This is a genomic window from Oxalobacteraceae bacterium OTU3CAMAD1 (assembly GCA_024123915.1).
GTDB lineage: Bacteria > Pseudomonadota > Gammaproteobacteria > Burkholderiales > Burkholderiaceae_D > Rugamonas.
The window spans coordinates 3,168,132-3,623,341 of sequence record CP099650.1; the positions used below are offsets into that span (position 1 = coordinate 3,168,132).

Here is a 455,210-nt window from a genome sequence, read left to right on the forward strand (position 1 = left end):
CAGGTTTGAAAAGAAGCTTTCCGCCACGGCATTGTCCCAACAATTGCCTTTGCGACTCATGCTCGGCAGCGCCCCGTGTTTGGCTAGCAGGTTGCGGTAGTCGGCGCAGCCGTACACGGAGCCTTGGTCGCTGTGGAAGATGATCCCGGGCGCAGGTCGCCGGTGTTCCATCGCCATGGACAACGCCGCCATCGGTAACGTGGCCGCCTGCCTGGTGTCCGTCGACCAGCCCACCACCCGGCGTGCGAACAAGTCCAGTACCACGGCCAGATGCAAGAATCCCTCTTTAGTGCGCAGCACTGTCATATCGCCGACCCACACCTGGTTCGGAGCGCCGACCTGAAAGGCGCGCTTGACCAAGTCCGGCGCTGGTGGCAGCACCCGTTCTTTCGCCTTGCTGGCGCGAAAACGCTTGGCGCGGGTAGTTTGTATGCCCTCCAGCTTTCTCAGCCTGGCCACGCGGTGTTTTCCACAACAGATGCCTGCGCTATTGAGCAGGCGCCACGTTTTCAATATCCCGGGTGCCGAGCGGTGGCGCATATGGATCTTGACGATCTCTTGGCGCATGGCCAGATCTTCCCGGCTTCGCAGGCTCGGCGGTGCCGTCTTGAAGGCGTAGTAGCCGCTGCGGCCCACGTCGAGCGCCAGACACAGCGCTTTGACTGAAAACTCGCTTCGATGCTCGTCGATGACGGCGTACTTCACTTCTTGAGGCGAGTTAAGTACGCATCTAACTTTTTTAGGATGGCCAGCTCCTGTTCGGCCTTGGCCAGTTGGCGACGCAGTTGCTCGACCTCGCTCAATTCACTGACCGCAGGACGACCTGGCGAGCGCAATTGGCCGCCAGATGGCTGCTCTTCGAGCTGCTTGGCCCATTTGTAGAGCTGATTACGACGCAAACCAAGCTCCAACGCCAAGGCCGTCGCGCTCTGCTTGTCATCATGTAGCCGGGAGATCGCAGCGCGCTTGAATTCATCCGTAAACACGGCCCGCTGCTTCGGCACCGGCTCCGCCGATGTCGGAATGATCTCTCGTTTGGAAGGTGACTGTTTCTTTTCCATGAATATCCTCTCAGGACGTATTGTCCTCTATTTGGATGTCCATGAAACCCGGGCTATCTCAACCTGACCCCCGTCGGTTTTGGTGATCGATACTCTTTTTGGTATCGAAAACCCGAAAAAATTGATTGGTTTGTTTTTTGCTCAGCCCCTAAGATGAAATCCGAAAGTTGCACCCCAGCGTGGCAACTCTCCCATAAGACAGATAACAGACAAACACTGGAGACCTATGAACTACCCAGCATCCGGGACTTGCGAGTCCCAGGCGAAGCATCGCCTCGTCCTCAAATCCAGCGTTGCAGTACTGGCCGCGGCCGGCCTTCTGAGCGCCTTCCCTGTTTTGGCACAAGATACATCGGCCGCTCCAGCTGTCACCGCGCCCGCCGCCGCTGAAACCCCGGCTCCCGCAGCCGCCGACACCACGTCCGCCCCAGCAGCCGTCGTCACCGTGACCGGCGTGCGCCGCGCCGCGCAGACCGCGCAGAAGATCAAGCAGGATTCGGACAACGTCATCGATTCGATCGTCGCCGACGACATCGGCAAATTCCCCGACACGAACGTGGCGCAAACCCTGGCCCGCGTCAGCGGCATCCAGGTGCGCCGCAACGGCGGCGAGGCCGATACCGTGCTAATTCGCGGCTTGCCAGGCATCGCCACCTTGATTAACGGCCGTGAGATGTTCACCACCACCGGCCGCTTTATCAAGCTGGCCGACATCCCTTCGACCATGCTGCAGCGCGCCGACGTCTACAAGTCGCAGAGTGCCGACCAGGTGGAGGGTGGCATCGCCGGTATCATCGACGTGCGCACCAACCGTCCGTTCGACTTCAAGGAATTCACCGCCAGCGCGCAGGTCGGCGCCAAGAACAAGGACAAGGCCAAGGCCACCGATCCTGAATTGTCCGGCATGGTGTCGAACCGCTGGAAAACCGGCATCGGCGAAGTGGGTGCCTTGTTCGGCGTGTCGTCGATCAAGGACCGCTTCCAGGAGGAGCGCGCGTTCCAGACCTTCCCGATCGATAAAAGCTTTGCCGCGCCCAACCTGACCGGTCCCGATCTGGTCGGCCTGCAGGGCGTGCACGGCCAGCGCAAGCGCCAGGCCGCGAACTTCGCGCTGCAGTGGAAGCCGAGCGCCGATCTGGAAGTGTATGCCGAGGGCCTGCATTCGGTGTTGAAAAACACCGAGGAGACCGATTTCTTCGTCGGCCTGCCATGGGCCACGTCGCCGGATCAGATCAGTGTCACCAAGATCCCCGGCACCAACCAGACCGACACCATCACGTCGACCAACGCGTTCACCATCCTGTCGACGCAGGGCCGCGAGAATACCAGCACCGCGTCGCAGTACGCGGTTGGCGCCAACTGGCGCATTTCGCCGGGCCTGCGCGCGACCACCGAGCTGGCGACCACGCGCAGCAAATTCGACTGGGTCAATCCTATCCTGGATACCACTTTCAATGCCGACAACGTGTTCGTCAAGACCAACGTCAACGGCGGCGCGTTCGTGCAGTATCAGAGCCCGGCCCTGAACGATCCAAGCAAGATCTTCCTGTCGCAGTTCTTCGACCGCTATGGCAAGGATCGCGGCAAGTCGACCGACTGGCGCGGCGACGTGACCTACTCGCCAGAAGCCGACGGCTTCTTCAAGGAGTTCGGCGCCGGCCTGCGCCTGAACGAGCGCACCGCCAACTCGATCAAGTCGTTCGAGGGTAGCGTGCCGACTCCGGCCGGCATCGCCATGTCCAGCATTCCGGGCCTGTCGTGCAGCACCACGGAGTTTTCCGAGAATTACGGCACGCCGAAGTGGTCCACGCCTTGCGCCGGATATTTGATCGACAACGCCTCGGCGATTCGCGCCGCCGCCACCGGCAACGCCGCCGCCAGGGCGCTCGATCCCGCATCCTTCTTCTCCAACAAGGAGAAGAACTACGCCTTCTACGGCAAAGCGAAGGTCGGCTTTGACCTGGGCCAGTTCCCGGTCGATGGCGTGATCGGCGTGCGTGTGACCAAAACCGACTCGGATATCCAGGCCAACGACAGCGTCGACGGCGTCTTGGCGCCAACCACCAAGGACTCGTCCAATACCGAAGTGCTGCCAAGCGCGAATTTCAAGCTGGCGTTGCGCAAGGACTTGCTGGCGCGGTTCGCCTACGCGAAAACGATGACGCGTCCGGACTTCGGCCAACTCAATCCAGCCACCGCGTACATTAAACCGAACGGCACCACCAACGTGGCGACGGCGAGCGGCGGCAATTCGGACTTGAAGCCGTTCACCGCGCAGAACTTCGATACCTCGCTCGAGTGGTACTTCGCGCCGACCGGTTCCCTCAGCGGCACCGTGTTCCGTCATAACTTCGACGGCTACATCGTGAACCGTGTGGTATCGGAGACCTTCCAGGGCATTCCATACAATACCACCCGGCCGTTCAACACGGACAAGGGCCACCTGCAGGGCGTCGAGCTGGCGTACCAGCAGTTCTATGATGGCTTGCCCGGCTGGTTGAGCGGCTTCGGCTTGCAGGCCAACGTGACCTATAGTGAAGGCGGCGTGACCGCTTCGGACAACAAGGACATCGAAGGCAAGCCCTTTGCCGGCATGTCGCGCCTGTCGTACAACATCGTGGCGCTGTACGAGAAAGAGGGCTGGTCGGCGCGCCTGGCGTACAACTGGCGTTCGAAGTTCGTCGACACCTACGCGGAGACGCCGGACAGGAACAACAAGAAGCTGGCGCCTATGGATTTGATCGTCAAGCCGATGTCGTCGCTCGATGGTTCCCTGAGCTACAAGGTTAGCGATCATGTTACTGTCAACCTGACCGGCACCAATCTGCTGAATTTCAAGTTCCAGGACTACTGGTCGGATTCGAAGATCTTCCCACGCGACACGCGCCGCTATGACCGCACGGTCGGCCTGTCGATGAACCTGAAGTATTAATATTTCAACTATTGATGTCACCACGTCGTTAAAAACTATCCCGCTTCTGCGGGATAGCTGCATTTTTAAGAGGTCGTAAATGTCGAATCAAAAATTATCGCTGGTGGAAAAAGTGGGTTTTGGCGCCGGCGACATGGCGCTGAATGTGGTGATTTCGTCGATGATGTTGATCATCACGTTCTTCTACACCGATATCTACGGACTGAAAACCTCCGACCTGGCCTTGCTGTTCCTGGTCGTAAAATTCGTCGGCGCCATCGCCGACCTGGTCGTGGGCCAGCTCACCGACCGCTATGCCAGCGCGCGCATGGGCCGCTATCGCCCCTGGCTGCTGCTGCTCGCCGTCCCTTACGGCATCAGCGTGTTCTTCGTCTTCACCACGCCCGACTGGGGCTATGACGCGAAACTGATCTGGGCCTATTCGACCTACATCATCATGACCATCATGACGTCCGGCGTCGGCGTGGCCTACATCTCGCTGCCGAGCAGCCTGACCAACGATCCGCAGGAACGCCTGTCGGCCAACGGCTACCGCCTGTTCTTCGCCAAGATCGGCGCCTTCATGGTGACAGTAGTGGTGCCGGTGCTGTCCGAGCGCTGGGGCGGCGGCAACGCGGCCACCGGCTACCAGGCGGCGATGGCGGTGATGGCGGCGATGGGCGTGGCGCTGTTCCTGTTCTGCTTCTTCACCACCAAGGAGCGCGTCATCCACGTGGTGCAGCGCCAGTCGCTGTGGGCCCAACTCAAGGTGCTGCTGCAAAACGACCAGTGGCTGATCCTGTGCGGCGTCTGCGTGACCGGCACCATCGGCTACGTGCTGCGCGCCACGGCGGCGATCTACTATGTCAAATATTATCTGGGCGGCGACACCGCCACCGTGGCCACCTTCCTGTCGATCGGCGTGGTCGCCGCGATCCTGTCGATGGTCGCCTCGACCTGGATCACCAAGTTCTATTGCAAGGTCAAGCTGTTCCGCTGGAGCCAGATCGCCGTCGGCGTGATCAGCGCCGCGATCTACTTCTTCGTCAAGCCGGGCGACATCATGCTGGCGTTTGTGCTGTACTTCGTGCTGTCGTTCGTGGTGGACTTGCACGCGCCGGTGTTCTGGTCGGCCATCGCAGAGACCATCGACTACGGCCAGGTCAAGACCGGTAAGCGCGTCTCCGGCTTCGCCTTCGGCGGCATCTCGGTGTGCCAGAAGGCCGGCATGGGCGTGGCCGGCGCGCTGGCCGGCGGCCTGCTGACGTACTTCCAGTATCAGCCGAACCACGAGCAGACCGCTTTCGCGCTGCACGGCATCGTGTTGATGATGACCCTGATCCCCGGTTTCTTCCATACCTTGATGGGACTTTTGATGTTCAAATACCGGGTGACCGACGAGTATTACACGGAAGTGAAGAAGCAAATGGGAGCCGATTCTTATGTGGCAGTCTAATTTTTTGGAAAACGAAGCAATGGAAAGCAAAGACATACTGCAGCCGCTGATCGAACAGCGCGCCGATCCTTTTATCATCCGCCACAGCGACGGCTACTACTACTTCACCGCCTCTGTGCCGCAGTACGACCGCATTGAGCTGCGCCGGGCGAAAACCATCGCCGGCCTGGTCGACGCCGAGAAGGTCGATGTCTGGTTCAAGCCGGAGACCGGCATGTACAGCGAACTGGTTTGGGCGCCGGAGATCCATTTCAACCAGGGCGCCTGGTACGTCTACTTCGCCGCCGCGCCGAGCCGCGAGATCAAGCACAAGCTTTTCCAGCACCGCATGTACGCGATCCGCAACCAGAACGCCAATCCGCTGCAAGGCGAGTGGGAGTTCATGGGCCAGATCGACACCGGCATCGATACCTTCTGCCTGGACGCCACCACCTTCACCCACAACGGCCAGCTGTACTACCTGTGGGCGCAGAAGGACGTCGCCATCGAGGGCAACTCCAACCTGTACATCGCGCCGATGAAGACGCCGTGGCAGCTGGGCGGCCCGCCGGTCATGCTGAGCAAGCCGGAATTCGATTGGGAGATCCGTGGTTTCTGGGTCAACGAGGGTCCGTCGGTGCTGAAAAAGAACGGCAAGATCTTCATCAGCTATTCGGCCAGCGCCACCGACGAGAACTACGCCATGGGCCTGCTGTGGGCGGACGAAAACGCCGACCTGCTGGACCCGGCCTCGTGGACCAAACTGAAGGAACCGGTGCTGCAAACCTGCTTCGAGCACGGCGTCTATGGTCCTGGACATAACAGTTTCACCATTGGCGATGATGGCGAAACTGTCATGTTGGTTTATCATGCACGCACCTATACCGAGATTATCGGCGACCCGCTGTGGAATCCGGACCGTCACACCTATGTCAAGCCGCTCAAGTGGGACGGGCAGGGCATGCCGGTCTTCGGAAAGCCGTCGATCGCTTAACCCAGTTCGGCCGGTCGCTGCGCGACCGCCAAAGAATAATCGCGGCGGCCGGTGGGTTCATTCCCCCCGGCCGCCGCCCCATTTGAAAGCTGAAAGTCATATCATGCAAGCTTCGATCACTGAATCCCCGTTCGGCCAGATGGCCGACGGCCGCGACGTCACCCGCTATACGCTCACCAACGCCAACGGCATGATCGTCAAGATCATCAACCTGGGCGGCGCCATCACCGAAATCCGTGTGCCCGACCGCACTGGCACCCTGGCCGATGTCAATTGCGGCTACGACGACGTCGCCGCCTACATGGGCGAATCCCATTATTTCGGCGCGCTGATCGGCCGTTACGGCAACCGCATCGCCAACGCCCGCTTCACACTGGACGGCGAGACCTTTGCGCTGGACGTCAACAACGGGGCCAATCACCTGCACGGCGGGATCGACGGCTTCCACCGCCGCCTTTGGACCGGCGAAACCTTCACCACCCCGAATTCGGCAGGCCTGATACTGAGTTACGTCAGCGCGGACGGTGAGCAGGGCTATCCCGGTAATCTGGAAGTCACCGCCATCTATGAGCTGCGCAACGATAACGAATTGCGTATCGCTTTCCACGCCATCAGCGACAAGGCGACGCCGGTCAACCTGACCAACCACGCCTATTTCAACCTGGCCGGCAAGGGCGATATCCTGGGCCACGAGCTGACCATCGTGGCCGACGCCTATACGCCGATCGACGATGTGCAGATCCCGCTGGGCGATCTGCCGCCGGTCGAGGGCACGCCATTCGACTTCCGTACGCCCCATGCGATCGGCGAGCGTATCGACCAGGATGATGCGCAATTGCGCAACGGCTTTGGCTATGACCACAACTTCGTACTGAAAAAATCGAAGCCGGGCGCGCTGGAGATGGCGGCCCGTGTGCGCGATCCGGTCTCCGGCCGGGTGCTGGAGGTATGGAGCCAGGAGCCGGGCATCCAGTTCTACAGCGGAAATTTCATGAATGACAAGATGACCGGAAAAGGGCAGATCTACAGCTATCGCAGCGCCTTCTGCCTCGAACCGCAGCATTTCCCGGATTCCCCGAACCGGCCGGACTTCCCGTCGACGATCCTGCACCCAGGCCAGGAATACTCGACGGTGATGGCTTACCGCTTCAGTATCGACGCCTAAGTTTTCAATAAGCGGCCTTTCGCAGGGTGCCGATACCAGTTTTGATATCGAAGTTGATTAATAATTTATTGGAAAGATATCTCAGTCCATCTTAGTATGCTTTATCGATGCGGGGGCATGACATTCACGTCCCCGCACAGGAAAATACTGAGGAGAATTGCATGTCGGACAATGACAACAAGAAGGTAAAGCTGCGCTCCGCCGAATGGTTCGGCTCCCAAGACAAAAACGGTTTCATGTACCGCAGCTGGATGAAAAATCAGGGCATTCCTGATCACGAATTCCAGGGCAAACCGATCATCGGCATCTGCAACACGTGGTCTGAACTGACCCCTTGCAACGCCCACTTCCGCAAACTGGCGGAACACGTCAAACGTGGCATCCTCGAAGCCGGCGGCTTCCCGGTCGAATTCCCAGTCTTCTCCAACGGCGAATCGAATCTCCGTCCAACCGCCATGTTGACCCGTAACCTGGCCAGCATGGACGTTGAAGAATCCATCCGCGGCAATCCAATGGACGGCGTCGTACTGCTGGTCGGCTGCGACAAGACCACCCCTGCGCTGTTGATGGGCGCCGCCTCGGTCGACATCCCGACCATCGTCGTCACCGGCGGCCCTATGCTGAACGGTAAGCTGAACGGCAAGAACATCGGCTCGGGCACCGCCGTCTGGCAGTTGCACGAGCAGGTCAAGGCCGGCGAACTCAGTATGCACGACTTCCTCGCGGCCGAAGCTGGCCACTCCCGCTCCGCCGGCACCTGCAACACCATGGGCACCGCCTCGACGATGGCCTGCATGGCCGAATCGCTGGGTACCTCGCTGCCGCACAACGCCGCCATTCCGGCCGTCGACGCGCGCCGCTACGTGCTGGCCCACATGTCGGGCATGCGCATCGTCGACATGGTCAAGGAAGACTTGAAGCTGTCGAAGATCCTGACCAAGGAGAATTTCGAGAACGCGATCCGCGTCAACGCCGCCATCGGCGGTTCGACCAACGCCGTGATCCACCTGAAAGCTATCGCCGGCCGCATCGGCGTCGACCTGGAACTGGAAGACTGGACCCGTGTCGGTCGCGGCATGCCGACCATCGTCGATCTGCTGCCGTCGGGCCGCTTCCTGATGGAAGAGTTCTACTATGCGGGCGGCCTGCCGGCCGTGATCCGCCGCATGGGCGAGGGCAAGCTGCTGCCCAACCCGGACGCGCTGACCGTCAACGGCAAGACCATCTGGGAAAACTGCCAGGAAGCGCCGATCTACGACGACGAAGTGATTCGTCCGCTGGATAAGCCGCTGCTGAAGGATGGCGGCATCTGCATCCTGCGCGGCAACCTGGCGCCGCGCGGCGCCGTGCTGAAACCGTCGGCGGCGACGCCGGAACTGATGCAGCATCGCGGCCAGGCCGTGGTGTTCGAGGACTTTGAACACTACAAGAGCCGCATCATCGATCCGGATCTGGTGGTCGATGCGAACTCGGTGCTGGTGATGAAGAACTGCGGCCCGAAAGGTTATCCGGGCATGGCCGAAGTAGGGAATATGGGCCTGCCGCCTAAGCTGCTGGCGGCTGGCGTCAAGGACATGGTCCGCATCTCCGACGCCCGCATGAGCGGAACCGCCTACGGTACCGTCGTGCTGCACGTTGCGCCGGAAGCGATGGCCGGCGGCCCGCTGGGGATCGTCAAGGACGGCGACTGGATCACGCTGGATTGCGCAGGCGGTTTGCTGAACCTGGAAATCTCGGACGCCGAAATGGCCGAACGCCAGGCCGCCCGCGTGCCTGGCAGTGCGCCGGGTCCGAAGACCGGCTACCAGCAGCTCTACATCGAACACGTACTGCAAGCGGATGAAGGTTGCGACTTCGATTTCCTGGTCGGGAATCGTGGTTCGGCTGTTCCTCGCCACTCGCACTAATAAAATCCGGAGATACCATGCTACTCGTACAATTCAAGAACGAACAAGGCGCGCGCCAGATCGGCGTGCTGGAACAAGATACCATCCGCGTCATCGATGGCTACAGCACCACCTACGCGCTGGCCCAGGATGCGATTCGCAAGTCGACCGGACTGGCCGCATTGGTCGACAAGTCGGTCGGCAGCGCCACCGCCTCGTTTGAAGCCGTCGCCGCCGCCGGCCGCCTGCTGGCGCCACTGGATCACACCGACGACGCCCACACCTACGTCACCGGCACCGGCCTGACCCACCTGGGCAGCGCCGACACCCGCGACGCCATGCACAAGAAAATCGGCGGCGACGTCGAAAGCCTGAGCGACTCCATGAAGATGTTCCGCATGGGCGTCGAAGGCGGCAAGCCTGCCGCCGGCGAAGCCGGTGTGCAGCCGGAGTGGTTCTACAAGGGCGACGGCTCGATCGTCGCCGCCAGCGGCCAGGACCTGAGCATGCCCGACTTCGCGCTCGACGGCGGCGAAGAGCCGGAAGTGGCCGGCCTGTATGTGATCGGCGACGACGGCCAGCCTTACCGCGTCGGCTACGCCATCGGCAACGAGTTTTCCGACCACGTGACCGAGCGTCAAAACTACCTGTACCTGGCGCACTCCAAGCTGCGCGCCTGCGGCCTGGGCCCGGCGCTGCTGGTTGGCGAGGCGCCGGCCAACATCCAGGGCACGTCGCGCATCTACGATGTGGACGGCAAGGTGCGTTGGGAGAAGGCCTTCTTCAGCGGCGAGCAGAATATGTCGCACACCATCGGCAACCTGGAACACCACCACTTCAAGTACCCGCTGTTCAAACGCGCCGGCGATGTGCATATCCACTTCTTCGGCACCGCCACCCTGAGCGTGGCCGATAACATCGTCGTCAAGCCGGGCGAAACGTTCGAGATCGATTCGCCGCAGTTCGGTCCAGCCTTGCGCAACAAGCTGACCGTGTACAAAACCGAAGTAGCGAAAGTTAAGACCTTATGATCATTACCGGCGATTCGCTGATTGGCGGCCAGGCCGTCAAAGGCACCGGCGCCGCTTTCCGCGCCTACAATCCATCGCTGCAGCAGTCGATGGACCCGGAGTTCACGACAGCCGACGTCAATCAGATCGACCAGGCTTGCCGCCTGGCCGAAGCGGCGTTCGATACCTTCCGCTCGCTGAGCGACGAGAAGCGCGCCGTGTTCCTGGAAACCATCGGCGAACAAATCATGGCCCTGGGCGATGTGCTGGTGGAGCGCGTGATGGCCGAAAGCGGCCTGCCGCGCGCCCGCGTCGAGGGTGAGCGTGGCCGCACCGTCGGCCAGTTGAAATTGTTCGCCAACCTGCTGCGCGAAGGTTCGTGGAACGACGTCCGTATCGACAAGGCGCTGCCCGAGCGCGCGCCGCCGCGTCCCGATATCCGCATGCGCATGATCGGCCTCGGTCCGGTCGCTGTTTTCTCGGCAAGTAACTTCCCGCTGGCGTTCTCCGTCGCCGGTGGCGATACCGCGTCGGCCTTCGCCGCCGGCTGCCCGGTGGTGCTGAAGGCGCACTTCGCCCACCCTGGCACGTCGGAGCTGGTTGGCCGCGCGGTCGTCAAGGCGGTCGAGATCTGTGGCCTGCCTGCCGGCGTGTTCTCGCTGCTGAACGGTGTCGGCAACGACATTGGCCAGCAGGTGGTGCGTCATCCGGCCATCAAGGCGGTTGGCTTCACCGGCTCGCGTGGCGGTGGCGTCGCGCTGATGGCGGTGGCCGCAGCGCGTCCCGTACCGATTCCGGTGTATGCCGAAATGAGCTCGATCAATCCGGTGTTCCTGCTGCCGAAGGCTTTGGCCAGCCGCGCCGAGGAGTTGGCCGCCGGTTTCTCCGCCTCGCTGGTGCTGGGCGTGGGGCAAATGTGCACCAACCCGGGCCTGGTGATCGGTATCGCCGGCCCGGACCTGGACCGCTTCAAGGCCGCCGCATCCAAGGCGCTCGAAGGCGGCGCCGCTTGCGCCATGCTGTCGCCGGGTATCGCCGGCAGCTACAAGCGCGGCATCACGCAACTGGCGGACAACGCCGACGTCAACACGCTGGCGCTGGCGCCGCAGTCGGAAGGCAAGGCCGCTCCGGCGCTGTTCGACACGAGCAGCGCGGCATTCCTGGATCAGCATGTCCTGTCGGAGGAAGTTTTCGGCCCGGCCTCGCTGGTCGTGGCGTGCAAGGATATCGCCGAAATGCGGAAGATCGCCGAAGAGCTGGAAGGCCAGCTGACTGCCACGTTGCTGATGGACGAAGCGGACCTGGACGCCGCAGAGCAGCTGCTGCCGGTGCTGGAACGCAAAGTTGGCCGCATCCTGGCCAATGGCTATCCAACCGGCGTTGAAGTATGCAGCGCCATGGTGCACGGCGGCCCGTATCCATCGACGTCGGATGGCCGCAGCACTTCGGTCGGCACCGGCGCGATCACGCGCTTCCTGCGTCCCGTCTCGTACCAGAACCTGCCGCAGCCGCTGCTGCCGCAAGTCCTGCGCGACGAGGGTGGCGCGCCTTGGCGACGCCTTGAAGGTGAATTGAACCACAAGTGATTGTGGTGGCTGTACCGGCCCCGCCACGGCGGGGCTTTCGTCTATAAAAACAACGGAGACTGTATGACCCAATTGGCTAAATTCGCCAGCCTGCGCGGCAAGCGCGTGTTCATCACCGGCGGCGGCACCGGCATCGGCGAGGCGATGGTGATTTCCTTCGCCGAGCAGGGCGCCAAGGTCGCCTTCGTCGACATCGCCCGCGACGCCAGCCTGGAGCTGGTTCGCCGCGTCAAGGAAGCCGGCTACCCCGAGCCGGAGTTCCGCGTTTGCGATATCACCGACATTCCCGCCTTGCAGTCCACGATGGCGGAAATGGCCGGCATCATCGGCTCCTTCGACATCCTCGTCAACAACGCCGCCAACGACCAGCGCCACGCCACCCAGGAAGTCACCGTCGATTATTGGAACGAGCGTATCGCCATCAACCAGCGTCCGATGTTCTTCACCTGCCAGGCGGTCTTCGAGGGCATGAAGGAAAAGGGCGCGGGCTCGATCATCAACGTCGGTTCGATCTCGTGGCAGGTCAAAAACGCCGGCTATCCAGTGTACGCGACCTCCAAGGCGGCCACCCATGGCCTGACCCGTGGCCTGGCGCGCGAATTCGGCGCCCACGGCATCCGCGTCAACACCGTCACGCCGGGCTGGGTGATGACCCAGCGTCAGATCGACCTGTGGCTGGACGAAGCGGGCGAGCAGGATATCAAACGTAACCAGTGCATGCCTACGAAGCTGATGCCGCAGCATATCGCGTCGATGATTTTGTTCCTGGCCGCCGACGACGGCGCCATGTGCACCGCCCAGGAGTTCATCGTCGATGGAGGATGGGTATAAGAGTTGAAACACGTAGGGCGGATTAGCGCAGCGTAATCCGCCATACGCCGCCAATACAGCAACTAGCAAAGTAGCAGAAGCACAAACACAAGCAACACCGTTCGCCGCCCCGGAGACACCGCCCTTAGAGGCGGCGGGGCTAAATAACCCTAAAAAATTGGTGAGAACATGGTGAATAAATTTATCTCCGCAGTCGCGGTGGGCGCCACAGCCGCGTCGACCGCTTTCGCGGCTTCCCCCGGCGCGCTGACAAGTCCCGACCGTCATATCAGCGTCCAGCTGAACGAATCGCCCGGCAAACCCCTGACCTACACCGTCTCCCGCGACGGCAAGCCGGTGCTGCTGGCCTCCGAACTGGGGCTGCAACTGCAAGGCGCCGATCTGGCCGGCGCGCTGACGATCGCCGCGAGCTCCAAGGTCAGCACCGTCACCGACAAGTACCAGATGGCCACGGGTAAGAAGCGTGACATCATCTACAGCGCCAACGAACAAACCTTCTCCGTGCAGAACGCGCAGAAGCAGAAGATGGAAATCGTCTTCCGGGTGTCGAACGACGGCGTCGCGTTCCGCTACATCGTCGCCGAGCCGTCGCTGCCACGCAAAAAACTGATCCAGGAGCGCACCACGTTCGCGTTGCCGACGTCGGCCAAGGCCTGGTTGCAGCCGATCGCCGTCGCGCAGACCGGCTGGGGGCGGACCAATCCGTCCTACGAAGAACACTATCAGATGGACATCCCGGTCGGCACGGTTTCGCCGTCGCCGGCCGGCTGGGTATTTCCGGCGCTGTTCAAGGCCGGCGACAACTGGCTGGCCATCTCGGAAGCGGGCATGGACGGCAGCTTCCAGGGCTCGCGCCTGGCGCCGGATTCCAAGGGCGGAAAATACAGCATCGGCAATCCGATGAAGGAAGAGGTCTATCCCGATCGCGGCCTGATGGCCGATGTCGAAGGCACACTGACCTCGCCATGGCGCCTGATGGCGCTTGGCTCACTGTCGACGGTGGTTGGCTCGACGCTGGGCACCGACCTGGCCGCGCCGGCGATCGCCTTCGACAAGCAGCTGGTCAAGCCGGGCCACGCCTCCTGGAGCTGGGCGCTGCTGAAGGATGACGCCACCGTCTACGACGTGCAGAAGAAGTTCATCGACTACGCCGCCGACATGAAGTGGGACTACACCTTGGTGGACGCCGACTGGGACCGCAAGATCGGCTACGAGAAGATGAAGGAACTGGCCGACTACGCGGCGACCAAGAACGTCGGCGTGCTGGTTTGGTACAACTCGTCCGGCCCATGGAACTCGACCGAGTACTCGCCGAAGAGCAAGCTGCTGACGCACGAGCAGCGCGTGGCCGAGTTCAAGCGCCTGCGCCAGATGGGCATCAAGGGCGTGAAGATCGACTTCTTCAACGGCGACGCGCAATCGATGATGGCCTACTACGTCGATATGCTGAACGACGCGGCCGCCGCCGGCCTGCTGGTGAACTTCCACGGCTCGACCCTGCCGCGGGGCTGGACCCGCACCTGGCCCAACCTGATGACGATGGAGGCGGTGCGCGGCATGGAGTTCACCACCTTCGAACAGGCCGACGAGGACAAGATGCCGACCCACGCGGCGATGATGCCGTTCGCTCGCAACCTGTTCGACCCGATGGATTTCACGCCGATGGTGTTCGGCGACATACCCAAGATCAAGCGCACCAGCACCAACGGTTTTGAACTCGCCACGTCGGTGTTGTACGTCTCCGGCATCCAGCACTTCGCCGAGGTGCCGGAGGGGATGGCGACCGTGCCGGCCTACGTCAAGAGCTTCCTGCAGGAGCTGCCGCGCAGCTGGGACGACAGCCGCCTGGTCGACGGTTATCCCGGCAAATACGCGGTGGTCGCGCGCCGCGCAGGCGACACCTGGTATATCGCCGGTATCAACGCCACCGACTCCGATAAGGCGCTGACGCTGGACTTGTCCTTCGCCGGTGGCAAGCAGGGCACGATCATCGCCGACGGTGAAGGCGAACGGAGTTTTAGCCAGCGCAGCATCGCTGCAGGCAAAAAAGCAGCAGTAACCATCAAGCCGCATGGCGGCTTTGTGATAACAATAAAACAGTAAATGAGGAGATTGGCAAACATGAATCACATCAAACTTGGTGTCCTTACCCTGTGCATGATCGCTTCGGGTGCCGCCTTCGCGGCGCCGGTTGGCGTGACGATCGACACGACCAAGCCTGGTCCTGTCATCAACAAAAACATCTACGGCCAGTTCGCCGAGCACCTGGGTACCGGCATCTACGAAGGTATCTGGGTCGGTCCGAAGTCGAAGATCCCGAACGTCAATGGCTGGCGCAAGGACGTTGTCGGCGCCCTGAAGGCCATGCACGTGCCGCTGGTGCGTTGGCCGGGCGGCTGCTTCGCCGACGAATACCACTGGCGTGACGGTATCGGCGCGCGCGAGAAGCGTCCGGTCAAGGTCAACACCAACTGGGGCGGCGTGGAGGAAAACAACGCCGTCGGCACGCACGAATTCTTCGAACTGGCCGAGCAGCTGGGCGCCGAGACCTACGTCAACGGCAACCTGGGCACCGGCAGCGCGCAAGAGATGTCGGAATGGGTCGAGTACATGACCTCCGACAGCAAATCGACCCTGGCGGAACTGCGCCGCAAAAATGGCCGCGACAAGCCATTCAAGGTCGATTATTTCGCCATCGGTAACGAGGCCTGGGGCTGCGGCGGTAACATGTCGCCGCAACACTACGCGAACCTGTACAAGAACGTCGAGACCTTCCTGCGCGCGCCACCGCAGTATCGTCCGAAGATGATCGCCAGCGGCGGCAACGACCATGACCTGACCTGGACCGAAACCCTGAGCAAAGAGCTCAAGAAGCAAACCTACGGCATCAGCTTCCACTACTACACCATCCCGACCGGCCAGTGGGAAGTGAAGGGCATGGCGACCGGCTTCAAGGAAGACCAGTGGTTCTCGACCCTGTCCAACACGATCAAGATGGATGGCTTCATCAAGAACAATACGGCGGTGATGGACAAGTACGACCCTGAGAAGAAGTTGGGCTTCCTGGTCGACGAGTGGGGCACCTGGTACGACGTCGAGAAGGGCACCAACGCCGGCTTCCTGTTCCAGCAAAACACGCTGCGCGACGCGGTGGTGGCTGCGCTGAACTTCAACATCTTCCACGACCACGCCGACCGCGTGCGCATGACGAACATCGCGCAGATGGTCAACGTGCTGCAGGCGATGATCATCACCGACAAGGACAAGATGGTGCTGACGCCGACGTACCACGCGTTCCAGATGTATGTGCCGTTCCAGGACGCGACCTCGCTGCCGTTGAAGTTGACGAACAATCCGCAGTATTCGTACAACGGCAGCAGCATTCCGGAAATCAGCGCATCGGCGGCCCGCGCCAAGGACGGCAAGCTGTATCTGGCCCTGGTCAACACCAACCCGACCAAGGAAGCGGAAGTCGCCGTGGACGTGCCGGGTCAGGCCATCAAATCGGTCAACGGCCGTGTGCTGACGTCCGCCGCGATGGACACGCATAACACCTTCCAGTCGCCGGAAGCGATCAAACCGGCCCCGTTCAGCGCCACCGCCGGCGCCGACGGCAAGCTGACGGTCAAGATCCCGGCCAAGGCCGTTATCGTGGTCGCCGTGGAGTAAGCCAGTAGCCCCGCAAGGCCATGCCGCCGGCATGGCCTTGCACAGTGAATCCGAGGTTGTAAATGAAGTATATTTTTTCGACGATGGCTTTGGTGTTGGGCGTGGCCGGCCTGTCGGCCTGCACCGCCAAGGAAGTCAGCGTGCACGATCCTGTGATGGCCAAGGAAGGCGATACCTATTACGTCTTCAGTACGGGACCGGGGATCACTTTCTACAGTTCGACCAATATGAAGGACTGGAAGCCGGAAGGCCGCGTGTTCAAGGACCAGCCGTCATGGGCCAAACGCGCCGCGCCGACTTTCGACGGCCATATCTGGGCGCCGGATGTGCAGTTCCATAACGGTAAATATTATTTGTATTATTCCGTCTCCGGATTCGGTAAGAACACATCGGGAATAGGCGTCACGGTCAACAAGACGCTCAATCCCCGCTCGCCGGACTACCGGTGGGAAGACAAGGGCATGGTGTTGCAGTCGGTGCCGCTGCGCGACGACTGGAACGCCATCGATTCGAACATCATCGAAGATGAAAAGGGCGTGGCCTGGATGTCGTTCGGCTCCTTCTGGAGCGGACTGAAACTGGTCAAGCTGAACGACGCCTGGACCGGGTTGGCCGAGCCGCAGGAGTGGCACGCGATCGCCAGCCGGACCGCCAACGTCGATGCGCCGGCCGGCGCGGATGCCGGTCCGGGCGAGATCGAGGCGCCGTTCATCTTCAAGAAGAATGGCTACTACTATCTGTTCGCATCGTTCGGCCTGTGCTGCCGCAAGGGCGACAGCACCTACAACGTCGTCGTCGGCCGTTCGACATCGGTGACCGGGCCTTATGTGGACACAAAAGGCGTGGATATGATGAAGGGCGGCGGTTCGCTGCTGATTGCCGGCGACAAGGACTGGAAGGGCCTTGGCCACAACAGCGCTTATACGATGGACGGCAAGGACTACCTGGTGCTGCACGCCTACGAGACCGCCGACAACTACCTGCAAAAGCTGAAAATCATGGAAATGAAATGGGATGCGAATGGGTGGCCGACGGTTGACCAGGCCGACTTGAACAAGTACCGCAGCACGCAGCTGCCCCTCAAATAATGGCAGCGGCCACCCACAAGCCGGCACGCCGGCGCACCTTGCGCTACGCGGCCAGCGCGATGGCTGCGGCGGCGGTTCCGCCGATGGCCGGCGCCGCGACGCGTGCAGCCGCCACCGCACCGGTAGCCGACAAGGCTCCGCTGCGCCTGTTCCCACTGTCGGCGGTGCGCCTCACGGCAAGCCCCTTCCTGGAAGCCCAGCAAACGGACCTGCGCTACATCATGGCGCTGAACCCGGACCGCCTGCTCTCGCCGTTCCTGCGCGAAGCCGGCCTGACGCCGAAAGAGGCCACCTACGGCAACTGGGAATCGACAGGGCTGGATGGCCACATGGGCGGCCACTATCTGACCGCGCTGTCATTGATGTTCGCCGCCACCGGCGATGAGGAAGTTTTGAAGCGCCTGAATTACTGTGTGGCGGAACTCAAGCGCTGTCAGGCGAGCAACGGCGACGGCTACATCGGCGGCGTGCCGGGTGGCGAGGCCGCGTGGCGCGATATCGCGCAAGGCAAACTCCAGGCCGACGGTTTCTCCGTCAACGGCAAATGGGTCCCCTGGTACAACCTGCACAAGCTATACGCCGGCCTGCGCGACGCCTACGTCTACGCCGGCAATCAGGACGCGCGCGCGATGCTGATCGCGCTATGCGACTGGACGGTGGGACTGATCTCGCACCTGAGCGAAGAACAGATGCAAAACATGCTGCGCTGCGAACATGGCGGCATGAACGAAGTGCTGGCCGATGTCTCCGAGATGACCGGTCAGAAGAAATACATGGACCTGGCGATCCGCTTCTCGCACCAGGCCATCCTGCGCCCGCTGGAGGATGGCAAGGACCAGTTGACCGGCCTGCACGCCAACACCCAAATCCCGAAAGTGATTGGCTTCAAGCGCATCGGCGACATCACCGGCCGGCCCGACTGGCAAAAAGCCGCGCAGTTCTTCTGGCAAACCGTGCACGATCACCGCACCGTCGCCATCGGCGGCAATAGCGTCAAGGAGCACTTCCACGATCAGAATGACTTCTCGTCCATGATCGAGGAGGTCGAAGGCCCCGAGACCTGCAATACCTACAATATGCTCAAGCTCACCGGGTTGCTGTTCCTCGGCGACGCCAAGGGCAGCTACGCCGACTACTACGAGCGCGCGTTGTACAACCACATCCTGGGATCTCAGCGTCCGCACAGCGGCGGCTTTGTCTACTTCACGCCGATGCGGCCGAACCACTACCGCGTTTATTCGCAGCCGCAGCAGGGCATGTGGTGCTGCGTGGGCTCTGGCCTGGAGAGCCACGCCAAGTACGGCGAGTTCATTTACGCGCATCGGGGCGACAACCTGTATGTCAACCTGTTCATCCCTTCGACCTTGAACTGGCGCGAGCAGGGCGTATCCCTCCGCCAGTCCAACCGCTTCCCGGATGAAGGCAGCAGCACCATCACCGTCAAGGGCAACAAGACCTTCACCTTGAAGATCCGTTATCCGGAATGGGTGGCGCCGGGGGCGCTGCGCGTCTCCGTCAATGGCAAGCAGGTCGCGGCCAGCATCGGCGCCGACCGCTATGTCAGCGTCCGCCGCCAATGGCGCGACGGCGACAGGGTCGATATCGCCCTGCCGATGAAAACCCGGCTCGAACAGATGCCGGACAAGTCCAATTACTATGCCGTGCTGCACGGCCCCGTGGTGCTGGCGGCGAAGACCAATCCCTTCCCGGACGAGAAACTGGATTTCCTGGCCGACGACTCGCGTATGGGCCATATCGCCTCGGGGCCGGTCAGCCCGTTGCAGGCTTCCCCTGTGCTGGTCGACGACAGCCCGGCGTTCGAAGGCCGTTTCAAACCGGTGTCGGGCAGGCCGCTGACGTTTGTCGCCCCTGGACTGGTGGAGGGCAAGGATGGCAAGCAAGCCACCACCTTTGTGCCGTTCTTCCGGGTGCACGAATCGCGCTACATGGTTTATTGGCCGTATTCGACCGCGGCGGATCTGGCGGCCACGCGCGCCAAAGCCGCCGAGGACGAGAAGGCGCGGCTTGAATTGGACGCGCGCACCATCGACCAGGTGGCGCCGGGCGAACAGCAGCCGGAGTCGGACCACTTCTTCAAGGCCGAAGGCGGGGAATCCGGTCTGGCCAAGGGACGTCACTGGCGGCATGCGACCAACTGGTTCAGCTACGACCTGACCGACAAGAAGTCCGAAGCGCGCGCCTTGCGCCTGACATATTCGAAAGGGGATGCCGGCCGCAGGTTCGATATCCTGATCAACGGGCAGTTGCTGGCCGAGGTGAAGCTGGACGCCACGGCGCCGCAGGAGCTCTATGCCGTGGATTACCCGATTCCGCCGGCGCTGGTCGCGGCGGCGGGTGGAAAACTGGTGGTGAAATTTGTGGCCCGCAGCGGCTCCGTGGCCGGTGGGCTGTATGGCCTGCGCCTGCTGCGATGAGCAATTACCTGGCACTGCAAACCGATATCGAAACCGATATCGTACTTGACCAAAATATCATTGGATAGATATTTGTGTTTCTCATAGTATATGATCGATAAAACCATAAAAATCTAATCCGGAGACCTTGCTATGACATGCAATCGCAGAACCGTACTCAAAGCCGGCGTAGCTGCCGCTATCGTCGCCGCCTTCGGTAACGTCGGCCCGGCCTTCGCCGCCAAACCGCTGGTCATCGGCTTCTCGCAAGTCGGCGCCGAAAGCGAATGGCGCACCGCCAATACCGTCTCGATCAAGGACGCGGCCAAGAAGGAGGGCATCACCCTCAAATTCGCCGACGCCCAGCAGCGCCAGGAAAACCAGGTCAAGGCGATCCGCTCGTTCATCGCCCAGCGCGTCGATATCATCGCCTTCTCGCCGGTGGTGGAATCGGGTTGGGATACCGTTCTGCGCGAAGCGAAGGCAGCGAAAATTCCTGTCATCCTGACCGACCGCGCCGTCAATGTCACCGATCCGTCGTTGTATGTGACCTTCATCGGTTCCGATTTCGTCGAGGAAGGCCGCCTGGCCGCCCGCTGGCTGCTGGAACGCGCCAAGAAGACGCCAGACGCCACCTTCAACATCGTCGAACTGCAGGGCACCGTCGGCTCCGCGCCGGCGATTGATCGCCAGAAGGGCTTCGCCGAAGTCATCGCCGCCAATCCGAAGCTGAAGATCATCCGCTCGCAGACCGGCGACTTCACGCGCACCAAGGGCAAGGAAGTGATGGAAGCCTTCCTCAAGGCCGAGGGCAAGAAGATCAACGTGCTGTACGCGCACAACGACGACATGGCCATCGGCGCGATCCAGGCGATCGAGGAAGCCGGCATGAAGCCGGGCAAGGACATCCTTGTGATCTCGATCGACGGCGTGCGCGGCGCCTTCCAGGCGATGGTCGCCGGGAAGATGAACGTGACCGTCGAATGCAATCCGCTGTTCGGCCCACAGCTGATGCAGATCGCGCGCGACGTCGCCGCCAACAAGCCGGTACCCAAGCGCATTACGGTGCAAGAGGGCGTGTTCCCGGCCGAGGTGGCGGCCAAGGAATTCCCGAACCGCAAATACTGATAGCCTCCCGCGATGAGTACATTAGCGCAAGCCGCGTCTTCGACAGCGCCGGTGCTGGAGCTGCGCGGCATCAGCAAAGCCTTCCCCGGCGTCCAGGCCCTGAGCAACGTGGCGCTGAACCTGTATCCGGGCGAGGTTCACACGTTGATGGGGCAGAACGGCGCCGGAAAATCGACCCTGATCAAGGTGCTGACCGGCGTGTATGCGCCGGATCAGGGCGAGATCCTGCTCGATGGCCAGGCGATCTACCCGACGTCGACCCTCGATGCGCAGAACCTTGGCATCAGCACCGTCTACCAGGAAGTGAACCTGTGCCCGAACCTGTCGGTGGCCGAGAATATCTTCATCGGCCGCTATCCGCGCAAGTTCGGCGGCATCGACTGGCGCGGCATGCAGCAGCAGGCGGTCGAGCTGCTGGAGCGGATGCAGATCCGCATCGACGTGACCATGCCGTTGGCGCACTATCCGCTGGCGATCCAGCAGATGGTGGCGATTTCGCGCGCGTTGCTGGTGTCCGCCAAGGTGCTGATCCTCGACGAGCCGACGTCCAGTCTCGATGAGAAGGAAGTCGATCTGCTGTTCAGCGTTCTGCGCGGCCTGCGCGAGCAGGGCATGTCGATTTTGTTCGTCACCCACTTCCTCGACCAGACCTACGCCATCTCCGACCGCATCACCGTGATGCGCAACGGCGAGCGGGAAGGGGAGTACGCCTGCGCCGATCTGTCGCGGCTTGAATTGGTGAATAAAATGGTCGGCGCGCCGGCCGCCGCCGCGCCGGACGCCGCACCCGTGTCGCCGGCCGCAAACGATGACGCGGTCGCCGCCGCGCCATCGAAACTCAAGGCTTTCCTCAGCGCGCGTGGCCTCGGCCGCAAAGGCGCGCTGGCGCCGATGGATATCGAGATGCGCGAGGGCGAGCTGCTTGGCCTGGCCGGTTTGCTCGGCTCCGGCCGCACGGAGGCGGCGCGCCTGCTGTTCGGCGCCGACAAGGCCGACAGCGGCGCCATCACCATCGATGGCAAGGAGCATAGCTTCAATTCGCCGCGCGACGCCATCGCCGCCGGCATCGGTTTCTGTTCCGAGGACCGCAAGCACGAAGGCGCTATCCTCGACCTGTCCGTGCGCGAGAATGTCATTTTGGCTTTGCAAGCCCGCATGGGGTTGACCCGCGCGATCCCGCTCAAACGCCAGCAGCAACTGGCGGAAGAATATGTCAAGGCGCTCGGCATCAAGACCGCCAGCATCGAGACGCCTATCGGCACGCTCTCCGGCGGCAACCAGCAGAAGGTGTTGTTGGCGCGCTGGCTGGCGACGGAACCGAAAATGCTGATCCTGGACGAGCCTACGCGCGGCATCGACGTGCGCGCCAAGCAGGAGATCATGGATTACGTGGTCAAATTGTGCCGCAAGGGCATGTCGATCCTGTTCATCTCGTCCGAGCTGCCGGAGGTGCTGCGTTGCAGCGATCGTATCGTCGTCATGCGCGACCGTAAAGCCGGTGGCGAGTATCCGCGTGGAGCGCTTGATGAAACCTCGGTGCTGCACGTGATCGCGGCCGAAGGGGCGCACGCAAAATGAGCGAAATGAAAATGAGCATAGTGCGGCATCCACTTTTCCGGCCGCTGGCGGCGCTGGCGATCCTGCTGCTGATCGACCTGCTGCTGATCCCCGGCTTCTTCCACATCGAGATCAAGGACGGCCACCTTTACGGCAGCTTGATCGATATCGCCAACCGCGCGGCGCCGCTGGCACTCGCCGCCATCGGCATGACCCTGGTCATCGCCACGCGCGGCATCGACATCTCGGTCGGCGCGGTGGTCGCCATCAGCGGTACGGTCGCCTCGATGCTGATCGGCGGCACCATGGTGATGAACAACGGCGTGCCCGAATACGTCGCTAATACGCCGATGGTGTGGGCGCTGTGCGCCGCCATGGGCGCGGCGCTGCTGTGCGGCGCCTGGAACGGCGTATTGGTCGCGGGCCTCGGCCTGCAACCCATCGTCGCCACCTTGATCCTGATGGTGGCGGGGCGTGGCCTGGCGCAGTTGCTGACGGACGGCCAGATCGTCACCGTCTACTACGAGCCGTTCTTCTTCCTCGGCAGCGGCTATCTGTTTGGCCTGCCGTTCTCGCTGTACATCGTCGCCGCCGTCTTCGTCGTGACGTTCCTGTTGATGCGCAAGACGGCGCTCGGCCTGTTCATCCAGTCGGTCGGCATCAACCCGGTGGCCGCGCGCCTGGCCGGCTTGAAGACCGCCACCCTGATCTTCTTCGTCTACCTGTTCTGCAGCGCCTGCGCGGGCCTGTCCGGCCTGATGATCAGCGCGAACATCAAGAGCGCGGACGCCAACAACGCCGGCCTGCTGTTGGAACTGGACGCGATCCTGGCGGTGACCCTGGGCGGCACCTCGCTGGCGGGCGGTAAATTCAGCCTGGCCGGCAGCGTGATCGGCGCCTTGATCATTCAGACGCTGACCTACACCATCTACTCGCTCGGCCTGCCGCCGGAAGTGAACATGGTCGTCAAATCGGTGGTCGTGTTCCTGGTCTGTATTTCACAGTCGGCCGAGTTCAAAAACATGTGGCGCCGCGTCTTCCCGGCCCGCTCGAAAGGAATCGCAGCATGAGCGCAACCGTCATGAGCGGCGCCGTCGCCGGCGCCAAGCCTTCCCACCCGCGCGGCCTGACCTCTTCGCCGTATTTCACCTCGCTGGTGACGGTGATGCTGCTGGCGGTGCTGCTGGTGGCCGGCGGCGCCGCCTATCCGGGTTTCCTGTCGCTGCAGGTGATGTTCAACCTGTTGATCGACAACGCCTTCCTGCTGGTGATCGCCATCGGCATGAGCTTTGTGATCCTCTCGGGCGGCATCGACCTGTCGGTCGGCTCGGTGCTGGCGCTGACGACAATGGTGTCGGCCTGGCTGCTGCAAACATGGCACGTGCCGCCGCTGCTGGTGATCGCCATCTCACTAGTGATGGGCGCCGGCTTCGGCGCGGCCATGGGCGCCATCATCCATTATTTCAAGCTGCAACCGTTCATCGTCACCTTGGCCGGCATGTTCCTGGCGCGCGGGCTGTGCTACCTGATCAGCATTAACTCGATCACCATCGAGGACCCGTTCTTCGTCGCCATGTCGCAGACGCAGGTGCCGGTGCTGGGCGGTTTCCTGTCGCCGGGCGCGCTGATCGCGCTGGCGATGCTGGCCGTCGCCATCTATGTCGCTCACTGCACGCCGTTCGGCCGCGCCATCTACGCCGTCGGCGGCAACGAGCAGTCGGCGCTGATGATGGGACTGCGCGTGGCGCGCACCAAGGTCCTGATCTACGCGTTCAGCGGCTTTTGCGCGGCGCTGGCCGGCGTGCTGTTCTCGTTCTATATGCTGTCCGGTTACGGCCTGCATGCGCAGGGCACGGAGCTGGACGCCATCGCGGCGGTCGTCATCGGCGGCACCTTGCTGACCGGCGGCTACGGCTATGTCGCCGGCGCGCTGTCCGGCGTGCTGGTGCTCGGGACCATCCAAACGCTGATCGCCTTCGACGGCACCCTCAGCTCGTGGTGGACCAAGATCGTCATCGGCGGTCTGCTGTTTGTATTCTGCGTCGTGCAGCGCCTGATGGCGATTGGCGCGACCGCAAAAAAATAAGATCAACCTGGAGAGAGCTTTGAAAACGAAACTGATGAAATTTGCCGCTATCGCAGCGGCGGGGATGGCTTTTGCCGCGATAAACAGCGCAAACAGCGCGCAGGCGGCCAATCCGATGTTCCCGAAACTGTTCACGGCCGATCCGTCGGCGTACGTCGACGGTGGCACGGTCTACCTGTACGTGGGCATCGACAGCGCCTCGGTCAAGGACAAGGACTACGTGATGAAGGAATGGCGCGTCTACAGCAGCTGCGACATGAAGAACTGGAAGGATCTCGGCTCGCCGCTCAAACCGTCCGCCTTCAAATGGGCCATCGGCAAAGTGGACGCCTGGGCCGCCGACGTCACCAAGCGCAATGGTAAATACTACTTCTATTCGACGGTCGATCATGCGACCATCCCCGGCCGCGCCATCGGCGTGGCGGTGTCCGACAAGCCGGAAGGCCCGTTCGTCGACGCGCGCGGTTCGGCGCTGGTCACCAACAACATGACCCTCGAAGCGCCGATCGCATGGGACGACATCGATCCGGGCGTGTTCGTCGACGACGACGGCCAGGCGTATCTGTACTGGGGTAATACGGTGCTCAAATACGCCAAGCTCAAACCGAATATGACCGAATTCGATGGTCCGATCCACACGGTGGGCATGGACCGCTTCACCGAGGCGCCGTATATGCACAAGCACAAGGGCGTGTACTACCTGTCGTATTCGCGCGACTTCCCGGAGACCACTGCCTACATGATGTCGAACAGCCCGATCGGCCCGTGGAAGTTCGGCGGCGTGATCATGGAGAAGAACGCCAAGGTCAAGACCATTCACCAGGCGATCGTCGAATTCAACGGCAAGAACTACATCTTCTACCATAACGACAAGCTGCCGACCGGCGGCGAGTATCGTCGCTCGGTGGCGGTGGAGGAGTTCCAGTACAACGCCGACGGCACCATCCCGTTCATCAAGCAAACCAAGGAAGGGCCGGCGGCCAATCCTAGTTCGGCTTGCAAGTGATATTGAAACGATGGGTTTTGATGCAAATTCAATACCCATCGTGATATCATTTTCCTATGGATACTAATTCGAACTGGTTCCTGCGCGCGCGCCTCAAAACGCGCCAGCTGCTGCTGCTGATCGCGCTGGACGAACAACGCAACATCCACCGTGCCTCGGAGGATCTGCACATGACGCAGCCCGCCGCGTCCAAGCAGCTCAAGGACCTGGAGGAGATGCTCGGCGTGCAGCTGTTCGACCGTCTGCCGCGCGGCATGGAGCCGACCATCTACGGCGAGACGATGATACGCCACGCCCGCATGGCGCTGACCAGCCTCTCGCTGGCGCACGAGGACATCGTCGCCATCAAGGCCGGCCTGACCGGGCAGGTGGATATCGGCACCATCATGACGCCGGGGATCTCGCTGCTGCCGCAAGCGATAACGCGCACCAAGCAGGCGTCGCCGCGCCTGCGCATCGGCGTCGAGATGGAGCAGTCCAACATCCTGCTGGAGCAGTTGCAGCGCGGCCGGCTCGATTTCATGATCGGCCGCATTCCAGAGCGTCAAAGCGCGCAGGGGCTGGCCTACGAGGAGTTGGGCGACGAGCCGGCGTGCGCGGTGGTGCGTCCCGGGCATCCGCTGCTCAAGGCGCGCAACCTGCAGCTGCGCGACATCGCCGGGCAGCCGTGGATCCTGCCGCCGCAGGGCAGCATCCTGCGCGCGCGCTGCGAATTGATGTTCCGCCGCGCGGGCCTGGAAGTGCCGGGCAACGTGGTCGACACCACGGCGGTGCTGCTGATTAAGCCGCTGTTGCAGCAGACCGACGCGCTCAATGTGATGCCGATCGCGGTGGCCAAGTATTACGAGTCGCAGGGTGTGCTCAACATCCTGCCGATCGAGCTGCCGTGCCGCATGGACGCTTTCGGCATCATCACGGTGGACGGCCACCTGATGTCCCCGGGCGCGGCGCTGCTGCTGCGCTATGTGCGGGAAGTGGCGAAAGACATCTACCAGATAGCCTGACCCGCTAAGTTAAAGCGATTTTCGTAGGGCGGATTGGGCGCAACGCCGTAATCCGCCATGAGCCGCCGACGGAGCTTGGCGGATTACGCTGCGCTAATCCGCCCTACGTGATTTAGATGAGCGCTAAAGTTAGCGACATTACGTTCAGGCGGCCATTTTTGCCATCTCGCGGCACGAGTGCTCGCATACCTCGCAGGCGCGCAAGCATTCTTCCATCCCATCCAGGTCGCGGCAACTCAGGGCGCACGCGTGGCATACCTCGGCGCACAGGCCGCACAGGCGGTCGGCGAACGGCGAGCCGCTCAGCTGGAGGTTGGCCGACAGCTCGCACACTGCCGCGCAATCGAACATCAACCGCAGGTGGTCCGGCGCCACGTGGCGCCCGCCCATTTGCAGGCAGTGCGTCATCGCGGTCTGCAGGCAGGCCTGATGACAGTTGGTGCAGGCGTCGATACAGTCCTGCATGTTGGTCACGGTATCCATGGCGTTCCTTTCTTTTCCACGTTGACTAAAACTACATGGTAGGCCGGCGCGAGCGAGGCCTCTGTGCGCGGACTCTCTTTAAGAATTGTTGACTGAGTCAATCATATTGCGCATACTTAACCCATCTACATCGATGGGAAAGACCATGCACGACACACTTTTCGACGACCGGGTCGCCGACGTCCGGGCCTTCAACCGCTTCTTCACGCGCCAGATCGGCGTGCTCCGCGAAGGCCTGCTGCACAGCGAATACACGCTCACCGAAATGCGCGTGCTATACGAACTGGCCAACCAGGGCGACCAGCCGGCGTCCGCTCTGGGGCGCGACCTCGGACTGGATCGCGGGTATCTGAGCCGCATCCTGGCCAGGTTCGAAAGCCAGGGACTGGTGGCCAAGGTGCCGTCGCCCACCGACGGCCGCGCCAAGCTGCTGCATCTGACCGAACATGGCCGCGCCCTGTACGAACCGCTGGACCGCCGCTCGCGCGAGGAGGTCGGCGATCTGCTGTCGCGCCTTGAGGAGCCGGACCAGCTGCGCATGCTCGAGGCGATGCGCACCATCCGCCAACTGCTCGATACCGGCAGCGGCATGAAATACGCCCAGCCCTTCGTCCTGCGCCCGCACCGTCCCGGCGATATGGAGTGGATTACGCGGCGCCACGGCGCGCTGTACGCGGCCGCGCAAGGCTGGGACGCCAGCTTCGAGACCCTGGTCGGCGGGATCTGCGCCGATTTCGAACGGCATTTCGACCCGGCGCTGGAGCATTGCTGGATCGCCGAGATGGGCGGTGAGCGGGTCGGTTCGATCGCCGTGGCGCGCGGCGGCGAGGAGGGCGTCGCCAAGCTTCGCTTGCTGCTGGTCGAGGACAAGGCGCGCGGCGCCGGTCTCGGTTCGCGGCTGGTCGATGAATGCCATCGTTTCGCCAGGGCCGCCGGCTACCGGAAGATGCGTTTGTGGACCACCGACCAGCAAAAGGAGGCGCGCCAGATCTATGTCGCCAAAGGTTATGTGCTGGTCGCGCGCGAGCCGGTGCGCGCCTTCGGCCACGATATGGTCAACGAAACCTGGGAATTGACGCTGTAAGTTCGAGACCCCCGAATTGCCTGCCCGGTGAATTATCTGGCACTATTGCCGGATTGATCTGATTTCCGGGAATCGTATGCAAAAGAGCAGGTTGACGGTGTGGTCCAGGCGGATCTTGTTGGTGGCGGTGGCGTTGCTGGTCTTGGCGCTGTTGGGGGTATGGTTGTATTTGCGCGGAAGCCTGTCTCAACTGGATGGCACGCGGCAGGCGGCGGGGCTGGAAACCACGGCAAGCGTCGCGCGCGACGAGCGCGGCGTACCGGTAATCAGCGGCGGCAGCCGGCTCGATGTCGCCTACGCCACCGGTTTCGTGCATGCGCAGGAGCGCTACTTCCAGATGGATTTGCTGCGCCGGGCCGCGGCCGGCGAATTGTCCGAGCTGTTTGGCGCGCGCGCGCTGCCGATGGACAAAGCGCGCCGGTTCCACCGCTTCCGCGCCCGCGCCGATCTGGCGTTCAAGTCCCTGTCCGCGCAGGACCGCGCGCTGCTGGACCGCTACGCCGCCGGCGTTAACGCCGGCCTGGGCGCGTTGAGCACCAAACCATTCGAATACGCGCTGGTCGGCATGCCGCCGCGCGCCTGGTTGGCGACCGATTCGCTGCTGGTGATCTGGGCGATGTATTTCGATCTGCAAGGCAGCCTGCTACCGCGCGAACTCGCGCGCGGTTGGTTCGCCGAGCATGCGTCCGAGGAGCAGCGCGCCTTCCTGGCGCCGGAATCGACGCAGTGGGATGCGCCGCTCGACGCCGACAAGGTGCCGGGCGAACCGCCACCGATTCCGGCGGCGGCGCCGGCGTGGTGGGGCAAACCCGGAACCGCCGGCACGGCGCCGTTGTCGAAAATGGCGTTCGCGCCTTTGCCCGCCGAGATGCTCAACACCGTCGGCAGCAACAACTGGGCGGTGGCGGGCAGCCGCAGCGACAGCGGCGGCGCCATCGTCTCCGACGATATGCATCTGGGCATACAGCTGCCCACCATCTGGTACCGCGCCGCCTTGCAGTTCCCGGACGCGAAGGGCGGCCAGCGCCGCGTGGTCGGCGTCACCTTGCCCGGCACGCCGGTGGTGGTGGCAGGGAGTAATGGCCATGTCGCCTGGGGCTTCACCAACAGCTACGGCGATTATCTGGACCTGATCGCGCTCGAAGCCGATCCGGCCAAGCCCGGGCAAGTGCTCACGCAGAGCGGCTGGGAGACGCCGTCGGAGCACCAGGAGACCATATTGGTCAAGGGCGCGCCGGCCGAAACGCTGGTGGTGCGCGAAACCTCGCTCGGCCCGATCCGCGAAGCGATGGGCCGCAGCTACGCGGTGCATTGGACCGCGCACACGCTGGCGGCCGTCAACGTGAACGTCCAGAAGCTGGAGGGCGCCGATACGCTGGACCAGGCCTTGGCGATCGCGCCGACCCTTGGCATTCCGGCGCAGAACTTCGTCGGCGGCGACGACAAGGGCAACATCGGCTGGACCGTCGCCGGTCCGCTGCCGCGCCGCGCGCCGGCCGGCGTGGAGATCACCTATCCATTGAGCGCCGACGACAAGGCCGGCGTGTGGGATGGCTGGCTGACGCCGGCCGAATATCCGAAGGTGGTCAATCCCGCCAGCGGCCAGCTGGCCACCGCCAACAGCCGTCAGCTGGCCGGCGCCGGCGCGGCGTTCCTCGGCGACGGCGGCTTCGATCTGGGCGCCCGCACGCACCAGGTGCGCGAGGACCTGACGGCGCTGGGCGCGAAGACCGACGTCAAGAAGGTCTACGCCATCGCGCTGGACGACCGCGCGGTGTTCCTGACGCCGTGGCGCAAGCGCGCCATCGCGGCGCTCGACGGCAAGGCGGTCGCCGACCATCCGCGCCGCGCCGAAGCGCTGGAGCTGTTGAAAACCAGTTGGACCGGCAGGGCCAGCGTCGACTCGGTGGGCTACCGCATCACGCGTGCTTATATGTACGCGCTGTACGACATCCTGTTCGAGAACGCCGACCAGCAGATGGCCGCGATCGATCCGAAAGCGAGTATGGCGGCCATCAGCGCGCGCTGGCCGGTGGTGCTGGCGCGCCTGCTGGACGCGCAGCCGCCCGGATGGCTGCCGCCGCAGTTCGCCGACTGGCAGGTCTTGCAACTGACGGCGCTGGACCGCGTGATCGCCGATCTGACCAAGGACGGCGAGCCGTTTTCGGAGGCCACCTGGGGCAGGCGCAATACCGCCGCCAGCGCCCATCCGATGGCGTCGGCGCTGCCGGTGGTCGGCCGTTTCCTGAAGGTGGCGCCGGACATGTTGTCGGGCGACCAGCACATGCCGCGCGTGGCCGGACCGACGTTCGGACAGTCCGAACGCATGACGGTGACGCCGGGGCGCGAGCAGGAAGGCATATTTAATATGCCGGCGGGCCAGAGCGGCCATCCCTTGTCGCCGAATTTCCTCGGCGGACGCGAGGATTGGCTCGGCGCACGCGAGTCGCCGTTGCTGCCGGGGCCGGTGAAGCACACGCTGACGTTCGTGAAGTAAAGGCAGAACTAACCCGGCATCCCGACGCTCTAACCTGCAGGACGCAATGTGCGGTGCGTTGCGTCGCGGCACGGGGAGGCGGCGATGGATGACGGACCGGTGGTGTTGGGCATAAACCGAACGCAGGACGCCAGCGCTTGCCTGCTGCGCGGCTCGACCTTGCAGTGGGCGGTGCAGAAGGAGCGGCTGAGCCGTGTCAAGCATCACTGGGGCCGGCCGGGCGATCTGCAAGACTATTACGCGGCGCGCCTGCCGGGACTGGACGCGCCGGTCGACGTGCTGGTCGAATGTTATTCGTCCGACGCCGAGATCGACAATCTGGTCGCCTACGAGCGCGAGCTGGCCACGACCCTGAAGCTGGCGCCGCACGCGCGCCGCGCCCGCATCTCGCACCATGCGGCGCATTTATATAGCGCCTTCCATCCGTCGCCGTTCACGCGGGCCGCGGTCATGGTCATCGACGGCCAGGGCAGCGCGGTCGTCGATTTCACCGAGCATTGGGCCGACGCGGCCGCCGTGCCGGGCCACTGGCGCGAGGTGTCGTCGTTTTATATGGCCGCCCGCGACCATGTCGGGCGCATCGATTGCATCGGCAAGCAGCTGTGGGAGCGCGACGAGCAACAGCCCGCCGGCCTCGGCATGTTCTATTTCATGCTGACCCAGGCGATTTTTCCCGGCGAGGGCAACGAGGGCAAGGTGATGGGCCTGGCGCCGTTCGGCGACCCTTATGCGCTGGGCATGCCGCCGCTCGAAGTCGACGGCTGCCGGGTGTTCATGCCGGATCGCTGGCGCGCGCTGCTGGCCGAGCGCGAGCGCTTCCGCTACGCGCCGACGGGCGGCGGCGTCCTCCAGGACATCGCCAATCTGGCGGCGGCGGGCCAGTCCGCCTTCGAGGACGCGCTGTTGCAGGTGGCGCGCTGGCTGCACGCGCGCACCGGCGCCGACCAGTTGTGCTTTGCCGGCGGCACCGCGCTTAATTGTTCGGTCAACGAGCGGCTGCTGTGCGAAACGCCGTTTCGCTCGCTGTTCATCCCGCCGACGCCGGGCGACGGCGGCACCGCGCTCGGTTGCGCCGTCTACGGCCTGACCGAACTGGCCGAACGCCGCTGCGATTTCCGCTGGCGCGACGATTATCTGGGACCGCCGCCGGATGACGCCGATATCGAGGCGGCGCTGCGCGACGCCGACGACCTGCTGGTCGAGCGCCTGGATAGCCGGGAGGCCTTGTGCGCGCGCATGGTCGATCTGCTGGCCGACAACAAGGCGCTGGCGCTGTTCCAGGGGCGCAGCGAATTCGGCCCGCGCGCGCTGGGACACCGCAGCATACTGGCCGATCCGCGCGGCGAGCGGATGCGGGACTGGATCAACGCCCGCGTCAAGCAGCGCGAATGGTTTCGGCCGCTGGCGCCGGCGGTGCTGCTGGAGCGGGCCGGCGAATACTTCGACCTGATGCATCCGGCGCCGTTCATGCAATTCGCGGTGCCGGTCACCCCGTTCGGCGCCCAGCGGCTGGGCGCCACCACGCACATCGACCGCAGCGCCCGACTGCAAAGCGTGGGGCCGGATGACGACCCCTTGCTGCGCGCATTGCTGCTGGCGTTCGAGGCGCGCACCGGCGTGCCGGTGCTGCTCAACACATCGTTCAACCGCAAGGACGAACCGATCGTCGAGACACCATCGGAGGCGGTGGAGGCGTTCCGTGCCACGCCGCTGCATGCGCTGGCAATGCCACCCTACTTGGTGCGCAAAAGGGTGGAACCCGATGCACCGTTCTGAGGGCGCGCTATGATTCAGCTCTATCCCGCGCCCGCCAGCGTGCTGCCCGGACAGCGGCTGGTGCTGCACGTGTCGACCGACCGGCCGCGCTTTCGCGTGCATTTCTTCCGCTGGAGCGTGACCCTGCAGCCCGTGCTGCGCTCGGACTGGCTGCGCGGCGAACACGCGCCCCCGCGCGGACCGGACGAGGACTGGGACTGGCCCGCCTATGGTTTCGAGATCCCCGGAGACTGGAGCTCGGCCGTCTACATCGCCTGCTGCGAAGCGGACGGCGCGCCGCCGCCGGCGCCATGGATGCCGCAGGCGGCCGCGCTGTTCGTGGTGCGCGGCGCCGCGCGCGGAGGCCTGCTGGTCAAGCTGCCGTTGGCGACCTGGCACGCTTATAACCACAGCGGAGGTGGCTGCTTATACGACAATCCACCGCGCTCGACGCATCCTCCGGGCGCGCGACTGTCGCTGCGGCGTCCCGGCGGTGGCACGGGCGGCACGATCTTCGGCGCGCCGGATCATTACGACACCAGTTCGCCGCGCCAGAGCTTTGCGCACTGGGACGCGCGCTTCATCCGCTGGCTGCTGCGCAACGGATACGAGCCGGAGTTCTGCACCGACTTCGATGTCCACGCCGACCCCGGTCTGTGCGGACGCTACCGCTTGCTGCTGAGCGCCGGCCACGACGAATACTGGAGCGAGCCGGCGCGCGACCATGTGGAAGCGTTCATTGCCAACGGCGGCAACGCGGCCTTCTTCGCCGCCAATCTGTGCTGGTGGCGCATCCACTACGTCGACGAGGGCCGGGCCATGGTCTGCCACCAGGGCGGTCCGCACGGCGCGCTCGATCACTGGTGGCCGCGCGGCGGCGCCGGCCGGCCGGAGGACGCGCTGGGCGGCGCCAGTTACCGGCACGGCGGCGGATGGTGGGATGGGCCGCGCCGCAGCCGGGGCTATACGGTGCATGCCGCCGACCATTGGGCCTTCGCCGGTACCGGCCTGCGGCGCGGGGAGGTGTTCGGCGCGGATACGCGGCCACCGCTGGTCGGCTATGAGTGCGATGGTGTCCCGGTGGAGCGCGAAGCGGGAGCGGTAGCCGGGACGGGAGCGTGCGCCGGCGCTTCGGATGCCTTGCCGCGCCTGGCGCCCGGGGCGGCCGGTTACGGCACGCCGCAGACCTACGAACTGCTTGCCAGCAGCGTGCTGGATGAGGGCTGGCAGGAGTTGCCGGCCCGCGAGCGACACGAGGCGGGGCAGGGCATCCACGCCGCCTGCATGGGTATCTTCGTACGTGGCGGCACGGTGTTCAGTGCGGGCACGACCGATTGGGCGCAGGTGCTCGACAGTGGGCAGGACAGGCACGTGGAACGCATCACCGCCAACGTCATCGAGCGCCTGCTGGCGAACGGGGAGGCGCGATGAACCCGCCGCTGCTGCAGCGCATAGGCGAAGGTCCCGTGGCAGTATTCCGCGCGTTGTACCTGGGCGACATGCTGTGCGCGGTGCCGGCGTTGAAGGCGCTGCGTATGGCCTTGCCGCGCTCCCGCATAGTCCTTGTGGGCCTGCCGTGGGCCGAGCAGTTCTCCAGGCGCTACAGCGCCTATGTCGACGACTTCATCGCCTTTCCCGGCCATCCCGATCTGCCGGAACAGCCGGCGCTGCCGTACGCGCAGGAGGAATTCTATTCGCATATGCGCGGGCAGGAGTTCGCGCTGGCGTTGCAGATGCATGGCAGCGGCGAGGTCAGCAATGGAATCGTCGGTGCGTTCGGCGCCCGCGTGCAGGCCGGCTACGGCACCGTCGCCAGGTCGCCGTGCGGCACCAGGCATGCCTTGCCTTTTCCGGGACACGGGGCGGAGCCGTTGCGTTTGCTGCGGCTGGTGCGGTGGCTGGGCGCCGACGCCATTGGTTGCCGCATGGAGTTTCCGTTGATGCAGGAAGACTGGGACGAGTTGGCACAGACCGGCGCCGCGCGCGGTCTGCATGCCGGCAGTTACGTTTGCATTCATGCCGGGGCGCGCACGCGCGACAAATGCTGGCCGCCGGCGCGCTTCGCCGAAGTGGCGGACCGGTTGGCGTTCGAGCATGGGTTGAAGATCGTTCTTACCGGTTCCGCCAGCGAGGCCGATCTGGCCGATGCCGTGGCCGATCGCATGAGCACGCCCGCGATCAACGCCACGGTGCCGATGTCGGTGGGGGCGATGGCGGCGTTGATGAGCGGGGCGCGGTTGTTGATCAGCAATGACACCGGCGTGTCCCATATCGCCGCCGGCTTGGGGTTGAGGAGTGTGGTGATCTTCAGCAAAGCCGACATGGGGCGTTGGGCGCCGCTGAACCGGCGGCTGCATCGCTGCATCCGCGACCCGGAAGCGCGAAAGACGCAACTGGTGCTGGCGCAGGCGCGCTCGCTGCTGGTGGCGGCGCGGATGGCGGATGCGGCGCAGCGGCGTCATTGGGCGTGGGTGTATGCATAAGGCCTGATCGCAGAAAGTCCAACATAACACGTAGGGCGGATTAGGCGGAACGCCGTAATCGGCCATCTATGGGCCGTCGAGACGCATGCATGGCGGATTACGCTTCGCTAATCCGCCCTACGTGTCTCCGAGGTATATCTGGCTATCTGTCCGATCGTCATTTCGTGTCGCGGAAGAGCTCCAAAGCCAGCGCGATCACCTCATCGTGCCCGACATCGGCGACAAAACTGGCATCATGCGCGCAGCGCGTACGCAGATTCTCCTCGCCGCACACGGGACAGTGCACGCGCATGGATAAGGCCGGCCGCAGAAGATGCTGCGCCAGCGGACACGACTCGATCATATTCGTCAGCCAAAACACCCCAACCGCCGGCTTGCCCAGCGCTAGCGCCAGATGCAGCGGCCCGGTGTCGTTGGAGACGATCAGCTCCGCCCGGTCGAGCAAGCCGCACAGGCCCGCCAACGGCAGCCTGCCGGTCAGGTCGATCGGGCGGTGGCGCATATGCTGCACCAAGGCCCTGGCGGTGTCCGCCTCGGCCTCGGTGGCGCTGATCACGATCTGTGCGCCGGCATCCGCCAGCGCATCGGCCACGGCGGCAAACCCCGCCGGCGCCCAGCAGCGGCGCGGGTCGCTGGCGCCGGGATGCATGACCACCAGGCGCGCGCCCGCATGGTCGGGGAGTATCCGGTCGGCCATGGCGCGGTCGGCAGCGGTGACCTCCAGCTCCGGTGAAACCAGACTCGGGCGCGCGCCGGCCAGCGCAGCGATCTGCAACAACTCGATGCGGCGGTTCGCCAGGCGGCTGTAGGCGATGGTGCGGTCGAGCGGGGGAGCACCCGGCGTGGCGGCGCCGATGCTGACCGTGGCGCCGAGCGAGGCGACGAAGGCGTTCGAGTAAGTGCCGCCGCCGTACATTTGCAGCGCCAGGTCGATGCGCATGTTGCGGAGCGCCGCCACCAACTGGCGCGCGGAATCGGGAGTCGACCCGTCGGGCGGCGCGCCGATGCCCGGCAGCGCCGGCATGACGATGACGTCGCTCACGGGCCCGGGCCGCCCGTGCAGGAAACTGGCATGCCAGGGTTTGCCCAGCAGCGTGATGCGGGCAGCCGGATAGCTCGCACGCAGTCCGTGCAATGCCGGCAGGGCGAAGACGTAGTCTCCTATCGCGTTCGGACGCAATGCGACGATGTGCCGGACATCCGGCAGCGGCGAGCCCGGCGCCATCAGTTGGGCTTGCGGCGGGGCTGGCGTTCGCGCTGAAGGCGCCGGTGTCGACATGCCGGTCTCAGCCTCGTCGCGGCCGGGGCGCATCTCACTGCGGCGGCGCCGGTTGCCGTAGCACATGCGGCGCGTTGCATGCACGCTGCGTGATGGTGGTCGGCAGTTCCATGTGGTAGGCGCCCGACGGGATCATCCCGCAGCCGCCGAAGCGGGCCATGACCTGTAGCTGCGCTTGCGCGTCCTCGCCGCAATGTTCGACTGGCAGCTCCGGCCAGAAGTCGAAACCGCCGGCCGCGCGCAGTTTTTCCGTGTCGTACAGCACGCAGCCGCCTATCCACGCCACCCGGTAACATCGGCTGTTGGCGCGTGTAAGGCCGAGCCGTGATTGCACATGGAACAAGTTGGCGGCGCTGTGCAAGCGATGCCGCCGCCATGCCGGTCCGTCCGGGGCGATCGTTTCCGGCGCCACCGACGACTGCCAGAATTCGATGGCTTCCTCATCAGGACGCACGTCGCCGACGTGGCTCAGGCCGTGCAACGCGCTGCCGACGAAGCCGCATTGCTGCTCGGCGATGGTTTTCAGCAGCCGCTCGATCAGGTTGCTGTCGAGCAGCACGTCGTCATCGAGAAACAGGCAGTAGGGCGCGCGCGCCCGGGACAGCAGAAAGGCGCGCTGTTCCGCCATGCCGCGCCGTGGCAGATGGCGCGACGTGCTGACCTCGTGCCCCTGGGCAAGCAGAAAGCGCAGCGCGGCCAGTACCAAGGGTTGTTCCAGCGAACCGTCTCCGTCCGACTGGTCGGAGACGACCACCCGCAGATGCGGCGTCGTCTGTGCCGCCAGCGATATCAGCGTGGCCGTCAGCGCATGCGGACGGTTGAACGTGGGCACCAGGACATCGACCCGCCCGCTCACGGTCCGCCTCCCTGTTCGGCGGCGCGGGTTGCCGGCCTGCCGTACAGCCACGGGTTGAGCGCCGGGTCGTTGTACATCTTGAACTGGCGGTAGACCTTGAAGCGGGCGGCGCCCGAGGCCGTCTCGGCCAGCAGCCGGTCGAGGCAACCGGCCAGGTCAGCGCGTTGCGCGACAAGCCGCTCGAGCCGGGCGGCACATTCGGCCATGTGCGCCGTCCCCGCTTCGGCACGGTGCGCCTGTACGCGCATGTGGAATATTTTCAGCGCGAGTATGGACAGCCTGTCGATCATGGCGCCAGCCGTTTCACTACTCAGCCGCGCGTCGGCGTGGCCGCCGCCGGGCGGCGGGCGCGTCGACAGGGCCGACAGCCGCGCCAGCAGCGCCTCGTCGATGGCCTCGACGGCATCGTTGCGCGACTGGTTGTGGCGGTCGATCGCGCGTTTGCTCGCCGCGATGACTTCGGCGCCGACATCGGTGCGCCGCGCGCGATCTTCCTCGGCCCACAGCCGGCGGTTGTGATGATGGTTTGCGCGGATGGCGCGCCAGACGATATCCGCCTCGTCGTGGCGGTCATCAGCGCAAGCTTGCGGGCGCAGCAGCGCCTCGTCGTGGAAGCGGACGATGACGCCGACCTCCGGCAGTGAGAACAAGCGGCCTTGCATGGGACGCCGCTCAGTGGTCGCGACGACGGCCGCCACTGCCGCCGCCGTCGCTATCGTCGCGCTGCTGGTCGCCACGTTCCGCATGGTCTTGCGACGGCCCTTTGAATGCCGCGCTGACATCGGCCGGTGTCTGGAACTCCTCGTCCGGGAGCTGGTCGAGCGAAGCGCAGACGCTCTCATCTGCTCCTTGCTGCCTGGCGGTCTCGATCAGCGTCTGTTTGTCCGTGGGATAGTCGACGCCTTTTAAATACTTCTGAATCTGGATTGGATTTGCGTGTGCCATATGAATCTCCTGCATCCTCCGTGGACGCTGACGTGTATTCGACGCTGCCATTTCCACCGCGTCTGTACGTATGACCGTCGGTTGGCCGTCCCGGTTCCAGATACGCGCGCCGAACTTCGCCGGATCGAGAAAATAACCTTGATCGGCGGCAGGCACTTCTGACGTCATTGCCGGTCTAACCGAGGCGCGTGCGCACCGTGCGTGCCGGATTTGAGCCAAGGGAGCGGCAACGATGAACGAAGGCAAGGAGGGCGCACGGGACGGCGCGCGGCGAGCGGCAGAAGACCTGGGGGTGGGTAACGCCGGCCTGCGGTGGAGCGCGTGGTGGCGTCCGCTGCCGGGCGAGGCCGCGTATGACATGTGGTGCCTGCTGCTCGGCTACCGCTGGCGCATCGTCGCGGCGCTGCTGGTGCTGGTGCTTGCCAAGGCCGCGACCGTCGCCGTGCCGTTGCTGCTCAAACGCATCATCGAGGCGCTGTCCGCTCCGGTGCAACTGGCCGCGCTGCCGCTGGCCCTGCTGGCAGGCTATGCGCTGCTGCGCTTCGCCGCCACCTTGCTCAACGAGCTACGCGACCTGCTGTTTTCGCGTGTGGCGCAAAGCACGGTGGCTTTGTACGCGCAGAAGACCTTCGTTCACCTGCATGCGCTGGGGGCGCGCTTCCATACGCGGCGCCAGATCGGCGGCTTGCTGCCGGACATAGACCGCGGCACCAGCGCCATCGCTTTCCTGCTGGGCGTCGGACTGTTCACCCTGGTGCCGACCTTGATCGAGATCGCCATGGTGCTGGCGGTCATGCTGGCGCGCTATAGCGGTTGGTTCGCCGCCACCATCGCGCTGACCTTTGTGGCCTACGGCGGCTACACGCTGTTGTTTACGGCGCGCCGCAGCACCCACCAGCGCCGCGTCAACAAGCTGGACTCGCACGCCAAGAGCCGCCTGGCCGACAGCCTGATCAACTATGAAACCATCAAGTATTTCTGCAACGAGGCGCTGGAGGCGCGCCAGTTCGCGGCCATCATGCAGCACTGGCGCGAGGCGGTCGGCCACAACCAGCGCGCGCTGTTCATCCTGCATGTCGGGCAGAGCGCCATCATCGCCGCCGGTGTCGCCGCCGTCATGCTGCTGGCCGGCGACGCCGTCTGGCGCGGCCGCATGACGGTGGGCGACCTGGTGCTGGTCAATGCCTACGTGTTGCAGGTTTGCCTGCCGCTGAACGCGCTCGGCTTCATCTACCGCGAGACGCGCGACGCCAGGGTCAACGTCGAGCGCCTGTTCGCGCTGCTGGGCGAGCGGCCCGAAGTGGACGAATCGGCGCCGCTGCCCGCGCTGCGGACGGCCGGCGGCGAGCTGGTGTTCGAGGGCGTCGGGTTTCACTACGAGGCCGAGCGGCCGCTGCTGAGCGATATCAGCCTGCGCATCGCGCCGGGCCGCACGCTGGCCGTGGTCGGCAGCAGCGGTTCCGGCAAGTCGACCCTGGCGCGCTTGCTGCTGCGTTTTTACGATCCCACGGCCGGCCGCATCCTGGTCGACGGCCAGGATATCCGCGCCGTCAGTCCGACCAGCCTGCGCCAGGCGATCGGCGTGGTGCCGCAGGAGACCGTGCTGTTCAACGACACCATCGCCTACAACATCGGCTACGGCCGCGTCGGCGCCGGCCCGGCGGAAGTGGAGCAGGCCGCCCGCGCCGCCCATCTGCACGATTTCATCGCCGCGCTGCCGCAGGGGTACGACACGCTGGTGGGCGAGCGCGGCGTCATGCTGTCGGGCGGCGAGCGCCAGCGCCTGGCCATCGCCCGCATCGTGCTGAAGAATCCGCCGATGCTGATTTTCGACGAAGCCACGTCCGCGCTTGATCCAGCTTCAGAACACGCGATTCAGCTGGAACTTAACCGCCTGTCAAAAAATCGAAGCATTATGATCATCGCGCACCGGCTCTCGACGGTCGTCGGCGCCGACGAAATCATCGTGCTGGAACACGGTCGCATCGAGGAGCGCGGCACCCATGCCGAGCTGCTCAGGCAGCAGGGCTTTTATGCGCGGCTGTGGCAGCTCCAGCAACGGGTGGAACAGGAAACGGCGCAACGTCACGTGGTGTTTTGAACCGGAGGTGGAATGAAACAACTGGCAATCTCGGGGGAGCGCCCATGCGTGCGCTAGACATCCTGACCTGGCATACGCACGGCAGCTATCTCTTCTATCTGAGCCAGGCGCCGCACCGCTTCCACGTGGTGTCGCGGCCCGGACGTCCGCCGGGGTATGGCGGACGTTGCGGTGATATGCCCTGGGCAGACAACGTCATCGACCTGCCGTCCGCGCAGGTGCGACGGCGCCATTTCGATTGCATCATCTACCAGGACGATCCGCAGTACTTCCGCGACCAGTACGAGCTGCTGACACCCGAACAACGCCATCTGCCGCGTATCTACATCGAACACGACACGCCCCGTCCCCACGCGACCGATACGGTGCACCCGGTCGACGACCCCGGCCTGCTGCTGGTGCATGTGACGCCCTACAACGCGCTGATGTGGGACAGCGGACGCACGCCATGCACGGTGATCGAGCACGGCGTGAGCGTGCCGTCCGGGATCGCCTATCGCGGCGGACGCGAGCGCGGGCTGGTGGTGGTCAATCATCTGGCCCGGCGCGGACGCCGGCTCGGCGCCGACCTGTTCGCGGCCGCGCGCGCCCAGGTGCCGCTGGACCTGGTCGGCATGGGTTCCGACGAGCTGGACGGCCTCGGCGAGATCGCGCATGGGCAACTGCCGGATTTCATGGCCGACTACCGCTGGTTCTTCCATCCGGCGCGCTACACCAGCCTCGGGCTGGCAGTGATCGAAGCCATGATGGTCGGCCTGCCGGTGGTCGGACTGGCCACGACGGAACTGCCGACCGTGATCGAGAACGGCCGCAGCGGCTTCATCGACACCCGGCCCGAGCGGCTGATCGACGCCATGCGCGCGCTGTTGTGCGAGCCGGGTCTGGCGCGCGAACTGGGCATGCGCGGCCGCGCCATTGCGCGGGAACGCTTTCATATCGACCGTTTTGTCGCCGACTGGAACCGCACGCTGACGCGCGTGACCGGACTTTAATCAGGAGCCTTTGCCATGCTGAAAATTGCCATCATCAGTGATCACGCCTCGCCGCTGGCCGCGCCGGGAAGCATCGACAGCGGCGGCCAGAATGTCTATGTCGCGCATCTGGCCTGCCAGTTGGCCCGGCTCGGCTGCGCGGTCGACATCTTCACGCGGCGCGACAGCCCGGGCCAGGCGCTGCTGACGCACTGGCAGCGCAATGTGCGCGTGATCCACGTGCCGGCCGGCCCCGCCGGCTTTGTCAGCAAGGAGGACATGCTGCCGCACATGGAGCAGTTCGCCCGCTTCGTGGTGGGTTTCGCGCGCGACCAGCGGCCCCGCTATGACATTGTGCACGCCAATTTCTTCATGTCCGGGCAGGTCGCGCGGGAGCTGCGGCGCGCGCTTGGCATCCCGTATGTGGTCACGTTCCACGCGCTCGGCATGGTCAGGCGCATGGCGCAGCGCGGCGCCGACGGTTTTCCCGACGAACGCGTGGCGCTCGAGCGCGCGCTGATGCGCGACGCCGACCGCGTCATCGCCGAGTGCCGGCAAGACCTGCAGGACATGGTGCGCCTGTACGGCGCCCGGCGCGCCAACATCGACATCGTGCCGTGCGGCTTCGATCCGCTGACCTTGTGGCCGGTGCGCGAGCGCGCCCGCGCCAGGCTGGGACTGGCGGAGGACGACTTCATCGTGCTGCAACTGGGCCGCATGGTGCCGCGCAAGGGCATCGACACGGTCATCGAAGGGGTCGCCGAGCTGGCCGCGCGCCACGGCGTGCGGGCGCGCCTGCTGGTGGTCGGCGGCGCGGCGCCACCCGGCGGCGGGCACGACACCGCCGAACTGCGCTCGCTGATGGCGCTCACCGATCGGCTCGGCCTGGGGCAGCAGGTCACCTTCACGGGGCCGAAGGCGCCGGCCGAATTGCGCTACTGGTACAGCGCGGCCGACGTGTTCGTCACGACGCCCTGGTACGAGCCCTTCGGCATCACGCCGGTGGAGGCGATGGCGTGCGCCACGCCGGTCATCGGCGCGGCGGTGGGCGGCATCAAAAGCACGGTGGTCGACGGCCGCACCGGCTATCTGATCGCGCCGCGCGACCCGGTGCAGCTGGCCGCGCGGCTGCACCGGCTGTATGCCGACCCGGACCACGCGCGCAAGCTCGGCCGCGCCGGTTGGCGGCGCGCGCATCGCTACTACACCTGGCGCGGCGTCGCCCAGCGCATCCTGTCGGTCTACGAGGGCGTGGTCGCGAGGAACGCGCGCCAGGCCGCCGGCGCCGGCAAGACCGAAAGGGCCGCGCAGCTTGGACCGGTTGAGCGGCTGGAGGAGACGGCCAGCGCGCCGACACAGGAGTTTACCTTGGGAGGAACCTCGTAATGCAAAGCGATCTCGATACTAGTCTGGAGGGCAGGGTGGTGCTGGTGACAGGCGGCGCCAGCGGCCTGGGCGAGGCACTGTGCCGGTTGCTGGCGGGCGCCGGCGCGTGCGTCACGGTGGCCGATCTCGACGGCGAGAAGGCCGGCGCGCTGGCGCAGGCGCTGCGCAAGAAGGGCTTGCGCGCCGACTCCGCCGGCCTGGACGTCGGCGACGCCGGCGCGGCCGCGCGTATCGTCGGCCAAACCGTCGGCCGCTGGGGCCGGTTCGATATCTTGATCAACAACGCCGGCACGGACCGGACCTTGCCGATGACGGAGCTGGCGCCGGCCGACTGGCTGCGTGTCATCGGGACCAACCTGAACGGGCCTTTCTTCCTGGCGCGCGGCGCCGCCCTGCACATGATGGAGGCCGGCGGCGGGCATATCGTCAATGTCGCCTCGACCGCCGCCAAACGCGCCTGGCCCAACGCGTCGGCCTATCACGCCAGCAAGTGGGGACTGCTCGGGCTGTCGCATGCGATGCACGCGGAATTGCGGCCGCATGGCATCAAGGTCACGGCCGTCGTCGCCGGCGGCATGCGTACGCCGTTTCTGCTGGACCGCTTTCCCGACCTCGATCCGGAAACACTGCAAGACCCGATGAACGTTGCGCGCGCCATCAAGGCCGTGCTGCTGCTGCCGGCCGAATCGGTGGTGGCCGAACTGACGGTGCTGCCGCTGCGGGAGACGTCATGGCCGTGAGCGCGGCCGGGGCGGCCATTTTTCTCGACAAGGACGGCACCTTGATCGACGACCTGCCTTACAACGTCGATCCGGCGCGGATGACCTTGGCGCCCGGCGCGGTCGCGGGGTTGCGAAGGTTGAGTTGCCTGGGTTACCGTTTGCTGGTGGTGAGCAACCAGCCGGGAGTGGCGCAAGGCCGCTTCGACGTTGGCGCGCTGGAGCCGGTGCGGCAACGGTTGGCGCAGTTGCTGAGCGAGCAGGGGGCGCATCTGGAAGGATTTTATTACTGTCCGCACGGCCCGGACGAGGGCTGTGCTTGCCGCAAGCCGCTGCCGGGCATGTTGCTGAAGGCCGCCGCCGAGCACCAGGTCGATCTGGCCGCCTCGTGGATGATTGGCGACATCCTCGACGATGTCGAGGCCGGAGGGCGCGCGGGTTGCCGCACCATCCTGATCGACAACGGCAACGAAACCTTGTGGCTGCGCTCGGCGTTGCGCACCCCCACGTGGATCGCATCCGATCTCGATGCGGCCGCGCAGCTGATACAGGCGACCCGGGGGATGCCGTGTCTGGCGTCGCTGTGAGCGGCGCGCTGTTTAACGCCAACAAGGCGCGCTCCAGCCACGCGAGCGCCTGGGACGGCGCCCATCGTATTCTATGCCTACGCCTCGACAATATGGGCGACGTGCTCATGTGCACTCCCGCCATGCGCGCGTTGGTGCAGGCGCATCCGGGACGCAGGCTGACGCTGCTAGCCTCGCCGGCCGCTGCCGCCGTCGCCCGCTTCATTCCCGAGTTGCATGACGTGCTGACGTTTTCCGCACCATGGGTCAAAGGTGGCACGCCGGCGGATGCCGATGAGACGCGTGAGTTTGTCGGTCGATTGCGCGCGTTGTCGTTTGACGGCGCTGTCATCTTCAGTTCGTTCAGTCAAAGCGCCTTACCGGCGGCGGCGCTGTGCTTTCAGGCGGGTATTCCGCTCAGATTGGCGCACTGCCGGGAGAATCCGTATCAACTGCTGACGGATTGGGTCGGCGATCCCGAGCCGGAGCAGGGCATCCGGCACGAGGTGCTGCGGCAGTTGTCGTTGGTCGCCAATATCGGGTGCCGCGCCGACAATGAGCGCCTGTCCTTCGCCGTGCCCGAGGGCGATCTGGATTGGGTTCGGCGGCGGTTGCGTCCGGTGCTGGCCGGTGGCGCGCGGCCATGGGTGCTGATCCATCCGTGCGCCAGCGCGCCGTCGCGCCGTTATCCGGGGTCGCACTGGGTCGGGGTGGTCCGCCAGCTGACCCGGGAGCAGGGGCTGCAGGTGGTGCTGAGCGGCGAGGCCGGCGATGCGGAATTGATCGCGGCAATTATTCGGGACTCCGGAGTGTCCGGGGCCTCGGCATGGATGGGCGCGTCGGCGTACTCGCTGGCCGGCGAGCTGGATTTGGGGAAGTTGGGTGCCGCCATTGCGCTCGCACCGGTGTTCGTCTCCAATAACACCGGCCCCGCGCACATCGCGGCGGCGCTTGGAACCCCGGTGGTTGATTTGTACGCGCTCACCAATCCGCAGCACACGCCATGGCAGGTGGACAGTAGGGTGTTGTTCCATGACGTGCCTTGCCGCTACTGTTACAAGAGCGTCTGTCCGCAGGGGCATCATCAATGTTTGGCGGGAGTCGAACCTGAGAGGGTAGTAGCTGCGGTCAACAGCCTGCTCAACGGCTGTGAATAATTCTGGAGTCACGTAGGGCGGATTAGGCGGAACGCCGTAATCCGCCATTTATGAGTCGTCGACGGAGCGCGCATTGGCGGATTACGCTTTGCTAATCCGCCCTACTTGGTTTAGTGGATTTTGTCACACCGTGGCCGCCTCAGCTGAATAGCCCTCGCCAACCTTGGGCGGCCGCCGACCCAACCCGAACAGCGGCCGCAACACCCCAACCCGCCGCACCACCTCGAACACCCCAAAGCTGATGCAAAACGTCAGCACAACCAATATCAAACCCTCGGTCGCCGGCGCCAGCTTGAGCGGCTTGAAGCTATGCGCCATGGTAACGATCAACGTCTGGTGCAGGATGTAGACCGGGAATACCGCCTCCGTCAGATACCGCCGTTTTGCGCTGTCGAACGCCAGATGCCGGTGACCAAAACCGCAAACGGCCATGATCGGCACCCACTGGCACAGGCTATACACCAGGCGCATCACCGGCTTCCACTGTGCAACCGCCGGCGACGCCGCCTGTGCCTCGGGAATCGAGTAGTAGCAAACGATCGCCGCCCAACTTGCCAGCCATAAACCCAGGCTGATCCAGCGGAGTTTCTCCACGTTCGCCCAAAAGCCGCTCTGCGTCGCCATCATCGCGCCCAGCAAGAACAGGTAGAAAGACTGCGCGTGGTTGTACCAGTCGTCGAACAGTCCATGCGTGGTGGGGAAGCTGTCGGCCAAGGCAAAGCGGGCGATCGCCAGCCCGATTACCGGCAAGACTATGATTTTCCATCCCGTCAACAGCCGGCCCAGCGCGTTGGACCAGGATTGCAGGCGCGGACCGGCCAGCCAGGCGATGCCGCAGATCAGCATCGTATAAACCCACAGGTAGGCGACAAACCACAGGTGGTTCCAGGTCGGCATGTCGAGGCAGTCGTCGCCCCGGCAAAACCCCTTGTAGCTGGTGATGTACAAATGCATGAATTCGCCGTAACCGCCCTTGTACGCCACTTTTTCGACGACTTCGAAGTAAGCCTGCGGCGGCACGATGACCAGCATGCCGAACACCAGCGGCACCAGCAGGCGCCAACTGCGTTGCTTGAGCAGCGCGCCGACGCGGATTTTTTTCAGCATGAAGGCGCTGGCGACGCCGGAAATCATGAACAGCAATCCCAGCCGCCAAGGCGAGGACAGGATCATCAGCGGCTCGATGGCGTGGCTGGCGTCTGGGCTTTTAACATGCCAGTCCCACGTCACGTAATACATGCCGGTGTGGTACAGGATCAGCAGAAAAAACGCGAAGATGCGTATCCAGTCGAGGAAGTACAGGCGGTTGTTGTCCGGGTTGTGCATGGTTGGCTCGTCGTAGGGTGCGATGGAGCCAGTTTAGGGAGTGCGCCCCGTGCGCGTCCAGCGCGATGGGGCGAAGCGGGATGCCGCCGGGGCGAGCCGGTCGGGACGCGGGTTATGGCCCAGCGTAGGCTTTCTTCAGCCCGGCGATATCGAGTCTTTTCATCTGCAGCAGAGCGGCCATGACGCGGTTGCATTTTTCCGGGGCGGGGTCGGTGATCATGGAGACGAGTATCGTCGGCACGACTTGCCATGACACGCCGAATTTGTCGGCCAGCCAGCCGCAGGCTTGGGCCTCCGGCGCGCCGCCTTCGGACAGGCGCTCCCAGAAGTAGTCGACTTCTTCCTGGCTTTCGCAATTGATCTGGAACGATACCGCAGGGGAAAATTGGAACTGCGGGCCGCCGTTCATCAGGGTAAAGCGTTGCCCGTCCAGTTCCACGGCGACGGTCATGACGGTGCCGGCTTCGCGGCCGTGGTGTTCCTTGCCGACTTCGGGGTAGCGCGAGATTTCGCAGAGTTTGGCGTTGCGGAAGATGCTGACGTAGTACTCGGCCGCTTCCTCTGCCCTGTCGTTGAACCAGAGACATGGGGTGATCTTTTGAAGACTGTGCATGACTGAGCTCCTGATCGTTGATGGTGGCCCTCAAAGGCTAGCAGGATGGGGGGCGTTTGGGCGCACGACAGGGTTCAGGCATGCGCCGCTTGCGGCTCGCAGATGGCGGATTACGCTGCGCTAATCCGCCCTACGTGTTTCCGCGCGATCCGCCGGCCCCGGGCCATTTGATATTAGTTGGCGCCCGCTTGCAGGCGCGCCATCAGGTCCGGACGGTATTGTCGCGAGCAGGGGACGCGGGCGTCGCCGCGCAGTATCAGTTCGCAGTCGCCTTTGTCCAGCGGTTGGACGCTGCGTATCCAATCCAGTTGCACCGCCGCGCGGCGGTGGCAGCGCATGAAGCGCGGGCCGAGTTTTTCGACCAGGCCGGCGAGCGTCTGCCGCATCAGCGAATCACCGTCGGCCGTGTGCAGGACGACGTAATTGTCGGCCGTCTCTATCCACTGTATCTGTTCCACCTTGACGATGCGCGTGCCGCCGCGTTCGGGCACCAGCAACTGGGTGATGGCCGGTAGCGGCGTCGGCGCGGCGGCCGGTGTCGCCACGGTCAACGCCGCTACCGGCGCTGTCGCGCCCAGCCGATCCCGCACCCGCCGCAACGCCCTTTGCAACCGCTGCTGGTCGTAGGGTTTGAGCAGATAGTCGATGGCGTTGGCGTCGAAAGCGCGGATCGCGTATTCGTCGTAGGCGGTGACGAAGACCACCAGCGGAGCCGGCGATGGCAGCGAGGCGGCAACTTCGAGTCCGCCGATCTCCGGCATTTGGATGTCGAGCAGCAGCACGTCCGGGGCGAAGCCGGGCAGCATCTCCAGCGCCTCGACGCCGTCGCGCGCCTCCTCGATGGCGCCGATGTCCGGTTCCAGTTCCAGCATGCGGCGCAGCTTGTCGCGCGCGGGGCGTTCGTCGTCGACGATCAGGATACGCATGGAAATCGGCGTGGCTATCGGCATGGCAATCGCATTTCCGCCCGCACGCCGGCCGGCGCGAGCTGTATCAGGTTGAACGATGCGCGCTCGCCGTACAAACCCGCCAGGCGCTCGCGCAGATTGCGTACGCCGATGCCGGACGCGCGTTCGGTCCTCACGTCGGCCCCGGGAAGCTCGCCGGCATCATCTTCCAGCCGCACCACCATGACATCCTGCTCGCGTCCGACCGAGATGGTGATCGCTGTGCCTTGGCGGCGCCGTTCGACGGTGTGCTTGAAGATGTTTTCCAACAGCGGCTGCATGCTCATGACCGGGACCGGGCAGGCAAGCAGCGAGTCGTCGACGTTCCAGGCGATGTGCACGCGGTCCGAAAAGCGTTCGGCCATCAGCGAGGCATAGCCGCGCAGCAGGCGCAGCTCCAGTTCCAGCGGCACCTGGTGCTGCTCGCCCACATCGAGCGTGGCGCGCAGCACGTCGGCCAGTTGGATCAGCATTGTGTCGGCCCGCGCGACGTCGCTGTGCATCAGCGACGAGATGGTGTTGAGGGCGTTGAACAGGAAGTGCGGCTGCAGCTGCTGCGTCAGGCGAAGCAGCTGCGCCTCCCGCAGCGAGGCGTTGACCCTTTCCACCCGCAGCTTTTCGTTAAGCATCGCGTGATACGACAGCACGCCGAAGGTGATGGTGGCGAAGATGAAGAAGAACACCGTCATCTTCACATCCTCGTACAGATACACCTGCGGCCATGCGTGGTGTGTGTACGTTTCGCCGGCCAGGCGGTAGACCATGTGCCGGATGCCGAAGGCGATCGGCACGAACGCCACCCAGTAAACCGGCAACCACACAACTTGGCGGGAGAACCAGCGCAGCGGCGATGAGATCAAGTGGTCGTGCCTGCGCGTAAAGTAACGCTGGAGGACGAGCAGCACCGTGCCGGTGAAGGCCGACGAGGTCTCCCACAGTATCGGCTTCCACACACCGTGATCGTTCTCGCGCAGGTATTCCTGCACGGCGGTGGTGGTCATCAAGAGCCAGAACAGGACCCAGGCAACCGCGATGATGGTTTGTGTGCGCGTGGGTCGCATGGCTGGTCCTAGCGGTAGCGCGTTTCCATCAAGTCGATCTCGCGTACCAGCTTGCGCGAGATCGCGTCGGAAATGCGGTCCGTGCGCGCCAGATCAAAGACGGTACGCCGCTCGGCCGCCAGCGCCGCCAGCCGCAGCTCGTTCTCGGCGTGGTCGGTCTTGCGCCACTCCGATTCGCCGTCGGGATCGACCTCCTTGAGCTTATGCTCGTAAAACGCGATGACCCGCGCCGCCGCCTGCGGATATACCTCGGGATCGACGCAGCTTTCCGACTCCATCAGCGACACCTGGGTTCTTTCGATGGCCATGATCGCCGCATTGGCGGCTTCGCGGCGCGCCAGGTCTTCCTCCTGCTGTTCCTCCGGCTCGGCCGGGAAGGTCATGCCGGCCAACAGGCGGGGCAGGGCGATGCTGGCGGTCAGCAGCGAAATCAGGATCACCGAGCAGGCCAGGAAAATGACCAGCGCGCGCGCCGGGAAGGGGGCGCCATTGGGCAGGGCCAGCGGCAAGGTCAGCACGCCGGCCAGGGTGATGGTGCCGCGCGCGCCGGCCAGGGTGGTCGCCAGCAGCAGGCGCGGATTGATCTTCTGGCGCTCCTCGTGGCGGATTTTCTGCTTGAAGATGGTCAGCCGCAGCGAGGCCCACACCCACGCCATGCGCAGCATCAGCAGGCCGGCGGTGATGGCGAAGGCGTACACCAGCAGCCACCACGGATTCAGGCGGCCGCTTTCCATGATCGACAGGCTGGCGCCACGGAAGATGTCCGGCAACTGCTCGCCGAGCAGCACGAACATCACGCCGTTGAGCGCGAACTGCACCGTGTCCCACACGGCCGAACGCTGAATGCGGGTGTTGGCCAGCGCGTGGCCGCTCAATTCCACGTAGCTCATCGTCACGCCGGCGGCGACGGCGGCCAGGATGCCCGAGCCGTGCAGGCGCTCGGCCACCAGATAGGCGCCGAACGGCAGCAGCAGGTTGACCAGGATCGGCGAGCCTACGGGTTCGCCGAAGCGGCGCGACAGCCAGCGCTGCGCCCACGTCACGGCCAGCGTCACGCCCACGCCGGCGCCGATGCCGGCCACCACCAGCCAGACAAAGGTGATGGCGGCGGTGCCGACCGAGAAGCTGCCGGTCATCGCGGCGGCGACGGCGAAGCGGAAGCACACCAGGCCACTGGCGTCATTCAGCAGCGATTCGCCCTCCAGGATGTGCATCAGGCGTTTGGGGATGGGCGTGTTGGAGGCGATCGAGCTGACGGCGATCGGATCGGTCGGCGAGATGATGGCCGCCAGCGCGAAGGCGACCGGCAGCGGCATCGCCGGAATCAGCCAGTGGATCAGGAAGCCGGCGCCGACGACGGTGAAGATGACCAAGCCGAGGGCCAGCTCCAGGATCGTGCCCTTGTCGCGCAGCAGGCCGCTCTTGGGAATGCGCCAGCCGTCGAGGAACAACAGCGGCGGCAGGAAAGCGAGGAAGAACAGCTCCGGTTCCAGATCCACGCCGTGCGACGATTTGGCGGCGATCAGCGCGCCCAGCGCGATTTGCACCAGCGGCAGCGGGATCGCCGGCGGCAGCAGCCGCTTGATATAGGCACTGGCCACCACCGCCAACAACATCGCCAACACGACTTCGATCGAATCCATTCCCATCCTTTTCCATTGCAAATCGCTATCAAGCTTACACTATTGCCCGTTCTGGAAAAAGTTGGCCGCGAGCACTGGTCAGGCGGCTATCTTTCTGTCATAATCTGGCCTCTCCACGCGGGAGTAGCTCAGTTGGTAGAGCGCAACCTTGCCAAGGTTGAGGTCGAGAGTTCGAGACTCTTCTCCCGCTCCAGAATTCTTCAAGCTGAAACACATGCCATGTTCGGCTACCAAAAAGAAACCCTCGAGGTTTCTTTTTTTTATGCCAATGTTTTACCATCCGGCGACCAACAACCGTTGTAAATCGTGCTTTAAATCAATATCTTGGGGCCCAAAATGTGACGCGGGCGTGTTGCTCCCGCTATACTTGGACAGCAATGGAAGCTAGGCCCACAGTGGGCCTTTTCCTATCAGCGGACCCCGTGGAGAAGAATCTATGAAATCAGTTCAGCAGGAAGTGGATGAGCGCAGTAATTTAACAAATTCCAACAAGTTCGAACTGCTGCTGTTCCGTTTGGGCGGCGACGCCAACGGCCAACACTCCGAGTTGTTTGGTATTAACGTCTTCAAAATCCGCGAGATCGTCGCGATGCCGGAAGTAACCGCAGTGGCCGGGTCCCCGCCACATATGCTGGGCGTCGTCAATCTGCGCGGTCAAATCATTACGGTGCTCGATTTGCCGGGCATCGTGGGTGTGACCCCAAAAACCGGTCTGAATATTATGTTGGTCACCGAATTCGCGCGCACCACGCAGGCGTTCGCGGTCGAATCGGTGGATGAAATCGTGCGTCTGGACTGGAGCCAGGTGCTGACCGCCGAAGGCACGGCCGGCGGCAAAGTCACCAGTATCGCGCGCGTCGACGGCGACGTGCAGAACACCCGCCTGGCGCAGGTGCTCGACGTCGAAACCATTTTGCGCGAGCTGGTGCCGCCCGAGGGCAAGGACATCGACCCGGAAACCATCGGCCCGAAAGTGCTGTTGAAACCGGGCGCCGTGATCCTGGCTGCCGACGACTCGGTGGTCGCGCGCAACCTGATCGAAAAAGGTCTCGATGCGATGGGCGTCCACTTCATCATGACCAAGTCGGGCAAGGAGGCGTGGGAGCGCCTGCAGCACATCGCCGACGGCGCCAAGGCCGAAGGCGTGGCCATCACCGACCGCGTGGCCATGGTGCTGACCGATCTGGAGATGCCGGAAATGGACGGCTTCACGCTCACGCGCCTGATCAAGCAGGACGCGCGCTTCTCCAAGATTCCGGTGGTGATCCACTCCTCGTTGTCGGGCAAGACCAACGAGGATCACGTCAAGGGCGTGGGCGCCGACGCGTATGTCGCCAAGTTCTCGGCCGAGGATCTGGCGGGCACCATCCGTACCGTGATCGCCAAAGCCACCGGCGCCGCTGCCGCGTAAGTGTCGGTGTAAGCGTCCGCGAACGAATCAGGGTAGTATCGAAGGGCCGTGACGGCGACGTCGCGGCCCTTTTTTTACGACCCTCTCTACAACCCGTTCTCGAAAGGACACACCGTGGCTGCTAAGAAAATTTTGTTTCTGACTGGCGATTTTGCGGAAGACTACGAGACCATGGTGCCGTTCCAGGCCCTGCAGATGGTGGGCCATGTGGTGGACGCGGTCTGCCCCGGCAAGAAGTCCGGCGACACCATCAAGACCGCGATTCACGATTTTGAAGGCGACCAGACCTACACCGAAAAGCCGGGCCACCTGTTCGCGCTCAACGCCAGTTTCGACGACGTCGACGTGGCCAAATACGACGCGCTGATGATCGCCGGCGGCCGCGCGCCCGAGTACCTGCGTCTCAATCCGCGCGTGATCGCCATCGTCCAGGAGTTCGCGGCCGCGTCCAAGCCGATAGCGGCGGTGTGCCACGGCGCGCAATTGCTGGCGGCGGCGGAGGTCATTCGCGGCAAGAAGATCTCGTGCTATCCGGCCTGCTCGCCGGAAGTCAAACTGGCAGGCGGCGAGTACGCCGACATCGCCGTCGACCAGGCGGTCACCGACGGTAACTTCGTCACCGCGCCGGCGTGGCCGGCACACCCGGCGTGGCTCGGCCAGTTCCTGCGCGTGCTCGGAACCGAAATCAAACTGTAGCGAGGTTGCGGGCGTGGAAGCGAATGTGGTCTTCCATGAACGTCGAGATGAAGTAGTAGCCATGGTCGTAGCGCGCGTGCCGCCGCAGTTCCAGCGGCTGCGCGGCGCTGCGGCAGGCTTCCTCGAACGTTTCCGGATACAGCTGCTCGGCCAGGAATTTATCGCCCAATCCCTGGTCGATCAGGATACCGGCGGGGAAGGGCGTTTTCAGATCGGCCATCAATAAGCTGGCGTCGTACTGCGCCCACGCGGACTTGTCGTCGCCGAGGTAGCCGCTGAATGCTTTGTGGCCCCACGGGCACTTCGACGGCGCGGCGATTGGCGCGAACGCCGACACCGAGCGGAATACGTCCGGCCGTCTCAACGCCATCGTCAGCGCGCCATGTCCGCCCATCGAATGGCCGAAGATACCGAGGCGCGCGCCGTCGACCGGCAGCTCTTGCACCACCAGTTCGCGCAGTTCGTGAATGTAGCTGTACATCCGGTAGTGCCGCGACCACGGCTCCCGTGTTGCGTCCAGATAAAAGCCGGCGCCGACGCCGAAATCCCAGCTGTCCGCTTCACCGGCGACACCGGCGCCGCGCGGGCTGGTGTCGGGAGCGATCAGGATCAGCCCCGCTTGCGCCGCAGCGCGCTGCGCGCCGGCCTTGATCATGAAGGTCTCTTCGTTGCACGTCAGTCCCGCGAGATAGAACAGCGCCGGCATGCGGCTATGATCGCCATCGGCACCATCGGCACCATCGGCACGCTCGGGAATGAAGACCGAAAAGCGCATCGGCAGGCCGATCTCGCGCGAGTCGTGGCGGTAGAAACGCTGGGTGCCGCCGAAGCAGGCGTGTTCACTGATTAGTTCAAGCATGTGTTTTTCCTATGTTCCCTAGCGAACAGTCGTGGTGCGGTTTATCGGCCATAATAATCGAAGTATGGTTTACAGAGGAGAAGTACATGCCGGATATTCAGGTCATCATGGCTGATTTGGGCTGGCCGCTCGCGATTGCGCTGGCTTGGCTGTCGGGAGAATTCCTGCATCGCTGGACGAAGCTTCCACGCATCAGCGTCTACGGCATCGTCGGATTTTTACTGGCGCAGGCTTTCCCCGCAGCGCTCAGCAGTGGCGCGTCGAGCACCGTCACCACTCTGGCCAATCTGGCTTTCGGACTGATACTGTTTGAATTCGGTTATCGCATCAATCTGCGCTGGCTGAGGATTAATCCGTGGATCGCGGTCAGCGGCCTGGCGGAATCGGCCGCCACTTTCGGCGTCGTCTATTTCATCGCATATCTCACCGGCATGCCGTCGCTGACGTCGCTGCTGCTCGCGTCGCTGGCCATGTCGACATCGCCGGCCGGCGTGCTGCGCGTGATCAATGAGCAGAACAGCTCCGGCCAGGTGACAGAGCGCGTGCTCCACCTGGTCGCGATCAATTGCGTGCTGGCGGTGTTCGTGTTCAAAGTGGTGGTGGGCTTCTGGGTGTTCCAGACCTCGGGCAGCCTGCCGCAGGCGATTTCGCACAGCCTGATCGAACTGGTGGTGTCGGCCGTCATGGGCGCCGTGATGGGCTTTATGGTGCCGGCCTTGCTGCGCCGCCTCGGCGCGCTGGCGCAGGACGGCACCGTCGCCTTCGCGCTTGGCGTGGTGCTGCTGGTCGCCGCCGCCGGCGCCTTCGATGTCTCGCCGGTGCTGGCCACGTTGACCTTCGGCCTGGCCGCGCGCCATAGCCGCGTCGCCTTCAGCCGCACCGAACGCAATTTCGGCGGCATCGGCGAATTGCTGACGGTGCTGCTGTTCGTGTTCGCCGTCTCCACCCTGGAGTGGGAGCGCGTGGTTGACGGCGCCGGTCTCGGCATCGTGCTGCTGCTGGCGCGCTTCCTGGTCAAGACGGCCAGCGTGGCGCTGTTCGCCAAGGTGGGCGGCATCTCGTGGCGCAAGGGCGTGCTGACCGGCGTCGCGCTGGCGCCGATGTCGGTGTTTGTCACGCTGCTGCTCGAACAAACTAAATACATGGGGATCGTGCTGGTCGACGAACTGGCGGCGCTGGCGGCGATGACGCTGCTGCTGGAAGTGGTCGGACCGATCGTCACGCAACGTGCGCTGATCTGGGCCAACGAAACCCAGGTCAGGGAGGAAAAGTAAATGCCATTAGAACCATTCAACACATCGCAACCGCTGACGATGGGCGTGGAGCTCGAGCTCCAGCTGATCAGCCTTTCGGATTACGACCTGACGGCGTCCAGCCCGGACCTGCTGCACCTGCTGGGACGCAAGCCGTTCCCCGGTAACGTGACGCCGGAAATCACCGAGAGCATGATCGAGATTAACAGCGACGTGCATACCAATCACACCGAACTGGTGGCGCAGTTGCAGCTGATCCGCGACACGCTGGTCACCGCCGGCGAGCAGCTGAACATCGGCATTTGCGGCGGCGGCACGCACCCGTTCCAGAAATGGTCGGACCGGAAGATCTTCTCCAAGCCGCGCTTCAAGGAAGTGTCGGAGTTGTACGGCTATCTGGCCAAGCAGTTCACGATTTTCGGCCAGCACGTGCACATCGGCTGCGCCAACGGCGACGACGCGCTGTTCCTGCTGCATTCGCTCAGCCGCTACGTGCCGCACTTTATCGCGCTGTCGTCATCGTCGCCGTATGTGCAGGGCAACGACACCTTGTTCAATTCCGCGCGTCTGAATTCGGTGTTCGCGTTTCCGATGAGTGGACGCGCGCCGTTCGTGCAGAACTGGGCCGCCTTCGAGAACGAGTACTTCGCCAAGATGGAACACACTGGCGTGATCAAGAGCATGAAGGACTTTTACTGGGATATCCGTCCCAAGCCGGAATTCGGCACCATCGAGCTGCGCGTGTGCGACACGCCGCTGACGGTGGAGCGGGCGGCGGCGCTAGCGGTGTATCTGCAATCGTTGTGCAGCTATCTGCTGGAGCGCCGGGAAGAGGCGCCGGCCGAGGATGACTATCTGGTGTATAACTACAACCGCTTCCAGGCTTGCCGTTTCGGGCTGGATGGCACCTTGGTGCATCCGAAGAGTTACGACAGCTTGTCGCTGCGCGAGGATATTTTGACCACGCTGCGCAAGATGGAGCCGTATGGCGCCAAGCTGGGCGCCACGGCGGGCTTGCAGCATCTGATGCAGGTCACGCACGAGGGCAGCGACGCGCATTATCTCCGGCAGCAGTTCGATCGCAGCGGTAGCGCCGAGGGCATGGTCGACGCGGCGATCCACCGGTTCCGTGGGCGATAGTTAGCGGTATTGGCGGACCATGGCGGATTACGGCGTGCCGCCTAATCCGCCCTACGTGTCTCCGTTGTTACGCGGCCGTCGATAAATTCTGAACCACGTAGGGCGGATTAGCGTAGCGTAATCCGCCACGATCCGCCAGCGGCCCACGCCCAAATCCACGACTAAAACCGCGTCTCCCGCGCAACGCGCAGGAAGTTATCCAGAATGCCCGTGCAATCGAGCAGCTCCACGCCGCCGGCGCTGTGGAACTCCGGGTGCCACTGCAAGCCCATCACAAACGGCGCCTTGCGATACCTGATCGCTTCCACCATATTGTCCGGCACCGACAGCGCCTCCACCACCATATCGCGGCCCAGGGTCTTGACGGCCTGATGGTGGATCGAATTGACCAACCCGGTCTGATGCCCCTTGAACAGCTTGCTCAACGACGACCCGGCCGGAAAACTGATCTCATGCCGGTTGCGGTCATACTCGTCATTCACGTGCGCCAGCGAATCGGGCACGTCCGACGCGATGTCCTGATACAAGGTGCCGCCGAAGGCCACATTGATCAGCTGGCATCCACGGCAAATCCCCAGCACCGGCTTGCCGGCCTCGACGAATTCGTGCAACAACTCCAGCTCGTACATGTCGCGCGCGCGGTCGCCGCCCCATTCGGGCCGGGTCGGCGTTTCCGAGTAACTCTGCGGCGAGACGTCGGCGCCGCCCTGCAGCACCAGGCCGTCGAGGTGGCGCGCATAGTCGCGCAGGCGGATGTTGGATGGGTGCAGCAGACCATCGGTATTGACGGTGGGGATCATAAACACCAGCACGTCGCGCGACATGACCCATTGCGCAATCGATTCCTCCAGGTATTGCAGGTTCTTGCTGCGCAGGCCGGTGGCGCCGGCTTCCGGGTGGAAAATCCGCGCCGACACGCCGATGTGCAGCGGCCGCTGAATGATGTGGCGCGTGATCGATGCGGCGACCCGGCGGTAGCGTGCCATGACGACCCGGCCCCACAGGCTGAAGACGTTGTCGCCCGGGTCGAGGTAGCGGGGCGTGCCCACCTCGGGGCGCGTCGAGCGGCGCTCGTGGTCGCTGGCGCGGCGGTGAGGCGTTTCCTGCACGTGCACGTCTTCTGGCGGTACGTCTATGATGTCCTTATCGTCCGGCCCGGTGCTCATGCTGTCCCTCATTTACTATTGACATGATGCCAGTGTGCCATACACCGGCGTCGACGGTCGCCCGGTTCACAAATCCTTACAACTGTCGGTTGTGACCAGGTCGAGCAGACCGTCGGCGAAGCCGGCCACCAGAGGATCGGCCTCGCGCAGGCAAACCAGACCGACGGCCGACAGTAGCTTGCCGTTTGCCAGTGGCACGAAACACACGCCGTCCGGCGCCATCAACCGCATGCATTCCGGCACGATGGCGATGCCCAGGCCGGCCGCGATCAGGCTCAGCTGCGACGATTTGCGCGACAGCGCCCGGGCCGGTGTCGGAAAGAAACCCTGTTCCAGGCACAGGTTGGCGACCAGGTAGCTCAGGCCGCCCCGGTCCTTGTGCGGTATCGAGATGAACTTTTCCTTGCTCAGGCTGGCCAGTTCGACGTTGTCGAGCGCGGCCAGCGGCGAGTGGTGCGACACGGCCACCATCAGCCGCTCGGTCGACACTTGCCGCACATGGATGTGCGGATATTTGCGCAAGGTGGGCAGGCGGATCAGGCCGATGTCGGCGCGGCCTTCCTCGATATCGAGGGTCTGGTTGTCCGACGGCGCCATCGATACTTCCAGGGTCACGCCGGGGGACAGTTCGAGCAGCCGGGCGATGGCGCCGGTCAGCGTTGGCGTCAGGATCACCGAGCTCGAATGCTGCAGCCGGATCACGCCGCGCGCGCCGAGGCCGACCTGGCGCGCCTGCACCACCGTGTCGTCGATATCGTCGAGGATGCGCTTGCCGCGTTCGAAGAACAGCTGGCCGGCCGGCGTCAGCTCGATGTGGCGCGAGTCGCGCGTCAGCAGTTGCGTTTGCAGCTCGTCTTCCAGTTCCTTGATCTGGCGGCTCAGCGCCGATTGGGCGATGTACAGCTTTTCGGCGGCGCGCGAATAACTTCCCGCCTCGACGATTTCAACGAAGTACTTGAACTGTTTAAGCGATATCACCGTGTATGCCGTTTCGAGATAGATGGCCGCCGTATTTGATATTGGCCCGAACGGAGCGTCGCCGTTAAAGTGAAGCGTCTCTTCTTCATTTACGGAACCGCCATGTTGGAGCTTATCGGAATAATCGGCGTGGTATTGAGTATTGCAGTAAAACTGATATGCGTCCAGATCGGTTGCGGCAGCGGCAAAGACGAACGCGAGGATTGAAGCGGCAGCCCATATAATTGGGCATGAATAAAAATAATCTGCTTGTCGGGGCGCGCGTGCTGGCGTCGGTCGTGCTGTCGATATTGTCCGTCTGGGGTGGCCTGGCGCTGTGGTTTCAGCTGCCGGCCCTGCGCTGGCCGGCGGTGGTGGTGTGGGGCGTTGGCGCCGTCGTCACGCTGGGGCTGTGGTGGCGCAAGCGCAATGCGCGCGTGGCGCTGCCATGGCTGGCCGCGATGATCGCGCTGATGGCCTGGTGGAGCACCTTGCAGCCGACGCACAACCGCGTATGGGCCGACGATGTGTCGCGCATGGTCACCGGCCAGGTCCAAGGAGGCGTCGTCACCCTGGACCAGGTGCGCAATTTCGACTGGCGTAGCGATACCGACTACACGCAGCGATGGGAAGCGCGCAGCTACGACCTGGATCAACTGCGTTCGGTCGATGTGGCGATGTCTTATTGGATGGGGCCCGCGATCGCACACACGCTGGTGTCGTTCGGCTTCGCCGATGGACGCTATCTGACGTTCTCCATCGAGATCCGCAAGCAGCGCGGCGAGAGCTTCGACGCGATCGCCGGGTTCTTCAAGGGTTTCGAGACGGTGCTGATCGCTGCGGACGAGCGTGACATCCTGCGCGTGCGCACCAACGTTCGCGACGAGGACATGTATTTGTACCGGTTGAAGATGCCGCCCGAGGCGATGCGCTCCTTGTTCCTGGCGTATCTCGACGAAGGCGCAAAGCTCAAGCGCGAGCCGCGTTTTTACAATACGCTGACGGCCAACTGCACCACGATCATATTCGAGATGGCGCGACGCATCGATCCGGGATTGCCGCTGGATTGGCGCTTGCTGGCATCGGGTTATCTGGACCGGTATTTGTTCGACATCGGCGCGTTGGCGGGCGGGCAGGATTTCGAGACGCTGCGCCGGAACGCACACATCACGCAACGCGCCCGCGCCGCCGACAAGGACGAGGATTTCTCGACCCGTATCCGAACCGTCGCCCGATGATCCCATTTAAACCCGAACCCCGTACGCTTTTGCCACGACGCTTGCGCCGTCGCTTAGGGGTCGTACCCCAAGGGGTACGACCCCGTCTGGCTGTGCGGGTTAAGCTGCCGCGAGCCGCTTCAGCGCGCGAAATACAGCGCGTTCACCCGATCCAGGCTAACCTCGGCCGCGCGCTGCGACAGCACGACTTTCCCGCTCTGCATCAGATAAACGTGATCGGCGATGCCAATCGCCCGTTCCGTGTTCTGCTCGACCAGAATAATGGAGCGTCCGCCAGCCTTGAGCCGCTCCAGCGTCTCGAACACCTCGTTGGCGATCACCGGCGCCAATCCCAGCGACGGCTCGTCGACAAGCAGCAAACGCGGCTCGGACATCAACGCCCGCGCCATCGCCAACATCTGCGCCTCGCCACCCGACAGAGACCCCGCCAACTGCGCGCGCCGTTCCCGCAGGCGGGGAAACATCAGGTACGACTTCTCCAGCCGCGCCTTGACATGCGCCCGATGCGACGGATGATAAGCCCCCATGATCAGGTTCTCCTCCACGCTCATGTCACGGAAGGTCAAACGGTCCTCGGTGATCAGCGCCACGCCATGGTTGGCCATATGCCAGGTCGGCGTGCCGTTCAAACGCCCGCCGTCGAGACGGATCTCGCCGCCGTTCACCGGCAGCAGTCCCATGATCGTGCGCAGCAGGGTGGTCTTGCCGGCGCCATTCGGACCGATGATGGCCGTCAGCTCGCCGGCCTGCGCCCGCATCGACACATCCCACAATACGTTGATGGCGCCATAACCGGCGCGCACCCGGTCCAGTTCAAGCATTGCCGGCTCCAACCGTGGCTCCCGTATAGCTGCGCATCACCTCGGGATCGCGGAAGACGGCATCCGGCGCGCCATCGGCGATCAACTGGCCGAAATTTAGCACCACCACCCGCGCGCACAGGGCGCTGATGGTCTCGATATCGTGCTCGATCATGACGATGCCGACGCCAAAACGCGTATGTATCTCCCTGAGCATCTCCATGAAGCGGCGCTTGCCGGTGGTCTCCAGTCCCGCCAGCACTTCGTCGAGCAGCAGCAGCTTGGGCGATGTCGCCAGCGCCTTGGCAACTTCCAGCGCTTTCAACTCGGTCAGCGACAATTCGGTGGAGGCGTCGCGGGCGGCCTTATCGGCCAGGCTGGTGAATTCCAGGATTTCGTCGATCTGCTTCGTGTCGATCTTGTCGGCGCCGAAGCGCTGGGCCACGATCAGGTTCTCGCGCACCGTGAGTTCATGCATCGGCTGCGGCACCTGGAAGGTGCGGCCGATGCCCAGCCGCGCGCGCCGGTACATGGGCGTGCGCAGCACGTCATGGCGATCGAAACGGATGCTGCCGCCGGTCGTGCGCACCAGTCCCGAGATGGCGTTGAAGAGCGTGGTCTTGCCGGCGCCGTTGGGGCCGACCAGTCCGACCACGTCGCCGGTGCCGACATTGAGCGTCACGTTGTTGACCGCCGTCAGGCCGCCGAAGCGCACCGAGAGGTTGTTCAGTTCAAGCATGGTCGTTCCTTCCTGGCTTGGAAGCGGGCTTTTGCAGCAGCGGCAGCAGGCCGGTGGGACTGAAGATGATCATCGCGACGAGCAGGCCGCCCAGCACCAGTTGATGCCCGGTGGGGATCAGCGCCTTGAATACCAGTTGATCGAGCAGATACACCACCAGCGCGCCGATCACCGGTCCGGCGATGGTGCGGTAGCCGCCGAAGATGGCGGCGACGATGGGCAGCGTCACCCAGACGCCGTTGAAGGCGTAATCCGGTTCGAGGAAATTCAGGTAGTGCGCGTTGAAAGCGCCCGCCACGCCGGCCATGAAGGCCGACACCATCAACATCAGCCCCTTGAGCAGCGTGCTGTTGACGCCAACCACGCGGGTGGCGTCCTCGCTGTCGTGCATCGCGCGCAGGGCCAGGCCGTAGTGGCTGGCGCGGATGGCGCGATAGGCCAGCGCGAACAGCAGTACGATGGTGAGGATGACCAGATAGGCGCCGGTCTTGCCACCCATGTCGACGCCGAACATGTTCGGTAGCGGCGTGGGTAGCACCGGGATATTGCCGATGCCGCCGGAGCCGCCGGTGACCGACGTCCATTCGGTGGCGACGATGCGGAAGATATGGGCGTACGCCAGGATCGCCAGGGCGAAGTAGGGGCCGCGCAGGCGCAATACCGGCAGCATCGCCAGCGAGGCGACCACCGCGCCGGCGCCGCCCAGCGCCATCCCGGCCGGCACCGGTAGTCCGGCCTTGAGCGTGACAATGGCCGAGACATACGCGCCGACGCCGAAGAAGGCGCTGTGGCCGAAGCTGACCATGCCCCCCAGATTGCCCAGCAAGGCCCACGACAGCGCCACGCAGCCGATCACCAGCGCCGCGACGACCATACTCATGATGTACTGGTTTGCGCCGAACAGCAGCGGTACGGCGCCGTAGCCGGCGGCCAGCAGCGCGACGAAGAGCGGCCAGCCGCGCGACGGCTCGAGGCGGCCGCTCATCCGCGCCTCCGGCTTGCGCCCATCAGGCCATTCGGCATCACGAACAGCACCAGCAGGAATAGCATCATGCCGGCCAGCTCCTGCAGGGCGGAACTGGCCAGGGTGACGGTCAGCGCCTCGGCCACGCCAAGCAGCACGGCGCCGAGCAGCACGCCGGGGATCGAACCGACCCCGGCCAGCACGGTGATGATGAACGCCTTGACGGTCAGCGCGCCGCCGTACGCCGGCTGGATCACGCCGTAGCTGTACAGCGCGACGCCGGCGAATCCGGCCAGCATGCCGGCGACGATGAAGGACACCAGTTCCGTGCGCGCCGGCGGAATACCCATCAACTTGGCCGCCTCGCGGTTGCTGGAGACGGCGCGCAGCGCGCGGCCATACCAGCTGCGCGACAGCCACCACCACAAGCCGGCCATCAGCAGCAGGCTGACGATGAAGAACACTGCCTCGCCGCGCATGCTGTACAGCGGCCCGACGACAAACGCCTCCTGCAGCCAGCTGGAACTGGTCGAGCGCACATCGGCCTTCCAGATCAGCAGGATCAGGTTCGTCATGATCACGCCGATGCCGAAGGTGAGTATCAGCGAGTTGATCTCGCGGTCCTTGCGGATGCGGCTGACGATGCCGTACACGCCGGCCGATGTCAGGCTGACGACGATCACGGCGATAGGAATCGCCCACGCGGGATTGAGCCCCAGCCCTGATTCCACCGTGTAGGCGATATAGGCCGCCAGCAGCACCAGCTCTCCGTGGGCGAGGTTAATCACCCGCATGGTGCCGAACACCAGCGCCAGTCCCAGCGCGATCAGCGCGTAGGAGCCGCCTTGGAGCAGGCCTGAATACAGCGCCTGCAGAATAAGGTCGGTCATGCGCCGATGCCCGCGCTTACCACGGTTTTCCCGGATAGACCATCTTGCCGGTGGCGTTGGACGCCGGCCAGACGATGACGATGTTCTTGCCCTGGTGCTGGGCCATGCGGTGGACGAAGTTCAGGTTGTCGCCGTTGGCTCCGAACTGCACGCGGCCGATCAGCGTTTCGCGGTCGGTCTTGCGCAGCTCCTCGGCGACGCCGCCTTTCTTGACCGTGCCCTTGTCGGCGGCGCGGGCGATGGCCTCGAACAGCAGCATCGATTGCACGTAGCCGAACTGGCCCAGGTAGTCCGGCTCTTTCTTGTACAGCGCCTTGTAGGCGGCGGCGAAAGCCTTGCCGTCGGCAGTGTCGAAGGTGGCGGGGAAGGGCAGCAGTGCGGTGCCGTACACGTTGGGCATCAGGTCGGGGAATTCGGCCGCCATCTTGGGCGTCGCCAGCGACCACACGCCGATCAGCGCCTTGACGGGCGGCTTGAGCACGCGCGCCGCGCGCAGGATGCCGACATAGTCGTTCTCGTAGCCGACCATCAAAATCACTTCGGACTTGTCCTGCAGCCGGATCTTGTTGACGATCGGCTTGAAGTCCGTGATGGCCGGGTCGAACGAATGCGCCGTCGCTTTTACACCCTTCGCCGCGAGCGCTTTTTGCACCGAGTTGGCCAGGTCGGAGGTCGCTTCCTTGGTGGAGAAGATGATGGACACGCTCTTCGCGCCCATGTCGGCCAGCGTGCCCAGGACGGCTTTTTCGTAGCCGGCGGTGTTATTGATGCGGAAGAAATTCTTGCGGCCGCTGTTGACGAGGTTATCGTCGACGCCACCGGAGGTGATATAGGGCAGCGCCAATTTATTGGCCGCGTCGGAGGCGGGGGAGATGTTGTTGGAGCCGTAGCCGCCGGTGATGGCGATCGCGCCCTCGCTGGCCAGCTTCTCGACCGCCGCCACCGCCTTGGCCGGCGCCGATTCGTCATCGATGGTAACGATCTTGATTTTGTGTTTGCCGTTGCCCTTGTTGAAGACATCGGCGGCGACCATCACGCCTTCCTGCATGCCCGCGCCCACCCGCGCCAGGGTCCCGGTCAGCGGCAGCTGCGCGCCCACGATGAATTCCTCCGCGTTAGCGCGGGCCGCCATCACTGTCATCATCACCGCGAGCGACGCGGCCATCGTTATTTTTCTCATGACTGTCTCCACCTTTCGGGTTATTTTTGTGCCAGTTGCCGCAGCCGTCCTTTCAGTATCTTGCCGGTCGTTGCAGCTGGCAGTGTTTGCATCGCGATGATCTCCGACGGGCATTTGTAAGGCGACAGCCGGCCCGCCAGGTACTGCTGTAATTCCATGGTCAACTCCGCAGTCGAACCGCTGTGGCGAGGATCGAGTTCGACGAAGGCGACCACCTCCTCGTTGCCGTCGCCGGTACCGGCGTCGCGGCCCACCACCGCCGATTGCGTCACCGCCGGATGGGCGTTGAGCACCGTTTCCACTTCCAGCGGATAGACGTTGAAGCCGGAGCGGATGATCAGCTCCTTGGTGCGGCCGACGATGAACAGCGCGCCGTCCGCCTCCCGGCGCGCCATGTCGCCGGTGTTGATCCAGCCGCCCGGCCGCATCGCCGCCGCCGTCATCTCCGGCTCGCGGTAGTAGCCCAGCATGACGTTCGGACCGCGTACCCATAGTTCGCCGTCCGCGCCCGCCGCCACATCGGCGCCCGCCTGGTCGACCACGCGCACCTCCACACCAGGAATCGCTGTGCCCACCGAGGCGTCGCCGCGCGGCGCGTCCAGGCGCGTTTGGCTCACCGTCGGCGAGGTTTCCGTCATGCCGTAGCCGTTGTGCAGCGCGACGCCAAGCAGATCCTCGACTTGCGTTTTCAGGCTGGGCGACAGCGGCGAGCCGCCGGCGTAGGCGAAGCGCAGCCGGTTTTCCAGCCGGCGCGGTTGGCCGTTGTCGCCGGTCCCCAGCTTTTCCAGCAGGCGCGCATACATCGCCGGCACGCCCTGCAGGATGGTCAGGCCGTCGTCGCGGATCGCCGCGATCAGCGCGTCGGGCGTGAAGCGCGGGCACAGATACAGGCAGGCGCCCGCGTACAGGGTGCCCAGCATGACCGAGGCCAGTCCATAGACGTGCGTGATCGGCAGCACCCCGTAGGCGCGGTCGTCCGGCGTCAGGCCGCGCAGCGTACTCGAAATGGCGGCGATGAACAAGAGGTTGCGGTGCGTAAGCATCACGCCCTTGGGATTGCCGGTGGTGCCGGTGGTGTAGATCAGCGCCGCTACCTGGCGGTCGGACGAGGCATGCGGCGCTTCCGGAACGCTGCCGGCGTTCGGCGCGCCGATCATCCACGAGACGTCGTCGAAAGGAGGCTGCGCCGGCTCGGCGCCATGGCGTTGGCCATGGGCCGCTGTTTCTGGGGAGGCGGCTATCGATGTGTAGATCACGCGCCGCGCGCCGCTGTGGTCGAGGATCTGGTCCACCTCGGGCGCGGAGAGGCGGCCGTTGACGTGGACGATCCAGGCGTCGATGTCGGCGGCCGCGAAGGTCAGCACCACTTGCGCGACGCAGTTCTCGCCGACCACCATCAGGCGGTCGCCGGCGCGCACATCGAGCCGGCGCAGCAGCGCGGAAGTTTGATCGACCGCCGCCGCCAGTTGTGCGTAGTTCCATTGCCGCTGGCCGTCGTGCAGCGCCGGCGCGTCCGGCGCGCGCGCGGACCAGCGGCGCGGAATGCCGCTGATGCGGTCCGGCAGCGATATCAGCACCTGCTCGACATCGATATCGGCGTTGGCGCCTATCCTGTTCATCCGGCCAGCGCCGGGGTTTTCTGGTCTCTTGTCATGGTCTCCCTCTCGGAAGTCCCCAATGTGCCGATTCGGCCAGACCCTGTCAAGCTTTGATGTCGATCAGCGTGCCGAGGTTTTCGTCGGCGGCCCGTATCACTTTGGCCGACAGGTCGAACTGCGCCTTGTAGACCAGCGAGTTGGTGGCCTCGGTGGCGAAGTCGGTGCCGCTGGCTTCCGACGACTGCATTTGCCGTCCCTGGACCGATAGCGTGACGCCGCCGCCGGCCGGGGAGGCCTCCTGAAACGTGGCGCGCGCGGGTTGGAAGCCAGCGGTGCTCATGTTGGCGACCGAGTGCGCGCTGTTGGCCAGGGCGCCGACGCTGGCCTGCAGGCCCGAGGCAGCGGTGTGGAGTGCGGATATCGACATGGTAGTTGGCGGTCCATTATTGCCTTGAGGAAATAGCTTCCAGTTTAGCTCATTTATTGCCGGGATGTACGTTAACTAGACCGTTAGACAATATATTGGTTTAAAAACCGCTGTATCTATGCTACTCTGCGCCCCTTAGTTGGTTTTAAGAAATAATCAGGGGAGTAGTAAACATGGCGTTTTTTGATTTTCTGGAGAAGGACCGCACCATAGCGGGTTCCGGCTTCAACCGCTGGCTGGTTCCGCCGGCGGCCTTGGCGATCCACCTTTGCATCGGTATGGCCTACGGTTTCTCGGTGTTCTGGCTGCCGCTGTCGCGCGCCGTCGGCGTCACCGAGCCGCTGGCCTGCGCGGCCGAGATGGATTTGATGGCCCGTATCCTGTCGTCGACCTGCGACTGGCAGATCTCGATGCTCGGCTGGATGTACACGATGTTCTTCGTCTTCCTCGGCCTGTCCGCATGGCTGTTCGGCGGCTGGCTGGAACACGCCGGTCCGCGCAAAGCGGGCGTCGTGTCGGCGCTGTGCTGGTGCGGTGGTTTGGTGATTTCGGCGCTGGGCGTCTATCACCACCAGATCTGGCTGATGTGGATCGGTTCCGGCGTGATCGGCGGTATCGGACTCGGTCTGGGCTACATCTCGCCGGTGTCGACCCTGATCAAATGGTTCCCGGACCGTCGCGGCATGGCGACCGGCATGGCCATCATGGGCTTTGGCGGCGGCGCGATGATCGGCGCACCGCTGGCCGACATGCTGATGAAGCACTTCGCCACCGCCGGCGGCGTCGGCGTCTGGCAAACCTTCTTGGCCATGGCGGCGATCTACTTCGTCTTCATGATGGCGGGCGCGCTGTCGTACCGCGTGCCGGCCACCGGCTGGAAACCGGCCGGCTGGACGCCGCCGGCGACCAACGCCAACGCCATGATCACCACCCGCCACGTCCACGCCAGCAAAGTGTGGGGCATCCCGCAATTCTGGCTGGTGTGGCTGGTCCTGTGTCTGAACGTGACGGCCGGTATCGGCATCCTGGGCATGGCTTCGCCGCTGCTGCAGGAGATCTTCGGCGGCCAGTTGCTGGGCGTGACCACCGCGTTCAACGAGTTGACCCTGGCGCAGAAAGGCCAGATCGCCGCCATCGCCGCCGGCTTCACCGGCCTGCTGTCGCTGTTTAATATCGGCGGCCGTTTCGTGTGGGCGTCGTGCTCCGACTTCCTGGGCCGTAAAGTCACCTACGGTATCTTCTTCGTGCTGGGCTTCACGCTGTACGCGTCGATTCCTTCGATGGCGCACGGCGGCCATCTGGCGCTGTTCGTCGGCTTCTTCTGCATCATCCTGTCGATGTACGGCGGCGGCTTCGCCACCGTGCCGGCCTACCTGGCCGACTTGTTCGGCACGCAGATGGTCGGCGCCATCCACGGCCGCCTGCTGACGGCGTGGGCTGCCGCCGGCGTGTTCGGCCCGATCCTGGTCAACTACGTGCGCGAGTACCAGATCGCCAACGGCGTGCCGAAGGCGCAGGCCTACGACTTCACGATGTATGTGCTGGCGGGCCTGCTGCTGGTCGGCCTGGTGTGCAACCTGCTGGTGCGTCCGATCGCCGACAAGCACTTCATGACCGACGCCGAACTGGCGGCCGAGAAGAAGCTGGCGCACGAGCGCGACGCGGCCGCATCGACCGGCGCGGCCGCTGCGGCGGGCGGCACCACCAGCCCGATCGCGGTCGCTTTCGGCTGGCTGGCGGTGGGCATCCCGATGGCCATCGGCATCTCGATCACGGTGCAGAAGGCTTCGGTCTTGTTCAAGTAAGGCCGTAGCCTCCTGGAGGGCGACGGGGCCGGTTCAGCTTGTGCTGGGCCGGCCCTTTTTTTATCGCCCGGATGTTGCGGCTTGTCATTGGCCGGCAGCATTTTTGCTGACGGAGAGCAAAACAGGCAGTCCGTTTGTCGAGAAGGCGGTTCGGTGCACCTTTGATCTAGATCATATAGCGCGTGTCGGGCTGACGTAGCCTTGGCATTCGCGCTGCAGACGCGTCGTCGAAGACCGGATCGACACCATCGCTAGATTTCAAGGCAACCTTTTACTTTCTTTTCGAGGCATACTTATGTATCCATTTTCCCAGTCAGTCACCCCAGCCGCCAGAACTCATCTGGAAGCGCAGTTGTCGTTCTTCAACGACATGTCGAAATCCTTGTTCCGTACCGTTCAGCAATACAGCGACCTCAATATCCAACTGGCGCAAACCATGCTGGAAGAAAGCACGATGAGCGGCCAGAAATTCATCACCGCGAATCGCCCGACCGAAGCGATGGCCGCAGCGGCGGCGCACGCCCAGCCGGCAGCGGAAAAGCTGCGCGCCTACCAGCAGCACCTGTCGCGTATTGCCGCCGACACCCAGGTTGACCTGTCCAAAGTAGCCGAAGAGCACGTACAGGAAACCAGCCGCACCGCCCGGGCCCTGGCCGACGAGGTGGCGCGCGTAACGTCGGAAGAAACGGAAAAGAACCTGCGCAGCCAGCAGGACGCGGTCAGCAAGTTCACCGATCCGTTCATGAACCAGTTTGACGGTTCGCGCCAGTCGCGCGGCACCGAAGTGCGCGGCAGCCAGTCGCTGCAGAGCGCCGGCCAGAACGGCGCCGAAGGCCAGGCAGGCAGCATGCAAGGCGGTCAGGCATCACAAGCACAAACGGCGGCGCAGGCGGCCGCCCAGGGCAGCAAGCAAGCCGGAGCCCGCAAGGAAACTTGATACCGGTTGCAGTAAAATAAGACGAGATTTGCCGTGTGCGGGATCGAGGATCGCCGCGCGCGGCATTTTTTTCGCTCATGCTTTATCATGGCCAGCTTATGCTGTCTGGAGATAGGGTATGACAACTTCCACCACCGCGCAGCCGGAATCGCTGCATATTGTTTGTCCACATTGCGACGCGGTCAACCGCGTGCCGGCCGCCCGGCTGTCGGCCGAGCCGGTGTGCGGCAAGTGCCAGCGCGCGCTGTTCACGGGCCAGCCGGTCGATCTGTCGAGCGCGCGCTTCGGCAAGCATATCGAACGCAGCGATATTCCGGTGCTGGTGGACTTCTGGGCGCCGTGGTGCGGCCCATGCCGCACGATGGCGCCGTTCTACGCACAGGCGACCCAGCGGCTGGAGCCGCAATTCCGTGTCGTCAAGGTGAATACCGAAGAGGCGCAGGATTTGTCGGCGCGCTACGCGATCCGCAGCATTCCGACGTTGGCGTTGTTCAGGGGCGGCCGGGAAATCGCGCGCCAGCCGGGCGCGATGGACGCATCCAACATCGTCGCGTGGGCGACGCAAAATAATCGGTGATGATTATTCCGCCGCGCGGTCCAGCCATTTTCGGATGCCGTCCAATGTGCGGAAATCGGCGATCGAACGGGTGTTGATGTGCGGGTGCCGCGCTTGCAGCATCTTCGTTAGCGCCGATCCCGGCCCCAATTCCAGCGCGTAGGTGATGCCGGCTTCGGCGCAGGCGTCCATGCAGGCGAGCCAGCGGATCTTTTCCGCCATCTGGCGTGACAGCAGCTCCACCGCTTGCTCTTTTCTATCGACAGCCGTCGCAGTGATCCCGGCCAACACCGGCGCGGCCATCGGGCCGAACGCTGTTTGCCGCAGCGCGTCGGCGAACGGCCGCACGGCGTCGCGCATGAATGGCGTGTGCGATGCGACTTCGACCGGCAGCCGCATGCATCGTCCTCCCGCAGCGACGACGGCCGACTCCAACGCCTGCGCTGTTTGAACCGAACCGCCGGCGATACAGGCGTCGTCGCCCGTTTCTATGCTGATGTGGAAGGCGTGCGCTGTCGCCAGTTCGTCGAGCCGTTTTGAGCTCAAACCAGATAATGCCAGCAATACCTGGCCCGGATGCATCGCCAGGCACGCGTCCATCAGTCGCGCGCGTTGAGCCGCCAGTTCGGTCGCCGTAGCGGCGGTGAATGCGCCGGCCACGCCATACGCCGACAATTCGCCGATGCTGTACCCGGCGACCAGCGCCGGTTGCTGCGTGAAGTCCCGGATCGCTTCCCACATGCCCAAGGTCGCGGCCACGATCAACGGCTGCGCGTTGCTGTTGACGTAAATGTCCTCGCCATCGAAAACCTGCGGCATGGCGGCGCACAGGCGGTCGAGCAGGGCGGCCGCGCTGGCGCTGGTGCGCGCCAGGTCGAACATCTCCGCGTGCTGCCCACCCTGGCCGGGGCAGAGCAGCAGCAGACGTGATTGGGCGCCATACGACATCGCTACCGCCTGTCCGCGTCCAGCGCGGCGATGGATTGCACAAGGCAGCTTGCCGCCAGCAGATCGGCGGCGCCACCCGGCGAAAGTCGCCGTTGTACGAATACCTGATGGCTGGCCAGCGCCTGTCCGAGCCAGTCGGCGTTCGCGGTGCCGCCGGCTTCAATAAAGCGCTGCGCGTGCTCCCTCACCGTTTGCGCGCCTTGCGGGCCGGCGCGGTGATAGACGTTGCTGTCGCTGATGTGTGCCATCAACGCGAACAGCGCGTCGATGCGGGCCATCGTCATCGTGGCGCCGCGTGCGCGCGAGGCCTGCAAGGCCGGCACGCCGATCTCGAATACCGACGGCAGGCCAAGCGCGCCTTCCTCCCGCGCGCCGCTCGCCGCGTACTGCGCCGCCACGCGCAGGCCGTTGCTGGTCGCGGCGGCCGGTGTGGGTGGTGCGCTGGCATGCATCGCCAGTTCCTCGCCCCAGCGTATCAGCATGGTGGCGCGCAGCGCGGCCGGCGTCATCGGCGTACCTTGGGCGCGCGCGCGCCCCGCCGCCGCGCACAGCAGCCCGAGGCTGAAGATGGCGCCGCGATGGGTGTTGATGCCTCGCGTCGCTTTCAGCATCGCCTTTTCCGCCGCGATGCCAAGTTGCTTCAATTGAGCGAAAGGCGCGTCGGCTAATCCCGCCAGGCAGATGTTCCTGAAATAGTGACGCAGCGAGAACAGGCTGCGCATGAAGGTGGCGGCGTTCATGTCGCTATGGCTGCCCGAATCGACCAGCGACACCAGCCCCGGTTTCGGATACAGGCATAGTTCTGTGTACAGGCTGGCGACGGCCAACCGAGCGATCTCGCAGGCGTGGCGTCGTCGCTCATTCGCGCTTAACTGTCTTGGCGCGGCGTGTGGAATGCGCGCGCGCGGACGGGTTGCAGGGAGGGTGGGGCGCATCACGACGGTTCCAGTAGCGACAGCAGCGACGCCGTATCCGCCAGGCGCACCGCGCGCAGCTCCTTGACTAGCACCTTGGCCGGATGCTCGATCGCCATTTGCCACTCCTTCCACGAAACGGCAGCGCCGCCGGGAAAAACGATTTCGCCGTCGAGCGGCAGCAGCGCGGCGTGGCGCGACAGCACCGCGATGCCGTCCTCCAATTGACGCCGGCTGGTCGGGTGGAACAGGATGTCGGCGTCCGATGTCGGCGATACGTAGGGCAGACCGGTGATGGCTTCCATCGCCAGCGAACCGTAGATGCGTAGATGCATATCGGCGGCATCGTGTTCCAACGCGGCGAGCGGCGCGCGCAGGGGCCCCGACATGATGCGTACGACGGACGCCAGCTCAATCGCGGGCGTCGCTTTTTTGATATGTGCCGCAAGCACGCGCAGCGAAATGCGCACCTTCTCGCCGCTGTCTTCGTCGGGAGGTAAAGGCAATCCGAGACAAATTTCATCCGACGCCGCGTTGGCGTCGGCACGCCGCGCGATGACCGGCCAGGACTGGCTTTGCCACAGCCTGAAGGCCATCTTCGGCTGCGGCTCCGTAATCGCCTGTGCGGCGTTCCAGCCAGCTTCGTCGAGCCAGACCAGCATGTGCCGCTCCAAGCCGGGAACGGCTGTCGTGGTCATGCCTGTTTTCTCAGGCGGCGTGTACATCGCTGTCCGTCATGACGGCTTCGATCACCGGCTGCGCCAGGCGTCGCCCGCCGCGTTCCAGCCCCAGCGCGCTGCGCCGGTCGCCGGTGGTCGGTTCCGCCAGCGCCGCTGTGAGTTGCGCCCCCAGATCACCCTCCCAGATCGCCTGCAGGCCACCCATGCGCAGGTAGTTCTCCGGTCCGGGCGCGAACACGGGATTACTTTGCGCCAGTTCCGTCAAGCGTTCCTCCGGCACTTTGGTGATCCGCGCCATCGCCGGCAAACCCATGACGCGGATGGTGGCGTCGGGCAGGGCGTAGCAGGCGTCGGCCATCAGGCCGCTGGTGATGAACCCACCCGACAAGGCCTGGTCGTACACCAGACCGACGATCTTGTGGCCTTTGCGCCGCGCCAGGTCGACGCACTTTCCAAGGTGCGCCATGTAGCTATTGATGCCCAACATTTCGTCGCGATGACGCAAACGCTGGCCTTGTGTATCGATCAGCATCAGTATCGGCCTGCCGGGCGCTTCGCGCACCGTTTGCAGTATCGCCTTGGCCTGCGCCAGCGCGATCTCCACGCCGATCGGTGTGTGGCCGGTGGTGCCGATCACCGCGACCGTTTGGCCGTCCACCTGTCCGCTACCGGAAAGGAAATCGTCCTTCTCCACGATCGTATGACCTTGCGGGAACAGGGAAGCCGCCAGTTTTTTCCAATCCATGTCAGGCTCCCATGCGGCGCGTTGCGGCTGCCGCGATAAAACTGTCCACTTCCAGCATCGGCACGTTGGCCGCGTCGGGTATCTGCATCGCGGTCCAGATGTCGACCGGATCGGGCAGGGCGCCGAAGCGCGTGATGCGCTCGTCGAGCATCCGCTGCTCGGTTTCCAGCGCCTCCAGCGACAGCTCGGCCGGCTGGCCAGCGTTGGTATACTGCGCCACCGCCTCTTGGGCGGCGGCGCGGAAGGCCGCGATATCGTCGGCGACGATGCGCTGGCAGTCGCCCATCAAATAGCGGTGCTTGCCGCCGGTGCTGCGCCAGACCAGCGCGCGGTCGCGCGAATCGAATTCCTCGACGCCGTTGGCAGTTTCGATCACTTCCGGACCGGACATCGCCAGCCGGCCTTCCTCCGACATCACCACCACATTGGCGCAGCGCGAGACGATGCCCATGCCGCCGAAGGCGCCGTTGGAACCACCCACCAGCACGATCACCGGCACGCCGGCGGCGCGCGCGTCGAGCAGGGCGCGCATCACTTCCGACACCGCGATCAGGCCGGCGTTGGCCTCGTGCAGGCGCACGCCGCCCGATTCCACCAGCAGCACCACGGCCGAGACCTTGTCGGCGACGGCGCGGCGCAGCAGGCCGACCAGTTTGGCGCCATGGACCTCGCCCACGGCGCCGCCCATGAAACCACCTTCCTGCGCGGCCGTGTAGACCGGCACGCCGCCCAGCAGGGCGCGGCCGACGGCAACGCCGTCGTCGAAGGCCACCGGCGCGTTGAGCTGACCCAGGTGCGGACTGATGACGCGTTTGGACGGCGGCAGGAATTCCTCGAAGCTGCCTGGATCGAACAACTGGTGGAGGCGCTCGCGCGCGGTCGCCTCCTGATAGCTGACGGCGCGGATTGGATTCACGTCGGGGTTCAAGGCAGTGGTCACGATGCGTCTCCCAGCATGGTTTGCACGGCCTGGTCGAGCCGCAGGCTGACGACGGCCGGCGTCGCGCCCATGTCGTTGATCGAGATGCGGGTGTCAGCCAGCAGCCAGCGCGCGTGGAAATCGTTCATCACGGCTTGCCAGATAGGGCCGAAGCCCACCGCCGCCGTGGTGATCTCGATGGTGCAGGCGCCATCGAGCGCCGCCGGCTCGATCAGCACTTCCAGATTACCGGAACCGACCACGCCGACCACTTGCGGATCGGTCCTGAGGCGGCGGGTTCCTTGCTCGAATCGGTAGTTCAGGGTTTCCATAGTTATTCCTTTACCAGTTGCGGAAACGCTTGGGCGGCTGATACAAACCGCCCGATGCGCGCACCAGGTCTTTCATATTGCGGGCGGCCAGCAGGTCGCGTGTGGCAAGGCGCTTGTCGACGCCGAGGTCCTCCGCACGCTGAATGATGCCACGATCGCGCAGATTTTCCACCATGCGCGCGTCGCGTCCCAGTCCGACCGGTGTGTAGCCGGCCACGCCGCGTATCGCCTGCTCGCGCTCCTCGTCGGTGCGGCACAGCAGCAGGTTGGCGATGCCTTCCTCGGTCAGGATGTGGGTGACGTCGTCGCCGTAGATCATCACGGGCGGAATCGCCATTTTGGCCTGTTCCATCAACTCCCAGGCGTCGAGTTTTTCGACAAAGGCCGGCTGCATATGTTCGCGGAAGGTCTCCACCATCTGCACCACCAGCTTCTGGCCGCGCGGGATCGTGTTGCGGCCTTCGCGCGCCTGCTGGCCCGCCTTCAGCCACGCCGGACTGGCGTGGCGCCGTCCGCGCGCGTCCGCGCCCATGTTGGAGGCGCCGCCGAAGCCGGAGATGCGGCCCGCCGTCGCCGTCGACGAATTGCCCTGCAAATCGATTTGCAGGGTCGAGCCGATGAACATGTCGCAGGCGTAGTGTCCGGCGGCCTGGCACATGGCGCGGTTGCTGCGCATCGTGCCGTCGGGGCCGATGGCGAAGACGTCGGGCCGCGCATGGATGTAGTCCTCCATGCCCAGCTCCGAGCCGAACGAATGGACCGATTGCACGAAGCCTGCTTCGATCGCCGGAATCAGCGCCGGGTGCGGGTTGAGCGCCCAATGCTTGCCGATCTTGCCGCGCAGGCCGAGCGACTCGGCGTAGGTCGGCAGCAGCAGTTCGATGGCGGCGGTGTCGAAGCCGATGCCGTGGTTCAGGCGCTGCACGCCGTATTCGGCGTAGATGCCTTTGATGGCCATCATCGCCATCAGCACCTGGATTTCCGAGATCTGCGCCGGATCGCGCGTGAACAGCGGTTCGATATAGTAGGGACGGGGCGACTGCACGACGAAATCGACCCAGTCGCCCGGCACGTCGACGCGCGGCACGCTGTCGACGATGCGGTTGACCTGGACGATGACGATGCCCTGCTTGAAGGCGGTCGCCTCGACGATGGCCGGCGTGTCCTCGGTGTTCGGGCCGGTGTACAGGTTGCCGTGGCGGTCGGCCGCCTCCGCCGCGATCAGACACACGCGCGGCGGCAGGTCGATGAAGTAGCGGCTGAACAGCTCCAGATAAGTGTGGATCGCGCCGATATTCAGTTTGCCGGCCGACGCCAGCCGCGCCACGCGCGCCGCCTGCGGGCCGGAGAACGAAAAGTCCAGCTTGGAGGCGACGCCGCGCTCGAACACATCCAGATGCTCCGGCAGCGCCAGCACCGACTGCAGCATGTGCAGGTCGTTGACCCTTTCCGGATTCAGATGCGCGAGCGCGTGGCCGAGGAAGTCGGCCTGTTTCTGGTTATTCCCTTCAAGGCAAACACGGTCGCCGCATTCGATCACCGCGTGCAGCAGATCGGCGATGCGCGCGGCCGGCAGGCTTTTGCCCGTCAGGTCGGTGCCCAGTGCCGTGCCGGCGCGCTTGAGTCGTGCGGCGCGGTTAAGCTGCAAGGTGTTCCATGCGGCGACTGTCATTTACTTTGCTCCCATAATCATGTCAGGCAGGCCTGTGGCGATGGACGGGAACAGGCATAACAAAATCACCGCCACGAACATCAGCACCAGGAAGGGGAACACGCCCCAGATCACATCCTTGAGCGGTATGTCTGGCGCGATGTTCTTGATAACGAATATATTGAGCCCCACCGGCGGATGGATCAAGCCCATTTCCATCACCACGGTCATCACCACGCCAAACCAGATCAGGTCGAAACCCGCGTCTTTCAATGGCGGCAGGATGATCGGCGCCGTCATCAGGATAATCGAAACCGGGGGCAGGAAGAAGCCGAAGACGACCACCATCAGCAAAATCACCGTCAACAGCAGCCATTTCGACAGGTGCAGGCTGACCACCCAGTTCGCGGCCGACTGGCTGATGTGCAGATAGCTCATCACGTAGGAGTACAGCAGCGACATCCCTATGATCAGCAATAGCATCGTCGATTCCTTGATCGATGAGCTGAGGATGGGGGACAGGTCCTTCGGCTTCCACACGCCGTAGATCACGGCCAGCAGCACCATCGCCAGCAGCGCGCCCAGGCCCGCCGTCTCGGACGGGGTGGCGAAACCGCCGTAGAGCGCGACCATCACGCCGATCAGCAGCACGATGAACGGCAGCACGCGCGGCAGCATTTCCACTTTTTGCTTCAAGGTGAAATGCTCGTCCTCCAGGTAGGGCGACTTTTCGCCGCCGTTCTGGTAGATGGCCAGCGCCATTTTGTATTCCTTCTGCGCGCGGTAGACGGCGTAGCCGGCGAACAGCGCGACCAGCAGGACGCCGGGACCGATACCGGCCAGGAAAAGGCGGCCCAGCGATTGCTCGGCGGCGACCGCGTACAGGATCATCGTGATCGACGGCGGCAGCAGGATGCCCAGCGTGCCGCCGGCGGCGATGATGCCGGCCGCGAAACCGGGCGAGTAGCCGCGTTTGCGCATTTCCGGTATCCCCGCCGAGCCGATGGCCGAGCAGGTGGCCGGCGACGAACCGGCCATGGCGGCGAACAGCGCGCAGGCGAACACGTTGGCGATACCCAGGCCGCCGGGAACCTTGTGCATCCACGTGTGGATGGCGGAGTACAGGTCCTTGCCGGCCGGTGATTTGCCGATGGCCGCGCCCTTCAGGATGAACAGTGGGATCGACAGCAGCGTGATCGACGCCATCTCCTCGTAGACGTTCTGCGTGATCGTGTCGAGCGAGGAGGAGGGCATGAAGAAGTACATGAAGCCCGTCGCCACCACCCCAAGGGCGAAGGCGATCGGCATCCCGGAGAACATCACCACCAGGGTGACGGCGCCATACAGCGCGCCCAGAGTCAGTTCGCTCATGCCGCACGCTCCACTGTTGGTTTATTGGTCATTCTTGCCAGTGTTTGCAGCACGATCTGGAGGGTCAGCAAGGTCATGCCGGCGGCCATCATCGAGTACGGTATCCACAGCGGCGGCGCGAAGGTCGACGACGTGGTCTGGCCATCGACCCAGGCTTCGTGGAACAGCGCCCACGATTTCCACGCGAAGAAGGCGCAGAACAGCGCCGAGACCAGGTCGACGAACAGCAGGCGCGCCGCGTTGACGCCGCGCGGCAGCAGCGAAGCCACCGCCTCGATGCCGATATGGCCGCGATGCGACTGCACGAAGGCCGTGCAGAAGAACGTCACGCCGACCAGCATGAACACCGACGCCTCGTCCTGCCAGTCGGTCGGCGCGTTGAAGAAGTAACGCGACACCACCGAATAGGTCAGCACGATGGCGGTGAGCACCAGCGCGATCATCGACAGCAGCAGCAACGCGCGGTTCAGGCGGTCGAGCAGCGCGGTCGCCGCCGCCACGATGGCGTTGTCGGGCGGCGCGGGGCCGCGGCCCGGCTCCAGCTCGAAGCCGTGGCTCATAGCGTTTGCTCCGCCAGCTTCAGCAGTTTGGCGCAGTTATCGTTCTTTTCGCCGTAATCCTTCCAGGCGGTGGTGCGGGCGATGGCCTGCCATTTTTTCACCACGGCCGGGTTCAGGTCGACCACCTTGGCGCCGACTTTCTGATAGACGGCGGCCACCTGGATGTCGTCGGCCTTGGCCGATTTCATGGCGAAGGCCTCAAGCTCGGCGCCGACGGTCAGGATCAGCTGCTGCTGGTCCTTCGGCAGCTTGTCGAAGATCGCGCGCGACATCATCAGCGGCTCGAACATGAACCAGTAGGCGCCGTTGCGGCCCGTGGTCAGCGCCTTCGATACTTCTTCGAGGCGGAACGAGATCAGCGAGGTGGAGGAGGTCAGCGCCGCTTCCATCGCGCCGGTCTGCATGGCGGCGTAGATTTCGTTCGACGGCAGCGACACCACGGCGGCGCCTGCGGCCTTGAGGATCAGGTCCATCTCGCGCGAGCCGCCGCGTATCTTCATGCCCTTGGCGTCATCCGGATCGACCACCGGCTTGGTGCGCGAGGCGACGCCGCCGGCCTGCCAGATCCAGCTCACCAGCACGATGCCTTTTTCGTACAGGATGCGACTGAGTTCCTTGCCCACTTCGGCGTTCTTCCAGCTGTACGCCTGTTCGTATGACGTCACCAGCCCCGGCATCAGGCCGATGTTCACCTCGGGGACTTCGCCGCCGGCATACGACAGCGGCACCAGCGACAGATCGAGCGCGCCTTTGCGCATGGCCGAGAACTGGGCGTTGGTCTTCATCAGCGAGGAACCCGGATAAATCTCGAATTTCATCGCGCCCTTGGAGCGTTTTTCCACTTCTGCCGCGAACATGCGGGTCATGCGGTCGCGGAAGTCGCCTTCGTTGATCGTCCCGCCCGGGAACTGATGGGAGATTTTGAGCGTCTTCGTCTGCGCCCATGCTGGTTGAAACAACAACGGGCTTGTGGCCAGTGCGGCGAGTACGGACCTGCGGGTAAAAGTGGTCATACATTCCTCCAAGAAATTGATGTCTAGAAATATTATCTTTATTGCATACGATATGCAATCTTCTTTTTTATGTATACAAGATCGTTCACCGTGGATACATTGTCAAGGTCAAATTCGCATTTATAATGAAGCCTGTATTACGGAGGCATCGCAAACCCATGACTAACCATTCCGCAAGCTTGCGCGAACAAATAGAAGAAATGATCGCGGTCGGCGTGTTCAAGCCCGGCCAGCATCTGGACGAGACCGAACTGGCGACGCGCTTCGGCGTCTCGCGCACGCCGATCCGCGAAACGCTGATACAGCTGGCGTCAATGGGGCTGGTGGTGATCCGGCCACGGCGCGGCGCCATCGTGGCCGAATTGGGGCCGCAGCAGCTGGTGGAGATGTTCGAGGTGATGTCGGAACTGGAGTCGACCTGCGGCCGGCTGGCGGCGCGGCGCATGACGCCGGAGGAGCAGAAGGCTTTGCTGGCGGCACACGAGGCCTGCCTGGCGGCGATGCAGGCGCACGAGCCGGATGACTATTACTACAAGAACGAAGTGTTCCACGAGGCGATCTACGCCGGCAGCCATAACCAGTTCTTGATCGAGCAGACGCGCAATCTGTACCGGCGCCTGCGGCCATATCGCCGCCTGCAGCTGCGCGTGCGCGACCGGCTGGCCAATTCCTATCGGGAGCATGAAGGGGTGGTGCAGGCCATCGTGTCCGGTGACGGCGACCTGGCGGCGCGGCTGCTGCGCGATCACGTGATGATACAGGGGCAGCGCTTTTCGGACCTGATGGCGTCCCTGCCGCAGTTGACGCAGGACGCGGCTTAATTTCGCCGCGCTGGATTACTCCTGGCTGGCTGCGCCGCGCATGATGCGCACCGGTTTGATGTTGGAGCTGGCCGGATCGGCAGGTAGCATGTCGGCCAGGGTCTGTTTGTCCAACACGTCCAGGAAGGCTTTGGTGGCGTCGTTGAGCGTATGTTTGAGGCGGCAGTCCGGCGTCAGCGGACAGGTATCGTTGGCGCGGTCGAAGCACTCGGCCATGAAAAAATCCGTCTCGGTTGCCCGCACCAGGGCGCCGATGTTGATGTCCTTCGGCTCCTTACCGAGGCGCAGGCCGCCGTTGCGGCCGCGTACCGTCTCCACCAGCCCGGACTGGCCCAGCTGATAGACCACTTTCATCAAATGGTTTTTCGAGATCACATGCAGGTCGGCGATATCCTGGATGGTCACCAGGCGATCCCGATTCGCGCTGAGGAAGAGCAGCGTTCGCAGCGAATAGTCGGTAAAAGAGGTCAGTCGCATTGATGGGTACTTAAGACAGTTTAAGGCGCTATTCTAACCGCGGATGTATATTCGTGCGTGGGCGTACGGACAATAGCTTCCAGGGAACGCAGACTTAGTCAACATCAAGGAGGAACCATGGTTAACGAAGATACGCGCCGCCAGTTCGTCAACGAGCTTTGGCAGCGTTTTGAGGAATTACAGCAGTGGGCGGAAGAGAATTGGCCGGACAAGGAAAATCCGCTGTCCAGCGCCGATTTTGTCGAGTCGCGCAAGGAGATACTGGGCTTGCGCAATCCGGCGCAGGCGCCGGGCGGGTTGCCGGCGGACCGCGAGCCGGAGCAGGGCGGCGCCCAGTATGTGAATGTGAATCCCGCCCCGTGGCCTTAAGGCAGGTCTAGAGACACGTAGGGCGGATTAGGCGGAACGCCGTAATCGGCCATCTATGAGCCGCCGACGGCGCATACATGGCGGATTACGCTTCGCTAATCCGCCCTACGTGTAACCTCGTAACTCAATGGGTTACGGGCTTGCCCGTTTGTGCCAGCAACCATGCAATCACGCTCAGCACCAGGCTCGCCAGCACGCCCCACGCCAACTTCAGCGCGCTGTCGAACAGCAGCGGCGCGACCAGCCCCGAAACCAGCGCAAACAACAGCATCTGAATAAACGACTGCATCGACGACGCCAGCCCGCTATTGTTCGGGAAGTAGTCCAGCGCGATCATCGACAGCGGCGTCATGGCCAGCGCCAGTCCGAACGAGTAGATAAACAGCGGCATCACCGCCCAGGGCACCGCCGCCACATAATAGTAGTTGTAGGCGACATTGATCACGCCCGCTGCGATCATGACGGCAAAGCCCATCCACGCCTGCGTCTTGCGCGCGAACGTATGCGCGAATTTTCCGGACAACGCCGACCCCACCACCATGCCGCCGATCAGCGGCACGAACATCCACGCGAACGCCGTCTCCGGCAGATGCAAAATGTTCATGACAAAGTAGGCGGCCGAGCCGATATACAGCGCCACGCCGGCAAAGCACATGCCCACCGCGATCGACAGCAGCAGGAAGTGGTGGTGACACAGCACCTTCCAGTAGTTTTTTGCGATTGGTGCAAGGTGGAACGGGTGGCGGTCCTTGACGGCCAGGCTTTCCGGCAGCGCGCGCTGCACGGCGACGAACATCAGGATGCCGAAGGCGGCCAGGAACCAGAACACCGAGCGCCAGCCGAAACCGACCTGCAGCCAGCCACCCAGCACCGGCGCGATAGCCGGGGCCAAACCGAACACCATCATGATATGTGCCAAGATCTTCTGCGCCTCGGCGCCGGAGAATCGATCCATGACGATAGCGCGGCCAACCACCGAGCCGGCGCCGGCGGCCAGTCCCTGCACCACGCGGCAGGCCAGCAGGACGCCGATCGATGGCGCCATCGCCGCGCCGATCGAGGCGGCAATATACAGCACCAGCGAAATCAGGATCACCGGACGACGGCCGAAGGAGTCCGACAGGGTGCCGTAGAACAGCATCATGAAGGCGAAGCAGAACAGGAACATGCTCAGGGTCTGCTGGATGACCAGCGGACTGGCGTCGAAGGTCTGGGCGATGGCCGGGAAGGACGGCAGGTAGGTGTCGATGGCCAGCGGTCCGACCATGGTCAGCCCGGCCAGCAGCAGTGTCAGCAAAATATTCATGAAAGGCGTATTGTTCGTCAGACCCGGTATTTTACGCGATATGCGATTACCGCATATTGAAGGGCAAAAAGCTTCGTTCTTATTTAAAGGCGCGGCGGCTAAGCTATAAAGTGGGTTACTACGCCCTCGTTTTGTATTCCTATATTTGAGACATCATGACCATCGATACTTTTGACGGAACCGGCGTGAAGCCGTCGCACTGGAATTTGGACAGCGTTGTAGAGCAACTGCGCGTCTCGCGCGAGGCGACGCATAATATCCGCCATCACGGCAAGGTCAGGGAGCTGCCGTCGCGGGAGGCGCTGACGATCATCGTCAACGGCCTGTCGGCGGTCTTGTTCCCCACCCACTACGGCCGGCCAAACCTGACCGACGAAAGCATCGACTACTTTGTCGGCGATACGCTCAACACCACTTTGAACCGCCTGACCGAGCAGGTTAGGCGCGGCTTGCAGTTTTCGTGCGAGGAGGCGATCGTTGACGAGGAAAAGCTGACGCGCTGCGCGCACGCCATCACGCGCGAGTTCGCGGCGGGGTTGCCCGCCATCCGCGCGCTGGTGGTTTCCGACGTGCAGGCGGCGTTTTCCGGCGACCCGGCGGCGACGTCGGTGGCGGAGATCATGCTGTGCTATCCCGGCACGATCGCGATCCTGTATTATCGTTTGGCGCATAGCCTGCATCGCCTCGGGTCGCCGTTCCTGGCGCGCCTGATCTCCGATATCGGCCATTCGCTGACCGGCATCGACATCCATCCGGGTGCGCAGATCGGCGGCAGCTTCTTCATCGACCACGGCACCGGCGTGGTGATCGGCGAGACGGCCATCATCGGCCAGCGCGTGCGCCTCTACCAGCATGTGACCCTGGGCGCCAAGCGCTTCCCGGCCGACGACAAGGGCATGCTGATCAAGGGCGTGCCGCGCCATCCGGTGGTGGAGGACGACGTGGTGATCTACGCCGGCGCGACGATCTTGGGCCGCATCACCATCGGCGCCGGTTCCACCATCGGCGGCAATGTGTGGCTCACGCAGAGCGTACCGGCGGGCAGCAATGTCTCGCAGGCTCAGATGCGCAACGACTAAACCCCGCCCCCTTTTAGCGATACGCCGGAGCTACCACTTAGGGGTCGTACCCGTCGGGTACGACCCCGCTTGGCATTGCGGGTTAAGCAGCTGATTTTAAGGGCGCCGCGTCAATTCGGACCTGCCGGCCCACGTGCGTCGGCGCCAGTCGCGGCCCCTGTCCGAACACCTGTTCGCGCAGGGTGCCTTGCGTGTATTCCTTGCGATAGCGTCCGCGCCGCTGCAATTCCGGCACGATCAGCTCCACCACGTCGCGCATGCTTTCGTGGGCGACCGCGAAGGCCAGATTGAAACCGTCGATTCCTGTCTCGTCCTGCCATGCTTCCAGTTGATCGGCCACCTGCGCCGGATCGCCGACCAGCACCGGCCCACGTCCGCCAAGGCCGATGAACTCCGCCGCCTCGCGCACCGTCCACTTGCGGTTCGGGTCCGCCTGGCTGAATGACGCCAGCGCCGAGCGTCCGGCGTCCGAGTCGATGTATTCGATGGTCGCGTCGAGCGGATAGCGGGCGAAGTCCACGCCGGTCCAGCCGGAGAGTAGCGCCAACGCCGCCTCGATATCGATATGCCCACGGTATTCTTCGTGCTTGGCCCGCGCAAGCGCTTCGGTTGGCGCGGTGACGATCAGCGCCTGCGCGTAAATTTTCAGCTCATCGCCGTCGCGTCCCGCCGCCCGCACGGCCGCCCGCAGATCGTCGGCATACTTTTTCACCACCTGCTTGCTGGGACCACTGACGAAGGTGCACTCCGCGTGCTTGGCCGCGAACGCCGTGCCGCGCGGCGAGGTGCCGGCCTGGTACAGCAGCGGCGTGCGCTGCGGCGATGGCTCGCACAGATGAAACCCCGGCACCTGGTAGTGCCGTCCCGCGTGGTTGATCGGGTGTACACGCGATGGCTCCGCGTACACGCCGCGCTGTTTGTCGTTGACGACCGCGTCGTCGTCCCAGCTCTTCTCCCACAACTTGTAGACGACATCCATATATTCGTCCGCCAGATCGTAACGCTCGTCATGGCCCAATTGCTGGTTCAGTCCCAGGTTGCGGGCCGCGCTATCCAGATAGCCGGTGACGATATTCCAGCCGATACGGCCGCGCGTCAGGTGGTCGAGCGTCGAAATGCGGCGCGCAAAGGTGTATGGATGCTCGTACGTCAGTGCGCACGTCACGCCGAAGCCCAGGTGTGTGGTGGCCTGCGCCATCAGCGGCACCAGCGCCAGTGGATCGTTCAGCGGCGCCTGCACGCCGTGGCGCAGGGCCGCGTCGGCGCTGCCCTGATACACATCGTAAGCGCCCAGCACATCGGCCAGGAAGACCGCATCGAAGCGGCCAGCCTCCAGCAACCGCGCCAGTTCGGTCCAGTGGTCTGGATCGGTGTAGCGGTGGCCGTTGTCGCGCGGATGCGTCCACAGCCCCGGCGACTGGTGGCTCACCGTGTGCATCTGGAAGGCGTTGAAGCGTATCGGCTTGCCCATTATTTTCCGGAGGCGGGCTTGCCGCCGGCTTCCAGCGCCAGTTGGTAGTCGGTCTTGGCGTAGTCGGCGAAGTGCTTCTTGGTCACCTCCAGGAACTCGCGCGAGCGGTAGGCGGCCGCGATGTCCTTGGCGAACTGCTTGTCCTTGTCGGCGGTGCGCACCGCCACCAGATTGGCGTAGTTGGGCGAGATTTTCTCGGTCGTCAGCGCGTCCTTCAGCTTCAGGCCGGACGCCAGCGCGTAGTTCCCGTTGACGAAGGAGTAGTCGGTGTCTTGCAGCGAGCGTGGCAACTGCGCCGCTTCCAGCGGTATCAGCTTGATTTTCTTGATGTTGGCGGCGATGTCCTTTTCCGATGCCCGCACCGGATCGTATTTGTCGCGCAGCTTGATCCAGCCCAGTTGATCCAGCAGCACCAGCGCGCGCGCCTGGTTGGTCGGGTCGTTCGGTAGCGCCACGGTGGTGCCTTCCTTCACATCGTTGAGCGTCTTGTGCTTTTTGCTGTAGATGGCGATGGGGGCGGTGGGCACCTTCACCAATTCGCTCAGTTGCAGCTTGTGCTCCGTCGAGAACTTGGTCAGATAGATAATGTGCTGGAAAATGTTGGCGTCCAGCGAACCCTCGGCGAGCGCGAAGTTGGGCTGGATGTAGTCGTTGAACTCCACCAGCTTGACCTTGTAGCCCTGTTTTTCCAGGATAGGCTTGATTCCCAGCTTGACCTGGTCGGCGTATGGACCCGCGCTGGTGCCGATGACCAGTTCCTTCGGATCCTTGGCGTTGGCGATGGTGTTGGCGCCGGCGGCGATGAGCAGGGCTGCCAGCAGCAGTTGACGGCGATTTGGGGTTTTCATATTGTTTTCCTCTAGCGTTTATCGATACGTTTGGCGATGCGGTTGCCGGTGAACTGGATCAGTTGCACCATGACGATCAGGATGGCGACAGTGGCGACCATGATGTCGGTCTCGAAGCGGTAATAGCCGTAGCGGATCGCCAGGTCGCCGATGCCGCCGCCGCCCACCACGCCGGCCACGGCGGAATAGGACAGGAAGCTGATCGACAGCACTGTCAGCGCCAGAACGAGCCCGGAGCGCGCTTCGACCAGCAGCACCCGCAGTACGATCTGCAGTTCGGATGCGCCCATCGCGTGCGCCGCTTCGACGACGCCACGCGGCACTTCGCGCAGGTTCTGCTCCACCATGCGCGCGAAGTAGGGGATGGCTGCGAACGACAGCGGCACGGCGGCCGCCAGCGGTCCGATCGAGGTGCCGGCGATGATGCGAGTGAACGGCACCAGCGCCACCAGCAGGATAATGAAGGGGAAGGAGCGCACCGTGTTGACGAACCATCCAAGCACCAGCGCGGCGGGACGGTTTTGCAGCGATTGGCCGTCGGCGACCAGGAACAGCAGGATGCCGAGCGGGCCGCCGATCAACACCGCCGCCGTCAGGCCGATGCCCAGCATAGTCAGGGTTTGGCCCAGGGCGGTCCACATTTCGGGCAGCATGGCGATGACGTTGACCGCCGAAACGCTGAGGGAGCTGATTGACTCAAACATGGGCGCTCTCCCGATTGGCCGCGGAGGTGCGCGAGGCGGCATCTGCGATGCCCAAGGTGGCCGCGCCATGCTGCGCCAGCTCGCGGCCCAGCGCCGTTTTGCGCGGAACCGTCAGGCTGGCCGCGTCGTCCAGCGCGAATTGTTCGGCGATGGCGCCGTCCTCGATGACGGCGACGCGGTTGCAGATTTCGCCGATCACTGAGAGCTCGTGACTGACGATCACGATGGTGACGCCGAGCCGGTGGTTGATGTCGCGAAGCGTGGCGAGCAGGGCGCGCGTGGTTTCGGCGTCCAGCGCGGAAGTCGGCTCGTCGCACAGTAATACGGCCGGTCCGCTGGCCAGCGCGCGCGCGATGGCGACGCGTTGTTTCTGGCCGCCGGAAAGCTGCGCCGGATAGCTGCCGGACTTACCGCCCAGTTCGACCAGCTCCAGGCATTGGTTGACGCGCGCGGTGATGCGATCGGCCGTCAGACCGCCGTGGATGCGCAAGGGGAAGGCGACGTTGTCGAACACGTTGGCGTTTTGCAGCAGATTAAACTGCTGGAAGATCATGCCGATGTTGCGGCGGGCGTCGCGCAGATCGCGTTTGTTCAAGGACGTCAGTTCGCGGCCATCGACTTCGATCAGGCCCTGGTCCGGGCGCTCGAGCAGGTTGATAAGACGCAGCAGCGTGGATTTACCGGCGCCGCTCTTGCCGATCAGGCCAAAGATGTCGCCCTGGTCGACCGCCAACGAAACGTCGCGCACGGCGTGGAACGCGCCGCCGCCGGGCAGCGGGAATGTTTTATCCGCATGGGTAATGTTAATCAATGGAGTCGTCATCGGAAGTTTGTATTGGTTTTGTGATGCCACGTAGGGCGGATTAGGCGGAACGCCGTAATCGGCCAATGCATGCGTCACCGGCGGCTCATGGATGGCCGATTACGCTGCGCTAATCCGCCCTACGTGTTTTAGATAGTCGGTTAATTTAGTGGCATCAGGAATAAGCGGTGGGTTCGGGCACGGTGCCATCGAGCGCGTAGCGTCCGAGATCGCGGATTTTGTAGTCGACCGGGTCGTGCAGCGTGTGTACGCGGACGTTGCGCCAGAATCTGTCGTAGCCATAGCGGGCGGAGGTCGAGCGCGCGCCGGTCAGTTCGAACATCTGGTTGCTGACGTCGATGCCAGCGGTGTGGGCCAGCACCTTGGCCTCGGCCACGGCGACGGCCAGTTCGCCGCGCTGGCGTGCGGTGACCGCGCTACCAAGCCTGAACAACCGGTCCAACTCCTGCGCCGCGTGGTCGGCCAGTACGGCGGCGGGGCGCAGCTTGAGCCACAATTGGCCGAAGCGGTGTTGTATCAGCGGATCGGCGGCGGCCGATGCCGCGCCGGAGGCGAACCATGGCCGCGCCTCGCTCAACGTGTAGGCGCGCGCCGCCTCGAAGGCGCCTTCGCCGATGCCGAGATAGAGATTGGCCATGATCAGCTGCGCGATCTGTGAGCGCAACGTCGCCCGCGCGGTCGGCGTATGTCCCGGCGCCTGCAGCACTTGCGTCGACGGCAGCGCGACCTGGTTGAAGTGGACATTGCCGCTGTCGGTCTGGCGCTGGCCGAAGGCATCCCAGTCGGCTTGCACGGACACGCCTTCCTGGCGCGTCGGCAGCACGCCGATCAAGGCGGTTTCGGTTTCCGCATGCCAGGCCGAGATGGTGAGCCAGTCGGAGCCCACGGAGCCGGACGAAAAACTCTTGACGCCATCGAGCACGAAGCCATAGTCGGCTTCCACCGCCGTGGTGCGGCGATCCAGCGGGTTAAGGGCGTTACCCCAGAACAGATTCTGTTCCACGGTCTGCGTGAGGAATCGGCGCTGCTGCTGCGGCGTGCCGTATAAATCGACGCCCGCCAATTGCAGATAGTGGAAGCCGAGGACGTGTGCCAGCGCGCTGTCGGCACGGGCCACGATGCGTATCACCTGGTAGACCGTCGGCCAATCCGCGCCCTGGCCGCCGAAGGCGGTGGGGATCGACAGCGTGAGCAGGCCCGATTCGCGTATCCATTCGCGCTCCTGCGCCGCATGGCCGCCCGCCTGGTCGCGGGCGTTGGCTGTTTCCGCAAGGCGTTTCGCCAGATCGGTGGCGACGTCCAGCGGATCCGTTGCCGCGTCCTGTGTTGGATGCGACGCCGTTTTGAGTAAAGCTTTAGACATGGTATGTCCGTTTAAGGGTATCGGTGCCGTCAGTATTGCACCCGCGCCCTTAAGCCGTACACGAAGAAATCCGGCTTTCCTTATGCGGAAAATTGTCGACGAGTTTCGTCAGGAGGTCAACTGCCCTGGGACATCCAGCACGCGCGGCAGATGGCCGGTGTACTCCAGGAACCGTTCCAAGGTTTCGTGTGTCATGGAAACCGTGGCCGTGTTCCGCAGCGGATGCGCCTGGACGGCGGCAGCGTCCCACACCGCCTGGTCGATCACCGCTTCCACCGCGCCTTCGCTGTCGTTGATCAGTGCGAGGATGCTGACCGACCCCGGCGCGATGCCCAAATGTTTCATTAGCCGCTCCGGCGAGGCCATGCCCAGTTTTGTCGATGGCAGCACGCGGGCCAACTCCGACAGGTCGATACGCTTATTGAATGGCACGATGATCAGGAAGTGCCTCTTTCCGCCGCCATCGCGCGCAAAGATATTCTTGGTCATCAGCCCGGGCATCGACGGCGCGGCGGCAAGCGCCTCCTCGATGGTATGTACCGCAGGGTGCTCGGCAAGATGGTAGGCGATGTCGGTTTGGTCCAGCCAGTGAAGAAGTGTTCTTTCCATTTCAGGTCCTGAAGCGATGTTTTAGATGGGGGTGGAAGAATTTCAATTTACCTTATTTGGAAAAATCATGGAACGTAATCCGAATATGAAAGCGTAAAACTATTCGTTTTGATTTCAAAGGTGCGGATTTATTCTGGTCGCCACAACATCAATGGGGACCAGAGCATGAGCATTCTTCTTCTAGGCGGCAGCCCTGCGGCGACATCGAGCACCGGCCGTTTGCTGGATCATGTCGGCGAAAAGCTGGCCTTACACGGCCATCGCTATACCAAACTGCAGGTGCGGGATTTGCCGCCGCAGGCGCTGCTGCACGCCGATACGTCGGACCTGGCGATCAAGCGCGCGCTGGCGGCGGTGGCCGCCGCCGACGCCGTGGTGATCGCCACCCCGGTCTATAAAGCTTCGTTCACCGGCATACTGAAGGCATTCCTCGATCTGCTGCCGCAGGACGGCCTGGCCGGAAAACTGGTGCTGCCGCTGGCGACCGGCGGCAGCCAGTCGCACATGCTGGCGCTGGATTACGCGCTGCGCCCCGTGCTGCACGCGCTCGATGCGCGCCACGTGCTGACCAGCGTCTACGCCACCTCGCAGCAGATGGTGTGGGTCGAAGGTTCCGGCCTGGCGCTGGATCAGGCGATTTCGTGGCGTGTGCAGGCCGGTGTCGAGGCATTGGCGGCCGGATTGAACGCCCTGAGTGGCCGCATCGGCGACAGCTATGTGGTACAGGCGGAACCTGTGCGCCTCGCGAGCTAAGTTAATTTTCAAGGAAGAATTCATGAGCATCGAACAAAAACGCGCCGCGCGTCGCTACACATTGGGTCTGTTGTTCGCCGCCGGCGTGCTGGCTGCTGGAGCACCGACCATCGCGGCCGCGCAGGCCAAGCCGGAGGCGCAGACTCTCCGCATCGGCTATCAGAAATACGGCACCCTGACCCTGCTGAAAGGGCGCGGCACCCTGGAGCAGCGCCTGGCGACCAAGAACATCACCGTCAAATGGACCGAATTTCCCGCCGGGCCGCAGCTGCTGGAAGGCCTGAATGTCGGCAGCGTCGATTTCGGCACCGTCGGCGAAGCGCCGCCGATCTTCGCGCAGGCGGCCGGCGCCAACCTGGTTTATGTCGGCAACGAGCCGCCGTCGCCGGCCAGCGAGGCGATCGTCGTGCCTAAGGATTCCAAGATCCGCAACCTGGCCGACCTGAAAGGCAAGAAGGTTGTACTGAACAAGGGCTCGAACGTACATTACCTGCTGGTCAAGGCGCTGGAGAAGGCGGGCATCGGCTACAAGGAGATCGATATCGTCTTCCTGCCGCCGGCCGACGCGCGCGCCGCCTTTGAGCGCGGCAGTGTCGATGCGTGGGCGATCTGGGACCCGTTCCTGGCCGCCGCCGAGAAGCAGCTGGGCGCGCGCGTTCTGGCCGATGGCAAAGGCCTGGTCGCCAACCACCAGTTCTATCTGGCCGCGCGTCCGTATGCGGAGAAGAACCAGGAAGTGGTCCGCATCGTACTCGAGGAAATCGCCAAGGTCGACGAGTGGGGTGCGAAGAATCCGAAGGAAGTCGCCACCATCCTGTCCGCGCAAACCGGGCTCGATACGGAAGTGGTGGCGCTGGCCGCGTCCCGCTACGCCTACGGCGTCAAGCCAATCACCGCTGACGTGCTGCAACAGCAGCAAAAGCTGGCCGACGCCTTCTCTAATCTCAAATTGATCCCGAAACCGATCGTGGTCAAGGACGCACAACTGCCGGCCAAACAGCTGGCGGCGCAATAAAGGAACATCATGTCACTGAATATCTTCTGGTTTATCCCGACCCATGGCGACAGCCGTTATCTTGGTACTTCGAAGGGCGCGCGTCCGGTCGATGCCGACTATCTGAAACAGTGCGCGGTCGCCGCCGACACGCTGGGTTACGACGGCGTGCTGCTGCCGACCGGCCGCTCCTGCGAGGACGCCTGGGTGGTCGCCTCTTCGCTGATCAGCGTCACGCAAAAGCTCAAGTTCCTGGTCGCCATCCGCCCCGGATTGACCACACCCGGTCTGGCGGTGCGCATGGCCGCCACCTTCGACCGTTTGTCCAACGGCCGGTTGTTGATCAACGTCGTCACCGGCGGCGACCAGGGCGAGTTGGAGGCGGACGGCCTTTACGCCGACCACGCCAAACGCTATGAGATCTCGGATGAATTCATCCGCGTCTGGCGCGCGTCGCTGGCGGGCGAGGGCGGCGACGCCGGCTACGATTTCGAGGGCAAGCATATCAAGGTCAAAGGCGCCAAGACGCTGTATCCGGCGGTGCAGATGCCGTATCCGCCGCTGTACTTCGGCGGCTCTTCGGAACCTGCGCACGAGCTGGCGGCCGAACAGATGGACGTCTACCTGACCTGGGGCGAGCCGCCGGCCGCCGTGGCCGAAAAGATCGCCGACATCCGTGCGCGCGCCGCCAAGCATGGCCGCACCGTGAAGTTCGGCATCCGCCTGCACGTGATCGTCCGCGAAACCAACGAGGCCGCGTGGCGCGCGGCCGACGAGTTGATCAGCCATCTGGACGACGACATCATCGCCAAGGCGCAGGCGGCGTTCGGCAAAATGGATTCGGTTGGGCAGCAGCGTATGGCCGCCCTGCACGGCGGCCGCCGCGACAAGCTGGAAGTCTCTCCCAACCTGTGGGCCGGCGTGGGCCTGGTGCGCGGCGGCGCCGGCACGGCGCTGGTCGGCGATCCCGAAACGGTGGTCGCGCGCATCCAGGAATACGCCGATCTGGGAATCGACACCTTCATCTTCTCCGGCTATCCGCACCTGGAGGAGTCCTACCGCTTCGCCGAATTGGTCTTCCCATTGCTGGGCAAAGGCAAGGCGGTGGGCGAGCAATCCCTGAGCGGTCCGTTCGGCGAAGTGATGGCCAGCGATATCGTGCCGAAGAAGGCGGCTTGAGATGGCGGCCGTCTTACCCCAACCTTTGGTCAGAAGTACCCGCAAGCCGGCCCGTAAAAGTGCGGGCGGACGGCCGCAGAGCAGCGCGTTCGCGCCATGGATACTGCCGGTGCTGCTGATCGCCGGCTGGCAGGCGGCCTCGCAACTGGGCTGGCTCTCGAGCCGCATCCTGCCGGAGCCGTGGGCCGTGGCCAAGGCCTTCTGGACGCTCGCGGTATCGGGCGAATTGTGGGTGCACCTTCGCACCAGCCTGTGGCGGGCCATCAGCGGCTTTGCCATCGGCGCCGGACTCGGTCTGGCGCTTGGCCTGCTGACGGGGAGCTTCCGCCGCGCTGAAACGCTGCTCGACACCACCTTGCAAATGGTGCGCAACATCCCGGCGCTGGCGTTGATACCGCTGGTGATCCTGTGGTTCGGCATCGACGAAACGGCCAAGTTGTTCCTGCTGGCGGTGGGCGTATTCTTCCCGGTGTATTTGAACACCTTCCACGGCATCCGTTCGGCCGACCAGGGCTTGATCGAGATGGCGCGCAGCTATGGCCTGTCCGGCTGGCCGCTGTACCGCGACGTGATCCTGCCGGCCGCGCTGCCGTCGATCCTTGTCGGTGTGCGGTTTTCGCTGGGTCTCGTATGGGTGCTGCTGATTGTGGCGGAGACGATTTCCGCGCAAGCAGGCATCGGCTACATGACGATGAACGCCCGCGAGTTCCTGCAAACGGATGTGGTGCTTGTCGGGATACTGTTATATGCGTTGTTGGGCAAGGCGGCCGACCTGCTGTCGCGCGGCCTGGAAAAGCGCTTCCTGCGCTGGAATCCCGCCTACCGCTGATTTGATGGAGTAAATGAGATGAACATTTCGACCGCATTATTCGACGTCCCGGGTCTGTCCAGGGCGAGCAAGCAAAGCACGCCGCCACCGGCGCCGGCCAAGCGCCAGGGCGTGTCGCTGGCGCTGGACGGTTTGAGCAAATCCTTCGGCGAGCGTGAAGTGTTGAAGGATGTTCGGCTGGAGCTGCATCCCGGCGAGTTTGTCGCCGTGGTGGGGCGCAGCGGCTGCGGTAAAAGCACCTTGCTGCGGGCGATCGCCGGGTTGGAGACGGCCGACGAGGGCAGTATCGCGATCGGCAAGGGAGCCATCGGGGCCAGCATCCGCATCATGTTCCAGGAGGCGCGTCTGCTGCCGTGGAAGACGGTGCTGGAGAATGTGGCGCTTGGGTTGCCGCGCTCTTTGAACGCGGCGGCGGCGACCTTGTCGACGGTGGGGCTGGCCGAACGCGCCGACGACTGGCCGGCGGAGCTGTCTGGCGGACAGCGGCAGCGCGTGGCGCTGGCGCGGGCGTTGCTGCATGAGCCGCAGTTGCTGCTGCTCGATGAGCCGCTCGGCGCGCTGGATGCGTTGACGCGCATCGAGATGCAGCAACTGATCGAGGCGTTGTGGTTGCAGCGCGGGTTCACGGCAGTACTGGTGACGCACGATGTGCAGGAGGCGCTGGCCCTGGCCGATCGCGTGGTGCTGATCGAGGATGGGCGCATCACGCTGGATTTGAAGGTGGATTTGCCGCGTCCACGGGCGAGGGGGAATGCGGCCTTCGCGGCGCTTGAGCAGCGGTTGTTGGGTAGTATCCTGCATCATCCTTCCGCGCAGGCGGCGGCATAACTCTGGAGACACGTAGGGCGGATTAGGCGGAACGCCGTAATCCGCCATTTACGAGCCGCCGACGGAACATGGCGGATTACGCTTCGCTAATCCGCCCTACGTATCCCCTCGAGGGAGCGCAAGACTCCACACGATTTCACGCCATTCCACGATACCCCGGAGACCAGTCTCCTACTCCGCCTTTTGGCCGATTCGCCTCCCTCCAAACTCCGCTATGATCGATTTTATCGATAGTAACGCGGTAAATTTTTCGTTTTACAACTTTAGATGTCGCGAGCATAATCGTTCGCACTCGAGAACATTAACGGGCTGACAAAACCGGCCCCGTCCTGCTCTCATCCGTATGTCAACATTCTGGAGTTCTACAATGAAAAAAATCTTTGCCCTGCTCGTCGCCGCTGGTATCTCGATGTCCGCCGTGGCCGCACCGGAGACGTTCTCGTCCGATGCCAACCACACCTTCTCGAGCTTCACGTATAGCCACTTCGGCTACTCGCTGCAGACGAGCCGCTTCAACAACACCAGCGCCAAGATCACGATCGACCGCGCCGCCAAGACCGGCTCGGTGGAAGCGACCATCGACACCAAATCGGTCGATACCGGCTCGAAACTGTTCGACCAGCACATCCAGGGCGAGGATTTCCTCGACACCGCCAAGTTCCCGACCATCACCTACAAGTCGACCAAGGTCAACTTCAAGGGCGACGCTCCGTCGACCATCGAAGGCAACCTGACCGTCAAGGGCGTCACCAAGCCGGTGACCCTGACCGTGACCGGCTTCAAGTGCATGGATCACCCGATGATGAAGAAGATGGCTTGCGGCGCCAACGCCACCGCCACCATCAAGCGTACCGAATTTAACGCAGGCAAATACGCACCGAACGTCGGCGACGACGTAACCCTGACCTTCGCGGTCGAAGCCATCAAGGACTAATCGAACCGGGCTCGCTCGATTCGTTGGCCTGTGATGTGGGCCGGCGCGGTATTCGTTCCGCGCCGGCCCATTATTTTTTAGGAGTAGTACGATGAAATTGAAGCAGCTCGCTTTTGCAGTCACCCTGATCCACGCCGCCGGCCTGTCCACCCTGGCGCAGGCGGCCACGGATCTGATCATCACCAATGGCAAGATCGCGACGATGACGAAAGAGGGCGCCTTCGCCCAGGCGCTGGCCATCAAGGACGGCAAGATCGAGGCCGTCGGCAGCAATGCCAGCATCCTCAAACTCAAATCGGCCAACACCCAGTTGATCGACGCCGGCGGCAAGACCGTCATTCCCGGCCTTAACGATTCCCACCTGCACATCATCCGTGAGGGCCTGAACTACAACGCCGAGCTGCGCTGGGACGGCGTGACATCGCTGAAGAAGGCGCTGCAAATGCTCAAGGAGCAGGCCGCGCGCACGCCGGACGGCGCCTGGGTCAAGGTCGTGGGCGGCTGGAACGAATTCCAGTTCGAGGAAAAGCGCCTGCCGACCCTGGCGGAAATCAACGAGGCGGTGCCGGACAAGCCGGTGTTCCTGCTGTACCTGTATGGCCTGGGCTTCCTCAACCAGAAGGGTATCACCACCCTCGGCTACAACGCCGACACCAAGTACAAGGACGGCGTGGTCGAACTGGGCGCGGACGGCAAGCCCACCGGCCTGCTGATCGCCAAGCCGAACGCAATGATCCTGTACACCACGCTGGCCAAGACCAACGTGCTGCCGCGCGAGCAACAGATCAATTCCACACAGCAGTACTACAACGAACTGAACCGCCTTGGCGTGACCAGCGCCATCGATGCCGGCGGCGGTGGGCAGGCGTATCCGGACGATTACGCGGTCAGCCTGGAGCTGGCCAAGAACGGCAAGTTGACGGTGCGCACATCCTATTACCTGTTCGCGCAAAAGCCGGGCAAGGAGCTGGAGGACTACCAGCGCTGGCTGACGCAGACCAAGCCGGACAAGAATGATCACCTGTTCTACGCCAATGGTTACAACACCGAGGGCGGTGGCGAGAACCTGGTGTGGAGCGCGGCCGACTTCGAGAACTTCCTGGAGCCGCGTCCGGAGATGCCGGCGCACATGGAGAGCGAACTGGAACCGGTGCTGCGCCTGCTGATCAAGAACCGCTGGCCGTTCCGCATCCATGCGACCTATGACGAGAGCATCGACCGCGATCTGGCCGTGATCGAAAAGGTCAACAAGGATACGCCGCTGAACGGTCTGCGCTGGTTCTTCGACCATGCCGAAACCATCAGCGACAAGCAATTGGCGCGCGTGAAGGCGCTGGGCGGCGGTATCGCCGTGCAGAACCGCATGTACTTCCAGGGCGAGCTGTACTGGAAGCAGTACGGCGCGCAAACCCGTCAGATGCCGCCGATCAAGAAGATGCTGGAGATGAAAATTCCGGTGGGGTTGGGCACGGACGGCACGCGCGTCAGCAGCTACGGGCCGTGGCCGTCGATCTACTGGGCGGTGACAGGCAAGACGGCGGGTGGTCTGAGTCTGTGGCAGCCGGGTGACGTGCTGAGCCGTTATCAGGCGCTCAAGCTGATGACGCAGGGCAGTGCGTGGATGAGTGGCGAAGAGAAACTCAAGGGCACGCTGGCCAAGGGCCAGTACGCCGATGTAGTGATCTTGCCGCAGGATTATTTCTCGATGGATGTCGAGAAGATCAAGAACCTGGAGAGCAGCCTGACCATCGTCAACGGCAAGGTGGTGTACGCCGCGCCGGAGTACAAGCAATTGGCGCCAGCCATGCCCGAGGTGCAGCCGGAGTGGAGCCCTGTCAAGTATTACGGCGGGTACCAGAACAAATAACCCGTTAGTCGAACTTGGAGCCACCGTAGAGATACATGGAGCGGATCAGCTGTACTGGTTCAGACTTGAGCTGGCACAGCTGCCCCACGACCGGCCGCTTCCGCCCCAAGCGGACGTTTTGAAGCAAACTCGTCATGTCCGATCGGCGCTTGCCGATCCCATCAGCAATTTCAGCGCGCCATACCCCAAACCCACAAAAATCGTCGTGAGCAGAGTCATACCCAGGCACTGAACGCCAAGCGACACCGGGTTGGATGACCACGATTGACAGCGGTACCGAGGTCTGCATATCTCGCCTTCGACAACAATCGCATACAGATCTTTTCCAACCCAAACCGCAAGCGCGATAGATGCCAATAACACAACAACCGACACTACCGCAGGCATGCCGGATGGGACTGGCTGATCCCCCGGCGTCGATCGCGACGGAGCGTTAGCGCTCGGATTGGCTGGCTTGGGCGTGGACAAGCGATTTCGGTGCTTCTTTCTGGACATAATCTAGATGGGAACTTGCTCATGCGAAAGGTTCGCGCTTTGTCACTGCGGGGCAAAAGTCGTCCCGAAGCAGCCGTTACTATAACGGTCAGGTGAGCGGAATAACAACAATAAGACCGGTCGCATCACCTATAAAAACAGGAACTGCTTCGGCCGGGCAGAGATGGGCGCGCGACAATTCCCCTCATATTCTCGCACGCCGCCTCAGCGGCCGGCAGTTTTCACCCGAATAATTGATGAAACGAGGGCGGCGTGGTACTTTATTGAAAGTCAGTATCCGGTCATATGTGGCAACTGCCAAGTTTTTCGGAGAGATCATGGCTATGACACCAGCTGCCCATCATCCAGTAGACCAGTCCTCGCTGCATGAACTGGTCAAGAACTTACGCTGTCGTGCCGAAAATCTGGAGTTGCTCGATAAGCTGGTGTCATCCCTCAAGCAGGAAGTCGAACAGCATCATCATCTAGCAGACTCTTTAAAGCATAGTTTGCAGTTGGTTCAGCAAGTAGTAGAAGAGCGCGAAGCTTTCTTCAATCTGTCGTTGGACATGCTGTGCATCGCCACGACCAGCGGACATTTTCATCGAGTCAATCAGGCATTCGAGCATACACTCGGGTATGCGCAAGGTGAATTGTTGTCCCGAAGTTTCTTTGACTTGGTGCATCCTGACGACGTTCAAAAGACCCAGCAAGAAGTGCAAAAGCTGCGGACGGGCATCGATACCATCAGCTTTGACAATCGCTATCGACACAAGAATGGCGAATATCGCTGGTTAAACTGGACCACACCGGCACCGGCCCCTGGATCTCAATTCCTCTACGCCGTGGCGCGGGATATCACTGTGCAGCGTCAACGCGATGAGCGTACGCTGTTTTTGGCATCGCATGATGACCTGACCGGCTTGGCCAATCGCTGGCGCTTTAACGAAGAACTGGAAGCGAGCTTCGCCAGGCTGAGGCGCGATGCGAGCAGAACGTTCGCGGTGCTGGTGCTGGATCTGGATAAGTTCAAGCCCATCAATGACACCAATGGTCACCAGGCTGGCGATCTCGTGTTGCGAACGGTCGGCGACCGTCTCAGCGCGATCAAAAGAGAAACGGATATTCTATGTCGCTTGGGCGGTGATGAATTTGCGTTGCTTTCGCCCGATGCCGACGTGGGCGAAGTTCATTTGATCGCCGAACGAATGCGCGCGGAAGTACTGCGCCCCATCAACATAGGCGACGTCGAGGTGGCCGTTGATGTCAGTATCGGTGTCGCCATGGCCACGCAACATTCCGGAGCGGCGAAGGATGTTCTCAAAATGGCCGATGACGCCATGTATGTGAACAAGCGCAGCAAGGCAGAAAGTGGCGTAGCGGCGAACGCTGGTACGAATGACAAACCCTGAGAATGTTAGGGTTGGCCAGCGCCCGCGCGTCGGCGATGAAGGCCTGCTAACTCACACCAGTCCATACCATCCGAGCGCTGCGCCCGCACCCAGCAGCCACAGCAAATGCAGCTTGGTGCGCCAGATGATGACACCAGCGACCACCGACAACAGCCACAACGGCCAGTCGGTGGTCCAGTCGCTGTTGGCGCTGCCCAAGATGATCCCCACGGACACCATCAATCCCACCACCACCGGCGTCATGCCTTGCTTGAACGCCCGCACACCCAGCAGCTCGCGATTGCGATGCCCCCAGCGCGCCGCCAGATAAGTCAAGGTGGTGCTCGGCAGCAGAACGCCGAACATCGTTACCGCCACCCCGGCAAACGCCGCCGTATAGCTGCCGGCGTTCAACCCCACGTTCCAGCCCATCAACGCGACGAATAGCACGTTCGGCCCCGGCGCGGCCTGGGCGATGGCGATCGAGTCGTTGAATTGCGATTGCGTCAGCCAATGGTGCTCCTCGACCAGAAACCGGTGCATCTCCGACGTGGTCGAAATCGCGCCGCCGATCGATAGCAGCGACAACAGCATGTAATGGCCGAACAGGTTCAGCCAGTCGCTGAAGCTTAAAACGATATGGATAGGCGCCGCGCTCATGGCAACTTTGCTTTCATGGTGCGGTAGGTCAAGGTGACGGCGATGCTGCCGAGGATCAGCAAGGTGTAGGCCAGCGGCAAGCGCATGACCACGACAAAGCCGACGCACAGCACGGCGATCAGTCCAGTGAGCCACATCGGCAGCGGATGCTTGCGCAGCGCCGAGGCCAGTTTCACGCCGGTTGCGGCGATCATGCCCGCCGACACCGCCGCCATGCCGCGCAGCGCGCCGGCCACGCCCGGATGGTTGGCGTATTGCGCATGCAGCAGCGCCAGGCACAGCACGACCATCAGTGGCACCGTCAGCATGCCCGCCAGCGCCGTCATGGCGCCGCGCAGGCCGTAGTAGCGGCTGCCGATCATCAGCGACAGGTTGACGACGTTAGGACCCGGCATGATTTGGGCGACCGCCCAGTCCTCGACAAACTCTTCCTGCGTCAGCCAGCGCTTGCGCTCGACCATCTCGCGCTGAACGACCGCGAGCACGCCGCCGAAGCCTTGCAAGGCCAAGACGGTGAACGATAGGAACAAATCAAACAGCGAAGTGGGGCGGGCGCGCGGCGTCTCTGGAGTCATCCGTTTATTATCGCCCCGGTTATTGCCTTGTGTCTATTGCGTTCAGTACGAGCAATATTTTAATTTCGGAATGATAGGAACCTGACATTGACTTCGGGTCGCCGTCGCTCATACTCTCGTTGCACGTCACTTTGATCGGGATCAAATATCCCTCAACCTCTTGCAAAGGATCATGATGAACGCACTCCTATCCCCCCGCCTGGAATCCGTTCCTAAAGCAGATTTCAACCAGCAGCGACACGACGAACGAAGCAGCGCCGTCGTCGAACGTGGCATTACCGTGCAAGCGAGTTTTAACACCATTTGCGCGATCGAATACATGAAGTCCCACAACGTCGCCCCGCAAGTGATCGAACGGGTGCTGCTGCATCCGGAGCAACGTCGCAAGGAGCATCATTGACTCAGGGATGAACCAAGTTTGTGTTTAGTTATGCACACATCATGTTGACAAGAATTTTTTTAAAAGAATTTCGTGTAACAATCGATGTAACCGTAAGTCGTTGATTTCCAAGGGCTTTAATTTTGCCTTTTGGATGGGCAGTTTGTAGAAAACCGCGTCGTTACAGGCTTCCCGCATTGTCAATGGGGTGTTGTCCACATAGATATCCACAGAGGCTGTGGATATCCAAAAAAGTGCTTAACAATCCGTAACTTAGAGCGACTTTTTGAGCGGTTGCAAAACGCTGGCCACCACGATGTATGGCGTGGCCGGCTCTTCGAGCGCGCTGACCGTCACGCGCAGGCGCACCTCCTGGCCGTCGCGGCGCCAGGCGGTGACAACGTCGGTCCAGCTTTCCCTCTCCTTGACCGCTTGCAAAGCATCGGCCAACTGATCCTGCGGGTAGGGCGGCGGATGCAGCAGACGCAAGTCGGCGCCGATCAGCTCGTCGCGCGTGAACTGGAACACGCTGCTGAACTTGTCGTTGACCGTGGCGATTTTGCCGCGCCGGTTCAGGGTCATGATGATGGCGTGCTGGTCCACGGCGGCCAGCAGCCGGTGCGCATGATCCAGCTCCGTCTGCAGCGCCACCGTCTGCCGGTGCGCTTCCTCCAAACCATTGTAGGCGCGCAGCGAAGAGATCACCGTTGTGAACAGTTTGCGCGTGGTCAGGTCGGTCTTGCACCAAAAATCGTTGATGTCGTAGTCGAGGATGATGCTGTGCTCAAGCGCCTGTCCCGGCTGACCGGTGCGCAGCACGATGCGCACCAGCTGGTTATGCAGCGCGTCGCGGATCTGGCGCGCGACGTTGAGGCCGGCGTCGCTGGTTTCCATGATGACGTCCAGCAGCACCAGCGCGATGTCGGGCGTGTTGCGCAGGGTATTCAGGGCTTCCTCGCCGCTGTAGGCATGCAGGAAACTGAGCCGCCGTCCCAGGAAACACACATTACTGAGCGAGAACTTGGTGACCACGTGGACATCGACGTCGTCGTCCACGATCAGTACCCGCCATGGCGGTGGCGCCGACGACGCTCCCGCCTGCGGCGCGCCGATGGGTGCAACCTCGTCTTCTATCATCCAATCAGTGTCGTCATCATTCTGGTTCATGCATCAATCCCGAGGCGAGTCTAAGAAGGCCATGCGTACCTCCAGAGCCACACTATTCCTCACACGTACTTTTGTCAAAGGATTCCCCTGTACGTCGTGACATAGTTGTCTCCGACCCTACTTATGCACAGAAAAATATTTTTCAAGCAGCCTCAAAAAGCCTGGCCGTCAAAAAATTTGATGTTGTAAGTGATTGATTTTATTGGCTAAAAAATCTGCCTTCGGATTGGGCATTTTATTAAAACCCCCGCCGTTAAAGGCGTTATCGGCTGTCAAGTGGGGGTTATTCACAACCTTATCCACAGTTGGTGTGGATATCTGCGAAATCCGCTTTAAATACGCTGGCTTACCGCTGTTTCTTGAGAAACAGCGTAGGCCGCCCCCATCAACACCGCCCAGACCAGAACGGCATGCAGCGCCAGGGCGCCGCCGACGACTACGTCGGCCTGCTCGGCGGCCAGCGTCATGTAGGCCAGCAGGGCTATCGCCGGTGGCGTGCTGTAGGCTATCAGGCGCTGAGTGTGGTGAGGCGTACGCCTGGTCAGCATCCGGACCACCGTTCGGCCATCCGCCATCATCCATGTCAGCGCGCCGACCGTGAACAAAGCCCATCCCAGCATTTCAAAGCCCAGCAGGCCGACGACGTAAGCGAGCACCAATAAAATGCCGCTGAGCGGAAGAGGGCGGACTGCGGTGGCTGGCGTGGACTTTTTCATGATCATACTCGTTTGGCGGGGCAGGAGTTGTCAGAATACCGGCTCATGGCCTATTGGTATATTTTATTATATCTATGATTTTGATAGCAATTGCCATCGAGGGTGCCATGTGGCTGCCGGGAAAATCGCCTATGATGGCGCGTTGTTAATTTTTCTCTCGCTGTATGACTTTTATGTTGCTGTCGCTACGTCGGCTAATGGTGTTGTTTGTGTTCGCGTCGGCAAATGCGATGGCGCTCGATGGCAAAGTTCCCCTGGACGAGCTGCATCACGACATTTGGACCGGCAAGGATGGCGCCCCGGCCCAGGTGTCGTCGATGGCGCAGTCCACCGACGGCTGGTTGTGGATCGGCAGCGTCGACGGCTTTTACCGTTTTGACGGCATGCGCTTCCGGCGCTTCGAGGCCTTGAACGGCGAGACCGCGCCCAAGCGTCCGGTGACCGCGCTGACGGCGTTGCGCGACGGCGATCTGCTGATCGGCTATCTGTTCGGCGGGCTCAGCCGCCTGCATCGCGGCCATATCACCCATTACCCTGGCATGGTGGGCAAGGCGCCGATAGGGCCCGTGACGAGCGCAACGACCGATGAGCGCGGCGAACTGTGGGTCGCCACCACCAGCGCGCTGCTGCAGCTGCGTGGCGGCGCCTGGCACAACGTCGGTCCCGAACTGGGTTTGCCAGCTGGCGAGGTGTCCAACGTGGTCGCCGACCAGTACGGACAAGTCTGGGTCGCCGTCGGCCATTCGCTGTATGTCAAGCCGGCCGGCGCCAGGAGCTTCGAGCACGTGCAGCGCCAGGACGTGCACACCGTCAACCTGATCGAATCGCCGGATGGACGGTTGTGGCAGGACATGCACGACCGGCTGATTCCGGTGCCGGCCCAGCACAGTGGCCCGCTGAAACCGCGTCCGGCCTGGCTGGCGCAATCGCAGGGCCAGGAAAACGGCCTGTTCGACCGCGACGGCAATTTTTGGTCGCTGGCCTGTCCGGTCGGCGTCTGCCGGACCGATGGCGTGGGCGCCATGCCCAGCCGCCTGATGACCCCCAACGCCCGGCCTGGCCACAGGCTGGACCAGCCCTGGCAGCTCAGCAGCCTGACCGGCAACATCCTGTTCGAGGACCGGGATGGCAGCATCTGGATCGGCACCCAGGCCGGCGTGGAGCGGTTCCGCCACAACCGCCTGGCGCCGGTCAAGCTGGCCGGCGGCGGGCGCGCGTTCAAACTGGCGCGGGATGACTCCGGCCATGTACTGGCGCTGAGTCTGCCATCGGGGCAAGTGTGGCGCCTGCGGGCCGACGGCGCGCAAGCCATCGATGAACGCTTCCCGCCTGGCGATGTCGGCGCCATCGGCAACGCCCGCGACGGCGCCTTGCTGCTGGCCCGCCCGGACGCGATCGAGCGGCGCTATCCGGATCGTTCCGAGCGCATCGCCTATCCGCCCGACCCGCTCGACACCGGCGACCCTGTGGGCGTGGGACGGGTGTTCGACGATGGCGTCGGCTTGTGGGTGTCGATCTCGCGGCGCGGTATGTTCAGGCTGGTGGACGGCAAATGGACCAGCCAGGCCGATCTGGGCTTGCCGCCGGGCCGCTTCGTGGCCGATGCGGGCGCCGGCAAGGGAACGCTTTGGCTTTGCTACGATGACGGGACTATCGTGTATTTCGATAATGGCCGCTTCACGCGCTATCGCATGTCGGCCGATAACGATATCGGCCCGTCCACCCATTTGCACGTCGCCGGCGACGAAGTCGTGGCCGGCGGCATCGGCGGCCTGGCGGTGTTGCGCGGCGGCGCGTTCCATCGGTTGGTCGCCGCCGATCCCGATGTGCTTGCGGGTGTGACGGGCACCGTGGTGGGCGCCAACGGCGACCGCTGGCTCAACGGCAGCAAGGGCGTGGTCCACGTCAAGGCGGCCGACTGGAAGGCCGCAACGGCCGCGCCCGCGGTGCCGCTGAAATACGTGCTGTATGGCGTGCTGGACGGCTATCCCGGTTTTGCCGATACCAGCACCCGCCGGTCCACGGCCCTGGGCGACGTCGACGGCCAGCTATGGTTTGTCGGCGCCACCGGGATGGTCCGGCTGGATACCACCAAATCCTATCCGCCGCAGCATGCGCCGGAGGTGGTGGTCGAGACGCTGGTGGCCAAGGACAAGCGTTACCTGGACTTTTCGAAGACCGTGCGACTGGACTCGGGCACGACCTCGTTCCGCATCGAGTTCACCGCCCTGAGCTACAGCATGCCGGAGATGGTGCGTTTCCGCTACCAGCTCGAGGGCGTCGACGCCGACTGGCAGGAATCCGGCAGCCGGCGCGCCGTGTCGTACACCAACGTGGGACCGGGCGACTACCGCTTCCGCGTCGCCGCTGTCAACGAGGTGGGACAGTGGAACGAGCGGGACACGTCGATCGCGCTGACCATTGTGCCGACGTTTAGACAAACGCCGCTGTTCTACGGCCTGTGCGCGCTGGCGGCAGCCGGCTTGCTGTATCTGTTGTATCGGCTGTGGCTGCGGCAAGCGACGTTGCGCATCGCCGAGCGCATGGCCGAACGCGAACGCATCGCCCGCACCTTGCACGACACCTTTCTGCAAAGCGTGCAGGGGCTGGTGCTGGGCTTCCAGAACGCGATGAGCGCACTGCCGGGCGACTCGTCCACCCGCGCCAGGCTGGAGCGCATGCTGCTGCTGGCCGACCGTGTGATCGAGGAAGGGCGCGACGAGGTGCAGGACCTGCGTTCGAGCGCGATGAGCGACGGCGATCCCGTTCGCGGGCTCACGATCGTCGGCGAGGTGCTGCAGGAGAGCCACCACAGCGTCTTCAGCCTGCGCCGGGAGGGCGAGCCGGTGGACTTGACGGAAGAGGTGAGCTGCGAGGTCTACAGCATCGGCCGGGAGGCGCTGATGAACGCATTCCGCCACGCCGGCGCGAAATCGATCCAGGCGACCTTGAGCTACGGCGCCGACCGGTTTGTCCTGCAAGTGGCCGATGATGGCAAGGGCATTCCCGCCGAGATTCTGGCCAGCGGCAAGCGCGCCGGCCATTGGGGTTTGCCGGGCATGGCGGAGCGTGCCGCGCGCATCGGCGCCACGCTGGCGATCGACAGCCCATTGATCGGCACGCGCGTGACGCTGACAATTCCCGCCGCGCTGGCCTATGTCGGCCAGTCGCGGTGGAAGCGGCTCGTGCGGCGGTTGACGCGGCGCGGTTAAGCAAGCGCCGCCGCGCGGTGACGCTGAACGCGGCTAAGCGGCCGGCGCCGTGCCGATTGCGGCCAGCAGCTTGCGCACGGCGCCGTGCGCCATCACCACTTCCGGCGCGTCGTGCAGCAAGGCGTTGTACTTGGCGCGGAAGGCCATGTCGCCTTCCTCGGACGGGCCGATCAGCGCCTCCACCGCGCGGCGGAACACCAGCGCGTCGGCGGCGGCGATGGATTCGGGTTCGTCGAGCCGCTCATCCATCTGCGCCATCAGGCCGGACAGTTTTTGCAGCCAGGCGAAATGCGGATGGTTGGTCACCAGCTGCAACAGCTCGAGCGGACTGCCGACGGCGCCGAAGTACTGGGTTTCAATGTGCAGCAATTGCTTGTGCAGGTCGCGCAATCCGCGCGCCAGCGCGGTCAGCTGCGCGCGTTGCGCGGCGTCGTCCGGTGTGGTCATGTCAGGTCCGATATGTTGATGTTCAGCGGCCAGCTTAGCAGACTTGCCCCGTCGCCGGAGCCTACATTTAGATAGTGGTGTTCGCCCCGTCCAGCGCCTAACATGACCGTTCTCCTTTACACACTATGGAAGCCATCATGATGAACCCGAAACTCGAAGTCCTGACCCCGACTAACTGCCAGCTGATCTTCATCGACCAGCAGCCGCAGATGGCTTTCGGTGTGCAGTCGATGGACCGCCAAGTACTGAAGAACAATACCGTCGCGCTGGCCAAAGCGGCCAAGATCTTCAACATTCCGACCATCCTCACCACCGTCGAAACCGAATCGTTCTCGGGTCATACCTATCCGGAACTGCTGGACGTGTTCCCGGGCAAGGATATCCTGGAACGCACGTCGATGAACTCGTGGGACGACCAGAAAGTGCGCGACGCGCTGGCCGCCAACGGCAAGAAGAAGGTGATCGTTTCGGGTTTGTGGACCGAGGTGTGCAACAACAGTTTCGCGCTGTGCGCGATGCTTGAAGGCGGCTACGAGATTTACATGGTGGCCGATGCGTCGGGCGGCACGACGAAGGACGCGCATGACTTTGCGATGCAGCGCATGATCCAGGCCGGCGTGGTGCCGGTGACCTGGCAACAAGTCATGCTGGAATGGCAGCGCGATTGGGCGCACCGCGAGACGTATGATGCGGTGATGGCCGTGGTGCGCGAGCACTCGGGCGCGTACGGCATGGGCGTCGATTACGCTTACACGATGGTGCACAAGGCGGCGCCACGCACCACCAGCGACCACAAGACGCTGGCGCCAATCGCGGCCAAATAAGAAGATTTACTGCAGAGGCACGTAGGGCGGATTAGGCTAAGCCGTAATCCGCCATGCACGCGCCGCCGATTGCTCATGCATGGCGGATTACGCTTCGCTAATCCGCCCTACGTGTCTCCGTTGGAATCTTTGATTTATAGGTCAGAAGACGCTCAGCAGGCCACGGCGTGCCGCCACTGTTGCCGCCTCGGTCCGGCTAGCAACATTCAGCTTGGCCAAAATATTATTGACGTGGAACTTCACCGTGCCCACCTCGATCGCCGCACTACGCGCGATCATCTTGTTGCTCTTGCCGCTAGCCAGATGCGCCAGTATCTCCAGCTCCCTGCGCGACAACCTGGTCGTCTCGGCACGCTCGGCCAGCTTGCCCGCCACCTCCGCCGGCAAGAACTTCTGTCCCGCAGCCACCGCCTTGATGCACGTGGCGAGCTGTTCCGAACCGCTATCCTTCAACAGGTAAGCCATCGCCCCTGCCCGCAAGCCGCGAAACACATCCTCATCCCCCTGATAAGTCGTCAGGATAATAATGCGCGCCTGCGCATCGAATTCGCGGATATGCCCGATGGCGTCGACGCCATGCATTTCCGGCATGCTCAAATCCATGATCACCACGTCCGGCCGGTGCTGCCGGTACAGCTCCACCGCCTGCAGGCCGTTGGCCGCCTGCGCCACCAGCCGGAACGCCGGCATCGAATTGATCAGGGCGCTAAGCCCGGCGAGAATGAGCGGATGATCGTCGGCGATCAGGATGGAGATGGTGTCCATGTCGGATTTCCCTTCAGGCTGATGTGAAAAGCGGTGCCGTGCGGCTGGCGCGAGGTGCTCCAGATGCGCCCGCCGTGCGCGTGGATGATCGTGCGGCAGATCGACAGGCCCAGACCGGTGCCGCCCGGCTTGGTGGAGAACAGCGGATCGAACAGCCGCTCGGCCAGCTTGGCGGAGACGCCGACGCCGTTGTCTTCCACGCTGATCCGCAAGGTGCCGGAGATGTCGGCCAGCGCCGAGCGCAGCTCCAGCTTGCGGGGGCGGTCGTGCACATCCTTCATCGCCTCGATGGCGTTGAGCACCAGATTCATCATCACTTGCTGAAGCTGCACGCGGTCCGCATACAGCTGATGTTCGCCCAGCGCGAGGCCGTCGCAGACTTCGATACTGTGCTTGTACAATTCCGCCCGCAACAGGCGCAGCACTTCGCGCAGCGCGTCGTCGACGGCGAACAAGGTTGGAACGGGACTGGTCTTGCTCGACATGCCGCGAATGCTGCGGATGACGTCGCCGGCGGTCGCGCCGATATGCATGATCAGTTTCAAGGCGTCGCGCGCCTGCTCGGGCTGCGGCGGCTCTTGCGTCAGGGCGTTGAGGCCGACTTCGGCGTGCAGCACCATCGCCGCCAGCGGCTGGTTGACCTCGTGCGCAATCGATGCGGCGAACTCGCCCATGGACGTGATGCGGGCCAGCCGTGCCAGTTCTTCCGTGGCATGCTGCAGCGCTTCCTCCGCTTGCAGCCGGCGCGCCTTCTCTTCCTGCAGGCGGCGGTACAGTTGCTCGTTATCGAGCGTCAATACCGCCGCGCTATCCATGGGCTTGGGCATCGTTACTTGGCGGACTGCGTTTGCGCCGCCAGGTGCTCGCCGATGAACCAGCTTTGCAGCTCGTTGCTGCGCACCACCTGGCTGACGATCAGGTCGTTGGTGCCGTCATCGCCGGCCTCGGCGGCCGCGCGCGCCAGCGGACGCGCTTCGACCAGGATGGTTTCGTGCGAGTCCAGCAGGCGGCTCAGTTGGGCCTGGGCCGATTCGCGGCCGCGCGGCGCGGTGCGCGAGATGGTCGACTCGTCGGCGATGTCCTGCGCCAGCGCGAAGGTCACGCCGCCCAGGGTCTGCACGCGCTCGGCGATGGCGTCCATGATCGCGACCTGTTCGGTGTAGTGCTTGTCGAACAGCAGGTGCAGCTGATGGAAGGTGGCGCCCGAGGTTTGCCAGTGTGCTTTCTTGTATGCATCACGCATGGCCATGGTGTGGGCCAGCAGGCGGTTCAGCGCGCGCACGCCTTGCGAGCGCACTTCCGCGCTCAGGCCGATGCGCACGTTGGCCAGCGCGCCGAAGTCTTGCAGGATGTCGGAGGATTTTTCGTTGCTCATGATGTGCTTTCAATAGTCTGAATTCTGGCGTCGTCTGAATCACGTAGGGCGGATTAGCGCAGCGTAATCGGCCATGCTTGCGCCGGCGGTGGCTCATCGATGGCCGATTACGGCGTTCCGCCTAATCCGCCCTACGTGTTTACGAGGTCTTTCAGCGGTTTCATTATCCGGCGCATGGCCGGATCGTCCCATATCCGAAAGGGTGACTCAGAACGTTCATTGGGGAGGGGGATGGATTACCCGATAGGGGTACTGGCGTGGCGCCGGCACCCTTATCGTCATGCACTACGCTCAGGACTTGAGGAAGTCCAGCAGGTCGGCGTTGAGCTTGTCCTTGTGGGTGGTCGGCAAGCCGTGCGGCGCGCCTTCGTAGATCTTCAGCGTACCGTTCTTGACCAGCTTGACAGCGGCCTTGGCGGCGGCGTCGATCGGCACGATCTGGTCGTCGCTGCCGTGCACGAACAAGGTTGGCACGTCGATCTTCTTCAGGTCCTCGGTGAAGTCGGTTTCCGAGAATTGCTTGATGCAGTCATAGGCGTTCTTGATGCCGCACTGCATGCCTTGTGCCCAGAAGGTATCGCGCACGCCCTGCGAAGGCTTGGCGCCGTCGCGGTTGTAGCCGTAGAAGGGCAGGGTCAGATCCTTGAAGAACTGCGAGCGGTCGGCCAGCACGGCGCTGCGGATGCCGTCGAACACCGACATCGGCAGGCCGTTCGGGTTGTTATCCGACTTGACCATCTGCGGCGGCACGGCGCCCACCAGCACCGCCTTGGCGACGCGTGCGGTGCCGTGGCGGCCGATGTAGCGCGCCACTTCGCCGCCACCGGTGGAGTGGCCCACCAGGGTCGCGTCCTTCAAGTCCAGCGCGTTGATCAGGGTGGCCAGGTCGTCGGCGTAGGTGTCCATGTCGTTGCCGTTCCATGGCTGGCTCGACAGGCCGTGGCCACGGCGGTCATGGGCGATGACGCGGTAGCCGTTGCTGGCCAGGAAGATCATCTGGTCTTCCCACGCGTCGCCTTGCAGCGGCCAGCCGTGGCTGAAAACCACGGCCGGGCCGGTGCCCCAGTCCTTGAAATGGATGCGGGTGCCGTCTTCGGTGATGACGCTGTCGACTGAGAGTTTGCTGTTGGACATTTGAAGCTCCTTGATGGGTTGGGGGATGCTGCCATAGCAGTGTAGTCAGCCCATCGAAGTAAAGCTCCTGCCAAAAGGCCAGTCCGGGACTCAGCGTTTGGGTGGGCGTTCCTGATTGTTGGCGGCCGGTGCGCCGTCGTAGTTCACGGGCAACCAGTCGTAGCCGCCGTCGCGTTGGCGGATGTGGCCCAGGCCGGGGAAGGCGATATGTGCCGCGCCGACGATCATGTGCTTGCTGGCGGCCATTTGCAGCAGGCGTACGCGTGTACTGTGCGCGTCGTCCTCGCTGCTGTCGTATTTGACGGTTGCTTCAGGATTGGGCAGCTGGATGGCGGAGACGTGGACGATGTCGCCCCAGATCAGCAGTTGCTGGTTTTTGTTCTGTACTAGATACATCGCGTGCCCGGGTGTATGGCCGGGCGCGGGCATGGCCTCGATGCCGGGTTCCAGTTGGCCGAACTTGCCGTAGGGCTGGTAGCGGCCGGCCGCTTGGTAGGGCGCGACGGCTTCCTTGGCGGCGTCGAAGAAGGTCGACAGGAATTCCGGCGCCTTAGCCTTGTTGGCCGGCGTGAGCCAATAGTCGGCCTCGGCCAGCGACAGCCGCAGCACGGCGTTGGGGAACGCCGTCGCGCCTTGCGCCATGATGCCGCCCGCGTGGTCCTTATGCAGGTGGGTGATCAGCAGTTCGTCGACCTGTTCCGGCCGGTAGCCGGCGGCGCGCAGGTTGGCCAGCAGCTTGCCGCAGCAGTCGCCGTACAGGGCGCCGGCGCCGGCATCGACCAGGATCAGCTTTTTGCCGGTGTTGATCAGGAAGGCGTTAATCGACCCCTGTACCGGCTGCGCCAGGTCGGCGTTGGCCAGATCCTGCTTGATCGCGGCCGGCGCGATGTTCGTCATCACGGTGTCGATGGGGAAGGCGTGGCTGCCGTCGGAGAGGGCGGTGATTTCGTAGTCGCCCAGCATCATGCGGAAGTAGCCGGGGGCCTGGGTGCCGACCAGCGGCGCGGCGGCTTGGCCGGATGGCGCCAGCAGGGCGCAGGCCACGGCCAGTGTCGCGGTCAGAAGTGCTTTGCGGTTCATGGGGAGTGCTCCTGTATCAACGATGGGTGCGTTGATGCTAGCGGAACACAAGCCGCGTGGCCCCTGTCTTAGGGCCGGGTGTGGTCCCGGTCTTTTCTCAGCCCGGCGCCGGGAGGTTACGGGACAATGCCCATCTCCGCAAATTCCGTATCGACATACGCTTTGGCGGCGCGTGCGGCGTTCAAGTCCGCGTCGCCAGCGGCGGTCTGCCCCGAGCGCCGCTTTGCGATGCCCCGTCCGAACAATGAGGATGGACCGTTAGGATCATGTTTTAGTGCCGCATCGTACTGCGCGACCGATTCCTTATAGCGTCCCAGCCTCAATAAGATGAAAGCCTTGCTATCGAGGATGGCATAGTTTTCGGACTCCTTGCCGATCGCCTCGTCGACGATCGCCATTGCAGTGGGCAGTGCCAAGTTCCGAGAAGCAAGTTCCCAAGCCACGTTGTTCAGTTGGCCCGGCGTTTTGGCGGCCGCACGCGCCCGGTCGAAATCCGCTTTGGCCAGCGCTTGGTTGCCCATCTTCATATGGGCGATACCCCGATGCACCAGGACCAACTCCAGCGACCCGTCTGCCTTGTCGTCGTTAAGCACTTTGGTCAGCGTATTGATAGCGTCGTTGTATTGGCCGCTATCGGACTCGAGTTCGGCGCGCGAAAGGTTTGCGTAAGTCGCGTGCGGCTCCAGCGCGAGGCCCGAGTCGATATCCTGTTTGCGCCCCTGCTTGTCGGAGCGCGGACGCAATTGGGCGCGGTAGAGGTAAATGGAGGCATCCGGGGCGGCCACCACGCCACGGTTAAGTATCGCCATTGCCTGCTGGCGCTGATTTAGTCGCATGTGCAGGTCTGCTGCCATGGTATAGACGACGGGGTTCTCCGGGTCCGCCGCCAGCATCGGTTCGATCTGCGCGATTGCCTTGGCATGCTCACTTTGCGTTCTATAAATTCTGATGCGTACCATGTAAGGGTACGAGCCGGATTTTTTGTTCGTGCTCAGCAGTTTATCGATGTCGGCAAGTGCTTTGTTTAGTTCGCCCTTTTTTTCGTATGCCTGTGCGCGGTGCATCAGCACGTAGTCGTTGTTGGCGGCAAGTTCAAGCGATTTTGTGAAGGCGGCGATAGCTTCATCGTAGTGTCCGGTACTCAGCGCCAGCATGCCGCGCCCGGCATATAGCGCCGGGCTTGACGCATCGAGCGCCGCCAGCTTGTCGAGGTCTTCTGACGCGCGCCGGTACTGATCGGTGTGGATGTACGCCGCCGCGCGATTGGCGCGGGCCGCCGCGTCGTTTGGCTTGAGCTCAAGCGCGCGGGTGAAGCTTTCGATCGCACTTTTGGCGTCACCGTGTTCAAGGTGTTCCATGCCGCGATTGTAGTAGCCGATCGCCGGGTCCGGCGTGGATGGCGGCTTATTGCCGCTGCCATCGTGCGCGAGGAAGCGGATCAACGCGACCAAGGCCAGCACGATTACCCAGCCCCAGTTGACGATGCCTTTCTTCTGGTGCTCGTACGCATGATCGGCCGGTTTCCGCAGGCCGGTGAAGGTTAGCTTGCGCCGCCACGCTGGCAGCTTGCCGTTTTGCTCGCGCCATCGCACGACATTGTCGACGTCGGTGACCAGTGCCAGCCAGTTCGGGAAGCGGGCGATCAGTGTTTCCAGCGTCGCGCTGTTGCGCACGATCTCGCGGGTACCGGGATGTTTCGGATCGCGCAAGCGCTCGATCAACTGGCGCTGGGCGTCCCTTTGCGCATCCGGTTGCAGGTCGAAGGTCGCGCGTTCGTCGATGGCCGCGTCCAGCATCGCACCCGAGCGGCCGAGGCTGAATACCCGACGCCGGTCGTCCGACCATCCGAACGTGTTGACCGCCGCCACCAGCAGCGACTCATGGCCGGGCCGCCAGCCGGAGACCAGCAAGTCGGCCACATGCCGCTCGAAGGTTTCGCGCGCGATGATGTTGATCAGCCGAGGGTCGTCCAGGCTGGCGCGCAGTTCGCGTCGCCATGGCACGTCCGGTGTGACAGGGCGCTCGTGCGGAATGGTCGCCGCGCGTTGCAGGAAATCGGCGAACACGGCCTCGGCCAGCGCTTCGTGGTCTGTGTCCAGCTGTTCCTGTTGAGGGAGGGTGGGCGCCGGATCGGCGGCCGGGTGTTCCGGTGGCCGGGGCGAGGGCACTGGCGGCGGCATTCGCGCCGGTTGCGCCAAGTCCTGTCCGACGGCGGCCCCCAGCTCCGGCTGCGCGAAATAGTCCTCAAGTTCCTCGTCCTCGAATTCCTCCTTGTGACGTACCCAGTACAAGGCTGTGTCGTAGGCTTCGCGCAGCGATTGAAAGCCGGCGGGATCGGCTTCCTGGTCGATCAGCTTGAGTTCTCGGGCATAGGCGCGGCGAATGGCGCGCTCGTCGGCGTCGCCGTCCAGGCTGAGCCGCTGGAGGAAAATGAGGTCAGTCGTCATTTTTTGTTATCTATGGAGATCGGCGGCGCGGGCATCGGTCCGCCGTTACTCGTCATTCGTTACTCGCGGGCGGCGCCGGGCGCATCAAGCATGCCCATCACCGCTTCGATAATCGCTGCCGGCTGAGCGTCTTTCGTCTCGGCCACTTTGATATCGCCGAAAGGCTTGCGGGCGGTCCGCAGTTGGTTGGCGCTGGTCTCCAGGCCGTCCCACTCGGAGGCGCGGGCGCGCCAGTAGACGGGCTTGGCCGCTTGCGCCGTTTGGGCGACAGCCAGCGCCGGGCCGATGTCTGCGTTGAAGCTGGTGACGGGATAGGTACAGGCGGCGTCGGCCTTGCCCTGTTCCGCAGCGGTCAAACAGGCCAGCGCGGTATCGAGCTGGGCTGCACGGTCCGCCGGCAGTGCATCTTCGTGCATGGGCTGCACCAGCACCAGGCCGGTGACGGCCGCGTTGCGCGAGCGCAGTGCGAAATGCTGCGCCACCATGGCGCCATAGCCGGCGCCCACGACGACGAAGGGCGCCTCCAGCCGCGCGTTCTTGATCAGAAAGTTCAAATCCTTGCTGGCGTTGGCGACCGTCGAGGCGCGGATGATCGGATCGCTCGAACCCAGCCCGGCGCGGTCGTAGACGCAGGCGCGGGTGCGCTTGGCGATCTCGGGCAGCACCGCCGACCAATCCCAACCGGCGCGACCGGCGTCGGCTTCGAACAGCACGGTCGGCGAGCCCTTGCCGACGCAATACATATTCAGTTTGCGTCCGCCGACATCGACCTTGATCTTCGGCCCGGCAAGGGCATCCTGGCCGGCGGGCGGCGCGGCATGGCTGCCGGCGCTGGCCAGCAGGAGGGCGGTGGCGACGAAGGCCGGAAGAGTGAATTTGGTCATAAGCTTCAATATGAATGTTAAAAAAACCGCCGGGGTCAGGTCCGACATTCGGACACGAGCTCAGCAGCCTTATGGTTTAGTTCGTGTCCGAATGTCGGACCTGAGGTGTTCCGGGTTTCGCGGACAGTTAATGAAGCACACGAAACTGCGCTTCAAAGGATGCAGGCGTTTGATAGCCCAAGGTCTGATGCAAGCGCATCCGATTGTAGTACACCTCGATGTAATCGCGAACCACGCCCAGGGCCTCGGCTCTCGTTGAAAAGAGTTGCCTATGCATGGTTTCGTTTTTCAGGTTTGAAAAGAAGCTTTCCGCCACGGCATTGTCCCAACAATTGCCTTTGCGACTCATGCTCGGCAGCGCCCCGTGTTTGGCTAGCAGGTTGCGGTAGTCGGCGCAGCCGTACACGGAGCCTTGGTCGCTGTGGAAGATGATCCCGGGCGCAGGTCGCCGGTGTTCCATCGCCATGGACAACGCCGCCATCGGTAACGTGGCCGCCTGCCTGGTGTCCGTCGACCAGCCCACCACCCGGCGTGCGAACAAGTCCAGTACCACGGCCAGATGCAAGAATCCCTCTTTAGTGCGCAGCACTGTCATATCGCCGACCCACACCTGGTTCGGAGCGCCGACCTGAAAGGCGCGCTTGACCAAGTCCGGCGCTGGTGGCAGCACCCGTTCTTTCGCCTTGCTGGCGCGAAAACGCTTGGCGCGGGTAGTTTGTATGCCCTCCAGCTTTCTCAGCCTGGCCACGCGGTGTTTTCCACAACAGATGCCTGCGCTATTGAGCAGGCGCCACGTTTTCAATATCCCGGGTGCCGAGCGGTGGCGCATATGGATCTTGACGATCTCTTGGCGCATGGCCAGATCTTCCCGGCTTCGCAGGCTCGGCGGTGCCGTCTTGAAGGCGTAGTAGCCGCTGCGGCCCACGTCGAGCGCCAGACACAGCGCTTTGACTGAAAACTCGCTTCGATGCTCGTCGATGACGGCGTACTTCACTTCTTGAGGCGAGTTAAGTACGCATCTAACTTTTTTAGGATGGCCAGCTCCTGTTCGGCCTTGGCCAGTTGGCGACGCAGTTGCTCGACCTCGCTCAATTCACTGACCGCAGGACGACCTGGCGAGCGCAATTGGCCGCCAGCTGGCTGCTCTTCGAGCTGCTTGGCCCATTTGTAGAGCTGATTACGACGCAAACCAAGCTCCAACGCCAAGGCCGTCGCGCTCTGCTTGTCATCATGTAGCCGGGAGATCGCAGCGCGCTTGAATTCATCCGTAAACACGGCCCGCTGCTTCGGCACCGGCTCCGCCGATGTCGGAATGATCTCTCGTTTGGAAGGTGACTGTTTCTTTTCCATGAATATCCTCTCAGGACGTATTGTCCTCTATTTGGATGTCCATGAAACCCGGGCTATCTCAACCTGACCCCCGCTATTGCGAATGTCGGACCTGACCCCCGCTATTGATGCTGGCGGAGAATTGTTTTAAGTGTGGCGAGCTTAGCGAGCACGTCCGTACATTTGGCTACAAAATCGGTGGTCTTCTGCGCGTGGGGGATGTGCGCGGGACCTATGTTGCGGTCGCGCTCATTTCTGAGCTCGTATATCTCGGCGGCGATACCCGAAAATTGCCGTTGGATTTCTGGTCCCCGATCGCTCAGCTCCGCAGTTATTCGTGGGATCAAGACGTCCAACTCGGCTTCCAGGGCTCCTTTCTGCGCCTTCGGGTTTATTGCCGTCAGCAGGCTGATGAGGTGCACCTTGACACGCTCGTACCGGTAGATGTGGAGGCCGATCATTTCGTATTTTTCAGCGGAGTCCATTTGCCGTCTTTAAGCTTTCGATTCGGTCGTTACGGTGAAAACCGGCCCGTGCCAGTGTTCGTCACTCATCGTCAATGCGTGCTCCTGGCCCGGCCAGTTGGCTTTGATGATTTTTTGCCAGAAGGTGAACGCCGCCGGATTCTCCTGTATCACCTTGATCTCCCAGCGGCCGGCATGAGCGTTCAGAATCGCTTGCGCCGCGTACCGGCCGACGCCATGGTGACGGTATTTTCGCAGCACAAAAAACTCGACGATGGTCGCCGAGTTTTCAGGATTTAAAACCTCGTCGTTTACCAGGACGAATCCGGCCCACTTGTCATCGACCTTGATGATGAACGGAGAGAAGTTGGGGTTGATCCAGAAGCAGTCGAGGTCGTAGTAGCCGTACTGGCCGTGCTCGTCCAGGTCGGATCCGTCGAATTCCGAGAAATCGTGTTGATACAGTTCCATCATGTGGCGGACCACAAGGCGCTCGCTGGCGTGCGCCAATCGTACTTCGATGTTCATGACATTTCGATCGGGTTAATTAAGGACGTCAGGACGTGATCAGCCCAGTGGCCGTTTATCTTGAGATATTTCTTCGCGAAACCCTCTCGTTCGAATCCCAACCGGCACAGTATTTTTTCGCTCCGATGGTTATTCGGCTGGTAGCTCGCCATGATACGGTTCAGCTTGTGGATTTCAAAAACATGCGATATGGCCGTCGTGAGCGCTTCGTGCATAAAGCCCATCCCTTGGTACTCGGCGCCCAGGGAGAAGCCCAGATGGCAGGCTTGAAAAGGCCCTCGAACAATGTTGGTGAAGCCACACGCACCCAGGCTCTCGTCACCATCCTTTGCATGTATCAGCCAGTGGATTGCCGATTCGTCCCCGATCTGCCTTTGCATGGCGCGCAGTTGCTCCTCGACCGCCTGATGGGTATAGAACCCATGCCCATGCTCCGGCTCCCATGGTTGAAGGTGCTGACGATTCAGTTGGCGGTAGGCCAGCATGCCCGCACTCATCTCCGCAGTGGGGCATCTGAGTATCAGACGTTCTGTTATCAATGGTTCGTTAAAGCGGATCATTGAACGGCAAGGTAAAACTATCGTGCTCGATATCGTTGAGCGTCGCCTCGAACCGCGCGCGCACCGGGTCGATCACGCGCTTGTCCTGCGTTTCCAACGCCTGTTCGAAGGCGACGATCTGGCCGCCGAACCATTCCCGGCCCTGTCCGCGCAGTTGCTGGTACAGGCGTTCCGCGCGGGCCAGCAAGGTGCGGTGTTCGATGCGGTCGCGCGGGTGGATTTTCAGTTCCGACAGCGAGATGAAACGCGCCGCGATCTCCGCCTCCGATAGCATGCCGGGATTGCCTTCGATCACGAGCGTGTGCGTCTCCTGCGTCCGAACGACGGTGGCCTCGACCTGCAACAAGCCGTTGACGTCGTAGGTGAAGCGGATATCGATACCGCTATCCTCGATCGCCAAGGCGGGCAGGGGGACCTTCAGGCTGCCGAGCCGGATGTTGTCGCGCGCCATGCGCGCTTCGCCCTGGTAGACATTCAGTTCCAGATATTTCTGATTGTCGCTGACCGGGTGGTAGCGCTTGACCCGGCTGACCGGCACCGGCGTGTTGCGCTCGACGACGGGGTCGAAGTGGCCCGATGAATAGCTGCGGTCGCCCAATTGCATCGACACCTCGATGCCGAGCGAGTAGGGCGAGACGTCGGTCATGACGACCTCGTCGAGCGCGGCGTCGCGCATCTTCAGGCCAGCCTGCACGGCCGCGCCCAGCGCCACGACCTCGTCCGGATTGATGTCGCAGGCGGGGAAGCGGCCGAACATGCGCGCGACCAGCCGCCGCACGACCGGCATGCGGGTGGCGCCGCCGGCCAGGATGACGTTGTCCAACTCGGTGATGCGAAGGTTGGCGTCGCGCAAGGCCCGCTCGACCGGGTCGCGCAGGCGCTGCAGCAGGCCGGCGCAGACGCGCTCGAGCGCCGCTTCGTCGAGCGTCATCGCGTACTCGGTGTCGTTGTGGACGATCTGGATCGTGGCCGACGGCGCGTCGCTGAGCGCGCGCTTGGCGCGCTCGGTGGCGGCGATGAGGCGCTGCATGAAATGGGCGTCGCTCTTGAGGCCGAGCGGGATCTTCTGCTGCTCGAAGAAATGGTTGATCAGGCACAGCACGAAATCCTCGCCGCCGAGCATGTTGTCTCCGGCGGAGGCGCGCACTTCCATCACGCCCTCGAACAGGTCGAGCACGGAGACGTCGAAGGTGCCGCCGCCCAGGTCGAACACCAGGAAGCGGGTTTCCGCGTCGCGCTGATTGATGCCGTAGGCCAGCGAGGCAGCCGTCGGTTCGTTCAACAGCCGGTCGACGCGCAGGCCCGCGAGCTGGCCGGCGGCGCGGGTGGCCTTGCGCTGGGCGTCGGAAAAATAGGCGGGGACGGTGACGATGGCCTCGGTGACCGGATGGCCGAGGGCGGCTTCGGCGTCTTCTTTGAGCGAGCGCAGGATCAGGGCGGACAGTTCCTCGGGACGGAACTCGCGGTTGCCGAGGCGGATCTGCTTGTCGCTGCCCATGTAGCGCTTGAACACCGAGGCGGTACGAGCGGGATGGGTCTGCAAGCGCTCGCGCGCGGCGCGGCCGACCAGGATGCTGCCGTCCTCGTCGATGCTGACACACGACGGCGTCAGCGTCTCGCCCAGGCTGTTTGGAATCAGGCGCGGCGCGCCGTTCTCCCACACCGCGATCAAACTGTTGGTCGTACCCAGGTCTATCCCGACAATCATTTTTTCTTCCCGGAAAAATTATTATTTTATCACGGGTGTCGGGGCATTTCCGCGCCGGCTTACAAGTCGGTTTCGGCCTCGGCGATGGTCTCGCGCACTTCGTCGGCGAAGCCGAACTGCACCTCGTGGCCGCCCGGGCCGTCCTCGTACATGAAGTGCACCGGGCCGTCCTCGTCGGCCACGATCCAGGCGTCAACCTCGGCGCGTTTGTGCGGATCGGCCAGGCTGGCGACATCGATTTTTTCCCGCATGCCAGGCCGCAATTCCTTGACGACGGCCTTGGTCCGTTCCGTGCTGACCGGGATGTAAGTTGCCGCGTGACGATCTATCATGGTGCCTCCTTGTTGTTGAATAGTCAGTCTACCCGATCACGCCAAATGCACGAGTCCGCGACGCGCGGCGACCATGGCGGCCTCGGTGCGGGTGCATACGTTGAGCTTGGACATGATGCTTTTGACGTGGAATTTGACGGTGCCGACACCGATGCCGGCGGCGCGCGCGATGACCTTGTTGCTCATGCCGGTGGCCAGGTGGCCGAGGATGTCGCGTTCGCGCGGCGTGAGCTGGTTGCCGTGGATGCGGCTGGCGAGCTTGAGCGCCAGTTCCGGCATCATGTATTTTTTGCCCGACAGCACGGTGTGGATGCAGGCCATCAGGTCGTCGAGCGGGGCGCTTTTGAGCATGTAGGCGCTGGCGCCGGCGCGCATGCCGCGGTCGGCATCCTCCTCGCGCTCGTGGCCGCTGAGGATGATGATCTTGGCGTCCGGGCGGCGCGCGCTGATGCGGCCGATGGCTTCGATGCCGTCGCAGTCCGGCATGTTCAGGTCGATCAGCAGCAGGTCGGGCTGCAAGCGTTCGCACATTTCAACGGCCTGGCTGCCGCTGCTGGCTTGGCCCAACAGTTTGAAGTTGTCCTCCGATTCGATCAGCGACGCCATGCCGGCGCGGATCAAAGGATGGACGTCGGCGATGACGATGGATGCGGAAGTGTTCATGTCGAGCTCCTCTGTGTTGTTGATGAGCTCATTTTGCGCAACATTGCGCGGCGCCGATAGTTATACCTTGGTATGGTGCCCGCCAAAAGACCAGGAGGCGTGCGCGGCGCGGCGCGGTAAGATGGACCCATCTTAAGGAGGAGCCACCATGGGCAACAGCTGTGCACACCTGACTTTGATCCACACACGCGGCGCCAACACGGCCGGCTGCGAGGAATGCCTGAAGCTCGGCGACAGCTGGGTACACCTGCGGGTGTGCATGATCTGCGGCAAGACCGGTTGCTGCGACGACTCGAAGAACAAGCACGCGAGCAAACACTTCGCAGAGACGGGCCACCCCATCATCCGGTCGAAGGAACCGGGCGAGACGTGGGGCTGGTGCTATGTCGACCGCAAGATGTTCGACCCGATCTGAATTGGGACGTCGCGCCGCTATTTGAGCTTGGGCACGTTGTCGCGCGACAGCATGGCGCCCTTGGGAACCTGGTCGGCCGAGAAGAACAGCCAGTCATGGTTACCCAGCGTGACGTTCACGCCGGGCACCTGGAAGTGGCCGCTCAAGGTCGCCGTGAAGAATATCTGCGGGCTGTCGTCGTAACGTGCGTCGAGCAGCACCACGAACAGCGACGAGCCGCCGGCGTCCAAGGTGAGGCCCGTGTCGCTCAGCGCGACGATGCGTCCGTGTCCCGTTTGCAGCAGGCCGCCCAGGGAGCGCGCATACACGAACGAGAGCAGGGTGCCTGCGCGCTGCCATTCGCTCAGCTTGGCCTGTGATTCCTCGGCGCGGCTGATGGCCGGAACGGCAGCTAAATTCAATGTCGCAACATTCGAGTTCATGGTGGGAAAATCCTTTCACGCGATGGCTCCATTTTGCGCCAAGGATAGCCGCACGGTCCACCAGAATCGGAATGACACGCGGCGCGATACCGAGTTGTCGTATTTCTGGCAAAGTAGAGGGTGGAGCGGGCGACCGCCGCACTTATTCACCACCTGATTGGAGATTATCAATGACCAACGCAAGCTATCCCGACGTCCGCCTTTTGATCGACAACGAATGGCGCGAAGCCTCCGGCGGCAAGACCATTCCGGTGCTGAATCCCGCCACGGGCCAGGCCATCGGCACCGTCGCCCACGCCAGCATCGCCGATCTCGACCACGCGCTGGCGGCCGCGCAGCGCGGCTTCGACGCCTGGCGTAAAATCTCGGCCTTCGAGCGCACCGCCACCCTGCGCCGCGCCGCCAGCCTGCTGCGCGAGCGCGCCGACGACATCGCCCGCCTGCTGACGCAGGAGCAGGGCAAGCCACTGGCGCAAGCGCGCGCCGAGGCGCTGGCCGGCGCTGACATCATCGACTGGTTCGCCGCCGAAGGCATGCGCGTGTACGGTCGCATCGTACCGTCGCGCAATCCGGCCGCGCAGCAGTTGGTGTTGAAGGAGCCGGTCGGTCCGGTCGCCGCATTCACGCCGTGGAACTTCCCGATCAACCAGATCGTGCGCAAACTGGCGGCCGCGCTCACCACCGGCTGCTCCTTCCTGTGCAAGGCGCCGGAGGAGACGCCAGCGTCGCCCGCCGCGCTGATGCAATGCTTCGTCGACGCCGGCGTGCCGCCGGGAACCGTCGGCCTGGTGTTCGGTGATCCGGCCGAAATTTCCGGCTACCTGATCCCGCATCCGGTCATCCGCAAAGTCACCTTCACCGGCTCGACGCCGGTCGGCAAGCAGCTGGCCGCGCTGGCCGGCGCGCACATGAAACGGGCGACGATGGAGCTGGGCGGCCACGCCCCGGTCATCGTGGCCGAGGATGCCGATGTCGCGTTGGCCGTCGCGGCCAGCGGCGGCGCCAAGTTCCGCAACGCCGGCCAGATCTGCATCGCGCCGACGCGTTTCCTGGTTCACAACAGCATCAAGGCCGAGTTCACCCGCGCCCTGGTCGCGCACGCCGAGAGCCTGAAGCTGGGCGACGGCATGGATGACGGCACCACGCTCGGCCCGCTGGCCAACGCGCGCCGCGTGGCCGCGATGAGCCAGGTGGTCGAGGACGCGCGCAGCAAGGGGGCCGAGGTGGCCACCGGCGGCCAGCGCGTGGGTACCTCCGGCAACTTCTTTGCGCCGACCATTTTGGCCGATGTGCCGCTCAACGCCATGGTGTTCAACGACGAACCGTTCGGTCCGATCGCGGCGGTGCGCGGCTTCGACACCTTGGAGGAGGCGATCGCCGAATCGAACCGTCTGCCGTTCGGGCTGGCCGGTTATGCTTTCACGCGCTCGATCAAGAACGCGCACCAGCTGATGAATAACGTCGAAGTCGGCATGCTGTGGATCAACCAGCCAGCCACGCCGAGCGCCGAGCTGCCGTTTGGCGGCGTCAAGGATTCGGGCTACGGTTCGGAAGGTGGCCCGGAGGCGCTGGAGTCGTATCTGAACACCAAGGCCGTGTCGATGGTGGGCGTGTAAGATACTGAGAGAAGAGATAGGGATCACATTGTGCGGAAAGCGCAGTGTGATCCGGCAAGCGCCGGCGACTGCCAACGGCTTTCGGGGCGCCGGTGATTTTTGCTGCGCCCCCAATAGGATTGACGATGATAGCTGAAGCAATCAAGAACGAGATTGTCGGGCTGGGCCGTAAGGCGCATGAACTGACCGAGGTGGCCTACCGGGAGCACGCTGCGCTGCGGGACGAACCGGGCTGGACGGAAAAGCAGAGGATACTGCTTGCCGACATGGCCCTGCATTTGTTGCAAACGGCGTTGACAGACGGTGGGCTTTCGCCGGATGAACTGAAGCGGAATCTCTACGCCATTTTGACCGTGTCCGATCAACTCCTCCCAGGTTACAGCTTAAAAGCAAGCGCAGATCAGTTGCTCATCAAGTGATCAGGGCCCGGTTTAATAACAGTCCATTGATGGGAGTGCCGTGTCCGATATCGATCAAAGCCGTGTGGTGAAGCTGATGCAGGAAGGCGAGTCGAAAGAGGCGCTGTCCGTGCTTGAACAATTGTTTAAAAATGCCGAGCTTGCCGTGGCGCCGACCCAGCCGGACATTTTCATGACGATGTTTCAATTGCAACTGCTGGCCGAACAGTACGAGCCGGCGCGGGTTTTTTTGCGAAACATACGTGAGACGCAAGCTGAACGTCTGCTGGCCGGCGACATCCACTTTGGTCTCGAAGGCGGCCCAGCCGTTGAAGAGTACCGCCGCATCCGACGCTTTTCGCTGATCGTCGAAATCAACCACATTTTGAAGGACCACGCGTCAACGTACGAAGTATTCTCGCAGCTCGATAGCGGTCATGCCGAGTTGGCGCGGCGATATGCCTGGGCAGCACTTCCAGCCTTGGTGGCGGAAGGACACTTCGAACTGGCCGATCGCTATCGCGGTGACCCGTTGAAGTTGCTTGACGTGGTGAACCACACAGCGCGCGCGCTCCCGTTGTATCCAGCGCCACGTCAAGCGCCCATGCTGGCCGCCGAGTTGAGCAATCTCGTTCGTGATGTGCGGATCGGCATGGCGGTTTTACGGGGCACGGGAGATAGCGGCAAGGCCGACGTGCTGCGCGAAGCGCTGATGACCGGGCTGGATTCGGATGAACTGAAGGTGCTGGCGCAGCGCGAGCTTGACGCGCCGGGAACGATCACGCGCGAGCTCGGCGATCGACAAGTGGCGCAGGAGTCGGCTAACGCCCAGCCACCAGGCTAAGCCGGCGGTGTCGGCTGTGGCCGTCCTCCGTTGCCGCCCGCGCGGGTTTGGGTGTTGGCATCCGCCCGCGCGCCATGTATGCTGCGCCATCCCGCAACGACAACCAACACGAAAGAACCACATGAACAAGCTGTTTTCCACCTGCGCCATCGGCCTGACGCTCACCCTGGCGCTGGCCGCCTGTGACAAGACCAAGCCGCCGCAGCCCGCCACCACCGAGGCCGTGCCTAACGCCGCCAACGTCGCGCCCGTGACCTTGCAAAAGATCGATACCGTGGCCGGCACCGGCAAGGACGCCGTGGCCGGCGCCACCGCCGTGGTCCACTACACCGGCTGGCTGTACGAGCCGAACTCGCCGCAACAGCACGGCGCCCAGTTCGACTCGTCGAGCGGCCGCTCGCCGTTCAGCTTCCAGCTCGGTGGCGGCCAAGTCATCAAAGGTTGGGACGAGGGCGTGCAGGGCATGAAGGTCGGCGGCAAGCGCACGCTGATCATTCCAGCGGCGATGGGTTACGGCGACAGCGGCGCGGGCCCGATTCCACCGAACGCCAACCTGATCTTCGACGTCGAGCTGCTCGACGTGCAATAAGCCGGCGCGCCTGGCGCGACCCGCCTCCTGAGCGTTCAGGCAGGCGCGGCGCCGCCGCCAGGCACGGCCGACAACGCTTGTTCGGCCACGGCTTCCAGCATCTGGCGGCTGAAGCCGGCTTTCGCCTGCACGGCCATGCCATGCATTACCGCCATCAGGAAGGCCGCCAGCGCCTCCGGATTGGCGCTTGGCGGCAGGTCGCCCTCGGCCTTCGCCCGTACAAAACGTTCCCTCAACTGTATTTCGCCAGCCGCGCGGAAGTCGATCAACGCCTGCCGCACGGGTTCCGAATCGTCCGATCCCGCCATCGACCCGTTAATGCCGAGACATCCCGCCTGCTCGGGAGAGCGCGTATTGAGCTCCACTGAACTGAACAGGATGTGCCTGGCCACCTCGCGCGCGGTCGGCATCGCCAGCGCTTCCGGGATGTGGTTCATGAACCGTTCCTGGTAGCGCTCCAGCACGCGGCGAAACAGCGCTTCCTTGTTGCCGAACGCCGAGTACAGGGCGGGGCGCTCCACGCCCGCAGCCTCGGTCAGGTCGGCATAAGACGTGCCCTCGTAGCCCTTGCGCCAGAACACGCATAGCGTCGCATCGAGCACCTTGTCCACATCGTATTCGCGATGGCGGCCCATCTGTTCACCTCAAATTTAAGATAACGACTGTTACGAAATGTCTTGACAGCCGGTTCCGAAATTATATACTAGCCGTTATCGTAACGGTCGTTACTGATAGTGTTCGACAACCAATAGGGATTTTTATGCTGAAAACATTGACGGGTAAAGTAGCTCTGGTAACAGGTGGCTCGCGCGGGCTGGGCGCCGCCACGGCGGAGGCGCTGGCGGATCAGGGCGCGGATGTCGCGATCAGCTATGTGTCCTCGGCCGGCAAGGCGGAAGCCGTGGTCGAGAAGCTGAAAGCCAAGGGCGTGCGCGCTATCGCCATCCAGAGTGACCAGGCCGACATGGCCGCCGCCAAGCCGCTGGTCGACAAGGTGTTGGCGCAGTTCGGCAAGCTCGACATCCTCGTCAACAACGCGGCGATCGCGTTCCAGGGCAAGACGGTCGACGATCCCGAGCTTGACACGGTCAAGCTCGATCGCCTATGGCAGGTCAACGTCATGGGCGCGGTGGCGACCACGCGCGCGGCGGCGCCGGTGCTGTCGAACGGCGGCCGGATCATCTTTATCGGCTCGCTGCTGGGCACCCGGGTGCCGTTCGCCGGCGTCGCCGACTACTCCGGCACCAAGGCGGCGATCGCCGGCTACGCCCGGGGCGTGGCGCGCGATCTGGGCAGCCGCGATATTACGGTCAACGTGGTCCAGCCGGGCGTGATGCCGACCGACATGTCGGCCGAGGCACTGGGTGACAGCGTGCCCGAGGAACTAATGAATCTGCACCCGATCCGCCGCATCGCCACCTTGGAGGAGGTCTCGGCGCTGGTCTGCTTCCTGGCCGGGCCGAACGGCGGCTATATGACGGGCGGCACGCACGACGTGGCCGGCGGCTTGGGCACCTGATCCCCGCGCGGCCCGCCATGCTGCGGCTCCCCCGGCGCGCACTTTGGGCGCCGGGGGACTCGACATTACGCCCGCACCTCTGCATAATGAGAATGTTTCCCATTCGCAAAGCATCAACAGATCAGCCGCCGCTACGTCTGCCCACCGCATGCTGACAGGGCCCGCAACCGACTTGATTGCTTCGCTTGAACCGTGCTTGAGCGCTATTACCGAGAACTGCTGAATTTCTGCGCGCGCGTGGTGCGGGACCGTGACGCGGCCGCCGACCTGGTGCAGGAGAGCTATGCGCGCGTGCTGGCGGTGCGCAATTCGGGCCAGGCGATGCCGGAGCCGCGCGCCTTGCTGTACCAGACCGCGCGGCGCCTGATCATCGACCGCCATCGTCGACTGGCGGTTCGCCTGCACGACGATATCGACGATTTGCCCGAGCCCATCCACCCGGCCGCGCCCGCGCATCTGGAGCCGGAGTCGGTCTACGCGCATGAGCAGACGGCGCGCGCCTTCGTGGCGGTGATCGAGGCGTTGCCGCCGCGCTGCCGCGAAGCGTTCGTGCTGAACCGCTTCGAGGGGTTGTCGCATCAGGAGGTGGCCGACCGCATGGGCATTTCAAAGAATATGGTGGCGCAGCACATCACGCGCGCCATGCTGGCGTGTAAGGCATGCGAGGATGCCATCCTATGACCCCATCCCATTCGACACCCGTTTCGCCCCTGTCCGATGACGCCCTGTACGCCGAGGCGGCGCAATGGCAGGTGCGGCGCCATGACGGCTTGACGGCCGAGGAAGAGGCGCAATTCCAGGCCTGGCTGGCGCTGGGCGCCGGGCGGCAGGCGGCGTACGCGCGCTTCGACAAGGTCTGGAATGGCCTGGGTGAATTGCCCTCGCAAGCGGTCGCCCGGCTGACGGCGTCGCTGCCGCCCGCGTCGATGCGGCAAACGCCGTCCGCGCGTGAACACAAGCCGCGCCGCTGGCTGACCGGCTGGGCCGGCGTGGCGCGGCCCATGGCGACGGCGGCGCTCGCCATCACCGTGGCGGGCGGCGGATGGCTGGGCTGGAACCATTGGCAGGCGCAGCCCGTATACACCGAAACCTTCGCCACCGTGCGCGGCCAGCAATTGAACGTCGAGCTGCCGGATGGCAGCATGCTCGGGCTCGATACCGGCACCCGCGCCCAGGTGACCTTGTACCGCGACCGGCGCGAGGTTCGCCTGCCGGAAGGCCAGGCCCTGTTCACGGTCAAGGCGGATGCCGCGCGGCCGTTCCACGTGTTCACGGACCGGATGCTGGTGACCGTGGTCGGCACCCGTTTCTCCGTACGCAATACGCGCACGGGGCTGGCGCAGAACGTCGGGGTGCAGGTGGAGGAGGGCCGCGTGCGCGTGAGCATGCTGGACCAGGGAAAACCCGCCGGCGCGCCGGTATTGCTGACGGCAGGGCAACAGGTCCAGTCCGACGCGGCCGGGCGGTTGGCGCCGATGGCGCCGGGGGGCGCCATGCCGTGGCGCGAGGGAAGGGTGAATTTCGACCGCACGCCGCTGGGCCAGGCTGTGGCCGAGTTCGAGCGCTACGGCGCCACCGGGCTGGTGATCAAGGACCCGGCCGTCGCCGCGCTGCGCGTGAACGGCAGCTTCGACCTGCGCCAGGCCGACGCCTTCAGTCAAACCCTGCCACTGGTATTGCCGGTGCAACTGCGGGCGCGCGGCGGCGAAACCGAAATAATTGCGAAAACTTCGAAATAGCACCTCAAGTAGCCTGAAGGTCATGCGTCTCCATTGGTAATAGTTCTTATTTACCATTTTGGAGATTCCCTGCATGCAGCATCCGCGTTTCTATCCGGCCCCTTTGGTCATCGCCCTCGCCACCGTGTTTGCTGGTGCCGATCTGTACGCCCAAACACCCGGGTCTGCATCCGCCAACGCACCGTTTTCCGTGGCGCTGCCAGCTCAGCCGCTGGGCCCGGCGCTGAATGAACTGGCGCGCCAGGGCCGCTTTCAGCTGATGGTGCATCCGGACCTGGTGTCCGGCAAGTCGGCGCCGGCCGTGTCCGGCATGTTGACGGCGCAGCAGGCGCTGGAGCGTTTGCTGGCCGGCTCGGGCCTGGTGCCGTCGCAGCAGGGCGGCGTGGTGATCATCAAGGCCGCGCCCAAGGACGACGTGAAGACGTTGGCGCCCGTGACGGTGACGGCCGGCGCCGAGCGGGAGACGCCGATCGGCCCGGTGTTCGGCTATGTCGCCAAGCGCAGCGCCGCCGGCAGCAAGACCGACAGCGCCATCATCGACACGCCGCAGTCGATTTCCGTCGTGACCAATGACGAGTTGCGCAACCGCCAGGCCGAAACCCTGTCCCAGGCGCTGAATTACACCCCCGGCTTCACTAGCCAGCCGACCAGCTTCAACCGCACGGCCGACCGCTTCCGCATCCGTGGCATGGACGTCGAGTCCGCCACTAGCGGCTCGATGCGCGATGGCCTTCGCCTGCAAAGCAATTCCTACGACGGCACCCAGGAGCCGTACGGCCTGGAGCGCGTGGAGGTGTTGCGCGGCGCCGCCTCGGTGCTGTACGGGCAGCTGTCGCCGGGCGGCGTGATCAACGCGGTCAGCAAGCGGCCGATCCACGACGGGCTGCACGAGATCGCCGTTCAAGTCGGCAACGACGACCGCAAGCAAGTGATGGCCGATCTGAGCGGGGCGGTGCCCGACTCGGAGACGCTGGACTACCGCCTCACCGTGCTGGACCGGAAAAGCGACACCGCGCAACGCTACATCAACGATGACAAGCTGTACATCGCGCCGTCGCTGACCTGGCGTCCGAACGCGGATACCTCGCTGACCTTGCTCTCGTTCTACCAGAAGACGCGCACCCGCTTTTCGGCGCCGCTGCCATACCAATTGGTCGAAGGCGTGGGTACCGGCCCGGTGCGCATCGGCCGCCAGGACTTCATCGGCGAGCCGGCCTACGACAAAATGAACGGCGACATGCATGCCTTCGGCTACGAGCTGGCGCACCGCTTCAGCGACAATGTCAAGCTGAGCCACAAACTGCGCTACTTCGAAGCGGACGTCACCTGGCGCTATCTGCAAGCCCAGACCACGGCGGCGGCACTGCTGGCCGCAGGCCAGCGCGGCGTGCTGGCGCGCCAGTACAGCGACCGCCGCGAGCGCGCGCGCGGCACCGTCAGCGACACCAGCGTGGAATCGAACTGGCAATGGCTGGGCATGCGCCACACGGTGCTGACCGGTGTGGACGCCTACAAGACCACCTATGACTCGACCAATTTCCGTGGCAACGCGCCGTCGCTGAATTTGTTGACCTATAACTATGGCCAGCCGGTGGTGGTCAATCGCGCCACCAGCGTCGATCGCGGCTCGCGCATCGAGACGCTGCAAAAGGGTATCTATGTGCAGGACCAGATCGACATCGGCGAGCGCTGGACCGCGCTGCTGGGCGCCCGCCACGACTGGGCCGGCCAGGACCAGACCATGCACCGCAACCTGGCCACACTCGACAAGGACGACGAGGCCACTACCTGGCGCGCCGGCGTGGTCTATAAAACGGAGGCGGGACTGGCGCCGTACGCCAGCTACAGCGAATCGTTCTTCCCGGTGGCGGCGGCGGACGCGGCGGGCCAGTCCTTCAAGCCGACCCGTGGCAGGCAATACGAGGCCGGCGTGCGCTACCAGCCGGCCGGCGGCAACATGCTGCTCAGCGCCGCCGTCTACGACCTGAAGCAGACGGATGTGCTGAAGTATGACGCCGCCGAGGATAGCTATCGGCAGGCGGGGGAGGTCCATTCGAAGGGCTTCGAGCTGGAAGCCAAGGCCGAGCTGAGCCGCGCGCTGAGCCTGATCGCTTCCTACGCCTACACCGATGCCCGCACCACGCGCAGCACCATCGCCAGCGAAGTGGGGCAGCGCAGCGAGGACACGCCGTTTCACCAGGCGGCATTGTGGGCCGACTACAGCTTCGCCGCGCTCGGCGTGCCGCAGTTGAAGACTGGCGCCGGCGCGCGCTACAAGGGATCGACGCAGCCGTCCGGCATGCCCGTGGCGATGCCGGGCTATACACTGTTCGACGCCATGCTGAGCTATCGCTTCAACCGCCACTGGGAGCTGTCGGCCAATCTCAGCAATTTGAGCAACAAGAAATTCATCTACTGCGAATTTGCGATCTGCCGCTATGGCGATGAGCGCCGCGCCACCGCCACCTTGACTTACCAATGGTGATAAGGAAAGGCTTGTCGGTGCGCGCCGTGCTGCTGCCGGTGCACCGCTATGTCGGGCTGGTGCTGGCCTTGTTCCTGGCGATCGCGGGTGTGACCGGCAGCCTGCTGGCCTGGAACGAGGAGCTCGAGGCGGCGCTGAATCCGCGATTGTTCCGGGTCCAGCCGCCGTCGCCCGGGGCGGAGCGGCTCGATCCGGTGCTGTTGCACGAGCGGGTGAGGCTGCGCTATCCCGACGCGTTCGTCGCGCGCATGCCGCTTGAGCAACTGGAGGGGCGTTCGCAGCTGTTCGCGCTGCGGTCTTTAAAAGGCGGCAAGGCCAAGGCGCTGCCCAACGACCAGGTCTTTGTCGACCCATACACCGGCGCGATATTGGGCGAACGCAAGTGGGGCGACATCAGCCAGGGACGCAAGAACCTGATGCCGTTTATTTACCGCCTTCACTACTCGCTGGCGCTGGATGGCGTCGGGACGCTGGTGTTCGGCATTGTCGCCTTGTTGTGGAGTATCGATTGCTTCGTCGGCGCCTGGCTCACCATGCCCAGGCGCCGGGGCGATGGCGCCACGCCCGCATCGTGGCCGGCGCGCTGGTGGTCGGCCTGGAAGCTGCGCACCGGCAGCGCTTACAAGTTCAGCTTCAACCTGCACCGGGCCGGCGGCTTGTGGACGTGGGCGATGCTGTTTGTGCTGGCCTGGAGCAGCGTCGCCTTCAATCTGCCGCAAGTGTACCAACCGGCGATGAAATCCCTGTTCGCGCACCAGCGCGGGCTGGAGAGCATTCCGAAGTTGCCGGAGCCAAGGCTGGCGCCGGCCATCCCGTGGGGGCCGGCCTTGACCGCCGTGCGGGCGCACATGGTGGGGCAGGCGCGGGCGCAGGGTTTCGTGGTCGAGGCGGAAAAGTCCCTGCTGTACGATCCTACGCGCGGCGTGTATCGCTATGACGTGCGCACCAGCCATGACATACGGCATCGTGGCGGCCACACGCGCCTGGTGATGGATGCGGAGACCGGCGGGCTCATAGGCCTGTGGCTCCCCACCGGCGCGGCCAGCGGCGACACCATCTCGACCTGGCTGGAAACCCTGCACATGGCGGCGCTTGGCGGTTGGCCGGTGCAATTGCTGATTTGCCTGATGGGTTTGGTCGTGACGATGCTGAGCGTCACCGGCGTGCTGGTCTGGCTGAAGAAACGCGCAGCCGTCCCGGAGGGCGTTTGAGTCGGCGGGGCCGCCGCGCGCCCGAGGCGCGTCGGGCGTCGCGGCGGCCGGCCGTTAGCGTCAGATCGGCGAGGTTGGCAACACCGATTTGAGCGGCACGAAGGCGGCGCCGCAGTTCCTCGGCGTGCCGCTGCCCGAACCGTTGCCCGTGATCGTCACGCCGCTGGCGGAGGAGGCGACGATCGACGAGGCGAAGCTCACCGGGCCGGCGCCTAAGGTGAAGCGGGTGGCATACGGATTGAGCGACTGGCCGTTGTGGCCGGCGGTATAGGTCGGCTGGGTACCGTCGAACACCACGTTGTCCAGCGTGATCGTCAGCGGATTGTTTTGTCCGTTGAGCGCGTAGCCGGCGAAGGTCAGCGTGCCGCCCTTGTACTTGGTGCTGCCCAGGTGATGGAAGTCGCGCACCGTCACGCCGGTGAAGTTCGGGTACTTGGTGCCCTTGGAGCCGCTGTAGAACGAGTCGAAGGTCAGCGGATGGCTGATGTTGCGCGAGCAGACGCCGGTGTAGCTGACGTTGGACACACTGCCGCCGACCGAAGAATCCGACTTGATGCGCAGGCCGCCGCTGGTGCCGCTGTCGTAGCCATCGATCGACAGGTCGGTGACGGCGATGTCGCTCACGCCGGCGTTGGTTTCGCTGCCGATCGACAGCGCGTGGCCGTAGTAAAAGTGGTTGTGGGCGTAGGTGTGCTGGTGCGCGCCGGCGCCCGAGCTCGATTTGATGGCGACATGGTCGTCACCCACGCTGATGTAGGAATACGCCAGCAGCACCTTGCTGGAATAGCCGGTGTCGAAGCCGTCGGTGTTGAGCGCGGTGTCCGGCGTGAAGCAGGTGGCCGGCGTGACGACGTCGGGCGTGGTGCCGGCCGGACACTGGTAGCCGTCCCGGGTGTAGGCCAGGCTCGGCGTCAGCAGCTTGATGCCCCAGGCCGTCAGTCCGGTCACGCCGTAGCCCCAGACGTGGAAGTTGGGGGAGTTCTGCAAGGTGATGCCGTGCAGGGTGAAGTCGGTGCCGTTCTGGATTTGCAGGATGCGGAAGGTTTGCGGGGTCAGGTTTTGCGAGCGTTTTTGGTAGGCCACGTCCCACCAGCTGCGGGCGTTGGCGTTGGCGCCGCCGGTGAGCAGGCTGCCGCCACGGCCGTCGATGATGCCGCCGCCGACGACGCCGCTCTTGGCCGTCTTGTCGGCAACGATCAGCGGCTTGCACAGCTTGCCGCTGGCCGAACCGGCCGTGCCGCAGTTGCCGGTACCGGTGTCGTAATCCTTGGGATTGCGCGAGGCGAACAAGGTCACGCCGGTGTCGACCCACAAGGTCACGCCGGACTTGAGTTTCAGGGGGCCGCTGATGAATCCGCTCTCGCCGCCGGCGCCCTTGACCAGCTTGACGGCCTGGCCGGCGGGGCAGGCGTCGATGGCGGCCTGGATGCGCACCGCGTCCGGTTGCGAGCGGGACGGATCGCTGTCGAGCGAGTCGGCCGAGGCGTTCACCGGCTTCAAGGTCGCCGCCAGCGGCTGGCCGCAGACGGTGGCCGGGTAGGCCGGTTCGGCGACCGTGCCCCATTGCGTGGCGACGGCGGCGTCGGCCGCCCAGGCGTTGGTCGTTCCCGCGACCGCCAAGGCGATCAGAACTTTGCTGGATCTCATCAACTACACTCCCTGTATAGATGTTGCATAAAGTCGTACACATTGGCAACGTGTACGTATTTCCAATGTTACGATCAAGGAATTTACAGGGCGGGGAGATGGTTTGGCATCAGGAAATTCTGAAATGTCGGTAGGGATGAATTGTTCATTGCTGGTGGTTTGGTGAGAATCCGTGAATTTTGGCGCGGAGCATTGCGCTACACTGCCCGTTTTATCATTGATCGGATTGCTATGATTTACCCGCGTGCATCGGCTGTCGTGGCATGACATCCCTTTCCTCGCCGTACCCGATTGCCGACATCCTGTTTACGCTCTACCTGCTGGTGTACTCTCCGCTTAACAGTCTCTGGCGCAGCCGTCATCCGGCGTCGTCTAAGCCGTTCTTGCCCCCACTGTGGAGCTATTGGCGCCAGGGACGCTACGTTCTGGTGCTTCTCTGCGTGTTCTTGCCGGTCGCGTGGGTCGGCGGTTACAGCGCCGCCGAGCTGGGCCTGGGTCCCCCGTTGTCGCAAGGCGGGCTGTGGGGTCTGGCGGCGGTTGGCTGTCTGCTGCTGGTGGTGCATCTGTTAGGCAAGCGTCATGAACGCCAGATTACGCCGGAAGAGCGCGTCGAACTTGACGACAAACTGCGGGACTTGCCGTTTCCGGTACCGCGCACGCGAACCGAAACCCTGGCCTGTCTGGTCACGACGGTCGGCATGACGGCCGCCTGGGAGCTTCTTTACCGAGGATATCTGCTGCTGGTCCTGACGCCGGTCACGGGCCTGCCGCTGGCCATTGCGCTGGCGGCGGTGTCCTATGGCGCGGGACACGGCTATAAGAACCCCAAGCAATTTTTCGGCTCCATCGCGTCCGCCTTCGCCTTCACTATCGGCTATGCCGTTAGCGGCAATCTCTGGTGGTTGATCGTGCTGCATGCGGCGGTGCCGGTGGCGATGGTGCAGGCCGCCCGCAAGGTGGCGCCATCGCCATCGCCATCGACGGACGTTGTCAAGGTATGAGCCACGCCATCCGTTGCCACGACGCTTAGGCGCTCAGCGCCTTCAGCCGGTTCAGTTCCTGCAGAAAACGCTCGGCGGCCAGTTGCGGCGCCCACGGCTCCCACGCCGTGCCGCCGTAGACCGCGTACAGCGGGTCGTCGTTGAGTGGCGGCACGGTGATCTTCAAGGTGTGCAGCACTTCTTTCGCCGACCAGCCGACCACGTGCACCGCCTCGCTGGCGGCGGCGAGCCGGTCCGCCAGCTTGTGGGCGGCGTGCTCCTTGTCCGTCCAGTGCGGCAGGCCGTAGCGCAGGAAGACGGCGGCCTCCAGCCGCACCGTCAGCGCGCGGAAGCCCTCCCCGAGAAACGGTTTGAGCGGCGACACGCAGTCGAAGCCCAGCAGGCCTTCCTCGGCGTCGTGCAACAGCTCGCGCAGCGCGGCCAGCGGCGCCAGTTCCACGCCGACCGCCTTGCAGGCGGCCGCGCGCAAATGCATGACGGTGAGCGAGTGCTGCGCCACCGATAGCGGACGCGGCCATGCCGAATGACCGCCCCAGCGGTAAGTGCGTGCCAGCCCCAGCGCCAGGTCGGAGTCGTCCCAGTCGAACGGTGTGGGGTCGAGCAGATCCAGCCGCCGTTCGGACGGCATGCGCACCCAGGCGCGGTTCGGCTGATCCCGGTGGTCGTCGCGGCCCATCGATTTCCCTTTTTTGTGGCGTAGACGCCATCGTACACCCTGGAAGATGAATTATCTTTAGGCAACATGAACGGGTTTGTCATACACTAAAAAACTGTTCACCTTTTGACATTAATCAGGCTATGGCGACGCGTCCTTCGTATATTTATCAGGGTGGTTCGGTGATGATGCATTCACCGCTGCAATTGAAAAACGCCGAGATGTACGGCTACTTTGTGCGGGGCGATCTGGCCAAGCTGCAGGCCACGCTCGACGGCACGCTCAACCAGGTGGCCGGGCGGCGCATGCGCTTCAAGGCCATCTCGCCGTACGTGTTGCTGACGTTCACGCGCGTCAACCACGCCGATTCGGCGGTGGCAGTCGACCAGAACAAGGGCTGGATCACCGAGATCGACATCGTCACCTGGATTATGGTGGGGGCGATGGACGAGGAGGGTGAACTGGCCCACATCTATTACTATCCCGCGCATATCTTCGTCGACGACGCCATGGCGCTGATCAACGGCCGCGAGCTGTTCGGCTATCCAAAATACCTGTGCGAGTACGAGATTCCCGCCGCCGGCGCCGAGCCGCTGCGCTGCGCCGTCTCCGCGAAGGGCTTCCACCCGTTCTCGCCGGAGACCAAAATCGCCATGCACCCGCTGCTGGAGGTGAACGCGACCGAGAAGACCGGCATCGACACGCCGGTCCACAGCCTGTTCGATCTGATCGAGGAGGCCATCAAGCTGTTTTTGTCGATCCCCGATTTCTTTAACCTCGACGCCGCCGGCTGGGATGACATCATCTCGCTGCTGCGCAATCCGCGCATCGATCAGATCTTCCTCAAGCAGTTCCCGGACAGCGCGGGGTTGAAGGCGGTGTACCAGGCGATCCTCGCGGCGCCGGCCACCATCGAGAAGATCCACGGCGGCTCGCTGCTTGGCTATGAATACGAATGCGTGCTGCACGCCTTCGACAGCTTCCCGCTGCACGAGACGCTCGGCCTGCAACTGGGCCCGCAGCAGGCGATCCTGCCGTACAAGCTCAATTTCGATTTCACCGCGCAGCCGGGCGAGGAGTTGATCGACAATTCCAGCGTGGCGCAGAAGAAGATCGCGGTCCTTGGTGGCGGCGTCGGCTCGATGACGGCGGCCTACTATCTGAGCGACCAGCCGGGGTGGAAGAACAACTACGACATCACCGTCTATCAGCAGGGATGGCGGCTGGGCGGCAAGGGCGCGAGCGGCCGCAACGCCGACTACGGCCAGCGCATCGAGGAGCACGGCCTGCATATCTGGTTCGGCTTCTACACCAACGCCTTCAGGATGATCAAGGACGCCTACACCAGTCTCGATCGGCCGCCCGGCGCGCCGCTGGCGACGTGGCGCGACGCCTTCAAGCAGCACGATTACGTCGCCTTGTCGGAGCAGGTCGGCGACCGCTGGCACAACTGGTCGATCGTGTTCCCGTCGCTGCCCGGGGAGCCGGGCGAGGGCGATCAGGAAATCTCGATGTGGCAACTGGCCGTGGCGATGATGGGCTGGATCGAACAATGGATCAACTGCATCGACGAGCTGACCGCGACGCTGGAAGTGGACGAGCAGCCGCACCACGGCGGCATGCTGCCGGACTGGCTGCACCGCCTGGCCGAGGGTGTGGCCAACACCGTCAACGAACTGGCCGACGACCTGACGCTCGCCGCCAGCGCGCTGACCGGGATGGTGGCGAACATGTCGGCCGATACCGGCATGCATACGGAGGGCGAGCATCACGCGCTGGCGGGTGTGCTGGGCGGCGTGCGTGGCAGGCTGCGCACGCGCTATCGCGGCCTGGTCGACCGCGCCCACGCCGATGGCGACATCCTCGACGACATCCGCCGGCTGTTCATCTGCCTCGACCTGGGCATCACGGTGATGAAGGGCGTGTTCGACGACGGAGTGCTCAAACATGGTTTCGATGTCATCAACGATATCGATTTCCGCGACTGGCTGCGCAAGCATGGCGGCGACGAGGACCTGTGCGTGAATTCGGCGCCGGTGCGCGGCTTCTACGATCTGGTGTTCGCGTACGAGGGCGGCGATTTCACCAAGCCGAACGCCGAGGCGGGGACCTTGCTGCGCTCGATGGCGCGCATCGGCCTTTGCTACAAGGGCGGCATCATGTTCAAGATGCAGGCCGGGATGGGCGATACCGTCTTCACGCCGCTGTACGAAGCGCTGCTCAAGCGCGGCGTCAAGTTCAAGTTCTTCCACAAGGTCGAGGAGCTGGTGCCGGACGGGCGCGAGATCAGCGCCATCCGCATGACGCGCCAGGTCGACCTGGCGGGCGACGACTATCACCCGCTGGTCGACGTCAAGGACCTGGCGTGCTGGCCGAGCCAGCCGAACTACGATCAGATCGACCCCGAACAGGCGGCGCTGCTGCGGGAGAATGAAATCAATCTGGAGTCCTACTGGAGCGACTGGCCGCGCGTGTATCAGGAGCGCTTCGACAAGCCGCTGCCGGCGCTGACGCTCAAGCGCGGCGTCGATTTCGACCAGGTGGTGTTCGGCATTTCGGTCGGATCGCTGCCGGCCCTGTGTCCGCAATTGCTGGCGAAAAGCCCGGCGCTGCTGGCCACCTCCGAACATGTGAAGACGGTGGCGACGCAGGCCTACCAGGTCTGGCTGGACAAGGATTTGGCGCAGATAGGTTGGAGCATCCAGCCCGACGGCCAGCAACCGGTGCTGAGCGGCTTCACCGAGCCATACGATACGTGGGCGCCGATGGACCAGCTGCTGGTGCGCGAGGACTGGCCGGCGGGGCAGGAGCCGCGCAACACGTCCTACTTCTGCAGCGCGTTGACGGTGGACAGCTATCCTCCGGCCACCGATACGGACTTCCCCAAACGGATGGCGGAGCTGGCGAAGAAGGGCGCGGTGAATCAGCTCAGTCAGGAGATCGCCTCATTGTGGTCGGCGGCCGGGCCAGCGGGGGCGTTTCCGTGGCAGTGGCTGACCGATGCCAGCGAGGGCACCGGCGCGCAGCGCTTCAACGCGCAATATTGGCGGGCGAATGTCGATCCGTCCGAGCGCTACGTGATGTCGGTGGTGGGCAGCACCAAATACCGTTTGCAGACCGACCAATCGGGCTTCGACAACCTGTTCCTGACCGGCGACTGGATCAAGACAGGATTGAACGCCGGTTGCGTGGAGGCGGCGGTCATGGCCGGCATGCAGACCTCGCGCGCGATGAGCGGCCATCCCCGGATGATCGATGGCGAGACTGACTTCATTTAGTGGGAGACGGCGGTTTTTTGCGGCGCATAGATGGCGGATTACGCTTCGCTAATCCGCCCTACGTAAATCCGCGCGTAATTTCACGTCCCGATGCGTCGTGCCTGATGTCCGGCTAGCGGACGTTGACAGCAGATCCCACGTGGAGGCACGTAGGGCGGATTAGCGCAGCGTAATCCGCCATGCGCCGCCACTGCCCCATCGCCGATTAGGCCAGATGTTTATAAAAAAAGGTGGTGCCGCAGTAGGCGCCATCGGGCATCAATGCGTATTTCGGCACCGTGCCGGCGCTGTGCCAGCCGGCGCGCTGGTACAGCCGTTCGGCGTCGCCGCCGGTGACGGTATCGAGCACCAGCACGCTTTTGCCGACGTCGCGCGCGGCTGCGTCGACGGCCGCCATCAGTAAACCGGCCACGCCGCGCCGGCGCACGTCGCGGTGTACCAGCATCTTGGCGACGTCCGCCCGGTGCGGCTGGTTGTCCGGCTGCGCCGTGATCAACTGCACCGTGCCGACCACGCGCCCGGCATCGGTCTCCGCCACCAGCAGCACGCGCTCCGCGCGCGCGACCCCGGCCAGCACGCCGCGCCAGAATTCCAGCGCCTTTTCGCGCGGCAGCGGCAGCATGAAGCTGACCGAGGCGCCGCTTTCCACGCAATCGATCAGCACATCGGCCAGGGCCAGCGCCAGCGCCTCGCCGCGCTCCCGCGCTTCGCTGGCGTCTATGCGGCGCACGGTGATTGAATCGGACATCAGTTTCTCCTCGTCGCGGGTTGTGAGGTCAGCGCGACCAGATAGCGCGCGCGTTCATCGGTGGGGTTGAAGTAGACGATGTGGCGTTCGAGCCGCATGGCGAGCGTGTCGCCCGCCTGCAGCCGCCATTGCTGGTCGCCGACGCCGATGTCCATCGTGCCTTCGATGATCCAGATTTGCTGGTGGATGTCGGCGCCGTGCGGCGTGCTGTCGTAGGCGACGCGCTGCCCGGGCGGGAAGATCACGTCGACCAGTTGTATCGGGGAGGGGGCGGCGGGCGAGAGGCCGCGCCGGGTGTAACCGGAGGCGGGGTCGGTCCATACCGGCTGCTCGGCGACGCGCGCCACCGGCGACGGTTGCGCGATTGGCGCGGCCTTGTCCTCGAACAGGCTGGCCAGCGCCACACCCAGCGCGCTGGCAAGTTTATCCAGCACGGCGGCGGTGGGGCTGCTTTCGCCGCGTTCGATCAAGGAGATGGTCGAGCGGCTGACGTTGCTGCGTGCCGCCAGGGCATCCAGCGACAAGCTTTGCGCATCGCGCAATTCCCGCACGCGGCGGGCAATCAGTAAGTTGATATCCATGGATTTCCATTTTACAGGAAATCCATGTCCAGTAAACTGGAATTGATATCTTTTGCGGAAGGGTTGCGGTTACGTCTTAGCGGCCACGGTTGGTGTCGGTGCTGTTGTCGCCCCGGGCGCCGGCAGCGCGGTCGCGGTGCGTGGTTTCCGCCGAAGCGGCTGCGGCATCCTGTTTGCTGTCCTGGTAACTCCGGCTCAGGTTGCCCTGGCGCAGACTTTGCTCGGAACGGGCCGGCGCGCGGCCGTGTTGCTCGTTCACGTGCGGCGTGTCATTGCCGGGATGCCCGACGGCGTGGTTGCCGCTCTCCGACATGCCGTCCCGCTCGGGATCGTAGCCGTCGTGGGGCATGTTGGCGCCGGGTTTAAAACCTTTTTCGCTCGGTTTGTTAGGTTGGCTCATGATGCTTCTCCTTTGAAAGGGGAGGAACCATTGTCCTTCCCCGAGTTCACATCCTAAGCTGCCCCGACTGTTCAGTGCGTAGGCGCACACCCCGAGGCCATGTAGGAGTGCACGGAGGGAAACTTTCGACATGGCACGCACCCGAATGTTCGGTAGAGAACGTTCGTCCGCGCACGGACGAGTTGCCCGTTTGGTGACACGATGAAAGCTTGCCAGGAGACTTACATGCCCGAAAAAACACCAGAGGTTCGCACCGGCCAGGCGCCGCCGCCGCTCGGCCGCAACGAGTTCCGTCTGCGGTTCATGCGGTCCTTTTACGACCCCGCTTTCGGTCCGGTGGCGGACGCGCTGGCGCAGGTCGAGGAGGTCGCCTGGAGCAACTATCACGACGGGCGCAAGGCGCCGGTGACGCAAAAAGCCGGCGTCCAATTCGCCGATCCCGATTACGATCTGTCGGTCGAGTGGAAGGCCACCCGCGACCGCCTGCTGGCCGCCGAGCGGACGCAGAAAGATCCGCAAACCCGTTCGAGGGTGCTGCTCATCAATGGCTCGGCGCGCAACGACGGCACCTGTCCGGGCGAGATGTCCAAAACCCACCGCATGACGCAGTGGGCGCGCGAGACGCTGGCCGAATCCGGCATCGACAGCGATGTGCTGGACCTGAGCCTGCTTACGTCCAGCTACGATTTGCACATCCATCCGTGCAAGGGCTGCGCGTCGACGGCGATGCCCTTGTGTCATTGGCCCTGCAGCTGCTATCCGAACCACGGCGAGCGCCAGACCAGCGACTGGATGGCGGAGATCTACGAGAGCTGGGTGGCCGCGCACGGCGTGATCATCCTGACGCCGACCTATTGGTATCAGGCGCCGTCGGTGCTAAAGCTGATGATCGACCGGCTGGTCTGCGCCGACGGCGGCAATCCCGATCCGACCACCACGCACGGCAAGAAGGCGGCCGAAGCCAAGGCGCTCGAGCTGGCCGGCTGGGACTATCCCAAGCACCTGGCCGGCCGCGCCTACGGGCTGGTGGTGCATGGCGACGTGGCCGGCATCGAGGGACTGCGGCGCGGCCTGGCGGACTGGCTAGACTGGATGGGATTGATCGACGCCGGCAAGCAGGCGGCGCTGGACCGCTATGTCGGCTACTATGAGTCGTACGCCGAAAGTCATCAGGCGCTGGATCGCGACGAAATGTTCCAGCGGGAGGTGCGCAATGTGGCCGCCTCGGTGGCGGCGGCGGTGGGGCAGCTGCGCGCCGGCACGTTGACCAAGCCGGATGCCGGCGTGCGTCCGGCGCGGCCCAAGTAATACGGAAAAGTAGAACGAAAGTAGAACGAAAAAAGCAGGACGGAACGGATGGCCGCGAAGGCGGTCTATATTTGATTAACCTTGAAAGGATCCACCATGGGCATACTCAGCAACATCTTCCACAAGATTTTCCCCGGCTCGAAACCTGACACGGCGCAACCTGCCGCTGCGCCTGCTGCGGCACCCGCGGCCGCGCCAGCCGCCGCGCCAGCCGCTGCGGCGCCACAGCCGGCCGCCGCCACGCCGGTGACGCCGCTGGTCGATGTCGAAGCGATCCTGACGACGATGCAGCAGCAGAATTCGCAGCCACTGAACTGGCGCACCTCCATCGTCGACCTGCTCAAGTTGCTCAACCTGGACAGCAGCCTGGCCTCCCGCAAGGAACTGGCCGACGAGCTGCATTACACCGGCGACAAAAACGATTCGGCGTCGATGAATATCTGGCTGCACAAGCAGGTGATGATCAAGCTGTCGGAAAACGGGGGCAAGGTGCCTGCCGAGTTGAAGGACTAAACGCTGCAGGAATAAAGCCGTGCCTACGCGCTGCTGACGTCCGACACCCTGGCGTTGTCGACGGCAGTGCGCAGGTCGCTGCAAGCCTTGTGCAGCGCCGCCTCGACGTCCGGCAGCATGTCGGCCACCTCGACCAACTGGCCGGCGGTGGCCGCCGATTCCATTTCGCTGCACAGCGTGTGCAGGTGCGTCGAGCTGAGATAGCCGGCGCTGCCCTTGAGGGCGTGAATGGCGGCCGCCGCCGCGCCGGTATTGCCGGCGATGACGGCGGCGCGCGCCGTTTCCATGCGCCGTGGCGCCTCCTCCAGGAAGGCTTGCGTAATGCGCTGCATGTGCTTGTGCGACATGCCCGCCAACGGCATGATCTGCACCGCCGCCGGGTCCGGCGGCAAGCCGCCATCCGCGTCAGGGCCGACGCCGAACTGCTGGTCCAGCGCTTCGGTGCGCGCCGCCGTCAGCCGCGCCGCGTCGGTGGCCCGCAGCGGCCGTCCCCGGCTCAGGTGCAGGGCGATGATTTTTTCGATCTGATCGTACAGCAGGCGCTCGTCGACCGGCTTGCTGAGGAAGCCGTCCATGCCGACCGCCAGGTAGCGCGCCCGGTCGTGGTCGCTGGCGTTGGCCGTCAGCGCGATGATGGGGATGCCCGGATCGAGCACGCGGTAGTCCTCGCTGCCGCCGCTGCGGATCAGGCGCGCGGCCTGCTCGCCGTCCATCATCGGCATGCGCCCGTCCATCAGCACCAGGTCGTACGCGGCCGAGCTGAGCGCGTGCAGCGCCTGCAGGCCGTTTTCGACGATGCGGATGTCGTGGCCCATGTTTTCCAGCAGCGTGCTGACGATGATCTGGTTGGTGCGCACGTCCTCGGCGCACAGTACCCGCAGGCGGTAGGCGTGATGCTCCTTGCGCGGCAGACTGAAGGGATCGATAGCCGGTTCCGTGCCCAGCGCCAGCGGCAACGTCACGCTGAAGGTGGAGCCGGCGCCGACCTGGCTGACGGCGGTGATCGAGCCGCCCATCAGCTCGACCAGTTCCTTGCAGATGGCCAGGCCGAGGCCGGTGCCGCCGTAGCGGCGGGTGGTCGAGTGGTCGGCCTGTTCGAACTTCTGGAACAGGCGCGGCAAAGTGTCGGCGGGGATGCCGGGGCCGGTGTCGGTGACGTCGAAGCAGATGGTGGCGCGGCCGGCGGCGTTCAGCCTGGCGGAGACGTCGAGCCGCACTTCGCCCCGATCGGTGAACTTGATGGCGTTGCCCAGCAAATTGAGCAGGATCTGGCGCAGCCGGGTCGGATCGCCGCTGACGTAGCGCGGCAGGTCCAGCGCCAGGTCGCTGCGCAGCAGCAGGCTCTTGGCGTCGGCCTGGCCTTGCAGGATGCCGATGGCGTCGTCGATCAGCGCGATCAGGTCGAAATCGACCGTCTCGATCGACAGGCGGCCGGCGTCGATCTTGGAAAAGTCGAGGATGTCGTTGAGGATGGCCAGCAGCGATTCGCTGTTTTGCAGGCCGATGCGCAGGTATTCCTCGGTCCGCCCGCGCACCGACTGGTCGCGCATGGCGAACTTGATCATGCCGATCACGCCGGCCAGCGGGGTGCGAATGTCGTGGCTCATCGCCGACAGGAAGTCGATGCGGTGGCGGCTGACGACTTCCGCGTGTTCCTTGGCCTCGGTCAACTGTGCGGTGCGCTCCTGCACGCGCTGCTCCAGTGTGTTGCGCAGCAGCCGGATCTGGTCGGCCAGCGCGAAGGCCAGTAGCACGCCGTCGAGCGTGCCGCCCAGCAGTGTGAACAACTGGGCGTTGGTGACCATCGCCGGGATCAGGCCGACGTTGGCCGGCAGGATCAGCAGGCCGGGCACCATCAGCGCGACGAAGCCGAGCACGAAGAAGCGCGCCGGCTGGTAGCCGCGCCGCCACACCACGATGCCGCTGGTGAGGGCCATCGTCATCCAGATCGTGATGACGATGGTGGCGATGGTGTGGGCGTAGCTGAGGGCCAGGAAGCAGCTCGGCAAGGTCAGCAGCGGCAGCGCGATGTTGATGCGGCTCAGTTTATACAGGCGCGGCGCGTACTCCTTCAGGCGCAGGAACGTGGTGTAGAACAGCGTGCTGAGCACCGGCAGCAGGAAGAACGGCACGTAATGCCAGTGCAGGTTGTGCCAGTTGAACAGGTCGGCCGACAGGTGGAACGTCATGCCCCAGGCGATCGCGTAGCACAGCACGTATAGCGAGTAGTACAGCGAGGAGCGGTCGCGCGTGATCGAGTAGATGAAGAAGTTGAACACGGTGAGCGCGAGCAGTGCCCCGATGGAGCCGATGATCAGCACGTTTTCGCGCGCGACCAGCTGCTGGTAGGCAGTGCGCGGCATTACCGAGAACACCGGTGTGCGCGCATAGTATGGGCTGGAGAAGCGGATCAGCACGTGGTAGCGCTGTCCCGGCTGCAGGTCGATGTCCTTGCCGTAGTGCAGCAGATAGGAGTGCGGCTGGCGGTAGCCGGTCAGCATCTGGCGCACGCTGCCGTCCTTGCCGTAGATCTGGATGTCGACCACGTCGATCAGCGTGTCGTTGGGATCGATGACCCAGGCCGACTGGCGGGTGTCGTTGCGCAGCTCGGCCACCAGCCAATAGCCGCCGCCCAGCAGGTCGACTTCCTCGGCCGGTTTGAGGCTGGCGACCAGTGCCGGCAATCCTTCCGCCGTGGCCGGGTAAGGTTGGCCTTCGTCCACATAGAGTCTGCCGGCCTTGGCGAGGTCCACGCCGCTGCCCTCGGTGGCGGCGGTCAGTCCGATGGCGGCGGGCGCTTCGGCGGCCACGGCAACGGACTGCGCCAGCTGCCACAGGCAGAACACACTCAGCAGCAAGAGCAACGCGCAACGTCCGGCATGGCGGGCCGGTACGGTAAGCGCGTGGGGCATCTTGCTTGCTTTACTCATTAATGTTCCGAAGACCGCTGGAGGATAGTTTTTTGATCATTTTAAACGAGAACAAGTCTGCCTAAGACAAAATTTGACCGTGAATCCCAGCAACTTGTTGGCAATATTGCAGCTGAGATATGCGGCGGTTATCATGGCTGCTTTTGCATCGGGATAACACCAGTGTTAATTACTCCAGAACAATTCTTCGGCTTTCTCAGCGCCGCGCTGCTGATCACCATTTCGCCAGGGCCGGACAATTTGATGGTGCTCAGCGTCGGCATGTCGCGCGGGCGCCGGCAGGGTATGGTTTTCGGACTGGGGTGCGCGCTCGGCTGCCTGAGCCACACGGTATTGGCGGCGTTGGGCGTCAGCGCGCTGATCAAGGCGTCGCCGCTGGCCTTCGGCGCACTCAAGCTGGTGGGCGGCGCGTATCTGGTCTGGCTCGGCATCGGCGCCCTGCGCAGCCGTGGCGGCGCGCGCGTACAGGGAAATGGCTTGCCCGATGAAAGCCTGGGCAAGCTGTTTGCCAAGGGGTTGTTCGCCAACGCGATCAATCCGAAGGTGGTGCTGTTTTTCCTGTCGTTCCTGCCGCAGTTCGTGGTGGCAGAGCGCGGCGACGCCAGTTGGCAAACCGCGCAACTGGGCTTGCTGTTCACGGCGCAGGGCGTGCTGGTGTTTGGTTTGCTGGGATATTTTTCGGGCACGGTGGGCGCGTGGATCAACCGCCACCCCGGCGCCGGCATGTGGATGGACCGGGTGGCGGGAGCGATTTTTGTCGGTCTTGGACTGCGACTGATCATCGCCCGATAAAAAAAGTTTGTTCATGCGGGCGGTTGTCATCATGTCGTCATGCGGCGTTGACATACTGGCCTTGCTCTTTCAAGTCTCTCCCGATTTGAAAACCTTCGGCCCGCGCTCCATGCTGCGGGCCTTTTTTTATTTTGCAACCAGGGAGAAGCGCAGCTCCATTTTGTCCTGTACGGACATGGCGCCGCCCATCACCGAGAACGGTACGAGGCCGAAGTCCGTTTGGTTCAGATCGACCTTGCCGCTGACCGTCATCACGCCATTTTCCTCGCGCAGATCGACCGGGATGGCATAGTCGCGCGTGACGCCGTGCAGCGTGATCGCCACGCGCAGCGGTTCGCCGGCCGCGCCACGCTCGGCGCGCACCGAGACGATGGGGTAGCGCCCGGCGTCGAGCACCTTGGTCAGCATATTGGTTCGCGTGCCGTCGATGGCGTCGACGGACGGTTGCTTTTCCAGGCCGGCCACGCGGCGCAGATCCGGTTCGTCCACCGTGAGCTGGTCTAGGCGGAATTGGAAGTCGGCGCGGTTTTGCGCCGGCGCGACCGTGCCGGTGACCGTGCGGCTGGCCACCACGTGATCGTGCCCCAGCCGCGCCAGCACGCCGCCGCGCCGCACGGTGACGGCGATCAGCGATTTGGCACTATCGATGTGCAGGACGGTCGCCGCAGTCGGAGCGGAGGGCGCGGCCGGCGCCGGGGCGGCCGGTGCCGTCGTGGACGGAGCGGATGGTGCGCCGGTGGTGGCGCTCGGCGCTTGCGGCGGCGAGCACGCCGCCAGCGTAGAGAGGAAAGCAGCGGCGGCCAGGCCGCGCAGCGCGGTTTTCGATGGGGTCATCGGTGCGCTAGGCAAGTGCGTCATCTTCGAGTGCGTCATTTGGCCGTCATATTGTAAGATTATTATGCGTTCGCTGGTCCCAGCGTGCTCCAGTTGGTCGCCGTACCCAAGCAGGTGCGGGATTTCACAAAGCATGACTCAGCAGGCTCGCCGGTGGCCTGAAACACCGGCACCATCCTACCTAAGTTTCCCTCCCCGGTTCAAACTTAATGAAGTCCTAAGCCTGACTTTGCCGATAACTGGCAAAGTACTACCCATAGCGCGCGGTTAAGCCGAGCGCCCGGTTGCCGGACCCCTACAGCCCGGCACAAATTTTGTTCAGGCGGCACGATCGCCGCCGGACACCGTCCATCCCCACGCTCTCGAGCGTTTTACGACCAGTTTCATCTCACGATGACGCTGGTTTTTTTTTGCGCCGCCGTGGACTATGACGTTATCTATTTTTTATCATTGATAGCGGCGCCATTTTTCGAATCGGGCTATCATCTCTTTAGACAAACTACAAAGGCAGAGACAAATGATCGACCTTTACACCGCCGCCACGCCGAATGGCCACAAGATCTCCATTGCGCTCGAAGAGCTGGAACTGACCTACACGCTGCACGCGCTGGAGCTGTCGACCAATGAGCAGAAGCAGCCGTGGTTCCTGGCGATTAATCCGAACGGCCGCATCCCGGCCATCATCGACCGCTCGGAAGACAATTTCGCCGTGTTCGAATCGGGCGCCATCCTGATCTACCTGGCCGAGAAGACCGGCGAGTTGATGCCCACCGATTTCAAGGGCCGCTCCAAGGTGCTGCAATGGCTGATGTTCCAGATGGGCGGCGTCGGCCCGATGATGGGGCAGGCGAACGTCTTCTACCGCTACTTTCCGGAGAAGATCCAGCCGGCAATCGACCGCTACCAGGGCGAGAGCAAGCGCCTGTTCCGCGTGCTCGACGGCCATCTGGCCGACAACGAATACCTCGCCGGCGATTATTCGATCGCCGACATCGCCAATTTCGCGTGGGTGAATATTCACAACTGGACCGGCATTCCGGTCGACGACCTGCCGAATCTGCAGCGCTGGCTGGCGGCGATCCGCGAGCGGCCCGCCGTCAAGCGCGGGTTGATACTGCCGCCGCGCGTGGAGCGCAGCACGCCCGAGGAGCTGGAGCAAATGGCGGTCGAGGCGCGCAAGATGCTGGAGACGGGCCAGTCGCGCACCGGGGGCGTGTGAGATGAAGTTCTACACGTCGAGCCGGACGCCCAATCCACGCCGCGTCGCCATGTTTATGGCCGAGAAAGGCCTGGCGGATGTCGAGCAGGTGCAGATCGATCTGTCTACGGGCCAGAACCGGGGCGCCGAGTTCCTCGAGAAAAATCCGTTCGGCCGCGTGCCGGTGCTGGAACTGGACGACGGCCGCTTGCTGAGCGAGACGCGCGCCATTTGCAGCTGGCTGGAAGGCTACGCGCCGGAGCCGAACCTGATGGGGGAGGGCTACGACGAGCGGGCCTTTATCGAGATGACGGACCGCCGGGTGGAGCTGCATCTGTTCTTCGGCATCGCTAACTGCGTGCGGCATACGCACCCGGGACTGGCGGTGCTGGAGCAGCCGCAGTTCGCCGATTTCGGCGCGTCGCAGGGCGAGAAGATGCGCGAGACGGCGCGCTGGCTGGACCGCACGCTGGCCAGCCAGCCGTTCGTCGCCGGGCAGCGCTTCACCATCGCCGACATCACCGCGTTCTGCGCGCTGGAGTTCGCGCGCGGGTTGATGAAGTTCCGGCCGTCCGCCGAAGGGATGCCGCATTTGCAGGCGTGGCGCGACCGCATCGCGGAGCGCCCCAGCGCCGCGGTACGGTTTTAGTCCGCCTTACCAAGCACCTTACCAAGCACCTTACCAAGCACCTTACTAAACCACCCGCTTGTACCAGGGCTGGTGCGGGAAAACCTGTTTGTACTGGCGCGCCAGCGGTTCGTTGTCGTCGAACGGGCGGTCCAGCACCAGCATGCCCGATTGCGCCAGGCTGTCGTCGAACAGCCGCAGCACGCGCTCCCTGAGCGGCGGGCCGAAATCCGGCAACGCCCGATCGGCCACGATCATCTGGAACTCGTTGAACGAGGCGTCCGTCACCAGGTTGTATTGCGCCCACGTGATGCGGCTGCGCAGGTGCGGCAGTGGAACGGCGCGCGTGCCTTCCTCATTCACCTCGAAATAGTCGATCAGGCGGCCGACGCCGCCGCTCTTTATATAGTTACCTTGAAGTTCAGCCAGCCGCGCCATCGGCAGGCTGGCTTGCAGCGCCTCGTCCAGCAGCGCGTCGCTGGCGACGGTGGCATAAATCTCCGTTCGTGGACCCAGCTGCTCCTGCTCCAGCAGGATCGCCAGGGTCCATGCCTGCTGGGCGCCGGCGCAATCGGCCAGCCAGACGCGCGGCAACGCGGCGCCGTGCAGGCACACGCCCAGCGACATGCGCAGCAGCGCGGTTTCCGACGCGTTGTCGAACATCCGCGCCGGTTCGACATACATCGCCTTCAGGAAGGCGTCGCGGGCTGCCGGTTCGTGCAGCACCCTGGCCTGCAGCGCCGAGATACTGTCCGCAGACAGTTCGGCCATGAGGTGCCGCACCTTGCCGCGCACCAGATCCCGTCCGTAGCCACGGTAGTCGTAGCCATGGCATTGGAACAGCGCCTCCAATAACAGCTCCAGTTCCAGCTCCTCGACAGACGACGGGGAGTGGCGCCGCGCCGATGGCATCATGTCGCCCATCAGTGCAGCCACACCCGCATCAGCGACAGCAGTTGCGCCACGTCCACCGGCTTGGTGATGTAGTCGGACGCGCCGGCGGCGATACATTTATCCCGGTCGCCCTTCATCGCCTTGGCGGTCAACGTGATGATCGGCAGCGATTTGAACTTGGGGATGCGCCGGATCGCGCGCATGGTGTCGTAGCCGTCCATCTCCGGCATCATGATGTCCATCAGGACGATCTCGATGGTCGGATCTTTTTCCAGCACCTCGATGCCGTCGCGGCCATTTTCGGCGAACGACACCTGCATCTGCTGGCGCTCCAGCAGCGACGACAGCGCGAAGATGTTGCGCAGGTCATCATCGACGATCAATACCTTGCGCCCCGCCAGGCCGCCATCGGCCGCGTGGATTTCCTCGAGCATGCGGCGTTGCGCCTCCGGCAGGCTGGCCTGGGAGCGGTGCAGGAACAGCGCCGTCTCGTCGAGCAGGCGTTCCGGCGAACGCGCATCCTTGATGACGATGGTCTTGGCGTAGCGTTTGAGCTTGGCCACTTCCTTGCGGTTCAAGTCCTTGGCGGTGTTGATGACGATCGGCAGGTCGCGCAGCGATTCGTCCTTGCCGATGATGTCGAGCAGGTCGAAGCCGGAAATGTCCGGCAAGGTCAGGTCGAGCACCATGCAGTCGAAGCGCTGTTCGCGCAGCGCTTCCAGCGCGGCCTTGCCGGTGTCGACGGCGACGATGTGGAGGTCGGCGTCGCCGATCAGCGCGACGATGGAGTCGCGCTGCGCCGGCTCGTCGTCCACCACCAGCAGGCTGCGTTTTCCGCCCAACAGGAATTTCTGTATCCGCGCGAATTCCTCCTGCAGCGTGGCCTTGCTGACCGGCTTGTTCAGGTAGGAGATGGCGCCCAGGCGCAGCGCGCGCTCGCGTTCCCGCAGGCTGGACATCACATGCACGGGGATGTGGCGCGTGCTCGGGTCGCGTTTGAGGCGGTCGAGCACCGTGAAGCCGTCGATGTCCGGCAGGTCCAGGTCGAGCAGGATGGCCGACGGCAGGTAGTCGCGCGCCAGGCTCAGGGCGGAATCGCCCTGCATGGTGACGACGCCCTTGAAGTTCTTCTCGCGCGCGAAGCCCAGCACGATCTTGGCGAAGCGTTCGTCGTCCTCGATGATCAGCACCGACGGGTCGCCCGGCGCCACCAGGCCGCGATCGTCGCTGGTGCTGTATTCGCTGATGTCGGCATCGAGCTCGCTGGCTGCCGCGGCGGCGCTATCGTGCTCCGGCATCGACAACTCGCTGTAGTGCGGCGCGGAGTAGACGATGTTCGGCGCCGGCATGGCCGGCATCGGCAGGCGCACCTGCGGCTGGCGGCCCATGTCGTAGTTGATGAAGCCCGCGCGGTTGTAAGGCAGGAACAGCGTGAATGTGGAGCCGTTGCCGACCACCGATTCGACGCGGATTTCACCGCCCAGGAGCCGCGCCAGCTCGCGCGAGATCGACAGGCCCAGGCCCGTGCCGCCGTATTTGCGGGCGGTCGAACCGTCGGCCTGCTGGAATGCCTCGAAAATCAGCTGCAGCTTGTCGGCGGCGATGCCGACGCCGGTGTCGCTGACGGCGAAGGCCAGCACCGCGTCGGCGTGGATCAGGTTAGGGTGGTCGTTGGAGAAGCCGCTGTTGACAAGACTGATGACCAGCGAGACCTGGCCGTGCGTGGTGAACTTGAACGCGTTCGACAGCAGGTTTTTCAGCACCTGCTGCAAACGCGTGGTGTCGGTCATCATCGCGGTCGGCAGGTTTTCGCGCAGGTCGACCGAGAAGCCCAGATGCTTGGCTTCGGCCATGTGGCGGAAGGTGCGGTCGACGTAGTTGCGCAGATTCTGGAAGCGGTATTCGGAGACGTCCAGGGTCACCGTGCCCGATTCGATCTTCGACAGGTCCAGAATGTCGTTAATCAGGGTAAGCAGGTCGGAGCCGGAGCCGTGGATGGTCTTGGCGAATTCCACCTGCTTGCCCGACAGGTTGCCGTCCGGGTTGTCGCCCAGTTGCTGCGCCAGGATCAGCAGCGAATTCAATGGCGTGCGCAGCTCGTGCGACATATTGGCCAGGAACTCGGATTTGTACTTGGACGACAGCGCCAGCTGGGTCGCTTTTTCCTCCAGCGCCAGTTTGGCCTGTTCCACCTCGCGGTTCTTGCGTTCCACCTCGATGTTCTGCTCCGACAGCAGGCGGGCTTTTTCGGCCAGTTCCTGGTTGGTCTGTTGCAGTTCCTGCGCCAGCGACTGCGATTGCGTCAGCAGCGATTCGGTGCGGCTGTTCGCCTCGATGGTGTTGAGCACTACGCCGATCGATTCCATCAGCTGGTCGAGGAAGGACAGGTGGGTTTCGGTGAAGCGGTCCAGCGAGGCGATCTCGATGACGGCCTTGACCTGCTGCTCGAACAGGATAGGCAGCACGACGATGTTGGTCGGCGGCGCCGCGCCCAGGCCCGACGAGACGACGATGTAATCGCGCGGCACGTCGGTCAGCCAGATGCGCACCTTCTCCAGCGCGCACTGGCCCACCAGGCCTTCGCCGGGCAGGAAGGAAGTCGGCAGCTTGCGGCTGGAACGGTAGCCGTAGCTGGCGATCATGCGCAGGCGGGCGTCCGATTCCTGCGAGTCCATCATGTAGAACACGCCGTGGTGGGCCGACACCAGCGGCGCCAGCTCCGACAGAATCAGCTTGGTCACGGCCTGCAAGTCGCGCTGGCCCTGCAGCAGCCGGGTGAAGCGCGCCAGATTGGTCTTGAGCCAATCCTGCTGCGCGTTCTTTAGTGTCGTGTCCTTCAGGTTGCGGATCATCTCGTTGATGTTGTCCTTCAGGTAGGACACCTCGCCGCGCGCCTCCACCTGGATGGAGCGCGACAAGTCGCCGCGCGTTACCGCCGTCGCCACCTCGGCGATCGCGCGCACCTGGTTGGTCAGGTTCGCCGCCAGCTGGTTGACGTTCTCGGTCAAGTCCTTCCACGTGCCGGCGACGCCGGACACGTTGGCCTGGCCGCCCAGCTTACCCTCGGTGCCGACCTCTCGCGCCACCCGCGTCACTTCCGACGCGAACGACGACAGTTGGTCCACCATGACGTTGATGGTGTCTTTCAGCTCCAGGATCTCGCCCTTGACGTCCACCGTGATTTTCTTCGACAGGTCGCCGCGCGCCACGGCGGTGGTCACCGCAGCGATGTTACGCACCTGGCCCGTCAGGTTCGACGCCATGAAGTTGACGTTGTCGGTCAAGTCCTTCCAGGTGCCGCCGACGCCGGGCACGTAGGCCTGGCCGCCCAGCTTACCCTCGGTGCCGACCTCGCGCGCAACCCGCGTCACTTCGGACGCGAACGAGGACAGTTGGTCCACCATCACGTTGATGGTGTTTTTCAGTTCCAGGATCTCGCCCTTGACGTCCACCGTGATTTTTTTCGACAGGTCGCCGTTGGCCACGGCGGTGGTCACGTCGGCGATGTTACGCACCTGGCCCGTAAGGTTACCCGCCATCGAGTTCACGCCGTCGGTCAAGTCCTTCCACGTGCCGGCGACGCCGGGCACGTTGGCCTGTCCGCCCAGCTTACCCTCGGTGCCGACCTCGCGCGCCACCCGGGTCACCTCCGAGGCGAAGGAGTTCAATTGGTCGACCATCACGTTGATGGTGTTTTTCAGTTCCAGGATCTCGCCCTTGACGTCGACCGTGATTTTCTTCGACAAGTCGCCGTTGGCCACGGCGGTGGTCACGTCGGCGATGTTACGCACCTGGCCCGTCAAGTTACCCGCCATCGAGTTGACCGAGTCGGTCAAATCCTTCCAGGTGCCGGCCACGCCTTTTACCTGCGCCTGTCCGCCCAGCTTGCCCTCGGTGCCGACCTCCCGCGCCACCCGCGTGACCTCCGACGCGAACGAGGATAATTGGTCCACCATCACGTTGATGGTGTTTTTCAGTTCCAGGATCTCGCCCTTGACGTCCACCGTGATCTTCTTGGACAAGTCGCCGTTGGCCACCGCCGTCGTCACCGCCGCGATGTTACGCACCTGGCCAGTCAGGTTGGACGCCATGAAGTTGACGTTGTCGGTCAAGTCCTTCCAGGTGCCGCCGACGCCCGGCACGTAGGCCTGGCCGCCCAGCTTACCCTCGGTGCCGACCTCGCGCGCCACCCGCGTCACTTCCGACGCGAAGGAGCGCAGCTGGTCCACCATGACGTTGATGGTGTCCTTCAGTTGCAGAATCTCGCCGCGCACGTCAACCGTGATCTTCTTGGACAAGTCGCCGTTGGCCACGGCGGTGGTCACCTCGGCGATGTTACGCACCTGCGAGGTGAGGTTACCCGCCATCGAGTTGACCGAGTCCGTCAAGTCCTTCCAGGTGCCGGCAACGCCTTTGACCTGCGCCTGGCCGCCCAGTTTGCCCTCGGTGCCGACCTCGCGCGCCACGCGCGTGACCTCGGAGGAGAACGACGACAGCTGTTCCACCATCGTGTTGGCGGTGGTGGCCGCGCGCAGGTACTGCCCCTTGAGTGGATGGCCGTCGACCTCCAGCGCCATGGTCTGCGACAGGTCGCCCTTGGCGACGGCGCCGATGACGCGCGCCATTTCCGTGGTCGGGCGCACCAAGTCGTCGATCAGCGCATTGACGGCGCTGATGATGGTGGCCCAGCCGCCGGCCATGTTGGGCACCTGCGCGCGCTGCGTCAAACGGCCTTCGCGGCCGACCACGCGGCTCACGTCCGTGACGACGTGGACCATCTTTTCCTTGGTCTCGATGATTTCGTTCAGCGTATCCGCTATTTTGCCGGACATGCCGGTCCAGTCGGAGGGCATGCGGGCGGAGAAGTCACCTTTTTTCAGGGCCATCAGCGTCGCCAGCAGGATCTTCAGATCCAGCTGCTCGCCCAGGTCGGTCATGTCATTCATTGGCTTAATCCTCGTTGTTCAGGAGGGAGTGGGTGGTGGTTAAAGGGGTGGAAGCGGGGAAGGGCGCGCCCGGCGCGACGTGCCGCAGCACCTCGCCGGCCGGCTGCGGCGGCGCAAAGAGCTCGCCCTGGCAGTTATCGCAGCGCAGTTTGCGCAGTACGTCGAGTTGCTGGCGCTGGTCCACGCCCAGCGCCACGACGCGCATCGACAGCGCGCGCGCGAGGTGGATCACGGCGGCGACGATGTCGGTGCCACCCTGGTCGTTGCCGATGGCGTGGATGAACACCGGGTCTATCTTCAGCACGTCGAGCTGCCAGCGCTTGCAGGCGGCCAGCGACGAGCGCGCGCTGCCGAAATCGTCCAGCGCGCCGCGCACGCCGGCCGCCTGCAGCTGGGCCAGCACCTGTTCGAGCGGCCCGGCGGCTCCCTGCAGCAGCTTTTCATTGAGCTCGACGCCGATGCTGCCCGGCGCGAGGCCATGCATGCGCATCGCCGGCAGCAGCACCTGCAGCAGCTCTCCATGCAGCTGCGGCGTGGCCAGGTTGATCCAGATGCACAGCGGACCGGCCGTTTTGGCGTCGTCGCCCGTCACCGCCCGCTGCCACAGCGCCGACTGCGAGCAGGCTTGGGCGATGACCCAGACGTCGATCCGGTCCAGCAGCACGCGGTCCTGTACGTGCGGCAGAAACTGCGACGCATCGAGTACGCCGCGGTCGGGATGATGCCAGTACAGCCGCGCCTCGGCGGCAACGGTGCGGCCGCTGCGGATCTCGATTTGCGGCTGGTAGCGCAATTCCAGTTCACCTCCGCTCATCGCCTTGTGCAGCTCCACCGTCCATTGCGTGCGTTCGCGCTCGCGCACATTCAGGCCCTCGTGGAAGAACTGCACCGGCGCCGCCGGATTCTGCTTCGCGTGGTACATCGCGGTGTCGGCGTGCTTCATCAGCAGTTGTGCGTTGGCGCCGTCCTGCGGGTAGAGGGCGATGCCGATGCTGGCCGCCGTTTTCAGGCGGTGGCCGCCGATCTCGAACGGCAGGGCGCAGGCCATCTCGATCTTGCGCGCCACCCGGGCGGCGTTGGCCGAGGCGGCGCGCCCTTCGATCAGCACCACGAATTCGTCGCCGCCGAGCCGCGCGACGATGTCGGCCACGCGCACCGCCGCCGACAAGCGCGCCGACACCTGGCGCAGCAGCTCGTCGCCGGCTTCATGGCCGTAGTTGTCGTTGACCTGCTTGAATTTGTCGAGGTCCAGGAACAGCAGCGCGAAGCCGATGCCGTTGCGGTCCGAGACGGCGACGGCGTGCTCCAGGTGCTGGATCAGCGCGCGGCGGTTGACCAGATTGGTCAGCACGTCGCGCGTGGACAGGTCGTGCGCGCGCTGCTCGGCGACCTTGCGCTCCTTGATCTCCAGTTCCAGCTCGCCGTTGATGCGCTGCAGATCCTGCATGCGCTGCACGCGCAAATCCTGGTTGAGGCGCACCAGCTCCTCGGTCTTGCTTTGCAATTGCATGTTCTTCACCGCCATGTCGACGAACACCGCGACCTTGGCCTGCAGGATCTGCGGAATCACCGGCGTAAACAGGTAATCGGCGGCGCCGGCCTGGTAGGCCCGCAGCCGGTTCATTTCGTCGGCGTAGTGGGCGGTGATGAAGATGATCGGCACGCTGGCCGAGCGCGGATGCGAGTGGATCGCCTCGGCGGTTTCGAAACCGTCCATGCCCGGCATGCTGACGTCGAGCAAGATCACGGCGAACTCGTGCAGCAGCACATGGCGTAGCGCCTCCTTGCCCGACGCTGCGGTGATCAGCTCGTATATCTGCTGTTCGACCGCATTTGTGAGCAAGCTTTCCAGCGCGTACAAGCTTGCCGGATCGTCGTTGACGAGAAGAACTTTTGGGATCTGCACGGCGGGCGGTATGGTTGTCAGATTACGGTCCGTTGGATTCAGTCTGGAAGGTAAAAGATACTCCTGTGTGTCTGGGAGTCAAGCAATATTGTGCAATGCCGCAACATGGTAGTTTCGATTATTGTAGCTATCTGACAAGGTAGTTGGCAACGTTTTCACCCGGCTCGTAGAGTACAGGAAATAATTGTTTCCGCGCGCACGGTTTGCTGGCGTTTGTGCGCCGTAACAACGTGTGCGTCAGCGAGGACGTTGGGTGATCCAGACCGGCGCGCTCCACAGCATTTTTCCATCGTTCTGCGTCACCCTCGCATAGTAAAAATGTTCGCCGGCCCGTGGGGTGAACACCTTCCTGGCCTTGCGGCTGAGAACCGTGACGTCGCCGTTTCGTCCAGGCACGCCGGCAAACAGATTGATGGCGGCGGGCCGCTGGCCGCGCTTGCCGGTGTAGCGCACTTGCAAGGTCAGCCTACCCTTGTTGTCGAAGCGTTCGCCCATCATGCGGCCGTTCGCCGTCAAGATCAGCTCGGCGTTCTTGTCCATGGTGGCATACACGCGACGGGCCTTGAGCGCGGCCAGAAAGGTGTCGGCGGTCAACGGTTGGCCGCGCTTGATCAGTACGCCTGTGCGGTTGCCGGACGACGCGCCCCAGTTGGCGCAGTGGTTGTCCTGGTTGCTGCTGAAGGCGACGTGGTAGCCGGCCTCGAGCAGCTTGTTGCAGCCCGCTTCGTAATTGCTGTGCTGCGGCTCGGATTCGTCGGTGCGGGTCGAGAAGGCGTTGCTGTTCATGACCTCGCATAACACCATGGCGGCGTCGCCGTCCGGCGTCCAGGCCAGCGGCTTGCCGTCGATGGCGAACTGGTCGGCCCTGGGGTGGTTGAACTGGCCCAGCCAGCCACGCTGGCGCATCAGCGCGTACAGCGTGGCGTAATCATTCCTGGGCGTGGCGGTGTCGGCCAGCAGTTCGCCGGCGGCGTTGCGCTCCCATCCGAGCAGGTCGCCGCTGTTGAGGATGTTCAAGTGGCCGCCGTTGTTGATCACGCCCCATTCCTGTCCGTAAATGCCGAGAAAACCGGGATGCGCCAGATTCCAGGTGTCGGCCGCGTGGATGCCGCTCTGGTACAGCGCCTTGACGGCCGCCGGGTTGGCGCCGGCGTTGGTGCCGTCGGAACCGTCGAACATGTGGTTGTGTTCGGATGTCATCAGAAAATCGAGGCCGTGCCGTTGTGCGAAACCGTAGGCCTCAGTCGGACCGAGCGCCGCGCTTTGCGGCGCCTGCGAGCCGGTGCAGTGTTCCAGCGCGCCGCCGCCGTCGCTGTGGTTGGTCTGGCTGTGCAGATTGCCGAGGTAGACCGTGTATTGTGTCGCGCGTTGTGTCGCGCGCGGGCCGGTCGGCGCCGGCGCGGTGGAGAACGGGGGCGGACGGGCGACAGAGGGCGCGGGGCGGGGCAGGCCGATAGCAATGTCCCAGGTTTGTTCTACATCAATATTGTTGCCGATAGTGTTGCCGGCGCCGGCGTCGATACCAGCGCGCAGCCGCAGCCGGTAGACGCCGGCCGGCAGCTTGGCCGGGGTCCCGGCGCGCTGTGCTGTGCTCCAGCGAATCGCCACCTCGACTGGCGCGCCGGCGAGCGCCCGCCGTCCTTTCCAACGCTTGAGTACGCGTCCATCGCCGCGCAATAATTCCAGCCGCCAACGTACTTGTTGCGTTTGCTCACTATCCGGGTAATTGAAATGCAGTGTAATGGTCCGCATGCCTTTGTTGTCGGCATGAAAGGGCGTTTGCAGCACGGCCTCGAATTCGCGGTGGTCCGACTCCGAGGCTTGGCTTCCCAAGGACATGGCGACGCAAGCGCAGCAAAAAACCGTCAGAATAGTTCCAGATACAACAGATATGGCAGGCATGACGTGCTCCTTCGATGAGTATTCTTACAGACTCATCAATTAGAGGGCCCGTTATGGCATAAGGTTCCGTTAAATTCTCACCAAATCTAACAAATTCTTTCGCTGGTTACTCGTCGGCATTAATAGTATGCTGCTGTGATGCAAAAGTTTTTATGATTTGTTGTCTATCCCGAAAGAATAGAGTGATGGCGCATGCTTAAATCCGCTAACAGCAGAAAGACCGCCGTCAGGTCGCGCGCGCTCTTCTGGGCGGCGGGCTGGACCTTGGCGATGACGATGGGCGCGACCTTGTACGGGGTTGCCACGCGCATCGTCGAGGCCGATGCCGGCCAGCGTTTCGAGAACCTGGCCCGCAGCACGCAGTACGCGATCTCGGCGCGCATCAAGTCGTATTCCGACCTGACGCGCGGCCTGGTCGCGCTGTTCCAGACCAGCGACAACCTGAGCCGTCAGCAGTTCCACCAATATGTGTCGGGACTCGATTTGCCGCGCCAGTTTCCGGCCATCGCCATGCTGAGCTGGGCGCCGGTGGTCACCGACGCCGAGCGCGACGCCTTTGTCGCCGCCGTGCGCGCCGACCGCAGCCTGTCGCCGCAGGGCTATCCCGATTTCGACATCCGGCCGGCCGGGCGCCGGCCGGTCTACGCGCCGCTGACCTATGTCGAACCGAACAATTTGCTTGACGAAAAACTCGGCCTCGATTTGGCGACCAGTCCGGTGGTCGACAAATTGAACGCGGCCGCGCGTGACAGCGGCCAGGTCAGCGCCTCGGGCCAGCCCTTCATGATTGAGCAGCCGCAGCGGCAGGTCGCGCTCGGCATGCGCTTGCCGGTGTATCGGCGCAACATGCCGCTGGCCGATGTCACCGAGCGCCGCGCCGCCTATCTGGGGTCGGTGGGGCTGGGATTCAGCGTCGCCAAGCTGGTGCAGGGCGCGATCGACGAGATGACGGTGCGCCAGGTCCATCTGAATTTGTACGCGGACGGCAGCACCGATGTCGAACAGCGCCGCCTGGTCATCGAAAAGCAGGACCGACTGCTGTTCAATGACACCGGCGCGACGACGGTGACGCCGCTGTCGGCGGCGGAGCGCGACGACTATCTGGAGTCGGTGCTGCCGATCGATTTCAACGGCAGCCTGTGGAAGGCGCACTTCCAGGTGAGGAAATCGCAGCTGCTGACCGGCTTCGATAACTACTTCCCCTGGCTGGCGGGGTTGACCGGGTTCGCCGGCACCCTGCTGCTGTATAGCTATCTGGCGGTGCTGTATTCGTCGCGCCGGCGCGCCGTCAAGCACCGGGTGCTGCTCGACACCGTGCTCAATAATGTCGACGCCCACGTCTACATGAAGGACCAGAACCGCCGCTTCATCTATGTCAACGCCCGCATGGCGCACAGCCTGGGCATGCCGGTGCAGGACATCGTCGGCAAACTCGATAGCGAGTTGATGCCGGCGGCCGCCGCCGACGCCGCATGGGCGCTGGAGCAGCCCGTGTTCCAGGAAAACGTCAAGCGCTCCGGCGAGACCCAGTTCGTCGGCGCCGACGGCGAGGTGCAGTACCACTGGACCGTCAGGGCGCCGGTGGAGATCGGCCGCTCGGTGACGGCGGTGATCGGCATGTCGACCGACGTCACGGAACTGCACCAGCTCAAGGAAAAAGCCGACACCGCCAACCAGGCCAAGAGCGATTTTCTGTCCAATATGAGCCACGAGATCCGCACGCCGATGAACAGTATCATCGGCATGGCCCACCTGGCGCTGAAATCGGTCACGCATCCGAAACAGCGCGACTATCTGCTGAAGATCTATCACTCGGGCCAGCACCTGCTGGGCATCATCAACGACATCCTGGACTTCTCCAAGATCGAAGCGGGCAAGATGGATCTGGAGATGCTGGACTTCACGCTCGACGCGCTGCTGGCCAACATCACCAGCCAGCTTGGCGAGAGCGCCCGCGCCAAGGGGCTGGAGCTGGTGTACGAGGTCAGTCCGGGGCTGTCGCGCCAATTGCGTGGCGATCCGCTGCGGCTTGAGCAGGTGCTGCTCAACTTCACCAGCAACGCGATCAAATTCTCCGAGAACGGCAAGGTCTTCGTGCGCGCGCGCCAGCTGGAGGACAACGACTGCCATATCCTGGTGCGCTTCGAAGTCGCCGACCGCGGCATCGGCATGACGACCGATCAGATGTCGCAGCTTTTCCAGTCGTTCCACCAGGCCGACACGTCGACCACGCGGCGCTACGGCGGCACCGGCCTGGGACTGGTCATCAGCAAGCAGTTGGCGGAGCTGATGGGCGGCGGCGTCGGTGTCGACAGCCATCCGGGCGAGGGCAGCACTTTCTGGTTCACCGCGCGGCTGGCCAAGGGCACGCAACTGCTGCAGCCGAGCGTGGAGGCGGTGCAGCCCGAGGTGCTCGACAGCATACGCGGCGCGTCCATCCTGCTGGTCGAGGACAATATCTTCAGCCAGCAGGTCGGCCAGGAACTGCTGGAGGATGCCGGCGCCACCGTCTGCGTGGCCAACAACGGCAAGGAGGCGATCGACCTGCTGCTCAAGGAGCGCTTCGATTGCGTGCTGATGGACGTGCAGATGCCAGTAATGGACGGCTACGAGACCACGCGCCTGATCCGCGCGCATCCCAAGCTGTCGGCCACCCTGATCATCGCGATGACGGCCAACGCCGGGCGCGGCGACCAGGAACGCTGCCTGGAGGCGGGCATGGACGAATTCGTGACCAAGCCGATCGCCCCCAAGCTGCTGTTTAACATGCTGTCGAAGTGGATGAGCCAACGGGCCCGGAACGCGACCAGCGTGGCGCGGCCGGTGTCGCCGCCGCCGCCATCGTATTTCACGATGGCCGACGGCACGGCGTCGGCGGCGATGGCGGCGTCCAACGCTGTCGGCGCGCTGTCGCCTCCGCAGCCGCCGGTGCGGACGATGACGGAATCGGACCTGGAAATACGCGCCCAAGGCATCGTGCAAACAAATTTGCAAACGATGTCACCGGTCGTGGAGCCGGAACCGCAGCCGGAACCGCAGCCGATACCGGTCGAAGGCGAGTTGTTCGACCTGGCCGCGCTGGCGCAGACCTTCGGCGGCAAGCCTGACAAGATGCGCAAATATGCGCTGTTGTTTGTCGAATCGGCGCGCGATGGCATGCGGGAAGTGGACGCCGCGCTGGCGCAGAATGACTTGGTGGCGTTGTCGGAGCTGGGCCATCGCATCAAATCGTCGGCGCGCGCGGTGGGCGCGATGCAGTTCGGGAATCTGTGCCTGGCGCTGGAGCGGGTGCGCGCCGACCCCGATACGGCCAACGCGCGCCGGCTGGTGGCGCAAATGCATGCCATGCTGGTGGTGCTGGACCGGCACATCGCACAGGAGCTGATGGCCTACGCGCCGGGCTAGATGAGCGATAATAGGGTCTTTACTGCGGCGTGTTGATCGCGCTTCGTCCCCTATAAAGAGTCTTATGCAACCCAGCATCACCCCCGGCTTGTTGATTTTGCACGGCAATCAAATGGAGCAGCTGCGCGCGGCTGTGTTCCAATGGCTGCGCAATCACCCGCTCGGGGCGTTGGAATCGGATATCTTCCTGGTGCAGTCGAACGGCGTGGCCGAGTGGCTGAAGATCGCGCTGGCCGAGGAAATGGGCGTGTGCGCCGCCACCCGCGTGGCGCTGCCGGCCCGGTTTCTCTGGGAAACCTATCGCGGCATGCTGGGGCGCGACCGGGTGCCGGTCCGCTCCGCCTTCGACAAAGGCCCGCTGACCTGGCGCCTGATGCGCCTGCTGCCCACCTTGCTGGCCGATCCCGTTTTCACGCCATTGCGCCACTTCCTCGCCGACGGCGAGGCGGAGCGGCGCTTGCAGCTGGCCGAGCGGCTGGCCGACTTGTTCGACCAGTACCAGGTGTACCGCGCCGACTGGCTGGACGACTGGGCGCATGGCCGCGATCAATTGCGCAACGCGCGCAACGAAGCCGTGCCGCTGCCGGACGACCAGCGCTGGCAGGGCCAGTTGTGGCGCGCGGTGATCGCCGACGTCGATCCGGAGGAGCGGGACCTGGGCCGCGCGACGGTGCACACGGAATTCGTGCGCGCCAGCGCCGCCGGCGAAGCGCCGCTCGGGCGCCTGCCGCGCCGCATCGTCATTTTCGGCGTGTCGGCGCTGCCGTATCAAAGCCTGCAGGCGCTCGCCTCGCTGGCGCGTTACGCCCAAGTGGTGCTGGCCGTGCCCAATCCGTGCCAGTTCTATTGGGGCGACATCATCGAAGGGCGCGACCTGCTGCGCTCCGCGCACCGCCGCCAGCAACTGCGCAACGGCCAGGATCTGGGCCAGATCCCGCTCGAAGAGCTGCATGCTCACAGCCATCCGCTGTTGGCCAGCTGGGGGCGTCAGGGACGCGACTTTGTCCGCATGCTCGACGAGTTCGACGAAGCCTCGGCCAGCGCGGCGGCCATCGCCAGCGAAGCTGGAGATGACGACCACGTGGCGCCGCTGCGTATCGATTTGTTCAGCGAGGGCGAGGGCGGAACCCTGTTGTCGCAGGTGCAGGCCGCCGTGCGCGATCTGCTGCCGCTGTCCGAGCATCCGCATGTTCCGCCATCGGACGACGACCGCTCGATCGAATTCCACATCACCCACAGCGTGCAGCGAGAGGTGGAAGTGCTGCACGACCAGTTGCTGAAGATGTTCGCCGGCGCCGACGCCGCAGATGGCGCGCAGCCGTTGCGTCCGCGCGACGTGGTGGTGATGGTGCCGGACATCGATACCTTCTCGGCCGCGATCCATGCGGTCTTCGCGCAGCACCGCCGTAGCGACACGCGCTACATTCCGTTTGAAATCGGCGACGTCAACGACCGCAGCGTCAATCCGCTGCTGGTGGCGCTGGAGTGGCTGTTGCGATTGCCGCAGCAGCGCTGCCGTCAAAGCGAGATCCGCGACTTATTGGACGTACCGGCGCTGGCCTCGCGCTTCGGCCTTGGCGAGGAAGACCTGCCGACCCTGGGGTTGTGGATCGAAGGCGCCGGCGTGCGCTGGGGCCTGGACCAGGAGCACCGCAGCGGCCTTGGGCTCGGCCCGGCGGGCGAACAGAACGCCTGGATCTTCGGCGTGCGCCGCATGCTGCTCGGTTATGCCAGTGGCGGCGGGGGCGACGCCGGGGCCAGCTTCGCCGGCATCGAGCCGTTTTCGGAGGTCGGCGGTCTCGATGCCGCGCTGGCCGGCTCGCTGGCACAACTGGTCGAGGCGCTGCTGCATTGGCGCGCAGTGCTGGCGCAGGCGCGTTCGCCGGCCGACTGGGGCGTGCAGGCGCGCGCCTTGCTGGCGGCGTTCTTCAGCGCGGGCGAGGAGGGCGACCGCCTGACCCTGGCGCAGCTGGACGATGCCCTCAACAACTGGCTGGAAACCTGTGAAGGCGCGCAGTTCGACGAAGCGGTGCCGCTCGCGGTGCTGCGCGAGGCGTGGCTAGGCTTGATGGACGAGCCGACCCTGAACCACCAATTCGTCTCCGGCGGCGTGACCTTCTGCACCTTGATGCCGATGCGCGCCGTGCCGTTCCGCGTGGTGTGCCTGCTCGGCATGAACGATGGCGACTTCCCGCGCCGGGCGCCGAAGGCCGATTTCGATCTGCTGGCGCAGCCGGGCATGGCGCGTCCGGGCGACCGCTCGCGCCGCGACGACGACCGCTACCTGATGCTGGAGGCGCTGCTGGCCGCGCGCGACAAGCTGTATATCAGCTGGGTGGGACGCAATGTGCGCGACAACAGCGAGCAGCCGGCGTCGGTGCTGGTGTCGCAGCTGCGCGATTATCTGGCCAACGGTTGGCAACTGGATCTGCACGCGCGCACCACCGAGCACGCGTTGCAGCCGTTCAGCCGCCGTTATTTCGAGGCCGGCGGCCTGCTGACCTATGCGCGCGAATGGCGCGAGGCGCACAAGGCCGGGGAGGATGGCGATGAGGGGGCGGCGGCTGCGGCATCGTCCGAGCTGCCGCCGTTCGACATCGACGATAAATTCAGCCTCAAACTCATCAGCCTGAATAATTTCGTGCGTCAGCCGGTGCGCTTCTTCTTCCGCCAGCGACTTGGTGTCATGTTCGGCGAATCGGCGCTGGTGGGCGAGGACGAGGAACCGTTCTCGCTGAACGCGCTGGAACGCTACCTGCTCGAAGATACGATGCTCGATGACGGCGCCGACGCGGAGCAGATCGAGGAAGTCTACGACAAGCTGACCGAACGCGCGGAACGGCTGGCGCGCGAAGGTGTGCTGCCGATCGGGTTGATCGGGCAGCAGTATCAGCGCCAGCTGGTCGAGGCGCTGGTGCCGGTGCGCTGCGCCTGGCTCACCTTGCGCGAGCATTATCCGCAGCCCGCCGCCAAGGTGGCATTGAGCCTGGTGCTGGCCGGCGTGCGCGTTGACGATTGGATCGACCAATTGCGCAGCAACGGCATCGAGACGGTGTGGCTGACACAAATGTCCTCCAAGGTGACGGACAAGCAGGGCAAGCCGCGCGGCGACAAATTGATCGCGATGTGGTTGCGGCAGCTGGCCGCCGCCGCTGCCGGAATGCCGGTCACCGGCTACCTGGTGGCGCGCGACGCCATCGTGACAATGAAGCCGCTGCCGCGCGACGAGGCGCTGGAAGCGCTGCGCGAACTGGTATGCCTGTGGCGCGACGGCATGAACCGTCCTTTGCCCACCGCCTGCAAAACCGCGCTGGCGCTGGCGCAGGGCGGCGATCCGCGCGCGGTCTACGACGGCGGTTTCGAGATCTCCGGCGAGAACGAGGAGCTGTGCCTGGCCCGCCTGTGGCCCGACTTCGCCGCGCTCAGCGCGCAACCGGATTTCTTCGATGTCTCGGAGGCCTTATACGGGCCGCTGGCGAACTGGCTGGAACACCACATCACGATCGAGGCCATCGAGGCGGGGAGCCAGGCATGAACAACGTCGCCAACCAACTCGCTCCGCTGACCTTCCCGCTGCACGGTTCGCGCCTGATCGAGGCCAGCGCCGGCACCGGCAAGACCTGGACCATCGCCGCGCTGTATGTGCGGCTGGTGCTGGGCCATGGCGGCGAGAACGGTTACCGGCGGCCGCTGCTGCCGGCCGACATCCTGGTGATGACCTTTACCCGCGCCGCCACGCGCGAGTTGTCGAACCGGGTGCGCGAGCGGCTGGTGGAGGCGGCGGCCTACGTGCGCCGCTTCGAAGATATGGGTGATGATGACACGCGCGACGATTATCTGGACGCGATCCTGGAATCATACCCGAGCCACGCCGAGCGGCAGCAGGCCGCGCACCGGCTGATGCTGGCGGCGGAGACGATGGACGAAGCGGCCATTTTCACCATCGACGCCTGGTGCCAGCGCATGCTGCGCGAGCACGCCTTCGACAGCGGCAGCCTGTTCGACGAGGAATTGGTCAGCGACGAGCAGGCGCTGTTCGAGGATGCCGCCCACGACTACTGGCGGCAGCAGGTCTATCCGCTCAACGCCGTGTCGCTGGACGCGTTGTTGTCCTGCTGGAGCGACGTCGGCGTGATGAAAAAGTCTATCCGTGAGCTGGTCAAGCGCGCCGACATCATCGGCGACGTCGATGCGACGCAGTCGCTGGGGGCGCTGATCGGCGCCGTCCAGCGCGAGCAGCTGGCGCAATTGGCCGGGTTGAAGGCCGGCTGGAACGAGCGCGCCAACCGCATGGAACAGTGGATCGCCCAGCACCGCGAGATGTCGCCCAAGTGCTTCAACGGTAACAAGATGCGGCCCGATTCGCTGGTCGGCTGGTTCAACGGCCTGCGCGCGTGGGCGCTCGATCCCGGCGCGGTGCTGCCCGAGATTACCGACACGGCCTGGAAGCGGCTTACGCCGTGGGGCATTGAGGACGCCTTCTCCAAGGGCTTCAGTGCCGCCATCCCCGAAGACTTCGACGCCACCGAGGTGCTGAAGCAGGCGCTCGACGAGCTGGAACCGATGGCGCACGCGCTGTACCGCCACGCCGCCGCCTCGGTCGCCAACCGCATGGACGAACTGAAAAAACGCAACCGCCAGTTCGGTTTCGCCGACATGCTGGACCGCCTGAACGCCGCGCTCCAGGGCGAGAACGCGGACGCACTGCGCAAGCGCATCACCGAGCAGTATCCGGTGGCGATGGTCGACGAGTTCCAGGACACGGCGCCGAACCAGTACCAGATTTTCAACCTGCTGTACCGAGTGGCGGATAACGATACGGAGACGGGCCTGTTCCTGATCGGCGATCCGAAGCAGTCGATCTACGGTTTCCGTGGCGCCGACATCCACAGCTATCTGTCCGCCCGCAAGGCCACGACGGGGCGTCATTATCAGCTGGGCACCAACTACCGCTCAACCAAGCCGGTGGTCGAAGCGGTCAACCATCTGTTCATGATCGCCGAGGGCGAGGCGGCGCAGGGCGGTTTCGGACTTGGCGCGTTCCGCTTCCGCGATCCCGGCACGCGTGTCAATCCGCTGCCGTTCGAGGCGGTCGGCGCCAAGGGCCGCAAGGAGCGCATGGTCGACGCCGACGGCGACGTGCCGGCGCTGGTGGTGGCCTGCAGCGCCGCGCAGGACCTGAAAGCCGACAGCTACCGCGAGTTTTTCGCCCACCACTGCGCCGAGGACATCGTCGCGAAGCTCAACGACGAACGCGCCGGCTTCGACGGCCCGGAGGGATTCGAACGTCTGAAGCCGGCCGACATCGCGGTGCTGGTGCGCGACCGCAAGGAGGCGGCGGCGATACGCCGCGCGCTGCAGCGGCGCCAGATCGCCAGCGTCTATTTGTCGGACAAGGATTCGGTGACCGACAGCGAGGAGGCGGCCGACGTGCTGCGCTGGCTGTCGGCGGTCGCCAATCCGCTCGACGGCGCGTTGGCGCGTGCCGCCTACGCCACCCGCACGGCTGGACTGGAACTGGCGGAACTGGCCCTGATGACATCGGACGAACTGGCATGGGAGGAGCGCGTCGAGCAGTTGAAAGCGCTGCACATCATCTGGCAGCGTCAGGGCGTGCTGGCGATGCTGCGCCGTTTCATCCATGAGCTGCAATTGCCGGCCGCCTTGCTGCGGCAACCGGGCGGCGAGCGGCGCTTGACCAATCTGCTGCATTTGGCCGAGTTGCTGCAATCGGCCAGCCGCCAGCTCGATGGCGAGCAGGCGTTGATACGCTGGCTCGCCGAACAGATCGAAGGCGGCGAGGGCGCCGGCGACGAGCGCGTACTGCGTCTGGAAAGCGATGCCGAACTGGTGAAAGTCGTCACGGTCCATAAATCGAAGGGCTTGGAGTATCCGCTGGTGTATCTGCCGTTCGCCGTCACGGCGCGCAAGGTGGAGCGGCGCAACCGCAGCTTCTTCGAATTCAGCGACGACGACGGCGTGCGTAAGATCGACATGGCGCTGACCGAGACGGCAATGGAACTGGTCGAACGCGCGCGCCTGCAGGAGGATTTGCGCCTGTTGTACGTGGCGCTGACGCGCGCGCGCCACTTCCTCTGGCTGGGCGTAACGGCGCTGGCCAGCCGCAAGGCAGGCGACAACACCTTGCACGAATCGGCGCTCGGCTACCTGCTCACCGGCGGCGAGGCCCTGCCGTCCGATCTGGTGATGGAGCGTTGGGAGCACACTTGCAAAGGCTGCGCGGCGATCAGCATCGTCACCCTGGACATGACTCCGCAAGCGCCGACGCGCTTGAGCCGAATCGAACAGCGCCCGCCGTTGCTGGAGCCGTTGCATTACACCGGTCGTTTCGAGCGTGACTGGTCGGTCGGCAGTTTCAGCTCGCTGGCGCGGCGCACCGGGCCGACCGGCATGATCGGCTCCTCCGACAACTTGGGTGCGGCGCCCGTGCCGCGCGATGGATCGCAGGCCACCTTGCTGGAAGACGGCGATGTGCCTGGCATCGTGCTGCCGGTGCGGGTCGAGGACGCGCCGTGGCATCGCTTCCCGCGCGGTTCCGTGCCGGGTAACTTCCTGCACGAGCAGCTGGAGTGGATGGGCGAGGAGGGCTTCGCCATCGTCGAACAGGAGAACTTCGAGGCGCGCTTGACGCGCAGGGTGGAACGGGCTGGCTGGGGCAACCGCCTTGGCGACACCTTGGCCTGGCTGCGCGAGATCGCCACCACCGAACTGCCGTATGTGAACGCGCCGCTAAGCCGCATCGAAGCGCCGCTGCCGGAGATGGAGTTCTGGTTCCCGAGCGAGCGGCTCGATACCGGCGCGCTGGATCAATTGTGCGTCGCGCATTTGCTGGAGGGCGCGGCGCGGCCGTCGCTGCCGGAGCGCCAGCTGCACGGCATGCTGAAAGGCTTCGCCGACCTGGTGTTCGAGCACGAGGGCAAATTCTGGGTACTCGATTACAAGTCGAACGCGCTGGGCGCGGGTGACTCCGCCTATCACGAGCCGGCGCTGATCGCGGCGATCGCCGAGCATCGCTACGATATTCAGGGCGCTATATATATGTTGGCGCTGCACCGGCTGCTGCAAAGCCGCCTCGGCGGCCGCTACGATCCGGCCGAACATCTGGGCGGGGCGGTTTTCCTGTTCCTGCGGGGTATCGCCAACACGCAAACGCGGGGTTGCTACTGGATGGCGCCGGACCCGGCGTTATTGGACGGATTGGATCAATTGCTCGGCTATTCCGGTCCGGCACACGGCGAGGCACAGCATGAGTATTGAAACACGGCCGATATCCGAGGCTTCCGCGCCGCTGTTCGCACAGATCGACGCGCTGACCGAAAGCGGCCATCTGCGCCGGCTAAGCGGCGCTTTTGCGCGCTTCATCGCTTCCGTTGGCAGCAGTTCGCCGCCGTTGATGGTTGCTTGCGTGCTGTTGTCGGAACTGGAAGGGCGTGGGCACAGCTGTTTGATGCTGGATGAACTGTCGGCCGACCCCGCCGCCTTGCTGGGCTGGACGGGCGACGAGTGGCGCGAACTGCGCGACACGGTCGCCCCCTGGCCGAAAAACGCCGCCGCTTGGCGGGCTTTGCTGGCAGGTTGCGACCAGGTCTGGCCGGTTGGCGACCTCGATTTCCAGCAGCCGCTGGTGCTGGATGGCGAACGCCTGTATCTGCGACGCTATTGGCGTGACGAAACGCTGGTCGCCAAGGCGGTGCGCAGCCGCGCGCTCGGCGGCGTCATCGCCATCGACGCCGACAACGAAGTGGCCGGTGTGCGCCGTTGGCTCGACATCCTTTTCCCCCACGCGGCGCGCGGCGGCGGTGTCGATTGGCAAAAAGTCGCGTGCGCGGTGGCCATGCGTGGCAAGCTCGGCATCATCACGGGCGGCCCCGGCACGGGCAAGACGTATACCGTCGCCCGCTTATTGGCCTTGTTGTTCGCCACGAGCGGCGGCAGGCATTCGGATTTGCGCGTCGCCCTGGCGGCGCCGACCGGCAAGGCGGCGGCGCGCCTGAAGCAATCCATCGACGTCGCGCTTGCCGGCCTGGACCAGCGGGTGCGCGAGGTGATGCCGGAACGTGAACTGGGCGCAGCCCGAACTTTGCACAGTTTGCTGGGTGCGCGGCCCGATACGCGCGCGTTTCAGCATCACGCCGGCAACCAGCTCGATGTCGACGTGCTGATTGTTGATGAAGCGTCAATGATTCACCTGGAAATGATGTCGGCGCTGCTGGCCGCGCTACCTCCGAGCGCCACCTTGATCCTGCTGGGTGACAAGGATCAGCTCGCTTCCGTTGAGGCCGGCGCGGTGCTTGGCGACCTGTGCCACAACGCCGAAGCCGGTGCCTACGGCGCCGAAACGTTGACATACGTGCTAGAAAGCACAGGGCAGGAATTGCCGGCCAGCTTCGCCGGCAACGGCGGCCCGATCGCGCAGCAAACGGTAATGCTGCGTGAAAGCCGTCGTTTTGGCGGCCCGATCGGCGCGTTGGCGCTGGCTGTCAACGCCGGCGACGCGGCCGCTGCGGTCAATGTTTTGCGTGCAAGCGAAGAAGAAAAGGTCGCCTGGATCGATCCGGCGCAACCGGCGGACCTCTTACAACTGGCTTTGGCGGGCCGCCAGGGGGCCGCCGGGGGTTATCAGGATTACCTCAAAATGATCGCCGCGGGTGCACCAGAAGGCGAAGAGATCGTACGACTTGCTTGGGTGAAATCTGTGCTGGATAGCTTCGAAACCTTCCGGATTCTGTGCGCGGTGCGTGAAGGCGAGTGGGGTGTGACCGGCTTGAATGATGTCATCGAGAAAAGATTGCAATCGGCCGGATTACTGAAAAGAACCGGCGAATGGTACGTCGGGCGGCCGGTCATGGTCACACGCAACGACTACGGCACCGGCGTTTTCAACGGCGACATCGGCCTGACTTTGCCGGACCCGGCGCGTCCGGGAGCGCTGCGCGTATACTTTTCGGAAGGCGAAAATGTCCGCAGCGTGCTCGCCACGCGGCTGCGAAATGTGGAAACCGCGTTCGCCATGACGGTGCATAAATCACAAGGTTCCGAGTTCAAGCATACCGTGCTGGTGCTGCCGAAAGACAGCGGCGGCATGCTGGCCCGCGAGCTGATCTACACCGGCATCACCCGCGCTCGCGACTACTTTACGTTACTCACCCCCAACGGCCAAGTCCTGCTCGACGCCATCGCCCAGCGCACCCAACGCGCCAGCGGCCTGCGCAACCTCCTCGACAACTGAACGACCGAAACGAACAGGCCAAGGCTGTTCGACGTCCTAAATAAGCCAAAAATTAGCATGAAAACACCAAAATCCGGCATAAGAAGGGTGCGTAATAACGGAAACACGTAGGGCGGATTAGACGGACCGCCGTAATCCGCCAAGCTCCGCCAACACCTCCACCGCGCAGCGCCAATCCCGGAGACGAAAAAAAACCGGACCCAAGGTCCGGTTTTTAAAGTCAGAAAACAGCAAAAAATCACATCGCCCGACGATTCCGCTTGCTGGCCTTGATAACTTTCTTCTTGGTTTTTGCCGCAGCCTTCAATACTTTTGGTTTCTCAATCGGGCCCGAAATAAAGCGACGGATATTGAACGCATCCATCAACCGTGCCGAATTTGCTTTCGCATTCAACAACACCAAAGTGTTGTCCTTGCCACCAGATTTGAAGCGCATGATCAGGCAACGACCCGCCTCTTCGGTGTACCCGGTTTTCGACAAACCGACATCCCAACCCTTGGCGCCGACCAGGCGGTTAGTGTTGTGATACTCCACCTGGCGACCCTTAATCTTGATGATGTCCTTGGTGTCGGTAGTGATGCGGGCGATCTCCGGATAGGCCGAAGCGGCCTTTGCCATTTTGACCAGATCGGTCGCGGTCGAGCGGTTATGCGGCGACAAACCGGTCGGCTCCTCGATCACGGTCTGGGTCAAACCCAGCGCGCGAATCTTGGCGTTGACCGCCGCCTTGAACGCGGCAGGACCACCCGGATAGGTACGTGCCAGCGACGCGGCGGCGCGGTTGTCTGACGACATCAGCGCCAACTGCAACACATCGCCACGGGCGATTTCGGCGCCAACCGGAACGCGCGAAGTGCTGTGCTTCAACATATCCACGTCGGACTGGTCGATGCTGATAGGCTGCGTCATGTCCGGTTTGGAGTCGAGCACCACCATCGCGGTCATCAGCTTGGTCAGCGAGGCGATCGGGACTTGAACGTTGGAATTCTTTTCGAGCAGGACCTTGCCGGTAGCGTCTTCGACGACCAGCACGGACTGTGAGCCGAGCGGCACTGCGAGCGCTGCCGCAGTGAACGTACTCAGCAATACAGCGACAATTTTCTTGAGCATGTTAGGTATTCTTGGGAGTGAGGAGTGAAACGGGCGCCTGAAGAAGGCGCGACGCAAAACTAAGACTAGCTATGCGGCAATACGAAGGATAGACGATAACATTAAAGTGGTTTCTCGTCTATTGTATGTAACCTACGGATTCTATTATTTTGTATCAGCCAGAAATAAAGCCCCGAGGCGGGGGAGCGCTCGGGGCTTTATCGGTTTCAGGCTGCGGCGGCGGCCCGTGTTGCGGGGTGTCGCTGATGTTTGACGGCTCAGCTACTGATCTTGGCGATCGAGACCTCGGTGGATTTGACCAGGGCGATCACTTCGCTGCCCACTTTCAGGTCCAAATCGTGGATGGAACGCGATGTGATCACCGAGGTGACGATACCGTGCTGGGTTTCCACATCGACTTCCGAGACGACGGGCCCGAAGATGATTTCCTTGATCTTGCCGCGGAACTGGTTACGTACGTTAATTTCAGAAATGGCCATCGTGCATCCTTTGTCTGGTTAGTTACTACATGTCCAGATTACGGGCATTCACGGTCTTTGCAAACGAATCGATCCGTATAACCTTATTTGTTCTGGTAGATCTTGTCGAATTCGCCGCCGTCGTCAAAGTGCTTCTTCTGGGCCGCTTTCCAGCCGCCGAATACGTCATCGACCGTGAACATGTTGATTTGACGGAAGTTGGCGCTGTACTTTTTGAAGGCTTTTTCCGAACGCGGACGGAAGTAGTGCTTGGCGATGATGTCCTGTGCCGCCTCGGTGTAAAGGAAATTCAGGTAGCCGGTGGCCTGCTTGCGCAAGCCGCGACGATCGACCACCTTGTCGACCACAGCCACCGGCGATTCGGCCAGGATGGAGATCGACGGATAGACCACTTCGAAGTTGTCGCCGAACTCGGCGCGCACCATGTTCACTTCGTTTTCGAAGGTCACCAGCACGTCGCCGATGTCGCGCTGGGTAAAAGTGGTGGTGGCGCCGCGTCCGCCAGCGTCCAGCACCGGTACGTTCTTGAAGATTTTGGTGACGAGGTCGCGCGCTTGCGCCTCGGTACCGCCTTTTTTCACCACAGAGCCCCAGGCCGCCAGATAGGTGTAGCGGCCGTTGCCTGCGGTCTTCGGATTCGGGATGACAACCTTGACGCCCGGCTTGGCTAGGTCGGCCCAATCCTTGATCTGCTTCGGATTGCCCTTGCGGACGAGGTATACCATGGTCGAGTAGAACGGCGCGGCGTTGTTGGGGAACTTCTTGGCCCAGTCCTGCACCACCAAGCCGCGATCTGCCAGCATATCGATGTCATTGGCTTGGTTCATGCTCACAACGGCCGCTTCCATGCCGTCGGCGACCGAGCGGGCCTGCTTGGACGAGCCGCCGTGCGATTGGTTGACGTTGACGGTTTCCCCGGTGGTCTTCTTCCACTCGGCAACGAATACGGGGTTGATATCCTTGAACAATTCGCGCGCGACGTCGTACGAGGCGTTCAGCAGCACAGGTTCGGCGGCGCTCGCTTGAAGCGGCAGGCCCATGAAAAGCGCCGAGGCGGCCAGGAATGAGGTGACAACGAGACGGCGAGCAGGATTTTTGTTGGTCATAATAAGCTTTCGTAATAACAGACGCCCATGGTGTAAAATTTCGCCCGGAAAAGATACGAATTTTTCGTAATATGCTTAGACCGTATGGATCGCGCGAAGTTTTCGTTAAAAACCGTATAACGATTTTTGAAAACATTCGTGGGCAAAAGCAGGGCCAGCCACTAGGCTGTCATAGGGAAAACCGGCGCCGCGACACTGAATCCTGGTGCGTCCGCAACGGCTTTGGCAGCTTGGTGTATAGTCGAATCAGGCACTGAGAAGGCGTTAGAACGCTTCATTTTGCTATCGGGAATATTTGTGAGCGTACATGAGTCTTGAAATTCGGAGTCTTGAAGTTCGTATTGCTGTTTCGACAGATGCGGACGCGGCGTGCAACGTTTTGCGCCGTTCTATCACGGAGTGCTGTGAGCTCGACCATAAGAACGATCCAGCGATCCTGGATGCGTGGTTGGGCAACAAAACTTCGCAGATGGTGGCCAACTGGTTCAGTTCGCCCACCAATTTTTCGCTGGTCGCGGTCAGCGAAGGTGTCGTGATCGGCGTTGCTTTGCTGACCGGCGCCGGCAAGTTGGCGTTGTGCTATCTGTTGCCGGAGGCGCGCGGGCAGGGCGTCGGCAAGGCGCTGCTGGCGCGGGTCGAGGAACAGGCTTGCACTTGGGGTGTCAAAGCCTTGCAGTTGCATAGCACGGCTACCGGACAGGAGTTTTTCGCGCGGCGCGGGTATGTGGATGCGGGCAAGGTCCGCTCGCCGTATGGCGTGGAGACGATCTTCTTCTGGAAGCAGCTCGACGAGGCCGGCGCGCCGGATGCGGCCAAGCGCAAGCGGTTTTGTAATTGTAATTCGGCGTAGTCGCCCAGGCTTGCTTTGGTGGCGGCTCGTCGATGGCCGATTACGCCTTCGGCTAATCCGCCCTACGTGTCTCCAGATTATGCTACTGGCAGTAGGCCACGAAGGACGCCCATCCTTGGAGACACGTAGTCGATGGCGGATTACGCCTTCGGCTAATCCGCCCTACGTGTCTCCAGATTATGCTGCTGGCAGTAGGCCACGAAGGACGCCCATCCTTGGAGACACGTAGGGCGGATTAGCGAAGCGTAATCCGCCATGCCTGCGCCGCCGGCGGCTCCTCAGCAGCACACGGCCAGCTGCCATTCCTCGCGCCTCGCGGGCGTCGCTCCCACTTCCTCACCACCGACGAACAGTTTGAGCTCGCCCGGCGCCAGCCTGGTCCACGCTTCGTTCGACGTCAGCGGCTGCGTGGCGATGACGGCGATGCGGTCGTCCAGATGGTTATGCTTGCTGAAATCGATGCTGAGATCGCAATCGATCAGCTTCGCCACCGAAAACGGATACTCCCTCACCACGAAATGCAGGTCGGTGCTGCAATGGGCGAACAGCAGCTCGCCGTTCGACAAAACGAAGTTGAAGGTGCCGTAGTCGGCGATCTCCCCGGCCAGCGTTTCCAGTGTCCGGTACAGCAGGTGGCGCGGCGGCGCTTGCTCGAACCGCAGCGCCAGGCCCGACAGCAGGTGGCAGAAAGCCCGCTCGCTGTCGGTGTCGCCCCAGGGTGCGTACAGGCTGGGGTTTGGATTGAACAGCTTCAGATCGCCGTTATGGGCGAACGACCAGGTCTGGCCCCACAGTTCGCGCGTGAACGGATGGCTGTTTTCCAGCGAGATGCGGCCTTGCGTGGCCTTGCGGATATGCGCCACGACGTTTTTCGCCTTGATCGGGTTTTGCTTGAATTGCGCCGCCAACGGCGAGTCGATCGATGGCAGGAAGTCCGTGTAGAGGCGGCAGCCGGTGCTGGTGTGCAGCGCGATGCCCCAACCGTCCTTGTGCTCGCCCGTGCGGCCGCCCCGTTCGGCAAAGCCCGCGAACGAAAAGTCCACGGCGGCAGGCTTGCTGCTGTTCATAGCGAGTAGTTGGCACATGGGTCTGGGGGTGTGGTTGACGATGCCCCACAATAGCCGCGCCCCCGGGCGAGCGGAAGGAATGTTTTGGCATATCCATAGGCGAAAGCATTCGTTCTGCTTTTTCCCGCGCCCGCATACGCTGTCGACATTGCCTGTATCCGTCGAGGAACCCATGTCATTTCCCGTTCTGCAAAAATACCTGGCGCGTTTATCCGACGCGACCGGCGCCGCCACCAGCATCTGGCTCGATCACGAGGGCAAGGCGCAGGGACGGTTTTTCAATTGCACCATGAGCAGCGCCTTTCAGCCGGTCCGTCAGCTCGAGAACGGCGCCATCCACGCCTACGAGGGGCTGGCGCGCAGCGTGTCGGCGCAGGACATGGGATTGTCGCTGTGGAAGCTGCTCGACCACGCGGCCAGCGACGACGAGTCGATCGAGCTCGACCGTTTGTGCCGCATGCTGCATTCGATAAATTTCTTCCGCCAGGCCGACACGGCGCCCAACGCCGACGCCGATCTGTACCTGAACGTGCACGACCGCTTGCTCAGCGCCGTCAGCAGCAACCACGGCCACGCGTTCCGGCGCATCCTCGATGCGCTGGAGCTGCCGCTGTCGCGCATCGTGCTGCAACTGCCGGCGGCCACGCCGCAGCAGGGCTGGCTGTTGAACTACGTGTCGGACAACTACCGGCGCAACGGTTTCCGTTTCGCCGTCAATGTGGCCGGCGCCCAGGACGGGCTGCAGGTGCTGGACCGTCTGCGTCCCGACGTGTTCAAGCTCGACGCGCGCGAGCTGCACGACACCGAGAACCTGCTCACCTTGCTACGGCGCTCGGCCGAGGCCAATGTGTCGGTGCTGTTCAAACGCGTGGAAACGCCGCAGACGCTGACGGTGCTGCGACAGTTGGGCGACGCCGCCGGCGTGCCGCTGCTGGCGCAAGGCTATCTGCTCGATGAGCCGCGCGCGGCCTTGCTCCAACCGGAGCCGGTGGCCGCGGCCGCGTAACAGCGGCGCCGGCTTTCGATACGTTTATCCTGTGTCGTCTTGGGCCATGACTCATATTTAATACCGATGCCGCCCGGCCGCCGATAGCGAGTTTGCATTTGCGGTTTCCCGCATGGCTGCTTAAATATAGAGCTCGGACTATAAATAAAGGAGTCATCATGAAACGGATGAACGTGGTCAAGGTGGTGATTGGGGCGGCGGTATTGACGGTGGCGTCGTCGGTGCAGGCACAGCCGCAAATCGAGCCATCGCAGCCTGCACCGCAGTCGGTCCCGGTCCCATACAAGGCAACGCAAGCCGACGACCGGTTGCGCATCGAGCTGCCGGAGCGCTATCGCAAGATGTGGCCGCAGGACTACGACGACTACCGGGGCGGCTATGTGCTGTCCAACGGCCAGACCTTGTCGATCGCGCCCAGGGGGCTGCATATGTATGCCCGCATCGATAACGGCCAGTGGCACAAGCTCGTCGCGGCCGCGCCGAACGCCTTCGTGGCGCTGGACCGGCAGTTGAAGATGGAAATCAACCTGCTGGACGACGAAAAGGTCAGCGGCTGGGTGACCATGGTCGTGCCACAGCAGACCTTGGCGAATGGCGTGGTCTTGCCGGAAAGGGCGGTGCGGCTGGCGGTGCGCTAGCCCGTAGAGCTTACGCGGCGGTGCTGCCGTGTTTTTCATTTCCCCCTGCTTACGCTATAGTATCCCTATCGAGTTTTACGGAATAGCTATGGCATCGCGCAGAGAGTTTTTACAGCAGGGCTTGGGGTTGACGGCGGCAGGGGTTTTATCCGTACCGTTGATAGGGTGTGCATCGGACAGCGCCGCGCGCAAAGCCAGTACCAGCGCGGCCGCCAAGCCGCCTGCGGCGCGCGTGGCGGCCCCTGCCGTCATCACGCAGGCGCGGCCGGCGGCCAGCATGCCGTCGGCGTCGTCGCAGTCGGCGCCGTCCGGCCTGGGGTCGGGGTCGGGGGAGATCGAGCCGCCGCCCGACATCTTCGACGCCCAGTTGCTGGACATGGAATTCTGGCTCAAGCCGCGCACCATCGAGGTGTTCCGTCCCGCCAGCAACGAGCGCGCCAAGCTGCTGTACTGGCGCGACGGCGAGATCATCGAGTCCGCCTACCAGGACTTGTGCCACCTGCTGCGCGACGTCAACGGCAAGGAAACCGCCCGCATCGATCCCAAATTGTTCGAAACGCTATGGGGCACCCAGGCGTTCGTGCAGCGCTACGGCATCGACACGCCGCTGGAGATACTGTCGGGCTACCGCACGTCGGCCTCGAACAACAAGCTGCGCGAGGCCGGCGTGCCCGCCGCGCGCCAGTCGCTGCACATCGAAGGCCGTGCCGCCGACATCCGCATCGCCAACCTGAATGCCGAAGTGCTCGGCGGCCTCGTCAAGAGCTTCCGCCAGGGCGGCGTCGGCTTCTATTACCGCGCCGGTCCGCGCGGCGGCTGGATCCACGCCGATACCGGTCTCAAGCGCACCTGGAAGGGCTGACCCTGGCCGCCATCGGCGGCGTCTACTCGTAATCTATTCGTAGTAATAGGAGTGGTAGGCGGTGGGCTTCAGGTTGGCCTGCCGCTCGCGGTCGATCGCGCGCGGGTCGACCGGCCGCTCCCACCAGATACGCCAGCCGAGTTCCTGGTCGCGCTTGACTTCGGGATGCTCGTCCATGAACTGGTTGAGAAACTGGCCGAAGTCAGAGACATATTCCCTGCGGCGGGGGGCGAATAAAGATTTGAATTTCATCGTCTATTCCTCCTATCGAGTAAACTGGCGGCTTGGCCAGACTATGGGATGAGTATGCAAGATAAGAACGAGCCGCCGCGTTTCAAGCCGGTGCCGTGGCAGGGGCTGGAGAGCCCGGCCGATGTCGAACTGTGGATCGAGGAGCATAACCTCAGCCTGCAGCAACATATTGGCAAGAATGAAACCGGTTACGGCGTCTGCTTCACCTTGGCCGAGGGCGGCGAGATCTACATGCAGACCACGCAGGACGGCGCGCTGATATTGGATGTTACGCCGGAAGCGCAATGGGTGGCGCCACTGATCATGGCGGCGGCGCGCACCGACGAGGCGCCGCCGGGCTCGCTGTGGGTGCTGCCCGACGATAAGCTGGTACAGTTGATGATCGGGCTGAGCGGGCTGATCGCCACCTCGATGCTGGTCGTGGGCCATAACTTCGGCCTGCGCCGCCGTATGGGCGCCTGGTAGCGCCCGCCACTATGAGGAATTCCATGCAGACACAGTTCAGTTTTGTTTCCGCCATCAAACCCGCACGCCGTCCTGCGCTGCGGGTCCTGGCCGTGACCCTGTTGGCGGCGGCATGGCTGCCCGCGGCGGCGTCGGCGGCGGACTTGCTGGCCACCGTCAAGGCGCGCGGCACGCTGAAGGTGGCGCTGGAGGGCACGTATCCGCCGTTCAACTACAAGGACCAGAAGACGGGCCAGCTGGCCGGCTACGACGTCGATGTCGCGCGCCTGCTGGCGGCGAAGCTGGGCGTGAAGGTGGAGTTCGTCAGCAGCGAATGGGCCAGCATCCTGGCCGGGCTGTCGGCCAATAAGTACGACGTCATCATTTCGCAGGTCGGCATCAATCCCAAGCGCGAGCAGGCGTTCGATTTTTCCACTCCGTATATCTACTCGATGCCGCAGCTGATCGTGCGCAAGGACGAGAAGGCCGTCTACACGTCGCTGGCCGACCTGAAGGGCAAGAAACTGGGCGTGGGGCAGGGCAGCGTCTACGAGCAGCAAGCCAAGGCGGTGCCCGGCATCGATGTGCGCAGCTACGCGGCCGCGCCCGACACCATGTCGGACCTGGCCAGCGGCCGGCTCGACGCCGCGCTCAACGACAGCCTGATGTCGGCCTATCTGCTGAAAATCTCCAAGTTGCCGATCAAGGCCGGCGCCCGGGTCGGCGCGGTCGAGCGCATGGGGATTCCTTTCCACAAGGGTAATCCCGAATTCAAGGCCGCGCTCAACAAGGCGCTGGCCGACGTGGCCGCCGACGGCAGCCTGAAGGCGATTTCGATCAAATGGTTCGGCACTGACGTCAGCAAGGCGCCCTGAGCATGGATTGGCAGGGCGTGCTGGAGCTGCGGGCGCTGCTGACGGAGGCGGCGCCGGTCATGCTGCGCGGCGCCGGCTACACGGTGATCTTCGCGCTGGCCTCGATGCTGGGCGGGCTGCTGATCGGCTTTCCGGTGGCGGTGCTGCGCATCCTGCCGTACCGGCTGCTGCGCTGGCCGGCCACCGTGTATGTCAGCCTGTTCCGGGGCACGCCGCTGCTGGTGCAAATGTTCGTCATCTATTACGGCCTGCCCAGCGTCGGCATCGAGTTCACGCCGGTGACGGCCGGCATCCTGGCGCTGAGCCTGAACGCGGGCGCCTTCCTGTCCGAAAGCCTGCGCGGCGCCATCGGCGCGGTCAGCCAGGGGCAGTGGTCGGCCAGCTACAGCCTCGGGCTCGGTTACTGGAGCACCCTGCGCCACGTGGTGTTGCCGCAGGCGCTGAGGATCGCCGTGCCGGCGATGAGCAACACCCTGATCAGCCTGATCAAGGACACCTCGCTGGTGTCGGTCATCACCATGACCGAGCTGATGCTCTCTACCAAGGAGGTGATCGCCACGACGTTCCGGCCGTTGCCGCTGTACCTGGCCGCCGCGCTGATCTACTGGGCGCTCAGCCTGCTGTTTGAGGCGCTGCAACGACGCGCCGAACAACGTTTGAACCGTGCACATCGCTAACTCCCCGTGTTTTCTCGACATCGCCACGCGTAAATGCTAGTCTAGTTCCGTACTCCGGGGTCAGGTCCTCCATTGATGCACGAGCCCGTGTAGCAATGGAGGGCCTGACCCCGGAGTTGGGGTTACGCAAAGGGAGGGTATGGAGAAGCGAACGTCCAGTACCGAGGCGCCGGCGCGCAGGCAGCCGATTTCCGAGGAGCGTCTCGGCGGGCTGGCCGGGCTGGCTGTCGTCGCCGAGGCCGCCTCTCTGGCGCCCTACGAGGCGATGATGGCCACCATCGGCGAGTCCACCGTTCCCGCCGCCGACTTCGCCGAGACCGGCAAGGCCGTCGCCGAGACATCCTATTTCAACGATATCTATCTGCTGGCGCCGGTCGGCTATTTCGTGCTCGGCTTCGATACCGCCATCCTGCAGATGAACGTGGTCGGCGCCGATTTGCTCGGCTTGTCGCGAAGCAATCCCGAGCAGACCTCCTTCCGCCAGTTCGTCGCCCCGCGCTTTCACGAGGATTTCGACCGCTTCGTGCGGCACGCCCTCAACAGCGTGGAGCCCGAGCAGTGCGACCTGCAGATGGTGCGCGCGCGCAACCAGCAGGGCTTCCCGGTCACCTTGCGCGCCAGCGCCGACGCCAGCGGCCAGGCGCTGCGGGTGGTGGTCGAGCTGGCCGAGGGCAAGACCGCCGCGCTCGAACGCAGCGAGGAGCGCTTCCGCCGCATCGTCCATTGCGCCGAGGAGGGCATCTGGGAAATCGACGCCAGCGCCCGCACCAGTTTCGTCAACCCGAAGATGGCGCAAATGCTCGGCTATTCGATCGAGGAGATGCTCGACCAGCCGCTGGTGGCCTTCATGGACGACGAGGGCCGCGCCATCCTCGAGCGCAACATCGCGCGGCGCCAGCGCGGCGTGGCCGAGCGCCACGAGTTCAAGTTCCTGCGCAAGGACCGCGCCGAGCTGTGGGTGACCCTGGCGACCAACCCGATCTTCGACGGCGACGGCGGCTACCTGGGCGCGCTGGCGCTGGTGAGCGACATCACGGCCACCCGCGCCTCGACCGAACTGATCTGGCAGCAGGCCAACTTCGATAGCTTGACCGCCTTGCCCAACCGGCATATGTTCCAGGACCGGCTGGAGCAGGAGGTCAAGAAGGCGCGCCGCGAGGGCGTGTTGCTGGGGCTGCTGTTCATCGACCTCGACGGTTTCAAGCAGGTCAACGACACCCTGGGCCACGACCAGGGCGACGTGTTGCTGGTCGAGGCCGCGCGCCGCATCGGCGCCTGCGTGCGCACCTCCGACACGGTGGCGCGGCTGGGCGGCGACGAGTTCACCGTGATTCTCACCGGACTGGAGCAGATTAGCGCCATCGAGCGCATCACCCAGACCATCCTGGCGCGGCTGAACCGGCCCTTCACCCTGGGCGTGGCCCATCCGTCGGTGTCGGCCAGCATCGGCATCTCGGTGTTCCCGGCCGACGCCAACTCGCCCGAGGCCTTGCTGCGCAACGCCGACCAGGCGATGTACGCGGCCAAGCAGGGCGGGCGCAACCGCTATAGTTATTTCACGCCGGAACTGCAAAAGGCGGCGCAGGCGCGCCAGCAGGTCACCGTCGATTTGCGCTCGGCGCTGTCGGGCCAGCAGTTCGAGCTGCATTACCAGCCCATCGTTAACCTGCGCAGCGGCCAGATCGAGCGGGCCGAGGCGCTGCTGCGCTGGCGCCATCCGCAGCGCGGCCTGCTGGCGCCGGCCGAGTTCCTGCCGTTCGCCGAATCGGGCGGGCTGATGATGGAAATCGGCGACTGGGTGTTCCGCCAAGCAGCCAGGCAGGCGCGGCTATGGCAGGACGAGCTCGGCTCGGGCTTCCAGGTGGGCATCAACCAGTCGACGGCGCAGTTCCGCGGCGACACGGCGCTGTATGTGGGCTGGCTCAACTACGCGGCCGAGCTGGGCCTGTCGCCGCGCAGCCTGATCATCGAGATCACCGAGGGCGTGCTGCTCGACGGCGCCGCCCAGGTCGGCGACCGCCTGCGCGAGCTGCGCGAGATGGGCTTGCAGGTGGCGCTGGACAACTTCGGCACCGGTTACTCGTCGCTGGCCCATCTGAAGCATTTCGGTATCGACCTGCTCAAGCTCGACCACAGTTTCATCCAGCACCTGGCCAACGACAGCGGCGACCTGGCCATGTGCGAGGCGCTGATCCTGATGGCCCACAAACTGGGGCTGAGGGTGGTGGCGGAGGGCGTCGAGACGGTGGCGCAGAGCAATCTGCTGGAGCTGGCCGGCTGCGATTTCGCGCAGGGCTATGTTTATGCGCAGCCGATGCCGGCCGAGGCGTTCAGCACGCTGGCGCGGCAGGGACTGCCGAGGCTGAATTGATTTCGTAGGGCGGATTAGGCGGAACGCCGTAATCGGCCAAGCTCCGTCGGCGACTCATGCATGGCGGATTACGCTGCGCTAATCCGCCCTACGTGTTTTAGAGGGGATCTGGGGGCGCTGGACTAGCGCAGGCTCAGCAGCGAAACCACGCGTTCGCGGCTGATGCCCGCCAGCGCCGACGTGATCGACAGCAGCGACTGGTAGCCGGGCTGTTTGGCGGTCGTGACGAAATTCTGCGCGACCTGCTCCATGCCGTCGGTGGTGTCGGCCGGCACCGCGTTCTTGACCCGCGCGGCGGCCTGGTTGAGCGCCGTTTGCACCGAGGCGATCGAGCGTTCCACCTGCGACAGCGCCTGCAACACTTGCTGCAAGGTGGTGCGGATCGATTCGACGTCGGCCGTCTGCCAGTTGTCCGGATCGACCACCGGCGCCTGCGCCTCGGCCTTGACGCGGTTGAGCTGCCCGGTGGGGAAGCGCTGGCCGCCGCCCTGCACGGCGATGGTGTCGCGGAGATTGCCCCACTGCGATTCGGCGACGCTGAATTCCAGCTGGCCGTCCTCGCCCAGCGTGGTGCGCACGCCGCTTGGCGCCAGCGCGGTGTCGAAGCGCTGGGTGATCTGCTGGTCGGTCAGGCCAGGCTCAAGCACGACCGAACTGAGGTTTTGCCCGCCCAGCGAAATGGCCAGCACCTCGCGCCCGCCGGGACGCAGGTTGGTCAGGTTCATGCCGCGCACGTTGAAGCGCGTGTTGGTGGCCTGGTTGCTGAAATTGAGCTGGGAATCCAGGGTGCCGCCGGACGCCTGCGAGCGGTTGCGCCAGCTGTTGCTGAACTGGCGCACGCGCGCCTCCAGGGTGCCGTCGGCGCGCTGGCGGTTGGCCAGGCGGGCGCTCAGGTCGGCCTTCAGGTTGCGCAGCTGGGCCGCGCTCTGTTCGAGGAAGTCGAGGGCTTGCTGGGCGCCGGAAATGTCGCCCTGCAGCGGCTGGTCCATATGGGTCAGGCCGCGGCGCAACGGCGCCGCCGAGGTCGGCGTCGGGTTGACCGGGGTGGCCGTGGCCGCGTTCTCGCCATTCAGCCCGAGCGCGGTGCCGTCCACCGCGCTGGCATTGCCGGCGCCGCCGGGGACAATGACGGTGGGGGTGGGTTGGGGCGAGATTTGCATACGCTAGGGTAATAACGGTTACAGGACGTTGAACAACGACAGGTCGCTCACCTTGGCATAGGCTTTGTACGACGCTTCCAGCGACAAATTATACCCGGACAGCTCGGTGGCGGCCTCGGCGTAATCGAGTTGACCCAGATCCAGGATGGCGGCCTTGTTCGAGAGGCTGACGTTGGCGTGGTTGTCGTCGAGCGTCTTCATCACGTTCTGGGCGCCGCCCAGTTGGGCGATCTTGCCGGCAATCAGCTCAAGCGTGGCAGTGGCGCCGTCCATATTGTCCTTCAGCGTCGCTTGCAAGGTGGGGCTGCCGATGACGAGGGCGGGATCGGAGAGGGCGGCGATGGTGGCGTCTATCTTCGTCAGCAAGCTCTCCAGACCGCCGACGTCGACATTGACGGTCTGCGTGATGCCGTTGCCGATGACGGTTTTTTGCTGGTCCGCGTTGCCCATGTAGGTGTAGGTATCGGGCGGACCGGCGGTGACCTGGATGGGCTGGGTGCTGGTCAGCGTGCCCGAAAAGATGTAGCGGCCTTCCTGGTCCTTCTGGTTGGCGGTGTAGAGCAGGCTGTCGCGCAGCGCCGTCATGGTGCTGACCATCGACCGGAGGTCGGCCGGCGTGTTGCTGCCGTCGGCCGCCCACACCAGCTGGTCGCTGACCGACGTGATGTCGCGCGTCATGCTGCTCAGGTATTCTTCGTTGCTGGTCAGGCGGATCTTGGTGGCCGCGATGTTTTCGCGGTACTGGCCGACGATGGCTTCTTCGCGCGTCAGGCGCGAGATGCGCACCGCGCCGATCGGGTCGTCCGACGGCACCTGGATGCGGCTGCCCGATGCCAGTTGCTCGGTAAGCTTGGAGACCCAGCTTTGGTTTTCCTGCAGGCCACGGTTCATGGTGGCCTGGAATTGACTGGAGGCGATACGCATGACGTTCCCTTAATTAAACATTTGCAAGGTAGCGTCGAACAGGCTGTTCGCCACGGAAATAACCTTCATATTGGCCTGGTACATGTTCTGGTACTCGATCAGGTTGATCGCCTCCTCGTCGCGGTTGACCGCGCTGGTCGACTTCCAGTCGTCCTCGGACTGCTGGCGGATGGTGGTGGCGGTCTTGAGCAGCGACTGGTTCTGTTGGCTGTCGACGGCCAGCTTGCCCACCACCTGGGTGTCGGCGTCGTTGAGCAGCACGCTGCCCAGGCTGGTCAACACGATCGGCTGGCTTTTGATATCGATCAGTACCTGCAAATTGCCGCTGTTGCCGGGGGTGCCGTCGCTGGAGAAGGCCAGGTCGGCCGCCTTGAAGGCCGGATCGATGCCCAGCAGGCCGGTGGCGCTGGTCGGATTGAACACGAACAGGTCCGCGCCGTTCACGCCGGGCGCGGTAAAGCCGGCGTTGAGCTGGTCGTTGACCATGGTCGACATCTGCTCGGCGATCTCGGAGATCGACACTTGCAGCGGCTTGAGCGTGTTTTCCAGGAAATCGCCCAGGCCGCCCAGCTGGCCGCCGACCTTGGTCTCGTCGAGCTTGAACGTGGTCCCCGCGAACGCGAGGTTCAGGGTTTGCGTGCCGGCCACCGTGTCGAAGCTGAGCTTGGCCGCCATGTCGGTCACCACCAGCGGCTGGCCGGTTTTAAGCGAGACGCTGATGCTGCCGTCAGGATTGTTGAGCACTTCCACCGCCACCTGCGCCGAGACGGCGTCGATCAGCAGTTCGCGCTGGTCGATCAGGCCCGAGGTGCTGGTGCCGGCGGCGCCGACCTGGATGATTTGCTTGTTCAACGCGGCGATGCTGGCCAGCGATTCGTTGAGCGAAGGCAGCATGGTGGTGCGCTGCTGGTTGACCGACACCATCTGGGTCGCCGTCAAATTGTAAATACTGTTGATCTGCTGCGACATCGAGTCGGCCATTGTGATGACCTGCTGGCGCAGCGGGGTCGAGGTCGGATCGACGGCGGCGGCGTTGAGCGCCTTGAAAAAGTTGTCGACGCCGTAGCTGATGCTCGAGGTCTTGTCGGCCATCACCTTTTCCAGCTGCGTCAGGTAGGGCTGCACTTGCGAGCGTTGGCCCAGGTCGGAATTGGCGCGCCACATCTGCTGCGACTTGTAGGAATCGCTAAAGCGCAGCAACGCGCCGACCTGCACGCCGTTGCCGGGGCTGTTGAGACCCGGATCGGAGGCGATCGACTGCAACAGCACGCCCTGGCGGGTGTAGCCCTTGGTCTGGAGGTTGGCGACGTTCTGGCTGACGGTGTTGATGGCGGCTTGGGCGGCCAGGGCGCCGGACAGTGCGTTGTAAGAGATGCTCATGGTGCGGGTCTTTCCTGGTGAAGGCCGAAGGAGCGGTCGCTGGCAGCGCCAAAGCTGGCACGAGCGCTCCGTTATCAGTACAAGGCGACAGCTAAGCGGACAGGATTAAGCGATGCACGCATAAAATTTCCATCCGGGAAGTTTTTCCCGGCTCAGGCCGCTGGTGCGGCGCCTTCCAACGGAGGCGGGGAGGCCGTGGCGGCCGCCGTTTTCGGCGGCGCCGCCACTGGTGCCGCAGCCGGCAACAGCTGGCGCAGGATGACGTCGGCCACGCCGAAGGCGCGGCGGCCGGCCATCTGGTCGGCGACCAGGTTGTCGGCCATGTCCAGCATGTCCTGGTTGACCTTGTTTTTGAAGACGCTGTCCTCGGAGGACAGCTCGCGCGTGCCCGAGCGCATCTGGTGCAGCATGTGGCTGATAAAGAAACTTTCGAACTTGACGGCGGCCTCGGTCACCTTGGCGCGGTAGGCAGGGTCCACCGTGTCGCCCGGCTGGGCTGCCACCGGCGTCACGTGCACGTCGCTGAGCTTGTCGGCGACGCCAAGCCGCAGCTTGCTGGGATCGAAGGGGGCTTGGATGCTCATGGGAATTCCTGTTAGATGACGACCAGTTCGCCTTCGATGGCGCCGGCGTGGTCCAGCGCCTGCAGGATCGCCATGATGTCGTCGGGCGAGGCGCCCAGGCTGTTGATGACGTCGATGATGCCTTGCAGCTTGGCGCCGGCCGGCCAGTTGAACATCTGGCCCGAGCCCTGGTCCACGCTGACCTGCGATTGCGGCGTGGCCACGGTGTTGCCGGCGGCCAGGGCGTTCGGTTGGCTGACCTTGGTGCTCTCGGAAATCACCACCTTGAGCGAGCCATGGGTGACGGCGGCCGCGCGCACGCGCAGGCCCTCGGCGATGACCACGGTGCCGGTGCGCGAATTGAACACCACTTTCGGGGAATCGTCGCCAACGTCGATCGACAGCGCCTCGAGCTTGGCCATGAAGGCGATGCGCTGGGTCGGGTTGGCCGGGGCCACCACGTCGACGCTGGTGGCGTCGCTGGCGGTGGCGATGTCGCCGAAGCGCTTGTTGATCGAATCGACAATATTAATCGCGGTCTGGAAGTGCGGATGGCGCAGCGACAGGCGCACGCTCGGCTTGGTGGCGAAATCGCTGGCGATCTCGCGCTCGATGGCCGCGCCGCTGGGGATGCGGCCGGAGGTCGGGGTGTTGACGGTCACCGACGAGCCGCTCTTGCCCTGGGCGCTGAAGCCGCCGACGACCACGTTGCCCTGGGCCAGCGCATAGACTTCGTTGTCGGCCGCGCGCAGCGGGGTCAGCAGCAGGGCGCCGCCGCGCAGGCTCTTGGCGTCGCCCATCGAGGAGACCACCACGTCGATATTCTGGCCCTTGCGGTAGCCGGGCGGGAACACCGCCGACACCATCACGGTGGCGACGTTTTTCGACTTGGCGTCGGTGCCGTCGGGCACCTTGACGCCGAACTGCTTGAGCATGTTGATGACGGACTGGCTGGCGAACTTGACCTGGGTCGAGTCGCCGCTGCCGTTCAGGCCCACCACCAGGCCGTAGCCGACCAGCGGATTGTCACGCATGCCTTCGACGGCGACCAGGTTGCGCAGCACTTGCGCGGCTTGGGCCGGCAGCGTCGCGGTCAACGTCAGGCACAGCGCCAAAGGCAGGGCGAGAATGCGGTGCAGCTTGCGGAAGTTCATGATGTTCAATCCAAATAGTGTACTGGTGACAACTTAAAACGGCCACTGTTAAAACGGCATGTACGGACCGGTGAAGAAGCGCGACAGCCAGCCGGCCGATTGCGTATCGGCCAGGGTGCCCTGCGCCGAGTAGGCGATGCGGGCGTTGGCGATGCGCAGCGACGAGACCTGGTTGTTGGCGTCGATGTCGGCCGCGCGCAGGTAGCCGCGCAGGCGGACGAATTCCTCGCCCTGGTTCAGCGTCAGCGTTTTTTCGCCGGACACGCGCAGCAGCCCGTTCGGCAGCACTTCCTGCACGATCACGGTGATGGCGCCGGTCAAAGCGTTCTGTTGGGTGCTGGTGGCGTCGCCGGCGAAGTTGCTCGACGAACCCAGGCCGATGGAGGCCTTGGGGAACACCTTGCCCAGCAGGCTGGGCGCGTTGATGTTGTTGTCCGAATCCTTGGAATAGCTGGTGCCGGCGCGTTTGCTGGCCTGCGTGGTTTCCTGCAGGCTCACGGTGACGACGTCGCCGACGCGGAAGGCGCGGCTGTCGGAGGTCAGCGACAGGCCCAGGTCGGCGCTGTAGACGCCGCCCGAGCTGCCCTTCGGTCCCATCACGCGCGAGATCGTCGGCGCCTCGTCGGACGGGCCGGGGCGCACCGGCGGCGGTTGGATCGCGGCACACCCGGCCAGCAGCGAGGCCGCGACCACCAGTGCCAGGGTGTGCAATGCGGCTTTCATCAGCGTGCCGCCTGCGCCAGGTATTGCAGCATATTGTCGGCGGCCGACAGCACCTTGGTGTTCATCTCGTAGGTGCGCTGGGCGGCGATCATGTCGACCATTTCCTCGACCACTTGCACGTTCGAGCCTTCCAGCGTGCCTTGCTTGAGCTTGCCCCACTGGGCGGTGCCCGGCGCGCCTTCGGTCGGCGTGCCGCTAGAGGCGGTCTCGGCGAACAGGTTCTCGCCCAGCGCCATCAGGCCGGTCGGGTTGATGAAGCTGGTCAGGGTCAACTGGCCCAGCTGGCTCGGGGTGGCGGTGCCGGCGATCGTGGCCGAGACGGTGCCGTCCTCGCCGATGGTCAGCGCGGTGGCGTTGGGTGGCACGGTGATCTGTGGAATCAGCGGCAGGCCGTGGGCGTTGACCAGGATGCCGTTGGCGTCGACCTGCAACTGGCCGGCGCGGGTGTAGGCGGTCTCGCCGTTAGGCTGGCGCACGGCCATGAAACCGTTGCCCATGACGGCGACGTCGAGGTCGCGGCCGGTGGTTTGCAGGCTGCCGTTGGTGAACACTTTTTGCGTGCCGACCATGTGCACGCCGTTACCGAGCTGCACGCCCGACGGCGCCAGCGTGTTGTTGTCGGCCACTTGCGCGCCCGGCTGCTGTTCGATCGAGTAGAACAGATCCTCGAACACCACGCGGTCGCGCTTGAAGCCGACGGTGTTGGCGTTGGCGAGGTTGTTGGCGATCGCTTGCAGTTTCTGGTCTTGCGCTTGCACGCCGGTCTTGCTGATCCACATTGCTGGGTTCATGTATTGCTCCTGTTGGGTCTTTGGATCAGCTTAGCCGCTGATCAGGCGGTTACCGGTTTCGGCCATCGAATCGCTGGCCTTGAATAATTTCATCTGGATTTCGAACGTGCGGTTCAGGCTCATGGTGGCGACCATTTCCTCCACCGCCGAGACGTTGCTGCCCTCGAGGTGGCCGGCGCGGATCACGACGGTCGGATCGGTGGCCAGCGGCACGCCGTCGCGGGCGATCAGCAGGCCCGCTTCGTTCTTGGTCAGCTCGGACGCCTCGGCCTTGACCAGGCGCAGCTTGTCGACCGTTTGCATGGTCGTCGTGCCCGGGTTCTGGATCGAAATGGTGCCGTCGGCGCCGATGTCGATCTTGCTGTATTCGGGCAGGGTGATCGGACCGCCTTCGCCCAGCACCACGTTGCCGTTGATGCGCAAGGTGCCGTTCTCGTCGAGCGCCATGTTGCCGGCGCGGGTGTAGGCCTCGCCGGTCGGACCGTCGACGGCCAGGAAGCCGGCGCCGGAGACGGCCACGTCGAGCTCGCGGCCGGTGGCCTTGAGCGTGCCCTGTTTGGTCGACACCGAGTTCGCCTGCAACTGCGACATGTGGCGGTCGTCGTAGCCGTAGCCTTGCACGGTTTGCGCCGTCGCCAGCTCCATATTGGCGCGGAAGCCGCCCGTGTCGATGTTGGCCAGGTTGTTGGCCCGCACCTGTTGTCCGCGCAGGGCCCGTTCGGCCCCGCTTACCGCTGTATAAAGCAACGCGTCCATGGCTTAGTCGTTCCTTAGATCGCTTGCATCAGCGATTGCAGCATCGTGCTCTCGGTCTGGATGACCTTCGAGTTCGCCTGGTAGTTGCGCTGCGAAGTCATCAGGCCGACCAGTTCGGACGTGATGTCGACGTTGGACTGCTCCAGCGACGAGGTGTTGATGTTGCCGCCCATGCCCACGCCCGGGGCGTTGACCAATGGCGTGCCGGAGTTGATCGACTCGATCCAGCTGGTGCCGTCGATGGCTTGCAGCGAGCCTTCGTCCGGGAAGGTGGCGATCGCCAGGCGGCCGACGGCTTGCTTCTGGCCGTTGTTGTAACTGGCGATGACGGAACCGTCGGTGCCCAGCGCGATGCCGGTGAAGGTGCCGGCCGCGTAGCCGTCGGCGGCGTTGGCGGTGGTGGTCGCTTCGCCGGCGAAGCCGGTGGTGCCGGTGTAGTCGATGTCGACCGCGCTGAGCGTCGCGCCGTTGGAAACGGTGATCGGTGCCAGGTTCACTTGGAACTTGCCGGTGGCGGGAGCAGTCAGCTGTCCGGTGGTGGGGTTGAACGTCAGCTGGGTGGTCCCGGTGACGCCCTGAACCTCAGTCCCGTCGAGCACGAAGTGGACATTGACGGTGTTGGCGGCGCCTTGTGCGAAATACTGGGTCAAGGTGTGTTTGCCACCCAGGCTGTCGTACACGACCGAGGCCTTGGACATGTTGAAAGTCGCAGGGTCGGCCGGGGCGGCAGGAGTGACGCCGGGCGCAACCGGCCAAGCGCCGGTCGGCGTCGTCCAGTCGGCCGACATATTGCCGACGTAATCGACGTTCTTCGAGACCACGGCCGGGATCGAGCCGGTCGGGATCGGCACGTCGCCCAAGGCGCCCAAGGTCGTCGTGCCTTGTTTGATCGGATAGCCCTGCACCTTGCGGCCGGTGGCGTCGACCAGGAAACCGTCCTTGGAGGCGTCGAAGATGCCAACGCGGGTGTATTCGGTCTGGCCGGTGTTCTGGTCCTTCGTGACGAAGAAACCGCGGCCGTTGATCGAGGCGTCGAGCGCGCGGCCGGTGTTCAGCACGCCGCCCTGTTTGCCGATGCTCTGCGTGGTCGAACCGATCATGACGCCGGTCTGGACGTCGCCCGAGACCAGCGACGAGAAGTTGGCGCGCGACGACTTGTAGCCGTAGGTGCCGGCGTTGGCGATGTTCTGGCTGGTGCTGTTCAGCGATTCGTTGATGGCCTGGATGCCAGACAATGCGATATCGAAACTCATGATGGAGTCCTTCCTAAGTAAAGATTATTGAATGGCAGAGGCGGATTTGCCGTTGAAGGCGGTAATCGAGGTCGGCGCGATCTCGCCGATGTTGCTGACGTTGAGCACCACGCCGCCGTTGGCCGACAGGCGCACGCTGTTGAGGCGGCCCTGGACGTCGACCGGCGGGGCTTCCTTGGAACTGGTCTCGACCGACAGCTTGTAGGTGCCGGCGGGAATCTTCATGCCGGCCGTATCGATCGTGAACGGCACCGTGCCGGCCGCCTGCGTGCCCAGCTTGACCGTGTATTTCGTGCCGTCGTCGCCGGTCAGCACGACGCTGGTCGCGCTGCTGGAGGCGGCGAGGGTGGTCTGGCCGCTGATGGCCGTTTTGCCATCGATTTTGACGGTGCCGGATTCGGCCATGACGTCCGAGCCGACCTGGGCGCCCAGCGAGATCACTTGCATGCTTTGCAGTACGCTGGAGTTGGCGCTGGTGAGCTGCGACAGGTTCTGCAAGGCCTCGGTCTGCGACAGCTGCGTCAGCTGTTGCACGAACTGCGACGGATCGGTCGGCGACAGCGGGTCCTGGTTCTGGATCTGCGCCACCAGCAATTTGGTGAACATGTCCGACGAGGCGCTGGCGGCGTTGCCGGTGACGCTGGTGCCGCCGTTGCCGGCGCTGGCGCTGCTGTTGTTGAGTAGACTGACTGCCATGGCTTAACCTTCAGCGAGTTTGAGGAGGGATTGCTGCATGCCGCGGATACGGCCCAGGACTTCGACATTGGTTTCGAAGGCGCGCGAGGCCGACATCATGTCGGCCATCTCCGCCACTTCGTTGACGTTGGGGTAGAACACCATGCCTTCGGCGTTGGCCATCGGATGGCCCGGCTCGTAGACCTTGCGCAGCGGCTCGGCCGACTCGACCACGTCGAGCACCTGCACCTTGCCGCCGGCCTGCATGTCGCCGTCGAAGCTGTCGCTCATGACGGCCGAGAACACGGGCTTGCGGGCGCGGTAGGTGTCGGCCTCGTTGCCGTTGACCGAATCGGCGTTGGCCAGGTTGCTGGCGATGGTATTGAGGCGCACGCTCTGGGCCGACATGGCCGATCCTGCGATCTCGGAAATATTTTTAAAGGACATCGGTTACTCCGTGGTTGATGCGGGCGATGGTGCGGTCCACTGCGGCGGCCGGGATCATGGCGACGGCGTGCTCACTGGCCATTGATGGCCTTGGCGAGACCGCGCAGACGCATCGTCACGAACGTCAGGCTGGTCTGGAAATCGGAGGCGTTCTGCGAAAACGCGGCCTGCTCGACGCCGATCTCGACGGTGTTGCCGTCGCGGGTCGGGTGGAAGGGCACGCGGTACATCGAGGCGGCATCCTCGTCGCCGCCGATGTCGCCGGCCGCCTCGGCCTGGGTGTTGGCCAGGGTGGCGGCGAAATCCATGTCGCGCGCCTGAAAGCCCGGCGTGTTCTCGTTGGCCAGGTTGGTGGCCAGGATGCGGGTGCGTTCGGCGCGCAGCTGGAGCGCGTCAGCGTGGACCCCTGCCGCTTCTTTGAAGTTGATGCCCATAGTCTTCCCCTGTCCAAATTCAGGCTGCGTTGCTAAAAAACGGTGTTGCATGAGTGCAAAACGTTACCGTCAATGTAAAATGACGGCACAGCGGTTTAACTACCATCGCTCTCCGCATCATAGTAGAGGTATTGCCCATGTTCAACAAAAGGATTGTAACCGGTTTAGGTGGAATGTTGCTGCTTAGCACAACATTTTTTAACACTTTGGCCGCCGCTAGCCCCACAAACGCCGAACAGGTGCCGGTTTTGGTCGAGGCTGCGGCGCGTCAATATGTGTTGCGCTGGGCAGACAGTAGCGGTTTGATAGAGCCTAAATTCGAGTTGAATGTGTTGCGCGGCAGCCGTCCGCTGGCCGCCTGCGGTCAGGCCGTGACGGTCGAGGCGGTCGACACCCGCACGCCGGGCCGCATGAAGTTCGCGGCCTCGTGCACGGCCGGCGCGGGCGCGCCCGGCTGGCGCTACGAGTTCGTGGTGCGGGCGCAGGTGTCGGCGCGCATCGCCATCGCGGCCAATGACGTGCCGGCCGGAAAAGTCATCGCAGATGAAGACGTGTTGCTTGAACGCCATGATATCTCCAACATCGCCGATCCAGTCTCCGATCCGCAGGACGTGGTCGGCATGAGTGGCAAGCGGGCCTTGCGCAGTGGCGAGGTGCTGCGCATGGCGCTGCTGGCCTCGCCGACCCTGGTCAAGCGGGGGGAGGCGGTGCGCATCGTCGCTCGCAACGAGCAGGTGGAGGTGAGCATGGCCGGCGAGGCGCTCGACGCCGGCGCGCGCGGTTCGCTGGTGCGGGTGCGCAACGCCAGCGGCACCATTATCCGCGCGAAGGTGACCGGCGCCGGCACGGTGCAACCGGCCGACATGCCGGTGACGATCAAGCCCTAGGCGAGGTCCTGAACAGCTTGCTTACGCACGTTACAAAGGGTAACAGCTTCATTCCTGGGCGATTGTTAATCTAGTTCCATACTTTTAGCATGGAAGGATGTCAATCATGGGTGCGCCGACGAAAAACATGAGGACCGTGGTGGCCTCGACTCTGATACTGAGTCTGCTGGCTCTGGCAGGGTGTAACAAGCCTTCCGAACCTGTGCAGCCGAAGACGGCGGACGCGCCGCCCAGCGCCCAAGCCGCTCCCTACACGCCGCCGACGGCGGACCAACTGTCACAGATGGTCGCGCCGATCGCGCTGTTCCCGGACAAGCTGGTCGGCCAGGTGCTGGCCGGCGCCACCTACCCGGAGCAGATTTCGGCCGCCAACCAGTGGCTGGCGCAAAATCCGTCCTTGAAGGGCGACGCGCTGCAGAGCGCCGAAGCCGCCCAGCCATGGGACGTCAGCGTCAAAGCGCTGACCACCTTCCCAAGCGTGCTGAACCAGATGGCGGGCAACATCCAGTGGACCACGGCGCTGGGCGAGGCCTATGTGAACGACCCCAACGATGTGATGAACGCGATCCAGGCCATGCGCTTGCGCGCGCAGCAGGCCGGCAACCTGAAAAGCTCACCGCATCTGCGGGTATCGACCACCGTGCGCGCGGCGCCGCCGCCGAATTACATCGAGCAATCGCCTTCGGAACCGATGGTGTACTCGGGGCCGGCGGTGATACCTGCGCCGCCACAAACCATCGTCATCGAGCCAGCGGAACCCGACGTCGTGTATGTCCCGCGTTATGACCCCACGATCGTCTATGGCGCACCGGTGCCGGTCTACCGGACTTACCGAGAACCGGCCTATACGGGCGAAAACCTGGTCGCCACCGGCGTCATCTCCTTCGGCGTGGGCGTGCTGGTGGGCGCGGCCATCAGCCATCACCACGACTGGGGATGGAACGCGTGGGACGTCAACTGGGGCGCGCCGCGCCCCGGCTACGACGGCGGCTGGCACCGGCCAGCCGTGGTGTACAACAACTCGACCTATGTCTCGAAATCGGTCACGGTCGTCAACCATGTCAATAACGTCAATGTGGTGAACAACAACTACAGCAACTACGTTAACAATAACTACCGAACCAGCAATAACGTCGTCAATCACACCCAGAACTTCGCGATTCACAACGCTGCGCAGCCGCCTGCCGTGACTTCCAGCGCGGCCCGGTCCCAGCCGAATTTTGCACCGATGGGCGCGGCGCTGGCGGCCCATCCGGCACAGCGGCCGGTCGGGCCGATGACCGTGCCGCATTTCACCGCCCACGACGCGGTGCCGGGCGCGCGTCCGTCGTTCGCCCCGCCGGCGATGCACGCTGCGGTGGCGCCCCACGTGAACTCGTTCGCGCCACCGCCGCCGCCGCCGCACGTCGCACCGGTCGCGCCGGCCGCGCCGATGGCGCAGCACGAGCATGCCGAACCCGGGCGTGAAAGGGCGGTGCCGATGCAGGAACGCGGCGGCGCCGATGTGCACATGCCGCCCGCCCAACATGCCGACGCGGCCGTGCCGCCGGTCCGGCACGCCGAGGCGGCCATGCCGCCGGTCCAGCACGCCGAGGGCCCTACACGGCCCGCCCAGCGCGCTGAGGCCTTCATGCCGCACGGGACGATGGCTAACCACGACGTCAACGGTCTTGACCGGTCGCATGCCCATGCCGCGCGCCAGGATCTGCTCGCCATGCACAACGAACGTCCCCATGCGGCCCCGCCGGCGCCGGTCAAGCACGCGGCGGTCAAGCACGAGGAAACCAGCCACCACCACGACAAGCACGACGGGCAGGAACGTCACGGCTAGCGCGACCTGGAATGCGAAAAAGCCAACCCCGTGGGGTTGGCTTTTTGTTGTGCGGAGTGGCGACGCGGCTTAGGGCTTGGAATCGAGCGCCGCGCTGGCGCCGCGCTGGACCTGGGCCGCCAGCTTGCTCAGCTTGTCGGCATAGGCGGGGTCGGTGGCGTAGCCGCCGCGCGCCAGGCCGGTGGCGAAGGCGCGGGCGTCGTTGCCGGTGTTGAGCGCGGCCTGGTAGCGCGGATTGTTCGACAGCATATCGGCATAGTCGCGGAAGGCGCTGGCGGCATCCGGATAGCTGCGGAAGCGCTCGGTCTTCTTGACCATTGCGCCTTGTTCGTATTCGGTGGTGGTGGCTGCCGCCACCGCGCCTTGCCAGTTACCGCCGGCCTTGATGCCGAACAGGTTGTTGGTGTCGGCGCCGCCCTTGCGCAGCGGTTGCTGGCCCCAGCCCGATTCGAGCGCGGCGTGGGCCGCCACCACGTCCGGCGAGACGCCCAGCTTGTTGCCGGTCTCTTCGGCCCATGGCTTGATGGAGGCCAGGAATTGTTTTTGAAGGTCGCTGTCGATGCCGCCGCCGTTGGCGCCGGCGTTTGTTCCCTCGATAGCCCCGGTCGAGCGCTGCAACGCCATCGCCTGCAGGCTCATCGCCTGGGACGCGGACGGCGAGGGCGCCGCATCGCCGAAACCGCCGCCGCCGTGGCTGATGAAAGTGGCGACATCCTGCTGCACCTGGCGGAAGGTCGAGGCGAAGTTGCCCGACGACGAAGAGGACGCAAAAGCGCCAACAGCCGCGACGGGGCGGCTGGAGGTCATGTTCGATACGGTGGCGGCGGTCGGCGCCGTCGCGGGCATATTGTTAAGCTGGCGCATAAAGTTGGTCCTCGCCATGCAGCACGCGCTGCATGATGCTGTGCTGTTCTAACAGCAAGTCGCTATTGCGCTTGCTGAGACGCTTGCATTCAACCACCATGGTTTCCAGCGTCTTCCAGTCGGACTCTATTTTCTCCCGGGCAGCATTTTTCAGCAAGGCAAATGCCTGGGCCATGTTGGCAGTTGGACCAAGTAAACGTTGCGCGAGCGCAACGCGTTGCGCGCGGCGCGCCTGCAAGGTGTCGACCAGGGCCGAAATGGCCTCCGCCACCTGTCCCAATTGGGCGGCCTGGTGGCGCAGGGCGGCCTGGAATTGCTGCTCCAGCAAATCCTGCAACGCGGGGTAGGCCCGCAAATCGTCGGCGATGCCGGCCAGCAGCGCGCGCATGGCGTCCTGGCGCGTCATGGCGGCGATTTTACGCTCGCCATCGCCCGCCGCCGTGGTTACCACATTCGTCACTTCTCGCTCCCGTGGAAGCGCTGGATCAGGCCGGCGAGCTTGGCAGGATCGAACGGCAGTTCGCCCTTGGCCAGCGCGTCGCGCAGCATGTCGACCTTTTCCTGGTCGATTTCGGGCATGTCGCGCATCGCCTGCAGCGCCGGCTGCATGACGGCCGACTGCAACGGCGCGGCGGCGGGCGCCGGCGCTGCGGCCTCGCCGGCGTCGACCGGCGCGGCGTCGGCGACCCGTTGGACGGTCATGCCGTCCGGGGTGGAGGTTGTGATTCTCATACGTGTGCCTCTGCTTGGCTTGGTTTCCATACGATATCTTTAATGTTACCGCTTAATTGTTACCGGCGTTGTTACCGTTGCGGCGCGGATCGGGCTGCGCCGCTGGTTGGCGTGGTGCGGCTGCGCCGCCGCCCAGCGAGTTGCGCAATTTTTCCAGCAGGCTGCGGTCGGGCAGGGCGGTGTCGATGTCCTCGGTCAGCGGCATCGAGTTGTCCGGCATGCCGAACATGGCGGCGATGGTCTTGGCCTGCGCGGTCGTTAAAATCAGCAGTTCGATGCGGCGGTTCACGCCGGCGTCGGCGCGCTTGGTGTCGAGCGGCGCGCGGTCGGCCATGCCGACCACCTGCAGCACCGATTCCGGATTCATGGTGCCGGCCAGCAGCTGCGAGCGGGCCGACATGGCGCGGTTCGACGACAAGGTCCAGTTCGAGAAGGCGGCGTAGCTGGTGTCGGCGTATTGCAGCGAATCGGTGTGGCCGACGATCAGCATCTGGTTTTCCATCTTCTTGAACAGCGGCCCCATCTTGCGCAACAGCGCGCGGAACTTGTCGGTCGGCACGGCGCTGCCGCGCACGAACATGCCCTGGCGGTCGGTGTCGTGCAACATCACGCGCAGCCCGTAGGGCGTGATGATGGCCTCCAGATTGGACGTCAGGCCGAACTCGGCGCTCATCTTGGTCAGCGCCTTCGACAGCGCGGCCAGGTCGGCCGGCGATTCGTACTTGACCTTGGCCGGGGTGATGACCGGCTCCGGGTCCGGCTCGCCCTGGGCGTTTTTCTTCTCGCCGGGGTCGTCGCTGGTGCCGAAGTGCGGCATCGGATAGCGGTCGATCAGGCTGCCGCGCGGGCCGCCCACCTGCTGCGGCATGACGCCCTTGCCCTGGTCGGTTTTGGCGCCGTCGGCCTCGGTCAGGATTTGTTCGAGCGACTCGGTGTTGCGGGCGGCCATCAGCCACAGCACCAGGAACAGGCACATCAACGCCAGACAGAAGTCGGCGAACGCTACCTTCCAGGCGCCGCCGTGGTCGTCGTGTTTGTGCTTGCCGCCACCGCGCTTGACGATGGTCTGGTCATGCCCTTTGTCATGCGGCTTTAGCACCACGGCCTCCACGACGTGAGCTGTCATCGGCTGGTTCGCTGTCGCGGCCTTCCAGGTCGTTGATCCAGCGTTCGAGCTGGGCGAAGCTCGGCTTGATGTTGAGCGGCACCAGGCGGCGGCCCGAGTCGATCGCCAGCAGGGCCGGCTTGCCGGCCACGTGGGTCACCAGCACCACCTTGACGGTTTCCTTGTTGGACGCTTCCTGGTTGACCAGCTGTTTCATCATGTTGCACAGCGGGTCGATCAGGCCGTAGCACAGGAAAATACCGATGAAGGTACCGACCATCGCGGCGCCGACGTTCTCGGCGATCTCGCCCGAGGTGGCGCCCTGGCTGACGGTGCTCATGGTGATCACGATGCCCAGAACGGCCGCCAGAATGCCGAAGCCCGGCATTGCCTCGCCGATCTTGCCGAGCGACTTGGCTGGCTGCTCGAGTTCGGTGTGCAGCGCTTCCAGTTCCTGGTCCAGCACGCCCTCGAGTTCGTGGGCGTTGATCTTGCCCATGGCCATCAGGCGGAAGTTGTCGACGATGAAGGCCAGCAGTTTCGGTTCTTCCAGCACGCGCGGGTAGCGCTGGAACAGCGGGCTGTCCTTGGGCGCCTCGACGTGGGCGTCGAGCGCTTTCAGGCCGCCGGCGGCCAGTTGCAGCAGTTCGTACATCAGCAGCAGCAGCTGGCGCTGGAACTCCGAGTCGTACTTCTTGCGGATCAGGATCTTCTTGATCTGCGTGCCCAGTTCCTTGAGCACGTGGGTCGGATTGCCCAGCACCAGCGCGCCGAAGCCGGCGCCGCCGATGACGACCAGCTCGATCGGGTGCCAGATCTGGTGGAACGTTCCGCCCATCAGGGCAAAGCCGCCGAAGACGCTGCCTAAAACGATGAGGATGCCGACTATTTGCTGCATGATGATTCGCCTTTCCGCGTCATTGACTTGTTTCTTGCCGTCCGTCCTGAAATGTTCAGACTTGCAGTACGGCTTTCATTTTGCCCAGCGCCGCCTTGTTGAGTTGACAGACGCGGGCGTCGGTCAGGTCCAGCACGGCGGCGATTTCCTTGTAGCTGAGCTCAAATTCGTAATACATTTGCACCACCCGCTGCTCGCGCTCGTCGAGCCCGCGCAGCGCCTGCTCCAGGCTGCGGCGCACCATCAGCTGGTCCTCCGGGCTGGGCGCGCTCTCGTTGCTGACGCTGTCTTGCAGGATCTCGTCGAAACTGGCGATCAGCTCGGCGTTCTCGTCGAGCTGATAGGCCTGGTAGGCCTCGGCCGTCAGGCCCAGGCCGGTGGTGATCTCCTGCTCGCTGGGCTCGCGGCCGAGCTTGCGGGTCAATGCGCGCACGGCGTCGCGCAGCTTGTGGCTTTGCTGGCGCACCGCGCGCGGGCGCCAGTCCTGGCGTCGCAGTTCATCGAGGATGGCGCCGCGGATGCGCAGGCTGGCGTAGCTGCCGAACCCGCCGTCGGGCTCGCCGTAACGGCGCAGCGCCTCCAGCAGGCCCATCAGGCCGATCTGTTCCATGTCGTCGCGGTCGATGGCGCCGGCGACCTGCGAATTGAGCTGGCGCACGATGCGCTTGACCAGCGGCGCATAGGCGAGCAGATACTTTTGCTCGTCGGCCGCACTGTGCATGACCGGCGCCTTGCCGTCTTCACTGTAGCCTTCGGCATAAGTTTCCGCGTACTGCTCTGTGTAGGCCATGCCCGCTCCACTCGTGTTCATGCCCGGTCCGGCTTACTCGATGATGAGCTTGCCGATCATGACCTCGGAAAATGGTTTCTCCCGGCCTTCCTGCTCGTACGTGTCGTCGAACGCCTTGTTCAACTCGGCCGCGAACTGATCGATCGTCATCACCTGCGCGGTCGCCATCGGCAAATTCGACAGCGTGCGCACGGCAACGCTGCGCAGCATCGGCAAGTGCTCCTTGGCTTCCTTCTCCTGCTTGATGTTGGTGGTGATCACCAGGTCGGCCGACATGTAGTGGGCCGAGGTGTCGGTGGGCACCCGCTTGAGCATGATGATGACCTTGTCGACCGTCAGGTACTTCGGCGGCGTTTCATCCTTTTTCTCTTCCTTCTTGGCCTTCTTGGCCTTGGCTTCCTTGGCGTCCTTGCCGCCTTTGGCGTCGTGTTCCTCGGCCGCGGCCGCGTCGCCCTTGGACATGTACCACACCGCGCCGCCGGCGACGGCGGCGCCGACCACCGCCACCAGGGCGAACGCGACAATCATTTTCATGTTCTTCATCTACTGATTACTCCTGCTCGGACGTCATGGCAAAGAGGGAGGCGGCGCCGTCCTCGGACAGCGCGCGGCCCGGCGTGCGGGCATCGTCCTGGTCGCGTTGCTGGCCGTTGCGCCCGCCGCTGTCGGCCTGGGCCTGCGATTGCGCGCGGCTCGACGACACCGTCACGGCGACGTCGCTGAACTGGCGGGTCGACAAATCCTGGCGCACGCTGTCGCCGATGCTGTTGAGCTGGCGCAGCACTTCGCTGTTGTTGGCCGACAGGTTCACCTGCAGCGACCCGGCGCTGTGGCGGATCGAGATCTCGATGCTGCCCATATTGGGCGGTTCCAAGCGGATCACCGCGTGGTCGTTGTTGCGCTGGAGGTTGAGCTGCAGGCGGTCGCCCAGCGCCTGGCGCAGCGGCTGTTGCCACTGCTCCGGCGTACCGGCGAGCTTGACGGTGGCGCCCGGTGCGGCCGGCGCGGCGGGCGCGCCCGCCGTCAAACCGGCGCTGGCGCTGGTGGCGGCCGGCACGGCGGCGGTGGCGCGGCTCTCGTCCTTGGCCACGGTGGCGGTGGCTGGCGGCGCGGCGCCGGTGTTGGCGGGCTGGCCGGCGGCCGCTTCGGCGCCACGCGGCAGGGCGCGCGGCGCCGGGGCGGCGGCGTTGGCCATTTGCGGTAAGGCGGCGTCGGTCGCCGGCACGGGCACCGTGGCGTCGGCGGCGGGCGCGTCGGCCTTGGCTTGCTGGGCGACGGCGCCCTGGACGGCGGCGCCGGCCGGCGTGCTGACGACCTGGGCGGTGGCGGCCGTCGCGGCTTGCAATTGGGCGGCGGCGCGCGCGGCGGCGGCATCGGCGGCCGGCTGCGGCGCGACGACGTTGACGGCCACGCTGGCGGCGGCCAGGTTCAGGCGGGTGGCCGAGTTGCTCAGCGTCGAAACGGCGCTGACCGTCTCGCCACGGGCGTCGGCGGCCAGGGCCAAGGTGCCGCCGGGGGCGGCGCCGGCGTTGAGCATTGAGGTGATCATCGCCGGCAGGGCATCCGTGCCGGCGGCGGTGTTGGTGTCGCCGGCGGCGTCGGCGACCGGCGCGGCGGCGGCGTTGTCTTCCGTGCCGGCGGCGGGCAGGTCCACCGGTTGGAGCATGTGGGCGAACGGCGCCGCCACCGGCGTGTCGGCGCTAGCCTCGTCGACGTGTTCGGCGGCCGGGGCGGTCTTGCCGGACTGCGTGGCTTTGGCGGTTTGCGCGCCCGCGCCCGATTGGGCGCTTCTGGTCGGGGCCGGGCCGGCAGGCGATTTGGCCGGTGCGGCCTGGCTCGTGTGCGCGTTCGCGGCCGCCGCGTTGCGGTGGGCCGGCTGCCTGGCGGGGGCGGCGGTGTTGCCGGCGCGCTCCTGTTGGCCGCGATTGGCCGCGACCGGCGCGGTGAAATCGGCTTTGGCCGCTTGGGCGGCCTTGTCGGCGTGGTTGACGCGGTTCATTGTGATGCTCATGCTTGAATTCCGTTTTCTGCTTGTTCGCTGTCGAGGGAGTAGGCCAGCCACCCCTCCTTGTTTGCCTGCATTTCGTTCAGACGACGCCCCAGGTCTTCGGTGGCGAGGTCGCAACGGCGTACCGCTTCCTGATGCATTTGATGCAAGGCCGACAGGGCGGCCCGTTCGGCGCCGCTCCATTTTCCCTGGGCCGCCATTTGCGGCAAGGTCGCCGCCACCAGCGTGTCGATCGCCCCCAGCAATTTCCAATCCTCGGCGGCGATGGCGGCGTTCATCTTCTTCGCCATCTGCAGCAACGTCGCCTGCCTATCCATTTTTGGCCTGTACGCCCAGCCAGCCTTTTTTGATGGTCGTCAGCAAGGTGGTCACCTCGTCGATGATGGCCGGATCGAGGCTGACGCCGGCGGTGTAGAGGCGCCCGGCGCAGTAGTCGTACAGGCGGCCCAGGTTTTCCACCACTTCGCCGCCGTTGTCGAAGTCCAGCGAGCTCGACAGGCCGTTGATGATGTCGGTGCACTTGTTCAGGCTGACGGCCTTGAGCTCGTACCGCTTGCCGATGATGTGGCCGCGCGCGCGCGCCAGCTCCTCGAGCAGGCCGTCGGTCAGCACCAGCACCAGTTCGATCGGCGACGCCCGCGCCACCTGGGCGTCCAGGTTGGTGGAGTGGTAACTGCTATAAGCTTCGTGGTTCAACATGGGGTTCACCGTACTGGGAAGAACTCCGCGGCCCGATTGCCGCGGAGGGGGATAGTGTTAATTGTCGCTGTCCGAGGAGAACAGCGCCGTGAACAGGTTCGAGGTGCCGGTCATCTTCTGTTGCAATTGTTGCAGCGCGGTGAATTGCGTCAGATAGCGCTTGTAGGCGTTGTTGAACTGGTCCTCCACCGTCGCCAGGCGCTCGGTGATGTCGCGTTGCAGCTTGGTGGTCGATTCCTTGCGGCTGCCGAGCAAACCGTTGGCGGCGTTGGTCCAGCTGCCCACCAGCTTGTTCATCGTGCCCAGCACGCCGGTGCCCGCGCCGACCGCGCTGGCTTGCCCGAACAGCGCGTCGAGCGCGGCCGGATCGGTGGCGATGGTCTTGTCGAGGCGGCCGGTGTCGAGCGAGAGCGTGCCGTCGCGCTGCGCCGAGATGCCGAAGTTGATCAGCGAGCGGCCGCCGGTGACCGAGCGCAGCGAAGCGTTGAGGCGGTCGCGCAGCGAGCCCAGGCCGGCGTCGCCGTACAACGCGGCGTCGGCACTGGTCGAGGTCGTGTCGGTGTTCGATTTGGGCGTGTGGTCGCCGGCGGCGGTCAGCGTGTTGATCACGCCGAGCAGGGTGTTGTACGCGGTCACGAAGGTTTGGACGTTGGCGGCGGTGCCGCTCTTGTCGGCGGCCACGGTCAGGGTCACCGGCGCGGCGTTGGCGGCCTGCGCCTGGGTGACGGTGAAGCTGACGTCGTCGATGGCGGTGACGGTGTTGGAGGCTTGCTCGATCTTGGTGCCGTTTTGGCCGCCGATCCAGACGATGGCGTTGCTTGCCGCGCTGAGCACGGTCTTGGCCGACAGGTCGGCCTGCAGCGCCGGGTCGCCCAGGCCGGCGACGTCGATCGACGCCACGGCGTTGTCGGCGCCGGTCTTGGTCGACGTCAGCACCAGCTTGGACACGCCGTTGACCGTCATGGTCGAGGCGGTCACGCGCGAATTGTTGGTGGCGGCGACGTTGACGGCGGCGGCGATTTCCTTGGCCGTCAGCTTGCCGTCCAGGTCGCTGTCGGCGTTGGTCAGCGCGACCTGGAAGGTCGAGCCGTCGGCCAGCGCGATGTTGAGCGAGCCGGCGTTGGTGGCGACGCTGTCGGCGACGTTATAGGACACCTGGCCGGCCGTGGCCAGTTGTTCGACATAGAAGGAGTACGTGCCGGCCACCGCTTTCGACGTGGCGGTGGCGGTGGCGACCGCCGTGTTGCTCATCGTGGCCGAGTTGGCCGTCACCGTCTTCGAGCCGCTGGTCAGTCCCTGCAGCGCGCTCTGGAAGGCGCTCAACGCCGAGCCGAGCGTGGTCAATGCGCCCGCAGTCGCCTTGGCGCCGGCCGCCTGCGTGTCCAGCCGCAGCTTGGACGCCGCGACGTAGGTGTTGGCCAGATTGGTGGCGGTGGTGATCGGGTCGTAGGTGGGACTGCTGATGACTGCCATGATCTTGCTCCTGGAAAGGATAAATGAAGTGTACCTTGATACAAGGCGACCCTAATCGTTTCCGTATGAAAATATTTCTAACTTTTTTTTTGGTGTTGCAAATGTGTCGTGCCGGGGCGGGAATGTGTCCTAAAGCCCATCAATGACGCCGCGACAACTGATGTGACAAGGCGTTAAGATTACACGGGCGCTTTCTGTCCCCGCAGCCAGGCCTGGGTTGCCAGGTCGTCATGCTGCTTGCGTTCCTTGGCGTCCTTTTCCTTGAGCACCACCTTCTGCTGCGTGACCAGCACCTTGCCCAGCACCTCGCGCTTGGCCCAGGCGGCGTTGAGCGCCTTTTGCGACACCGCCATGTCGGCCTCGTGCATGTGCAGGTCGAGCCGGTGGCTGTCGGCCATCTGCATCACGGCCTGCTTGTAGTCGCCGCAGTTGCCGGCCAGGGCCGGGTGCAGGTTGCCGCTGGCGCCGCTGTTGGTGTACAGCCCGGTCAGGCGGTCCAGGTTTTTCTGGTAGCGGTCGCGCAAGTTTTGCTTTTCAGCCATCTCGGTCTGCAGGCGCTCGACCTCGGTGTTGCGCAGGGCGACCAGGGTGGTCAGGTTGCGGATATTCTGGTGGCTCATGTCATCAGCCTTTCAAGTTCATTTACGCACGGCGCGAACGGCGCTTCTTCCTTGGTGCCCTGGCACAGAAAATCTTCCACTTTCGGGTGCAGCATGACCGCCTTGTCGGTGATCGGATCGGCGCCGGGCACATAGGCGCCCAGCGGGATCAGGTCGCGCACGCGGTTGTGGCGCGCCATGCTCGACTTGAGCGCGCGCGCGGCCAGCATGTGTTCCTGCGTGATGACCTGGCTCATGCAGCGGCTGATGGAGGCGCCGATGTCGATCGCCGGATAGTGGCCGCGTTCGGCCAGCTCGCGGGTCAGCACGATGTGGCCGTCGAGCACGGCGCGGGCGGTGTCGACCACCGGGTCCTGCTGGTCGTCGCCCTCGGCCAGCACGGTGTAGATCGCGCTCATCGAGCCGGTCTGGTTTTCGCCGTTGCCGGCCGACTCGACCAGCTGCGGCAGCGCCGAGAACACCGACGGCGGATAGCCCTTGGTGGCCGGCGGCTCGCCCAGCGCCAGCGCCACTTCGCGCATTGCCATCGCGTAGCGGGTCAGCGAGTCGACCAGCAGCAGCACGTTCTTGCCCTGGTCGCGGTAGTGGGCGGCGATCGAATGGCACAGCTCGGTTGCCATGATGCGCATCAGCGGGCTTTCGTCGGCCGGGGCGATCACCAGCACCGCCTTGGCCAGGCCGTCCTTGCCCAGCGACATGTCGACAAATTCGCGCACCTCGCGCGAGCGCTCGCCGATCAGGCCCACCACCACCACGTCGGCCACGGTCTGGCGGGTCATCAGGCCCAGCAGCACGGACTTGCCGACGCCGGAACCGGCCATCAGGCCGACCCGCTGGCCCTTGCCCAGGGTCAGCATGGAATTGATGGCGCGCACGCCGACGTCGAGCGGTTCGGTGACCGGTTTTTTCTTCAATGGGTGCACGCGCGGCGGCTGCGGGTCGAGCGGAAAGTCGCCGCTGAGCTTGCCCAGGCCGTCGATCGGTTCGCCCAGGCCGTTGACCATGCGGCCGAGCCAGCTCGAGCCGATCTGCAGGCTGATTTTTTCAGGGGAGGGCAGCACGCGCGCGCCCGTGGTCAGGCCGACCGCTTTTTTGAACGGCATCAAAAAGGAAAGCTTGTCGCGGAAGCCAACGACTTGGGCGTCGAGCCACTCGCCGCCGACTGTCTCGATTTGGCAACGCTGGCCGGTGTGCAGCGGGCACCCGGCGGCCTCGAGCAGCAAACCGGACGCGCCGACCAGGCGGCCCGTCGGGGTCGCCATGGGCACGGAGCCCAGCTCGAGATTGCGTAACGCGTCAGCGATCACTCTTCGGTCTCCGTTTCGTCGCCGCCATCGGCCGCCTGCAATTGATTATCGACCTGTTCCATGACAGCGGCAAGACGTTGATGACATCCGGCATCGACTTCATTATCGCCAGCCTTGATGCGGCACTCGCCCACTTCCAGGCGGGCGTCGGGAATCAGGTTCCAGCGCTTGGAACGTTTCGGATCGAGCTCGGCTATGCGTTTCAATTCCTCGGGGTTGAGGAAGACGTCGATCTCTTCGCGCGTCGGTGGCATCGATGCCAACGTTTCCTCGACCAGGGCCATCAGCTGCACCGGCTGCAAGGCCAGCTCGGCGCGGATCACCTGGCGCGCCACCTTGGCCACCAGGTCGACCACTTCCTTGCGCTGGGCCGCGCGGTAGTCCGAGCGCAGCTTCTTCAGGCTCTTGAGCATGGCGTCGACCGGGCGCGCCATCTGGTCGTAGGCGACCAGCGTTTCGTGGCGGCCTTCCTCGCGGCCCTGTTCCTGGCCGGCGGTGCGGCCGGCCTCGAAGCCGTCCTCCTGGCCGCGCGCCAGGCCGATCTCGTAACCGTCGCGCTGGCCTTGTTCGAAGCCTTCGCTGACCGACGCCGCCCACTGGGCGCCGCCGTCGCCGCCCTGGCCGTGGCTTTGCGCCACGGCGCGCTGGTGCGCGAGGTTGGTGAACTGGGCCAGCGGCGGAAAGCGGTAGGCGCGGAATTGCTTCATTCGACCACCTGTTCTGCGAACAATTGGATCTCGATCTCGCCGCCGTCGGCCAGGGCCTTGACGGTGGCCATGATCTCCTGGCGGGTCTGCTCGATGCGCGACATCGGCATCGGGCCGGCGCGGCGCATCATGTCCTCGAAGGCCTGGGCCTGGCGTTTCGGCATCGTCTTGAGCACGGCGTCGCGGATCGACACTTCGGCGCCCTTGAGCGCGATCGCCCATTGCTCCAGCGGCACTTCCTCGATGATGCGGGTGATGGCCACCTCGGACTGGTTGCCGAGGATGAAGAAGTCGTACATCGACAGCTCGATCTGGGCCACCACTTCGGGATCATGGGCGCGCAGCAGCTCGACCATCTGGGCGCGGTTGCCCGGCAGGCGGTTGAGGATCTCGGCGGCCTGGCGGATGCCCTCGACGCTGGTGCTTTGCGAGTCGAACGAGCTCAGGCAGCGCACCACCAGTTCGTCGAGTTCCTGCAGCAGGTCGCGGTCGATCTCGTCGAGGCGCGCCAGGTTCAGCAGCACCAGGTCGCGGCCCTCCTGCGGCAGCGCGTCGATGATCTGGCCGGCCAGCGCCGGCGGCAGGAAGGCCAGGAACACCGACTGCATCTGCACGTGTTCGTTGGAGATGTACTCGGCCAGCCACTTCGGCGAGGCCCACTGCAGGCGCGCCATTTTCGGGCGCAGCTCGTCGCCGTAGATGTTGTTGAGGACGGTGTTGGCGAGGTCGCCGCCGAGCGCCAGGTCCAGCGAGCGCTTGAGGTAGCTGCGCGAGGCGCCGTGCACGCCGGACTGCTGGCGGTAGTCGTCGAAGAAGGTTTGCATCGCCGTCTTGACGGACTCGACCTTGATGCCGCTCATGCGCGACATCACCTGCGTCACCTCCAGCAATTCCTCGCGGCTCAGGCAGCGCAGCACGGCGGCGGCCGGCTCCTCGCCAATGCTCAGCAGGACGATCGCGGCCTGCTCGACCGGCGACAGCTTGGCGGCGTGGGCGTATTCGGAATCGTCCGGGTCCTGCGGTTTATTGAGTTCGGCCATTTTTCTGCATCCATTGTTTAACGACTTCGGCTACGCGTTCCGGTTCCTTGGCGGCCAGCACCTTGAGGTGGTCGACCATGACGTCGACCGCCGAGCCCGGTGGCGGCAGATCGTAGTTCTCCAGCAGCGGCACCACCGGCATGCCCGGCTGCGCCGAACCCGGCAGGGCGGGGGCGGCGCCCGGCGTGCCTGGCGCGGCGGCGCCCGCCAGCGCCGGCAGCACGCCGTCCTTGGCGTCCTTGGCTTCCTTGGCGGCGGCCACGGCAGCGGCCTCGGCGGCGCGGCGCTCGGCGGCCACGCGCTGCAATTCCTTCGGATCGGGCGTGAAGCGCACCGTCACCAGGCGCATCAGCGGACGCAGGATCAACAGGTAGCCCAGCAGCAGGCCGACGCCGTAGATCACGTAGGAGCTGATGTCGACGATGTTGTCGCGCTCTTCCCACCATGGCGTGACGGCCGCCTTCGGCGGGAAGTTCATGGCCGACACCACCAGCTGGTCGCCGCGTTCGGCGTCGATGCCCAGGCCGTTGCGCAGGATTTTGTCGATGTTGGCGATCTCGGCGGCGCTCCAGCCGGTCTTCGGCGTCGGCGCGGCGGCCTGCGCCAGCACCACGGCCACGCTGAGCTTTTGCAGGCGGCCACGGCTGCGTTTGGTCTGGGTGATGCTGCGGTCGTAGGCGTACTGGCGCGTGGTGGCGTTCTTGCGCGCCGTGCCGTCGCCCATGCCGGCCGGGTCGGTGGCCGGCTTGGCGGCGTCGGCCGGATTCGGGTTGGCCGGCGGCGGCCGGTTCGACAGGGTGCCCGGCACGCCCATGGCCATGCGGTTGCGGTCCTGCTCCTCGCGCATCGCTTCGCTGGTCACCTTCGGATCGGCGCCGAATTTCTCCACCGTTTCCTCGATCTTGTCGTTGTCGACGGCGGCCATCACGCTCAGGCGGAAGTTGTCGTCGCCGATGACCGGGCCCAGCAGATTCTTGACGTTGGCCTTGACCTCGTCCTGGATGCGCTTGCCGTTTTCGTTGCTGGCGCTGCCGGCGTCGAAGCCTTCGGTCAGGTCGATGTGCGACGACAGCAGGTTGCCGGTCTGGTCGACCAGGCTCACGCGCTGCGGGCTGAGGCTGGCCACGCTGCCGGCCACCATGTTGACAACGGCGGCGATCGCTTCGGGCTGCAGGGTGCGGCCCGGCTTGAGCGCGACCACCACCGAGGCCGACGACTTGTCGCCGTCGGACGATACGAACGAGGTCGACTTGGCGATCGACAGGTGCACGCGGGCGTGCGCGATGGCGTCCATGGTCATGATCGACTGCGCCAGTTCGCCTTCCAGGCCGCGGCGGAAGCGCACGTCCTGGACGAACTGCGACACGCCCAGCGGGTCGTTCTTGTCCATCAGTTCGAGGCCGGCGGGCAGCTGGGCGGTCACGCCCTTGGCCGCCAGCAGCATGCGCACCTTGCCCAGCATCGACGCCGGCACCAGCACCTGGCCGCTCTCCGGATGCAGGCGGTAGGGGATGTGGTCGGTGTCGAGCACGGTCATCATGTCGGACGCCGAGACTTTCTCGCGCGCGCCGAAGACCGGCTTGTAGCCGGACTGGTCGTTCCAAAGATACATCAGCACCAGCGCCGTCACGCCGATCGCCAGCAGCAGCAGCGGATACAGGTTCTTGAGCAGGTTCGGTGGCAGCGACATGGCGGCCGGGCTGGTGCGCCAGCGACCAAAGGCGGTCTTGATGGTGTTGATCACGTTGATTGCTTTCGCGTTGTGGGTGCGCGGTGGTGTGGCGACAGGTGGTGTTGGCTAATGCCGGGTTAACGGCGCTTACAGCGGCAACTTGATGAGCTCGTCGACGGCGCCCATCACCTTGTTGCGCACTTGCATCAGCATCGAGAACGACAGGCTCGCTTCCTGGCTGGCCAGCATGGCGCCGACCAGGTCGTCGCTCTTGCCGGAGTCGACATCGGCCATCTTCTGGCCGGCGGCGGTGTCGCCGTCGTTGACCTTGCCGATCGCGTCCTTCATCGACTGGGCGAACGAAAAGCCGGCGTTGGCGTCGGCCGCACCGAACTTGCCGGCCTGGCCGGCGAACTGGGCGGCCGGGGCGATGGCGCTGTTGCCCAGCGTTTGCGCGGCGTTGGTCAACGACGCCAGGTCGGCCTGAATCAGGCTGGAGAATCCGTTACTCATGCTTGTTACCTCCTGTTGCGTGCAACGTGTGCGGCTTGCATGCCGCGCCGGTCCCACGTGTCTACCATATCCAGATTGCCGGTATGCGGCAAGCCCGGCGTCCATTGCCGGGCTCTGCCGCGTTATCTCTATCTCATTCGTGCTACACATCCATCTTGCATGTCACACTCTTGTAAGAAAGAAAGTGATGGCGCTGTCGGACTAACCCTGGTGAATTGCTTGAAAGCAATTGTGTCGGGTGGTATTGTGCGGCGGGAAAATGTCACGTTTTGAGCGTACCCTGGTTAAATGTTTGCGCTGCCAATTCCGGATCTCTTTGGGAGTGTTTTCCTAGAGCAAATACCGTTATAAATCATTCACTAAGGGTCGTTTGTTAAGGTTTCTTGCCATGCGTCGTCCTCTCTATGAGGCTGCGTTTAGCTTACCGGCTGGCAATATTCTTGTAAAGGTTTATTTGCCCACCGTAAACATCCTGCGACAAAACTTGTCCCATAGCAATAATGTGAATTTTCCTGTAGACTCCGACTAGCGATCCGGGCCTACTTTGCCTTATGCTGTTGCACGGAGCCAAATTTTGCGCTGGAAGTAACCAGTTTTTAGCTGGATAGTGCGATGATGGAGCGTATGAAGAATTATCCGACCCGGCCCTAACACCCGACCTGGCCCTAACATGACAACCACAAAACAGACCGCGCATCATCAGGTTCTGGACCCTTGCTTGCTGGGGCGTCCCGTGCACCTGCTGCACATCTTCGCGGCCCAGTTGCGCGACGACCTGACGCAGGCCATGCGTTTGAACATGAACCGCCGCTACTGGGGCGCGTTCCGGGTCGAGGACGTGCAGTTCACCCGTTTCGACGGCGAACAGCGCGGCCGTTGGTTGAGTTTTGCGGCCCCGGCCGGCCACATCTCGTTCTCGCTCGAGCGCAAGGTGTTGCTCAGCGTACTCAACTTCCGCTACGGCAGCAGTGGCAAGTCAGACAATAGTGCCGCCCAGGTCGATGAAAACACGGTGCGCGTGACCGCCACCGAGGAGCGCCTCGCTGTGGTTTTGGGGCAACAGTTGGCCGGCACCCTTGCCGGCCGCATCGAGCTCAACCTGCCGGTGATCGACAAGGCGCCGTCCGTCGAAGGCGGCGACGATGGCGACGCGGAATTCAAGCCGGCGCCCGGCGCGCCGCCGCCCAAGGGCAACTGGACCATCACCGTCACCCTGGCCGACAACGCCAGCGGCGCCACCGGCCAGTTCTGGTTCGCGCTCGACAAGGCCCTGATGGCCAGCGTGCTGCGCGGCCTGTTGCGCGACCGCGACGGCGCCAAGAAACCCCAGACCCCCAGTCCGCTGGCGCAGCGCCTGCAGGTGGGCCTGACGGGCCGCCTGGCCAGCAAGGAAGTGATGCTGGGCACCCTCTACGATTTGCAGGTGGGCGATGTCATCCCCATCAGCCTGAGCAGAGCCGACGTCCTGCTCGAGGATTCCCGGCTGTTCACCGCGGCCGTGACCGAGCACAAGGGCAAACTCTGTCTAACCTCCTTTGAAGATGTCGAATAACATGATGAACATGAACGTAGCCAACCCCACCGACGCCTTGCTGGAAGACCTGTCCGAGGAAATGATCATCGACCAGGTCGGCACCGAGCTGGCCGACGTGCCGGCCGTCGCGCCGCGCCGCGATTTGCCGGCGATGATGCGCAAGATCCCGGTGACGTTGACCCTGGAGGTCGGCTCGGCGCGCATCTCGCTGCAGGAGTTGATGGCGATCGGCCCGGACAGCGTCGTCGAGCTCGACGTGCTGGCCGGCGAACCGCTGGTCATCAAGGTCAACGGCACCGCCATCGGCCGCGCCGAGGTGGTGGTGGCCGGTGAAAACTACGGCCTCAAAGTCATCGACCTGGACGGCCTCAATCTCGACATGATGACTCCATGACCTGGAGTGTGACGACGCGGTGGCGCCGGCCCGGCCTCGCCGCCGCCGCCGTGGTGGCGACCGGGCTGACCCTGGCCCTGGCGCCGGGCGCCGCCCAGGCGGTCGACCTGCTGGCCAACGTGGTGCCGGGAGCGCGCACCGAGTTGACGGTCAAGATGCAAATCCTGATCATCATGACGTTGCTGGGCTTGCTCCCAGTGATGGTCATGATGATGACCAGCTTTACCCGCTTCGTCATCGTCTTGTCGCTGCTGCGCCAGGCGCTGGGCCTGCAACAGGGCCTGCCCAACCGGGTGATCACCGGCGTCGCCCTGATCCTGACGCTGCTGGTGATGCGCCCGATCGGCGACCAGATCTGGACAGACGCCTTCGTGCCCTACGACCAGGACAAGATCAGCCTGGAGACGGCGCTGCAAATCGCCGAAAAACCCATTTCCCGCTTCATGCTGGCGCAAACGAGCAAGGCCGCGCTGCAGCAGATCGCCCACCTGGCCGGCGAGGGCAAGGTCGCCACGCCGGCAGAGCACGCGTTCACGGTCAAGCTGGCCGCGTTCGTGCTGTCGGAGTTGAAGACCGCGTTCCAGATCGGCTGCATGCTGTTCATCCCGTTTTTGGTGATCGACCTGGTGGTGTCGTCGGTGCTGATGGCGATGGGTATGATGATGCTGTCGCCGCTGGTCATCTCGCTGCCGTTCAAGCTGCTGCTGTTCGTGCTGGTCGACGGCTGGACCCTGACCGTCAACACGCTCGTCACCAGCGTGCAGGCGTATTAGATAGTGTATTGAGATAGGCAAACCATGCTGACTCCCGAAGTTGCCGTCGACCTGGTGGTCGAATCGCTGCATATCGTCATGCTGCTGGTGATCCTGCTGGTGGTGCCCGGCCTGATCATGGGCTTGCTGGTGGCGCTGGTGCAGGCGGCCACGCAAATCAACGAACAGACGCTCAGTTTCCTGCCCAGGTTGCTGGTCACCCTGCTGGCCATCATTTTGATGGGCCGCTGGATGGCCGGCTACCTGATGGACTTCTGCGTCTCCATTTTCACCCGCGCCGCCACCCTGGTCGGCTAGCGGCGTCCGCCCACCACCCGACATGGAACCGGTCCTGGCCCAGCTGCTGCCGATGCTCACCGCCATCTGGTGGCCGTTCTGCCGCATCCTGGCGATGTTCATCGGCGCCCCGGTGCTGGGCGAGGCCGTCACGCCGGTGACGGTGCGCATCCTGATCGCGCTGGTGCTGGCGGTGCTGATGCTGCCGGCCACAGGCGGCGTGGGCGGCTATAACATCGACCCGTTTTCGATGCACGGCGTGGTCGCCACCATCGAGCAGGCGCTGATCGGCTTCGTGCTGGGGCTGGCGTTCCACTTCGCCATGTCGGTCATCGGCGTGCTCGGCTTCATGGTGTCGTCGCAGATGGGCTTTTCGATGGCGGTGATGAACGACCCGATGAACGGCCAGTCGTCGGACGTGGTCTCGGCGCTGCTGTCGGTGCTGTCGATCATCGTGTTCTTCGCCATCGACGGCCACCTGGTGATCTCCAACATCATCGGCCAGAGTTTCCGCGCCTGGCCGCTGGGGCAGGGCTACACGCCGATGCTGCTCAACGCCGTGGCCTACAACGTCGCCTGGATCTTCTCGGCGGCGATGCTGCTGGCGATCCCCATCGTGTTTTCCACCCTGGTGGTGCAGCTCGGCTTCGGCTTCCTCAACCGCGTCGCGCCCAGCCTGAATTTGTTCGCGCTGGGCTTCTCGGTGATCACCATCTTCGGCTTGCTGATGCTGGCCGAGGTGGTGCGCTTCATTCCCGAGCACTACGTGCGCATGACCAACCAGGTGCTGGAGCTGATCCGCCAGCAGATGCAGGTGGCCGCCAATGGCTGACGACAGCACCGGCGATAAAACAGAAAAGGCTTCACAACAGAAGCTCAAGAAGTCGCGCGACGAAGGGCAGGTGGTCCGCTCGCGCGACCTGTCGACGGCCATCGGCATCCTCGTTAGCTTGAAACTCTTTGTCTACCTGCTGCCGAACTACATGGCCGACTTCAACGAGATTTTCCACCAGAGCTTCGCGCCGTTCGACAGCGTCGGCTCGATCGACAACGCCATGTCCACCGTGTTCGGCAGCGCCATGCTGCTGTTCATCAAGATGGTGCTGCCGCTGTTTGTGGTGCCGCTGTTCATCGTGCTGGGGGCGATGGTGCCGGGCGGCTGGGTGATGACCACGAAGCACTGGGCGCCCAAGTTGAGCCGCATGAGCCCGGCCGCCAACCTGGGCCGGCTGTTCGGCGCCAAGCACGCTTTCGAGCTGCTGGTGTCGATCGCCAAGGCCGGCGTGCTGATCTCCGTGCTCATCCACGTGGCGCGCTCGACGGTGAAGGATTACACGCAGCTGCAGCATATGCCGATGGGGCAGGCGATGATGAACGGCTCGAACCTGATGCTCGACGGCCTGATGGCGCTCATCGCCGTGTTCGTCATCTTTGCGCTGATCGACGTGCCGGCGCAGGCCTTCTTCTTCGCCAAGCAGCAGCGCATGAGCAAGCAGGACCAGAAGGAGGAGCACAAGTCGACCGAGGGCCGGCCAGAGGTGAAAGGGCGGATCCGCCAGCTGCAGCGCGCGCTGGCGCGCAACAGCGCCCGCAAGACCGTGCCCAGCGCCGACGTCGTCATCGTCAACCCGGAGCACTACGCGGTCGCGCTCAAATACGACCACGACCGCGCCGAGGCGCCGTACGTGGTGGCCAAGGGCGTCGACGAGATGGCGCTCTACATCCGCCAGATCGCCACCGAACACAAGATCGAAGTGATGGAGCTGGCGCCGCTGGCGCGCGCCATCTACAACACCAGCCAGGTCAACCAGCAGATCCCCGTGCAGCTGTACCAGGCGGTCTCGCAGGTGCTGAACTATGTGCTGCAATTGAAAGCATTCCGTACCGGGCGGCGCGCCGCGCAGCCGGCGTATCCAAGTGAAGTCGTCGTACCAACATCCATGAGCGAGGTTAAGCAGTCATGAATTTTTTCCAGCGGTTGATCGCCGAAGCGCGTCGCCACAAGTTCGCCACACCAATCTTCCTGTTGGTGATCCTGGCGATGATCATCCTGCCGTTGCCGCCGATACTGCTGGACGTGATGTTCACGTTCAACATCGTGCTGGCCCTGATCGTCATCATGGTGGCGGTCTCGGCCAAGCGGCCGCTGGACTTCTCGGTGTTCCCGACGGTGATCCTGGCCACCACCATGCTCAGGCTGACGTTGAACGTGGCCTCGACCCGGGTGGTGCTGCTGCACGGCCATGAAGGCACGGCCGCGGCCGGCGAGGTGATCGAAGCCTTTGGCGAGGTCGTCATCGGCGGCAACTACGTGGTCGGTATCGTGGTGTTCGTGATCCTGATGATCATCAACTTCATGGTGGTAACCAAGGGCGCCGAGCGCATCTCCGAGGTGTCCGCGCGCTTCACCTTGGACGCCTTGCCGGGCAAGCAGATGGCGATCGACGCCGACCTCAACGCCGGCCTGATCAACCAGGAGAAGGCCCAGGCGCGGCGCAAGGACGTCGCCGCCGAGGCCGACTTCTACGGCGCCATGGACGGCGCCTCCAAGTTCGTGCGCGGCGACGCCGTCGCCAGTATCCTGATTCTGATCATCAACATGGTCGGCGGCGTGGCGATCGGCTCGATCATGCAGGACATGTCGTTCGGCGACGCCTTCAAGCAATACGCGCTGCTGACCATCGGTGACGGCCTGGTGGCGCAGATCCCGGCGCTGCTGCTGTCGGCCGCCTCGGCCATCCTGGTGACGCGCATCTCCGACTCGGGCGACTTCGAGAAGCAGGTCGGCGACCAGGTGCTGACGTCGCCGCAGGTGATGTTCAGCGCCGCCGGCATGATGCTCATCCTGGCCGTGGTGCCGGGCATGCCGTGGCAGATGTTCACCCCGTTCGCGCTGGTGCTGGCCTATGTCGGCTGGAAGCTGGGGCAGGTGGTCAAGGCGCCGGACACCTCCGGCATCGATGCCATCGAGGCGGCGCTGCGCGACGACCGCGCGCCCGAGCTCGACTGGCACAGCCTGCCGGCGGTGCAGCAGTTGCAGGTCGCGCTGGGTTACAAGCTGGTCAGCCTGATCGACAAGACCCACGGCGAGCCGCTGACCAAGCGGGTGCGCGGCGTGCGCCAGAGCCTGTCCGAATCGATGGGCCTGCTGCTGCCGCCGATCGTCGTGCGCGACGACCTCGGCCTCAAGCCGTCGCAGTATTCGGTGATGCTCTCGGGCAGCGTGGTGGCCCAGGCCGAGGTGTTCGCCGACCGCCTGATGGCGATCCCGTCGCCGAATGTGTACGGCCAGATCGACGGCATCCCCGGCATCGAGCCGGCCTACGGCATGCCGGTGACGTGGATCGAAACGAGCGAGAAGGCCAACGCGCTGGGGCTGGGCTACCAGGTGGTGGAGGCGCCGAGCGCGATCGCCACCCACCTGTCCAAGCTGATCCGCGAATACCTGCCCGAGCTGTTCCGCCACGAGGACGTGCCGGCGCTGATGGACCGGTTAACGGCCCTGTCGCCCAAGCTGTCGGCCTCGCTGGACAAGGCGCTGACGCACACGCAGATGCTGCGCGTATTCCGCGTGCTGCTGGCCGAGAACGTGTCGCTGAAGGATATCGTGCCGATCGCCACCACGCTGGTCGACAGCTCGGAGACCACCAAGGACCCGATCCTGCTGGCGGCCGAGGTGCGCTGCGCGCTGCGGCGTCAGATCGTCACCGGCCTGTTCGGGCAAAAGACCGAGATGCTGGCGTTCAACCTCGGCGGCGACCTGGAGAACATGTTGCTGGGCTCGTTGAACCAGGCGCGCCAGAGCGGCAAGGTGGTGCTGGACAACTACCCGATCGACCCGCACCTGCTGGCGCAGCTGCAGATGAACATGCCGGTGGCGCGCGAGCAGATGAAGCAGCAGGCCACGCCGCCGCTGCTGCTGGTGCTGCCGCAGATCCGGCCGCTGCTGGCGCGCTACGCGCGCCTGTTCGCGCCGGGCCTGCACGTGCTGTCGTACAACGAGATCCCGGAGAACCGCGAAGTGAGCATCATCGGCACGGTCGGCTGACCCGGGGTCGTAGTCGGGATGGAGCGCATGACCACGGATCCACGTAGGGCGGATTAGGCGGAACGCCGTAATCGGCCATCGATGCGCCGCCGACGGAGCATGCATGGCCGATTACGCTGCGCTAATCCGCCCTACGTGTTTCCGTGGTGTTGCGGTGCCTATCCGGCATTCGCGATGACGTCATTTCGCGGCGATCACGTCACGTGGCGCTGCAGGCGCCCGCGCGGTAAAAATAGAAATTGCCCAGCGCGATAAATGGCGTCGCCGTCCCGACCTTGTAGGTCAGCTCGCGCCGCTGTTCGTTGTATGCGGCCAGCGCGCCGATCTTGCTGCGCAGCTGCACCTTGGCGATGTCGGACGGGAAGTCGGCGTTGCCGCCCAGGGTCACCGTCAGCATCCCGGTGGCCGCATCCTGCCGCCATTTGCCCGGCTGGTAGAACTGGAAACCGCCCTTGAACGCGAGCGAGCCGTCCGATTGCATCACCATGCAGATGGCCGGATACTCGGCCGCCGGGCTTTCCCAAACCTGCACCGGCGCCGGCGCCGGTGTTCGCAGGGCGCAGCCGCCAAGCGCGGCCAGCAGCAGCGCGGGATAAATGTATGCGGGGTAAATGTAAGCTCTCATAGTCCTCATTTGACGAAAAGCGTCCAGGCCAGGCCGGCCAGTCCGCAGGCTACCACGACCTGGATCACGCCGCGTTTGTAACGGAACAGCGCCACGCCGGCCGCTAGTCCGATCAGCGCGGACGGCCACTCGAAGCTGCCGTTCCAGCCGTTGGGCCACAAGGTGTGCCAGGCGAAGAACAGCGCCAGGTTGACGATGACGCCGACCACGGCGGCGGTGATGCCGGTCAGCGGCGCGGTGAATTTGAGGTTGCCGTGCGTCGATTCGATGAACGGCCCGCCCAGCAGGATGAACAGGAACGACGGCAGGAAGGTGAACCAGGTGACGACCGCCGCCGCCACCGCGCCCGACAGCAACAGCGCGTCGCCGCCGAAGATGGCCGTGTTCCAGCCGCCGGCGAAGCCCACATACGACACCACCATGATCAGCGGCCCCGGCGTGGTCTCGCCCAGCGCCAGGCCGTCGATCATCTGCGCGGCGCTGAGCCATTGGTAGTGCTCGACCGCGCCCTGGAACACATAGGGCAGCACCGCGTAGGCGCCGCCGAAGGTCAGCAGCGCGGCCTTGGTGAAGAACCAGGCCATGCGCGTGAGCACGGCGTCGGTGCCGAACAGGGCGATCAAGGCGCCCATGCCGCCCAGCCACAGGGCCAGGTGCGCCAGCAGCACGTTGCGGAAGCGCCGCCAGCTGAATTGCGCGTGGGCCGGCGTCGGCGTGTGGTCGTCGATCAGCGCCGGGCCGATGGTCGCCGCGGCCTTGCCGTGGCCGCCCGCGCTGTTGAAACGTTGCGGCGCATAGCGCCCGCCCAGGTAGCCGGCCAGGCCGGCCGCCAGCACGATCAGCGGGAACGGAATCTCCAGCAGGAAGATGGCCAGGAAGGCTGCCGTGGCGATGGCCCACAGCCAGCCGTTTTTCAGGGTGCGCGAGCCGACCCGCCAGGCGGCGTGCAACACCAGCGCGGTGACGGCCGGCTTGATGCCGTAGAACAGGCCGGACACGGCCGGCGTGTGACCATAGGCCATGTACATCCACGACAGGCCGATCAGGATGAACAGCGACGGCAGCACGAACAGCACGCCGGCGACGATGCCGCCCCGGGTGCGGTGCATCAGCCAGCCGATGTAGATCGCCAGTTGCTGCGCCTCGGGGCCGGGCAGCACCATGCAGTAATTGAGCGCGTGCAGGAAGCGTTGTTCGGAAATCCAGCGGCGCCGCTCGACCAGCTCCTGGTGCATGATGGCGATCTGGCCGGCCGGTCCGCCGAAGCTGATGAAGCCGAGCTTGAGCCAATACAGAAAAGCGGCGCCGAAGCTGACCGCTTCCGGCGCCGCCTGGGCGGGGTGGTGTTCGATATCTTTTGCGCTCATGCGCGCGAGTTTATCATGCCGCTATCATGCGGTTTCCGCAAAAACATCGTCCGGCGGCAGCGGCTGCGACAGCATGACCGCCATCTCGGCCATGGCTTTGAAGACGGCCGGCGTCAGCGCCGCCGTGTGGGCGCGGGTGGGGTAGGGGTGCTCGCTGCTGGTCGGCGGCAGTTCGCGCCGCAGGCGGCAGCGCAATATCGTCAGGCCGCAGCGGCCCACCATCGCCGCCAGATGCGGCAGGATTTCCCGCATGTGCTGCATGGCCGAGGTGTGCGCCGCGCCCACTTCCATGATGACGCCGTTGCCGGCCGCCGGTTCCATCTGGATGACGACCCGGCCCAGGCCGGGCAGCATCAGTTCGAGCCGCAGCGCCACGCGCGAGCGCTTGCGGCGCTGGCGCGCCGGTTCCTCGTCGTCGTTGACGACCACGCGCAGCACCAGCCGTTCGGCGCCCCAGGCGAACACGGCGAAGCGCCACGGTTCCATTTCCGTCACCAGCGGCAGGCCGGGACGGCCCTCGCGCAGCGCCGACGGCGTGTGGTCGGCCATGAACAGGCTCGACGGGACGTGCTGGCCGCTGGCCTGTTCCAGCCAAGCGGCGCGCTGCTCGCCGTAGGCGCGCACCATGGTTTGCCACGAGCCGGCCATCATGGCCGTGTCCGGCGGTTGCCAGACCAGCTGGCGCGACATGAAGACCTGGTTGGGCCGCATCGCCGACGGCTCGGCCATGTCGGCAAGATTGTTGAGCGCGGCGGCCAGGGCGTCGAGTCCGGACTGCGGCAGCGGTTGGGCGTCGGGGCCGTCGAACAGCGCGCCGACGCGGCCCGGGCCGGCGGGCGCCAGCGGCGTGACCGGGTACGGGGCGTTGCTGTCGCGCGCGTCGATCGGTCCGCGCACGGACGGGCCTGGCTGTCCGGCTTGCCGATCTGGGATGCTCAGGGGGCGCAAGGTGGCGCCGACGCGGTCTACGGCCATCAGGCTCGCTCTTTAATGTGGCTGATTCGATTCGGTGAAAAAAAAGCCAACCGAAAACTCCGGTTGGCTCCTTGTTTTCCCGTCCCGCGCGCGGAACGGAAAGGCTACGATTATTGCAGCAAGGACATAACCAGGGACGACGTGCTGTTCGACTGCTTCAGCATCGCGGTACCGGCTTGCAGCAGCATCTGGCTGGAAGTCATGTTCGACGATTCGGTCGCGAAGTCGGTGTCCATGATACGGCCAGTTGCCGCTTTCGTGTTGCTCGAAATGTTGGACAGGTTGTTGTAGATGTGATCCAGACGGTTCGAGGCAGCGCCCAGCGACGAACGGATGCCGCCGACCTGGTCGATTGCGGTGCTGATGGTGTCGATGGTGTTGTTGGCCGCGGTTTGACCGGCTGCATTGCTGGCCGAGGCGGTACCGTCGGTGCCGTCCGAGATTTCGGTGCCGACAGCGGCGCCGCCGGCGGCGTAGCGTGCGGAGACGGCGGTCAGGGCGGTGCCGGTCAGGGCGGTCATGGCGGTCGACAGGTCGATCGTCATTTGCTCGGACTTGGTGGCGCCGATCTGGAACGTCATCGACGCTGCAATGGTGCCGCCGTCCATCAGCTTGGCGCCGCCGAAGGTGCTGTTTTTCATTACGTTGTTCAATTCGCTACCCAGCGCGTCGAACTCCGACTGCAGTGCAGCCTGGTCTTTTGCGGTCGACGAGGCGTCGGCTGCCTGGGTGGCCAGGTCTTTCATGCGGATCAGCATGTTGGTGACTTCGTCAAACGCGCCTTCGGCCGTTTGCAGCATCGAGATCGAATTCTGGGTGTTGCGCATGGCCATGGCCATACCGCTCGATTGTGCTTTCAGGCGGGTTGCAATCTGCAGGCCGGCAGCATCGTCCATCGCCGAGTTGACACGGAAGCCGGTGCTCAGGCGGGTCTGCGAGGTCGACAGCGACGACTGGGTGCGCGAGATCGAGTTTTGTGCCGAAAGGGCGGAAGAGTTGGTGTGAAGGCTCAGCATGGAAATACTCCTGGTAGGTGGATTCAGTTCGGAGCGTCGGTATTTTGCGCTCTCCCAAGTACAAGACGACCGTACCGGGAAGGACATTAAATGCTTTGTGGAAATTTCTTAAAAAAAATATGTAACAGGAGCTTTGCCCGAGCGGAACCGCCGCGTTGGTGCTTCCTATCCGCTATTTTCCACCAGTCAATTATCTTCCGTTTCCTGCCAGCAGTCGCGCTAAATCGCACCCCGCATAAAAAAACAGCACGGTCCGAAGGCCGTGCTGCGTGGATATTGTTGCTTTTTTACATATTCGGATAGTTCGGCCCGCCGCCGCCCTCGGGCGTCACCCAGACAATGTTCTGGGTCGGGTCCTTGATATCGCAGGTTTTACAGTGGACACAGTTTTGCGCGTTGATCTGCAGGCGGTCGGCGCCGGCGTCGGTCTTGACGAACTCGTACACCCCGGCCGGACAGTAGCGCGCCTCCGGCCCGGCGTACTGGGCCAGGTTGACGTCGACCGGCACGCTCGCGTTCTTCAACGTCAGGTGGACCGGCTGGTCTTCGGCGTGGTTGGTGTTGGAGATGAATACCGACGACAGGCGGTCGAAGGTCAGCTTGCCGTCCGGCTTGGGATACACAATCGGCGAGAACTGCGAGGCCGGTTTCAGGCATTCGTGGTCGGCGTGGGTGTGGTGCAGGGTCCAGGGCGCCTTGCCGCGGAAGACGATCTGGTCGATGCCCGTCATCAGCGAGCCCAGCACCAGGCCCTTGTTGAGCCATGGCTTGACGTTGCGCGCCACGTGCAGCTCCTCGTGCAGCCACGATTGTTCGAACGCGGCCGGGAAGGCGGCCAGCTCGTCGTGCTGGCGGCCCGCGCCCAGCGCCTCGAACGCGGCCTCGGCGGCCAGCATGCCGGTCTTGATGGCCGCGTGGCTGCCTTTGATGCGGCTCATGTTCAGGAAGCCGGCGTCGCAGCCGATCAGCGCGCCGCCCGGGAACACCAGCTTCGGCAAGGATTGCAACCCCCCGGCGGTAATTGCGCGGGCGCCGTAGGAGATGCGCTTGGCGCCCTCGAAGAACGGCTTGATGGCCGGGTGGGTCTTGTAGCGCTGGAATTCCTCGTACGGCGACAAGTAGGGATTTTCATAATTGAGCCCGACCACATAGCCGACCACGACCTGATTGTTCTCCATGTGGTACAGGAAGGAGCCGCCGTAGGTCTTGTTGTCCAGCGGCCAGCCGGTGGTGTGGACCACCAGGCCGGGCTGGTGTTTGGCCGGATCGATTTCCCACAGTTCCTTGATGCCGATGCCGTACGATTGCGGGTCCTTGCCCTTGTTCAGGTCGTACTTGGCCATCAACTGCTTGCCCAGGTGGCCGCGCGAGCCTTCGGCGAACAAGGTGTATTTGCCGTGCAGCTCCATGCCCAGCTGGAAGTCCGAGCCGGCTTCGCCGTCGCGCTTGACGCCCATGTTGCCGGTGGCGACGCCCTTGACGGAACCGTCGTCGTTGTACAGGATCTCTGCGGCGGGGAAGCCGGGGAAGATCTCGACGCCCAGCGCCTCGGCCTGCTGGCCCAGCCAGCGCACCACGTTGCCCAGCGAGATGACGTAATTGCCATGGTTTTCAAAGCAGGCCGGCAGCGCGAAGCCCGGCGTCTTGAAGGACTTGGTTTCGGTCAGGAACAGCACGCGATCCTCGGTGACGGCGGTGTTGAGCGGCGCGCCTTTTTCCTTCCAGTCGGGGATCAGCTCGGTCAGCGCCTTCGGGTCCATGACGGCGCCCGACAGGATGTGGGCGCCCAGCTCGCCGCCTTTTTCCAGCACGACGACCGAGACTTCCTGGCCTTTGTCGGCCGCCAGCTGCTTGATGCGGATCGCCGCCGACAAACCGGCGGGGCCGCCGCCGACGATGACGACGTCGTACTCCATCGCGTCGCGCGGGCCGTACTGTTCTACGAGATTTTGAGGCTGTGTCATGGTCTTTTTATAGTGGTTATGATGTTTTTAATAGGGGACGGTTACGTGATGAAGAAAATTTTAGCACGAGTGTGCTTCTTTTTCCGTCCGAATGCAACTTTGGCGCCATTTTGAGGGACATTATTAGACACCGCAATCTAATACTGGCGATTTGTGTAATGATTACGTTTCGACAGCCGGGGCGTACACCTGGGGTTAGACCCGGCCATCACGAATTCGTCACCAATAAATCTAGGAGTAGCTCGTGGGCATAGAAGTCAACTTTGAGGGAAAAATCGCGCTGATCACCGGCGCCTCCAGCGGTCTGGGAGCCCGGTTCGCCAAAGTGCTGGCCCAGGCCGGCGCCCAGGTGGTGCTGGCCTCGCGCCGCACCGAGCGGCTCAAGGAGCTGCGCGCCGAGATCGAGGCCGACGGCGGCGCCGCGCACGTGGTCAGCCTGGACGTGACCGACTTCGCCAGCATCAAGTCGGCCATCGCCCATGCCGAGACCGAGGCCGGGCCGATCGACATCCTGGTCAACAACTCCGGCGTGTCGACCACGCAGCGGCTGGTCGATGTCACGCCCGAGGACTATGCCTTCGTGATGGACACCAACCTGCGCGGCGCGTTTTTTGTCGCGCAGCAGACCGCCAAGCGCATGATCGCGCGCGCCAAGGGCGACCCGAGCAAGAAGCACCGCATCATCAACATCGCCTCGGTGGCGGGCTTGCGCGTGCTGCCGCAGATCGGCGTCTATTGCATGAGCAAGGCCGGCGTGGTGCAGATGACCAAGGCGATGGCGGTGGAGTGGGGCAAGTACGGAATCAACACCAACGCCATTTGTCCCGGCTACATCTCGACCGAGATCAACGAGGATTATTTCGCCAGCGAGCAGGGGCAAAAGCTGATCAACATGCTGCCGCGCAAGCGTCCCGGCACGCCGGAGGATCTGGATGGTTTGCTGTTGCTGCTGGCGGGTGAGGATTCGAACTTCATCAACGGCGCGATCATCTCCGCCGACGATGGGATGACGGCTATGTAGTGAGCTGGATGCCCACCAGTTTATGCACCAACTCGGAGGAAGTGGAGGCCGAGAATTTACGCATCAGCTTGGCACGGTGCATTTCCACCGTGCGCGGGCTGAGGTCGATCTGGCGGGCGATGCTTTTGCTGGTCTTGCCCTCGACCAGCAGGGCGGCGATCTCCCGTTCGCGCGGGGTCAGCTCGGCGGTGACGGGACGCTTTTCGCTGACGTCCTCGAAGGTCCAGATGCCGGGGCCCAGCGGTTCCTGGGCCTTCATCGAATGGCCGGTGACGTGGCACCAGAACAGTTCGCCATTGGCGCGGCGCATGATGCGCTCGTCCGAGTAGCGGCCCTTGGCGTTCATGATCGGAATGATGCGGTCGCCGGTGCGCAGGAACTCGTCCATCGTCGGATACAGCGCCAGGAAGGACAAGCCTTCGAGCTGGACGCGCGTATAGCCAAACATCAACGCCAGCGCGTCGTTGCAGCGCTGGATGACGCGATTTTCCGAGATGCACATGCCAACCGGCGCGTGCAGGAAAATGGATTCGTAGTCGATGGCGGGAGCGGCGTTCATTATGAAAGTGGCAGGTAGTTCTACGGTATTGTGCTTTTAGAGAGCGTATTCTATGCTGAGACGCCGCATCAGTAGCGCAGTTAACAACGTTATCAACTGATTTAGCAACAAAGCACGAACAATCGACTTCGATACATAAGACCAGCACCACTTAAATACAAGAGTTAAGGGACAACATGAACAAAATCTATCCGGATGCCGCCGCAGCCTTGGCGGGCGTCGTTCAAAACGGTCAAACGATCGCCGTGGGCGGCTTCGGTTTGTGCGGCATACCCGAAGCGCTGATCGGCGCGTTGCGCGATTCCGGCGTGACCGGCTTGACCGCCATCTCCAACAACGCCGGCGTCGACGGCTTCGGCCTGGGCCAGCTGCTTGAAACGCGCCAGATCAAGAAGATGATCGCATCCTACGTCGGGGAAAACAAGGAGTTCGCGCGCCAGTACCTGGCCGGCGAGCTGGAACTGGAATTCACGCCGCAAGGCACCCTGGCCGAGAAGCTGCGCGCCGGCGGCGCCGGCATTCCCGCCTTCTTCACCAAGACCGGCGTCGGCACCATCGTCGCCGACGGCAAGGAAATCCGCGAATTCGACGGCGAACAATATGTGATGGAACGCAGCCTGGTGGCCGACGTGGCGCTGGTCAAGGCATGGAAGGCCGACAAGGCCGGCAACCTGGTGTTCCGCAAGACCGCCCGCAACTTCAACCCGAACGCGGCGATGGCCGGCAAGATCACCATCGTCGAAGTGGAGCACCTGGTCGAGATCGGCGAGATCGATCCGGACGCCGTGCACCTGCCGAGCATTTTCGTGCACCGCATCGTCGTCAACGCGACGCCGGAAAAACGCATCGAGCAGCGCACCGTGCGCGCCAACTAAGAACATCGGAGACAACTATCATGGCATGGACACGTGACGAAATGGCCGCGCGCGCGGCAAAGGAATTGCAGGACGGTTTTTACGTCAACCTGGGCATCGGTTTGCCGACCCTGGTGGCCAACTATGTGCCGCCCGGTATGGACGTGTATTTGCAGTCGGAAAACGGCCTGCTGGGCATCGGCCCGTTCCCGACCGAGGCTGAGATCGACGCCGACCTGATCAACGCCGGCAAGCAGACCGTGACGGCGCTGCCGGGCGCGGCCTACTTCAGCTCGGCCGATTCGTTCGGCATGATCCGGGGCGGCAAGATCAACCTGGCGATCCTGGGCGCGATGCAGGTGTCGGAGCATGGCGACCTGGCCAACTGGATGATTCCCGGCAAAATGGTCAAGGGCATGGGCGGCGCGATGGACCTTGTGGCGGGCGTCAAGCGGGTGGTGGTGCTGATGGAGCACGTCGCCACCGCCAAGGACGGCACGACGTCGCACAAGCTGCTGCCGAAATGCGACCTGCCGCTGACCGGCGTGGGCGTGGTCGACCTGATCGTCACCGATTTGGGCGTTATGGAAGTGACCGAGACCGGCCTGAAGGTGACCGAGTTGGCGCCGGGCGTGAGCAGGGAGCAGATCCAGGCCGCCACCGGCGTCGAACTGGACTTGTCGGCGCTTTAACAAGCGGAGTGGATCGGGGAGTCGTTTGAAAGACGCGAGACCTCAATCTGGGCATCTGTATCGAAAACGGCAAACGCTGCAGGGGTTTGCCGTTTTTTGTTTTGAGCCAGCTTTTATCGCTAAATCCTCGCCCTGAGTCGATCCAATCATTGCGTTACTTTCGATCTTCACTAAAATAAAACGAACATCCAGGGAGCGATCTCCATGAGCGACGGAGTCAGAAAGCCACGCAACACGCCGAGCATTGTGCCGGAGGTCTCCGGGCAGCAAAGCCGTCCTAGAGGCAAACCGAGCGAGGTGATGTTGACTGTCGAGGCTGCGGCCGAGCTGATGCGGTGCAGCCGTCCCTATGTCGTCATGCTGATCGACAACAAGAAGTTCGCGGGCGCTTCGGTAACTGAGGAAGGGCACCGACTAGTGCCTGAGTCCTCTGTGCGCACTTGGATCAAAGAGCGCGAAGCAGGGAGCCAAGAACCCGACTATCACGCGGTTGCCGAGGCGAACGGGATGTATGACATTCCGGAGGCTGCATTCATCCAAGCAAATAAACCTGGCCGTTCCTAAAAATGGCGGTCGGCCATCCACTGTCTCCTGGCGGTGCGACGCACGTGCTGCTCGACGCAAATGTCTTATTACCGCCGCGCCTTTCCGATATTTTGTTCGACTTGTGTCTGGAAGGCTTGTTCTGGGCGCGTTGGAGTGCCGAAATCGAAACCGAATTCTTGCGCAACTGGCCAAAAGTTGCTATCGGTGCGAGCGGCGCGAGGTCGGCCCAACAATTCGCCGCCGAGGCAGTCAAGGCCGGCAAGCGCTTGCAAAGTTACAAACGCGCCGTTCCGGGCCATGAAGTTATAGGTCACCAAGCGCAGCGGGTTCTTGCCAGGGTTCCCACTGCGGTGAATGTTGGAGACCGGCATGTTGCTGCGGCTGCATTGGTCTTGTTGGATTTAGCGCTACAAGACAATGCTAATGATAAGGTCATCATCGTCTCCAGCAATCTTAAAGATCTTGCAGTATCCGACATGAGACGGCTGGATATTCACGTCGTCGCACCAGGAAAATTTATCGACAGCCTCACGCGGGTTGCCAGCGCGCGCGTTGGTTCGGCTCTTGAGAGATGCGTCAACAGTTTGACTAATCCGCGTTACACCCGTGCCCGTCTGCTGCAGGCGCTACAAGTCCACGGGGCTCGAGCTACCGCGCGGCATTTCGCTACCGTTTGGGGTGGAAAGGTTTGAAGCAGATATTGGTGCTGCCCTGAACACCCTGGCCAAAGAAAAAAGCCCCGGGCATCGCTGCGCGGGGCTTTTTGCTAGCGGGGTGTCAGCTTAGTGCGCCGGCACGATGATCGCTGGTTTGACTTCGGTGTCCACGGCGACCACGGTCGAACCCGGGTTGTTCAGTTCCGCGTTCATCTTGTCGCGGTCCAGTTCCTTTTCCCAGGCCGAGACCACCACCGTCGCCACGCCGTTGCCGACGAAGTTGGTCAGCGCGCGGCATTCGCTCATGAAGCGGTCGATACCCAGGATCAGCGCCATGCCGGCCACAGGAATCGTCGGCACCACGGCCAGGGTCGCGGCCAGGGTGATGAAGCCGGCGCCGGTGATGCCGGAAGCGCCCTTGGAGGTCAGCATTGCCACGCCCAGGATGGTCAGCTCTTGCATCAGGGTCAGCTCGGTGTTGGTTGCCTGGGCAACGAACAGCGCGGCCATCGTCATGTAGATGTTAGTGCCGTCCAGGTTGAACGAGTAGCCAGTTGGAACAACCAGGCCGACCACCGGTTTGGCGCAGCCGAGGCGTTCCAGTTTGGTCATCAGCGAAGGCAGCGCGCTTTCCGAAGAACTGGTGCCCAGCACGATCAGTAGTTCTTCCTTGATGTACTTGATGAACTTGAAGATCGAGAAGCCGGTGTAGCGGGCGATCAGGCCCAGCACGACGAACACGAACAGGCCGCAGGTCAGGTAGAACGAACCCATCAGTTTTGCCAGCGGGATCAGCGAGGCCAGGCCGTATTTACCGATGGTGAAAGCCATCGCGCCGAACGCGCCGATCGGGGCGACCTTCATGATGATGTTGACGACGCCGAAGATGGCGTGCGACAGCTCGTCGATCAGCTTGGTGATCGGACGGCCGCGCTCACCCAGCAGCGACAGCGAGAAGCCGAACAGGATGGCGATCAGCAGCACTTGCAGGATGTCGCCCTTGGCGAACGCGTCCACGAACGTCTTCGGAATGATGTTCATCAGGAAGTCGGTCGTGGTCAGGCCTTCGGCGTGCGTGTATTGCGCGATCGACTTGGCGTCCAGGTGGGCCGGATCGGCGTTGAAGCCGGCGCCCGGTTTGAGCACGTTGGCTACGACCAGGCCGATGGCCAAGGCGAAGGTGGAGACCACTTCGAAGTAGATCAGGGCCTTGCCGCCGACGCGGCCGATTTTCTTGACGTCTTGCATGCCGGCGATGCCGGAGACCACCGTACAGAAGATCACCGGGGCGATGATCATCTTGATCAGCTTGATGAAGCCGTCGCCCAGGGGTTTCATGGCGACCGCATCGGCAGGCAGGAAGATGCCGAGCAGGATACCGCAGGCGATGGCGAACAACACCTGGATATATAGGATTTTATAGAAGGGCTTTTTCACGGGGTCTCCTCGCGTTCGTTTGAGGAGTTCATGATGTCCCAACTGGAGAGTTATCACTATTGTGGAAACCCGCAAATCACTGGCTGTGATAACTCTCCCATATGAGGGATAACACGTACCCGGAATTAATTTATTGCGCGACCCAGCCGCCGTCCATATTCCACGCCACGCCGCGTACCTGCTTGGCGGCGTCGCCGCACAGGAACACGGCCAGCGCGCCCAGTTCCTCCGGCGTAACGAATTCGCCGGACGGCTGCTTGTCGGCCAGCAGCGCCTTCTTCGCCTCGTCGTTGCTGATGCCGTCCTTGGCGGCGCGGGCGTCGACCTGCTTTTGCACCAGCGGCGTGAGCACGAAGCCGGGGCAGATGGCGTTGACGGTGACGCCGGTGCTGGCCGTCTCGAGCGCGCCGGCCTTGGTCAGGCCGATCAGGCCGTGCTTGGCCGCCACATAGGCCGACTTGCCGGCCGAGGCCACCAGGCCGTGGACCGAGGCCAGGTTGATGATGCGGCCCCAGTTGTTGGCGCGCATGCGCGGCAGCACCAGGCGCGACGTGTGGAACGCCGAGCTCAGGTTGATGGCGATGATGGCGTCCCACTTTTCGACCGGGAAATCCTCGACGTTGGCCACGTGCTGGATGCCGGCGTTATTTACCAGAACGTCGACGCCGCCGAACTTTTCGCCGGCGAAGGCGATCATGTTTTCGATCTCGGCCGGCTTGGACATGTCGGCGTTGTGATAGGCGACCTGGACGCCGAATTCCTTGGCCAAGTCCTGCTGCAATGTGTCGATCTCGGCGGCGTCGCCGAAACCGTTCAGCAGCACGTTGGCGCCCTCGGCCGCCAGGGTGCGCGCGATGCCCAATCCGATGCCGGATGTGGAGCCGGTGACCAATGCTGTTTTACCGCTCAAAGTCTTGTTTGTCATGGTGTCCTCTGCGGGGTTGGAGATAAAAGGCTGGCTGCGCTACACTTCGGTAGGATTTTAAGCGCAACGCCCGGTAAAATGGTATTTCAGAACATCATTACATAAAAACCATCAAGGAAGCCGCATGCTCGAAGCGAAAATAAAGTCTGTTCAGTGCCTGTCGTTGGCTGGCTTGCACCGGATGGCATATAAGGAATGGGGCGACGAGGCAAACCCTAACGTGCTGGTCTGCGTGCACGGCGTGACCCGCGTCTCCGACGATTTCGACAACATGGCGCGCGCGCTGGCGTCCGACTACCGCGTGATCTGCCCGGACGTTGTCGGCCGGGGCCGCTCCGATTGGCTCAGGAATCCGCAGCTGTACCGCATTCCCCAGTATGTCAGCGACATGGTGACGTTGCTGGCACGTGTGTTGGACCAGGGTCCGGAACAAAAGATCGATTGGTTCGGCACCTCGATGGGCGGCCTGATCGGCCTGGGCCTTGCCTCGCTGCCGGACAATCCGATCCGCAAGCTGGTGCTCAACGACATCGGCCCGGTGCTGGCGCCGGCCGCCTTGCAACGCATCGGCGACTACATCGGCCAGGACCTGCGTTTCGAGACGTTCGACGATGGCGCCAAGTTCGTCCGCGACGTCTCGGCGTCCTTTGGCCAGCACACCGAGCAGGAATGGCATAAACTGGCCACCGATGTCTTGCGTCAGGATAAGGACGGCAAGTGGGTGCGTCATTACGATATGGGCCTGTCCCTGCCGTTCCGTTCGGCCACACCAGAGTCGGCAGCCGCCGACGAGGCGATGCTGTGGGCCGCTTACGACGCCATCACTTGCCCGACCCTGCTGGTGCGCGGCGCCGACTCCGACCTGCTCACGCGCGAGACGGCGGCCATGATGGCGCAGCGCGGCCCGAAAGCGACCCTGGTGGAAATCCCCAACGTCGGCCACGCGCCGACCTTCACGCATGACGATCAGATTGCGATCGCCCGGAAATTCCTGCTCGGCTGACAACGCGGGCGAGTTTGGACTAGTCAACAGAATAAAGTTAAAGAAGAAAAAGTATGGAAATCAAACGACTGCACGTAGGCAAACGATTGTCCGAAGTGGCAATTCACAATGGCACCGTCTATCTGGCGGGCCAGATCGCCGAAGAAACCAGTCTCGATATCAAGGGTCAAACCCGTGAAGTGCTCGGTCACGTCGACCGCCTGCTGGCCGAATCGGGCAGCGACAAGACCTGCATCCTCAGCTGCCAGATCTATATCGCCGACATGGCCGATTTCGAGGGCATGAACGAAGAATACGACGCCTGGGTGCCAAGCGGCCACACGCCGCCGCGCGCCACGGTGGAAGCCAAGCTGGCCAATCCGGAAGTCCTGGTCGAGATCGTCATCGTCGCCGCGCAGCGTTAGGAACATCATGGTTTCAATCACCGCGCTTACCAGCGCCACGTCGGAACAACTGGTGCAGGGACTCACGCCCGACGACAGCGCGCGCATGTTGTCGGCGCTGGACTTCGCCAGCACCGCGTATGGCGACCTGGTCAGCACCAGCGGCCAGTCGGCGCTGGACTTCTCGATCGGCGTGGCCGGCACCTTGTCGTTCATGCGCACCGACGTCGAGACCCGCATCGCCGGCCTGATGTTCGAGCTGACCTTGCTCGACACCACACAGGCGGCGGTGATCGAACCGCGTTTCGGCCAGGAGGTCGGCGACCTGGTGGCCGGCGTTCGCCAACTGATACGCCTGCGTGAATTGACGCAGGCGCCGGGCGGCCACGGCGGCGTGGCGCCGGTGGCGGTGGGGCGCGGCCGCAATGCCGCGCAGATGGCGGTGGCGCAGGTCGAAACCTTGCGCAAGATGCTGCTGGCGATGGCCTCGGACATGCGCGTGGTGCTGGTGCGCCTCGCCTCGTGCGTGACGACCTTGCGCTACTTCGCCGACATCAAGCTGTTCAACGACATGACGTGCGCCTACGGCCGCGAAACCCTGGACCTGTACGCGCCGCTGGCCAACCGGCTGGGGATCTGGCAACTGAAATGGGAGCTGGAGGATTTGTCGTTCCGCTTCATCGAGCCGGAGGCGTACAAGCGCATCGCCAAGATGCTCGAAGAAAAGCGCATGATGCGCGAAGGCTTCGTCACCAACGCCATCGCGCGGCTGCAGTCGGAAATGGCGGCCGCCGGCATCCAGGCCGAGGTGTTCGGCCGTCCCAAGCACATCTACTCCATCTGGAGCAAGATGAAGGGCAAGGAGCTCGACTTCACCGACTTGTACGACGTGCGCGCCTTCCGCGTGATCGTCGCCGACGTCAAGACCTGCTACACGGTGCTGGGCGTGGTGCACAACATCTGGACGCCGATTCCCAAGGAATTCGACGATTATATTTCCCGTCCGAAACCGAACGGCTACCAGTCGCTGCACACGGTGGTCACGGCCGAGGACGGGCGCCCGCTGGAGGTGCAGATCCGCACGCAAGAGATGCACAGCTTCGCCGAGTACGGCGTGGCCGCGCACTGGCGCTACAAGGAGGAGGGCGGCTCCAACTTCGCCGGGCAAAAGTACGACGAGAAGATCGCCTGGCTGCGCCAGCTGCTGGCATGGAAGACCGACGTCGCCGACGCGGTCGTCGGCCAGGAGGAGCAGCAGCGCGAATGGGTGGAGAAGCTCAAGTCGGCCGCGCTGGACGACCGCATCTTCGTGCTCACGCCGCAGGCGCGGGTGCTGGAGTTGCCGGTCGGCGCCACGCCGGTCGACTTCGCCTATCACCTGCACAGCGACGTGGGCCACCGCTGCCGTGGCGCCCGCGTCGACGGCGTCATGGTGCCGCTGAATACGCCGCTCAAAAACGGCCAGACCTGCGAAATCATCACCGCCAAGGGCGCGCCCGGCACGGCCGGCCCGTCGCGCGACTGGCTCAGCGACGAATACACGGTCGCCACGCGCACGCGCTCGAAGATCCGCGCCTGGTTCCACGCCATCGACATGCAGGAAACCTTGTCGCACGGGCGCGCGATGGTGGAAAAATCGTTGCAGCGCGAAGGCAAGACGGCGGTCAACCTGGAAGCGCTGGCCAACAAGCTGGGCTTTGCCAAGGTCGACGATTTGTTCCTGTCGGTGGGCAAGGATGAATTCAGCCTGCGCCATGTCGAGCACGCGCTGCACGACACCGGCGAGCCGGTCGAGCCGGAGGACGCGGTCGTCCTGGGCAAGAGCAAGGCGTCGAGCGTGGACCAGGGCGCCAAGTCGGGCGTGTTGGTGGTCGGCACCGACGGCTTGATGACGCAGCTGGCCAAATGCTGCAAGCCGGCGCCGCCGGACGGCATCGTCGGCTTCGTCACGCGCGGCAAGGGTGTTTCGATCCACCGCGCCACGTGCAAGAACTTCGCCGAAATGCGCGCCAAGGCGCCGGAGCGGGTGATCGTCACGGAATGGGGGCGTGCCGTCTCGGACACGGTCTATCCGGTCGACATCTTCATCCTCGCGGGCGACCGCCAGGGCCTGCTGCGGGATATTTCGGAGATCTTCTCGCGTGAAAAGATCAATGTCGTCGGCGTCAACACACAAAGCGCCAAAGGCTACGCGCGCATGACCTTCACGGCCGAAATCGGCGCCACCGCGCAACTACAAAAAGCGCTCAACGCCATCGCCGAAGTCACCGGCGTGCAAGAAGCCCGCCGCGCCTAAAACCTCGGGGTCAAAAAACCTCGGGGTCAGTCTGACAATCGGACACGGACGCAGCCGTGCCAGCACATTACTGCTGGCTTCGTGTCCGAATGTCGGACCTGAGGTGTTCCGGGTTTCGCGGACAGTTAATGAAGCACACGAAACTGCGCTTCAAAGGATGCAGGCGTTTGATAGCCCAAGGTCTGATGCAAGCGCATCCGATTGTAGTACACCTCGATGTAATCGCGAACCACGCCCAGGGCCTCGGCTCTCGTTGAAAAGAGTTGCCTATGCATGGTTTCGTTTTTCAGGTTTGAAAAGAAGCTTTCCGCCACGGCATTGTCCCAACAATTGCCTTTGCGACTCATGCTCGGCAGCGCCCCGTGTTTGGCTAGCAGGTTGCGGTAGTCGGCGCAGCCGTACACGGAGCCTTGGTCGCTGTGGAAGATGATCCCGGGCGCAGGTCGCCGGTGTTCCATCGCCATGGACAACGCCGCCATCGGTAACGTGGCCGCCTGCCTGGTGTCCGTCGACCAGCCCACCACCCGGCGTGCGAACAAGTCCAGTACCACGGCCAGATGCAAGAATCCCTCTTTAGTGCGCAGCACTGTCATATCGCCGACCCACACCTGGTTCGGAGCGCCGACCTGAAAGGCGCGCTTGACCAAGTCCGGCGCTGGTGGCAGCACCCGTTCTTTCGCCTTGCTGGCGCGAAAACGCTTGGCGCGGGTAGTTTGTATGCCCTCCAGCTTTCTCAGCCTGGCCACGCGGTGTTTTCCACAACAGATGCCTGCGCTATTGAGCAGGCGCCACGTTTTCAATATCCCGGGTGCCGAGCGGTGGCGCATATGGATCTTGACGATCTCTTGGCGCATGGCCAGATCTTCCCGGCTTCGCAGGCTCGGCGGTGCCGTCTTGAAGGCGTAGTAGCCGCTGCGGCCCACGTCGAGCGCCAGACACAGCGCTTTGACTGAAAACTCGCTTCGATGCTCGTCGATGACGGCGTACTTCACTTCTTGAGGCGAGTTAAGTACGCATCTAACTTTTTTAGGATGGCCAGCTCCTGTTCGGCCTTGGCCAGTTGGCGACGCAGTTGCTCGACCTCGCTCAATTCACTGACCGCAGGACGACCTGGCGAGCGCAATTGGCCGCCAGCTGGCTGCTCTTCGAGCTGCTTGGCCCATTTGTAGAGCTGATTACGACGCAAACCAAGCTCCAACGCCAAGGCCGTCGCGCTCTGCTTGTCATCATGTAGCCGGGAGATCGCAGCGCGCTTGAATTCATCCGTAAACACGGCCCGCTGCTTCGGCACCGGCTCCGCCGATGTCGGAATGATCTCTCGTTTGGAAGGTGACTGTTTCTTTTCCATGAATATCCTCTCAGGACGTATTGTCCTCTATTTGGATGTCCATGAAACCCGGGCTATCTCAACCTGACCCCCGCATTCGGGTTATTTCTGGATGATCCTGGCCACGCGGGCGGCGATGGTTTCGGCCAGCAAATGGATGTGGTAGCCGTCGACAAAGCCATGGTGCGCCTGCACCGAGAAGGGCACCGTCATGTTGCCACTGTCGGCGTCGCCGAACTTGCCCCAAGCCAGCGAGGGGATGTCGTAGCCGCCGTGCCGGTAGATCGGGTGCTCGATCGACGTTAATTTGAACCACGGCATGCAGGTGATGTGGACGTTGTTCTTTTGCTCGCGCTCTGACTGTTCCTTGGCGGAGTTGATCATCTCGGTGCTGGCCTCGGCGACGGCCTTCGCTTCCAGGCTGCGGGCGACAAATTCCTTCAAATCCGTCGACATGGCGAAACACGCGAAGTTGAGATTCTTGTCCTTGTTGAGCACGGTGTACGACGCCCAGAACTCTTCAATCTTGATCACTTCGCCGTCGTTGATCCGGTACATGAAATTGTCGATCTCCTTGACCGAATTCAGTATGCAGTACAGGAAGAAGTGGAACGGCGGCAGCTTGTGCTCCTTGCAGTAGGGCCGGAAGTCGGGCAAGGGCATCTCGAAGCTGACGTTGACGAGCGGCTTTTCAAACGCGGCAAACAGGTTGTACCGATCGCGGCGCTTTTCAAAATTGTGCATGGTGTTCCAAGGCTGTTGTTAAAGGGATGCTTGCGGCGCGACTTCGGCCTGCAAGGTGATGTGGTCGATGCCGTGCTTGTCGAGCAGCATGGCCTTGATCGCGTGCAGGATGTCGGGCCAGCGCTCAAGGTCGACGATCTCGACGTGGCCGATCAGCGCCGGCTCGCCCGGCGACATGTCCCACACGTGCAGGTCGTGCACCGAGCAGACGCCGTCAATTTTTTCCAGGTCGGCGCCCACTTTAAGATAGTCGATCGGCTCGGGCACGCCGCCCATCAGGAAGTGGTAGGACTCGCGCAGCACGCCGACGGTCGATTTTAAAATCAGCAGGGCGACGAAGATCGATAGCAGCGGGTCGATCATCATCCAGCCGGTGTAATAGATGACGGCGCCGGCGACCAATGCGGCCACCGAGCCCAGCAAGTCGCCCATGACGTTGACCAGCGCGGCGCGCGTATTCATGTTGCTGTCGCCGCGTGACAACATATAGGCGAGCACGATGTTGATCACAAGGCCGATGGTGGCGACGATGAACACTGTCGCGCCGTGCACCTGCTCCGGATGCGAAAAGCGTTGCGCGGCTTCGAACACGATCCAGCCGACCAGCAACAAAAGCACCAGGCTGTTGACGAACGCGGCCAACGCCTCGGCGCGGCCGAAGCCAAATGAGTGGCGCGCCGACGGCGGCCGTTTGGCGATCAGCTGCGCCAGCAAGGCCAGGCCCAGCGCGGCGGCGTCCGTGACCATGTGGCCGGCGTCGGAAATCAGTGCCAGCGAGTTGGACATGAAGCCGGTGATCACCTCGACCACGGCGAAGCCCAGGGTCAACGCGAGCGACCACGCCAGCACCGATTGGCTGCGCTGCACGGTGAAGTGTGCGTGCTTGGCGTCGCCGTCACGGTGTTCGTGCAGGTGGGCGGAAGGCGAGGGTTGAGCCTGCGCGCTAGCGTTGATGCGGGTTTCAGCTTGCATGGGTTCTATCGGTGATGACAATAAACCACAGTTTAAAGGATGCCGCCCGGCGCGTCTTGCGCAGTCATAGTGCGTTTTGTAAATGTTTCCTATGAATACCCTTGTCTTTCTCCGAATCGCTCTCTATAATGCTGGTCTTCGGGCGGTTAGTTCAGCTGGTTAGAATACTTGGTCGACATCCAAGGGGTCGCAGATTCGAATTCTGCACCGCCCACCAGATTACGTAATACGGTAGTAAATGCGAGCAGTAAGGCGCAGTAAAAAGCGGTAAAATAGCAGCACAGTAGCAAAGTTAAGAAGTACCTCGGGCGGTTAGTTCAGCTGGTTAGAATACTTGGTCGACATCCAAGGGGTCGCAGATTCGAATTCTGCACCGCCCACCAGAACATATGTAAGAGCGAGAAAGGCAATCCGGTTATGACACCGCGAACTACTACCAAGCTTTGGGAGTGACGCTAGTCGATCGGGATTCTTTTGCTCAAAAAAAGAGAAAACGCGGCTAGCCCGCGTTTTTTTTCGTCCGCGTTTTTATTATCAAATTCCGCTGTAACTACACCGGCCTCGCGCCAACAGGAGATCACTATGCTTTCAGTCCGCCTTCCAGATGGTTCTGCCCGTGAATTCGACGGCCCAGTCACCGTGGCTCAAGTGGCGACCAGCATTGCCACCAGCCTGGGCAAGGCCGCGCTGGCCGGCAAGGTCGATGGCAAAGTGGTGGATACCTCTTTCCTGATCGAGAAAGATTCCGATCTGGCCATCATCACCGACAAAGACCCGGAAGGCCTCGACGTGATCCGTCACTCGACCGCCCACTTGCTGGCCTACGCCGTCAAGGAATTGTTCCCGGACGCGCAAGTGACCATCGGCCCGGTCATCGAAAACGGCTTCTATTACGACTTCTCGTACAAGCGTCCGTTCACGCCCGACGATCTGGTCGCGATCGAAAAGAAGATGACCGAGCTGGCCAAGAAGGACGAACCGGTCACCCGCAAGGTGCTGCCGCGTGACGATGCCGTGGCCTATTTCAAATCGATCGGCGAAGACTACAAAGCCGAGATCATCTCGTCGATTCCGGCCGACCAGGACGTGTCGCTGTACTCGGAAGGCAAGTTCACCGACTTGTGCCGTGGCCCGCACGTGCCGTCGACCGGCAAGCTGAAAGTGTTCAAGCTGATGAAGCTGGCCGGCGCCTACTGGCGCGGCGACAGCAAGAACGAAATGCTGCAGCGTGTCTACGGCACCGCCTGGACCAAGAAGGAAGACCAGGAGCAGTACCTGTTCCAGTTGGAAGAGGCGGAAAAGCGCGACCACAGGAAGCTGGGCAAGCAGCTCGACTTCTTCCACTTCCAGGACGAGGCGCCGGGCCTGGTGTTCTGGCATCCGAAGGGCTGGACCATCTGGCAACAGGTTGAGCAGTACATGCGCAACAAGTACCAGGTTAACGGCTACCAGGAAGTGAAGGCGCCGCAGATCCTGGACTCCAGCCTGTGGGGCAAGACCGGCCACTGGGACAACTATCGCGAAAACATGTTCGTGACGGAATCGGAAAACCGTTCCTACGCGCTCAAGCCGATGAACTGCCCGGGCCACGTGCAGATCTTCAACAGCAACATGCGCAGCTACCGCGACCTGCCGCTGCGCTACGGCGAATTTGGCCAATGCCACCGCAATGAGCCGTCCGGCGCGCTGCACGGCATCATGCGGGTGCGCGGCTTTACGCAGGATGACGGCCACATCTTCTGTACCGAAGAGCAGATCGAGCCGGAAGTGGTGTCGTTCCACACGCAGGCGATGGAAGTTTACAAAGACTTCGATTTCCACAACATCGACGTCAAGCTGGCGCTGCGTCCGGATAACCGCATCGGCACCGACGAAGTCTGGGACGAGGCCGAGGACGCGCTGCGTTCGGGCCTGCGCGCCTGCGGCGTGACCTGGACCGAGTTGCCGGGCGAGGGCGCGTTCTACGGTCCGAAGATCGAATACCACCTGAAGGATTCGCTGGGCCGCCCATGGCAGGTCGGCACGATGCAGGTCGATTTCTTCATGCCGGAGCGCCTGGGCGCGGAATATGTCGCCGCCGACAACACCCGCCAGGTGCCGGTCATGCTGCACCGTGCGATCGTCGGCTCGATGGAGCGTTTCATCGGCATCCTGATCGAGAACTACGCCGGCGCCTTGCCGACCTGGCTTGCTCCGGTGCAAGTTTCGGTGCTGAACATCTCCGACGCGCAGGCCGATTATGTGAACCAAGTCACGGAAAAGCTGCGCCGCAGCGGGTTCCGCGTGCAGAGCGATTTGCGCAACGAGAAAATAACCTATAAAATACGTGAACATTCCGTCCAAAAACTGCCTTACATCATTGTAATCGGCGATAAAGAGCGGGATGCCAACACCGTGGCCGTGCGGGCACGGGGCAATGTCGATCTGGGCGTCATGTCCGTCGATGCCCTGATCGAGCGACTCCAGCAAGACGTCGCCAATAAAGCCTGATCGCACTGGCCTTACCATTAGATTTTAAAAGGAATCACCATAGCTACTGACAAGTCGCATCGCATCAACGGCGAAATCACTGCCCCTGAAATGCGTTTAAGTGGGGTCGAGAACGAGCCGCTCGGTATCGTCACTTTGGCCGAAGCCTTCCGCCTGGCGGAAGAGGCCAATGTCGACCTGGTCGAGATCGCGCCAACGGCGGTACCGCCGGTTTGCCGTTTGATGGACTACGGCAAATTCAAGTATTCGGAGCAGAAGAAGGCTCACGAAGCTAAATTGAAACAGAAAATCATCGCCGTGAAGGAAGTCAAATTCCGTCCGGGTACCGATGACGGTGACTACAATATCAAGCTGCGTAACCTCATCAAGTTCCTTGATGAAGGCGACAAAACCAAGATCACGCTGCGTTTCCGCGGTCGTGAGATGGCGCACCAGGATATTGGCTTCCGCATGCTGGAACGTCTGAAAGCCGATCTGGAGCCGTACGGCCAGGTCGAGCAGTTCCCGAAAATGGAAGGCCGCCAGATGATCATGGTGCTGTCTCCTAAGAAGAAAAAGTAACACCCAGACCCGCACTGCGATCAGTCGCGGGGTCGTACCCTTTGGGGTACGACCCCTCCGGTCTGTGGGTTAAAAAGGGGCGCCGTCAAGGCGCCCTTTTTATTTGGTGCGCAATCGCCCCAGATGGTCTATAATTGCCGGCTGTTGTAAATGTAGTGGACTCGCATCTGCTGCAAAAACAAGTGAAAGCAGGCATCTAAGTGTGACGTCGTGTCACCACCTGCAATCCTGTTTGATATGGAGCTACCCTGAGGGTAGATTGCTATGCCAAAAATGAAAACCAAAAGCTCCGCGAAGAAACGTTTTCGCGTGCGTCCAGGTGGTACTGTTAAGAGTGGTCACGCGTTCAAACGCCACATTCTGACCAAGAAAACCACCAAGTCGAAGCGCCAATTGCGCGGTATCACGAATGTCGATGCGGCTGACGTGAAATCCGTCCTGCGCATGATGCCATCCGCTTAATCTCACACTCAATTTAAGGAGTTACTATGCCTAGAGTAAAACGTGGGGTTACAGCTCGTGCCCGTCATAAAAAAGTCTTAAACCTGGCCAAAGGTTACCGTGGTCGTCGCAGCAAGGTTTACCGTGTTGCCAAGCAAGCAGTTATGCGCGCTGGCCAATACGCCTACCGCGACCGTCGTAACAAGAAGCGCGTCTTCCGCCGCCTGTGGATCGCTCGTATCAACGCCGCTTCCCGTGAGCATGGCGTGACGTACAGCGTCTTCATGAACGGTCTGAAAAAAGCTTCGATCGAACTGGACCGTAAGGTTCTGGCCGATATGGCAGTGATGGACAAGCCGGCCTTCGCCGCGATTGTCAACGCTGTGAAAGCAAAAATCGCTGCGTAAGCATTGATTGTTGATCGCCTTGCCCTCGGGCAGGGTGGTGAGAACGGGGCAAAGGTCTAGACCTGTGCCCCGTTTTTGATTGAGGATAAGAAAAACGCATGGACTCCCTGGAACAACTCGTCGCCTCAGCAGTGCAGGATTTCACGGTCGCGCAAGATGACGCCGCCGCGCTGGAAAATGCCAAAGCCAAATATCTGGGCAAGACCGGCCAGATCACCGAATTGATGAAGGGTCTGGGCAAGCTCGACCCCGAGGCACGCAAGGCGCAGGGCGCCCTGATCAACGCGGCCAAGGGCCAGATCGAAGCGGCCTTGACGGCCCGGCGCGACGCGCTGGCCGACGCCCAGATGCAAACCCGTTTGAACGCCGAGGCCATCGATGTCTCGCTGCCTGGCCGCGGACGCGCCGGCGGCGGTTTGCATCCGGTCATGCGCACCTGGGAACGTGTGGAGGAAATCTTCCGCTCGATCGGTTTCGACGTGGCCGACGGCCCCGAGATCGAAAACGACTGGACCAACTTTACCGCCTTGAACAGCCCGGAGAACCATCCGGCCCGTTCGATGCAGGATACTTTCTACATCGAAGGCAACGACAGCGAAGGCAAGCCGCTGCTGCTGCGCACGCACACCAGCCCGATGCAGGTGCGTTACGCCCGCAGCCACACGCCGCCGATCAAGGTGATCGCGCCGGGCCGCACCTACCGCGTCGACAGCGACGCCACGCACTCGCCGATGTTCCACCAGGTCGAGGGCCTGTGGATCGCCGAGAACATCAGCTTCGCCGACCTCAAGGGCGTGTACCTGAACTTCGTCAAGGCCTTCTTCGAGACCGACGATTTGCAGGTACGCTTCCGTCCGTCGTATTTCCCGTTCACCGAACCGTCGGCCGAGATCGATATCGCCTTCGGCTCCGGACCGCTGAAGGGCCGCTGGCTGGAAATTTCCGGCTCGGGCCAGGTGCATCCGTCGGTGGTGCGCAACTTCGGCCTGGACCCGGAAAAGTACATCGGCTTCGCGTTCGGCTCCGGCCTCGAGCGCCTGACGATGCTGCGCTACGGCGTCAGCGACTTGCGCCTGTTCTACGAAGGCGACCTGCGCTTCCTGAAGCAGTTCAACTAAGAACAAACACGGGCGGTCGAGCGCGGCCATTGGCATGCGCTCCCGCTGGACACTCTTTGAAGGCTTGATTATGCAATTCTCCGAAAACTGGCTCCGTACCATGGTCGATCCGAAGATGACTTCGGACGAACTGGCCCATCTGCTGACGATGTCCGGCCTGGAAGTGGAAGAAGTCGAAGCGGTCGCGCCGCCGTTCTCCAATGTCGTCGTCGGACTGGTGCGCGACATGGCCAAGCATCCGAACGCGGACCGCCTCAACGTCTGTCAGGTCGATGTCGGCACCGGCACCTTGCTCAACATCGTCTGCGGCGCGCCGAACGTGCGCCCGGGCCTGAAGGTCGTGTGCGCCATGGCCGGCGCCGTGCTGCCGCCGGGCGCCGACGGCAAGCCGTTTGAAATCAAGGTTGGCCAGCTGCGCGGCGTCGAGTCGCAGGGCATGCTGTGCTCGGCCAAGGAACTGAAATTGTCGGAAGAGGGCAGCGGCCTGCTGGAACTGCCGGACGATGCGCCGGTCGGCAAGAACTTCCGCGACTACTACGCGCTGAACGACCTCAAGTTCACCATCAAGCTGACCCCGAACAAGGCGGACTGCCTGTCGGTGCTGGGCGTGGCGCGCGAAGTGTCGGCGCTGACGGGCGTCGCGCTGCACGCGCCGCAGTTCCGCAACGCCGCCGTCAACAGCGACGAAGTGCTGCCGGTGAAAATCTCGGCGCCGGACCTGTGCGGCCGTTTCTCCGGCCGCGTGATCCGCAACCTCAACGCCAAGGCCGCCACGCCGGACTGGATGAAGCAGCGCCTCGAGCGCAGCGGCCAGCGCTCGGTGTCGGCGCTGGTGGACATCTCCAACTACGTCATGCTGGAACTGGGCCGTCCGAGCCACGTGTTCGACCTGGCCAAGATCCACGGCGGCCTCGACGTCCGCTGGGGCAAGGCCGGCGAAACCCTGAAGCTGTTGAACGGTAACACCGTCAACATCGACGAATGGGTCGGCGTGATCGCCGACGACAAGGAAATCGAATCGCTGGCCGGCATCATGGGTGGCGACGCCACCGCCGTCTCGCTGGAGACCGAGTCGATCTACCTGGAAGCGGCGTTCTGGTGGCCGAACGCCATCCAGGGCCGCGCCCGCAAATACAACTTCTCGACCGACGCGGCGCACCGCTTCGAGCGCGGCGTCGACTACGCGACCACGGTCGAGCACATCGAGCGCATCACCTCGCTGCTGATCGAAATCTGCGGCACGGCGGCGACCAAGGTCGGTCCGGTCGACGACCAGATCGTCAACATCCCGCAACGCGAACCGGTGAAAATGCGTACCGCCCGCGCGCAAAAAGTCATCGGCGTGGCGCTGGACGACAAGGTCGTGGCCGATATCTTCACCCGCCTGGCGTTGCCGTTCACCTCGGAGGACGGAGTCTTCGCCGTGACCTCGCCAAGTTACCGCTTCGACATCGAAATCGAGGAAGATTTGATCGAGGAAGTCGCGCGCGTCTACGGCTTCGAGAACATCCCGACCGTGGCCCCGGTGGCCGCCAACACGATGATCATCGCGCCGGAAAACACCCGTTCGCTGTTCGCCGTGCGCCACCAGTTGGCCGACCTGGGCTTCCAGGAAGTGGTCAACATGAGCTTTGTGGAAGCGGCCTGGGAGCAGGACTTCGGCGGCAACACCAATCCGATCAAGCTGCAGAACCCGATCGCCAGCCAGATGAGCGTGATGCGCTCGACCCTGGTCGGCAGCCTGGTCGCCAACGTGCGCTACAACCTCAACCGCAAGACCAACCGCGTGCGGGTGTTCGAAGTCGGCGCCATCTACCAGCGCGACGACAGCGTGCCGGACGGTCCGCTGACGGTGGCCGGCTACAACCAGCCAAAGCGCGTCGCCGCGATCGCCTACGGCACCGTGGCGGACGAGCAATGGGGCCAGGATAGCCGCGCGGTCGACTTCTTCGACCTGAAGGCGGACCTCGAGCACCTGTTCGCGCCGCTGCAGCTGCGCTTCGTCAAGGCCGAACATCCGGCCTTGCACCCGGGCCGCTCGGCGCAGGTGCTGCTGGACGGAAAGGTGATCGGCTTCATCGGCGAGCTGCATCCGCGCTGGATGCAGAAGTACGAGCTGCCGCAGGCGCCGGTCGTGTTCGAGGTGGATGCAATTGCACTGCAGCAACGATCCGTGCCAGAATATGCCGAGATTTCCAAGTTCCCAGGCGCCACGCGCGATCTGGCCGTCGTCGTCAAGCAAGACGTGCCGGCGCAGGATTTGTTGGACGCGTTTAATGCTGCCGTGCAAGCAAGTCCACAAGGAAAGATCGTGCAAGCCATTGTTTTGTTTGATGAATATCGTGGAAAAGGTTTGGAGCAGGACGAGAAATCGCTTGCTTTCCGCTTTAGCTTGCAAGATACTCAAAACACGCTGCAGGACGATGTTGTCGAGGTCATCATGGCTGCGGCAGGCGATGCGGCCAAGCAAAAACACGGCGCCCGCTTGCGCACGTAATGTGCCGATAAGGCCATCGCCACGCGGTTCCGTTTTCTTTTTTTGATCATTCGGGAGTCCGGCAAAAGGCCGGACTCATTCGTTCTTTGATAAGGCAGGGCAGGAAAATTAATAACAACGACGTTGATTCCGCCGTACTCCAATCCGCATTGGCTGCCGATTTGCATCGCGCCATGCAGGTCGCCAAGGTACGCCAGGATGCGGAAAAAGATTTGCCCACGCTGACCAAGGCGGAGCTGGCCGAACTGCTGTTCGAACAGGTCGGTCTGAACAAGCGCGAGGCCAAGGACATGGTGGAGACCTTCTTCGACGAGATCCGCAACGCGCTCGAGCGTGGCGAAGCCGTCAAGCTGTCCGGGTTCGGCAACTTCCAGTTGCGCGACAAGCCGCAGCGTCCGGGGCGCAATCCCAAGACCGGCGAGGAAATCCCGATCACGGCGCGCCGCGTCGTGACCTTCCATGCGAGTCAAAAACTCAAGGGCATGGTCGAAGAGACCAATCCGATGGCGCGTGCCGCCTGAGTGGGAGTGAGTGATGAACGATCGTCTCGCCAAGTCCGAACTGGTCGTCCTGCCGCCGATACCGGCCAAGCGCTACTTCACCATCGGTGAGGTCAGCGAGCTGTGCGGCGTCAAGCCGCATGTGCTGCGTTACTGGGAGCAGGAATTCACCCAGCTCAAGCCCGTCAAACGGCGCGGCAACCGCCGCTATTACCAGCACCACGAAGTGCTGTTGATACGCCGCATCCGCGAGCTGTTGTACGAGCAAGGCTTCACCATCAGCGGGGCGCGCAATAAACTGGACAGCCGTGCTGTCGATGGCGCGGCGGCGGAGTATGATGGCGGTTTCGGCGAAGAGGCTAAAGCGGTTCCCGCTCCGTTGGACCGGGAACTGATACGCAGCGAACTGCTTTCCATCCTCAGTCTGCTCCAGCAAGACTAGCGCGCACACCACTGCGCGGAGCGTGGCAAGAAGCTAATTCCTGATATACTTTCAATATTATTCAATTATCAGCGACGCTGATATACACGGTGGCGTGAAGTCCGACGTGCCCGAGCGGGCGCGAGCCGGACAAGACGAGGGGAAACAATGATACGCGTTGCCATTTGTGACGACCATCAGATAGTAAGAGCAGGATTTAAACAGATTTTTTCGGCGTCGGACGATTTCGACGTGGTCGCGGAAGCCGGTACGGGGCGTGAAGCGCTCGATATTGCTCGCCGCGAGATTTGCGACGTGTTGCTGCTCGATATCGCCATGCCCGACCAGAGCGGCATCGATACCTTGCGCACGATACGCCAGGGGCAGCCCGATCTGCCGGTGCTGATTCTGTCCGGGTATCCGGCACAGCAGTACGCACTGAACTTGTTCAAAATGGGCGCCAACGGCTATTTGAACAAGGAATGCGAGGCCGACGAGCTGATCACCGCCGTGCGCACCGTGTATCAGGGCCGTCGCTATGTCAGCTCGACCGTCGGCGAATTGCTGGCGCAAAGCTTCGACCGCGACCCCAACACGGCGCTGCACACCGAGTTGTCCGACCGCGAGTTCCAGGTTTTCCTGCGGCTGGCGCGCGGCGCGACGGTGTCCGATATCGGCGTGGCGTTGTCATTAAGCATCAAAACCGTCAGCACCTACCGCACCCGCATCATGGAAAAGATGGGGATGCAGTCGAACAGCGATTTAACATATTACGCAATGAAAAATAACTTGCTGGACTGAAATCTTTCAAGCCGGTCTCGTCCTGAGACCACTTGCTTAATGGATACAGTTGCGCACTCTTGGGGTGCGCCGCTGCTGCATCTATTTCCCTAACGGACTATAATTAGCTAGCCTGGCGTGTTGCCGGTCGTTATAACCCGCGAAGGAAGTGGATGTATTTCACCGTCGAAACAGCGCCGCATCACCGCCTGCCGCTGTACAAGACCGTATTGTGCGTGACCTGCGCCCTGCTGCTGATCGTGAACGGCTTCAGCCTGTTTTACAATCTGCAGGCCCTGCGCGGCGCCCAAGTGCTGCTCGGACAGAGCGCGCGCGTCGCCGACCGCCTGCAATACCTCAACGTCCTGGTGCTCGACGCCGAAAGCAGCATGCGCGGCTATTTCCTGTCCGGCAGCGACGCGTATCTCGGGCCGACCCGCACCGCGCTGGTCGACAGCGAACACGAATTCAAGGAACTGCAAAAGCTGCTGGCCGATAATCCGACCCAGCTCAAGAATCTGACCCAGCTGCAAACCCTGGTGCGCCGCCGCCTGACCACCGTCAGCCAGGCGATCGACGTCTACCGTGAAGGCGGTCTCGAGGAGATCGTCAAGATCGCCAAACTGAGCGACGGGCGCGGCAGCATGGATGAGATCCGCCTGCAGGTCGTCATCATGGAGCAGGAGCAGAACGAGACCATGGCCACGCGTAGTGCCATGTTCTATCAGGAATATCAAAAGGCCGTGTTGCTCGGCATGAGCATCAACGCCGTCGCCATCGTGGTGCTGATCATGTTCTATCAACTGGTGCGGCGCAGCTTCGCCAACCGGGCCCAAGTCGAGCACGCGCTGCAGGCGGCCAACGAAACATTGGAAACGCAGGTCGAGCAGCGGACCGAGCAGCTATCCGTGCTGTCGCGCCACCTGATCAGTATCAGCGAGGAGGAAAAGGTCAGGCTCTCGCGCGAGTTGCACGACGAGATGGGGGCCTTCCTGACCTCGATCAGCATGGACATCGCCGCCGTCACCCAGCAGTTGCAAAAGAACCAGCCCGAGATGGCCGCCCAGCTCAAGCGCGCGCGCGGCACCCTGATGGAGGCGGTGGAGATGAAGCGCCGCATCGTCGAGAACCTGCGACCCAGCCTGCTGGACAATCTGGGCCTGTGCGCCGCCATCGAAAGTTATTGCGACGAGTTCAGCCGCATGGCGCAGGTGCGCTGCGATTGCGACGTCGCCGCCGATATCGAGGCGCTGGGCCGCGACTCCGGCGACCTGTCGATCGCCTTGTTCCGCATCGTGCAGGAATCGCTCACCAATATCCGCAAGTACGCCAAGGCCAGCCGCGTGACGGTGACCTTGAACCGCAATCAGGAAGTGCTGATGCTGCGCATTATCGACGACGGTATCGGCATCGACGCCAACAACATCGTCAAGCCGATGTCGCACGGCCTGCTGGGCATGCGCGAGCGCGCCTTGCTGCTGGGCGGGACGATGACGATACGGCGCGGACGCAATGATACGGGGACCTGCATCGAGGTGGCCATTCCGCTGCGTAAGAGCGATGGCGGGAAGGAAGCGGGAAGTCAGCCGGCCCAAGCGCCGGGACAAGAGCGCCGCATGCAGCCGAGGACGGTGGAGGCGATGATGGCGGCAACGGCGCCAACGCCGGCGCCTTTGCCGCCGCTGCCATCCGCCATCACGGACGTTCTTAACAGCGTGCTACATCAACCAGAAGACGATCATACTCAGTCTTCGCAACCTTATAGCACTCACCCGCATAATCCTCCAAGCCTGAGCGATCAAGCACGGTGATGTTGCCACGGCGGTAGGTGATCAAGCCTTCTTCCTGCAGCTTGCCGGCGGCGGCGGTGATGCTCTCGCGGCGCACGCCCAGCATGATCGAAATCATTTCCTGCGTTACTTTCAGTTCGTTCGATGGCGAGCGGTCCAGGCGGTCCAGCAGCCAGCGGCACAGCTTTTGTTCGATCGAGCTGTGGCGGCCGCCGACGGCGTTTTGCGCCATCTGCGCGAACAGCGCGGTGTTGTAGCGCATCAGCAGCGCGGGCAGGGCGCCGCCCTGGTTGAAGGCGTCGCGCAGGTGCTGGGCCTTCATGCGGTAGCCGTAACCGGCGGCCTGCACCACGGCGCTGCACATGGCGCGCTCGCCGTCGAACAGCGACACGCCAACCACGCCTTCATGGCCGACGACGGCGATCTCGGTGGTGGCGCCGTCTTCCATCACATACAGCAGCGACACGATGGCGGTGGTGGGGAAATGGACGTACTCCATCGCGCCGCCGAATTCAAACAGTTCTTTGCCAAAGGGCAGGGTGACAAGTTCCAGGTGTTCGAACAACGACTCGAGCACGTCACGCGGAAGCGCGGCCAGCAGTTCGTTTTGCTGGGTGCCGCTGTAGCTGACAACAGGCCGCGACGCAACCTTAAATTCTTTTGAATCGACCGCCATGGTGCTGGATACGGTGGATTTCTCGGTTGCGTTGACTTGGGTGTTGTTCATATTTTCCTCACTAATCTCTGGCTTTACAAATCACGTCGGTGCTTTATCTGACGTGGTGTTGCCACTTTAGGGGGAATGTTAGTTTGCGAACATAAGAGGAGTGGACGCACAAATGTAGGCTTGCAACATGGTTGGTTGTAGGTCTACTCCTACACAGTGACTATGTTTCTGTTAATCGCCGGTGCATAATGCACAAATCCCAGTCGAAGGGCGCACAACATGCATGTACTTGTAGTGGAAGACGACGCGGTACTCGCCGACGGCCTGAGCCGCGTGTTGGGCGGCCATGGTATGGTGGTCGAGGTGGTCGGCGACGGCTCCCAGGCCGACACGCTGTTGCAGCGCGCCGCCCAGGCCGAGGTTATCGTGCTCGACATCGGCCTGCCGGGCATTGACGGCTTCGAGGTGGTGCGCCGCCTGCGCGCGCGCGGCAGCCAGGTGCCGGTGCTGTTGCTGACGGCGCGCGACGCCATCGAGGACCGCGTGCGCGGACTGGAACTGGGCGCCGACGACTATCTGGTCAAACCCTTCGCCACCGCCGAGCTGGTCGCGCGGATCAAGGCCCTGGCGCGGCGCAATGCGCCCAAGCCGACGGTGCTGGCGCTGGGCGACCTGGCGCTGGACCTGTCGGCCAAGCGGGCGCGGGTGCGCGACAAAACCGTCGAGCTGTCGGTGCGGGAATGGGCGGTGCTCGAATACCTGCTGCAGCACGGCGCGCGGGTGGTGTCCAAGCAGCAGATCATCGAAGCCATCCTGCCGTGGGGCGACGACCTGACCCTGAACGCGGTCGAAGTGTACATCTCGCGGCTGCGGCTGAAGATCGCCGACGCCGGCGTTTCGATCCGCACCATCCGTGGTTTCGGCTACATGCTGGAGCTGGCGCCCGCGCGGGGTGCGGATGACTAGCATCCGGCTGCGCCTGCTCAAGACGCTGATCGTGCCCATCCTGCTGATCAACCTGGCGGGCGGGGCGTTGGCCTACATGCTGGCGTGGCTGCCCGCGCAAATCGCTTTCGACCAAAACGAGTCCGGGGCACAGGCACAGGTGCAAGCTCGGGACCAGGCCGGCGCTGGACAAGCGGCGCCAACCGGACAGATCGCACCCGGCCAGGCGTCGAACAAGCACGTGCAGATGCGCCAGGCGGTGGTGCGCGGGCTGGTGCTGCTGGAGGTCTTGATCGCGCTCGCCTGCATCGGCTTAATCTGGTTCTCGGTCAGCAACGGGCTGCGGCCGCTGAACCGACTGCGTGCCGGTCTCAACGCGCGCGACGGCGACGACCTTGCGCCGATCGCCGTCGCCGATGTCCCCTATGAACTGGAGCCTGTGGTGTCGGCCTTTAATGGCCTGCTGGACAAGGTGGGCGAGGGCGCCAGGGCGCGGCAGGACTTCCTGGCCAACGTCGCGCACCAGTTGCGCACGCCGCTGGCGGGGCTGAAGACGCAGCTCGAATGGCTGGGCGCGCGCCACGCCGAGCCGGACACGGCGCACTCGGTCAAGCTGATGCTGTCGGCCACCGAGCGCATGATCCGTCAAACCAACCAGCTGCTGTCGCTCGCGCGCGCCGAACCGAACCACTTTGAAAAGACGCGGCTGGAAGCGGTGGCGTTGAACGAGCTGGTCGAGGACGCGATTCAATCCTTCGTCGACCAGGCCACAAGCAAAGGGATCGACATCGGTTTCGATTTGCGGCCGGTGGAGATCAGCGGCGACCGTTTCCTGCTGCGCGACCTGATCGACAACCTGATCGACAACGCGATCCGCTACACGCCGGCGGGCGGCACGGTGACGGTGGCATGCCGGGCGGACGAGGGTGGCGGCGGTATGCTGACGGTCGAGGACAGCGGCCCCGGCATTCCGGCGGCCAAGCGCGAGCAAGTCTTCAGCCGCTACGTCCGGCTCGACGACAAGACCCACGGCAGCGGCCTGGGGCTGGCGATCGTGCGCGACATCGCCGTCGTCCACGGCGCCTCGCTGAGCATCGCCGACGCCGCCGGCGGCCAGGGCGCCCTGTTCACGGTCCGTTTCAACCTTTGGGCCACGTCCGCGTGAGTCACCTGGAGACACGTAGGGCGGATTAGCGCAGCGTAATCGGCCATGCATGAGCAGCCGGTGAAATATGCATGGCCGATTACGGCGTGCCGCCTAATCCGCCCTACGTGGATCGGAAGTTGCCGACGGCAGTGGTCCAACTGTTGTTTGTCAGGTGTTTGTCAGCATTTCCTCAGGGAAATGCAAGCTTGGGCGCGTAGACTGGTTCCAGCAGACAACATACCTGGAGCCGGCCATGAAGCAACGCATACAGAGGGGTTTCACGCTGATCGAGGTCATGGTGACCGTGGCCATCGTCGGCATCCTGCTGGCCGTGGCCGTTCCCGCCTACAGCGATTACGTGGTGCGCGGCCGCTTGAGCGAGGCGTTCACCGCGCTCGGCGGCGCCCAGCCGGCCGCCGAACAATATTGGTCGAACAACCGCACCTATGTCGGCTTCGGCGCCGCCAACACCTTCCCGGCCAATACGCCGTATTTCACCTACGCCCTCAGCGGCGAATCGGCGTCGACCTACACCCTGACCGCGACCGGCACCGGCAAGATGGCCGGCTTCGCCTATACCATCGACCAGAGCGGCACCCACGCGACCACCGCCAGTCCCGCCGGCTGGGGCGTCAACGCCGCCTGCTGGGTCGACCACAAGGGTGGCGCATGCACCAATTGACGCCACCGCTCCGGCACCGCCCGCACGATCGGCGTCGCCAAAGCGGCGTTACCTTGATCGAGCTGCTGGTGACGATCTCCATTTTCGGCATCATGCTGGCGGTCGGCATTCCCAACGCCAGCCGGTGGCTGCTGGCCAACCGCGCGCGCGGCGCCAGCGAGTTCTATGCCGACGGCTTCAGCCTGGCGCGCCGCCAGGCCGTGGCCCACAACGCCTTCAGCCGCATTTCGCTCACGCCCAACGTCAACACCGGCCAGATGGATTGGCAGGTGGACATCTGCTTTGTCGGCCAGGGCGCCGCGTGCACCGACGTCCAGGGCGACTGGTCGACCACCGACGCGCCCTCGGCCAGCGACCCGGAAGGCGCCGCCGGCTGGAAGTCGGTGTTCCGCGCCGCCGATGCGCTGCCGCCGGCCGAGGTCCTGCAGCCGACCACGCTGCCGGCCGGCGCCAGCCAGGTGTACTACACGCCGCTCGGCTGGGTCGACCCGCGGTTCGCAGGCCGTCTCACCAGCCTGCGCCTCGATCCGTCGGCGGCGTTCGCCGACGAGGTGCAGCCGGTGGCGCTGGTGGTGACCCTGGCCGGCATGGCGACCAAGTGCAATCCCGTCCTGCCGGACACCGACAACCGGAGCTGTCCGCCATGAAAACCGTCCCGCGCCGCCGCCAGGGCGGCATCGCACTGCTGGAGGCGATGCTGGCCATCGTGATCCTGGGCATCGGCCTGCTGGGCACGATAGGCTTGCAGGCGCGCGCCTATTCGGCGCTGTCGGACGCCGGCATGCGCGCCGAGGCCACCATGGCCGGCGAGAAGCTGCTGGGCGTGATGATGGCCGATACGGCCAACCTGGCCGACTACAACCTGGCCGAGAACGGCACTCCCGGCGCGGCCATCGCGCCGTGGGTGGCCGAGACGCGCGCCGCCATCCCCGGCGCGATCGTGTCCGTCAATGTGACCCGGCAGACGTTTCAAACCCAGGTCGATATCGCCATCCGTTGGCAGCGCAAGGCCAATACGGACCAAAACCGGCATTTGCTCACTTCCTACATCGCGAACTGACATGGACGCCCATCCTTCCCCGGTCCTGTTGGGCGCGCGCCGGCGCGGCGGCTTTTCGCTCGTCGAGCTGATGGTCAGCGTGGTGATCGGCCTGCTGGCGCTGGTGTTCGCCACGCGCCTGGTCATCAGCGGCGAACAAAACAAGGACGCCGCCGTCGGCGGTTCCGATTCCATGCAGAACGGCATGCTGGCGCTGTTTTCCCTCAGCGGCGACGCCGCCGACGCCGGCTGGGGCTTGAACGATACGATGCTGGCCGGCTGCGACACCGTGTTCTCGGACGCCAACGGCTACCAGCTGGCCACGGAGCCGCGCGGCGGCGCCAACGTCACGCCGCTGGCGCCGGTGGTGATCCAGTCCAACGGCGCCGGCAGCGACGTGGTGCAGTTCCATAGCGGCACCTCGCAAACCGGGGTCGGCTCGACCAGGCTGGTGACCAACTACGTGCCCGGCGAGAGCACCCTGACCGTCGACAGCCGCAACCCCTACGATTTCAATGTCGGCGACGTGCTGGTGGTGGCGCCGATGACACCGGGGGCGCGGCGCTGCACGCTGTTCCAGCTGTCCGGCTTCGGCATCGGCGTCAACGGCAACCAGTTACAGGTCGCCAGCGGCGCGGGTTTCCCGTTCAACCCGCAGGCCGGCCTGACCACGGCGTATCCGCTCAACGTGAGCTATGTCTACAACCTGGGCAGCGCGGCCCGCCTGCACTTCCATACCTGGTCGGTCAACAACGGCGTGCTGCTGCTGCGTTCCACCGACATGCCCGGCTCGGCGCAGCAGGGCGCCTCGGTGATCGACAACGTGGTGTCGCTCAAGGCGCAGTACGGCTTCGACAACCGCGCCGTGGCCGACTACGACCCCAACACGCCGGGCAACGGCGTGGCGGAGGTGTCGACCGCCAGCGGCATGCGCATCGGCGTGTGGAGCTCGACCATGATCGACGCCGACAACGACGGCGTGGTCGGCGGCGCCGGCGACTACCAGCGCATTGGCTCGGTGCGGCTGGCGGTGGTGGCGCGCGGCAAGAACGCCGAAAAGCCCGATGGCGCTGGCCAGTGCCGCGCCACCACCGTGCGGCCGACCGTGTTCGCCGGCAACGCGCCGGCCACGGTGGCCGCCGCGCCGGTGCAGGTGAACGTGGCGGTGGCCGGCGACACGGTCGATTGGAAGTGCTATCGCTACCGCGTGTTCGAGACCATCGTGCCGATCCGTAACGCCCAATGGAGGCCATGATGACGACGGCCCGCCCGCTTTCGACCACGCCCCGGCGCCCCCATGCGGCCGGCCCCGCCCGCCGCCGGCGCGAGCGCGGCATCGCCTTGCCGGTCATGCTGATCATGCTCACGGTGATGCTGGTCAGCAGCATCTACCTGCTCAAGTCCAGCACGTCGACGACGATGACCGCCGCCAACCTGGCCTACGATTCGGCGCTGAGCAAATCTGCCGACGCCGGGCTGCACGCCGGCTTCGCCTATTTGCGCTCGGTGGTGAACCGTTCCGATTTGCTGGTCGACCAGCCCGCCCAGGGCTATGTGGCCACCCTGACGCCGACCTGGACGGCGAGCACCGCCGCCTTCTGGCTGGGCGCGGTCACGATGCCGGTCAATCCGCTCACCGGCGACCGGGTCCAGTACGTGATCCATCGGATGTGCACCTTCCCGGGGGAGTACAACAGCGGCAACAACAACTGCCGGACGACGTCGGCGCGCTCCAATAGCCGGGCGCCGCGACCGTTCGGCACCTCGCTGGCGCTGGGCGGACCGAAATTCTCGCAGCAGCCGCAAATCCACTACGTGGTGACGGCGCGCATCAACGGCGCGCGCGGCGGCAACGTGGTAACGCAAGCGGTGGTCTTGAAGGGGCCCTGATCATGAACAAACACATCTTTCCGCCCGCCTTAGTCTTGTCCTTGGCATTGGCCCTGGCCATGGCCTTGGCGCCATCGTCGGCCGGCGCCGCCGCCACCCAGATCGCCCAAGTGCCGCTGCTCAACATCACCGGCACCGGCACCGTCAAGCCCAACTTGATGCTGCTGTTCGATAACTCCGGCTCGATGGAGCAGACCTACACGCCGGACTACGTCAACGACAGCCTGTGCCGCAGCGGCGCCTCGCTGCAGGCCGGCACCACCGTGTGCGCGGTCGGCCATCCGCCGTTCATGAGCCCGGACTTCAACAAGCAGTACTACAATCCGGCGATACGCTACCTGGTGCCGGTCAGGGCCGACGGCAGCTTCTACGCCGAGCAGAACCGCGCCACCACCAGCGGCTGGACCGTCGTCAGCGGCGACGGCTTCGCCGCCAGCAAGCGCGACTTGGCCGGCAACGCCGTCACCGCCGACATCAACCTGGTGACCGGCTTCCCGGACCTGCGCTGGTGTTCCGGCGGCACCTGCCGTGCCAACACGTCCAGCTACACCTATCCGGACGCCACCTTCCAGACCGCCAGCGCGGTCACCACCGGCCCGTATTACTACACCATCGGCGTCGGCCAGTTCTGCACCGACGAGACGATGAAGGTGTGCCAGTCGACGGCCGTGGGGGCGACCGCGCCGGCCGGCTATCCGGTGCCGGTCAAGGTGCGCTGGTGCAGCGACCGGCTGTTGACGCAATGCCAGGGCAAGCGGGTCGGCACCTTCATCTATCCCAGCTATTCGGCGCCGGCCGGCGCGGTGGCCGCCTACGGCACCATCGCCATCGGCGCCTCGGCCACGGCGACCTCGATGACCATCACCGCCGTCACCCTGACCGACGCCGGCGGCGTCCAGACCAACCTGACCAACGCCACCATCACCGCCGCCGCCGGCACCAACACGGCCACCAAGCAGCAGACGGTGGCCAGCGCGCTGGCGGCCAACATCATCGCCACCGCCAACCCCACGCAGAAGCAGATGTATGCCTGCGTGCGCACGCCCACCAGCCAGTCGAACGTGCCCGCCTGCAGCGTGTTCGGCATCACCCTGGCGGCCGACAACATCGTGGCCGTGGTGCCGGTGACCTGTTCCGCCACGCCGAAAACGGTGGCCGGCTGCGTCGTCGTCAGCGACGGCAGCCGCGCCGGCTGGGGCCTGTCCGTGACCGCGCCGCAGGTGGTGGTGAGCGCGCTGGTGCCGGCCAAGTCGGTGATCACCTTCAACAGCTCCGGCAATACCTCCAACAGCCAGGACGCCATCATCCGCAACCTGTCGCTGGGCGGGACGACCCTGATCGGCGGCAGCAGCGGCAGCAATCCAAGTTACTTCAACCTGGGCCGCAACCGCAGCGCCGCGTACGTGGCCAGCGCGCTGACCGGGCGCATCGGCGTGACCGGCACCATCCGCGCCTATTTGGGCGGCAGTACCTTGTGTCCCGGCGGCAACACCAACGTGTGCCTGCTGGACTACGGCGCGACGTCGAACGCCGCCGCGATCAGCAACTTCACGATGGACAACCAGGGCGGCGTGAGCTGGACGCGCGGCGCCACCGACGGCTACCAGGCAGCCGTCAACGACGGCATTCCCGTCTCGACCGCCGCCATCTCGGCCGGATCGAGCGCGCCCAATCCCTTCGTGCGCGTCAACATCGTCAGCGGCCAGACCTATCCGAAGGGCGTCGACCGCGTCGATTGCGCCGGCGCCACCAGCTGCACCTACGACGAGGAGATGACCAACTTCGCCAACTGGTATGTGTACTACAAGAGCCGCCTGCAAATGATGAAGACCTCGGTCGGGCTGGCCTTCGCGCCGATCACCGGCAACTACAAGGTCGGCTACGTCAGGTTGTCGAGCGCCGGCGCCGGGCAGGCGATCGACCAGAAGCCGGCCGACTTCACCGGCACCGCCCGCACCACGTGGTACAACAACCTGTACACCACGACCACCTCCGGCTCGACGCCGATCCGCACCGCGATGGACAACGTCGGGCGCATGTTCGGCAACCTGGCGCCCTACAACTACGGCGCGGGGCTGGAGGTGGTGCAGTATCCGTGCCAGCAAAACTTCCTGGTGCTGACCACCGACGGCTACTGGAACGGCAGCACCACCAACAACGTCGCCAACAACGACAACCTGGAGAACCCGGCGCGCTTCTGCACCCAGGCGCGCGGCTGCGTCGACGGCCGGGCCCAGGCGCAGCCGTCGATCGCCGACGTGGCGCTGCACTGGTACAACGGCGGCTCGAGCACCACCACCGTGTCGCTGCGCCCGGCGCTGGAGCCGGACATGACGCGTCCCGGCTCGGTGCCGGCGCGCAGCGGCGAGAACACGCACCTGCACATGAGCACCTACACTTTGGGCCTGGGCGTGGACGGCGTCATGACCTACGAGCGCAACTACGACACCGCGCCCAGGACCGGGGGCGACTTCTACAACCTGATCACCGGCGCCACCAGCGGCTGTCCGTGGAACAGCAACGGCGCCTACGTCTGGCCCGATCCTGCCACCGCCAGCACCGCCAGCACGGTGCAGGAGCGGGTCGACGACCTGTGGCACGCGGCCATCAACGGCCACGGCAAGTATTTCAGCGCACAGGAGCCCCGGGACGTGATCAGCGGCCTGAGCGAGGCGCTGTCGAACATGCAGGTGCGCACCGGCTCGGCCGCCGCCGCCGCCACCTCGACGCCCAACATCACCCGCACCGACAACGATATCTTCTCCGCCACCTTCACCACGGTGAAGTGGTACAGCGAGCTGTCCGACCAGAAAATCGACGTCACCAACGGCAGCGTCAGCCAGACGCCGAACTGGACCACCAGCGACACGCTGGGCAAGCGCGTGGCCGGCGCCACGGACACGCGCCGCATCTACATGATGAATCCGACCGGCGCGGCCGGCGGCGACCTGATCGATTTCCGCTTCTCCAATATGAGCGGCATCGCCGCCGGATGGTTCAGCAACAAATGCGCGGCGCTGTCGCAGTGCACCTTGCTGTCGGCGGCCGACAGGGCCATCGTTAACGACGGCGACAACCTGGTCAACTGGCTGCGCGGCCAGCAACAGCACGCCGACGACAACCTGTTCCGCGCCTACACGCTGACCACCCACACGCCGGCCGGCGCCACCGGGCCGATTCCGCTCGTGCTGGGCGACATCGCCTCGGCCAAGCCGGCCTTCGTGCGCGCGCCGCTGGGCGAGTACCCGGACGCCGACTACGACGCCTTCAAGGACAAGTACGGCAGTCCCGACAGCCTGTCGTACCGCGGCGGCACCGTCTACGCGGCGGCCAACGACGGCATGCTGCATGCGTTTAACGCCGCCACCGGCGAGGAGACATGGGCCTACGTGCCGCGCATCACGATGAAAAAGCTGCACCTGCAGGCCAGCACCACCTACGGCACCAACCACCAGTACACCACCGACGGCTCGCCCGAGGTGGCCGACGTCAAGGTGGACACGCCCGCCGGCAAGCAGTGGAAGACCATCCTGGTGGCCGGCCTGAATGGCGGCGGCAGGGGCTACTACGCGCTCGACATCACCGACACCGGCAGCGCGCCCAAGCAGTTGTGGGAGTTCTGCGCCGATCCGGCCGTGTGCGCGCTCAACGACCCCGATATGGGGCTGACCTTCGGCAACCCGCAGTTCGGCACCCTGGCCGACGGCCGGTGGGTGGTGTTCGTCACCTCCGGCTATAACAACATCACCGGCACCGACGGCGTCGGCGGCGGCGACGGCAAGGGTTACCTGTACATTCTGGACGCCTACACCGGCCAGCTGCTGAAAAAGGTCGGCACCAATTCCGGCGACGCCGCCACCCCGTCGGGGCTGGCCAAGATCACCGCCATTTCCGACGATCCGAGCTCCGACCCGCGCGCCACCTATATCTATGGCGGCGACAACCAGGGCCAGATGTGGCGCTTCGACCTGACGGCCGACAGCGGCGCGGTGTCGGTGATCAAGATGGGCGACGCCGGCGTCAACAAGCCGATCACCACCCGTCCCGACGTGACCATGTGCGGCGTGCCGGTGACCACCACCACCGGCGGCGTGACCTCCACCAGCGTGCAGGGCGTGCGGGTGGTGCTGTACGGCACCGGGCGCCTGCTCGACCTCCCGGACACCTCCAGCACCGCCATCCAGAGCCTGTACCTGCTCAAGGACAGCGGCGTGCCGATCAGCAACCTGCGCGGCTCGACGATGGTGCAGCAAACCCTCAGCCTGCTCGGATCGGGCAGCAACACCAACAGTTATGCGATCACCACCAATCCGGTCGATCTGTCGCAAAAGGACGGCTGGTTCTTCGACTGGTCGCTGGTGCCGGGCGAGCGCATGAACCTGGACCCGCAGATCGTCAGCGGCGTGGCCAACGTGGTGACCAACCTGCCGACGTCCTCGTCGTCGTGCTCGGTGGGCGGTTCGAGCAACCTCTATCAGGTCAACGTCTGCAACGGCCACGCAATCGGCACCCACCCGGCCGGCGTCACCTTGTCGAGCACGTCGGCGGCGGTCGGCTTCATCATCGTGCGCCTGCCGAGCGGCCAGCTGAAACTGATCAGCACCCTGGCCGACGGCCGCAAAGTCGTCAACGACGGCGTCGAGGACGCCGCCGCCGAGGCGCACCGGGTGGGCTGGCGCCGCGTCCGGGGCGAGTGATCGTCCGCCGAAGCGGGGCTGGGGGGCTTGACGGAGGCCCGCCGCCCCGTGAAACAATTCACACGGCAGAGCCAAGTGCCGGTAAAATCGAGGGTTTTGCAGAACCGCCTTAGATCGCGAACAAATGGTCAACGATATCGAAACCGCAATACCCGAAAATAACGACGACGCGGCCCCGGCGGCCAGCGCCAAAACGCCTGCGCTGATCGCGCGCGAAGTGCAGCGCCGCCGCACCTTCGGCATCATTTCCCACCCGGATGCGGGTAAAACCACGCTGACCGAAAAGCTGCTGCTGTTCTCGGGCGCGATCCAGATGGCCGGCACCGTCAAGGCCCGTAAATCGGGCCGCCACGCGACCTCGGACTGGATGGAGATCGAGAAGCAGCGCGGCATTTCGGTCGCCTCGTCGGTGATGCAGTTCGAATTCCGCGACCACGTGGTCAATCTGCTCGACACCCCTGGCCACCAGGACTTCTCGGAAGACACCTACCGCGTGCTGACGGCGGTCGACTCGGCGCTGATGGTGATCGACGCCGCCAAGGGCGTGGAGGCGCAGACCATCAAGCTGCTGGCCGTCTGCCGCATGCGCAACACGCCGATCGTCACCTTCATGAACAAGATGGACCGCGAGACGCGCGATCCGCTGGAACTGCTCGACGAGCTGGAATCGGTGTTGAAGATCCAGTGCGCGCCGGTGACCTGGCCTATCGGCATGGGCAAGAACTTCCGCGGCGTGTACCACCTGCTGAACGATGAGATCATGCTGTTCAAGGCCGGCGAGGAAAAGGCCGACGGCGCCTTCGAGATCATCAAGGGCATCGACAATCCACGCCTGCAGGAGATGTTCCCGCTGGAGATGGACCAGTTGCGCATGGAAGTGGAGCTGGTCAACGGCGCCTCGCATCCGTTCGACCTGGAGCAGTTCCTGTCGGGCGTGCAGACGCCGGTGTTCTTCGGCTCCGCGATCAACAACTTCGGCGTGCGCGAGATTCTGTCGGCGCTGGTCGACTGGGCCCCGGCGCCGCGCGAGCGCGACGCCACGGTGCGTTCGGTCGATCCGAAGGAGCAGCCGTTTACCGGTTTCGTCTTCAAGATCCAGGCCAATATGGACCCGGCGCACCGCGACCGCATCGCCTTCCTGCGCGTGTGCTCGGGACGTTTCGAGCGCGGCATGAAGGTCAAGCATTTACGCCTGGGGCGCGAGATCAAGGTCTCGTCGGTGGTGACGTTCATGGCGTCGTCGCGCGAGCAGGTGGAGGAGGCGTACGCCGGCGACATCATCGGCCTGCCGAACCACGGCAACATGCAGATCGGCGACTCGTTCTCCGAGGGCGAGTTGCTGACCTTCACGGGGATTCCGTACTTCGCGCCGGACTTCTTCCGTTCGGTGCGGATTCGCAATCCGCTCAAGATCAAGCAGCTGCACAAGGGTCTGCAGCAGCTGGGCGAGGAGGGCGCGGTGCAGGTCTTCAAGCCGGTGCAGGGCGGCGAGCTGGTACTGGGCGCGGTCGGCGTGCTGCAGTTCGAGGTGGTGGCGAGCCGGCTGTTGAACGAGTACGGCGTCGACGCCGTGTTCGAAGGCACCAGCATCAGCAGCGCGCGCTGGATTTCCAGCGACGACAAGAAGGCGCTGGCCGACTTCGAGAACGCGCTGGGCCACAACGTCGCCTACGACGCCGCCGGCAACATGGCATACCTGGCCACGTCCAACGTCAATTTGCGGTTGACCGAGGAGCGCTGGCCGAAGCTGAAGTTCCACGCCACGCGCGAGCACTCGGCCAAGCTGGTTTAACGCCGGCAGATCGCCCCACGGCACTGGCGCACCACGGAGACACGTAGGGCGGATTAGCGCAGCGTAATCGGCCATGTGTGCTCCGTTGGCGACTCATGCATGGCCGATTACGGCGTTCCGCCTAATCCGCCCTACGTGTATCCGAGGTCACGCTGTGGGCGCTGGCCGGCGGTTCAATGCGCCGCGAGGGCCCGCAATAGCGCGGGCACCTCGCCGCTGATCTCGCGCGCCAGATACCCCAGCGGCCCATGCCGCAGCGACAGCTGCTCGCCGGCCATCGCGTGCAAGGCCACGCCCCAAGCCGCCGCCTGCTCCAGCGCCGCGCCACGCGCCGCCAGCCCCGCGATCAAGCCGGCCAGCACATCGCCCGACCCCGAAATCGCCAGCCCGGTATTGCCGCCCTCATGGCGCCAGCGCTTGCCCGCAGGGTCGACGATCGTCGTCACCGCGCCTTTCAGCGCCACCACCGCGCGCCAATTGCCTGCCGCCGCCTGCGCCGCCACCTCGGGCGCCGCCGCGATATCCTCTTTACTCTCCCCCGTCAGCCCGGCCAGCTCGCCCGCGTGGGGCGTCAGCAGCACCGGGCTATCGAAGCGGAAGCCGTCGCGCACCAGGCACATGGCGCCGGCATCCAATATCAGCGGCGCGTGCGCGCAATGCGGCAGCAACGCCCGCACCAGCAGCGCGCTGGCCGCCTCGTCCTGCATGCCCGGACCGATCAATACGGCGCTGGCGCGCTCGCATGCCTTGAACAGACTCGCGCATCCATCGGCCACCAGGCCGCCATCCGGCGTCTCGCCCAAGCCGATCACACGCGCCTCCGGCAGCGCCACGCCGAGCTGCGGCGCCACGCTGGCCGCCGTGGCGATGGTCAGCTTGCCCGCGCCCGCCCGCAGCGCGGCGGTCGCCGCCAACAACAACGCCCCCGGCATCTCGCGCGAGCCGGCGACGATCAGCACATGGCCGCGCACCTCCTTGTCGGCGTCCGCGCCCGGCATGGGCAGCTTCCAGTCCCGCAACGAACCCGCCGTAATGGTAATCTCGATGCTCATGATTTGGGGGCGGCCGGCATGTCCGGCTGGTGGGTGACCGGCGTGCCGGTGTCTTCCAGCGGCGCGACGAAGTTGGCCTGCACCAGCGCCAGCTTGCCGTGCTTGCCGGCCTTGGGGTCGAAGCGGTATTCGGTGATGCCGCAATTGGGCACGTCGCCCATGCGGTCGATCGCCAGGATGCCTTCCTCGTCGAGCCGCTCGAGCAGGTAACGGAAGCAGTTGACGATCACCTGGTGCGCGACGATCAGCACCCGCTCGCCCCGGTATTCGCGGCTGATGGTGTCGAGCGTGCTGCGCAGGCGCAGGATGACGTCGCACCAGCTTTCGCCGCCGGGTGGACGGAAATAGAATTTTCCCACGTGCTGGCGCTGCTCGGCCAGGTCCGGGTATTTGTCGCGGATGCCCAGCGGCGTGAGGCGGTCGAGGATGCCGAACTCCTTTTCGCGCAGGCGCTCGTCGGCGACCACGGTGCTCAGGTTCTCGCGGCCCAACTGATCGAGCACTGCGCTGGCCGTGGCGCGCGCGCGGATGTATGGCGAGAACAGCACCACCGTCGGTTGGCCGTCCGGTCCGAGCGCGCGGAACCAGCCGCCCAGCGCCTGCGCCTGGCGTTCGCCCAACTGCGACAGCGGCACGTCGACGTCACGCTCGGCGATGTCGATCAAGAACTGCGACGCCGCTTCGGCGGCGTCGCGCGCGACGTTGCCGGCACTTTGGCCGTGGCGCACCAGCCAGATTTGGTCAGGCCATTTTTGTTCGCGCTCCATCACTTGCCTCCGTCGATATCGAGCTCGATCCACACCGGCGCGTGGTCGCTGGGTTTTTCGCGCCCGCGCACGTCGCGGTCGACGTCCGCCGCCTTCAGCGACGGCGCCAGGTCGGGGCTGAGCAGCAGGTGGTCGATGCGCAGCCCGGCATTGCGTCCGTAGGCGTTGCGGAAGTAGTCCCAGAACGTGTAGATCGTCTCGCCCGGATGCATGGTGCGCAGCGCGTCGGTCCAGCCCTGCGCCAGCAGCCGGTGGAAGGCTTCGCGGACCTCGGGCCGGAACAGCGCGTCGTCGCCCCAGCGCTCCGGCTTGTAGACATCGAGTTCGGTGGGCATGACGTTGAAGTCGCCCGCGATCACCGTCGGCGTGCCGCTGTCGAGCAGGCGCGCCGAGTGCGTGATCAGCCGCTCGAACCATTTGAGCTTGTAGTCGAATTTGGGCCCGGGCGCCGGATTGCCGTTAGGGAGATACAGCCCGGCGATCAGCACGCCGTTGACGACCGCTTCGATGTAGCGGCTTTGTTCGTCGTCCGGATCGCCCGGCAGGCCGCGCCCGACTTCGATCGGCGCCACGCCGCGCGCCAGGATGGCGACGCCGTTCCAGCTTTTCTGGCCGTGCCAGATGGCCTGGTAGCCGGCTTCGTTGATCGCCGCCTCGGGGAATTTTTCCTGCGGCGCTTTGAGCTCCTGCAGGCAGACGGCGTCCGGCTGCGTTTCGTGCAGCCATTGGAGCAGGGCGGGCAGGCGGCTGCCGATGCCGTTGACGTTGAAGGTGGCGATGCGCATGGATCTCCTTGTGTTTTGTTTGGCTACTCGTCGTGGAGGACGGTGATCTGGCCGTTCGCCTCCAGGAATATGCATTTCATTTTATCCTGCGAGCAGTTGGCCTCGCGCAGCGCCTGGTCGACGTCGCCCCTGGCCACGTGGTTGCGCCGCATGGCGTCCTCGAACACCTTGCCGTCACGCCCCAGCAGCACCGCTTCGCCGTCGATGATGGCGGCGATTTTCTCGCTGCGCGAGGTGGCAACCGCGATCACTACATTCAGCACGATCAAGGTCAGCGCCAGGATCAGGGCGCCGGGTACCGAGTCGTCGCCGCCGGACAGCGAGGACGATACCGCCTCGCTTAGCAGCATGACGACCAGCAGGTCGAACGGCGTGAACTGGCCCACCGTGCGCTTGCCGGAAAAACGCATCATGACCAGCAACGCGATATACACGATACTTGCGCGCAAGACGAATTCCCACCACGGCAATTCCATGTCGAACATGCTTTTCTCCCGTACGATTTTTCTTGCGATTTCATTGCATTATATGCAGCGCGCCACTGGCATGGCGCGCTGCTGCCGAGTCAAATCGCTGCGGCGGTGAACCAGCGCACATAGGGTGGGGCGACGAACCCATATGCTGTGAGCATGCCCGATTGGATCGATTTCTTGCAGTGGCCTGCGATGGCGGTGACGGTGCTCGCCGCGTGGCTGGTCGCGTCCACCCAACACACCCGACGCAAGGTAGGGTTCTGGTGTTTTCTCGCCAGCAATGTGCTGTGGGTGGTGTGGGGCTTGCATGACGAGGCCTACGCGTTGATCGCGCTTCAGCTGTGCCTGGTCGCCACGAATATTCGCGGCGCGTTCAAGAACGAAGACAAGCCGCCGGAAGAAAAATAAGCGCGATCACAAGCGACTGTGTGTATGCGGGCGCTACTTGGCGGCGGTCGCCAGCGGCTTGCCCTTGTCGACCACGAACACGCCCACCAGCTTGAGCGTGCCCGGGCCGGCGTTGACGGCGTCGTGGACGGTGCCGGCCGGGATGATGTACGACTCGCCGGCCTTGATGCGGCGCGGGTCTTCGCCGTCGACGATCAAATCCGCTTCGCCCTCCAGTACATAGCCGATTTCATCGCCCGGGTGCGAGTGGCGTCCGGCCGTCGCGCCCTTGTCCAGCTCCACGCGGGCGACGACGGCCTCGCGCCCCGGCACCGAGACCTCGCCTTTTTGAATCACCGTGCGGCGGATGGCCGACGATTGCGCCAGCGCGGTCGCCGTCACGGCGCTGGCGGCCAGCAGCAATATCGGCAGGACCAAGCGGATTTTCGGGTAGGGGCGGGGAAGCGGCTGCTGTCTCATGGCGTATCCTTTCTGTGATGGATTGGACCTCGGAGCGCGGGAGCGCCGTTCGATTCTACGCCTGTCCGCGACGTCCCAGCCAGTAAGCGTCGGCAACCGATCCGATCCAGCACAACAGGATCACCAGCGAGGCGGCGTTGGTGGCCGGATTGTCAACGCCGGAGGCGTGGATGCGCGCGATGATCTCGAACGGATCGATGGCCAGCTTGCCGCTGTTAATCTCGTCGACAAGTTTGTAGGCCAATTCGAGCGTGGTGCGCAGCAGGAAGCCGATCGCCAGCAGCGCCGGCACGATGAACAGGCAGCCGCGCAGCGGCCGTTTCAACACCAGATGGCCGAGGCCGGGAAAGATCAGCGCCGACACCAGGGCCGCCTTGGTAGTGGATTTCATCATGCGTGCTTGGTTCCGTTCCTTGTGGCTGTTGTTTATTGGTAGGGCTGGCGCCAAGTTGAGACAACGCAAGATTGCGTGGGGGTACGAGGCGTAGATTACAGCATGTTACCTGCGGGGGAAAATCATGCGCGCCATATTCGGAATCGTCACATTGCTAAGCTGTCTATCGGTCAACGTCGCTGCCAACGCCGAGCCCGGCGAGAAGGATGCCGTCGCACTGGCCGAGAAGGGCGCGCTGTTCATCAAAACCTACGGCAAAGCGGAGATGATCGCCCGCATCAACCGCAAGGACCCGCTGTTCAACCAGGGCGCGCTCTATCTGGCGATGCGCGACATGCGCGGCATCACCATCGCCCATCCCACCACGGCGTTGATCGGCAAGGATTTCCTCGACGTGCCGGACGCCGACGGCAAGGCCTTCCGCCACGAGATGGTGGCCGTGGCCAAAGGCAGCGGCAAAGGGTGGGTCGACTACAAATTCCGTAATCCCGCAACCGGCAAGGTCGCGCCCAAGAGCACCTACGTGCTGCGGGTGGACGACGTGGCGCTGGAAGCCGGCATCTACAAACACTGACCGGTCAATGTCATGCTCAGCAAACTTCGTATAGGTCCAAAACTGTTGTTGGCGCCCGGTGTGGTGCTGATCCTGCTGATTTGCCTGTCGGCCGGGGCCTACCTTGGCATGGTGCGGCAAAACGCCTCGCTTGAGAACATGGTGCAGCAGCGCGCGGTGCGCCTGAAGGCGACCGCCGACCTGGTGGCCGGCGCCAACCGCGCGCATACCGAAATCTACCAGCTGCTCACCTGGATCAACGCCAGCTTCGCGCCGCCGCGCATCGACGCGCTGGTGCGCGACATCCACACCCGCCACGCGGCGCTGGACCGCCAGTTCGCGCAGCTGGAAATGGTGACCCAATCGAGTCCCGCCGAGCGCCGCTTCGTGGTGCAATCGCAGGCCGCGCACGCGCAGTATGTGAAGGCCATCGCCGACGTGATCGAGCTGGGAATGGCCGATCATTCGATGGCCGCCAACGCCATGTTCAAGGCCGAGCGGGCGTTCGACGTGGTGTCGCAGCGGCTCGAGGAGCTGTCCAAGCTCGAACAGTCGCTCAGCGAACGCGCCTTCACGGAGGCGGAGGCGGAGTTCACCAGCGTGTCGGTCTGGATGCCGATCATGGTAGCGATATCAATTATCTTGTCGCTATTGGTCACGATGGCGGTGCGTAACGCGTTGCTGAGGGAGGTGCGCGAGATCGGCGCGGCGGCGATCGATCTGGCCGAGGGCAACCTGACGGTCAAGAACCGCGTCTACGGCAGGGACGAAATCTCCGAGACCTCGCGTGCGCTCGACACCAGCATCCGCAACCTGAACACCACGCTCAAGACGATCCTGGCGTCCGCCGAGTCGATGGACTCCGCCTCGCGCTCCGTGGTCCAAGGCAGCGTCGATCTGACCCAGCGCGCCGAAAGGCAGGCCAGCTCGCTGGGGGAGACCAGCGGCGCGATGCGTGAGCTCAGCTCCACGGTCGCGCAGACGGCGAACAACGCCCAACTGGCCAATCAACTGGTGCGCTGCGCCACCAACTTCGCGGTGCGCGGCGGCAGCGTGGTGCAGCGCCTGGTGGTGACGATGGCGTCGATACGCGGCAGCTCGCGCAAGGTGGTCGACATCGTCGGCGTCATCGACGGGCTGGCGTTCCAGACCAATCTGGTGGCGCTGAACGCGGCGGTGGAGGCGGCGCGGGCCGGCGCCCAGGGCGAAGCGTTCGCCCAGGTGGCCAGCGAGGTGCTGACCCTGGCGCAGCGCTCGGCGACGGCTGCGCACGAGATCAAGGCCTTGATCGCCGAGTCGGTGGCCGAGATCGAGGGCGGCGCGCGCTCGGTCGAGGAGGCCGGCGACAGCATGGCGGAAATCGTCGCCTCGGTGCAGCAGGTGGGCGACATCATCGGCCAGATCAGCGCGGCCAGCGCCGAACAGGCCGAGGGACTGCAGGGCGCGCACATGGCGATCCTGGAGATGGACCAGGTGACGCAGCAGAATCTGGCGCTGGTGCGCCAGGCCGCAGCGGCGTCCACCGGGTTGCAGCGGCAGGCGCTCAATCTGTCGGAGGCGGTGGCGATGTTCAAGCTGGAAGAAGGACAGGAGCCAAACGTCCCCCAGCAACCGGGCTCGCCGCGGGTAGTGCGCCTGCGGCTGGCATCGATTAGGACTTGAGCGCACTCGTAGGCTGTCGGCGGCTCGTGGCGGATTACGCGCTACGCGCTAATCCGCCCTACGTGTTTTATCGCTTCCCACGCGCTTTGGCCGATGATAAGTTCTGAAACACGTTGGGCGGATTAGCGAAGCGTAATCCGCCATGCAGGCGCCGCCGACGGCTCCTGGCCGATTACGCGCTACGCGCTAATCCGCCCTACAAGTTACTCGTAGTCGCTCATCGGCGCGCAGCCGCAGAACAGGTTACGGTCGCCGTAGACGTTGTCGGCGCGGCCAACCGGCGGCCAGTACTTCTGCTTGCGCAGCGACGGCACAGGGTAGGCCGCCACTTCGCGGCTGTACTTGTGCTCCCACTTGTCGGCGGTCAGCACCTCGGCGGTGTGCGGCGCGAACTTCAACGGATTATCCAGCTTGTCGAATTCGCCGCTTTCCACTTTGGCGATCTCGCCACGGATGGCGATCATGGCGTCGATGAAGCGGTCCATCTCGGCCTTCGATTCGCTCTCGGTCGGCTCGATCATCAAGGTGCCGGGCACCGGGAAGCTCATGGTCGGCGCGTGGAAGCCGAAGTCCATCAGGCGCTTGGCGACGTCCTCGTTGCTGATGCCGGTGGCGTCCTGCAGCTGGCGCAGGTCGATGATGCACTCGTGCGCCACCAGGCCGTCGTGGCCCGAGTACAGCACCGGGTAGTGCGGCGACAGGCGGCGCGCGATGTAGTTGGCGCTCAGGATCGCGGTTTCGGTCGCGGCGGTCAGGCCTTCGGCGCCCATCATCGCGATGTACATCCACGAAATCGGCAGGATGCTGGCCGAGCCGTATGGCGCGGCGCTGACCGCACCGATGCCGGCGTTGTCGCGGATATAGCCGTTCGAACGCTGGTTCGGCAGGAACTTGGCCAGGTGCGCGCCGACGCCGATCGGGCCGACGCCGGGACCGCCGCCGCCGTGCGGAATGCAGAAGGTCTTGTGCAGGTTCAGGTGCGAGACGTCGCCGCCGAAGGCGCCCGGCGCGGCCACGCCGACCAGCGCGTTCATGTTGGCGCCGTCGATGTAGACCTGGCCGCCGTGCGAGTGGATGATCTCGCACAGTTCCTGGATGCCTTCCTCGAACACGCCGTGGGTCGAAGGGTAGGTCACCATGACGGCGGCCAGGTTCTTCGAGTGCAGTTCGGCCTTGGCTTTCAAATCGGCCAGGTCGACGTTGCCGTTGGCGTCGCAGGCGGTGACCACCACCTGCATGCCGACCATGTTGGCCGATGCCGGGTTGGTGCCGTGCGCCGACGATGGAATCAGGCAGATGTTGCGATGGCCTTCGCCACGCGACTGGTGGTAGGCCTGGATCACCAGCAGACCGGCGTACTCGCCCTGCGAGCCGGCGTTCGGCTGCAGCGAGATGGCGGCGTAGCCGGTCACCGCGCACAGCATCTCTTCCAGTTGCGCGATCATTTCGCGGTAGCCGATGGTCTGGCTGTCCGGCGCGAACGGGTGGATATTGGAGAACTCGGGCCAGGTGACCGGGATCATCTCGCTGGTGGCGTTCAGCTTCATGGTGCACGAACCCAGCGGGATCATGGTGCGGTCCAGCGCCAGGTCCTTGTCCGCCAGGCTGCGCAGGTAGCGCAGCATCTCGGTTTCGGAGTGGTAGCGGTTGAAGACCGGGTGCGTCAGGTACTCGCTCGAACGCGCCAGCGATGCCGGGAACGATTCGGCGACCGCCGCTTCGACGGCGTCGAAGGCCGGGCCGTGGGCCGGGCCGCCTACCGGATGCGCGAACACGGTCCACAGCAGCGCGATGTCTTCGCGCGTGGTGGTCTCGTCGAGCGAGACGCCGACGTGCGAGGCGTCGATCACGCGCAGGTTGACGCCGTGCGAGTGGGCCGACGCGTGCAGCTGTTCGGCGTTGGCGACGGCGACGGTCAGCGTGTCGAAGAAGGTATCGTTGGTGACGGTGTAGCCGAGCGTCTTCAGGTTGGCCGCCAGCACGCCGGTGTAGCGGTGCACGCGCTGGGCGATCTGCAGCAAGCCTTTAGGACCGTGGTAGACGGCGTACATCGACGCCATCACCGCCAGCAGCACCTGCGCGGTGCAGATGTTGGAGGTGGCTTTTTCGCGGCGGATGTGCTGCTCGCGGGTTTGCAGCGCCAGGCGGTAGGCCTTGTTGCCTTGTGCGTCGATGGTGACGCCGACCAGGCGGCCGGACATGCTGCGTTTGAATTCGTCGCGGGTCGACAGGTAACCGGCGTGCGGGCCGCCGAAGCCCAGCGGTACGCCGAAGCGCTGGCTGTTGCCGACGACGACGTCCGCGCCCCATTCGCCCGGTGGCGTGAGCATGGTCAGTGCCAGCAGGTCGGCGGCGACGACAATCATTGCACCCTTGGCCTTGACCGCCTCGACGTCGGCCTTGTAGTCGCGCACCACGCCGTTGACGCCGGGGTACTGCAGCAGCACGCCGAAGGCTTCGCCGATGCCGGACAATTCAGCCGGGTGGAAGCTCTTGACTTCGATGCCCAACGGCTTGGCGCGGGTCTCGACCACTTCGCGCGTTTGCGGCAGCACGTCGTCGGCGACGTAGAACACGTTCGACTTGGACTTGCCCACGCGCTGGATCAACGTCATCGCTTCGGCGGCCGCGGTGCCTTCGTCGAGCATCGAGGCGTTGGCGATGCCCATGCCGGTCAGGTCGGTGACGGTTTGCTGGAAGTTCAGGATCGCTTCCAGGCGGCCTTGCGAGATCTCCGGCTGATACGGCGTGTACGCGGTGTACCAGGCCGGGTTTTCGAAGATGTTACGCAGCACCACGCCCGGGGTCAGCGTGTTGTAGTAGCCCTGGCCGATCATGGACTTCAGGACCTTGTTCTTGCCGGCGATTTTTTTCAGCTTGTTCAGCGCTTCCTGCTCCGGCATCGGCTGCGTGTACGCGCCCAGCGGCAGGGTGGCCTTGTTGCGGATGTTGGCAGGGACGATGGTGTCGATCAGGGCGGCGCGCGAGGCGTAGCCGAGGACCGCCAGCATGGCTTCCTGTTCTGCGGCGTCAGGGCCGATATGGCGTGCGATGAAAGCGTCGCGGGCTTCGAGTTGGGTCAGGCTGGAGCGGGTCATGATTTGTCAGGGCCAAATAAGAGGGTAACCCCAAGCCAAACCTGGGGTCGGACCCGGTGGGGTCCGACCCCGCCTGGCTCTGCGGGTTAAGGCAAAGGCCGGCGCAATGCCGGTCTTTAAAGAATTACGCTTCGGTGGTCTTGCCGTAGGCGGCTGCGTCCAGCAGGCCGTCGATGGCGCTGGCGTCGGCCGGCTTGATCTTGAACAGCCAGGCGGCGTAGGCGTCGGTGTTGATCGATTCCGGGGCGCTGGCCACGTCTTCGTTGACGGCGATGACTTCGCCCGACACCGGGGCGTAGATGTCGCTGGCCGCCTTGACCGATTCCACCACGGCGGCGTCGTCGCCGGCGGTGTAGCTCTTGCCGACCTTCGGCAGTTCGACGAAGACGATATCGCCCAGCGCATCCTGCGCGTACTCGGTGATGCCGACGGTGACGGTGCCGTCAGACTCAGCGCGTACCCATTCGTGGGATTCGGTGTACTTCAGGTCTGCAGGAATATTCATGTAAGGCTCCAGAGGGATAGGGGTCGAGGTACGAACTAAGGATACTAAATCATTTAAACAGCGAGGATTTTACCGTTGCGGACGAAAGGCAGCTTGACCACCGAGGCGGCCAGTTTCTTGTCGCGGATCTCGACGTGCACGGTGTCGCCGACGGCCACGCCGTTGGGCACGCGCGCCAGCGCGATGGCCTGCTGCATGGTCGGGCTGAAGGTGCCGCTGGTGATCTCGCCGGCGGCGTCGGTGCCGGCCACGATGACTTTCTGGTGGGCGCGCAGCACGCCGCCTTTTTCGCGCAGGATCAAGCCGACGAATTGCGCGTTCTGGCCCATCGCCTGCAAGGCAGCCTTGCCGATGAAATCGCGCTCGGACACCAGGTCGATGGTCCAGGCCAGGCCGGCGTCGAGCGGGTTGACGGTTTCGTCCATGTCCTGGCCGTACAGGTTCATGCCGGCTTCCAGGCGCAGCGTGTCGCGCGCGCCCAGGCCGGCCGGCTTGACGCCGGCGGCGGCCAGCGCATTCCACAGCTTCTCGGCCTGGTCGGCGGCGACGCCGATCTCGAAGCCGTCTTCGCCGGTGTAGCCGGTGCGGGCGATCATCGCCTCGCCGAAGGCGGCGCTGTGCGCGAAGGCGACGTTGAACGGTTTCATCTCGGCGGTGCCGGCCTTCGATTCTGGAATGACTTCCCACACCTTGGCGCGCGCGTTCGGGCCCTGCAGGGCGATCAGCGCCATGGCGTTGTCACCATCCCTGCGCTGGGTGATCGTCACGCCGCTGTTGGTGGCGGTGTTCTGCGCCTGCATCCACGCCACGTCTTTTTCGGCGGTGCCGGCGTTGACGACCAGGCGGAACCAGCTCTCGTCGATGAAGTAGACGATCAAGTCGTCGATAACGAAGCCTTGCGGGTTGAGCATGCACGAGTACAGCGCCTTGCCCGACACCTGCAGCTTGTCGACGTTGTTGGCCAGCAGGCCGCGCAGGAAGGCGCGCACGTTGGCGCCCTTGATGTCGACCACGCACATGTGGGCGACGTCGAACATGCCGACGTCGGTGCGCACGGCGTTGTGTTCTTCGATCTGCGAGCCGTAGTTGACGGGCATGTCCCAACCGCCGAAATCGACCATCTTGGCGCCGGCGGCGCGGTGTGCGTTATTGAGTGGGGTGGCTTTGAGCGTCATGATTCCTCGGTCCAAATCGAAAAGGGGTTAACAGAACATACAAGGAACGGCTAAAAAGCTGTTTCCGCAATGATCGCAGACCCCTCTGTCCTTGGTACCTGAGAGATTACGGGCGAATCGACCGGAGTCGAACTCGATTCCCGTGCGCCCCTTCGGTGGGCCGCCGGCGTGTGCCGCGACCGCTCTCCAGAGTTGGACCAGTTGGCATCCCACCGTGATAAAAAATCAAACGGCGGCCGCGTTGGTCCCTTGATCGGTCCTTTTGCCTGAGAGTTTTTGGGTAGTGCCCCTTCGGCGGCCGCGTTGGCCAATTGGCCCGCAACCCTCTCCCGATCAAGACTCGGGAATATATGTCAGAAGGGCCTGAATGTCAATCTTGCGGGCAAGGCGGGACGGGGCGAGGCGCGGGGGCGCGCACGAATGGAACACAATAAAAACCATATATAAACAACTATTTGCTAGAATAAATGACACTTATTCGAGAGCCCAGCCATGAGCCAAGATCCAAATTCCTACGAGGGCCACGCGTGGTTCACCCTGTCAGGCGACGTCAACAGTGACATGGTGCGCCGTGTCTTCGACGCCGTTGCCGATATGACGGAGGACCGCATCACCACCGCCCACATCCTGATCCAGTCCAACGGCGGCTATGTCAGCGACGGCATCTGCCTGTACAACTACCTGAGCAAGCTGCCGATCAAGATCGTCACCTACAACGCCGGCGCGGTGGCGTCGATCGCGGTGATCCTGTTCCTGTCGGGCGAGGAGCGTTATGCCAGCGACACAGCCCGCTTCATGGTGCACAAATCGCACGCCAGCGCGCCGCACGGCGCCCGGCCGGATGCGCTGCGCATCATCGTCGAAGGCTTGCAGGCCGACGACGCCCGCACCGAGCAGATCCTGCGCGAGCATGTGCAGCTGACCGAGGAGCACTGGCGGACGCATGCGTATTCCGACCTGCACCTGACGGCGGCCGAGGGCGTGGCGGTGGGGATGGTCAATGCGGTGAAGGACTTCGTGCCGCCGCGCGGACAGCGCGTGGCCAATATTTAGAAAATCAACCCCGCAGCGCTGATGCGAAAACGCTGGCTGCTGCGCTTAGGGGTCGTGCCCGTTGGGTACGACCCGCTTGGCGTTGCGGGGTAATACAGCGCCGCCAATCAGTTAGCGGTTTTTGTTGCCCGACTGCTTGTTGCCGTCATTTTTGTGGCTTTGCCGGCCGGCTTCCACATGTTGCTCATGGGTGCCGCCCTGGGTGCCGGAGCGCGAGCCGCTGGACGAACCTTTGTCGCCCGATTGCTTGCTGCTGCCTTGGTTGGAGCCTTGCTTGCTGCCGCCGCCTTTTTGATTCGAGTTCATTTTAATTCCTTTGCGAAAGTGAAAGAACGTACTCGCCAAAAGCGCGCCGTGCTTGTCGGAAACCGGTGGACACCGTGCGCGTTTCTGGTAGAGCAATGATGCGTTTTCGCTTAGGCACTTACTATCGGAGTGCGTCTTGGGGGACTGTAGGAACACGCCTCGCACTCGCCGTTAAAACTCTTCCCATTCGACTTCATTGCTGAGCTTGCCGGACGCTTTGCCCAGCCCGCTCGTGGCGCCGGCGCGGCCGGTCGGGCGTGCCTTGGCGGGCGCGTCGGCGTCCGCTTTAACGCCGGTGGCGGCGCCGGCGCTGGCGGTCGGGCGGCGTGGCACGCCCTTGCGTTTGTCCGGCGACGGCAATGCCGGCTTGAGCCGTTCGCGGCCGGCGCTGGCCGGCAGGGGCGGCGTGTCCTCGCGGTCCAGGATCTCCGCACTGCCGGCCATGCCGGCGGTACCGTGCGTTTTCAGTGCGTCGGCGGCACCGAACGACTGCTGCGTGTCGCGGTACGCGCCGTCGTTGACGGCAAAGGCGCCGATCGCCTCGTTGAGCTTGCCTGTTTCATCGCGCATCGACGACGCGGCCGCCGCCGCCTGTTCGACCAGCGCGGCGTTTTGCTGGGTCGCCTGATCCATCGCCGCGATCGCCTGATTGACCTGCTCCAGGCCGGCGGTCTGCTCGGCGCTGGCGTCGGCGATTTCTCCGATCAGTCCGGTTACCCGTTGCACGCTGCCCACCACCTCGTCCATTGTCAGGCGCGCCTGGTCGGCCAGCTGCGTGCCGCGCACGACCTTGTCGACCGAGTCGTCGATCAGGCTCTTGATCTCCTTGGCCGCCGCCGCGCTGCGCTGGGCCAGGTTGCGCACTTCCGAGGCGACCACGGCGAAGCCACGGCCTTGCTCGCCGGCACGCGCCGCCTCCACCGCCGCGTTCAGGGCCAGGATGTTGGTCTGGAACGCAATGCCGTCGATGACGCCGATGATCTCCGCGATCTTCTTCGAGCTGTCGTTGATCGACGCCATGGTGCCGACCACCTGCTCGACGTCGCTGCCGCCGCGCACCGCGACCGCCGACGCCGACACGGCCAGTTTGTTGGCCTGCACCGCGTGCTCGGCATTTTGTTTGACGGTGGCCGTCAGTTGCTCCATCGACGAGGCGGTTTCCTCCAGCGAGGCGGCCTGCTGCTCGGTGCGGGTCGACAGGTCCAGATTGCCTTCCGCGATCTCGGCCGATGCCTGGCCGATCGCCCGCGCGCCGCTTTGCACCTGGACGATCATCGTCATCAGGCTGTCGTTCATGTGCTGCATCGCTTGCAGCAGCTTGCCGGTTTCATTGTTCGAGCGCACCTCGATGCGTGTGCTCAGGTCGCCATCGGCGATACGCTGCGCCACCAGCATCACCTGCTGCAGCGGCGCCGAGATCGAACGCGCCAGCCACAGCGCCAGCAGCACGCCGAAGCCGATCGCGGCGCCGAGCATGGCCAACGTGGTGACGCGCGCGATCGTGTACACCTGGTCGGCGCCGCGCGCCGCCTGCTGGCTGCCCGACATATTGCTGGATAGTATTTTGTCGAGCTGACCGTTGACTGCATCGAGGGTCGGCTGCGAGGAACCTTTGAGGACGCCAACCGCCTCATCCTTCTTGCCTTCGTTGGCCAGCGCCATCATTTTGTCGTGTTCGGCGAGGTAGGCCCCGGCCATTCGTTGTAATTCGGTCGCCTCGGCCTTGGCGTTTGTATCGTTGACCGTCCTGCCGAGCCTGTCGGCATTGTCACGGAACGCGGATAGTGCGAGACTTAGTTTTTGCTCGGAACCGTCGATACTGGTCTTGTCGCTGATAACCACGTGCTCGAGTTTGCGTAATTCCTGCAGGTCGTTTTTCAGCGACAACGCGGCGATCGTCTGGGGCAGCCAGGTGCCCGACAACTGCGTCGATGCCTGATTGATGTCGCCCATGCGCGAGAGCGAACTCAGGCCCAGCAGCACGGTCAGGATCAGCACGGTGGCAAAGGCGACCAGCAATTTGCTGGAGGTGTCCAGGTTATGCAGGAATTTCATGGATATCCTTGGTGAGGGAAGCGGCGGCGGGGGCGGGAACGCGGGGCGGACCAGATAATGATGTTAAGCAAAGTCCAAGCTTGTTCATTGCGCCTCGTCAAAGCCCCTGTTGGAACGGGGAAAGTGGTACAAGTCCCGCAAACGGGCAAAAAAATCACGAATTCTTTCATTGTTGGTATTTCCATGTGGAAATAATGTGTAAGAATGGGGTCTACGGATCGCTCACCAGCAGGCCGACACGATGGCTAACATTTCAACCACTCCAATCACCAGCGTTGCGCCCAAAAAGACGGTCTCGCCGCGGCATGGCTTGCTGGAGGACTTGATCGGTATCGCCGTCAAGCATGCCGGCGACCAATATCTGGAGCTGGCCACCAAACTGGCCGGCGCGCTGATCGACGCCACCGACGGCGATACACGCGCCATCCAGCAACGGCTGCGTGCCGGCAATATGCTGCGCAACCGCCACTTCGCGTTCCTGCATCTGGCAACGGAGGCCGTGGAAAAAGCGCTGCGGCACGAGATCGCCGAGTTGGCGCCGGTCGTCAAAGGCAAGCGGGGCGGCGCCGACCAGCCGATGTCGCTGGTGCCGTTCGAGGAAATGGACACCAAGGTGGCGCTCGACGGCGTCAGCAAGCCGTTCGAATCGCTGCATTCGGATGCGTTGCAGACGCTGAATGTGCGGCTGGCGTTCCTGTTGGACCGCGATATCTTGCGGGTGAGCCAGAACCCGTTCCGCCCGGAGGTGTTCCTGGTGGCCTTGCAGCGGGCCTGGCTGGAATTCGATCCCGAACCCGAATCGGCGTCCTTGTTGCAACCGCTCATCAAACCAGGCATGTTCATCGAGCTGGGGCCGATGCTGGAGGCGCTGAACCTGGCGTTGCAAAGCAAGGGCGTGCTGCCGGGCTCGGTGGATGGCTACAAGGGGCGCAAGGCGGACGCGGCCAGGGCGGCGGCGGGCGAGCGCGCACGCGGCACCCAGGCGGCGCTGGCGCAGCAACTGCGGCAATTTTTCGCCTCCAGCGACGTCGCCGGATCGGCCGCCGGCCAGATCGTCGACAACATCGCCGGCGGCCTGCTGCACGGCGCCGGCGGTATTGATCTGAGCATTCCGGATTTGCCGATGTCGGCGCTGAATTCGGGCGCTGTCTGGGTGCCGAACGCGGCCGGGCAGGGCGTGCCGGCGCAGGCGATGGGCGGCGCGGCTGGCTCGGCTGGCGCGGCAGGCGTCGCAGGCGCGGGCTTTGCCGCCGCCGGCTTCGGCGCCACCACGGGTTCGGCGCAGGGCTTCGCCACCGGCGCCCCACCCGGCGGCGCATGGGTGCAGGGACCGGCGCAAGGTTTCCAATCGCGGGGCGTCAGCAACGAGCAGGCGCAGCGGCAGTCGCAGATCGGCGCCAAGCAACCCCTGTTCGCCTATCTGGCGCAGTTGCAGGCCACGGCTGCCGGCGCGGCCGGCAACGACGAGGTGGCCGGCGCATCCAAGGGCGAATCCGGGGGCGGGCCGGCGCCCGGCGGCGCGGCCGTCCCCGCCAACGTGTTCTACCTGCCCAACATCAAACAAAGCGTGCCGCAAGGCAGCCTGACGCGCGCCGACGAAAGCACCATCGATTTGCTGACGGCGATCTTCGACACCGTGTTTAGCGACCAGAACATCTCGCAGGAAATACGTGACCTGATCCGTTTCCTGCAAATTCCCGTGCTCAAGGCGGCGCTGGTCGACAAGAACTTCTTCTTCCAGGAGGAGCACCCGGCGCGCCGCATGATCGATTTGCTGTCGCGCATGGGCTGGGAGCAACGCAAGGGGCCGGAAGATCCGCTGTTCAAGGCGATGCGGCGCAGCGTCGACCGCGTCGGCCGCGACTACGACCAGGAGCTGTCGGTGTTCGCGCAGGCGGTCAACGACCTGGAAGCGTCGATCCAGGCCGAAGAGCGCGCCGCCGCGGCCACCATCGCCGAACCGATCGCCGCCGCGCTGAAGCAGGAAAAGATGGCGGAATCGGCCAAGCTGGCGAAAAACGCCGTGGCCTTGCGCATCGGCACCGGCGAGGTCATCGCGGTGGTGGAAGCCTTCCTCGAACAGCGCTGGGTCTCGGTGCTGACCGTGGCCTACAGCATCGAAGACGGCAAGCCGGGCGCCGTCAACAACGCCACCAGGGCCATGGACGAGCTGATCTGGAGCGTGCGCCCCAAGCTGAACGCCGACGACCGCAAGCTGTTGATTTCCAAATTGCCAGGCATGCTGGCGACCTTGAACAAGTGGCTCGACGTGATCAAGTGGCAGGACGCCGACCGCCTGCAATTCTTCGCCGAACTGGCCGAATGCCATGCCTCCATCGTGCGCGCGCCGCTGGACTTGTCGCCGGAGCGTCAGCTGGAAATATCGGTGCAGGTGGCGAAGCAGGCCGCCGAGCGGCGTCTGGAATTGCAGGCGAAAGCCGACGCGGCCGACAAGGCCGAGGCCGACGCGCGCGCCAGCCAGCCGGAGCTCGAAGCGGCCGAGGAGGAGGCCGCCATCGAGGTCGAGGGGCTAAGGCGCGGCATGTGGCTCGAGTTCGCGCAGCCGGACGGCGGCCGGCGCAAGGTCAAGCTGGCGTGGATCAGTCCGCTTCGCACCTTGTATATCTTCTCCACCGCCGCGCGGCAGGAGGCTTTTTCGGTGTCGGGCGAGCAGTTGGCGCGGCAATTCCGGGAAGACAGCGCGCGGGTGGTGCGCAACGACGGCGTGGTGGCCCTCGCGCTGTCCGAAGCGCTGGCGCGCGGCGCCGTCAACGACACGTCGGCCAGTCCGGCCCTGCCGGCGTCCGCCTTCGGCTGAGGCGCGTCCGGCCGCCTCCGATTACTTCACGGTCAGCAGCGCGCCGCCCATGCCGATGAACAAGGCGCCGGTGGTGCGCTTGGTAAAGCGCGAGCGGGCCGCGCTCTGGCGTACCCGGCGCTTCATCCACGACGCGCACACCACGTAGAAGAAGTGCGACAGCAGGCTGCAAGCGGTGAAGGTCGACGTCAGCAGCAGGAAGCGCATCGGGTCGATGTGGTCCGGCGGCATGAATTGCGGGAACACGGCGGTGAAGAACAGGATTGCCTTGGGGTTGCTGATCGCCACCAGCAGGCCGGAGCGGAACGTGCTCCAACGGCTGGCCTGCGCGGCCTGGACCGGCTGCGCGACGTCATCGGCCTGGGCCGGCGCCTTCGACGCCTGGCGCCAGGTTTTCACGCCGAGATAGATCAGATAGGCGGCGCCGGCCACCTTGACCGCGCCAAAGGCCAGCGCCGAGGTCTTGAGCACCAGGCCGAGGCCGGCGACGGCGGTGGTGGCAACGATAAACACACCCAGCGCATTGCCCAGGGAACTATACAATGCCCGCCGCGCGCCTTGCGTGGCGGCCGTCGAGATGGCCATCAGAACGCCCGGTCCAGGGCTGAAGGCCGCCGCCAGGGAAACGGAGAGGAACAGCAGCCAGGTCGAGAGTGTCATAAAACGTATCCGATCAAACAACAGTGAGTATGAGCAACAGTATGCCACGCGTCGCCCGAGGCTGCTGGCGGACCTCTTTTTTGGCGCCGGGCACGGTCCTTGCGAGCTTATCTTTTGCCTTAGTGAAGTTGGTGCGCGGCAATTGATGAGTCAAAAACGGCCGGGTGTGCTTTAATGATGGTGCAGTGCAAAAAAATTGAAAGGCGGTGATTGGATGATATGGTGGCATGCTTTAAGCGTAGCGGGTAGTTTGGCGGTAACGGGACCAATAGGCGTGGCGATCGGCGTTTGGCTGCTCGCGGGCAAGTCCTGGAGACTTTCATGGATGTGGGCGCTGTTGTTCGGCATCGGCATGAGCCTGGTCGTCGTGACCAAAATGGCGTTCGTGGGCTGGGGTATCGGCGTTGAGTCGGTCGAGTTCGCAGGCTTTAGCGGCCACGCGATGCGCGCCGCCGCCGTCTATCCGGTCGCCGCCTTCCTCGCTTTCCGCAGTTCCAGCAGCGGCATCAGGCACGCGGCTACCGCCGCCGGCGTCGTCTTCGCCATCCTGATCGCCATTTCGCGCGTGCCCGTGATGGCGCATTCGGTCTCCGAGTCGGTCACCGGCTGTATCCTGGGGCTGACGATCGCCGCCGCTTTCATCCGCTTCGCCAGCACCGAGCACCATTGGGCGCTCAGCCGCATGCTGGTCGTGCTGTGCTTGCCGATCCTGCTGATCGCGCCGCGCGTCGAACCGGTGCCGGCGGAGCAATGGATCACCCAGGCCGCGTTGTACCTCTCCGGCCGCGACCAGCCCTACACCCGCGCCATGTGGGCGGAGTCCAAGCATCGCGGGCACGAGTAAAGCTGTAACGCGGGCCCGGCTCCGGCCGGGGTTTTGACCGTGTTATAACCTTATTTAATGCGCTAAATGGTATTATTGTGATCTTTTACAGCCCATAGCCCAGATAATCACGTGCGTCTATCTTCCATTAAATTGTCGGGATTCAAGTCTTTCGTTGATCCCACCAATTTCCAGGTGCCGGGCCAGCTGGTTGGCGTGGTGGGACCGAATGGTTGCGGCAAGTCGAATATCATCGATGCCGTGCGCTGGGTGCTGGGAGAATCTAAGGCCTCGGAGCTGCGCGGCGAATCGATGCAGGACGTCATTTTTAACGGATCGACCCACCGCAAGCCGGCCGGGCGCGCTTCCGTCGAACTGGTCTTCGACAACAACGACGGCAAGGCCGCCGGCCAGTGGGGCCAGTACGCGGAGATCGCCGTCAAGCGCACCCTGACGCGCGACGGCACCTCGACCTATTACATCAATGGCCAGCCGGTGCGCCGGCGCGACATCCAGGACATCTTCCTCGGCACCGGCCTCGGTCCGCGCGCCTACGCCATCATCGGCCAGGGCATGATCAGCCGTATCATCGAATCGCGCCCCGAGGAATTGCGCGTGTTCCTCGAGGAGGCGGCCGGCGTCTCCAAGTACAAGGAACGCCGCCGGGAAACCGAAAACCGTCTGCACGACACCCGCGAAAACCTGCTGCGCGTCGACGACATCCTGCGCGAACTGAATTCGAACCTGGAAAAGCTGGAAGGCCAGGCCGCCGTCGCGACCAAGTTCCACCAGCTGCAGTCGGACCAGGAAGAGAAGCAAAAGCTGCTTTGGCTGCTGCGCAAGATCGAAGCGGAAAACGAGCAGAAAAAGTACTTCCGCGAGGTGGAGCTGGCGCAGAACGATCTGGAAGAGCAGACCGCGAAGCTGCGCAACGTCGAGGCGACCCTGGAGCACATGCGCCAGGCGCACTTCGCCGCCGGCGACCGTTTGCACACGGCGCAGGGCAGCCTGTATCAGACCAACGCCGAAATCGGCAGCCTGGAAGCGCAGATCAAGTTCGTCATCGAGTCGCGCGGCCGCCTGCAATCGCAGCTGGCGGCGCTGACCGCGCAGCGCGACCAGTGGCAGAACCAGGCCACCGAATACGGCGGCCAGATCGAGGAAGCCGAATTCACGCTCGAAGAGCTGTCGGCCAAGGTCGAACAATCGCAGATGATGGCCGAGCAAAAAGGCGAGTCGCTGCCGATGCTGGAACAGGCCTGGCGCGAGGCGCAGACCAAGAGCACCGAATCGCGCGCCCGCATCATGCAGGCGCAGCAGCAGCTGGAGCTGGAGTCGGCGCACCAGCGCAACGCCAATAACATCCTCAACGGCCTGGCCGTGCGGCGCGAGCGCCTGCAGCAGGAAAAAAGCGGCCTGAGTTTGCCGGACAGCGCGCACCTGACCAATATGCGCATGCAGCTGGAGGAGAAGCAGCAGGCGCTGGAAGAACAGAGCTTCCTGCTGGAAGAGGCGCTGGAGCAGCAGCCGCGCCTTGAAGAGGAACGCCAGGCAGCGCAGCAGCAGGTCAACAGCGAAACCGCCGCCAACGCGCAGCTGGAAGCGCGCCTGAACGCGCTGCGCCAGTTGCAGGAACGCGTGCAGACCCAGGGCAAGGTGACGCCGTGGCTGCAAAAGCACGAGCTCGATTCCCTGCCGCGCCTGTGGCAAAAACTGAATATCGAATCCGGTTGGGAGACCGCGCTGGAATCGGTGCTGCGCGAGCGCACCTCGGCGCTGCAAATGTCGAACATCGAATGGGCCAAGGCCTTCTTCGGCGACGCGCCGCCGGCCAAGCTTGCGCTGTTCGCGCCATCGACGGCGGTGCCGCCGGCGCCGGTGGAGGCGCCGGGCCTGAAGCCTTTCCTGAATCTGCTCAAGCTCAACGACCCGTCGCTGCGCGGTTTGCTGCAGGACTGGCTGCACAACGCCTACCACGCAGAGGACGCGGCCGAAGCCTTCGCCGAACGCGCCAAGCTGCCGGCCGGCGGCTACTTCGTCACGCGCCAGGGCCACGTCGTCACGCAGAACAGCGTGCGGTTCTACGCGGCCGACTCGGAGCAGGACGGCATGCTGGGACGGCAGCAGGAAATCGAGAACATCACCAAGCAATTGCGCGCGCAGCAGATGCTGGCCGACGAGGCGCGCGCCCGTTCGGTGCGCGCCGAGGCGGCCCTGTCCGAACACACGCGCCGCGTGACCGAGTACCGCGCCAAGCTGCAAAGCCTGCAGCAGTCGGTGCACACCTTGCAGCTCGACGTCGTCAAGTTGTCGGAGATCGAGGCGCGCTTCAACCAGCGCAGCAACCAGATCGAAACCGACCTGGCCGAAATCGCCGCGCAGGAAGAAGAGCAGACCCAGATCAAGATGGAGTCCGAGGAGAAGTTCGAGCAGCTCGATATGGAGCTCGGCAACCTGCAGGGCGACCACGAGGACGGCCAGACCGTCTTCCTGGAAAAGGAGCAGCGCCTGGCCGACGCCCGCGAAGCGCTGCGCGATCTGGAGCGCGCCGCGCAGGAGGCGCAGTTCGCCGAAAAATCCCAGCGCAGCAAGATCGAGGAATTGCGCCGCTCGATCGCCACCGCGACCGCGCAGGTGGCGCAGGTGACGCAAAGCCTGGAAGCGGGCCAGCACGAACTGGCGACGATGGAATCCGGCTCCGCCAACGACGGCCTGCAGGACCTGCTGGACCGCCGCACGGGCCAGGAGAAGGCGCTGTCCGACGCGCGCCATGAACTGGACCAGATCACGCAGCAACTGCGCCAGTTCGAGGAAGGGCGCATGTCGACCGAACGCGCGCTGCAACCGCAACGCGACAAGATCATGGAAATGCAGCTCAAGGAGCAGGCCGCGCGCCTGAACCAGGAGCAGTTCGCCGCGCAGCTGGCGGAGGTGCAGGCCGACGAGGCGGCGCTGGCCGAGAAGCTGCACCCGGATATGAAGGCGTCGTATCTGCAGGGCGAGGTCACGCGCCTGACCAACGCCATCTCGATGCTGGGCGCCGTCAATCTGGCGGCGCTGGACGAGCTGGCGACGGCGTCCGAGCGCAAGAACTTCCTCGATTCGCAGAACGCCGACTTGAACGAGGCGATCAACACGCTGGAAGACGCCATCGCGCGGATCGACAAGGAAACGCGCGATCTGCTGCAGGACACCTTCGACCGCGTCAACGGTCACTTCTCCGAGCTGTTCCCGATCTTGTTCGGCGGCGGCCAGGCCAAGTTGATCATGACCGGCGATGAAATCCTCGACTCCGGCGTGCAGGTCATGGCGCAGCCGCCTGGTAAAAAGAACGCCACCATCCACCTGCTGTCCGGCGGCGAAAAAGCGCTGACGGCGACGGCGCTGGTGTTCTCGATGTTCCGACTTAACCCGGCGCCGTTCTGCCTGCTCGACGAAGTCGACGCACCGCTGGACGACGCCAATACCGAACGATTCTGCCGGATGGTCAAACGGATGTCCGACCATACCCAATTCCTCTTCATCTCGCACAATAAGATTGCGATGGAGATGGCCAATCAACTAATCGGTGTGACGATGCAGGAGCAGGGCGTATCGCGCATCGTGGCGGTGGATATGCAATCCGCCGCCAATTTCGCTTCAGAGGCACAAGCAGCATGACAGACCTTCAAATGAGTTTGATCGGGATCGCCGGCGTATTCGTCGCCGGTGTATTCACCTACAACAAAATCCAGGAATACAAGGCCAAGAAGAGCGTCGAACGCGCCTTCGCGACCGATCACGACGATGTGCTGATGCGCACCGGCGAGACGCCTTCGCCGGCTGCGGCGCGTCCCGAGCCGCGTCTGGAACCGCGCGTCGACCCGGTCGGCGGCCCGCGCCAGGAACCGAGCTTCTCGCTCGACGGCGACACGCCGGTGCCGGGCGTTGCGGCGGGCTCCGAGGCGGCCGTCGCCGCTTCGCTGGGCGCCGTCGGCGGGGATTTCAGTACCGACCCGATCGATCCGTCCTCGTCGACGGAAGCCGCCGAGGCGGCGCTGATCGCGCGCGCCAACGCGGCATCGGCTGCCGCCGCCGAACAGGCCACGGCCCTGGTCGACCCGTTGATCGACTGCCTGCTGCCGCTGGCGCTGGAAGGCGCGGCGCGCGGCGACAAGCTGCTGCCGGTGCTGCAAACCCTGCGCATGGTCGGCAACAAGCCGGTGCACTACATCGGCCTGGCCGTCAGCGGCGACTGGGAACCCATCGTCCACGGCGGCGTATACACCAAGCTGCAGGGCGGCGTGCAACTGGCCAGCCGCAGCACCGCCTTGAACGAACTGGAATACTCGGAACTGGTCACGCGCCTGCGCGCCATGGCCGACGAAATCGGCGCCGAGCCGGAAATCCCGGACATGATCGAAGTGATGGCCGAGGCGCGCAATCTGCACCGCTTCGTCGCCGGCCACGACGCGCAACTGGGCGTCAACCTGCAATCGAACGGCGCGCCGTGGGCGATTTCGACCCTGATCGGCGCGCTGGAAAAGCAGGGCTTCGACGTGCGTCCGGACGGCCGCTTCGTCATGCCGGACGGCGACGGCGGCTTCCTGTTCTCGCTGTCGACCAACGTCACGTTGGCCGAGGAAACCACCTCGCGTCTGACCTTGCTGCTGGACGTGCCATGCGTGGCGCCGGCGCGCGACGGTTTCGGCGCCATGGTGGCCTGCGCCAAGTCGCTGGTGGGGCGTCTGGACGGCACCATCGTCGACGACTACAACCAGCCGCTGACGGATGCCGCGCTGGGCGAGATCGCCACGCAGGTACAGGACTTCTACACCGAGATGAACGAGGCCGATATCCCGGCCGGTTCCACCCGCGCACTGCGTTTGTTTAGCTGATTCTGGAAGTAGCAATGACTGAAGTGGATTACAAGGCGCGTATCGAATCGCTGAGCGCTGAGCTGAACCGGCACCTGCACGCCTATCATGTGGAGGACGCGCCCACCATCCCGGACGCGGAGTACGACAAGTTGTTCATGGAGCTGCAGGCGCTGGAGCTGGAGCATCCGGAGCTGGCGCTGGCTGACTCACCGACCAAGCGCGTGGGCGCGGCGCCGCTGCCGCAGTTCGACCAGGTCACCCATTCGGTGCCGATGCTGTCGCTGAATAACGGCTTCGCCGACGAGGATGTCGAAAACTTCGACCGTCGGGTGCGCGAAGGCCTGGATGCCGCCGGCGCCGTGGAATACGCGGCCGAAGTCAAATACGACGGCCTGGCCATCAACCTGCGCTACGAAAACGGCGTGCTGGTGCAAGCTGCCACACGCGGCGACGGCTACACCGGCGAGGACGTGACTGCCAATATCCGCACCATCCGCACCATTCCGTTGCGCCTCAAAACGTCCAATCCACCCGCCGTCCTCGATGTGCGCGGCGAGGTGCTGATGTTCAAAGCCGATTTCGACGCCATGAACGCGCGCCAGCGCGAAGCGGGGCAGAAGGAGTTCGTTAACCCGCGCAACGCGGCGGCGGGCAGTCTGCGCCAGCTCGATTCGCGCATCACCTCCGCGCGCAAACTCAGTTTCTTCTGCTACGGCATCGGCCTGTTGGAGGGCGCCGATATGCCGCCGTCGCATTCCGCCCTGCTGGACTGGTACCGCACGCTCGGCCTGCCCGTCGCCAAGGAAGGCAAAGTGGTGCGCGGCTACGAAGGCCTGATGGCGTACTACAAACAGATCGGCGAAGCCCGTCCGACTATGCCGTACGAAATCGACGGCGTGGTCTACAAAACCAACTTGGCGCAGGACCAGCGTACCCTGGGCTTCGTGTCGCGCGCGCCGCGTTTCGCCCTCGCGCACAAATTCCCCGCCGAGGAGGCGCTGACCACCGTGCAGGCGATCGAAGTGCAGGTCGGCCGCACCGGCGCCATCACGCCGGTGGCGCGGCTGGCGTCCGTGTTCGTCGGTGGCGTCAACGTCACCAACGCAACGCTGCATAACGAAGATGAAGTGCGCCGCAAGGACGTGCGCGTCGGCGACACGGTGATCGTGCGCCGCGCAGGCGACGTGATCCCGGAGGTGCTGGCCGTGGTGCTGGAGCGCCGTCCCACGCCGGAACCGGCGATGTACGAGCTGCCAAAAATCTGCCCGGTGTGCGGCTCGCATGTGGTGCGGGAAGAGGGCGAGGCGATCGCCCGCTGCTCCGGCGGTTTGTTCTGCTCCGCGCAGCGCAAGGAAGCGATCCGCCACTTCGCCGGCCGCAAGATGATGGACATCGAAGGCCTGGGTGACCGCTATATCGACAGCCTGGTCGAATGGGGCAAGGTGCAGCGCGTGGCCGACCTCTACTCGCTCAAGCTGGACGACCTGCTGGAGATGAAGCGCCTGGCCGACGAGCGCGATGGCACGACGCCGGATACTGTCGCCAAGGGTAAGATCGCCACCAAGTGGGCCGACAATCTGCTGGAGGCCATCGCCGCCAGCAAAAATCCGCCGCTGGAACGTTTGCTATTCGCGCTCGGCATCCGCCACGTCGGCGAATCGACCGCCAAGACCTTGGCTGAGTGGCTGGGGCGCTTCGACCTGATACGCCGCGTGCCGGCGGCGCTGCTGCGTGTGCTGCCCGATATCGGCGGCACGGTGGCGCTGTCGATCGCCGAATTTTTCGCCGAGCCGAAAAACCAGGAGGCCATCGACGCCTTGCTGGCCGCCGGCGTCACGCCGAAAGGCGAGCATCCGCCGAGCGCCAAGCTGCGCGAGAAGCTCGACACCGTCAAGCTGATGGCCGCGCTGGGGATCCCGAAACTGACCGAACCGCGCAGCAAGCAATTGGTCGACCAGGGTATGAACTTGAAGGCGATGTCCAACCTGCCGATCTTCACCGTGTTCGGCTTGCCGGCGGCCGTCGGCGAAGCGCTGACCGCGTGGATGGCCGAACCGGGCAACCGCGAACTGGTCGCGGCGTTGCACCAGCTGCGCGAGGACCTGCTGGCGCAACTGCCGGAGGAAGCCGCCGAAGGTCCGCTGACCGGGAAGACCTTCGTGCTGACCGGGACCTTGCCGAACCTGAGCCGCGACGAGGCGGCCGCGATGATCGAAGCGCAGGGCGGCAAGGTCTCCGGTTCGGTGTCGAAGAAGACGCACTATCTGGTGGCGGGCGCCGATGCCGGCAGCAAGCTGGCCAAGGCGCAGGAGCTGGAAGTGACGATCCTCGACGAGGCGGGCCTGCAGGAACTGCTGGCGAAATAACTGGAGAAGGTGGCGAGATGACCGTACGTGAAATCCTGAAGATGGGCGATCCGCGCCTGCTGCGCGTGGCCGAACCGGTGACCGAATTCGGCACGCCGGCAATGGACCAATTGATCGCCGACATGTTCGACACCATGCACGCGGCCAATGGCGCCGGGCTGGCGGCGCCGCAGATCGGCGTCAACCTGCAGTTGGTGATCTACGGCTTCAAGCAAAATCCGCGTTATCCGGACGCGCCGCAGGTGCCGGAAACGGTCTTGATCAATCCCGTCCTGACGCCGCTGTCGGACGAAAAGGAAGAGGGCTTCGAAGGCTGCCTCTCCGTACCCGGCCTGCGTGGCAGCGTGCCGCGTTGGACCAAGCTGCGCTACGAAGGCGTCGACCAGTTCAACCAGCCGATCTCGCGCGACGTGGACGGCTTCCATGCGCGCGTGGTCCAGCATGAAGTCGACCACCTGCTCGGCGTGCTGTACCCTATGCGCATCACCGATTTCTCCAAGTTCGGTTTCACCGAGGTGATGTTCCCCGACCTCGATCCCAACGACGACGATTGACCACACTCAAATAACAATAAACCATGCCCCAATTCTCGTTCCAACAAAAAGTATTCCTGGCCCTGCTGGGCCTGGTCACCATCGCCTTCGTGTGGATACTCGCGCCGTATGGCGGCGCCATTTTCTGGGGCGTGGTGCTGGCGATCCTGTTCGCGCCGATCTACCGCTGGTTGTTGCAGCGAACCAGGAACAAGGCCAACCTGGCCTCGCTATTGACCTTGCTATTGATCGTCGTGATCGTCATTTTGCCGCTAACCCTGGTGTCGATATCGATCGTCAACCAGGCCGCCTCGGTGGTCGAGCTGGTGCGCTCCGGCGACATCACGGTGGCCATGTACTTCAACAAGATCATGGCAGCGCTGCCGAACTGGCTGGTCTCGCTGCTCGACCGCTTCCATCTGACCAGCCTGACGTATTTGCAGGACAAGCTCTCGGAAGCGGCGTCGCAAGTGAGCCAGGAAGTGGCCAAGCGCGCCATCAACGCCGGGCTGTACACCTTCGACTTCCTGACCAGCCTGTGTATTTTGCTGTACCTGCTGTTCTTCCTGCTGCGCGACGGCGACAAGCTGTCCAAGCGCATCAAGGAAGCCGTGCCGCTGAGCTCCAAGTACAAGCAGCGCCTGTTCCTGAATTTCACCACCGTGATCCGCGCCACCGTCAAGGGCAACATCCTGGTCGCCATCGCACAAGGCGCGCTCGGCGGGCTGATTTTCTGGTTCCTGGACGTGCGGGCGCCGGTGCTGTGGGGCGTGCTGATGGCCTTCCTGTCGCTGCTGCCGGCCATCGGCGCGGCCATCGTCTGGGCGCCGGTCGCGATCTATTTCCTGGCGACGGGCGAGGTGTGGCAGGGGGCCACCCTGGCCGCGTTCGGCGTGTTCGTCATCGGCCTGGTCGACAACTTCCTGCGCCCTGTGCTGGTCGGCCAGGACACCAAGATGCCCGATTACGTGGTGCTGCTGTCGACGGTGGGCGGCATGGCCTTGTTCGGGCTGAACGGCTTCGTCATCGGCCCGGTGATTGCCGCGCTGTTCATCGCGGCCTGGGATTTGTTCGCCACCGCCACCGAGTTTCACACCGATTAACGTCAACCCCCGAGGGTCAGGTCCGACATTCGGACACGAACTGAACCTCAGGATTGCTGAGCTCCTGTCCGAATGCCAGACTTGACCCCGGGGTTTTTCCTTCCAGCGGCGCTACCGACTTTGCGGAGCGACAGGTTGGTCCTGCGCGCCATGGAGGACGCCGATGCCGGTGCGCTGCTCGGTCTGTACGGCGACCCGCTTGTCATGCGATATACGGATGAGCTACCCTTTGCTGATTTGGACACGGTCGCCCTCATGCTTGCAAGCGTTCGTCGTCTGCTTGCCAACGGGGAGTCGCTGGAGTGGGCGGTCGTCGCGCGCGAAGGCCAACTGATCGGAACTTGCGGCCTTCACAGCTTCGATCGGGCGCTCGGTACGGCGGAGGTAGGGTGCCTGCTGACGCCAACGCTCTGGGGGCGCGGCTATATGGCGGAAGCAATTGGCCTTCTGACCGTGTTCGCTAAAGACGTCTTGCGATTGCAACGTTTAACGGCGGATGTGGCGGAAGAGAACGACAGGGCACAGCGGCTCTTCAGGAAGCTCGGCTACACGCTCGGTCCCTGTGAAAACTTGTCCATCGATCTGGGTTAGCGGCCGTACGAAAGCCAGAATCGGCGCGGGGTATAGTCATTCCATGCCTTCTCCGAATAAATATCCCAGCACGCAGGACGGGCGCTACTTCATCGTCAACGGCCGGCTCTGGCGCATGAGCAATCCCAACCTCGACCCGGAGGAACGACAGCGGCTGGTCGACGTTCTGATGCAGGCGCGCAGGCAGGTGGGCGCGGCGAAGAAGTCCGGCGACGCGGAAGCGGAGCACCGCGCCCGCGCCGCCGTCGATGAGGCCAAGCGCGCCCTGGGTGAGCGCGGCCCCGTATGGTGGACCGACGGTGCGCCCGATTTCAACCGGCGAGCTGTCGCGAATACGCCTTACGCCGACAAGGAACTTCGCCGTCCTCCCGTCTGAGCACGCCAACCACGCCCGCGAGAACGGGGTCAGTCCTGCTCGGCTCCCAGCAGGTCGCGCGCGTTCAGCAGCGCGTAGATGATCTCGGGATGCTGGCCGAAGCAGCGGCGTATCGCGGCGGGAATGTTTTCGCGGGTGCGCCGGCACAGGCCGGGCTGATCCGCCAGTCTGATCTGCAAACCCATCACGGTGCGCACGCCGTTGGCACTGGGCGTGATCGTCAGGCGGATGCCTAGCAACTCCTGCATACGCTGCTCGATACGGCCCAGCGCCTCATAGCTGTCGATCGCCTCGATGCGCGCGATCAGCGCTTTTTCCTCTTCGCGCGTCAACCGCAGAACACGGATGTCGGTTTGGTCGTCGCGCTCCCACGCGTCCAGCAGTTCGCCATGCCGGCATTCGCAGGCGCCGGGCGGGCACTCTTTGCGGATGGGAAATGGCAGGGCAGGGGGCATGGGCGGGCTCGCGATAAAGGGACTTAGATTCTACTCCGAAGGCGGGTCCCACGCGAACATTGCGCCACCTGACCTGTGGCCGATATGCTAAGATTTTCCTCCCGCTAATAACCAATTCTTCTATGCGTTTGATATCTGCAGCATTGCTCGCATGTTCCCTGCCGTGCGCGGCCCACGCGGCCGATTGGCATCCGTTCCGCTGGTACATGGCAAGCATCGGCGGCGGTCCCGTCGAGCGGGCGGCGATGTTGCTGCCGGTGAAAGTCAACGGAATCGATTGCCAGGTGCAGCTCGATACGGGCGCCAGGGACGCGCTGATTTGGTCCCGGCAGGCGCCTCCCACCGAGCCTGCGCACATGGCGCCCCAGACGGCGCTGGTCGAACTCGCCGGCATCCGCAAGTCCGTACCCGCGCAGCCGGTCAATCTAACGCCGCTGACTGCCGAGATCTGCGCCGTAGGCCCCATCGCCACCGTTGGCAACGCCTTTTTCGAGCACGGCACGCTGACCCTCGATTTGGGCGGCGCGCGCTTCGCGTTCGATGCGGCGCCGAAGTTGGCCGGTGAGCCGGCCGCGCAAGCGATGCGCTACACACGTTGGGAGGAAGGCGGCGGCGCGCCGCTGGTGGAAGTGAAACGTCCCGGCGGCAAGACCGGCTACGCGATGCTGGACACCGGTTCGGCGCGCTTTGGCCTGGTGGCGATCAACGCGGATGCATGGGCCGACTTCTCCGGCGGCTTGCCGCTGGCCGACGGGCCGAAGGTCAAGACCATGTCCGTGCAGAGCTGGGGGCGCCAGCTCCCTTGTTACGAGACCCCGCTCGCCGGCGGATTCGACGCCGGCGGCGCGCAGGGTTTGCAGGCCACCGTCTCCTATTGCATGGAACAGGAGTTCCACTTTCCCGTCAAGGTGATCGGCGTGCTCGGTCTGCGCCCGTTCGGCGACAGTGTGATCGCGCTCGACTACCTGTCCGGCCGTTGGCGCCTGACTGCGGCGACGTCCAAACCGTCAAGCGGCCTGTAAGCGCTGCTGCAACAGCGCCAGCACGGCCGCTTCCTCCGGCCGCAGCTCGTGCAGGTCTTCCTTCAACTCCTCCTTGGCGCGCTGGCGCAGCGCCGTCAGCATGGTGCCGTCCAGGTAGGACTCGATCACCGCCGGATGCACATAACATTTGCGGCAAATGGTCGGCGTGTTGCCCAGTTTTTTGGCCACCGATTCGATCGCCTGCACGATGTTCTTCTTGGCCTGCGCCTCGGAGTCGTACTTTTCATATTCCAGCAGCGCGACCGCCGCCAGCACCGTGCCCGACCAGGTGCGGAAGTCCTTGGCGGTGTAGTCCTCGCCGGCGATCGATTGCAGATATTCGTTGACGTCCGCCGAGCCGACCGTGTGCGGGTTGCCGTCGTCGTCGATGTACTGGAACAGCTCCTGGCCCGGCAGGTCCAGCGTGCGGCGGATGGTGTTGGCCAGCCGCCGGTCCTGCACCTGGACGGTGTGGTTGACGCCGCTCTTGCCGCGGAAGCGGAACTCGACCTTGGTGCCGTCCAGCCGCACATGGCGGTCGCGCAGGGTGGTCAGCCCGAACGATTTGTTCTCGCGCGCGTATTCTTCGTTCCCGATGCGCATCATCGTCGCCTCGAGCAGGTAGACGATGGTGGCAAGCACCTTTTCGCGCGGCAGGCCGGGCAGCTTGAGCGCGGCGTCGACGGCCTTGCGGATGGCCGGCAGCGCCTTGCCGAACTTGAGCATGCGCTCGTACTTCGATTCGTCGCGCAGCGAACGCCAGCGTGGATGGTAGCGGTATTGTTTGCGGCCGCGCGCGTCGCGCCCCGTCGCCTGCAGGTGGCCCAGCGGCTGCTTGCAAATCCAGACGTCGGTCCAGGCGGGCGGTATCACCAGCGATTTGATGCGGGTGAGCGTGTCGGTGTCCTTGATCGTGTTGCCGTCGGCGTCGACGTAGTAGACGGTTTTGCCGCGCTTGCGCCGCGCGATGCCGGGCTGGTAGTCGTGCACGTAGCGCAGGCCGGCCGATTTGGCCGCCGCCAGGGCGTCGGCCGTGGCCGGTGTGGAGGCCGGGGTGACGGCCGCTGGGTGATCGCGCTTCATTGCTGTCCTCTTTTACGCAGGGTAGCAACGATCCTACCTTTTGAAACAGGGCAACGATGTGCGATAACGCACGCTTAATCCATGCGCTTGAGGCGCTGGCCGACGATGCTCCATTTGCATGGCGTGCCGTCGACGGTGCCGCACAAAACCCAGCCGGTGCCGATCTTTTCGACGCCGATTTCGCATTCAAGTTCCTTGGCCAGTTTCTCGGCCCAGCCGCGCGCCGCGCCCTGGCCTTTGAACAGTTCGTTGCCCTCGTAAATCACGGTGGCGTCGAATACGGGGGCGGCAAAGATGGTCATGATCGGAACTCTCTTAAAATCTGAAAGCGCCATTGTGCACCAATTCGCCATTCCTGCGATTTGCGTGCGCATGTCCCACCTTTACCACTACGTCATTCGACGTATTCCCCGAGTCACCATCGCTGGCTAAAGTTGCAACATTAGTTCAACAATAGTCCAACCAAGGGGAAACACGATGCGTCTGAAACGGGGAAGCCGGCAAGTGCTGCTGGCGGCGGCGGTGGCGGCGGTGGCGGCGGGTGCAGTCAAACCTGCCTGCGCCGGCGCGACGATCAACATGGGCGACGACAAGTCGGTCAGCGTCGGCTTCGGCCTGCGCGAGAGCTTCACCAGCGCGGAAGACGCGGCGCCCAACGGCACCGGGCGCTCGCAGGACTTCAACCTCGATAGCGGCCGCCTGTACTTCGGCGCCTCGCTAAACAAGAACATCAAGGGCATGTTCAACACCGAGTGGGACGGCGACAAGATCCGCGTGCTCGACGCCGCCGGCCAGTTCGCCATCTCCCCCGAATTCAATATCTGGGCCGGCCGCCTGCTGTCGCCGAGCGACCGCGCCAACATGGCCGGCCCTTACTACTCGATGGGCGGCGGCTACTGGGCCGGCGTGGCTTCGCGCTACGGCTACAACGGCGGCATCTTCCGCGGCCGCGACGACGGCGTCGTCGTCTGGGGCAATGTCGCCGACGGCAAGCTCGGTTACTCCTTCGGCGCCTTCGAAGGCCACACTTTCGGCATCGGTTCGCTGACGCAGTCGCAGGCCAAGGCGGCCGGCGTCAACGCCGACGATTCGCTGATGTACGCGGGCCGCCTGCAGTACGACTTCTGGGACGCGGAACCGGGCTACTACGGCACCGGCAACTTCCTCGGCAACGCCGACATCCTGTCGATCGGCGTGGCGGGGCGCTACCAGAAGGACGGCATCCTGACCGCCGTCAAAACCGGAAAATACAGCTCCTACAACGTCGACTTCCTGATGGAGAAGCGCATCAAGGGCTCCGGCGCGGTGGCGGTGGAAGCGGCCTACTACGACTACGACACCGACAACATCATCCTGGCGGAGCAGGGCAACGCCTACTCGGCGGGCGTGTCCTATATCTTCGACCAGAAGCTCGGCTGGGGCAAGGTCCAGCCGTTCGCGCGCTGGCAGAAATTCGCCGCCGACACCAACATCGACACCAAGCAAATCGACGCCGGCGTGAACTACATCATCGACGGCTACAACGCGCAAATCAGCGCCGTGTATTCGAAGACCAAGGTCACCAGCGTGGCCAGCCAGGACAAATTCTCGGTCACTTTGCAGCTGCAATACTAATCTCGCCACCCACGGAGTTATCACATGCAAAATCGTCGCAATTTCATCGGCACCATCAGCCGCATCGCCGCCGCCACGTCCCTGCTGGCCGCCGGTGTCAATGTCTATGCCGCCGACACCATCAAGGTCGGCATCCTGCACTCGCTGTCCGGCACCATGGCCATCTCGGAGACGTCGCTCAAGGACGTCGCCTTGATGACCATCGACGAGATCAACGCCAAGGGCGGCGTGATGGGCAAGAAGCTGGAGGCGGTGGTCGTCGATCCGGCCTCCAACTGGCCGCTGTTCGCCGAAAAGGCGCGTGGCCTGATCGCCCAGAACAAGGTGGCCGCCGTCTTCGGTTGCTGGACCTCGGTGTCGCGCAAGTCGGTGCTGCCGGTGTTCAAGGAACTGAATAGCCTGTTGTTCTACCCGGTGCAGTACGAGGGCGAGGAACTGGAAAAGAACGTGTTCTACACCGGCGCGGCGCCGAACCAGCAGGCGATTCCCGCCGTTGAATATTTGATGAGCAAGGACGGCGGCGGCGCCAAGCGCTTCGTGCTGCTGGGGACCGACTACGTCTATCCACGCACCACCAACAAGATCCTGCGCGCTTTCCTGAAGAGCAAAGGCGTGAAGGATAGCGATATCGACGAGGTGTACACCCCGTTCGGCCACTCCGACTACCAGACCATCGTCGCCAACATCAAGAAGTTCTCGGCGGGCGGCAAGACGGCCGTGATCTCGACCATCAACGGCGACTCCAACGTGCCGTTCTATAAAGAGCTGGGCAACGCCGGCCTGAAGGCGACCGATGTGCCGGTGGTGGCGTTCTCGGTGGGCGAGGAGGAACTGCGCGGCGTCGACACCAAGCCGCTGCTGGGCCACCTGGCGGCATGGAACTACTTCGAATCGGTGAAAAATCCGGTCAACACGGACTTCATCAAGAAGTGGAAGGCTTACGCCGTCGCCAAGAAGCTGCCGAACGCGAAAACGGTGGTGACCAACGATCCGATGGAAGCGACCTATGTCGGCATCCACATGTGGGCGCAGGCGGTGGAGAAGGCCAAGTCGACCGACACCGACAAAGTGATCGCGGCGATGGGCGGCCAGACCTTCAAGGCGCCGTCGGGCTTCACCTTGACGATGGACGCGACCAATCATCACCTGCACAAGCCGGTGTTCATCGGCGAGATCCGTGCCGACGGCCAGTTCAACGTCGTGTGGAAAACGCCTGGTCCGGTGCGCGCGCAGCCTTGGAGCCCGTACATTCAGGGTAACGAAGGCAAGCAAAAGCTGTAATCGGGAGCCGGCCGCCGTCCGGCGGCCGGCCGGCTTCATTTGAGGAAGACGCATCTTGAAAAAACTCCTGCTTATCGCCGCACTGCTGCTCACCGGGGCGGCACAGGCGGCCATCGACAGCGCCTTGCTGGCGCCATTGACGGGCGACGACGCCGACGCCCGCATCGTGGCGGTCGGCCGGATCGGCGCCCTGGCCAATGACGACGCCACCCGCCTGCTGATGGCGATGAAAAACGGCGACGCCTACGCGACACAAGAAGGCCAGGTCTTGATCGTCACCGACGACAAGGCCTACAACCCCGCCACCGGCGCCACCGGGCCGCTGCCCGAGGGGATCGATGGCCTGATGATCAACAACCGTCTGCGCGGCGCCATCGACGACGCGCTGTCGGCGCTCAAACTCCTGTCCGCCGACCGCGCCGAACGCCTGGCGGCCGTCACCGAGCTGCAAAAAAGCGTGACCCTGGCGCAGGCGCCGCTGATCGACAAGGCGCTCGCCAAGGAAACCGACGCCGAGATCCGCCCCTTGCTACAACTGGTCTCGGCGACCGCCAACCTGCAATCGCCGGACGCCGCCAAGCGCAAAGCGGCGGTGGAGGCGCTAGCCGACAGCAGCAACGCCAACCTGCGCCCGACCTTGCAAACCATGCTGACCAAGAATGCGGACGGCACGCCGGCCGAGCCGGATGAAGGCGTCCGCGTGGCCGCCGCGCGCACGTTGGCCGCCATCGACAGCCGCCTGGCGCGCACAGAATTTATCGGCAACGTCTTCTACGGCCTCTCGCTCGGCAGTGTGCTGTTGCTGACGGCTTTGGGCCTGGCCATCACCTTCGGCCTGATGGGCATCATCAATATGGCGCACGGCGAGCTGCTGATGATCGGCGCCTACACCACCTATCTGTGCCAGACGGCCTTCCGCCAGTACTTTCCCTCGGCGGTGGACGCCTATTTGATCGCCGCGTTGCCGGCCGCCTTCCTGGTGACGGCGGCGGTGGGCGTGGCGATGGAGCGCACGGTGATCCGCTGGCTCTATGGCCGTCCGCTGGAAACGCTGCTGGCCACCTGGGGCATCAGCCTGATTTTGATGCAGGGCGTGCGCAGCATCTTCGGCGCGCAAAACGTCGAAGTGGCCAATCCCTCGTGGATGTCGGGCGGCGTGACGGTGCTGGGCAACCTGGTGCTGGCCTACAACCGCATCGCCATCATCATCTTCGCCATGATCGTGGTGGCGGGCGTGTGGCTGATCCTGAACAAAACGCGACTGGGCCTGTTCGTCCGCGCGGTGATGCAGAACCGCCGCATGGCCGGCTGCGTCGGCGTCTCGACCGCCAAGATCGACATGATGACCTTCGGCCTGGGCTCCGGCATCGCCGGCCTGGGTGGCGTGGCGCTGTCGCAGCTCGGTAACGTGGGGCCGGACCTGGGCCAGGGCTACATCGTCGATTCGTTCATGGTGGTGGTGCTGGGCGGCGTCGGCCAGCTGGCCGGCACCATCATCGCCGCGATCGGCCTGGGTGAGGCCAACAAGTTCCTGGAGCCGGTGGCCGGCGCGGTGCTGGCCAAGATCGCCATCCTGATCTTCATCATCATCTTTATCCAGAAGCGGCCGCAGGGTCTGTTCGCCATGAAAGGCAGGAGTGCCGAATGATCCACAACTCTTTATTTTCGCGCAGGGCATGGAGCGTCATCGTCGCGACCTGCGTGGTGCTGGCGGCGCTGCCCTTGCTTAACCTGGTTTTCCCGGACGGCCACGCGCTGCACGTGCCAAGCTACATGGTCAGCCTGATCGGAAAGTTCATGTGCTACGCGCTGGCCGCGCTGGCGCTCGACATGGTGTGGGGTTACGCCGGCATCCTGTCGCTCGGCCACGGCGTGTTCTTCGCGCTGGGCGCCTATGCGCACGGCATGTACCTGATGCGCGCCATCGGCAGGGACGGCGTGTACCAGAGCGATCTGCCTGACTTCATGGTCTTCCTGGATTGGAAAACCTATCCGTGGTACTGGACCGCGACCGACAGCTTCTGGTACTGCCTGGCGCTGGTGGTGCTGGTGCCCGGCGTGCTGGCCTTCGTTTTCGGCTTCTTCGCCTTCCGCTCGCGCATCAAGGGCGTGTACTTCTCGATCATCACACAAGCGATGACGTACGCCTTCATGCTGCTGTTCTTCCGTAACGACACCGGCTTTGGCGGTAACAACGGCTTTACGGACTTCAAGCGCATTCTCGGGTATTCGATCAGCGCGCCGGGCACCAAGGCGACCTTGTACCTGGTGACCCTGGCGGCGCTGGCCGGCTCGCTGCTGCTGTGCCGCGCGATCGTGCAATCGAAGTTGGGAAGGGTGCTGCAGGCGGTGCGCGATTCGGAATCGCGGCTGATGTTCATCGGGTATAACCCGCTGTGGTTCAAGCTGTTCGTGTGGACGCTGTCGGCGGTGCTGTGCGGGATCGCCGGCGCCTTGTATGTGCCGCAGGTGGGCATCATCAATCCGTCCGAGATGTCGCCGGCGAATTCGATCGAGATGGTGATCTGGGCCGCCGTCGGCGGGCGGGGCACCTTGATCGGTCCTATCATCGGCGCGTTCTCGGTCAATGGATTGAAAAGCTGGTTCACCGGCGCCTTCCCGGACCTGTGGCTGTTCGCGCTGGGATTGATATTTATTTTAGTGACGCGCTATCTGCCGCAGGGCATCGCCGGTCTGGCGGCGCGTTGGGGTAACGGTTCGGGCAAGGCCAAAGAGGAGGCGGCATGAGCGGAAACGAGAGCTATGACCGCGTTGCAGGCCACGGACTGGATACGACGCACGGCGCGATCCTGTACCTGGAGGAGATCACGGTGTCGTTCGACGGCTTCCGGGCGCTCAATAAACTGAGCCTGGACATTTCGGTCGGCGAGCTGCGTTGCATCATCGGGCCCAATGGCGCCGGCAAGACGACGATGATGGACGTCATCACCGGCAAGACGCGGCCCACGTCCGGGACCGCCTGGTTCGGCCAGACGATGGATTTGAGCCGCATGACCGAGTACCAGATCGCCCACGCCGGCATCGGCCGCAAGTTCCAGCGCCCGACCATCTTCGAGCAGCACACGGTGTTCGAGAACCTGGAACTGGCGATGAAGACCGACAAGCGCGTGCGGCCCACGTTGTTCGCGCGGCTGAACTCCGAGCAGCGCGGCAAGATCGACGAGATCCTCAAGCTGATACGCCTGAACGGCAGCGAGGCGCGGCTTGCCGGCCTGCTGTCGCACGGCCAGAAGCAGTGGCTGGAGATCGGCATGCTGCTGATGCAGGAGCCGCAGCTGATTTTGCTCGACGAGCCGGTCGCCGGCATGTCCGACGCCGAGACGGCACGCACGGCCGAACTGCTGAATGAATTGCGCGGCAAGCACTCGATCATGGTGGTCGAGCATGACATGGCGTTCGTGACGGAGATCGCGCAGCAGGGCGTGGTGACGGTGCTGCACGAGGGCTCGGTGCTGGCGCAGGGGACCATGGCCCAGGTGCAGTCCGACGAGCGGGTGATCGAAGTCTATCTGGGACGCTAAGAATATGCTGCAAGTTGAAAAAATCAATCAGTACTACGGTTCTTCGCACACCTTGCGGGGCGTGTCGCTGGAGCTGGAGCGCGGCAAGTGCATGGCGCTGTTGGGCCGCAACGGCGTGGGCAAGACCACGCTGTTGAAGTGTTTGATGGGCGTGTTGCCGGTGTCGGCGGGCAGTGTGAAGCTGGAAGGGCGCGACATCACGCGCATGGCGCCGCACCAGCGGGCAAGGGCGGGCATCGCCTATGTGCCGCAGGGGCGGGAGATCTTTGCGCGCTTGACGGTGGAGGAGAATTTGCTGATGGGGCTTGCCACGCATAGCGGCAAGAAGGCCGGCATCATCAAGGGCGAGGTGTATGAGCTGTTTCCGGTTCTGAAGGACATGCTGCACCGGCGCGGCGGCGACTTGTCCGGCGGCCAGCAGCAGCAACTGGCGATCGCGCGGGCGTTGTTGGCGGAGCCGAAGTTGATCATCCTGGATGAACCGACAGAGGGTATCCAGCCGTCGATCATCAAGGACATCGGCAACGTTATCCGGTTGCTGCGCCAGCGCGGCGATATGGCGATTCTGCTGTGCGAGCAGTATTTCGATTTCGCGCACGAGCTGGCGGACCAGTTCATGGTGCTGTCGCGCGGCGAGGTGGTGGCATCGGGCGCGCAGGCGACGATGGGCGATCCGGACGTCAAACGTCATTTGGCGGTGTAGGAGGCGTTTTTTAGCAATTGCGACGGAGCTTGGCCGATTACGCTGCGCTAATCCGCCCTACGTGGAACACGTCAGATCTCAAGATTCCACGCAATCACGTAGGGCGGATTAGCCGGAACGGCGTAATCGGCCATGATCCGCCAACAGCGCTATTGCGACAATAAATACACCGCCATATCCCGCGCGTCCGATTCGGTGACGTCCATCGCAGGCATCGCCGTCTGCGGATTGATTTGCTGCGGATCGCGTATCCATCTCGCTAAGTTCGCGGCGCTGTTGGGCAGGTGGCCGGCGATGTATTTGCGCGCCGCGAGGTCCTTGAGCGGCGGACCGACGAAGGTATCCGGTCCCGTCACGCCGGGAATCACATGGCAGGCGTTGCACGCATACTGGCTGAGCGCGAGCCGTCCGCGCCCGGCGTCGGCGTGTGCGCGCTCCGGCCGTGGCGCGCGCGGCTGCGCGCCCGCCTGTTTGGTGACCGCCGCATAAGCCTGCGGCGACAGCTCCGGCACGGCGACCAGAAAACCCACCACCGCCCACAAATCCTCGTCGGCGAGATGGAATTCCCACGCCGGCATGCCACTCATCTTGATGCCGTGGCGGGTGATCCAATACAGTTCATTCGGACGCCAACGGCGCGAGGCGTCGGCCAGAGGTCCCGGCACCGGCTGCATGCTCTTGCCGATATCGTCCTGGGCGACACCCGGCGCGCCATGGCAGACCACACAATTATCCCGATATAGTCCGGCCCCGCGCAGCAAGGCCGGCGACGACGCCACGCCGCCTTCCGATACCGCCCGCGCCTTGGCTTGCGTCACAAACGCCGGGGTTTGAACGTCCCGCGCGTAGTGCCGCACCGATTCGCGCATGCCTTGTTCAAGCACCGTGTGCACCGGCTGGAGGTGCAGCTTGGTCGAGGAAATGTCGTAAAAGCCGCCGAAAAAGACCACCGCCCCGATGGCGGCGCCCAGCACCCCGAGCGTCGCCAACGTGGCGGCGACGGTGATCAAAACGAGTCGTCGGCGGTGCATCGTCATCGTTCGAGCCCTTCGCCGAACGGGGCGACAACGCCGCGCTGGCTGGTGTTCTGTTGAAAATAGCGAAATGATATGTTTCTTGTATTATAGCCATTCAACAGGCTTGAGCAGGTTCCAATCGTGCGCATCCTTTACTTCTCCCTACTGGCGTTGTTGGCCGCCTGCGATACCGGCGAGCAGGCGCGTTCACCGGTGCCAGGCGCCGACGTCGGGCGCGGCAAGCTGCTGCTGGCGCAGTACCAGTGCGGGTCGTGCCACCAGATTCCCGACGTGGCGGCGGCACGCGGCACGCTCGGCCCGGCGCTGGAAAGCTATGGCCGGCGCAGTTACATCGCCGGCCAGATTCCCAATCATCCCGATGCGCTGGCGCGCTGGATCGTCGATCCGGCGTCCCTGAAGCCCGGCACCGCGATGCCCGCCATGGGCGTGTCGGCCGCCGACGCCCGCGACATGGCGGCCTACCTGTACGCGCTGCCATGAGCGTATCCACGAGTCCAACCGAGTGGCTGCAATCGGCGCTGCACCCGGCCGGGCCGGATGCCGCCGTCATCGCGCAACTGACGTGGGTGCTGTTCATTGGCGGCACGCTGCTGTTCATCGGCGTGATGGTCCTGTGCGCGATGAGCCTTCGCGGCGGCCGTCCGGTGCGGCCGATGGTGTGGATCGTCGGCGGCGGGGTGCTGCTGCCACTGGTGCTGCTGTCGGCGTCACTGGTGTTCGGCACCTGGCGCAGCGCCCAGTTGAGCAAGCCGACGTCGCAGCACGCGATCAAGATTTCGGTGATCGCGCGCATGTGGTGGTGGGAGGTGCGCTATACCGATCCCGCAGGCGGCCGGGATATTGTGCTGGCCAACGAGATCCGCGTGCCGCTCGGCCAGCCCGTGTATCTGGGGTTGAGCAGCGCCGACGTGATCCACAGCTTCTGGGTGCCCGCGCTGGCGGGCAAGGTGGACATGGTGCCGGGCCGCGTGCACGGCATGACCTTGCAGGCGAATCGCGCCGGCGTGTACCGCGCGCAGTGCGCCGAATACTGCGGCGAGCAGCATGCCCGCATGGCCTTGCACGTCGTGGCGCAGTCGCCGGCCGAATTTTCCGCCTGGCTGGCGGCGCAGGCGCGGCCGGCGGGGATCATGGTACAAGGCGGCGAGGTCGAACGCGGGCGGCGCGCCTTTGCCGAACAGCGTTGCGCCTCCTGCCATACGATACGCACCGAAACAGGCACGGGCGCGACAGCGGACACCGGCGCCGTCTTGGGGCCCGACCTGACGCACGTTGGCAGCCGTCTGTATTTGGGCGCCGGCACCTTGCGCAACGGGCAGGGCGCGCTGGCCGCGTGGATCGCCGATCCGCACGTTGCCAAGCCGGGCGTGCGCATGCCCGCCAGCGCCGACATGGACGGCGCCACCCTGCGCGCGCTGGCCGCTTATCTGGAGCAGCTCAAATGACGGCGGTACGCGATCTCCCCAGCTCCCTGCCACGGCCGGCGGGAGAGCTCGAACAACTTGAACGGGTCTGGCGTACGCCGCGCGGACTGGCCTTCCTCACGTCTGTCAACAACACCAATATCGGGCTGCTGTATATCGGCACCGCGCTGCTGTTCTTCATCCTCGCCGGCATCCTGGGGCTGATGATCAGGGCGCAGCTGGCGGTTCCGGAGAGCGCCTTGCTCAGCGCCGGAACGTACAACCAGGTGTTCACCATGCACGGCACGGTGATGATGTTCCTGTTCGCGATTCCGGTGGTCGAGGCGATCGCCGTGTTCCTGTTGCCCGGCATGCTGGGCGCGCGCGACCTGCCGTTCCCGCGCCTGTCGGCCTACGCGTTCTGGGCCTACGCGGTGGGAGGCCTCGGATTTTTCATCAGCCTGTTCTGGGGGCTGGCGCCGGACGGCGGCTGGTTCATGTACCCGCCGTTGACGGGCAAGGAGTATTCGCCCGGCCTGAACGCCGATTTCTGGCTGCTGGGCATAGGCTTCATCGAGATCTCGGCGATCGCCGGCGCCATCGAGCTGATTGTCGGCATACTGTTTACGCGCGCGCCGGGCATGACCTTGGGCCGCATGCCTGTGTATGCGTGGGCCATGCTGGTGGTGGGCGTGATGATCGTGTTTGCGTTCCCGGCGGTCATCGCCGGCACCACCTTGCTGGAACTGGAGCGGGCCTACGACTGGCCGTTCTTCATTCCCGCGCGCGGCGGCGACCCGCTGCTGTGGCAGCACCTGTTCTGGTTCTTCGGCCACCCCGAGGTGTATATCATTTTCCTGCCGGCGGCCGGCATGGTCTCGACGATGATCCCGGCGCTGGCCGGCACGCCGCTGGTGGGGCACCGTTCGATCGTCGCGGCGCTGGTGGCGGTGGGCTTCTTCAGTTTCGCGCTGTGGGCGCACCATATGTTCACGGCCGGCCTGGGGCTGCTGGAAACGAGCCTGGTGTCGGCGGCCAGCATGGCGGTGGCGATACCGACCGGCGTGCAGGTGTTCGCGTGGATCGCCACGCTGTGGCGCGGCCAGGTGCGCATCAACGCGCCGACCCTGTTCCTGCTCGGCTTCATGTTCATCTTCGTGCTGGGCGGCCTGACCGGCGTGATGGTGGCGGTGCTGCCGTTCGACTGGCAGGTGCACGACACCTATTTCATCGTCGCCCACCTGCACTATGTGCTGATCGGCGGCCTGGTGTTCCCGATGTTCGCGGCGCTGTATTACTGGATGCCGCTGTTGAACGGCAACCGCATGTCGGAGCCCGTGGCGCGCTGGGTGTTCGGGCTGATGTTCGGCGGGATGAACCTGGCGTTCTTCCCGATGCATATCACCGGTTTGCTGGGCATGCCGCGCCGGGTGTACACCTACTCGCCGGAGATGGGATGGGACTTCTTGAACCTTTTATCCAGCATCGGCGCCTTTGCCCTGGCGCTGGGCGTGTTGGTGTTTATCGTCGACGCGGTGCGCACCTTGCGCCTGCCGGAACGCGAGCATGGCAATCCATGGAACGCGTCCACGCTCGAATGGCTGCCGGCCGACGATTACGCCACGCGCAGCATTCCGCAGGTGGAGTCGCGCGACCCGTTGTGGGATCGTCCGCAACTGGCGCGGGAAGTGGAAGAGGGCGCGCACTGGCTGCCAAATACCGCGACCGGGCGGCGCGAGTCCATCGTCACGAGTCCCGTAAGCGCGCGTCCGCTATATCTGCTGGTGCTCCCGGGTGATAGCTGGTGGCCGTTCGCCGCCGCCGTCGGCACGGCCGGCTTCTTCCTGCTGTTGACGATCAAAATGACCTTGGTCGCGTGGGTCTGCGGGATCGTCGCGGTGGCCTCGGTGCTGGCGTGGATGTGGCAATCCGACACGCCGCCGGCGCAGCGCACGGCCAAGGTGGCGGATAACGTCGCGCTGCCGGTCGGCGTCACCGGCACGGCCTCGCACTCGTGGTGGGGGACCGTCATCATGCTGGTGGTGGACGGCACCATCTTCGCCTCCTTCCTGTTCGCCCATATCCACATATCAATGCGGCTGGAAGTGTGTCCGCCGCCGGGCAGCCGGCTGCCCGAACCGTTTTGGCCGTTGCTGTCGTGCGGCCTGCTGTTGGCCGGGTCGCTGCTGATCGAATGGACCCGGCGCACCTGTGCGGTCGCGCCGGCGAAACCGGGCAAGGCGCCACGCCGGGGGCAGGGCTGGCAAAGGTTGGCGATCGCGCTGGCGTTGGCGTGCGTGCTGGGCTCCTTCGGACTCGATCTGCGCGGCCAGGCGCTGGCGGGACTCGATCCGACCGGCCACGCGTGGGGGGCGACCGTGGCGGCGATGCTCGCCTATCAGGGGCTGCACGCGGTGTTGCTGTTCATCCTGGCGTGCTATTTGTTGGCCCGCTCCTGGACCGGCAGGTTGGAGCCGGCCAGCCGCGCCACGCTGGATAACTGCGCGCTGGTGTGGCATTACGCCACACTGCAGGGATTCGTCATCGCGGCGGCGGTGCAATGGCTGCCAAAACTGATGGGATGATCATGCGCACCCAGGACCGGCTTTTGAGAAAAATGACGCTGGCGGTGGCCCCGCTGCTGATCTGGGCCGCGCACTTCTTCTTTTGCTATGCGTGGACGGCGGCGGCCTGCCAGCGGGGTGGCGATCCCGCCTTGGCGCTGGGAGTGGCGTCGGTGCTGGCGGTGGGCGCGGCGGCGATGCTGCTGGCGCGCGCGCTGCGGCGGGTATGCCGCGCGCCGCAGCCTGTGCGCCTGATCGACTGGGTCCACTTCGCGTCGGCGGCGCTGGCGCTGGCGGCCATCCTGTGGACTTGCGTGCCGATGCTGATGCTGGAGATGTGTACGGGGCCGTGACGGCGCCGGAAAAGCTTTGTGACAAAGCGCGTACCTTTTTTGTTAAATATTGTGCTACATTGCTTTGTTTTCTTTTCCGAGCGGTGCCCGCGCCGCGCCGACACATGCATGTAAAGCATTCGCTGTACGCGTTCCTGTTGTTGATGTTCGCGCTGTTCGCCTTGTACTTCTATTCCAGCTTTCCACGCCACGCGGGAGCGGCGGGGGCTTCGCATCGGTCAGACGCCTGGTTGGGCAATCCCCGCGCGATGCTCCACGCGCCATCGAGCGATCCGGCGCACACCGATCCTGCCGCGTCCGGACCGATCGTGCCGTTGGCGACCCAAATCGATCGTCTGATTTCCTCAGGTGTTCCGTCCGACGCGCTGCGCGCTTACTGGCTGGTGCAGGCCTGCGTCGACATCGCGGAAAAAGGCACGCTGCTGAAGGTGGACGCGCAAAGCGAGACGCATTTACGCGGCTTGACAGACGAGGAGTATCAGGCGCAGAGGGCACTTTGCGCCGGCATGACGGAACGTATCAAAATGTCGCGCCTTGACCATCTGGCGATGGCTGCCAGGGCTGGGGTGAGCGGGGCGGATGACGCGTTCCTGCGTGCCGGTCCTTTCGGCGATCGGGGCGCGTTGAAGACGCGGCCCGACGATCCGCTGGTCAAGGCATGGCTTGTCGAGGCCGAGCAGCTGCTAACGGCGCACGCGGAGGCGGGCGACATGTCGAGCATGCTGACCTTGATGCAGGAGTACAGCGGCCATGGGGAGACGCTGGACCCCGACCCGGCGCTGGCGCTGCGCTATACCTACGCGGTGAGCGAGATCTTCGATAGCATGTTGAGCCGGAGCGACTCGAAGTTCCCCAATCCCTACAAGGCGGAGGTGGACCGGGCGTTGAAGGGACCACTGTCGACGCAGCAGGTGACCACGGCGATCGCCGCCGGCAAGGACATGGCGGAAAAGGCGGCCGAGCTGCAGGCGAAGAATCGCGCCATCGCGGCTAGCCGATAGGAGCAGAGACCGGACGATGGGCAAGCCTACTTCTTACGATGTCGCCACGGAGTTGCTGGCGGACTGGCTTGCCGCGCGTTCGATCGCGCGCGGCCTGCCGCTGCCGGTACCCGATAGCGGTGGACTGCGCGTCGACACGGGATCGCCCAGTGAAGTCCGGCGCTATGTGTTCGCCGGGCCGGTGCCGGAAATACGCGAGCTGGCCAGGTCGATCACGCAACCGCGCATCTATATCAAAATGATCGGGCCAGCGGAACAACTACTGGAACTCGTGCCGCCCGCATGGCAATTGCAGCCCGGCGCCCACGTGATGATCCATGACGGCAGGCAGGATGCGCGGCCCGCCTTGCCGTTGGGGTATCGGCTGGAACTGGTCGCCGACGACTTCACCACCGTGGCCCGCATTTTCAGCGTCGACGACGACCTGGCCGCCAGCGGCTATGCGGCGGAATACAACGGGACATTCATCTTTGACCGAATCATCGTCGAGGAGGGGCATCAGCGACGAGGACTGGGCAAGGCGATGATGGCGGTGCTGGGGGCGGCGCAACGCTCGCGCGCCGCGCGGCGCGTTCTCGTGGCGACCGATGCAGGGCGCGCACTGTATTCAACGTTAGGCTGGACTGCCATTGCGCCATATTCCACCGTGGTGATTTAGTACGCCGCTTAAAGCGTTGCTTAAAAAAGAATTGACACAAATGCATTTAAATAGAATAGTCCGGAGTAGACTACCGATCCACTTCCCTGACGGAGGACTATTCACTGATGAAAAACCATTCCACCCTCTTGCGTTGCATGTGGGTCGTCCTTGCGCTCCTGGCATGTTCTATGAATGCGATTGCCCAGGATCTGCCCGGCAAGCGTGTCGCACTCCGGTCAGAAATTTTGAAGGAAGAAAGAATCATCCAGGTGCTGCTGCCGGAGGGTTACAAACCCGGGTCACAAGAAAAGTACGATGTGTTGTACCTTTTGGATGGCGATTCGAACCTGCAAACCATCGCCGCTATCCAGCAGTTCATCCAGAATCATAACGGCATGCCGCCCGTTATTATGGTGGCAGTGTTCAATACCGATCGCAATCGCGACCTCTCGCCCACCCACATGGCTGGCTTGGCTTCATCGGGCGGAGCGGATAAGTTCCTGGCATTTTTGAAAAAGGAACTTGTCCCCTACATTAACAAATCCTACCCCGTGAGCGGCAATGCCATCTTGTATGGTCATTCATTTGGTGGCTTGTTCGCGATGTATGCGCTGCTTGAGGAGCCACTGCTCTTTAAATATTACTTGGCAGTTGATCCGAGTTTTTTTTGGGACGGCAACTATCTGAACAAACTTGCGGTCGATAAGCTGAGCGCATCGTCGGGAAAATCACTTTTCATCGCCGGACGCGACGAAGGCGGCATCAAGCAGATGGGGATTTCATCCATGGACGCTGTCCTGAAAGAGAAGGCGCCCAAGGAGCTGAACTGGAAAATCGCATCCTATCCTGAAGAGGACCACGGATCGATACGACTGAAAAGTGTGTACGACGGGCTGAGGTTTTTCTACGATGGCTTCGGCAATCAAGGCGTTCAGTTTCATCCAATGAATGGCATCGTTCTGAAGGATAAGCCTTACAAAATCTATTATTTCGGGCCGCCGCAAGAGGTGCGTTATACCAGTGACGGCAGCGAACCTACCTCCGCAGCCCCCATCATGGGCGCTGAAGCCACTTTAACGAACGGCGCGAAATTTTCCGCCAAGTCCCTCGGCCGCAAGGACCGGTATAACAAGGCCACTGTTGGCGAGTTCAAACTGGGAACAACGCTCGCTGCAAGCGCCAAGCCGGCGAATGTGAAGCCGGGCGGCTACCGCTATTCCTATTACGAAGGGGAGTGGGACGAGCTGCCGGACTTCGGGAAGTTGAAACCCGTTCAGTCTGGTTTCGCAGACAAGGATTTCAGTGTGAATAAACTTCGACGGCAAACCAACTTTGCATGCCTGATTGAGGGTTATATCGAGATTCAGAGGGACGGCTACTACATCTTCGTGCTGGATTCGGATGATGGCTCGAAACTGTTTTTGGGAGACACGCAACTGATCGCCTATGATGGATTGCACGGTGATGGGAAGCCGAAAACCTATATGCTTCCATTGGAGAAGGGCTTTTATCCAATTCGGATGGAGTACTTCCAGAGAGGCGGCGGCGCCAATCTGAAGCTGGATTATGTGGTGCCTGGTGAGGAGCCACCGCGTCCGGTTCCTGTTCCGTTTGAGCTTCAATACGGAGTCATTGACAACTAGCTGGCACCCGTTGCGAGGGTTGACCAAACCCGCACTTCTGGACCAATTGCCGGGCGGCGGTTCGCACTGCGTTGCTCAAGACGTCCAATGCCGAAGACTGTACCTGCCATCGATGGAAGTACAGCTTGATGTCGAAGTGTGCGCCCGGATGTATTTCGACCAGCTCGCCGCTGGCGACAAAGTCTTTTGCCATATGCTCGGGAATCATTCCCCAACCAAGTCCCCGCCGTGCGATATGCAGGAAGGCGGGCGTTGACGGGACGAAGTGCGACGGTGGTTGCATGCGTCGCGCGGTGAGGGACTCGATGAAGTCCGCTTGCATTCCGTCCTTGGCGTTATAGACGAGAACCGGGGCTTTTGCCAACGTGTCCGCGTTGACGCCCGCCCCGAAATATTGATCCCAAAACGAGGGGGTGGACAAGGCGAGGTAGCGCATGCTGCCCAAGTACTCGACGGAGCATCCCTGCACCGCCATTGGTGAAGCGCTGACGGCCGCCATCACCTCGCCGTCACGCAGCAAATAGGCCGAGTGATTTTGATCCTCGACCCGCACATCGAGCACGATTCGCGCGTTGTTGCAGGTCTCTTCGAAGGCGTCGCGGAACCATCCATCCAGCGAGTCGGCGTTGACGGCGACGGGGACAGACACCGGCTTGCGGCCATCGCCATCATCCAGTCCCAGATTCTCAAACAGCTCCTGTTCGAGCAGCTCGACCTGGATGGCGTGGCGGAGCAGTTCCCGGCCAGCGGCGGTGGGCCGGCAGGGCGTATCCCTGACAACCAACACCTGCCCAAGGCTGTCCTCAAGTTGTTTGAGGCGCTGGCTGATCGCCGACGAGGTGACATACAGGCACTTTGCGGCCGACTCAAAACTGCCATTTCTCACAATGGCGGCGAAGGCCGCGAGCTGCGATGCATTGAGTGCGGTCATTAGAAAAACTTAATAATATGAAGAATAATTAGTTTGTCTTGTCGATGGCGCGATGTCAATCTGTGGTTTTAACTATTCAAGGAACGCGCAATGTCCATCGCACTGACTGTGTTTCAAGGCCGCGCCGGAGACCACAACGACCTCGCTATACCGGGCGCCAAGGCGATCGGCGATCAACTCGGCGTCATGCTTGGCCTGGCGCCGTTGACGATCGGCTCTCCTGAGACGGCGCTCAGCGTCGATTGGCGGATCGAGCTTGACCATGCGCTGCCGGCACTACGCCAGATTCAGCAGCGGTTCGAGCAGATATTCCTCGATGGCGACATGCCCTTGTCGGCCACTAGCCGCTGTGCCGTTTCCCTGGCAACCCTGCCGGTCGTGGCCAAATATCGTAAGGACGCATGCATCGTCTGGTTTGACGCCCATGCGGATCTGAATACGCCGGCTTCCACGAACAGCGGCTACTTGGGCGGATTGGCGTTGTCGGGGCCTGCCGGACTATGGGAATCGGGCTTGGGCGCGGGTCTGGCTCTCGACAACCTTGTCTTGGTTGGCCAGCGCGATCTCGATCCGTTTGAAATGCAGCTCATCGCGTCGGGGAAGGTCTGCCATGTCCCGCCCGGCCCCGGATTGGACCACCGGCTGCGCAAGGCCATAGCGGGTCGTCCAATATATGTGCATCTCGATTGCGACGTTCTCGAACCCGGTATCGTTCCGACGGATTATGTGCATGCGCATGGATTGACGCTGCAAGACCTGCGCGGCGCTTGCGAGGTGATCGCCGAAGGTGGGGTGGTGGGCCTTGAAATCGCGGAGTTTCAGAATTCCTGGGTGGCTGGCGGTCCTTCGGTGTCGCCGGTTCCTTTGATCCGGACATTGGAGCCGTTGATCGCCAAGTTGTCGATAGCCGCGAACGCCGCCTGAATCAGGATCGTTCGAGTTCCTCTTTGCGGCCGCCGGCGCGCAGTTTGCTCAGGGCGACGGCGGCCGCCGAGGTGCGCGTCTCGACGCCAAGCTTCACGAACACGTGCTCGAGGTGCTTGTTGATCGTGCGCGGACTGGTGCCGAGGATCTCGCCGATATCGCGGTTGGTCTTGCCCTTGATGAGCCAATTGAGCACCTCCGATTCGCGCTGCGTCAGTTTGAAGGCGGCCATCAGCTTTTCGATCTGCGCGACGTCGGATTCCTCGCGCAGCACGATCATCCATTGCTCGTCCTCGCTGAACTCGGCCGCCGAGAAGATCAACCTGCGCGCGCCGCGCGCCAAGGTCAGCGGCGGGTGCGACTGGCCTTGGCTGTGCGCCGCCTGCGTCGCCGCCAGCCAGGTGGGTAACTCGGCATCGACCAGGTAGCCCTGCATCAAGTTGCGCGCCAACGGCGTTTGCCAGACGATCTTGCCATCGCGCGGCGACATCGCGATGACCGCGTTGCCGAAGGCGTCCAGCGCGCTGCGGGCCTGGTCCATCAGGCGCGCCGTCTGCATGTGCGCGGCGATCCTGGCCAGCACCTCGCCGGTGCGCAGGGGCTTGGTGACGTAGTCGTTGCCGCCCGCCTCGAAGGCGGCCACCACGTGCTCGGCCTCCGTCAGGCCGGTCATGAACACCACCGGGATATGGCGCGTGGCCAGGTTGGCCTTGAGCCGGCGGCATGCTTCGAAGCCGTCCATGCCGGGCATGATGGCGTCGAGCAGGATGATGTCCGGCTGCGCCTCGGCGGCGCGCTGCAACGCCGCTTCGCCGTTGTTCGCCACCAGCACGGTGAAGCCCGATTCGTCGAGCGCGTCGTGCAGCACGGCGAGGTTTTCCGGCACGTCGTCGACCACCAGCACCAGGTTGCCGCGCGCGGGTTCAATGTTGAAGTTCATCGCTCTTATTCTTTCGGACAAAGTCAGCCATCGCATCCAGCTGGAAGCGTTTGGCAAAATCGCGCATGGCGTGGGTAAAACGGGAGTACCGCGCATCGAGCACGTCGATCTCGTCGAGTTTGGCCTGGATGCCGCGCACATAGCCGATGCGTATCAACTCCTCCAGCGCCGCCATCTGCGCGGCGGGCGGCAGCGCCATGGCGGCCGACGGCGCCGGCATTTCGCTGCTGATGCTTTCCGCGCGCGGCTGCGTGATCCATTCCAGCGCCAGACGGCGGCCGATCCAGTCCAGCAGCTCGCCGACGTTGACCGGTTTGATGATGAAGTCTTCCGCCTTGATGCCGGCGGCGTTCTCCATGCCCTTGTCGAAGGCGTTGGCCGAGACGATGGCGATCGGCACCGGCGACAACTGGCGGCGGCGCAGGATGTAGCTGGCCTCCCAGCCGTCCATGCCCGGCATGGCGAGGTCCATCAAAATCAGGTCCGGCCGGAACGAGGCGTGCAGGTCGAGGCATTCGAGGCCCGACGCGGCCTGCGCGATCTCGAACCCCAGCGGCGCCAGGATGTTGAGCAGCAGTTCGCGGTCGACCCGTTCGTTGTCGACGACCAGAATGCGCCGGCGCGGACCGCGATAGCCGGTGCGCTGTTGCGCCGGCGCCTCCAGTTCCCGCAGCGCGTTGCCGGTGACATGCACGCTGGGCAGGAACAGGCGGATGTGGAATAAGCTGCCCCGCAAAGGCGCGCTGCCGATCTTCATCTCGCCGCCCATCAGCTGCGTCAGCATTTTGCTGATCGGCAGACCGAGGCCGGTGCCGCTGGCGTTGGCGTGCGCGCTGGCGCTGCCGCGCGTGAACGGCTCGAAGATGTGGTCCAGTTCCTCCTTCAGGATGCCGGGGCCGGAATCCTCGATCTCGAACGAGGCGATCTCGCGCGCGTACTTCAGCCGCAGCACGACGCCGCCCTCGCTGGTGAATTTGACGGCGTTGCCGAGGATGTTGATGAGGATCTGGCCCAGGCGTTTGCGGTCGGCGCGCACGATGCGCGGCAGCGCGCCGGTCAACTCGTAGCGGAAGGTCAGGCCCTTGTTGGCCGCCTGCAGTTCGAACATGCGCACCAGCTGTCCGATGAAGTCGGGGAAGTTGATCTCCTTGGTGTCGAAGGTCAGCTTGCCGCCCTCGATGCGGGCGATATCGAGCGTGCCCTCGATCAGCGACAGCAGGTGCTCGCCGCTGCTGCGGATCACGCGGATGGCCTGCTGGCGGTGCTCGGGGATCGATGGATCGTTGTCGAGCAGCTGGGCATAGCCCAGTATCGAATTCAAGGGCGTCCGGATCTCGTGGCTGATGCCGGCGATGTAGCGGCTCTTGGCCTGGTTGGCCAGGTCGGCGGTCTTCTTGGCCTGCTGCAGCTGGGCGTCGGTCTGGCTGTGCAGTTCGATCTCGCGCGTCAGCAGGCCGGTTTGACGGTTCGATTCCTCCTGCGCCACGCGGCGGCTTTCGCTGGTGAGCACCAGCCACCAGGCGACGATGCCGCTGGTGATCAACAGCGCGGCGAAGATCTTGAAGAACACCAGCCGCAGTTGCGGCAGCAGCGCGGCGTCGCCGATCGGCAGCACCGATTGCTCGTGGTAGTAGATCAATCCGAGCAGGGCGACCAGGAACAGCACCGTGACGATCATCAGCAGCAGGTAGTGTCCCAGCCCGCTGCTCAAATAGCGCCACAGCGATTTGGGCAGCAGCGCCTGCATCGCCTGCTGCCACTGCGCCGACACCTTCGCGTGAGGCTTGCAGACGTCGTTGCAGCGCGCGTCCAGGCAGCAGCACAACGAACAGATCGAACCCTGGTAGGCCGGGCAGTGCGCCATGTCCTCGGCTTCGTACTCCTTTTCGCAGATCACGCAGGTCTTCTGCACCACGCCCGGCTGGCGGGCGATATAGTATTTGCCCTTGGTGGCGATGGCGATCAGCGGCGCCGCCACCAGCGCCGTGAGCAGCGCGATGAAGGCGGAGAAGGCCTGCGCCTGGTGGCCGAACACGCCCATGAAGGCGGCCACCGACAGCGCCGACGCCAGCACCATGGCGCCGACGCCGACCGGATTGATGTCGTACAGGTAGGCGCGGCGGAATTCGATGCCCTTGGGGCTCAGGCCGAGCGGCTTGTTGACCACCAGGTCGGCCACCACCGCCGTGATCCACGAGATGGCGATGCACGAGTACAGGCCGAGCACCTGGTCGAGCGCCTGGAACACGTCGAGCTCCATCAGCAGCACGGCGATCAGCGCGTTGAACACGGCCCACACCACGCGCCCCGGGTGGCTGTGCGTCAGGCGCGCGAAGAAGTTCGACCACGCCAGCGAGCCCGCGTAGGCGTTGGTCATGTTGATCTTGACCTGCGAGATCACCACCAGCAGCGCGGTGGCCAGCAGCGCCCAGCGCGGATCGGCGAACACCTGGCCGTAGCCGGCCAGGTACATATGCGTGGGGTTGACGGCCAGCTCCAGCGGGACCGCGCTGCTGATGGCCAGGAAGGCGAGCAGCGCGCCGCCCAGCATCTTGGCGATGCCCAGCAGGATCCAGCCCGGGCCCGCGATCAGCACGCCCAGGTGCCAGCGCACGCGGTTCTCGGCCGTCTTGGGCGGCATGAAGCGCAGGAAGTCGACCTGCTCGCCGATCTGCGTGATCAGCGCCACGCCGACGGCGGTGGCGGCGCCGAACATCAGCACATTGAACTGGCCGTTCTGGCCGGAGCGGCCGGCGTAGTCCATCAGTTGCGGCAGCAATTCCGGCTGCTTGTGCAGGATGGCGACGAAGGGCAGCGCCATCAGGATCAGCCACACCGGCTGGCTGATCATCTGGATGCGGCTGATCAAAGTCACGCCGTGCGTCACCAGCGGGATGACCGCCAGCGCGCTGACCATGTAGCCGAGATAGAGCGGCAGGCCGAAATACAGTTCCAGCGCGTAGGCCATGATGGCCGCCTCCAGCGCGAACAGGATGAAGGTGAACGAGGCGTAGACAAAGGAGGAGATGGTCGAGCCGATGTAGCCGAAGCCGGCGCCGCGCGTGAGCAGGTCCATGTCGACGCCGTAGGTGGCGGCGTAGTAGCTGATCGGCAGGCCGGTGAGGAAGATGATCAGGCCGACGGCCATGATGGCCCACAGCGCGTTGATGAAGCCGTAGTTGACGGTGATGGTGCCGCCGATGGCCTCGAGCACCAGGAAGGAGATGGCGCCGAAGGCCGTGTTGGAGACGCGGAACACCGACCATTTGCGGAACGAACGCGGCGTGTAGCGCAGCGCGTAATCCTCGATCGTCTCGTTGGCCACCCAGGTGTTGTAGTCGCGCCGGATCTTGACGATGCGCTGGGGCGGTTCGGTCTCTGCCGCGGTGGTGCTCATGTGCTCCCTGTCTGGCTTATCGTTATGTTCTCCAGACTTTCAAGCAAGAAATATGCCGATAAATAAACGTGAACGCGGGGTATGCAGGGACTTGGCGGGGAGGGTGGCGGGCGCGGTGCGCCATCGTGGTGCGACCGACGCCGGCCGCACCATTGTGGTGCTGGCGCTAGCGGTGGCGTCCGCTGTTGAGCTTGTCGAGCAGGCGGGTCAGCTCGTCCTGCATGGCCGGCGACAGATTGGTGAACTGGCACCCGATCTGCACCTGCTCGCCCAGCAGGAAGGAGCGGAAAGTGCGCGACAGGCGCACCTCGAGGTCGGCGATCATGACCGAATCGGGGCCGAGTTCGAGCCGCACGCGCTGCAGCTTGCGCCCCACGTGCAGGCCGACGCAGTCGCGCGGCGGCGCGCGCATGCCCACGCCGCCCGACGAGAAGTCGTACAGCTGCAATTCGTACGGCTTGCCGTTCAACACGAACGACGCCATGTAGTAGATGCCCAGCGGCGTCTCCAGCCGGGTCGAGGCGCGCCGGTTCAGCACCAGGCACTTGAGCGGGAAGCCCAGCGGGATCAGGGTCGGCACGCCGGGCTGGCAGGCCCAGTCCTCGGACGTCAGCTTGAACTGGATCTTCGCCGAACGCAGCCAGGCGACAAAGGTCGCCTCGCCGGGCGGCAGGAACTCGCCCTCGTTCAGTTCGAGCACGAAGTGGGGATTTTCGGGGTCCACCGAGCGGATGCGCGCCATCACCACGTTGGTGGTGCTGGCCGGGTAGATCGAGACCGGGTCGCCGTTGTCGGCGAGCAGGGTCAGCGAATCGCCGATGTCATGTTCATCGGTCATGTCATGCGGCTTCGAACCCGCCGGTATGGGCTCCACAGCGTCTTTTAGGCTGGGCGGGCCGCGGCGAATTTCGTTGGGTATGGGATCGTTCACGACGGCATATCTCTTTGATTATGACTTCAGCAATGCGAGGTCGGTTCGAACAGTTTACAAGTTATTCGTGCGCTTGGCTTGCTAAATAGCAATAACCAGCGAGAATATTTCGCGGAATGTGCGGTTTGATCCACGCGCGCGCCGGGGAGGGCGCCGCCGGCGCCCGGCCGCCGCTTAAAATTGCTCTTCGGGACGCAGGTAGCGCCACTGGCCGACCGGCAGGTCGCCCAGTTTGACCTTGCCGATGCGTACCCTTTTTAAACCGATCACTTTCAGGCCGACCATGTCGCACATGCGGCGGATCTGGCGTTTTTTGCCTTCGCGCAGGGTGAAGCTGAGCTGGTCGTCGTTTTGCCAGCGCACCTTGGCCGGCAGCAGCGGTTTGCCGTCCATCCACAGGCCGTGGTTGAGCTTTTTCAGGTCGCTGTCGGGCAGCTTGCCCGGCTTGGTGTACTCGACGCGCACCAAGTATTCCTTGTCGACGCTGGTGGTCTCGCCGATCAGGTGCTTGGCCACGCGGCCGTCCTGGGTCAGCACCAGCAGGCCGACCGAGTCGATGTCGAGGCGGCCGGCCGGCACCAGCGAGCGCAGCTGGGTGGGGTGGAACAGTTCCGGCGACGGATCGTCCGGCCAGCGGTTCTCCGGCTTGACCAGCACCACGGCCGGCTGGTAGCCGTCCTCGGCCTGGCCGCTGACGTAACCCATCGGCTTGTTGATCAGCACCGTCACGCGCTTCGATTGCTCGGCGGCGGCCTGGCGCTCGACGGTGACCTTCTGGCTCGGATAGACCTTGCTGCCCAGCTCGGAGACGACCTGGCCGTCCACCCGGACCCAGCCGCGCGCTATCCACTCGTCGGCTTCGCGGCGCGAGCACAGGCCCAGTTCGGACATGCGTTTGGACAGGCGTAATAATTCTTCTGACATGATGCTTTTCTATAGTTAAAGTTTAAACCTTGATCGCCTCGAGCAGGTCGGTTTCCAGCTGCAACTGGCTGCGCGCATTGCCCAGCGCAGCGCCGTCGATCAGGAACACGTCCTCGACCCGCTCGCCCAGGGTCATGACCTTGGCTGTATGCAGGTTGACGCGGTACTTGGCCAGCACGTTGGCGATCGAATACAGCAGGCCGGTGCGGTCGTTGGCGGCGATCGACAGCAGGTAGTACTGGCCGCGCTCGTCCGGGCGCAGGTCCACCGTCGGCTGCATCGGGAAGGTGCGCGACAGGCGCGACAACCGGCCCTTGCCGGGCGTTGTCAGCGGCTCCGGATGGGTCAGCACGCCGCACAGCTCGTGCTCGATCAGGTTGATGATGTCGCGGTAGCTCTTTGCGAAGTTCTGCTCGGTCACCAGGAAGGTGTCGAGCGCGTAGCCGTGCCGCGTGGTGTGGATCTTGGCGTCGAGGATGCTGAAGTTCTTGCGGTCGAAATAGCTGCAGATGCGCGCGAACAGGTCCGGCTGGTCGCGGATGTAGACGGCGATCTGCAAGCCTTCGCCGATCGGCGCCAGGCGGCACTTGACGATAGGCTTGTCGCTGGTGAAGCGGTCGTACAGCGCGCGCGTCTGCCAGGCGATGTCGGAGGCGTCGTGGCGCAGGAAGTAGGCGACGTCGAGCTGGCGCCAGAAGGCCTCGTGCGCGTCCGGCCCCAGGCCGTACAGCCGCAGCGTGGCCAGCGCCTCCTGCTGGCGGTTCTTCAGTTCGTGGTCGGCGCTGTGCGGCTCGCCGCCGAGCACGCGCAGGGTGATGCGGTACAGGTCCTCGAGCAGCTTGGCCTTCCAGGCGTTCCACACCTTGGGGCTGGTGCCGCGGATGTCGGCCACCGTCAGCAGGTACAGCGCCGTCAGGTGGCGCTCGTCGCCCACCGTCTTGGCGAAGGCGGCGATGACGTCGGGGTCCGACAGGTCCTGCTTTTGCGCCACCTGCGACATGGCCAGGTGCTGCTCGACCAGGAACACCACCAGCTCGGTGTCCTCGGCGCTCATGCCGTGCTCGACGCAGAACTGCTGGGCGTCGACCGTGCCCAGCTTGGAGTGGTCGCCGCCGCGTCCCTTGGCGATGTCGTGGAACAGCGCGCCCAGGTACAGCAGCCACGGTTGCGCGAAGTTGGCCATCAGCTGGCTGCAGAATGGGTACTCGTGCGCGTGCTCGGCCATCGTGAAGCGGCGCATGTTGCGCACCACCATCAGGATGTGCTGGTCGACCGTGTAGACATGGAACAGGTCGTGCTGCATCTGGCCGACGATCTTGCGGAAGTTCGGCAGGTAGCGGCCGAGGATCGACAGATCGTTCATGCGGCGTAGCGCGTGGATGATGCCCTGCGGCGCCTGCAAAATGCGCAGGAACAGCGCGCGGTTGGCCGGATCGGCGCGGAACTGGGTGTCGATCAGGAAGCGGTCGTGCCACAGCGCGCGCATGGTGCGCGAGGTCATGCCCTTGAGCGAAGGCCGCTCGGTCATGAGTACGAAAATTTCCAGGATGGCAGACGGGCGCTGGGCGAAGGTGTCGTCCTCGCGCATGTCGATCAGGCCGTTCAGATCGTTGAAGCGCTCGTTGATCGGCACGGCCAGCTCTTCCTGCGGGAACAGCCGTTCCTCGATATTCTGCAGCAGGATGGTGTTGAGCTGGGTGACGGTCTTGGCGGCCCAGTAGTAGCGCTGCATCAGGTATTCGCTGGCGCGGCGCATGCCGGGGCCGCTGCCGGTGGCCTGCAAGCCCAGCGACTCGGCAATGGCGGTCTGGATGTCGAACACCAGGCGGTCCTCGCGCCGGCCCGCGTGCAGGTGCAGGCGCACGCGGATGTCCTTGAAGGCGCGCTCCTTTTCCATCAGCTGCTTGGCCTCGGTCTGCGTGATCAGGCCGCTGGTGGCCAGGGTGCGCCAGGAGTTGGCCAGGCCGGCGGCCTTGACCAGCCACAGGATCACCTGCAGGTCGCGCAGGCCGCCCGGGCTTTCCTTGCAGTTCGGCTCCAGGCTGAAGGCGGTGTCTTCGTACTTGGCGTGGCGCTGGCGCATCTCCAGCAGCTTGGCGTGGTAGAAGGCGCGCGGATCCATCGCTTCGTCGTAGCGGCGCTGCAGCTGTTCGAACAATTGCTCGTCGCCGCAGATCACGCGCGCCTCGAGCAGGCTGGTTTGCACGGTGATGTCGGCGGCCGACTCGGTCAGGCATTCATCGACGGTGCGGATGCTGTGGCCGATCTCCAGGCCCAGGTCCCACAGCAGCTGCACCAGTTCTTCCAGCTTGGCGGTGGTGGGGGCGTCGGGCGCCTCCTCGAGCAGGATCAGCAGGTCGACGTCGGAATAGGGGAACAGCTCGCCACGGCCGTAGCCGCCGACGCCGATCAGTGCCGTGTTGGCCGGCAGGCGCGCCTCGTGCCAGGCCGTCGTCAAAACCGCGTCGACGCTCTGGCGCAGGCTGCGCAGCAGCTTTTCCGGCATGCCGTCGGCCTGGAAGCCGGCGATGACGATCTGGCGTTCGGCCTTGAGCTGGCGCTTGAGCTGCTCGCGCAGCTCGTTCTTCATGACGACCGCCGACATGGGCGCTTACGCCGCCACGGCCGGTGCGGCCGAGGCGTCGGCGTTGAGGATGAAGGCTGGCGGCGGCGGGCTGCCGGCCGACAGGGTCAGCACCTCGTAGCCGGTCTCGGTGACCAGGATGGTGTGTTCCCACTGCGCCGACAGGCTGCGGTCCTTGGTTTTGATGGTCCAGCCGTCGCCCATTTCGCGGATCTCTCGCTTGCCGGCGTTGATCATCGGCTCGATGGTGAAGATCATGCCCGGCTTGAGCTCGTCGAGCGTGCCCGGACGGCCGTAGTGCAATACCTGCGGCTCCTCGTGGAAGATCTTGCCGATGCCGTGGCCGCAGAACTCGCGCACCACGCTGTAGCCTGCTTTTTCGGCGTGCTGCTGGATGGCGTGGCCGATGTCGCCCAGGTGCGCGCCCGGCTTGACCTTGGCGATGCCCAACCACATGCATTCGTAGGTGATGTCGGACAGGCGCTTGGTCATGATCGACGGCTCGCCGATCAGGAACATGCGGCTGTTGTCGCCGTGATAACCATCCTTGATGACGGTGATGTCGAGGTTGACCGAGTCGCCGCTCTTGAGCAACTTGTCGCCCGGGATGCCGTGGCAGATGACGTCGTTGACCGAGGTGCAGATCGCCTTGGGGTAGGGCGTGTAGCCCGGCGGGCAGTAGTTCAGCGGCGCCGGGATGGTGCCTTGCACGTTGACCATGTATTCGTGGCAGAGGCGATCCAGTTCGCCGGTGGTCACGCCGGCCTTGACGAAGGGGGTGATGTAGTCCAGCACTTCGGAGCCCAGGCGGCCGGCCACGCGCATGCCGGCGATATCTTCGGCGGATTTGATGGAGATAGACATAGAGGATCGCAATCAGCAAGGTAAACGGTAAAAACGCAGGCGGCGAGCGGACTTTCGTCCGTCGCGGCGTGCAAATATGCTGAAATTATAAACGACGCCGGGGGCGTCGCGTGCGGCAACAACCGGTCTGTGGCGGAATCGGTCCCGGCGCTGTCCGGTCTCGCCTCAGGCGGCCTTGCCGGCGGCGGCCAGGGCGGCGGCCGCGCGGCGCTTGCGGCGCGCTGCGAAGCCCAGCAGGCCCAGCCCGCTCAACAGCATGGCGTAGGTCTCCGGCTCGGGCACCGGGGCGACCGGCGTCACGCCCGGCGGCGGGGGCGTGATCGGACGCACGCTGCCACCCGGGAAGATCGGCTGGTTGGTCGGAGTCGGGCGGCCGTCGAAGCCGCCCGGGCGCTCGACCGTGCGTTCCTCGATCGGCGCCAGCGCCAGCGGCGCCGGCAGGAAGCCAGCGGTGCGCAGGTTGGGCACGTCTTCGACGATAGGCGCGTCCAGCAGACCGAGGTCGCTGTCGCCGACATGCTCGTTCCAGTTCGGCGGCGTCGCGGCTGCCGGCGGCGGCAGCTGCGCCACGGCCGGGCGGGGGCGCACGATGCGGCTTACGTTGCCGCAGATTTTCGGTACCAGGATGCAATGTTGGTCGACGCAGTAGACGGCGCCCGGTTCATTTCGGCTGGCGGCCCACTTGCTGCGGGTGACGGTCTGGCAGACGGAGGCGGCGCCGAAGTGCATGTCGCGGATCTCGGCGTCGTAGACGTATTTGCCGGTGATGGCGTCGCGCGTGATGTTGACGGTCTCGTCCGGATTGCCGTAGGTGATGCGGTGCTTGAGCTTGACGCGTGTGCGTTCCGGGATGTCCGTGTAGCGGTCGATCGCCGCGTCGGTCTTGCCGGTATACGGGTTGGCGCCCGGCCGGTCCCAGGAGCAGCTGGGTTGCACGGTGGCCGCGGCCGCGAGGGTTATGGCAAAGAGGGTAGACATTAAGACAATCTCCGAAACGCAATATTGCAATTTTATCAGATATTACAAAAAAGCAAGTGTCTTATGGCTGCGGCACTAAACTTTTGCAAATGATATTACAAATTGCTTACGATTCCCATGATTGAGAACAATAAATTTCTGATTGTTACAATTTAACGTTTGGGTCGTTGTATTGCTGCCGACAATTGACATTGTTTGTCCAGGGCAAGGCCGGACGGGAGGCCGATTGCGTGATGGCGAGGTGGTCGCCCCGAGCAAAGATGCAAATATCGCTAGTAAACGCGCCGGGAAGCGGTTTACCCTATAAAACAACGATTTTCACCTACTTGCCAAAAGGAAAACAATGCAAATCACATCCGTCGCAGTGGTGGCCTTGCTTGCCAGTCATTTTATCGCCGCCGCCGCCGCCTCGGCCGGGCCGGTGGACCCGGTGGCGACTGAACTGTGGGCGCCCGAGCCGGCAAGGGTGGCGCCGGGCGAAGGTGCCAAGCCGCCCTCGGACGCCATCGTGCTGTTCGATGGCGCCAGCCTGGGAGAGTGGGTGTCCAGCGACGCCAGGGCTGGCGCGGCGCAATGGCCGGTGACCGGCGGGGTCTTGAAAGTGCGGAGCGGCTCAGGCCACATCCAGACGCGGCGCGACTTCCTCGACTACCAGCTGCACATCGAATGGCGCACTCCGGCCGATGTTGTCGGCGCCGGCCAGAGTCGCGGCAACAGCGGCGTGTTCCTGGCCGCCACCGGCCCGGCATTGCGCGGGTACGAGCTGCAGGTGCTCGACTGCGCCGCGAACAAGACCTATGTCAACGGGCAGGCCGCCAGCATCTATAAACAGTTTGCTCCGCTGGTGAATGCCTGCCGGCCGAACGGGGAATGGCAAAGCTACGACATCCTGTGGAGCGCGCCGCGCTTCCTTGCCGATGGCACGTTGCGGAGTCCGGCCCGCGTGACGGCATTCCATAACGGGGTACTGGTGCAATGGAACGCCGAGCTCAAAGGCGAAACGCTGTATGCGGGAACGCCCCGGTATTTCGCGCATGGGCGCTCGCCGATCATGCTGCAGGATCATGGAGATAAGGGGCCGGGTGTGGAGTTCAGAAATATATGGGTCAGGGAGGTCGATTGAACCGCCGGCGCCTCTCCACGGTTAACACTTCCGGCACGTTTCCTTGAAAAAGCTGCGCGTTGCAGGAATCAGTGCAATCTGCCTTATCCGTACGTACGCGCTTCCCTCTATCCTCCCCGGCGCAAGCGGCAGATCGCGGACGAACTGCTGAGTTCTGCAAATAATTTTGATGCGCAAAAAGAGGAAGAGACAAATGACACTACAAAAACGCGGTATGGGGGTTTTGCTGTGGGCGGCCTTGGCCGGATGCGGCGGGAGCAATGCAATGGCCAACGAGCCTGCGCCGCGGCCTGCCAGCGGGGCGTTCAATTGGACGTCGAGCCCGCCGCTGATCGCGCCCCAGCCGGATGCCAATCAGACGATTTATGGCGTGAAAGATCCGTCCATAGTCTATGCGAACGGCAAGTATCATGTATTTCTCACAACTGCCGGGTCCGCTGGTTGGGGTCTTGGCTACACCAGCTTCGACAAATGGGAGAACGCGCCGGCCGCGAAAATAGTTCCGCTGGATAAGTCCCCGATGGGACCGGGCTATCGCGCGGCGCCGCAGGTATTCTATTTCGCTCCACAGCAGACATGGTATATGGTTTACCAAGGTGGCGATCCGCTGTATTCAACCTCGAAGGATATCGGCGATCCGATGTCCTGGACTGCGCCCAAGCCGTTCTTCCCGGTCATTCCCGATATCATCAAGGAGCCGCAGGGTAACGGCTGGCTGGACTTCTGGGTCATCTGCGATGATAAGAAGTGCTATATGTTCGGTACCGACGATAATGGCCGCCTGCTTCGTTCCGAAACCGAATTGGCTCAGTTCCCTAACGGTTTTCGCAACACCGTCGCCGTCATGACGGAAAAAAGGGATGACGTATTCGAGGCGAGCAATACCTATAAGCTGGCCAACACGAATACCTACATTACGCTGGTGGAGGCGATTTCGCCGAAGGGGCGCTACTTCCGCATCTGGAAGAGCGATCGCCTCGACGGAAAATGGGAGCCTTTCTCTTCCGCGCCGATGAACGCGTTCGCGTCCGCCGACAACGTGGACAAGATCTGGTCGGAAGGCATTTCCCACGGTGAAATGGTACGCACCAATACCGATCAAACCATGACGATCGATCCATGCAAGCCGCTTGAATACCTGTTCCAGGGCAACGACCCCAAGGTGCGCGTCGACGACTACATCAAGCTTCCGTACCGCCTGGGCGTGATCACGGCCAAGGGCCCCAATCCGATCAGCGCACTCTGCCGATGACGGGCGGCGGCCGTCCGGGCTTGCCCAAATGGCCGCTTCCAGTGTAGAATCTCGGGTTGCTTGGATTTGACTTTCGGTTCAGGCAATAAAGTAGTTAATATTGTTTATTCATAAACGCGAATCCGATCGACAAGGGTGCCTATATGGTGACTGATCGGATTCCAGACCCAACCCTGGAGTTAAATATGTCCGTAACGATGCGCGAAATGCTGGAAGCCGGTGTCCACTTTGGTCACCAAACCCGTTTCTGGAACCCAAAGATGGCACCGTTCATCTTCGGTCACCGCAACAAGATCCATATCATCAACTTGGAAAAGACGATGGGTATGTATCAAGAAGCGATGAAACACGTGAAGCAGGTTGCTTCGAACCGCGGCACCATCCTGATGGTCGGCACCAAGCGTCAAGCCCGCGAAATCATCGCTGCTGAAGCGGCACGCGCAGGCGTTCCTTTCGTCGATCAGCGTTGGCTCGGCGGCATGCTGACCAACTTCAAAACCATCAAGACCTCGATCAAGCGCCTGAAGGACATGGAAGCCCAGATCGAAGACGGTTCGGTTGAGAAGCTGTCGAAAAAAGAAGCGCTGATGTTCCAACGCGAAATGATCAAGCTGCAAAAATCGATCGGCGGTATCAAGGACATGGGCGGCGTTCCTGACGCAATCTTCGTCGTTGACGTTGGCTACCATAAAGGCGCCATCACCGAAGCCGCTAAACTGGGCATCCCGGTCATCGGCGTGGTCGATACCAACCACTCGCCAGAAGGCGTTCAGTACGTTATTCCAGGCAACGACGACTCGTCGAAAGCCATCACGCTGTACGCCCGTGGCGTAGCAGACGCGATCCTGGAAGGCCGTGCAGCCGCCGGTAACGAGATCGTTGAAATGGTCAAAGCCGCAGCAGGCGACGAATTCGTCGAAGTGAACGAACAGGCTTAATTGTTCTGAACTAGCTGCAAGGAAAAAGGGGTGGCCAACAGCTCCCCCTTTTTTTTAACGTAAATGGGTAGAGCAGGGCTTACCGGCCGCTCCCCTTCCACCGAATACCGAATACAGGAGAAACACTATGGCAGCGATTACTGCAGCAATGGTAGGCGAACTGCGCGCCAAGACGGACGCGCCAATGATGGAATGCAAAAAAGCACTGACCGAAGCCGAAGGCGACATGGGCCGTGCTGAAGAGATCCTGCGCGTCAAGCTGGGCGGCAAGGCATCGAAAGCGTCGTCGCGCGTGACCGCCGAAGGCGTGGTCGCCACCTACATCGCCAACGGCGTGGGCGCGCTGATCGAAGTGAACTCGGAAACCGACTTCGTCGCCAAGAACGACGACTTCCTGAACCTGGCCAACACCGCCGCCAAGCTGGTCGCCGAAAACAACCCGGCCGACGTCGCCGCGCTGCTGGCCCTGCCAGCTGGCAACGGCCAGACCCTGGACGAGGTGCGTGCCGCCTTGATCGGTAAGATCGGCGAAAACATGTCGATCCGCCGCTTCCAGCGCTTCGAAACGACCGCCAAGCTGGCGTCGTACCTGCACGGCACCCGCATCGGTGTTGTGGTCGAGTTTGACGGCGCCGACGAACAAGTCGGTAAAGACGTCGCCATGCACATCGCCGCGATGAAGCCGGTGTCGCTGTCGGCCGACCAGGTTCCTGCCGAACTGATCGAAAAAGAGCGCTCGGTCGCCCAGTTGAAGGCCGATGAAGATGCAGCCACCGCCGCCGCCGCAGGCAAGCCAGCGCAGTCGCCGGAAATCGTCGCCAAGCGCCTGGAAGGCTCGGTCCAGAAGTATCTGAAGGAAGTGTCGCTGCTGAACCAGGCGTTCGTCAAGAACGACAAGCAGTCGATCGAACAGATGCTGAAGGAAAAAGCGACCACCGTGAAAGCATTCACGATGTACGTCGTCGGTGAGGGCATCGAGAAGAAGGTCGATGACTTCGCCGCAGAAGTGGCCGCTCAAATGGCCGCTTCCCAGGGTTAATAGTGAAAACGGGCCGCGAGGCCCGTTTTTTTAGCCCGGCAAGATAATCTTGTCTGTAACACCAGTTGTCCCCGGCGGCCATCGCGCCTATCTCAAGGTATGATAGGCGCCGGCAGCCTTCCCTGAATCAACCCCATACACACTTTAGGAGCCCCTTCTCATGTCCAAACCAGCCTACAAGCGCGTCCTCCTCAAACTGTCCGGCGAAGCCCTGATGGGCGATGATCCTTACGGCATCAACCGCGGCACGATCGAACGGATGGTCGCCGATGTGGCCGAGGTCGCGAAAATGGGCGTGGAACTGGCGATCGTCATTGGCGGCGGCAACATCTTCCGCGGCGTCGCCCCCGGCGCCCAAGGCATGGACCGCGCCACCGCCGACTACATGGGCATGCTCGCCACCGTCATGAACGCGCTGGCGCTGGCCGACGCGATGCGCCATGTCGGCATCACCGCGCGCGTGATGTCGGCCATCGGCATCGAGCAGGTGGTCGAGCCGTATGTGCGCCCGAAGGCGCTGCAGTACCTGGAAGAGGGCAAGGTCGTGGTGTTCGCGGCCGGCACCGGCAACCCGTTCTTCACCACCGACACGGCCGCCGCGCTGCGCGGTTCCGAGATCAGCGCCGAGATCGTGCTGAAGGCCACCAAGGTCGACGGCGTCTACACGGCCGATCCGAAGAAGGACCCGAACGCCACCCTGTACCACTCGATCACCTTCGACGAGGCGATCGCCAAGCACCTGCAAGTCATGGACGCGACCGCCTTCGCGCTGTGCCGCGACCAGAAATTGCCGATCAAGGTGTTCTCCATCACCAAGCCGGGCGCGCTCGCACGCGTCATCATGGGCGAGGATGAGGGTACACTGGTCCACGTGTAACGCCGTTAATACCATCATTATTTATATCCGATCACAGGAGAGCAGCAATGTCCGTAGCTGACGTTAAAAAGAATGCGCAAGAACGCATGACCAAATCGCTGGAAACCTTGCGCGCCGATCTGGCCAAGGTGCGCACCGGCCGCGCCCACACCGGCATCCTCGACCACGTGATGGTCGAGTACTACGGTTCGCCGACGGCCCTGACCCAGGTGGCCAACGTCACCCTGATGGATGCGCGCACCATCGGCGTGCAGCCGTTCGAGAAGAAAATGGCCTCGACCATCGAAAAAGCCATCCGCGACGCCGACCTGGGCCTGAACCCGTCGTCGCAGGGCGACATGATCCGCGTGCCGACCCCGCCGCTGACCGAGGAACGCCGCAAGGAAATGGTCAAGCTGGTCAAGAGCGAAGCCGAGGACGCCAAGATCGCGGTGCGCAACATCCGCCGCGACGGCAATGAAAGCCTGAAAAAGCTGGTCAAGGACAAGGCCATCTCCGAGGACGACGAGCGTCGCGCCTCCGACGACGTGCAAAAACTGACCGACAAGTTCATCGCCGACATCGACAAGATGGTTGTCGAAAAAGAAAAAGAAGTGCTGACGGTTTAACCCGGAAGACGCCGGCGGCCGCCTCCCCAGCCGGGTAGAGGGGTCGGACCCCGTACGGGGTCCGACCCCGCGCCGCTTTTGGGGCGTGGGTTATCATGGCGTCTTGTCTTTTTGCGTCACACCTGCAATACTTTATACTTTGGCACCAAAGTTTTCATGAAATATACGAGTTCGACTACTGAGGTTCCGGAAGCCCCGAATGTGCCGCGTCACGTGGCGATCATTATGGATGGCAATGGCCGCTGGGCGACCAAACGCTTTCTGCCGCGCGTGGCCGGCCACGTCAAAGGCGTGGAAGCGGTGCGCACCGTGGTCGAGGCGTGCGCCCGCCGCGGCGTCGAATACCTGACCCTGTTCGCCTTCAGCTCCGAAAACTGGCGCCGCCCGGAAGAGGAAGTATCGCTCTTGATGCGCCTGTTCGTCACGGCGCTCGACCGCGAGGTCTCCAAGCTGCACGCCAACAATATCCGCTTGAAAGTCGTCGGCGACCTGAGCCGCTTTGACGCCAAGTTGCAGGGCATGATCGCCAGCGCCGAGCGCAAGACCGCCAACAACACCCGCATGACCGTCACCGTCTGCGCCAACTACGGCGGGCGCTGGGACATCATGCAGGCCGTCGGCAAGATGGTGGCCGCCCACCCTGGTACCGGCAACTTCACCGAGGAGCAGTTGGCGCCGCACCTGGCGATGGCCTACGCGCCCGAGCCGGACCTGTTCATCCGCACCGGCGGCGAGCAGCGCATCTCCAACTTCCTGCTGTGGCAACTGGCCTACACCGAACTGTTCTTCACCGAGACGTACTGGCCCGATTTCACCATCGAGTGCCTCGACGAGGCGATCGCCTCCTACCAGCACCGCGAGCGCCGTTTCGGCCGCACCGGCGCGCAACTGGCGGAAAAGAAAAACTAATGCTGAAAACACGGATTATTACCGCGGTGCTCTTGCTGGCGGTGTTGCTGCCGGTCCTGTTCTTCAATTATTTCCCCGCGTTCGCCGTGGTCGTCACCTTGTTCGTCGGCGCAGCGATGTGGGAGGGCGCCCGCCTGTTCGGCCTGTCGCCGACCGCCGCCAAGGTCACCGGCGTGGTCAGCTGCGGCCTGTTCGTGCTGCTGATGTACAGCGCCAAGCCGGGCGCCGTCACCGCGCTGTACGGCGTGGCCGCGCTGCTGTGGCTGATCCGTTACGCGCCCACGCTGGGCCTGGGCCTGCCGCCGCTCAAGGGCGCGGCCAACTGGTCGATGGCGATCACGTTCAGCTTCGCCATCTTCGCCTGCTTCTTCGCCATCGTCGGCCTGTACCTGAAGTCGCCGTTGTACCTGCTGTCGGTGCTGGCCCTGGTCTGGATCGCCGACATCGGCGCCTATTTCTCCGGCAAAGCCTTCGGTAAGCGCAAGCTGGCGCCGACCATCTCCCCGGGTAAATCGTGGGAGGGCGCCATCGGCGGCGGCATCGCCGTGCTGGCGATCGCCTCGCTGACCATCCTGCTGGCGGGCTCGGCCCCATGGCTGCAGGACACCTTCGCCGTGCGCCTGCAGGCGCGCTTCGGCTGGGCCCTGACGCTGCTGGCGCTGCTGGTCATCGTCGCCGCCTCCGTCATCGGCGACCTGTTCGAATCCCAACTCAAGCGCCGCGCCGCCATCAAGGACAGCAGCAACCTGCTGCCGGGCCACGGAGGCGTGCTCGACCGTGTCGACGCGCTGATCCCCGTGCTGCCGCTGGCCGCGCTGCTGACCGCCTGGCTCTGAAAGACATTCCTATGCAACGCATCACCATCCTTGGCGCCACCGGTTCGATCGGCGTGTCCACGCTGGACGTGCTCGCCCGCCATCCGCAGCGCTATGCCGTCTACGCGCTGTCGGCGCACAGCCGCGTCGACGAACTGGCCGCCCAGTGCGTGCAATTCCGTCCGCTGCGCGCCGTGGTCGGCACGGCTGACGCCGCCGAGCGCCTGGGCGCGCTGCTGCGCGCGGCCGGCGTCACCACCGAAGTCGAGTACGGCGAGGCCGCCCTGTGCGCCATCGCCAGCGCGCCCGAGGTCGACAGCGTCATGGCCGCCATCGTCGGCGCCGCCGGCCTGGCGCCGACCCTGGCCGCCGCCCGCGCCGGCAAGAAGGTCCTGCTGGCCAACAAGGAAGCGCTGGTCATGTCCGGCCAGCTGTTCATCGACGCCGCCGCCGAAGCGGGCGCCGTGCTGCTGCCGATCGACAGCGAACACAACGCGATTTTCCAATGCCTGCCGGCGTCGTACGGCCGCCAGCCCGGCGCCAGCGGCGTCGCCAAGATCCTGCTGACCGCCTCCGGCGGCCCGTTCCTGACGCGCGCCGTCGAGACCTTGGAAGACGTCACGCCGGAACAGGCCTGCAAGCACCCGAACTGGTCGATGGGTCGCAAGATCTCGGTCGACTCGGCCACGATGATGAACAAGGGCCTGGAGGTAATCGAGGCGCACTGGCTGTTCGGCGCCCCGGCCGACCAGATCGATGTCGTCATCCACCCGCAATCGGTGATCCACTCGATGGTGTCCTACGTCGACGGCTCGGTGCTGGCGCAACTGGGCAACCCGGACATGCGCACGCCGATCGCCCACGCGCTGGCCTACCCGGAGCGCATCGATTCCGGCGTCGCCCAGCTCGACCTGACGCAGATCGCCACCTTGCAGTTCGAGCGTCCCGACTTCGCCCGCTTCCCGTGCCTGGCGCTTGCCTTCGACGCCCTGCGCGCCGGCGGCACGGCGCCGGCGCTGCTGAACGCCGCCAACGAGGTCGCGGTGCAAGCCTTCCTCGACCTGAAGATCGGCTTCCGCCAGATCGACCGCGTGATCGCCCACGTGATGGACGCGTTGCCGCACGGCGCCGCCGACAGCATCGAGGCCGTCATGGCGCAGGACGCGCTGGCGCGCGCCGCCGCTGAAACCCATATCGCCGGACTGGCAAAATGAACTTCCTGCAAACCGTCCTGGCGTTCGTCGTCTGCCTCGGCTCCCTGATCGTCTTCCACGAGCTGGGCCACTACCTGGTGGCGCGCTGGTGCGGCGTCAAGGTGCTGCGTTTCTCGGTCGGCATGGGCAAGGTCGTGTGGTCGCGCCGCTTCGGCCCCGACCAGACCGAGTGGGCCGTGTCGGCGCTGCCGCTGGGTGGCTACGTCAAGATGCTGGACGCCCGCGAGGGCGAGCTCAAGGACCTGCCGCCGGAAGACCTGAAGCGCGAGTTCACGCGCCAGAACGTGTGGAAGCGCATCGCCATCGTGGCCGCCGGCCCGCTGGCCAACTTCCTGATCGCGATCGTGCTGTTTGCCGGCCTGTATATGTATGGCGTCGAGGAGCCGGTCAGCAAGGTCAGCGTGCGCGCCAGCGACGTGGTCGCGCTGGCCACCGATTCGTCGGTCGCCGCCGAAAATCCCGACGCCGCCGCCGCCGCCGATGCTGGGCAGGGCAAACCTGCCGCCACCGCGTCCGCCACGCCCGCGTGGCGGGCCGGCCTGCGCAGCGGCGACCAGGTCACCGCCGTCAACGAGCAGCCGGTGGCCGTCTGGTCCGAGCTGCGCTGGAACCTGATGCAGGCTGCCATCGATAAAAAGGAAGCGCGCCTGACGGTCGAACGCCCGGGCGAAGGGCGCAGGCACTTCGTGCTGCCGGCCGACGTGCTCGCCGCGCTCGACCTCGACGGCGACGTGCTGGGCAAACTGGGCCTGGGCGTGGCGCGTCCGGCGCCGGTGGTGCAGCAGGTGCTGCCCGGCGGCCCGGCCGAGCGCGCCGGCCTGCGGGTCGATGATTTGCTGCTGTCGGTCGGCGGCACGCCGGTGGCCGACGGCATCGCCTTCATCGACATCATCCGCGCCTCGGCCGGCAAGACGGTCGACGTTGTGGTGCGGCGCGCCGGCCAGCCGGTCACCCTGGCCATGACGCCCCAGGCCGAGCAGGCAAAAAGCGGCAAAGGAACTGTAACAGTCGGTAAGATCAGCGCTTATGTCGCTTTGCTGCCGGATATGATCGTCGTGCCCTCGTCGCCGCTGGAGGCGGTGGGCAAGGCGATGACCCGCGTCTGGGACACTTGTACGATGACGCTGAAGATGATCGGCAAGATGATCGTCGGCGAGGTCTCGCTCAAGAACGTCACCGGCCCGATCACGATCGCCGACTACGCCGGCCAGACCGCGCGCATGGGCGTGGTCAGTTATTTAAGCTTTATCGCCTTCATCAGCATCAGTTTAGGGGTAATGAATTTGCTACCGATTCCGGTTCTAGATGGGGGGCATTTGCTGTATTATTCGCTGGAAGTTTTAACTGGGCGTCCTGTGCCGGAACGTTTTAATGAGATTGCACAGCGCGTTGGCATAGGTTTGCTGATGACGTTAATGCTGTTGGCGGTATTTAACGACGTCGCCCGGCTCTTATAAAGTAGTTCGTTGATTTAGCCATTGAATAACCCCAATGAAATTATATTCTGACCGTATTACTTCACCTTCTTTACGCCGCAGCCTGATCGGCGCCGCCGTCCTGGCGCTGTGCGCCGGCCGTGCCATGGCGATCGAACCGTTCGTCATCAAGGACATCCGCGTCGAAGGTATTCAGCGTACGGAGGCCGGCACCGTGTTCAGCTACCTGCCGGTGCGGGTGGGCGAGACCTTCAACGACGACAAGAGCGTCACCGCCATCAAGGCGCTGTACGCGACCGGTTTCTTCAAGGACGTCAAGCTCGAAGCCGACGGCCAGGTGCTGGTGGTGCTGGTCGAGGAACGTCCGGCCATCTCCAAGGTGGAGTTCACCGGCACCAAGGAATTCGAGAAGGACACGCTGGTCAAGGCGCTGAAGGACATCGGCGTCGGCGAAACCAAGATTTTCGACAAGGCGTCGGTCGACCGCGCCGAGCAGGAATTGAAGCGCCAATACCTGTCGCACGGCCTGTACGGCGTCAAGATCGTCACCACCGTCACGCCGATCGAGCGTAACCGCGTCAACATCACGTTCGCGGTCGACGAGGGCGACGTCGCCAAGATCAAGCAGATCAATATCGTCGGCAACAAGGTGTTCGACGACAAGGAACTGAAGCAGCAGCTGGCCCTCAACACCGGCGGCTGGTTCAGCTGGTACACCAAGGCCGACCAGTATTCCAAGACCAAGCTGACCGGCGACATCGAGGCGCTCAAGTCCTTCTATCTGGACCGCGGCTACATCGAGATGAACATCGATTCGACGCAGGTATCGATCACGCCGGACAAGAAGGACATCTACATCACGATCAACATCACCGAAGGCGAGAAGTACACCGTCTCCGGCATCAAGTTCGAGGGCGAGACCTTCGGCCGCGAAGAGGAACTGCGCTCGCTGGTCCTGCTGCGCAACGGCGAGACCTATTCGGGCGCGCGCCTGACCGCGACCAACAAGCTCATTTCCGACCGCCTCGGCACCTTCGGCTACGCCTTCGCCAACGTCAACGCCAATCCGGACATCAACCGCGACAAGCGCGAAGTGGCGTTCACCTTCTTCATCGATCCGGGCAAGCGCGCCTACGTGCGCCACATGAACATCGCCGGCAACACCACCTCGCGCGACGAGGTGATACGCCGCGAGTTCCGCCAGTTCGAGTCGTCCTGGTACGACGCCAACAAGATCAAGCTGTCGCGCGACCGCGTCGACCGCCTGGGCTACTTCAAGGACGTCACCGTCGACACGCCGGAGGCGCAGGGCACCTCCGACCAGGTCGACGTCAACCTGACCGTGGTCGAAAAGCCGACCGGTAACTTCCAGATCGGCGGCGCGTTCTCGCAGTCGGAGAAGTTCACCTTCCAGGCGGCGATCCAGCAGGCCAACTTCGCCGGCTCGGGCACCACCGTCGGCATGGAACTGAACACGTCCAAGTACAGCCGCACGATCTCGTTCTCGCAGACCGACCCGTATTACACCGACGACGGCGTTTCGCGCTCGTACGAGATCTATCTGCGCACGCAGAAACCGCCGGCGCTCAACACCGGTTACTACACCATCAAGCAGCAGGGTGGACGCGTGAGCTACGGCGTGCCGTTCTCCGAAGTCGACACCGTGTTCTTCGGCATCGGCCTGGAACGCTCGAACATCGAGACCGACCAGACCTCGCCGACCCGCTTCCAGCAGTACGTGCGCGACATCACCGGTATCCAGAGCGGCATCGGCAGCGCCAAGACCAACGCCGTGCCGCTGACGATGGCGTGGGCGCGCGACAGCCGCGATTCGGCGCTGACGCCGACCGTGGGCCGCTACCAGCGCGCCAACCTGGAACTGGACATCATCGGCCAGCAGAAGTACTACCGCGCGGTCTACGAGCAGCAGTGGTACAAACCGCTGTTCTCGAAGGTGACCCTGGCGCTCAAGGGCGAGATCGACTACGGACGCGGGCTGCGCGACAGCTCCTATCCGGTATTTAAAAACTTCTACGGCGGCGGTATCGGTTCGGTGCGCGGCTACCTGAGCTCCTCGCTGGGCGCGGTCGATCCGCGTTACGGCGACGCGCTGGGCGGCGCCTCGCGCCTGATCGGCAACGCCGAGCTGCAGATGCCGTTCCCCGGTTCCGGCCAGGATCGCAGCCTGCGCTGGTTCGCCTTCCTCGACGGCGGCCAGGTCTACCAGGAAGGCGAGAAGATGCGCCTGCAGCAGCTGCGCTATTCCTCCGGCCTGGGCATCAGCTGGATTTCGCCGGTCGGCCCGCTCAAGTTGAGTTATGCTAAGCCTTTGAACGCCAAGGAAGGCGACCGCCTGGAACGCTTCCAGTTCCAGATGGGTAGCGGCTTCTGATGCCGGCGGATGGCGATTTTAGAGCGTACCCTGCGTACCAATATTTACCTCGGAGAAACAAGTTGAAGACTGCATCCGCTAACCTGACCAAATATCTCGCCGTGCTTGCGCTGGGATGGAGTGCATTGGCGCCGGTGCAGGCCCAGACCTCGGCCTCGCGCATCGCCTGGCTCAGCCCCGAGCGCATCTACAACGAGTCCAAGCTGGCCAAGCTGGCCAGCGAAAAGCTGCAGGAAGAGTTCAAAAGCCGCGAAAAAGCCATGCAGGAGATGGCCGGGCGCCTGAAGACGGCGTCCGACAAGCTGGAGAAGGAAGCGCCGGCGCTGTCCGAGGCCGATCGCGTCAAGCGCCAGCGCGACGTGTTCGAACTCGATAAGGAATACCAGCGCCGCCAGCGCGAGTTCCGCGAGGATCTGAGCCAGCGCACCAACGAGGAGCGCCAGGCCATCTCGGACCGCGCCACCAAGATCATCCGCCAGATGGCCAATGTCGAAGGCTTCGACATCGTGCTGCAGGACGCGGTATGGGCGAGCCCGCGCATCGACATCACCGACAAGGTGCTGGCGGCGCTCGATAAAGACAAATAAATCACACAAGATTGGATATCCCGATGGGCACTCGACTGGGAGATTTGGTCGAACGCTTCGGCGGGCAGTTGATGGGTGACGCGAACCTGGAAGTGACCGGGATCGCGCCATTGACCGACGCCGGCGTTTCGCACATCAGCTTTCTGAGCAACAGCAAACTGCGCGCCCAGGCGTTGCAGACGGCGGCGGCGGCGTTGATCGTCTCGCCCGCCGATGACGAATTCATCGCCGCCGGCTACACCGGCGCGCGCATCGTCACCCCCAACCCGTACGTCTACTTCGCCAAGGCGGCGCAGTATTTCTACTCGCTGACGGCCATCGTGCCGCCGGCGGGCATCCATCCGACCGCCTTCATCGGCGAGGGCGCGCAGATCGCCGCCACGGCCCACATCGGACCGAAAGTGGTGGTGGAACCGGGCGCCGTCATCGGCGAGCACGCCGTCATCGACGCCGGCTGCTACATCGGGCGCGAGGCGGTGATCGGCGAGGGCACGCACTTCTTCGCCAACGTCACCTTCCACGCCTACTGCCAGATCGGCGCGCGCGGCATCATCCACTCGGGCGCCGTCATCGGCACCGACGGCTTCGGTTTCGCCAACGAGAAGGGCGTCTACATCAAGATCCCGCAGACCGGCCGCGTGATGATCGGCGACGACGTCGACATCGGCGCCAACACCACGGTCGACCGCGGCGCGCTGGCCGACACGGTGATCGAGGACGGCGTCAAGCTCGACAACCTGATCCAGATCGCCCACAACTGCCATATCGGCGCGCACACGGCGATGGCCGGCTGCGTCGGCATGGCCGGCAGCACCACCGTCGGCAAGTACTGCACCTTCGGCGGCGCCGCCATGATCAACGGCCATATCACCATCGCCGACCACGTGAATGTCGGTCCGTCGACGATGATCCCGCGCTCGCTGACGGAACCCGGCACCTATATCGGCTACTACCCGATGTCGCGCCCGGCCGAATGGGAAAAGTCGGCCGTCATCGTGCGCAACCTGTCCGCCATGCGCGACAAGGTGCGCGCGCTGGAAAAGACAATTAAAACACTGACGAATCAAGAAGAGAAATAATTATGACCACCACTCCGGAAACCACCGAATCGTCCTGCACCAAGAAGTGCCTGGATATTCACGCGATCAAACAGTACCTGCCGCACCGTTATCCGATGCTGCTGGTCGACCGCGTGCTGGATTGGGAGGCCAACAAGCGCATCACGGCGATCAAGAACGTCACCGTCAACGAGGAGTTCTTCAATGGCCACTTCCCGCACAAGCCGGTCATGCCGGGTGTGCTGATGATCGAGGCGATGGCGCAAACGGCGGCCATCCTGTCGTTCCTGTCGATCGGCGTCAAGCCGGACGAGAACTCGGTGGTTTACTTCGTCGGCATCGACAACGCGCGCTTCAAGCGTCCGGTCGAACCGGGCGACCAGCTGGTGATGAACGTCGAGATCCTGCGCCACGCGCGCGGCATCTGGAAGTACAAGGCCGTGGGCACGGTCGACGGCCAGCTGGCGCTCGAGGCGGAACTGATGTGCACCATCCGCAGCGCCGTCGACGCCAGCCAGCCGATGGGGAAGTAAGCATGTCGAAGATTCACGCCACCGCCATCGTCGATCCCAAAGCGGAACTCGACAGCAGCGTCGAGGTCGGACCGTATTCGGTCATCGGTCCGAACGTGCGCATCGGGTCCGGTACCGTGGTCGGACCGCACGTGGTCATCGAAGGCCACACCAGCATCGGCTGCGACAACAAGTTCTTCCAGTTCTCGTCGATCGGCGCCGCGCCGCAGGACAAGAAGTGGTCGGGCGAGCCGACCCGCCTGGAGATCGGCGACCGCAACACCATCCGCGAATTTTGCACCTTCAACACCGGCACGGTGCAGGACAAGGGCGTCACCACGCTCGGCCACGACAACTGGATCTCGGCCTACGTCCACCTGGCGCACGACTGCCAGGTCGGCAGCAACACGATTTTCTCGAACAACGCGCAGATCGCCGGCCACGTCGAAATCGGCGACTGGGTGATCATGAGCGGCTTCGCCAACGTCCACCAGTTCTGCAAGATCGGCGCCCACGCCTTCGTTGGCATGAGCACCTCGCTGACCCAGGACGTGCCGCCGTTCGTGCTGTTAAACGGTAATCCGGCGCAGGCGCACGGCGTCAATATCGAAGGTCTGAAGCGGCGCGGTTTCACGCGCGAGCAGATCAACGGCATCCGCACCGCCTACAAGCTGATTTACCGCTCCGGACTGACCCTGGAAGAAGCCAAGGCCGCGCTGCTGGCCGAGGAGCAGGCCACGCCTGCCGCCGCCGAGCAGATTCGTTCGATGCGCGAATTCCTCGGCACCGCCAGCCGTGGCATCGTCCGCTGATATCGCTGGTATGACAGCGCCGGAGCGATCGCCATTATCGCTGGCGGTCGTCGCCGGCGAGCCTTCGGGCGACGTGCTGGCCGCGCGCCTGTTATCGGGACTGCGTCCGCATCTGCCGGACGCGCGCTTCCACGGCATCGGCGGCGAGCATATGATCGCGCAGGGCTTCGAATCGCACTACCCGATGGACAAGCTGACGGTGCGCGGCCTGCTGGCCGTGATCCCGCGCTATCCCGAAATCAAACGCATCCAGAACGAATTGCGCGACCGCCTGCTGGCCGAGCGGCCGGCCGCCTTCATCGGCGCCGACTATCCGGGCTTTAACCTGGGCCTGGAGATGCAGCTCAAGGACGCGGGGATTCCGACCATCCACTACATCGGGCCGCAGATCTGGGCGTGGCGCGGTGGGCGCATCAAGAAAATCATCAAGGCGGTGTCGCACATGCTGGTGGTTTTCCCCTTCGAGGAGGAGATCTACCGCAAGGCCGGTGTGCCGGTCAGCTATGTCGGCCATCCGCTGGCTGAGCTGATACCGATGGCGCCGGACGAAGCGGCGGCGCGCCGCGTCCTGGGCCTGCCGGAGGACGCCAACGTGGTGACCATCATGCCAGGCAGCCGCATGTCCGAATTGAAGTACAACACGGCGGCCTTCATCGGCGCCGCCAAACTGCTCAAGGAGCGCGACCGCTCGCTGCGCTTCGTCGCGCCGATGGCGGGCGAGCGCCAGCGCCAGTACTTCCTCGAACTGGTGGCGCAGGCCGGCCTGCAGGACGTCGAAGTCCAGCTGCTCGACGGCCAGTCGCACACCGCCATCGCGGCGGCCGACGCCGTGCTGGTCGCGTCGGGAACGGCGTCGCTGGAGGTGGCGCTGTTCAAGAAGCCGATGGTCATCGCGTACAAGATGATGGCGGCCGAATACCAGATCCTGCGCCACTTCGGCTACCAGCCGTGGATCGGATTGCCGAACATCCTGGCGCGCGAATTCCTGGTGCCGGAAATGGTGCAGCACGAGGCCAGCCCGCAGGGACTGGCGGACGCCATGTGGAAGCAACTGAGCGACGTGCCGCATCGCCTCAAGCTGGTGCAGCGCTTCAGCGACATGCATCACAGCCTGCTGCGCAATAGCGCGGTGGAGAGCGCGGCGGCCGTGCTCAAGGTCATTTCAAGATAGAGAATCAACGTGAAAAATCAACATCCCGGTCTGTTCGACGACCTGCCCGATTCGTCCGACGAGATCATTTGCGGCGTCGATGAAGCCGGCCGTGGCCCGCTGGCCGGGCCGGTGTTCGCCGCCGCCGTCATCCTGGACGTGTCGCGGCCGATCGCCGGCCTGCGCGACTCGAAAAAGCTGACCGAAGCCAAACGCGATTTGCTCGCGCCTCTGATCAAGGCGCAGGCGCTGGCCTGGGCCATCGCCGAAGCGTCGGAAGAGGAAATCGACAAGCTCAATATCCTGCAGGCGTCGATGCTGGCGATGCGGCGCGCGGTGGAGGCGCTGAAGACGGTGCCGACCTTGGCCCTGATCGACGGCAACCGCTGCCCGGTCATGAAAATCCAGAGCATCGCCGTCATCGGCGGCGACGACAAGGTCGACGCCATTTCGGCGGCGTCGATCCTGGCCAAGACCGCCCGCGACGCCGCGCTGGTGGCGCTGCATGCGCAGTATCCGCATTACTGCTTCGACCAGCACAAGGGCTACGGCACGGCGCTGCATATGGAGCGCCTGCGCGAGCACGGCGCCTCGCCGGTGCACCGCCGCTCGTTCGCGCCGGTGCGCGAGGTGCTGGAGCTGCACGCGATGCGCAACGGCGTCTTCGTCGAGACCGTGAAAGTGACGCAAACGGTGCAAACCGCGTACACCATGGACTTGCTGCCCGCCGGAGGGTTCGCATGAAGACCATCACCTCGCGCGACAACGCGCAATACAAGGAACTGGTCAAGCTGGCCGGCAGTTCGCAGGCGCGCCGCAAGTCCGGCCGCACCTTGCTGGACGGCGTGCATCTGTGCCAGGCCTATTTGCAACTGCGCGGCCTGCCGGAGCAGTGCATCGTCAGCGAGACCGCGCTGCACAACCCCGAAGTGATGGATATCGTCGGCCAGCTGGAGGCGAAGCACGCGCACGTGCTGGCGCTGCCCGATGCGCTGTACAACGCCGTCAGCCAGGTCGAACACGGCGTCGGCGTGATGTTTTCGGTGCCGACGCCGGAGCGCGCTGTCACCGAGCCGCTGGCCGTGTCGGCGGTGCTGCTCGATAATGTGCAGGACCCCGGCAACGTCGGTTCCATCCTGCGCAGCGCGGCGGCGGCTGGCATCAAGCAAGTCTATTGCAGCGCCGGCACCGCGTTCTGCTGGTCGCCCAAAGTGTTGCGGGCGGCGATGGGCGCGCACTTCGTGCTCGATATTTTCGAGAATGTCGACCTGGCCGCGCTGGTGTCGTCGTCCAAGGTGACGTCGCTGGCCACCAGCGGCTACGCCACGCAGCGGCTGTACGACGTCGATCTGCGGCAGCCGGTCGCGTGGCTGTTCGGCCACGAAGGGCAGGGCGTGGCGGACGATCTGCTATCGATGGCGACCCACCAGGTGGTGATCCCGCATCTGGGGCAAGTGGAGTCGCTGAACGTCGCCGCATGCGCGGCAGTATGCTTTTTCGAACAAGTCAGGCAGAATCAACTGTAGAACGTTTGATCGGAGCCGTCATGGATATCGCGCAGTTGCACTCGCAGTTGCACTTTCTGGTAGCGGAAGGGGATCAGGTACAACGACACGCGCTGGCCGATATCCTGGTCCATCTGGGCGTGGGCCGGATCACGCAAGCGCCCGACGGCTACACCGCGCTGCGCCACTTCAGCGCCGGCATCACGCCGCCGGTGGACATCGCCATCCTCGACCTGGCCCTGCCAGGCATGGACGCATTGGAACTGATACGCCGGCTGGGTGAAGCGAAAAGCAGCGCTGGCATCATCATCGTCGGCGCCCAGACCAACGCGGTGCTGTTCTCGTGCGAGACGATGGCCGACGCCTACGGCGTCAACGTGCTGGGCGCGGTCGGCAAGCCGGTCATCGGCAGCCGCCTCGAAGCGCTGGTCGCCAATCATCTGCAGCGGCCGGAGCCCCATGCCGCCACCGGCAAGGTGCAGCCGATGTCGTTCGCCGAAGTGGGCGCCGGATTGCAGGCGCGCGAATTCGACCCCCACTTCCAGCCCAAGATAGAACTGGAGACGGGGCAAGTCAAGGGGCTGGAGATGTTCGCGCGCTGGCGCCATCCGCTGCATGGTCTATTGGGGCCGGCATCGTTCATGCCGGTGCTGGAGCAAAACCGCCGCATCGACTTCCTCGACTGGAGCATGATCGAAAAGTCGGTCGCCGCCTGCCGCACCCTGCACGACCAGGGCATCCCGATCTCGTTCTCGATCAACGTCGACCAAAGCACGTTGGCGCACCCGCAGTTCATGGAGCAGATCGCGGCCTGCCTGGCGCGGCACAGCATCCTGCCGGACTACATCACCTTCGAGATGACCGAATCGTCGGTGCTCACGACCGACCCGCATTTCCTCGAGCGGCTGCTGCGGCTGCGGATGAAGGGCTTCGGCCTCGCCATCGACGACTACGGCACGGGGCGCAGCAATTTGCAACTGCTGGCGCGCATACCATTTTCGGAATTGAAGATCGACCGCAGCTTCGTCGACGGCGCCTCCAAGAAGCAAGCCATCGGCACGGTGCTGCGCTCCTGCCTCGGCCTCGCGCGCAGCCTGGACCGCCGCTCGGTGGCGGTCGGCGTCGAAACCAAGCAGGACTGGGACTTCCTGCAAGGGTTGGGCTGCACCTACGCGCAGGGCTACTACATCGCCAAGCCGATGCCAGTGGAAGAATTCCCCGCCTGGCTCGCCGACTGGCAGCATTTCTTTTAAATAGCTAAGGCCACGTTGGCTCGCATACATCTAAAACACGTAGGGCGGATTAGCGTAGCGTAATCCGCCAAGCTCCGTCGGCGGCGCATGCATGGCGGATTACGCCTTCGGCTAATCCGCCCTACGTGTCTCCCGGGTATGCCCGCGTCCCCGCCTCCGGGTTTGCGCCTTATCAAACTCGGTTGGCCTTAACAAAGCAAACTCGACCTCAGCTTTCATTTTCTATGAGGTCAGACATGGCTAAACGTAAAAACAATGGCGGCGGGGTCGATGGCGCTGGCTCCGTTTTGAGCACCATCGCGGGGCCGTCCGAGCCGCCGTACCCGACCCGCCTCGGGTCGCCGAATCAGATCGCCGAACAGCTGCTGACGAAAGTCGTCACCGACCAGGCCCTGGCCGCCCAAATGCCGTTCAATCCGACCAAGCCGCTTGAGTATGGCGAGGCTGCCTACACGCCGCACGAGGGCGATACCGAGACGCCGGCCAGCAATTGGGCCACCGCCAGCACGAGCACCGAGAGCGTCGCTTCGCCCAAGGTCGGTGACGGACAGCCCGATATCGGCGAAAATTCCCTCGATGGTCCACTGGACCGCGTACGGGTCGACGATAGCGGCCGCGAGCTGACCACCAATCAGGCGGTGCCCGTCGCAGACAACCAGCATAGCCTCAAGATCGGCCTGCGTGGCCCGACCGCGATGGAGGATTTCATCCTGCGCGAGAAGATCACCCACTTCGATCATGAGCGCATTCCCGAGCGCGTGGTCCACGCACGCGGCTCGGCCGCACACGGCTACTTTGAAAGTTACAACGACCTTTGTGCCATCACGCGCGCCGCGCCGTTCAGCGCCGCCGGCAAACGCACGCCGGTGTTCGTGCGCTTCTCCACCGTGGCCGGCGAACGAGGGTCGGCCGATACCGTGCGCGATGTGCGCGGCTTCGCTACCAAGTTCTATACCGATGAAGGCAACTGGGATCTGGTGGCCAACAACATCCCCGTGTTCTTCATCCAGGATGCGATGAAGTTTCCCGATCTGGTCCACTCGGTCAAGCCGGAGCCGCACCACGCGATGCCGCAGGCCTCGAGCGCGCACGACACCTTCTGGGATTTCGCTTCGCTCAGTCCCGAGATTTTCCACATGCTGATGTGGCATACGTCCGACCGCGCCATCCCGCGCAGCTACCGCATGATGCAGGGCTTCGGCGTGCACACCTTCCGGCTGGTGAATGCGAAGGGCGAGTCGGTGTTCTGCAAATTCCATTGGACGCCCAAGGCCGGCACCCATTCGCTGGTGTGGGACGAGGCGGTCCGGCTGGCCGGCGCCGATCCTGATTACCACCGCCGCGACCTGTGGGAGGCGATCGACAGCGGCCAGTTCCCCGAGTGGGAGCTGGGCCTGCAGTTGTTCAGCGAGGAGCAGGCCGCCCAGTTCCCGTTCGATATCCTCGATCCGACCAAGATCGTACCCGAGGAGATGGTGCGCCTGCGCCCGGTGGGCAGGCTGGTACTGGACCGCAATCCGGATAACTTCTTCGCCGAGACCGAGCAGGTGGCGTTTTGCGCCGCGCATGTGGTGCCAGGCATCGACTTCACCGACGACCCCTTGCTGCAAGGACGGCTGCATTCGTATATCGACACGCAGATCTCGCGCTTGGGCGGCCCGAACTTCCACGAGATCCCCATCAACACCCCGCTGGCGCAGATTCATAACAACCAGCGCGAGGGTTTTCATCGGCAGTCGATCAATCGCGGCCGCGTCAACTACGAGCCGAATTCGCTGGCCGGCGGCTATCCGTTCCAGGCCGGCGCGGGCGGGTTTGTCAGCTTCCCGGAGCCGCTCCAGGCGACCAAGGTGCGCGGCAAGCCGGAGCTGTTCGCCGACCATTATTCGCAGGCGCGCCTGTTCTGGATCAGCCAGACGCCGATCGAGCAGGCGCACATCATCGGCGCCTTCCGTTTCGAATTGACGCGGGTGCAGACCCCGGCCGTGCGCCGGCGCGTGGTGGCGGGGCTGATCAATATCGACGAGCGGCTGGCGGCCATGGTGGCAGCGGGTTTAGGAATGGAGGTGCCGCCGCCGCTGCCGCCGGCGACGGATCGACCGATGTACCAGTATCCGCCGTCGTCGGCTTTATCGCTGTTCAGCCGCCCCGGGAATATCGGTGTGGCCACACGGCGGGTCGCGCTGCTGGTGGCGCCGGGCGTCGATGGGCGGCAGACGCGCAAGCTGTATGCGGCGCTGCTGGATGCCGGCGCAGTGCCCCGATTGGTCGGCCAGCGGGTGGGGAAGGTGGCCGCCGACGACGATGCGCCGATGGATATCGAGATCAGTTTCGAGGCCGGGCCGTCAGTGTTGTTCGATGGGGCGATCGTGCCTGATTGCGCGGATGGGGAGGGCAAGCTGAGTCGGGATGCGTTGGCGATCGAGTTCCTGAAGCTGCAGTATCGGCATAACAAGCCGCTGCTGGCGTTGGGCTCGGGCGCGGTGTTGCTGCGGGCGGCGGGGATTCCCTCCAAGCTGCCGAACGGCGAGCCCGATCCGGGCGTGATCGTGGCGCAGGAGGGGGAGGTGGGGCCGGCGTTGGCGCGCTTCGAGACGGCGTTGGCGCAGCATCGGATTTATGCAAGGGAGACCGACCCGCCTCGGGTTTGAGTTTTCCTTGTTTATTTTGCCGCGTTCAACATGCCGGTGTATGCGGGTTTAGGCTTTTGCTGGCGGTCGAACAGCAGCGGCGAGTCGTGACGTCCTTCATACTCGCCGTGATTGAGCCAGGTGTGGCTGTCGGAGATGCCCCACAGCGTGACCGCGCGCAGTTCGGGGTGGGCCAGGAAGACCTTCATCAGCGCCGCATAGCGCTCGCCCTGCAGCTGCAGCAGCTTCTCCTCGGTATCCGACAGCGACTTGGCCTGATAGCGATACAGGCTGATGTCGAGCTCCGTGACCTGGTTCTCCAGGCCCAGGCGCGCAAAGGTACTCAGCGATTCATCGATCGATTCCACCGATGGGCTAAACACCGAGACATGCATCTGGTGCCCGACCCCGTGCACCGGTACGCCGCGCGCGATCAAGCCCTTGACGATCCGCTCCAGGCACTGGCGCTTGGCCGGTTCCTCGGTCGAATAGTCGTTGATATACAGCCGCGCCTTGGGATCGGCGGCGTGGGCGTAGCGGAAGGCCTGCTCGATATACGCGTCGCCGGTCGCGGCGAACCATTTATCCTTGCGCAGGCAGTTGGGCTGCTTCTCGTCGATGACTTCATTGACCACGTCCCAGGCATACACCGCGCCTTTGTAGCGGCCGACGACCGTTTCGATATGCGACTTCAAACGCGCCAGCACCAGATCGCGCGACGCCGGTTTGCCATCCCTGTCGGTCCACATCCACTCCGGCGTACGCAGATGCCACAGCAAGGTGTGGCCGCGCATGGCCATGCCGCTTCCTTGCGCGTAGGCCACCAGCTTGTCGGCGGGCGCGAAATTGTACGCGCCTTCCTTGGGCTGGATATCGGTCGGCTTCATGACGTTTTCGGCGACGATGCTGTTGAAGTGCGCCGCCAGCAGCGGCGCTTCGGCCGACGTCAATTGCGACGGTTCGATCGCGGCGCCGATTTTTAACCGGCCCTCGTAGGCCTTCGCCAAAGAGGGCGTCTCCTGCGCCGCCCCGTTCAAAACAAAGGTACCCAACAGCATGGTCAACGCGGCGCGCCGGATCATGTCAGTACTCCCGACGGTTAGGTTTGATCTCTTGCAGGATCGTGGTCGAAATCTCCTCGATCGACTTGGTCGTCGACGACAGCCAGCGGATGCCTTCGCGCTTCATCATCATTTCCGCCTCGTTGACCTCATAGCGGCAGTTCTCGATGGACGCGTACTTGCTGCCGGCGCGGCGCTCGTTGCGGATCTCGGCCAGGCGCTCCGGCGTGATCGTCAGCCCGAAAATCTTCGGTTTGAAGTCGTACAGCGACGACGGCAGCTTGCCGCGCTCGAAATCGTCCGGAATCAGCGGATAGTTGGCAGCCTTGATCCCGTACTGCATCGCCAGATACAGGCTGGTTGGCGTTTTGCCGGAGCGCGAAACGCCGACCAGGATCACGTCGGCCGACGCCAGGTTCTTGTGCGACTGGCCGTCGTCGTGCGCCAGCGAGAAGTTGATCGCCTCGATGCGGTTTTTGTATTCTTCGCTGTCCACAATGTTGTGTGAGCGGCCAATGGTGTGTGTCGATTTGACATTCAATTCTTGTTCCAGCGGGGCAACAAAGGTCTGGAACAAGTCCATATACATGCCTTTGCAGGCCCGGATCACGTCCGACAATTGGGTCTGCACCAGGGTCGAAAAGATGATCGGACGTTGACCGTCGGTTGCAAAAGCTTCGTTGATCTTGCGCGCCGCGTCGTGCGCCTTGTCCAGGGTATCGATGAAAGGCAGGCGCACCTGGCGGAAGCGCAACTCGAACTGGGTCAGGACCGAGTGACCAAAAGTTTCAGCCGTGATGCCGGTGCCGTCCGAGACGAAGAACACGGTGCGGGCGGACGACGGCAGGGGAGGACGTTGTTCTTGTGTCATGTGATGTAAGCCTGTCAGGATTGTGAATCGTCAATTTGAGCCGCAGGCTGTAGAATGGACGCCATAGGTAAGATTGTGCTGCACGACGACCAGAATAACAAGAATGAAACAAGCTATCGCGTGTGCGCACCGCCGGAAGATTTCTATCATCAAAAGGTGTCAATATGTCTAACGCAGCATTGAAGGAGCAAAATAACGAAGCGGTTTACGTCGCATCGTTCGAAAATTTGCGCATGACGGATGTCGAATCCGTCGGCGGCAAAAACGCCTCGCTGGGCGAAATGATCAGCCAACTGGCGGAAGCCGGTGTGCGTGTTCCGGGCGGCTTCGCCACCACGGCGCAGGCATTCCGCGACTTCCTGTCGCACAGCGTCGACGGCGGCAAGCCGCTGGCCGAACGCATCGCCGACCGCCTCGCCGATTTGAACATCGACGACGTGCGCTCGCTGGCGCAAGCGGGCGCCGAGATCCGTCAATGGATCGTCGAAACCCCGTTCCAGCCACGCCTGCAGCAGGAAATCGAGACCTTCTACGACAAACTGGTGGCCGATTCGAGCACCGAGATGTCGTTCGCCGTGCGTTCGTCGGCCACCGCCGAGGATTTGCCGGACGCCTCGTTCGCCGGCCAGCAGGAGACCTTCCTCAACGTCGTCGGCATCGAAAACGTGCTGGACGCGATGAAGCACGTCTTCGCCTCGCTGTACAACGACCGCGCGATCTCGTACCGCGTCCACAAAGGCTTCACCCACGCCGAAGTCGCCCTGTCGGCCGGCGTGCAGCGCATGGTCCGTTCCGACCTGGGCGCGGCCGGCGTGATGTTCACCATCGACACCGAGTCGGGCTTCAAGGACGTGGTCTTCGTCACCTCCAGCTATGGCCTGGGCGAGACGGTGGTGCAGGGCGCCGTCAATCCGGACGAATTCTACGTCCACAAGCCGATGCTGGAAAAAGGCAAATCGCCCGTCATCCGCCGCAACATCGGCTCCAAGCTGCTGAAGATGGAGTTCACCAACGAAGCCAAGGCTGGCCGCTCGGTCAAGACCGTCGACGTTCCTGTCGAAATGCGCAACCGCTATTCGCTGAACGATACCGAAGTGGTGGAACTGGCCAAGTACGCCGTCATCATCGAAAACCACTACGGCCGTCCGATGGACATCGAGTGGGGCAAGGATGGCCGGGACGGCAAACTGTACATCCTGCAGGCGCGTCCTGAAACCGTCAAATCGCAGCAGAAGGCGACCGACGTGCAGCAGCGCTTCAAACTGAAATCGAGCGGCACGGTGCTGACCTCCGGCCGCGCGATCGGCCAGAAGATCGGCGCCGGTCCGGTGCGCGTCATCCACGACCCGGCCGACATGGAACGCGTACAGCCCGGCGACGTGCTGGTCGCCGACATGACCGATCCTAACTGGGAACCGGTCATGAAGCGCGCCTCGGCGATCGTCACCAACCGTGGCGGCCGTACCTGCCACGCGGCGATCATCGCCCGCGAACTGGGCGTGCCTGCGGTCGTCGGTTGCGGCGACGCCACCGAGATCCTGAAGGACGGTACCTTCGTCACCGTGTCCTGCGCCGAAGGCGACGAGGGCAAGATCTACGACGGCCTGCTGGAAACGGAAGTATCGGAAGTGGCGCGCGGCGAGTTGCCGAAACTGCCGACCAAGATCATGCTCAACGTCGGCAATCCGCAGCTGGCGTTCGACTTCCAGTCGGTGCCGAACGCCGGTGTCGGTTTGGCGCGTCTGGAATTCATCATCAACAACAACATCGGCGTTCACCCGAAAGCGATTCTGGAATACCCGAACATCGATGCGGACCTGAAAAAAGCGGTGGAGTCGGTCGCGCGCGGCCACGCCTCGCCGAAAGCCTTCTACGTCGACAAGCTGGCCGAGGGTATCGCCACCATCGCCGCCGCCTTCTGGCCAAAACCGGTGATCGTGCGCCTGTCCGACTTCAAGTCGAACGAGTACAAAAAACTGATCGGTGGTTCGCGCTACGAGCCGGACGAGGAAAACCCGATGCTGGGCTTCCGCGGCGCGGCGCGTTACCTGGCCGAGGACTTCGCAGGCGCGTTCGAAATGGAATGCCAGGCGATGAAGCGCGTGCGTAACGACATGGGCCTGACCAACGTCGAGATCATGGTGCCGTTCGTGCGTACCCTGGGCCAGGCCGAGAAGGTCGTCAACCTGCTGGCCAAAAACGGCCTGGTGCGCGGCGAAAACGAACTGCGCCTGATCATGATGTGCGAAGTGCCGTCGAACGCGATCCTTGCCGACCAGTTCCTGGAGCACTTCGACGGCTTCTCGATCGGTTCCAACGATTTGACCCAGCTGACCCTGGGCCTGGACCGCGACTCCGGCATGGCGCTGTTGGCCGCCGACTTCGACGAGCGCGATCCGGCCGTCAAGGCGCTGCTGTCGCTGGCGATCAAGGCTTGCCGCGCGCAGGGCAAGTACATCGGCATTTGCGGCCAGGGCCCTTCCGACCATCCGGACTTCGCGGTCTGGCTGATGGAGCAGGGCATCGAGTCGATGTCGCTCAATCCGGATTCGGTGATCGACACGTGGCAGAAGCTGGCCGCGCTGCAGAAGTAAGAATAAAGTTTGACGCAGGATAAAAATGGTATAGACTGGAGTTGTCGAATTTAGTTGCAAAAAACTCTATCAATACATTCTGTCCTGCTGCAAGAACCCTCGTGTCCCACTCCGGGAAGCGGGGGTTTTTGCATTTTTCAACCGTCGTAAGGGGAGGTCATCATGGCTGACTGGAGTTATTGGCTCGTCGCCGCCGGCGCGGCCGTCATCGTGGAGCTGTTCATCGGCACGTTCTATCTGCTGATGATCGCGATCGGCCCTGCCGCCGGCGCGCTGGCGGCGCTGCTGGGCTTTGGACTGGCGGCGCAAACGCTGGTGGCGGCGCTGGTGGGCGTGGGCGCCACCGTCGCGCTGCGCCGCAGCCGCTTCGGCAAAACCGGAAGCCAGGTGCAGGCCGAACGCGATCCCAACATCAATATGGACATCGGCCAGAAGGTCAATGTGCCGGCATGGCAGGATGGTGCGGCGCGCGTGATGTATCGCGGCGCGCTGTGGGATGTGGAGCTGGACCGCAGCGCGTCGCCCGGCGCCCCCGCGCCCGGCCAGTACACCATACGCGAAGTGCGCGGCAGCCGCCTGATCGTGGCCGGCTAAGATTAATTTACTGGAGAGTTTAGATGGATATCAGTTTTGGTAACGTAAGCCTGGTCCTGTTTGTCCTGGCGTTGGTGTTTGTGTTCAAGACCATCAACGTGGTGCCGCAGCAGCACGCCTGGGTGGTCGAGCGGCTTGGTAAATACCATGCGACCCTGGGGCCGGGCCTCAACATCGTGATCCCGTTCGTCGACCGCATCGCCTACAAGCACGTGCTCAAGGAGATTCCGCTGGACGTGCCGCCGCAGGTCTGTATCACCAAGGACAACACGCAGTTGCAGGTGGACGGCATCCTGTACTTCCAGATCACCGACGCCATGCGCGCCTCGTACGGTTCGTCGAACTACATCGCCGCCATCACGCAGCTGGCGCAGACCACCTTGCGCTCGGTGATCGGACGCATGGAGCTGGACAAGACCTTCGAGGAACGTGACCACATCAACACCACCGTGGTCAACGCCATCGACGAATCGGCCGCCAACTGGGGCGTGAAGGTGCTGCGCTACGAGATCAAGGACCTGACGCCGCCGAAGGAGATCCTGCACGCGATGCAGGCGCAGATCACCGCCGAGCGTGAAAAGCGCGCGTTGATCGCCGCCTCCGAAGGCCGCAAGCAGGAACAGATCAACATCGCCAACGGCGAACGCGAGGCGCAGATCGCCCGCTCGGAAGGCGACAAGCAGGCCGCCATCAACCGCGCCGAAGGCCAGGCCGCCGCCATTGTGGCGCTGGCGGAAGCCAACGCCTCGGCGCTGCGTCAGGTCGGCGCCGCGATCCGCGAGCCCGGTGGCGAGGACGCGGTCAACCTGAAGGTGGCGGAGCAGTACGTCGGCGCCTTCAGCCAGCTTGCCAAAACCAATAATTCGATTATCATTCCGGCCAACCTGGGTGAGATGAGCGGCTTGATCGCGACCGCGATGCAAGTGGTGAAGACGCAGAAGGACGCGTCGCTGATCAAACCCGCCAAAGCATAAGGAGCGGATGATGGGTACATGGGCGGTGGACGCTTTCGGCAACGACTACGCGCAGGATTGGGCGCAGGATTTGCAGGAGATTAGTAATCTGGACGCGGTCGAGGACACGCTGAACACGGCGCTCGATACCGGCGCCGGCGAGTTGGAGGCGCCGTTCGCGGCGGAGGCGCTGGTGGCCATCGAGGTCCTCGCGCGCCTTCAGGGCAAGGGCGGCGCGGCCAGCGAGGATAGCGCGGCGGTGGACGAGTGGGTCGAGGCGCGCAAGCCCAAAGCGCGCCGGCGCGCGGACCTGGAGGACAAGGCCTTGAAAGCCATCGCCCGCATCCTGTCCGACCAATCGGAGTTGCGCGAGCTGTGGGCCGAGAGCGAGCATTACGAGGAATGGCGCGCGTCGGTCGAAGCCCTGCGTGAACGCATCGTCGCCTGAAACGAAAAAAACGCCCTGAAGGGCGTTTTCTTTTTGATGGCGTGCCGCGGAGATTACTTGGCGGCCTTGCGGCGGCGCGCTGCCACGCCGATCAGACCCATGCCGGCCAGCAGCATCGCGTAGGTTTCCGGCTCTGGCACGGCGGTGGTCAACGAGACATTGTCCAGCGAGGTGCCCAGGCTGTCGCTGGTGCCGGTGGCGATGAACTTCAGTTTCATCGCCGAACCGTCGCCGATCAGCGAGTAGGTTTGGGTTTGCCAGCCGCCGTTGAGCGAGTTGTTGACGTGGCCGATCTGGTTGCCGCCCCAGTCCACCGACAGGCCTTGCGACGAGATGGCGACGCCTGGGCGGTCCTGGAACTGGAAGCTCAGCGTGTAGTGCTGGCCGAGCGTGGTCAGCACGGTCTGGGTCATGCTGCTGTTGCGCGTGGTGTCCAGTTCGACGAAGTTGACGCCATCGGCGGCCACGCCGTAGACGTTGTTGCGCAGTTCTATACCGCTCTGCCCGCCGGTCCAGCCGGTCAGGCTGGCGTAATTGGACCAGCTGCCTGCGGCCTGGTGGGTGGCTTCAAAGCTGCCGTTCACCAGCAGTTCCACGGGCGCGGCGAAGGCGCTGCCGGCGGATAGCATGGCGACGAGCGCGGCGGATTTGAACAGGTTCGTGATGGTCATTTTGGTATTTCTCCGTAAAATTTGTTTTTAGAAACTTATATTCCCCGTAAGACAATTGCATTGTAATCTAGTAATTTATTTTGTGCTAGTTTTTTCGGCAGCGCATGTCGCTGCGTCGGCACAGGACATGCGTCCGGCGGCCGGACGGCGGCGAGGAACAGCGCGCCCGGGGAAGGCGCGAGGGGAGGGTGCTACAGGGGCGTTGGGTGGGGTTTAGAACGCGTAGGTGAGCCCGAGGCTCCAGGATTTGGGCGGATGCACCGGATACCACGCATAGCGCCGGCCGTCGTCCTGCACATACTCGCGGGCGATCTGCACCGTCCAGTTACCGAAAGGGATGCCGACTCCCAGGCGCGCATCGATGCGCGAGGAGGTCGGAATGCCAGGCCAATAGCCGCCGCTGATGTTATGCAGCACGCCCGCATGGGCGATCAGGTTGAAGCGCGGATGCACTGGGTAGAAGGCGCTGACCTCCGCATACACCGTCTTCACCGGGAAGCCCAGGTACTTGGGCGAGTAATAGATCCGCGTGCTGCCACGCTCGAAGCTCAATCCGGCGTAGCACTCTGAAAAGTCGTTCTGATGCGCTTGCGTATAGGTGATGCGGCTGCAACCGGCCTCCCAGCTGCCGCCCGACTGCAAGCGCTGCGCGTAGCCGGCGTAACCTTGCAGCTTGTAGCCGTCCGCGTCGCCGATGGTCATGGCGCTGGCGAACCCGCCCAGATACCATCCGGCCACGCCGTCGATATTGATTGTGATCTGCGGTACGGCGTTGCCCTTGCCGGGGTTTTGTCCGCGATAACGGTACTCGGACTGCAGCGCCACGCTGCCGCTGATATCCATATCCAACTGCGCGCGCGCGGGCGGCGCCACCGCGCACAGGCAGGCGAGGCCGATAGCCAGGCCGCGCGATTTCACGGATTGGCGCCGCGCTGGCTCAATTTGGCGGGGCAGCCGCAGCTGCAATGGTCGATGAGATGGGAGATCGTGGCGCATGCGTCAATATTAACAGCGTTCAACACTTCCGGCGGTTGCAGCATGCGCCGCAACTGGGCGGGCGTGGCGCCGGGCTGCAATTCCCCCAGCAATGCCAGCATGCCGGACACGTGGGCTGCGGCGTACGAGCTGCCGCTGACGAAGGACCAGCGCGCGCCCGGCGCGGTGGTCGGGACGTCGTTGCCCGGCGCGAACAGCGGCCGCTCCAGGCCGGCCGCTGCCGCTGTCTTGACCATCATCGCGGCCGCGCTCACCGGCGCGAAATTGCCGGACACCTTGACGCTCGGCTGCGAGGCCACGGCCAGCACGCCGCGGTGGCTGGCGGGGAAGGTTGGCGCGCTTGCCTGCGCGTCGATCGCGCCGACTACGCCGATGCCGCGCTGCAGCGCCACGTCCAGTAAACGGTCCAAGAGCCTGTCGGGCGGACCGGACAGGCTCAGGTTGATGACTTTGGCGCCGTTGAGTATCGCGTAGTTGATCGCCTTGCTCAAGGTGAAGCTGTTACATCGGGTGCCCTGGTTGGGGAGTTGCCAGCAGGCCCGCAAGCCCATCAGCCTGGCCTTGGGCGCGACGCCGACGATGCCGCCGTGGCCGGTGCGCGCCGCGATGATGCCGGCGACGGCTGTGCCGTGGATCTCCGGCGGCGGCTCGCCGTTGTCGACGAAGTTTGCGTTGACCGCCAGTTGGCCCTGCAGATCGGGGTGGTTGCCGTCGATGCCGCTGTCGATCACCGCCACCCGCACTTCGCTGCCGGTGGTGTAGCGGTGCAGGTCGGCCACATGCCAGTAGCGGGCGGCCGGCTGCACCGGATACAGCGCGTCGGTGCCGGCCGCCGCGTTCGCGACGGGCGCAACCGGCGCAACCTGCGGCGCGGCGTTGCCTGCTGGCGTGACGCGTGGCGCCTGCCCGGCCATGCCTTCGAACCTGGCCACCGGCTGCGCCCATTCCACTTGCGGATCGCGCGACAGCTGTTCGATGATGCGGGCGGCGTCGGCGTTGTCCTTGTAGCGCATGACGTAGCAATCGATGCCGAGCAGCGACATGGCCCAGCCTTCGACCACAGTCATGTCGTGCTGCCGTGCCAACGCCTCGGCGCGGCGCCGGCGTCCGCCGCTGCCGCTGTCGTCCATATAGCGGCCGCCGTAGGTGGCGTCGGGCCGGTAGTGGGTGGCGGGCAGGCGCAGCATCACCAGCAGCTGGTTGGCGCCCGGGTCGTGGGCGCCGTCGTCGGCTGGCGGCAGTATGCGCTCGTCGCCCGCCGGGGGCGCGGCCCCGGCCACGGGAGCCGGCGACGTCGCCTGCGCGTCATGGGAACCCGCGAAAGCCGTGCCGGCCGATAGCGCAAACAAGGCGGCCAGCACGAGGGCTCGGGCGTTCAAGGCGTGCCGCCGTCGTCGAGCGCTTCGGCCAGCTTGACGGCCGGATCGGCGCGCAGCGCTTGCAGCGCGCGGTCGCGGTTTTCTTCGGGCACGCTGATCAGGTAGGCGTCGGTCACGGTGGGGCCGTCGACCACGCGCGCGCCTTGCGCTTGCAGGATGCGCCGCAGCTCACGCTCGGTGGTGGTGGGCTGGAACATCACCACCAGGTTACCGACGGGATTGGCGCCGACGTTGTTGCCCAACACGCGATAGGCGGCCGGTGGTTCGTCCGGACGCGCCAGCAGCGCCACCAGGCCGACGATCAGCACCCATTGCGCCGCCACCGCCCAGCGCAGCCAGGTCGGCTGGTTGGCCGCGCCCATGGCCCACCAGCGCCGTGGCACGACCTGGACGCCGGGCGCCGGCACATCGGCCAGCGGTTTGACATCGGCGGGAGTGGCGATGGTTGCCTTGCCGGCCGGCGCCGCGTTGGCGCGCACCGGGACATCGTCAATGTCGTCCACCGGACCGAGCGCGGGCAGTATGCGCGCCCAGGCCCGTTCCATGTCCACACCCGGCGGCAGGGCGGTGTCGGCGCTCCCTTGGTCCAGCATCTCGCGCTCCCATTGCAAATCCTGACGGCATTGCTCGCAGGTGTGCAGATGCACTTCCACGCGGTGCGCGTCGTCCGGTTCCAGTTGCGATGACGCGTACCACGGCAGCAGTTCCTGCACCGCCTGGTGCGCCGGGACGTCCAGTCTGAAGACTCGCCCGTTCATCGACCGTTCTCTCTCTCGTTCCACAACAAATCCTTCAATCTGTGCCGCGCGTGGAACATACGGGTTTTAACCGTGTTCACCGGGCAATCGACCACTTCAGCGATGTCGCTGTAGGCCATCTCGTGATAATAGGTTAGCACCATCACCGCGCGCTGTGCGGCGGGCAACTGATCCAACGCCTCGGCCACCGTGTTCTGCAATTGCAGCCGGGTGATCGTCTGCTCGGGCTGGTTGCCGCTTTCATCCTCGTACAACGACGCATCGGATTCCACCGGATCGTCGCTGCCACGCAAACCCTTGAGGGTCTTGCGGTAGGCGATGGCGAAAATCCACGTGGAAGGCTTGCAACTGCCGTCGAAGGTCTCGGCTTTTTGCCAGACCACCAACATGGTGTCATTGACAATTTCCTCGATCAACGTGGCATTGCGGGTCATCCGTCCGATAAAGCGCGACAGGCGCGAAAAATAGCTGCGGTACAACTGCTCGAAGGCGGCCCTGTCCCCGCCCGCTATCCTGCCTAGCAGGCACGCCTCGTTCGCATCCGGTAATGAGCCCGTCGACAGGCCCTGTGATTGACGCATCCGCCATCCTCCATTGTTTGCCGTAGATGCCGTTTCGTCGACAAATGGTTCTACTAAACAGTAAAAATATATACGCAACAAGCGTGCAACCGGCGGCAACTAGCGACGCCGGGTCAAAACCTGTCCATTCCGCATGCTACCACCCGGATTCGGCTACCATGGCATTCATGAACCTGAGCGCTCAAATCGATCACCTGCAAACATTTTTACACCAGCACCGGCGCGTGCTGGTCCTGACCGGGGCCGGCCTCAGCACCGATTCCGGCATCCCCGACTACCGCGACAAGGATGGCGTGCGGCGCGGCCGCACACCAATCCAGGGGCCGGATTTCCGCCGCGACGAGGGCGTGCGCCGCCGCTATTGGGCGCGCAGCATGGTCGGCTGGCCAACGTTGGCGCAGGCCGCGCCCAACGTCGGCCACCGCGCGCTGGCGGCGCTGGAGGAGGCCGGCCGCATCGACGGCCTGATCACGCAAAACGTCGACGGTCTGCACCAGCGCGCCGGCAGCCGCAAGCTGATCGAGCTGCACGGCAATATCCATGGCGTCGTCTGCCTCGATTGCCGCCGCATCAGCGAGCGCGCCGCGATCCAGACGGAGTTGCTGCAAGCGAATCCCGGTTTGTTCGCGGTCGACGCCGAGGTGCGTCCCGACGGCGACGCCGAGGTCGAGCTGGAGGCATTGCAGCACTTCCACGTGCCGGTATGCGGGCACTGCGGCGGCACCTTGCAGCCTGACGTGATCTTCTTCGGGGACAATATTCCGGCCCAGCGCACCGCCGACGCGCTGGCCATGATGGAGCACGCCGACGCCTTGCTGGTGGTCGGTTCGTCGTTGATGGTGTTTTCGGGCTACCGCTTCTGCAAGCTGGCGGCCGCCGCGGGCAAGCCCATCGCGGCGATCAACCTGGGCAAGACCCGCGCTGACGACCTGATCGGACTGAAGGTGGAGGCGGCGGCGGCCGAGGTGCTGCCGCGCCTGGTCTGAGCGGTGCCGGCTTAGTTCCGCTGCAACATCGAACGGACGATGGCTTCCTTGGCCAGCACATAGTCCTGGCCGGCCAGCACCAGGTTGGAGTTCGGCTGGATCACCTTGACGTTGATGAACACCATGTCGCTGGTTTCGGCGTAGGAGCCGACCACGATCGCCTGGGCGTTGTGGGCGGTGGCCACTTCGCCGATTTCGCGGGTGAGCATCAGCTCGCCCTGATTGCGCTTCAGGTAGACGTTGTTGCGCAACTTCATCTCGATCATGCGCATGCCGCCTTGGGCCAGGCGGGTCGACACCTGCTCCGACACCAGCCGGCCCAGGGTCGTGGTTTGCTCCAGCGCGTCGATGTTGACGATGGTGGCCATGATCAGGGGCTTGTCGGCGGTCAGCTTGCCGTTGAGCTGATTCATCAGCGAATCGGCGGCCTTGTAGTTGGCGTCGATGAACTGGTTGGATGAAATCGTCGAATAATTGCCTTCCTCCTTGGTGGCGGTGGAGGAACACGCCGCCAGCAGCAGCGGCAGCGCCAGCGCGGCGGCGCGGGCCAGGGATGTCATCAGCATTTACATGTCTCCGCGTACTTTGAAGGTACGGGTCAGTTTGGTGAGTTCGGCGTCCTGCTCGACGATGCCATACAGCTCGCGGTCGGAATCGGCCACGTAATAGGCCGACGTGGTGCGCGCCAGGTAGCGGTACTGGTCGGACACCGACAGGGTCACGATGATCTCGGTTTTCGGCGTCTCGCCCGGGGCGAACTGGGCGTTGGAGGTGTCGAACGGGTCCCAGCCGGTGCCGATGGCGCGCCAGCGGCCCAGCGGCGCTGGCTCCAGCTCGGCCATCGAGACGCCGCCGGGCAGCGCCGTGCGTTCGCCGATGGGGCGGTATTGCGGACGGTCGGCGGCGAAGGTGACGGCCTGGATGTCCAGATCGATCCTGAGCGACCCGGCCGGCGTGCGCGAGACGATAAAGCCATCGTTGACCAGCGAGGTGGTCAGCTGGGTCACCAGCGCACGCTGGAAGGCGTTCGACTCGGCCGGCTCGTTGATGAAGACCGGGCGGGGCGGGCTCTTCTTGAGCTCGGCCACCAGCCGTTTTTCGATGTTGTTGGACACGATGCCCCAATGGTAGGCGGCTTGCAGCTTGGCCTGCTTGGTGATGGGGAAGTTCGCGGCCAGCGGGGTGGGCGTGTAGCGCGCCGCACATCCTGACAGGACCAATCCGGCTGCCAGAGCCATTGCAGTTTTCAGCGCCATTGTTGCCTCATCGTCAAAAGTCTAACGTTATCCGGGGCCGCGAAGGGTGAGCGGCGGCCGCCGAATGTAAAATCATCCAGCGTCCAGTTTAGCATGGATGTTTCCGATTAGAAATTCTCAAGGCGATAAAAAACCCGGTTCGGGACCGGGTTGTGTACGGAGCGCGCAACAGTTTTGGCGGTTTTAGCGGCTGTGGGTCTTCATCGCGGCCGCGACTTCGCGTTTGCCGTCGCGATCCTTCTCGGTGGCGCGCTTGTCGTGCATTTTTTTACCCTTGGCCAGGCCGATTTCACATTTGACCCTGCCGCCCTTGTAATGCAGGTTGAGCGGCACCAGGGTGTAGCCGGAGCGCTCGACCTTGCTGATCAGCTTGTCCATCTCCTGGCGGTGCAGCAACAGCTTGCGGGTGCGCACCGCTTCCGGGCTGATGTGGGTCGACGCGGTGGGCAGGGCGCTGATGTGGGCGCCGAACAGGAACAGCTCGTCGCCACGGATGGTGACGTAGGCCTCCTTGATCTGCACGCGGGCGTCGCGGATCGCCTTCACTTCCCAGCCTTCGAGCACGATGCCCGCTTCGTAGCGGTCCTCGATGAAGTAGTCAAAAAAGGCTTTTTTGTTATCGGCTATGGTCATGGGGTTCGTAAATCAGCTGTAAACCCGTGCGGGTCGGTTAAACTACTGCTTCGCGTCAAAAAACGCGACTAATTCAACATCATAGCAAATGGTTAGCCAATGGCAGTAGTGCACAAATCAGTTTTCCTCGGTTACAGCGCCCAGCAGATGTTCGACCTGGTCGCCAACATCGATGACTATCCCAAATTTCTGCCGTGGTGCAGCGGCGTCGAGATCCGCGAGCGCCGCGACAACGTCGTGGTGGCCAGCATCGGCATCAACTACCATGGCGTCAAGCAAAGCTTCACGACCTCCAACGAGAACACGGCGCCGACCACGATCAAGATGAAGCTGGTCGACGGGCCTTTCAAGACCCTGGACGGCGTGTGGACGTTCAAGGCGCTGCGCGAGGACGCCTGTAAAATCGAGTTCGATATGCGCTATGAATTCTCCGGCACCTTGCTGGACAAGCTGGTCGGGCCGGTGTTCGGCATGATCGCCAACAGCATGGTCGATTCCTTCTGCAAACGGGCGGAAACCGTCTATGGCGGCTGAACTGATCAACGTGCAAGTGTGCTACGCCAGCGACGCGGTGCAATTTCTGCGCGCGTTGCGGGTGCCTGCGGGCACCACGCTTGAGCAGGCCATCGCCGCCAGCGGCATGCTGGCCGAAGTGCCCGGCATCGACCTCACTACGATGCAGGTCGGCATCTACGCCAAGAAGAAGCCGCTGGACACGGTGCTGCGCGACCACGACCGCGTCGAAATCTACCGTCCGCTGATCGCCGATCCCAAGAACGCGCGCCGCCGCCGCAAGGCCGCCGCCTGACAGCTGCCGGGGTCAAGCCTGTCATTCGAACACGGCCTGGTCAATTAGCCGTGACCCTCGATTAGCCGCTACAATCTTTCCGCGGACTGCACGCGTGTTCATCTATTAAGCATTGAAAAAGTGGATTGGAATGTGCCTTCCGCAGTAGTGTCGAACGAAAAGGGCTTGGTGCGTGTCGCGCTGTCGGCCGCCACAGGGAGCGCGGTAGCTTTAACGGTGCGCAGCGGATTGAAATGGTTATGGAACCTTATTGACTTCTAACCAATCTAACACAAGATACTTATCGCAGGAGGTCGCGATGGACGTACATGGACTAATCGAGGCTATCGAGGAAATGGGCCAGCACGTCCGTGGGGAGATCGAGCTAGAAACCGTCGAGTTCATTCCCGAACCGATCAACGTGGCTTGCCTGCGCGCCTCAATCGGCTTGTCGCAGTCCGACTTCGCCAGCCGTTTTGGCCTTAGCCTGCGCAACATTCGTCGGTGGGAATCGGGCGAGGCGCGCCCAAGCTTTTACGAAGAAACACTGCTGTGGCATATCGCGCAAGATCTCGATTACGTTGGACGGGAGTTCGCCGAGTACTGCCGCTTGCGATCACAAGGCTCGCGCGAAGCTCACAGCAATTAGGCGACCAGCCATTGTGCGCCGTAAGCAGCCGACGCTGCGTTCGGCGAACAGACGAGTGGTGACCCCGCAGCGCGTCCCGACTGGCATCAGCTACAATATTGGCTTACTGTAATTACTGCGGAGCCAAATTGATCGAAACGCACACCGCACCACAAGTCCTGCACCGGGCCGGCGTCGTGCTGCTGGTTGTCGGCGCGATCGATATCGCTTACATGATCTGGCGCCTGTCCACCGGCGCCAGCTATTCCTATAGCATGACCATTCCCGCCGTGATCGTCGGCGTGCTGCTGATGCGCGGCAGCCTCAAGGCCGCCTCCGCGTTGATCTGGATCGCCGCCATCCTGCTGCCGATGGCGCTGGCCAGCGGCGCCATGTCGCTGATGCAGCCGCTCGACCTGACCCTGACCGAACTGCGTCTGGCGCCGGCGGCCCACTTCGGCGCGGCGCTGCCGCTCTTGATCTTCTGCGGCCTGCTGTACTGGCTGTTGCAACAGCTGGGCCGCCAGCCCGTGCAATCGGCGATCCAAACCACCGGCCGCAAGAAGCCGGCCATCAACGTGGCGCTGACCATCGGCGTGGCGCTGTCGATGCTGGCGCTGACCGGCAAACAGCTTGGGCAAAACAGTGATTTAAAGAAGAAGGCGGAGCAGCTGGCGCAGGAAAAGCACGGCGCGCAGTTCCGTTATCACGCGTCCAGCATCACGCCGCGTGACGATATGGAAGGCACCTTCGTCGAGGCCAAGGTTCAGGCGTGGAATCAGAACAGCGTCGACACCGTCGACGTGTTCTGGAAAGAAAAATGAAACTGCGGCATCGCGTGAACCGCGATGCCGCGCGCGGGACGGCTTAGCGTCCGCTGATGTTGAGCGTACGCGCGTCCAGCTTCACCTTGACGGTGGCCGCCGGCTTGGCGCCCGCCGACTCGGCCAGGGTCACGATGTACTCGCCGCCGGCGATCTTCCAGGTCTTGCTGGCGCTGTCATACATGGCCAGCAGACGCGGATCGATCTTCACCTTGGCTTTGCCGCTGGCGCCGGCCTTCACCGCCACCTTGTCCCAGCCGCCGAGGCGCTTCGGCGCTTCCCAGCCGCCGGCCGCAGGCGACACATACACCTGTCCAACCGCCTTGCCATCGCGCTTGCCGGTGTTCTGCACGTTGAAGGTAACGTCGATGCCGGCGCCGTCGGACGACTTGTTCGCGCTCAGGTCCGCAAAGGCGAAGCTGGTGTACGACAGGCCGTAACCGAACGGGAACAGCGGCTTGTGGCCTTTCAGGTCGAACCACTTGTAGCCGACGGCCGCGCCTTCGATGTTGTAGTCGGTGGTGATCTTCTCGATGATGGCTTCATCCTTGGTCACCGCGTCGCCGTCCATCACGGGACGTGGCAATTGCGCCACCGACGCCGGGAAGGTGGCCGGCAGGCGGCCCGACGGATTGACTTCACCGGTCAGCACGCGGGCGATCGCCGCGCCGCCGCTGGTGCCCGGATACCAGGCTTCGATCACGGCGCCGACGTTGTTCAGCCATGGCATGACGACCGGACCGCCGGTTTGCAGCACGACGACGGTCTTGGCGTTGGCCTTGGCCACGGCGGAAATGAGCGCGTCCTGCTTGTTCGGCAGGTTCAGGTCCGGCGCGTCGATGGCTTCGGCCATCCACTGGTTGCCGAACACGATGGCGACATCGCTGGACGCGGCCAGCTTGGCGGCGGCGGCGGCGTCCTTGCCGTCGTTGTAGACGATCCTGGCGCCGGTGCGCGTGCTCAGTTCCTGCAGCGGCGACGAGCGGTGGTAGACCATCGGTCCCGGGAAGAAGGCCGGGCCTTCGTTGGCGACCGGCGACAGGCCGATCGGATAGACCTGGGCCGAGCCGCCGCCGGACAGCACGCCGACGTTGGCGTGGCCGCCGATGATGGCGATGGTGCGCACGTTGGCGCCCAGCGGCAGCAGGTCGTTGGTGTTCTTGAGCAGGACGATGGCTTCTTCGGCGTCCGACTGCGAGATCTTGCCGTTGGCGGCGAAGTCGATGCCCGCGTCGTCGGTGGTCGGGGTGACGACCGGATGCTCGATCAGGCCATTGGCGAACATGGCGCGGGTGATGCGCTTGACCATGTCGTCCAGGCGCGCCTGCGGAACGTGGCCGTTGACCACCGCCTCCTTCAGCGCCTCGTTGAAGTAGGCCGACTTGTCGAACGGGTGGCCGGACTGCTGATCCAGGCCGTGCATCGCGGCGGGAACGGTGGAGTGGGTCGCGCCCCAGTCGGACATGACGTAGCCCTTGAAGCCCCAATCCTGCTTCAGCACCTGGTTCAGCAGGTAGTCGCTCTCGCAGGCGTAGGAACCATTGACGCGGTTGTACGCGCACATCACGGAACCTGGATCGCCGCGTTCCATCGCGATCTGCAACGCCAGCAGATCCGACATGCGGCCGGCGGTGTCGTCGATCTTGACGTTGACGTTATTGCGGTTGGTTTCCTGGTCGTTGAAGGCGAAATGCTTCAAGGTCGAGACCATGTGGTTCGACTGGATGCCGCGAATCTGCTCGCCGACCATGACGCCGGCCAGCAGTGGATCTTCGCCGCCGTATTCGAAGTTACGGCCGTTGCGCGGCTCGCGCAGCAGGTTGACGCCGCCCGCCAGCATGATGTTGAAGCCCGTCTTGCGCGCTTCGCTGCCGATCATCGCGCCGCCGGCGAACGCCAGTTCCGGATTCCAGGTGGCCGTAGTGGCCAGGCCGGAGGGCAGGGAAGTGCGCTGGTAAGGCTTTTTCGATGCCGCCTGGGTGGCGACGCCGACGCCGGCGTCGGCCTGCCATTGCGGCGGCAGGCCCAGACGCTCGATGCCCGGGATGAAGCCGGCCGAATCCTTGCGGCCTTCCTTCGGCGCGATGTGTTTCTTGGACTCGAAATCGGTGGAGAAGTAGCCAAACACGGTCTGGATTTTTTCATCCAGCGTCATCGCCTTGACCAGCTGCTCGGCACGCGCGTCCGGCGTCAGCTTTTTATCGAGCCATGGGCGCTTGGCGTCGGCGGCATGGGCCGCTCCGCTTAACGTGGAAGACAGCATGAGGGGATAAACCAGTGCCAGTGACAGCCAGAGACGCTTCTTCATACGATTGCAATGTCCTTATATTTCGATTTATAGGTCGGCGCGCGGGATTAAAACCTCGAGCGCGTATACTCCACCCGCAACGATACCGGTCACGCGCGGTTCAGGCAATCGTTTTCCGTCCAGCGTGACCTGAATTTCGCTCACGTCGGCGCGGCGGATCGACACTTCGAAGGTAGCGTAGCGGAACTGGCGCGTGACCTTGATGCCGTCCCAGTGCTTGGGCAGCTGTGGATCGACCAGCAAACCGTCGCTATCGCCTTTCAAGCCGCACAGTCCCTCGATGAAGCAGCGGTAGGCCCACGACACGGTGCCCGTGTTGAACAACTGGCTGGAGCGGCCCGCCGTGCGCGGATACTGGTGATACGCGCCGCGATAGTAGTTGGGGATGAACACCGGCAGCTGGCCGCGCTGCAGGTAATCGGCCTCGCTCGGGCCGGGAATCATCTGGCGCAGCAGCTTGTAGGCGCGGTCGCCTTCGCCGACGGTGTACAGACTGTAGATGTAGAAGATCGACGCGTGGTTGTAGACCGCGCCGTTTTCCGCCGAACCGGGATGCTTTTGCGTCACGCGGCCGACGTCGTCGCGCATGGCGCTGTAGGGCGGCGCGAACATCGCCACGCCGTATGGCGTGTCCAGTTGCTCCGCGACCTGCGCCTTCATCGCCGCGCGCTTGCCGGCATCGGCCGCGCCGCCCAGTATCGCCCAGGCCTGCGGGTTCAGATAGATGCGGCCTTCCTTGTCCTTGCTGATGCCGAAGGTGACATTGTCGTCGGTGATGCCGCGCGCGTACCAGTCGCCGTCCCACAGGTGTTCGTTGGCCGCGCGGTTGACCGCCACGGCGCCGGCGCGGAAGTGCTTCGCGCTTTCGGCGAGCGAGGCGCTGGCGCCGCTTTTCTCGCAAATGTCGGCCCACAGGTTCAGCGCGTAGGCCGTGGCCACCGTCAGCCAGCCCGACACGCCGCGCCCCTTGTAGCCGACCATGTTCATCGGATCGCACCAGTCGCCCTGGGCGATGTAGCTCAAGCCACGCTTGTCGCGCGCCTGCAGCAGCCAGTCCATGGCGCTGCTCATGCGCTCGGAGACGGTGATGGCGACGCCGCTTTCGTGGCCGACCACGTCCTCGTTGAGGATATCGTAGTCGCCGGTTTCGTCGAGGTACACCTTCAGCGCCACCGGCAGCCACACGCAATGATCGGTGTGCGGCACCTGGTTGATGTATTTGAGCTCCGCGCCCTCGGCCAGCAAGATCCCGTCCGGCATCGCGCCGCTGGCCTCCTGCTGCGACAGCGCGTGCAGGAAGGCCGCGCGCATCACGCCGGGCTTGATGAAGCTCATGCCCATATTGTCCTGCAGGTAGTTGCGGGTCTGCGGATCGGTGCTGAGGCGATTGACGTCGCCGTGGTAGAACACCTGGCGCGGCAGCCAGTTGTTGACGAAGTTATCGAGCTCCTTGTCCGGCGTCTCGATGCGCAGGCATCCGCGTCCGCCGGCGATGTAGTCGGCGTAGTCCTTGCGGGCGGCGTCGAAGGCGGCTGCGCCCAGGTATTTCTCGCGCATGGCGACGATTTCCGCGTCGTCGAAGGCCGGGCCGAAGATGAAGCGGTAGTCTTGCGACTGGCCTTCCACCAGCGCCAGGCGGTATTGCACCACCGCGGCCGGCGTTTCATAGCGCGCGTCGCCGTTGGCCAGCAATTCGTCCTGGATCGCGCTCGGATAATGCAGGCCGCCTTCGCCCTCGAACGCCTGCTGCTGCACTTCCCACGCCACCGGCGCCTGCTCGCACAGGAAGTAGGTCTTGTCCTTGAAATCTTTCTGCTTGAAGTAGTCGGTGACCTTTTGATACGGCGTCACGCTGCTTGCCACCACGCCGCCCAGATCGGCGCGATATTCGCCCGACTGGTTCATCCACGACATGTAACCGATCGGGAAGTACGGGTAGACACTCAGCTTGCGCGCGCGGCCGGACAGATTGGTCACGCGCAGCGACCACAGTTCCACCACGTCGGTGGTTGGTATGCTCAATGTCAGTTCGATCCTGAGGCCCAGGTGCTCGATGGTCCATTCGATGTCGCTTTTGCCGACCGAGAAATTGAAGCTGTCGACCGGCGTGCGCACCGGCTCGTACGGCACTGAGAACAGCTCGCCCGTCTCCTCGTCCTTGATGTAGAAGAAGCGGCCCGGGTGATGGGCGTAGTAGTTCTGCTCCGGTTGCATGAAGGTCTTGGCCTCCAGGTTGGGCGCGTAGGCGTACTTGGCGGGCTCCGGCTGCATGTACTGGGCGACAGCGTAACCGCGGCAGGTCACCTGGATCATCATTTTCTGGTTCCACAGGAAGCCGGCGGCGCGCGGCATGGCCGTGGCGCTGGTCAGTTCGAAGCGGTCGCCATTGTGGGTTGGGCGTAGCATGAGACGGTCTCCGTATTAAAGCGTGCTGTATTTAGCGTGATGAATCAACGATGTAGTCAAGCGAGTTTGGCTTTGCGTTCTTTCAGCTCCGCCTGAATTTGAACCAGCTTGGTGTTGTCCAGGTTATAGAAGAACATGACCGCGACGGCCAGCGCCGCGAAGGCGGCAGGAATGAACGACATCAGCCAGACGATGCCGGCCTGCGAGCCGACCGACTGCGCCGCGTTGGCGACATAGCCGAGCTGCGTGAACAGCGAGCCGATGACCGCGACCGCGATCGCGGTGCCCAGCTTTTGCGAGAAGGTGGCGGCGGCGAACGTCATCGCGGTGGCGCGGCGGCCGGTGCGCCATTCGTTGTAGTCGGCGGTGTCGGCGTACATCGAGAAGGCCAGCGGCGACTTCGGTCCCAGGGCCAGGCCCATGCCGATCTGCAGCGCGAACATCAGCGTGACCTGGTCCTTGGGCACGAAGAAGAAGGCCGACGACAGCACGGCGGTAACGCTCATCAAAATCATCATCAGCTTCTTCTTGTCGACGAAGCGCGTGAGGAAGGGCGTGATCGAGGCGCCGATGGCGGCCGAGATCATATATGCCGGCACGAAGCCCTGCATCAGCTCCGGGCGTCCCACCACATACTTGAAGTAGTAAGCCGCGCTGGTGGTGCGCAGGGTGATCGTGATCATGATGATCAGCGCCAGGAAGAACAGCACCACCCACGGCCGGTTTTGCGACAGGTCGCGGATGTCCTGCGCGACGTTGGATTTTTGCGAGGGCGCCGGCGCGATGCGTTCGCGCGTGTTCAGGAAGGTCAGCACGAACAGGCCGGAGGCGAACACGCTCCACACCAGCATCGTCAACTGCCAACCCAGTTTGTCGTCGCCGGCGCCCAGCCACGACACCATCGCCGGCGTGGCGGCGGTGACCAGGGTGCCGCCGGCGAAGGCGAAGATGAAGCGCAGGCCGTTGACGGTGGAGCGTTCCTGCGGATCGGCCGACAGAACGCCGGACAGCGCGTTGTAGGGGATGTTGATGCAGGTATAGCAGACCATCATCAGCAGATAGGTACCGTAGGCCCAGATGATCTTGCCGTCTTCGCCCAGGTCCGGCGTGGTGTAGGTGAGGATGGCGGCGCAGGCCAGCGGCACCGGCACCCAGACCAGATACGGGCGGAACTTGCCGAAGCGGGTGGTGGTGCGGTCGGCGGCGGCGCCGATCATCGGGTCGGTGAAGGCGTTGATGATTTTGATCGTAAACATCATCGACGCCGCCGCCCCGGCCGAGATGCCGAAGACGTCGGTGTAGTAAATCAGCAGGAAGGTAGCGATATTGGTCCAATAAAAATTGAAGCCCATATCGGCGATGCCGTAGCTGATCTTTTCACGCCAGGTCAGTTGTTTGTTCACAGTCGCCTTGTTTTAACGGTCGATGACAGTCTGATGCCGTCGATTGTTGCACATGTAAAAACAGGCAGTGAAGCCGGAACTCCACTGCCCGAACAGGGCGGATCGCTGACGCCGTGCACAGGCGCGCATGCCTGCGCACGGGTCAGGGGGAGACGCCGCCCCGAGAGAGCGCGGTTTGCGGCCGTCAACCGGGGGCTGGCGGCGCGAATATGGGGGTAACCCTGGTAGCGGTAACTGTGGCGGATGTCATCGTGTCTCCTGCTTGTTGTTTTTTAAAATCTCCCGCACCAGCTCGGAAGGGTCCTTGCCGATGTCGAGCACGATGCCGGCTTCGTCGGCCTGCAGCGGTTCCAGCGACGCCAGCTGGCTGTCCAGCAGCGAGGTCGGCATGTAGTGGCCTGGGCGCGCCGCCATGCGCGCCGCGATCAGCTCGCGCGGACCGTCCAAATGGGCGAAGCGCAGTTGCGGATCGGCGCCGCGCAGCAAGTCGCGGTAGCGGCGCTTCAGGGCCGAGCACGACAGCACCAGGCCGGCGTTGCGGTCGCGCGCCACGGCGATCTCGGCATGCAGAGCCTTCAGCCAGTCGGCGCGGTCGCCGTCGGTCAGCGCCATCCCGGCCGACATCTTGGCGACGTTGGCATACGAGTGATAGGCGTCGCCTTCCAGGAAGGGCGCGCCCAGTGCGGTAGCCAGTTGCAGCCCGACCGAGCTTTTGCCGCAGCCGCTCACGCCCATGACGACCCAGCGGACCTGCGTTGTTTGATTACTCATATTTGGATAGGGATGTTAGCGCTAACAGATTGTTTGTAGTGTAAGCTTTTGCCGCGATTTGTAAACAAGAATCTATGGTGCGCCGCATCAAAGCGGCACGGCCGACGGGCTGCGCGGACTCAGGCGCTTTCCCTGGCCATCAGCGTGAAGCCCAGGTCGATCTGGCGCGTCGGCGGCACCTCGCCCTTGATCACCGCGCGCAGCAGGGTGGCCGCCTCGAAGCCGATGCGGTAGCGCGGCGTGCCGATGGTGGTCAGCGACGGATTCATCCATGCCGACGCCGGCAGGTCGTTGAAGCCGCAGATCGCCAGTTGGGTCGGCACCGAGATGCCGCGCCGCTGGCATTGATAGATGGCGCCGTGCGCCAAGTCGTCGTTGCAGCAGAAAATGGCGTCGCAGTCGGGCGCCTGGGCCAGCATGCGCCCCAGCAGCTCGGCTCCCAGCGCGATGGTCGACGGTTCCGCCACCATGACTTCCAGCCGGACGTCGGCCAGGCCGGCCTCGTTCATGGCCTGGCGGTAGCCCTCGGCGCGGCGCAGGGTCCGCTCGTCGAGCTGGGCGCCGATGAAGCCGATGCGCTTGTGGCCCTTGTCGAGCAGATAGCGCGTCATGGCCTGGCCCGCCTGGAATTGAGAAAAGCCCACCGTCAGCTGGGCCGGGTCGGTGGACATGTCCATCATCGACACCACCGGCACGCGCGAGTTGGTCAGGATCTGCTGCACTCGGTCGCTGTGCGACAGGCCCGACAACAGCATGCCGTCCGGATTCGACTGCAGGTAGGTGCCGATCAGCTTTTCCTCTTCCTGGTCCGAATAGCGGGTGTTGCCGATCAGGATTTGGTAGTCGTCGGCGTCGAGCGCGTCCTGGATGCCGGCCAGCACTTCCGTGAACACGGCGTTCGACAGCGACGGCACCAGCACCGCGATCACCTTCGATTGCGACGAGGCCAGCGCGCGGGCGGCGCGGTTGGGCACGTAGCCGAGCTCGATGACCGCTTTGTCGACCCGGTCGCGCAGCGCTTGCGACACCATGTCCGGCTGGGTGATGGCGCGCGACGCGGTCATGGTCGCCACGCCGGCGTGTTTCGCCACCATCGCCAGGGTGATGCGGCCGCTGGCGCGGCTCCTGCCCGCTTGTGATTTCGTCATCAGTAATACTTATAGTGGTATTGATAGCGATATCATACGGCAGCTTAGTACGAAAGGGAGAGGGGGAAAGTGCTTATTGGCAGCCAGCCAACACTTTTTGATTCTTTTTACCCATTTCGGCGCGTTCCTGGTCGCTCAGGACGGCGCGCTCGCCGTTTTTGTCGACGTTGACCATGCGCATACCCTGGTCCAGCGCCCGCTGGTTTTGCCGCGCGGCCTCGCAGTTGGCGGCGATGTCGGCTTTTTGCTGGGCATCTTCGACGGTTTTGCGTTCGGCCGTTGCGGCGTCCGTGCGGCGCTTGTTGAAGGCCTCGTCGCGTTCGGCCAGCGTGGGAAGGGGCTTGGCTCCGGCTTCGGCTGCCGGGACGGCGCTTGCCGGCGGCGCATCGGCTTCCGGCGGCGCGGCGTTGGGGTTGAACGGGACCTTGCCCGGCGCCTTCAAAATGCGCTTTTCGGGCACCGACGGCGGAGGCGGGCGGTCCGACAATTGCTTGATGCCCTTGTCATCGATCCAGATGTACTGTGCGAGTGCCGCGCGCGGCAGGCCCAGCGCAAGCAGCACCAGCAAGAGGGCGGAAGATTTGGCGAGCAGGAAATGCGCTCGGCGCGTACTGCGAAGGTGGTCCATGGTGCGCTCCGGTAACTATGGAGCTGATTTCGCCATGATTCGGCCCGGGTGTCAACCGATGTCGCGTGAAGCGCCGGGCGGCGTCAACAGGTGTCGACGCCGTCCGGCGTTTTAAGCCAGGCTTTAAGCCAGGCTTTAAGCCAGTCTACTGCTTATGCCGCCAGTGCCGCGTCGGCTGCCTTCTTGCGGCCTTTGAAGCGCGCGAAAACGCCGATAGCCGCCAAACCCGCACCCATCATGGCGAACGGCGGCAGCTCAGGCACGGGGCTCACGGCAGGCGCCGTGTCGAAGGACACCGTCAACGCGGTGATGCTCATCGAACCGTAGGCGGGATTTGGGTCCAGGCTGTAAAACATATAGGCGATGAGACGGTCATAGCTGCCGCTGGCCTCGCTCGCATTGGAGCTGAACGACAAAGTGCCGCTCGTCGGCGTGGAGGTGGGCGCGCTGCTGGCGCTACCTTGGGCGTTGCCGACCAGGTCGGCGGCAAACGGTCCGCAAGTGTCGCAGTACGGCGACAGCACATCGATGCTCGCGCGCGCGTACGCGTTGTAGTCGCCATCATACGGCCATGGACCGGGCGGCGTCTCCAACTGGTACTGCACTTCCATGGTGAAGCTCAGTTTGCCCGTAAGGACTTTGCCCTCGTGCGCGGTGACGTCGAACGCGTGTTTGAACGAGGTGTGGTTTGGAATGCCGTCTTCGACATACGGGCCGCTGGCAAAGGTGAACGTGTTGCCGCTGTTTGAAACAAGGTTGAAGCCGGAGAACCAGACGTCGACGTCGGCGCCCTGGGCGGTGTCGGCGAAGGCCGGCGCCGCGGTCGCGGCAATCAGCGCCGCTGCGGAAAACAACTTCATGATCGATTTTTTCATATACACCCCTTGTATGATTATATTATCCGCCCTTGATTAATATCAAATAACCAAGAGTCGGCGGCACTATACCTAGTTTGTCAAACGAGCAAACTATCAAAATGTAACATTGTTAAAATAATTATATGGGTGGCGAAGGGCGCCGGGAGAAGTTCCAGACAGAACGCCGCTTTCTCTGTATAATCTGCTTTTGCGCCTATAGGAATTGCTATGCGTCTTCTCCAAAAAGCACTCACGTTCGATGACGTGCTTCTCGTCCCAGCGTACTCGAATGTTTTGCCTGCCGATACGTCCCTCAAAACTCGTCTGACCCGCAATATCACGTTGAACATTCCGCTGCTGTCGGCGGCGATGGATACCGTGACCGAAGGCCGTCTGGCGATCGCCATGGCGCAAGAGGGTGGCATCGGCATCATCCACAAGAACCTCAAGCCGAAGGACCAGGCGCGCGAAGTGGCCAAGGTCAAGCGTTTCGAGGCCGGCGTGCTGCGCGATCCGATCACAATCCCGCCGACGATGAAAATCCGCGACGTCATCAAACTGACCGAGCAGTACGGCATCTCCGGCTTCCCGGTGGTCGAAGGCAAGGAAGTGGTCGGCATCATCACCAACCGCGACCTGCGTTTTGAACAGGAACTGGACGCCGAAGCGCGCGCCAAGATGACCCCGCGCGAAAAGCTGGTGTTCATCAAGGAAAGCGGCGACGGCGCCGACCGCGACGAAGCCAAGCGCCTGATGAACAAGCACCGCCTCGAGCGCGTGCTGGTCGTCAACGACGCCTTCGAACTGCGCGGCCTGATCACCGTCAAGGATATCCAGAAATCGACCGAGCACCCGCTGGCGTCGAAGGACTCGCAAGGCAAGCTGCTGGTCGGCGCCGCCGTCGGCGTGGGCGCCAAGGATGAGGAACGCATCGAGCTGCTGGTCGCCGCCGGTGTCGACGTGCTGGTGGTCGACACCGCCCACGGCCACTCGCAGGGCATCCTCGACCGCGTCAAATGGATCAAGACCAAGTTCCCGCACGTGGACGTCATCGGCGGCAACATCGCCACCGCCGCCGCCGCCAAGGCGCTGGTCGAATACGGCGCGGACGCGGTCAAGGTCGGCATCGGCCCGGGCTCGATCTGCACCACCCGTATCGTCGCCGGCGTCGGCGTGCCGCAGATCACCGCCATCTCGAACGTCGCCGAAGCGCTCGAAGGCACCGGCGTGCCATGTATCGCCGACGGCGGCATCCGCTTCTCGGGCGACATCTCCAAGGCGCTGGCCGCCGGCGCGTCGACCGTGATGATGGGTTCGATGTTCGCGGGCACCGAAGAGGCGCCGGGCGAAGTGATCCTGTACCAGGGCCGCTCGTACAAGTCGTATCGCGGCATGGGTTCGCTGGGCGCGATGTCGGACGGTTCTGCCGACCGCTACTTCCAGGACGCCACGATGAAGGCCGACAAGTTCGTGCCTGAAGGTATCGAAGGCCGCGTCGCCTACAAGGGCAGCGTGCTGGCGATCATCTTCCAGCTGGTCGGCGGCGTGCGTCAATCGATGGGTTATTGCGGCTGCGCCACCATCGACGAGCTGCGCAACAAAGCCGAGTTCGTCGAGATCACCTCGGCCGGCATGCGCGAATCGCATGTGCACGACGTGCAAATCACCAAGGAAGCGCCGAACTACCGTTCCGGCGACTAACCAGTCCTTGCAACGCCGGCTAGTAAGCCGGCGTTTTTCCATTCCAGACCTCTTCTGTAGATATCCATGCATTCTAAAATCCTCATTCTCGATTTCGGCTCCCAAGTCACCCAACTGATCGCCCGCCGCGTGCGCGACTCCGGCGTGTTCTCCGAGGTGTTCCCGTACGACGTCAGCGACGAGTTCGTGCGCAACTACGGCGCCGCCGGCGTGATCCTGTCGGGCAGCCACAACTCCACGCTGGACGGCGACTCGCCGCGCGCGCCGCAGGCCGTGTTCGAGCTGGGCGTGCCGGTGTTGGGTATCTGCTACGGCATGCAGACGATGGCCGCGCAGCTTGGCGGTAAAGTGGAAAACGGCCTGGTGCGCGAGTTCGGCTACGCCGAGGTGCGCGCGCGCAGCCACACCAAGCTGCTCGACGGCATCAACGACTTCGTCACCGACGAAGGCCACGGCATGCTGAAGGTGTGGATGAGCCACGGCGACAAGGTGCTGGAAATGCCGCCAGGCTTCGTCCTGATGGGCAACACGCCAAGCTGCCCGATCGCCGCCATGGCCAATGAAGAGAAGCATTTCTACGGCGTGCAATGGCATCCGGAAGTGACGCACACGTTGCAGGGCAAGGCCATGCTGGGCCGCTTCGTGCACGAGATCTGCGGCTGCAAATCTGACTGGAACATGCCGGACTACATCTCCGAAGCGGTCGAGAAGATCCGCGCGCAAGTGGGCACCGACGAGGTCATCCTCGGCCTGTCCGGCGGCGTCGATTCGTCCGTGGCCGCCGCGCTGATCCACCGCGCCATCGGCGACCAGCTGACCTGCGTGTTCGTCGACCACGGCCTGCTGCGCCTGGACGAGGGCAAGATGGTCATGGACATGTTCGCCAAGAACCTGGGCGTCAAGGTCATCCGCGTCGACGCAGAGGACCAGTTCATGGGTCACCTGGCCGGCGTCGCCGACCCGGAGCAAAAGCGCAAGATCATCGGCCGCGAATTCGTCGAAGTGTTCCAGGTCGAGTCAGGCAAGCTGGTCAACGCCAAATGGCTGGCGCAGGGCACCATCTACCCGGACGTGATCGAGTCGGCCGGCAAGGGCAAGAAGGGCCAGACCATCAAGAGCCACCACAACGTCGGCGGCCTGCCGGAGACGATGAAGCTCAAGCTGCTCGAACCGCTGCGCGAACTGTTCAAGGACGAGGTGCGCAAGCTGGGCGTCGCGCTGGGCCTGCCGCACGACATGGTTTATCGCCACCCGTTCCCGGGCCCTGGCCTGGGCGTGCGCATCCTGGGCGAAGTGAAGAAGGACTTCGCCGACCTGCTGCGTCGCGCCGACGCCATCTTCATCGAAGAGCTGCGCAACACGCCGTACGAGGCGGTGGTGGTGCCGGGCTTCGATCAGGACAGCGTGCCGGCGAACTGGTACGAAGCGACCAGCCAGGCGTTCGCGGTGTTCCTGCCGGTGAAGTCGGTGGGCGTGATGGGCGATGGTCGCACCTATGAATACGTCGTCGCGCTGCGTGCGGTGCAGACGCAGGACTTCATGACGGCGCATTGGGCGCACCTGCCGCACGCGCTGCTGGGCAAAGTGTCTAACCGCATCATCAATGAAGTGCGCGGGATTAACCGGGTGGTGTACGACATCTCGGGCAAGCCGCCGGCGACCATCGAGTGGGAATGATGTTTTGCTCGGCAGCCGGTGACGGCGCAGTGTAAGTGGATGAGACCAAGCCCCTGATTTTCAGGGGCTTTTTTTATTTTGGCTGGCAAGGTCTCTTGTCTTGGATACGCCGCGCTTGGGTGGGCAGGCGGCGCTCGGGGCGGATATGCTGGCGTTGATGGATGGCCGCATTCAAGAGGCGGTTCTCGGCGGCTACGATTGGGGTGGTAGAGCTGCCTGTATCGTCGCTGCGCTATGGCCCGACAGGGTAGTCGGCTTGGTCAGCGCCGCTATGGACGTGCCGCAGGAAGCGCCGATTATTTTCGCAGACGCGATTGGGGACTGCGCGAACCGAATTGAGCAGCGTTTCGGACGGATTTTTATTGCGGTCCTGGGGAATGGATCGAGTCGGCGTGCCGGTCAGTTGTAGGTCGCCGTGCATGCCTGGAGGGCAGCGTAGGCGGGAAGAGACCAGCCGGTGGCGTGGCCAGATCAGGTTGATGTCCCGGGCTTTTGGCAATTCGTCGTTTGGATAGCTCGCATCCGTGCGGCAAATCGGCGTTGACTTACAAATTTGGGTGAAATAGCATAATAAGAATTCGGATTCTGATTTAGGGGCGGCACGCCGAACGGCCGCCAAATCCGTGACCCGTAACCTTATGACTGGACACCCCATGCGCTTTTCCGTCTTCCTCAATGCCCGCACGATGAGCTCGGACGCCGACAAACAGTTGATCGTCGACCTGGAACAGCACGCGCTGCTGGCCGGCAAACTCGGCTTCGATGCCATTTTCATGCCGGACCACCATTTCAACGGCTACATGCCGGTGGCCAGCGATAGCTATATGTTCGCCTCGTACTTGGCGGCCAAGCTGCCCGACATGCACTTCGGCTTCTCGGTGACGTCGGTGCCGCTGCACCATCCGGTGCGCTTCGTCGAGCGGATCAACATCCTCGACCACCTCACCAAAGGCAAGCTGCTCGTCGGCATCGGCTCGGGCACCACGCCGGAGGAGATGATCGGCTTCGGCGTCAACTACAAGGACGCCGGCCGCATCGCCGAGGAAAACCTGGAGGCGGCCGAGGCGCTGTGGGCGAAGGGTATCGACGACGCGCCGGTGGAGCTGACGGGCTTCCACCAGGGCCGCGTGCTGCAGCGCATCGCCCCCACCTCGTACGGCCCCAATCACGCGCGCCTGATGCCGGTCGCCCTCAAGGAAAGCAGCGCCACGCGCGCTGCCGTCAACGGCTGGCCGGCGTTCATTCCCGCTTTTACGCCGCCCGTCATCGGCGGCATCGATCCGCTCAGCCACGTCACCAAGCACTTCGGCAACTACCACCGCCAGTTGCTTGCGGCGGGACACAGCGACGAGACGGTGTCCGACGCGCTGTCGTGGACCACGCACAGCTACCAGTGCGTGCACCTGGCGCCGACCGACGAGCAGGCCCGCCGCGAAGTGCTGGAAATCCTGACGGACTACCAGGAAGCGATCGAACGCGAAGCGGCCTTTAACGCCAAGGCGGAAACCACCGACGCCAACAAAAAGACCGACCGCACCGGCCACGCGCTGTCGGACGAATGGATGGCCACCTGGTGCCTGTACGGCAGCCCCGAGACCGTGATCGAAAAATTGCGTGCCTACCAAGAGATCGGCATCGGCAACATCCTGTGCGGCACCACCACCGGTCCGTTGACCGCGCGCCGCCTGGCCTATGCCAACCAGACCTTGGAACTGCTGGCCAAGCACGTCGTACCCGCATTCAAATAACAAGACGATGGCCGTCCGCATCAGGGCCGCCCACTGGAGGAGAGCAGCATGGATCAACAATTGAGCGTGGCCGACATGGCCATGCTGACCGCCGGCGCCACGATGTGGGCCACGGCGGCGGTGCCTGCGGCGGACATCCCGTCGCTGTCGATGGCCGACGGCCCGATGGGCGTGGCGGGCGCGCGTGTCGACGAGCGCGACGTCTCGCTGCTCACGCCCGCTCCGGTCGCGCTGGGCGCCAGCTGGGACCCGGCGCTGGCGAAAAAAGTCGGACGTCTTGTGGGCGGCGAGGCGATCCGCCGGGGTGTGGACCTGATGCTCGCGCCGAATCTGAACCTGGCGCGCAGTCCGCTGGCGGGGCGCGCCTTCGAATACTTTTCGGAAGACCCGCTGCTGTGCGGCCAGTTGGGGGCTGCCTGGATCGAGGGCTGCCAATCCACCGGCACCGGCGCCGTCGCCAAGCACCTGGTGTGCAACGACAGCGAAACCGCGCGCGACCAGATGAACGCCGTGGTCGACCCGCGCACCCTGCGCGAGGTGTACCTGCTGCCGTTCGAGCTGGCGGCGCAGGCCAAATGCGCCGGCATGCTCACCGCCTACAACAAAGTCAATGGCGCCTGGTGCGCCGAGGCGTCGCCCGTGATCGGCGCCATCGCCAAGGACGAATGGGGGTTTGCCGGCGTGTTCATGAGCGACTGGTTCGGCACCCATTCCACGGTCGGCTCGCTGCTCGGCGGACTCGATCTGGAAATGCCGGGGCCGGCGCGCTTTCTCGGCGCGCACAGCGCGAACGCGGTGGAGGAGGGCGCCGTGCCATCCGCCCGCCTGCGCGATGCCGCGGCCCGGGTGGCGGGCGCCGCGCGCCGCTTCGGCGGCGCCAAGGGCACGTCGATGACTGACGCGAAGGCGGCCGAACTGCTGGTGGAAGCCGCGGCCGCCGGCTTCACCCTGGTGCGCAACGAGGACGCGCTGCTGCCGCTCGATATCAAACGCCATCCTCGCATCGCCGTGATCGGCCCCAACGCCAGCGCGCCGTGCTTCCAGGGCGGCACCTTCGCCAAGATCGCCGTCAGGCCAGACGCAGTGCTGCCCATCGACGCGCTGCGCCTCCGCTTCGGCGACGCCATCGCCGGCTATGCGCCCGGTGTGGACCCGCAACCGAAGCTGCCGCGCATGGATGCGCGGCCGGCGCGCGACCTCGGTGACGGCTGCGCGCGCGGCATGACCATCGATTACTTCGACAATCCGGCCTGCGAGGGCGCGCCGCTGGCCAGCGAAACGCGCGACACCAACTCGCTCACCTGGTTCCACGGCGTGCACGAGGCGGGTGCCTTGCAGCGCGATGCCGCCACCCGCGCCAGCGGCGCCTACACCGCCGCCGAAGCGGGCGGCCATCTGTTCTACGTGGGGGGCACCGGCGCGCTGCGGCTTCTTGTCGATGGCCGCGAGGTATTCCGCCGCGACGAGCAACTGGCGCCCGGCGACGTGATGGGACGCCTGAAAAGCGGCGACGCCGACAGCGTGACCGTGCAGCTGGCGGCGGGCCAAACGGTGGCCGTGGTGGCGGAATTGCGTTACACGGCCGCGCGTTGCCAAGGCCTGTGGTATGGCGTGCGCGGGCCGGGCAGCGCCGAATCGATGATGGCGCAGGCGCTGGACCAGGCACGCCAGGCCGACGCGGTGATCCTGATAGTGGGCGAGACGTCCGACGCCAGCGTGGAAAGCAAGGACCGTCCCGACACCCACCTGCCGGCCGAGCAGATCGCGCTAATCGAACAGGTGTGCGCGGCCAATCCCAACACCGTCATCGTCACCAACGTGGGCCATGCGTTCGACACCCGCTGGGAGGGGCTGGCCAAAGCGGTTTTACACTGCTGGTATCCGGGCCAGGAATTCGGCGCGGCGCTGGCGCAGGTGCTGGCGGGCGAGCGCGAGCCGGGCGGCCGCCTTCCGGTCAGCATCGCCGCCGAAGACGGCGACTATCCGGCGCTGTCGCTGCAACCGGACGCCAACGGCGACCTGCATTACAGCGATGGTGTGCGGGTGGGTTATCGGGGACTGGCAGCGAAGGGCGTGGCGCCGCGCCAGGCTTTCGGCGCCGGTTTCGGCTATGCCAGCTTCGAGCTGCGCGCGCCCGGACTTGAAGCCGTCGGCGATGGCTGGGAGTTGACCGTCACCCTGCGCAACACCAGCGCGCGCGCCGGCGCCGAAGTGGTGCAGGTGTACCGCGACCAGCCGGAGCTGACGCTGGTCGGCTTTGCCAAGGCTCACCTGGACGCCGGCGAGGAGCGGCAAGTGCGTGTCGCCATCGCCGCGCGCCGCATGCAGCTGTGGGATGGCGGCTGGACCGACCTGGCGGGGCCGGTGCGGCTGCTGGTCGGGCGGTCGAGCACTGATTTACCTTACTCGCTGCCATTCGCGACAACCATCTAAACAATATAAAACGGAGACAGACATCATGAACCACTACACCAACAACGCCCGCGCCAACGGCCGCACTCCTTACATCGTCGGCATCGGCGGCACCACGCGTCCGGGATCGAGCACCGAGACCGCACTGCGCGTGGCGCTGCACCACGCGGCGGAACTGGGCGCGCGCACCGAATTGTTCGGCGGCGCCGCGCTGGCCGCGCTGCCCGGCTACTCGCCCGAGCAGAACGAACGCACCGACGGCCAGCGCGCGCTGGTGGAAGCGGTGCGCCGGGCCGATGCCATCATCTTCGCCTCGCCGGGCTACCACGGCGGCGTGTCGGGACTGGTGAAGAACGCCATCGATCTGCTGGAGGACCTGCGCGCCGACGAGCGTGTCTACCTCGACGGCATGCCGGTGGGTTGTATCGTGACCGCCGCCGGCTGGCAGGGCTGTAATACCACCCTCGGCGCGCTGCGTTCGATCGTGCACGCGCTGCGCGGCTGGCCCACGCCCGTGGGCGTCACGCTCAATACCGCCGGCGTGCGCCTGTTCGACGGCGAAGGCCGGTGCCTGGAGCCGCAGGTGACGGCCAGCCTGCGCCTGTTGGCGGAGCAGGTGGTGGGCGTGCGCAGCCCGGTCGCGGCGGCATAATAAAAATTAGAATTGCGATTCTAAATTTATGCTATCCTGATTTGCAAGTGACGCGCGCCCGGGCAGGGCGCGACCCAAAACGAGACTGAAAAGTCCAATCGTCGGAGACAAAAGTGCCCTACCAAAACGATGCCGGCCCCGGCCCGCGCGCTCTGCTTGCGCGTCCGCGACCTACCCTGATCCTCGCGGCCTTGCTGGCCGCCGGCGGCGCCGCCGCCGAAGACAATCCGATGATCGAAGTGATCGTCACGGCCCAGAAGACCGCGCAGCCGGCATCGAAAACGCCGCTGGCGCTGTCGGTGCTCGGTGGCGACGAGTTGCGCCAGGCCGGCGCCACCAACGCCGTGGCGCTGACCGAGCTGGCGCCGAATGTGCAGATCTCCACCGATTCCGGCAAATTGCAGGTCGCCATACGCGGCGTGGTCAGCCTGGACACCAGCGAGAAGGGCGATTCGTCCACCGCCTTCAATGTCGATGGCGCCTACATCGGCCGCAGCGAGGCGCAGCTGGGCAGCTTCCTCGACCTCGAGCGCGTCGAGGTGCTGCGCGGGCCGCAAGGCACGCTGTACGGGCGCAACGCCACCGCCGGCGCCATCAACCTGATCACCAACAAGCCGGGCGGCAAGCTCGAAGGCCGGATCGACACCGAGATCGGCGACTACGGCGCCCGCCGCGTCGAGGGCATGGTCAATCTGCCCGTCAACGCCATGCTGGCGCTGCGCGCGGCGGCCGTCACGGTGCGCCACGACAGCTACCTCGAACCCGGCCCGAACACGGTAGGCCTGACGGACAAGGATGACAGCGCCGCGCGGCTGCACGCATTGCTGACTTTTTCGCCGTCGACCACATGGTTGCTGACGGCCGAGCGCAGCAAGGCCGGCGGCAACGGCGCCAGCTCGGTGCCGCTGACGAACTTCTTCACCGGCGCAGCCGTCGCGGGCGGGAACAACCTGGCCAATCCCGTCTACGTCGATCGGGGCGCGACCGTGCAGCGCACTGCCGCCGCGAGGTATGCGGACGTGGGCAGCTACAAGGATGACGTGGCGACGTCGCTGCGCTCGGAACTGAAGACCGCGCTGGGGGAGTCCACGGAGTTGACCTGGCAGTTCGCGCGCCTGCATTTGACGCTGGATGAACTCAACAACGGCACCTATTTCGGTTTCCCGATGTATAACCCGATGTTCGGCGAGTCGACCCAGCGCACGCACGAGGTGCGGCTCAATTCGGCCGGCGCGCCGCGCCTGTCCTGGGTGGCGGGCCTGTACCACTACGACGAGGATATCTTCCGCTCCTCCACCTTCAACACGCAAACGCCCGGCCCGCTGATCGTGCTGCCATTCACGCCGACGGTCCATAGCCGCTCCAAGGCGGCGTTCGGGCAGATGACCTATCGCGTCGATCCGCGATTGCGCGTCACGCTCGGCGCGCGCACCACGCGCGATGAAAAATCGGGCCACGACCCGCTCAGCGGCAGTGCCACAGGCCCCGGGTATAGCGCCCAAGTGGAAAGCGCCAAGTCCAACTTCCGCGTTGCCGCCGATTACGACCTGCGGCCGGCGGTGATGGTGTACGCCAGCCTGTCGACCGGTTACAAGGCGGGTGGTTTCAACGACACCAGCGGCTCGGCCTACCTGCCCGAGAACATCACGTCGCTCGAAGCGGGCGTCAAGGGCCGCTTCCTGGCCAACCGCCTGCGCTTGGGCGCCGCCGCCTTCCGCTACGACTACAAGGACATGCAACTGACCTCCGTGGTGTGCACCGGCGCCACGGCAGCGACCTGCGGCGCGCTCACCACCAACGCGTCCAACGCCACGATCCAGGGTGTGGAAGTGGAGGGCACCTGGCAAGCGACGACCGACGACCGTATCAACTTCTCGCTGGCCACGGCCGACGGCAAGTTCAAGTCCTATATGCCGGACGGCGTGACCGATTGGTCCGGCCAGCAGATCGACCGCGCGCCGGCGTACAACGCCAGCCTCGGTTATGCGCACACCTTCATGTTCGACAGCGGCGCCAGCGTGGTGGCGAAAGTGGGCACGCGCCTGAACGGCGCCTACTTCCTCAGCGATTCGGCGTCCGCCGCGCGCTACCGCCAGCCGTCGTACCGCAAGAGCGATATCAGCGTCACCTACACGGCGGCAGCGCAGCGCTTCTACGTCCAGGCGTTTGCGCGCAACCTGGAAAACACCGTCACCATCGACAGCCTGGTGCCGGGCGGCTTCGGCATCGGCGCGCCGCGCACCATCGGCCTGCGCGCCGGCACCCAGTTCTAGCAGAAAGGCGAACCATGAACATCAGTAAAATTCAATTCGACCGCTCCCCGGCCCATCGCCACGGCGAACCGGCGCGCGGGGTGTCGCGGCGCGACGTGCTGGGCGCGCTGCTGGCGGCCACCACCCTGGCCGCCGTGTGGACGGCACCGGCGGCGGCGCAGGCCCTGAAGGCGGCCGGCGCGAGCTCCGAGGCGGTCGCCGCCCAGGCGCTGGACCCTGCCGAACTGGCCACGTTGACGGCGGCGGCCGAAGTCATCATCCCCGCCACCGACACGCCCGGCGCCGGCGAGGCCGGCGTGCCGCCGTTCGTCGCCACGCTGGTGGCCAGCTGGATGACGGTGGACGAAGCGGCGTTCTTCCGCAAGGGCCTGGCCGGCCTGGAGGCCGGCGCGCAGCAGAAACATGGCCGCGCCTTTGCCGCGTGCGACGCGCGGCAGGGGGCCGAACTGCTGCAGGCGCTGCGCGCGGCCAGCCCGTACGGCGGGCGCACGTTCTCGCTCACAGACCGCATCCTCGATCCGAAATCGCCGTTCTACCTGCGGCTGCGCGACCTGGTGGTGCTGGGCTACTTCACCTCCGAGGCGGGCAGCAACCGCGAACTGCGCTACATGCCGGTGCCCGGCAAGTTCGAATCGAATGTCGACATCAAGACCTGGCCGTACCAGGTCGTCATCTGAAATCCATGGGACCGAACATGAAACAGACCACGCAATTCGACGCCATCGTCATCGGCTCCGGCATCACCGGCGGCTGGGCGGCCAAGGAACTGACCGAAAAAGGCTTGAAGGTGCTGATCCTCGAACGCGGCAAGCCGCTCGAACATCAAACCGGCTACACGCACGAATTCACGCCGCCGTGGCAGGCGCCCAACCAGGGCTTGCCCGAGCGCGAGTTGTACGCGCGCGAGTATCCGGTGCAGAGCAAGATCGAGCGCGGAGCCTTCAGCTGGGCCAACCGGCAGTACTGGATCAACGACCGCCAAAACCCATACCAGGAAGCCAAACCGTTCCGCTGGCACCGCACCGACGTGCTGGGCGGGCGTTCGCTGACCTGGGGACGGCAATCGTATCGTTGGGGCGACGACGACTTCAAGGCCAACGCCCGCGACGGCCATGGCAACGATTGGCCGATCCGCTACGCCGACCTGGCGCCGTGGTACACGCACGTGGAAAAATTCATCGGCGTGAGCGGCCAGCCGGAGGGGCTGGAGAGCTTCCCGGACGGGCATTACCTGCCGCCGATGGAAATGACGGCGGTCGAGCGCGCGCTCAAGCAGCGCATCGAGGCGAAATGGCAGGACCGCCGCGTGACCATCGGCCGCGTGGCCAATCTGACGGTGCCGCACGAAGGGCGCGGTCCGTGCCAGAACCGGAATATCTGCAATCGCGGCTGCTCGTTTGGCGCGTATTTCAGCTCCCTCAGCTCGACCCTGCCGGCGGCGCAAAAGACGGGCCGGCTGACGATCCGCACCAACAGCGTGGTGGAGGCGATCGACGTCGACCCGCGCACCAAGCGGGCCACCGGCGTGCGCGTGATCGACGCGCAGAGCGGCGCGCGCACCACGTTCAAGGCCAAGGTGATTTTCCTTTGCGCGTCCACGTACGGCAGCGTGCAGGTACTGCTGCAGTCGCGCAGCGCCGCCCATCCGAACGGCATCGGCAACCACAGCGACGTGCTGGGTCGCTACCTGGTGGACCACCACGGCGTGGCGGCATTCGGCGAGATTCCAGGCTTCGAGGACCGCAACTACAAGGGTCGGCGCGCCACCGGCATCCTGATACCCCGTTTCCGCAACCTGGGCGGGCAGGACGCCGACGCCGACTTCACGCGCGGCTACGGCTTCCAGGGAGGCGCCATGCGCGACGACTGGACTAACACGGCCGCGCTCACCGACGATTTCGGCGCCGGCATGAAGCACAACATCGCCCGGCCAGGCAAGTGGGTGGCCTTCCTCGGCGCCTTCGGCGAGCAATTGCCGCAGGCGCACAACCGCGTCACGCTCGACGAGAACAACAAGGGCGGCTTCGGCCTGCCGCAGCTGCGCTTCGACGTGGCCTACGGCGAGAACGAAAAGCGCATGGCGCTCGACGCCGGCAAACAGGCCGAGGCCATGCTCAAGGCGGCCGGCGCGGCACGGGTGCAACTGGCGCCGGTGCGCACCTTGCCCGGCACGTCGATCCACGAGATGGGCGGCGCGCGCATGGGCCACGATCCGGCAAGCTCGGTGCTCAACGCCCGCAACCAGGTGCACGGCGTGCGCAACCTGTTCGTCACCGACGGCTCGGCCATGGCGTCGAGCGGCACCGTCAACCCGTCTCTGACGTACATGGCGCTGACGGTGCGGGCGGTGGACTTCGCGGTGGCCGAGCTCAAAGCGGGGCGGCTGTAACGGCGCCCTTTGGCTATAATCCACTCCATCTCTTAACGGAACACGACACCCATGCCGCCTATCAGTGCCCACGCCCGCGCGCCCAAACAGGGGCGCAGCCGACAGTCCTTCGAGCGCATCATCGAAGGCACCATCGACTTGCTGCGCGAGCGCGCCTACGACCAGATCACGCTGGCCGACATCTGCGAGCGCGCGGAGGTCTCGACCGGGTCGCTGTACGGGCGCGTGGCCGGCAAGGACGAGCTGCTGCGGGTGGTGCAGGTGCGCTTCCTCGAACGCCTGGCCGAGCAGTTCACCGGGGAGGCGGCGCGCATCGAGCGCGAGGCCAAGGGCCTGGCGCAAGTGGTGCCGGCGGTGGTGCGCAGCCTGGGCAACCTGCTGCGCGAAAACGCCAGCGTGCTGCGCTCGTTCATGCTGCGCGGTCCCTCCGACGCGGCGATCAACGCGGCGGGCAAGCAGTCGGCGGACGAGAACCACGCCAAATTCATCCGCCTGCTGCAGGCCTGCGGCAAGGAGATCCGCCACCCGCAGCCTGAGCGCGCCATCGATTCCGGCATGCTGCTCATTTACGCCACCCAGGCGCGTTTTCTGGGCCTCGACACCGCCGGCGGCAAGGGTGAGGACGAGGACTGGAACGACTTGCTCGATGACCTTGGCGACATGATGTTGGCCTTCCTGTTGTTTACGCCTCCCAAGCGCTGACCAGGCGTGGCGCGCGGTTCCGCCGCGCGCCAGGTTGCGCATCCAAGCCTAAATATAACCAACATTCTAATTCTGGAAAAGGAATCGTCATGACCGCACCCGCACCAAAACTGCGCTGGGCCTACATGGACCACTGGCGTATCGACACCCCGCAAGGGCAGCTATCGCAATACACGTCGGTCAAGCGCTTCGACGTCTTCCTCAAGCAGATCTCGGCGATCGGCTATGAGGCCATCGAAACCTTCGATTTTCATCTGGGGCCGCTGCGCGAGTTGTTCGGCTCCCTGGAAAACGCCCGCGCCTTCATGCAGGAGCGCGGCATCGACAAGGTCCTGAGTCTGTTCCACGCGGTGATGTACGACGAGCGCCAGAGCGCGCCCCACCTGCGCCACACGCACGACCATATCTTCAACTACGCCCAGCACATCATGCGCTCGAGCCAGGGCCTGGGCGTGGAGAACTTTATCGTCATGCCGGCGGGCCTGTACTACGACGTCGAGCCGGTCACCGATGACAAGATCAAGGCCTGCGCGGAGCTGTGGAGCCGGGTGGGCAAGATGACGCTGGAATATGGCGTCAAGACCTGCTGCCACCACGAGTTCTTCTGCGGCATCCGCAGCGCCGAGGAGCTACGCAAGTTTTATGAGTACAGCGACCCGCGCTACGTGTTCTTCTACTGCGACACCGCGCAACACGTCATCGCCGGCGTCGATCCGGTGGACCTGTACCTGAAACTGCAGGACCGCTGCGGCGGCTTCCACATGAAGGACACGCTCGACGTGGACTTGACCGGCGACTATCGCCGCAAGCCCGATGCCGAAGTGATGGCGCCGACCACCCCGCGCTGGTTCCACGAAATGGGCGTCGAGGGCGGCCTGGTGGACTTCCCGGCGCTGCTCAAGGCGATGAAGGAGTGCGGCTACGAGGGCTGGGTCGGCGTGGAGCACGACAAGGCCGACATCGGCGGCGGCAACTACCCCGAAAGCACGGCGCTGTCGGCGTGGTACATCCAGCACGTCCTGAAAAAAATCTACGCATAAGCGGGGGGAACAGCATGACACAACAGATCAAATGGGGCTACGCCGTCAACCAGTGGAAGGCCGGCTTCACCAGCTTCGCGCGGCTCGAGGAAATCGCGCGCGCGCTCAAGGTGACGGCCGCCTGCGGCTTTTCCGCCGTGGAGCTGTGCGCGGGAAGCGGCCGCTGGGATCCCATCGGGCGCCCCGAAAACATCGACATCAACTTCGGTTCGCCCGAACACTTCCGCCTCAAGCTGCGCGACTGGGGCATCACGCGCGTGGCCAGCACCTTCTTCGATCCGACCTTGATGAGCTTTGAGGAGCTGCACTTCGGCCTGTCCAGCACCCAGCCGGCGGAGCACGCGCGCATCGTCGCGCAGGCGAAAATCCACGCCACCATGCTGGCGCAACTGGGCGGCGAGTTCCTCGTGGTGCGCCCGTTCCCGTCGTTCTGGAAGGAGGGCGCGCTCAACGCCGAGCGCATGGCCGCCGCCGCCGATTGCTGGAACCAGGTGGGCGCCATGACGGCGGCGCTGGGCCTGAAAACCGTGCTGCACATCGACGCGCTGTCGGCGCTGCGCACGGCCGCTGAAATCGAACAGCTGCTGGCGCTGTGCGACAAGGACACCGTGGGCCTGGCTTTCGACACGGCCGAACTGACCATCGCCGGCCATGACGTGGTGGCGCTGTACCGGCGCTTCCACCAACGCGTGCTGCACTTCCACTTCAAAGACGCGCTGGCGACGGACACGCTGGGCGAATACCGGCTGCCCAACGCCGAGCGGGCGCTGATCGCGGCCGGCGGCGAGCGTGAAATCCCGCGCTGGTTCGGCGAGATGGGCACCGGGATGGTGGACTTCCCGGCGCTGCTGGCGGCCATGCGCGAACTCGGTTACGCGGGCTGGATCATCATCGAAAGCGACAAGGGACCGGAACCGATCGCCACCGGCATGATGCTCAACAGCTGGTACAAGCAGAACGTACTCGATCCCCTGGCGCGCTAGGCGCTGAAAGGACGCACCGTGAACCCACTCCACAGCGGGCAACCGCAGGCCGCCGCTTCCATCGGCGGCGCCCACGCTTCACAACCGTCCGGCCGCATGCAGGGTATCGCGCTGATGGCCGTCATGAGCATGCCCACCCTGGCGCTGGCGGCGCTGGTGCCCGGGTTGCCGCAGCTGTTCCGGCAGTTCTCGTCGGTGCCGCATTTCGAACTGCTGGTGCCGATGATAATCACGGTGCCGTCGCTGTGCGTGGCGCTGTTTTCGGGCTTCGCCGGCGCCATTGCCGACCGCTGGGGGCGGCGCAAGCTGCTGCTGGTGGCGCTGATGGCGTTCTCGCTGCTGGGACTCGCCCCCATGTTGTTCGACAATCTGTGGCTGATCGTCGCCAGCCGGGTGGTGGTGGGCCTGGCGGAAGCGGCCATCCTCACCGTGGGCAACGCGCTCATGGGCGATTACTTCGAAGGCGAACAGCGGCAGAAGTGGCTGGGCTACCAGAACATGTTCGCGCCGCTGATCGGCTCGGCCATCCTGCTGTCGGGCGGTTTTTTGGCGGGCATGCACTGGCGCTATCCGTTCCTGCTGTACCTGGCCGGCTTCGTGGTGTTCGCGCTGGCACTGGCGTTCTGCCGCGAGCCGCAACGCGCCACCAGCGCAACGCGGGCGGCTGGGGGCGTGGCGTCCACGCCGTTCCCGTGGCGGTCCACCGTGTTGGTGTGCGGCGTGACGGTGCTGTTTTCGCTGGTGTTTTTCGTGCAGGCGGTGCAGCACGGACGGATCTTCGGCGACATGGGTGTTGCCTCGCCTGAGCGTATCAGCGTGCTGGCCACCGTGGCCAGTCTCGGCACGGTGTTGGGTGGTTATCTGTTCAAGCGCATGACCGGGGTGTCGGTGCGCATGCTGCTGGCCACCTGCCTGGCGTTTTACGGCGTGAGCTACATCGGCGTGGCGCTGGCGCCCAACCTGGTTGTCGGCTTGCCGCTCGACGCGCTGGGCCAGGTCGGCGGCGGCTTGCTGCTGCCATCGCTGGTCACGTGGGCGCTGCTGCACTACGGCTTCGAACATCGCGGGCGTGGCATGGGCCTGTGGGGCGGCGCCTTTTTCCTCGGGCAGTTTCTCAGCCCGCCGCTGGTCTCGCTGATCGGCGTTTTCACCCCCAGCTTCCTGGCCAGCGTGGCCGTGATCGGCGCACTGTGCCTGATCGTCGCCGTGGCGCTGGCCATCACTCACAAAAGGAATCAATCATGAATTTTGCAGCTTGTATCGAATGGATGTTTGCGGAAGCCGGAGAAGATCTGCCGGCGCGTATCCACGCCGCCCATGCGGCAGGCGTCACCGGCGTCGAGTTCCACCTGTGGCGGGAGAAGCCGATCGAGGCCATCGCCCGCGCGGCCAGCGACACCGGCGTGAAAGTGCGCAGCTTCTGCGTGGAGCCGCGCCGCAGCCTGGCCGATCCGGCAGACCACGACCAGGTGTTGGCGGCTGTGGCCGACGCGATCCCCGTCGCACGGCGCCTGTCCGGCGCCGCCATGGTGCTGGCCTCTGGCTTCACCCGCGCCGACGTGCCGGAGCAGGAACAGTTTGACGCCGTGGTCGATGTGCTCAAGCGCGCCGCCGCCATGGCGCGCGAGGCGGGCACCGTCGTTTGGCTGGAGCCGGTGTACATGGTGATCAACGGCCAGCGCATGTTCGTCGACACGATCGGTCGCGGACTCGATATCGTCGCCGCCGTCGACAGCCCGGCGCTGCGCCTGCTGGCTGACGTGTTCCACTCCGCGCAAACGGGCGAGGACCTGGAACACGCCATAGGAGACCGCATGCGCTTCGTCGGCCATGTGCAGGTGGCGGACACCGACGGGCGCCACGAGCCGGGCACCGGCGGCATCGACTGGACCGGGGTGATGCGGGTGCTAAAGGAGAAGGACTACCAGGGCGAGATCGGTTTGGAATACTTCCCGACCGTGCCGGCCGACGAGTCGCTGGCGTTGACCAGACGCGCGCTGGGTTTCGAGTCATGACTTCCGGCGCGCCCGGTTCACCGACGCGGCGCCGTTTGCTCGCCGCCTTGGCGTCGATGGCGGCGCTGGCTGCGTCGCCGGTCGCCATTGGCAAGGGCCAAGCGCCGTTGGCGGCGGCCGGCGCTCTGCGCGGGCGGCTGCGGCAGGGTATCACGCCGCACCTGTTCTGTGCCACCATGGACGAGACCTGCCGCATGGCGGCCGCGCTGGGGATACGCGGGCTCGATTTCGCCAGCGACCCGGCTGATTGGCCGCTGATCCGGCAATACGGTTTGACGGTATCGCTGCTGCGTGTCGATTACGGCGGAGGTATCTCGCGTCCCGGCCGGGCGCCTGCCGGTCCGCCCGGCTGGAACGCCATCGGCACGCCCGATCGGGAAAGCCGTTTCGAAGCGGCGCTGCGCGACCGCATCGACGCGGCGGCCGACAACCAGATCCCCAGCATCATCGTCACCTGTGGTGAGCGGGGCGCGATAGGCTACGACGAGGGCAAGCGTAACGCCATCGCCTTCTTGCGCCGGGTGGCACCGCACGCCGAGGCGCGCAAGGTATTGCTGGTCATGGAGAACATCAACACCGGCCACACGGGCGGTCCGCCGGCGCCACCGGGCAGCATGTTCGATCATCTGCCGTGGGGGCTCGACGTCGCCACGCAAGTCGGCTCGCCCGCCGTCAAACTGCTGGTGGATCTGTACCACGCCCAGCTCATGGACGGTAATCTCACCAACTTCCTGCGCGATCATATGCCGCTGATCGGTCACTTCCACACCGGCGGCGTGCCGGGCCGGCACGAAATCGACGAGACGCAGGAACTGAACTACCGCCACCTGGCCACCACCATCGCCGACCTGGGATTCCAGGGCTTCGTCAGCCATGAATGGGCACCGTCGGCTGGCCGGGACAAGGTGGCGATGCTGCGCAAGTGCGTGGGCATCATCGACGTGTAGCGGCTCTTCGCTTTCGCTCGCAGACGCCGGTGCCGAATACCCACTCACCGGGACGGCATCGGCATCACCTTCGCCAATCGCAGCGTCCCGATGACGGCTACTGACAGCATCCCGAGGAACAACGGCAGCACCTGCAAATAGGCGCCGGCATAGCGCGGCGCGTCGGCCGTCTCCATCTGCACCCCGTGGAAGAACAGCAATCCTCCCAGCGCCACGCCAAAGGCGGCGGCGATCTGCTGCACGGCGGTGAACATGCCGGCGGCCACGCCGGCCTCGGACATCGGCACATCCTGCAGCGTGGTGTTCGACAGCTGCGGCCCGCATAATCCCATCCCCAGTCCCATGCCCAGCTGCGCCAGCGCGAGCGGCCAATGCAGCAGCACGCCGCCATGCACCGACCACGCGGCCAGGCACAGGCTGGCCGCGCTGACGCCGACACCGACCAGCATCACCCGCACGCCCATCAGGTGATGCAGGCGTGGTCCGATCAGGACGATGCCGCCCATGGCGCCGAGCGCAATCGGCGCGCACGCATACGCCATCTGCGAGGCGGACAGCCCGATCCCGGTTTGCAGCACGAACGTCATCACCAGCAGGTAACCGGGCAGCACCGGGTTGATGCACAGAGTGCACAACAACCCCAGGTTCACCTTGCGCAGCTTGAACAGGTCCAGCGGCACCAGCGCGTCGCCGCGCGCGGCCTGGCGCCAACGCAGATATTTGACGGTGCCCCAGGCCAGCGGCACGGCGGCCGCCAGCAGCACCATCAGGCCCACCGGCCAGCCGCGCGAAGGCCCTTCGATCAGCGGCGCCAATAGCGCGAACAAGACCGCAACCGTCAGCGCGGCCCCTGTCAGATCGACCGGCGCGGCGTTCACGCCGCGTCCCGCCGGCAGCAGCGCGATGCCGGCGGCGATGCTGAACAAGCCGATGGGCAGGTTGATCAGAAACGTCAGCCGCCAGCCCAGCCCGAACCAGTTGGCGTCGATCAGCAGACCGCCGACGATGGGACCCAGCGCCGCCGAAAAGCCGCCCAGGAAGCCGAAGATCGTGTACACCTTGTAGCGCTGCTCCGGCGGATACATCACCTGCACCAGCGCCATCACCTGCGGCACCATCAGCGCCGCGCTCACGCCTTGCGCCACACGCGCCAGCTGCAATGTGAGCGCGTCGGGCGCGAGGCCGCAGGCCATCGAAGTGATCGTAAACAGCGCGATCCCGATCAGGAACATGCGGCGGTAGCCGAAGCTGTCGCCGAGCCGTCCGCCGACGATCAGCAGCACCGCGAACGCGGTGGCGTAGCCGGCGATGATCCATTCAAGCGCGGCCTTGTCGGCGCCGAGCGTGGCGCCGATCGACGGGATGGCGACATTGACGATGGTCGTGTCGAGCAGGTCCATGACGAAGGCCAGCGCCACGGCGATCAAGGCCAGTGTGCGGCGGCGCGGCGAAAACGAGGCGGCGGCATGGAAAGCGCTGCCCTCCGAACCTTTTACGGCAGGATGCATAGGTGATTCCCGAATTGTGAGGATGGTTAGACGAGTGCGGCGGCGTTGATGATCTTGTCGCGGATCCAGCGGATGGCCGGATCGTTGGAGCGGTGCTTATGCCATTGCAGCATCTGCACCAGGCGCGGAATGCGCGGCGGCGGCTCCCACAGTTTGATGGGCAGGCGCTCCCGCGCGCTCTCGGCGATGCGGCGGTGCACGGTGGCGATCCTGTCGGTGCCGACCACCAGTGCGGGCAGGGCGCTCATGCTGGGAACGGTGACCTCCACCCGGCGCTTGACGTCGAAGCTTTCCATGAACCAGCCATCGAAGGTGGACAGCGGATTATTGTGGGTGTTGGTGAAGGTGGCGATCACGTGGCCGCAGGCCAGGTAGTCGTCGAAGGTGAGGCGCTCCTGCACGCGCGAGTTGCCCTCCCAGGTCACGCACAGGTAGTCTTCCTCGAACAGCGCGGCCGACGGGTGTTCCTTGGCCAGGTACTGCGACGGAATGACCAGGAAATCGGCCTCGCCCTGTTCCAGCACCTCGCCCGGCCGGTCGGACTGGTCGCGCAGGCGGATGCGTATGCCGGGCGCATCGCGGTACAACGATTCGAGCAGCGTCGGGATCAGCACAGCCGTGGTGTAGTCCGAGACCAGCAGGGTGAAGGTGCGGGTTTCGGTGGCGGGATCGAACAGCGGCTGGGCGGCGATGGTGGTGTCGATGCGCATGAGGATCTCGCGCACCGGCTCCACCAGTTCCTTGGCGCGCGGCGTGAGGATCAATTGGCGGCCGGACGGCACCAGCAGCTCGTCGTTGAAGTAGGCGCGCAGGCGCGCCAGCGCGCTGCTCGTCGCCGGCTGGCTGAGGAAGATCTTTTCCGCCGCGCGGCTGATATTACGTTCGGCCAGCAGCGCATTAAGCGCCACCAGCAGGTTCAGGTCGAGTTTATTGAAACGCATGGGGTCTCCGCGAGGTCAGGCCGAGGCGCGCACGATCAGCGCGTGCTGCAGGATCAGTGATTCGGCCGGGGCGCCGGCCAGGCGCTTGAGCAGCAGGTCGGCGGCCGCCGCGCCCAGCTCGCGCACCGGCTGGGCGATGGTGGTGAGCGCCGGCTCGAACACCTGCGCCACCGGGATGTCGTCGAATCCCATCACGGCCACGTCCTCCGGCACGCGACGGCCCACGCGGCGCAAGGCCTTGATGGCGCCGATGGCCAGGGTGTCGGACACCGCGAAGACGGCGCTGGGCGGCGATTCGAGCGCCAGCAGCGCGCCGGCCGCCTCCATGCCGTGCATATAGTCGGTGCCGCGCGCGACGCGCAGCAGTTGCGGCTCCACCGGCAGGTTGGCGCGGCGCAGCGCGTACTCGTAGCCGTCGTGGCGCTGGCGCGCCCAGTCGTAGTCGCCGCTGACGCTGAGCAGGGCGATGCGCTTGTGGCCGCGATTGATCAGGTACTGTACCGCGTCGATGGCGGCTTGCCGGTGGTCGATGCTTACGCTGGGCACCTCGTTGTCGCCCACGTGTTCGGAGCAGGCCACCCAAGGCAGGTCGGGGATTTCGCGCAGCAGCGGTTTGAGGTCGGCGTAGCGCGCCAGGCTGATCACGCCGTCGGCCAGCTTGTTATACAGCGAGTCAAGTTCGGCGCTGTGGCGCGACAGCGTTTGCGAGGCCTCGGCGATCACCAGTCCATAGCCGCGCTGGCGCGTGACCGATTCCACGCCCTTGACGATTTCAGCGAAGTAGGGATTGGCGAAATCCGGCACCAGCACCAGCAGCAGGCGGGTCTCGCCGCGCATCAGGCTGCGCGCCAGCGCGTTGGTGCGGTAGCCCAGCGCCTCGACTGCCGCCTCCACGCGCGCCCTGGTATCTGCGCTGACCGCCTTGGTGCCATTCAGGACGCGGGAGACGGTGGCGATCGACACCCCCGCCTGCGCGGCGACGGCCGAGATCGAGGCCAGCTTGGCGGGAGTGGCGGGCGGGACGGATTTGGATTTGGCTGACATCGGATGCAAGACTGGGAAAAGTTTTCCTAATATAGCGGAAAAAAACGTCCCGGTGCGCCGTTCGGGGTATTGAAGATATGGATAGGAGATATCCAAACAATGCGTGCTCGGCGCCTGTTTTTTGGTTGGGAAAGCGGCAGGCAAGCGTTATCATTTCCCCAGCTTTAAAAGCGACCATAAAAAAGGAGACAGGCAATGCGTAGCGAATTTTACACGGAAGGAGGCGCCGTCCAACCGGCGCGACGACAGGCGGACTGGCGCCAGGGCTGGATACTGGTGTTTTCCGGTTTCCTGCCGGTGATGGCGATCATCGCGCTGGCGCCGACCTTGCCCACGTTGCTGGCGCACTTCTCCGACGTGCCCAACGCCAGGCTGATGGTGCCCCTGCTGATCACCGCGCCGAGCGCCTGCATCGCGCTGTTCGCCCCCGGCGCCGGGGCCATCGCCGACCGCTTCGGACGCCGCCGGCTGCTGCTGTGCTCCATGGCGCTGTACGGCATCGGTGGCCTGATGCCCTTCGTGATCGATAATTTCTGGGCCGTGGTGGCCGGGCGCGTGGTCATCGGCATCGGCGAGGCCGGCGTGCTCACGGTGGTCAACACGCTGCTGGCGGACTATTACGAGGAAAAGGCGCGCCACCGCTGGCTGATGATACAGGGCGTGGTGGGCTCGATGCTCGGCACGGTCACCATCGCCTGTTCCGGCTTCCTCGCGGCGCAGGGCTGGCAATATCCGTTCCTGGTGTATGCCGTGGCGATTCCTATCTTCCTCGCCAGCCTGGCCTACCTGTTCGAGCCGGAGCCGCGCAAGAAACAGCTCACGCCGAGCGGCGCGGCCGTCGCCGCCACGCCTTTCCCCTACATGGTGGGCCTGCTGGTGTGCGGCGTGACGGTGGTGCTGTCGACGATCTACTACGTCCAGGTGATCAACTTCTCCCTGCTGCTCAAGGAGCTGGGCGTGGTCGACCCCAAGTCGATCGGCTTGAGCATGGCCATTCCCAGCATCGGCGTGCCGCTCGGCGCCGTGGTATTCAAGCTCACCACGCGTTTCGGCGCCGGGGCGCAGATTTTCCTGGTTTTCCTCTGCTATGCAATCGGCCTGGGCGGCATCGGCATGGCGCCCGACTACAAGGTGGCGCTGGCCTTCGCCTTCGTCCAGCAACTGGCCAACGGCATCATCGTTCCCGCGCTGATCGCCTGGGCGCAGGGCAAATTCTCTTTCGAGCACCGTGGCCGTGGCATGGGGTGGTGGGCCAGCTCGTTCTTCGTGGCGCAGTTTCTGTCGCCGGCCGTGGTCAACGCCATGCGCGGCTTGATCGGCAACCTCCAGGGCGCCTTCCTCGCGTTCGGCGTGATCGCCGCCATCTGCGCCCTGGTTGCGTGTGTGATCGCCCTGCGGCTCAGGGTACGCATTCCGCCAGCACAGAAGGCTGCGGTGTGACACCGACTTTTTCGACCTACATTCTTCGAGGTTTTTCATGACTACACAACACAACATCAAGCGCGGCGTCTCGCTGTATAGCTATCAGTACGAGACTTTCCTGCGCAAGATGACGCTCGACGACTGCATCGCCCACGCCGCCGGCCTGGGGGCGAAGGGCATCGAAGTGGTGAGCGAACAATCGTTCACCGGCTTCCCTAACGTGCCGCCGGAGCAGATCGCGGGATGGTTTGCTTCGCTGGAGCGCCACGGCGCCTACGCCCAGTGCCACGACATGTTCCTGGACGTGAAGCTGTACAAGGACCGCAAGCTTAATGTCGACGAAATGGTGGCCTCGCTCAAGCGCGACCTGCGCTTCGCGCACGCCATCGGCTGCAAAAACGTGCGCGTGATCGTCAACACGCCCCCCGAGGTGGTGGTGGCCTGCGTGCCGCTGGCCGAGGAACTGGACGTGCGCATGGGGATCGAGGTGCATTCGCCGTTCCACTTCGATCATCCATGGATCCTGCGCTACACCGAACTGACGCGCGCCACCGGCTCCAACCACGTCGGCTATGTGCCGGACATGGGCATGTATATCAAACACTACCCGCCGGTCTTCCGCGACCGCTTCCTGCGCCTGGGCGCCACGCCCAAGGTGGTCGATTTCATCCTCGAGGCGCACGCGGCGCGGGTCCTGCCCGACTATGTGCTGATGGACGTGCGCAAGCTGGGGGCCAATTCGGTCGACCTGCAAATGGCCGAGTCGCTGCGCCACAACATCTGGAGCAATCCGCGCCGCCTTTTGGAGTTCATGCCGTGGATCTTCAACATCCACGCCAAGTTCTACGAGATCGACGACAACGGCAAGGAGCCGTCGATCCCCTACGACGAGATCATAGCGGTGCTGATCGAGGGCGGCTACACCGGCCACCTGTCGAGCGAATACGAGGGCCAGCGCCATATCGAGGATGCCTTCGAGGTCGATGGCCGCGAACAAGTGCGCCGTCAGCAGGAAATGTTCAAGCGCCTGTTGGGCGAAGTTTAAGGAGACCGACCATGTACGATCAACACATCATCTATCCGGGCAGCGTGCGCAATACCGCCGAGGGCTGGCAATTGGGCGCGCGCCTGCCATACTATCGCGGCCAGATCCTGTCGGCGGTGGAGGATATCGCGCTCACCGTCGACGGCGTCAAGGTGCCGCGCGAGAACGTGCGCTTCACCGTGCGCGGCAAAACCCGCACGCTCGACGAACTGGAAACCACGTACGACGAGCGCTGGGAGTTCGGCGAGGTGGCCGAGGTGTCGGTGCTGCAGCCGGGCGGCCTGTCGGCCGGCGCGCACACGGTGACGGCGGCGGTGCAACTGCGCATCTCCTACCTGCCGTGGAGCCCCGTCACCAGCTGCACCATCGACGCCAGCATCGCGGCGTGAGGGACGGCATGACGACCACCATCAAGGGACCGGCGATTTTCCTTGCGCAGTTTGCCGGGCCGCAGGCGCCGTTCGACAGCTGGAACGGCATCACGCGCTGGGCCGGCGACCTAGGTTACCGCGGCGTACAGGTGCCCACCAACGACGCCCGCCTGTTCGACCTGGCGCTGGCGGCGCAAAGCAAGACGTATTGCGACGAGTTGGCGGGCGTGGCGCGCGCAAACGGCGTGGCCATCACGGAACTGAGCACCCACTTGCAGGGCCAGCTGGTGGCCGTGCATCCGGCCTACGACGAGGCGTTCGACGGTTTCGCGCCGGCGGCGCTGCGCCGTAATCCGTCCGCGCGCCAGCAGTGGGCGGTGCAGCAAATGATGCTGGCGGCGAAGGCCTCGGCCAACCTGGGTTTGACGGCCTCGATCAGCTTTTCCGGCGCGCTGGCCTGGCCGTTCGTCTATCCGTGGCCGCAACGTCCGGAGGGGCTGATTGAAGCCGCTTTCGACGAGCTGGCGCGGCGCTGGACACCGATCCTTGACGCTTATGGCGACGCCGGCGTCGATCTGGCGTTCGAGCTGCATCCGGGCGAAGACCTGTTCGACGGCGCTACCTTCGAGATGCTGCTCGAACGCGTGAACCACCATCCGCGCCTGGCGATCGCCTACGATCCGTCGCACTTCCTGTTGCAGCAGCTGGACTACCTGGGCTTCATCGACCGCTATCACGACCGCATCAAGGTCATGCACGTGAAGGACGCCGAGTTCAGGCCGGACGCGCGCCAGGGCGTCTACTCCGGCTACCAGCCGTGGGTCGACCGCGCCGGGCGTTTCCGCTCGCTGGGCGACGGCCAGGTGGACTTCAAGGCCATCTTCTCGAAATTCGCGCAGTATGGCTTCGAGGGCTGGGCGATGCTCGAATGGGAGTGCTGCCTCAAGCATCCGGAGCAGGGCGCGGCCGAAGGCGTCGGCTTCATCCGCGACCACATCATCCGCGTCACCGACAAGGCGTTCGACGACTTCGCCGGCGGCGCCACCGACGCGGGACGCAACCTGCGCATGCTGGGCATCGCCTGAGGAGCCATGATGGAACAAGCAGCGATTTTCCCCGGCCGTGTGCGGCTGGGCATGGTGGGCGGCGGCGAGGGCGCCTTCATCGGCGCTGTGCACCGCCACGCGGCGCGCTTCGACGACCGCTATGCGCTGGTGGCCGGCGCACTGTCTTCCAGCGTCGAGGCGGCGCGCCGTTCCGGCCTGGCGCTGGGACTGGACCCGGCGCGCACCTACGACAGCTACGAACAAATGGCGCGCATGGAAAGCGCGCGCCCGGACGGTATCGAGGCGGTCAGCATCGTCACCCCCAACCACATGCACGCGCCGGTGGCCAAGGTATTCCTGGAGGCCGGCATCCATGTCATCTGCGACAAGCCGGTGACCACCAACAGCGACGACGCACGCATGCTGGCCGCGCTGGCCGCCGAGCGCGGCCTGCTCTTCGCGGTCACCCATAACTACTCGGCGTATCCGCTGGTGCGCCACGCGCGCCAGATGGTGCGCGAAGGCGTGCTGGGAACCATCCGCGTGGTGCAGGTGGAGTACGCGCAGGACTGGCTGGCGGCGCCGCTGGAACAGACCGGCCAAAAACAGGCCGCCTGGCGCACCGATCCCGCCAGGGCCGGCGGCGGCGCCATCGGCGACATCGGCTCGCACGCCTGGCAACTGGCCGACACCATCGTCGGCGCGCCGGTCGAGGCGCTGGCGGCGCAATTGAGCTCCTTCGTGCCGGGGCGCGTCATCGACGACGACGTGCAGGTGCTGCTGCGCTACGCCGGCGGCGCGCGCGGCATGTTGTGGGCCAGCCAGGTGGCGCCGGGCCAGGCGAACCAATTGCGCATCCGTGTGTTCGGCAGCGCCGGCGGCATCGAATGGGCGCAGCAGCAGCCCAACGAATTGCGCTGGACGCCGCTGGGCGAACCGACGCGCATCGTCACGCGCGGCAGCGCCGCGATGAATTCGGCGGGCGCGCGCGTGAGCCGCATACCGGCCGGGCATCCGGAAGGATATATCGACGCCTTCGCCGCCCTCTATACCGAGATCGCCAGCCACCTGCTGGCGCGTCGCGACGGCGCCGACCCCGGCGCGGCGTACTTTCCAACCATCGACGATGGCCTGCGCGGGGTTCTTTTCATTGAAACCGTGCAAGCCTCCTCTCTCTGTGGTGGTGCGTGGACGCCCATGCTCTCCTAGGCGGCGTCCAGCCACGCGCACCATCTTCGCCCCGCCGGCCCCGCGCTTGCGGGGCTTTTTTTTTTTCGCGGCCGGCCGCGCCGTGCCTCGGTATCCGCCGCGTGAATGGATGCTATCCAAACTATCGGCTATGGGAAAAGGTGGGAAAGCGCATATCATTTTTTTGCCCTCACGACGAGCGCATAAAAAAACCAGAGCGGCATCCCCAGAAGTGCCGCGCAAACCCAGGAGACCTACATGCACAACCCCAAGCTGACATCGATCGCCAAGGCGCTGCTTGCCGCCGGCATCCTCACCACCGCCACCGGCGCCATCGCCGACGAGGCGCAACCGAAGCAGGACGGCATCGCTGAAGTGATCATCACCGCGCAAAAAATCGCCCAACCGGCCAGCAAGACGCCGCTGGCGCTGTCCGTGCTCTCGGGCGAGGACTTGAAGAACGCCGGCACGGTCGATCCGCGCGCATTGGCCGAGAGCCTGCCCGGCGTGGAAATCGCGCAGGAGAGCGGCATGCTGCAGGTGTCGATACGCGGCGTGACCAGCCTCGATATGACCGAGAAGGGCGACCCGTCGGCCGCCTTCCACGTCGACGGCGCCTACGTGCCGCGCTACGAGGCGCAGGCGGCAGCCTTCTTCGACCTCGATCGCATCGAAGTGCTGCGCGGCCCGCAGGGCACGCTGTACGGCCGCAACGCCACCGCCGGCGCGATCAACCTGATCACCAACAAGCCCACCCGCAAGCTCGAGGGCAAGGTCGGCATGGAGCTGGGCAACTACGGCACGCGACGCTACGACGCGGTGCTCAACGTTCCGCTGGGCGAGACCTGGGCCATGCGCGCGGCCCTCAACGGCAACAAGCACGACACCTACCTGCTGGCCGGCCCCAACACCATCCCGCTCAAGAGCCAGGACGACCGCTCCGCGCGCGTGCACCTGCTGGGAAAATTCACGCCCGACACCAGCCTGCTGCTGACGGCCGAACGCAACGAGATCGGCGGCGGCGCGGCCTCGCCGGTGCCGATCACGAACTTCTTCACCGGGAAGCTGATTGGCACCTTGCCGTTCTCGCCGCCGGACACCGGCAACCATATCCAGAATCCGGTGTACGTCGATCGCGGCACCGACGCGCAGCGCACCGCCGGCTGGCCGTTCAAGCAGGACGCCGGTTCGCACCGCGACAACCGCGCCGATTCGCTGCGCGGCGAATTCAAGACCAAACTGGGCGCCACCGAATTGACTTACCAGCTGGCGCAGATGAAACTCAAGCTCGACCAGCTGAACAACGGCATTTACTTCGGCTTCCCGTTCACCACCCTCAACGTCGGCGACAGCAAGGCCGTCTCGCACGAGCTGCGCCTGAACTCCACGGGCGAGGGCCCGCTGCGCTGGGTGGTGGGCGCCTACAAGTTCGACGAAGACATCTTCCGCCGTGCCGCCTACACCACCTACGTCACCGCGCCGTTCGGCAGCTTCAACATCGAGCTGCCGTTCCTGGCCTCGTTGAGCAATAAATCGAAGGCGGTCTTCGGCCAAGCCACTTACGCGCTGCGTCCCGACACCCGGCTGACGCTCGGCGTGCGCCACACCAAGGACCGCAAATCCGGCTACGATCCGCTCGGCGGCGAGGCCGCCGTGGCGCCGGCCACCACCAGCAGCAAGGCCTATGGCGAGGATGTCCGCTTCAGCAACACCAGCTTCAAGATGGGCGTCGATCACGACCTGCGCGCCAACCTGATGGTCTACGCGAACGTCTCCACCGGCTACAAGGCCGGCGGCTTCAACGCCGAAGCCGACACCGGCGTCTATCGTCCGGAGACGCTGCGCTCGTACGAAGCGGGCCTGAAGGGGCGCTTCTTCGAGAACCATCTGCAATTGTCGGCCAACGTGTTCCACTACAATTACAAGGACCAGCAGTTGACGGTGACCACCTGCCGCACCAACGATCCGTCGACCTGCCACTCGTTCACCACCAACGCCGCGAACTCCACCATCAACGGCGTGGAACTGGAAGGCAAGCTCAAAGTGGGCCAGGACGGCATGTTGCGCGCCAACTGGGCCGCCACCGATGCCAAGTACAAGCGCTACATCGTCTCGCCGACGATCGACTTCTCCGGCCAAAAACTCGACCGCGCGCCGACGTCGACCATCGGCCTCGGTTATACGCACAAGTTCGCGCTGGCGAACGGCGGCGAGATCGCGGCCACCGTCGGCACCCGCCATTCGACGGCGTACTACATCAGCGACCCGACCGAGAACATCCGCTACCGCCAGCCGAGCTATCACAAGTCCGATGCCTCGATCGGTTACGAGAGCCCCAACGGCGACTGGAACGTGCAGCTGTTCGTCAAGAACATCGAGAACGTCGTCAAGATCGAGAGCCGCGTGCCCGGCTCCTTCTTCATCAGCGACCCACGCACCTACGGCATCCGCGCGGCCTATAACTTCTAACGACCACCATGTTCAAATACTTCCCCAACAATTACGTCTGGAACCTGTCGGTCGACCTGGCCATCGAAATGGGCGCGCGCATCGGCGAAATCGAGGAGATGTGCGCGCCGCTGCACGAGGCGGCCCGCCAGCCCGACGCCGAGGGCACGCGCGCCTTCCGGGAGAGCTGGACGCGCATGGCCGACAAGCTATGCGCGCTGGCACGGGAGGATGGGGAGCGCGGCCGACTGATATCGGCCGGCGACAAGTACTCCCGCGCCGCCATCTACTACCTCACGGCCGAACGCCTGCAGGCGCACGGTTCGCCCGGCCGCGCGGCGCTTTACCAGTGCTTCCTCGAGGTGTTTGCCAAGGGTATCGCGCTGGCGGGCGAGAACTGCGAGCGTGTCGAGATTCCCTATGAGGGCGGGGTGCTGTCGGCGCTCTACGTGCGCGCCGAGGGCCTGAACGATGGCCTGAACAGTGCGGCGCCCTTGCTGGTGCAGGTCAATGGCCTGGACTCGACCAAGGAAATGAAGTACCGCGTCGGCCTGCCGCGCTGGCTGGCGCAGCGGGGCGTGTCGTCGCTGTTGGTCGACCAGCCGGGCACCGGCGAGGCGCTGCGCCTGCACGGCATGACCGCCGTCCATGACAGCGAACGCTGGGCGTCCAGGGTCGTGGACTGGCTCGAAACCCGGGCCGACGTCGACTCCGGGCGCATCGGCATGGAGGGCGTGTCCCTCGGCGGGTATTACTGCCCGCGCGCGGTCGCCTTCGAGCCGCGCTTCGCCTGCGGCGTGGTGTGGGGCGCCAACCACGACTGGCGCGCAGTGCAAAAGAAGCGCCTGGACAGGGAAGGCAGCTTTCCGGTGCCGCACTACTGGGAACACGTGCGCTGGGTGTGGGGCGCGAAGGACATGGACGATTTTATGCGTATCGCGGAAAACGTCCATCTGGACGGGGTGCTCGACCGCATCCGCGTGCCGTTCCTCGTTACCCACGGCGAGCAGGACTCGCAAATCCCGCTGGCCTGGGCCGAGCGCACCTATGAACAATTGGTCAACAGCCCCAATCGCCAGCTCAAGGTGTTCACTCCGCGGGAAGGCGGCGTGCAGCATTCGAGCTTTGACAATTCGGCCAACGCCGGCGCCTACATCGCGGACTGGGTGGCGGAAACGCTGCATGGCCGCACCGCACTTTAACCTGTAAGGAACCAACATGAACATTACCGGACTCGAAGGCCTGGTCTTCGGCGTCGACGACGTCGCCGCCTGCGCGCAATATCTGACCGACTACGGGCTGCGGCCCGCCGGTGACGGCCGTTTCGAAGCGCTCGATGGCACCGCCGTCACCATCGCCGCCGCCGACGCCGCGCACCTGCCGCCGGCCATGGGCACGGCCAGCATGCTGCGAAAGACCATCTACGGCGTGGCCGACCAGGCCACGCTGGATGCGATCGCCGCCGAACTGCGCACCGACCGCGAGGTGAAAAAATTCGCCGACGGCGGCATCGAGTCGGTCGACGACATGGGCTTCGTGCTGGGCTTCCAGCTCAGCGTGCGCCGGCCGCTGGACCTGCGCGCGGAGCAGGTCAACGCCCCCGGCGCCAGCGTGCGCCGCGCCCTCAACCAACCGGCGGTCGACGAGCATGCCGAGGCGCTGCCGCGCGCGCTGTCGCACGTGGTCTATTTCGTGCCCGACGCGGCCAAGGCCGAGGCGTTCTACGTCGAGCGCCTGGGCTTTCGCTGCACCGACCGGCTGCTGGGCGCCGGTCCGTTCCTCAAGCCGGCCGGCACCGACGACCACCACACGCTGTTCCTGATCCAGACCCCGCCGTTCATGAAGGGCTGCGAGCATTTCACCTTCCACATGGGTGGTCCGACCGAGGTGATGCTGGCCGGGACGCGCTTCGTCAACAAGGGCTACCAGTCGTTCTGGGGGCCCGGCCGCCACAAGATGGGATCGAACTGGTTCTGGTACTTCAACAGCCCGCTGGGCTGCCACGTGGAGTACGACGCCGACATGGACCTGCACGACGACCAGTGGGTGGCGCGCCAGGCGCCTATGAGCGCGGACGCCTCGCAGCTGTTCCTGTTCCAGTCGCGCGAGAAGTGGGCGCCGGGCGGACCGCCGCCGGGCAAGGGCGGGCCGCCGGTGGTCGAGGGGGTGTGACATGGGGCGTCAATTCATCGACCTGTCGCTTTTCCTCGAAAATGAGGTGCTGTCGGACCCGCCGCCGCTCGCGCCCAGGATCACCTACCAGAAGCACGCGGACACGCTGCACGAATTCATCGCCATGATCCCCGGCACCACCGCCGAGGATTATCCCGACGGCGAGGCGGCGGCGGTCGAGTGGGTGACCATGACCACGCACTGCGGCACCCACCTCGACGCGCCATATCACTTCCATTCGACCATGGACGCGAAGACAGGGGAGAAAAAGGCGTCGATGACGATCGACGAAGTGCCGCTCGAATGGTGCTTTCAGCCCGGCGTGAAGCTCGATTTCCGCCATTTTCCGGACGGCTACGTGGCCATGGCGGCCGACGTCGAAGCGGAACTGGCGCGCATCGGCCACGCGTTGCAACCGCTCGACATTGTGATGGTCAACACGCGCGCGGGCGGCCGCTACGGCAGCAACGATTACGTCTCTGCCGGATGCGGCATGGGCTACGAGGCGACGATGTACCTGCTCGAGCGCGGCGTGCGCCTGACCGGCACCGACGCCTGGAGCTGGGACGCGCCGTTCGCGTACACCGCGAAGAAAATCGCGGAGACCGGTAACAAGGCGCTGATCTGGGAGGGCCACAAGGCCGGCCGCGACATCGGCTACTGCCATCTGGAGAAGCTGCACAATCTCGAGGCCTTGCCGGGACATGGCTTTTACGTGAGCTGTTTTCCCCACAAGGTGCGGCGCGGTTCGGCCGGCTGGACGCGCGCGGTGGCCATCGTCGATGACGCGTTGTTGGCCTTGCCCCGGAGCGCGGCATGAAGTTCGCCTCGCTACGCTGCGAAGACCCGGACGGGCGCTTGCTGGTGGTTTCTCGCGACGCCACCCGGGCGCTTGACGCCAGCATGGTCGCGCCCAACCTGCTGGCGGCGCTGCAGCGCTGGGACCAGGTGGCCACGCAGTTGCAGGCGCTGTCCGACCGCCTCAACGACGGCTGCTATCCGGCCAGCTTCACCTTCGACGCCAACGCCTGCGGCGCGCCGCTGCCGCGCAGCTACCAGTGGTGCGACGCGTCGGCCTTTTTGCAGCACGGCCGGCTCATGGAGCAGGCCTTCAACACGCCGCCGATACCGGACTTCGACACGGTGCCGGTGATGTACCAGGGCGCGTCGGACGATTTTCTCGGCGCGCGCGACGCCGTGCCGATGCCCGATGAGGGCCTGGGCATCGACTTCGAGGGCGAGTTCGGCGTGGTGCTGGCCGCCGTGCCGATGGGCGTGGCGCCGGATGCCGCCCATGCGCGCATCCGTTTGCTGGTGCAGATCAACGACTGGAGCCTGCGCGCACTGGGTCCGCGCGAGATGCAAAGCGGGTTTGGTTTCCTGCAGGCCAAGCCATCGACCAGCTTCGCGCCGCTGGCCATCACGCCCGACGAGTTGGGAGATGGCTGGCGCGACGGCCGGGTGCAGCTCAATCTGGAGGTGCATCTCAACGAGGCGCCGTTCGGCCGCCCGCACGGCGGCGAGATGCACTTCAGTTTCGGCCAGTTGATCGCCCATGCGGCACGCACCCGCAAGCTCTCGGCCGGCACCGTGATCGGCTCGGGCACGGTGTCGAACCTGGCGCGCGAGGCGGGCAGCGCCTGCATTTCGGAGCGGCGGGTGATCGAGATCATCGAAGGCGGGGCGCCGCGCACGCCCTTCATGCGCTTCGGCGACCGGGTGCGCATGTCTGCCACCGATGGCCAGGGCCGGCGGCCGTTCGGCGTCATCGACCAGCGCGTGGTGTGGGCGGGATAGGGTTGTTGGGGAAGCCGGTGAGGTCGACGCAAGTCAGCAGAATCACGTTTCTTCGGCCGTAGACAGCATGGCACCGTGGCGGCGCACGACCGTCATGTGGTGACGCATCGTGTTGGCGTACTGGACGATGTTGTCGGCGTGGACCGAACGCAAGTGAGATGGAAATGCGGAAGCGTAGTTGATCAGTTCCATTGGATGGTATTTCTGATGGTGTCGATACTTTCGAGGAGTGGAAATCTTCATGAAATCAGCCTTTTAGCTGGATCGTTCATGATCGAATGGGAATGATCTTTAGCCCGGCAGCCGCTGGCAACGCCGGGTAAATGGATGAGACCAAGCCCCTGATTTTCAGGGGCTTTTTTTCACTGATTCGTTATGAGGCCACTCTTCGATATGAACACCTGGAAACGGCGAGCCGGCTGGTGGACGGACGGCCGGGACAGGCCGCGCGCGCGCAGGGCAGGGTGAAGGTCGAACCGGCTTCGGCGCGGCCCGCCCGCCGCCCTCGCGGCGTGGCCCCCCTTGAATCGATGGACCACAGTCGCCGCGAAACGCTAGCGCCACTTCACCGGCCTGCTATCTTCCGTCTCCTTGACGAACTCGCGCAGCAGCGTTCGCAAAACGGTGCTCGCCGAGGATCCAAGCAGGCGCTCCATGTCCTCCTCGATCGCCGCGCCAACCCGTGTGAACCGGACGAATGCGACCTGGCCACCGGGCGTCAGCTCGAACTCCATGTCGTCGGGCTGCTCGCTTTCGCCGGTCCGTGAAGCCAGTATGCCGCTTGCCTCAAGATCGTCCAAAACTTGCAGGTTGGTCGAGTGTCCGCCGTAGTAAAGCAACGCGTTGATCTCGTGGCGGCTGCGCCATGCCCGCTCCCCCAACGCCATGATCACGAACAGTTCGATATTGGTGAATCCCATCTTCCCGCCGGCCTCGCGCAGTTGGCCGTACATGTGGAAGAATGCAGAGCCCAACAGGAAACCGAGCGAGTCGGCTCTGACGTCAGCGTCAGGGGCGGGTGTTTCGGATGTCGCGTCATCGCTGTCGTATTCATCCGCATTCATCTTCGCAGGCTGGAATTGGATGATCTCGCCGATCAAGGCGAGATGCTCAACGCTCCCATACGCGTGAACGTGGCGGCAAACAAAGCGGGCAATGCAGCCTTCCAGCAACGGCACGCCCTTGATGCCGCGCGCGAACGCGACCCCTTCAAACGGATTGTCCGAAGCCCCGGCGACGCGCGCGTGCAGATCGGTTTGGCAAGGGGCAAGGATGTGCACCGCCCAGTGGCTGGCGTCCCGAAACAATGCCGCGTTGGCGGCGTTGCTCGCCAGGCTCCACAGTACCAGCGGCGGCGTGCCCAGGACGGAGTTGAAGCCGGTGGCGACGATGCCGGCCACCTCGCCGTCCGGGCCGCTGGCGGTGATCAGGGTTGTCGAGGTCGTGGCGCGCTCCAGTGCCGCGCGCAGCGCCCGCGCATCCGGTAACGGCGACTCGATAACATTCAAAACCGTCGAAAACGGAAGAGGGTCTGTACTCATGCATCAACTCCTGTGGTCCTGGCCTTGGCCGGCTATGCGAGGCGGCCGGATGTGAGCCATTATGGAGTCGCCCCGCGCGCCGGCATCGTTCGATCGGACTAGGCGGCGCCGATATTCGCTAGTCCGTTCGGCTGATGTCCGGTGCCGGCTTTTCAATGAGACTACACCGTCGTCCGGGCTCAACGGCCCGGACGCAAGGCGTCGAGCGCCATTCGTTTAACATCACCACCAACATTAAGGAGAATATCGTGTCTCAAACCATCCTGGCCCCGCGCTTCCAGGGCAAACGCGTGATCATCACCGGCGCCGGTTCCGGCATGGGGCGCGCCATCCTGCGGCGACTGGTCGGCGAGGGGGCCAACGCGCTGGCGGTCGATGTCAACCAGAAGGGGCTGATCGAGTCGGCCGAGCAGGCCAACGCGGCGGCCGGCTACGGCGGCATCGCCAGCCGGGTCGAGGCGTCGGTGGCCGACGAGACAGCGGTACGGCGGCTGGTCGGACGGTTCTCCGCCGACGGCGGCCTCGATGTATTGATCAACATGGCCGGCATACTGCGCGCCAGCCACAGCACCGAGACCACCGTCGAACAGTTCATGGGGATCATCCAGGTCAATCTGCTGGGCACCTTTTTGTGCTGCCGCGAAGCCTTGCCCCACCTGGAAAAATCGGGCGGAAATATTGTCAACGCGGCATCGACGGCGGCGCAGTTCGGCCATCCCTACATGGCCGCATATTCGGCCAGCAAGGGCGGCGTGCTGGGCTTGACGCAGGCCCTGGCCAAGGAATACATGCTGCGCGGGGTGCGGGTCAACGCCATCGTGCCGGGCGGCATACTGACGCCGATGGTCGAGTCGATGGCGACCATCCCGGTGGAGGACGCCGACATGCGCCTGTTTATGAACCTGGCGCGCCCGGACCGCACATTCGGCCAGTCCGACCAGGTCGCCGCCGTGGTGGCCATGCTGGCGTCGGCGGACGGCGCCTATCTCAGCGGGCAATCGATCCGCATCGATGGCGGAGTGCATGGTTGACGCGCGGAGCCGCGCTATTGCTGGCCCGCAGGCCCGGTGCTAGACTGCAAGCCATTGCTTTCTAACATAGCCCGGCCGGCCGCCCGCGCGGCGCGCCGAAGCCGGGTTCGCTCTGGGGACCCGTCATGAATCAACTGCTAGCGCTGCCGGTGGGCGGGGTCGTGTCCGATGGCGGGGCCGATTTGCTCAACCGGGTGATCCTGGCGATCTATCATTCGGTGCAGGAACGGGAACCGTGGCGCGGGTGTCTGGAGCTGCTCGTCGAGTATTTTCAGGTGACCAACGCGACCTTCGTGCTGCGCCCGTCGACGGCGCTCGACCTTGGCTATCTGGTCTGCATGCCCAGCCATGCCAAGACCGAACTGGAATACCGCTCCACATGGTACAAGCTGGACCCCTTTCTGGAGCTGCCCCCCGAGCAGGTGCTCACCATTGCCGACGTGATGGGCGAGGACCAGTGGCTCGCCTGCGAATTCAACCGCGATTTCCTGCGGCCCCTCATGGCATCCCACAGCGGGGGCGTCATGGGCGTCAACATCACCACGCGCGCGGGCACGGTGTCGCGCCTGCGGCTGCACCGGACCCGGGACCTGCCGCCGTTCACCGGAGAAGAGAAGGCCCGCCTGGCCGTGCTCGTGCCGCACATCAAGCAAGCGATGACCTTGGCGGCGCAGGTTAACCGCAATGAATCCGAGCGCGAAATCTACGAAGAGGGCCTGGACCGGCTCAACATCGGCGTCATCGTGCTTGACGAGCGCCGCCAACTGCTGCGGGCCAACCCGGTCGCCTGCCACATGCTCAACGGTGGCGACGGCGTCAGGCTGGTCGAGCGCCAGCTCGAGGGTTGCACCCCGGCCGACACGCGCGACTTGCGCCGCTTGCTGGACAGCGCGCACGAGTATCCGGGAACGGTGACGGCGATGTCCCTGAGCCGGCCGCAGGGCCGGCGCAAACTGGCCGCCGTGGTGCGCAGCATCCCGTTGCTGGAGGAGTCCGAGGCACGGGCGCAGCCGGCGTACGCCGTCTTCCTGCGCGACCCGGACGCGCTGGCCATCGCCGCGCAGGACATCGCGCGCCAGTTGTTCGACTTCACGCCGGCCGAGGCCAATCTGGCCATCGAACTGGTCAACGGCCTGAGCCTCGACGAGGCCGCCGAGAAGCTCGGCATTCGCCGCAACACGGTGCGCGCCCACCTACGCGCCATTTTCTCCAAGGCCGGCGTCACCCGGCAAAGCGAACTGGTGCGGATCTTGTTGAACGGCGTTTTAGGCCTTTCCTACGCGGAAAAATAGCGCCGCCCACGTCCGCCGTCGTATGACCACTGGTCCGAATGGACGATGTCCCGTCACGCGCGAAGCGTGACCATCATGACACTGCCCCACAATAACAAGGAGATGACCATGATGAGACACAAGCGCCGCCAAGGCCTATTGAAGCTGCTCGCGATGCACCAGCAAGCCAGCGTGGAGGAGCTGGGCGGCCTGCTCCACACCTCGATCTGCACCGTGCGGCGCGACATCGCGTGGCTCGAACAGCAAAAATTGCTGCGGCGCGTGCGCGGCGGCGCCGCCCATCTGCCCAACGAGGAGCGGGCGTTCGGCGACGGCGGCCCGACCTTCCATGAAAACATCGACACCGCCAGCGCCCAAAAGCGCGCCATCGCCCGGCGCGCGGCCGCGATGTGCGGCCACAGCGGTTCGATCATCATCAACGGCGGCACCACCACCTATATGATGGCCGAGTTCCTGACCGACACCAAACTCAAGATATTGACCAATTCCTTTCCGATGGCCGCGCAACTGAGCCGCTCCAGCGACAACGAGGTGTCGCTCACCGGCGGCAAGGTCTACCGTGAGCAGAATGTCGTGCTCAGCCCGTTCGAGAATCTGGTCAGCCAGCATCATTACGCCGCCCGGATGTTCCTCGGGGTGCACGGCATCTCGGAGCGCGGCCTGTTCGAGGACGACCCCTTGCTGATCCGGGCCGAAACGCAGCTGATCTCGCAGGCCGAGGAACTGATCGTGCTGGCCGACAGCTCCAAGTTCGCGTCCCGGGCCGGCCTCGTCCTGTGCGCCCTGAACCGCGTCAAGTGTGTGATCACCGACACCGGCGCGCCGGTGGAAGCGCTGCGTTCGCTTGAGCGTGCCGGCGTCGAGGTCGTCATGGTGGCGCCGGAGCCCTTGGCGCCCGTTGCCGCCCACTGAATCGGGCGCCGCGCTCAATCATGCGGGGCGGCTGGCCCCGCGCCAATCCGCCCCGCGTACATCAGCTCAAGGCAGTATCGACATTTTGGGCAGCCGCATTGCCGCGCTCAATACGCGGTCGCCGGCGTGGCGGCCGACCACCACCTGGTAGCTGCCGGGCGCCAGTTGCCAGCGCCGCGCGGCGGTGTCGAAGTTGGCCACCGTGCGCGGATCGATCTTGACCGACACCTGGCGCGATTCGCCCGGCTTGAGCGTCACCCGGCCCCATCCCACCAACCTGGAGATGGGCTTGCCGTCGCGGCCCGGCACGGCCATGTAGACTTGCGGCGTGTCGGTGCCGGCGCGCTTGCCGGTGTTCTTGACCGTGAAGCTGAGCGTGAGCGGGTCCTTGCCGCCGGTGCGCAATTGCTGGTAACCGAAGCTGGTATAGGACAGCCCGTAGCCGAAGGGGAACAGCGGCTGTTTGCCGGTACGTTCGAACCAGCGGTAGCCGACGTCGGCGCCTTCGATGTCATAGTCGACCTCGAATTCCTTCAGTCCCGCAGCCAGACCATAGGTGACCTCGCCCTTGGCATTGGTTTTCTCGGCCAGGCCGGGAATGACGGGACGGGGCAGCTGGTCTTCGCCGCGCGGGAAGGTGAGTGGCAAGCGTCCGGCCGCGTCGGTTTCGCCGGTCAGCACGGCGGCGATGGCGTCGCCGCCAGCCGCGCCCGGATACCACGCCGCCAGCACCGCGCCGACCTGATCGAGCCATGGCATGAGCACCGGTCCGCCCGTTTCCAGCACCACCACCGTGCCGGGGTTGGCCGCCGAGACGGTGCGAATCAGCTCATCCTGCTTGCCCGGCAGCGCCAGGTTGGGCACGTCCTCGCCCTCGGTGGTCCACTGCTCGGCGAAGACGATGGCGACGTCGCTGGTCCTGGCCAGTTCGGCGGCCGCCGCCGCATCTTCGCCGCTGGCGTAGCGGATGGTCGCGCCGGGCATGCGTTTGACCAGCGCGGCGAGCGGCGCGTTGGGGAAATAGGTGATGCGCGAGAACGCTGACGCGAAACCGCTTGGCTTGATTTCCAGCGCGGGACCGCCGACCGGCCGTACCTGCGACGAGCCGCCGCCGGACAGCACGCCGATGTCGGCGTGGGCGCCGATGACGGCGATCGTCTTGAGCTTGCCCGCCAGCGGCAGTAGCTGGCCGGTGTTTTTTAGCAGGACGGCGCCGGCGGCGGCCGCCTGCTCGCTGACTTGCGCGTGCGCTGCGTAGTCGATGCTTTGCGGCGCATCCGGCACCGGGCGGTCCATCAGGCCGGTGGCGTACATGCTGCGCACGATGCGGTAGGCCATCTCCCGGATGCGTTCCGGGCTGACCTCGCCTGCGGCGACGGCCGCCTTCAGCGGGTCGCCGAAATACGGCTTGGCGTCCAAAATGTAGCCGGACTGGTGGTCGAGCCCGGCCAGCGCGGCCGGCGCGGCGCTGTGCACGGCGCCCCAGTCCGACTGCACCCATCCCGGATAGCCCCAGTCGCCCTTGAGCACCTGGTTAAGCAGGAAATCGTGCTCGCACGCATAAATGCCATTGATGCGGTTGTAACCGCACATGACGGCGGCCGGCTTGCCGATCTCGATCGCCAGCTGGAACGCCAGCAGATCCGTTTCGCGCAGCGCCGCTTCGCCGATCTTCGCGCTCAGCACGTTGCGTCCGGTCTCCTGGTCGTTGATGACGTAGTGCTTGACGGTCGAGAGGATCTGGTTGCTTTGCACGCCACGGATCGCATGGCCGGCCATGCGGCCCGACAGCAGCGCGTCCTCGCCGTGATATTCGAAGTTGCGGCCGTTGCGCGGGTCGCGCACCAGGTTGACACTGCCGGCCAACAACACGTTGAACCCCTTGGCGCGCGCCTCGGCGCCTATCATCGCGCCGCCGTGGTAGGCCAGGTCGAGGTCCCAGCTGGCGGCCAGCGCCAGTGCGGACGGCAGCGACGTGGCGACATCATCGACGCGTTTGTTGAGCAGGTTGGCCACGCCCATGCCGGCGTCGGTCTCGCGCAGGGACGGCAGGCCCAGGCGCGGCACGCCCGGGATATAGCCGGCGCCGATGATGGCGTCGGGCGGCAGCTTTTTCTGGAACGCCGGGAAGTAACTGCGCAGCAGCGAGAATTGCTCGTCCGAGGTCAGCTGGTCGGTCAGGGCGCGGGCGCGCTGTTCCGGCGTGGCCGGCGCTTCGCCGGCACGGGCGCCGGCGGCGATGAGCAACGCGGCGGCGAGCGCCATGGCGGAGGGGATTGGTTTTTTCATGCGTCGGTCTTTCTGTGGTGGCGTTGCAATTGGACGGGGCCGATGAGTCCGGCAGGTTTTGGCGTCAGCGCCTTGAGCCCGGGCAGCCTGGGGTTGATCATCGCGTTGTTGGGGCTGTTGGAGACGACCACCTCCAGCACGTTGCGGCCGGCGCGCAGCGCGTCGGTGATGTCGAGCGCGTAGGGCGGGGCGAGGACGGGGCCGTAAGGCTTGCCGTTGACCGTCACGCGCGCCATGTCGTGGACGGCGCCGAGGTCGAGCCGGACGCGGTCGTTCCCGGTCGTCCACGCTTTGTCGAGCGAGAACGTCGTGGTGTAGCTGCCGCGCCCTGAGAAGTCGGCCATGCCGTCGATCCCGCTCCAGTCGCCCAGCGTGCCGGGTCCGGCTTCGCGCGCGATCACGCGGCCGCCGAGGCTGTGGCCCTTGGCGTTGAAGGACCAGCCGTTCGCGCCCGGGTCCAGCGTGGCGCCGGCGACAGTGGGCCGCTCCGTACGACGGGCCTTGGCGGGCGCAAACACCAACAGCGTGGCCGCGCCGGCCTCGAGATGCACCTGCACCGCCGTCTCGCCGCCGATGCGCCGCGCCGCAATGTTGGTCTGGCTGCCGTCGGCCGCGTCCCAGCGCTGCGGATGGCCGGCGGCGCGGGTGCGCAGGCGCACCGTCATCGCCCGCGCGCCCCGGTTGTGCAGCAGGTAGACGGTCTGGCCGTCGCGGGCCTTTTCGATGAACATGCACGGCGGGCCGTCAAAGCTCAGGTTGGGCGGCACGCCCAGTTGGCGCAGCAGTGCGGTCAAGCGGGCGGGCGCCGCGATCCGGGCGCCATCGGCCATGGCCGCCTTCAACGCCGCGCGCACCCGTTCATCGGCCTGCCGATGGTCCAGGTACCCTTCGTCGCGGTCGGGCACGGCGTCGATGAAGACGATGCGCAGGCCGGCCTTGGCGTATGTCGCCAGCCTGGCCGCCGTCGCCGCCCGCATGCCGTCGCGTTTGGGCACCACCAGCGCCGAGTAGCGCGCGCCGCCCGGCGTCAGCAGCACGCCGCCAGCGACACGGCCGCGCAGGATGGCGTCGTCGTTGATGCGGTCGTAGTCGTAACCGTCGTCCAGCAGCGCTTGCAGCAGTTGCTCGGTGGCCGCCGGTTCGATGCCATGGAAATAGCCGATCTCGCCGAAGTACACGCACACCGGCACCACGTTGCGGCCCTGCTGCAACACCGCCTGCGTGCGGCCGACATAGGCGTTGAGCGCGGCCATGCCGTCCCACAATGGATTGGCCTCGTTGAGCATGGAGCTGAAGCCGTCCATGAAGCCGCTGGGTGCGAACGGGAACCAGCCGGGCCAGGCGTCGGCGTGCAGGGCGTAGGGGAAGCCGTGCATGACGATGGCGTTCACGCCGCTGGCGAACAGCAGGTTGACGCGGGCCAGCCAGTCGGCCGGGGTGGTCTCGAAGGCGCGGCCTTTCCAGCACAGGCTTTCGCAGCCGACCAGCTGGCGGCCGTACAGGTCGGCGGCGGCGCGCGCCAGCCGCAGAAAGTGCGTATTGCCGCCCGATTCCAGGTCCTCCGTTTCGGGGATGTCGGCCAGGCCGTAGGATTGCAGCAGATCGGCCAGGCCGCCATGGGCCTGCACGCGCGAGGTGAAGCCATTGGCTTTGTTCCACGCGACGAACGGGCGCCAGAAGTTATCGATCAACAGCTCCGACAGCGTGAGGCGGTAGTCGGCGCGTATCCGCTCGCCGTCGGCGCCGGCGTCGAAGTAGGGCGGCGAGGCATGGGCGTTCCAGCTTTCCATCCAGCCCGGCTGCAGGATCAGCGGCAGGTAGGGCGTCAGGTCGTAGCCGCGCCGGGCTTCGAATTGCGCCAACAGATCCTCGCTCCAGTACAGGTCCGGCATGAGCTCGAGGCTGTCGATGAAGTTGCCGCGCAGGCCGGCCTTCTCACGCCCCATCGCGGTCAACGGCTGGCCGACGCGGCGCGTGTGCGCCGCCAACGCCGCCGCGTTGAAATGGTCGAGCACCAGTTGCGGCCCTTCGCCGACGCCGGCCATGACGCCGCTGTCGACCGCGAACTGTTTGAAGACGACGATCTGCCACGACCCGGCGCTTGGGGGCGTCCAGTCGAGCACACCATCGGCGCCCAGCTTGTCGGTCAGCACGATGCCTTGCGCCTGCTCCAGCAGCCCCGCCGTCTTGACGACGGCGCTGCGATAGGTCTTGTTGTTTTCCAGCGTGGGCGCCGCGCCCTTGACCGCCACGATCGCCACCAGCTTCTGGCGCGCGGCCAGGCGCGCGCGCCAGTCGGCCGCGCGCGGGTCTTTGCTGCGCGCGTCGAGGGACGACAGCGTGCCGAATTTCTTGGTGTTGGCCGGCATGGTCAAGCGTAGCGGTCCTTGCAGCGGCGCCACGACCGGGGTGATGGCCGGCGTCAGTTCCAGCAGCGCCAATTCGGGCGTGACCGCAAAGCCGCCGCCCGAGGGCCAGGCCGAGCCGAAGGTGCAATCGATTTGCAGCCCCTGCCGCAAGGCCTCGCCGGCGACGGCCTTGACGTGGCCGAAGTAGGCGGGATTGGCGAAATCGTTCAGGCGCGCGCGTTCGTCTTTGGTGAGCTTTGGGATGGCCGGATTGAAGGCCTGGATTTCGGCGCCGCCGAAGCCCGCCGTTTTGAGCACGCCGATCTCGCGGCGCAGTTCGTCGTCGTCGACCACACCACCTGGCCACCACCAGCGCACCCACGGGCGCGCCATGCCCTCCGGCTGTTCAAAGGCCTTGCGCCAATCCGGCGCGGGCTGGGCGGCCAGCGTCGGCAAGGCGGCCATGCCGCCCAGAGCGGCGGTGGCGGACAGGAAATCTCTACGGTTAAGATGCATGCGGCTGGTCTCCTGTGATCATCAATACGGTCCGCAGTGATCGTGCTTGCTGTTTTTTTTGCACGCGGCCGTAGCTGGGGATGCAGGCTAAGGATGGCGAATGCCGGCGTCATCGTTCGTTTGGACTAGACGCGGCTTATTCGTTGTAATTTCCGACGATTTAGCGATCGATCATTTCTCTGCGCGCTCCAAGGTTGACAGCGGTTTGCGTCTGAATTCTACTGTTCCCCAGGGCACTGCCCAGGCACATCCGGCAACGTCGGAGGCGCCAGCGACCACGACGACATTCGTTAATGGCATTTATAAAAAACAGCAACAGGAGACAACATGAAGGCATACAAAACTCTCGCGGCGGCGGCCATCCTGATCGCGGCGGCGGCCACGCAACAGGCGATGGCGCAAGCCCAAGCCGGAGCCAAGCCGGCGGCGGCGGCCACCGCGCAGGCCCCATCGATCGATTCGTCGGTGGGGGAGCTGCTGGATTACCCGGCCGCCAAGGCCGTGTTGATCAAGCACCTGCCTGCGCTCGGTGCCGACGACCAGATCGAACAGGCGCGCGGCTTGACGCTCCGTTCGTTGCAGGACTTCGCACCGGATGCGTTCACCGACGCCGTGCTGGCCGCGATCGACGCCGACCTGCACAAACTGCCCCCGCCACCGGCCCAAGCCGCGCCCGGCGCCAAGTAAGCGCGCCGCCCCGGGCTGCGCCCAACAGGTGCCGGCCGAGCGCTTGCGCGCGATAGCCGGCGCCCCCACCGCGCCACCCCTTTTAATCATTACCGCCACCAGCCAGGCGCCGTCCGGATCATCGATCAGCGGCGCCGGAGGACCGGTGCGCGCATGCTTCAGGAGACGTAACTTGGAAAATAATATCGGCATCAAAATAAGCGCTTGCGCACTGGCTGTGAGCTGCGCCTTTCCCGCCGCCGCGCAAGCGCCGGCCGATGGCATCCAGGAGGTCGTCATCACGGCCTCCAAGCGCAAGGAGGGCATCCAGTCGGTACCGATGTCGGTCGACGCCATCACCGGCGAATCGCTGCTGAAGATGAACGTGCAAAAATTCGAGGAGGTCGAAAAGCTCAGTCCCGGCCTGGTGCTCAATCCGGCCGACGGACGCGGCCAGAACGTCTCGCTGCGCGGCGTCACGTTCGACCCCGACACCGGCGCCAGCCCGACGGTGCAGGTGTACTGGAATGAAACGCCCATCAGCACCTCGGATGCGTTCCGCGCCATGTTCGACATCGGCCGCATCGAGGTGCTGCGCGGGCCGCAGGGCACCTTGCGCGGCCAGACCTCGCCGGCCGGCGCGATCACCATCGGCACGGCGCGCCCCGAACTCGACATGCTGGGCGGCAGGATCAACCAAACCTTCGGTTCACGCAGCCAGCGCAACACGCAGCTGGCGGTCAACCTGCCGGTGATCGAGGGCAAGCTGGCGGTGCGTGTCGCCGGCCTGGCCGACGACACCGAAAACGGCGTGCACAACGTCAGCAACGGCAGCGACAACCACGACCGCGCGCGCGGACTCCGGGTGTCGGTGCTGTACCAGCCGGTCAAGTCGGTCGAGCTGTTGCTGGTGCACCAGCGCCTGAACGACAGGAACATCAATTATCCGACCGTGAGCGGCAGGCCGGCGCCCGGCCAGGCGGCGGGACCTGCGCTCGACGCCGACGACCGTACCGCCGTGGCCGAGGGCAACTACGCATTTCACTCCGATACCCGGCTGACATCGCTTAACGCCAGCTGGGATCTCGGCACGCACAGGCTCAGTTACATCGGCGGCTTCCAGCGCAGCAAGGAGACCGACGACCGCGATCTGGACCAGGCCAACGTCATCGCCGGGTTCCAGTACCAGCAGCGAGTCAACATAGGCGCCCTGCAGCGCACGCATGAGCTACGCTTCGAGTCCACCGGGCCCGCCTTCTGGAACTACATGGTCGGCGCCTACTATTCGCATACCGACGCCAGTTCGGTCTTCACTCAGCCCTACGCCTACTATTTCCCCGCGCCGTATGCGGCACCGCTGTCCATCGAGCTGAAGGGTTATACGGCCCCGGGCGCCTTCAGCGGCAGCTCGGCCTTCTTCACCGACCACCGCTTGGCGCTGACGCCGGCCGATGAACTCGAGCTTGGCGTGCGCATGCAAAAGGCCAAATCGTACACCCAACAATACTTGAGCGTGTTCGGCACCGTCTCGCCGTCGCTGCCGGAGGCGCTGGCGTCGCTGCGGCAATCGGCGTGGACAGGATCGGCCAGCTACAAGCACAACCTGAATAAGGATGCCATGGTCTACGCCAGCTACGCGGGCGGCTTCCGGCCGGGCGGATCGGTGTCGTTCGTGACCGCGCAGGGACTTGACCCAAGCTATATCATCTACAAGGAGGAGAGGTCGAACTCGCTGGAGTTGGGCTTCAAGAGCAAACTGTTGGCACGCAAGGTGACCTTCAACGCCGATATCTTCCAGCAGAAAATCAAGAACTATATCGGCCGCGCCAACGGCGTGTACGCGCGCGTCGCGGCCATCCCTGGCGAGCCCGCTGGGCCCGGGCCGGGCGGCAGCTATCAGGCCGATCTGGCCACCGGTGCGCTGAACTTCAACACCAATGGCGACGTGCTCTCGCGCGGCATCGAAATGAGCGCGGCTTGGCTGATATCGCCCGCATGGCGCGCCAACTTATCGGCCAGCTACATCAACGCCCGCTATGACAATGCTTCACTTTACTGCAACGACGACAACAACGACGGCGTGCCCGATAGTGGCGGCACGGGGATGCAGCCGGGCCGGCAAGTGTCTGTCTGCAACAGCAATCGGCCGCTGGCCGACAGCTACGGCAACGAGGCGGGCAAGCTGGGAATCGTGCTGCAGTCGGAATACAGCCACGGCCTGGGCAAGGTCGATGGTTTTGTTCGCGGCATGGCGCGCTACGTCGCACCCGCCTACAACCAGCAGATCGACCATCGGATCGCCTCGTACACGCCGGTCGACCTGTACCTCGGCGTACGTTCCAGGGACCAGCACTGGGAACTGAGCCTGTGGAGCCAAAACCTGTTCGACCGCTCGGTCGACCGGGGCGGCTTCGCCGTCTATCAAGGCGGCGTCGCCGGCGGCTACGCCAGGGTGCCGCTACGGGAGGAGCGCAAGGTCGGCGTCACCCTGCGCTACGACTTTGAGAACTAGCCCGCTCCAGGTGCCGGCAAATGCCTCAGCTGACTATGGAATTTGGTTTTGGAGAAGCGATATAATATTGATCATGAACAAATTTAAAATGCGAAAAAATATGAAAAAATTCCTTCTGACACTAAGCCTGTTATTTAACATTGGCGAAATGAATGCACAAAACCTGGAGAAATTACAATGGCACAATCAACCTGAACTTTGGGAAATTAAAAATAACGCGCTGATTATGCAGGTCACGCCTAAAACCGATTATTGGCGGATATCACATTATGGTTTTACGGTGGACGATGGTCCTTTTTACTATGCGACTTACGGTGGAGAGTTTGAAGCCAAAGTTAAACTCATCGGCTCCTATAAAGCACGTTTCGATCAAATGGGATTAATGATCAGAACTGATCATAAAAATTACATTAAGACCGGTGTCGAATTTGTAGATGGAAAATTTAACATTAGTACCGTAGTGACCCATGAAAAGAGTGACTGGAGTGTTATAGAACTTGAGAAAGTACCTCCTTTTGTCTGGATCAAGGTCGTTCGCAGATTGGATGCCGTAGAAATTTTTTATTCTTTAGATGACAAAAACTATGTCATGGTCAGAAATGCGCCGCTTGAGGACAATACTCCAGTAATGGTCGGACTAATGGCTGCTAGTCCAGACGGCGACGGGTTTGAAGCCAGATTTGAGAAATTTTCGGTCAAGCATTTACCTGATCAACGTCGTTTGGAATGGCTAAAAAATCACCCATAGCTTCGGTCGCCCTGCAATTCGCATGGTGATCCCGGCTGCCCCTCATTTTTTATTTCGCAAAGTGTGCGGAACTTCGCATACAGCCGGCCTGCCAAAAAGTATCCTGAATTTCATTTTTAAGGGAGCGTGTCATGCCGACAGGTGCCAATCCGAAGCGCGAACGAGAATACAAAAAGATCGAGCGGAAATTTAAAAAGGAGGGACGTTACAAAGGCAGGGAGGAGGAGGTGGCTTCGCGTATCGTCAATAAACAGCGCGCCGAGGCGGGCGAGACGAAGAAGCACGCGCACAAGCCTGCCCGTCGGTCTGCCTCGCGACGTAAAAGCAGCGGCGCGCGGACCGCGTCCCGTCGCGGAAAACGACCAAGGTAGGGTGGTCGGCGATGCCACAGCTGCTTATCTTAAATCGTGTGTCGGCAGGCGTGCTGGATGTCGCCTATTACGAGGCAGGCCCTGCGGACGGCGTTCCGACCATTCTTCTCCATGGCTTTCCCTACGATGCCCACGCGTTTGACGAGGTTGCGGCTAGTCTTGCCGGCGCCGGGCACCGTTGCATCGTCCCATTTTTGCGTGGCTATGGCCCCACGCGGTTCCTGTCTTCGGATACGCCGCGCTCGGGTGAGCAGGCGGCGCTCGGCGCGGATCTGCTGGCATTGATGGATGGCCTTCGCATTCAAGAGGCGATTCTCGGCGGCTACGATTGGGGTGGTAGAGCTGCCTGTATCGTCGCCGCGCTATGGCCCGAGAGGGTAGTCGGCTTGGTCAGCGCCGGTATGGCCTACAACATCCAGGACATCACCGCCGCCGCCAAGCCAGGTATGCCGGACCAGGAGGCACGCGACTGGTATCAATACTACTTCCACACGGCGCGGGGCCGCAGGGGCCTGGACGAGAAGCGGGGCGAAATCAGTCGGCTTCTCTGGAAGACCTGGTCACCATCGTGGTCGTTCGATGAGGACACATTTCAGCGAACCGCAGTCTCTTTCGACAATCCCGACTTTGTCGATGTCGTCATCCATTCCTACCGGCATCGGTACGGCGTCATTGAAGGCGATCCGGCCTATGCAGAGATCGAAGCGAGATTGGCACGCCAACCCGATATTTCGGTTCCGAGCATTGCGTTGCTGGGGGCGGACGACGGCGTCGATCCTCCGCTTCCGGAGGACGAGGATGCCAGAAAATTCATCGGGTTCTATGACCGCCGCGTACTGCCTGGCGTCGGACACAACGTACCGCAGGAAGCGCCGATCAGTTTCGCGGACGCGATTCGGGAACTACGCGAACGGGATGAGCAGCATTTCGGTTTGCGCTGCGATTGCTCGACCGACGCACCCATCCCTTGATTTCCGGCGGCGGCGTCACAGTGGTCGGGCCGCCGATATGGCGCCCGGGGGGACTATTGGCGACGACGTCGGGGTGGACCACTGCGTCCCACCGGCCGAGCTCATCTGCTGCGAGCGCTTTGTAAATTTCCGGTGCAATATTAGCCTCTGGCGCCGATCCACGGAGCGATACGGCCAACGGTTGCGCTGCTGCCAGCTTCGGCGAGCTTTTTAATGCAAATTTGAGCAAGTGTGGACCTTGTCGCAGCATGGATTGATACCATTTTCTGCTACCATGGAGTTATGAGACGCAAGCACCAAAGGACTTTGGAGTTGGTTTTCGCACGGCCAACATCGGCAAATGTCCGTTGGGCCGATGTCGAAGCTTTGTTCATCGAATTGGGCGCGAGTGTCGAAGAGCGCGAAGGTTCGCGCGTTTTAGTGCGGTTGTTCGGCGAGAGGCGCGTGTTTCACCGGCCACATCCAGAACCCATGACGGATAAGGGCGCGCTGGCGTCTATCCGAAAATGGTTCGAAGAAAACGGAGTTAAGCCATGAGTATGCAAAATACAATGACCATCGGCGGCCACCGGGCCGTGATTGCTTTCGATCCCGAAATCCAACTGTTCCGCGGCGAATTTCTTGGGCTTAATGGTGGAGCGGATTTTTACGCTAAGGATGTCGAGGGACTGCAAAGGGAGGGTATGATTTCGCTGAAGATCTTTCTCGAAGCTTGCGCTGCCGACGGCGTCGAACCGCGCAAACAATTTTCCGGCAAGTTCTCCCTGCGAGTGGATCCTTCGCTACACGAGGCGGCGGCAATTGCCGCCGCCGCCCACGGCAAGAGCTTGAATCAATGGGCCGAAGACGTGTTACGTCAGGCGGCGCTGGCTTGAATTCGCGCCTGGTATTTCGCATGGCGTCCTGCGAACAGGCTGCCAGCTCTGGGCCATCTTGCCACGTGATATGCGGCACTGCCGACACGTACAGCTGGCGAGCGGGTTACCTGAAGTTTTTCTTGAAGCCCTGCCAGCACTGGTAGTAGTCCGGCTGCAGCTGGGGCGAGGCGAGCGCCTGCGCGGTCGGGCAGATCACATCGCGCGTTTCAAACATGAAGGCCAAGGTGGCGTCGACCTTACATTGTCAGCACCACGGACCTGGTGGCGACGGTGCCGCAAAAGATGGTGGAGCGCGCCGCCGGACAGTTCCGGCTGCGCTATACGCCCACGCCGCTCGATTTGCCGCCCTTGCAGACCAATATGTTCTGGCATCGCCGCTATCAGCGCGACGAAGGCGGGCGCTGGCTGCGGCGCCTGGTGGTGGAGCTGTTCGCCGAATGACTATTCCTGCGCGGTGTCGAATGCTTCCTTGACCTGGCCGCGCAGCCAGATGCTGGCTGCGGCAAGGCAAATGGATGAGACGAAGCCGCTGATCGTTAGGGGCTCTTCTTTTTTGGGATTATTAGAATTTGCAAGTACGAGCGTCGCCGAACGAGTTCATTCATTTGGAGGAGGTCAGCGTGCGCATCGCCGCGTATGTTTCGGCAGCTCGCTGAAACGTTCGCGATAGTAGGCTGAAAAGCGGCCCAGGTGGCCGAAGCCGAACTCGAAGGCGGTGTCCGTGATGTTGGCATCCGGCTGAACAAGCAGGCGTTCGCGCGCGGCGTCGAGGCGGATATTGCGCAGCAGGTCCATGGGGGCGACGCCATGGTGCTGGTGGCACAGCGCATTGAGGGTGCGCACGCTGACGCCGGCCGCGTTCGCCAGGTCGGCCAATGCCAGCGGTGCGCTTAGACGCGTCTTGATGTATTTTTCGAGCACGTCCAGGCGCTGCGACTTGCCGGCGCCGACCAGGCTTTCGGCGGATGCTTCGGCTGCCAAGCCGGCCGAGCCGGCCCCGCCGGGGGCGGCCCGGCCGGTCGGAGCCATCTGCGACAACAGGAATTGCACCGCGCCGCGTTCGAAATGATTGATCCAGGCGCTGTTGCCGTCGTCGTGGCCGGGCAGGGCCACCAGGCGCAGCAGCGACTGGACCAGCATTTCCCAGTGCGACAGCAACCGCTCGGGCAGCAGGAACAGCGACGGCAAGTCGGCCGGCCCCGTGTGCGCCTGCGCGCTCAACTCGTCGAACAAGGCCAGCGGCACTTTCAAAATCAGCTGCTCGGACCCCGCTTGCCACCACAGCCGCACATTCCGTTTCGGTGCGATCAACGCTGTCCGGCCTTGCGCGATGCGCACTTTCTGGCCGTCGGATTCGATCTCCGCCGTGCCGCTCAAGGTCATGTGGACCAGCGCAAACCCATCGAACAGGCGGGGCCGGACGATCACTTCGGCGCCATATCTGAGCAAGTAAATCTGCAACTGCCGGATCGTCGCCTTGAACAGCACGGTATCGACGTCGTCGCCCTTCCAGAACAAATCGTGTTCCGACAATTCCCTGGCGACCTGGGCATGGCAATCCACTTTCCTGGTCGATCGGAAAACGCGATGTCCATGGAGCGACGCCAGGCTCAGTGCGTGGCTCACATTCTGCATATCAACCTCCTGACGGCGTATGGCCGGCTTAGACGGACCAGGGCTACTTCCTGCGGCCATGAAAATCGAGGAGGCCGACGGCCAGTGCGGCGGCCGCGATCGGAACACACGCGGTCAGCAGGATTTGACTCGGTGGCATTTGCAGCGATAGCAGCATGCCGCCGATCGCCGGCCCGAGTATGGATCCGATGCGTCCCGCCGCCGCCGCATAACCCACACCGGAGGTCCGCGTGGCAGTGGGGTAGAGCTTCACGGCAAGGGCGATTTGACCGACCGTTCCCGCCTGGAGTCCCATGCCGATGACAGCTATGGTCAGCAGCAATTGACCCCGCTCAAGTCCGACGAGGCCGAGGCAGGCGACGGCCGCCGCACCGAGCAGCGAGGCAAACACGAGCACGCGGGAACCGCCGAACCGCCACGATAAAGGAATGAGGAGGATGACCCCCGCCAAGCCGCCCACGCCGATGCACGCGGTACCGATCGATGTTTCGGTCGGCTTGAAGCCGTAACCGAGCAGCAGTGTCGGCATCCACAAAATCAACGCGTAGAGCGCCAGGAAGATCAAGAAGGAATACGCCCACAGCAGCACGGTGCCGGTTGCCAGTCCGTTCGTGAAGAGACTGCGAATGCCGGCCTCGAAGCGGGCGTTTGGCTCGGCCGTCTTTCGCTTGGCGCCAGCAGGCAGGCCCCACCACATCAACGGGAGTAGCAGCAACGGCAGCAGGCCGCCCAGCCAAAACACTGCTTCCCAACCATGCCGCGCGATCAAGCCGCCACCGAAGACGCCCCCCAGCGTGCTGCCCAGGCCGATGCCGGCGGCCACCGCGACGGCGACCACTTCGCGCCGATTGGCGGGAAATTGATTCGCGGCCGTGGCTATCGCGGCCGGCAACACGGCCCCCAATCCGATGCCGGTAACGAGCCGCAAGAGCGCCAGTTCCGATATCGACCCGACGAAGCAGGTCACGAGCGATCCGCACGCGAACAGCAGCACGCTGCCGAGGATGACCTGTCGTTCACCGAAACGGTATGTCAACCGTCCGCTGAGCAGGTAGCCGATCACCGCCCCAACGCTGGTCGTGATAAAGGCGGGCGTGAACGCCGCCGGCGCCACCCCCCATTCCCGCGCAAGGGTGGGCACGACAAAGCTGATCGATGTCGTATCGAAGCCGTCGAGCAGTATCGCGAGAAAGCACATGATCACGACCCGCCACCGCGCCGGCGCGACGTCCGGCACTGTCGAATGCTGAGTTGGAGCGGCGTAACTGTCCATACTGGTGTCTCCTTGATGTTTTAATAGTTGTTTAAGAGGCAGGCGCCGCACGCCAGCTATCGCCGGCGAGATCGCCGACGGCGCCGGTGACGTCGTCGAAGCGCATGGTGGCGCGCCGCGCCGGCTCGAACTGCGGCCATGGCGGTATGCCGGCATGATTAGGGTTGCCAGTGCGAATGAACGAAATCCAGCTTGCGCGCATCGCCGCCGACAGCGCGTCGGCCCGCCCGGCGTCGGCGCCGGCCATCATCGGCGCATCGGCAAACGCCTCCCTGGTCCCGAAGACGAAAGGCAGTTCAAGACAGTGCGTGGCGGCCAGGTCCTTATTCGCCGATGCCCAGTCGAACTGGTAAAGGTAGGCGCTGCGTCCGGCCTGCGCGGCGTGCCGTGCCCAGTCCAGCGATGGCCACAGGAAAACCTGTTCGCAGACGAAGTCCATCAGCAACCGCCCCGGAGAGGCGCCCGGGCGCCGAGCGGCCAGCCTGGCCGCGTCCGCCTCTGGAATAGGGGCGCGCGTCAAGGCCTGGATCGCCGGGTTCCTGTAGAAAAAGCACGTGGCCTCATCGCGCGTCGTGCCAATGAGAACATCGATCCTGGCGGCTGCGTCTTTCAACGCCGATGCCATGTGCGCCGGCTTGGGCAAGATGACGCCGTCAGCCACGGGAATGAAAGGCAGCGCGCCCGGCTCTCCCGGGCTCGACTGTTGTACGACGTGCAGCGTGGTCGCGGATTGCGCATCGAGTATCGCCTTTGTGGACACCTGGCAGGCCAGCTCCCGCGCGCGCGGATCATCGGGATCGATACCCAGTGCGCGAAGGAAGAAGCGGCCGATTTCATTGGCCTTGTCATGATCATACAGCGTCACGCCGAGGGGGGCGCTTTGCAAAATCGCCCGTTGTGCCAGCGGCGCCTTGGCAGCCGGCCGCGCCAGCATCAGCCCGATCGCGTGCGCCCCGGCCGATTGACCCATCACGGTAATCTGGCCGGGGTCGCCGCCGAAAGCGGCGATATGACGCTTGACCCATTCCAGCGCGGCCACTTGATCGAGCAGGCCAAGATTGCCCGGGGAAACACCGGGCGCATACAGATAGCCCAGCGCGCCAAGGCGGGAATTGACATTGACAACGACGATATCGCCTTCGCTTGCCAGGCGGCTGCCGTCATACCAGGACAACGAGCCGGCGCCGCTGGTGTAAGCGCCCCCATGAAACCAGACGACCACCGGCCTGCGCGCGGTATCGGCGCCTTGCGTCCAGACCGTCAGCGTGAGGCAGTCTTCATCCTGCGGTTCGTCGAAGTCGCCGGTGGCGACGGCCAGGCGCGATGGTGTCTGCGGAGCGATCGCACCGCGTTGCCGCGCGTCGCGCTCGCCGACCCAAGGCTGCACCGGCGCCGGCGGCGCAAAGCGCCTCGCTCCCACGGGGGGCATGGCATAGGGAACACCGTGGAAGGCAAGCAATCCGTCTTGATTCAGTCCGCGCAAATTGCCCAATGGCGTTTCAAATACAACTTCTTTTGTGTTCATGGAGCTCTCGATGTGAGGTAAATGGTTTAAAAGACGTGGCGCAAGCCCAGGGCAAGGCCGTTGCCGCGACTAAGGTTGGTCACCTTGTCGTTCAGGTACACCGCGTAGACGTCGGTGCGTTTGGACAGAAAGTAGGCGTAAGCGGCGCTGACGGTGTCGCGTCTCAGATCGCCGGTCGCGGTTTGTTGTTTTTCCGTGCGGCCCCAGGCCAAGGTGAACCGGGCCGGTCCCAAGGGAATCGATGCGCCCAGTTGGGTCGTGGTGAACTTGATTTCCGACGAAGTGGTGTTCGTCAGATTGGTGCGCGCGACCTGGCCGAACAGCTTGACGCTGGTTAAATCGTAGGAGAGTGCCGCATTGACGGTCGAATCGTCGGTCGCCACGTAGCTGGGCCGTGCTTGCGTCACCAACTGGGGAGCGGGCGCCCCGGCCTGCAAGGACATGCCGCTGAGTTTCTCGACCGCCACGGCGACCCCGAGAGGACCTTGCTCATAGTTGAGCATCGCACCCGCGCGGCGCCCGCCGGAGCTGTTTTCACCCGGCGCATACACCGCCATGACCGAGAACCCCGACAACACCGGCGACGAATAGCTGACGCTGTTCGCCCATTGCCCGTCCGAGGCGCCACGCGAGGTCATCATCGGGTGTATGGAACTCGGTTGGTAGGTCTGCATCACGATCGGTGAAATGTTGGCCGGACCGCCGAAAGGGCCGTACTTGATGATGGTCTGCCAGCCGGGCGACACCGTGCGTCCCAAGCGCAACGTGCCCAGTTCTGCGCTCGACAGGCCTACCCATGCCTGGCGGTGAAACAACGTGTCGGTGTTGCCACCCCGGCCGATTTCACCCGTGTCCGCCCGGAAAAAACTTTCCAGTTGAAAGGACGCCTTGATGCCGTCGCCGAGGTCCTCGCTGCCGCGAAAGCCGATGTACGAACTTGAGACGTTCCCGTTCGTCAGGGAGTTGACGCGGCTCTGTCCGCTGAGCTGCTGCGAATACATGGACATATCGATCAAGCCATAGATTTGCGTACCCGATTGCGCGCTTGCCTGTCCTGCGACAAAAAGACTTGCGACGCAAAGGGCTTTTGATTTTATGGTTCGGTACATGATGGTCTCCCGCCTAGTTATGGCATTCAGGTTGTTTTTTTGTCTTCCGGCTTCCAATGTAGCGAGGACACATCGTTGCAGGCAATCGTCAATTTCGGGATGCAAAGTCCTATTCTTGGGACGATGCCATCCCAGCTGCCGTACAATGCAAGCACCGATTAAACCGGACGACGGTGTTCTCCTCGGAGGGCGCTGCCGCAGGAAGGAAACTGCAACATGAGCCGCCGCACGAGTCCGTTGCCTTTCGGCCCGGAACAGATGGGAAAGTTAACCGTTGTCGCCGACGATCTGGCGCTGTTCGCCGAGGTGGTCGACGCCGGGGGATTCAGTGCGGCGAGTCTGCGCACGGGGGTAACGAAATCGCGCCTGAGCCGGCGGATTTCAGAACTGGAAGCGATATTGGGGGCCACCCTTATCCTGCGCAATTCGCGCCATTTCGAAGTCACCGAAAGCGGCCGGCAGGTGTATCAGCACGGGAGCGCCATACGCGCCGAAATGCATGCCGCGATGGTGGCGATACACGGCAACGCGTCCGAACCCCATGGGGTCCTGCGCATCGCCAGCCCGATGGCGCTGACATCATCGATCGTGGGCCACGTGGCGGCCGAATTCGCGCGCACCTATCCGCAGGTGCGCATCTTCCTGTCCACCACCAAGGGCCCGGTCGAATCGTCAACGGAGATTTTCGACCTGATCCTGCTGCCGTCGACGCAAGCGTTGCCCGATTCGGACATGGTGGCGCACCGGCTGGCGACGGTTCCGTATTGCCTGGTCGCCGCGCCTGCGGTCGTCGAGGCGGCGGGCAATCCCGCTGATCCCGATGCTTTGGACGGAATGGATGGCATCGGTTGGGGCTCGCTGGATCACTCGTCGCAGTGGCATTTGATCGGCCCGCAAGGCGCCGAAGCGGACATCGATGTCCATATCCGCTTCTCGAGCGACAATCTCGAAGCGATCCGTGAGGCGGCCTTGTCCGGACTGGGCATTGCCCGCCTGCCGCGCGCGCTGTGTAATGCCGATCTTGAGCAAGGCCGGCTGTGTCTCGTGGCGCCGGACTGGCGGCCGCCATCGATTCCTATCTATGCGCTCTACGCTTCACGCCGCCATATAAGTGTCGCAAGCAAATTCTTTCTTGCGGCGCTGACCAAGGCGATCGATGAACGCATGATCGGACCCCATTCCGAAGCAGACGCCGAAGCTGTCTAGCGTTCCCTGGCGATCCGGCTGGCGAGCGCCGCGCCCAACAGCGCGGCCGCCCCGGTGACGGCCCATGTCCACTGCCAGCCGCCGACGGCGCCGGCCACCCAGGCCGCCAGCGGGGGATAGGCGAACTGGCTGAACGACGAGCACTGCTGCATCCACCCGACGGTGGTGGACACGGTCTGCTCGCTGGGCGCAAGACGCACCGCCTGCACAAATAAGGTGGTGGGCACCAGGCCGCTGACCCCGGAGAACAGCAGCACCCCCGCATAGCGCAGCAAGGGCAGCTCGTGTCCGGGCAAGCCAAAGGCCAGGAAGGCCCCCAGCGCCATGGCGCCGAAGCCGATGTAAAGGAGCTGCGGGGGGCGTACCTTCCGGTGCAGCAGGCGGCCGGCGGCAACATTGCCCAGCACATTACAGACCGCCGCAAGCGCCGTGAGCGCCCCGGCCAGGCCGCCCGAGATCCCGGCCTGGGCGTAGATGGAGGGCAAAAAGCCGATCACGGCCAGCCACGGCCCGGAGTAGGCGGCAAAAGACAGCGCCACCAGCCACGGGCCGCGCGCGCGAAGTGTCTGGCGCAGGCGTTGCCACCAGGGCATCAGCCCGGCCTTGTCCTTGTCTTGGGACTTGGGCAGCGCCTGCCGGCGCTGACCATCGGCCGGCACGCACAGCGCCATCCACAGGGCCATGATGGCGGAGAGAATCGCCAGGCTCCACCACCAGCCCCGCCAACCTAAAGCGTGAATCGCCCAAGGCCCGGCGAGCAGGGCGACCGCCGTGCCCAACGGCATATAGGTGCCCCACAGACCCAGCTTCACGCTCAGGCGTTCGATCGGCACAAGCTGCCGGATCAGGCTTGGAGCCGGCAAGGCCACCAGCAGGAAGCCGAAGCCCTCCAACGCGCGCAACCACAGCAGATCGGACGCACCCTGCGCCCAGCCGCCCAGGGCGCTGGCCGCCGCCAGGATCGACAGCCCGGCCAGCATGCTGCGCCGCAGCCCGAGGCCATCCGCCGTCAGCCCCACCGCCAGGCCCAGCGTCATGCCGGCGAGCTGCACCATCGACAGGAGGAAGCCTGCCTGCAGCAGCGAAACGCCCAGGGCGGCTTGCAGCGCGGGTAGCGCCGGTGGCAGCTTGCCCACATGCAGCGCGGCCGTCACGCCGGAAAGGATGACCACGAGGTCGGGAGAAAGCAGGGGACGTTTCATCGTAGCGCGGGTTCTCATTCGTCAATATCGGGCGCTTCGCCGGCGAACGCGCGTTCGAGCAGAGCGCGCAACGCGGCGGCGTCCAAGGGCCGGGGATTGGGGTAGGTGGCCGTCATCGCCAAATCCACCGCGCGTGCGATGTCTTCATGGCGCATGCCGATGTCGCGTAGCGCGACCGGCGCGCCGAGGCTCCGCGCCAACCGCCATATCCCGCCGGCGGCTTCGTCCACGCCAAGCGCGTCCGCGATACGGCGCATGATGCCGGGGACGGCGCGGGCGTTGTACGCCAGCGCATGCGGCAGGATCACCGTATGCGTCTGCGCGTGCGGCAGATTGAATGTGCCGCCCAGCGTGTGACAGAGCTTGTGGTGCAGGGCCATGCCGACGTTGCCCAGCACCGTGCCGCACAGCCATGCGCCGTAGAGGCATACGTCGCGTCCCTCGGTGTCGTCCAGCTTGTCTTTGAGCTTGGGCAATCCTTGCGCGAGCGCGCGGATGCCGTCCAGCGCGAGCAGGTCCATGATCGGATTGCCGTCCTGCGCGTACAAGCCTTCGGCGGCATGCGCGATCGCATTGATGCCGCTCGTCACCGACAGCAAGAAGGGCAGCGTCGCCGTCAGGTCCGGATCGTAGAGCACGGTCTGCGGCAGCACGCGCACGTCCTTGCCGGTTTTCTTGACGCCCGCTTCGGTGATGCCATAGATCGGCGTCATTTCCGAACCGGCGTAGGTGGTCGGTATCGCCAGGATCGGCAAGCCCGATTCCAGCGCGATGGCTTTGCCCAGTCCGATGGTGGAGCCGCCGCCGATGGCCACGGCGCAATCGGCCCCGAGTCGGCGCGCCGCGTCGCGGGCGGCGCGCGCCGTTTCAACCGGCACATGCATGACCGCTTCGGCGAAGATGCCCGCGCAGCGCGCTCCCAGCATGTCGGCCACCATTTCGGCCTGCCGCATCTGGTCTGGCGTCGACAGCACCAGCGCCCTGGTGGCGCCGAGCAGTTCCACCTCGCGCGGCAGATGGCGCAGCGCGCCGCGCTCGAAGACCACGCGCGGCATGCGGCTTTGATAGGTGAATCCCAACATGTGACGCTCCTGCCTGATCATGGGCGCGCTCCGGGATCGGACCCGGTCGCGGGATTGAGTACGAAGTCGTATTCAAGCGTGTAAAACGGGGTGTCGATCGTCGAGCCGTCGGGCGCCCGTCCCGGTTCATGCCGTACCCAGTCGGCGATCAGCGACGAGCGCACGCCGAAAACGGCATCCGAATCGAGATAGGTGCCGCCCTGGCGGAAGACATGGGTGATCAGCCTTTGGTAGCCCTCCTTTTGGATCATGAAATGCAGGTGGGCCGGCCGCCAGGGATGCCTGCCCGTCGCGCGCAGCATGTCGCCGACCGGACCGTCATGCGGTATCGGATACGGTTCGGCCACGATGGAACGGAAGTGGTAGCGCCCGTCGCCGTCGGACGCCAGGGCACCGCGCGCTTGAAATTTGTCCAGTCCGTCATATTGAACGTCATAATATCCTTCTTCGTCGGCTTGCCAAACTTCGATGCGCGCATGCGGCACTGGAGCGCCATCGATGCCACGGATCACCCCGGAAACGAAGCACGGCTCGCCCTTTGCGCCGTTGGCGACGTCGGCGCCGAGCTCGTATGCCGGCGCGTTGTCGACGTGGAAGGGACCGAACACGGTGGACTCCGTGCATCCCTGCGGTTTGCGGTTGTTCATCGCCATCGTCAGTGTCGACAAGCCGAGGGTGTCGGACAGCAGGATGAATTCCTGGCGCCTGTCGTCGCACATCTGGCCCGTGCGCGTCAGGAACCCGATCGCGCTCGACCACTCGTCCTCGGTCAGCGCCACTTCGCGCGCGAAGCCATGCAGATGCTGGACCAGGCTGGTCAGGACATGCTTGAGTCGCGGGTCCGGCGTGTTGGCGATTTGCGCGATGACGGCCGGGGTAATGGTGTCTTCATTCAGGTTTTGCATGGTGGCCCGCCTTGGGTTAGGTGCAGCGTTTTTCCTGCGCCGCTGTCCGCCTTGGACAAGAACGCATCGGCAAAAAAGTCCGTGTCAGGCAAGCCGCAGCTGCCGGTGAAATCGCGCCGCGCCGCTTCCACCACCACCGGTGCGCCGCAGGCATACACCTGATATCGCTGCATATCGGGAATGTCCCGCATGACCGCGTGGTGGACGAAGCCGGTACGTCCGCTCCAGCCTCCGGCATCGTCCACTTCGGACAGCACCGGTACATAATCGAACCACGCCAGGCGCGCGGCCCAGTCGCGGCATAGCGCATCCATATAGAGATCGGCCGGTTTGCGCCCGCCCCAATACAGACGCATCGGCCGCTTGTTATTGCTGGCGATCGCCTCTTCGACCAGCGCCTTGATCGGGGCGAATCCGGTGCCGCTGGCCAGCAGGATGATGGGGCCGGAGCCATCGCGCAAATGGAAATTGCCACCTGGACCTTCCAGCTGCAACCATTCTCCCTCCCGCATACCGCCGAACACGCGGTCGGTGAACAGTCCGCCCGGCAGATGGCGCACATGCAGTTCCAGTACGGATTGGTCTGCGCCGGCGGGTGTGGCCATCGAATAGCTGCGGCGCTGACCGTCGGCCAGCAACACATCGACGTATTGCCCGGACTGGTAAGCCAGACCGGCGCCTTCCCAACGCAGTTGCAGCACCGCCACGTCGGGTGCGGCGCGCGTGATGGCGACGATCTCCGCCTGCAGTTGCCGCACCGTCGGCGCCGCTGTTTCTTTCGCGGCGGCGGCCACACGGACCTCGACGCGGCTTGCCGTCACCCGTACCGGAAAACTGCGCACCGCTTCGGTCACCGGCGCACAGCGCGGCGCGCCGCTGCGGATATCGAACGTGCCCTGATGCAGCGGGCACTCCACGCAGCCATCCTCGATATAGCCGTCGGACAACCTGGCGTTCCCGTGGGTGCACAGGTCTTTCAGCGCGAACAATTCATCGCCGAGGCGAAACACCGCCACCGCTTGCCCGCCGGCCACCGCCGGCCGCACCTTGCCGTCGCCGAAATCGTCGGCGCTGCCGACATCGAACCAATCGCTCATGGCAGTCCTCAGATCGGCGTGGCCAGCAGGGTGGGCACGCGCAGCGTGTCGTAAATCACGCGCCGTCTGGCGTAGCGCCAACCGGCGGCGGTTCTGACCACGAGGTCGAGGTAACGTCCGGCCTGGTAGACGAAGGACTCGCCGTTTTGCAGCGTCTGGATCACCACGTAGCTCGATTCCGTTTCGACGGTGTTGTCGTCCAGTGCTTTGAAGACCAGACCGGACGTCATGTGGCGATAGGTGTGAGCTTCGTAAATGTTGGCGTGGCGTAGCGATAGCACACGGTCGCGCAGCATCTTCTTGTTGTCGCAGTAGATGACGCCGATCGGCAGGCCGGCCTCGGCGTTTTCGCGGGGCACGATTTCGTACAGGCAGTCGTCGGTGAAGAATTCCGGCCAGTCTTCCAGGCGGTCGTTGTCGAGCGCATGGATATAATTTTCCTGCAACTGGTGGAGCTCAAACCACAATGTCATTTTTTCCGTCATAGCGTCCTCGCTTAAGCTTTCTCGATTGAGCCGATGCCCATCAGCTTTTGATAGCCGAGCCAGAATTTGCGGATCAGGCTTTCGGTGATCAGCGTGTCTTCCTGGTCCGGATTGTCCTTGGCCATGTCGATGACCGAGCAGGCATCGGCATCGCGCACGGTGCCCTGTTGCACCAGTTCGGTCGCCTCGGTGTCTTCCATCGAGATATAGCCTGCCGGGCCGACCAGGTTGGCCTGCTTGATACGCAAGGCGCGCAGTTCGGGCGTGTCGTCGGCGTAACCGAAGAAATGGAAGATCAGCTCGAAGTGGCCCGGCCCTTTGGGAAGCAGCTGGCGCGCCACCAGCGTGTTGTGGATCTGTTGCACCACCAACTGCGGGAAGATCGGTTGGATGTGGTTGGTGGTCATCTCGTCGAATTCCTTGATCTGGCCGAGCACGGACGGATCTTCCAGCGAGAAGCCTTCGTCGAACGAACGGATCGCCTGTTCCTTGTAGGCATCCGAGGTTTCGACTTCGTTCTTGGTGGCCGTGATAATGCTGTGCAAACCATGGCGTTTGTCGGCGATCGACCGCGCCTTCATGCCGACGCGGAAGATGTTAAAGGTGGTGTGAAACAGGTGCAGCAAGCTGGCGTGGTAGGGATCCTTGACGTTCTCCAGGTACAGTTTCCAGTTCGACTTCGAATACTGGCGCGTACAGCCGAGGTAGACGATGGGCTTGTGGAAGATGCGATCGATCCACGGGCGCATTTCGGCGCCGATGTAGTCGGCCAGCGGCTCGACGGTGGCGCTGAAGCTGGCGAACACCAGGCCGCGGTAGCTTTCGACGCGCAACTGGCGCAGGCCGTGGCATTTCGGATCGAAATCCTTGGCCATGCCGGCCGCGCCATTCTGTCCACGGCGGAACGGCACGCCCAGCAGGTTGCCGCGCGTATCGAAACTCCATTGGTGATAGGCGCAGCTATGCGAGGTGGCGTTGCCGCGCGGCGTGCGGCACACGATCGCGCCGCGATGCGCACATTTGTTCACCCAGGCCGCCAGCGTACCGTCTTCGGTGCGCGTCATCACCACCGGCGTATCGCCAACAAAAGTGCTCTTGTAGTCGCCGTTGTTGACAATCTCCGCTTCCAGCCCGAGAAAGCTCCAGGTCTCGCCGCGGTAGATGCGCTCCTGTTCAAGGTCGTAGACCTCTTGCGAGCTGTACACCTTGTAGGGTGTGCGGGAGCCATCCGTGCGCGGGAACTGCAGCAGGGGCACATAGCCTTCCTGCTCATGTGTCGTATTTTTCATCAAGCGTATCCTCATTCCTCGTTGGGCACCGGCGATAACGCGCTCGGTTGGTGCCATCTTAGGGAATGCGGTGCGGCCGCAATATCCGGCAATTGCATTTTTGCGGCTGGTGCTATCCGTCTTTTGCAGGCGTGCTGCCGCAGCAATAATCTCGATTGCCGCGTCCGCCAGGCGTTCTCGATCTGTTGTGGATATGGGGGAGGGGAGGGACGCCGCAGGCAATGGCTTAAATAAAAAATATCAGAGTGGGAGTGATTTCATGATCGGCAACGCTGGGATTGCGTTGCAAACGGATGAGAATAAGCCTCTGGTGGTCAGTGCGGCACCTCAGATGCCGCCGGCGACTTCGTCTACCGGGTGGGTCTACCGGCCAGGAGCGGCGTTGGCGGCGGTATTCTAGCGTTGGTGCCGGCAGGAATGGCAATCGTGGTCTGGCCGCCCGGGCTCAACCAGTCTCGGTGACTTGCCGCACAGAGCCATCTAAATACCTGGACCACACTGGTCCCTCAAACAGCATCTCTCCAGTGCGCACCGCACTGACTCCTATATTTCTGAAAGGAATGCCAATGACCAGTTTGACCACCGCCGCAAAACTGTTTTTGGGCGCCGCCATCGGCGTTGCCGTCCTGACCGGCTGCAACAAGAAAGCCGAAGACGTGCCGGCGCAGGCGCCTACGGCCAGCCAGGCCACCAATCCGGGCGCGGTGCCCGACCCCGAATTGAGCAAACCCGGCACCACCGCCGGTGGCACCACGCGCGACGCCAACCCGGCCGGCACGACCGGTGCGCCGCCAGCGCCTTCTTCAACCGACCCGCAATCGGCCGCGCAGCCGCCTTCGGGCGCCACATCGACCAACAAGTAATCCTGCAAGGGCCGCGCTCATCGTTTAAGCCCCTGCCGTAAGCGGTCACTCACCTTGCTGGATACATGGCGGGGGAGGCCCCGATCCCATATCGGCTGGGTACCAGCAGGATTTACGGGCCGCCTCTGCCACCGACTGCGGCATACACCTGGCCGGTCGCGTAGCTCGATTCGTTCGAAGCGAGCAGCACGAAGATGCCCGCCAGCTCCGCCGGCTGGCCCGGCCGCTTCATTGGCGTATCGGCGCCGAATTCCGGCAACTTATCCGGCGGTTGGCCCCCAGTGACTTGCAGCGGCGTCCAGAACGGCCCGGGCGCGACCACGTTGACGCGGATGCCTTTTGGCGCCAGTTGCTTGGCCAGTCCCTTGCTGAAAATCATGATGGCGCCTTTTGTCGCCGCATAGTCGATCAGGTTTTCGCTTGGCTCGTAGGCGTTAACAGAGGCGGTGTTGATGATCGTGGCGCCGGGCTTCAGCAGCGGCACGGCGGCCTTGGTGATCCAGAACATCGCATACACATTCGTCTTGAAGGTCTCGTCGAACTGGGCAGTGGTTATGTCGAGGATGGAGTCGCGCGAGAATTGGCGCGCGGCGTTGTTGACGAGGATATCCAGGCCTCCCAGTTCGCGCGCGGCATCGGCCACGAGTTTTTTACAGAATGCTTCGTCCTTGATGTCGCCGGGGATGGCGACCGCCTTGCGGCCCTCGGCGCGTATCAGCGCCACCACTTCGCGCGCATCCGCTTCCTCCGCCGGCAGGTAGTTGATGGCCACGTCCGCGCCCTCGCGCGCGTAGGCGATCGCGGCGGCGCGGCCGATGCCGGAATCGCCTCCCGTCAGCAGCGCCTTGCGGCCCTTGAGCCGCCCCGAACCCTTATAGCTGGTTTCGCCATGGTCGGGGCGGGGATTCATCTTGCTGGTCAAGCCAGGCCAGGGCTGCTGCTGCTTCGGAAACGGCGGCGCGGGGTAGGCGGTGAGCGGATTTATCGGCGGAATATCGGCGCCGGCGTCAGCCCCGCTCTTCGCCAGCGACGGCGCCATCGCCGCGCCGAGAAGACCGGTTGCCGCAGCGCCGACGACCGCGCGCCTGCTGGGATTTGGTTTCTCCATCATGGTTCCTTTCAATGGGTGTGACACCATCTTTCCGGCTTTTTCGCAGGCGTACTGTGCGTTGGTTCGCACAATTTCGTTCTGCGTGCAGATCGCATGACAACCCCGGCCGTCACTCATTTTTATTCCGCAAAGTGTGAGGCACTTCGCATACAGCGGATCTGTCAAAAAGTATCCTGAATTTCATTTTTTAAGGGAGAGCGTCATGCCGACAGGTGCCAATCCGAAGCGCGAACGAGAATACAAAAAGATCGAACGGAAATTTAAGAAGGAGGGGCGTTACAAGGGCAGGGAGGAGGAGGTGGCATCGCGTATCGTCAATAAGCAGCGCGCTGAAGCGGGCGAGACGAAGAAGCACACGCACAAGCCTGCCCGTCGGTCCGCCTCGCGGCGCAAAAGCAGCGGCGCGCGGACCAGTTTCCGTCGCGGAAAATGACCAAAGGTTGAGAGGTTGGCGATGGCGCCGTATCGAGATATCGGGCCGCGGGCGCTATTGCAGGTTCAGGCGCAGCCGGCCGTTCAGTTTTAGCGCCCTGATATCGGCGCCGAACGTCTCTTCGATCAGCCGTGCTTTGAGTCCGGTCATTTCGGCCTGCCTCAAGGCCCGCTCCAGAATCGGGCGATAGCGGGCGGCCGATGCGTCGAGATAGAAAACGAAGTCGGCTTGGTACGCCAGCAGCAAATGCTGCTCCACAGCCAATTCCGGATGTGCACGCGCCTCTTCCAATACCTCGGTGACGCCGCGTGGAAGATAGTCGACATGGCGGTTCCCCGCAGCGACCATCGCGTAAATCGTGCGCCATGGCGCGGTGTGCTCGTATAGCGGCAAATCGGCCGCTTTGAACACCTTGGCGTCGTGCCAGCCGGCCCCGAGCCCGGCGATGAGTCCGGTGCGCTTCAAATCGCCAACGGATCGGACCTGTGCGAAGGCTTCGGTATCGGTCCGACGGATTAACAGCACACGCTGGCCGATCAGTCCATTGGTCAGCGCGTTACGCACTGCAACGAGCTCCTTGCTGCTATCCTTTTCCTTCGACTGCATGCCGTAAAACAGATTGATATCGCCCTTACCCAGCATCCACCACATGCGGCGGGCGGGAATGTCTTTGACGTACTGGATACGGTAGGGTTGTTTGATCAGCTTCAACGACTCTTCGAGCAGGCGGACGAAGTAGTCGGCGCGGCCATCGGACACCACGGCGACGCGTAATTCGAGCGGTTCGACGCCGGCCACCAGAGCGGGCGCCGACGTCGATGGGGCCGCTACACACAGGGTGCATGCGGCAAGGAAAACAGAGCGCAGCGCGCGTCTCATTGTCGAGACGCCGGCGCAGCGTCGGGACTGTCGCCTGTCAGCAATTTGCCATCCGCAGCGCGGGCATAGCGGGTGAAGAACTTCCACATGACTTCCTCATCGGCAAGCCAGGCATGGCCGCCTCCCTCGGTGATATAGGCGGTGACCATGGCGCCGTCCTGGCAGCCATCGTAGACCTCTTGGTAAACCCTCGCCGAAACCCGTCGTGTGAGGGGGCGGCGTTCACAGCGATTGAGTCCCGCCCAGCGCATTTCAGCGGCATGCATGGAGTACTGCCAATATTTGGCGCCGCCGCCTGCAATCGGGTTGGTCGTATCGCTGTCGCCGGCAAACGTCAGAACGGGAATAGGGGATTCCGGCCGGCAGCTATCCGGGTCGGGTTGTCGCGGGTCCGACGCAAGGGGCGCGCCCGCGCGCAGGCCCACCACCGGGGCGATGGCGGCGAAACGTGTCGATGCGACGCATCCCAGCCAGCTTGCCATGCGCCCGCCACCGGAAAAGCCAGTCACGTAGACGCGGCTGCGGTCGACCAGTCCTTGTTCGGCTAGCAAGTCGAGGATCGACAGCAGATATTTCACGTCGTCACGGTCGCCAGCGCCGGGCGCCGCGCCGCCGGCGGTCACCACGCCGGGTATGTTCCACGCGAATCCCTGGGCGAGCCGTATCGCGCCGGTCGGCGCCGCGATGATAAAGCCGTACTTGTTGGCCATGGCTTTTAAGTTGGAGCGGTTCAGGATGGATGTTCCTTCGCCCGAGCTCCCGTGCAGCAAGAACACCAGCGGGGCCGGCGCTCCCGCTTTGACCGTCTCGGGACGATACATGGCGAACGGCAATGTGCCGGGCACGTCGATTTGATGCTCGACCTGTTGGCCCCCCTTTGCTTGCGCTGCCGCCGAACCGCCTGTAAGGCAGAGTGCGACAATTACTGCGGATATCAATGCATAGATCGTGGGCAGGCGGTTGGCAACGGTCATTCGGTCTCCAGGCTCAATAGGGAAAACTCGCAGATTCCTTGATTGTAGTCCGAAGTGCGTCTCGGATGGGCATCGAGTGAGGTAGGTCCAGGCGACTTGGGGAGGGCGACCCATCTCGCGATTTTTGAAATTAAAGTTTGACTCGCTGTCACGTGTAAGATATTGTTTACACATGAAATCGAAAACGCCCACCCCGACCGGAGACCAGCTACTGGAAATGCTGTCGGCGCTATCGAATCCGCACCGGTTGCGCATCGTGGCAGCACTGACGTCCGGCGGGCGTAATTATGTCAGCCAGCTGGCGCGCGAACTTGGTATCAGCCGTCCGTTGCTGCATCTGCATCTGAAAAAACTGGAAGACGCCGGCTTGGTCACAAGCAAGCTGGAATTGTCCGCCGACGGCAAGGCGCTGAATTATTTTGAAGTGCCTGATTTCAGCCTGCAGCTCACGCCGTCCTCGATCGCCGAGGCGGCGCAGTCCCTGTCCACCAATCTCGAACCATAGAGGCTTTTTTATGTCCGAACCCATCTACTTGCTGACGATATTCCTGGTGCCGGTGACGGTGCTGCTGATCTTCGGCATGCGCTTCATCGTGCAGATCAAGCAAGCCAAGTTGCGCCAGCAAAGCGACAACGATTATCGCCAGCTGGCCGAACGCAGCATGGCCGCGCAGGCTGAAACGGCCGCCGCGCTGGCTGATTTGAAGTCCCGCATCGTCGCTATTGAAAAAATTCTGAAAGAAGTCGAGTAACCCAATCTCAAGGAGCTCCCCATGCAAGCAGTATCGCTGACCCGTTTATATATGTTGAGAGTCGTGTACCTGATCATCGCTGTCGGCCTGGGTTTGGTGATCTGGCCCGGCGTGATCCACCACGAGCAGCCATGGGGTCTGGCGCAAGGCTTCGTCAACTGCATGCTGGCGGCGTTCGGTTTGCTGTGCGCGCTGGGCATCCGTTATCCGCTGCAAATGCTGCCGGTGTTGTTGTGGGAACTGACCTGGAAAAGCATCTGGCTGCTGATCGTCGCACTGCCGGCCTGGCGCGCCGGCCCGCTCGACCAGGCGATGCTGGAAAACCTGTTTGCGGTCGGGCTCGTCGTCATCATCCCGATCGCCATGCCGTGGGGCTACGTGACCGAGAAGTACTTTAAGCAGCCGGGCGACCGCTGGAGCCGTTCAGTTTCGCCCTGAGCCCATCCGCCGCCGGACTGTGCGCGGCGACGGACTGGCTTGCCCTATGGCTTCCCAGGGCCGCTCAGGCGCAGCATCAGCACGCTGTGCGGCGCCAGCTTCGCCTGCAGTTTGGCGCTGGTGTCACCCGTCTTCTTGCTCCACAGGTCGGACCAGCGGTAGACGTTCTCCTTGAAATTGACCGACCTTTTGCTCAGGTCATCCACCAGGACTTGCTTCTTCCAGTCATGTTGAACGTCGGCAGGCTGGTTGGAGCGGTTCAGGAACATCAGTGCCCAATCCCCGCCGTCGAGCGGCTTGGCATAGACCTCCAACGGACCGTCGACCAGGACGCGCAGCGCCTGCACACCCAGTTTGTCCTGGCTCACCGCGACCACGCCGGGGTTGGTCAGGATGCGGCGGGTCGACTCGGACATCGAACGCAGGTCGTTGCCCAGGATGAGTGGCGAGGCCATCATGGACCAGATCGACAGATGGGTGCGGTCTTCATCCTCGCTCATGCCGTTGCCCACTTCGAGCATGTCCATATCGTTCCAGCGGCCGGGTCCGGCGAACTTGCGCAGGTTTGCGTCGGCGTGCTTGTCGAGGATGCGCAGCACGCCGAGGCCGGTCGATAAACCGGGACTGAACTGGCAGTCGAAGCAGTTATAGATATCGGGCGTGGTGCGCCACGAATGGCCGACCTGACCGGCCCATTCCCACGGCTTGCTCATGCCCCATTCGCAGATGCTGAACACCATCGGACGGCCCGCCTTGGCGATCGCGTCGCGCATCGTGGTGTAGGCCGCTTCCGCGTTCAAGCCCGGGGTGTCGCACCAGTCGTACTTGACGTAGTCGATGCCCCATTTCGCATAGGTCCGCGCATCCTGATACTCGTAGCCGCGGCTGCCGGGACGGCCGCCGCAGGTGGTGGCGCCGGCGTCCGAGTAGATGCCCAGCTTGAGTCCCTTGCCATGCACATAGTCCGCCAGCGCCTTGATGCCGGATGGGAAGCGCTTGGGGTCGGGCTGGATATTGCCGTCGGCGTCGCGCTGGCCTTGCCAGCAATCGTCGATGTTCACGTACTGGTAGCCGGCGTCCTTCAGGCCCGTCTTGACCATGGCGTCGGCGGTCTCGCGGATCAGGCGCTCGTCGATTTCGCAGGCAAATTTGTTCCAGCTGTTCCAGCCCATTTGCGGGGTCGCGGCCAGGCCTTCAGACTTTTGAGCCCAGCAATTACCTGTCGCGCCAACGAACAGGGTCACGGCTGCGGCGGCGGCCATGATGGCCTTGCCCGGGATCAGGGGTCTGTGTGTCTCTTGTATTGTTTTCATTTCTAAATCACTCTCAAAAAATGTGGGGAACATCGTCCAAATCCGCGACGGAAAAAATACCCGCGATGACATGGACCGACAGCCCGAGCATAAAGAGAGGAACCCAGAGAATCTAACGGTAGAGGCGAAACCGCTATAAAACTGCAGAAATTGCGATCGCCACTGTCAGGAGTGGAAGAGAGTCAGGGCGGGGAGTGTGCCGCAAAATCCTCGCCGGGCGCCGATTGTTGCGCCGAAATCGATCGAAACACTTTCGGCGTGCAGCCGTATTCTTCCTTGAACAACTTATTGAAGTAGGAAACATTGGCGTAACCAACGGAATACGCTATCTCCAGGATCGCGGCGCTGCTATTTTCGGACAGCAGGCGGGCCGCTTCCGTCAGCCGCAATTTATTCAGGTAGCCGGTGAACGTCATGCCCAGTTCCGATTTCAATAGATCATTGACTTTGGTTCGGTTGACTCCGGTCGCGGTGACAACCGACTCCAGGACCAGGTCGGTATCGGTGTAATTGGTGGCAATGTACTTCAGAAGCCCCGCCTTTTCCTTATCCTTATACGGTTCCAGGGTTAATTGACGGTAGGCGGCCAAGGGAACATCGTTTCTCAGGCTGGTCGCCACCCCGGCGACCAGCGCGCGGGAATGTGCCCGGAAAAACCAGACCGCAAATACGGCCCAGCTGGCCAACAGCGCCACGGCCAGCGATGCGAAAGCGTGGTAGTCGCGACCATGCAGCGCGAGTTCGCTGATTTCCACTTCGGAGTCGACATCCGCAGGACTAGTCAAATTGGCGCCGAAGGATATCTTTGCCACCTTGTCGAGGGCATAACCCCGGCTCGACATGGCCAGCTTCATCTTGCTGAGCCACCAGTCGGGCAGGGCGAGCCGGGTCAGGTCCAGGGAAACCGGCACTCCGTGCTTATTGCAGGAAAAATAGGTGGCCGGCACACGGTAGGTTTGGAAGTCGGCCTTGTTCGAGATCTTCTCGTCGAAGGTGGTAATGGAAAATACCATCGAATTGGTGGGAGTGCATTTGGCCAGGAAGGTGACGCTGGTGTACTGCGACCAGTCCGCCAGCACTTGCCGTCCTTTCGCGTCGACGAGCACCAGGTCGGCGATAGCGGATGGGAATTCCACCGCTTTCGTCAGTTTCATGTCGAAACGCAGTGTGTCCGCCTGGTCATCGTGGATGCGGACGATCGAGGTGCCGCCCATGCCGCTATCGGTCCAACCGGTCTTTTCAAGGCGAATCCCGTCTCCCGCCAAAGGCAACAGGGAAAGGGAGCGATAGCTCCGATACGTGAAAAAAGACACCATCAGCGCATTTGCGGCCACGAGGAGGATCAGTGCCAGCAGCGCCTTCTTGTATATCTCTTGCATTTTGGTTCGCAAAAAAGGACCGGTGCCGGTGAAAGCGCGCTTGCGACGATGTGATGTTGAAGGGCTGGTCTCCAGAGGATGACTTGTATTCTCCGTGGTCCGCACGTGCACCGCAATTCTCAAAATTGCCAATGCACGTAATCATTTTTCTTTAAAATCGCTCAGTTGCGCCCAGATAAAACCTGAAATCGGCTTGATACGCCAAGAGCAAATGCTGTTCGACGGCCAATTCGGGATGTGAGCGTGCCTCCGCCAGTACTTCGGTGACGCCGCGCGGAAGATAGTCGACACGGCGGTTTCCCGCAGCACCATCGCGTAGATCGTGCCCCATGCCGGGCGCCACGACGGGCGCAGATGTCGACGAGGCCGATAAACACAGCGCGAAAGCGGCAAGTAAAATCGACCGCAGCGTCAGCGTCATTTTCGAGGCGCCGGCGAAAGATCGGGATGGTCGACTTTCAGCAATCTGCCATCGGCCGCGCGCGCATAGCCGGCAAAGAACGCCCACATGACGTCTTCATCGGCAAGCCAGGTATGGCCGCCGCCCTCGGTGATATAGGCGCTTACCACGGCGCCGTCCCGGCACCCGTCGTAGAGCTCCTGGTACACGGTTGCCGAGACCCGTCGTGTGACAGGCGGGCGTTCACAGCTATTGAGTCCCGCCCATCGCATTTCAGCGGCATGCATGGAGTACTGCCAATAGCTGGCGCCGCCGCCTGCGATCGGGTTGGTTGCATCGCTGTTCCCGGCAAACGCCAGGACGGGAACGGCCGCGCCAGGCCGGCAGCTATCCGGGTCGGGTGTGCGCGGGTTCGACTTAAGCGGCGCCCCCGCGCGCAGGCCCACCACCGGGGCGATGGCGGCGAAGCGTGTCGACGCGACGCATCCCAGCCAGCTCGCCATGCGGCCGCCACCGGAGAAACCGCTCACATAGACGCGGCTGCGGTCCACCAGACCTTGTTCGGTAAGGATATCCAGGATGGATAGCAAATACTTCACGTCGTCCCTGGCCCCCGCGCCGGGAGCCGTACCGTCGGTCGTCACCACGCCAGGTACATTCCATGCAAATCCCTGGGCGAGCCGTATCGCGCCGGTCGGCGCCGCGATAATGAAGCCGTATTTGTCGGCGGCGGCCTTCAGGTTGGAGCGGCCGAGTATGGATGTGCCTTCGCCCGAGCTTCCGTGCAGCAGGAACACCAGCGGGGCCGGCGTTCCTTGCTTGATCGACTCCGGACGATATATGGCGAACGACGATGCGCCGGGCACGTCGAATTGACGCGCGACTTGTTGGGCCTCCCGCGCTTGCGCCGTCGACAAACCGCCTGCAAGGATGAACGCGACAATTCCTGCGGATATAGACGCGTTGATTGAGGGCAGGCGGTGGGCAGCGGTCATTCGGTATCTCCAGGTCGGGTCGAGAAAGCTCGCACGTGTCCGCAATTGTAGTCGGAAGTGAACGTCGCTTGTCCGATCGTTGTCCGCCGCAGTACAGCAGGGCGAGTTGTACCGGCGGCGCGATGCGCCACAGCGCATTCAACTGCCCGGACTCGATCCGGCCATCAATACCGTTCCAGCCAGTGCGCATAGGGGGCGGGCAGCGTCCACGACGCGCGCTCGACGCCGAGTTCCTTGGCGGCGAAATAGGCCCAGTGCGGATTGGCCAGGTGCGCCCGGCCGACCATGACCAGGTCGAGCTGCCGGTCCCGTACGACCTGCTCGGCGATGGCCGGCGTGCCGAAGCCCCATGCCGACGACACCGGCACATCGGCTTCGCAGCGCACCCGTTCGGCGATCGGCCCGAGGAAGGCCGGCCCCCACGGAATCGAGGTTTGCGGAATCGTGAAACCGATGCTGACGCTGATCATGTCCATGCCGGCCGCCTTGAACTGGCGCACCAGTCCGATCGAATCGAGCAAGGTTTGTTCGTCGCGGCCGTCGTATTCGATGACGCCGAAACGCACCGTCAGCGGCAGGTGTTCCGGCCACACCTCACGCACGGCCTTGAGCGTCTCGAGCAGGAAGCGGGCGCGGTTTTCGACGCTGCCGCCGTAGATGTCGTCGCGCTGGTTGGAATGCTCGGAGAAGAAACTCTGCGCCAGATAGCCGTGGGCGAAATGCAGCTCCAGCCATTCGAAGCCGGCTTCCACGGCGCGGCGCGCCGTGTCGACGAAGTTTTGGCGCACGCGGGCGATATCGTCGAGCGTCATCGCGCGTGGCGTCTGCGGCAGGTTGGCACCGAACGCGATGGCCGACGGCGCGATGGTCTGCCAGCCGCGCGGATCGCCTTCGGCGATGTGATCGTCGCCTTCCCACGGGCGGTTGGCGCTGGCCTTGCGGCCGGCGTGGGCGATCTGGATGCCCGGCACCGCGCCGGCGGCCTTGATGGCGCGCACGATGGGCACGAACGCCTGTGTCTGTTCATTGTTCCATAAGCCGGTGCAGCCGGGCGTGATGCGTCCCTCCGGCGCGACGGCGGTCGCCTCGACGATCACCAGGCCGGCGCCGCCGCGCGCCATGGCGGCGTAATGCGACAGGTGCCAGTCGTTGGCCAGGCCGTCGATGGCCGAGTACTGGCACATCGGCGGCACCGCGATGCGGTTGCGCAGCGTGACGTTCTTCAAGGTGTATGGCTGGAAGAGGGCGGACATGGATTTCCTTTGTAAAAGAGCTAACGGATCGGTTGGACGGTAGTTCGAATACATTCGAACTATGGAACGATTATACCTGAAGGTGTATGATGTCGCCGATGCGTCCCTATAAACATCCCGTCGCCAGCGATTTCGTCCTTGAACGCGTGCTCTACGCGCTCAGCGATTCGATACGCCTGGAAATTGTGCGCCACCTGGCTGGCGTGGACAGCGCCACCTGTGGCGAACTCGATGGTGGCCGGCCGAAGTCGACCGTATCGCACCACTTCAAGGTGTTGCGCGAATCGGGGCTGGTGCGCACGGAGAGCACCGGCACCACCCACATGAACACGCTGCGCCGCGCCGACATCGACGCCCGCTTTCCCGGCTTGTTGAGCGCGATCCTGTCGCAACCTTCCGCCGGCGGTCCGCCCGTCTAAACGGCGTTTGCCGGACGGCCGGGTTCGGTTTGACGGGTATTAAGCCATGGCGGCGAGCGCGCGGGTCGCAACCACCAGCTTGTCCAGATCCGCCGTGCGGGTGAAGAAGGCCGGCGTGACGCGGATGCAGGCGCCGCCCACCGGTCCGCTGCGCGCGACGGTGAAGATGCCGTAGTCGTCCATCAGCGTTCGGGCCAGCGCCACGTTGTCCTCGAAGCTGGTCTTGCCGCGCAGGCGGAAGGAGGTGACGGCGCCGTACGCGCCGGGCTCCTCGGGCGTGAGAATCTGCACGCCCGGCACGTCCAGCGCGCGCCGCACCCAGTAGTCGCGCAGTTCGCGCAAGCGGGCACTGCGTTCGGCGATTGGGATCTGGCCGTGGTATTTCAGCGCGGCGGGAATGGTCATGACGCCGGCGGCGTTGACGGTGCCGGCATGGACGCGCGCGCGGATGTCGGTGGCCGGGTAACTGCTGTTGCCCAGCTGGATATCGATGTCTTGCAGGCGCGACTCGCGGATGTAGAGGAAGCCCAGCCCCAGCGGCGCGCCTATCCATTTGTGCAGGTTGGCGCCGACGAAATCGGCGCCGAGGTCCGGAATGCGGAAATCCAGCTGGCCCCAGGATTGGGCGATATCGACGATCACGTCCACGTTGCGGCGCTTGGCCAGGGCGACGATCTCCGCCACCGGTATCACCAGGCCGGTGCGGTGGCTGATGTGCGTCAGCAGCAGCAGCCGGGTGCGGGGGTGCTGGCGCAAGGCCCGCTCGTAGGTGTCGATCACCGCCTGGCGGGTGCCCGGTTCAGGAATCAGCACCGTCGCCACATTGGCGCCGCGACGGCGCGCCAGGTCGTTCATTGCGTCGATCATGGTGTCGTAGTCGAGGTTGCCCACCATGACGGTGTCGCCGGCCTTGAGCGGGCGGTAGTTGGCGATAAGGTTTTGCAGCGACTCGGTGGCGCCCCGGGTAATGGCGATTTCCCCGGTGGCGACGCCGGCATGCCCGGCAAGCGTGGCGCGGATGGCCTCGATCCCGGCGCGGTCGAACTGGCCGCGCAGATAGTGCGAATTCTGGCGGTTCAGGTAATCGATGTTGCGTTTGAAATCGTCGGCCACCGGTGTCGGCATGATGCCGTAGTACGCGTTCTCCAGATTGACGAATTCCGGCGCCACATCGTAGTGCGCGGCCAGGCTATCCCATTTGCCGGATGCCCCGACTGCGGCGGAGCCGCGCAGCGGCGAAGCCAGGGCGACGCCGCCGAGGGTGAGGCCGGCAACACCGCGCAGCCAGTCACGTCGATTTCTGGTGAGGGTATTCATCATGCTCCTTGCAGTTGAGTGGATGGCCCCAGTATAGGAGCATTGGCGAGGAAACAAACTAGCCCGGCGGGGAGGCCGCCCACCAGGACTTAAGTCGCATACGGTTCTTGCGCGAGAACCGGGCAATCAGCCGTGACGACTTCCCTTTCAAAATCGCATTAGAATCCCTATAGTTACTACAAGGTCAAGGGGAAGTGTGATGAATTTGAAAATAGGCGAACTGGCTGCGCGCACCGGCTGCCAGGCCGAGACCATCCGCTATTACGAACAGCGCGGCCTGCTCGCCGCGCCGACTCGCTCCAGCGGCAACTATCGGCTGTACGGCGCCGCGCACTTGGACCGGCTGACCTTCATCCGCCGCTGCCGTGGGCTGGACATGTCGCTGGATGAAGTGCAGTCGCTGCTGGCGTTTCAGGACCATCCTGAACAGCCATGCTGCGGCGTGAATGATTTGTTGGACCAGCATATCGGCGAGATCCGGCGCAAAATGGCCGAGTTGAAAGCGCTGCAGGGAGAGCTGTCGCGGCTGCGGTCCCGGTGCACGAGCACGGTGCGTGTGAGTGAGTGTGAAATTCTGCGCGACTTGGCTGCCTAGTCGACGGCGGCCGGCTGCGCCCCCGATACTCTTTTTGCAGGGTCGCCTCAGCGCATCGCCGTACAAGAATATTGTCAATCATCAATTCCCCTTCGCTAGTTGCCGCCTAGAATCATGGTTACCGCAAATATGCGTCGGGGAGTTTTATTTATGAGTGCCGTCTATAAGGGTAGCGCTGGCCGACAGCGCGGTATTGCAGCCGTCGAGTTCGCAATCGTTTTACCCTTTCTCGTGTTGATGCTGATAATGCCGCTGTATCTGGGCCGCGTTTTTTGGCACTACACCGCCATCCAGCATGCTGCGCAGGACGCCGCGCGCTACTTGTCCACAATTCCTGCCGCCGATATGAGCAACCCTGCGCGAGCGCCCGCGGCAGTAGCGGTGGCGAATGCCATCTTGACAATGGAACTGGCAGAGCTTGCGCCAGGAGATTTTGCGTACGGGGTTGCGATAACCTGCGACGGCGCGGCTTGCTTAGGATTCTTTCGGCCAGACACTGTACGCGTGAATGTCTCACTTTTGATGCAGGATGTGGTTTTCGCCGGTTTGAACCCGACGGTGATTCCACTGGTTGCGGATGTCAGCTATCCCTATATGGGTAGATAGTCTCGTCTTGTCCCTCCCGAGGTGGCGGGGATCGCGCCTCGCCGAGCGCTTGCTTGTTCGTTCGCCGCCGCCATACAATAGGCCGGCGCCGGGTGACCGCTCGCGCCCGTCCAACACCTCCACAAGGACTTCATGACGAATATCGATCAACGTCGCCGCACTGTATGCATGGGATTGCTGGGTGGTCTTGCCGGTTTGTCCATCGCGGGGAGCGCCAAGGCGCTGCCGACCGTCGATGCGGCGAGCAAGGTCTTCCGGCTGGACGGGGGCGCGGTGACATACGCCTTCGGCGTCAATCCGGACGGCCGCCTGCAAACCCTGTATTGGGGCAGTTCCCTGGCGCGCGATGACCAGTTGCCGGGGGCCGTTCCGGTGCCGGACAATTCCAGCAACGAGATGTCGATCATCGTCACGCCGTTCGAGTTTCCGGGCTTCGGCGGCGGGCTGACGGTGGAGCCGGCGCTCAAGGTGACCTTTCCCGATGGCGTGCGCGACCTCGATCTGCGCTATGTCGATCATCAACTGAACGGCGACGAATTGGTGGTCCGGCTCAAGGACGTGAGCCGAGCGGTGCATGTCACCCTGGCGTATGCGATGGACGCCGCCACCGGTATCCTCTCGCGCGCCGCCACGGTGGAGAACCGGACCAGCGGCCCGATCCAGATCGACCAGCTGGCGGCCGCCAGCGTCAATTTGCCCTACAGCGACGACTATCAGCTGTCCTACCTGACCGGGCGCTGGGCGGGCGAGTTCGCGTTGCAAACCCGTCCCGTCACGCCGGGCGCCACGGTGCTCGAAAGCCGCAAGGGCATGACTTCCCATCAGGCCAATCCCTGGATTTCGATCAGCAGGGGCGCTACCGAAGAAGAGTCCGGACCGGTATGGTTTGGCGCACTGGGGTGGAGCGGCTCGTGGCGCATCAGCGTGGACATCGATTCCCTGGGAGGACTGCGCGCGACGGCCGGGTACAACCCTTTCGATTTCGCCTATCGCCTGAAACCGGGCGAACGCCTGGCCTCGCCGGCGTTTCATGCCGGGTATTCCGGCGCGGGTTTCGGCGGTGCGTCGCGCTTGTTCCACCGCTATCAGCGTACTCGCATACTGCCGGGCGCCCCGGCGCCGCGCCCGCGCCCGGTTCTCTACAATTCGTGGGAGGCGACCGAATTCGCCGTCGACGAGGCAGGGCAGATGACCTTGGCCGAGAAGGCGGCGAGCATCGGCGTCGAGCGCTTTGTCGTCGACGACGGGTGGTTTGGCGCGCGCAACGATTCACGCGCCGGCCTCGGGGACTGGTTTGTCAACCGGAAGAAGTTTCCGAACGGGCTAACGCCGCTGATCCAAAGAGTCAACGAGCTCGGCATGGAGTTCGGCTTGTGGGTCGAGCCGGAGATGGTCAATCCGGACAGCGACCTGTATCGCGCGCACCCGGACTGGGTCATCCACTTTGCCGGGCGGGCCCGGTCTGAAGCGCGCGATCAGCTGGTCCTCAATCTGGCCCGCAAGGATGTCTACGACTACCTGCTGCGGGTGCTCGATAAACTGCTCGCCTCCAATAACATTGCATTTCTCAAGTGGGACCATAACCGCGCGTGGTCCGAGCCCGGCTGGCCGGACGCCGGGACGGCCGATCAGCAGCGCCTGTATGTCGCGTATGTGGACAATCTCTACAAGCTGCTGGCCGAGCTGCGCCGGCGCCACCCGCGACTTGAAATCGAATCGTGCGCCAGCGGCGGCGGCCGCGTCGATTTGGGCATCATGCGGCTGACCGACCAGGTCTGGGTGTCCGACAACACCGATCCCTATGACCGGCTGCTGATCCAGGACGGCTTCAGCCAGGCGTACGCGCCGGCCATCATGATGGCGTGGGTGACCGACGCGCCCAATTTTGTCAACAAGCGCGTCACCTCGCTGGACTACCGTTTCCTGTCCTCGATGCAAGGCGCGCTCGGGATCGGGGCCAATCTCAACCATTGGAATGCGGACGACTTCGCCAAGGCGAAACAACTCGTCGCGGCGTACAAGACGATCCGGATGACCGTCCAGCAAGGCGAGTTGTACCGGCTGGTATCGCCCCGTGGCGGCTCGGCCCGCTCCGCGACCTTGTCGGTGTCGCAGGATGGCAAACAAGCGGTTCTGTTTGCCTTCCTGCACTCCGGGACGCGGCGCGACGCGCCGGCGCGCATTCAATTGCGCGGACTCGATCCGGCGAAGGTGTACGCCATGCGCCTCATTTCAGGCGGCGTCATGCCGGAGACGCCGAAAAAAGCCAGCGGCGCATTCTGGATGGGACATGGCGTGCGGGTCGACCTGCGCGGCGATTTCCATGCCGCCGCCGTCGTTTTCGAGGCCGGCTGATTGCCTCTCGGCATCAGGCCGCTCACGCCCCCGTGAGCAAGCGCAGCAGCTGTCCAGCGATCCAGCCGCCGTAGGTGCCCAGCGCATAGCCGAGTACCGCCAGCAGCACGCCAACCGGCGCCAGCGCCGGGTGGAAGGCGCTGGCCACCACCGGCGCGCTGGCCGCGCCCCCGACGTTGGCCTGGCTGCCCACGGCCATGTAGAACACGGGAGCCTTGATCAGCCAAGCCATGCCCAGCATCAGCGCGCCGTGGAAGCTGATCCAGATCAGGCCCAGCAAAAACAGCTCGGGATCGGAGAAGATCGCGGCCAGGTTCATCTGCATGCCGATGGTGGCCACCAGTATATAGATCGCCACCGAGCCCACCTTGGAGGCGCCGGCGCCTTCGAGCTTCTTGGCGCGGGTGAACGAGAGCAGCAGGCCGAAGGTGGTGGCCAGCACCGTCACCCAGAAAAAGTTGGCCGTCAGGCTGAAGCGCTCCAGGTGCGGCGCGTGGGTCTTGATGAAGGGCACGATGTAGCCCGCCATCCAATGCGCCAGGCCGGTGGCGCCCAGGCCGTACGCCAGGATCAGCACCATGTCGTAGGAGCCGGCGATGCGCGCGCTTTCCAGTTGCACTTTCTCGACCTTGATGCGCAGCGCGTCGAGCGCGCTGGTGTCGGCGCCGCGCCAGGCGTCCAGGCGCGCGCTGCGGCTGGCCAGGAACAGCAGGAAGGCCATCCAGATATTGGCGCAGATGACGTCGACCGCCACGAATTTGCCGAACACGTCCGCGCCCACGCCATACACTTCCTTCATGGCCGCCTGGTTGGCGCCGCCGCCGATCCAGGCGCCGGCGGTGGTGGTCATGCCGCGCCAGATGGCGTTGGGGCCTTCCGGGTTCAGCAGCGACGGGTCGAACACGCCCATGATGGACAGCGCCACCGGCGCGCCGACGATGATGCCGGTGGTGCCGGTCAGGAACAGGATGATGGCCTTGGGGCCCAGCCGGGCGATCGCGCTCAGGTCGCAGGCGAGCGTCAGCAGCACCAGCGCCATCGGCAACAGGTAGTCGCGCGCCATCGGGTACAGGCGCGAGGTTTCGCCGTTGATCACGCCGAAGGTGTTGAGCAGGCCGGGGATGAAATAGCACAGCAGCAGCGCCGGCACCACCGCGTAGAACTTGCGCCAGAAAGGATGGGGCGAGCGCTCGCTGGCCATCACCAGCGCAAGGATGGTGACCAGAATGCCGAGCACCACCGGATCGGACGCGATGAGGGGGGCGGTGACGGGTACGGTTGCGCTGGAGACTGCCATGGATTTCCTGTAGAGGTGATGTAAACAACGAATGGTAACAACATTAGTGCTTCCCGTCATCGTCCTGCGGAAACCAACAGTTGTCCCGACAGCCGGATTAGCGTTAGCCGTGAAGATATTACAAGGTGCAGAAAATCGCATTGATCCTGCACTTTTTTGCGTTGGACGCGCGGCGACGGTGGCGCCGGCGAGCGCCAGCCGACCGATAGCAAAATCTGCACGCGTACCGTCATGGCTGTGCAGATTTTTCGATCGGCGCCCGTCAGCAGCCGCGGCGGCCCGGGTTGGCATGTATTTTTGCCGCAATGTTTGGGATACACTCCGCCCGGTTGCCGTAACCCCGGCATCACCTTCCACTACATGGATACCTGAATGATGAGCTTTTTGAAAAACAGTCGCGGCCAACAGTGGCTGGCCTTGATAACCTTGTGCGCGGTCGCGGCCACAGTTCCCGCAAGCGCGCAGGTCAAGCCCGGCGATCGCTCCGGCGCGAACCCGATCATCCGTGATAAATTCACGGCCGATCCCGCGCCGCTGGTCGTCGGCGACACCTTGTACCTGTATGTGGGGCACGACGAAGCGAAGCGCGACGAAATGTTCACCATGCGCGATTGGCTGGTCTATTCCACCAAGGATATGAAGACATGGACCGAACATGCGCCGATCATGAAGGCCACGGATTTCAAGTGGGCCAAAGGCGATGCCTGGGCGTCGCAGGCGATCGAAAAGAACGGCAAGTTCTACTTCTACGCCTCCGTCGCGCACGACGACACCCATCCCGGCATGGCCATCGCCGTGGCGGTGTCGGACAAGCCGACCGGCCCCTTTGTCGATGCGCGCGGTTCTGCCGTGGTCACCAACGAGATGACGCCGAAGGGCACGCACAGCTGGGAAGACATCGATCCCACCGTGTTCACCGATGACGACGGCACTAGCTGGCTGTCCTGGGGCAATGGGAATTGCTACATCGCGAAACTCAAGCCCAATATGATCGAAATCGACGGGCCGATCAGCGAAATCACGCCGCCGCACTTCGTCGAGGGCCCGTGGCTGCACAAGCGTGGCGAGCTGTATTACTTGAGCTATGCGTCGATGGACAAAGCGACACAGGGCGCCGAACACGTCTCGTACTCGACAGCGCCAAGCATCACCGGACCGTGGACCTACCGCGGCCTGTTGACGGGGCCGGCCAAAAACAGCTTCACGATCCACCCCGGCATCGCCCACTTCAAGGATAACTGGTACCTGTTCCTGCACAACGCCACACTGTCGATCGGCGGCATGGAAGGCGCGGCCGGCCGGCGCGCGGTGACCGTCGAGTATCTGCAATACAATCCGGACGGCACGATGAAGCCTGTCGTGCAAACCGAACCCGGGGTGAGCGTTCCAGCGCCGCGTTAGGATGGTCTAGGTGATATAGGCGGCCAGCTCGTCCGGTGTGCCGTTTGGAAAGGCCTCCCTCAAATAGCCGAGGAAAGCGGACACGCGGGCACTCAATAGCCGCCTGGAGGGATATAGCACCCACAGCGCGACGTCCGGCCCATCGATATCGCCCCACGCGACCAGCGTACCGGCGGCCAGGTCGGCGAGCACCAGCGACAATGGCAGGCGCGCGGCGCCGACACCCAGCCGGACGGCGTCGCGCACCATGAGGTGCGACGACAAACGAAGCACCGTGTCGACGGCGACGGTGGATTTCCCAGCAGGCGCCGTCACACTCCAAACGGTGCTTCTGTCGGCTGTCCCTCGCACCACGGCGGGGACGGCCGACTTGTCCGCCGGCCGCTGCAAATCCGGATGCGCCACCACCACCAGCCGATCGCGCAGCAAGATCCGCCCAACCAGACTGGCGTCGGGATCCGGGTTGACGCGGATCACCAGGTCGTAGCCTTCCTCGACCATGTCGACGGGACGGTCTTCCGTCGTCACCTCCAGCCTGACCAGGGGATATTTCACCGCGAATCCGGCGGCCAGTTTGCCCATGGCGGCGTGCGAAAAAAGCAGCGGCGCGCTCACCCTCAACCGGCCTTGCGGCGTCTCGCCGCCGGACACGATCGCCGCCACCGTTTCGTCGACTTCCGTCAACAACGCCCAGGTGCGCTCATGAAGCGCGCGACCCTCCTCGGTCAGTTTGAGCGAATTGGCGCCGCGTTCGAGCAGGCGCAGGCCGAGGCCGGCCTCCAGTTCCGCGACCCGGCGCGATAGCGTGGCTTTGGGGCGGCCGGTGGCCCGGGCGGCGCGTCCAAACCCTCCGTGCCGGGCGACAAGGTTGAAATCGGTGAGTGCAAGCAAGTCCATGTGTTCCACCAGCGAGACGATGGGTCTCATTATGCCATCTATCGGATCGTGCGCGGTACCCCTACTATGGAACTGTCTTCCAAACACATTCTTTCATACGCAACCAAGGAGAAATACCATGACCATCCTCGTTACCGGCGCCACCGGCCGTGTCGGCCGCCAAGTTGTCCAGCAACTCGTTACCCGGGGCGCCGACGTGCGCGTCCTTGTTCGCGATCCGTCGAAGGCCGACTTTCCCTCCAGCGTGGAGATCGTGAAGGGCGATCTGCTCGACATCGACTCGCTGCGCAGCGCCTTCAAGGGCGTCGGCACGCTGTTCCTGCTCAACGCCGTGGCCGGCGACGAATTCACCCAGGCGCTGATCACGCTGAACATCGCCCGCGAATCGGGCGTCGAGCGGCTCGTCTATTTGTCGGTGCTGCATAGCGACCGCTTCGTCAACGTGCCGCACTTCGCGGTGAAGCTGGGGGCCGAGCGGATGATCGAACAGATGGGCTTTAGCGCCACCATCCTGCGGCCGTCGTACTTCATCGACAACGAACACATGGTCAAGGACGTCATCTTCCAGCACGGCGTGTACCCGATGCCGATCGGCGCCAAAGGCGTGGCCATGGTCGATGCCCGGGACATCGCCGAAGTCGCCGCGATCGAGTTGATCCGCCGCGAACGGGCCCCGGGCAAGCTGCCGATCGACACCATCAACCTGGTCGGCCCCGACACGCTCACCGGCGCCGGCGTGGCGGCGATCTGGTCCGAGGTGCTGGGGCGTCCGGTGGCCTATGGCGGCGACGACCCAACCGGATTCGAACAGAATCTGGCGAGCTTCATGCCGAAGTGGATGGCCTACGAGATGCGCCTGATGGCCGAGCGCTATGTCAGCGACGGCATGATCCCCGAAGCAGGCGACGTCGAGCGCCTCACCAGGATCTTGGGCCGTCCGCTGCACTCCTATCGCAACTTCGCTCTGGAAAACGCCCCGGAGGCCTGATACGCGAGCCACACCCGGCGGCCCGGGACATCCAGGCCGCCGCCACGGTTGATACATACCAGACACAATTAGTAATCCGGAAGTAATGATAAGGCGGCTAAACTCGGTCCACTGATGTAGCCACCAACGAAAGCCAGCCGATATGCCCACGCCCACTCCCACGCCGCGCCGCGGCTCCATGATTTTGCTGCTGCCGATCGCCCTGATCCTGGCCGTCCTTGCCGCGCTGTTCGCGTGGGTGGGCGGCTGGTTCGGCAACCACAACCTGACGCCGCAAAAAATGATGGACTTCGCCGAGGCGTCCGGCAAGCAGGCGGCCGGTTTCCGGCGCGCGCACAGCAAGGGCGTCTGTTTCGCCGGGACATTCGCGCCGACGCCCGAAGCGGCCAAACTGTCGACGGCGCGCGCTTTCTCGCAACCGTCGATCGCCGTCATCGGCCGCTTTTCCGCGTCCTCCAACAATCCGTATGCGCCGGACGGCGCTTCGCCGGTGCGCGGCATGGCCGTGCAGCTGAAAACGGACGACGGCCAGGACTGGCGCATCGCGATGAACAGCTTCCCGTTCTTCGCGGCCGCCACGCCGCAGGCGTTCCAGGCCATGAACGAGGCCGGCAAGCCCGATCCGGCCACCGGCAAGCCCGACCCGGACAAGATGAAGGCCGTGCTGGCCGCAAACCCGGAGATCGCCGCGTTCCAGGCGTGGGCGAAATCGGCGCCCCGGTCGGACAGCCTGGGCAGCACCCGTTTCAACGGCGTGAACGCGTTCCGCCTGACGGACGGGCAGGGCACCGACCGCATGGTGCGCTGGTCGATGCGCCCGCGCACGCCGTTCGTGGCGATGACAGCCGAGCAATTGAAGGCGGCCGACCCCAATTTCCTCATGGAGGACCTGAGCCGGCGTCTCGCCGCCGCTCCGCTGGTCTGGGACATGGTGGTGCAAATCGCCGCGCCCGGCGATCCGATCACCGATCCCTCGAAGGCTTGGCCCGACACGCGGCAAGAGGCCACCATCGGCACCCTGACCCTGGCCCATGCCGAGCCGCAAGCGAACGGTCCTTGCCGCGACATCAATTTCGACCCGTTGATACTGCCGACCGGCATCGCCGCCAGCGACGATCCCGTGCTGCACGCCCGCTCGGCGGCGTACTCGGTGTCGTTCAACCGGCGCGAGCGCGAAATCAGCCAAGGCAAGACCGCCCAACCTATCGGCCAGAACGGGAGCGCACGATGAACCGCCCACGCCACTTCAACCTCCTTGCCCGGGTGCTGCACTGGTCCATGGCCCTCGCCATCCTCGCCATGCTGTTCGTCGGCGCCGGCATGGTCGTCTCGCTGCGGTACCGCGACCAACTGCTGGACCTGCATCGTCCGCTCGGCATCGCCATTTTGCTGCTGGCCATCGTGCGCCTTGTCAACCGCTTGACCCGGCCGACGCCGGCGCTGCCGTCCGACCTGCCGGCCATCCAGAAATTCGCCGCGCACGCCTCGCACTGGCTGCTGTACGCGCTGATGCTGGCGATGCCGGTGATCGGCTGGGCCATGCTGTCGGCCGGCGGTTATCCGATCCAGATGTTCGGCGGCGTGCACCTGCCGGCCATCCTGCCGCACAGCCCCGAGATGTATGGCATATTGCGCCCGCTGCACGGCGCCTTGGCTTACGTGATGTTCCTGACCATCCTGGCCCACCTCGGCGCGGCGCTGTATCACGCCTGGGTGCGGCGCGACGAGGTGTTCGGCCAGATGGCCAAGGGCGATTCGCCCTAGGAGCCGGCGCGACGGCGCGGGGCCGGGCAGGCCTTATCGACCGACGGCTTTCCGCTCGATATCGGTCGACAAGGTCACCGCCTTGTTCGTCTCAAGCTGCGCCAGTTCGCGATGTGTTTTCAGCGACGCAATGTGAAAAACTCGCTGGCGATCTTCCAGCCTTGCTTCGTCTTGAGAAGCTGGAGCGTTTTCCACCCCCTGGATTCGCCTTGCCCGCGCGTGTTGATGAACACCAGCGTGATGTTGGCGAGATTGCCGTCGACAAGAATGTGGACGTCGATAAAGCGCTGGGTGAACGGGGCGCCTTCAAACACGCCGCGCCGGAAAACCTCGTAATTCGCGGTGTCCGCCAGGCCCGCGCCGGACGCATCGTCGGGCACGTAAGAAAATGGTATCGTCTTGGCGAGCAGGATTGATTCGAACATCGCCTGGTTTTTGGTCGAGACGGCGTCCGTATAGGTGGCGAGCAGTTTCTCGATCAATATCCGATCATTGGCGCCGGGGGCGAAGCCGGCCGTGGACGATGGCGCCGGCTGCGGTGTGGCGGAGGGCGCTTCGGCTGGCTCGCGCGCGCATGCAGCCGAGACCGTCATTAAAGTTAACAAGAGCAGTGCTTTCATGGATGTGGCCTGCAAAGAAGTGGGTAAAGTCCGCTAGATTACGGTGGCGCGCGCACTGCCACAATCAGATAAATTGGCACGGACACTTCTGGCAAACAGAAGTGTTCTGGGTGAGCTCTTGATGATGGCGCGCGAGGGGCGGCGTGTCGTAGTCGCCGCTGAGCCTTGCGGTCGACAATCTCATGCGACGAGTGAATCTAAACAGCCGATCATTGCAACGTTCGAATTTTCTAAAATAATTATAGACGACCGGTCTAATCGGTGATAAAGTCCTTCACATGGACGGACCAAACGGCAAACAAGAAAACGCGGATGGTCTGATTTTTTTAAATCGAGCTTAGACGACTGGTCTACTCTATTAAGTATGCGCGGTAAGGTCTAGCTTAACTTTGGAGAACTAACATGAAAAAAGTACTGATGGTTTTGACGTCGCACGACACCCTGGGCAACACTGGCCGCAAGACCGGCTTCTGGCTCGAGGAACTGGCCGCGCCGTATTACACGTTCAAGGATGCCGGCGTGGAAGTCGTGCTGGCCTCGCCGCTGGGCGGCCAGCCGCCGCTGGACCCGAAGAGCAACGAGCCATCGTTCCAGACCGAGCAGACCCGTCGCTTCGAGGCCGACGCCGCCGCGACCGCCCAACTGGCGGCCACCGTCCGCCTCGACAGCGTCGACCAGGCCGATTTCGACACCGTCTTTTATCCGGGCGGCCACGGCCCGCTGTGGGACCTGGCCGAAGACCGGCACTCGATCGCGCTGATCGAATCCTTCCTGGCCGCCAACAAGCCCGTCGCGCTGGTCTGCCACGCGCCCGGCGTGCTGCGCCATGTCAAAACGCCCGCCGGCCGTCCGCTGGTCGACGGCAAGCAAGTGACCGGTTTCACCAATACCGAGGAAGAGGGCGTGGGCCTGACCAACGTGGTGCCGTTCCTGGTCGAGGACGAGCTGGTCGCCAAGGGCGGCGTGTATTCCAAAGGCCCGGACTGGGGCTCGTATGTGGTGCGCGATGGCCTGCTGATCACCGGCCAAAATCCCGCCTCGTCGGCGGAAGCGGCAGCCCTGTTGCTCACGCAAATCGCCTAAGCGGCATAGCGGCGCGCCGGCCTGCCGGCCGCGCGTCGCCAATGCGCGGTCGCCACAACTATTCGAACGCTGCCTGGGCCTAACCGCCTGGACTACAACCGGGTCTGAGAGGTTGAGGCGATCGACCAGCGCGCGGCGGCGATGCTTTGCGCGACCAGGTCGATCGCGACCCGTGTCCGGGTGGGCAGATGCGGCGATTCCGGCCAGATCAGATGAATTTCCTCAAGCCTGCTTGCCAGCCCGGGCATCAGGTTGACCAGCTCGTCTCGCTCGAGTGCCTCGGCCACCAGCCATTCGGGTAGCCACGCGACTCCTTGCCCGGCCAGCGCCGCGTTGAGCATGGCGCCCAGATCGTTCAGGCCCAATCTGGCCGGCGGCACCAACTCCATCGGCGTGCCGTCGGCACGAAGAAATTGCCAAACATGCAAATGGCCATCGCGGCTGTAGACGATCGCTTCATGCCGGGCGAGATCGTCGGGCGTGGCCGGCACGCCGTGCCGTTCGACATAGGCAGGCGAAGCACAGACGACGTAGCGGCTAAGGGCGATGCGCTGCGTTTGCAGGCCGGTGACGACGCCGACGGGGCCATTTCGGATGGCCAAGTCCATGCCCGCGTCGATGAGATCGACAACGTGGTCCCGGAAATCAAGTTCGAGCGAGAGTTCGGGATTGGCAGCCGCCAGGCCCATCAAAATCGGCGCGACCCACATGCGCCCGAACAGCACCGGCATGGTCACCCGCAGGCGGCCACTGACGGTTTTGCGCCCCGTTTCCAGCCGGGCTTTCCCGGACTGCAACGCGGCAATCGCGTGCTGGCAGTGCTCGTAAAAAATCTGGCCGTCGTCGGTCAGGCTCTTGCTACGGGTGGTCCGCTGGAACAGCCTGACATTCAAGCGCTCCTCGAGCCGCGCCACCGCCTTGCCCACGGCCGAGCGCGACAAGTGCAAGCGCCTGGCCGCGTCGGCGAAGCTGCCCGCTTCCACCACCGCCACAAAGGCGGGCACATCGTTAAACAAATCGATCGTGGTCATTGTAGATTTTCAGGAGACAATAAGGGGAAATAATATCATTAGCGTCGCCTGTGGGTAGCGTTATACAGTGGCGACAGCTGGCAACCGCCAGTATGTCATCCACCAAACAGGAGAATTACCCATGAAGGCTTATGAACTTACATCCGGCAAGGGCGTCGACTCGCTGCGCATGGTCGACCGTGCGGAAGGCCCGCTGGGACCGCACGAAGTGCGCATAAGGTTGGCCGTGGCGGCCCTCAACTACCGGGACGTGATGATCGCCGAAGGCACTTATTATTCGGCCGGCGAGGTCGTGGTGCCGCTGAGCGATGGCGTCGGCCGGGTCGTTGAAACCGGCTCGGCGGTGACACGGGTGAAGAACGGCGATCGCGTCATCCTGGGTTTCTGGCCCGACTGGGTCGACGGCCCCATCACGCCCGGCAAGGTGGCGCGCTCGTTCGGCGCGCAGCTTGCCGGCACGCTGGCCGAGGCGGTGGTCGCCGACGAACACGCGCTCGTCATCGCGCCGGACAGCTTGTCGGACCGCGAGGCGGCAACCGTCGCGTGCGCCGGCCTGACCGCCTGGAACGCGTTGTTCGCGCGCGGCGCGCTCAAGCCGGGGGCGACGGTGCTGTTGCTGGGCACCGGCGGCGTCTCCTTGTGGGCGCTGCAATTGGCGCTCGCGGCGCGCTTACGGCCGATCATCATCTCTTCGAGCGATGAAAAGCTCGAGCGTGCGAAAAAAATGGGCGCTGTCGCCACCATTAACTACAGCGCCACGCCCGAGTGGCAGCAGGAGGTCAGGCGCCTCACCGATGGCGTTGGCGTCGATCTGGTGATCGAGGTCGGCGGGCAGGGCACCCTGCGCCGTTCGGTCGAGGCGACACGGATGGGCGGCACCGTGGTGGTGGTGGGCGCCAGGGCCGGCGCGGCCGGGGACGGCGTCGAACCGGGCGCGCTGATCGGGGGCGCCAAGACGCTCGCCGGCATCATGGTTGGCAGTCGCGCGATGCTGGAGGAACTGGTCCGCTTTATCGACGTCGCCGACGTGCGTCCCGTGATTGACTCAAGTTTTCCGTTCGAGCAGGCTGGCGACGCCTTCCGCCGCGTGCAAGCAGGCGCGTTCGGCAAGGTGGTTATCGCTATGCCTCAATAAAGCGTGGTGCGCTGGCGGGCCGGCAACTCGGCGTCGTACTTGCCGCCATCGATAGTGTTGTCGCTGAGGGCGGCGAGGATGGCGCCGGGGCTCGGCAGCGGGGTGTCGCGCACCGCCGCCGCCGGGTCCCACAGGCGTGACCGCAAGACCGCGCGGGCGCATTGGAAGAAGACCGACTCCACCTTGATCACCAGCACGCACTTTGGCGCGCTGCCGTTGATGGCGAAGCGCTCCAGCAATGCGGGCGCGACGACGATGCTCGCCCGGCCTTGAACGCGCAACGTTTCGCCGTGCCCGGGAATCAGAAACAGGAGCGCGACGCGCGGATCGACGACCAGGTTGCGCATGCTGTCGATGCGATTGTTACCGCGCCGCTCGGGAAGCAGCAGCGTCGTATCGTCTTCCACGACGACGAAACCGGGGGCGTCCCCACGAGGGGAGGCGTCAAGGCCGTCCGGGCCGTTGGTCGCCAGCACCGCGAACGGCGAGGCCGCGATCAAAGTTGCGTAGTGGGGGTGGATGAAAGCGGCTTCCTTCGCGATCGATGCGGTCGCCGGCGGGCCGAACAACGCCTCGAGTTCGGTGACGGTCGCGATCGCGTGATATTGCGGGTAGGTTGGCATGGTTGTCTGGTCGGAGAGGATGGTCTTCATGGTCTCACAACTCCGCCGGCGGCCGCAAATGCCCAGTTCATTGCTGTACCTCGTATTGAAATCGGAACAGCGGACGCTGCGCGCTTGAAGACAGGCGGGTGCTCGCGTACAGGCCGTCATCATAGCGTTGGCCGGCGAGGCGCGTCGATTGCAGCAGGTTGGCGACGTTCAGGCGCAAGCGGCCACCGGCGGCCGGCCAGGTGGCGTAGGCTTCCAGCTCCCGCACGACGCCGGTTTCCTGGACCAG

General features: G+C 64.0%; 413 protein-coding genes, 3 tRNA genes, 7 pseudogenes and 2 riboswitches (2 of these 425 cut by a window edge). Of the genes and pseudogenes, 229 read left to right on the forward strand and 194 right to left on the reverse strand.

The annotated features are described in order from the left end of the window. Both NHH88_13700 and NHH88_13705 read right to left on the reverse strand, forming a co-directional pair. Positions 1-705: the 5' portion of an IS3 family transposase gene (locus NHH88_13700; GenBank protein USX16772.1), read on the reverse strand. Its footprint begins 162 nt before the window's first position; only the first 705 of its 867 coding nucleotides appear in the window; the start codon lies at positions 703-705; its stop codon lies beyond the left edge, outside the window. After that, complete coding sequence (locus NHH88_13705) at positions 702-1,061, reverse strand: transposase (protein ID USX16773.1); 360 nt, start codon at positions 1,059-1,061, stop codon at positions 702-704. Before NHH88_13705 ends, NHH88_13700 begins: the two co-directional genes overlap by 4 nt. A gap of 226 nt (positions 1,062-1,287) precedes the next feature. Between NHH88_13705 and NHH88_13710 the strand changes: the two genes are divergently transcribed. The 18 genes from NHH88_13710 to NHH88_13795 all read left to right on the forward strand — a co-directional run bounded on the left by NHH88_13710 (position 1,288) and on the right by NHH88_13795 (position 26,831). Beyond that, the gene (locus tag NHH88_13710) at positions 1,288-3,993 is read left to right on the forward strand and encodes a TonB-dependent receptor (protein USX16774.1); all 2,706 of its coding nucleotides are present in this window, start codon (positions 1,288-1,290) and stop codon (positions 3,991-3,993) included. 79 nt (positions 3,994-4,072) lie between these two features. Beyond that, positions 4,073-5,428 (forward strand): MFS transporter, encoded by a 1,356-nt coding sequence (locus tag NHH88_13715; protein ID USX16775.1) that lies wholly within the window; start codon positions 4,073-4,075, stop codon positions 5,426-5,428. Between the two features lie 19 nt (positions 5,429-5,447). Beyond that, on the forward strand, positions 5,448-6,401 hold the full coding sequence (locus NHH88_13720) for a glycoside hydrolase family 43 protein (protein USX16776.1): 954 nt from the start codon (positions 5,448-5,450) through the stop codon (positions 6,399-6,401). Between the two features lie 103 nt (positions 6,402-6,504). Further along, positions 6,505-7,566 (forward strand): galactose mutarotase, encoded by a 1,062-nt coding sequence (locus NHH88_13725; GenBank protein ID USX16777.1) that lies wholly within the window; start codon positions 6,505-6,507, stop codon positions 7,564-7,566. A gap of 161 nt (positions 7,567-7,727) precedes the next feature. Next, entirely contained in the window at positions 7,728-9,473 is a 1,746-nt protein-coding gene (locus tag NHH88_13730; protein ID USX16778.1) for a dihydroxy-acid dehydratase, read from the forward strand. 17 nt (positions 9,474-9,490) lie between these two features. Further along, on the forward strand, positions 9,491-10,483 hold the full coding sequence (gguC, locus tag NHH88_13735; protein USX16779.1) for a GguC family protein: 993 nt from the start codon (positions 9,491-9,493) through the stop codon (positions 10,481-10,483). Then, entirely contained in the window at positions 10,480-12,048 is a 1,569-nt protein-coding gene (locus NHH88_13740; protein ID USX16780.1) for an aldehyde dehydrogenase (NADP(+)), read from the forward strand. Before gguC ends, NHH88_13740 begins: the two co-directional genes overlap by 4 nt. A 63-nt stretch (positions 12,049-12,111) precedes the next feature. Then, positions 12,112-12,879, forward strand: a complete 768-nt coding sequence (locus tag NHH88_13745) for an SDR family oxidoreductase (protein USX16781.1) — start codon at positions 12,112-12,114, stop codon at positions 12,877-12,879. A gap of 168 nt (positions 12,880-13,047) precedes the next feature. Then, positions 13,048-14,982, forward strand: a complete 1,935-nt coding sequence (locus tag NHH88_13750) for a glycoside hydrolase family 97 protein (GenBank protein ID USX16782.1) — start codon at positions 13,048-13,050, stop codon at positions 14,980-14,982. A gap of 18 nt (positions 14,983-15,000) precedes the next feature. Next, positions 15,001-16,548, forward strand: a complete 1,548-nt coding sequence (locus NHH88_13755; GenBank protein ID USX16783.1) for an alpha-N-arabinofuranosidase — start codon at positions 15,001-15,003, stop codon at positions 16,546-16,548. A gap of 62 nt (positions 16,549-16,610) precedes the next feature. Then, on the forward strand, positions 16,611-17,636 hold the full coding sequence (locus tag NHH88_13760) for an arabinan endo-1,5-alpha-L-arabinosidase (protein ID USX16784.1): 1,026 nt from the start codon (positions 16,611-16,613) through the stop codon (positions 17,634-17,636). A gap of 83 nt (positions 17,637-17,719) precedes the next feature. Then, a complete protein-coding gene (locus tag NHH88_13765; protein USX17342.1) occupies positions 17,720-20,071 on the forward strand; it encodes a glycoside hydrolase family 127 protein in 2,352 nt (783 codons plus the stop codon). Between the two features lie 132 nt (positions 20,072-20,203). Then, positions 20,204-21,178, forward strand: a complete 975-nt coding sequence (locus NHH88_13770; GenBank protein USX16785.1) for an ABC transporter substrate-binding protein — start codon at positions 20,204-20,206, stop codon at positions 21,176-21,178. 12 nt (positions 21,179-21,190) lie between these two features. Beyond that, the gene (locus tag NHH88_13775) at positions 21,191-22,756 is read left to right on the forward strand and encodes a sugar ABC transporter ATP-binding protein (protein ID USX16786.1); all 1,566 of its coding nucleotides are present in this window, start codon (positions 21,191-21,193) and stop codon (positions 22,754-22,756) included. An 11-nt stretch (positions 22,757-22,767) separates the two neighbouring features. Next, positions 22,768-23,805, forward strand: a complete 1,038-nt coding sequence (locus NHH88_13780; GenBank protein ID USX17343.1) for an ABC transporter permease — start codon at positions 22,768-22,770, stop codon at positions 23,803-23,805. Positions 23,806-23,816: 11 nt separating this feature from the next. Continuing rightward, positions 23,817-24,821 (forward strand): sugar ABC transporter permease YjfF, encoded by a 1,005-nt coding sequence (gene yjfF / locus NHH88_13785; GenBank protein ID USX17344.1) that lies wholly within the window; start codon positions 23,817-23,819, stop codon positions 24,819-24,821. Positions 24,822-24,855: 34 nt separating this feature from the next. Continuing rightward, positions 24,856-25,827: a glycoside hydrolase family 43 protein gene (locus NHH88_13790; protein ID USX16787.1), complete on the forward strand. Its 972-nt coding sequence runs from the start codon at positions 24,856-24,858 to the stop codon at positions 25,825-25,827. 56 nt (positions 25,828-25,883) lie between these two features. Further along, positions 25,884-26,831: a LysR family transcriptional regulator gene (locus tag NHH88_13795; protein USX16788.1), complete on the forward strand. Its 948-nt coding sequence runs from the start codon at positions 25,884-25,886 to the stop codon at positions 26,829-26,831. A gap of 144 nt (positions 26,832-26,975) precedes the next feature. Here the strand turns inward: NHH88_13795 and NHH88_13800 are convergent, their stop codons facing one another. Continuing rightward, positions 26,976-27,314 (reverse strand): four-helix bundle copper-binding protein, encoded by a 339-nt coding sequence (locus NHH88_13800; GenBank protein ID USX16789.1) that lies wholly within the window; start codon positions 27,312-27,314, stop codon positions 26,976-26,978. 145 nt (positions 27,315-27,459) lie between these two features. Between NHH88_13800 and NHH88_13805 the strand changes: the two genes are divergently transcribed. From NHH88_13805 to NHH88_13825, 5 genes are all read left to right on the forward strand, one after another. Further along, positions 27,460-28,398 carry a bifunctional helix-turn-helix transcriptional regulator/GNAT family N-acetyltransferase gene (locus NHH88_13805; GenBank protein USX16790.1) on the forward strand — a complete coding sequence of 313 codons (939 nt, stop codon included), beginning with the start codon at positions 27,460-27,462 and terminating at the stop codon, positions 28,396-28,398. 76 nt (positions 28,399-28,474) lie between these two features. Further along, a complete protein-coding gene (locus NHH88_13810) occupies positions 28,475-30,895 on the forward strand; it encodes a penicillin acylase family protein (GenBank protein USX16791.1) in 2,421 nt (806 codons plus the stop codon). Positions 30,896-30,979: 84 nt separating this feature from the next. Then, the gene (locus NHH88_13815; GenBank protein USX16792.1) at positions 30,980-32,671 is read left to right on the forward strand and encodes a carbamoyltransferase; all 1,692 of its coding nucleotides are present in this window, start codon (positions 30,980-30,982) and stop codon (positions 32,669-32,671) included. 9 nt (positions 32,672-32,680) lie between these two features. Beyond that, positions 32,681-34,081 carry a hypothetical protein gene (locus NHH88_13820; protein ID USX16793.1) on the forward strand — a complete coding sequence of 467 codons (1,401 nt, stop codon included), beginning with the start codon at positions 32,681-32,683 and terminating at the stop codon, positions 34,079-34,081. Beyond that, positions 34,078-35,133: a glycosyltransferase family 9 protein gene (locus NHH88_13825; protein USX16794.1), complete on the forward strand. Its 1,056-nt coding sequence runs from the start codon at positions 34,078-34,080 to the stop codon at positions 35,131-35,133. Before NHH88_13820 ends, NHH88_13825 begins: the two co-directional genes overlap by 4 nt. A gap of 157 nt (positions 35,134-35,290) precedes the next feature. Here NHH88_13825 and NHH88_13830 read toward each other — a convergent pair whose 3' ends face one another. The 4 genes from NHH88_13830 to NHH88_13845 are packed head-to-tail and all read right to left on the reverse strand — an operon-like array spanning position 35,291 to position 38,381. Further along, complete coding sequence (locus NHH88_13830) at positions 35,291-36,412, reverse strand: glycosyltransferase family 9 protein (GenBank protein USX16795.1); 1,122 nt, start codon at positions 36,410-36,412, stop codon at positions 35,291-35,293. Between the two features lie 34 nt (positions 36,413-36,446). Next, the gene (locus tag NHH88_13835; GenBank protein USX16796.1) at positions 36,447-37,268 is read right to left on the reverse strand and encodes a glycosyltransferase family 2 protein; all 822 of its coding nucleotides are present in this window, start codon (positions 37,266-37,268) and stop codon (positions 36,447-36,449) included. Then, positions 37,265-37,930: a DUF4254 domain-containing protein gene (locus NHH88_13840; GenBank protein USX16797.1), complete on the reverse strand. Its 666-nt coding sequence runs from the start codon at positions 37,928-37,930 to the stop codon at positions 37,265-37,267. The genes NHH88_13835 and NHH88_13840 overlap by 4 nt, the downstream gene beginning before the upstream one ends. Before the next feature lie 10 nt (positions 37,931-37,940). Next, positions 37,941-38,381 (reverse strand): DUF2795 domain-containing protein, encoded by a 441-nt coding sequence (locus NHH88_13845; protein ID USX16798.1) that lies wholly within the window; start codon positions 38,379-38,381, stop codon positions 37,941-37,943. Between the two features lie 64 nt (positions 38,382-38,445). Between NHH88_13845 and NHH88_13850 the strand changes: the two genes are divergently transcribed. The 6 genes from NHH88_13850 to NHH88_13875 are packed head-to-tail and all read left to right on the forward strand — an operon-like array spanning position 38,446 to position 45,113. Then, entirely contained in the window at positions 38,446-40,314 is a 1,869-nt protein-coding gene (locus tag NHH88_13850) for an ABC transporter ATP-binding protein/permease (GenBank protein USX16799.1), read from the forward strand. Between the two features lie 44 nt (positions 40,315-40,358). Then, positions 40,359-41,306 carry a glycosyltransferase family 4 protein gene (locus NHH88_13855; GenBank protein ID USX16800.1) on the forward strand — a complete coding sequence of 316 codons (948 nt, stop codon included), beginning with the start codon at positions 40,359-40,361 and terminating at the stop codon, positions 41,304-41,306. Positions 41,307-41,321: 15 nt separating this feature from the next. After that, positions 41,322-42,671 (forward strand): glycosyltransferase, encoded by a 1,350-nt coding sequence (locus NHH88_13860; protein ID USX16801.1) that lies wholly within the window; start codon positions 41,322-41,324, stop codon positions 42,669-42,671. Then, positions 42,671-43,411, forward strand: a complete 741-nt coding sequence (locus tag NHH88_13865; protein ID USX16802.1) for an SDR family oxidoreductase — start codon at positions 42,671-42,673, stop codon at positions 43,409-43,411. Before NHH88_13860 ends, NHH88_13865 begins: the two co-directional genes overlap by 1 nt. Further along, positions 43,402-43,977 carry an HAD family hydrolase gene (locus NHH88_13870; protein USX16803.1) on the forward strand — a complete coding sequence of 192 codons (576 nt, stop codon included), beginning with the start codon at positions 43,402-43,404 and terminating at the stop codon, positions 43,975-43,977. The genes NHH88_13865 and NHH88_13870 overlap by 10 nt, the downstream gene beginning before the upstream one ends. Continuing rightward, positions 43,974-45,113 (forward strand): glycosyltransferase family 9 protein, encoded by a 1,140-nt coding sequence (locus tag NHH88_13875; protein USX16804.1) that lies wholly within the window; start codon positions 43,974-43,976, stop codon positions 45,111-45,113. Before NHH88_13870 ends, NHH88_13875 begins: the two co-directional genes overlap by 4 nt. A gap of 123 nt (positions 45,114-45,236) precedes the next feature. Here NHH88_13875 and NHH88_13880 read toward each other — a convergent pair whose 3' ends face one another. From NHH88_13880 to NHH88_13900, 5 genes are all read right to left on the reverse strand, one after another. Beyond that, the gene (locus NHH88_13880) at positions 45,237-46,439 is read right to left on the reverse strand and encodes an acyltransferase family protein (protein ID USX16805.1); all 1,203 of its coding nucleotides are present in this window, start codon (positions 46,437-46,439) and stop codon (positions 45,237-45,239) included. 112 nt (positions 46,440-46,551) lie between these two features. Then, the gene (locus tag NHH88_13885; protein USX16806.1) at positions 46,552-47,052 is read right to left on the reverse strand and encodes a VOC family protein; all 501 of its coding nucleotides are present in this window, start codon (positions 47,050-47,052) and stop codon (positions 46,552-46,554) included. Positions 47,053-47,225: 173 nt separating this feature from the next. Continuing rightward, positions 47,226-47,978 carry a response regulator gene (locus NHH88_13890; protein USX16807.1) on the reverse strand — a complete coding sequence of 251 codons (753 nt, stop codon included), beginning with the start codon at positions 47,976-47,978 and terminating at the stop codon, positions 47,226-47,228. Between the two features lie 14 nt (positions 47,979-47,992). Further along, the gene (locus NHH88_13895; protein ID USX16808.1) at positions 47,993-49,060 is read right to left on the reverse strand and encodes a histidine kinase; all 1,068 of its coding nucleotides are present in this window, start codon (positions 49,058-49,060) and stop codon (positions 47,993-47,995) included. An 8-nt stretch (positions 49,061-49,068) separates the two neighbouring features. Then, positions 49,069-50,703, reverse strand: a complete 1,635-nt coding sequence (locus tag NHH88_13900) for a Na+/H+ antiporter (GenBank protein USX16809.1) — start codon at positions 50,701-50,703, stop codon at positions 49,069-49,071. A 117-nt stretch (positions 50,704-50,820) separates the two neighbouring features. Here NHH88_13900 and NHH88_13905 point away from each other — a divergent pair. The 3 genes from NHH88_13905 to NHH88_13915 all read left to right on the forward strand — a co-directional run bounded on the left by NHH88_13905 (position 50,821) and on the right by NHH88_13915 (position 52,810). Continuing rightward, positions 50,821-50,896 (forward strand) — tRNA-Gly (locus NHH88_13905). Positions 50,897-51,139: 243 nt separating this feature from the next. After that, entirely contained in the window at positions 51,140-52,114 is a 975-nt protein-coding gene (locus tag NHH88_13910) for a chemotaxis protein (GenBank protein USX16810.1), read from the forward strand. Positions 52,115-52,228: 114 nt separating this feature from the next. Then, positions 52,229-52,810, forward strand: coding sequence for a DJ-1/PfpI family protein (locus NHH88_13915; GenBank protein ID USX16811.1), 582 nt, complete (start codon positions 52,229-52,231; stop codon positions 52,808-52,810). On the opposite strand, the gene fghA is transcribed toward NHH88_13915, so the two are convergent. Next, the gene (gene fghA, locus NHH88_13920) at positions 52,800-53,669 is read right to left on the reverse strand and encodes an S-formylglutathione hydrolase (GenBank protein USX16812.1); all 870 of its coding nucleotides are present in this window, start codon (positions 53,667-53,669) and stop codon (positions 52,800-52,802) included. The genes NHH88_13915 and fghA overlap by 11 nt on opposite strands. 86 nt (positions 53,670-53,755) lie before the next feature. Between fghA and NHH88_13925 the strand changes: the two genes are divergently transcribed. Continuing rightward, the gene (locus NHH88_13925) at positions 53,756-54,943 is read left to right on the forward strand and encodes a cation:proton antiporter (GenBank protein USX16813.1); all 1,188 of its coding nucleotides are present in this window, start codon (positions 53,756-53,758) and stop codon (positions 54,941-54,943) included. Then, positions 54,944-56,062, forward strand: a complete 1,119-nt coding sequence (locus NHH88_13930; protein ID USX16814.1) for a YbdK family carboxylate-amine ligase — start codon at positions 54,944-54,946, stop codon at positions 56,060-56,062. A gap of 161 nt (positions 56,063-56,223) precedes the next feature. Here the strand turns inward: NHH88_13930 and NHH88_13935 are convergent, their stop codons facing one another. Together NHH88_13935 and NHH88_13940 are read right to left on the reverse strand one after the other, a co-directional pair. Next, positions 56,224-57,228, reverse strand: a complete 1,005-nt coding sequence (locus NHH88_13935) for a type 1 glutamine amidotransferase (protein USX16815.1) — start codon at positions 57,226-57,228, stop codon at positions 56,224-56,226. A 66-nt stretch (positions 57,229-57,294) separates the two neighbouring features. After that, on the reverse strand, positions 57,295-58,206 hold the full coding sequence (locus NHH88_13940) for a LysR family transcriptional regulator (protein ID USX16816.1): 912 nt from the start codon (positions 58,204-58,206) through the stop codon (positions 57,295-57,297). Positions 58,207-58,436: 230 nt separating this feature from the next. On the opposite strand from NHH88_13940, the gene NHH88_13945 reads away from it, so the two are divergent. After that, positions 58,437-59,423: a DUF4105 domain-containing protein gene (locus NHH88_13945; GenBank protein ID USX16817.1), complete on the forward strand. Its 987-nt coding sequence runs from the start codon at positions 58,437-58,439 to the stop codon at positions 59,421-59,423. 119 nt (positions 59,424-59,542) lie between these two features. Here the strand turns inward: NHH88_13945 and NHH88_13950 are convergent, their stop codons facing one another. From NHH88_13950 to NHH88_13980, 7 genes are all read right to left on the reverse strand, one after another. Then, positions 59,543-60,244: an ABC transporter ATP-binding protein gene (locus tag NHH88_13950; protein ID USX16818.1), complete on the reverse strand. Its 702-nt coding sequence runs from the start codon at positions 60,242-60,244 to the stop codon at positions 59,543-59,545. Beyond that, the gene (locus tag NHH88_13955) at positions 60,237-60,962 is read right to left on the reverse strand and encodes an ABC transporter ATP-binding protein (protein USX16819.1); all 726 of its coding nucleotides are present in this window, start codon (positions 60,960-60,962) and stop codon (positions 60,237-60,239) included. Before NHH88_13955 ends, NHH88_13950 begins: the two co-directional genes overlap by 8 nt. Further along, positions 60,955-61,947, reverse strand: a complete 993-nt coding sequence (locus tag NHH88_13960; protein ID USX16820.1) for a branched-chain amino acid ABC transporter permease — start codon at positions 61,945-61,947, stop codon at positions 60,955-60,957. Before NHH88_13960 ends, NHH88_13955 begins: the two co-directional genes overlap by 8 nt. After that, positions 61,944-62,816 (reverse strand): branched-chain amino acid ABC transporter permease, encoded by an 873-nt coding sequence (locus NHH88_13965; protein USX16821.1) that lies wholly within the window; start codon positions 62,814-62,816, stop codon positions 61,944-61,946. Before NHH88_13965 ends, NHH88_13960 begins: the two co-directional genes overlap by 4 nt. Before the next feature lie 16 nt (positions 62,817-62,832). Then, positions 62,833-63,996: an ABC transporter substrate-binding protein gene (locus tag NHH88_13970; protein USX16822.1), complete on the reverse strand. Its 1,164-nt coding sequence runs from the start codon at positions 63,994-63,996 to the stop codon at positions 62,833-62,835. Positions 63,997-64,016: 20 nt separating this feature from the next. Then, entirely contained in the window at positions 64,017-65,615 is a 1,599-nt protein-coding gene (locus NHH88_13975) for an AMP-binding protein (protein USX16823.1), read from the reverse strand. An 82-nt stretch (positions 65,616-65,697) separates the two neighbouring features. Continuing rightward, the gene (locus tag NHH88_13980) at positions 65,698-66,021 is read right to left on the reverse strand and encodes a hypothetical protein (GenBank protein USX16824.1); all 324 of its coding nucleotides are present in this window, start codon (positions 66,019-66,021) and stop codon (positions 65,698-65,700) included. A 173-nt stretch (positions 66,022-66,194) separates the two neighbouring features. Between NHH88_13980 and NHH88_13985 the strand changes: the two genes are divergently transcribed. From NHH88_13985 to trxC, 3 genes are all read left to right on the forward strand, one after another. Continuing rightward, complete coding sequence (locus NHH88_13985; protein USX16825.1) at positions 66,195-67,826, forward strand: OFA family MFS transporter; 1,632 nt, start codon at positions 66,195-66,197, stop codon at positions 67,824-67,826. 295 nt (positions 67,827-68,121) lie between these two features. Next, entirely contained in the window at positions 68,122-68,763 is a 642-nt protein-coding gene (locus NHH88_13990) for a phasin family protein (protein USX16826.1), read from the forward strand. Between the two features lie 118 nt (positions 68,764-68,881). Further along, positions 68,882-69,340 carry a thioredoxin TrxC gene (trxC, locus tag NHH88_13995; GenBank protein ID USX16827.1) on the forward strand — a complete coding sequence of 153 codons (459 nt, stop codon included), beginning with the start codon at positions 68,882-68,884 and terminating at the stop codon, positions 69,338-69,340. Positions 69,341-69,343: 3 nt separating this feature from the next. On the opposite strand, the gene NHH88_14000 is transcribed toward trxC, so the two are convergent. From NHH88_14000 to dctP, 10 genes are read right to left on the reverse strand one after another with little or no spacing between them, the layout of a single operon-like run. Further along, entirely contained in the window at positions 69,344-70,267 is a 924-nt protein-coding gene (locus tag NHH88_14000) for an acyltransferase domain-containing protein (GenBank protein ID USX16828.1), read from the reverse strand. Between the two features lie 2 nt (positions 70,268-70,269). Continuing rightward, complete coding sequence (gene mdcB / locus NHH88_14005) at positions 70,270-71,202, reverse strand: triphosphoribosyl-dephospho-CoA synthase MdcB (protein ID USX16829.1); 933 nt, start codon at positions 71,200-71,202, stop codon at positions 70,270-70,272. After that, the gene (gene mdcG, locus NHH88_14010; GenBank protein ID USX16830.1) at positions 71,202-71,879 is read right to left on the reverse strand and encodes a malonate decarboxylase holo-[acyl-carrier-protein] synthase; all 678 of its coding nucleotides are present in this window, start codon (positions 71,877-71,879) and stop codon (positions 71,202-71,204) included. Before mdcG ends, mdcB begins: the two co-directional genes overlap by 1 nt. 10 nt (positions 71,880-71,889) lie before the next feature. Further along, entirely contained in the window at positions 71,890-72,606 is a 717-nt protein-coding gene (gene mdcE, locus NHH88_14015) for a biotin-independent malonate decarboxylase subunit gamma (GenBank protein ID USX16831.1), read from the reverse strand. Between the two features lies 1 nt (position 72,607). Next, entirely contained in the window at positions 72,608-73,546 is a 939-nt protein-coding gene (locus NHH88_14020) for a biotin-independent malonate decarboxylase subunit beta (protein ID USX16832.1), read from the reverse strand. Beyond that, positions 73,543-73,857, reverse strand: a complete 315-nt coding sequence (gene mdcC, locus NHH88_14025) for a malonate decarboxylase acyl carrier protein (GenBank protein ID USX16833.1) — start codon at positions 73,855-73,857, stop codon at positions 73,543-73,545. The genes NHH88_14020 and mdcC overlap by 4 nt, the downstream gene beginning before the upstream one ends. Positions 73,858-73,867: 10 nt before the next feature. Further along, entirely contained in the window at positions 73,868-75,529 is a 1,662-nt protein-coding gene (gene mdcA / locus NHH88_14030; GenBank protein USX16834.1) for a malonate decarboxylase subunit alpha, read from the reverse strand. Continuing rightward, positions 75,530-76,879 carry a TRAP transporter large permease gene (locus tag NHH88_14035; protein ID USX16835.1) on the reverse strand — a complete coding sequence of 450 codons (1,350 nt, stop codon included), beginning with the start codon at positions 76,877-76,879 and terminating at the stop codon, positions 75,530-75,532. It abuts the gene before it with no gap. Next, positions 76,876-77,439, reverse strand: coding sequence for a TRAP transporter small permease (locus tag NHH88_14040; protein USX16836.1), 564 nt, complete (start codon positions 77,437-77,439; stop codon positions 76,876-76,878). The genes NHH88_14035 and NHH88_14040 overlap by 4 nt, the downstream gene beginning before the upstream one ends. Continuing rightward, the gene (dctP, locus tag NHH88_14045) at positions 77,436-78,452 is read right to left on the reverse strand and encodes a TRAP transporter substrate-binding protein DctP (protein USX16837.1); all 1,017 of its coding nucleotides are present in this window, start codon (positions 78,450-78,452) and stop codon (positions 77,436-77,438) included. The genes NHH88_14040 and dctP overlap by 4 nt, the downstream gene beginning before the upstream one ends. A 158-nt stretch (positions 78,453-78,610) precedes the next feature. Here dctP and NHH88_14050 point away from each other — a divergent pair, with 158 nt between their 5' ends. Further along, positions 78,611-79,273 carry a GntR family transcriptional regulator gene (locus NHH88_14050; GenBank protein ID USX16838.1) on the forward strand — a complete coding sequence of 221 codons (663 nt, stop codon included), beginning with the start codon at positions 78,611-78,613 and terminating at the stop codon, positions 79,271-79,273. Positions 79,274-79,288: 15 nt separating this feature from the next. Here NHH88_14050 and NHH88_14055 read toward each other — a convergent pair whose 3' ends face one another. Continuing rightward, entirely contained in the window at positions 79,289-79,750 is a 462-nt protein-coding gene (locus tag NHH88_14055; GenBank protein ID USX16839.1) for an Rrf2 family transcriptional regulator, read from the reverse strand. 117 nt (positions 79,751-79,867) lie between these two features. Between NHH88_14055 and NHH88_14060 the strand changes: the two genes are divergently transcribed. Then, positions 79,868-80,119 carry a hypothetical protein gene (locus tag NHH88_14060; GenBank protein USX16840.1) on the forward strand — a complete coding sequence of 84 codons (252 nt, stop codon included), beginning with the start codon at positions 79,868-79,870 and terminating at the stop codon, positions 80,117-80,119. A gap of 124 nt (positions 80,120-80,243) precedes the next feature. Here the strand turns inward: NHH88_14060 and NHH88_14065 are convergent, their stop codons facing one another. Continuing rightward, entirely contained in the window at positions 80,244-81,425 is a 1,182-nt protein-coding gene (locus tag NHH88_14065) for a multidrug effflux MFS transporter (protein USX16841.1), read from the reverse strand. Positions 81,426-81,580: 155 nt separating this feature from the next. On the opposite strand from NHH88_14065, the gene NHH88_14070 reads away from it, so the two are divergent. After that, positions 81,581-82,504, forward strand: coding sequence for a serine acetyltransferase (locus NHH88_14070; GenBank protein USX16842.1), 924 nt, complete (start codon positions 81,581-81,583; stop codon positions 82,502-82,504). Positions 82,505-82,586: 82 nt separating this feature from the next. On the opposite strand, the gene NHH88_14075 is transcribed toward NHH88_14070, so the two are convergent. The 6 genes from NHH88_14075 to NHH88_14100 all read right to left on the reverse strand — a co-directional run bounded on the left by NHH88_14075 (position 82,587) and on the right by NHH88_14100 (position 88,322). Further along, the gene (locus NHH88_14075) at positions 82,587-83,975 is read right to left on the reverse strand and encodes an LLM class flavin-dependent oxidoreductase (protein USX16843.1); all 1,389 of its coding nucleotides are present in this window, start codon (positions 83,973-83,975) and stop codon (positions 82,587-82,589) included. Further along, on the reverse strand, positions 83,975-84,823 hold the full coding sequence (locus NHH88_14080; GenBank protein ID USX16844.1) for a MetQ/NlpA family ABC transporter substrate-binding protein: 849 nt from the start codon (positions 84,821-84,823) through the stop codon (positions 83,975-83,977). Before NHH88_14080 ends, NHH88_14075 begins: the two co-directional genes overlap by 1 nt. A gap of 11 nt (positions 84,824-84,834) precedes the next feature. Then, the gene (locus NHH88_14085; GenBank protein USX16845.1) at positions 84,835-85,527 is read right to left on the reverse strand and encodes an ABC transporter permease; all 693 of its coding nucleotides are present in this window, start codon (positions 85,525-85,527) and stop codon (positions 84,835-84,837) included. Next, complete coding sequence (locus tag NHH88_14090; GenBank protein USX16846.1) at positions 85,520-86,350, reverse strand: ATP-binding cassette domain-containing protein; 831 nt, start codon at positions 86,348-86,350, stop codon at positions 85,520-85,522. Before NHH88_14090 ends, NHH88_14085 begins: the two co-directional genes overlap by 8 nt. 154 nt (positions 86,351-86,504) lie before the next feature. Beyond that, the gene (locus NHH88_14095; GenBank protein USX16847.1) at positions 86,505-87,713 is read right to left on the reverse strand and encodes an acyl-CoA dehydrogenase family protein; all 1,209 of its coding nucleotides are present in this window, start codon (positions 87,711-87,713) and stop codon (positions 86,505-86,507) included. 108 nt (positions 87,714-87,821) lie between these two features. Next, positions 87,822-88,322, reverse strand: coding sequence for a prolyl-tRNA synthetase associated domain-containing protein (locus tag NHH88_14100; protein ID USX16848.1), 501 nt, complete (start codon positions 88,320-88,322; stop codon positions 87,822-87,824). 165 nt (positions 88,323-88,487) lie between these two features. Here NHH88_14100 and ssuE point away from each other — a divergent pair, with 165 nt between their 5' ends. The 8 genes from ssuE to NHH88_14140 all read left to right on the forward strand — a co-directional run bounded on the left by ssuE (position 88,488) and on the right by NHH88_14140 (position 97,592). Further along, positions 88,488-89,075: an NADPH-dependent FMN reductase gene (gene ssuE / locus NHH88_14105; GenBank protein ID USX16849.1), complete on the forward strand. Its 588-nt coding sequence runs from the start codon at positions 88,488-88,490 to the stop codon at positions 89,073-89,075. A gap of 22 nt (positions 89,076-89,097) precedes the next feature. Continuing rightward, complete coding sequence (locus NHH88_14110; protein ID USX16850.1) at positions 89,098-90,090, forward strand: sulfonate ABC transporter substrate-binding protein; 993 nt, start codon at positions 89,098-89,100, stop codon at positions 90,088-90,090. A gap of 15 nt (positions 90,091-90,105) precedes the next feature. Then, complete coding sequence (gene ssuD / locus NHH88_14115) at positions 90,106-91,248, forward strand: FMNH2-dependent alkanesulfonate monooxygenase (GenBank protein USX17345.1); 1,143 nt, start codon at positions 90,106-90,108, stop codon at positions 91,246-91,248. 1 nt (position 91,249) lies between these two features. Further along, positions 91,250-92,077 carry an aliphatic sulfonate ABC transporter permease SsuC gene (ssuC, locus tag NHH88_14120; protein ID USX16851.1) on the forward strand — a complete coding sequence of 276 codons (828 nt, stop codon included), beginning with the start codon at positions 91,250-91,252 and terminating at the stop codon, positions 92,075-92,077. Positions 92,078-92,095: 18 nt separating this feature from the next. Continuing rightward, a complete protein-coding gene (locus NHH88_14125; GenBank protein USX16852.1) occupies positions 92,096-92,905 on the forward strand; it encodes an ATP-binding cassette domain-containing protein in 810 nt (269 codons plus the stop codon). A 367-nt stretch (positions 92,906-93,272) separates the two neighbouring features. Then, on the forward strand, positions 93,273-93,839 hold the full coding sequence (locus tag NHH88_14130) for a YceI family protein (GenBank protein USX16853.1): 567 nt from the start codon (positions 93,273-93,275) through the stop codon (positions 93,837-93,839). A gap of 91 nt (positions 93,840-93,930) precedes the next feature. Continuing rightward, complete coding sequence (locus NHH88_14135) at positions 93,931-95,706, forward strand: amidohydrolase (GenBank protein ID USX16854.1); 1,776 nt, start codon at positions 93,931-93,933, stop codon at positions 95,704-95,706. A gap of 812 nt (positions 95,707-96,518) precedes the next feature. Further along, positions 96,519-97,592 carry a sensor domain-containing diguanylate cyclase gene (locus tag NHH88_14140; GenBank protein ID USX16855.1) on the forward strand — a complete coding sequence of 358 codons (1,074 nt, stop codon included), beginning with the start codon at positions 96,519-96,521 and terminating at the stop codon, positions 97,590-97,592. 51 nt (positions 97,593-97,643) lie between these two features. Here NHH88_14140 and NHH88_14145 read toward each other — a convergent pair whose 3' ends face one another. Both NHH88_14145 and NHH88_14150 read right to left on the reverse strand, forming a co-directional pair. Next, on the reverse strand, positions 97,644-98,231 hold the full coding sequence (locus NHH88_14145; protein USX16856.1) for a chromate transporter: 588 nt from the start codon (positions 98,229-98,231) through the stop codon (positions 97,644-97,646). Continuing rightward, positions 98,228-98,806, reverse strand: a complete 579-nt coding sequence (locus tag NHH88_14150) for a chromate transporter (protein USX16857.1) — start codon at positions 98,804-98,806, stop codon at positions 98,228-98,230. Before NHH88_14150 ends, NHH88_14145 begins: the two co-directional genes overlap by 4 nt. Positions 98,807-98,978: 172 nt before the next feature. Between NHH88_14150 and NHH88_14155 the strand changes: the two genes are divergently transcribed. After that, entirely contained in the window at positions 98,979-99,206 is a 228-nt protein-coding gene (locus NHH88_14155) for a hypothetical protein (GenBank protein ID USX16858.1), read from the forward strand. 252 nt (positions 99,207-99,458) lie between these two features. Here the strand turns inward: NHH88_14155 and NHH88_14160 are convergent, their stop codons facing one another. Then, positions 99,459-100,352, reverse strand: a complete 894-nt coding sequence (locus NHH88_14160) for a PAS domain-containing protein (protein ID USX16859.1) — start codon at positions 100,350-100,352, stop codon at positions 99,459-99,461. 332 nt (positions 100,353-100,684) lie between these two features. Next, positions 100,685-101,068: a DUF2754 family protein gene (locus NHH88_14165; protein USX16860.1), complete on the reverse strand. Its 384-nt coding sequence runs from the start codon at positions 101,066-101,068 to the stop codon at positions 100,685-100,687. A gap of 209 nt (positions 101,069-101,277) precedes the next feature. Here NHH88_14165 and NHH88_14170 point away from each other — a divergent pair, with 209 nt between their 5' ends. After that, a complete protein-coding gene (locus tag NHH88_14170) occupies positions 101,278-104,280 on the forward strand; it encodes a histidine kinase (protein USX16861.1) in 3,003 nt (1,000 codons plus the stop codon). A 33-nt stretch (positions 104,281-104,313) separates the two neighbouring features. Here NHH88_14170 and NHH88_14175 read toward each other — a convergent pair whose 3' ends face one another. Next, the gene (locus NHH88_14175) at positions 104,314-104,727 is read right to left on the reverse strand and encodes a hypothetical protein (GenBank protein ID USX16862.1); all 414 of its coding nucleotides are present in this window, start codon (positions 104,725-104,727) and stop codon (positions 104,314-104,316) included. A 137-nt stretch (positions 104,728-104,864) separates the two neighbouring features. Here NHH88_14175 and NHH88_14180 point away from each other — a divergent pair, with 137 nt between their 5' ends. After that, complete coding sequence (locus NHH88_14180; GenBank protein USX16863.1) at positions 104,865-105,551, forward strand: hydrolase; 687 nt, start codon at positions 104,865-104,867, stop codon at positions 105,549-105,551. Between the two features lie 141 nt (positions 105,552-105,692). Here NHH88_14180 and NHH88_14185 read toward each other — a convergent pair whose 3' ends face one another. The 15 genes from NHH88_14185 to NHH88_14255 form a co-directional block, all read right to left on the reverse strand. Further along, on the reverse strand, positions 105,693-106,316 hold the full coding sequence (locus NHH88_14185) for a response regulator transcription factor (protein USX16864.1): 624 nt from the start codon (positions 106,314-106,316) through the stop codon (positions 105,693-105,695). Continuing rightward, a complete protein-coding gene (locus tag NHH88_14190; protein ID USX16865.1) occupies positions 106,295-107,143 on the reverse strand; it encodes an ATP-binding protein in 849 nt (282 codons plus the stop codon). Before NHH88_14190 ends, NHH88_14185 begins: the two co-directional genes overlap by 22 nt. A 2-nt stretch (positions 107,144-107,145) precedes the next feature. Continuing rightward, positions 107,146-107,691, reverse strand: a complete 546-nt coding sequence (locus NHH88_14195; protein ID USX16866.1) for a DNA starvation/stationary phase protection protein — start codon at positions 107,689-107,691, stop codon at positions 107,146-107,148. Between the two features lie 291 nt (positions 107,692-107,982). Further along, the gene (locus NHH88_14200; protein ID USX16867.1) at positions 107,983-108,825 is read right to left on the reverse strand and encodes an alpha/beta hydrolase; all 843 of its coding nucleotides are present in this window, start codon (positions 108,823-108,825) and stop codon (positions 107,983-107,985) included. Between the two features lie 90 nt (positions 108,826-108,915). Next, complete coding sequence (locus NHH88_14205) at positions 108,916-109,905, reverse strand: MBL fold metallo-hydrolase (GenBank protein USX16868.1); 990 nt, start codon at positions 109,903-109,905, stop codon at positions 108,916-108,918. A gap of 116 nt (positions 109,906-110,021) precedes the next feature. Next, positions 110,022-112,352, reverse strand: a complete 2,331-nt coding sequence (locus NHH88_14210) for a tetratricopeptide repeat protein (GenBank protein ID USX16869.1) — start codon at positions 112,350-112,352, stop codon at positions 110,022-110,024. A gap of 59 nt (positions 112,353-112,411) precedes the next feature. Beyond that, a complete protein-coding gene (locus tag NHH88_14215) occupies positions 112,412-113,236 on the reverse strand; it encodes an alpha/beta hydrolase (protein USX16870.1) in 825 nt (274 codons plus the stop codon). A gap of 127 nt (positions 113,237-113,363) precedes the next feature. Beyond that, positions 113,364-114,230, reverse strand: coding sequence for an IS3 family transposase (locus tag NHH88_14220; GenBank protein ID USX16871.1), 867 nt, complete (start codon positions 114,228-114,230; stop codon positions 113,364-113,366). Continuing rightward, positions 114,227-114,586, reverse strand: coding sequence for a transposase (locus NHH88_14225; GenBank protein ID USX16872.1), 360 nt, complete (start codon positions 114,584-114,586; stop codon positions 114,227-114,229). Before NHH88_14225 ends, NHH88_14220 begins: the two co-directional genes overlap by 4 nt. Positions 114,587-114,687: 101 nt before the next feature. Continuing rightward, positions 114,688-115,050: a hypothetical protein gene (locus NHH88_14230; GenBank protein USX16873.1), complete on the reverse strand. Its 363-nt coding sequence runs from the start codon at positions 115,048-115,050 to the stop codon at positions 114,688-114,690. A 9-nt stretch (positions 115,051-115,059) separates the two neighbouring features. Further along, positions 115,060-115,557, reverse strand: coding sequence for a GNAT family N-acetyltransferase (locus NHH88_14235; protein USX16874.1), 498 nt, complete (start codon positions 115,555-115,557; stop codon positions 115,060-115,062). Then, positions 115,554-116,042: a GNAT family N-acetyltransferase gene (locus NHH88_14240; protein ID USX16875.1), complete on the reverse strand. Its 489-nt coding sequence runs from the start codon at positions 116,040-116,042 to the stop codon at positions 115,554-115,556. The genes NHH88_14235 and NHH88_14240 overlap by 4 nt, the downstream gene beginning before the upstream one ends. 61 nt (positions 116,043-116,103) lie before the next feature. After that, the gene (locus NHH88_14245; GenBank protein ID USX16876.1) at positions 116,104-117,825 is read right to left on the reverse strand and encodes a molecular chaperone HscC; all 1,722 of its coding nucleotides are present in this window, start codon (positions 117,823-117,825) and stop codon (positions 116,104-116,106) included. Between the two features lie 59 nt (positions 117,826-117,884). Further along, positions 117,885-118,157, reverse strand: coding sequence for a hypothetical protein (locus NHH88_14250; protein ID USX16877.1), 273 nt, complete (start codon positions 118,155-118,157; stop codon positions 117,885-117,887). 36 nt (positions 118,158-118,193) lie between these two features. Continuing rightward, positions 118,194-118,820, reverse strand: coding sequence for a response regulator transcription factor (locus NHH88_14255; GenBank protein USX16878.1), 627 nt, complete (start codon positions 118,818-118,820; stop codon positions 118,194-118,196). Positions 118,821-118,968: 148 nt separating this feature from the next. Between NHH88_14255 and NHH88_14260 the strand changes: the two genes are divergently transcribed. Next, entirely contained in the window at positions 118,969-119,235 is a 267-nt protein-coding gene (locus NHH88_14260) for a UBP-type zinc finger domain-containing protein (protein USX16879.1), read from the forward strand. A 17-nt stretch (positions 119,236-119,252) separates the two neighbouring features. Here the strand turns inward: NHH88_14260 and NHH88_14265 are convergent, their stop codons facing one another. Further along, positions 119,253-119,657 (reverse strand): hypothetical protein, encoded by a 405-nt coding sequence (locus tag NHH88_14265; protein ID USX16880.1) that lies wholly within the window; start codon positions 119,655-119,657, stop codon positions 119,253-119,255. A gap of 170 nt (positions 119,658-119,827) precedes the next feature. Here NHH88_14265 and NHH88_14270 point away from each other — a divergent pair, with 170 nt between their 5' ends. The 4 genes from NHH88_14270 (at position 119,828) to NHH88_14285 (ending at position 123,104) form a co-directional block, all read left to right on the forward strand. Next, positions 119,828-121,273, forward strand: a complete 1,446-nt coding sequence (locus NHH88_14270; GenBank protein ID USX16881.1) for an NAD-dependent succinate-semialdehyde dehydrogenase — start codon at positions 119,828-119,830, stop codon at positions 121,271-121,273. Positions 121,274-121,398: 125 nt separating this feature from the next. Further along, positions 121,399-121,692 (forward strand): hypothetical protein, encoded by a 294-nt coding sequence (locus NHH88_14275; GenBank protein ID USX16882.1) that lies wholly within the window; start codon positions 121,399-121,401, stop codon positions 121,690-121,692. Positions 121,693-121,732: 40 nt separating this feature from the next. Then, positions 121,733-122,515: a hypothetical protein gene (locus NHH88_14280; protein ID USX16883.1), complete on the forward strand. Its 783-nt coding sequence runs from the start codon at positions 121,733-121,735 to the stop codon at positions 122,513-122,515. 121 nt (positions 122,516-122,636) lie between these two features. Next, a complete protein-coding gene (locus NHH88_14285) occupies positions 122,637-123,104 on the forward strand; it encodes an FKBP-type peptidyl-prolyl cis-trans isomerase (GenBank protein USX16884.1) in 468 nt (155 codons plus the stop codon). A 35-nt stretch (positions 123,105-123,139) separates the two neighbouring features. On the opposite strand, the gene NHH88_14290 is transcribed toward NHH88_14285, so the two are convergent. Continuing rightward, entirely contained in the window at positions 123,140-123,739 is a 600-nt protein-coding gene (locus tag NHH88_14290) for a TetR/AcrR family transcriptional regulator (GenBank protein ID USX16885.1), read from the reverse strand. 125 nt (positions 123,740-123,864) lie between these two features. Here NHH88_14290 and NHH88_14295 point away from each other — a divergent pair, with 125 nt between their 5' ends. The 5 genes from NHH88_14295 (at position 123,865) to NHH88_14315 (ending at position 130,058) form a co-directional block, all read left to right on the forward strand. Beyond that, positions 123,865-124,623 carry an SDR family oxidoreductase gene (locus NHH88_14295; GenBank protein USX16886.1) on the forward strand — a complete coding sequence of 253 codons (759 nt, stop codon included), beginning with the start codon at positions 123,865-123,867 and terminating at the stop codon, positions 124,621-124,623. Between the two features lie 192 nt (positions 124,624-124,815). Next, positions 124,816-125,304: a sigma-70 family RNA polymerase sigma factor gene (locus NHH88_14300; GenBank protein ID USX16887.1), complete on the forward strand. Its 489-nt coding sequence runs from the start codon at positions 124,816-124,818 to the stop codon at positions 125,302-125,304. Next, positions 125,301-126,362 (forward strand): FecR domain-containing protein, encoded by a 1,062-nt coding sequence (locus NHH88_14305; protein ID USX16888.1) that lies wholly within the window; start codon positions 125,301-125,303, stop codon positions 126,360-126,362. The genes NHH88_14300 and NHH88_14305 overlap by 4 nt, the downstream gene beginning before the upstream one ends. 73 nt (positions 126,363-126,435) lie before the next feature. After that, positions 126,436-128,847 carry a TonB-dependent siderophore receptor gene (locus tag NHH88_14310; GenBank protein ID USX16889.1) on the forward strand — a complete coding sequence of 804 codons (2,412 nt, stop codon included), beginning with the start codon at positions 126,436-126,438 and terminating at the stop codon, positions 128,845-128,847. Further along, on the forward strand, positions 128,841-130,058 hold the full coding sequence (locus tag NHH88_14315; protein ID USX16890.1) for a PepSY domain-containing protein: 1,218 nt from the start codon (positions 128,841-128,843) through the stop codon (positions 130,056-130,058). Before NHH88_14310 ends, NHH88_14315 begins: the two co-directional genes overlap by 7 nt. 60 nt (positions 130,059-130,118) lie before the next feature. Here NHH88_14315 and NHH88_14320 read toward each other — a convergent pair whose 3' ends face one another. Further along, complete coding sequence (locus NHH88_14320; GenBank protein ID USX16891.1) at positions 130,119-131,705, reverse strand: glycosyl hydrolase family 28 protein; 1,587 nt, start codon at positions 131,703-131,705, stop codon at positions 130,119-130,121. Positions 131,706-131,968: 263 nt separating this feature from the next. Between NHH88_14320 and NHH88_14325 the strand changes: the two genes are divergently transcribed. Then, the gene (locus NHH88_14325) at positions 131,969-132,706 is read left to right on the forward strand and encodes a CPBP family intramembrane metalloprotease (GenBank protein ID USX16892.1); all 738 of its coding nucleotides are present in this window, start codon (positions 131,969-131,971) and stop codon (positions 132,704-132,706) included. 25 nt (positions 132,707-132,731) lie between these two features. On the opposite strand, the gene NHH88_14330 is transcribed toward NHH88_14325, so the two are convergent. Next, complete coding sequence (locus tag NHH88_14330; protein ID USX16893.1) at positions 132,732-133,382, reverse strand: phosphohydrolase; 651 nt, start codon at positions 133,380-133,382, stop codon at positions 132,732-132,734. Positions 133,383-133,546: 164 nt separating this feature from the next. On the opposite strand from NHH88_14330, the gene NHH88_14335 reads away from it, so the two are divergent. Further along, on the forward strand, positions 133,547-136,639 hold the full coding sequence (locus tag NHH88_14335) for an NAD(P)-binding protein (GenBank protein ID USX16894.1): 3,093 nt from the start codon (positions 133,547-133,549) through the stop codon (positions 136,637-136,639). Between the two features lie 205 nt (positions 136,640-136,844). Here NHH88_14335 and NHH88_14340 read toward each other — a convergent pair whose 3' ends face one another. The 3 genes from NHH88_14340 to NHH88_14350 form a co-directional block, all read right to left on the reverse strand. Beyond that, positions 136,845-137,387, reverse strand: coding sequence for a GNAT family N-acetyltransferase (locus tag NHH88_14340; protein USX16895.1), 543 nt, complete (start codon positions 137,385-137,387; stop codon positions 136,845-136,847). After that, positions 137,387-137,968, reverse strand: a complete 582-nt coding sequence (locus tag NHH88_14345) for an XRE family transcriptional regulator (GenBank protein USX16896.1) — start codon at positions 137,966-137,968, stop codon at positions 137,387-137,389. Before NHH88_14345 ends, NHH88_14340 begins: the two co-directional genes overlap by 1 nt. A 76-nt stretch (positions 137,969-138,044) precedes the next feature. Then, positions 138,045-138,368, reverse strand: a complete 324-nt coding sequence (locus NHH88_14350; protein USX16897.1) for a hypothetical protein — start codon at positions 138,366-138,368, stop codon at positions 138,045-138,047. A gap of 225 nt (positions 138,369-138,593) precedes the next feature. On the opposite strand from NHH88_14350, the gene NHH88_14355 reads away from it, so the two are divergent. Then, positions 138,594-139,676 (forward strand): flavodoxin family protein, encoded by a 1,083-nt coding sequence (locus NHH88_14355; GenBank protein ID USX16898.1) that lies wholly within the window; start codon positions 138,594-138,596, stop codon positions 139,674-139,676. 96 nt (positions 139,677-139,772) lie between these two features. Then, positions 139,773-140,189: a DUF3597 domain-containing protein gene (locus NHH88_14360; protein ID USX16899.1), complete on the forward strand. Its 417-nt coding sequence runs from the start codon at positions 139,773-139,775 to the stop codon at positions 140,187-140,189. A 23-nt stretch (positions 140,190-140,212) separates the two neighbouring features. Here the strand turns inward: NHH88_14360 and NHH88_14365 are convergent, their stop codons facing one another. Beyond that, entirely contained in the window at positions 140,213-143,119 is a 2,907-nt protein-coding gene (locus NHH88_14365) for an ATP-binding protein (GenBank protein USX16900.1), read from the reverse strand. Between the two features lie 162 nt (positions 143,120-143,281). On the opposite strand from NHH88_14365, the gene NHH88_14370 reads away from it, so the two are divergent. Next, positions 143,282-143,911: a LysE family translocator gene (locus tag NHH88_14370; GenBank protein USX16901.1), complete on the forward strand. Its 630-nt coding sequence runs from the start codon at positions 143,282-143,284 to the stop codon at positions 143,909-143,911. A gap of 126 nt (positions 143,912-144,037) precedes the next feature. On the opposite strand, the gene NHH88_14375 is transcribed toward NHH88_14370, so the two are convergent. Then, positions 144,038-144,745, reverse strand: a complete 708-nt coding sequence (locus NHH88_14375; protein USX16902.1) for a YceI family protein — start codon at positions 144,743-144,745, stop codon at positions 144,038-144,040. A gap of 517 nt (positions 144,746-145,262) precedes the next feature. Between NHH88_14375 and NHH88_14380 the strand changes: the two genes are divergently transcribed. Together NHH88_14380 and NHH88_14385 are read left to right on the forward strand one after the other, a co-directional pair. After that, the gene (locus NHH88_14380; GenBank protein USX16903.1) at positions 145,263-145,964 is read left to right on the forward strand and encodes a glutathione binding-like protein; all 702 of its coding nucleotides are present in this window, start codon (positions 145,263-145,265) and stop codon (positions 145,962-145,964) included. A 1-nt stretch (position 145,965) separates the two neighbouring features. Continuing rightward, positions 145,966-146,592, forward strand: coding sequence for a glutathione S-transferase family protein (locus NHH88_14385; protein USX16904.1), 627 nt, complete (start codon positions 145,966-145,968; stop codon positions 146,590-146,592). 45 nt (positions 146,593-146,637) lie between these two features. On the opposite strand, the gene NHH88_14390 is transcribed toward NHH88_14385, so the two are convergent. The 4 genes from NHH88_14390 to NHH88_14405 all read right to left on the reverse strand — a co-directional run bounded on the left by NHH88_14390 (position 146,638) and on the right by NHH88_14405 (position 156,156). Beyond that, positions 146,638-147,507: a chemotaxis protein gene (locus NHH88_14390; GenBank protein ID USX16905.1), complete on the reverse strand. Its 870-nt coding sequence runs from the start codon at positions 147,505-147,507 to the stop codon at positions 146,638-146,640. Beyond that, a complete protein-coding gene (locus NHH88_14395; protein USX16906.1) occupies positions 147,495-152,411 on the reverse strand; it encodes a response regulator in 4,917 nt (1,638 codons plus the stop codon). Before NHH88_14395 ends, NHH88_14390 begins: the two co-directional genes overlap by 13 nt. Before the next feature lie 4 nt (positions 152,412-152,415). Then, positions 152,416-154,317, reverse strand: a complete 1,902-nt coding sequence (locus NHH88_14400) for an EAL domain-containing protein (GenBank protein ID USX16907.1) — start codon at positions 154,315-154,317, stop codon at positions 152,416-152,418. 237 nt (positions 154,318-154,554) lie between these two features. Further along, on the reverse strand, positions 154,555-156,156 hold the full coding sequence (locus tag NHH88_14405; protein USX16908.1) for a CehA/McbA family metallohydrolase: 1,602 nt from the start codon (positions 156,154-156,156) through the stop codon (positions 154,555-154,557). Between the two features lie 255 nt (positions 156,157-156,411). Here NHH88_14405 and NHH88_14410 point away from each other — a divergent pair, with 255 nt between their 5' ends. From NHH88_14410 to recD, 4 genes are all read left to right on the forward strand, one after another. Further along, the gene (locus NHH88_14410; GenBank protein USX16909.1) at positions 156,412-159,624 is read left to right on the forward strand and encodes a CHASE domain-containing protein; all 3,213 of its coding nucleotides are present in this window, start codon (positions 156,412-156,414) and stop codon (positions 159,622-159,624) included. A gap of 64 nt (positions 159,625-159,688) precedes the next feature. After that, complete coding sequence (recC, locus tag NHH88_14415) at positions 159,689-163,159, forward strand: exodeoxyribonuclease V subunit gamma (GenBank protein USX16910.1); 3,471 nt, start codon at positions 159,689-159,691, stop codon at positions 163,157-163,159. Next, a complete protein-coding gene (recB, locus tag NHH88_14420) occupies positions 163,156-166,902 on the forward strand; it encodes an exodeoxyribonuclease V subunit beta (GenBank protein USX16911.1) in 3,747 nt (1,248 codons plus the stop codon). The genes recC and recB overlap by 4 nt, the downstream gene beginning before the upstream one ends. Beyond that, positions 166,892-168,874, forward strand: a complete 1,983-nt coding sequence (gene recD / locus NHH88_14425; GenBank protein USX16912.1) for an exodeoxyribonuclease V subunit alpha — start codon at positions 166,892-166,894, stop codon at positions 168,872-168,874. The genes recB and recD overlap by 11 nt, the downstream gene beginning before the upstream one ends. Positions 168,875-169,112: 238 nt before the next feature. Here the strand turns inward: recD and NHH88_14430 are convergent, their stop codons facing one another. From NHH88_14430 to NHH88_14440, 3 genes are all read right to left on the reverse strand, one after another. Next, entirely contained in the window at positions 169,113-169,985 is an 873-nt protein-coding gene (locus NHH88_14430; GenBank protein ID USX16913.1) for a serine hydrolase, read from the reverse strand. A gap of 257 nt (positions 169,986-170,242) precedes the next feature. Beyond that, positions 170,243-170,464, reverse strand: coding sequence for a TOBE domain-containing protein (locus NHH88_14435; GenBank protein USX16914.1), 222 nt, complete (start codon positions 170,462-170,464; stop codon positions 170,243-170,245). An 83-nt stretch (positions 170,465-170,547) separates the two neighbouring features. After that, the gene (locus NHH88_14440; protein USX16915.1) at positions 170,548-171,570 is read right to left on the reverse strand and encodes a sulfate ABC transporter substrate-binding protein; all 1,023 of its coding nucleotides are present in this window, start codon (positions 171,568-171,570) and stop codon (positions 170,548-170,550) included. Between the two features lie 307 nt (positions 171,571-171,877). Between NHH88_14440 and NHH88_14445 the strand changes: the two genes are divergently transcribed. After that, entirely contained in the window at positions 171,878-172,420 is a 543-nt protein-coding gene (locus NHH88_14445; GenBank protein USX16916.1) for a GNAT family N-acetyltransferase, read from the forward strand. Positions 172,421-172,698: 278 nt separating this feature from the next. Here NHH88_14445 and NHH88_14450 read toward each other — a convergent pair whose 3' ends face one another. Beyond that, positions 172,699-173,487, reverse strand: coding sequence for a class II glutamine amidotransferase (locus tag NHH88_14450; protein USX16917.1), 789 nt, complete (start codon positions 173,485-173,487; stop codon positions 172,699-172,701). 172 nt (positions 173,488-173,659) lie between these two features. Here NHH88_14450 and NHH88_14455 point away from each other — a divergent pair, with 172 nt between their 5' ends. The 3 genes from NHH88_14455 to NHH88_14465 all read left to right on the forward strand — a co-directional run bounded on the left by NHH88_14455 (position 173,660) and on the right by NHH88_14465 (position 175,993). Then, positions 173,660-174,493, forward strand: a complete 834-nt coding sequence (locus tag NHH88_14455) for an EAL domain-containing protein (GenBank protein USX16918.1) — start codon at positions 173,660-173,662, stop codon at positions 174,491-174,493. 158 nt (positions 174,494-174,651) lie between these two features. Continuing rightward, positions 174,652-175,131: a hypothetical protein gene (locus tag NHH88_14460; protein USX16919.1), complete on the forward strand. Its 480-nt coding sequence runs from the start codon at positions 174,652-174,654 to the stop codon at positions 175,129-175,131. Between the two features lie 88 nt (positions 175,132-175,219). Then, entirely contained in the window at positions 175,220-175,993 is a 774-nt protein-coding gene (locus NHH88_14465; protein ID USX16920.1) for a DUF882 domain-containing protein, read from the forward strand. Positions 175,994-176,026: 33 nt separating this feature from the next. On the opposite strand, the gene NHH88_14470 is transcribed toward NHH88_14465, so the two are convergent. After that, positions 176,027-176,245, reverse strand: a complete 219-nt coding sequence (locus NHH88_14470; protein USX16921.1) for a DUF3460 family protein — start codon at positions 176,243-176,245, stop codon at positions 176,027-176,029. A 54-nt stretch (positions 176,246-176,299) separates the two neighbouring features. Between NHH88_14470 and NHH88_14475 the strand changes: the two genes are divergently transcribed. The 4 genes from NHH88_14475 to NHH88_14490 all read left to right on the forward strand — a co-directional run bounded on the left by NHH88_14475 (position 176,300) and on the right by NHH88_14490 (position 180,612). Further along, the gene (locus tag NHH88_14475) at positions 176,300-176,710 is read left to right on the forward strand and encodes a hypothetical protein (GenBank protein ID USX16922.1); all 411 of its coding nucleotides are present in this window, start codon (positions 176,300-176,302) and stop codon (positions 176,708-176,710) included. Between the two features lie 23 nt (positions 176,711-176,733). Beyond that, positions 176,734-177,564 (forward strand): transporter substrate-binding domain-containing protein, encoded by an 831-nt coding sequence (locus NHH88_14480; GenBank protein ID USX16923.1) that lies wholly within the window; start codon positions 176,734-176,736, stop codon positions 177,562-177,564. 2 nt (positions 177,565-177,566) lie between these two features. Next, on the forward strand, positions 177,567-178,241 hold the full coding sequence (locus NHH88_14485) for an amino acid ABC transporter permease (GenBank protein ID USX16924.1): 675 nt from the start codon (positions 177,567-177,569) through the stop codon (positions 178,239-178,241). Between the two features lie 139 nt (positions 178,242-178,380). Further along, positions 178,381-180,612, forward strand: a complete 2,232-nt coding sequence (locus NHH88_14490) for an EAL domain-containing protein (GenBank protein ID USX16925.1) — start codon at positions 178,381-178,383, stop codon at positions 180,610-180,612. A 122-nt stretch (positions 180,613-180,734) separates the two neighbouring features. Here the strand turns inward: NHH88_14490 and NHH88_14495 are convergent, their stop codons facing one another. The 12 genes from NHH88_14495 to flgB form a co-directional block, all read right to left on the reverse strand. Next, positions 180,735-181,772 carry a hypothetical protein gene (locus NHH88_14495; protein USX16926.1) on the reverse strand — a complete coding sequence of 346 codons (1,038 nt, stop codon included), beginning with the start codon at positions 181,770-181,772 and terminating at the stop codon, positions 180,735-180,737. Positions 181,773-181,790: 18 nt separating this feature from the next. Next, the gene (gene flgL / locus NHH88_14500; GenBank protein ID USX16927.1) at positions 181,791-182,696 is read right to left on the reverse strand and encodes a flagellar hook-associated protein FlgL; all 906 of its coding nucleotides are present in this window, start codon (positions 182,694-182,696) and stop codon (positions 181,791-181,793) included. Between the two features lie 9 nt (positions 182,697-182,705). Further along, complete coding sequence (flgK, locus tag NHH88_14505) at positions 182,706-184,076, reverse strand: flagellar hook-associated protein FlgK (protein USX16928.1); 1,371 nt, start codon at positions 184,074-184,076, stop codon at positions 182,706-182,708. Between the two features lie 152 nt (positions 184,077-184,228). Beyond that, positions 184,229-184,660: a rod-binding protein gene (locus NHH88_14510; GenBank protein ID USX16929.1), complete on the reverse strand. Its 432-nt coding sequence runs from the start codon at positions 184,658-184,660 to the stop codon at positions 184,229-184,231. An 11-nt stretch (positions 184,661-184,671) separates the two neighbouring features. Next, positions 184,672-185,793, reverse strand: coding sequence for a flagellar basal body P-ring protein FlgI (locus NHH88_14515; protein ID USX16930.1), 1,122 nt, complete (start codon positions 185,791-185,793; stop codon positions 184,672-184,674). A 48-nt stretch (positions 185,794-185,841) separates the two neighbouring features. Then, positions 185,842-186,516: a flagellar basal body L-ring protein FlgH gene (gene flgH, locus NHH88_14520; GenBank protein ID USX16931.1), complete on the reverse strand. Its 675-nt coding sequence runs from the start codon at positions 186,514-186,516 to the stop codon at positions 185,842-185,844. Next, entirely contained in the window at positions 186,516-187,307 is a 792-nt protein-coding gene (gene flgG, locus NHH88_14525) for a flagellar basal-body rod protein FlgG (GenBank protein USX16932.1), read from the reverse strand. The genes flgH and flgG overlap by 1 nt, the downstream gene beginning before the upstream one ends. 30 nt (positions 187,308-187,337) lie before the next feature. After that, complete coding sequence (gene flgF / locus NHH88_14530; protein USX16933.1) at positions 187,338-188,063, reverse strand: flagellar basal-body rod protein FlgF; 726 nt, start codon at positions 188,061-188,063, stop codon at positions 187,338-187,340. A gap of 14 nt (positions 188,064-188,077) precedes the next feature. Further along, positions 188,078-189,316 (reverse strand): flagellar hook-basal body complex protein, encoded by a 1,239-nt coding sequence (locus NHH88_14535; GenBank protein ID USX16934.1) that lies wholly within the window; start codon positions 189,314-189,316, stop codon positions 188,078-188,080. A 24-nt stretch (positions 189,317-189,340) separates the two neighbouring features. Further along, positions 189,341-190,012: a flagellar basal body rod modification protein gene (locus NHH88_14540; protein ID USX16935.1), complete on the reverse strand. Its 672-nt coding sequence runs from the start codon at positions 190,010-190,012 to the stop codon at positions 189,341-189,343. A 3-nt stretch (positions 190,013-190,015) separates the two neighbouring features. Then, a complete protein-coding gene (flgC, locus tag NHH88_14545) occupies positions 190,016-190,438 on the reverse strand; it encodes a flagellar basal body rod protein FlgC (protein ID USX16936.1) in 423 nt (140 codons plus the stop codon). Positions 190,439-190,509: 71 nt separating this feature from the next. Then, the gene (gene flgB / locus NHH88_14550; protein USX16937.1) at positions 190,510-190,872 is read right to left on the reverse strand and encodes a flagellar basal body rod protein FlgB; all 363 of its coding nucleotides are present in this window, start codon (positions 190,870-190,872) and stop codon (positions 190,510-190,512) included. Between the two features lie 302 nt (positions 190,873-191,174). Here flgB and flgA point away from each other — a divergent pair, with 302 nt between their 5' ends. Beyond that, a complete protein-coding gene (gene flgA, locus NHH88_14555) occupies positions 191,175-191,759 on the forward strand; it encodes a flagellar basal body P-ring formation chaperone FlgA (protein USX16938.1) in 585 nt (194 codons plus the stop codon). Positions 191,760-191,865: 106 nt separating this feature from the next. Beyond that, on the forward strand, positions 191,866-193,590 hold the full coding sequence (locus NHH88_14560; GenBank protein USX16939.1) for a DUF3300 domain-containing protein: 1,725 nt from the start codon (positions 191,866-191,868) through the stop codon (positions 193,588-193,590). Positions 193,591-193,659: 69 nt separating this feature from the next. On the opposite strand, the gene NHH88_14565 is transcribed toward NHH88_14560, so the two are convergent. The 17 genes from NHH88_14565 to NHH88_14645 form a co-directional block, all read right to left on the reverse strand. After that, positions 193,660-194,454, reverse strand: a complete 795-nt coding sequence (locus NHH88_14565) for a glucosaminidase domain-containing protein (GenBank protein USX16940.1) — start codon at positions 194,452-194,454, stop codon at positions 193,660-193,662. Next, positions 194,441-194,905, reverse strand: a complete 465-nt coding sequence (locus NHH88_14570) for a flagellar protein FlgN (protein USX16941.1) — start codon at positions 194,903-194,905, stop codon at positions 194,441-194,443. The genes NHH88_14565 and NHH88_14570 overlap by 14 nt, the downstream gene beginning before the upstream one ends. 5 nt (positions 194,906-194,910) lie before the next feature. Further along, the gene (gene flgM, locus NHH88_14575) at positions 194,911-195,186 is read right to left on the reverse strand and encodes a flagellar biosynthesis anti-sigma factor FlgM (GenBank protein ID USX16942.1); all 276 of its coding nucleotides are present in this window, start codon (positions 195,184-195,186) and stop codon (positions 194,911-194,913) included. 52 nt (positions 195,187-195,238) lie between these two features. Next, the gene (locus tag NHH88_14580) at positions 195,239-196,312 is read right to left on the reverse strand and encodes an OmpA family protein (GenBank protein USX16943.1); all 1,074 of its coding nucleotides are present in this window, start codon (positions 196,310-196,312) and stop codon (positions 195,239-195,241) included. Continuing rightward, the gene (motA, locus tag NHH88_14585) at positions 196,269-197,189 is read right to left on the reverse strand and encodes a flagellar motor stator protein MotA (protein USX16944.1); all 921 of its coding nucleotides are present in this window, start codon (positions 197,187-197,189) and stop codon (positions 196,269-196,271) included. The genes NHH88_14580 and motA overlap by 44 nt, the downstream gene beginning before the upstream one ends. Positions 197,190-197,244: 55 nt before the next feature. Continuing rightward, complete coding sequence (locus NHH88_14590) at positions 197,245-197,979, reverse strand: FliA/WhiG family RNA polymerase sigma factor (protein USX16945.1); 735 nt, start codon at positions 197,977-197,979, stop codon at positions 197,245-197,247. 33 nt (positions 197,980-198,012) lie between these two features. Beyond that, on the reverse strand, positions 198,013-198,522 hold the full coding sequence (locus NHH88_14595) for a flagellar basal body-associated FliL family protein (protein ID USX16946.1): 510 nt from the start codon (positions 198,520-198,522) through the stop codon (positions 198,013-198,015). A 7-nt stretch (positions 198,523-198,529) separates the two neighbouring features. Further along, a complete protein-coding gene (locus NHH88_14600; GenBank protein USX17346.1) occupies positions 198,530-199,174 on the reverse strand; it encodes a flagellar hook-length control protein FliK in 645 nt (214 codons plus the stop codon). 812 nt (positions 199,175-199,986) lie between these two features. Continuing rightward, entirely contained in the window at positions 199,987-200,265 is a 279-nt protein-coding gene (locus tag NHH88_14605) for a hypothetical protein (protein ID USX16947.1), read from the reverse strand. A 31-nt stretch (positions 200,266-200,296) separates the two neighbouring features. Next, complete coding sequence (fliS, locus tag NHH88_14610; protein ID USX16948.1) at positions 200,297-200,686, reverse strand: flagellar export chaperone FliS; 390 nt, start codon at positions 200,684-200,686, stop codon at positions 200,297-200,299. Positions 200,687-200,743: 57 nt separating this feature from the next. After that, the gene (gene fliD / locus NHH88_14615; protein ID USX16949.1) at positions 200,744-202,159 is read right to left on the reverse strand and encodes a flagellar filament capping protein FliD; all 1,416 of its coding nucleotides are present in this window, start codon (positions 202,157-202,159) and stop codon (positions 200,744-200,746) included. Positions 202,160-202,338: 179 nt separating this feature from the next. Next, positions 202,339-202,779, reverse strand: a complete 441-nt coding sequence (gene fliJ, locus NHH88_14620) for a flagellar export protein FliJ (GenBank protein USX16950.1) — start codon at positions 202,777-202,779, stop codon at positions 202,339-202,341. After that, positions 202,776-204,041 carry a flagellar protein export ATPase FliI gene (gene fliI, locus NHH88_14625; GenBank protein ID USX16951.1) on the reverse strand — a complete coding sequence of 422 codons (1,266 nt, stop codon included), beginning with the start codon at positions 204,039-204,041 and terminating at the stop codon, positions 202,776-202,778. The genes fliJ and fliI overlap by 4 nt, the downstream gene beginning before the upstream one ends. Positions 204,042-204,082: 41 nt before the next feature. Further along, the gene (locus tag NHH88_14630; protein USX16952.1) at positions 204,083-204,793 is read right to left on the reverse strand and encodes a flagellar assembly protein H; all 711 of its coding nucleotides are present in this window, start codon (positions 204,791-204,793) and stop codon (positions 204,083-204,085) included. Then, positions 204,790-205,833 (reverse strand): flagellar motor switch protein FliG, encoded by a 1,044-nt coding sequence (locus tag NHH88_14635; GenBank protein USX16953.1) that lies wholly within the window; start codon positions 205,831-205,833, stop codon positions 204,790-204,792. The genes NHH88_14630 and NHH88_14635 overlap by 4 nt, the downstream gene beginning before the upstream one ends. Beyond that, positions 205,817-207,577: a flagellar M-ring protein FliF gene (gene fliF, locus NHH88_14640; protein ID USX16954.1), complete on the reverse strand. Its 1,761-nt coding sequence runs from the start codon at positions 207,575-207,577 to the stop codon at positions 205,817-205,819. Before fliF ends, NHH88_14635 begins: the two co-directional genes overlap by 17 nt. A 75-nt stretch (positions 207,578-207,652) precedes the next feature. Then, positions 207,653-208,018 carry a flagellar hook-basal body complex protein FliE gene (locus tag NHH88_14645; protein ID USX16955.1) on the reverse strand — a complete coding sequence of 122 codons (366 nt, stop codon included), beginning with the start codon at positions 208,016-208,018 and terminating at the stop codon, positions 207,653-207,655. Between the two features lie 670 nt (positions 208,019-208,688). Here NHH88_14645 and NHH88_14650 point away from each other — a divergent pair. From NHH88_14650 to NHH88_14680, 7 genes are read left to right on the forward strand one after another with little or no spacing between them, the layout of a single operon-like run. Beyond that, a complete protein-coding gene (locus NHH88_14650; protein ID USX16956.1) occupies positions 208,689-209,570 on the forward strand; it encodes a FliM/FliN family flagellar motor C-terminal domain-containing protein in 882 nt (293 codons plus the stop codon). A 4-nt stretch (positions 209,571-209,574) separates the two neighbouring features. Further along, entirely contained in the window at positions 209,575-209,946 is a 372-nt protein-coding gene (locus tag NHH88_14655) for a FliM/FliN family flagellar motor switch protein (protein ID USX16957.1), read from the forward strand. Then, entirely contained in the window at positions 209,943-210,719 is a 777-nt protein-coding gene (fliP, locus tag NHH88_14660; protein USX16958.1) for a flagellar type III secretion system pore protein FliP, read from the forward strand. Before NHH88_14655 ends, fliP begins: the two co-directional genes overlap by 4 nt. A 24-nt stretch (positions 210,720-210,743) precedes the next feature. After that, positions 210,744-211,016, forward strand: coding sequence for a flagellar biosynthetic protein FliQ (locus NHH88_14665; GenBank protein USX16959.1), 273 nt, complete (start codon positions 210,744-210,746; stop codon positions 211,014-211,016). 22 nt (positions 211,017-211,038) lie between these two features. Further along, on the forward strand, positions 211,039-211,827 hold the full coding sequence (locus tag NHH88_14670; protein ID USX16960.1) for a flagellar biosynthetic protein FliR: 789 nt from the start codon (positions 211,039-211,041) through the stop codon (positions 211,825-211,827). Beyond that, entirely contained in the window at positions 211,820-212,959 is a 1,140-nt protein-coding gene (locus NHH88_14675; GenBank protein USX16961.1) for a flagellar type III secretion system protein FlhB, read from the forward strand. Before NHH88_14670 ends, NHH88_14675 begins: the two co-directional genes overlap by 8 nt. After that, positions 212,956-215,043 (forward strand): flagellar biosynthesis protein FlhA, encoded by a 2,088-nt coding sequence (locus tag NHH88_14680; protein USX16962.1) that lies wholly within the window; start codon positions 212,956-212,958, stop codon positions 215,041-215,043. The genes NHH88_14675 and NHH88_14680 overlap by 4 nt, the downstream gene beginning before the upstream one ends. 199 nt (positions 215,044-215,242) lie before the next feature. On the opposite strand, the gene NHH88_14685 is transcribed toward NHH88_14680, so the two are convergent. From NHH88_14685 to NHH88_14705, 5 genes are all read right to left on the reverse strand, one after another. Continuing rightward, on the reverse strand, positions 215,243-215,668 hold the full coding sequence (locus tag NHH88_14685) for a hypothetical protein (protein USX16963.1): 426 nt from the start codon (positions 215,666-215,668) through the stop codon (positions 215,243-215,245). Between the two features lie 5 nt (positions 215,669-215,673). Continuing rightward, complete coding sequence (gene chrA, locus NHH88_14690; GenBank protein USX16964.1) at positions 215,674-217,035, reverse strand: chromate efflux transporter; 1,362 nt, start codon at positions 217,033-217,035, stop codon at positions 215,674-215,676. Between the two features lie 24 nt (positions 217,036-217,059). Next, positions 217,060-218,010, reverse strand: a complete 951-nt coding sequence (locus NHH88_14695; GenBank protein USX16965.1) for a hypothetical protein — start codon at positions 218,008-218,010, stop codon at positions 217,060-217,062. A gap of 110 nt (positions 218,011-218,120) precedes the next feature. After that, positions 218,121-219,026 carry a Lateral flagellin gene (locus NHH88_14700; protein USX16966.1) on the reverse strand — a complete coding sequence of 302 codons (906 nt, stop codon included), beginning with the start codon at positions 219,024-219,026 and terminating at the stop codon, positions 218,121-218,123. Between the two features lie 287 nt (positions 219,027-219,313). Next, positions 219,314-220,990 carry an electron transfer flavoprotein-ubiquinone oxidoreductase gene (locus NHH88_14705; GenBank protein USX16967.1) on the reverse strand — a complete coding sequence of 559 codons (1,677 nt, stop codon included), beginning with the start codon at positions 220,988-220,990 and terminating at the stop codon, positions 219,314-219,316. A gap of 244 nt (positions 220,991-221,234) precedes the next feature. Here NHH88_14705 and NHH88_14710 point away from each other — a divergent pair, with 244 nt between their 5' ends. Then, a complete protein-coding gene (locus NHH88_14710) occupies positions 221,235-222,011 on the forward strand; it encodes an SDR family oxidoreductase (GenBank protein USX16968.1) in 777 nt (258 codons plus the stop codon). Here the strand turns inward: NHH88_14710 and NHH88_14715 are convergent. After that, the gene (locus NHH88_14715; GenBank protein ID USX16969.1) at positions 222,004-222,570 is read right to left on the reverse strand and encodes a LuxR C-terminal-related transcriptional regulator; all 567 of its coding nucleotides are present in this window, start codon (positions 222,568-222,570) and stop codon (positions 222,004-222,006) included. The two genes, NHH88_14710 and NHH88_14715, sit on opposite strands and share 8 nt — an antisense overlap. Positions 222,571-222,746: 176 nt before the next feature. Here NHH88_14715 and NHH88_14720 point away from each other — a divergent pair, with 176 nt between their 5' ends. From NHH88_14720 to NHH88_14735, 4 genes are all read left to right on the forward strand, one after another. Then, positions 222,747-223,445: a CoA transferase subunit A gene (locus NHH88_14720; protein USX16970.1), complete on the forward strand. Its 699-nt coding sequence runs from the start codon at positions 222,747-222,749 to the stop codon at positions 223,443-223,445. 20 nt (positions 223,446-223,465) lie between these two features. Further along, positions 223,466-224,116, forward strand: coding sequence for a CoA transferase subunit B (locus NHH88_14725; protein ID USX16971.1), 651 nt, complete (start codon positions 223,466-223,468; stop codon positions 224,114-224,116). A gap of 204 nt (positions 224,117-224,320) precedes the next feature. Then, entirely contained in the window at positions 224,321-224,680 is a 360-nt protein-coding gene (locus tag NHH88_14730; protein ID USX16972.1) for a helix-turn-helix domain-containing protein, read from the forward strand. Between the two features lie 44 nt (positions 224,681-224,724). Continuing rightward, a complete protein-coding gene (locus NHH88_14735; GenBank protein USX16973.1) occupies positions 224,725-225,354 on the forward strand; it encodes a hypothetical protein in 630 nt (209 codons plus the stop codon). A 90-nt stretch (positions 225,355-225,444) separates the two neighbouring features. Here the strand turns inward: NHH88_14735 and NHH88_14740 are convergent, their stop codons facing one another. Next, complete coding sequence (locus NHH88_14740; GenBank protein ID USX16974.1) at positions 225,445-226,755, reverse strand: dicarboxylate/amino acid:cation symporter; 1,311 nt, start codon at positions 226,753-226,755, stop codon at positions 225,445-225,447. A 130-nt stretch (positions 226,756-226,885) separates the two neighbouring features. Continuing rightward, positions 226,886-227,680 (reverse strand): 3-hydroxybutyrate dehydrogenase, encoded by a 795-nt coding sequence (locus NHH88_14745; GenBank protein ID USX16975.1) that lies wholly within the window; start codon positions 227,678-227,680, stop codon positions 226,886-226,888. A 124-nt stretch (positions 227,681-227,804) separates the two neighbouring features. Here NHH88_14745 and NHH88_14750 point away from each other — a divergent pair, with 124 nt between their 5' ends. From NHH88_14750 to NHH88_14760, 3 genes are read left to right on the forward strand one after another with little or no spacing between them, the layout of a single operon-like run. Then, entirely contained in the window at positions 227,805-228,683 is an 879-nt protein-coding gene (locus NHH88_14750; GenBank protein ID USX16976.1) for an alpha/beta hydrolase, read from the forward strand. Between the two features lie 53 nt (positions 228,684-228,736). After that, positions 228,737-229,087, forward strand: coding sequence for a RidA family protein (locus tag NHH88_14755; GenBank protein USX16977.1), 351 nt, complete (start codon positions 228,737-228,739; stop codon positions 229,085-229,087). A 7-nt stretch (positions 229,088-229,094) separates the two neighbouring features. Beyond that, positions 229,095-231,362, forward strand: coding sequence for a bifunctional (p)ppGpp synthetase/guanosine-3',5'-bis(diphosphate) 3'-pyrophosphohydrolase (locus NHH88_14760; GenBank protein ID USX16978.1), 2,268 nt, complete (start codon positions 229,095-229,097; stop codon positions 231,360-231,362). Positions 231,363-231,487: 125 nt separating this feature from the next. Here NHH88_14760 and NHH88_14765 read toward each other — a convergent pair whose 3' ends face one another. The 4 genes from NHH88_14765 to NHH88_14780 all read right to left on the reverse strand — a co-directional run bounded on the left by NHH88_14765 (position 231,488) and on the right by NHH88_14780 (position 234,405). Beyond that, on the reverse strand, positions 231,488-232,354 hold the full coding sequence (locus NHH88_14765) for an IS3 family transposase (protein USX16979.1): 867 nt from the start codon (positions 232,352-232,354) through the stop codon (positions 231,488-231,490). Further along, on the reverse strand, positions 232,351-232,710 hold the full coding sequence (locus tag NHH88_14770; GenBank protein USX16980.1) for a transposase: 360 nt from the start codon (positions 232,708-232,710) through the stop codon (positions 232,351-232,353). Before NHH88_14770 ends, NHH88_14765 begins: the two co-directional genes overlap by 4 nt. An 81-nt stretch (positions 232,711-232,791) precedes the next feature. Continuing rightward, positions 232,792-233,433, reverse strand: a complete 642-nt coding sequence (locus tag NHH88_14775) for a CatA-like O-acetyltransferase (GenBank protein USX16981.1) — start codon at positions 233,431-233,433, stop codon at positions 232,792-232,794. A gap of 18 nt (positions 233,434-233,451) precedes the next feature. Further along, a complete protein-coding gene (locus tag NHH88_14780) occupies positions 233,452-234,405 on the reverse strand; it encodes a cation diffusion facilitator family transporter (GenBank protein ID USX16982.1) in 954 nt (317 codons plus the stop codon). A 140-nt stretch (positions 234,406-234,545) separates the two neighbouring features. Here NHH88_14780 and NHH88_14785 point away from each other — a divergent pair. The 12 genes from NHH88_14785 to NHH88_14840 all read left to right on the forward strand — a co-directional run bounded on the left by NHH88_14785 (position 234,546) and on the right by NHH88_14840 (position 245,431). Next, a tRNA-Val gene (locus tag NHH88_14785) sits at positions 234,546-234,622 on the forward strand. An 89-nt stretch (positions 234,623-234,711) separates the two neighbouring features. Further along, a tRNA-Val gene (locus NHH88_14790) sits at positions 234,712-234,788 on the forward strand. A 199-nt stretch (positions 234,789-234,987) separates the two neighbouring features. Continuing rightward, positions 234,988-236,895 carry a threonine--tRNA ligase gene (gene thrS, locus NHH88_14795; protein USX16983.1) on the forward strand — a complete coding sequence of 636 codons (1,908 nt, stop codon included), beginning with the start codon at positions 234,988-234,990 and terminating at the stop codon, positions 236,893-236,895. A gap of 90 nt (positions 236,896-236,985) precedes the next feature. Further along, a complete protein-coding gene (gene infC / locus NHH88_14800) occupies positions 236,986-237,456 on the forward strand; it encodes a translation initiation factor IF-3 (GenBank protein USX16984.1) in 471 nt (156 codons plus the stop codon). Between the two features lie 264 nt (positions 237,457-237,720). Continuing rightward, entirely contained in the window at positions 237,721-237,918 is a 198-nt protein-coding gene (gene rpmI, locus NHH88_14805) for a 50S ribosomal protein L35 (GenBank protein USX16985.1), read from the forward strand. A 26-nt stretch (positions 237,919-237,944) separates the two neighbouring features. Beyond that, positions 237,945-238,304 carry a 50S ribosomal protein L20 gene (gene rplT / locus NHH88_14810; protein ID USX16986.1) on the forward strand — a complete coding sequence of 120 codons (360 nt, stop codon included), beginning with the start codon at positions 237,945-237,947 and terminating at the stop codon, positions 238,302-238,304. A 98-nt stretch (positions 238,305-238,402) separates the two neighbouring features. Next, the gene (gene pheS / locus NHH88_14815; protein ID USX16987.1) at positions 238,403-239,422 is read left to right on the forward strand and encodes a phenylalanine--tRNA ligase subunit alpha; all 1,020 of its coding nucleotides are present in this window, start codon (positions 238,403-238,405) and stop codon (positions 239,420-239,422) included. Positions 239,423-239,492: 70 nt separating this feature from the next. Continuing rightward, positions 239,493-241,919, forward strand: a complete 2,427-nt coding sequence (pheT, locus tag NHH88_14820) for a phenylalanine--tRNA ligase subunit beta (GenBank protein ID USX16988.1) — start codon at positions 239,493-239,495, stop codon at positions 241,917-241,919. 173 nt (positions 241,920-242,092) lie between these two features. Continuing rightward, positions 242,093-242,440 (forward strand): integration host factor subunit alpha, encoded by a 348-nt coding sequence (locus tag NHH88_14825; protein USX16989.1) that lies wholly within the window; start codon positions 242,093-242,095, stop codon positions 242,438-242,440. A gap of 13 nt (positions 242,441-242,453) precedes the next feature. Then, positions 242,454-242,861: a MerR family transcriptional regulator gene (locus NHH88_14830; protein USX16990.1), complete on the forward strand. Its 408-nt coding sequence runs from the start codon at positions 242,454-242,456 to the stop codon at positions 242,859-242,861. 147 nt (positions 242,862-243,008) lie between these two features. After that, complete coding sequence (locus tag NHH88_14835) at positions 243,009-243,641, forward strand: response regulator transcription factor (protein USX16991.1); 633 nt, start codon at positions 243,009-243,011, stop codon at positions 243,639-243,641. Between the two features lie 152 nt (positions 243,642-243,793). Beyond that, a complete protein-coding gene (locus tag NHH88_14840) occupies positions 243,794-245,431 on the forward strand; it encodes a CHASE3 domain-containing protein (GenBank protein USX16992.1) in 1,638 nt (545 codons plus the stop codon). On the opposite strand, the gene NHH88_14845 is transcribed toward NHH88_14840, so the two are convergent. Then, a complete protein-coding gene (locus NHH88_14845) occupies positions 245,328-246,137 on the reverse strand; it encodes a Crp/Fnr family transcriptional regulator (protein USX16993.1) in 810 nt (269 codons plus the stop codon). The two genes, NHH88_14840 and NHH88_14845, sit on opposite strands and share 104 nt — an antisense overlap. Positions 246,138-246,356: 219 nt before the next feature. On the opposite strand from NHH88_14845, the gene NHH88_14850 reads away from it, so the two are divergent. The 9 genes from NHH88_14850 to NHH88_14890 all read left to right on the forward strand — a co-directional run bounded on the left by NHH88_14850 (position 246,357) and on the right by NHH88_14890 (position 258,269). Further along, a complete protein-coding gene (locus tag NHH88_14850; GenBank protein ID USX16994.1) occupies positions 246,357-247,043 on the forward strand; it encodes a response regulator transcription factor in 687 nt (228 codons plus the stop codon). After that, the gene (locus NHH88_14855; GenBank protein ID USX16995.1) at positions 247,036-248,187 is read left to right on the forward strand and encodes a HAMP domain-containing histidine kinase; all 1,152 of its coding nucleotides are present in this window, start codon (positions 247,036-247,038) and stop codon (positions 248,185-248,187) included. The genes NHH88_14850 and NHH88_14855 overlap by 8 nt, the downstream gene beginning before the upstream one ends. 235 nt (positions 248,188-248,422) lie before the next feature. Further along, entirely contained in the window at positions 248,423-248,851 is a 429-nt protein-coding gene (locus tag NHH88_14860) for a prepilin-type N-terminal cleavage/methylation domain-containing protein (GenBank protein ID USX16996.1), read from the forward strand. 53 nt (positions 248,852-248,904) lie between these two features. After that, a complete protein-coding gene (locus NHH88_14865) occupies positions 248,905-249,498 on the forward strand; it encodes a prepilin-type cleavage/methylation domain-containing protein (protein USX16997.1) in 594 nt (197 codons plus the stop codon). Then, entirely contained in the window at positions 249,495-249,911 is a 417-nt protein-coding gene (locus NHH88_14870) for a prepilin-type N-terminal cleavage/methylation domain-containing protein (protein USX16998.1), read from the forward strand. The genes NHH88_14865 and NHH88_14870 overlap by 4 nt, the downstream gene beginning before the upstream one ends. Before the next feature lies 1 nt (position 249,912). Beyond that, the gene (locus tag NHH88_14875; protein ID USX16999.1) at positions 249,913-251,145 is read left to right on the forward strand and encodes a PilW family protein; all 1,233 of its coding nucleotides are present in this window, start codon (positions 249,913-249,915) and stop codon (positions 251,143-251,145) included. Continuing rightward, on the forward strand, positions 251,145-251,780 hold the full coding sequence (locus NHH88_14880) for a hypothetical protein (GenBank protein ID USX17000.1): 636 nt from the start codon (positions 251,145-251,147) through the stop codon (positions 251,778-251,780). The genes NHH88_14875 and NHH88_14880 overlap by 1 nt, the downstream gene beginning before the upstream one ends. Before the next feature lie 2 nt (positions 251,781-251,782). Next, entirely contained in the window at positions 251,783-256,477 is a 4,695-nt protein-coding gene (locus NHH88_14885) for a PilC/PilY family type IV pilus protein (protein USX17001.1), read from the forward strand. 124 nt (positions 256,478-256,601) lie between these two features. Then, positions 256,602-258,269 carry a peptide chain release factor 3 gene (locus NHH88_14890; GenBank protein ID USX17002.1) on the forward strand — a complete coding sequence of 556 codons (1,668 nt, stop codon included), beginning with the start codon at positions 256,602-256,604 and terminating at the stop codon, positions 258,267-258,269. Between the two features lie 173 nt (positions 258,270-258,442). Here NHH88_14890 and NHH88_14895 read toward each other — a convergent pair whose 3' ends face one another. Genes NHH88_14895 through NHH88_14910 form a run of 4 tightly spaced genes read right to left on the reverse strand, consistent with a single transcriptional unit; the run spans position 258,443 to position 261,358 of the window. Beyond that, the gene (locus NHH88_14895; GenBank protein USX17003.1) at positions 258,443-259,321 is read right to left on the reverse strand and encodes an NAD(P)H-hydrate dehydratase; all 879 of its coding nucleotides are present in this window, start codon (positions 259,319-259,321) and stop codon (positions 258,443-258,445) included. Further along, entirely contained in the window at positions 259,318-260,088 is a 771-nt protein-coding gene (locus NHH88_14900; protein ID USX17004.1) for a histidine phosphatase family protein, read from the reverse strand. Before NHH88_14900 ends, NHH88_14895 begins: the two co-directional genes overlap by 4 nt. Further along, on the reverse strand, positions 260,088-260,873 hold the full coding sequence (gene xth / locus NHH88_14905) for an exodeoxyribonuclease III (GenBank protein ID USX17005.1): 786 nt from the start codon (positions 260,871-260,873) through the stop codon (positions 260,088-260,090). The genes NHH88_14900 and xth overlap by 1 nt, the downstream gene beginning before the upstream one ends. 23 nt (positions 260,874-260,896) lie before the next feature. Next, entirely contained in the window at positions 260,897-261,358 is a 462-nt protein-coding gene (locus NHH88_14910) for a DUF421 domain-containing protein (protein ID USX17006.1), read from the reverse strand. Positions 261,359-261,502: 144 nt separating this feature from the next. Between NHH88_14910 and NHH88_14915 the strand changes: the two genes are divergently transcribed. Next, the gene (locus NHH88_14915) at positions 261,503-261,754 is read left to right on the forward strand and encodes a hypothetical protein (GenBank protein ID USX17007.1); all 252 of its coding nucleotides are present in this window, start codon (positions 261,503-261,505) and stop codon (positions 261,752-261,754) included. Between the two features lie 33 nt (positions 261,755-261,787). Here the strand turns inward: NHH88_14915 and NHH88_14920 are convergent, their stop codons facing one another. Together NHH88_14920 and NHH88_14925 are read right to left on the reverse strand one after the other, a co-directional pair. Then, a complete protein-coding gene (locus NHH88_14920; GenBank protein USX17008.1) occupies positions 261,788-262,213 on the reverse strand; it encodes a cupin domain-containing protein in 426 nt (141 codons plus the stop codon). Positions 262,214-262,268: 55 nt separating this feature from the next. Further along, the gene (locus tag NHH88_14925; protein ID USX17009.1) at positions 262,269-262,607 is read right to left on the reverse strand and encodes a hypothetical protein; all 339 of its coding nucleotides are present in this window, start codon (positions 262,605-262,607) and stop codon (positions 262,269-262,271) included. 124 nt (positions 262,608-262,731) lie between these two features. Here NHH88_14925 and NHH88_14930 point away from each other — a divergent pair, with 124 nt between their 5' ends. Both NHH88_14930 and NHH88_14935 read left to right on the forward strand, forming a co-directional pair. After that, positions 262,732-263,181, forward strand: coding sequence for a cache domain-containing protein (locus tag NHH88_14930; protein ID USX17010.1), 450 nt, complete (start codon positions 262,732-262,734; stop codon positions 263,179-263,181). 12 nt (positions 263,182-263,193) lie between these two features. Further along, positions 263,194-264,822, forward strand: coding sequence for a methyl-accepting chemotaxis protein (locus NHH88_14935; protein ID USX17011.1), 1,629 nt, complete (start codon positions 263,194-263,196; stop codon positions 264,820-264,822). A gap of 203 nt (positions 264,823-265,025) precedes the next feature. Here NHH88_14935 and gcvP read toward each other — a convergent pair whose 3' ends face one another. The 3 genes from gcvP to gcvT form a co-directional block, all read right to left on the reverse strand. After that, complete coding sequence (gene gcvP / locus NHH88_14940; protein ID USX17012.1) at positions 265,026-267,920, reverse strand: aminomethyl-transferring glycine dehydrogenase; 2,895 nt, start codon at positions 267,918-267,920, stop codon at positions 265,026-265,028. A 124-nt stretch (positions 267,921-268,044) separates the two neighbouring features. Beyond that, positions 268,045-268,425: a glycine cleavage system protein GcvH gene (gcvH, locus tag NHH88_14945; protein USX17013.1), complete on the reverse strand. Its 381-nt coding sequence runs from the start codon at positions 268,423-268,425 to the stop codon at positions 268,045-268,047. Between the two features lie 53 nt (positions 268,426-268,478). Further along, complete coding sequence (gene gcvT / locus NHH88_14950; protein ID USX17014.1) at positions 268,479-269,600, reverse strand: glycine cleavage system aminomethyltransferase GcvT; 1,122 nt, start codon at positions 269,598-269,600, stop codon at positions 268,479-268,481. 75 nt (positions 269,601-269,675) lie between these two features. Further along, a riboswitch (glycine riboswitch) is annotated at positions 269,676-269,800 on the reverse strand. Positions 269,801-269,844: 44 nt separating this feature from the next. Next, positions 269,845-269,942: riboswitch (glycine riboswitch) on the reverse strand. Positions 269,943-270,092: 150 nt separating this feature from the next. Between gcvT and NHH88_14955 the strand changes: the two genes are divergently transcribed. Further along, on the forward strand, positions 270,093-270,653 hold the full coding sequence (locus NHH88_14955; protein ID USX17015.1) for an ATP-dependent Clp protease proteolytic subunit: 561 nt from the start codon (positions 270,093-270,095) through the stop codon (positions 270,651-270,653). A gap of 111 nt (positions 270,654-270,764) precedes the next feature. Here the strand turns inward: NHH88_14955 and NHH88_14960 are convergent, their stop codons facing one another. From NHH88_14960 to NHH88_14970, 3 genes and pseudogenes are all read right to left on the reverse strand, one after another. Next, positions 270,765-270,959, reverse strand: a complete 195-nt coding sequence (locus tag NHH88_14960; GenBank protein USX17016.1) for a hypothetical protein — start codon at positions 270,957-270,959, stop codon at positions 270,765-270,767. A 324-nt stretch (positions 270,960-271,283) separates the two neighbouring features. Further along, positions 271,284-272,246: pseudogene (locus tag NHH88_14965) on the reverse strand (methyl-accepting chemotaxis protein). A gap of 66 nt (positions 272,247-272,312) precedes the next feature. Further along, a pseudogene (locus NHH88_14970) lies at positions 272,313-273,014 on the reverse strand (MCP four helix bundle domain-containing protein). 241 nt (positions 273,015-273,255) lie between these two features. On the opposite strand from NHH88_14970, the gene NHH88_14975 reads away from it, so the two are divergent. Further along, positions 273,256-275,832 carry a DUF1631 domain-containing protein gene (locus NHH88_14975; GenBank protein ID USX17017.1) on the forward strand — a complete coding sequence of 859 codons (2,577 nt, stop codon included), beginning with the start codon at positions 273,256-273,258 and terminating at the stop codon, positions 275,830-275,832. 21 nt (positions 275,833-275,853) lie between these two features. On the opposite strand, the gene NHH88_14980 is transcribed toward NHH88_14975, so the two are convergent. Next, a complete protein-coding gene (locus NHH88_14980; protein USX17018.1) occupies positions 275,854-276,492 on the reverse strand; it encodes a LysE family translocator in 639 nt (212 codons plus the stop codon). A 325-nt stretch (positions 276,493-276,817) separates the two neighbouring features. On the opposite strand from NHH88_14980, the gene NHH88_14985 reads away from it, so the two are divergent. The 8 genes from NHH88_14985 (at position 276,818) to NHH88_15020 (ending at position 287,143) form a co-directional block, all read left to right on the forward strand. Further along, positions 276,818-277,336, forward strand: coding sequence for a phosphatase PAP2 family protein (locus NHH88_14985; protein USX17019.1), 519 nt, complete (start codon positions 276,818-276,820; stop codon positions 277,334-277,336). Positions 277,337-277,447: 111 nt separating this feature from the next. After that, positions 277,448-280,975, forward strand: coding sequence for a chromosome segregation protein SMC (gene smc / locus NHH88_14990; GenBank protein USX17020.1), 3,528 nt, complete (start codon positions 277,448-277,450; stop codon positions 280,973-280,975). Next, entirely contained in the window at positions 280,972-282,192 is a 1,221-nt protein-coding gene (locus tag NHH88_14995; GenBank protein USX17021.1) for a cell division protein, read from the forward strand. Before smc ends, NHH88_14995 begins: the two co-directional genes overlap by 4 nt. 14 nt (positions 282,193-282,206) lie before the next feature. Beyond that, positions 282,207-284,540, forward strand: coding sequence for an NAD-dependent DNA ligase LigA (gene ligA, locus NHH88_15000; GenBank protein ID USX17022.1), 2,334 nt, complete (start codon positions 282,207-282,209; stop codon positions 284,538-284,540). Between the two features lie 17 nt (positions 284,541-284,557). Beyond that, the gene (gene def, locus NHH88_15005) at positions 284,558-285,094 is read left to right on the forward strand and encodes a peptide deformylase (GenBank protein ID USX17023.1); all 537 of its coding nucleotides are present in this window, start codon (positions 284,558-284,560) and stop codon (positions 285,092-285,094) included. A gap of 23 nt (positions 285,095-285,117) precedes the next feature. Further along, a complete protein-coding gene (locus NHH88_15010; protein ID USX17024.1) occupies positions 285,118-286,176 on the forward strand; it encodes an AI-2E family transporter in 1,059 nt (352 codons plus the stop codon). Positions 286,177-286,311: 135 nt separating this feature from the next. Further along, positions 286,312-286,767, forward strand: a complete 456-nt coding sequence (locus NHH88_15015) for a GNAT family N-acetyltransferase (GenBank protein ID USX17025.1) — start codon at positions 286,312-286,314, stop codon at positions 286,765-286,767. Positions 286,768-286,810: 43 nt separating this feature from the next. Further along, positions 286,811-287,143, forward strand: coding sequence for a hypothetical protein (locus NHH88_15020; protein USX17026.1), 333 nt, complete (start codon positions 286,811-286,813; stop codon positions 287,141-287,143). Between the two features lie 29 nt (positions 287,144-287,172). On the opposite strand, the gene NHH88_15025 is transcribed toward NHH88_15020, so the two are convergent. Continuing rightward, a complete protein-coding gene (locus NHH88_15025) occupies positions 287,173-287,598 on the reverse strand; it encodes a hypothetical protein (protein USX17027.1) in 426 nt (141 codons plus the stop codon). Positions 287,599-287,741: 143 nt separating this feature from the next. Here NHH88_15025 and NHH88_15030 point away from each other — a divergent pair, with 143 nt between their 5' ends. Further along, positions 287,742-288,620, forward strand: a complete 879-nt coding sequence (locus NHH88_15030) for a hypothetical protein (protein USX17028.1) — start codon at positions 287,742-287,744, stop codon at positions 288,618-288,620. Here NHH88_15030 and NHH88_15035 read toward each other — a convergent pair. Beyond that, complete coding sequence (locus tag NHH88_15035) at positions 288,606-289,703, reverse strand: DNA topoisomerase IB (GenBank protein USX17029.1); 1,098 nt, start codon at positions 289,701-289,703, stop codon at positions 288,606-288,608. The genes NHH88_15030 and NHH88_15035 overlap by 15 nt on opposite strands. Positions 289,704-289,777: 74 nt before the next feature. Next, on the reverse strand, positions 289,778-290,005 hold the full coding sequence (locus NHH88_15040; protein ID USX17030.1) for a hypothetical protein: 228 nt from the start codon (positions 290,003-290,005) through the stop codon (positions 289,778-289,780). A gap of 175 nt (positions 290,006-290,180) precedes the next feature. Here NHH88_15040 and NHH88_15045 point away from each other — a divergent pair, with 175 nt between their 5' ends. From NHH88_15045 to urtE, 6 genes are read left to right on the forward strand one after another with little or no spacing between them, the layout of a single operon-like run. Further along, entirely contained in the window at positions 290,181-291,317 is a 1,137-nt protein-coding gene (locus NHH88_15045; protein ID USX17031.1) for a porin, read from the forward strand. Between the two features lie 24 nt (positions 291,318-291,341). After that, positions 291,342-292,598 (forward strand): urea ABC transporter substrate-binding protein, encoded by a 1,257-nt coding sequence (gene urtA, locus NHH88_15050; protein ID USX17032.1) that lies wholly within the window; start codon positions 291,342-291,344, stop codon positions 292,596-292,598. A gap of 55 nt (positions 292,599-292,653) precedes the next feature. Continuing rightward, on the forward strand, positions 292,654-294,246 hold the full coding sequence (gene urtB, locus NHH88_15055; GenBank protein USX17033.1) for an urea ABC transporter permease subunit UrtB: 1,593 nt from the start codon (positions 292,654-292,656) through the stop codon (positions 294,244-294,246). Beyond that, the gene (urtC, locus tag NHH88_15060) at positions 294,243-295,346 is read left to right on the forward strand and encodes an urea ABC transporter permease subunit UrtC (protein USX17034.1); all 1,104 of its coding nucleotides are present in this window, start codon (positions 294,243-294,245) and stop codon (positions 295,344-295,346) included. Before urtB ends, urtC begins: the two co-directional genes overlap by 4 nt. Then, positions 295,343-296,140, forward strand: coding sequence for an urea ABC transporter ATP-binding protein UrtD (gene urtD, locus NHH88_15065; GenBank protein USX17035.1), 798 nt, complete (start codon positions 295,343-295,345; stop codon positions 296,138-296,140). The genes urtC and urtD overlap by 4 nt, the downstream gene beginning before the upstream one ends. 4 nt (positions 296,141-296,144) lie before the next feature. Next, a complete protein-coding gene (urtE, locus tag NHH88_15070) occupies positions 296,145-296,843 on the forward strand; it encodes an urea ABC transporter ATP-binding subunit UrtE (GenBank protein USX17036.1) in 699 nt (232 codons plus the stop codon). A 149-nt stretch (positions 296,844-296,992) separates the two neighbouring features. Here the strand turns inward: urtE and NHH88_15075 are convergent, their stop codons facing one another. Beyond that, entirely contained in the window at positions 296,993-297,880 is an 888-nt protein-coding gene (locus tag NHH88_15075; GenBank protein ID USX17037.1) for a c-type cytochrome, read from the reverse strand. Between the two features lie 120 nt (positions 297,881-298,000). Here NHH88_15075 and NHH88_15080 point away from each other — a divergent pair, with 120 nt between their 5' ends. The 7 genes from NHH88_15080 (at position 298,001) to NHH88_15110 (ending at position 305,484) form a co-directional block, all read left to right on the forward strand. Next, on the forward strand, positions 298,001-298,360 hold the full coding sequence (locus NHH88_15080) for a c-type cytochrome (protein USX17038.1): 360 nt from the start codon (positions 298,001-298,003) through the stop codon (positions 298,358-298,360). Continuing rightward, a complete protein-coding gene (locus NHH88_15085) occupies positions 298,357-299,325 on the forward strand; it encodes a c-type cytochrome (GenBank protein ID USX17039.1) in 969 nt (322 codons plus the stop codon). Before NHH88_15080 ends, NHH88_15085 begins: the two co-directional genes overlap by 4 nt. Beyond that, on the forward strand, positions 299,322-301,868 hold the full coding sequence (locus NHH88_15090; protein USX17040.1) for a cbb3-type cytochrome c oxidase subunit I: 2,547 nt from the start codon (positions 299,322-299,324) through the stop codon (positions 301,866-301,868). The genes NHH88_15085 and NHH88_15090 overlap by 4 nt, the downstream gene beginning before the upstream one ends. 23 nt (positions 301,869-301,891) lie before the next feature. Continuing rightward, a complete protein-coding gene (locus NHH88_15095; GenBank protein USX17041.1) occupies positions 301,892-302,200 on the forward strand; it encodes a hypothetical protein in 309 nt (102 codons plus the stop codon). A gap of 104 nt (positions 302,201-302,304) precedes the next feature. After that, a complete protein-coding gene (locus tag NHH88_15100) occupies positions 302,305-303,201 on the forward strand; it encodes a hypothetical protein (GenBank protein ID USX17042.1) in 897 nt (298 codons plus the stop codon). A 16-nt stretch (positions 303,202-303,217) separates the two neighbouring features. After that, the gene (locus tag NHH88_15105; protein USX17043.1) at positions 303,218-303,859 is read left to right on the forward strand and encodes a GNAT family N-acetyltransferase; all 642 of its coding nucleotides are present in this window, start codon (positions 303,218-303,220) and stop codon (positions 303,857-303,859) included. Between the two features lie 107 nt (positions 303,860-303,966). Beyond that, on the forward strand, positions 303,967-305,484 hold the full coding sequence (locus NHH88_15110; GenBank protein USX17044.1) for an alpha/beta hydrolase-fold protein: 1,518 nt from the start codon (positions 303,967-303,969) through the stop codon (positions 305,482-305,484). Here the strand turns inward: NHH88_15110 and NHH88_15115 are convergent. After that, positions 305,471-306,415: a LysR family transcriptional regulator ArgP gene (locus tag NHH88_15115; protein USX17045.1), complete on the reverse strand. Its 945-nt coding sequence runs from the start codon at positions 306,413-306,415 to the stop codon at positions 305,471-305,473. The genes NHH88_15110 and NHH88_15115 overlap by 14 nt on opposite strands. Positions 306,416-306,505: 90 nt before the next feature. Between NHH88_15115 and NHH88_15120 the strand changes: the two genes are divergently transcribed. Beyond that, positions 306,506-307,339 carry an arginase family protein gene (locus NHH88_15120; GenBank protein USX17046.1) on the forward strand — a complete coding sequence of 278 codons (834 nt, stop codon included), beginning with the start codon at positions 306,506-306,508 and terminating at the stop codon, positions 307,337-307,339. A 1-nt stretch (position 307,340) separates the two neighbouring features. Here the strand turns inward: NHH88_15120 and NHH88_15125 are convergent, their stop codons facing one another. The 7 genes from NHH88_15125 to NHH88_15155 all read right to left on the reverse strand — a co-directional run bounded on the left by NHH88_15125 (position 307,341) and on the right by NHH88_15155 (position 317,957). Next, positions 307,341-308,279: a response regulator transcription factor gene (locus tag NHH88_15125; protein USX17047.1), complete on the reverse strand. Its 939-nt coding sequence runs from the start codon at positions 308,277-308,279 to the stop codon at positions 307,341-307,343. Beyond that, entirely contained in the window at positions 308,263-311,676 is a 3,414-nt protein-coding gene (locus tag NHH88_15130; GenBank protein USX17048.1) for an ATP-binding protein, read from the reverse strand. Before NHH88_15130 ends, NHH88_15125 begins: the two co-directional genes overlap by 17 nt. Positions 311,677-311,842: 166 nt before the next feature. Next, positions 311,843-312,514, reverse strand: coding sequence for a PilZ domain-containing protein (locus NHH88_15135; GenBank protein ID USX17049.1), 672 nt, complete (start codon positions 312,512-312,514; stop codon positions 311,843-311,845). 267 nt (positions 312,515-312,781) lie between these two features. Then, positions 312,782-313,531, reverse strand: coding sequence for an rRNA pseudouridine synthase (locus tag NHH88_15140; protein USX17050.1), 750 nt, complete (start codon positions 313,529-313,531; stop codon positions 312,782-312,784). A 22-nt stretch (positions 313,532-313,553) separates the two neighbouring features. Continuing rightward, positions 313,554-316,121 carry a [protein-PII] uridylyltransferase gene (locus NHH88_15145; GenBank protein ID USX17051.1) on the reverse strand — a complete coding sequence of 856 codons (2,568 nt, stop codon included), beginning with the start codon at positions 316,119-316,121 and terminating at the stop codon, positions 313,554-313,556. A gap of 21 nt (positions 316,122-316,142) precedes the next feature. Then, the gene (gene map / locus NHH88_15150; protein ID USX17052.1) at positions 316,143-316,979 is read right to left on the reverse strand and encodes a type I methionyl aminopeptidase; all 837 of its coding nucleotides are present in this window, start codon (positions 316,977-316,979) and stop codon (positions 316,143-316,145) included. Positions 316,980-317,144: 165 nt separating this feature from the next. After that, the gene (locus NHH88_15155) at positions 317,145-317,957 is read right to left on the reverse strand and encodes an MHFG family PEP-CTERM protein (GenBank protein USX17053.1); all 813 of its coding nucleotides are present in this window, start codon (positions 317,955-317,957) and stop codon (positions 317,145-317,147) included. 343 nt (positions 317,958-318,300) lie between these two features. Here NHH88_15155 and NHH88_15160 point away from each other — a divergent pair, with 343 nt between their 5' ends. From NHH88_15160 to NHH88_15255, 20 genes are all read left to right on the forward strand, one after another. Continuing rightward, positions 318,301-319,080 (forward strand): DUF1080 domain-containing protein, encoded by a 780-nt coding sequence (locus NHH88_15160; protein USX17054.1) that lies wholly within the window; start codon positions 318,301-318,303, stop codon positions 319,078-319,080. Between the two features lie 193 nt (positions 319,081-319,273). Further along, on the forward strand, positions 319,274-320,332 hold the full coding sequence (locus NHH88_15165; protein USX17055.1) for a hypothetical protein: 1,059 nt from the start codon (positions 319,274-319,276) through the stop codon (positions 320,330-320,332). Positions 320,333-320,517: 185 nt separating this feature from the next. Further along, entirely contained in the window at positions 320,518-321,270 is a 753-nt protein-coding gene (rpsB, locus tag NHH88_15170; GenBank protein USX17056.1) for a 30S ribosomal protein S2, read from the forward strand. 127 nt (positions 321,271-321,397) lie between these two features. After that, the gene (gene tsf / locus NHH88_15175) at positions 321,398-322,309 is read left to right on the forward strand and encodes a translation elongation factor Ts (GenBank protein USX17057.1); all 912 of its coding nucleotides are present in this window, start codon (positions 321,398-321,400) and stop codon (positions 322,307-322,309) included. A 160-nt stretch (positions 322,310-322,469) separates the two neighbouring features. After that, a complete protein-coding gene (gene pyrH / locus NHH88_15180) occupies positions 322,470-323,186 on the forward strand; it encodes a UMP kinase (GenBank protein USX17058.1) in 717 nt (238 codons plus the stop codon). A 47-nt stretch (positions 323,187-323,233) separates the two neighbouring features. Continuing rightward, positions 323,234-323,794 carry a ribosome recycling factor gene (frr, locus tag NHH88_15185; protein ID USX17059.1) on the forward strand — a complete coding sequence of 187 codons (561 nt, stop codon included), beginning with the start codon at positions 323,234-323,236 and terminating at the stop codon, positions 323,792-323,794. Between the two features lie 156 nt (positions 323,795-323,950). Then, positions 323,951-324,703, forward strand: a complete 753-nt coding sequence (uppS, locus tag NHH88_15190) for a polyprenyl diphosphate synthase (GenBank protein ID USX17060.1) — start codon at positions 323,951-323,953, stop codon at positions 324,701-324,703. Then, entirely contained in the window at positions 324,703-325,539 is an 837-nt protein-coding gene (locus NHH88_15195; GenBank protein USX17061.1) for a phosphatidate cytidylyltransferase, read from the forward strand. Before uppS ends, NHH88_15195 begins: the two co-directional genes overlap by 1 nt. Before the next feature lie 11 nt (positions 325,540-325,550). After that, positions 325,551-326,732 carry a 1-deoxy-D-xylulose-5-phosphate reductoisomerase gene (ispC, locus tag NHH88_15200; GenBank protein ID USX17062.1) on the forward strand — a complete coding sequence of 394 codons (1,182 nt, stop codon included), beginning with the start codon at positions 325,551-325,553 and terminating at the stop codon, positions 326,730-326,732. Beyond that, on the forward strand, positions 326,729-328,189 hold the full coding sequence (gene rseP, locus NHH88_15205) for an RIP metalloprotease RseP (protein USX17063.1): 1,461 nt from the start codon (positions 326,729-326,731) through the stop codon (positions 328,187-328,189). The genes ispC and rseP overlap by 4 nt, the downstream gene beginning before the upstream one ends. A 34-nt stretch (positions 328,190-328,223) precedes the next feature. Beyond that, positions 328,224-330,560 carry an outer membrane protein assembly factor BamA gene (gene bamA / locus NHH88_15210; GenBank protein ID USX17064.1) on the forward strand — a complete coding sequence of 779 codons (2,337 nt, stop codon included), beginning with the start codon at positions 328,224-328,226 and terminating at the stop codon, positions 330,558-330,560. Positions 330,561-330,622: 62 nt separating this feature from the next. Then, on the forward strand, positions 330,623-331,147 hold the full coding sequence (locus tag NHH88_15215; protein USX17065.1) for an OmpH family outer membrane protein: 525 nt from the start codon (positions 330,623-330,625) through the stop codon (positions 331,145-331,147). 23 nt (positions 331,148-331,170) lie between these two features. Further along, positions 331,171-332,226 (forward strand): UDP-3-O-(3-hydroxymyristoyl)glucosamine N-acyltransferase, encoded by a 1,056-nt coding sequence (gene lpxD, locus NHH88_15220; protein ID USX17066.1) that lies wholly within the window; start codon positions 331,171-331,173, stop codon positions 332,224-332,226. 2 nt (positions 332,227-332,228) lie between these two features. Further along, positions 332,229-332,738 (forward strand): 3-hydroxyacyl-ACP dehydratase FabZ, encoded by a 510-nt coding sequence (fabZ, locus tag NHH88_15225; protein ID USX17067.1) that lies wholly within the window; start codon positions 332,229-332,231, stop codon positions 332,736-332,738. A gap of 2 nt (positions 332,739-332,740) precedes the next feature. After that, on the forward strand, positions 332,741-333,529 hold the full coding sequence (gene lpxA, locus NHH88_15230) for an acyl-ACP--UDP-N-acetylglucosamine O-acyltransferase (protein USX17068.1): 789 nt from the start codon (positions 332,741-332,743) through the stop codon (positions 333,527-333,529). 10 nt (positions 333,530-333,539) lie between these two features. Beyond that, a complete protein-coding gene (lpxB, locus tag NHH88_15235) occupies positions 333,540-334,700 on the forward strand; it encodes a lipid-A-disaccharide synthase (GenBank protein USX17069.1) in 1,161 nt (386 codons plus the stop codon). Between the two features lie 9 nt (positions 334,701-334,709). After that, on the forward strand, positions 334,710-335,423 hold the full coding sequence (rnhB, locus tag NHH88_15240) for a ribonuclease HII (GenBank protein ID USX17070.1): 714 nt from the start codon (positions 334,710-334,712) through the stop codon (positions 335,421-335,423). Next, on the forward strand, positions 335,420-336,205 hold the full coding sequence (locus NHH88_15245) for an RNA methyltransferase (GenBank protein USX17071.1): 786 nt from the start codon (positions 335,420-335,422) through the stop codon (positions 336,203-336,205). Before rnhB ends, NHH88_15245 begins: the two co-directional genes overlap by 4 nt. 20 nt (positions 336,206-336,225) lie before the next feature. Further along, positions 336,226-337,437, forward strand: coding sequence for an EAL domain-containing response regulator (locus tag NHH88_15250; GenBank protein USX17072.1), 1,212 nt, complete (start codon positions 336,226-336,228; stop codon positions 337,435-337,437). A gap of 236 nt (positions 337,438-337,673) precedes the next feature. Beyond that, positions 337,674-340,088: a catalase gene (locus NHH88_15255; protein ID USX17073.1), complete on the forward strand. Its 2,415-nt coding sequence runs from the start codon at positions 337,674-337,676 to the stop codon at positions 340,086-340,088. Between the two features lie 11 nt (positions 340,089-340,099). Here NHH88_15255 and NHH88_15260 read toward each other — a convergent pair whose 3' ends face one another. Together NHH88_15260 and NHH88_15265 are read right to left on the reverse strand one after the other, a co-directional pair. Next, positions 340,100-341,149, reverse strand: coding sequence for an endo-1,4-beta-xylanase (locus NHH88_15260; GenBank protein ID USX17074.1), 1,050 nt, complete (start codon positions 341,147-341,149; stop codon positions 340,100-340,102). A gap of 1 nt (position 341,150) precedes the next feature. Further along, on the reverse strand, positions 341,151-341,999 hold the full coding sequence (locus tag NHH88_15265) for a kinase/pyrophosphorylase (GenBank protein ID USX17075.1): 849 nt from the start codon (positions 341,997-341,999) through the stop codon (positions 341,151-341,153). 164 nt (positions 342,000-342,163) lie between these two features. Between NHH88_15265 and ppsA the strand changes: the two genes are divergently transcribed. The 4 genes from ppsA (at position 342,164) to NHH88_15285 (ending at position 346,588) form a co-directional block, all read left to right on the forward strand. Further along, a complete protein-coding gene (ppsA, locus tag NHH88_15270; GenBank protein USX17076.1) occupies positions 342,164-344,593 on the forward strand; it encodes a phosphoenolpyruvate synthase in 2,430 nt (809 codons plus the stop codon). A 162-nt stretch (positions 344,594-344,755) separates the two neighbouring features. Beyond that, positions 344,756-345,187 (forward strand): NfeD family protein, encoded by a 432-nt coding sequence (locus NHH88_15275; protein ID USX17077.1) that lies wholly within the window; start codon positions 344,756-344,758, stop codon positions 345,185-345,187. Positions 345,188-345,210: 23 nt separating this feature from the next. Beyond that, positions 345,211-346,161, forward strand: a complete 951-nt coding sequence (locus NHH88_15280; protein USX17078.1) for a paraslipin — start codon at positions 345,211-345,213, stop codon at positions 346,159-346,161. A gap of 7 nt (positions 346,162-346,168) precedes the next feature. Next, positions 346,169-346,588: a DUF4259 domain-containing protein gene (locus NHH88_15285; GenBank protein ID USX17079.1), complete on the forward strand. Its 420-nt coding sequence runs from the start codon at positions 346,169-346,171 to the stop codon at positions 346,586-346,588. A gap of 53 nt (positions 346,589-346,641) precedes the next feature. Here NHH88_15285 and NHH88_15290 read toward each other — a convergent pair whose 3' ends face one another. The 3 genes from NHH88_15290 to NHH88_15300 form a co-directional block, all read right to left on the reverse strand. Next, positions 346,642-347,259 (reverse strand): PEPxxWA-CTERM sorting domain-containing protein, encoded by a 618-nt coding sequence (locus NHH88_15290; protein ID USX17080.1) that lies wholly within the window; start codon positions 347,257-347,259, stop codon positions 346,642-346,644. A gap of 213 nt (positions 347,260-347,472) precedes the next feature. Then, positions 347,473-348,177: a TorF family putative porin gene (locus NHH88_15295; protein USX17081.1), complete on the reverse strand. Its 705-nt coding sequence runs from the start codon at positions 348,175-348,177 to the stop codon at positions 347,473-347,475. Further along, positions 348,174-349,634, reverse strand: a complete 1,461-nt coding sequence (locus tag NHH88_15300) for a S8 family serine peptidase (GenBank protein ID USX17082.1) — start codon at positions 349,632-349,634, stop codon at positions 348,174-348,176. Before NHH88_15300 ends, NHH88_15295 begins: the two co-directional genes overlap by 4 nt. 352 nt (positions 349,635-349,986) lie before the next feature. On the opposite strand from NHH88_15300, the pseudogene NHH88_15305 reads away from it, so the two are divergent. Next, a pseudogene (locus tag NHH88_15305) lies at positions 349,987-350,196 on the forward strand (hypothetical protein). A 192-nt stretch (positions 350,197-350,388) separates the two neighbouring features. Here NHH88_15305 and NHH88_15310 read toward each other — a convergent pair. Then, positions 350,389-350,973, reverse strand: coding sequence for a sigma-70 family RNA polymerase sigma factor (locus NHH88_15310; protein USX17083.1), 585 nt, complete (start codon positions 350,971-350,973; stop codon positions 350,389-350,391). A gap of 158 nt (positions 350,974-351,131) precedes the next feature. Between NHH88_15310 and NHH88_15315 the strand changes: the two genes are divergently transcribed. After that, complete coding sequence (locus NHH88_15315) at positions 351,132-351,959, forward strand: NAD-dependent protein deacetylase (protein ID USX17084.1); 828 nt, start codon at positions 351,132-351,134, stop codon at positions 351,957-351,959. Positions 351,960-351,970: 11 nt separating this feature from the next. Here the strand turns inward: NHH88_15315 and NHH88_15320 are convergent, their stop codons facing one another. The 3 genes from NHH88_15320 to smpB all read right to left on the reverse strand — a co-directional run bounded on the left by NHH88_15320 (position 351,971) and on the right by smpB (position 353,848). Beyond that, complete coding sequence (locus NHH88_15320) at positions 351,971-352,525, reverse strand: FlgO family outer membrane protein (GenBank protein USX17085.1); 555 nt, start codon at positions 352,523-352,525, stop codon at positions 351,971-351,973. Continuing rightward, positions 352,526-353,197, reverse strand: coding sequence for a hypothetical protein (locus tag NHH88_15325; GenBank protein USX17086.1), 672 nt, complete (start codon positions 353,195-353,197; stop codon positions 352,526-352,528). It abuts the gene before it with no gap. Between the two features lie 201 nt (positions 353,198-353,398). After that, positions 353,399-353,848 carry an SsrA-binding protein SmpB gene (gene smpB, locus NHH88_15330; GenBank protein ID USX17087.1) on the reverse strand — a complete coding sequence of 150 codons (450 nt, stop codon included), beginning with the start codon at positions 353,846-353,848 and terminating at the stop codon, positions 353,399-353,401. A 99-nt stretch (positions 353,849-353,947) separates the two neighbouring features. Here smpB and NHH88_15335 point away from each other — a divergent pair, with 99 nt between their 5' ends. From NHH88_15335 to NHH88_15350, 4 genes are all read left to right on the forward strand, one after another. Further along, entirely contained in the window at positions 353,948-354,382 is a 435-nt protein-coding gene (locus NHH88_15335) for a type II toxin-antitoxin system RatA family toxin (protein ID USX17088.1), read from the forward strand. Continuing rightward, positions 354,372-354,656 carry an RnfH family protein gene (locus NHH88_15340; GenBank protein ID USX17089.1) on the forward strand — a complete coding sequence of 95 codons (285 nt, stop codon included), beginning with the start codon at positions 354,372-354,374 and terminating at the stop codon, positions 354,654-354,656. Before NHH88_15335 ends, NHH88_15340 begins: the two co-directional genes overlap by 11 nt. Before the next feature lie 298 nt (positions 354,657-354,954). Beyond that, positions 354,955-355,284 carry a helix-turn-helix domain-containing protein gene (locus tag NHH88_15345; protein ID USX17090.1) on the forward strand — a complete coding sequence of 110 codons (330 nt, stop codon included), beginning with the start codon at positions 354,955-354,957 and terminating at the stop codon, positions 355,282-355,284. Positions 355,285-355,412: 128 nt separating this feature from the next. Further along, complete coding sequence (locus NHH88_15350) at positions 355,413-356,087, forward strand: hypothetical protein (protein ID USX17091.1); 675 nt, start codon at positions 355,413-355,415, stop codon at positions 356,085-356,087. Between the two features lie 43 nt (positions 356,088-356,130). Here the strand turns inward: NHH88_15350 and NHH88_15355 are convergent, their stop codons facing one another. From NHH88_15355 to NHH88_15385, 7 genes are all read right to left on the reverse strand, one after another. After that, positions 356,131-358,395, reverse strand: a complete 2,265-nt coding sequence (locus NHH88_15355) for a glycoside hydrolase family 3 C-terminal domain-containing protein (GenBank protein USX17092.1) — start codon at positions 358,393-358,395, stop codon at positions 356,131-356,133. 27 nt (positions 358,396-358,422) lie between these two features. Beyond that, positions 358,423-360,801, reverse strand: a complete 2,379-nt coding sequence (locus tag NHH88_15360; protein USX17093.1) for an NdvB protein — start codon at positions 360,799-360,801, stop codon at positions 358,423-358,425. A 56-nt stretch (positions 360,802-360,857) separates the two neighbouring features. Beyond that, positions 360,858-362,204, reverse strand: a complete 1,347-nt coding sequence (locus NHH88_15365; GenBank protein USX17094.1) for an MFS transporter — start codon at positions 362,202-362,204, stop codon at positions 360,858-360,860. A 246-nt stretch (positions 362,205-362,450) separates the two neighbouring features. Beyond that, complete coding sequence (locus NHH88_15370) at positions 362,451-362,975, reverse strand: gluconokinase (GenBank protein ID USX17095.1); 525 nt, start codon at positions 362,973-362,975, stop codon at positions 362,451-362,453. 119 nt (positions 362,976-363,094) lie between these two features. Further along, entirely contained in the window at positions 363,095-364,123 is a 1,029-nt protein-coding gene (locus tag NHH88_15375) for a LacI family DNA-binding transcriptional regulator (protein USX17096.1), read from the reverse strand. 73 nt (positions 364,124-364,196) lie between these two features. Continuing rightward, on the reverse strand, positions 364,197-364,751 hold the full coding sequence (locus tag NHH88_15380; protein ID USX17097.1) for a DUF4124 domain-containing protein: 555 nt from the start codon (positions 364,749-364,751) through the stop codon (positions 364,197-364,199). A 152-nt stretch (positions 364,752-364,903) separates the two neighbouring features. Further along, positions 364,904-365,626 carry a hypothetical protein gene (locus NHH88_15385; GenBank protein USX17098.1) on the reverse strand — a complete coding sequence of 241 codons (723 nt, stop codon included), beginning with the start codon at positions 365,624-365,626 and terminating at the stop codon, positions 364,904-364,906. A 210-nt stretch (positions 365,627-365,836) separates the two neighbouring features. Between NHH88_15385 and guaB the strand changes: the two genes are divergently transcribed. From guaB to NHH88_15460, 15 genes and pseudogenes are all read left to right on the forward strand, one after another. Then, positions 365,837-367,309, forward strand: a complete 1,473-nt coding sequence (guaB, locus tag NHH88_15390; protein USX17099.1) for an IMP dehydrogenase — start codon at positions 365,837-365,839, stop codon at positions 367,307-367,309. Between the two features lie 66 nt (positions 367,310-367,375). Beyond that, complete coding sequence (guaA, locus tag NHH88_15395; protein USX17100.1) at positions 367,376-368,986, forward strand: glutamine-hydrolyzing GMP synthase; 1,611 nt, start codon at positions 367,376-367,378, stop codon at positions 368,984-368,986. Positions 368,987-369,092: 106 nt separating this feature from the next. Further along, a pseudogene (locus NHH88_15400) lies at positions 369,093-369,251 on the forward strand (alpha/beta hydrolase). A 388-nt stretch (positions 369,252-369,639) separates the two neighbouring features. Beyond that, a complete protein-coding gene (locus NHH88_15405) occupies positions 369,640-370,734 on the forward strand; it encodes an LLM class flavin-dependent oxidoreductase (protein USX17101.1) in 1,095 nt (364 codons plus the stop codon). 48 nt (positions 370,735-370,782) lie between these two features. Next, on the forward strand, positions 370,783-373,167 hold the full coding sequence (locus NHH88_15410; GenBank protein USX17102.1) for a glycoside hydrolase family 3 C-terminal domain-containing protein: 2,385 nt from the start codon (positions 370,783-370,785) through the stop codon (positions 373,165-373,167). Between the two features lie 25 nt (positions 373,168-373,192). Next, on the forward strand, positions 373,193-373,798 hold the full coding sequence (locus NHH88_15415) for an NAD(P)H-dependent oxidoreductase (GenBank protein ID USX17103.1): 606 nt from the start codon (positions 373,193-373,195) through the stop codon (positions 373,796-373,798). A gap of 113 nt (positions 373,799-373,911) precedes the next feature. Next, positions 373,912-376,071, forward strand: coding sequence for a TonB-dependent receptor (locus tag NHH88_15420; protein ID USX17104.1), 2,160 nt, complete (start codon positions 373,912-373,914; stop codon positions 376,069-376,071). Positions 376,072-376,085: 14 nt separating this feature from the next. Then, the gene (locus NHH88_15425; GenBank protein USX17105.1) at positions 376,086-376,748 is read left to right on the forward strand and encodes a gluconate 2-dehydrogenase subunit 3 family protein; all 663 of its coding nucleotides are present in this window, start codon (positions 376,086-376,088) and stop codon (positions 376,746-376,748) included. A 17-nt stretch (positions 376,749-376,765) separates the two neighbouring features. Beyond that, on the forward strand, positions 376,766-378,460 hold the full coding sequence (locus tag NHH88_15430) for a GMC family oxidoreductase (protein ID USX17106.1): 1,695 nt from the start codon (positions 376,766-376,768) through the stop codon (positions 378,458-378,460). 51 nt (positions 378,461-378,511) lie between these two features. After that, entirely contained in the window at positions 378,512-379,162 is a 651-nt protein-coding gene (locus NHH88_15435; GenBank protein ID USX17107.1) for a TetR/AcrR family transcriptional regulator, read from the forward strand. Positions 379,163-379,251: 89 nt separating this feature from the next. Beyond that, complete coding sequence (locus NHH88_15440) at positions 379,252-380,202, forward strand: sugar phosphate isomerase/epimerase (protein USX17108.1); 951 nt, start codon at positions 379,252-379,254, stop codon at positions 380,200-380,202. Between the two features lie 14 nt (positions 380,203-380,216). Next, the gene (locus tag NHH88_15445) at positions 380,217-381,185 is read left to right on the forward strand and encodes a sugar phosphate isomerase/epimerase (protein ID USX17109.1); all 969 of its coding nucleotides are present in this window, start codon (positions 380,217-380,219) and stop codon (positions 381,183-381,185) included. Between the two features lie 18 nt (positions 381,186-381,203). Continuing rightward, positions 381,204-382,430: an MFS transporter gene (locus NHH88_15450; GenBank protein ID USX17110.1), complete on the forward strand. Its 1,227-nt coding sequence runs from the start codon at positions 381,204-381,206 to the stop codon at positions 382,428-382,430. Beyond that, positions 382,427-383,200 carry a TIM barrel protein gene (locus NHH88_15455; GenBank protein USX17111.1) on the forward strand — a complete coding sequence of 258 codons (774 nt, stop codon included), beginning with the start codon at positions 382,427-382,429 and terminating at the stop codon, positions 383,198-383,200. The genes NHH88_15450 and NHH88_15455 overlap by 4 nt, the downstream gene beginning before the upstream one ends. Next, entirely contained in the window at positions 383,197-384,147 is a 951-nt protein-coding gene (locus tag NHH88_15460) for a TIM barrel protein (GenBank protein USX17112.1), read from the forward strand. Before NHH88_15455 ends, NHH88_15460 begins: the two co-directional genes overlap by 4 nt. A 44-nt stretch (positions 384,148-384,191) precedes the next feature. Here NHH88_15460 and NHH88_15465 read toward each other — a convergent pair whose 3' ends face one another. Genes NHH88_15465 through NHH88_15475 form a run of 3 tightly spaced genes read right to left on the reverse strand, consistent with a single transcriptional unit; the run spans position 384,192 to position 387,640 of the window. Beyond that, a complete protein-coding gene (locus NHH88_15465; GenBank protein ID USX17113.1) occupies positions 384,192-385,655 on the reverse strand; it encodes an MFS transporter in 1,464 nt (487 codons plus the stop codon). A 26-nt stretch (positions 385,656-385,681) separates the two neighbouring features. After that, positions 385,682-386,596, reverse strand: a complete 915-nt coding sequence (locus tag NHH88_15470; protein ID USX17114.1) for a LysR family transcriptional regulator — start codon at positions 386,594-386,596, stop codon at positions 385,682-385,684. Between the two features lie 15 nt (positions 386,597-386,611). Then, positions 386,612-387,640: a LacI family transcriptional regulator gene (locus NHH88_15475; protein ID USX17115.1), complete on the reverse strand. Its 1,029-nt coding sequence runs from the start codon at positions 387,638-387,640 to the stop codon at positions 386,612-386,614. A 195-nt stretch (positions 387,641-387,835) separates the two neighbouring features. Between NHH88_15475 and NHH88_15480 the strand changes: the two genes are divergently transcribed. From NHH88_15480 to NHH88_15525, 10 genes are all read left to right on the forward strand, one after another. Then, entirely contained in the window at positions 387,836-389,080 is a 1,245-nt protein-coding gene (locus NHH88_15480) for an MFS transporter (GenBank protein USX17116.1), read from the forward strand. A 37-nt stretch (positions 389,081-389,117) separates the two neighbouring features. Further along, positions 389,118-390,107: a sugar phosphate isomerase/epimerase gene (locus tag NHH88_15485; GenBank protein ID USX17117.1), complete on the forward strand. Its 990-nt coding sequence runs from the start codon at positions 389,118-389,120 to the stop codon at positions 390,105-390,107. Between the two features lie 11 nt (positions 390,108-390,118). Continuing rightward, positions 390,119-390,496 carry a DUF6379 domain-containing protein gene (locus NHH88_15490; protein USX17118.1) on the forward strand — a complete coding sequence of 126 codons (378 nt, stop codon included), beginning with the start codon at positions 390,119-390,121 and terminating at the stop codon, positions 390,494-390,496. 8 nt (positions 390,497-390,504) lie between these two features. Further along, positions 390,505-391,563 carry a sugar phosphate isomerase/epimerase gene (locus NHH88_15495; protein ID USX17119.1) on the forward strand — a complete coding sequence of 353 codons (1,059 nt, stop codon included), beginning with the start codon at positions 390,505-390,507 and terminating at the stop codon, positions 391,561-391,563. A gap of 9 nt (positions 391,564-391,572) precedes the next feature. Next, positions 391,573-392,733: a Gfo/Idh/MocA family oxidoreductase gene (locus NHH88_15500; protein USX17347.1), complete on the forward strand. Its 1,161-nt coding sequence runs from the start codon at positions 391,573-391,575 to the stop codon at positions 392,731-392,733. A gap of 237 nt (positions 392,734-392,970) precedes the next feature. Continuing rightward, positions 392,971-395,181 (forward strand): TonB-dependent receptor, encoded by a 2,211-nt coding sequence (locus tag NHH88_15505; protein ID USX17120.1) that lies wholly within the window; start codon positions 392,971-392,973, stop codon positions 395,179-395,181. Between the two features lie 8 nt (positions 395,182-395,189). Further along, positions 395,190-396,362 carry a prolyl oligopeptidase family serine peptidase gene (locus tag NHH88_15510; GenBank protein ID USX17121.1) on the forward strand — a complete coding sequence of 391 codons (1,173 nt, stop codon included), beginning with the start codon at positions 395,190-395,192 and terminating at the stop codon, positions 396,360-396,362. Positions 396,363-396,378: 16 nt separating this feature from the next. Beyond that, entirely contained in the window at positions 396,379-397,332 is a 954-nt protein-coding gene (locus tag NHH88_15515; GenBank protein USX17122.1) for a VOC family protein, read from the forward strand. Position 397,333: 1 nt separating this feature from the next. Beyond that, positions 397,334-398,152, forward strand: coding sequence for a cyclase family protein (locus NHH88_15520; GenBank protein ID USX17123.1), 819 nt, complete (start codon positions 397,334-397,336; stop codon positions 398,150-398,152). Further along, positions 398,149-399,129, forward strand: a complete 981-nt coding sequence (locus NHH88_15525) for a fumarylacetoacetate hydrolase family protein (GenBank protein USX17124.1) — start codon at positions 398,149-398,151, stop codon at positions 399,127-399,129. Before NHH88_15520 ends, NHH88_15525 begins: the two co-directional genes overlap by 4 nt. 42 nt (positions 399,130-399,171) lie before the next feature. On the opposite strand, the gene NHH88_15530 is transcribed toward NHH88_15525, so the two are convergent. Then, complete coding sequence (locus NHH88_15530; protein USX17125.1) at positions 399,172-399,321, reverse strand: hypothetical protein; 150 nt, start codon at positions 399,319-399,321, stop codon at positions 399,172-399,174. Between the two features lie 362 nt (positions 399,322-399,683). Then, positions 399,684-400,670 (reverse strand): flavin reductase family protein, encoded by a 987-nt coding sequence (locus tag NHH88_15535; protein USX17126.1) that lies wholly within the window; start codon positions 400,668-400,670, stop codon positions 399,684-399,686. A gap of 248 nt (positions 400,671-400,918) precedes the next feature. Between NHH88_15535 and NHH88_15540 the strand changes: the two genes are divergently transcribed. The 3 genes from NHH88_15540 (at position 400,919) to NHH88_15550 (ending at position 403,905) form a co-directional block, all read left to right on the forward strand. Then, complete coding sequence (locus tag NHH88_15540) at positions 400,919-401,701, forward strand: SDR family oxidoreductase (GenBank protein ID USX17127.1); 783 nt, start codon at positions 400,919-400,921, stop codon at positions 401,699-401,701. A 125-nt stretch (positions 401,702-401,826) separates the two neighbouring features. Continuing rightward, entirely contained in the window at positions 401,827-402,993 is a 1,167-nt protein-coding gene (locus tag NHH88_15545) for a LuxR C-terminal-related transcriptional regulator (GenBank protein USX17128.1), read from the forward strand. Positions 402,994-403,101: 108 nt separating this feature from the next. Then, positions 403,102-403,905, forward strand: a complete 804-nt coding sequence (locus NHH88_15550; GenBank protein USX17129.1) for a DeoR/GlpR family DNA-binding transcription regulator — start codon at positions 403,102-403,104, stop codon at positions 403,903-403,905. Positions 403,906-403,971: 66 nt separating this feature from the next. Here NHH88_15550 and NHH88_15555 read toward each other — a convergent pair whose 3' ends face one another. Further along, positions 403,972-406,194 carry a beta-glucosidase gene (locus NHH88_15555; GenBank protein USX17130.1) on the reverse strand — a complete coding sequence of 741 codons (2,223 nt, stop codon included), beginning with the start codon at positions 406,192-406,194 and terminating at the stop codon, positions 403,972-403,974. Continuing rightward, on the reverse strand, positions 406,191-409,058 hold the full coding sequence (locus NHH88_15560) for a twin-arginine translocation signal domain-containing protein (GenBank protein ID USX17131.1): 2,868 nt from the start codon (positions 409,056-409,058) through the stop codon (positions 406,191-406,193). The genes NHH88_15555 and NHH88_15560 overlap by 4 nt, the downstream gene beginning before the upstream one ends. Positions 409,059-409,385: 327 nt before the next feature. Between NHH88_15560 and NHH88_15565 the strand changes: the two genes are divergently transcribed. The 6 genes from NHH88_15565 to NHH88_15590 all read left to right on the forward strand — a co-directional run bounded on the left by NHH88_15565 (position 409,386) and on the right by NHH88_15590 (position 415,201). Then, positions 409,386-409,745, forward strand: a complete 360-nt coding sequence (locus tag NHH88_15565) for a hypothetical protein (protein ID USX17132.1) — start codon at positions 409,386-409,388, stop codon at positions 409,743-409,745. 172 nt (positions 409,746-409,917) lie between these two features. Then, positions 409,918-412,236, forward strand: coding sequence for a TonB-dependent receptor (locus NHH88_15570; protein USX17133.1), 2,319 nt, complete (start codon positions 409,918-409,920; stop codon positions 412,234-412,236). Between the two features lie 73 nt (positions 412,237-412,309). Beyond that, positions 412,310-412,984, forward strand: a complete 675-nt coding sequence (locus tag NHH88_15575) for a DUF1349 domain-containing protein (GenBank protein USX17134.1) — start codon at positions 412,310-412,312, stop codon at positions 412,982-412,984. Between the two features lie 382 nt (positions 412,985-413,366). After that, positions 413,367-414,326, forward strand: coding sequence for an alpha/beta hydrolase (locus NHH88_15580; GenBank protein ID USX17135.1), 960 nt, complete (start codon positions 413,367-413,369; stop codon positions 414,324-414,326). Positions 414,327-414,608: 282 nt separating this feature from the next. Further along, positions 414,609-414,863, forward strand: a complete 255-nt coding sequence (locus NHH88_15585) for a type II toxin-antitoxin system HicA family toxin (protein ID USX17136.1) — start codon at positions 414,609-414,611, stop codon at positions 414,861-414,863. Next, positions 414,860-415,201, forward strand: coding sequence for a type II toxin-antitoxin system HicB family antitoxin (locus tag NHH88_15590; protein USX17137.1), 342 nt, complete (start codon positions 414,860-414,862; stop codon positions 415,199-415,201). The genes NHH88_15585 and NHH88_15590 overlap by 4 nt, the downstream gene beginning before the upstream one ends. Before the next feature lie 106 nt (positions 415,202-415,307). On the opposite strand, the pseudogene NHH88_15595 reads toward NHH88_15590, so the two are convergent. Then, positions 415,308-415,430: pseudogene (locus tag NHH88_15595) on the reverse strand (homogentisate 1,2-dioxygenase). An 8-nt stretch (positions 415,431-415,438) separates the two neighbouring features. Between NHH88_15595 and NHH88_15600 the strand changes: the two are divergent. Then, positions 415,439-415,645 (forward strand): annotated as a pseudogene (locus tag NHH88_15600) (LysR family transcriptional regulator). Positions 415,646-415,819: 174 nt separating this feature from the next. On the opposite strand, the gene NHH88_15605 reads toward NHH88_15600, so the two are convergent. Genes NHH88_15605 through NHH88_15620 form a run of 4 tightly spaced genes read right to left on the reverse strand, consistent with a single transcriptional unit; the run spans position 415,820 to position 420,746 of the window. Further along, entirely contained in the window at positions 415,820-416,839 is a 1,020-nt protein-coding gene (locus tag NHH88_15605; protein ID USX17138.1) for an AraC family transcriptional regulator, read from the reverse strand. A 43-nt stretch (positions 416,840-416,882) separates the two neighbouring features. Continuing rightward, positions 416,883-418,112: an MFS transporter gene (locus NHH88_15610; GenBank protein ID USX17139.1), complete on the reverse strand. Its 1,230-nt coding sequence runs from the start codon at positions 418,110-418,112 to the stop codon at positions 416,883-416,885. A 31-nt stretch (positions 418,113-418,143) separates the two neighbouring features. Then, positions 418,144-419,637 (reverse strand): carboxylesterase family protein, encoded by a 1,494-nt coding sequence (locus tag NHH88_15615; GenBank protein USX17140.1) that lies wholly within the window; start codon positions 419,635-419,637, stop codon positions 418,144-418,146. A gap of 26 nt (positions 419,638-419,663) precedes the next feature. Then, positions 419,664-420,746 carry a porin gene (locus NHH88_15620; GenBank protein ID USX17141.1) on the reverse strand — a complete coding sequence of 361 codons (1,083 nt, stop codon included), beginning with the start codon at positions 420,744-420,746 and terminating at the stop codon, positions 419,664-419,666. 216 nt (positions 420,747-420,962) lie between these two features. On the opposite strand from NHH88_15620, the gene NHH88_15625 reads away from it, so the two are divergent. Next, positions 420,963-421,952 (forward strand): LysR substrate-binding domain-containing protein, encoded by a 990-nt coding sequence (locus NHH88_15625; GenBank protein USX17142.1) that lies wholly within the window; start codon positions 420,963-420,965, stop codon positions 421,950-421,952. Here the strand turns inward: NHH88_15625 and NHH88_15630 are convergent. Genes NHH88_15630 through NHH88_15655 form a run of 6 tightly spaced genes read right to left on the reverse strand, consistent with a single transcriptional unit; the run spans position 421,949 to position 428,012 of the window. Further along, entirely contained in the window at positions 421,949-423,154 is a 1,206-nt protein-coding gene (locus NHH88_15630) for an MFS transporter (protein USX17143.1), read from the reverse strand. The genes NHH88_15625 and NHH88_15630 overlap by 4 nt on opposite strands. A gap of 14 nt (positions 423,155-423,168) precedes the next feature. After that, complete coding sequence (locus NHH88_15635; GenBank protein ID USX17144.1) at positions 423,169-424,236, reverse strand: maleylacetate reductase; 1,068 nt, start codon at positions 424,234-424,236, stop codon at positions 423,169-423,171. Positions 424,237-424,253: 17 nt separating this feature from the next. Then, complete coding sequence (locus tag NHH88_15640; protein ID USX17145.1) at positions 424,254-425,141, reverse strand: intradiol ring-cleavage dioxygenase; 888 nt, start codon at positions 425,139-425,141, stop codon at positions 424,254-424,256. Continuing rightward, positions 425,129-426,238 (reverse strand): Rieske 2Fe-2S domain-containing protein, encoded by a 1,110-nt coding sequence (locus tag NHH88_15645; GenBank protein USX17146.1) that lies wholly within the window; start codon positions 426,236-426,238, stop codon positions 425,129-425,131. Before NHH88_15645 ends, NHH88_15640 begins: the two co-directional genes overlap by 13 nt. A gap of 8 nt (positions 426,239-426,246) precedes the next feature. Further along, entirely contained in the window at positions 426,247-426,711 is a 465-nt protein-coding gene (locus NHH88_15650) for an aromatic-ring-hydroxylating dioxygenase subunit beta (GenBank protein USX17147.1), read from the reverse strand. Positions 426,712-426,734: 23 nt separating this feature from the next. Next, complete coding sequence (locus NHH88_15655) at positions 426,735-428,012, reverse strand: aromatic ring-hydroxylating dioxygenase subunit alpha (protein ID USX17148.1); 1,278 nt, start codon at positions 428,010-428,012, stop codon at positions 426,735-426,737. 318 nt (positions 428,013-428,330) lie between these two features. Here NHH88_15655 and NHH88_15660 point away from each other — a divergent pair. Both NHH88_15660 and NHH88_15665 read left to right on the forward strand, forming a co-directional pair. Continuing rightward, positions 428,331-428,462: pseudogene (locus tag NHH88_15660) on the forward strand (glutaminase). 116 nt (positions 428,463-428,578) lie between these two features. Next, positions 428,579-428,875: a hypothetical protein gene (locus NHH88_15665; GenBank protein ID USX17149.1), complete on the forward strand. Its 297-nt coding sequence runs from the start codon at positions 428,579-428,581 to the stop codon at positions 428,873-428,875. A gap of 112 nt (positions 428,876-428,987) precedes the next feature. Here NHH88_15665 and NHH88_15670 read toward each other — a convergent pair whose 3' ends face one another. After that, positions 428,988-429,914, reverse strand: coding sequence for an SDR family oxidoreductase (locus NHH88_15670; GenBank protein USX17348.1), 927 nt, complete (start codon positions 429,912-429,914; stop codon positions 428,988-428,990). 274 nt (positions 429,915-430,188) lie between these two features. On the opposite strand from NHH88_15670, the gene NHH88_15675 reads away from it, so the two are divergent. Beyond that, positions 430,189-430,419 (forward strand): hypothetical protein, encoded by a 231-nt coding sequence (locus NHH88_15675; protein ID USX17150.1) that lies wholly within the window; start codon positions 430,189-430,191, stop codon positions 430,417-430,419. A gap of 54 nt (positions 430,420-430,473) precedes the next feature. Here NHH88_15675 and NHH88_15680 read toward each other — a convergent pair whose 3' ends face one another. Both NHH88_15680 and NHH88_15685 read right to left on the reverse strand, forming a co-directional pair. Continuing rightward, complete coding sequence (locus tag NHH88_15680; protein ID USX17151.1) at positions 430,474-431,298, reverse strand: hypothetical protein; 825 nt, start codon at positions 431,296-431,298, stop codon at positions 430,474-430,476. After that, a complete protein-coding gene (locus tag NHH88_15685; GenBank protein ID USX17152.1) occupies positions 431,295-432,272 on the reverse strand; it encodes a prolyl oligopeptidase family serine peptidase in 978 nt (325 codons plus the stop codon). Before NHH88_15685 ends, NHH88_15680 begins: the two co-directional genes overlap by 4 nt. A gap of 172 nt (positions 432,273-432,444) precedes the next feature. Between NHH88_15685 and NHH88_15690 the strand changes: the two genes are divergently transcribed. Genes NHH88_15690 through NHH88_15700 form a run of 3 tightly spaced genes read left to right on the forward strand, consistent with a single transcriptional unit; the run spans position 432,445 to position 433,462 of the window. After that, positions 432,445-432,777: a helix-turn-helix domain-containing protein gene (locus NHH88_15690; protein ID USX17153.1), complete on the forward strand. Its 333-nt coding sequence runs from the start codon at positions 432,445-432,447 to the stop codon at positions 432,775-432,777. A 10-nt stretch (positions 432,778-432,787) separates the two neighbouring features. Continuing rightward, positions 432,788-433,024, forward strand: coding sequence for a hypothetical protein (locus NHH88_15695; protein ID USX17154.1), 237 nt, complete (start codon positions 432,788-432,790; stop codon positions 433,022-433,024). Between the two features lie 21 nt (positions 433,025-433,045). Then, a complete protein-coding gene (locus NHH88_15700; protein ID USX17155.1) occupies positions 433,046-433,462 on the forward strand; it encodes a hypothetical protein in 417 nt (138 codons plus the stop codon). A 44-nt stretch (positions 433,463-433,506) separates the two neighbouring features. On the opposite strand, the gene NHH88_15705 is transcribed toward NHH88_15700, so the two are convergent. The 5 genes from NHH88_15705 to NHH88_15725 all read right to left on the reverse strand — a co-directional run bounded on the left by NHH88_15705 (position 433,507) and on the right by NHH88_15725 (position 438,802). Beyond that, positions 433,507-434,775 (reverse strand): glycoside hydrolase family 27 protein, encoded by a 1,269-nt coding sequence (locus tag NHH88_15705; protein ID USX17156.1) that lies wholly within the window; start codon positions 434,773-434,775, stop codon positions 433,507-433,509. Positions 434,776-434,957: 182 nt separating this feature from the next. Next, positions 434,958-436,154, reverse strand: coding sequence for an AraC family transcriptional regulator (locus tag NHH88_15710; GenBank protein ID USX17157.1), 1,197 nt, complete (start codon positions 436,152-436,154; stop codon positions 434,958-434,960). Positions 436,155-436,305: 151 nt separating this feature from the next. Next, entirely contained in the window at positions 436,306-436,575 is a 270-nt protein-coding gene (locus tag NHH88_15715) for a hypothetical protein (protein USX17158.1), read from the reverse strand. Continuing rightward, the gene (locus NHH88_15720) at positions 436,572-437,549 is read right to left on the reverse strand and encodes a hypothetical protein (protein ID USX17159.1); all 978 of its coding nucleotides are present in this window, start codon (positions 437,547-437,549) and stop codon (positions 436,572-436,574) included. Before NHH88_15720 ends, NHH88_15715 begins: the two co-directional genes overlap by 4 nt. Before the next feature lie 164 nt (positions 437,550-437,713). Continuing rightward, positions 437,714-438,802, reverse strand: a complete 1,089-nt coding sequence (locus NHH88_15725) for an NADH:flavin oxidoreductase/NADH oxidase (GenBank protein ID USX17160.1) — start codon at positions 438,800-438,802, stop codon at positions 437,714-437,716. Between the two features lie 98 nt (positions 438,803-438,900). Between NHH88_15725 and NHH88_15730 the strand changes: the two genes are divergently transcribed. Next, positions 438,901-439,221: a helix-turn-helix domain-containing protein gene (locus NHH88_15730; protein ID USX17161.1), complete on the forward strand. Its 321-nt coding sequence runs from the start codon at positions 438,901-438,903 to the stop codon at positions 439,219-439,221. 39 nt (positions 439,222-439,260) lie between these two features. Here NHH88_15730 and NHH88_15735 read toward each other — a convergent pair whose 3' ends face one another. After that, on the reverse strand, positions 439,261-440,538 hold the full coding sequence (locus NHH88_15735; GenBank protein ID USX17162.1) for an aminotransferase class V-fold PLP-dependent enzyme: 1,278 nt from the start codon (positions 440,536-440,538) through the stop codon (positions 439,261-439,263). Between the two features lie 199 nt (positions 440,539-440,737). On the opposite strand from NHH88_15735, the gene cadR reads away from it, so the two are divergent. The 3 genes from cadR (at position 440,738) to NHH88_15750 (ending at position 444,094) form a co-directional block, all read left to right on the forward strand. Then, positions 440,738-441,133 carry a Cd(II)/Pb(II)-responsive transcriptional regulator gene (gene cadR / locus NHH88_15740; GenBank protein USX17163.1) on the forward strand — a complete coding sequence of 132 codons (396 nt, stop codon included), beginning with the start codon at positions 440,738-440,740 and terminating at the stop codon, positions 441,131-441,133. A 150-nt stretch (positions 441,134-441,283) separates the two neighbouring features. After that, positions 441,284-441,739 carry a pilus assembly protein gene (locus tag NHH88_15745; GenBank protein ID USX17164.1) on the forward strand — a complete coding sequence of 152 codons (456 nt, stop codon included), beginning with the start codon at positions 441,284-441,286 and terminating at the stop codon, positions 441,737-441,739. Positions 441,740-441,871: 132 nt separating this feature from the next. Continuing rightward, positions 441,872-444,094 (forward strand): alpha-galactosidase, encoded by a 2,223-nt coding sequence (locus NHH88_15750; protein USX17165.1) that lies wholly within the window; start codon positions 441,872-441,874, stop codon positions 444,092-444,094. A gap of 22 nt (positions 444,095-444,116) precedes the next feature. Here NHH88_15750 and NHH88_15755 read toward each other — a convergent pair whose 3' ends face one another. Further along, complete coding sequence (locus tag NHH88_15755; GenBank protein ID USX17166.1) at positions 444,117-445,391, reverse strand: DUF819 family protein; 1,275 nt, start codon at positions 445,389-445,391, stop codon at positions 444,117-444,119. A gap of 372 nt (positions 445,392-445,763) precedes the next feature. Between NHH88_15755 and NHH88_15760 the strand changes: the two genes are divergently transcribed. Then, positions 445,764-446,792, forward strand: a complete 1,029-nt coding sequence (locus NHH88_15760) for a glycoside hydrolase family 43 protein (GenBank protein USX17167.1) — start codon at positions 445,764-445,766, stop codon at positions 446,790-446,792. A gap of 6 nt (positions 446,793-446,798) precedes the next feature. Here the strand turns inward: NHH88_15760 and NHH88_15765 are convergent, their stop codons facing one another. After that, positions 446,799-447,689 carry a LysR family transcriptional regulator gene (locus NHH88_15765; protein ID USX17349.1) on the reverse strand — a complete coding sequence of 297 codons (891 nt, stop codon included), beginning with the start codon at positions 447,687-447,689 and terminating at the stop codon, positions 446,799-446,801. Between the two features lie 118 nt (positions 447,690-447,807). On the opposite strand from NHH88_15765, the gene NHH88_15770 reads away from it, so the two are divergent. From NHH88_15770 to NHH88_15780, 3 genes are all read left to right on the forward strand, one after another. Continuing rightward, a complete protein-coding gene (locus NHH88_15770) occupies positions 447,808-448,677 on the forward strand; it encodes an NmrA/HSCARG family protein (protein USX17168.1) in 870 nt (289 codons plus the stop codon). A 142-nt stretch (positions 448,678-448,819) separates the two neighbouring features. After that, positions 448,820-449,908 carry a catalase family peroxidase gene (locus NHH88_15775; protein ID USX17169.1) on the forward strand — a complete coding sequence of 363 codons (1,089 nt, stop codon included), beginning with the start codon at positions 448,820-448,822 and terminating at the stop codon, positions 449,906-449,908. Then, on the forward strand, positions 449,905-450,441 hold the full coding sequence (locus NHH88_15780) for a cytochrome b (protein ID USX17170.1): 537 nt from the start codon (positions 449,905-449,907) through the stop codon (positions 450,439-450,441). The genes NHH88_15775 and NHH88_15780 overlap by 4 nt, the downstream gene beginning before the upstream one ends. A 119-nt stretch (positions 450,442-450,560) precedes the next feature. Here NHH88_15780 and NHH88_15785 read toward each other — a convergent pair whose 3' ends face one another. Further along, positions 450,561-451,061 (reverse strand): nuclear transport factor 2 family protein, encoded by a 501-nt coding sequence (locus NHH88_15785; protein ID USX17171.1) that lies wholly within the window; start codon positions 451,059-451,061, stop codon positions 450,561-450,563. A 402-nt stretch (positions 451,062-451,463) separates the two neighbouring features. Between NHH88_15785 and NHH88_15790 the strand changes: the two genes are divergently transcribed. Beyond that, complete coding sequence (locus NHH88_15790) at positions 451,464-452,144, forward strand: type 1 glutamine amidotransferase domain-containing protein (protein USX17172.1); 681 nt, start codon at positions 451,464-451,466, stop codon at positions 452,142-452,144. Between the two features lie 92 nt (positions 452,145-452,236). Here NHH88_15790 and NHH88_15795 read toward each other — a convergent pair whose 3' ends face one another. Then, positions 452,237-453,175, reverse strand: a complete 939-nt coding sequence (locus NHH88_15795; protein USX17173.1) for a LysR family transcriptional regulator — start codon at positions 453,173-453,175, stop codon at positions 452,237-452,239. 121 nt (positions 453,176-453,296) lie between these two features. Here NHH88_15795 and NHH88_15800 point away from each other — a divergent pair, with 121 nt between their 5' ends. Beyond that, positions 453,297-454,310 (forward strand): NAD(P)-dependent alcohol dehydrogenase, encoded by a 1,014-nt coding sequence (locus NHH88_15800; protein USX17174.1) that lies wholly within the window; start codon positions 453,297-453,299, stop codon positions 454,308-454,310. On the opposite strand, the gene NHH88_15805 is transcribed toward NHH88_15800, so the two are convergent. Both NHH88_15805 and NHH88_15810 read right to left on the reverse strand, forming a co-directional pair. After that, positions 454,304-454,933, reverse strand: coding sequence for a pyridoxamine 5'-phosphate oxidase family protein (locus tag NHH88_15805; protein ID USX17350.1), 630 nt, complete (start codon positions 454,931-454,933; stop codon positions 454,304-454,306). The two genes, NHH88_15800 and NHH88_15805, sit on opposite strands and share 7 nt — an antisense overlap. A gap of 67 nt (positions 454,934-455,000) precedes the next feature. Beyond that, positions 455,001-455,210: the end of a TonB-dependent receptor gene (locus tag NHH88_15810; protein USX17175.1), read on the reverse strand. 1,878 nt of this gene lie beyond the right edge of the window; only the last 210 of its 2,088 coding nucleotides appear in the window; its start codon lies off the right edge, out of view — the gene reads right to left on this strand; it ends in the stop codon at positions 455,001-455,003.

What these genes read in the sequence shown, in the direction of transcription:
- NHH88_13705 (USX16773.1), bottom strand. Translation starts at nt 1,061, where the DNA reads ATGGAAAAGAAACAGTCACCTTCCAAACGAGAGATCATTCCGACATCG.
- NHH88_13710 (USX16774.1), top strand. Translation starts at nt 1,288, where the DNA reads ATGAACTACCCAGCATCCGGGACTTGCGAGTCCCAGGCGAAGCATCGC.
- NHH88_13715 (USX16775.1), top strand. Translation starts at nt 4,073, where the DNA reads ATGTCGAATCAAAAATTATCGCTGGTGGAAAAAGTGGGTTTTGGCGCC.
- NHH88_13720 (USX16776.1), top strand. Translation starts at nt 5,448, where the DNA reads ATGGAAAGCAAAGACATACTGCAGCCGCTGATCGAACAGCGCGCCGAT.
- NHH88_13725 (USX16777.1), top strand. Translation starts at nt 6,505, where the DNA reads ATGCAAGCTTCGATCACTGAATCCCCGTTCGGCCAGATGGCCGACGGC.
- NHH88_13730 (USX16778.1), top strand. Translation starts at nt 7,728, where the DNA reads ATGTCGGACAATGACAACAAGAAGGTAAAGCTGCGCTCCGCCGAATGG.
- gguC (USX16779.1), top strand. Translation starts at nt 9,491, where the DNA reads ATGCTACTCGTACAATTCAAGAACGAACAAGGCGCGCGCCAGATCGGC.
- NHH88_13740 (USX16780.1), top strand. Translation starts at nt 10,480, where the DNA reads ATGATCATTACCGGCGATTCGCTGATTGGCGGCCAGGCCGTCAAAGGC.
- NHH88_13745 (USX16781.1), top strand. Translation starts at nt 12,112, where the DNA reads ATGACCCAATTGGCTAAATTCGCCAGCCTGCGCGGCAAGCGCGTGTTC.
- NHH88_13750 (USX16782.1), top strand. Translation starts at nt 13,048, where the DNA reads ATGGTGAATAAATTTATCTCCGCAGTCGCGGTGGGCGCCACAGCCGCG.
- NHH88_13755 (USX16783.1), top strand. Translation starts at nt 15,001, where the DNA reads ATGAATCACATCAAACTTGGTGTCCTTACCCTGTGCATGATCGCTTCG.
- NHH88_13760 (USX16784.1), top strand. Translation starts at nt 16,611, where the DNA reads ATGAAGTATATTTTTTCGACGATGGCTTTGGTGTTGGGCGTGGCCGGC.
- NHH88_13765 (USX17342.1), top strand. Translation starts at nt 17,720, where the DNA reads ATGGCCGGCGCCGCGACGCGTGCAGCCGCCACCGCACCGGTAGCCGAC.
- NHH88_13770 (USX16785.1), top strand. Translation starts at nt 20,204, where the DNA reads ATGACATGCAATCGCAGAACCGTACTCAAAGCCGGCGTAGCTGCCGCT.
- NHH88_13775 (USX16786.1), top strand. Translation starts at nt 21,191, where the DNA reads ATGAGTACATTAGCGCAAGCCGCGTCTTCGACAGCGCCGGTGCTGGAG.
- NHH88_13780 (USX17343.1), top strand. Translation starts at nt 22,768, where the DNA reads ATGAGCATAGTGCGGCATCCACTTTTCCGGCCGCTGGCGGCGCTGGCG.
- yjfF (USX17344.1), top strand. Translation starts at nt 23,817, where the DNA reads ATGAGCGGCGCCGTCGCCGGCGCCAAGCCTTCCCACCCGCGCGGCCTG.
- NHH88_13790 (USX16787.1), top strand. Translation starts at nt 24,856, where the DNA reads ATGAAATTTGCCGCTATCGCAGCGGCGGGGATGGCTTTTGCCGCGATA.
- NHH88_13795 (USX16788.1), top strand. Translation starts at nt 25,884, where the DNA reads ATGGATACTAATTCGAACTGGTTCCTGCGCGCGCGCCTCAAAACGCGC.
- NHH88_13800 (USX16789.1), bottom strand. Translation starts at nt 27,314, where the DNA reads ATGGATACCGTGACCAACATGCAGGACTGTATCGACGCCTGCACCAAC.
- NHH88_13805 (USX16790.1), top strand. Translation starts at nt 27,460, where the DNA reads ATGCACGACACACTTTTCGACGACCGGGTCGCCGACGTCCGGGCCTTC.
- NHH88_13810 (USX16791.1), top strand. Translation starts at nt 28,475, where the DNA reads ATGCAAAAGAGCAGGTTGACGGTGTGGTCCAGGCGGATCTTGTTGGTG.
- NHH88_13815 (USX16792.1), top strand. Translation starts at nt 30,980, where the DNA reads ATGGATGACGGACCGGTGGTGTTGGGCATAAACCGAACGCAGGACGCC.
- NHH88_13820 (USX16793.1), top strand. Translation starts at nt 32,681, where the DNA reads ATGATTCAGCTCTATCCCGCGCCCGCCAGCGTGCTGCCCGGACAGCGG.
- NHH88_13825 (USX16794.1), top strand. Translation starts at nt 34,078, where the DNA reads ATGAACCCGCCGCTGCTGCAGCGCATAGGCGAAGGTCCCGTGGCAGTA.
- NHH88_13830 (USX16795.1), bottom strand. Translation starts at nt 36,412, where the DNA reads ATGTCGACACCGGCGCCTTCAGCGCGAACGCCAGCCCCGCCGCAAGCC.
- NHH88_13840 (USX16797.1), bottom strand. Translation starts at nt 37,930, where the DNA reads ATGCAAGGCCGCTTGTTCTCACTGCCGGAGGTCGGCGTCATCGTCCGC.
- NHH88_13845 (USX16798.1), bottom strand. Translation starts at nt 38,381, where the DNA reads ATGACGTCAGAAGTGCCTGCCGCCGATCAAGGTTATTTTCTCGATCCG.
- NHH88_13850 (USX16799.1), top strand. Translation starts at nt 38,446, where the DNA reads ATGAACGAAGGCAAGGAGGGCGCACGGGACGGCGCGCGGCGAGCGGCA.
- NHH88_13855 (USX16800.1), top strand. Translation starts at nt 40,359, where the DNA reads ATGCGTGCGCTAGACATCCTGACCTGGCATACGCACGGCAGCTATCTC.
- NHH88_13860 (USX16801.1), top strand. Translation starts at nt 41,322, where the DNA reads ATGCTGAAAATTGCCATCATCAGTGATCACGCCTCGCCGCTGGCCGCG.
- NHH88_13865 (USX16802.1), top strand. Translation starts at nt 42,671, where the DNA reads ATGCAAAGCGATCTCGATACTAGTCTGGAGGGCAGGGTGGTGCTGGTG.
- NHH88_13870 (USX16803.1), top strand. Translation starts at nt 43,402, where the DNA reads ATGGCCGTGAGCGCGGCCGGGGCGGCCATTTTTCTCGACAAGGACGGC.
- NHH88_13880 (USX16805.1), bottom strand. Translation starts at nt 46,439, where the DNA reads ATGCACAACCCGGACAACAACCGCCTGTACTTCCTCGACTGGATACGC.
- NHH88_13885 (USX16806.1), bottom strand. Translation starts at nt 47,052, where the DNA reads ATGCACAGTCTTCAAAAGATCACCCCATGTCTCTGGTTCAACGACAGG.
- NHH88_13890 (USX16807.1), bottom strand. Translation starts at nt 47,978, where the DNA reads ATGCGTATCCTGATCGTCGACGACGAACGCCCCGCGCGCGACAAGCTG.
- NHH88_13895 (USX16808.1), bottom strand. Translation starts at nt 49,060, where the DNA reads ATGCGACCCACGCGCACACAAACCATCATCGCGGTTGCCTGGGTCCTG.
- NHH88_13900 (USX16809.1), bottom strand. Translation starts at nt 50,703, where the DNA reads ATGGATTCGATCGAAGTCGTGTTGGCGATGTTGTTGGCGGTGGTGGCC.
- NHH88_13910 (USX16810.1), top strand. Translation starts at nt 51,140, where the DNA reads ATGAAATCAGTTCAGCAGGAAGTGGATGAGCGCAGTAATTTAACAAAT.
- fghA (USX16812.1), bottom strand. Translation starts at nt 53,669, where the DNA reads ATGCTTGAACTAATCAGTGAACACGCCTGCTTCGGCGGCACCCAGCGT.
- NHH88_13925 (USX16813.1), top strand. Translation starts at nt 53,756, where the DNA reads ATGCCGGATATTCAGGTCATCATGGCTGATTTGGGCTGGCCGCTCGCG.
- NHH88_13930 (USX16814.1), top strand. Translation starts at nt 54,944, where the DNA reads ATGCCATTAGAACCATTCAACACATCGCAACCGCTGACGATGGGCGTG.
- NHH88_13935 (USX16815.1), bottom strand. Translation starts at nt 57,228, where the DNA reads ATGAGCACCGGGCCGGACGATAAGGACATCATAGACGTACCGCCAGAA.
- NHH88_13945 (USX16817.1), top strand. Translation starts at nt 58,437, where the DNA reads ATGAATAAAAATAATCTGCTTGTCGGGGCGCGCGTGCTGGCGTCGGTC.
- NHH88_13950 (USX16818.1), bottom strand. Translation starts at nt 60,244, where the DNA reads ATGCTTGAACTGGACCGGGTGCGCGCCGGTTATGGCGCCATCAACGTA.
- NHH88_13955 (USX16819.1), bottom strand. Translation starts at nt 60,962, where the DNA reads ATGCTTGAACTGAACAACCTCTCGGTGCGCTTCGGCGGCCTGACGGCG.
- NHH88_13960 (USX16820.1), bottom strand. Translation starts at nt 61,947, where the DNA reads ATGAGCGGCCGCCTCGAGCCGTCGCGCGGCTGGCCGCTCTTCGTCGCG.
- NHH88_13965 (USX16821.1), bottom strand. Translation starts at nt 62,816, where the DNA reads ATGACCGACCTTATTCTGCAGGCGCTGTATTCAGGCCTGCTCCAAGGC.
- NHH88_13970 (USX16822.1), bottom strand. Translation starts at nt 63,996, where the DNA reads ATGAGAAAAATAACGATGGCCGCGTCGCTCGCGGTGATGATGACAGTG.
- NHH88_13975 (USX16823.1), bottom strand. Translation starts at nt 65,615, where the DNA reads ATGAACAGGATAGGCGCCAACGCCGATATCGATGTCGAGCAGGTGCTG.
- NHH88_13980 (USX16824.1), bottom strand. Translation starts at nt 66,021, where the DNA reads ATGTCGATATCCGCACTCCACACCGCTGCCTCGGGCCTGCAGGCCAGC.
- NHH88_13985 (USX16825.1), top strand. Translation starts at nt 66,195, where the DNA reads ATGGCGTTTTTTGATTTTCTGGAGAAGGACCGCACCATAGCGGGTTCC.
- NHH88_13990 (USX16826.1), top strand. Translation starts at nt 68,122, where the DNA reads ATGTATCCATTTTCCCAGTCAGTCACCCCAGCCGCCAGAACTCATCTG.
- trxC (USX16827.1), top strand. Translation starts at nt 68,882, where the DNA reads ATGACAACTTCCACCACCGCGCAGCCGGAATCGCTGCATATTGTTTGT.
- NHH88_14000 (USX16828.1), bottom strand. Translation starts at nt 70,267, where the DNA reads ATGTCGTATGGCGCCCAATCACGTCTGCTGCTGCTCTGCCCCGGCCAG.
- mdcB (USX16829.1), bottom strand. Translation starts at nt 71,202, where the DNA reads ATGCGCCCCACCCTCCCTGCAACCCGTCCGCGCGCGCGCATTCCACAC.
- mdcG (USX16830.1), bottom strand. Translation starts at nt 71,879, where the DNA reads ATGACCACGACAGCCGTTCCCGGCTTGGAGCGGCACATGCTGGTCTGG.
- mdcE (USX16831.1), bottom strand. Translation starts at nt 72,606, where the DNA reads ATGGATTGGAAAAAACTGGCGGCTTCCCTGTTCCCGCAAGGTCATACG.
- mdcC (USX16833.1), bottom strand. Translation starts at nt 73,857, where the DNA reads ATGGAAACCCTGAACTACCGATTCGAGCAAGGAACCCGCCGCCTCAGG.
- mdcA (USX16834.1), bottom strand. Translation starts at nt 75,529, where the DNA reads ATGACAGTCGCCGCATGGAACACCTTGCAGCTTAACCGCGCCGCACGA.
- NHH88_14035 (USX16835.1), bottom strand. Translation starts at nt 76,879, where the DNA reads ATGAGCGAACTGACTCTGGGCGCGCTGTATGGCGCCGTCACCCTGGTG.
- NHH88_14040 (USX16836.1), bottom strand. Translation starts at nt 77,439, where the DNA reads ATGAGCCACGGCTTCGAGCTGGAGCCGGGCCGCGGCCCCGCGCCGCCC.
- dctP (USX16837.1), bottom strand. Translation starts at nt 78,452, where the DNA reads ATGACCACTTTTACCCGCAGGTCCGTACTCGCCGCACTGGCCACAAGC.
- NHH88_14050 (USX16838.1), top strand. Translation starts at nt 78,611, where the DNA reads ATGACTAACCATTCCGCAAGCTTGCGCGAACAAATAGAAGAAATGATC.
- NHH88_14055 (USX16839.1), bottom strand. Translation starts at nt 79,750, where the DNA reads ATGCGACTGACCTCTTTTACCGACTATTCGCTGCGAACGCTGCTCTTC.
- NHH88_14060 (USX16840.1), top strand. Translation starts at nt 79,868, where the DNA reads ATGGTTAACGAAGATACGCGCCGCCAGTTCGTCAACGAGCTTTGGCAG.
- NHH88_14065 (USX16841.1), bottom strand. Translation starts at nt 81,425, where the DNA reads ATGAATATTTTGCTGACACTGCTGCTGGCCGGGCTGACCATGGTCGGA.
- NHH88_14070 (USX16842.1), top strand. Translation starts at nt 81,581, where the DNA reads ATGACCATCGATACTTTTGACGGAACCGGCGTGAAGCCGTCGCACTGG.
- NHH88_14075 (USX16843.1), bottom strand. Translation starts at nt 83,975, where the DNA reads ATGGGCAAGCCGATACGCTTCAACGCCTTCCAGATGCACACGGTGAGC.
- NHH88_14080 (USX16844.1), bottom strand. Translation starts at nt 84,823, where the DNA reads ATGAAAACCCCAAATCGCCGTCAACTGCTGCTGGCAGCCCTGCTCATC.
- NHH88_14085 (USX16845.1), bottom strand. Translation starts at nt 85,527, where the DNA reads ATGTTTGAGTCAATCAGCTCCCTCAGCGTTTCGGCGGTCAACGTCATC.
- NHH88_14090 (USX16846.1), bottom strand. Translation starts at nt 86,350, where the DNA reads ATGACGACTCCATTGATTAACATTACCCATGCGGATAAAACATTCCCG.
- NHH88_14095 (USX16847.1), bottom strand. Translation starts at nt 87,713, where the DNA reads ATGTCTAAAGCTTTACTCAAAACGGCGTCGCATCCAACACAGGACGCG.
- NHH88_14100 (USX16848.1), bottom strand. Translation starts at nt 88,322, where the DNA reads ATGGAAAGAACACTTCTTCACTGGCTGGACCAAACCGACATCGCCTAC.
- ssuE (USX16849.1), top strand. Translation starts at nt 88,488, where the DNA reads ATGAGCATTCTTCTTCTAGGCGGCAGCCCTGCGGCGACATCGAGCACC.
- NHH88_14110 (USX16850.1), top strand. Translation starts at nt 89,098, where the DNA reads ATGAGCATCGAACAAAAACGCGCCGCGCGTCGCTACACATTGGGTCTG.
- ssuC (USX16851.1), top strand. Translation starts at nt 91,250, where the DNA reads ATGGCGGCCGTCTTACCCCAACCTTTGGTCAGAAGTACCCGCAAGCCG.
- NHH88_14125 (USX16852.1), top strand. Translation starts at nt 92,096, where the DNA reads ATGAACATTTCGACCGCATTATTCGACGTCCCGGGTCTGTCCAGGGCG.
- NHH88_14130 (USX16853.1), top strand. Translation starts at nt 93,273, where the DNA reads ATGAAAAAAATCTTTGCCCTGCTCGTCGCCGCTGGTATCTCGATGTCC.
- NHH88_14135 (USX16854.1), top strand. Translation starts at nt 93,931, where the DNA reads ATGAAATTGAAGCAGCTCGCTTTTGCAGTCACCCTGATCCACGCCGCC.
- NHH88_14140 (USX16855.1), top strand. Translation starts at nt 96,519, where the DNA reads ATGGCTATGACACCAGCTGCCCATCATCCAGTAGACCAGTCCTCGCTG.
- NHH88_14145 (USX16856.1), bottom strand. Translation starts at nt 98,231, where the DNA reads ATGAGCGCGGCGCCTATCCATATCGTTTTAAGCTTCAGCGACTGGCTG.
- NHH88_14150 (USX16857.1), bottom strand. Translation starts at nt 98,806, where the DNA reads ATGACTCCAGAGACGCCGCGCGCCCGCCCCACTTCGCTGTTTGATTTG.
- NHH88_14155 (USX16858.1), top strand. Translation starts at nt 98,979, where the DNA reads ATGATGAACGCACTCCTATCCCCCCGCCTGGAATCCGTTCCTAAAGCA.
- NHH88_14160 (USX16859.1), bottom strand. Translation starts at nt 100,352, where the DNA reads ATGAACCAGAATGATGACGACACTGATTGGATGATAGAAGACGAGGTT.
- NHH88_14165 (USX16860.1), bottom strand. Translation starts at nt 101,068, where the DNA reads ATGAAAAAGTCCACGCCAGCCACCGCAGTCCGCCCTCTTCCGCTCAGC.
- NHH88_14175 (USX16862.1), bottom strand. Translation starts at nt 104,727, where the DNA reads ATGACCACACCGGACGACGCCGCGCAACGCGCGCAGCTGACCGCGCTG.
- NHH88_14180 (USX16863.1), top strand. Translation starts at nt 104,865, where the DNA reads ATGATGAACCCGAAACTCGAAGTCCTGACCCCGACTAACTGCCAGCTG.
- NHH88_14185 (USX16864.1), bottom strand. Translation starts at nt 106,316, where the DNA reads ATGGACACCATCTCCATCCTGATCGCCGACGATCATCCGCTCATTCTC.
- NHH88_14190 (USX16865.1), bottom strand. Translation starts at nt 107,143, where the DNA reads ATGCCCAAGCCCATGGATAGCGCGGCGGTATTGACGCTCGATAACGAG.
- NHH88_14195 (USX16866.1), bottom strand. Translation starts at nt 107,691, where the DNA reads ATGAGCAACGAAAAATCCTCCGACATCCTGCAAGACTTCGGCGCGCTG.
- NHH88_14200 (USX16867.1), bottom strand. Translation starts at nt 108,825, where the DNA reads ATGTCCAACAGCAAACTCTCAGTCGACAGCGTCATCACCGAAGACGGC.
- NHH88_14205 (USX16868.1), bottom strand. Translation starts at nt 109,905, where the DNA reads ATGAACCGCAAAGCACTTCTGACCGCGACACTGGCCGTGGCCTGCGCC.
- NHH88_14210 (USX16869.1), bottom strand. Translation starts at nt 112,352, where the DNA reads ATGACGACTGACCTCATTTTCCTCCAGCGGCTCAGCCTGGACGGCGAC.
- NHH88_14215 (USX16870.1), bottom strand. Translation starts at nt 113,236, where the DNA reads ATGACCAAATTCACTCTTCCGGCCTTCGTCGCCACCGCCCTCCTGCTG.
- NHH88_14225 (USX16872.1), bottom strand. Translation starts at nt 114,586, where the DNA reads ATGGAAAAGAAACAGTCACCTTCCAAACGAGAGATCATTCCGACATCG.
- NHH88_14230 (USX16873.1), bottom strand. Translation starts at nt 115,050, where the DNA reads ATGGACTCCGCTGAAAAATACGAAATGATCGGCCTCCACATCTACCGG.
- NHH88_14235 (USX16874.1), bottom strand. Translation starts at nt 115,557, where the DNA reads ATGAACATCGAAGTACGATTGGCGCACGCCAGCGAGCGCCTTGTGGTC.
- NHH88_14240 (USX16875.1), bottom strand. Translation starts at nt 116,042, where the DNA reads ATGCTGGCCTACCGCCAACTGAATCGTCAGCACCTTCAACCATGGGAG.
- NHH88_14245 (USX16876.1), bottom strand. Translation starts at nt 117,825, where the DNA reads ATGATTGTCGGGATAGACCTGGGTACGACCAACAGTTTGATCGCGGTG.
- NHH88_14250 (USX16877.1), bottom strand. Translation starts at nt 118,157, where the DNA reads ATGATAGATCGTCACGCGGCAACTTACATCCCGGTCAGCACGGAACGG.
- NHH88_14255 (USX16878.1), bottom strand. Translation starts at nt 118,820, where the DNA reads ATGAACACTTCCGCATCCATCGTCATCGCCGACGTCCATCCTTTGATC.
- NHH88_14260 (USX16879.1), top strand. Translation starts at nt 118,969, where the DNA reads ATGGGCAACAGCTGTGCACACCTGACTTTGATCCACACACGCGGCGCC.
- NHH88_14265 (USX16880.1), bottom strand. Translation starts at nt 119,657, where the DNA reads ATGAACTCGAATGTTGCGACATTGAATTTAGCTGCCGTTCCGGCCATC.
- NHH88_14270 (USX16881.1), top strand. Translation starts at nt 119,828, where the DNA reads ATGACCAACGCAAGCTATCCCGACGTCCGCCTTTTGATCGACAACGAA.
- NHH88_14275 (USX16882.1), top strand. Translation starts at nt 121,399, where the DNA reads ATGATAGCTGAAGCAATCAAGAACGAGATTGTCGGGCTGGGCCGTAAG.
- NHH88_14285 (USX16884.1), top strand. Translation starts at nt 122,637, where the DNA reads ATGAACAAGCTGTTTTCCACCTGCGCCATCGGCCTGACGCTCACCCTG.
- NHH88_14290 (USX16885.1), bottom strand. Translation starts at nt 123,739, where the DNA reads ATGGGCCGCCATCGCGAATACGATGTGGACAAGGTGCTCGATGCGACG.
- NHH88_14295 (USX16886.1), top strand. Translation starts at nt 123,865, where the DNA reads ATGCTGAAAACATTGACGGGTAAAGTAGCTCTGGTAACAGGTGGCTCG.
- NHH88_14305 (USX16888.1), top strand. Translation starts at nt 125,301, where the DNA reads ATGACCCCATCCCATTCGACACCCGTTTCGCCCCTGTCCGATGACGCC.
- NHH88_14310 (USX16889.1), top strand. Translation starts at nt 126,436, where the DNA reads ATGCAGCATCCGCGTTTCTATCCGGCCCCTTTGGTCATCGCCCTCGCC.
- NHH88_14315 (USX16890.1), top strand. Translation starts at nt 128,841, where the DNA reads ATGGTGATAAGGAAAGGCTTGTCGGTGCGCGCCGTGCTGCTGCCGGTG.
- NHH88_14320 (USX16891.1), bottom strand. Translation starts at nt 131,705, where the DNA reads ATGAGATCCAGCAAAGTTCTGATCGCCTTGGCGGTCGCGGGAACGACC.
- NHH88_14325 (USX16892.1), top strand. Translation starts at nt 131,969, where the DNA reads ATGACATCCCTTTCCTCGCCGTACCCGATTGCCGACATCCTGTTTACG.
- NHH88_14330 (USX16893.1), bottom strand. Translation starts at nt 133,382, where the DNA reads ATGGGCCGCGACGACCACCGGGATCAGCCGAACCGCGCCTGGGTGCGC.
- NHH88_14335 (USX16894.1), top strand. Translation starts at nt 133,547, where the DNA reads ATGATGCATTCACCGCTGCAATTGAAAAACGCCGAGATGTACGGCTAC.
- NHH88_14340 (USX16895.1), bottom strand. Translation starts at nt 137,387, where the DNA reads ATGTCCGATTCAATCACCGTGCGCCGCATAGACGCCAGCGAAGCGCGG.
- NHH88_14345 (USX16896.1), bottom strand. Translation starts at nt 137,968, where the DNA reads ATGGATATCAACTTACTGATTGCCCGCCGCGTGCGGGAATTGCGCGAT.
- NHH88_14350 (USX16897.1), bottom strand. Translation starts at nt 138,368, where the DNA reads ATGAGCCAACCTAACAAACCGAGCGAAAAAGGTTTTAAACCCGGCGCC.
- NHH88_14355 (USX16898.1), top strand. Translation starts at nt 138,594, where the DNA reads ATGCCCGAAAAAACACCAGAGGTTCGCACCGGCCAGGCGCCGCCGCCG.
- NHH88_14360 (USX16899.1), top strand. Translation starts at nt 139,773, where the DNA reads ATGGGCATACTCAGCAACATCTTCCACAAGATTTTCCCCGGCTCGAAA.
- NHH88_14365 (USX16900.1), bottom strand. Translation starts at nt 143,119, where the DNA reads ATGAGTAAAGCAAGCAAGATGCCCCACGCGCTTACCGTACCGGCCCGC.
- NHH88_14375 (USX16902.1), bottom strand. Translation starts at nt 144,745, where the DNA reads ATGACCCCATCGAAAACCGCGCTGCGCGGCCTGGCCGCCGCTGCTTTC.
- NHH88_14380 (USX16903.1), top strand. Translation starts at nt 145,263, where the DNA reads ATGATCGACCTTTACACCGCCGCCACGCCGAATGGCCACAAGATCTCC.
- NHH88_14385 (USX16904.1), top strand. Translation starts at nt 145,966, where the DNA reads ATGAAGTTCTACACGTCGAGCCGGACGCCCAATCCACGCCGCGTCGCC.
- NHH88_14395 (USX16906.1), bottom strand. Translation starts at nt 152,411, where the DNA reads ATGAATGACATGACCGACCTGGGCGAGCAGCTGGATCTGAAGATCCTG.
- NHH88_14405 (USX16908.1), bottom strand. Translation starts at nt 156,156, where the DNA reads ATGTCCTTGGGAAGCCAAGCCTCGGAGTCGGACCACCGCGAATTCGAG.
- NHH88_14410 (USX16909.1), top strand. Translation starts at nt 156,412, where the DNA reads ATGCTTAAATCCGCTAACAGCAGAAAGACCGCCGTCAGGTCGCGCGCG.
- recC (USX16910.1), top strand. Translation starts at nt 159,689, where the DNA reads ATGCAACCCAGCATCACCCCCGGCTTGTTGATTTTGCACGGCAATCAA.
- recB (USX16911.1), top strand. Translation starts at nt 163,156, where the DNA reads ATGAACAACGTCGCCAACCAACTCGCTCCGCTGACCTTCCCGCTGCAC.
- recD (USX16912.1), top strand. Translation starts at nt 166,892, where the DNA reads ATGAGTATTGAAACACGGCCGATATCCGAGGCTTCCGCGCCGCTGTTC.
- NHH88_14430 (USX16913.1), bottom strand. Translation starts at nt 169,985, where the DNA reads ATGCTCAAGAAAATTGTCGCTGTATTGCTGAGTACGTTCACTGCGGCA.
- NHH88_14435 (USX16914.1), bottom strand. Translation starts at nt 170,464, where the DNA reads ATGGCCATTTCTGAAATTAACGTACGTAACCAGTTCCGCGGCAAGATC.
- NHH88_14440 (USX16915.1), bottom strand. Translation starts at nt 171,570, where the DNA reads ATGACCAACAAAAATCCTGCTCGCCGTCTCGTTGTCACCTCATTCCTG.
- NHH88_14445 (USX16916.1), top strand. Translation starts at nt 171,878, where the DNA reads ATGAGTCTTGAAATTCGGAGTCTTGAAGTTCGTATTGCTGTTTCGACA.
- NHH88_14450 (USX16917.1), bottom strand. Translation starts at nt 173,487, where the DNA reads ATGAACAGCAGCAAGCCTGCCGCCGTGGACTTTTCGTTCGCGGGCTTT.
- NHH88_14455 (USX16918.1), top strand. Translation starts at nt 173,660, where the DNA reads ATGTCATTTCCCGTTCTGCAAAAATACCTGGCGCGTTTATCCGACGCG.
- NHH88_14460 (USX16919.1), top strand. Translation starts at nt 174,652, where the DNA reads ATGAAACGGATGAACGTGGTCAAGGTGGTGATTGGGGCGGCGGTATTG.
- NHH88_14465 (USX16920.1), top strand. Translation starts at nt 175,220, where the DNA reads ATGGCATCGCGCAGAGAGTTTTTACAGCAGGGCTTGGGGTTGACGGCG.
- NHH88_14470 (USX16921.1), bottom strand. Translation starts at nt 176,245, where the DNA reads ATGAAATTCAAATCTTTATTCGCCCCCCGCCGCAGGGAATATGTCTCT.
- NHH88_14475 (USX16922.1), top strand. Translation starts at nt 176,300, where the DNA reads ATGCAAGATAAGAACGAGCCGCCGCGTTTCAAGCCGGTGCCGTGGCAG.
- NHH88_14480 (USX16923.1), top strand. Translation starts at nt 176,734, where the DNA reads ATGCAGACACAGTTCAGTTTTGTTTCCGCCATCAAACCCGCACGCCGT.
- NHH88_14485 (USX16924.1), top strand. Translation starts at nt 177,567, where the DNA reads ATGGATTGGCAGGGCGTGCTGGAGCTGCGGGCGCTGCTGACGGAGGCG.
- NHH88_14490 (USX16925.1), top strand. Translation starts at nt 178,381, where the DNA reads ATGGAGAAGCGAACGTCCAGTACCGAGGCGCCGGCGCGCAGGCAGCCG.
- NHH88_14495 (USX16926.1), bottom strand. Translation starts at nt 181,772, where the DNA reads ATGCAAATCTCGCCCCAACCCACCCCCACCGTCATTGTCCCCGGCGGC.
- flgL (USX16927.1), bottom strand. Translation starts at nt 182,696, where the DNA reads ATGCGTATCGCCTCCAGTCAATTCCAGGCCACCATGAACCGTGGCCTG.
- flgK (USX16928.1), bottom strand. Translation starts at nt 184,076, where the DNA reads ATGAGCATCTCTTACAACGCACTGTCCGGCGCCCTGGCCGCCCAAGCC.
- NHH88_14510 (USX16929.1), bottom strand. Translation starts at nt 184,660, where the DNA reads ATGAGCATCCAAGCCCCCTTCGATCCCAGCAAGCTGCGGCTTGGCGTC.
- NHH88_14515 (USX16930.1), bottom strand. Translation starts at nt 185,793, where the DNA reads ATGAACTTCCGCAAGCTGCACCGCATTCTCGCCCTGCCTTTGGCGCTG.
- flgH (USX16931.1), bottom strand. Translation starts at nt 186,516, where the DNA reads ATGAAAGCCGCATTGCACACCCTGGCACTGGTGGTCGCGGCCTCGCTG.
- flgG (USX16932.1), bottom strand. Translation starts at nt 187,307, where the DNA reads ATGAACCCAGCAATGTGGATCAGCAAGACCGGCGTGCAAGCGCAAGAC.
- flgF (USX16933.1), bottom strand. Translation starts at nt 188,063, where the DNA reads ATGGACGCGTTGCTTTATACAGCGGTAAGCGGGGCCGAACGGGCCCTG.
- NHH88_14535 (USX16934.1), bottom strand. Translation starts at nt 189,316, where the DNA reads ATGAGTTTCGATATCGCATTGTCTGGCATCCAGGCCATCAACGAATCG.
- NHH88_14540 (USX16935.1), bottom strand. Translation starts at nt 190,012, where the DNA reads ATGGCAGTCAGTCTACTCAACAACAGCAGCGCCAGCGCCGGCAACGGC.
- flgC (USX16936.1), bottom strand. Translation starts at nt 190,438, where the DNA reads ATGTCCTTTAAAAATATTTCCGAGATCGCAGGATCGGCCATGTCGGCC.
- flgB (USX16937.1), bottom strand. Translation starts at nt 190,872, where the DNA reads ATGGGCATCAACTTCAAAGAAGCGGCAGGGGTCCACGCTGACGCGCTC.
- NHH88_14560 (USX16939.1), top strand. Translation starts at nt 191,866, where the DNA reads ATGGGTGCGCCGACGAAAAACATGAGGACCGTGGTGGCCTCGACTCTG.
- NHH88_14565 (USX16940.1), bottom strand. Translation starts at nt 194,454, where the DNA reads ATGCGCCAGCTTAACAATATGCCCGCGACGGCGCCGACCGCCGCCACC.
- flgM (USX16942.1), bottom strand. Translation starts at nt 195,186, where the DNA reads ATGAGAATCACAACCTCCACCCCGGACGGCATGACCGTCCAACGGGTC.
- NHH88_14580 (USX16943.1), bottom strand. Translation starts at nt 196,312, where the DNA reads ATGACAGCTCACGTCGTGGAGGCCGTGGTGCTAAAGCCGCATGACAAA.
- motA (USX16944.1), bottom strand. Translation starts at nt 197,189, where the DNA reads ATGCAGCAAATAGTCGGCATCCTCATCGTTTTAGGCAGCGTCTTCGGC.
- NHH88_14590 (USX16945.1), bottom strand. Translation starts at nt 197,979, where the DNA reads ATGGCCTACACAGAGCAGTACGCGGAAACTTATGCCGAAGGCTACAGT.
- NHH88_14595 (USX16946.1), bottom strand. Translation starts at nt 198,522, where the DNA reads ATGAAGAACATGAAAATGATTGTCGCGTTCGCCCTGGTGGCGGTGGTC.
- NHH88_14600 (USX17346.1), bottom strand. Translation starts at nt 199,174, where the DNA reads ATGGCCAACGCCGCCGCCCCGGCGCCGCGCGCCCTGCCGCGTGGCGCC.
- NHH88_14605 (USX16947.1), bottom strand. Translation starts at nt 200,265, where the DNA reads ATGAACGCCGCCATCGCCGCCGAGGATTGGAAATTGCTGGGGGCGATC.
- fliS (USX16948.1), bottom strand. Translation starts at nt 200,686, where the DNA reads ATGTTGAACCACGAAGCTTATAGCAGTTACCACTCCACCAACCTGGAC.
- fliD (USX16949.1), bottom strand. Translation starts at nt 202,159, where the DNA reads ATGGCAGTCATCAGCAGTCCCACCTACGACCCGATCACCACCGCCACC.
- fliJ (USX16950.1), bottom strand. Translation starts at nt 202,779, where the DNA reads ATGAGCCACCAGAATATCCGCAACCTGACCACCCTGGTCGCCCTGCGC.
- fliI (USX16951.1), bottom strand. Translation starts at nt 204,041, where the DNA reads ATGGCGACCCCGACGGGCCGCCTGGTCGGCGCGTCCGGTTTGCTGCTC.
- NHH88_14630 (USX16952.1), bottom strand. Translation starts at nt 204,793, where the DNA reads ATGAAGCAATTCCGCGCCTACCGCTTTCCGCCGCTGGCCCAGTTCACC.
- NHH88_14635 (USX16953.1), bottom strand. Translation starts at nt 205,833, where the DNA reads ATGGCCGAACTCAATAAACCGCAGGACCCGGACGATTCCGAATACGCC.
- NHH88_14645 (USX16955.1), bottom strand. Translation starts at nt 208,018, where the DNA reads ATGAGTAACGGATTCTCCAGCCTGATTCAGGCCGACCTGGCGTCGTTG.
- NHH88_14650 (USX16956.1), top strand. Translation starts at nt 208,689, where the DNA reads ATGACAACCACAAAACAGACCGCGCATCATCAGGTTCTGGACCCTTGC.
- NHH88_14655 (USX16957.1), top strand. Translation starts at nt 209,575, where the DNA reads ATGAACATGAACGTAGCCAACCCCACCGACGCCTTGCTGGAAGACCTG.
- fliP (USX16958.1), top strand. Translation starts at nt 209,943, where the DNA reads ATGACCTGGAGTGTGACGACGCGGTGGCGCCGGCCCGGCCTCGCCGCC.
- NHH88_14665 (USX16959.1), top strand. Translation starts at nt 210,744, where the DNA reads ATGCTGACTCCCGAAGTTGCCGTCGACCTGGTGGTCGAATCGCTGCAT.
- NHH88_14670 (USX16960.1), top strand. Translation starts at nt 211,039, where the DNA reads ATGGAACCGGTCCTGGCCCAGCTGCTGCCGATGCTCACCGCCATCTGG.
- NHH88_14675 (USX16961.1), top strand. Translation starts at nt 211,820, where the DNA reads ATGGCTGACGACAGCACCGGCGATAAAACAGAAAAGGCTTCACAACAG.
- NHH88_14680 (USX16962.1), top strand. Translation starts at nt 212,956, where the DNA reads ATGAATTTTTTCCAGCGGTTGATCGCCGAAGCGCGTCGCCACAAGTTC.
- NHH88_14685 (USX16963.1), bottom strand. Translation starts at nt 215,668, where the DNA reads ATGAGAGCTTACATTTACCCCGCATACATTTATCCCGCGCTGCTGCTG.
- chrA (USX16964.1), bottom strand. Translation starts at nt 217,035, where the DNA reads ATGAGCGCAAAAGATATCGAACACCACCCCGCCCAGGCGGCGCCGGAA.
- NHH88_14695 (USX16965.1), bottom strand. Translation starts at nt 218,010, where the DNA reads ATGGCCGTAGACCGCGTCGGCGCCACCTTGCGCCCCCTGAGCATCCCA.
- NHH88_14700 (USX16966.1), bottom strand. Translation starts at nt 219,026, where the DNA reads ATGCTGAGCCTTCACACCAACTCTTCCGCCCTTTCGGCACAAAACTCG.
- NHH88_14705 (USX16967.1), bottom strand. Translation starts at nt 220,990, where the DNA reads ATGACACAGCCTCAAAATCTCGTAGAACAGTACGGCCCGCGCGACGCG.
- NHH88_14715 (USX16969.1), bottom strand. Translation starts at nt 222,570, where the DNA reads ATGAACGCCGCTCCCGCCATCGACTACGAATCCATTTTCCTGCACGCG.
- NHH88_14720 (USX16970.1), top strand. Translation starts at nt 222,747, where the DNA reads ATGAACAAAATCTATCCGGATGCCGCCGCAGCCTTGGCGGGCGTCGTT.
- NHH88_14725 (USX16971.1), top strand. Translation starts at nt 223,466, where the DNA reads ATGGCATGGACACGTGACGAAATGGCCGCGCGCGCGGCAAAGGAATTG.
- NHH88_14730 (USX16972.1), top strand. Translation starts at nt 224,321, where the DNA reads ATGAGCGACGGAGTCAGAAAGCCACGCAACACGCCGAGCATTGTGCCG.
- NHH88_14745 (USX16975.1), bottom strand. Translation starts at nt 227,680, where the DNA reads ATGACAAACAAGACTTTGAGCGGTAAAACAGCATTGGTCACCGGCTCC.
- NHH88_14750 (USX16976.1), top strand. Translation starts at nt 227,805, where the DNA reads ATGCTCGAAGCGAAAATAAAGTCTGTTCAGTGCCTGTCGTTGGCTGGC.
- NHH88_14755 (USX16977.1), top strand. Translation starts at nt 228,737, where the DNA reads ATGGAAATCAAACGACTGCACGTAGGCAAACGATTGTCCGAAGTGGCA.
- NHH88_14760 (USX16978.1), top strand. Translation starts at nt 229,095, where the DNA reads ATGGTTTCAATCACCGCGCTTACCAGCGCCACGTCGGAACAACTGGTG.
- NHH88_14770 (USX16980.1), bottom strand. Translation starts at nt 232,710, where the DNA reads ATGGAAAAGAAACAGTCACCTTCCAAACGAGAGATCATTCCGACATCG.
- NHH88_14775 (USX16981.1), bottom strand. Translation starts at nt 233,433, where the DNA reads ATGCACAATTTTGAAAAGCGCCGCGATCGGTACAACCTGTTTGCCGCG.
- NHH88_14780 (USX16982.1), bottom strand. Translation starts at nt 234,405, where the DNA reads ATGCAAGCTGAAACCCGCATCAACGCTAGCGCGCAGGCTCAACCCTCG.
- thrS (USX16983.1), top strand. Translation starts at nt 234,988, where the DNA reads ATGCTTTCAGTCCGCCTTCCAGATGGTTCTGCCCGTGAATTCGACGGC.
- infC (USX16984.1), top strand. Translation starts at nt 236,986, where the DNA reads ATGCGTTTAAGTGGGGTCGAGAACGAGCCGCTCGGTATCGTCACTTTG.
- rpmI (USX16985.1), top strand. Translation starts at nt 237,721, where the DNA reads ATGCCAAAAATGAAAACCAAAAGCTCCGCGAAGAAACGTTTTCGCGTG.
- rplT (USX16986.1), top strand. Translation starts at nt 237,945, where the DNA reads ATGCCTAGAGTAAAACGTGGGGTTACAGCTCGTGCCCGTCATAAAAAA.
- pheS (USX16987.1), top strand. Translation starts at nt 238,403, where the DNA reads ATGGACTCCCTGGAACAACTCGTCGCCTCAGCAGTGCAGGATTTCACG.
- pheT (USX16988.1), top strand. Translation starts at nt 239,493, where the DNA reads ATGCAATTCTCCGAAAACTGGCTCCGTACCATGGTCGATCCGAAGATG.
- NHH88_14825 (USX16989.1), top strand. Translation starts at nt 242,093, where the DNA reads ATGCAGGTCGCCAAGGTACGCCAGGATGCGGAAAAAGATTTGCCCACG.
- NHH88_14830 (USX16990.1), top strand. Translation starts at nt 242,454, where the DNA reads ATGAACGATCGTCTCGCCAAGTCCGAACTGGTCGTCCTGCCGCCGATA.
- NHH88_14835 (USX16991.1), top strand. Translation starts at nt 243,009, where the DNA reads ATGATACGCGTTGCCATTTGTGACGACCATCAGATAGTAAGAGCAGGA.
- NHH88_14840 (USX16992.1), top strand. Translation starts at nt 243,794, where the DNA reads ATGTATTTCACCGTCGAAACAGCGCCGCATCACCGCCTGCCGCTGTAC.
- NHH88_14845 (USX16993.1), bottom strand. Translation starts at nt 246,137, where the DNA reads ATGAACAACACCCAAGTCAACGCAACCGAGAAATCCACCGTATCCAGC.
- NHH88_14850 (USX16994.1), top strand. Translation starts at nt 246,357, where the DNA reads ATGCATGTACTTGTAGTGGAAGACGACGCGGTACTCGCCGACGGCCTG.
- NHH88_14855 (USX16995.1), top strand. Translation starts at nt 247,036, where the DNA reads ATGACTAGCATCCGGCTGCGCCTGCTCAAGACGCTGATCGTGCCCATC.
- NHH88_14860 (USX16996.1), top strand. Translation starts at nt 248,423, where the DNA reads ATGAAGCAACGCATACAGAGGGGTTTCACGCTGATCGAGGTCATGGTG.
- NHH88_14870 (USX16998.1), top strand. Translation starts at nt 249,495, where the DNA reads ATGAAAACCGTCCCGCGCCGCCGCCAGGGCGGCATCGCACTGCTGGAG.
- NHH88_14875 (USX16999.1), top strand. Translation starts at nt 249,913, where the DNA reads ATGGACGCCCATCCTTCCCCGGTCCTGTTGGGCGCGCGCCGGCGCGGC.
- NHH88_14880 (USX17000.1), top strand. Translation starts at nt 251,145, where the DNA reads ATGACGACGGCCCGCCCGCTTTCGACCACGCCCCGGCGCCCCCATGCG.
- NHH88_14885 (USX17001.1), top strand. Translation starts at nt 251,783, where the DNA reads ATGAACAAACACATCTTTCCGCCCGCCTTAGTCTTGTCCTTGGCATTG.
- NHH88_14890 (USX17002.1), top strand. Translation starts at nt 256,602, where the DNA reads ATGGTCAACGATATCGAAACCGCAATACCCGAAAATAACGACGACGCG.
- NHH88_14895 (USX17003.1), bottom strand. Translation starts at nt 259,321, where the DNA reads ATGAGCATCGAGATTACCATTACGGCGGGTTCGTTGCGGGACTGGAAG.
- NHH88_14900 (USX17004.1), bottom strand. Translation starts at nt 260,088, where the DNA reads ATGGAGCGCGAACAAAAATGGCCTGACCAAATCTGGCTGGTGCGCCAC.
- xth (USX17005.1), bottom strand. Translation starts at nt 260,873, where the DNA reads ATGCGCATCGCCACCTTCAACGTCAACGGCATCGGCAGCCGCCTGCCC.
- NHH88_14910 (USX17006.1), bottom strand. Translation starts at nt 261,358, where the DNA reads ATGTTCGACATGGAATTGCCGTGGTGGGAATTCGTCTTGCGCGCAAGT.
- NHH88_14915 (USX17007.1), top strand. Translation starts at nt 261,503, where the DNA reads ATGCCCGATTGGATCGATTTCTTGCAGTGGCCTGCGATGGCGGTGACG.
- NHH88_14920 (USX17008.1), bottom strand. Translation starts at nt 262,213, where the DNA reads ATGAGACAGCAGCCGCTTCCCCGCCCCTACCCGAAAATCCGCTTGGTC.
- NHH88_14925 (USX17009.1), bottom strand. Translation starts at nt 262,607, where the DNA reads ATGATGAAATCCACTACCAAGGCGGCCCTGGTGTCGGCGCTGATCTTT.
- NHH88_14930 (USX17010.1), top strand. Translation starts at nt 262,732, where the DNA reads ATGCGCGCCATATTCGGAATCGTCACATTGCTAAGCTGTCTATCGGTC.
- NHH88_14935 (USX17011.1), top strand. Translation starts at nt 263,194, where the DNA reads ATGCTCAGCAAACTTCGTATAGGTCCAAAACTGTTGTTGGCGCCCGGT.
- gcvP (USX17012.1), bottom strand. Translation starts at nt 267,920, where the DNA reads ATGACCCGCTCCAGCCTGACCCAACTCGAAGCCCGCGACGCTTTCATC.
- gcvH (USX17013.1), bottom strand. Translation starts at nt 268,425, where the DNA reads ATGAATATTCCTGCAGACCTGAAGTACACCGAATCCCACGAATGGGTA.
- gcvT (USX17014.1), bottom strand. Translation starts at nt 269,600, where the DNA reads ATGACGCTCAAAGCCACCCCACTCAATAACGCACACCGCGCCGCCGGC.
- NHH88_14955 (USX17015.1), top strand. Translation starts at nt 270,093, where the DNA reads ATGAGCCAAGATCCAAATTCCTACGAGGGCCACGCGTGGTTCACCCTG.
- NHH88_14960 (USX17016.1), bottom strand. Translation starts at nt 270,959, where the DNA reads ATGAACTCGAATCAAAAAGGCGGCGGCAGCAAGCAAGGCTCCAACCAA.
- NHH88_14975 (USX17017.1), top strand. Translation starts at nt 273,256, where the DNA reads ATGGCTAACATTTCAACCACTCCAATCACCAGCGTTGCGCCCAAAAAG.
- NHH88_14980 (USX17018.1), bottom strand. Translation starts at nt 276,492, where the DNA reads ATGACACTCTCGACCTGGCTGCTGTTCCTCTCCGTTTCCCTGGCGGCG.
- NHH88_14985 (USX17019.1), top strand. Translation starts at nt 276,818, where the DNA reads ATGTGGGCGCTGTTGTTCGGCATCGGCATGAGCCTGGTCGTCGTGACC.
- NHH88_14995 (USX17021.1), top strand. Translation starts at nt 280,972, where the DNA reads ATGACAGACCTTCAAATGAGTTTGATCGGGATCGCCGGCGTATTCGTC.
- ligA (USX17022.1), top strand. Translation starts at nt 282,207, where the DNA reads ATGACTGAAGTGGATTACAAGGCGCGTATCGAATCGCTGAGCGCTGAG.
- def (USX17023.1), top strand. Translation starts at nt 284,558, where the DNA reads ATGACCGTACGTGAAATCCTGAAGATGGGCGATCCGCGCCTGCTGCGC.
- NHH88_15010 (USX17024.1), top strand. Translation starts at nt 285,118, where the DNA reads ATGCCCCAATTCTCGTTCCAACAAAAAGTATTCCTGGCCCTGCTGGGC.
- NHH88_15020 (USX17026.1), top strand. Translation starts at nt 286,811, where the DNA reads ATGCCTTCTCCGAATAAATATCCCAGCACGCAGGACGGGCGCTACTTC.
- NHH88_15025 (USX17027.1), bottom strand. Translation starts at nt 287,598, where the DNA reads ATGCCCCCTGCCCTGCCATTTCCCATCCGCAAAGAGTGCCCGCCCGGC.
- NHH88_15035 (USX17029.1), bottom strand. Translation starts at nt 289,703, where the DNA reads ATGAAGCGCGATCACCCAGCGGCCGTCACCCCGGCCTCCACACCGGCC.
- NHH88_15040 (USX17030.1), bottom strand. Translation starts at nt 290,005, where the DNA reads ATGACCATCTTTGCCGCCCCCGTATTCGACGCCACCGTGATTTACGAG.
- NHH88_15045 (USX17031.1), top strand. Translation starts at nt 290,181, where the DNA reads ATGCGTCTGAAACGGGGAAGCCGGCAAGTGCTGCTGGCGGCGGCGGTG.
- urtA (USX17032.1), top strand. Translation starts at nt 291,342, where the DNA reads ATGCAAAATCGTCGCAATTTCATCGGCACCATCAGCCGCATCGCCGCC.
- urtC (USX17034.1), top strand. Translation starts at nt 294,243, where the DNA reads ATGATCCACAACTCTTTATTTTCGCGCAGGGCATGGAGCGTCATCGTC.
- urtD (USX17035.1), top strand. Translation starts at nt 295,343, where the DNA reads ATGAGCGGAAACGAGAGCTATGACCGCGTTGCAGGCCACGGACTGGAT.
- urtE (USX17036.1), top strand. Translation starts at nt 296,145, where the DNA reads ATGCTGCAAGTTGAAAAAATCAATCAGTACTACGGTTCTTCGCACACC.
- NHH88_15075 (USX17037.1), bottom strand. Translation starts at nt 297,880, where the DNA reads ATGACGATGCACCGCCGACGACTCGTTTTGATCACCGTCGCCGCCACG.
- NHH88_15085 (USX17039.1), top strand. Translation starts at nt 298,357, where the DNA reads ATGAGCGTATCCACGAGTCCAACCGAGTGGCTGCAATCGGCGCTGCAC.
- NHH88_15090 (USX17040.1), top strand. Translation starts at nt 299,322, where the DNA reads ATGACGGCGGTACGCGATCTCCCCAGCTCCCTGCCACGGCCGGCGGGA.
- NHH88_15100 (USX17042.1), top strand. Translation starts at nt 302,305, where the DNA reads ATGCATGTAAAGCATTCGCTGTACGCGTTCCTGTTGTTGATGTTCGCG.
- NHH88_15105 (USX17043.1), top strand. Translation starts at nt 303,218, where the DNA reads ATGGGCAAGCCTACTTCTTACGATGTCGCCACGGAGTTGCTGGCGGAC.
- NHH88_15110 (USX17044.1), top strand. Translation starts at nt 303,967, where the DNA reads ATGAAAAACCATTCCACCCTCTTGCGTTGCATGTGGGTCGTCCTTGCG.
- NHH88_15115 (USX17045.1), bottom strand. Translation starts at nt 306,415, where the DNA reads ATGACCGCACTCAATGCATCGCAGCTCGCGGCCTTCGCCGCCATTGTG.
- NHH88_15120 (USX17046.1), top strand. Translation starts at nt 306,506, where the DNA reads ATGTCCATCGCACTGACTGTGTTTCAAGGCCGCGCCGGAGACCACAAC.
- NHH88_15125 (USX17047.1), bottom strand. Translation starts at nt 308,279, where the DNA reads ATGAACTTCAACATTGAACCCGCGCGCGGCAACCTGGTGCTGGTGGTC.
- NHH88_15130 (USX17048.1), bottom strand. Translation starts at nt 311,676, where the DNA reads ATGAGCACCACCGCGGCAGAGACCGAACCGCCCCAGCGCATCGTCAAG.
- NHH88_15135 (USX17049.1), bottom strand. Translation starts at nt 312,514, where the DNA reads ATGACCGATGAACATGACATCGGCGATTCGCTGACCCTGCTCGCCGAC.
- NHH88_15140 (USX17050.1), bottom strand. Translation starts at nt 313,531, where the DNA reads ATGTCAGAAGAATTATTACGCCTGTCCAAACGCATGTCCGAACTGGGC.
- NHH88_15145 (USX17051.1), bottom strand. Translation starts at nt 316,121, where the DNA reads ATGAAGAACGAGCTGCGCGAGCAGCTCAAGCGCCAGCTCAAGGCCGAA.
- map (USX17052.1), bottom strand. Translation starts at nt 316,979, where the DNA reads ATGTCTATCTCCATCAAATCCGCCGAAGATATCGCCGGCATGCGCGTG.
- NHH88_15155 (USX17053.1), bottom strand. Translation starts at nt 317,957, where the DNA reads ATGTCTACCCTCTTTGCCATAACCCTCGCGGCCGCGGCCACCGTGCAA.
- NHH88_15160 (USX17054.1), top strand. Translation starts at nt 318,301, where the DNA reads ATGCAAATCACATCCGTCGCAGTGGTGGCCTTGCTTGCCAGTCATTTT.
- NHH88_15165 (USX17055.1), top strand. Translation starts at nt 319,274, where the DNA reads ATGACACTACAAAAACGCGGTATGGGGGTTTTGCTGTGGGCGGCCTTG.
- rpsB (USX17056.1), top strand. Translation starts at nt 320,518, where the DNA reads ATGTCCGTAACGATGCGCGAAATGCTGGAAGCCGGTGTCCACTTTGGT.
- tsf (USX17057.1), top strand. Translation starts at nt 321,398, where the DNA reads ATGGCAGCGATTACTGCAGCAATGGTAGGCGAACTGCGCGCCAAGACG.
- pyrH (USX17058.1), top strand. Translation starts at nt 322,470, where the DNA reads ATGTCCAAACCAGCCTACAAGCGCGTCCTCCTCAAACTGTCCGGCGAA.
- frr (USX17059.1), top strand. Translation starts at nt 323,234, where the DNA reads ATGTCCGTAGCTGACGTTAAAAAGAATGCGCAAGAACGCATGACCAAA.
- uppS (USX17060.1), top strand. Translation starts at nt 323,951, where the DNA reads ATGAAATATACGAGTTCGACTACTGAGGTTCCGGAAGCCCCGAATGTG.
- NHH88_15195 (USX17061.1), top strand. Translation starts at nt 324,703, where the DNA reads ATGCTGAAAACACGGATTATTACCGCGGTGCTCTTGCTGGCGGTGTTG.
- ispC (USX17062.1), top strand. Translation starts at nt 325,551, where the DNA reads ATGCAACGCATCACCATCCTTGGCGCCACCGGTTCGATCGGCGTGTCC.
- rseP (USX17063.1), top strand. Translation starts at nt 326,729, where the DNA reads ATGAACTTCCTGCAAACCGTCCTGGCGTTCGTCGTCTGCCTCGGCTCC.
- bamA (USX17064.1), top strand. Translation starts at nt 328,224, where the DNA reads ATGAAATTATATTCTGACCGTATTACTTCACCTTCTTTACGCCGCAGC.
- lpxD (USX17066.1), top strand. Translation starts at nt 331,171, where the DNA reads ATGGGCACTCGACTGGGAGATTTGGTCGAACGCTTCGGCGGGCAGTTG.
- fabZ (USX17067.1), top strand. Translation starts at nt 332,229, where the DNA reads ATGACCACCACTCCGGAAACCACCGAATCGTCCTGCACCAAGAAGTGC.
- lpxA (USX17068.1), top strand. Translation starts at nt 332,741, where the DNA reads ATGTCGAAGATTCACGCCACCGCCATCGTCGATCCCAAAGCGGAACTC.
- lpxB (USX17069.1), top strand. Translation starts at nt 333,540, where the DNA reads ATGACAGCGCCGGAGCGATCGCCATTATCGCTGGCGGTCGTCGCCGGC.
- NHH88_15245 (USX17071.1), top strand. Translation starts at nt 335,420, where the DNA reads ATGAAGACCATCACCTCGCGCGACAACGCGCAATACAAGGAACTGGTC.
- NHH88_15250 (USX17072.1), top strand. Translation starts at nt 336,226, where the DNA reads ATGGATATCGCGCAGTTGCACTCGCAGTTGCACTTTCTGGTAGCGGAA.
- NHH88_15255 (USX17073.1), top strand. Translation starts at nt 337,674, where the DNA reads ATGGCTAAACGTAAAAACAATGGCGGCGGGGTCGATGGCGCTGGCTCC.
- NHH88_15260 (USX17074.1), bottom strand. Translation starts at nt 341,149, where the DNA reads ATGATCCGGCGCGCCGCGTTGACCATGCTGTTGGGTACCTTTGTTTTG.
- NHH88_15265 (USX17075.1), bottom strand. Translation starts at nt 341,999, where the DNA reads ATGACACAAGAACAACGTCCTCCCCTGCCGTCGTCCGCCCGCACCGTG.
- ppsA (USX17076.1), top strand. Translation starts at nt 342,164, where the DNA reads ATGTCTAACGCAGCATTGAAGGAGCAAAATAACGAAGCGGTTTACGTC.
- NHH88_15275 (USX17077.1), top strand. Translation starts at nt 344,756, where the DNA reads ATGGCTGACTGGAGTTATTGGCTCGTCGCCGCCGGCGCGGCCGTCATC.
- NHH88_15280 (USX17078.1), top strand. Translation starts at nt 345,211, where the DNA reads ATGGATATCAGTTTTGGTAACGTAAGCCTGGTCCTGTTTGTCCTGGCG.
- NHH88_15285 (USX17079.1), top strand. Translation starts at nt 346,169, where the DNA reads ATGATGGGTACATGGGCGGTGGACGCTTTCGGCAACGACTACGCGCAG.
- NHH88_15290 (USX17080.1), bottom strand. Translation starts at nt 347,259, where the DNA reads ATGACCATCACGAACCTGTTCAAATCCGCCGCGCTCGTCGCCATGCTA.
- NHH88_15310 (USX17083.1), bottom strand. Translation starts at nt 350,973, where the DNA reads ATGCGTCAATCACAGGGCCTGTCGACGGGCTCATTACCGGATGCGAAC.
- NHH88_15315 (USX17084.1), top strand. Translation starts at nt 351,132, where the DNA reads ATGGCATTCATGAACCTGAGCGCTCAAATCGATCACCTGCAAACATTT.
- NHH88_15320 (USX17085.1), bottom strand. Translation starts at nt 352,525, where the DNA reads ATGCTGATGACATCCCTGGCCCGCGCCGCCGCGCTGGCGCTGCCGCTG.
- NHH88_15325 (USX17086.1), bottom strand. Translation starts at nt 353,197, where the DNA reads ATGGCTCTGGCAGCCGGATTGGTCCTGTCAGGATGTGCGGCGCGCTAC.
- smpB (USX17087.1), bottom strand. Translation starts at nt 353,848, where the DNA reads ATGACCATAGCCGATAACAAAAAAGCCTTTTTTGACTACTTCATCGAG.
- NHH88_15335 (USX17088.1), top strand. Translation starts at nt 353,948, where the DNA reads ATGGCAGTAGTGCACAAATCAGTTTTCCTCGGTTACAGCGCCCAGCAG.
- NHH88_15340 (USX17089.1), top strand. Translation starts at nt 354,372, where the DNA reads ATGGCGGCTGAACTGATCAACGTGCAAGTGTGCTACGCCAGCGACGCG.
- NHH88_15345 (USX17090.1), top strand. Translation starts at nt 354,955, where the DNA reads ATGGACGTACATGGACTAATCGAGGCTATCGAGGAAATGGGCCAGCAC.
- NHH88_15355 (USX17092.1), bottom strand. Translation starts at nt 358,395, where the DNA reads ATGAAGAAGCGTCTCTGGCTGTCACTGGCACTGGTTTATCCCCTCATG.
- NHH88_15360 (USX17093.1), bottom strand. Translation starts at nt 360,801, where the DNA reads ATGCTACGCCCAACCCACAATGGCGACCGCTTCGAACTGACCAGCGCC.
- NHH88_15370 (USX17095.1), bottom strand. Translation starts at nt 362,975, where the DNA reads ATGAGTAATCAAACAACGCAGGTCCGCTGGGTCGTCATGGGCGTGAGC.
- NHH88_15375 (USX17096.1), bottom strand. Translation starts at nt 364,123, where the DNA reads ATGACGAAATCACAAGCGGGCAGGAGCCGCGCCAGCGGCCGCATCACC.
- NHH88_15380 (USX17097.1), bottom strand. Translation starts at nt 364,751, where the DNA reads ATGGACCACCTTCGCAGTACGCGCCGAGCGCATTTCCTGCTCGCCAAA.
- NHH88_15385 (USX17098.1), bottom strand. Translation starts at nt 365,626, where the DNA reads ATGAAAAAATCGATCATGAAGTTGTTTTCCGCAGCGGCGCTGATTGCC.
- guaB (USX17099.1), top strand. Translation starts at nt 365,837, where the DNA reads ATGCGTCTTCTCCAAAAAGCACTCACGTTCGATGACGTGCTTCTCGTC.
- guaA (USX17100.1), top strand. Translation starts at nt 367,376, where the DNA reads ATGCATTCTAAAATCCTCATTCTCGATTTCGGCTCCCAAGTCACCCAA.
- NHH88_15405 (USX17101.1), top strand. Translation starts at nt 369,640, where the DNA reads ATGCGCTTTTCCGTCTTCCTCAATGCCCGCACGATGAGCTCGGACGCC.
- NHH88_15410 (USX17102.1), top strand. Translation starts at nt 370,783, where the DNA reads ATGGATCAACAATTGAGCGTGGCCGACATGGCCATGCTGACCGCCGGC.
- NHH88_15415 (USX17103.1), top strand. Translation starts at nt 373,193, where the DNA reads ATGAACCACTACACCAACAACGCCCGCGCCAACGGCCGCACTCCTTAC.
- NHH88_15425 (USX17105.1), top strand. Translation starts at nt 376,086, where the DNA reads ATGAACATCAGTAAAATTCAATTCGACCGCTCCCCGGCCCATCGCCAC.
- NHH88_15430 (USX17106.1), top strand. Translation starts at nt 376,766, where the DNA reads ATGAAACAGACCACGCAATTCGACGCCATCGTCATCGGCTCCGGCATC.
- NHH88_15435 (USX17107.1), top strand. Translation starts at nt 378,512, where the DNA reads ATGCCGCCTATCAGTGCCCACGCCCGCGCGCCCAAACAGGGGCGCAGC.
- NHH88_15440 (USX17108.1), top strand. Translation starts at nt 379,252, where the DNA reads ATGACCGCACCCGCACCAAAACTGCGCTGGGCCTACATGGACCACTGG.
- NHH88_15445 (USX17109.1), top strand. Translation starts at nt 380,217, where the DNA reads ATGACACAACAGATCAAATGGGGCTACGCCGTCAACCAGTGGAAGGCC.
- NHH88_15455 (USX17111.1), top strand. Translation starts at nt 382,427, where the DNA reads ATGAATTTTGCAGCTTGTATCGAATGGATGTTTGCGGAAGCCGGAGAA.
- NHH88_15460 (USX17112.1), top strand. Translation starts at nt 383,197, where the DNA reads ATGACTTCCGGCGCGCCCGGTTCACCGACGCGGCGCCGTTTGCTCGCC.
- NHH88_15465 (USX17113.1), bottom strand. Translation starts at nt 385,655, where the DNA reads ATGCATCCTGCCGTAAAAGGTTCGGAGGGCAGCGCTTTCCATGCCGCC.
- NHH88_15470 (USX17114.1), bottom strand. Translation starts at nt 386,596, where the DNA reads ATGCGTTTCAATAAACTCGACCTGAACCTGCTGGTGGCGCTTAATGCG.
- NHH88_15475 (USX17115.1), bottom strand. Translation starts at nt 387,640, where the DNA reads ATGTCAGCCAAATCCAAATCCGTCCCGCCCGCCACTCCCGCCAAGCTG.
- NHH88_15480 (USX17116.1), top strand. Translation starts at nt 387,836, where the DNA reads ATGCGTAGCGAATTTTACACGGAAGGAGGCGCCGTCCAACCGGCGCGA.
- NHH88_15485 (USX17117.1), top strand. Translation starts at nt 389,118, where the DNA reads ATGACTACACAACACAACATCAAGCGCGGCGTCTCGCTGTATAGCTAT.
- NHH88_15490 (USX17118.1), top strand. Translation starts at nt 390,119, where the DNA reads ATGTACGATCAACACATCATCTATCCGGGCAGCGTGCGCAATACCGCC.
- NHH88_15495 (USX17119.1), top strand. Translation starts at nt 390,505, where the DNA reads ATGACGACCACCATCAAGGGACCGGCGATTTTCCTTGCGCAGTTTGCC.
- NHH88_15500 (USX17347.1), top strand. Translation starts at nt 391,573, where the DNA reads ATGGAACAAGCAGCGATTTTCCCCGGCCGTGTGCGGCTGGGCATGGTG.
- NHH88_15505 (USX17120.1), top strand. Translation starts at nt 392,971, where the DNA reads ATGCACAACCCCAAGCTGACATCGATCGCCAAGGCGCTGCTTGCCGCC.
- NHH88_15510 (USX17121.1), top strand. Translation starts at nt 395,190, where the DNA reads ATGTTCAAATACTTCCCCAACAATTACGTCTGGAACCTGTCGGTCGAC.
- NHH88_15515 (USX17122.1), top strand. Translation starts at nt 396,379, where the DNA reads ATGAACATTACCGGACTCGAAGGCCTGGTCTTCGGCGTCGACGACGTC.
- NHH88_15520 (USX17123.1), top strand. Translation starts at nt 397,334, where the DNA reads ATGGGGCGTCAATTCATCGACCTGTCGCTTTTCCTCGAAAATGAGGTG.
- NHH88_15525 (USX17124.1), top strand. Translation starts at nt 398,149, where the DNA reads ATGAAGTTCGCCTCGCTACGCTGCGAAGACCCGGACGGGCGCTTGCTG.
- NHH88_15530 (USX17125.1), bottom strand. Translation starts at nt 399,321, where the DNA reads ATGGAACTGATCAACTACGCTTCCGCATTTCCATCTCACTTGCGTTCG.
- NHH88_15535 (USX17126.1), bottom strand. Translation starts at nt 400,670, where the DNA reads ATGAGTACAGACCCTCTTCCGTTTTCGACGGTTTTGAATGTTATCGAG.
- NHH88_15545 (USX17128.1), top strand. Translation starts at nt 401,827, where the DNA reads ATGAATCAACTGCTAGCGCTGCCGGTGGGCGGGGTCGTGTCCGATGGC.
- NHH88_15550 (USX17129.1), top strand. Translation starts at nt 403,102, where the DNA reads ATGATGAGACACAAGCGCCGCCAAGGCCTATTGAAGCTGCTCGCGATG.
- NHH88_15555 (USX17130.1), bottom strand. Translation starts at nt 406,194, where the DNA reads ATGAAAAAACCAATCCCCTCCGCCATGGCGCTCGCCGCCGCGTTGCTC.
- NHH88_15560 (USX17131.1), bottom strand. Translation starts at nt 409,058, where the DNA reads ATGCATCTTAACCGTAGAGATTTCCTGTCCGCCACCGCCGCTCTGGGC.
- NHH88_15565 (USX17132.1), top strand. Translation starts at nt 409,386, where the DNA reads ATGAAGGCATACAAAACTCTCGCGGCGGCGGCCATCCTGATCGCGGCG.
- NHH88_15575 (USX17134.1), top strand. Translation starts at nt 412,310, where the DNA reads ATGAACAAATTTAAAATGCGAAAAAATATGAAAAAATTCCTTCTGACA.
- NHH88_15580 (USX17135.1), top strand. Translation starts at nt 413,367, where the DNA reads ATGCCACAGCTGCTTATCTTAAATCGTGTGTCGGCAGGCGTGCTGGAT.
- NHH88_15585 (USX17136.1), top strand. Translation starts at nt 414,609, where the DNA reads ATGAGACGCAAGCACCAAAGGACTTTGGAGTTGGTTTTCGCACGGCCA.
- NHH88_15590 (USX17137.1), top strand. Translation starts at nt 414,860, where the DNA reads ATGAGTATGCAAAATACAATGACCATCGGCGGCCACCGGGCCGTGATT.
- NHH88_15605 (USX17138.1), bottom strand. Translation starts at nt 416,839, where the DNA reads ATGCAGAATGTGAGCCACGCACTGAGCCTGGCGTCGCTCCATGGACAT.
- NHH88_15610 (USX17139.1), bottom strand. Translation starts at nt 418,112, where the DNA reads ATGGACAGTTACGCCGCTCCAACTCAGCATTCGACAGTGCCGGACGTC.
- NHH88_15615 (USX17140.1), bottom strand. Translation starts at nt 419,637, where the DNA reads ATGAACACAAAAGAAGTTGTATTTGAAACGCCATTGGGCAATTTGCGC.
- NHH88_15620 (USX17141.1), bottom strand. Translation starts at nt 420,746, where the DNA reads ATGTACCGAACCATAAAATCAAAAGCCCTTTGCGTCGCAAGTCTTTTT.
- NHH88_15625 (USX17142.1), top strand. Translation starts at nt 420,963, where the DNA reads ATGAGCCGCCGCACGAGTCCGTTGCCTTTCGGCCCGGAACAGATGGGA.
- NHH88_15630 (USX17143.1), bottom strand. Translation starts at nt 423,154, where the DNA reads ATGAAACGTCCCCTGCTTTCTCCCGACCTCGTGGTCATCCTTTCCGGC.
- NHH88_15635 (USX17144.1), bottom strand. Translation starts at nt 424,236, where the DNA reads ATGTTGGGATTCACCTATCAAAGCCGCATGCCGCGCGTGGTCTTCGAG.
- NHH88_15640 (USX17145.1), bottom strand. Translation starts at nt 425,141, where the DNA reads ATGCAAAACCTGAATGAAGACACCATTACCCCGGCCGTCATCGCGCAA.
- NHH88_15645 (USX17146.1), bottom strand. Translation starts at nt 426,238, where the DNA reads ATGAGCGATTGGTTCGATGTCGGCAGCGCCGACGATTTCGGCGACGGC.
- NHH88_15650 (USX17147.1), bottom strand. Translation starts at nt 426,711, where the DNA reads ATGACATTGTGGTTTGAGCTCCACCAGTTGCAGGAAAATTATATCCAT.
- NHH88_15655 (USX17148.1), bottom strand. Translation starts at nt 428,012, where the DNA reads ATGAAAAATACGACACATGAGCAGGAAGGCTATGTGCCCCTGCTGCAG.
- NHH88_15665 (USX17149.1), top strand. Translation starts at nt 428,579, where the DNA reads ATGACCAGTTTGACCACCGCCGCAAAACTGTTTTTGGGCGCCGCCATC.
- NHH88_15670 (USX17348.1), bottom strand. Translation starts at nt 429,914, where the DNA reads ATGGCGCCGTCGCTGGCGAAGAGCGGGGCTGACGCCGGCGCCGATATT.
- NHH88_15675 (USX17150.1), top strand. Translation starts at nt 430,189, where the DNA reads ATGCCGACAGGTGCCAATCCGAAGCGCGAACGAGAATACAAAAAGATC.
- NHH88_15680 (USX17151.1), bottom strand. Translation starts at nt 431,298, where the DNA reads ATGAGACGCGCGCTGCGCTCTGTTTTCCTTGCCGCATGCACCCTGTGT.
- NHH88_15685 (USX17152.1), bottom strand. Translation starts at nt 432,272, where the DNA reads ATGACCGTTGCCAACCGCCTGCCCACGATCTATGCATTGATATCCGCA.
- NHH88_15690 (USX17153.1), top strand. Translation starts at nt 432,445, where the DNA reads ATGAAATCGAAAACGCCCACCCCGACCGGAGACCAGCTACTGGAAATG.
- NHH88_15695 (USX17154.1), top strand. Translation starts at nt 432,788, where the DNA reads ATGTCCGAACCCATCTACTTGCTGACGATATTCCTGGTGCCGGTGACG.
- NHH88_15700 (USX17155.1), top strand. Translation starts at nt 433,046, where the DNA reads ATGCAAGCAGTATCGCTGACCCGTTTATATATGTTGAGAGTCGTGTAC.
- NHH88_15705 (USX17156.1), bottom strand. Translation starts at nt 434,775, where the DNA reads ATGAAAACAATACAAGAGACACACAGACCCCTGATCCCGGGCAAGGCC.
- NHH88_15710 (USX17157.1), bottom strand. Translation starts at nt 436,154, where the DNA reads ATGCAAGAGATATACAAGAAGGCGCTGCTGGCACTGATCCTCCTCGTG.
- NHH88_15715 (USX17158.1), bottom strand. Translation starts at nt 436,575, where the DNA reads ATGACGCTGACGCTGCGGTCGATTTTACTTGCCGCTTTCGCGCTGTGT.
- NHH88_15720 (USX17159.1), bottom strand. Translation starts at nt 437,549, where the DNA reads ATGACCGCTGCCCACCGCCTGCCCTCAATCAACGCGTCTATATCCGCA.
- NHH88_15725 (USX17160.1), bottom strand. Translation starts at nt 438,802, where the DNA reads ATGTCCGCCCTCTTCCAGCCATACACCTTGAAGAACGTCACGCTGCGC.
- NHH88_15730 (USX17161.1), top strand. Translation starts at nt 438,901, where the DNA reads ATGCGTCCCTATAAACATCCCGTCGCCAGCGATTTCGTCCTTGAACGC.
- NHH88_15735 (USX17162.1), bottom strand. Translation starts at nt 440,538, where the DNA reads ATGAATACCCTCACCAGAAATCGACGTGACTGGCTGCGCGGTGTTGCC.
- cadR (USX17163.1), top strand. Translation starts at nt 440,738, where the DNA reads ATGAATTTGAAAATAGGCGAACTGGCTGCGCGCACCGGCTGCCAGGCC.
- NHH88_15745 (USX17164.1), top strand. Translation starts at nt 441,284, where the DNA reads ATGAGTGCCGTCTATAAGGGTAGCGCTGGCCGACAGCGCGGTATTGCA.
- NHH88_15750 (USX17165.1), top strand. Translation starts at nt 441,872, where the DNA reads ATGACGAATATCGATCAACGTCGCCGCACTGTATGCATGGGATTGCTG.
- NHH88_15755 (USX17166.1), bottom strand. Translation starts at nt 445,391, where the DNA reads ATGGCAGTCTCCAGCGCAACCGTACCCGTCACCGCCCCCCTCATCGCG.
- NHH88_15760 (USX17167.1), top strand. Translation starts at nt 445,764, where the DNA reads ATGATGAGCTTTTTGAAAAACAGTCGCGGCCAACAGTGGCTGGCCTTG.
- NHH88_15765 (USX17349.1), bottom strand. Translation starts at nt 447,689, where the DNA reads ATGGACTTGCTTGCACTCACCGATTTCAACCTTGTCGCCCGGCACGGA.
- NHH88_15770 (USX17168.1), top strand. Translation starts at nt 447,808, where the DNA reads ATGACCATCCTCGTTACCGGCGCCACCGGCCGTGTCGGCCGCCAAGTT.
- NHH88_15775 (USX17169.1), top strand. Translation starts at nt 448,820, where the DNA reads ATGCCCACGCCCACTCCCACGCCGCGCCGCGGCTCCATGATTTTGCTG.
- NHH88_15780 (USX17170.1), top strand. Translation starts at nt 449,905, where the DNA reads ATGAACCGCCCACGCCACTTCAACCTCCTTGCCCGGGTGCTGCACTGG.
- NHH88_15785 (USX17171.1), bottom strand. Translation starts at nt 451,061, where the DNA reads ATGAAAGCACTGCTCTTGTTAACTTTAATGACGGTCTCGGCTGCATGC.
- NHH88_15790 (USX17172.1), top strand. Translation starts at nt 451,464, where the DNA reads ATGAAAAAAGTACTGATGGTTTTGACGTCGCACGACACCCTGGGCAAC.
- NHH88_15795 (USX17173.1), bottom strand. Translation starts at nt 453,175, where the DNA reads ATGACCACGATCGATTTGTTTAACGATGTGCCCGCCTTTGTGGCGGTG.
- NHH88_15800 (USX17174.1), top strand. Translation starts at nt 453,297, where the DNA reads ATGAAGGCTTATGAACTTACATCCGGCAAGGGCGTCGACTCGCTGCGC.
- NHH88_15805 (USX17350.1), bottom strand. Translation starts at nt 454,933, where the DNA reads ATGCCAACCTACCCGCAATATCACGCGATCGCGACCGTCACCGAACTC.